This window comes from Actinoplanes sp. NPDC051861 (genome assembly GCF_040681145.1).
GTDB lineage: Bacteria > Actinomycetota > Actinomycetes > Mycobacteriales > Micromonosporaceae > Actinoplanes.
On the sequence record NZ_JBFAYE010000001.1, the window covers coordinates 516874 to 928739 of the forward strand.

The 411866-nt window shown below is 70.7% G+C and carries 364 protein-coding genes, 6 tRNA genes and 2 pseudogenes; 239 read left to right on the forward strand and 133 right to left on the reverse strand.

Annotation, left to right across the window (positions count from 1 at the left end):
- The first annotated feature begins 362 nt into the window (after nucleotides 1–362).
- Both AB0M02_RS02715 and AB0M02_RS02720 read left to right on the forward strand, forming a co-directional pair.
- Entirely contained in the window at nucleotides 363–896 is a 534-nt protein-coding gene (locus AB0M02_RS02715) for a M48 family metallopeptidase (RefSeq protein WP_364220345.1), read from the forward strand.
- Nucleotides 897–906: 10 nt separating this feature from the next.
- On the forward strand, nucleotides 907–1503 hold the full coding sequence (locus tag AB0M02_RS02720; protein ID WP_364220348.1) for a hypothetical protein: 597 nt from the start codon (nucleotides 907–909) through the stop codon (nucleotides 1501–1503).
- A 7-nt stretch (nucleotides 1504–1510) separates the two neighbouring features.
- Here AB0M02_RS02720 and AB0M02_RS02725 read toward each other — a convergent pair whose 3' ends face one another.
- A complete protein-coding gene (locus AB0M02_RS02725; protein WP_364220351.1) occupies nucleotides 1511–2746 on the reverse strand; it encodes a zinc-dependent metalloprotease in 1236 nt (411 codons plus the stop codon).
- 90 nt (nucleotides 2747–2836) lie between these two features.
- Between AB0M02_RS02725 and AB0M02_RS02730 the strand changes: the two genes are divergently transcribed.
- From AB0M02_RS02730 to lepB (AB0M02_RS02755), 6 genes are all read left to right on the forward strand, one after another.
- A complete protein-coding gene (locus AB0M02_RS02730) occupies nucleotides 2837–3865 on the forward strand; it encodes a PDZ domain-containing protein (RefSeq protein ID WP_364220354.1) in 1029 nt (342 codons plus the stop codon).
- Between the two features lie 97 nt (nucleotides 3866–3962).
- Nucleotides 3963–6959 (forward strand): UPF0182 family protein, encoded by a 2997-nt coding sequence (locus tag AB0M02_RS02735; protein ID WP_364220357.1) that lies wholly within the window; start codon nucleotides 3963–3965, stop codon nucleotides 6957–6959.
- Between the two features lie 69 nt (nucleotides 6960–7028).
- Nucleotides 7029–7102 (forward strand) — tRNA-Met (locus tag AB0M02_RS02740).
- 145 nt (nucleotides 7103–7247) lie between these two features.
- Entirely contained in the window at nucleotides 7248–7628 is a 381-nt protein-coding gene (locus AB0M02_RS02745; protein ID WP_364220360.1) for a PPOX class F420-dependent oxidoreductase, read from the forward strand.
- 205 nt (nucleotides 7629–7833) lie between these two features.
- A complete protein-coding gene (locus tag AB0M02_RS02750; protein ID WP_364220363.1) occupies nucleotides 7834–8166 on the forward strand; it encodes a hypothetical protein in 333 nt (110 codons plus the stop codon).
- A gap of 161 nt (nucleotides 8167–8327) precedes the next feature.
- The gene (gene lepB / locus AB0M02_RS02755) at nucleotides 8328–8846 is read left to right on the forward strand and encodes a signal peptidase I (protein WP_364220366.1); all 519 of its coding nucleotides are present in this window, start codon (nucleotides 8328–8330) and stop codon (nucleotides 8844–8846) included.
- On the opposite strand, the gene AB0M02_RS02760 is transcribed toward lepB (AB0M02_RS02755), so the two are convergent.
- Nucleotides 8806–9528, reverse strand: a complete 723-nt coding sequence (locus AB0M02_RS02760; RefSeq protein WP_364220369.1) for a hypothetical protein — start codon at nucleotides 9526–9528, stop codon at nucleotides 8806–8808. The two genes, lepB (AB0M02_RS02755) and AB0M02_RS02760, sit on opposite strands and share 41 nt — an antisense overlap.
- Nucleotides 9529–9803: 275 nt before the next feature.
- Between AB0M02_RS02760 and AB0M02_RS02765 the strand changes: the two genes are divergently transcribed.
- From AB0M02_RS02765 to AB0M02_RS02790, 6 genes are all read left to right on the forward strand, one after another.
- Nucleotides 9804–10694, forward strand: coding sequence for a hypothetical protein (locus AB0M02_RS02765; protein WP_364220371.1), 891 nt, complete (start codon nucleotides 9804–9806; stop codon nucleotides 10692–10694).
- Nucleotides 10695–10698: 4 nt separating this feature from the next.
- Entirely contained in the window at nucleotides 10699–11901 is a 1203-nt protein-coding gene (locus tag AB0M02_RS02770; RefSeq protein ID WP_364220374.1) for a hypothetical protein, read from the forward strand.
- Nucleotides 11891–12565 carry an ABC transporter ATP-binding protein gene (locus AB0M02_RS02775; protein WP_364220377.1) on the forward strand — a complete coding sequence of 225 codons (675 nt, stop codon included), beginning with the start codon at nucleotides 11891–11893 and terminating at the stop codon, nucleotides 12563–12565. The genes AB0M02_RS02770 and AB0M02_RS02775 overlap by 11 nt, the downstream gene beginning before the upstream one ends.
- Before the next feature lie 73 nt (nucleotides 12566–12638).
- Nucleotides 12639–13745 carry an FtsX-like permease family protein gene (locus AB0M02_RS02780; RefSeq protein ID WP_364220380.1) on the forward strand — a complete coding sequence of 369 codons (1107 nt, stop codon included), beginning with the start codon at nucleotides 12639–12641 and terminating at the stop codon, nucleotides 13743–13745.
- Nucleotides 13746–13780: 35 nt separating this feature from the next.
- The gene (locus tag AB0M02_RS02785; protein WP_364220383.1) at nucleotides 13781–14443 is read left to right on the forward strand and encodes an ATP-binding cassette domain-containing protein; all 663 of its coding nucleotides are present in this window, start codon (nucleotides 13781–13783) and stop codon (nucleotides 14441–14443) included.
- A complete protein-coding gene (locus AB0M02_RS02790) occupies nucleotides 14440–16725 on the forward strand; it encodes an FtsX-like permease family protein (RefSeq protein ID WP_364220386.1) in 2286 nt (761 codons plus the stop codon). Before AB0M02_RS02785 ends, AB0M02_RS02790 begins: the two co-directional genes overlap by 4 nt.
- On the opposite strand, the gene AB0M02_RS02795 is transcribed toward AB0M02_RS02790, so the two are convergent.
- Nucleotides 16714–17088 (reverse strand): MarR family transcriptional regulator, encoded by a 375-nt coding sequence (locus AB0M02_RS02795; protein ID WP_364220389.1) that lies wholly within the window; start codon nucleotides 17086–17088, stop codon nucleotides 16714–16716. The two genes, AB0M02_RS02790 and AB0M02_RS02795, sit on opposite strands and share 12 nt — an antisense overlap.
- Nucleotides 17089–17188: 100 nt before the next feature.
- Between AB0M02_RS02795 and AB0M02_RS02800 the strand changes: the two genes are divergently transcribed.
- The 8 genes from AB0M02_RS02800 (at nucleotide 17189) to AB0M02_RS02835 (ending at nucleotide 24203) form a co-directional block, all read left to right on the forward strand.
- Entirely contained in the window at nucleotides 17189–18598 is a 1410-nt protein-coding gene (locus AB0M02_RS02800; RefSeq protein WP_364220392.1) for an MFS transporter, read from the forward strand.
- Nucleotides 18599–18647: 49 nt separating this feature from the next.
- Nucleotides 18648–18721, forward strand: a tRNA-Met gene (locus AB0M02_RS02805).
- Nucleotides 18722–18899: 178 nt separating this feature from the next.
- Entirely contained in the window at nucleotides 18900–19553 is a 654-nt protein-coding gene (locus AB0M02_RS02810) for a hypothetical protein (RefSeq protein WP_364220395.1), read from the forward strand.
- Nucleotides 19550–20470 carry a nucleotidyl transferase AbiEii/AbiGii toxin family protein gene (locus AB0M02_RS02815; RefSeq protein WP_364220398.1) on the forward strand — a complete coding sequence of 307 codons (921 nt, stop codon included), beginning with the start codon at nucleotides 19550–19552 and terminating at the stop codon, nucleotides 20468–20470. Before AB0M02_RS02810 ends, AB0M02_RS02815 begins: the two co-directional genes overlap by 4 nt.
- A gap of 167 nt (nucleotides 20471–20637) precedes the next feature.
- A complete protein-coding gene (locus AB0M02_RS02820; RefSeq protein WP_364220401.1) occupies nucleotides 20638–21147 on the forward strand; it encodes a carboxymuconolactone decarboxylase family protein in 510 nt (169 codons plus the stop codon).
- Nucleotides 21148–21184: 37 nt separating this feature from the next.
- Nucleotides 21185–22324, forward strand: coding sequence for a M20 family metallopeptidase (locus AB0M02_RS02825; RefSeq protein WP_364220404.1), 1140 nt, complete (start codon nucleotides 21185–21187; stop codon nucleotides 22322–22324).
- A 42-nt stretch (nucleotides 22325–22366) separates the two neighbouring features.
- Complete coding sequence (locus tag AB0M02_RS02830) at nucleotides 22367–23482, forward strand: glutamate--cysteine ligase (RefSeq protein WP_364220407.1); 1116 nt, start codon at nucleotides 22367–22369, stop codon at nucleotides 23480–23482.
- A 121-nt stretch (nucleotides 23483–23603) separates the two neighbouring features.
- On the forward strand, nucleotides 23604–24203 hold the full coding sequence (locus tag AB0M02_RS02835; RefSeq protein WP_364222499.1) for a nitroreductase family protein: 600 nt from the start codon (nucleotides 23604–23606) through the stop codon (nucleotides 24201–24203).
- On the opposite strand, the gene AB0M02_RS02840 is transcribed toward AB0M02_RS02835, so the two are convergent.
- Nucleotides 24187–25725 (reverse strand): NAD(P)-binding domain-containing protein, encoded by a 1539-nt coding sequence (locus AB0M02_RS02840; RefSeq protein WP_364220410.1) that lies wholly within the window; start codon nucleotides 25723–25725, stop codon nucleotides 24187–24189. The two genes, AB0M02_RS02835 and AB0M02_RS02840, sit on opposite strands and share 17 nt — an antisense overlap.
- 158 nt (nucleotides 25726–25883) lie before the next feature.
- On the opposite strand from AB0M02_RS02840, the gene AB0M02_RS02845 reads away from it, so the two are divergent.
- The gene (locus tag AB0M02_RS02845; protein WP_364220413.1) at nucleotides 25884–27146 is read left to right on the forward strand and encodes an FxsB family cyclophane-forming radical SAM/SPASM peptide maturase; all 1263 of its coding nucleotides are present in this window, start codon (nucleotides 25884–25886) and stop codon (nucleotides 27144–27146) included.
- Here AB0M02_RS02845 and AB0M02_RS02850 read toward each other — a convergent pair.
- The gene (locus tag AB0M02_RS02850; protein ID WP_364220416.1) at nucleotides 27131–28336 is read right to left on the reverse strand and encodes a lamin tail domain-containing protein; all 1206 of its coding nucleotides are present in this window, start codon (nucleotides 28334–28336) and stop codon (nucleotides 27131–27133) included. The genes AB0M02_RS02845 and AB0M02_RS02850 overlap by 16 nt on opposite strands.
- Before the next feature lie 297 nt (nucleotides 28337–28633).
- Between AB0M02_RS02850 and AB0M02_RS02855 the strand changes: the two genes are divergently transcribed.
- Both AB0M02_RS02855 and AB0M02_RS02860 read left to right on the forward strand, forming a co-directional pair.
- A complete protein-coding gene (locus tag AB0M02_RS02855) occupies nucleotides 28634–29311 on the forward strand; it encodes a pentapeptide repeat-containing protein (RefSeq protein WP_364220419.1) in 678 nt (225 codons plus the stop codon).
- Nucleotides 29312–29320: 9 nt separating this feature from the next.
- Nucleotides 29321–30274: pseudogene (locus AB0M02_RS02860) on the forward strand (TerC/Alx family metal homeostasis membrane protein); the annotation flags it as partial.
- A 264-nt stretch (nucleotides 30275–30538) separates the two neighbouring features.
- On the opposite strand, the gene AB0M02_RS02865 reads toward AB0M02_RS02860, so the two are convergent.
- Both AB0M02_RS02865 and AB0M02_RS02870 read right to left on the reverse strand, forming a co-directional pair.
- Complete coding sequence (locus AB0M02_RS02865) at nucleotides 30539–31492, reverse strand: translation initiation factor 2 (protein WP_364220422.1); 954 nt, start codon at nucleotides 31490–31492, stop codon at nucleotides 30539–30541.
- 162 nt (nucleotides 31493–31654) lie between these two features.
- Nucleotides 31655–32506 (reverse strand): fused MFS/spermidine synthase, encoded by an 852-nt coding sequence (locus AB0M02_RS02870; protein WP_364220425.1) that lies wholly within the window; start codon nucleotides 32504–32506, stop codon nucleotides 31655–31657.
- A gap of 103 nt (nucleotides 32507–32609) precedes the next feature.
- Between AB0M02_RS02870 and AB0M02_RS02875 the strand changes: the two genes are divergently transcribed.
- The 3 genes from AB0M02_RS02875 (at nucleotide 32610) to AB0M02_RS02885 (ending at nucleotide 35867) form a co-directional block, all read left to right on the forward strand.
- On the forward strand, nucleotides 32610–34151 hold the full coding sequence (locus AB0M02_RS02875; protein ID WP_364220428.1) for a DUF1800 domain-containing protein: 1542 nt from the start codon (nucleotides 32610–32612) through the stop codon (nucleotides 34149–34151).
- Between the two features lie 8 nt (nucleotides 34152–34159).
- Nucleotides 34160–35407, forward strand: coding sequence for a DUF1501 domain-containing protein (locus AB0M02_RS02880; RefSeq protein ID WP_364220431.1), 1248 nt, complete (start codon nucleotides 34160–34162; stop codon nucleotides 35405–35407).
- Nucleotides 35408–35492: 85 nt separating this feature from the next.
- Nucleotides 35493–35867, forward strand: a complete 375-nt coding sequence (locus tag AB0M02_RS02885; protein ID WP_364220433.1) for a hypothetical protein — start codon at nucleotides 35493–35495, stop codon at nucleotides 35865–35867.
- A gap of 1 nt (nucleotide 35868) precedes the next feature.
- Here AB0M02_RS02885 and AB0M02_RS02890 read toward each other — a convergent pair whose 3' ends face one another.
- Together AB0M02_RS02890 and malQ are read right to left on the reverse strand one after the other, a co-directional pair.
- On the reverse strand, nucleotides 35869–36048 hold the full coding sequence (locus AB0M02_RS02890) for an antitoxin (protein WP_364220436.1): 180 nt from the start codon (nucleotides 36046–36048) through the stop codon (nucleotides 35869–35871).
- Nucleotides 35969–38005, reverse strand: a complete 2037-nt coding sequence (gene malQ / locus AB0M02_RS02895) for a 4-alpha-glucanotransferase (RefSeq protein WP_364220439.1) — start codon at nucleotides 38003–38005, stop codon at nucleotides 35969–35971. The genes AB0M02_RS02890 and malQ overlap by 80 nt, the downstream gene beginning before the upstream one ends.
- Before the next feature lie 65 nt (nucleotides 38006–38070).
- On the opposite strand from malQ, the gene AB0M02_RS02900 reads away from it, so the two are divergent.
- Nucleotides 38071–38316, forward strand: a complete 246-nt coding sequence (locus tag AB0M02_RS02900) for a hypothetical protein (protein ID WP_364220442.1) — start codon at nucleotides 38071–38073, stop codon at nucleotides 38314–38316.
- Between the two features lie 24 nt (nucleotides 38317–38340).
- Nucleotides 38341–39573 carry a chitosanase gene (locus tag AB0M02_RS02905; protein WP_364220445.1) on the forward strand — a complete coding sequence of 411 codons (1233 nt, stop codon included), beginning with the start codon at nucleotides 38341–38343 and terminating at the stop codon, nucleotides 39571–39573.
- A 58-nt stretch (nucleotides 39574–39631) separates the two neighbouring features.
- Here the strand turns inward: AB0M02_RS02905 and AB0M02_RS02910 are convergent, their stop codons facing one another.
- The 7 genes from AB0M02_RS02910 to aroA form a co-directional block, all read right to left on the reverse strand.
- On the reverse strand, nucleotides 39632–40861 hold the full coding sequence (locus tag AB0M02_RS02910; protein ID WP_364220448.1) for a family 16 glycosylhydrolase: 1230 nt from the start codon (nucleotides 40859–40861) through the stop codon (nucleotides 39632–39634).
- A 105-nt stretch (nucleotides 40862–40966) separates the two neighbouring features.
- Nucleotides 40967–41683 (reverse strand): carbohydrate-binding protein, encoded by a 717-nt coding sequence (locus AB0M02_RS02915; RefSeq protein ID WP_364220451.1) that lies wholly within the window; start codon nucleotides 41681–41683, stop codon nucleotides 40967–40969.
- A gap of 91 nt (nucleotides 41684–41774) precedes the next feature.
- Nucleotides 41775–42332, reverse strand: a complete 558-nt coding sequence (locus AB0M02_RS02920) for a DUF5709 domain-containing protein (RefSeq protein ID WP_364220454.1) — start codon at nucleotides 42330–42332, stop codon at nucleotides 41775–41777.
- A 9-nt stretch (nucleotides 42333–42341) separates the two neighbouring features.
- A complete protein-coding gene (locus AB0M02_RS02925) occupies nucleotides 42342–43115 on the reverse strand; it encodes an STAS domain-containing protein (RefSeq protein ID WP_364220457.1) in 774 nt (257 codons plus the stop codon).
- A 167-nt stretch (nucleotides 43116–43282) separates the two neighbouring features.
- Entirely contained in the window at nucleotides 43283–44083 is an 801-nt protein-coding gene (hisN, locus tag AB0M02_RS02930; RefSeq protein ID WP_364220460.1) for a histidinol-phosphatase, read from the reverse strand.
- 17 nt (nucleotides 44084–44100) lie between these two features.
- On the reverse strand, nucleotides 44101–45171 hold the full coding sequence (gene rsgA, locus AB0M02_RS02935) for a ribosome small subunit-dependent GTPase A (protein WP_364222502.1): 1071 nt from the start codon (nucleotides 45169–45171) through the stop codon (nucleotides 44101–44103).
- Nucleotides 45172–45173: 2 nt separating this feature from the next.
- The gene (gene aroA / locus AB0M02_RS02940) at nucleotides 45174–46466 is read right to left on the reverse strand and encodes a 3-phosphoshikimate 1-carboxyvinyltransferase (protein ID WP_364220463.1); all 1293 of its coding nucleotides are present in this window, start codon (nucleotides 46464–46466) and stop codon (nucleotides 45174–45176) included.
- 378 nt (nucleotides 46467–46844) lie between these two features.
- On the opposite strand from aroA, the gene AB0M02_RS02945 reads away from it, so the two are divergent.
- The 6 genes from AB0M02_RS02945 to AB0M02_RS02970 all read left to right on the forward strand — a co-directional run bounded on the left by AB0M02_RS02945 (nucleotide 46845) and on the right by AB0M02_RS02970 (nucleotide 50373).
- Nucleotides 46845–47522 (forward strand): SOS response-associated peptidase, encoded by a 678-nt coding sequence (locus AB0M02_RS02945; RefSeq protein ID WP_364220465.1) that lies wholly within the window; start codon nucleotides 46845–46847, stop codon nucleotides 47520–47522.
- 191 nt (nucleotides 47523–47713) lie between these two features.
- On the forward strand, nucleotides 47714–48109 hold the full coding sequence (locus AB0M02_RS02950; RefSeq protein WP_364220468.1) for a WhiB family transcriptional regulator: 396 nt from the start codon (nucleotides 47714–47716) through the stop codon (nucleotides 48107–48109).
- A gap of 14 nt (nucleotides 48110–48123) precedes the next feature.
- Entirely contained in the window at nucleotides 48124–48732 is a 609-nt protein-coding gene (locus AB0M02_RS02955; RefSeq protein ID WP_364220471.1) for an alpha/beta family hydrolase, read from the forward strand.
- A 69-nt stretch (nucleotides 48733–48801) separates the two neighbouring features.
- Nucleotides 48802–49605: a sigma-70 family RNA polymerase sigma factor gene (locus tag AB0M02_RS02960; protein ID WP_364220474.1), complete on the forward strand. Its 804-nt coding sequence runs from the start codon at nucleotides 48802–48804 to the stop codon at nucleotides 49603–49605.
- Nucleotides 49606–49610: 5 nt separating this feature from the next.
- Nucleotides 49611–49892: a mycothiol system anti-sigma-R factor gene (gene rsrA / locus AB0M02_RS02965; protein WP_364220477.1), complete on the forward strand. Its 282-nt coding sequence runs from the start codon at nucleotides 49611–49613 to the stop codon at nucleotides 49890–49892.
- Nucleotides 49893–50157: 265 nt separating this feature from the next.
- Nucleotides 50158–50373: a biotin/lipoyl-binding carrier protein gene (locus AB0M02_RS02970; RefSeq protein ID WP_364220480.1), complete on the forward strand. Its 216-nt coding sequence runs from the start codon at nucleotides 50158–50160 to the stop codon at nucleotides 50371–50373.
- Nucleotides 50374–50377: 4 nt separating this feature from the next.
- Here the strand turns inward: AB0M02_RS02970 and AB0M02_RS02975 are convergent, their stop codons facing one another.
- Nucleotides 50378–51910 (reverse strand): tetratricopeptide repeat protein, encoded by a 1533-nt coding sequence (locus AB0M02_RS02975; RefSeq protein WP_364220483.1) that lies wholly within the window; start codon nucleotides 51908–51910, stop codon nucleotides 50378–50380.
- 160 nt (nucleotides 51911–52070) lie between these two features.
- Between AB0M02_RS02975 and AB0M02_RS02980 the strand changes: the two genes are divergently transcribed.
- Together AB0M02_RS02980 and AB0M02_RS02985 are read left to right on the forward strand one after the other, a co-directional pair.
- The gene (locus AB0M02_RS02980) at nucleotides 52071–53105 is read left to right on the forward strand and encodes an SIS domain-containing protein (protein ID WP_364222505.1); all 1035 of its coding nucleotides are present in this window, start codon (nucleotides 52071–52073) and stop codon (nucleotides 53103–53105) included.
- A gap of 24 nt (nucleotides 53106–53129) precedes the next feature.
- On the forward strand, nucleotides 53130–54680 hold the full coding sequence (locus AB0M02_RS02985) for a histidine kinase N-terminal domain-containing protein (protein WP_364220486.1): 1551 nt from the start codon (nucleotides 53130–53132) through the stop codon (nucleotides 54678–54680).
- On the opposite strand, the gene AB0M02_RS02990 is transcribed toward AB0M02_RS02985, so the two are convergent.
- Nucleotides 54600–55721, reverse strand: a complete 1122-nt coding sequence (locus tag AB0M02_RS02990) for a glycosyltransferase family 39 protein (RefSeq protein WP_364220489.1) — start codon at nucleotides 55719–55721, stop codon at nucleotides 54600–54602. The two genes, AB0M02_RS02985 and AB0M02_RS02990, sit on opposite strands and share 81 nt — an antisense overlap.
- A 407-nt stretch (nucleotides 55722–56128) precedes the next feature.
- Here AB0M02_RS02990 and AB0M02_RS02995 point away from each other — a divergent pair, with 407 nt between their 5' ends.
- The 3 genes from AB0M02_RS02995 to AB0M02_RS03005 all read left to right on the forward strand — a co-directional run bounded on the left by AB0M02_RS02995 (nucleotide 56129) and on the right by AB0M02_RS03005 (nucleotide 59728).
- Nucleotides 56129–57823, forward strand: coding sequence for a nitrite/sulfite reductase (locus AB0M02_RS02995; RefSeq protein ID WP_364220492.1), 1695 nt, complete (start codon nucleotides 56129–56131; stop codon nucleotides 57821–57823).
- Nucleotides 57824–57977: 154 nt separating this feature from the next.
- Nucleotides 57978–58733 (forward strand): phosphoadenylyl-sulfate reductase, encoded by a 756-nt coding sequence (locus tag AB0M02_RS03000; RefSeq protein ID WP_364220495.1) that lies wholly within the window; start codon nucleotides 57978–57980, stop codon nucleotides 58731–58733.
- A 239-nt stretch (nucleotides 58734–58972) separates the two neighbouring features.
- Complete coding sequence (locus AB0M02_RS03005) at nucleotides 58973–59728, forward strand: CbiX/SirB N-terminal domain-containing protein (RefSeq protein WP_364220498.1); 756 nt, start codon at nucleotides 58973–58975, stop codon at nucleotides 59726–59728.
- 915 nt (nucleotides 59729–60643) lie between these two features.
- Here the strand turns inward: AB0M02_RS03005 and AB0M02_RS03010 are convergent.
- Nucleotides 60644–60898 (reverse strand): WhiB family transcriptional regulator, encoded by a 255-nt coding sequence (locus tag AB0M02_RS03010; protein ID WP_364220501.1) that lies wholly within the window; start codon nucleotides 60896–60898, stop codon nucleotides 60644–60646.
- A gap of 411 nt (nucleotides 60899–61309) precedes the next feature.
- Entirely contained in the window at nucleotides 61310–62260 is a 951-nt protein-coding gene (locus AB0M02_RS03015) for a diacylglycerol kinase family protein (RefSeq protein WP_364220504.1), read from the reverse strand.
- A 52-nt stretch (nucleotides 62261–62312) separates the two neighbouring features.
- On the opposite strand from AB0M02_RS03015, the gene AB0M02_RS03020 reads away from it, so the two are divergent.
- The gene (locus tag AB0M02_RS03020; protein WP_364220507.1) at nucleotides 62313–62708 is read left to right on the forward strand and encodes a hypothetical protein; all 396 of its coding nucleotides are present in this window, start codon (nucleotides 62313–62315) and stop codon (nucleotides 62706–62708) included.
- Nucleotides 62709–62746: 38 nt separating this feature from the next.
- The gene (locus AB0M02_RS03025; RefSeq protein WP_364220509.1) at nucleotides 62747–63439 is read left to right on the forward strand and encodes a FadR/GntR family transcriptional regulator; all 693 of its coding nucleotides are present in this window, start codon (nucleotides 62747–62749) and stop codon (nucleotides 63437–63439) included.
- Here AB0M02_RS03025 and AB0M02_RS03030 read toward each other — a convergent pair.
- Complete coding sequence (locus AB0M02_RS03030; protein WP_364222508.1) at nucleotides 63436–63831, reverse strand: ATP-binding protein; 396 nt, start codon at nucleotides 63829–63831, stop codon at nucleotides 63436–63438. The two genes, AB0M02_RS03025 and AB0M02_RS03030, sit on opposite strands and share 4 nt — an antisense overlap.
- 117 nt (nucleotides 63832–63948) lie before the next feature.
- Entirely contained in the window at nucleotides 63949–64353 is a 405-nt protein-coding gene (gene sodN, locus AB0M02_RS03035; protein ID WP_364220512.1) for a superoxide dismutase, Ni, read from the reverse strand.
- Nucleotides 64354–64438: 85 nt separating this feature from the next.
- On the opposite strand from sodN, the gene AB0M02_RS03040 reads away from it, so the two are divergent.
- The 4 genes from AB0M02_RS03040 to AB0M02_RS03055 all read left to right on the forward strand — a co-directional run bounded on the left by AB0M02_RS03040 (nucleotide 64439) and on the right by AB0M02_RS03055 (nucleotide 69428).
- Nucleotides 64439–64747, forward strand: coding sequence for a S26 family signal peptidase (locus AB0M02_RS03040; RefSeq protein ID WP_364220515.1), 309 nt, complete (start codon nucleotides 64439–64441; stop codon nucleotides 64745–64747).
- Between the two features lie 218 nt (nucleotides 64748–64965).
- Nucleotides 64966–66126 carry an NADP-dependent malic enzyme gene (locus tag AB0M02_RS03045; protein ID WP_364222511.1) on the forward strand — a complete coding sequence of 387 codons (1161 nt, stop codon included), beginning with the start codon at nucleotides 64966–64968 and terminating at the stop codon, nucleotides 66124–66126.
- Nucleotides 66127–66234: 108 nt separating this feature from the next.
- Nucleotides 66235–68316, forward strand: a complete 2082-nt coding sequence (gene pta, locus AB0M02_RS03050; RefSeq protein ID WP_364220518.1) for a phosphate acetyltransferase — start codon at nucleotides 66235–66237, stop codon at nucleotides 68314–68316.
- On the forward strand, nucleotides 68313–69428 hold the full coding sequence (locus tag AB0M02_RS03055; protein ID WP_364220521.1) for an acetate kinase: 1116 nt from the start codon (nucleotides 68313–68315) through the stop codon (nucleotides 69426–69428). The genes pta and AB0M02_RS03055 overlap by 4 nt, the downstream gene beginning before the upstream one ends.
- Here AB0M02_RS03055 and AB0M02_RS03060 read toward each other — a convergent pair.
- Nucleotides 69417–69578 carry a hypothetical protein gene (locus tag AB0M02_RS03060; protein ID WP_364220524.1) on the reverse strand — a complete coding sequence of 54 codons (162 nt, stop codon included), beginning with the start codon at nucleotides 69576–69578 and terminating at the stop codon, nucleotides 69417–69419. The two genes, AB0M02_RS03055 and AB0M02_RS03060, sit on opposite strands and share 12 nt — an antisense overlap.
- Before the next feature lie 114 nt (nucleotides 69579–69692).
- Between AB0M02_RS03060 and AB0M02_RS03065 the strand changes: the two genes are divergently transcribed.
- Nucleotides 69693–70481, forward strand: coding sequence for an alpha/beta hydrolase (locus AB0M02_RS03065; RefSeq protein ID WP_364220527.1), 789 nt, complete (start codon nucleotides 69693–69695; stop codon nucleotides 70479–70481).
- Here AB0M02_RS03065 and AB0M02_RS03070 read toward each other — a convergent pair whose 3' ends face one another.
- From AB0M02_RS03070 to AB0M02_RS03095, 6 genes are all read right to left on the reverse strand, one after another.
- On the reverse strand, nucleotides 70482–71429 hold the full coding sequence (locus AB0M02_RS03070; RefSeq protein WP_364220530.1) for a zinc-binding dehydrogenase: 948 nt from the start codon (nucleotides 71427–71429) through the stop codon (nucleotides 70482–70484).
- Between the two features lie 19 nt (nucleotides 71430–71448).
- Complete coding sequence (locus tag AB0M02_RS03075; RefSeq protein WP_364220532.1) at nucleotides 71449–71628, reverse strand: DUF6104 family protein; 180 nt, start codon at nucleotides 71626–71628, stop codon at nucleotides 71449–71451.
- 61 nt (nucleotides 71629–71689) lie between these two features.
- On the reverse strand, nucleotides 71690–75409 hold the full coding sequence (locus AB0M02_RS03080; protein WP_364222514.1) for a multifunctional oxoglutarate decarboxylase/oxoglutarate dehydrogenase thiamine pyrophosphate-binding subunit/dihydrolipoyllysine-residue succinyltransferase subunit: 3720 nt from the start codon (nucleotides 75407–75409) through the stop codon (nucleotides 71690–71692).
- A 151-nt stretch (nucleotides 75410–75560) separates the two neighbouring features.
- Nucleotides 75561–76331 (reverse strand): ABC transporter permease, encoded by a 771-nt coding sequence (locus AB0M02_RS03085; protein WP_364220535.1) that lies wholly within the window; start codon nucleotides 76329–76331, stop codon nucleotides 75561–75563.
- On the reverse strand, nucleotides 76328–77224 hold the full coding sequence (locus tag AB0M02_RS03090) for an ABC transporter ATP-binding protein (protein WP_364220538.1): 897 nt from the start codon (nucleotides 77222–77224) through the stop codon (nucleotides 76328–76330). Before AB0M02_RS03090 ends, AB0M02_RS03085 begins: the two co-directional genes overlap by 4 nt.
- A 36-nt stretch (nucleotides 77225–77260) precedes the next feature.
- Nucleotides 77261–77926 carry a hypothetical protein gene (locus AB0M02_RS03095; protein ID WP_364220541.1) on the reverse strand — a complete coding sequence of 222 codons (666 nt, stop codon included), beginning with the start codon at nucleotides 77924–77926 and terminating at the stop codon, nucleotides 77261–77263.
- Between the two features lie 93 nt (nucleotides 77927–78019).
- Between AB0M02_RS03095 and AB0M02_RS03100 the strand changes: the two genes are divergently transcribed.
- From AB0M02_RS03100 to AB0M02_RS03130, 7 genes are all read left to right on the forward strand, one after another.
- Nucleotides 78020–78781: a GNAT family N-acyltransferase gene (locus AB0M02_RS03100; RefSeq protein ID WP_364220544.1), complete on the forward strand. Its 762-nt coding sequence runs from the start codon at nucleotides 78020–78022 to the stop codon at nucleotides 78779–78781.
- A gap of 68 nt (nucleotides 78782–78849) precedes the next feature.
- Nucleotides 78850–79539 carry a lysophospholipid acyltransferase family protein gene (locus AB0M02_RS03105; RefSeq protein ID WP_364220546.1) on the forward strand — a complete coding sequence of 230 codons (690 nt, stop codon included), beginning with the start codon at nucleotides 78850–78852 and terminating at the stop codon, nucleotides 79537–79539.
- A gap of 64 nt (nucleotides 79540–79603) precedes the next feature.
- Nucleotides 79604–80317, forward strand: a complete 714-nt coding sequence (locus AB0M02_RS03110; RefSeq protein WP_364220549.1) for a response regulator transcription factor — start codon at nucleotides 79604–79606, stop codon at nucleotides 80315–80317.
- Nucleotides 80318–80325: 8 nt separating this feature from the next.
- Nucleotides 80326–81903, forward strand: a complete 1578-nt coding sequence (locus AB0M02_RS03115; RefSeq protein WP_364220552.1) for an ATP-binding protein — start codon at nucleotides 80326–80328, stop codon at nucleotides 81901–81903.
- A gap of 39 nt (nucleotides 81904–81942) precedes the next feature.
- A complete protein-coding gene (locus tag AB0M02_RS03120) occupies nucleotides 81943–83475 on the forward strand; it encodes a trypsin-like peptidase domain-containing protein (protein ID WP_364220554.1) in 1533 nt (510 codons plus the stop codon).
- Nucleotides 83476–83674: 199 nt separating this feature from the next.
- On the forward strand, nucleotides 83675–86824 hold the full coding sequence (locus AB0M02_RS03125) for a cyclic nucleotide-binding protein (protein ID WP_364220557.1): 3150 nt from the start codon (nucleotides 83675–83677) through the stop codon (nucleotides 86822–86824).
- Nucleotides 86825–86856: 32 nt separating this feature from the next.
- Nucleotides 86857–87072, forward strand: a complete 216-nt coding sequence (locus AB0M02_RS03130; RefSeq protein WP_364220560.1) for a hypothetical protein — start codon at nucleotides 86857–86859, stop codon at nucleotides 87070–87072.
- Here the strand turns inward: AB0M02_RS03130 and AB0M02_RS03135 are convergent, their stop codons facing one another.
- A complete protein-coding gene (locus tag AB0M02_RS03135) occupies nucleotides 87073–87420 on the reverse strand; it encodes a thioredoxin domain-containing protein (protein ID WP_364220563.1) in 348 nt (115 codons plus the stop codon).
- The gene (locus AB0M02_RS03140; RefSeq protein WP_364220566.1) at nucleotides 87402–87782 is read right to left on the reverse strand and encodes a MerR family transcriptional regulator; all 381 of its coding nucleotides are present in this window, start codon (nucleotides 87780–87782) and stop codon (nucleotides 87402–87404) included. Before AB0M02_RS03140 ends, AB0M02_RS03135 begins: the two co-directional genes overlap by 19 nt.
- A 67-nt stretch (nucleotides 87783–87849) precedes the next feature.
- Here AB0M02_RS03140 and AB0M02_RS03145 point away from each other — a divergent pair, with 67 nt between their 5' ends.
- Together AB0M02_RS03145 and AB0M02_RS03150 are read left to right on the forward strand one after the other, a co-directional pair.
- Nucleotides 87850–88707 (forward strand): patatin-like phospholipase family protein, encoded by an 858-nt coding sequence (locus tag AB0M02_RS03145; RefSeq protein ID WP_364220569.1) that lies wholly within the window; start codon nucleotides 87850–87852, stop codon nucleotides 88705–88707.
- The gene (locus AB0M02_RS03150) at nucleotides 88704–89759 is read left to right on the forward strand and encodes a 1-acyl-sn-glycerol-3-phosphate acyltransferase (RefSeq protein WP_364220572.1); all 1056 of its coding nucleotides are present in this window, start codon (nucleotides 88704–88706) and stop codon (nucleotides 89757–89759) included. The genes AB0M02_RS03145 and AB0M02_RS03150 overlap by 4 nt, the downstream gene beginning before the upstream one ends.
- Here the strand turns inward: AB0M02_RS03150 and AB0M02_RS03155 are convergent.
- Nucleotides 89738–90526 (reverse strand): hypothetical protein, encoded by a 789-nt coding sequence (locus tag AB0M02_RS03155; protein WP_364220575.1) that lies wholly within the window; start codon nucleotides 90524–90526, stop codon nucleotides 89738–89740. The two genes, AB0M02_RS03150 and AB0M02_RS03155, sit on opposite strands and share 22 nt — an antisense overlap.
- Nucleotides 90527–90704: 178 nt before the next feature.
- On the opposite strand from AB0M02_RS03155, the gene AB0M02_RS03160 reads away from it, so the two are divergent.
- A complete protein-coding gene (locus AB0M02_RS03160; protein ID WP_364220578.1) occupies nucleotides 90705–91853 on the forward strand; it encodes an FHA domain-containing protein in 1149 nt (382 codons plus the stop codon).
- Between the two features lie 105 nt (nucleotides 91854–91958).
- Here AB0M02_RS03160 and rocD read toward each other — a convergent pair whose 3' ends face one another.
- From rocD to AB0M02_RS03180, 4 genes are all read right to left on the reverse strand, one after another.
- A complete protein-coding gene (rocD, locus tag AB0M02_RS03165; protein ID WP_364220581.1) occupies nucleotides 91959–93173 on the reverse strand; it encodes an ornithine--oxo-acid transaminase in 1215 nt (404 codons plus the stop codon).
- The gene (gene ddaH, locus AB0M02_RS03170; protein ID WP_364220584.1) at nucleotides 93170–93976 is read right to left on the reverse strand and encodes a dimethylargininase; all 807 of its coding nucleotides are present in this window, start codon (nucleotides 93974–93976) and stop codon (nucleotides 93170–93172) included. Before ddaH ends, rocD begins: the two co-directional genes overlap by 4 nt.
- Nucleotides 93977–94232: 256 nt before the next feature.
- On the reverse strand, nucleotides 94233–94805 hold the full coding sequence (locus AB0M02_RS03175) for a hypothetical protein (protein ID WP_364220587.1): 573 nt from the start codon (nucleotides 94803–94805) through the stop codon (nucleotides 94233–94235).
- A 107-nt stretch (nucleotides 94806–94912) separates the two neighbouring features.
- Nucleotides 94913–95518 (reverse strand): ATP-dependent Clp protease proteolytic subunit, encoded by a 606-nt coding sequence (locus AB0M02_RS03180; RefSeq protein WP_364220590.1) that lies wholly within the window; start codon nucleotides 95516–95518, stop codon nucleotides 94913–94915.
- Between the two features lie 164 nt (nucleotides 95519–95682).
- Here AB0M02_RS03180 and AB0M02_RS03185 point away from each other — a divergent pair, with 164 nt between their 5' ends.
- Nucleotides 95683–96531, forward strand: coding sequence for a DNA-formamidopyrimidine glycosylase family protein (locus tag AB0M02_RS03185; protein ID WP_364220593.1), 849 nt, complete (start codon nucleotides 95683–95685; stop codon nucleotides 96529–96531).
- 251 nt (nucleotides 96532–96782) lie between these two features.
- On the opposite strand, the gene AB0M02_RS03190 is transcribed toward AB0M02_RS03185, so the two are convergent.
- Both AB0M02_RS03190 and AB0M02_RS03195 read right to left on the reverse strand, forming a co-directional pair.
- Nucleotides 96783–97976: a polysaccharide deacetylase family protein gene (locus AB0M02_RS03190; RefSeq protein WP_364220596.1), complete on the reverse strand. Its 1194-nt coding sequence runs from the start codon at nucleotides 97974–97976 to the stop codon at nucleotides 96783–96785.
- A 567-nt stretch (nucleotides 97977–98543) separates the two neighbouring features.
- Complete coding sequence (locus AB0M02_RS03195; RefSeq protein WP_364220599.1) at nucleotides 98544–99701, reverse strand: glutamate--cysteine ligase; 1158 nt, start codon at nucleotides 99699–99701, stop codon at nucleotides 98544–98546.
- A gap of 200 nt (nucleotides 99702–99901) precedes the next feature.
- Here AB0M02_RS03195 and AB0M02_RS03200 point away from each other — a divergent pair, with 200 nt between their 5' ends.
- The 3 genes from AB0M02_RS03200 to AB0M02_RS03210 all read left to right on the forward strand — a co-directional run bounded on the left by AB0M02_RS03200 (nucleotide 99902) and on the right by AB0M02_RS03210 (nucleotide 103902).
- Nucleotides 99902–101239 (forward strand): carbohydrate-binding protein, encoded by a 1338-nt coding sequence (locus AB0M02_RS03200; RefSeq protein WP_364222517.1) that lies wholly within the window; start codon nucleotides 99902–99904, stop codon nucleotides 101237–101239.
- Between the two features lie 157 nt (nucleotides 101240–101396).
- The gene (locus tag AB0M02_RS03205; protein WP_364220602.1) at nucleotides 101397–102671 is read left to right on the forward strand and encodes a glycosyl hydrolase family 18 protein; all 1275 of its coding nucleotides are present in this window, start codon (nucleotides 101397–101399) and stop codon (nucleotides 102669–102671) included.
- 31 nt (nucleotides 102672–102702) lie between these two features.
- A complete protein-coding gene (locus tag AB0M02_RS03210; RefSeq protein ID WP_364220605.1) occupies nucleotides 102703–103902 on the forward strand; it encodes a glycosyl hydrolase family 18 protein in 1200 nt (399 codons plus the stop codon).
- 15 nt (nucleotides 103903–103917) lie between these two features.
- On the opposite strand, the gene AB0M02_RS03215 is transcribed toward AB0M02_RS03210, so the two are convergent.
- On the reverse strand, nucleotides 103918–104580 hold the full coding sequence (locus AB0M02_RS03215) for a DedA family protein (protein ID WP_364220608.1): 663 nt from the start codon (nucleotides 104578–104580) through the stop codon (nucleotides 103918–103920).
- 101 nt (nucleotides 104581–104681) lie between these two features.
- On the opposite strand from AB0M02_RS03215, the gene AB0M02_RS03220 reads away from it, so the two are divergent.
- From AB0M02_RS03220 to AB0M02_RS03245, 6 genes are read left to right on the forward strand one after another with little or no spacing between them, the layout of a single operon-like run.
- Nucleotides 104682–105029, forward strand: coding sequence for a PadR family transcriptional regulator (locus tag AB0M02_RS03220; RefSeq protein ID WP_364220610.1), 348 nt, complete (start codon nucleotides 104682–104684; stop codon nucleotides 105027–105029).
- Nucleotides 105026–106033 carry a hypothetical protein gene (locus AB0M02_RS03225; protein ID WP_364220612.1) on the forward strand — a complete coding sequence of 336 codons (1008 nt, stop codon included), beginning with the start codon at nucleotides 105026–105028 and terminating at the stop codon, nucleotides 106031–106033. The genes AB0M02_RS03220 and AB0M02_RS03225 overlap by 4 nt, the downstream gene beginning before the upstream one ends.
- Nucleotides 106026–107672: an alpha-amylase family protein gene (locus AB0M02_RS03230; RefSeq protein WP_364220615.1), complete on the forward strand. Its 1647-nt coding sequence runs from the start codon at nucleotides 106026–106028 to the stop codon at nucleotides 107670–107672. Before AB0M02_RS03225 ends, AB0M02_RS03230 begins: the two co-directional genes overlap by 8 nt.
- Nucleotides 107673–107711: 39 nt before the next feature.
- Complete coding sequence (gene fabG, locus AB0M02_RS03235) at nucleotides 107712–108476, forward strand: 3-oxoacyl-ACP reductase FabG (RefSeq protein ID WP_364220618.1); 765 nt, start codon at nucleotides 107712–107714, stop codon at nucleotides 108474–108476.
- A 46-nt stretch (nucleotides 108477–108522) separates the two neighbouring features.
- Complete coding sequence (locus tag AB0M02_RS03240) at nucleotides 108523–108915, forward strand: hypothetical protein (RefSeq protein WP_364220621.1); 393 nt, start codon at nucleotides 108523–108525, stop codon at nucleotides 108913–108915.
- Nucleotides 108916–108917: 2 nt separating this feature from the next.
- On the forward strand, nucleotides 108918–110372 hold the full coding sequence (locus tag AB0M02_RS03245) for a glutathionylspermidine synthase family protein (protein WP_364220623.1): 1455 nt from the start codon (nucleotides 108918–108920) through the stop codon (nucleotides 110370–110372).
- A 177-nt stretch (nucleotides 110373–110549) separates the two neighbouring features.
- On the opposite strand, the gene AB0M02_RS03250 is transcribed toward AB0M02_RS03245, so the two are convergent.
- Together AB0M02_RS03250 and AB0M02_RS03255 are read right to left on the reverse strand one after the other, a co-directional pair.
- Nucleotides 110550–110981, reverse strand: a complete 432-nt coding sequence (locus tag AB0M02_RS03250) for a hypothetical protein (RefSeq protein WP_364220626.1) — start codon at nucleotides 110979–110981, stop codon at nucleotides 110550–110552.
- A complete protein-coding gene (locus AB0M02_RS03255; protein ID WP_364220629.1) occupies nucleotides 110974–111339 on the reverse strand; it encodes a hypothetical protein in 366 nt (121 codons plus the stop codon). Before AB0M02_RS03255 ends, AB0M02_RS03250 begins: the two co-directional genes overlap by 8 nt.
- A 75-nt stretch (nucleotides 111340–111414) precedes the next feature.
- Between AB0M02_RS03255 and AB0M02_RS03260 the strand changes: the two genes are divergently transcribed.
- Nucleotides 111415–112314: a Gfo/Idh/MocA family oxidoreductase gene (locus tag AB0M02_RS03260; protein WP_364220631.1), complete on the forward strand. Its 900-nt coding sequence runs from the start codon at nucleotides 111415–111417 to the stop codon at nucleotides 112312–112314.
- 6 nt (nucleotides 112315–112320) lie between these two features.
- On the opposite strand, the gene AB0M02_RS03265 is transcribed toward AB0M02_RS03260, so the two are convergent.
- Entirely contained in the window at nucleotides 112321–112512 is a 192-nt protein-coding gene (locus AB0M02_RS03265) for a hypothetical protein (protein ID WP_364222633.1), read from the reverse strand.
- 351 nt (nucleotides 112513–112863) lie between these two features.
- On the opposite strand from AB0M02_RS03265, the gene AB0M02_RS03270 reads away from it, so the two are divergent.
- Nucleotides 112864–113196, forward strand: coding sequence for a hypothetical protein (locus AB0M02_RS03270; RefSeq protein ID WP_364220634.1), 333 nt, complete (start codon nucleotides 112864–112866; stop codon nucleotides 113194–113196).
- Between the two features lie 13 nt (nucleotides 113197–113209).
- On the opposite strand, the gene AB0M02_RS03275 is transcribed toward AB0M02_RS03270, so the two are convergent.
- Nucleotides 113210–114199 (reverse strand): AraC family transcriptional regulator, encoded by a 990-nt coding sequence (locus tag AB0M02_RS03275; RefSeq protein ID WP_364220637.1) that lies wholly within the window; start codon nucleotides 114197–114199, stop codon nucleotides 113210–113212.
- A gap of 284 nt (nucleotides 114200–114483) precedes the next feature.
- Between AB0M02_RS03275 and AB0M02_RS03280 the strand changes: the two genes are divergently transcribed.
- A complete protein-coding gene (locus AB0M02_RS03280) occupies nucleotides 114484–114840 on the forward strand; it encodes an STAS domain-containing protein (RefSeq protein WP_364220640.1) in 357 nt (118 codons plus the stop codon).
- 108 nt (nucleotides 114841–114948) lie between these two features.
- On the opposite strand, the gene AB0M02_RS03285 is transcribed toward AB0M02_RS03280, so the two are convergent.
- The 3 genes from AB0M02_RS03285 to AB0M02_RS03295 are packed head-to-tail and all read right to left on the reverse strand — an operon-like array spanning nucleotide 114949 to nucleotide 117637.
- A complete protein-coding gene (locus tag AB0M02_RS03285; protein ID WP_364220643.1) occupies nucleotides 114949–116508 on the reverse strand; it encodes an MDR family MFS transporter in 1560 nt (519 codons plus the stop codon).
- On the reverse strand, nucleotides 116505–117131 hold the full coding sequence (locus AB0M02_RS03290; RefSeq protein ID WP_364220645.1) for a TetR family transcriptional regulator: 627 nt from the start codon (nucleotides 117129–117131) through the stop codon (nucleotides 116505–116507). Before AB0M02_RS03290 ends, AB0M02_RS03285 begins: the two co-directional genes overlap by 4 nt.
- Before the next feature lie 47 nt (nucleotides 117132–117178).
- The gene (locus tag AB0M02_RS03295; protein WP_364220648.1) at nucleotides 117179–117637 is read right to left on the reverse strand and encodes a hypothetical protein; all 459 of its coding nucleotides are present in this window, start codon (nucleotides 117635–117637) and stop codon (nucleotides 117179–117181) included.
- A 54-nt stretch (nucleotides 117638–117691) separates the two neighbouring features.
- Between AB0M02_RS03295 and AB0M02_RS03300 the strand changes: the two genes are divergently transcribed.
- The 6 genes from AB0M02_RS03300 to AB0M02_RS03325 all read left to right on the forward strand — a co-directional run bounded on the left by AB0M02_RS03300 (nucleotide 117692) and on the right by AB0M02_RS03325 (nucleotide 128786).
- Complete coding sequence (locus tag AB0M02_RS03300; protein WP_364220651.1) at nucleotides 117692–118048, forward strand: nuclear transport factor 2 family protein; 357 nt, start codon at nucleotides 117692–117694, stop codon at nucleotides 118046–118048.
- A 65-nt stretch (nucleotides 118049–118113) separates the two neighbouring features.
- Complete coding sequence (locus AB0M02_RS03305) at nucleotides 118114–119655, forward strand: protein kinase (protein WP_364220654.1); 1542 nt, start codon at nucleotides 118114–118116, stop codon at nucleotides 119653–119655.
- A 36-nt stretch (nucleotides 119656–119691) separates the two neighbouring features.
- Complete coding sequence (locus AB0M02_RS03310) at nucleotides 119692–121647, forward strand: capsular polysaccharide synthesis protein (RefSeq protein WP_364220657.1); 1956 nt, start codon at nucleotides 119692–119694, stop codon at nucleotides 121645–121647.
- A gap of 101 nt (nucleotides 121648–121748) precedes the next feature.
- On the forward strand, nucleotides 121749–123638 hold the full coding sequence (locus AB0M02_RS03315) for a trypsin-like peptidase domain-containing protein (protein WP_364220660.1): 1890 nt from the start codon (nucleotides 121749–121751) through the stop codon (nucleotides 123636–123638).
- Nucleotides 123625–124644 carry a MoxR family ATPase gene (locus tag AB0M02_RS03320; RefSeq protein ID WP_364220663.1) on the forward strand — a complete coding sequence of 340 codons (1020 nt, stop codon included), beginning with the start codon at nucleotides 123625–123627 and terminating at the stop codon, nucleotides 124642–124644. Before AB0M02_RS03315 ends, AB0M02_RS03320 begins: the two co-directional genes overlap by 14 nt.
- A complete protein-coding gene (locus AB0M02_RS03325) occupies nucleotides 124641–128786 on the forward strand; it encodes an SAV_2336 N-terminal domain-related protein (RefSeq protein ID WP_364220666.1) in 4146 nt (1381 codons plus the stop codon). The genes AB0M02_RS03320 and AB0M02_RS03325 overlap by 4 nt, the downstream gene beginning before the upstream one ends.
- Before the next feature lies 1 nt (nucleotide 128787).
- On the opposite strand, the gene AB0M02_RS03330 is transcribed toward AB0M02_RS03325, so the two are convergent.
- Entirely contained in the window at nucleotides 128788–133740 is a 4953-nt protein-coding gene (locus AB0M02_RS03330) for a pentapeptide repeat-containing protein (protein ID WP_364220668.1), read from the reverse strand.
- Between the two features lie 253 nt (nucleotides 133741–133993).
- On the opposite strand from AB0M02_RS03330, the gene AB0M02_RS03335 reads away from it, so the two are divergent.
- From AB0M02_RS03335 to AB0M02_RS03370, 8 genes are all read left to right on the forward strand, one after another.
- Entirely contained in the window at nucleotides 133994–135898 is a 1905-nt protein-coding gene (locus AB0M02_RS03335) for an SCO2524 family protein (RefSeq protein WP_364220671.1), read from the forward strand.
- Nucleotides 135899–135900: 2 nt separating this feature from the next.
- Entirely contained in the window at nucleotides 135901–136833 is a 933-nt protein-coding gene (locus AB0M02_RS03340; RefSeq protein WP_364220674.1) for an SCO2523 family variant P-loop protein, read from the forward strand.
- On the forward strand, nucleotides 136818–137864 hold the full coding sequence (locus tag AB0M02_RS03345) for an SCO2522 family protein (RefSeq protein WP_364220677.1): 1047 nt from the start codon (nucleotides 136818–136820) through the stop codon (nucleotides 137862–137864). The genes AB0M02_RS03340 and AB0M02_RS03345 overlap by 16 nt, the downstream gene beginning before the upstream one ends.
- Entirely contained in the window at nucleotides 137848–138789 is a 942-nt protein-coding gene (locus AB0M02_RS03350; protein ID WP_364220680.1) for an SCO2521 family protein, read from the forward strand. Before AB0M02_RS03345 ends, AB0M02_RS03350 begins: the two co-directional genes overlap by 17 nt.
- A gap of 424 nt (nucleotides 138790–139213) precedes the next feature.
- Nucleotides 139214–139993: a GNAT family N-acetyltransferase gene (locus tag AB0M02_RS03355; RefSeq protein ID WP_364220683.1), complete on the forward strand. Its 780-nt coding sequence runs from the start codon at nucleotides 139214–139216 to the stop codon at nucleotides 139991–139993.
- 23 nt (nucleotides 139994–140016) lie between these two features.
- Entirely contained in the window at nucleotides 140017–141234 is a 1218-nt protein-coding gene (menC, locus tag AB0M02_RS03360; RefSeq protein WP_364220686.1) for an o-succinylbenzoate synthase, read from the forward strand.
- A 53-nt stretch (nucleotides 141235–141287) separates the two neighbouring features.
- Nucleotides 141288–143144, forward strand: coding sequence for a hypothetical protein (locus tag AB0M02_RS03365; RefSeq protein ID WP_364220689.1), 1857 nt, complete (start codon nucleotides 141288–141290; stop codon nucleotides 143142–143144).
- 244 nt (nucleotides 143145–143388) lie between these two features.
- Nucleotides 143389–146148, forward strand: a complete 2760-nt coding sequence (locus tag AB0M02_RS03370) for an NACHT domain-containing protein (RefSeq protein WP_364220692.1) — start codon at nucleotides 143389–143391, stop codon at nucleotides 146146–146148.
- 302 nt (nucleotides 146149–146450) lie between these two features.
- Here AB0M02_RS03370 and AB0M02_RS03375 read toward each other — a convergent pair.
- From AB0M02_RS03375 to AB0M02_RS03385, 3 genes are all read right to left on the reverse strand, one after another.
- Nucleotides 146451–146522, reverse strand: a tRNA-Arg gene (locus AB0M02_RS03375).
- A gap of 65 nt (nucleotides 146523–146587) precedes the next feature.
- Nucleotides 146588–147244 carry a DUF305 domain-containing protein gene (locus tag AB0M02_RS03380; RefSeq protein ID WP_364220695.1) on the reverse strand — a complete coding sequence of 219 codons (657 nt, stop codon included), beginning with the start codon at nucleotides 147242–147244 and terminating at the stop codon, nucleotides 146588–146590.
- An 8-nt stretch (nucleotides 147245–147252) separates the two neighbouring features.
- Complete coding sequence (locus AB0M02_RS03385) at nucleotides 147253–148065, reverse strand: DUF3105 domain-containing protein (protein WP_364220698.1); 813 nt, start codon at nucleotides 148063–148065, stop codon at nucleotides 147253–147255.
- Nucleotides 148066–148151: 86 nt separating this feature from the next.
- Here AB0M02_RS03385 and argS point away from each other — a divergent pair, with 86 nt between their 5' ends.
- From argS to thrC, 5 genes are all read left to right on the forward strand, one after another.
- Nucleotides 148152–149816 carry an arginine--tRNA ligase gene (gene argS / locus AB0M02_RS03390; RefSeq protein ID WP_364220701.1) on the forward strand — a complete coding sequence of 555 codons (1665 nt, stop codon included), beginning with the start codon at nucleotides 148152–148154 and terminating at the stop codon, nucleotides 149814–149816.
- A gap of 2 nt (nucleotides 149817–149818) precedes the next feature.
- On the forward strand, nucleotides 149819–151204 hold the full coding sequence (gene lysA, locus AB0M02_RS03395) for a diaminopimelate decarboxylase (protein WP_364220704.1): 1386 nt from the start codon (nucleotides 149819–149821) through the stop codon (nucleotides 151202–151204).
- A complete protein-coding gene (locus AB0M02_RS03400) occupies nucleotides 151201–152499 on the forward strand; it encodes a homoserine dehydrogenase (protein WP_364220707.1) in 1299 nt (432 codons plus the stop codon). The genes lysA and AB0M02_RS03400 overlap by 4 nt, the downstream gene beginning before the upstream one ends.
- Entirely contained in the window at nucleotides 152499–152867 is a 369-nt protein-coding gene (locus AB0M02_RS03405) for a VOC family protein (RefSeq protein WP_364220710.1), read from the forward strand. The genes AB0M02_RS03400 and AB0M02_RS03405 overlap by 1 nt, the downstream gene beginning before the upstream one ends.
- Before the next feature lie 78 nt (nucleotides 152868–152945).
- Nucleotides 152946–153995, forward strand: coding sequence for a threonine synthase (thrC, locus tag AB0M02_RS03410; RefSeq protein WP_364220713.1), 1050 nt, complete (start codon nucleotides 152946–152948; stop codon nucleotides 153993–153995).
- Nucleotides 153996–154044: 49 nt separating this feature from the next.
- On the opposite strand, the gene AB0M02_RS03415 is transcribed toward thrC, so the two are convergent.
- Entirely contained in the window at nucleotides 154045–154626 is a 582-nt protein-coding gene (locus AB0M02_RS03415) for a MarR family transcriptional regulator (RefSeq protein ID WP_364220716.1), read from the reverse strand.
- A gap of 38 nt (nucleotides 154627–154664) precedes the next feature.
- Here AB0M02_RS03415 and AB0M02_RS03420 point away from each other — a divergent pair, with 38 nt between their 5' ends.
- The 6 genes from AB0M02_RS03420 (at nucleotide 154665) to AB0M02_RS03445 (ending at nucleotide 164213) form a co-directional block, all read left to right on the forward strand.
- Nucleotides 154665–157886, forward strand: a complete 3222-nt coding sequence (locus AB0M02_RS03420; protein WP_364220719.1) for an efflux RND transporter permease subunit — start codon at nucleotides 154665–154667, stop codon at nucleotides 157884–157886.
- A gap of 75 nt (nucleotides 157887–157961) precedes the next feature.
- Nucleotides 157962–159200, forward strand: a complete 1239-nt coding sequence (locus AB0M02_RS03425; RefSeq protein WP_364220722.1) for an MFS transporter — start codon at nucleotides 157962–157964, stop codon at nucleotides 159198–159200.
- Nucleotides 159201–159220: 20 nt separating this feature from the next.
- On the forward strand, nucleotides 159221–160165 hold the full coding sequence (thrB, locus tag AB0M02_RS03430) for a homoserine kinase (protein ID WP_364220724.1): 945 nt from the start codon (nucleotides 159221–159223) through the stop codon (nucleotides 160163–160165).
- A gap of 310 nt (nucleotides 160166–160475) precedes the next feature.
- Nucleotides 160476–162503, forward strand: coding sequence for a transcription termination factor Rho (rho, locus tag AB0M02_RS03435; protein WP_364220727.1), 2028 nt, complete (start codon nucleotides 160476–160478; stop codon nucleotides 162501–162503).
- Between the two features lie 133 nt (nucleotides 162504–162636).
- Nucleotides 162637–163803 (forward strand): nitric oxide synthase oxygenase, encoded by a 1167-nt coding sequence (locus AB0M02_RS03440; RefSeq protein ID WP_364220730.1) that lies wholly within the window; start codon nucleotides 162637–162639, stop codon nucleotides 163801–163803.
- A 17-nt stretch (nucleotides 163804–163820) separates the two neighbouring features.
- Nucleotides 163821–164213 carry a VOC family protein gene (locus AB0M02_RS03445; protein WP_364220733.1) on the forward strand — a complete coding sequence of 131 codons (393 nt, stop codon included), beginning with the start codon at nucleotides 163821–163823 and terminating at the stop codon, nucleotides 164211–164213.
- Here the strand turns inward: AB0M02_RS03445 and AB0M02_RS03450 are convergent.
- Complete coding sequence (locus tag AB0M02_RS03450; RefSeq protein WP_364220736.1) at nucleotides 164197–164814, reverse strand: RNA ligase family protein; 618 nt, start codon at nucleotides 164812–164814, stop codon at nucleotides 164197–164199. The two genes, AB0M02_RS03445 and AB0M02_RS03450, sit on opposite strands and share 17 nt — an antisense overlap.
- Nucleotides 164815–165711: an AAA family ATPase gene (locus AB0M02_RS03455; protein WP_364220739.1), complete on the reverse strand. Its 897-nt coding sequence runs from the start codon at nucleotides 165709–165711 to the stop codon at nucleotides 164815–164817.
- 188 nt (nucleotides 165712–165899) lie between these two features.
- On the opposite strand from AB0M02_RS03455, the gene rpmE reads away from it, so the two are divergent.
- Both rpmE and prfA read left to right on the forward strand, forming a co-directional pair.
- Nucleotides 165900–166124: a 50S ribosomal protein L31 gene (gene rpmE, locus AB0M02_RS03460; RefSeq protein WP_111651844.1), complete on the forward strand. Its 225-nt coding sequence runs from the start codon at nucleotides 165900–165902 to the stop codon at nucleotides 166122–166124.
- Nucleotides 166125–166204: 80 nt separating this feature from the next.
- Nucleotides 166205–167293, forward strand: coding sequence for a peptide chain release factor 1 (prfA, locus tag AB0M02_RS03465; protein WP_364220743.1), 1089 nt, complete (start codon nucleotides 166205–166207; stop codon nucleotides 167291–167293).
- Here prfA and AB0M02_RS03470 read toward each other — a convergent pair.
- The 3 genes from AB0M02_RS03470 to AB0M02_RS03480 are packed head-to-tail and all read right to left on the reverse strand — an operon-like array spanning nucleotide 167280 to nucleotide 171409.
- Complete coding sequence (locus AB0M02_RS03470; protein ID WP_364220746.1) at nucleotides 167280–168629, reverse strand: PQQ-binding-like beta-propeller repeat protein; 1350 nt, start codon at nucleotides 168627–168629, stop codon at nucleotides 167280–167282. The two genes, prfA and AB0M02_RS03470, sit on opposite strands and share 14 nt — an antisense overlap.
- On the reverse strand, nucleotides 168626–169912 hold the full coding sequence (locus AB0M02_RS03475) for a PQQ-binding-like beta-propeller repeat protein (protein WP_364220749.1): 1287 nt from the start codon (nucleotides 169910–169912) through the stop codon (nucleotides 168626–168628). Before AB0M02_RS03475 ends, AB0M02_RS03470 begins: the two co-directional genes overlap by 4 nt.
- Nucleotides 169913–171409 (reverse strand): GGDEF domain-containing protein, encoded by a 1497-nt coding sequence (locus AB0M02_RS03480; RefSeq protein WP_364220752.1) that lies wholly within the window; start codon nucleotides 171407–171409, stop codon nucleotides 169913–169915.
- 83 nt (nucleotides 171410–171492) lie between these two features.
- Between AB0M02_RS03480 and prmC the strand changes: the two genes are divergently transcribed.
- From prmC to AB0M02_RS03500, 4 genes are read left to right on the forward strand one after another with little or no spacing between them, the layout of a single operon-like run.
- A complete protein-coding gene (prmC, locus tag AB0M02_RS03485; protein ID WP_364220755.1) occupies nucleotides 171493–172368 on the forward strand; it encodes a peptide chain release factor N(5)-glutamine methyltransferase in 876 nt (291 codons plus the stop codon).
- A 36-nt stretch (nucleotides 172369–172404) separates the two neighbouring features.
- Nucleotides 172405–173049, forward strand: a complete 645-nt coding sequence (locus tag AB0M02_RS03490) for an L-threonylcarbamoyladenylate synthase (protein ID WP_364222520.1) — start codon at nucleotides 172405–172407, stop codon at nucleotides 173047–173049.
- A gap of 1 nt (nucleotide 173050) precedes the next feature.
- Nucleotides 173051–173647, forward strand: coding sequence for a phosphotyrosine protein phosphatase (locus tag AB0M02_RS03495; RefSeq protein WP_364222523.1), 597 nt, complete (start codon nucleotides 173051–173053; stop codon nucleotides 173645–173647).
- On the forward strand, nucleotides 173644–174603 hold the full coding sequence (locus AB0M02_RS03500; RefSeq protein WP_364220758.1) for an L-threonylcarbamoyladenylate synthase: 960 nt from the start codon (nucleotides 173644–173646) through the stop codon (nucleotides 174601–174603). The genes AB0M02_RS03495 and AB0M02_RS03500 overlap by 4 nt, the downstream gene beginning before the upstream one ends.
- Nucleotides 174604–174701: 98 nt before the next feature.
- Here the strand turns inward: AB0M02_RS03500 and AB0M02_RS03505 are convergent, their stop codons facing one another.
- Nucleotides 174702–176159, reverse strand: coding sequence for an SDR family oxidoreductase (locus AB0M02_RS03505; protein ID WP_364220760.1), 1458 nt, complete (start codon nucleotides 176157–176159; stop codon nucleotides 174702–174704).
- 80 nt (nucleotides 176160–176239) lie between these two features.
- Here AB0M02_RS03505 and glyA point away from each other — a divergent pair, with 80 nt between their 5' ends.
- The 14 genes from glyA (at nucleotide 176240) to AB0M02_RS03575 (ending at nucleotide 187865) form a co-directional block, all read left to right on the forward strand.
- Nucleotides 176240–177529, forward strand: a complete 1290-nt coding sequence (glyA, locus tag AB0M02_RS03510; RefSeq protein WP_364220763.1) for a serine hydroxymethyltransferase — start codon at nucleotides 176240–176242, stop codon at nucleotides 177527–177529.
- Nucleotides 177526–177999, forward strand: coding sequence for a hypothetical protein (locus AB0M02_RS03515; protein ID WP_364220766.1), 474 nt, complete (start codon nucleotides 177526–177528; stop codon nucleotides 177997–177999). The genes glyA and AB0M02_RS03515 overlap by 4 nt, the downstream gene beginning before the upstream one ends.
- 210 nt (nucleotides 178000–178209) lie before the next feature.
- Nucleotides 178210–178446 (forward strand): hypothetical protein, encoded by a 237-nt coding sequence (locus AB0M02_RS03520; RefSeq protein WP_364220769.1) that lies wholly within the window; start codon nucleotides 178210–178212, stop codon nucleotides 178444–178446.
- Between the two features lie 15 nt (nucleotides 178447–178461).
- Complete coding sequence (gene atpB, locus AB0M02_RS03525) at nucleotides 178462–179250, forward strand: F0F1 ATP synthase subunit A (protein ID WP_364220772.1); 789 nt, start codon at nucleotides 178462–178464, stop codon at nucleotides 179248–179250.
- A gap of 81 nt (nucleotides 179251–179331) precedes the next feature.
- Complete coding sequence (locus tag AB0M02_RS03530) at nucleotides 179332–179562, forward strand: ATP synthase F0 subunit C (RefSeq protein WP_364220774.1); 231 nt, start codon at nucleotides 179332–179334, stop codon at nucleotides 179560–179562.
- Nucleotides 179563–179588: 26 nt separating this feature from the next.
- Nucleotides 179589–180140 carry a F0F1 ATP synthase subunit B gene (locus AB0M02_RS03535; protein WP_364220777.1) on the forward strand — a complete coding sequence of 184 codons (552 nt, stop codon included), beginning with the start codon at nucleotides 179589–179591 and terminating at the stop codon, nucleotides 180138–180140.
- Entirely contained in the window at nucleotides 180140–180961 is an 822-nt protein-coding gene (locus AB0M02_RS03540; RefSeq protein ID WP_364220780.1) for a F0F1 ATP synthase subunit delta, read from the forward strand. The genes AB0M02_RS03535 and AB0M02_RS03540 overlap by 1 nt, the downstream gene beginning before the upstream one ends.
- Nucleotides 180962–181037: 76 nt before the next feature.
- A complete protein-coding gene (gene atpA / locus AB0M02_RS03545; RefSeq protein WP_364220783.1) occupies nucleotides 181038–182609 on the forward strand; it encodes a F0F1 ATP synthase subunit alpha in 1572 nt (523 codons plus the stop codon).
- 2 nt (nucleotides 182610–182611) lie between these two features.
- Nucleotides 182612–183544 carry a F0F1 ATP synthase subunit gamma gene (locus tag AB0M02_RS03550; RefSeq protein ID WP_364220786.1) on the forward strand — a complete coding sequence of 311 codons (933 nt, stop codon included), beginning with the start codon at nucleotides 182612–182614 and terminating at the stop codon, nucleotides 183542–183544.
- Nucleotides 183541–184986 (forward strand): F0F1 ATP synthase subunit beta, encoded by a 1446-nt coding sequence (gene atpD, locus AB0M02_RS03555; RefSeq protein WP_364220789.1) that lies wholly within the window; start codon nucleotides 183541–183543, stop codon nucleotides 184984–184986. The genes AB0M02_RS03550 and atpD overlap by 4 nt, the downstream gene beginning before the upstream one ends.
- Before the next feature lie 229 nt (nucleotides 184987–185215).
- Entirely contained in the window at nucleotides 185216–186271 is a 1056-nt protein-coding gene (locus AB0M02_RS03560; RefSeq protein WP_364222526.1) for an LCP family protein, read from the forward strand.
- Nucleotides 186272–186315: 44 nt separating this feature from the next.
- Nucleotides 186316–186597 carry a F0F1 ATP synthase subunit epsilon gene (locus AB0M02_RS03565; RefSeq protein ID WP_196413689.1) on the forward strand — a complete coding sequence of 94 codons (282 nt, stop codon included), beginning with the start codon at nucleotides 186316–186318 and terminating at the stop codon, nucleotides 186595–186597.
- 8 nt (nucleotides 186598–186605) lie between these two features.
- A complete protein-coding gene (locus AB0M02_RS03570; protein WP_364220792.1) occupies nucleotides 186606–187073 on the forward strand; it encodes a DUF2550 domain-containing protein in 468 nt (155 codons plus the stop codon).
- Nucleotides 187074–187865, forward strand: coding sequence for a PhzF family phenazine biosynthesis protein (locus tag AB0M02_RS03575; protein WP_364220795.1), 792 nt, complete (start codon nucleotides 187074–187076; stop codon nucleotides 187863–187865).
- Here AB0M02_RS03575 and AB0M02_RS03580 read toward each other — a convergent pair.
- Nucleotides 187854–188264 carry a VOC family protein gene (locus AB0M02_RS03580; RefSeq protein ID WP_364220798.1) on the reverse strand — a complete coding sequence of 137 codons (411 nt, stop codon included), beginning with the start codon at nucleotides 188262–188264 and terminating at the stop codon, nucleotides 187854–187856. The two genes, AB0M02_RS03575 and AB0M02_RS03580, sit on opposite strands and share 12 nt — an antisense overlap.
- Entirely contained in the window at nucleotides 188237–188815 is a 579-nt protein-coding gene (locus tag AB0M02_RS03585; RefSeq protein ID WP_364220801.1) for a cob(I)yrinic acid a,c-diamide adenosyltransferase, read from the reverse strand. The genes AB0M02_RS03580 and AB0M02_RS03585 overlap by 28 nt, the downstream gene beginning before the upstream one ends.
- A 42-nt stretch (nucleotides 188816–188857) precedes the next feature.
- Here AB0M02_RS03585 and murA point away from each other — a divergent pair, with 42 nt between their 5' ends.
- Nucleotides 188858–190147, forward strand: coding sequence for a UDP-N-acetylglucosamine 1-carboxyvinyltransferase (gene murA / locus AB0M02_RS03590; protein WP_364220804.1), 1290 nt, complete (start codon nucleotides 188858–188860; stop codon nucleotides 190145–190147).
- Here murA and AB0M02_RS03595 read toward each other — a convergent pair.
- A complete protein-coding gene (locus AB0M02_RS03595) occupies nucleotides 190144–190476 on the reverse strand; it encodes a hypothetical protein (protein ID WP_364220807.1) in 333 nt (110 codons plus the stop codon). The two genes, murA and AB0M02_RS03595, sit on opposite strands and share 4 nt — an antisense overlap.
- Before the next feature lie 120 nt (nucleotides 190477–190596).
- On the opposite strand from AB0M02_RS03595, the gene AB0M02_RS03600 reads away from it, so the two are divergent.
- Nucleotides 190597–191445, forward strand: coding sequence for a 3-hydroxyacyl-CoA dehydrogenase family protein (locus AB0M02_RS03600; protein WP_364220810.1), 849 nt, complete (start codon nucleotides 190597–190599; stop codon nucleotides 191443–191445).
- Here the strand turns inward: AB0M02_RS03600 and AB0M02_RS03605 are convergent.
- Genes AB0M02_RS03605 through AB0M02_RS03620 form a run of 4 tightly spaced genes read right to left on the reverse strand, consistent with a single transcriptional unit; the run spans nucleotide 191442 to nucleotide 196804 of the window.
- Nucleotides 191442–192194 carry a hypothetical protein gene (locus tag AB0M02_RS03605; RefSeq protein ID WP_364220813.1) on the reverse strand — a complete coding sequence of 251 codons (753 nt, stop codon included), beginning with the start codon at nucleotides 192192–192194 and terminating at the stop codon, nucleotides 191442–191444. The genes AB0M02_RS03600 and AB0M02_RS03605 overlap by 4 nt on opposite strands.
- Nucleotides 192181–194796, reverse strand: a complete 2616-nt coding sequence (locus tag AB0M02_RS03610) for an FtsK/SpoIIIE domain-containing protein (RefSeq protein ID WP_364220816.1) — start codon at nucleotides 194794–194796, stop codon at nucleotides 192181–192183. The genes AB0M02_RS03605 and AB0M02_RS03610 overlap by 14 nt, the downstream gene beginning before the upstream one ends.
- 38 nt (nucleotides 194797–194834) lie before the next feature.
- On the reverse strand, nucleotides 194835–196175 hold the full coding sequence (locus tag AB0M02_RS03615; RefSeq protein ID WP_364220819.1) for a hypothetical protein: 1341 nt from the start codon (nucleotides 196173–196175) through the stop codon (nucleotides 194835–194837).
- 8 nt (nucleotides 196176–196183) lie between these two features.
- Nucleotides 196184–196804, reverse strand: a complete 621-nt coding sequence (locus AB0M02_RS03620) for a DUF4126 domain-containing protein (RefSeq protein ID WP_364220822.1) — start codon at nucleotides 196802–196804, stop codon at nucleotides 196184–196186.
- A 60-nt stretch (nucleotides 196805–196864) separates the two neighbouring features.
- On the opposite strand from AB0M02_RS03620, the gene nucS reads away from it, so the two are divergent.
- A complete protein-coding gene (gene nucS / locus AB0M02_RS03625) occupies nucleotides 196865–197524 on the forward strand; it encodes an endonuclease NucS (protein ID WP_364220825.1) in 660 nt (219 codons plus the stop codon).
- Nucleotides 197525–197570: 46 nt separating this feature from the next.
- On the opposite strand, the gene AB0M02_RS03630 is transcribed toward nucS, so the two are convergent.
- The 6 genes from AB0M02_RS03630 to AB0M02_RS03655 all read right to left on the reverse strand — a co-directional run bounded on the left by AB0M02_RS03630 (nucleotide 197571) and on the right by AB0M02_RS03655 (nucleotide 203547).
- On the reverse strand, nucleotides 197571–198029 hold the full coding sequence (locus tag AB0M02_RS03630; RefSeq protein WP_364220828.1) for a hypothetical protein: 459 nt from the start codon (nucleotides 198027–198029) through the stop codon (nucleotides 197571–197573).
- A 79-nt stretch (nucleotides 198030–198108) separates the two neighbouring features.
- Nucleotides 198109–198597: a MarR family transcriptional regulator gene (locus AB0M02_RS03635; RefSeq protein WP_364220831.1), complete on the reverse strand. Its 489-nt coding sequence runs from the start codon at nucleotides 198595–198597 to the stop codon at nucleotides 198109–198111.
- Between the two features lie 8 nt (nucleotides 198598–198605).
- A complete protein-coding gene (locus AB0M02_RS03640; RefSeq protein ID WP_364220834.1) occupies nucleotides 198606–199853 on the reverse strand; it encodes an NAD(P)/FAD-dependent oxidoreductase in 1248 nt (415 codons plus the stop codon).
- Between the two features lie 50 nt (nucleotides 199854–199903).
- Entirely contained in the window at nucleotides 199904–201400 is a 1497-nt protein-coding gene (locus tag AB0M02_RS03645; RefSeq protein ID WP_364220837.1) for a DUF6297 family protein, read from the reverse strand.
- A complete protein-coding gene (locus tag AB0M02_RS03650) occupies nucleotides 201397–202044 on the reverse strand; it encodes an ATP-binding cassette domain-containing protein (RefSeq protein ID WP_364220839.1) in 648 nt (215 codons plus the stop codon). The genes AB0M02_RS03645 and AB0M02_RS03650 overlap by 4 nt, the downstream gene beginning before the upstream one ends.
- A 9-nt stretch (nucleotides 202045–202053) precedes the next feature.
- Nucleotides 202054–203547, reverse strand: coding sequence for an aldehyde dehydrogenase family protein (locus AB0M02_RS03655; protein WP_364220842.1), 1494 nt, complete (start codon nucleotides 203545–203547; stop codon nucleotides 202054–202056).
- Nucleotides 203548–203707: 160 nt separating this feature from the next.
- Here AB0M02_RS03655 and AB0M02_RS03660 point away from each other — a divergent pair, with 160 nt between their 5' ends.
- Both AB0M02_RS03660 and AB0M02_RS03665 read left to right on the forward strand, forming a co-directional pair.
- Nucleotides 203708–203926, forward strand: coding sequence for a hypothetical protein (locus AB0M02_RS03660; protein ID WP_364222529.1), 219 nt, complete (start codon nucleotides 203708–203710; stop codon nucleotides 203924–203926).
- Between the two features lie 11 nt (nucleotides 203927–203937).
- On the forward strand, nucleotides 203938–204735 hold the full coding sequence (locus tag AB0M02_RS03665; protein WP_364220845.1) for an alpha/beta hydrolase: 798 nt from the start codon (nucleotides 203938–203940) through the stop codon (nucleotides 204733–204735).
- Here the strand turns inward: AB0M02_RS03665 and AB0M02_RS03670 are convergent.
- From AB0M02_RS03670 to mce, 4 genes are all read right to left on the reverse strand, one after another.
- Nucleotides 204732–205883: an AI-2E family transporter gene (locus AB0M02_RS03670; protein ID WP_364220848.1), complete on the reverse strand. Its 1152-nt coding sequence runs from the start codon at nucleotides 205881–205883 to the stop codon at nucleotides 204732–204734. The genes AB0M02_RS03665 and AB0M02_RS03670 overlap by 4 nt on opposite strands.
- Nucleotides 205884–206013: 130 nt before the next feature.
- Nucleotides 206014–207498, reverse strand: a complete 1485-nt coding sequence (locus AB0M02_RS03675) for a Laminin subunit beta-1 (RefSeq protein ID WP_364220851.1) — start codon at nucleotides 207496–207498, stop codon at nucleotides 206014–206016.
- A gap of 233 nt (nucleotides 207499–207731) precedes the next feature.
- Nucleotides 207732–209069, reverse strand: coding sequence for a cell division protein DivIVA (locus tag AB0M02_RS03680; RefSeq protein WP_364220854.1), 1338 nt, complete (start codon nucleotides 209067–209069; stop codon nucleotides 207732–207734).
- Between the two features lie 280 nt (nucleotides 209070–209349).
- Entirely contained in the window at nucleotides 209350–209817 is a 468-nt protein-coding gene (gene mce / locus AB0M02_RS03685; protein WP_364220857.1) for a methylmalonyl-CoA epimerase, read from the reverse strand.
- An 81-nt stretch (nucleotides 209818–209898) separates the two neighbouring features.
- Here mce and AB0M02_RS03690 point away from each other — a divergent pair, with 81 nt between their 5' ends.
- Together AB0M02_RS03690 and meaB are read left to right on the forward strand one after the other, a co-directional pair.
- Nucleotides 209899–211083, forward strand: a complete 1185-nt coding sequence (locus AB0M02_RS03690; RefSeq protein WP_364220860.1) for an acetyl-CoA C-acetyltransferase — start codon at nucleotides 209899–209901, stop codon at nucleotides 211081–211083.
- Between the two features lie 85 nt (nucleotides 211084–211168).
- Entirely contained in the window at nucleotides 211169–212131 is a 963-nt protein-coding gene (meaB, locus tag AB0M02_RS03695; protein ID WP_364220862.1) for a methylmalonyl Co-A mutase-associated GTPase MeaB, read from the forward strand.
- A gap of 10 nt (nucleotides 212132–212141) precedes the next feature.
- On the opposite strand, the gene AB0M02_RS03700 is transcribed toward meaB, so the two are convergent.
- Nucleotides 212142–212723 carry a PadR family transcriptional regulator gene (locus AB0M02_RS03700; RefSeq protein WP_364220865.1) on the reverse strand — a complete coding sequence of 194 codons (582 nt, stop codon included), beginning with the start codon at nucleotides 212721–212723 and terminating at the stop codon, nucleotides 212142–212144.
- A 64-nt stretch (nucleotides 212724–212787) separates the two neighbouring features.
- On the opposite strand from AB0M02_RS03700, the gene AB0M02_RS03705 reads away from it, so the two are divergent.
- The 4 genes and pseudogenes from AB0M02_RS03705 to AB0M02_RS03720 form a co-directional block, all read left to right on the forward strand.
- Nucleotides 212788–213969 carry an NAD(P)/FAD-dependent oxidoreductase gene (locus AB0M02_RS03705; RefSeq protein WP_364220867.1) on the forward strand — a complete coding sequence of 394 codons (1182 nt, stop codon included), beginning with the start codon at nucleotides 212788–212790 and terminating at the stop codon, nucleotides 213967–213969.
- 188 nt (nucleotides 213970–214157) lie between these two features.
- Entirely contained in the window at nucleotides 214158–215831 is a 1674-nt protein-coding gene (locus AB0M02_RS03710; protein ID WP_364220870.1) for a methylmalonyl-CoA mutase family protein, read from the forward strand.
- A gap of 112 nt (nucleotides 215832–215943) precedes the next feature.
- A complete protein-coding gene (locus tag AB0M02_RS03715; protein WP_364220873.1) occupies nucleotides 215944–216888 on the forward strand; it encodes a tetratricopeptide repeat protein in 945 nt (314 codons plus the stop codon).
- 15 nt (nucleotides 216889–216903) lie between these two features.
- Nucleotides 216904–217806, forward strand: a pseudogene (locus AB0M02_RS03720) (arginase family protein); the annotation flags it as partial.
- 1343 nt (nucleotides 217807–219149) lie between these two features.
- Here AB0M02_RS03720 and AB0M02_RS03725 read toward each other — a convergent pair.
- Nucleotides 219150–221057 (reverse strand): penicillin-binding transpeptidase domain-containing protein, encoded by a 1908-nt coding sequence (locus AB0M02_RS03725; protein WP_364220876.1) that lies wholly within the window; start codon nucleotides 221055–221057, stop codon nucleotides 219150–219152.
- A gap of 201 nt (nucleotides 221058–221258) precedes the next feature.
- Here AB0M02_RS03725 and AB0M02_RS03730 point away from each other — a divergent pair, with 201 nt between their 5' ends.
- Entirely contained in the window at nucleotides 221259–226202 is a 4944-nt protein-coding gene (locus tag AB0M02_RS03730; RefSeq protein WP_364220879.1) for an NAD-glutamate dehydrogenase, read from the forward strand.
- 149 nt (nucleotides 226203–226351) lie between these two features.
- Here AB0M02_RS03730 and AB0M02_RS03735 read toward each other — a convergent pair whose 3' ends face one another.
- Complete coding sequence (locus AB0M02_RS03735; protein WP_364220882.1) at nucleotides 226352–227392, reverse strand: type IV toxin-antitoxin system AbiEi family antitoxin domain-containing protein; 1041 nt, start codon at nucleotides 227390–227392, stop codon at nucleotides 226352–226354.
- A gap of 337 nt (nucleotides 227393–227729) precedes the next feature.
- Between AB0M02_RS03735 and AB0M02_RS03740 the strand changes: the two genes are divergently transcribed.
- Genes AB0M02_RS03740 through AB0M02_RS03750 form a run of 3 tightly spaced genes read left to right on the forward strand, consistent with a single transcriptional unit; the run spans nucleotide 227730 to nucleotide 229271 of the window.
- Nucleotides 227730–228152: a hypothetical protein gene (locus tag AB0M02_RS03740; RefSeq protein ID WP_364220885.1), complete on the forward strand. Its 423-nt coding sequence runs from the start codon at nucleotides 227730–227732 to the stop codon at nucleotides 228150–228152.
- Between the two features lie 8 nt (nucleotides 228153–228160).
- Nucleotides 228161–228598, forward strand: coding sequence for a DCC1-like thiol-disulfide oxidoreductase family protein (locus AB0M02_RS03745; protein WP_364220888.1), 438 nt, complete (start codon nucleotides 228161–228163; stop codon nucleotides 228596–228598).
- The gene (locus tag AB0M02_RS03750; RefSeq protein WP_364220891.1) at nucleotides 228579–229271 is read left to right on the forward strand and encodes a TetR family transcriptional regulator; all 693 of its coding nucleotides are present in this window, start codon (nucleotides 228579–228581) and stop codon (nucleotides 229269–229271) included. Before AB0M02_RS03745 ends, AB0M02_RS03750 begins: the two co-directional genes overlap by 20 nt.
- Nucleotides 229272–229534: 263 nt before the next feature.
- Here the strand turns inward: AB0M02_RS03750 and AB0M02_RS03755 are convergent, their stop codons facing one another.
- Nucleotides 229535–230989, reverse strand: a complete 1455-nt coding sequence (locus AB0M02_RS03755; protein ID WP_364220893.1) for a glycoside hydrolase family 3 N-terminal domain-containing protein — start codon at nucleotides 230987–230989, stop codon at nucleotides 229535–229537.
- A 175-nt stretch (nucleotides 230990–231164) separates the two neighbouring features.
- On the opposite strand from AB0M02_RS03755, the gene AB0M02_RS03760 reads away from it, so the two are divergent.
- From AB0M02_RS03760 to AB0M02_RS03770, 3 genes are read left to right on the forward strand one after another with little or no spacing between them, the layout of a single operon-like run.
- Nucleotides 231165–232343, forward strand: coding sequence for an ROK family transcriptional regulator (locus AB0M02_RS03760; RefSeq protein ID WP_364220896.1), 1179 nt, complete (start codon nucleotides 231165–231167; stop codon nucleotides 232341–232343).
- A 44-nt stretch (nucleotides 232344–232387) separates the two neighbouring features.
- The gene (locus AB0M02_RS03765) at nucleotides 232388–233203 is read left to right on the forward strand and encodes an ABC transporter ATP-binding protein (RefSeq protein WP_364220899.1); all 816 of its coding nucleotides are present in this window, start codon (nucleotides 232388–232390) and stop codon (nucleotides 233201–233203) included.
- Nucleotides 233204–233210: 7 nt separating this feature from the next.
- Nucleotides 233211–234101: a ribokinase gene (locus AB0M02_RS03770; protein ID WP_364220902.1), complete on the forward strand. Its 891-nt coding sequence runs from the start codon at nucleotides 233211–233213 to the stop codon at nucleotides 234099–234101.
- A 127-nt stretch (nucleotides 234102–234228) separates the two neighbouring features.
- Here the strand turns inward: AB0M02_RS03770 and AB0M02_RS03775 are convergent, their stop codons facing one another.
- The 4 genes from AB0M02_RS03775 to AB0M02_RS03790 are packed head-to-tail and all read right to left on the reverse strand — an operon-like array spanning nucleotide 234229 to nucleotide 236555.
- Entirely contained in the window at nucleotides 234229–235152 is a 924-nt protein-coding gene (locus tag AB0M02_RS03775; RefSeq protein ID WP_364220904.1) for a methyl-accepting chemotaxis protein, read from the reverse strand.
- Complete coding sequence (locus AB0M02_RS03780; RefSeq protein ID WP_364220907.1) at nucleotides 235149–235691, reverse strand: PAS domain-containing protein; 543 nt, start codon at nucleotides 235689–235691, stop codon at nucleotides 235149–235151. Before AB0M02_RS03780 ends, AB0M02_RS03775 begins: the two co-directional genes overlap by 4 nt.
- A 52-nt stretch (nucleotides 235692–235743) precedes the next feature.
- Nucleotides 235744–236097: a hypothetical protein gene (locus tag AB0M02_RS03785; RefSeq protein WP_364220910.1), complete on the reverse strand. Its 354-nt coding sequence runs from the start codon at nucleotides 236095–236097 to the stop codon at nucleotides 235744–235746.
- Nucleotides 236094–236555, reverse strand: coding sequence for a DUF6232 family protein (locus AB0M02_RS03790; protein ID WP_364220913.1), 462 nt, complete (start codon nucleotides 236553–236555; stop codon nucleotides 236094–236096). The genes AB0M02_RS03785 and AB0M02_RS03790 overlap by 4 nt, the downstream gene beginning before the upstream one ends.
- Nucleotides 236556–236636: 81 nt before the next feature.
- Here AB0M02_RS03790 and AB0M02_RS03795 point away from each other — a divergent pair, with 81 nt between their 5' ends.
- From AB0M02_RS03795 to AB0M02_RS03805, 3 genes are read left to right on the forward strand one after another with little or no spacing between them, the layout of a single operon-like run.
- Nucleotides 236637–237410 carry an enoyl-CoA hydratase-related protein gene (locus AB0M02_RS03795; RefSeq protein WP_364220916.1) on the forward strand — a complete coding sequence of 258 codons (774 nt, stop codon included), beginning with the start codon at nucleotides 236637–236639 and terminating at the stop codon, nucleotides 237408–237410.
- 42 nt (nucleotides 237411–237452) lie between these two features.
- Nucleotides 237453–239396 (forward strand): Hsp70 family protein, encoded by a 1944-nt coding sequence (locus AB0M02_RS03800; RefSeq protein ID WP_364220919.1) that lies wholly within the window; start codon nucleotides 237453–237455, stop codon nucleotides 239394–239396.
- Nucleotides 239397–239411: 15 nt separating this feature from the next.
- The gene (locus AB0M02_RS03805; RefSeq protein ID WP_364220921.1) at nucleotides 239412–241034 is read left to right on the forward strand and encodes an acetolactate synthase; all 1623 of its coding nucleotides are present in this window, start codon (nucleotides 239412–239414) and stop codon (nucleotides 241032–241034) included.
- On the opposite strand, the gene AB0M02_RS03810 is transcribed toward AB0M02_RS03805, so the two are convergent.
- Genes AB0M02_RS03810 through AB0M02_RS03820 form a run of 3 tightly spaced genes read right to left on the reverse strand, consistent with a single transcriptional unit; the run spans nucleotide 241031 to nucleotide 242123 of the window.
- Nucleotides 241031–241363, reverse strand: a complete 333-nt coding sequence (locus tag AB0M02_RS03810) for a PLD nuclease N-terminal domain-containing protein (protein ID WP_364220924.1) — start codon at nucleotides 241361–241363, stop codon at nucleotides 241031–241033. The two genes, AB0M02_RS03805 and AB0M02_RS03810, sit on opposite strands and share 4 nt — an antisense overlap.
- 38 nt (nucleotides 241364–241401) lie before the next feature.
- Nucleotides 241402–241740, reverse strand: coding sequence for a DUF202 domain-containing protein (locus AB0M02_RS03815; RefSeq protein WP_364220927.1), 339 nt, complete (start codon nucleotides 241738–241740; stop codon nucleotides 241402–241404).
- Complete coding sequence (locus AB0M02_RS03820; RefSeq protein WP_364220930.1) at nucleotides 241740–242123, reverse strand: DUF202 domain-containing protein; 384 nt, start codon at nucleotides 242121–242123, stop codon at nucleotides 241740–241742. Before AB0M02_RS03820 ends, AB0M02_RS03815 begins: the two co-directional genes overlap by 1 nt.
- 408 nt (nucleotides 242124–242531) lie before the next feature.
- Here AB0M02_RS03820 and AB0M02_RS03825 point away from each other — a divergent pair, with 408 nt between their 5' ends.
- From AB0M02_RS03825 to gatB, 10 genes are all read left to right on the forward strand, one after another.
- Nucleotides 242532–243308 (forward strand): electron transfer flavoprotein subunit beta/FixA family protein, encoded by a 777-nt coding sequence (locus AB0M02_RS03825; protein WP_364220933.1) that lies wholly within the window; start codon nucleotides 242532–242534, stop codon nucleotides 243306–243308.
- 12 nt (nucleotides 243309–243320) lie between these two features.
- Nucleotides 243321–244253 (forward strand): electron transfer flavoprotein subunit alpha/FixB family protein, encoded by a 933-nt coding sequence (locus AB0M02_RS03830; protein ID WP_364220936.1) that lies wholly within the window; start codon nucleotides 243321–243323, stop codon nucleotides 244251–244253.
- 302 nt (nucleotides 244254–244555) lie between these two features.
- A complete protein-coding gene (locus AB0M02_RS03835) occupies nucleotides 244556–245731 on the forward strand; it encodes a cysteine desulfurase family protein (protein WP_364220939.1) in 1176 nt (391 codons plus the stop codon).
- A gap of 10 nt (nucleotides 245732–245741) precedes the next feature.
- A complete protein-coding gene (gene mnmA / locus AB0M02_RS03840; protein WP_364220942.1) occupies nucleotides 245742–246833 on the forward strand; it encodes a tRNA 2-thiouridine(34) synthase MnmA in 1092 nt (363 codons plus the stop codon).
- Entirely contained in the window at nucleotides 246826–247797 is a 972-nt protein-coding gene (locus AB0M02_RS03845; protein WP_364220945.1) for a methionine synthase, read from the forward strand. Before mnmA ends, AB0M02_RS03845 begins: the two co-directional genes overlap by 8 nt.
- Before the next feature lie 67 nt (nucleotides 247798–247864).
- A complete protein-coding gene (gene ligA, locus AB0M02_RS03850) occupies nucleotides 247865–250039 on the forward strand; it encodes an NAD-dependent DNA ligase LigA (RefSeq protein WP_364220948.1) in 2175 nt (724 codons plus the stop codon).
- 343 nt (nucleotides 250040–250382) lie between these two features.
- The gene (locus AB0M02_RS03855; RefSeq protein WP_364222532.1) at nucleotides 250383–252308 is read left to right on the forward strand and encodes a bifunctional diguanylate cyclase/phosphodiesterase; all 1926 of its coding nucleotides are present in this window, start codon (nucleotides 250383–250385) and stop codon (nucleotides 252306–252308) included.
- Nucleotides 252281–252580, forward strand: coding sequence for an Asp-tRNA(Asn)/Glu-tRNA(Gln) amidotransferase subunit GatC (gatC, locus tag AB0M02_RS03860; RefSeq protein ID WP_364220951.1), 300 nt, complete (start codon nucleotides 252281–252283; stop codon nucleotides 252578–252580). Before AB0M02_RS03855 ends, gatC begins: the two co-directional genes overlap by 28 nt.
- A gap of 5 nt (nucleotides 252581–252585) precedes the next feature.
- Nucleotides 252586–254049 (forward strand): Asp-tRNA(Asn)/Glu-tRNA(Gln) amidotransferase subunit GatA, encoded by a 1464-nt coding sequence (gene gatA, locus AB0M02_RS03865; RefSeq protein WP_364220954.1) that lies wholly within the window; start codon nucleotides 252586–252588, stop codon nucleotides 254047–254049.
- A gap of 1 nt (nucleotide 254050) precedes the next feature.
- Nucleotides 254051–255526, forward strand: coding sequence for an Asp-tRNA(Asn)/Glu-tRNA(Gln) amidotransferase subunit GatB (gene gatB / locus AB0M02_RS03870; RefSeq protein WP_364220957.1), 1476 nt, complete (start codon nucleotides 254051–254053; stop codon nucleotides 255524–255526).
- Nucleotides 255527–255734: 208 nt separating this feature from the next.
- Here gatB and AB0M02_RS03875 read toward each other — a convergent pair whose 3' ends face one another.
- Complete coding sequence (locus tag AB0M02_RS03875; protein ID WP_364220960.1) at nucleotides 255735–256844, reverse strand: hypothetical protein; 1110 nt, start codon at nucleotides 256842–256844, stop codon at nucleotides 255735–255737.
- A gap of 271 nt (nucleotides 256845–257115) precedes the next feature.
- Between AB0M02_RS03875 and AB0M02_RS03880 the strand changes: the two genes are divergently transcribed.
- Nucleotides 257116–258375 (forward strand): pectate lyase, encoded by a 1260-nt coding sequence (locus AB0M02_RS03880; RefSeq protein ID WP_364220963.1) that lies wholly within the window; start codon nucleotides 257116–257118, stop codon nucleotides 258373–258375.
- 75 nt (nucleotides 258376–258450) lie between these two features.
- On the opposite strand, the gene AB0M02_RS03885 is transcribed toward AB0M02_RS03880, so the two are convergent.
- From AB0M02_RS03885 to AB0M02_RS03895, 3 genes are all read right to left on the reverse strand, one after another.
- A complete protein-coding gene (locus tag AB0M02_RS03885) occupies nucleotides 258451–260058 on the reverse strand; it encodes a metallophosphoesterase (RefSeq protein WP_364220966.1) in 1608 nt (535 codons plus the stop codon).
- 50 nt (nucleotides 260059–260108) lie between these two features.
- Nucleotides 260109–261221, reverse strand: coding sequence for a PQQ-dependent sugar dehydrogenase (locus AB0M02_RS03890; protein WP_364222535.1), 1113 nt, complete (start codon nucleotides 261219–261221; stop codon nucleotides 260109–260111).
- A 130-nt stretch (nucleotides 261222–261351) separates the two neighbouring features.
- Nucleotides 261352–261735 (reverse strand): PH domain-containing protein, encoded by a 384-nt coding sequence (locus AB0M02_RS03895; protein ID WP_364220969.1) that lies wholly within the window; start codon nucleotides 261733–261735, stop codon nucleotides 261352–261354.
- A gap of 205 nt (nucleotides 261736–261940) precedes the next feature.
- Between AB0M02_RS03895 and AB0M02_RS03900 the strand changes: the two genes are divergently transcribed.
- Entirely contained in the window at nucleotides 261941–264565 is a 2625-nt protein-coding gene (locus AB0M02_RS03900) for an EAL domain-containing protein (protein WP_364220972.1), read from the forward strand.
- Here AB0M02_RS03900 and AB0M02_RS03905 read toward each other — a convergent pair.
- On the reverse strand, nucleotides 264562–265575 hold the full coding sequence (locus tag AB0M02_RS03905) for a LacI family DNA-binding transcriptional regulator (RefSeq protein WP_364220975.1): 1014 nt from the start codon (nucleotides 265573–265575) through the stop codon (nucleotides 264562–264564). The two genes, AB0M02_RS03900 and AB0M02_RS03905, sit on opposite strands and share 4 nt — an antisense overlap.
- A gap of 285 nt (nucleotides 265576–265860) precedes the next feature.
- Here AB0M02_RS03905 and AB0M02_RS03910 point away from each other — a divergent pair, with 285 nt between their 5' ends.
- The 4 genes from AB0M02_RS03910 (at nucleotide 265861) to AB0M02_RS03925 (ending at nucleotide 271317) form a co-directional block, all read left to right on the forward strand.
- Nucleotides 265861–267147, forward strand: coding sequence for an extracellular solute-binding protein (locus AB0M02_RS03910; protein WP_364220978.1), 1287 nt, complete (start codon nucleotides 265861–265863; stop codon nucleotides 267145–267147).
- A 59-nt stretch (nucleotides 267148–267206) separates the two neighbouring features.
- Nucleotides 267207–268190, forward strand: coding sequence for a sugar ABC transporter permease (locus tag AB0M02_RS03915; protein ID WP_364220981.1), 984 nt, complete (start codon nucleotides 267207–267209; stop codon nucleotides 268188–268190).
- Entirely contained in the window at nucleotides 268187–269038 is an 852-nt protein-coding gene (locus tag AB0M02_RS03920) for a carbohydrate ABC transporter permease (RefSeq protein ID WP_364220983.1), read from the forward strand. Before AB0M02_RS03915 ends, AB0M02_RS03920 begins: the two co-directional genes overlap by 4 nt.
- A 146-nt stretch (nucleotides 269039–269184) precedes the next feature.
- A complete protein-coding gene (locus tag AB0M02_RS03925; RefSeq protein ID WP_364220986.1) occupies nucleotides 269185–271317 on the forward strand; it encodes a hypothetical protein in 2133 nt (710 codons plus the stop codon).
- A gap of 33 nt (nucleotides 271318–271350) precedes the next feature.
- On the opposite strand, the gene AB0M02_RS03930 is transcribed toward AB0M02_RS03925, so the two are convergent.
- A complete protein-coding gene (locus tag AB0M02_RS03930) occupies nucleotides 271351–273066 on the reverse strand; it encodes a BTAD domain-containing putative transcriptional regulator (RefSeq protein WP_364220988.1) in 1716 nt (571 codons plus the stop codon).
- Between the two features lie 145 nt (nucleotides 273067–273211).
- On the opposite strand from AB0M02_RS03930, the gene AB0M02_RS03935 reads away from it, so the two are divergent.
- The 4 genes from AB0M02_RS03935 to AB0M02_RS03950 all read left to right on the forward strand — a co-directional run bounded on the left by AB0M02_RS03935 (nucleotide 273212) and on the right by AB0M02_RS03950 (nucleotide 282548).
- Nucleotides 273212–274882: a multicopper oxidase domain-containing protein gene (locus AB0M02_RS03935; protein ID WP_364220991.1), complete on the forward strand. Its 1671-nt coding sequence runs from the start codon at nucleotides 273212–273214 to the stop codon at nucleotides 274880–274882.
- The gene (locus AB0M02_RS03940) at nucleotides 274882–275634 is read left to right on the forward strand and encodes a hypothetical protein (RefSeq protein ID WP_364220994.1); all 753 of its coding nucleotides are present in this window, start codon (nucleotides 274882–274884) and stop codon (nucleotides 275632–275634) included. The genes AB0M02_RS03935 and AB0M02_RS03940 overlap by 1 nt, the downstream gene beginning before the upstream one ends.
- Before the next feature lie 150 nt (nucleotides 275635–275784).
- Complete coding sequence (locus tag AB0M02_RS03945) at nucleotides 275785–281430, forward strand: peroxidase family protein (RefSeq protein ID WP_364220997.1); 5646 nt, start codon at nucleotides 275785–275787, stop codon at nucleotides 281428–281430.
- Nucleotides 281431–281582: 152 nt separating this feature from the next.
- Complete coding sequence (locus tag AB0M02_RS03950) at nucleotides 281583–282548, forward strand: hypothetical protein (protein WP_364221000.1); 966 nt, start codon at nucleotides 281583–281585, stop codon at nucleotides 282546–282548.
- A 457-nt stretch (nucleotides 282549–283005) separates the two neighbouring features.
- Here AB0M02_RS03950 and ilvD read toward each other — a convergent pair whose 3' ends face one another.
- Nucleotides 283006–284853, reverse strand: a complete 1848-nt coding sequence (gene ilvD, locus AB0M02_RS03955; protein WP_364221003.1) for a dihydroxy-acid dehydratase — start codon at nucleotides 284851–284853, stop codon at nucleotides 283006–283008.
- Nucleotides 284854–284954: 101 nt separating this feature from the next.
- On the opposite strand from ilvD, the gene AB0M02_RS03960 reads away from it, so the two are divergent.
- From AB0M02_RS03960 to serA, 5 genes are all read left to right on the forward strand, one after another.
- On the forward strand, nucleotides 284955–287309 hold the full coding sequence (locus AB0M02_RS03960; protein ID WP_364221006.1) for a bifunctional diguanylate cyclase/phosphodiesterase: 2355 nt from the start codon (nucleotides 284955–284957) through the stop codon (nucleotides 287307–287309).
- A gap of 156 nt (nucleotides 287310–287465) precedes the next feature.
- A complete protein-coding gene (locus AB0M02_RS03965; RefSeq protein WP_364221009.1) occupies nucleotides 287466–289295 on the forward strand; it encodes an acetolactate synthase large subunit in 1830 nt (609 codons plus the stop codon).
- A complete protein-coding gene (gene ilvN / locus AB0M02_RS03970; RefSeq protein WP_364221011.1) occupies nucleotides 289295–289813 on the forward strand; it encodes an acetolactate synthase small subunit in 519 nt (172 codons plus the stop codon). The genes AB0M02_RS03965 and ilvN overlap by 1 nt, the downstream gene beginning before the upstream one ends.
- A 16-nt stretch (nucleotides 289814–289829) precedes the next feature.
- Nucleotides 289830–290843 (forward strand): ketol-acid reductoisomerase, encoded by a 1014-nt coding sequence (gene ilvC, locus AB0M02_RS03975; protein WP_364221014.1) that lies wholly within the window; start codon nucleotides 289830–289832, stop codon nucleotides 290841–290843.
- 125 nt (nucleotides 290844–290968) lie between these two features.
- Nucleotides 290969–292555, forward strand: coding sequence for a phosphoglycerate dehydrogenase (serA, locus tag AB0M02_RS03980; protein WP_364221017.1), 1587 nt, complete (start codon nucleotides 290969–290971; stop codon nucleotides 292553–292555).
- Here serA and AB0M02_RS03985 read toward each other — a convergent pair.
- Complete coding sequence (locus AB0M02_RS03985; protein ID WP_364221020.1) at nucleotides 292552–292911, reverse strand: hypothetical protein; 360 nt, start codon at nucleotides 292909–292911, stop codon at nucleotides 292552–292554. The two genes, serA and AB0M02_RS03985, sit on opposite strands and share 4 nt — an antisense overlap.
- 336 nt (nucleotides 292912–293247) lie before the next feature.
- On the opposite strand from AB0M02_RS03985, the gene AB0M02_RS03990 reads away from it, so the two are divergent.
- The 5 genes from AB0M02_RS03990 to AB0M02_RS04010 all read left to right on the forward strand — a co-directional run bounded on the left by AB0M02_RS03990 (nucleotide 293248) and on the right by AB0M02_RS04010 (nucleotide 300362).
- Entirely contained in the window at nucleotides 293248–294279 is a 1032-nt protein-coding gene (locus AB0M02_RS03990; RefSeq protein WP_364221023.1) for a 3-isopropylmalate dehydrogenase, read from the forward strand.
- A 141-nt stretch (nucleotides 294280–294420) separates the two neighbouring features.
- Nucleotides 294421–295518: a branched-chain amino acid aminotransferase gene (locus AB0M02_RS03995; protein WP_364221025.1), complete on the forward strand. Its 1098-nt coding sequence runs from the start codon at nucleotides 294421–294423 to the stop codon at nucleotides 295516–295518.
- A gap of 123 nt (nucleotides 295519–295641) precedes the next feature.
- Nucleotides 295642–297030, forward strand: a complete 1389-nt coding sequence (locus AB0M02_RS04000) for a hypothetical protein (RefSeq protein ID WP_364221028.1) — start codon at nucleotides 295642–295644, stop codon at nucleotides 297028–297030.
- A 45-nt stretch (nucleotides 297031–297075) separates the two neighbouring features.
- Nucleotides 297076–298959 carry a caspase family protein gene (locus tag AB0M02_RS04005; protein WP_364221031.1) on the forward strand — a complete coding sequence of 628 codons (1884 nt, stop codon included), beginning with the start codon at nucleotides 297076–297078 and terminating at the stop codon, nucleotides 298957–298959.
- Nucleotides 298956–300362 (forward strand): caspase family protein, encoded by a 1407-nt coding sequence (locus AB0M02_RS04010; protein ID WP_364221034.1) that lies wholly within the window; start codon nucleotides 298956–298958, stop codon nucleotides 300360–300362. Before AB0M02_RS04005 ends, AB0M02_RS04010 begins: the two co-directional genes overlap by 4 nt.
- On the opposite strand, the gene AB0M02_RS04015 is transcribed toward AB0M02_RS04010, so the two are convergent.
- The gene (locus AB0M02_RS04015) at nucleotides 300345–301091 is read right to left on the reverse strand and encodes a tyrosine-protein phosphatase (RefSeq protein WP_364221037.1); all 747 of its coding nucleotides are present in this window, start codon (nucleotides 301089–301091) and stop codon (nucleotides 300345–300347) included. The genes AB0M02_RS04010 and AB0M02_RS04015 overlap by 18 nt on opposite strands.
- Nucleotides 301092–301291: 200 nt before the next feature.
- Here AB0M02_RS04015 and cimA point away from each other — a divergent pair, with 200 nt between their 5' ends.
- Nucleotides 301292–302878 (forward strand): citramalate synthase, encoded by a 1587-nt coding sequence (gene cimA / locus AB0M02_RS04020; RefSeq protein WP_364221040.1) that lies wholly within the window; start codon nucleotides 301292–301294, stop codon nucleotides 302876–302878.
- On the opposite strand, the gene thrS is transcribed toward cimA, so the two are convergent.
- From thrS to AB0M02_RS04045, 5 genes are all read right to left on the reverse strand, one after another.
- On the reverse strand, nucleotides 302875–304092 hold the full coding sequence (gene thrS / locus AB0M02_RS04025; protein ID WP_364221043.1) for a threonine--tRNA ligase: 1218 nt from the start codon (nucleotides 304090–304092) through the stop codon (nucleotides 302875–302877). The genes cimA and thrS overlap by 4 nt on opposite strands.
- A 150-nt stretch (nucleotides 304093–304242) precedes the next feature.
- Nucleotides 304243–304773: a GNAT family protein gene (locus tag AB0M02_RS04030; RefSeq protein WP_364222537.1), complete on the reverse strand. Its 531-nt coding sequence runs from the start codon at nucleotides 304771–304773 to the stop codon at nucleotides 304243–304245.
- Nucleotides 304773–305771: an endonuclease/exonuclease/phosphatase family protein gene (locus AB0M02_RS04035; protein WP_364221045.1), complete on the reverse strand. Its 999-nt coding sequence runs from the start codon at nucleotides 305769–305771 to the stop codon at nucleotides 304773–304775. The genes AB0M02_RS04030 and AB0M02_RS04035 overlap by 1 nt, the downstream gene beginning before the upstream one ends.
- A gap of 82 nt (nucleotides 305772–305853) precedes the next feature.
- Entirely contained in the window at nucleotides 305854–307194 is a 1341-nt protein-coding gene (locus tag AB0M02_RS04040; protein ID WP_364221048.1) for a pitrilysin family protein, read from the reverse strand.
- Entirely contained in the window at nucleotides 307191–308504 is a 1314-nt protein-coding gene (locus tag AB0M02_RS04045) for a pitrilysin family protein (RefSeq protein WP_364221051.1), read from the reverse strand. Before AB0M02_RS04045 ends, AB0M02_RS04040 begins: the two co-directional genes overlap by 4 nt.
- A 70-nt stretch (nucleotides 308505–308574) precedes the next feature.
- Between AB0M02_RS04045 and arfB the strand changes: the two genes are divergently transcribed.
- The 3 genes from arfB to AB0M02_RS04060 all read left to right on the forward strand — a co-directional run bounded on the left by arfB (nucleotide 308575) and on the right by AB0M02_RS04060 (nucleotide 310509).
- Nucleotides 308575–309000, forward strand: coding sequence for an alternative ribosome rescue aminoacyl-tRNA hydrolase ArfB (gene arfB / locus AB0M02_RS04050; protein ID WP_364221053.1), 426 nt, complete (start codon nucleotides 308575–308577; stop codon nucleotides 308998–309000).
- Nucleotides 309001–309110: 110 nt separating this feature from the next.
- A complete protein-coding gene (locus tag AB0M02_RS04055) occupies nucleotides 309111–309689 on the forward strand; it encodes a hypothetical protein (RefSeq protein ID WP_364221056.1) in 579 nt (192 codons plus the stop codon).
- Between the two features lie 304 nt (nucleotides 309690–309993).
- Nucleotides 309994–310509, forward strand: a complete 516-nt coding sequence (locus tag AB0M02_RS04060; RefSeq protein ID WP_364221059.1) for a hypothetical protein — start codon at nucleotides 309994–309996, stop codon at nucleotides 310507–310509.
- A 109-nt stretch (nucleotides 310510–310618) separates the two neighbouring features.
- Here the strand turns inward: AB0M02_RS04060 and AB0M02_RS04065 are convergent, their stop codons facing one another.
- Nucleotides 310619–311560 (reverse strand): 3-methyladenine DNA glycosylase, encoded by a 942-nt coding sequence (locus AB0M02_RS04065; RefSeq protein ID WP_364221062.1) that lies wholly within the window; start codon nucleotides 311558–311560, stop codon nucleotides 310619–310621.
- A 220-nt stretch (nucleotides 311561–311780) separates the two neighbouring features.
- On the opposite strand from AB0M02_RS04065, the gene AB0M02_RS04070 reads away from it, so the two are divergent.
- The 4 genes from AB0M02_RS04070 to AB0M02_RS04085 are packed head-to-tail and all read left to right on the forward strand — an operon-like array spanning nucleotide 311781 to nucleotide 314560.
- Entirely contained in the window at nucleotides 311781–312626 is an 846-nt protein-coding gene (locus AB0M02_RS04070) for an ABC transporter ATP-binding protein (protein ID WP_364222540.1), read from the forward strand.
- A complete protein-coding gene (locus AB0M02_RS04075; protein ID WP_364221065.1) occupies nucleotides 312626–313468 on the forward strand; it encodes an ABC transporter permease in 843 nt (280 codons plus the stop codon). Before AB0M02_RS04070 ends, AB0M02_RS04075 begins: the two co-directional genes overlap by 1 nt.
- 47 nt (nucleotides 313469–313515) lie before the next feature.
- Nucleotides 313516–313725, forward strand: coding sequence for a helix-turn-helix transcriptional regulator (locus AB0M02_RS04080; protein ID WP_364222543.1), 210 nt, complete (start codon nucleotides 313516–313518; stop codon nucleotides 313723–313725).
- 40 nt (nucleotides 313726–313765) lie between these two features.
- Entirely contained in the window at nucleotides 313766–314560 is a 795-nt protein-coding gene (locus AB0M02_RS04085; protein WP_364221068.1) for a fumarylacetoacetate hydrolase family protein, read from the forward strand.
- On the opposite strand, the gene AB0M02_RS04090 is transcribed toward AB0M02_RS04085, so the two are convergent.
- On the reverse strand, nucleotides 314549–315250 hold the full coding sequence (locus AB0M02_RS04090; protein ID WP_364221071.1) for a TetR/AcrR family transcriptional regulator C-terminal domain-containing protein: 702 nt from the start codon (nucleotides 315248–315250) through the stop codon (nucleotides 314549–314551). The two genes, AB0M02_RS04085 and AB0M02_RS04090, sit on opposite strands and share 12 nt — an antisense overlap.
- A gap of 45 nt (nucleotides 315251–315295) precedes the next feature.
- Here AB0M02_RS04090 and AB0M02_RS04095 point away from each other — a divergent pair, with 45 nt between their 5' ends.
- The 5 genes from AB0M02_RS04095 (at nucleotide 315296) to AB0M02_RS04115 (ending at nucleotide 317342) form a co-directional block, all read left to right on the forward strand.
- A complete protein-coding gene (locus AB0M02_RS04095; protein WP_364221074.1) occupies nucleotides 315296–316102 on the forward strand; it encodes an NAD(P)H-binding protein in 807 nt (268 codons plus the stop codon).
- A 62-nt stretch (nucleotides 316103–316164) separates the two neighbouring features.
- Nucleotides 316165–316236 (forward strand) — tRNA-Gln (locus AB0M02_RS04100).
- 68 nt (nucleotides 316237–316304) lie between these two features.
- Nucleotides 316305–316377 (forward strand) — tRNA-Glu (locus AB0M02_RS04105).
- Between the two features lie 139 nt (nucleotides 316378–316516).
- Nucleotides 316517–316589, forward strand: a tRNA-Glu gene (locus AB0M02_RS04110).
- A gap of 96 nt (nucleotides 316590–316685) precedes the next feature.
- On the forward strand, nucleotides 316686–317342 hold the full coding sequence (locus tag AB0M02_RS04115; RefSeq protein ID WP_364221077.1) for an N-acyl homoserine lactonase family protein: 657 nt from the start codon (nucleotides 316686–316688) through the stop codon (nucleotides 317340–317342).
- Nucleotides 317343–317551: 209 nt separating this feature from the next.
- Here AB0M02_RS04115 and AB0M02_RS04120 read toward each other — a convergent pair whose 3' ends face one another.
- Genes AB0M02_RS04120 through AB0M02_RS04140 form a run of 5 tightly spaced genes read right to left on the reverse strand, consistent with a single transcriptional unit; the run spans nucleotide 317552 to nucleotide 323398 of the window.
- Nucleotides 317552–318292: an MBL fold metallo-hydrolase gene (locus AB0M02_RS04120; protein WP_364221080.1), complete on the reverse strand. Its 741-nt coding sequence runs from the start codon at nucleotides 318290–318292 to the stop codon at nucleotides 317552–317554.
- The gene (locus AB0M02_RS04125) at nucleotides 318289–319077 is read right to left on the reverse strand and encodes an alpha/beta hydrolase (protein ID WP_364221085.1); all 789 of its coding nucleotides are present in this window, start codon (nucleotides 319075–319077) and stop codon (nucleotides 318289–318291) included. The genes AB0M02_RS04120 and AB0M02_RS04125 overlap by 4 nt, the downstream gene beginning before the upstream one ends.
- The gene (locus tag AB0M02_RS04130; RefSeq protein ID WP_364221088.1) at nucleotides 319074–319907 is read right to left on the reverse strand and encodes an alpha/beta hydrolase; all 834 of its coding nucleotides are present in this window, start codon (nucleotides 319905–319907) and stop codon (nucleotides 319074–319076) included. Before AB0M02_RS04130 ends, AB0M02_RS04125 begins: the two co-directional genes overlap by 4 nt.
- Before the next feature lie 52 nt (nucleotides 319908–319959).
- On the reverse strand, nucleotides 319960–322680 hold the full coding sequence (locus AB0M02_RS04135; RefSeq protein ID WP_364221091.1) for an AAA family ATPase: 2721 nt from the start codon (nucleotides 322678–322680) through the stop codon (nucleotides 319960–319962).
- 31 nt (nucleotides 322681–322711) lie between these two features.
- The gene (locus tag AB0M02_RS04140; protein WP_364221094.1) at nucleotides 322712–323398 is read right to left on the reverse strand and encodes an IclR family transcriptional regulator; all 687 of its coding nucleotides are present in this window, start codon (nucleotides 323396–323398) and stop codon (nucleotides 322712–322714) included.
- Between the two features lie 49 nt (nucleotides 323399–323447).
- Here AB0M02_RS04140 and leuC point away from each other — a divergent pair, with 49 nt between their 5' ends.
- The 4 genes from leuC (at nucleotide 323448) to AB0M02_RS04160 (ending at nucleotide 326929) form a co-directional block, all read left to right on the forward strand.
- Entirely contained in the window at nucleotides 323448–324902 is a 1455-nt protein-coding gene (gene leuC, locus AB0M02_RS04145) for a 3-isopropylmalate dehydratase large subunit (RefSeq protein ID WP_364221097.1), read from the forward strand.
- 15 nt (nucleotides 324903–324917) lie between these two features.
- Nucleotides 324918–325505 (forward strand): 3-isopropylmalate dehydratase small subunit, encoded by a 588-nt coding sequence (leuD, locus tag AB0M02_RS04150; RefSeq protein WP_364221100.1) that lies wholly within the window; start codon nucleotides 324918–324920, stop codon nucleotides 325503–325505.
- Nucleotides 325506–325680: 175 nt separating this feature from the next.
- On the forward strand, nucleotides 325681–326418 hold the full coding sequence (locus AB0M02_RS04155) for an HU family DNA-binding protein (RefSeq protein ID WP_364221102.1): 738 nt from the start codon (nucleotides 325681–325683) through the stop codon (nucleotides 326416–326418).
- Nucleotides 326419–326506: 88 nt separating this feature from the next.
- Nucleotides 326507–326929, forward strand: a complete 423-nt coding sequence (locus AB0M02_RS04160) for a hypothetical protein (RefSeq protein ID WP_364221105.1) — start codon at nucleotides 326507–326509, stop codon at nucleotides 326927–326929.
- Here AB0M02_RS04160 and AB0M02_RS04165 read toward each other — a convergent pair.
- Genes AB0M02_RS04165 through cofC form a run of 4 tightly spaced genes read right to left on the reverse strand, consistent with a single transcriptional unit; the run spans nucleotide 326886 to nucleotide 330994 of the window.
- Nucleotides 326886–327782, reverse strand: coding sequence for an NUDIX hydrolase (locus tag AB0M02_RS04165; protein WP_364221108.1), 897 nt, complete (start codon nucleotides 327780–327782; stop codon nucleotides 326886–326888). The genes AB0M02_RS04160 and AB0M02_RS04165 overlap by 44 nt on opposite strands.
- A complete protein-coding gene (locus AB0M02_RS04170) occupies nucleotides 327782–330079 on the reverse strand; it encodes an RNA degradosome polyphosphate kinase (RefSeq protein ID WP_364221111.1) in 2298 nt (765 codons plus the stop codon). Before AB0M02_RS04170 ends, AB0M02_RS04165 begins: the two co-directional genes overlap by 1 nt.
- Before the next feature lie 55 nt (nucleotides 330080–330134).
- Nucleotides 330135–330332, reverse strand: coding sequence for a cold-shock protein (locus AB0M02_RS04175; protein ID WP_364221113.1), 198 nt, complete (start codon nucleotides 330330–330332; stop codon nucleotides 330135–330137).
- Nucleotides 330333–330352: 20 nt separating this feature from the next.
- Complete coding sequence (gene cofC / locus AB0M02_RS04180) at nucleotides 330353–330994, reverse strand: 2-phospho-L-lactate guanylyltransferase (RefSeq protein ID WP_364221116.1); 642 nt, start codon at nucleotides 330992–330994, stop codon at nucleotides 330353–330355.
- A gap of 132 nt (nucleotides 330995–331126) precedes the next feature.
- Between cofC and AB0M02_RS04185 the strand changes: the two genes are divergently transcribed.
- The 4 genes from AB0M02_RS04185 to AB0M02_RS04200 are packed head-to-tail and all read left to right on the forward strand — an operon-like array spanning nucleotide 331127 to nucleotide 334324.
- The gene (locus AB0M02_RS04185; RefSeq protein ID WP_364221119.1) at nucleotides 331127–331852 is read left to right on the forward strand and encodes a lysophospholipid acyltransferase family protein; all 726 of its coding nucleotides are present in this window, start codon (nucleotides 331127–331129) and stop codon (nucleotides 331850–331852) included.
- Nucleotides 331849–332841, forward strand: a complete 993-nt coding sequence (locus tag AB0M02_RS04190; RefSeq protein WP_364221122.1) for an NAD(P)H-dependent glycerol-3-phosphate dehydrogenase — start codon at nucleotides 331849–331851, stop codon at nucleotides 332839–332841. The genes AB0M02_RS04185 and AB0M02_RS04190 overlap by 4 nt, the downstream gene beginning before the upstream one ends.
- A complete protein-coding gene (locus tag AB0M02_RS04195) occupies nucleotides 332838–333968 on the forward strand; it encodes a cystathionine gamma-lyase (protein ID WP_364221125.1) in 1131 nt (376 codons plus the stop codon). The genes AB0M02_RS04190 and AB0M02_RS04195 overlap by 4 nt, the downstream gene beginning before the upstream one ends.
- Nucleotides 333965–334324, forward strand: a complete 360-nt coding sequence (locus AB0M02_RS04200) for a hypothetical protein (protein WP_364221128.1) — start codon at nucleotides 333965–333967, stop codon at nucleotides 334322–334324. Before AB0M02_RS04195 ends, AB0M02_RS04200 begins: the two co-directional genes overlap by 4 nt.
- Nucleotides 334325–334476: 152 nt before the next feature.
- Here the strand turns inward: AB0M02_RS04200 and AB0M02_RS04205 are convergent, their stop codons facing one another.
- The gene (locus tag AB0M02_RS04205; protein ID WP_364221131.1) at nucleotides 334477–334998 is read right to left on the reverse strand and encodes a hypothetical protein; all 522 of its coding nucleotides are present in this window, start codon (nucleotides 334996–334998) and stop codon (nucleotides 334477–334479) included.
- 27 nt (nucleotides 334999–335025) lie between these two features.
- Here AB0M02_RS04205 and AB0M02_RS04210 point away from each other — a divergent pair, with 27 nt between their 5' ends.
- Complete coding sequence (locus AB0M02_RS04210) at nucleotides 335026–336120, forward strand: D-alanine--D-alanine ligase family protein (RefSeq protein WP_364221134.1); 1095 nt, start codon at nucleotides 335026–335028, stop codon at nucleotides 336118–336120.
- Here the strand turns inward: AB0M02_RS04210 and AB0M02_RS04215 are convergent.
- Together AB0M02_RS04215 and AB0M02_RS04220 are read right to left on the reverse strand one after the other, a co-directional pair.
- The gene (locus AB0M02_RS04215; RefSeq protein ID WP_364221137.1) at nucleotides 336117–336740 is read right to left on the reverse strand and encodes a DUF3515 domain-containing protein; all 624 of its coding nucleotides are present in this window, start codon (nucleotides 336738–336740) and stop codon (nucleotides 336117–336119) included. The two genes, AB0M02_RS04210 and AB0M02_RS04215, sit on opposite strands and share 4 nt — an antisense overlap.
- Nucleotide 336741: 1 nt before the next feature.
- The gene (locus tag AB0M02_RS04220; protein WP_196413799.1) at nucleotides 336742–336975 is read right to left on the reverse strand and encodes an Lrp/AsnC ligand binding domain-containing protein; all 234 of its coding nucleotides are present in this window, start codon (nucleotides 336973–336975) and stop codon (nucleotides 336742–336744) included.
- A 96-nt stretch (nucleotides 336976–337071) separates the two neighbouring features.
- Between AB0M02_RS04220 and AB0M02_RS04225 the strand changes: the two genes are divergently transcribed.
- Both AB0M02_RS04225 and AB0M02_RS04230 read left to right on the forward strand, forming a co-directional pair.
- Nucleotides 337072–338010: a thiamine-phosphate kinase gene (locus AB0M02_RS04225; protein ID WP_364221140.1), complete on the forward strand. Its 939-nt coding sequence runs from the start codon at nucleotides 337072–337074 to the stop codon at nucleotides 338008–338010.
- 15 nt (nucleotides 338011–338025) lie between these two features.
- Nucleotides 338026–338484, forward strand: a complete 459-nt coding sequence (locus AB0M02_RS04230) for a GNAT family N-acetyltransferase (RefSeq protein ID WP_364221143.1) — start codon at nucleotides 338026–338028, stop codon at nucleotides 338482–338484.
- Nucleotides 338485–339056: 572 nt separating this feature from the next.
- Here AB0M02_RS04230 and rpmB read toward each other — a convergent pair.
- On the reverse strand, nucleotides 339057–339248 hold the full coding sequence (gene rpmB, locus AB0M02_RS04235; protein WP_026207002.1) for a 50S ribosomal protein L28: 192 nt from the start codon (nucleotides 339246–339248) through the stop codon (nucleotides 339057–339059).
- Nucleotides 339249–339406: 158 nt separating this feature from the next.
- Between rpmB and AB0M02_RS04240 the strand changes: the two genes are divergently transcribed.
- The 3 genes from AB0M02_RS04240 (at nucleotide 339407) to AB0M02_RS04250 (ending at nucleotide 343631) form a co-directional block, all read left to right on the forward strand.
- Nucleotides 339407–341011 (forward strand): DAK2 domain-containing protein, encoded by a 1605-nt coding sequence (locus AB0M02_RS04240; protein WP_364221146.1) that lies wholly within the window; start codon nucleotides 339407–339409, stop codon nucleotides 341009–341011.
- An 89-nt stretch (nucleotides 341012–341100) separates the two neighbouring features.
- Nucleotides 341101–343284 (forward strand): ATP-dependent DNA helicase RecG, encoded by a 2184-nt coding sequence (gene recG, locus AB0M02_RS04245; RefSeq protein WP_364221149.1) that lies wholly within the window; start codon nucleotides 341101–341103, stop codon nucleotides 343282–343284.
- Complete coding sequence (locus AB0M02_RS04250) at nucleotides 343281–343631, forward strand: DUF952 domain-containing protein (RefSeq protein ID WP_364221152.1); 351 nt, start codon at nucleotides 343281–343283, stop codon at nucleotides 343629–343631. The genes recG and AB0M02_RS04250 overlap by 4 nt, the downstream gene beginning before the upstream one ends.
- Before the next feature lie 126 nt (nucleotides 343632–343757).
- On the opposite strand, the gene AB0M02_RS04255 is transcribed toward AB0M02_RS04250, so the two are convergent.
- The 3 genes from AB0M02_RS04255 to AB0M02_RS04265 form a co-directional block, all read right to left on the reverse strand.
- Entirely contained in the window at nucleotides 343758–345005 is a 1248-nt protein-coding gene (locus AB0M02_RS04255) for an IS701 family transposase (RefSeq protein WP_364221155.1), read from the reverse strand.
- 223 nt (nucleotides 345006–345228) lie between these two features.
- On the reverse strand, nucleotides 345229–346473 hold the full coding sequence (locus AB0M02_RS04260; protein ID WP_364221158.1) for a hypothetical protein: 1245 nt from the start codon (nucleotides 346471–346473) through the stop codon (nucleotides 345229–345231).
- A 95-nt stretch (nucleotides 346474–346568) separates the two neighbouring features.
- Complete coding sequence (locus AB0M02_RS04265) at nucleotides 346569–347498, reverse strand: hypothetical protein (RefSeq protein ID WP_364221161.1); 930 nt, start codon at nucleotides 347496–347498, stop codon at nucleotides 346569–346571.
- Between the two features lie 314 nt (nucleotides 347499–347812).
- Here AB0M02_RS04265 and rsmD point away from each other — a divergent pair, with 314 nt between their 5' ends.
- From rsmD to mutM, 9 genes are all read left to right on the forward strand, one after another.
- On the forward strand, nucleotides 347813–348376 hold the full coding sequence (rsmD, locus tag AB0M02_RS04270) for a 16S rRNA (guanine(966)-N(2))-methyltransferase RsmD (RefSeq protein ID WP_364221164.1): 564 nt from the start codon (nucleotides 347813–347815) through the stop codon (nucleotides 348374–348376).
- The gene (gene coaD / locus AB0M02_RS04275; RefSeq protein WP_364221167.1) at nucleotides 348373–348852 is read left to right on the forward strand and encodes a pantetheine-phosphate adenylyltransferase; all 480 of its coding nucleotides are present in this window, start codon (nucleotides 348373–348375) and stop codon (nucleotides 348850–348852) included. The genes rsmD and coaD overlap by 4 nt, the downstream gene beginning before the upstream one ends.
- Nucleotides 348853–348941: 89 nt before the next feature.
- Nucleotides 348942–349439 (forward strand): hypothetical protein, encoded by a 498-nt coding sequence (locus tag AB0M02_RS04280; protein ID WP_364221170.1) that lies wholly within the window; start codon nucleotides 348942–348944, stop codon nucleotides 349437–349439.
- A gap of 87 nt (nucleotides 349440–349526) precedes the next feature.
- The gene (locus tag AB0M02_RS04285; RefSeq protein WP_364221173.1) at nucleotides 349527–350090 is read left to right on the forward strand and encodes a DUF177 domain-containing protein; all 564 of its coding nucleotides are present in this window, start codon (nucleotides 349527–349529) and stop codon (nucleotides 350088–350090) included.
- A gap of 5 nt (nucleotides 350091–350095) precedes the next feature.
- Nucleotides 350096–350269 (forward strand): 50S ribosomal protein L32, encoded by a 174-nt coding sequence (gene rpmF, locus AB0M02_RS04290; protein ID WP_364221176.1) that lies wholly within the window; start codon nucleotides 350096–350098, stop codon nucleotides 350267–350269.
- Between the two features lie 66 nt (nucleotides 350270–350335).
- Nucleotides 350336–351271, forward strand: a complete 936-nt coding sequence (locus tag AB0M02_RS04295; protein WP_364222546.1) for a phosphate acyltransferase PlsX — start codon at nucleotides 350336–350338, stop codon at nucleotides 351269–351271.
- Complete coding sequence (gene rnc, locus AB0M02_RS04300) at nucleotides 351264–352019, forward strand: ribonuclease III (protein ID WP_364221179.1); 756 nt, start codon at nucleotides 351264–351266, stop codon at nucleotides 352017–352019. The genes AB0M02_RS04295 and rnc overlap by 8 nt, the downstream gene beginning before the upstream one ends.
- A gap of 8 nt (nucleotides 352020–352027) precedes the next feature.
- Entirely contained in the window at nucleotides 352028–353194 is a 1167-nt protein-coding gene (locus AB0M02_RS04305) for a hypothetical protein (RefSeq protein ID WP_364221182.1), read from the forward strand.
- 11 nt (nucleotides 353195–353205) lie between these two features.
- Nucleotides 353206–354057 (forward strand): bifunctional DNA-formamidopyrimidine glycosylase/DNA-(apurinic or apyrimidinic site) lyase, encoded by an 852-nt coding sequence (mutM, locus tag AB0M02_RS04310; RefSeq protein ID WP_364221185.1) that lies wholly within the window; start codon nucleotides 353206–353208, stop codon nucleotides 354055–354057.
- Nucleotides 354058–354240: 183 nt separating this feature from the next.
- On the opposite strand, the gene AB0M02_RS04315 is transcribed toward mutM, so the two are convergent.
- Genes AB0M02_RS04315 through AB0M02_RS04325 form a run of 3 tightly spaced genes read right to left on the reverse strand, consistent with a single transcriptional unit; the run spans nucleotide 354241 to nucleotide 357787 of the window.
- Nucleotides 354241–354795: a spherulation-specific family 4 protein gene (locus AB0M02_RS04315; RefSeq protein ID WP_364221187.1), complete on the reverse strand. Its 555-nt coding sequence runs from the start codon at nucleotides 354793–354795 to the stop codon at nucleotides 354241–354243.
- Nucleotides 354792–356267 (reverse strand): hypothetical protein, encoded by a 1476-nt coding sequence (locus AB0M02_RS04320; protein WP_364221190.1) that lies wholly within the window; start codon nucleotides 356265–356267, stop codon nucleotides 354792–354794. The genes AB0M02_RS04315 and AB0M02_RS04320 overlap by 4 nt, the downstream gene beginning before the upstream one ends.
- Before the next feature lie 5 nt (nucleotides 356268–356272).
- Nucleotides 356273–357787 carry a DUF3492 domain-containing protein gene (locus AB0M02_RS04325; protein WP_364221193.1) on the reverse strand — a complete coding sequence of 505 codons (1515 nt, stop codon included), beginning with the start codon at nucleotides 357785–357787 and terminating at the stop codon, nucleotides 356273–356275.
- Between the two features lie 532 nt (nucleotides 357788–358319).
- Here AB0M02_RS04325 and AB0M02_RS04330 point away from each other — a divergent pair.
- The 4 genes from AB0M02_RS04330 (at nucleotide 358320) to AB0M02_RS04345 (ending at nucleotide 363732) form a co-directional block, all read left to right on the forward strand.
- Entirely contained in the window at nucleotides 358320–358514 is a 195-nt protein-coding gene (locus AB0M02_RS04330) for a hypothetical protein (protein ID WP_364221195.1), read from the forward strand.
- A 240-nt stretch (nucleotides 358515–358754) separates the two neighbouring features.
- Complete coding sequence (gene smc, locus AB0M02_RS04335; RefSeq protein WP_364221198.1) at nucleotides 358755–362336, forward strand: chromosome segregation protein SMC; 3582 nt, start codon at nucleotides 358755–358757, stop codon at nucleotides 362334–362336.
- A gap of 6 nt (nucleotides 362337–362342) precedes the next feature.
- Nucleotides 362343–362957 carry an HAD-IA family hydrolase gene (locus tag AB0M02_RS04340; RefSeq protein WP_364221201.1) on the forward strand — a complete coding sequence of 205 codons (615 nt, stop codon included), beginning with the start codon at nucleotides 362343–362345 and terminating at the stop codon, nucleotides 362955–362957.
- Between the two features lie 88 nt (nucleotides 362958–363045).
- On the forward strand, nucleotides 363046–363732 hold the full coding sequence (locus tag AB0M02_RS04345; protein ID WP_364221204.1) for a hypothetical protein: 687 nt from the start codon (nucleotides 363046–363048) through the stop codon (nucleotides 363730–363732).
- Between the two features lie 2 nt (nucleotides 363733–363734).
- On the opposite strand, the gene AB0M02_RS04350 is transcribed toward AB0M02_RS04345, so the two are convergent.
- Nucleotides 363735–364256, reverse strand: coding sequence for a DinB family protein (locus AB0M02_RS04350; protein WP_364221207.1), 522 nt, complete (start codon nucleotides 364254–364256; stop codon nucleotides 363735–363737).
- Nucleotides 364256–365980, reverse strand: coding sequence for an alkaline phosphatase D family protein (locus AB0M02_RS04355; RefSeq protein ID WP_364221210.1), 1725 nt, complete (start codon nucleotides 365978–365980; stop codon nucleotides 364256–364258). Before AB0M02_RS04355 ends, AB0M02_RS04350 begins: the two co-directional genes overlap by 1 nt.
- A gap of 141 nt (nucleotides 365981–366121) precedes the next feature.
- Here AB0M02_RS04355 and ftsY point away from each other — a divergent pair, with 141 nt between their 5' ends.
- The 8 genes from ftsY to AB0M02_RS04395 all read left to right on the forward strand — a co-directional run bounded on the left by ftsY (nucleotide 366122) and on the right by AB0M02_RS04395 (nucleotide 378065).
- Nucleotides 366122–367321, forward strand: a complete 1200-nt coding sequence (ftsY, locus tag AB0M02_RS04360; protein WP_364221213.1) for a signal recognition particle-docking protein FtsY — start codon at nucleotides 366122–366124, stop codon at nucleotides 367319–367321.
- A gap of 35 nt (nucleotides 367322–367356) precedes the next feature.
- On the forward strand, nucleotides 367357–368154 hold the full coding sequence (locus AB0M02_RS04365) for an aminoglycoside phosphotransferase family protein (protein WP_364221216.1): 798 nt from the start codon (nucleotides 367357–367359) through the stop codon (nucleotides 368152–368154).
- A gap of 221 nt (nucleotides 368155–368375) precedes the next feature.
- Nucleotides 368376–369764, forward strand: coding sequence for an ammonium transporter (locus AB0M02_RS04370; RefSeq protein WP_364221219.1), 1389 nt, complete (start codon nucleotides 368376–368378; stop codon nucleotides 369762–369764).
- A gap of 36 nt (nucleotides 369765–369800) precedes the next feature.
- The gene (locus AB0M02_RS04375) at nucleotides 369801–370139 is read left to right on the forward strand and encodes a P-II family nitrogen regulator (protein WP_328461554.1); all 339 of its coding nucleotides are present in this window, start codon (nucleotides 369801–369803) and stop codon (nucleotides 370137–370139) included.
- 5 nt (nucleotides 370140–370144) lie between these two features.
- Complete coding sequence (locus AB0M02_RS04380) at nucleotides 370145–372412, forward strand: [protein-PII] uridylyltransferase (RefSeq protein WP_364221223.1); 2268 nt, start codon at nucleotides 370145–370147, stop codon at nucleotides 372410–372412.
- A 95-nt stretch (nucleotides 372413–372507) separates the two neighbouring features.
- A complete protein-coding gene (locus AB0M02_RS04385; RefSeq protein WP_364221226.1) occupies nucleotides 372508–374958 on the forward strand; it encodes a glycosyltransferase family A protein in 2451 nt (816 codons plus the stop codon).
- A gap of 57 nt (nucleotides 374959–375015) precedes the next feature.
- On the forward strand, nucleotides 375016–376050 hold the full coding sequence (locus AB0M02_RS04390; protein WP_364221228.1) for a class I SAM-dependent methyltransferase: 1035 nt from the start codon (nucleotides 375016–375018) through the stop codon (nucleotides 376048–376050).
- A gap of 2 nt (nucleotides 376051–376052) precedes the next feature.
- Nucleotides 376053–378065, forward strand: coding sequence for an acyltransferase family protein (locus tag AB0M02_RS04395; RefSeq protein ID WP_364221231.1), 2013 nt, complete (start codon nucleotides 376053–376055; stop codon nucleotides 378063–378065).
- Nucleotides 378066–378139: 74 nt separating this feature from the next.
- On the opposite strand, the gene AB0M02_RS04400 is transcribed toward AB0M02_RS04395, so the two are convergent.
- Nucleotides 378140–378625 (reverse strand): CAP domain-containing protein, encoded by a 486-nt coding sequence (locus AB0M02_RS04400; RefSeq protein WP_364221234.1) that lies wholly within the window; start codon nucleotides 378623–378625, stop codon nucleotides 378140–378142.
- 128 nt (nucleotides 378626–378753) lie between these two features.
- The gene (locus tag AB0M02_RS04405; RefSeq protein ID WP_364221237.1) at nucleotides 378754–381144 is read right to left on the reverse strand and encodes a glycosyltransferase family A protein; all 2391 of its coding nucleotides are present in this window, start codon (nucleotides 381142–381144) and stop codon (nucleotides 378754–378756) included.
- 124 nt (nucleotides 381145–381268) lie between these two features.
- Between AB0M02_RS04405 and AB0M02_RS04410 the strand changes: the two genes are divergently transcribed.
- From AB0M02_RS04410 to AB0M02_RS04430, 5 genes are read left to right on the forward strand one after another with little or no spacing between them, the layout of a single operon-like run.
- Nucleotides 381269–383476, forward strand: coding sequence for a glycosyltransferase (locus tag AB0M02_RS04410; protein WP_364221240.1), 2208 nt, complete (start codon nucleotides 381269–381271; stop codon nucleotides 383474–383476).
- A gap of 5 nt (nucleotides 383477–383481) precedes the next feature.
- The gene (locus AB0M02_RS04415; protein WP_364221243.1) at nucleotides 383482–384189 is read left to right on the forward strand and encodes a hypothetical protein; all 708 of its coding nucleotides are present in this window, start codon (nucleotides 383482–383484) and stop codon (nucleotides 384187–384189) included.
- A gap of 11 nt (nucleotides 384190–384200) precedes the next feature.
- Nucleotides 384201–385784 (forward strand): hypothetical protein, encoded by a 1584-nt coding sequence (locus tag AB0M02_RS04420; RefSeq protein ID WP_364221246.1) that lies wholly within the window; start codon nucleotides 384201–384203, stop codon nucleotides 385782–385784.
- Complete coding sequence (locus AB0M02_RS04425) at nucleotides 385781–386758, forward strand: glycosyltransferase family 2 protein (RefSeq protein ID WP_364221249.1); 978 nt, start codon at nucleotides 385781–385783, stop codon at nucleotides 386756–386758. The genes AB0M02_RS04420 and AB0M02_RS04425 overlap by 4 nt, the downstream gene beginning before the upstream one ends.
- On the forward strand, nucleotides 386745–387119 hold the full coding sequence (locus AB0M02_RS04430; protein ID WP_364221252.1) for a GtrA family protein: 375 nt from the start codon (nucleotides 386745–386747) through the stop codon (nucleotides 387117–387119). Before AB0M02_RS04425 ends, AB0M02_RS04430 begins: the two co-directional genes overlap by 14 nt.
- A gap of 359 nt (nucleotides 387120–387478) precedes the next feature.
- Here AB0M02_RS04430 and AB0M02_RS04435 read toward each other — a convergent pair whose 3' ends face one another.
- Nucleotides 387479–388741 (reverse strand): nucleotide sugar dehydrogenase, encoded by a 1263-nt coding sequence (locus tag AB0M02_RS04435; protein WP_364221255.1) that lies wholly within the window; start codon nucleotides 388739–388741, stop codon nucleotides 387479–387481.
- Entirely contained in the window at nucleotides 388738–390489 is a 1752-nt protein-coding gene (locus tag AB0M02_RS04440) for a stealth family protein (RefSeq protein WP_364221258.1), read from the reverse strand. Before AB0M02_RS04440 ends, AB0M02_RS04435 begins: the two co-directional genes overlap by 4 nt.
- Before the next feature lie 237 nt (nucleotides 390490–390726).
- On the opposite strand from AB0M02_RS04440, the gene AB0M02_RS04445 reads away from it, so the two are divergent.
- The 4 genes from AB0M02_RS04445 to AB0M02_RS04460 all read left to right on the forward strand — a co-directional run bounded on the left by AB0M02_RS04445 (nucleotide 390727) and on the right by AB0M02_RS04460 (nucleotide 394352).
- The gene (locus AB0M02_RS04445; RefSeq protein ID WP_364221261.1) at nucleotides 390727–390957 is read left to right on the forward strand and encodes a hypothetical protein; all 231 of its coding nucleotides are present in this window, start codon (nucleotides 390727–390729) and stop codon (nucleotides 390955–390957) included.
- Nucleotides 390958–391022: 65 nt separating this feature from the next.
- On the forward strand, nucleotides 391023–392570 hold the full coding sequence (ffh, locus tag AB0M02_RS04450; RefSeq protein WP_364221264.1) for a signal recognition particle protein: 1548 nt from the start codon (nucleotides 391023–391025) through the stop codon (nucleotides 392568–392570).
- A gap of 65 nt (nucleotides 392571–392635) precedes the next feature.
- Complete coding sequence (locus tag AB0M02_RS04455) at nucleotides 392636–393250, forward strand: Uma2 family endonuclease (RefSeq protein WP_364221267.1); 615 nt, start codon at nucleotides 392636–392638, stop codon at nucleotides 393248–393250.
- A 25-nt stretch (nucleotides 393251–393275) separates the two neighbouring features.
- A complete protein-coding gene (locus tag AB0M02_RS04460) occupies nucleotides 393276–394352 on the forward strand; it encodes an amidohydrolase family protein (protein ID WP_364221270.1) in 1077 nt (358 codons plus the stop codon).
- Here the strand turns inward: AB0M02_RS04460 and AB0M02_RS04465 are convergent, their stop codons facing one another.
- From AB0M02_RS04465 to AB0M02_RS04475, 3 genes are read right to left on the reverse strand one after another with little or no spacing between them, the layout of a single operon-like run.
- Entirely contained in the window at nucleotides 394353–395612 is a 1260-nt protein-coding gene (locus AB0M02_RS04465) for a PQQ-binding-like beta-propeller repeat protein (protein WP_364221273.1), read from the reverse strand. It abuts the gene before it with no gap.
- Complete coding sequence (locus AB0M02_RS04470) at nucleotides 395612–397048, reverse strand: PQQ-binding-like beta-propeller repeat protein (protein WP_364221276.1); 1437 nt, start codon at nucleotides 397046–397048, stop codon at nucleotides 395612–395614. The genes AB0M02_RS04465 and AB0M02_RS04470 overlap by 1 nt, the downstream gene beginning before the upstream one ends.
- On the reverse strand, nucleotides 397038–397523 hold the full coding sequence (locus AB0M02_RS04475) for a SigE family RNA polymerase sigma factor (protein ID WP_364221279.1): 486 nt from the start codon (nucleotides 397521–397523) through the stop codon (nucleotides 397038–397040). Before AB0M02_RS04475 ends, AB0M02_RS04470 begins: the two co-directional genes overlap by 11 nt.
- An 83-nt stretch (nucleotides 397524–397606) precedes the next feature.
- Here AB0M02_RS04475 and proS point away from each other — a divergent pair, with 83 nt between their 5' ends.
- The 13 genes from proS to AB0M02_RS04540 all read left to right on the forward strand — a co-directional run bounded on the left by proS (nucleotide 397607) and on the right by AB0M02_RS04540 (nucleotide 406444).
- On the forward strand, nucleotides 397607–399013 hold the full coding sequence (proS, locus tag AB0M02_RS04480) for a proline--tRNA ligase (protein ID WP_364221282.1): 1407 nt from the start codon (nucleotides 397607–397609) through the stop codon (nucleotides 399011–399013).
- Nucleotides 399010–399669, forward strand: coding sequence for a DUF402 domain-containing protein (locus AB0M02_RS04485; RefSeq protein ID WP_364222549.1), 660 nt, complete (start codon nucleotides 399010–399012; stop codon nucleotides 399667–399669). Before proS ends, AB0M02_RS04485 begins: the two co-directional genes overlap by 4 nt.
- Before the next feature lie 306 nt (nucleotides 399670–399975).
- Nucleotides 399976–400482, forward strand: coding sequence for a 30S ribosomal protein S16 (gene rpsP / locus AB0M02_RS04490; RefSeq protein WP_364221285.1), 507 nt, complete (start codon nucleotides 399976–399978; stop codon nucleotides 400480–400482).
- On the forward strand, nucleotides 400460–400717 hold the full coding sequence (locus tag AB0M02_RS04495) for an RNA-binding protein (protein WP_014447131.1): 258 nt from the start codon (nucleotides 400460–400462) through the stop codon (nucleotides 400715–400717). The genes rpsP and AB0M02_RS04495 overlap by 23 nt, the downstream gene beginning before the upstream one ends.
- Nucleotides 400718–400763: 46 nt before the next feature.
- Entirely contained in the window at nucleotides 400764–401330 is a 567-nt protein-coding gene (gene rimM / locus AB0M02_RS04500; RefSeq protein WP_364222552.1) for a ribosome maturation factor RimM, read from the forward strand.
- Nucleotides 401330–402094 (forward strand): tRNA (guanosine(37)-N1)-methyltransferase TrmD, encoded by a 765-nt coding sequence (gene trmD, locus AB0M02_RS04505; protein ID WP_364221288.1) that lies wholly within the window; start codon nucleotides 401330–401332, stop codon nucleotides 402092–402094. The genes rimM and trmD overlap by 1 nt, the downstream gene beginning before the upstream one ends.
- A gap of 121 nt (nucleotides 402095–402215) precedes the next feature.
- Nucleotides 402216–402572, forward strand: a complete 357-nt coding sequence (gene rplS, locus AB0M02_RS04510) for a 50S ribosomal protein L19 (RefSeq protein ID WP_364221291.1) — start codon at nucleotides 402216–402218, stop codon at nucleotides 402570–402572.
- A 186-nt stretch (nucleotides 402573–402758) separates the two neighbouring features.
- Nucleotides 402759–403637 carry a signal peptidase I gene (lepB, locus tag AB0M02_RS04515; RefSeq protein WP_364221294.1) on the forward strand — a complete coding sequence of 293 codons (879 nt, stop codon included), beginning with the start codon at nucleotides 402759–402761 and terminating at the stop codon, nucleotides 403635–403637.
- On the forward strand, nucleotides 403634–404296 hold the full coding sequence (lepB, locus tag AB0M02_RS04520; protein ID WP_364221297.1) for a signal peptidase I: 663 nt from the start codon (nucleotides 403634–403636) through the stop codon (nucleotides 404294–404296). Before lepB (AB0M02_RS04515) ends, lepB (AB0M02_RS04520) begins: the two co-directional genes overlap by 4 nt.
- 10 nt (nucleotides 404297–404306) lie before the next feature.
- On the forward strand, nucleotides 404307–404756 hold the full coding sequence (locus tag AB0M02_RS04525) for an NUDIX domain-containing protein (RefSeq protein ID WP_364221300.1): 450 nt from the start codon (nucleotides 404307–404309) through the stop codon (nucleotides 404754–404756).
- A complete protein-coding gene (locus tag AB0M02_RS04530) occupies nucleotides 404757–405602 on the forward strand; it encodes a ribonuclease HII (protein WP_364221303.1) in 846 nt (281 codons plus the stop codon). It abuts the gene before it with no gap.
- Entirely contained in the window at nucleotides 405599–405922 is a 324-nt protein-coding gene (locus tag AB0M02_RS04535; protein WP_014447123.1) for a DUF2469 domain-containing protein, read from the forward strand. Before AB0M02_RS04530 ends, AB0M02_RS04535 begins: the two co-directional genes overlap by 4 nt.
- Before the next feature lie 66 nt (nucleotides 405923–405988).
- On the forward strand, nucleotides 405989–406444 hold the full coding sequence (locus AB0M02_RS04540; RefSeq protein ID WP_364221307.1) for a M23 family metallopeptidase: 456 nt from the start codon (nucleotides 405989–405991) through the stop codon (nucleotides 406442–406444).
- Here the strand turns inward: AB0M02_RS04540 and AB0M02_RS04545 are convergent.
- Complete coding sequence (locus AB0M02_RS04545; protein ID WP_364221310.1) at nucleotides 406422–407612, reverse strand: aminotransferase class V-fold PLP-dependent enzyme; 1191 nt, start codon at nucleotides 407610–407612, stop codon at nucleotides 406422–406424. The two genes, AB0M02_RS04540 and AB0M02_RS04545, sit on opposite strands and share 23 nt — an antisense overlap.
- Nucleotides 407613–407630: 18 nt before the next feature.
- Nucleotides 407631–408593: a tyrosine recombinase XerC gene (locus AB0M02_RS04550; RefSeq protein WP_364221313.1), complete on the reverse strand. Its 963-nt coding sequence runs from the start codon at nucleotides 408591–408593 to the stop codon at nucleotides 407631–407633.
- Nucleotides 408594–408616: 23 nt separating this feature from the next.
- Here AB0M02_RS04550 and AB0M02_RS04555 point away from each other — a divergent pair, with 23 nt between their 5' ends.
- Nucleotides 408617–409078: a pyridoxamine 5'-phosphate oxidase family protein gene (locus AB0M02_RS04555; RefSeq protein ID WP_364221316.1), complete on the forward strand. Its 462-nt coding sequence runs from the start codon at nucleotides 408617–408619 to the stop codon at nucleotides 409076–409078.
- Between the two features lie 295 nt (nucleotides 409079–409373).
- On the opposite strand, the gene AB0M02_RS04560 is transcribed toward AB0M02_RS04555, so the two are convergent.
- The gene (locus tag AB0M02_RS04560) at nucleotides 409374–409778 is read right to left on the reverse strand and encodes a winged helix-turn-helix domain-containing protein (RefSeq protein WP_364221319.1); all 405 of its coding nucleotides are present in this window, start codon (nucleotides 409776–409778) and stop codon (nucleotides 409374–409376) included.
- Nucleotides 409779–409973: 195 nt separating this feature from the next.
- A complete protein-coding gene (locus AB0M02_RS04565; RefSeq protein WP_364221322.1) occupies nucleotides 409974–410138 on the reverse strand; it encodes a hypothetical protein in 165 nt (54 codons plus the stop codon).
- An 865-nt stretch (nucleotides 410139–411003) separates the two neighbouring features.
- Here AB0M02_RS04565 and AB0M02_RS04570 point away from each other — a divergent pair.
- Complete coding sequence (locus AB0M02_RS04570) at nucleotides 411004–411189, forward strand: AlpA family phage regulatory protein (protein ID WP_052164533.1); 186 nt, start codon at nucleotides 411004–411006, stop codon at nucleotides 411187–411189.
- Nucleotides 411190–411866: the final 677 nt, after the last annotated feature.

A 411866-nucleotide genomic window follows, 5' to 3' on the forward strand; every position in this document is an offset into this window, starting at 1 on the left:
CACCCTTCCGGGGCGGTCACTTACCCAGGTCAGCCCGGTTCCATGTCAAAGCAGCGTCGGCGGTGTCGCCGACGTCGTGAGTGTGCCGGTACGAACTATCCTTTTCACCCATTTTGCCGGGACACGCCGACGAATCCCTTCAGAAAGGCATAAAACAGACAGGGAGGTCGGTGGCGGGCTGAGTCGACGATGGTCTAGGTTGACGGATGTCTCCGATGTTGCCGGTGGGGAAATTTTTTTCGGGTATATGCGGCCGAAGTGCGCATTTCCGGTGACTGTCATTGGCCGTACTCTTGCGGTGACCAGGGTCCGGCGGATTAGCGTCTCAACGTGAACCCGAATCTGGGCCGCGCGAGCCGGTAATGGCCCGCGTGCGCAAGCCTGTCGTGGAAGTGCGGCGCAGTCAGCGCCGGCGACGGACGGTGTCCGCTTATCGCGACGGGGAACGCGTGGTCGTGCTCATCCCCGACCGGTTCTCGCGCGCCGAGGAGACCGAGTGGGTGGAGCGGATGCTCGCCCGGCTCGCCGCCCGCGAGGAACGGCTCCGCTGCACCGACGCCGACCTGCTGACCCGTGCCCGCCGGCTCACCGCCCGCTATCTGGCCGATCACGCCGACCGGGTGGCGCCGGCGAGCGTACGGTGGGTGACGAACCAGAACGGCCGCTGGGGGTCCTGCACGCCCGACGACGCGACCATCCGGATCTCGCACCGCATCCAGGAGATGCCCGACTGGGTGATCGACTACGTGCTGCTGCACGAGTTGGCGCACCTGGTCGTGCCCAGCCACAACGCGCGCTTCTGGGACCTGGTGAACCGCTTCCCCAAGGCCGAACGCGCACGCGGCTACCTCGAGGGAGTCTCCGCTGCCGGGAGCTTGGTGATGGCCGAGCACTAGGCTCGGACATGTGATCAAGCGGGTGGTTGTGGCGTTGCTGGTGCCGGTGACGTGGAGTCCGCCCGGTGTGAGCCTGAGTGCGTGGCGGGCCGCCATGGCCGAGGATGTGGTGGATCTGCTCGCGCGGCTGGCCCAGGCTGAGGCGGCGATCGCGGCCCTGCCGGAGGATCGCGGGCTGGCCGAGGAGATCGCCTGGCCGGGGACGAGAATCTATGAGATTTCCACGCCGACCGTGTTGCCGGTGATGGAGGCCGCAGCCGCGGACGGGTTCGACCAGGCCGCGGTGATCGCGGCGGACGCGCCGGACGTGCCCGGCATGACCCTGGGCAAGCTTCTCCGGCCGCTGGACGGCAAAGCGGTCGCGGTATCACCCGGTGGACCGGGCGGTGGGCTGTTCGGCGTCGCCACCGGCCTTCCCGCACCCGCCTGGCTGGCCGACCACGACCTGGACACCGGATCTGCCCAGGTCCTGCGCAGGACCGCACCCGCGCCGGGCGACGTCACCTCCACGCCGCAGTGGCGCCGGCTGCGCGGCCCGGCCGACCTCGCGACCCTGGACGTCGCCCTGGAGGGCTGGGAGAACACCCGAGCCCTCCTGGGCGGCTAGACCCTGATCAGTCCTCTTTCGGGCCGTCCTCCAGGCCCTCCAGCTCACTGATGTCCCAGTCCGACCGGCTCCGGGCGAACGTGTCCGGCTCGGCGAAGTCGTCGTCGGTGGGCAGCAGGTCCGGGTGGTCCCAGAGCGCGTCGCGCCCGGCGATGCCCCGGTGCTCGGTGACGGCCGTCCACAGCGTGCCGGCCTCGCGCAGCCGGCGCGGGCGCAGCTCCAGGCCGACGAGCGCGGCGAAGGTCTGCTCGGCCGGTCCACCCGCGGCACGGCGGCGCCGGAACGCCTCGCCGAGCGCGGACACCGACGGCAGCCGGTCACCGGCGGCGGCGTCGACGACGTGACCGACCCAGCCCTCCACCAGGGCCAGCGCGGTCTCCAGCCGGGCCAGGCCGGCCTTCTGCTGCGGGGTGTCCTCGGGCGTGAAGATGCCCTCGAGCGCCATCGCCTGCATCGACTCGGGATCGCTCGGGTCGACCCGGCTCATCGCCTCCTCGATCGCCTCGCGGTTCACGGTGATGCCGTTCGCATACGTCTCGACGGCGCTCAGCACGTGTGCACGCAGCCACGGGACGTGCCCGAAGAGCCGCTGGTGTGCTGCCTCACGAAGAGCCACATACAGCCGGACCTGGTCCTCGGGAAGCTCGAGCCCCGACCCGTACACCTTGATGTTGGCCGGGATCAACGCGGCCGTGCCCGCCGGTCCCAGCGGGAGCCCGATGTCGCCCGCGGAGAGAACCTCCGCCGCGAGCTGGCCGAAGGCTTGGCCGAGCTGGCCGCCGAAGAGTGCGCCACCGAGCGTGGCGACCATCGACTGCATCGGGCCGAGCTGGGCGCGGGCCTCCTCGGGCACCAGGTCGCCCATGGCGCCCACCATGCGGCCGGCGATCGGCTCACACAGCTTCTTCCACACGTCGAGGGTGTTGTAGATCCACTCGTTGCGGTTCCACGCCACCGCCTTGCGGATGCCGCTCGGAAGGGCGGTCACCGGGTCGAGCCAGAGGTCGGCGAGGCGCAGCGCCTCCTCGACATGATGGCGCTCCAGCATGTTGACCGACGGGTCGCCGGTCGCCGAGAGCTGGCTGGCGGCCACCTGCCGGGCCAGGTCCCAGTTCACCGGGCCGCTGTCGGGCGCGGCGAACATCTGCTGCAGCTGCGCCATGAACTGCTGCATCTGCTGCGGGTCGGAGGGGTCGGGCGGCTGAGCGCCCGGCAGGGAGAAGCCGAACGGGATATCAGGCACGACCCCAACGGTACGCGCGAAATGCTCGCAGCGGACTGAGGGAGGTATCAGCTCAGAGAGAACTCAGACAGGGTGGGTACGCTCACGCGCATGAGACGTCGCGGTGTCACCGTCATCCTCGGCGCCCTGATCACCGCTCTGCTCGCAGCGGGTGTCATGGTCGCACCCCTGCCGTACGTGGTGCTCAAGCCAGGACCCACGGTCAACACCCTCGGTTCGGACAACGGCACCGAGGTGATCCAGGTCAAGAAGGGCGAGACATCGACGTCCACCGGTCAGCTGCGGCTGACCACGGTCAACGTGCAGTCGCAGGTCGAGCTGGTGTGGGCGATCCGCGGCTGGCTCAGCGGCGACGACGCGGTCGTCCCGCGTGAGCTGATCTACCCGCCGGACCAGAGCGAGCAGCAGGTCCAGGAGCAGAACGCGCAGGAGTGGAAGCAGTCGCAGACCAGCGCCGAGACGGTGGCGCTGCGCGAGCTGGGCCACCCGGTTATCCCGTTCGTGCGGAAGATCACCACGGGTGGCCCGGCCGACGGCGTCCTCCGCGTCGACGACGTGATCACCGCCGTCGACGGGACGAAGATCGAACGGCCCGGCCAGGTCGCCGAGCTGATCCGGGCCAAGCCGGTCGGCACCGCGCTCACGGTGTCCTACGAGCGCGGCGGCAAGCCGGGCACGGCGCAGGTCACGTCGAAGACCGACGGCAAGGACGACACGCCGCGGATCGGCATCGAGATCGGCACCAAGCAGGACGACCCGTTCGACATCCATATCGATCTGGAAAAGATCGGTGGACCGAGCGCCGGGCTCATGTTCACGCTCGGCATCATCGACAAGCTCAAGCCGGAGGACCTCACCGGCGGAAAAATCATCGCCGGCACGGGAACCATCGACGACGACGGCAACGTCGGACCCATCGGCGGCATCCCGCAGAAGCTGGTCGGCGCCAAGGATGCCGGCGCCGAGCTCTTCCTGGTGCCGAAGGACAACTGTGCGGAGGCGCTGCGCAACGCGGTTCCCGGCCTGACCATGGCCGAGGTGGCCACCGTGGACGACGCGCTCGCCGCGCTCACCGCGTACACCTCCGGCGCGACGCCGAAACCATGCTCGGCGGCGTGACACCGTGCCGGTCGTAACGAGACAGTTCTGCCGCGTATTGATGCTGGATGCGACATCGTAAGGTGAATCACCGGCCAGACGGAATGTGGAGCCAACGTTGGTTATGCGTAACACTCCTCTACCGAGGATGAGCCGGCGCGGTCGCGTCACCGTCGGCGTCCTGGTCGGGGTATTCATTCTTTTCACACTGCTCGGTTGGGGTATCGACGCCTACACCGACTACCTGTGGTACGAGGAGGTCGACTTCACGAGCGTCTTCTCCGGCATGCTGCTCACCAGGCTCACCCTGTTCCTGGTGATCGGCGCGCTGATGACGCTGGTGGTGGCCGGCAACCTCTACCTGGCGTACCGGCTGCGACCGCTGCTGCGCCCGCACTCGGCCGAACAGGCCACCCTGGAGCGCTACCGCATGATCCTCGCGCCCCGCCTGGGCACCTGGATCGCCGTGGTCAGCCTCATCATCGGATTCTTCGCCGGCCTCTCCGCGCAGAGCCGGTGGAGCGACTGGATGCTCTTCCGCAACGGCGGGCCGTTCGGTGTGACCGACCCGCAGTTCAACGTGGATGTCTCCTTCTACATCTTCGAGTACCCGCTGTGGCGCTACCTGCTCGGCGTCGGCTTCACCGCGGTGGTGCTGTCGGTGCTCGGCGCGCTCGCCGTCCACTACATCTTCGGCGGGGTGCGCCTGCAGGGCGTCGGCGACCGGATGACCACCGCCGCCCGGGCGCACCTGACCTCGCTCGTCGCGGTCTTCGTGCTGCTCAAGGCGGTCGCCTACATACTGGACAGGCGAGCCCTGCTGCTCGAGCAGCACGTCTCCCCGGGGCTGTACGGCGCCGGATACACCGATGTGAACGCGCTGCTGCCGGCCAAGGAGATACTCGCCTACATCTCGGTGGTGGTGGCGATCGCGATCATCGTGTTCTCCAACGCGGTGATGCGGAACCTGGTCTGGCCCGGCGTCTCGCTGGCGCTGCTCGCCGTCTCCGCGGTGGCGATCGGCGGCATCTACCCGCTGGCCGTGCAGAACTTCCAGGTCAAGCCGAGCCTGTTCGACAAGGAACAGGAGTACATCCAGCGGTCCATCGACTCCACCCGGGACGCGTTCGCGCTGTCCGACACCGAGGTCAGTCAGTACCGGGCGAGCAGCGGCAGTCCGCCGGCCGCCCTGGCCTCCGACACCAGCGCGCAGAACGTACGCCTGATCGACCCGCAGCTGGTCTCCCAGGCGTTCACCCAGTCCCAGCAGTCCCGTGGCTTCTACGACTTCGGCGAGAAGCTCGACGTCGACCGGTACACGATCGACAACAAGACCCAGGACTACGTGGTCGGCGCCCGTGAGATCAACGACGACAAGCTGACCGCGCAGCAGCGCAACTGGCTCAACCGGCACACCGTCTACACCCACGGCTACGGCCTGGTGGCGGCGCCGGCCAACCAGGTGTGCGGCACCGGCCTGCCGTACTTCGTGTCCGGCTTCCTCGGCGCCGAGACCCGGACCGGCGACAACTGCTCCGCGTCCACCGACCTGATCAAGGCCGAGCAGCCGCGGATCTACTACGGCGAGCAGTCCAGCGAGTACGCGATCGTCGGCCAGAGCGACCCGGAGAAGCACGTCGAGTTCGACCGGCCGCAGGAGCAGAACACCGACGCCTCCGTCCTCTACACCTACGAGGGCAAGGGCGGCGTCGAGATCGGCTCGTTCTTCCGCCGGCTGGTGTTCGCGATCAAGAACACCGAGAGCAACTTCCTGCTCTCCGACGCGGTCAACGACAACTCGCGGCTCATGTACACCCGGACCCCGCGCGAGCGTGTGGAGAAGGTGGCGCCGTTCCTCACCATCGACGGCGACCCGTACCCGGCGGTTGTCAACGGGCGGATCACGTGGATCCTCGACGGGTACACGACGGCGCAGACGTACCCGTACGCCCAGAAGATCAATCTCGCCACGGAGACCCGTGACGAGCTGACCGGGCAGGGCTCGTTCGCGCTGGCCCGCGACGACGTCAACTACATGCGCAACTCGGTGAAGGCGACCGTCGACGCGTACGACGGGACCGTCACCCTCTACGAGTTCGACGACACCGACCCGGTCCTCAAGGCCTGGAACAAGGCGTTCGGCGGCGACCTCGTGGTGCCCAAGGCACAGATCCCGGCCGACCTGTCCGACCACTTCCGCTACCCGGCCGACCTGTTCAAGGTTCAGCGCAACCTGCTGACCAAGTTCCACGTCACCGAACCGCGGACGTTCTTCTCCGGCGACGACTTCTGGCAGGTGCCCAACGCGCCCGACTCGCCGCAGAACGGTGTCAAGCAGCCGCCGTTCTATCTCAACGTCAAACTCCCGGAGCAGGAGGAGACCCGCTTCCAGATCACCGCGGGCGTCACACCGGCCAACCGGGAGAACATGTCCGCGCTGATCTCCGCGTCCTACGTCGACGGCAAACCCCGGGTCGAAGTGCTCGAACTGCCCGACGACACGGTGGTGCCCGGCTCGGTCCAGGTGCATCAGCGGATGGTCAACAACTACAACATCTCCCAGCAGCTCGCCCTGCTCACCCGGGGCGGCCAGGCGTCCGTGCTCTACGGCAACCTCATCTCGCTGCCGTTGGCCGACGACATCCTGTACGTCGAACCGGTCTACGTGAAGAGCAGCCAGGCCGGCGCGGCACCGCTGCTGCAGAAGGTCCTGATGTCGTACGGCGACGGCGGCACCTACGTCGTCCTCGAGGACAACCTCACCAAGGGCCTCACCGCACTCGCCGCCCTCGGCAAGACGACCGGCACACCCAACCCGAGTACGCCGCCGTCGACGCCGACCACGCCGAACCCGGGCACCAGCACACCGCCCAGCGCGCCGCCCACCGCCGTTCCTGGTGATCTGGCACAGGCGGCCGCCGACGTCGACAAGGCCATCGAAGACCTCCGGGCCGCGCAGCAGGCCGGAGACTTCGTCAAGCAGGGTGAAGCCCTCAAGGCCCTCGACGAAGCCATGACCCGCTTCCAGAACGCCCAGAAAGCGGGTACGAACACGCCGGCCGTCACACCGCCGTCCGGCGCCTCCACCAACCCGTCGCCCACAGCGGGCGGCTGAAAAGTGACGCACGGCTCCGGGGGCCGTTTTGCAGCCCCCGGAGCCCCTGCGCTACTGTTAACGAGCCGACGCGGGGTGGAGCAGCTCGGTAGCTCGCTGGGCTCATAACCCAGAGGTCGCAGGTTCAAATCCTGTCCCCGCTACTAGCCCTGGGGCCCTCCTGTCCGCGGAATGCGCGGACCGGGGGGCTCTTCGCATTCCTGCTTGGGGGGCGACCCCCCAGACCCCCACGTTACGGTGGGCGCGGTGGGGAGACGGTTGCGGTTACTGCGGGCGTAGCCTCTCAGCATGGGTGTGCCTGAGGAGATTGCGCGTAGTAAGTACGTTCGGTTGACCACTTATCGTAAGGATGGGACTCCTGTGGTGAGTCCTGTGTGGCAGGCGACTGTTGGTGGGTTGATGTACATCGTTTCTGATGCTGATGCCTGGAAGGTTAAGCGGATTCGGCGGGATGGGCGGGTGCTTGTCACGGTCTGTGATCTGCGGGGGCGGGTTAAGGACGGGGCTGTCAGTGCTGAGGGGGTGGCTCGGGTTCTTGATGAGGAGGGGACTCGGGAGGCTCGGGCGATCATTGCGCGGAAGTATTTGACTTCGCGGGTGGGTAACTGGGTGGCTCGGACGTTGCGGTTGCCCAAGCCGCCGGTTGTGGGGATTTCGGTCAGCATCTGAGGGCCTGTAGCAGTTTTTTGTGGTTTGCGCTGCCCCGTTGGGTCTGTATGGGCGCGGATTGTTCCTGGTCGATTTGAGTGGTGGGTTTGGGTGCCATTCTTATCGAGGAGGAACTGTGAAGGGTAAGCGTGCTGTTGCTGTTCTGACGCTGGCTGGCCTGGGGGTTCTGGGGGTTGGGTCGGCGGCGTCGGCGGTTTCGTTCCGAGTGGCTGTTTCGGGGGCGGCTTTTGCTGGGTCGACGCCCAGTAGCAACGCGACCGTCACCACGTACACGAACAGCTCCAACGACGGGACGATGAACTACTGGGGTTACCTGCACGACACTGCGGGTGATGGCCACTCGGTGTACACCCAGGGCAAGATCCACGGTGGTGGGTGGGAGAAGAAGAACACCCACAGTGGCGGGAACGGGACCAAGGAGTGGCAGGACAACTACGTGTATGACCTGTCGGTCACCCGGATCGACTACGGGTGGGTTCAGGCCTGTGTCGAGGACTGGGGTGGCAACACCTGCGACTCTGAGTACTTCGACTTCTAGTAGGTAGCGAGAGGTGTCGATGACCGGCTGGGCCGGTTGTCGGCACCTTTCTGCGTGGTGCGGCTGGTCAAGAAAACTCTTTATATGTAGAGTTTCAGCCTGCGCCGCTAAGGGAGCGCCATCTAGGTCGTGCCGACACGGAGACGCGGAGGTTGGGCAACGTGACTGCGGAAGTGGAACCGGTGGCTCGGGGTGGCCGGGGGCGGCGGGTTCGGCGGTGGGGTGTGGGCCTGGTTGTCCTGGTTGTCCTGGTGGCGGCACTGTGGGTTTGGGTGGTGGGGCCGGTTCGGGTGCCGTCCACGGCCATGGAGCCGACGGTTGTGGCGGGGTCCACGGTGCTGGTGGTCAAGGTGGGTGGGGTGGAGCGCGGTGACGTGGTCCTTGTGGGGGCTGTGTCGGGTGGGCGGCTGTTGCGGGTGATCGGTCTTGGTGGGGATCGGATCTCCTGTGCGGGTGGCCGGGTTTCGCGCGATGGCGCGGTGATCGAGGAGTCCTATGTGGCGTCCGGATCGGCCACCGAGTGTGCTGCGGTGACCGTGCCGGACGGTGAGGTCTATCTGTTGGGGGACAACCGGGAGGCGGCCAAGGACTCTCGGCACGAGGGTCCCTGGCCGCTGGGGGACGTGAGCGGGCGGATGATCAGTCGGCTGTGGTCTGATGACCCGCGCCAGGGAAATTGATCATGGTGGCCTCGTCCAGGAGGCCGTCGCGGAGGCTGGTGGCGACCAGCAGTTCTCGTTTCCAGGCTCGGCCGGCGCGTTCCGGGCGGCGCAGGCCGAGGCGGGTGACCAGGTAGTCGATGTGTGCGACGACGGCGCGTTCGGACAGGCGGTTGCCGGCGGCGGTCAGCGTTCGGGCGATTTGCGCGGCCGAGGGCAGCGGGCTGTCCGGGGCGCCGTGCAGGCGTGGGGCGCACAGTGCGGCGAGTACCTGGTAGTGGGTGCTCGCAGGGTTGAGCAGCGGCCCGGTCTCCTCGGGGGTCAGGCAGCGCGCCTCGATCGGCGAGGCGAGGCTCGACTCCATGCCGAAGACGGTCACGCCGAGGTCCGAGCCGGTGCCGCGGGCATAGACCCGGGAGATCTCGAACGGGATCGGGATGCCGCCGACCCCCGGTGCCACCGAGAGGTACTCGTGCGGGCGGTCGATGTTCTCGACCAACAGTTCGTGTCGTCCGGAGAGATTGTCGAGGCGCCAGTGCTCGTCGACGGCGGTGATCCGGCCGGCGTACCCCTGTGGCGACGCCGGCGCGAGCCGGATGTCGAAGCGGCAGCGACGGCAGCCGCAGGTGCCGAAGACGGCCTGTTCGCCATCGGACAGGTGCGTGATCTGCGGCGTCTCCCCCGGGGCCGTGGGCCCCTGCACGGTAATGCTGGTTCCAGTCAATTGGGTTCCCCGTTCTCGCTGGCAAAGAAGATCGAAAACAGCGCTGTACATCGATCTTCTTCGCGGCGAGCCGGAACTCTACCTCCGTCACGCGCCGATACAAAAAGCGATTCTCACATTGGCGTTTGTCTCTATCATGTCGAACCGATCCGCGCTGCCCCGTCGACCCCGTACGGCTGCGGGTTGTCCTACCGGAATGAGGCTGATCTGGTGATCACCGCCTTTTCCGGCCCGCAGGAGTTGGAGGAAGAACCATGGATCTGCGGCTGACGCGCCGTGCCCTCGTGGCCGGTCTGCTGGTCGTCGCGACGGCCGCCGGATGCTCCGACACGGGCGGGTCCACGGCCGGTGACGGATCCGCGGAGCGGGCGGCCACCGAGCTGAACGCGGCGCTCGCCACCGACGCGCAGGTCGAGGACGCGAGCCGGCGGCTGATCCGGGAGTGCATGGAGGAGAAGGGCTTCACCACGCATCCGCGGGAGGACGCGGCGGAGCCGTTCCAGGCCGGGGTGTACCCGTTCGTCGACCCGCCGGCAGTCGACGCCGTCGCGAAGGGATATCCCGAGGCGAGCGCTGAGCCGGACGAGAGTGCGGGCGGCGGGTCGCGCGACGCGTTCGGGCGGTTGAGCGAGGCGGAGCAGCAGCGCTACGAGGCGGCGCTCGGCGAGGAGACGGTGATCCAGCTCGACGACGGCACCGAGGTCGGCATTCCGGCCGACGGCTGCGGCGGGAAGGTGGCAGCCGAGCTCTTCGGCGACGTCCAGGGCGCATTCCGTACGGCGGTGTTCGCCCGTCGCGGCTCGGACATCGCCCGGGAGCAGACCGTCGCCGACCAGGTCGTCGGCGAGGCGGTGGCCGGCTGGTCGAAGTGCATGGAGAAGGCCGGCTTCCCGGGTCTCGCCGACCCGGAGAGCGCCCGTGACCTGACACACACCAAGGGCCGCGACGACGCCGAGGTGGACGAGCCGGCGCTGGCCGCGGCCGACGCCCGCTGTGGAGCGGAGCACCAGGTCTCCACGGTTCGGCGGACGGCCTGGGAACGGCACCTCGCCGAGTACCTGAGCGGGCACGAGGCGGAGATCGCCGCGTACCGGGAGTCGCAGGAGACCGCCCTGGCCAACGCGCAGCGAATGCTCCAGGGCTGACCGGATGCGGTTGCCGCCGGAACGCCGGAGAACCTGGCCGTGGATCGTGCTCTGCGTCCTGCTGGCCGCCGCGACCGCGTCCAGCTGGATCGTGGCGAGCCGGGCACGTACCGAACAGCAGCGGGCCGCGCTGAGCGAGCCGCCACCCCCCTCGGTGGTCACCGCCCGGGTGGAGACCGGCGAGCTGGTCGACGAGATCGTGCTGGAGGGCGTGCTCGGCCGGGAGAACACCGTCGTGGTGAAGGGCCCGCCGGCCGGTGGGGTCCGGCCCGTGGTGACGTCGCTGCCGATGCGTTCCGGTGACGTGGCCGACGCCGGCGACGTGCTGGCCGAGGTCTCGGGGCGCCCGGTGATCGCGCTCAAAGGCGCGTTCCCGGCATATCGCGACCTGACCGCCGGAGACACCGGGCGCGACGTGCGCCAGCTGCAGACGGCGCTCGGCGATCTGTACGGCACCCCGGTGACCGGCACGTTCGACGCCCGGACGGTGGCCGACGTGAAGCGGCTCTACCAGCGCAACGGGTACCGGGCCGCGGAGTCCGAGCCCGAGGCGACGCCGGACGAGACCCCGAAGCCGGAGAAGGAAAAGGAAGCGGAGCCGGAGGTCGTGGTTCCGGCGGCGGAACTCTCCTTCCTCAAGAGGCTGCCGGCAACGGTCGCCGCGGTGTCTCGCAAGGTCGGCGACGACGCCGCCGGTCAGGCCGTCCTCTCGCTCGCCTCGGGCGGCTGGCAGGTCACCGCGCGGATCGGCGCGGACGACGAGGAACGGCTGGACCGGGCCGGTGACCGGGCCGCCTGGAGTATGGGCGACGGGCCGTTCGACGGGCGCAAGGCGACCCTGCGCGGCATCGCCGACCTGCCCCGCACCGAGTCCCGGCAGGACGAGGAGGCCGCGGCTACCCGGCAGTGCACGGTCCGGGTCAGCGGGAAGACCGCGGCGGACGCCCGGGTGGGCGCCGGCCAGCAGGTCACCGTCACGCTGTCGCGCAGTCCGGAGGGAACCGTGGTGGTGCCCGTCTCCGCACTGTGGACCGGCTCCGACGGCCGATCGGCGGTCACCGTCGCCGGCCCGTCCGGTCAGCGGTCGGTGCCGGTCGAGGTGGTGCTCACCGTGGCCGGGCGGGCCGCGGTCGAACCCGCCGAGGACCTCCCGGCCGGTACGGACGTGGTGGTCGCTTTCCGGAACGGGACCCCCGATGGCGGTTGACGCGCCCCTGATCGAGCTCGCCGGGGTCGGCAAGACCTATCCGGGCCCGCCGCCCGCCACCGTGCTGCGCGACGTGGACTTCCAGCTGTATCCGGGCGAGTTCGTCGCGGTCACCGGCGCCAGCGGCTCCGGCAAGTCCACGATGCTCAACATCCTCGGGCTGCTGGACGAGCAGACCAGCGGGGTACGCCGCATCGGCGACGCCGACACCGGTGGCTGGCCCGACCGGCGGATCACCGCGTTGCGCGCCGTCTGGCTCGGCTTCGTCTTCCAGGCGTTCCACCTGGTCCCGCACCTCGACGTGCTCGGCAACGTGATGCTCTCGCTGGTGCATCAGGGCGCGCCGCGCGCCGGCCGGGCGGCTCGCGCGGCCGAGGTGCTGGAGCGGGTCGGCATGACGCACCGCCTGCGGTCGCTGCCGTCGCACCTGTCGGGCGGCGAGAAGCAGCGTGTCGCCGTGGCCCGCGCGCTGGTCGGCGATCCGCCGGTGCTGCTCTGCGACGAGCCCACCGGCAACCTGGACAGCGAGAACACCGGGCAGATCCTCGACCTGCTGGGCAGCCTGGCGGACGGGCGGCGGGCGATCGTCGTGGTCACTCACGAGGACGTGGTACGCGACCGCGCGCACCGGGTCGTCACCATGGTGGACGGCCGTGTCGCCTGAACCGCGTACCCCCGTGCGGGACGTCGTCGAGCAAGCATTGCGGGCGGTGGGCGGGCGGCGTACACGATCGCTCTTGACCGTTGCCGGAATCGCACTCGGCATCGCCGCAGTGAGCTCGACCCTCGGTGTGGCCGCGACCGCCGCCGGCGCTGTCTCGGACCGATTCGACGCGCTCGAGGCGACCATGGTCACCGTCCGCTACCCGAAGGGCGCGGTCCCTCCTGATGCCGGCGCCGCCGGTGGAGTCGGCGAGCTGAACGGCGTCGAATCGGCCGGCCTGCTCTGTGCCGGCGCCGACCAGATGCCGGTGGGCCGGGTCGCCGCCGCGGTGGAACCACCCACCCAGCGCGCCAACGTGCTCGCGATCGAGCCGTCCGCCCTGCGCACGCTCGGTGTCCGTCTGGTCGGCGGCCGCGAGTTCGACGACGGGCACGGAGCCCGCGGCGACGCGGTGGCGCTGCTGGACACGACGATGGCCCGCCGGCTCGGTGTCACCGACCCGGCGGCCGGCCGGATGGTCTGGGTGGGCGGACTGCCGCTGACCGTGCTGGGTGTCGTCGCGCCGCCCGCCGGTGATCCCCGGCTGACCGGCGCTGTCTTCGTGCCCTACCAGGTGTGCCGCACATCGGTGTCCGGGACGTACACCGCGGCCGAGGTCGTGATCCGCACGCGGATCGGCGCCGCCGCGCAGGTCGGGACGGAGGCCCCGCTCGCACTCGACCCCCGCAGACCCCGTGACCTGGCGGTCGCCGTCCCGCCCGGTCTCGACCACTTCCGGCAGGGTGTCGAGTCGGACAACCGCTCGCTGCTGCTCGGCCTGGCCGCGGTGTCGCTGGTGATCGGCGCGCTCGGTGTGTCGAACACCACCTCGGTGTCGGTGATGGAACGCCGGGCCGAGATCGGCCTGCGCCGCGCGATCGGCGCCACCCGCCGCGCGGTCGCCGGTCAGTTCCTCACCGAGAGCGGCCTGCTCGGCTTCGCCGGTGGCCTGCTCGGCACGGTGATCGGGGTGAACGTGACCGCCGCCGTGGCCATCGTCAAGGGCTGGATCGTCGCGCTGGACCCGATCGTGCTGGCCGGCGGCCCGGTGATGGGCCTGGCCATCGGCATGCTCGCCGGGCTGTATCCGGCGTGGGCGGCGTCCCGGATCGCACCGGCCGGAATCCTGCGCGGCGAGTGATGCGAATGTCTGATCCCGACTCGAACGGAGCGGCCATGCTGCACGCGGAAGACCTGTCGCTCTCCTACGGCGCGACGGTCGCGCTCGCGGGGGCGAGCGCCACGGTGGCGCGCGGAGAGATCGTCGCCCTGGTGGGGCAGAGCGGCTCCGGCAAGACCTCGATGCTGTACTGCATGGCCGGTCTGCTCCGGCCCTCGGCCGGCCGGGTCCGGTACGGCGAGAACGACGTCACCTCGATGAAGCCCGAGGAGCTCGCGGCCCTGCGCCGCGCCCGGTTCGGCTTCGTCTTCCAGTCCGCGGAACTCGTGCCGGAGCTGTCGCTGCGGGAGAACATCAGCCTGCCCCTGGAGCTGCTCAGGGTGCCCGCGCGGGACCGCCGCCGCCGGGTCGACGAGCTCATCGAGCGCCTCGGCCTGACCGGGCAGGCCGCTCGCCGGCCGGCCCTGGTCTCCGGCGGCCAGGCACAGCGCGCTGCGGTCGCGCGGGCCATCGCCCACCGGCCCGAGGTGGTCTTCGCCGACGAGCCCACCGGTTCGGTGGACAGCGCGAACGGCACGGCCATCCTGGACGCGTTCGTGACCCTGGCCCGGGAGAACGGGACCGCTGTCGCGCTGGTGACGCACGACCCGGGCATCGCGGCCCGCGCTGACAGGGTCGTCGAACTGCGCGACGGCCGTAACGCGGGAGCGGCTCGATGACCACGCTGCGGCTGGCCCTGCGACTGCTGTTCGGCGGCGGGCGCGGCGCCGTCGTCCGGCTGGCCGCGATGGTGTGCGGCCTCGCCGTCGGTGTCGCCGCGGCGGCCCTGGTCTGGGCGGTTCCCGGCATCCTCGACGACCGCGCGACCCAGGCCGCGGCCCGCTACCCGGACGTGGCCGTCGACGGCGAGCCGGCCGCGTTCCGTTTCCGGCTTCTCGAGGACGGCTGGCAGGGCCGGCGGGTGACCCGGGTGTTCGTCAGCGACGTCGCCGCGGGGGCGCCGTTGCCGCCGGGCGCCGCGCGATACCCGGGACCCGGCGAGGCCGTGGTGTCGCCCGCGCTGGCGCCGCTGCTCGCCGAGGAGGGCATGTCGAGCCGGGTGCCCGGCCGGGTGGTGGGCGAGATCGGCCCGGAGGGCCTGGCGGGCGCGGACGACCTGGTCGCGTACGTCGGTCTGGACGCGAGCCGGATGCGTGACGGCCGGCCCGCCGTCGGGTGGCAGGGCATCGACCGGTTGATGGACGCCTCGGCCGAGCAGGACGGCAGCGTCGCGCTCGAACTTGCCCTGCTGATCGGCGGGCCGGCTCTGATCTATCTGTTCGTCTGCGCCCGGCTGTCGGCCGCGACTCGCGCCCGCCGGTACGCGGCACTGCGGCTGGTCGGCGCGTCCCAGCGCGAGATCCTGACCGTGGCCGCCGTCGAGTCCGGCCTGTACGGCGTGCTCGGCACCGGCCTCGGCCTGCTCCTCTACGAGGCGGTCAACCCGGTGCTGGCGCGTTCCCGGGTGCTCGGCTTCCAGTGGTTCCCGGAGCGCGCCTCGCTCGACACCGGCCAGGTCGTGAGCGTCCTGGTCGTCGTGGTGGCGGCCTCGGCCCTGCTCGGCGCGCTGGGTGCCCTGCGCTCGGTACGCCGCCCGCTCGCCGCCCGCTTCGACCTGGCCGAACCCCGCCCGCGCTGGTGGCTGGCGCTGCCGTTCGTCGCGGGCCTGCTGCTGATGGGCCTCAACCTGGTCATCTGGCCGACCGGCCGGGGACTGGTCATGCCGCCGTCGGCCGGCTGGTTCCTGCTCGGTGGCCTGCTGCTCGGCGCACTCGGGCTGCCGCTCGCCCTGCGCCCGATGATCAGCTGGATCGCCGGCCGGGTGAGCCGCGCCGACACCGCCCCCACGCTGCGGATCGCCGCGCGCCGGCTGGAGTTCTTCCCGGCCTCCGCGGTCCGGCTCGTGCTCGGTCTCGTGGTGCTCGTCCTGGTCAGCGGATTCGGCGCCGGCCTGGTACGCGACATGGAGCTCGCGGCCGGCCCGCCGGTGCCGTACCACCAGGTCAGCATGTCGGGCCGCACCGTGCCGGCGGACGCGCAGCAGCGGCTGCGTGACCTGCCCGCACCGATCCGCTGGGCATCCGTGCAGAGCGTCGTCCAGCCGCCCCGCGGATCCGGTCCACCCGCCGACCTCGACGACTACGTCCGCGTCCTCGGCGTCACGATGGTCCTGGCGCGGTGCGAGGACGCGCGCAAGCTCTACCGCAGCCCGCTGGAGGAGTGCGCGCCCGGCCGGTCGTACCGCATCCGCTACCCCGACTCGGTCGACGGCTCCACTGTGCTCCCACCCGGCCAGAGGCTGAGTTTCGCCGGCGAGGCCGGTGCACCGGTCGAGGTCATCGCGCCGGACGAGGCGCTCACTGTCAAGCCGCTCTGGGCCGGCTCGGAGATGGCGACCGAGATCCTGGTCACCGGGGACCGGTTGCCGACCGGCTGGACCGACGACACGGCCTTCCACTACGTGCTGCCGCCCAGCGACTCGGACCTGGACCGGTTCCTCTCCCAGGCCGCCGAGGTGGCGCCGACCGCGATGTCCGACGTGGCGAACCGGAACCTCGGCACCCTGGAGGCGTTCCGGATCCACCGCGGTGCGCTCCAGGTCGGCATCTGGACCGGATTCCTGCTCGGTCTCTTCGCGTTCGTGGTCGCCGCGGTCGACCGGGCCTGGGAGGCGCGGCGGCAGACCGCGGCCCTGGCCGTCCTCGGCACCCCGCGCCGCGTGCTGATCGGCGCCGACCTGCTGCAGCTGCTGACCCCGCTGGTGGTCGGGCTCGGCCTGGCGGCGGTGGTCGCGCACGTCTCCGGCAACACGTTCCTGAAGCTGGACGGGCAGCAGCGTGGCTGGTTCCTCGGCACGCTCACGCTCTCGCTACCGATGATCGGGGCGGGCGTGGTGATCGTCACGCTGGCGGTCCTCGTGATCCACCTGCGGGCGCCGCGGATCGGCGACTTACGAAACTAGGTGCTCGGAGAGCACGCTCAGATGTGCCCGGCGCGCCTCGGCGTGCCGGGCACGGCCCGCCGGAGTGATCTCGACGAAGACGCCGCGGCGGTCGTCCTCGCAGTGCGTGCGGGCGACCAGCCCGGCGTTGACCAGGCGGGCGACGGTGCGGGACAGGGCGCTCTGACTCAGATACATAACCTCGGCCAGGTCCTGCATGCGTCGCTTGTCACACTCCTGTGTGGTGAGACGGTCGAGCGTCTCGAACTCACTCAGCGTGAGCTTGTGGCTGTCCTGCAGCACCCGCTCCAGATGGCATGCGATCTCGTTGTAGCTGGTCAGCAGGGATCGCCACTGCCCGATCAGCGCGACTTCCTGCTCCATGCGGGGCATCCTATCCGCTTCGCCGAGTCAATGCACAAGAATTATTTGCGTACGAATCCAATGCTTGGACATTAGATGCACGCGCATCTAGTGTCGCGGCGTGACTATCACTGACTCGGTCGCCAGGGCGCCGGAAGACCTGGGCCATCGCTGGACCCCGCGGCTCTGGGGTGTCCTCGCGGTGCTGTGCGGCGTCCTCTTCCTCGACGGGCTCGACGTGTCGATGGTCGGAGTGGCGCTGCCCTCGATCGGTGCCGAACTCGGCCTCTCCACCACCTCGCTGCAGTGGATCGTCAACGGCTACGTTCTCGGGTACGGCGGCCTGCTGCTCCTCGGCGGCCGCACCGCCGACCTGCTGGGCCGCCGTCGTGTCTTCCTCGTGGCGCTCGGCGTCTTCACCGTGGCGTCCCTGATCGGCGGCCTGGTCGACGACGGCGCGCTGCTCATCGCCACCCGCTTCGTGAAGGGCCTCGCGGCCGCCTTCACCGCGCCGACCGCCATGAGCATCCTCACCACGACGTTCCCCGAGGGACCCGCCCGCAACCGGGCGCTCTCGATCTTCACGGTGTTCGGTGCCAGCGGATACTCCTCCGGCCTGATCCTCGGTGGCCTGCTCACCAGCCTCGGCTGGCGCTGGACGTTCCTGGTCCCGGTGCCACTCGCCCTCGCCGCGCTGGTCGCCGGGCACCGGCTGATCCCGCGCGACCGCCCCGCCGACGGCGGCGGTCACGATCTGATCGGCGCGGTCACCCTCACCGCGGGCATGCTCCTTGCCGTGTACGGGGTGGTCACCGCACCCGCCCGCGGCTGGCTCGACCCGCTCACGCTCACCATCGCGGCGCTCGCGGTCATCTCGCTCGCCGCGTTCGTCATGACCGAGAACCGCGTACGGCACCCACTCGTCCGCCTCGGCATCCTCCGGATGGGCGCCGTCGTCCGTGCCAACCTCAGCATGATCGCGCTGCTCGGCTCGTACGTCAGCTTCCAGTTCATGATGACCCTGTACCTGCAGGACGTCCTGCACTGGGAACCGCTGCGGATGGCCCTCGCGCTGCTGCCCGCCGGCCTGCTCGTCGCGTTCAGCTCCCCGTTCATGGGCCGCCTCATCGACCGGTACGGCACCGGCCGGCTCATCGTCACCGCGATGGTGTCGCTCAGCGCCGGCTATCTCTGGTTCCTGGCCACCGCGGGCGACCGCCCCGAGTACCTGCTCACCATCCTGCCCGCCATGCTCCTGCTCGGCGGCGGCTTCGCCTTCGGCTTCAGCTCGATCATGGCCCAGGCGACGGACGGCATCGACGACTCGGAGCAGGGCCTGGCGTCCGGCCTGGTGCAGTCCTCCGGCCAGGTGGGCACGGCGCTGGTGCTCGCCGTGGTCACGGCCCTGGTCGCCACCGCGGCTGACTTCACCGCTTTCCGCCCCGGCTTCGGCTTGGTGACGGGGGTTGCCGTCGCCGGCCTTCTCCTCAACCTTGCACCCCTGCTGACCAGGCGTTCCCGCACTTCCTAGGGGGCGGTGCGACAGCCCGGTGAACTACGAGCTAAGCTTTACCTACCGACGCGGGGTGGAGCAGCTCGGTAGCTCGCTGGGCTCATAACCCAGAGGTCGCAGGTTCAAATCCTGTCCCCGCTACTAGCCCTGGGGCCCTCCTGTCCGCGGAATGCGCGGACCGGGGGGCTCTTCGCATATCTGCCTGGGGGCCGAGCTCCCAGACCCCCACGTTACGACGGGCGCGCTTAGAGCGACGGGCGCGCTTAGAGCGATGGGCGTGCGTGTGGAGCGTTTGTTACTTTGGTGTTACGGTTGCTCCATGTCTCGGCGTACGGCGATGATCGCGATCAGTCCTACGACCAGTGGGCAGTGGGGAATGATCACCGCGGGTCAAGCGCGTGGGCTTGGCGTTTCACGCCAAGATCTAAAGCGGCTGATCGATGATGGCACGCTTGTCGTTGCGGATCAGGCAACGCGGGTGTACCGGCTGGCGGGGGCTCCCGAAGACCCCGAGCGGGATCCGCTGCGCGCCGCCTGGTTGCAACTCGGCGGAGCGAAGCCGTGGCATGAACGCACCGCCGGCATCCCGGATGCAGTCATCAGCCACCGCAGTGCGGCGCATCTGCGGGGGCTGGGCGACCTGATACCGCACGAGCACGAGTTCTTCACCGCCAAGCGGCTACGGCCCCGTCGTACCGACATCAAGCTCCGCGTGCGTTCACATCTCGGCCCCGATAGCTGGGAGCTTTGGGATGGGCTACCGACGCGCACCGTGCCGGCAATAATCGACGATCTGCTTGCCGACGGAGAGGACGAATCCGCCGTCGCGCAGGTCGTGTGGGACGCCCTGAACCTCGGCCTGCTCCATCGAGATGAGCTGGACGTTATCGCCGCGTCTCACGCAGCCGCCTACGGTCACCCCGACTCGGGAACCTTTGCTCAACTACTCGCCGGCGACGGGCCGACACGATGACCGGGTCAACCTTCCGGTACACGACACCGACGGCGTTCCGGACCGCGCTCAAGGAACGCTTCGGGCAGATCGCGCGCACCGACCAGCGCTATCGGCTTGACGAACTCCAACGCCAGTTCGCGTACGACCGGGCGCTCGCCCGACTGTTCATCTCGCCCGAGCGAGACCACTGGGTCCTCAAGGGCGCCGGAGCGTTGCTGGCCCGCCTGACCACCGCCCGGCACAGCAAAGACCTCGACGTCTTCCTCAGCGTCGACGACGCCGACGCCGAGTATGCCGTCAACGCACTACGAGCGGCGCTCCAGCTCAAACTCGGCGATCACTTCACCTTCGACATCATCCGCGTTGCACCCCTGCAGGAAGAGGCGAAAGGAGCCAGAGTCCACGTCAACGCACGACTTGGCCCGACGGCATTCGCCAGCTTCCACATCGACGTGGTGGTCGGCACCGTCATGACCGGCACTCCGGACATCGTCGCTCCCCTGACACCGCTCGAAATCGAAGGACTCATCCGACCGCGGTATCGCGTCTTCCCCATCGCCGATCACCTCGCCGACAAACTCTGCGCGACGGTCGGTTCCTACGCCCGCGCCGGTCAACCAGCGAGCAGCAGTCGGGTCAAGGACCTCGTCGACATCGCCATCATCGCCAGCACGCAGACTGTCCAGGCCGCCGCGCTGAGGGCGGCCGTGGTCAGCAACGCCGCGATGCGCAGGATCGAGCTTCCGGAAAGATTCACCGTCCCCGACATGGCCGGCTGGGCCACCCGCTACCCGAAGGTCGCGGCCGAGGCACCCGGGCCAGCTCCTGATTTCGTCACCGCCACAAACCTCGCAAGCCAGATCTTCGACACCGTTCTCGACGGAACAGCCGTTGGCTCTTGGAGCCCAACGTCGCGGAGCTGGACGACAGATTGATCTCAGTGGTGCGAGCATGAGGCCCGGTCCGCGGGATCGGGGCTCTTCGCATGCCGGAGATCGAGCACTTTCGGAGAAGTCGGGCTCGCGGGGGCGTGCCAGGGTGCCGTATGGCTTATATCGAGCTGGGTGTTGACGAGAAGGAATTTCCTGGGATCACTGGGCCGATGGCGTTTCGGCCGGAGACCGCTGGGCCGCTCAACGCGCTGGCTGAGGTGCTGTTGCGGGCGCCGAACTCGTTGCCGGCGGCGGAGCGGGAGCTGATCGCGGCGTATGTGTCGGGGCTCAACGAGTGCAACTTCTGCTGCTCGTCGCACACAGCGTTCGCGGTTGCTCAGTACGCGGCGGCCGACGTCGAGGACGGCTCGTCGATCGTGGCGCGGGTTCGCGCGGATCTCGACAGCGCACCGGTGTCGGCGAAACTGAAGGCTCTGTTGCGTGTCGCCGGAGCGGTGCAGCAGACCGGGCGCGCCGTGACTCCGCAGCTCATCGAAGCCGCCCGTGCCGAGGGTGCCACCGACGTCGAGCTGCACGACACCGTGCTCATCGCCGCCGCGTTCTGCATGTACAACCGCTACGTCGACGGCCTCGGCACGTTCGCGCCCGCGGCTGCTGAGGACTACGCGCCGATGGCCGAGCGGATCGTGCACGAGGGATACGGCATCCCGCAATCGTGAGGATGCGCGGCCGGCAGCGCCGCTGCGATCGTGAGGCATGACCGCGAACGACCTGTTTGCCGCTGCTCGCAGCATGTCTCCCGCGATGCTGCACCGTTTGGAAACGCTCGTCTCGTGCGAGTCCGCGCCCGGGTCCCTGCCGCACCTGTCGGCGTGCGCGGACCTGCTGGCCGGCTGGGGTGAGGAAGTGCTCGGCCGGCCTGCCCGGCGGGTCGTCGTGGACGGCGTTCCCCACCTGCTCTGGCCGGCCGCGCGGCAGCGGGTGCTGCTGCTCGGCCACTACGACACCGTCTGGCCGGCCGGCACCGTACGGGCCCGCCCGTTCACCGTCATCGACGACATCGCCACCGGGCCGGGCGTCTGCGACATGAAGGCCGGCATCGTGCAGATGTTCGCGGCGCTGAGCCTGCTGGCTGACACCTCGCACATCGGGGTGCTGCTCACCGGCGACGAGGAGTCCGGCTCGGTCACCTCGCGCGGGCTCATCGAGCGGGAGGCCGGCCGGTCCGGCGCGGTCCTGGTCTGCGAGCCGAGCACCGCCGAGGGGCACGTGAAGGTCGCCCGCAAGGGCGGTTCCGTGTACCGCCTCACGGTCCGCGGCCGGGCGGCGCACGCCGGTGCCGAGCCGCACCGGGGCGTCAACGCGACCGTGGAGGTGGCGCACCAGGTGCTCACCCTGCTCGCTCTCGGCGCGGCCAACGGCGGTGACACCTCGGTCACCCCGACGGTGCTGTCCGGCGGCACCACCACGAACACCGTCCCGGAACAGGCCAGCGTCGCCGTCGACGTGCGCGCCTGGACCGGTGCCGAGCTGGAACGGGTGGACCAGGCCATCCGCGGGCTCGTACCCCGGCTGCCCGAGGCGGCGCTGTGGGTGGACGGCGGGATCAACCGGCATCCGATGGTGGCCGAGCTGGCCCAGCCGCTGCTGGATGCGACGCGGGAGGTCGCGCGGAGCATCGGGGTGTCGCCGCCGGAAGGCGCGCACGCCGCCGGTGCGTCCGACGGCAACTTCACCGCGGCGCTCGGCGTGCCCACTCTGGACGGTCTCGGCGCGGTCGGTGGCGGGTCGCACGCCCGGGACGAGTACGTCGACCTGCGCCGGATGCCGGAGCGCACCGCCCTGCTGGCCGGACTCGTCGACCGGTTGACCGCGATAAGTCCGGCGTTTCGATAGGGTCGCCACTGTCGGCAAAGGACCGACAGCGAGGGGTGACGCATGGGTTTGCGGGTGGGCGTGGAAGAGGAGTTCCTGGTCGTCGACGCCGGCGGTGAGGTCGTTCCGGAAGCGGCGGTCGTTGTCGAGCGGGCCCGGCCGGTTCTCGGCCGCCGGGTCGGTGGCGAGATAACCGAACTCCAGGTCGAGACGCGTACCGATCCCTGTCACACCGTGGGTGAGCTGCATGCCCAGCTGGATGGTGGGCGTGCCGCGATCCGGGACGCGGCGGCGACGGACGGCCTGCGGCTGATCGCCAGCGGTTCGCCGCTGCTCGGGCGGCACGTGCCGCCGCCGATCACCGTGGGGCCCCGGCAGGACCGCGGCAACGCGATGTTCCGGGGGCTCCACGACGACCTGGCCATCTGCGCCGTGCACGTCCACGTCGAGGAGCCGGACCGGGACCGCGGCGCGCGGATCGCCAACCACCTGCGAGCACACCTGCCGGTGCTGCTCGCGCTCACCGCGAACTCGCCGTACTGGCTGCAGCGCGACACCGGCTTCGCCAGCTGGCGCGGTGTGACCTGGCAGCGGTGGCCGGTCGCCGGGCCGCCGCCGTACGTCGTCTCCGCCGCCGAGTACGACGCCCACGTGGACCTGCTGCTGGACGCGGGCGCGCTGGTCGATCACGGCACGGTCTTCTGGGACGTACGGCTGTCGGCGCACCAGCCGACCGTGGAGGTCCGCGTCTCCGACGTGCCGGCGACCGCCGCCGAGTCCGCCGCCCTGGCCGCGCTGGTGCGGGCCCTGGTCGTGACCGCGGGCGAGGCCGTCGACAGGGGCGACGCCGGGCCGCTGCTCAGTCCCGACCTGCTGCGGCTGGCCTACTGGCGAGCCGCCCGCGACGGTATGGCCGGGCACGGCGTCGACGTGCTCACCGGCCGCCTGCACCCGGCTGCGGAGCTCGCCGGGCGGCTGGCCGAGACGGTCCGGCCGGCGCTGGCCGACGCGGGCGACAGCGACCGGGTGGACGCCTGGCTGGCCGCGCTGGTGCGGGACGGCGACGGCGCCACCCGGCAGCGTGCCGCGGCAGCGCGCCGGGGCGAGCTCGGCGACGTCGTCGACGAACTCGCCGACCAGCTGGTGGCCGGAGTGCCGCAAGAGAGCACGGTCGCATAACGACGTGGGCCTCCGGACCGGCCATGCTGGACTGACCGGATCTCGCGAGGAGGCGAAGGTGACCGATGCGGTACGGCTACCGACGATTCCCGTCACTGTCGAACGGCGCTCCACCGCCGACATGACCGCCGCCGTCCAGGCGTTCGCCGATCGCATGGCGCAGCGCCGGTCGGTGCGTGACTTCGCGGGTGACCCGGTGCCCGAAGCGGTGATCGAGGCGGCGATCCGGGCCGCCTCGACCGCTCCGAGCGGTGCGAACGTCCAGCCGTGGCGGTTCGTCGTGCTGACCGACCCGGAGCGCAAACGCCGGCTGCGGGAGGCCGCCGAGGCCGAGGAACGCGAGTTCTACCGCCGGCGGGCGTCGCAGGAGTGGCTCGACGCGCTGGCGCCGATCGGCACCGACTGGCACAAGCCGTTCCTCACCGAGGCGCCGGTGGTCATCGTCGTGTTCGAGGTGCACCAGGGCCCGAACAGCCCGAAGCCGTACTACCCGAAGGAGTCGGTCGGCATCGCCGTCGGGCTGCTGCTCACCGCGCTGCACCACGCCGGGCTCGTCACGCTGACGCACACGCCGAGCCCGATGCGGTTCCTCAACGAGGTCTGCGACCGGCCGCCGGAGGAACGGCCGTACGTGGTGATGCCGGTCGGTTACCCGGCCCGGGACGCGCGGGTGCCGGATCTGTCCCGCAAGCCGCTCGACGAGATCATGATCCGCCGATGACCAGGTCCCTGGTCAGGAACGCCTCGAGTGGTTCGACGTGACGGTCCGGGCGGCGCCACTCGGCCAGCAGGTCCTCCAGCAGGTGCAGCTCCTCGACGAGTTCGGCGCCACGGTAGCGGCGGATCACCGGGTGGATGAAGGCGCTCTCGGCCGCCACCTCGGGGCGTGGTCGCCGTTCGATGGCGAAGACGTCGCCGTATTCGTCGCGCCCCCAGCGCAGGGCCAGGGTGTACCAGTGCGGCTCACCGGCGAACCGCTCGACGGCATAGTCCTCGGGCAGGTCCTCGTAGTGCGTGAAACCGCCGGGGGTCCGGACGTAGGCGTCGCACAGGTACTCGAACTGGGTCCACAGCGCCGAGCTCCAGTTGACCCGGTCGAGCATGAGCGCGGCCAGGCCGGTCGGGGTGGCGGGCGCGTCGGCCCGGGGCATCGGCACGCTCTCGTACCGCTCGCGCAGCATCCGGGTGAAGGTTCGCAGGTTGTACCGGAAGCCGTCGATGAACGGCGACGACGCGTGCTGCACGTCGCGGTCCTGCGCGATGGTGCCGGCGAAGTACAGGTTGTCGACGTTCACCGACTGCCAGTCGGGCCGCAGTCCGGGCATCCGCCCGTCGCGGACCATCTCCGGCCGGCAGGCCTCGTCGAACAGCGACGTGTCCATCCGGAAGCCGGTGCAGCGCAGCACCCGGTCGTAGTCCATGACCGCGGTCTCGCCCTCGGCGTGGGTGTACGTGATGTGCGCCCGGAACCGGCCGCCCACCCTCTCGATCCGGTCGACGGTGCAGTCGAGCACCGAGTGCAGCGTCTTGAACTGGTAGCTGTCGAGCAGAGCGCCGTAGTGCCCGCGGACGTGGCCCGGGTGCTTGGTGTTCCACGCGAGCTTCAGCGGCCGGCGGCTCGCCAGGTGGATCATCGACGCCTTCGGCAGTAGCGCGGACGCCGTCTCGAACGCCGAGTTGCCCTTCCCGATGATCAGAACACGCTGGCCGGCGTACCCGGCCGGGTCCACGTCCATCGTCTCGTAGCCGGTGGCCAGTTCGATGCCGGGGATCGGTGGCACGTACGGCAGCGTCCAGCCGGTGGCCACGATCAGGCACTCGGCGCGGTGCACGGTGCCGTCGGAGGTGGTCGCCGTGAAGCGGTCACCGTCCTTGGTGATGCGGGTCACCTGGCTGTCGTAGCGGACGTTCAGGCCGTGCACCCGCTGGAACTCCGCCAGATAGCGCACCAGGTCGTCGGCGGACGGGAAGTACTCGTCGCTGAACTTGGGGAACAGCAGCTCGGGGGAGTCGTTGAGCAGCGAGTTCCAGTCCCAGCGCAGCCGGATCTCCGGTTCCGTGCTGTCGGTGTGCACCTTGTTCAGAGAGATCAGCCGGCGGTGCCGGGGATACGTACGGAAGAACTCCCCGGGTTCCGCGGCCCGTTCCAGGGTCAGGTAATCCGCGCCCTGACGCTGTAGGTAGTAGCTGAGCTGCAGGCCTGCTGGCCCGCCGCCGACGATGAGGTAGCGGTGCTCGCGCATGGAGTCGACGATCGGTGACTGCGCACGCCGACGTCTTATTCCATCGTGCTCTCTTTCCGCGGGGCTGTCGGGTGTGGATCCGGCCACAGGTTCGCTGCGGAGTGGTCTGGCCGGGGAAAAGTAGCGTCACAGTTGACGGCCGGAACGGGGGAGGGGGCGTGCGGCAAGTGGCGATGGCCGGGATCACCCGGGTCCGGGCGGCTCAGGCCGTCGCGGCGCCGTGGCCGTACGCGGAGTTGGACGTCGCGGGGCTGCGAGCGGCGGGATGGCGCCCGGTGCCGTTCCGCGAGCTCGTGCTGAAGGTCCATCAGCGCTGCAACCTGGCCTGTGACTACTGCTATGTCTACGAGGCGGTGGACCAGAGCTGGCGGGATCGGCCCCGGGTCATGCCGGACGAGGTGCGGGACGCGGCGATCGGCCGGTTCGCGGAGCACGCCCGGCGCCATGGGCTGGAGCGGGCCAGGGTCGTGCTGCACGGTGGTGAGCCGCTTCTCTACGGGCGGAAGCGCCTGGCGCGGCTGGCGGAGCGGGTGCGTGCGGCGTTCCCGGCGGGCTGCGACGTGGAGATCGGCATGCAGACCAACGGCGTGCTCCTCGACGAGCCGACGGTGGCGACGCTGGTCGAGCACGGGATCCGTGTGGGGGTCAGCGTCGACGGGGTGGCCGCGGTCCACGATCGGCATCGGCGGACACCGGACGGGCGGGGCAGTTTCGCCGCGGTCGAGCGCGGGCTGTCGATCTTGAGAAGACCGGAGAACCTTTTCGCGTACGCCGGAATTCTCTGCACCATCGCACCCGGCAGCGATCCGATCAGCTGCTATGAGCAGCTCGCCGGTTTCGCACCGCCCGCGATCGACCTCCTCCTGCCGCACGCGAACTGGGCGGCGCCGCCCTCGCGGCCGGATGGCCGCACCGACGCCTATGCCCGATGGCTGATCGCCGTCTTCGACCGCTGGTACGCCGAACCCGCCCCACCCCGGATCCGGCTCTTCGACGACGCGATCAGCCTTGTGCTGGGCGGCTCGAGCCGGGGAGAACAGCTGGGCCTGAGCCCGTCGGCCGTGCTCGTGGTCGAGTCGGACGGGACGATCGAACAGGTGGACGCGCTGAAGACGGCGTATCCGGGCGCCTGCGCGACCGGCCTCGACGTGTTCCGCGACGACCTGGACGCCGCCCTCGACGACCCGGGTGTGGTGGCCCGGCAGATCGGCCGCGCGGCGCTCGGCACGGAATGCCGGTCCTGCCCGGCGGTCGCAATCTGCGGCGGCGGCCACTACGCCCACCGCTACCGCCGGGGTGCCGGGTTCCGCGCACCGTCGGTGTACTGCACCGACCTGTGGCTCTTCCTCCGGCACGTGCGCGAGCGAGTGGCCGCCGACCTGCGAGAACGGAACAGACCCGGAGGTCAGCAGGCGGTGTAACCCTTGCCGGCGGTGCTCCAGCGGCAGGTGTCGATCGTCTTGTTGCCGTTGGTCCGCAGGGTGGCCGTGTCGCCGCCGTTGTTCCAGACGTGCTTGGTCTTGCCCCAGAACCGGGTCGTGCTGGTGTTGGTGCCCTTGCCGGTGCGGACGAGCACGCTCCGGCCGGCGGCCAGCGAGTAGCTCCCGAACCGGTAGAGGTTGCCGGCCCGGTCACGAACCGTCCAGCCGTTCAGGTTGACGGCCTTCTTGGTCTTGTTGGTGAGCCGGAAGTACTCGCCGACGATGCTGGAGTTCTTGGTGCTGTCCGTGCCGGGCGCGTTGTACTGGATCCGGCTGAACTGGACGGAACCGGCCGCCGGAGTGCCCGGGTTGGACGGGTTCGGCGTCGGGTTGCCGGGTTTCGTCGGTGACGGCGTGGGGGTGGGGTTCGGGTTCGGCTGCGAGCCCGGGTCGGCGATCGCCGGGTTCGGGGTCGGGTTGCCGCCGGACGGCGCCGGGGTGGCCCCGCCGGCGGTGCCGGTGACCGTCACCTGCAGGCTGGCCGAGTAGTTGGCGATGATCAGGTTGGTCTCGTCGGCGAACTGGTTGTCCTTGCCGACGTACGCCCGGTACCACGGCGTTCCGGCCGGCTGTCCGGAGACCGTGTTGCCGTACCCGACGTCGCCGGTTCCGGTGGTCGTGCCGGCGTCGACGGCGACCCATCCGGTGCTGGTGTACCGCTGGAACACCACCGGCAGGTTGGGCTGGCCCGGGTTGACGCTGACCTGCAGGCTGACCGAGTTGGCGCCGTTCGCGGTGGCCGAGAAGACGGTCTGCACCCGCACCGCGGCGTAGCGCATGTTCGAGTACCCGTCGTTGGTGCCGACCATCATGATGTGACCGGAGTCCATCGGCCGCCTGATGGTCCAGCGGCCCGAGCTGTTGGCCGTGGTGGTGACCGCCGGATAGGTGCCGCCGCTGCCGTTGTTGTAGTCCGGCGCGGGGTGCGTCGCCAGTTCAGCCTGGGTGAATCCGGACGCCCAGTTGTACGCGTCCTCGTACAGGGTGACGGTGTCCCCGGGCTCCGCGGTGCCGGTGAGGACGACCGGATCGTCGGTGTTGAAGCCGTTCGCGACCGGGATCTTGTCGAAGGTCGGAGCGTCGGCCGCGAACGCCGGAGAGGGCGCGAGAAACGCAGTGGCAGTGAGCACACCGATGGCGGTACTGACGCCGAAAATAGTTTTCGGTCGTGTCTGCATTAATGGTCCTCCGCGCCTTTGTCTAAATCCCTCCGGGACCTTACCCGCTGGCCGGTTGCCGTGACCTCAGCGTCGCAGAAGTGGTCGAAACTGCAGGTCAATATGGCTGCAAGGTGGATTGGGTAAAGTAACGGGAAAGGCATCCGTGCCACCAGAAAGGAAGAGATGACCCTCCTGGCTGCCGACTGCACCCGGTGTGCCGCACTTTGTTGCGTTGCCCCGGCATTCGCCAAGTCCTCCGATTTCGCCGTGGACAAGCCCGCTGGGCGTCCGTGCCGGAATCTGAACGACGAATTCCGGTGCGGCATCCACGAGGTGCTGCCGCAGCGCGGCTTCAAGGGCTGCGTGGTCTTCGACTGCTTCGGCGCCGGACAGCGGATCACGCAGGAGACGTTCGGCGGGCGCGACTGGCGGTCCGCGCCGGACCTGGCCGGTGACATGTTCGCGCTGCTGCCGATCGTGCGGCAGCTGCACGAGCTGATGTGGTTCCTCACCGAGGCGCTGCGGCTGGACGAGGCGCGGCGGCTGCATCCGAAACTGCGGGCGGCCCTCGACGAGACCGATGCGCTAGCCGCCGGGAACCCCGCCGAGCTGCGGGGATTCGACGTGGACGCGTACCGCGCGAGGGTGAACCCGCTGCTGCGCCGGGCCAGCGAGATGGCCCGGTCCCGGGTCGCCGGCCGCCGGGCGGACCACAGCGGTGCGCACCTGATCGGCCGCCGGCTGCGCGGTGCGGACCTGCGCGGCGCGAGCTTCCGCGGTGCGCTGCTGATCGGTGCCGACCTCAGCGGTGCGGACCTGCGCCGGGCCGACTTCACCGGCGCCGACCTGCGCGGCGCGGATCTGCGGGGAGCGAACCTGGAGGGTGCGCTGTTTCTCACCGCGTCGCAGTTGCGCTCCGCAGTGACCGGCGCCGATCACCCCTAGGATGTACGCATGCAGCAGCAGGTCTCCGGTGTCGTGTGGGTCCTGACCGTAGCCTTCATCGTCGGACTCCTGCTTTTCGACTTCTTCTTCCACGTCCGCAAGGCACACATCCCGACGCTGCGCGAGGCGTCACTGTGGACCTCGATCTACGTGTCGATCGCGATCCTCTTCGGCGTGGGCGTCTGGGTGTTCGGCGGCTCCACCATGGGCGCGGAGTACTTCGCGGGGTACATCACCGAGGAAGCCCTCTCGGTCGACAACCTCTTCGTCTTCCTGCTGCTGCTGAGCAGCTTCAAGGTGCCGCGCGCGGACCAGCAGAAGGTGCTGCTCTTCGGCATCGTGGTGTCGCTGCTGGCGCGGACCGGGTTCATCCTGCTCGGCGCCGCGCTGATCAACTCGTTCGCCTGGATCTTCTACATCTTCGGGCTGATCCTGCTGGTCACCGCGGGCAACCTGCTGCGGGAGAAGCACGAGGACGAGGACGCGGCGCCGGACAACATCATCATCCGGCTGGCCCGCCGGTTCCTGCGCACCTCGGACACGTACGACGGGGACAAGCTGTTCACGTATCAGGACGGCCGCCGGGTGCTGACCCCGATGCTGCTGGTCATGGTCGCGATCGGCGGCACCGACATCCTGTTCGCCCTGGACTCGATCCCGGCCATCTTCGGGCTCACCCAGAACGTCTACCTGGTCTTCACCGCGACGGCGTTCTCACTGCTCGGGCTCCGGCAGCTCTACTTCCTGATCGACGGGCTGCTCGACCGCCTCGTCTTCCTGTCGTACGGTCTCGCCGCGATCCTCGCGCTGATCGGCGTGAAGCTGGTCCTGCACGCCCTGCACGAGAACAACGTGCCGTTCATCAACGGCGGCGAGCCGGTCGACGTGACCGAGATCCCCACCGCGGTCTCGCTGGGCATCATCATCGGCGTGCTGGTGATCACTGTGGTGGCGTCGCTGCTGAGCCCGAAGGGGCGGGCACGCACCTCGGTCACCGCGGCGCGCCGGCACGCCACCGAGTTCCTCGACATCGAGACCGACCCGGCGTACTGCGACGAGATCTACCACCGGCTGCTGACCGAGGAGGAGAACCTCCGGCAGCTGCCGGAGCGGTACCGGTCGCGGATCCGGCAGGAGTCCGAGCTGATGGACCTGCTGCGCCGGGCGCACCAGGTCCACGCCGAACGGGTCGCCGAGGGCCGCTGCTTCGCTCCCTCGTCGAGTTGATCAGCGGCGCTCGTTGTCCGGCGGGCTGAGGAACGCCGAGAGGTTGGTGGTCTGTCCCTCGTCCGGCGAGTTCGACACCAGGCTCGCGACCCGGGCGGCCAGGCTCGCGGCGCGCGAGGCCAGGTCGGGCTCCGCGTAGCGGCTGTCCTGCTCGGCGCGGATGGCCTGCTCGGCACGCATGGCGTCGGCGGCGATGCCGGGACGCTCCGCGTAGGCGCGGCCGCCGGACGTCGGAGCCTGCTCGTAGGGCGCCTCGTGATAAACCGGCTGCTCGTAGGAGACCTGCTCGTAAGCGGGCTGCTCATAGACGGGCTGTTCGAACGAGGCCGGCTGGGTGAAGGAGACCGCGGCCGGGGCGTCGACCGGCTCGGGCTCGGCGAGGGGCGCGGGCACCGGCACCGAGCCGAGCAGCGTCACCGTCTGACCCTTGCCGCCCTGGTAGTTGGTGAACTCCGGCCCGATCACCAGCCGCGACAGCATCCGGGCCTGCGGCGTCGGCACCCCGATCTCGGCGGCGTTCTCCACCCGGAACCGTGCGATGGCCTGCCGGATCACGTTGGCCAGGCGGTCCGCGTCGCCGACCGTTGCCAGCTCGCCACCGGCGAAGACCAGGGCCGGGAAGCTGCCGGCCGGGCCGTTGCAGACCAGCTGGATCTGGGTGATCGTGGCGGTCCTGCCGGTCTCCCGGTTGCCGGGTTGCACGCGCAGGTGCTGCGGCCAGAGCCAGAACATCTCGCCGCTACTCAGCGTCGCATCGGTCGCATACGTATAGCGCACGCGGCGGTCCGTGACGACGACGTCGGTCTCCTCCGGAAGGGTCCAGCGCGGTAGCGAGGACTCCTCGTCGAACGCGTACTCGGCGACGGCGCAGCGGCCTTGCCAGAGCACCCGCTCGCCACTGTCGAGCGGACCCAGGTCGGTGCCCGCTGCGGACAGGAAGTGCTGGTGGAACATGGTTGCCTTCCCCGTGGTCGCCACGAGATGGAAAACACGCGGCCGAAACGATTACAGCCGGGCATGCCCGGGTGTCGCCAGTCACCTGACGCGAATCACACTCTAACTTTGGAAATCGACATCAGGCGGTAACCCGAGCTGCACCATCGGCCCATAAGGCCATTACTTACGGTTACTGAAGAGCCCATCCGGCGGCAGCGGGGAGGCGACCGCCGTCGCGTCCGGCACCGGAGCGGCACCGCCGGCGAACCGATCAAGGTCGGTCTCCACCCGGCCCGGGAACCAGTCGCCCGCCGCGCGCCGGGTCAGCTCCGCGATCGGGAGCGGGGCCCGGCCCGCGATCATCACCAGGTTGCCGAAGCGGCGGCCCCGCAGCACGCCCGCGTCGGCGATCAGACAGGCCTCGGGCAGTGCGGCGCGGATCGTGGCGGCCTGGGCGCGGGCGTGCCGCAGGGGCGGGCCGTCGGCCACGTTGGCGATCAGCCACCCGGCCGGGTCCAGCACCCGGGCCACCTCCCGGATGAACTCGGCCGAGGCGAGGTGCGCGGGCGTACGGGCACCGGCGAACACATCCAGGACGACCACGTCGTAACCGCCGTCCCGCATGCCCTCCACCGCGGCTCGGGCGTCGGCGACGCGTACCCTGATGTTGGTGTTTGCCGCCAACGGCAGCTCCCGGCGCACCAGCTCGACCAGCGGTCCGTCGATCTCGACCACCCGCTGGGGTGAGCCGGGCCGGGTCGCCGCCAGATAGCGCGGCAGCGTGAGCGCGCCGCCGCCCAGGTGGAGCGCCCGCAGCGGACGCCCGGCGGGCGCTGCCAGGTCGAGCGCCGACGCCATCCGCCGCACGTATTCGAACTGCAGATGACCAGGGTCGGCGAGGTCGACGTGCGACTGCGGCGCGCCGTCGAGCAGCAGCGTCCAGGCGGTGTCCCGGTCCGGGTCGGGCTCCAGCTCGGCGACGCCCGAGGCGACCGTCTCCACCCGCCGCCGGGCCGTCCTGCGCTGTGCCATCGGGCCAGTATCCAGGGAGCAAATCGGTAGCACGCCGCAGGGAACCCAGGGATCACACGGGAAACTCCCGACGTATCCCGATGTGAGCGCATTCGATCAGACGTTGACCCGGCGTGGTGTCGTGGCCGGCGCGGCCGCGGTGACCGCGGCGGCCGTCGTGACCGGCGGTACGCCCGCCGCCGCGGCGCCCTCCGCGCCCTTCGCGTCGAACCCGGCTTCGTTCCTGCCCGCCGACCCGCTGCTGCACCTGCTGCGCCGGGCCACGTTCGGCCCCAGCCCGGCGTCGATCGCCGAGATCCGCAGGCTGGGCGTCACGGGCTGGCTGGACCGTCAGCTCAACCCGTCCGCCATTCCCGACAAGGTCGTCGACGGGCTGCTCACCCGGCTGCCGCTGAGCGGGCTCGGCATCGCCGAGATCCGCAACCAGGTGTCCGCGGGCAAGCTCAAGCAGTACAGCTGGGACCCGATGTGGCAGCTCGGCTTCGCCGCGGTCGGTCGGGCGATCTGGAGCGAGCGCCAGCTGTTCGAGGTGATGGCCGACTTCTGGAGCAACCACCTGAACGTCACCTGCCCGTACGGCGACGTCTGGGACAGCCGGATCGACTACGACCGCAACGTGATCCGCAAGTACGCGCTCGGTACGTTCGCCGACCTGCTCAAGGCGTCGGCGCGGCACCCGGCGATGCTGACGTATCTGGACAACCGGTACTCGACGAAGGCCGCCCCGAACGAGAACTACGGGCGGGAACTGCTGGAGCTGCACACGGTCGGGCTGGCGTACACGGAGGCGGACGTGAAGAACGCGGCCCGGCTGCTCACCGGCCTGACCGTCGATCACGCCACGGGCCGGTACCGGTACGACGGGACCGCCCACGCGGTCGGCGCGGTCCGGGTGCTCGCGTTCCAGCACGCCAACGCCACCACGACCGGCGGCGAGGTGGCGGCACTGGCGCTCCTGGACTACCTGGCCCTGCATCCGGCCACGGCGCGCCGGATCGTCACGAAGCTCTGCGTCCGGTTCGTCGCCGACGAGCCGCCGGCCACCCTGATCACCACGCTGGTCAAGGTGTACCTGGACAACAAGTCCGCGATCGTGCCGGTGCTGCGGGCGCTGTTCACGTCGGCGGAGTTCAGCGCGTCGATCGGTGCGAAGACGCGTACGCCGCTGGAGGACCTGGCCGCGACCGTGCGCACCCTCGGCTACGGCCCGGCGACCAGCGGCACGAAGTTCCTGGAGAGCCTGTACTGGATGGCCCGGGACGCCGGCCAGGCGCCGCTGTTCTGGGGGCCGCCGAACGGCTACCCGGACGTCGCGGCCGCCTGGGACTCGCCGTCGGGGCTGCTGGTGCGGTGGAACTTCCACCTCTCCATCGCGGCCGGCTGGTGGCCGGACACGCTGGTCCGGCCCGCGGCGCTGCTGACCGGGATGGTGGGCGCGCTGCCGGCCACGTACGGCGCGCTGATCGAGGCGGTCAGCACCCGGCTGCTGGGCGTCACGCCGTCGGCTCAGCAGATCGCCGCGCTGGCCGAGTTCTACGGCAAGACGCCGGCCTCGCCCCTGAAGTCGAACGACCCGGCCGCCGGCTGGATGTTCCCGTACCTGATGGGGATGCTGCTGAACTCCCCGTCCTTCGCCCTGAGGTGAGCACCGAGATGACCTGTGAATGCGAGGAGTCCCGCCGGGCGACGTTGTCCCGGCGCCGCCTGCTGGCCGCCGGAGCGGCGGGCATGGTCGCCGGCCTGGCCGGCACCAGCGTCGCGTACGCCGCCGACCCCGCCTACACCGGTGACGTGCTGGTGCTGCTCTCGCTGCGCGGCGGCTTCGACGGCCTCTCCGCGGTGGTACCGGCCGGCGACCCCGCCTACTACACCTCGCGCCCGTCCATCGCGGTGCCGAAGGCGCAGCTGATCGGCGGCGACTCGTTCTTCGGGCTGCACCCGGCGCTGGCGCCGCTGCTGCCGTACTGGACGTCCGGGAAACTTGCCGCCGTGCAGGCCGCCGGCCAGCCCGCGCCGAACCGGTCGCACTTCTCCGCCATGGAGGAGCTGGAGCGGGCCGCGCCGGGCACCTCGGTCCGGACCGGCTGGCTGAACCGGATGCTCGGCTCGCTCGGCTCGACCAACCCGTTCCAGGGTGTCGCCATGGGCACCGCCCGGCCGGCCCGGGTGCTGGGCGGCCCGGCGCCGTACCTCAGCCTGACCGGGGTCGACGACCTCCAGCTCACCGGCGACCAGGCGGACCGGCCGATCGCCGCGACCATGTCGAAGCTGTACGCCGGAGCGCCGCCGGTGCTGGCCCGGACCGCCGGGCAGCTCACCGGTGCGCTGGCGCGCGGCGCCCAGCTGCGTGCCGCCGGGTACAAGCCCGCCAACGGCGCGGTCTACCCGTCGAGCGAGCTCGGCGAGGCGCTGCGCGACGTGGCCCGGCTGATCAAGTCGGGCGCCGGGCTGCGTAGCGCGACGGTCGACTCCGGCGACTGGGACATGCACGAGAACCTCGGGCCGGCGGTGGCCGGCCGGCGGATGTACGACCAGCTCAAGGCACTCGCCACGGCGCTCGCGGCGTTCGCGGCCGACCTCGGCGCCGACGTCCTGCGGCGGGTCACGCTGATCACGATCAGCGAGTTCGGCCGCCGGGTCGTGCAGAACGGCTCGGGCGGCCTGGACCACGGCTACGGCAACGTGATGTTCGTGCTCGGCGGCAACGTCCGGGGCGGCCGGGTCTACGGTCGCTGGCCCGGGCTCGCCACGGCGCAGCTGCGCGACGGCGACCTGGCGGTGACCACCGACTACCGGTCGGTGATCGGGGAGATCCTGCGGGCCCGGTGCGGTGTCGCCGACCTGGCCGGTGTCTTCCCGGGCGTGACGGCCACGTCGCTGGGAATCGTCGCCGCTCGCTGAACATGGCTATTTTCCCCAAAACCGGCATACGGTTCATGAGGCGCGTTCCACACTGATTCCAGCACAGGGAACGCGGAGGTGACCGGTGTCGAGCAACGTGCTGGCCGAGTTCATCGGCGGACAGCGGCGGCCGCTGGGGCCGCCGCATACGCGGGAGATGCCCGCCATACTGGCGGCCGCGCGAACGGCCGCGGGCCCGCCGCTACGGATCCGGCGGCACACCTCCGAGGAGGGCGCGCCGTTCTGGCGCTGGGACTGCGACGGCTGCGGAGAGTACGGCGGCGGCCGGCACCACCAGGACACCGTCGGCCGGGCCCTGCGGCACTGCCGGGAGCACCCGGAGCACCGCTCGTCGCTGCTGCCGCCGATCCGGTGCCGCAAGCCCGACACCTACCTGCCGCTGCACCCCATGCTGTACGCCGTGGACGACGACCCACCGCCCGAGCCGCTGTCGGCCTGACTCACGGCCGGGTGTCGCCCTCACCGGTGCGCTTCTGCGCCTCGTCGACTCCACGGTCGACGTGCTCGGAGTACTTGTGGCCGGTGCGCTGGTCCACCACGTCACCGATCTTCTCCAGCGCCTGGTCCACCTGCTTGTCGTGCTTGTCGGCGAACTCCTTCGCCTTGTCCAGCAAGCCCATCCCGATTCCCCTCCTCGGTCAGCTGAGGTCTCTCGGCATCCCGATTACCCAGAATTCCGGCAACCTTGCGGAAGAGCGGGTCCGAAATGATCTCCGACAGCTCCGGGCCGAGCGGAATTCGCCAGTTCGGGTACTCGTCGAAGGTGCCGGGCAGGTTCGGCTGGCGGCGCTCCAGCAGGACGTCGTGCAGCGACGCGGTGACCAGCCTCGTGGGCGTCCGGGCCAGGAACCGGTGCATCGCGACCACGATCTCCTCGGTGGTCGCCTCCGGTTCGAGGAGACCCTCGCTGCGGAGCAGGTCGAGCAGCTGGTCGCGTTCCTTGCGCCAGTTCGCGCGCTCCTGCTCGACCGTGCCGGCGAGCTGGTTGAGCTCGGCACGCACCTCGACCTGCTCGCCGGCCAGGAAGCCCGCGGCGGTCGGCAGGTCGTGGGTGGAGATGCTGGCCAGCGCGTTGCGGGGATATCCGGCGGCGGGCAGGTAGTCGCCGTCGCCGTCGTAGTCACGGGCGAACCAGAGCACCGCCGAGCCGAGCATGTTCCGGCGGGCCAGGCCCGCGGTCATCTCGGGCAGCACGGTGCCCAGGTCCTCACCGATCACCACCGCACCGGCGCGGTACGCCTCCAGCGCCAGGATGCCGAGCATCGCCTCCGGGTCGTAGCGCACGTAGGTGCCCTCGGCGGCACCCATGCCCGGCGGTACCCACCACAGCCGCCAGAGCCCGGCCACGTGGTCGACGCGGAGCCCGCCCGCGTGCCGGAAGATCCGCCGCAGCATGTCCCGGTACGCGGCGTACCCGGTCTCGACGAGCCGGTCCGGGCGCCAGGCGGCCAGTCCCCAGTCCTGTCCCAGTTGGTTGAACGCGTCCGGTGGCGCCCCCGCGCGTACGCCCGGAGCCAGCACGTCCTGCAGCAGCCAGCCGTCCGCACCGGCCGGATCGATGCCGACCGCCAGGTCGTGCACGATGCCGACCGGCATCTGCCCGGCGGCCTCGTTGGCCGCCGCCAGCTGCTGCTCCAGCAGTTCCTGGATCCACGCGTGGAAGGCGACCCGCTCGCCGGCGTACGCACGCACCGGCGGTGAGTCCGGCCGGCGCAGCTCGGCCGGCCACTCCCGCCAGTTCGGGCCGTGCTCCTCGGCGAGCGCGCAGAACCGGGCGAAGTCGGTCAGCCCCGGGTCGCTGTCCAGGTCGACCGGCCCGGCCAGCGGCCAGAGCAGGTCGAGCGCCGCCAGTTTCGCCGCCAGCACCGCGTCGTAGTCGATCAGGCCGTCGGACGGCGGTTCCGGGCGCAGCGCGTCCACCCTGGCGCGCAGATCAGGATCGGCCCGCCGGTACTCCTCGGTGTCCGCCACCCGCAGGTAGAGCGGGTTCGCGAACCGCCGGCTGGACGGCGAGTACGGCGAGGCGGGCGGCGGCCGGGTCGGCGTGATCGCGTGCAGCGGGTTCAACAGGATCAGGCCCGGCCGGGCCGAGTCCGCGACGAACTCGCGCAGGTCACCGAGGTCGCCCATGCCCCACGACCGGGCCGAGTGCAGCGTGTAGAGCTGCAGCATCCAGCCCCAGGTCTCCGGCGCCTCGGGCAGCCGGTCCGGCACGACCACCAGCGTGATGTCCTGGTCGCCGACCCGCAGCCGGTGCCAGCCGAGCGGCAGATCCGCGGGGAGCTCGCCGACCTGCCGGGTGCCGCCGGCCTCCAGGGTGATCTCGCCGCGGGCGGGCAGCGGCCGGGTGTCACCGGCTCGCAGCACGACCGTGCCGGGCAGGCGCTGCTCCCGGTCGCGGCGCCGGACGTCGTCCAGCGCGGCGCGCACCGCCTGTGACGTGCTCGCGTCCACACCGAGCAGCCCGAGGACGCCGATCACCGACTCCGGCGCGATCTCGGTGCGTTTGCGCCGCCAGTTCTCGTACCACGTGGCCACACCGTGCGCTTCGGCGAGCGCCACCAGTTCCGGATCCATCCCCCACCTCTTCCGTTCGGTAACGACGTTCTTACCCGTTGCGCGCGTGGGTCAGCATTGAACACATGGCTGACGTGGTGAAGTGGTGGTCACGACTGGCGGCTGCGGTGACCGGGGCGGCGCTCGCCCTGGTGATCCCGGCATACGCCTGGGCAGCGAGCAACGGTGTGGCGGACATCGCCGTGGAGGCGGCGCGACGGCGCTCCCGCGGCTTGGGCTTCGGCTTCTTCGGGCTGCTCTGCTGCCTGGGCTTCCTGGCCCTGGTCGTATTGGCGATAGTGTTGATTTCCCGGAACCGCAAGCGTCGCTGAGGAGCCGCGCCATAGCGTAAAGGGATGCGGATCGCGCTCGGAGCCGGTGTCGCGGTGGTGGCCCTGGTGCCGCTCGCCATCTCGGTGGCGGCCAATGCCACACCCGACAGGCTGATCTCCCAGCACCGGCCGGTCCTCGCCTCGTCGACGTCGAGTGTGTCCTGGGACGCCACCGGTGCCACCGACGGCGATCCGGGCACTCGCTGGTCCAGCGTGGCCGGGCCGGGCACGCAGTGGCTCCGGATCGACCTCGGTGCGGCCCAGGAGGTGCGCCGGGTGCGGCTGGCCTGGGCGGGGGAGTTCGCCGAGGCGTACCGGATCCAGCTCTCCGACAACGGTTCGGTGTGGACCGACGCCTATCGCACGGTGTCCGGCAACGGCGGTGTCGACGACGTGAAGAATCTCGCCGCGACCGGGCGCTACCTGCGGGTCCTGGCCACCCGGCGCGGGTCGGGCGGTGGCTACTCGCTGTGGGACGTCCGGGCGTACGGTCCCGGGCCGGCCGCTCCGATGACCGAGTCGGCGCCCGCCGCCCGGTCCGCCGGAGTGCCGGGCCCCGCCGCCGGCCTGAGCGCCGCGGCGAAGAAGGAGACCGCGCTGCAACTGGTCTCCAGCGCGGAGAACTCGACGCTGAACTGGCGGCGGGAGTACGGCTACATCGAGGACCTGGGCGACGGCCGCGGTTACACCGGTGGCATCGCGGGCTTCTGCTCCGGCACCGCGGACATGCTCGCGGTCGTCAGCGAGTACACCAAGCGCGAACCCGGCAACGCCCTGGCCCGCTATCTGCCCGCGCTGAGGGCGGTCGACGGCTCCGACTCGCACGAGGGCCTCGATCCGGGCTTCACCGGGGCGTGGCGCGAGGCCGCCGGTGACCCGGCCTTCCGCAGAGTGCAGGAGGACGCCCGGGACCGGATGTACTTCACCCCGGCGGTCCGGCTCGCCGAGGCGGACGGGCTGCGGGCGCTGGGACAGTTCGCCTACTTCGACGCGGCAATCATGCACGGCGCCGGCGGGCTGCGGGAGATCCGCCGGCGGGCTGCGGCCGCGCAACGGCCTCCGGCGCAGGGCGGGGACGAGATCACCTATCTGGTGGCGTTCCTGGACGCGAGGGCGGCCGAGATGCGTACGGAAGAGGCGCACAGCGACACCAGCCGCGTCGACACAGCGCAGCGCGCCTTCCTGCGGCACACCAACCTCGACCTGACCACACCACTCACCTGGTCGGTCTACGGCGACCGATACACCCTGGGCTAACCCTTGCGTGTGGAGTTCGGGCGCGTATAGAGGCCGAACTCCACACACTGTTTGAGGGTTAGGCCCGGGTCCACTTCTGGTTGGCGGTGCCGCCGCAGTCCCAGAGCTGGAGTCGCGCGCCGTTGCTGTTGTTCCACTCGGCGATGTCCACGCACCGGTTCGCGGAGACGTTCACCAGGTCGCCAGCGGCCGAGAGGGTGAACCGCTGCACCGGGTTGCCGTTGCAGGTGACCAGCTGGATCGGCGTGCCGTTGGCGAGCGCGCCGCCGGCCGGGTCCATGCACTTGCCCATCGCGCGCAGCGTGCCGTCGCCGTTGAACGTCCACTGCTGCGCGGCCGAGCCGTTGCAGTCCCACATCTGCAGCCGCGCGCCGTCGACCGGGTTGGCGCTGGGGATGTCGATGCAGCGGCCGTTGAAGTTGCTCTTCAGCGCGTTGCCACCACTCGGCGGTGGTGTCGTGGTGGAGGTGCTGACGTGCACGTAGTCGATCAGCATCCGGCTCTCGGCCGGCAGACCGGCCGGGTTGCCCTGGCCGAAGTTACCGCCGACGGCAAGGTTGAGGATGATGAAGAACGAGTGGTTGAACACCCAGTTGACGTTGCCCTTGGCCGCTCGCAGCGACTCCGGGGTGGCACGGAAGAACTCCCGGCCGTCCACGGTCCAGACGATCAGGTTCGGCGACCAGTCGACGGCGTAGGTGTGGAAGGCCTGGTACCACGGCGTGCCGGAGTTGACGATGCCGCCGAACGAGTTGCCGCCGGAGTATCCCGGGCCGTGCAGGGTGCCGAACAGCTGGTTGGGCTCGCGGCCGACGACCTCCATGATGTCGATCTCGCCGTCGGTCGGCCAGTTGCCTCCGCCGAGCATCCAGAAGGCGGGCCAGAGACCGGAGCCGTTGGGGACCTGGATGCGGGCCTCGATGTGGCCGTACTGCTGGGTGAACTTGCCGGCGGTCTGGATCCGGCCGGAGGTGAACTGGCAGGTGCCGTTCCAGCAGTTGTTGCCGCCGCTGCCCTTGCGGGCGGTGATGACCAGGTGGCCCTGGCCGTCCATGGCGACGTTGCTGGTGCCGCTGGTGTAGTACTGCAACTCCTGGTTGCCCCAGCCGCTGCCGCCGGTGTCGAAGTTCCATTTCGAGGTGTCGACTCCGGTGCCGGCCGCGCCGTTGAAGTCTTCGTTCCAGACGACGGCCGCTTCGGCCCGGTCACTTCGTGAGGCGACGGTCAGGCCGGCGCTGAGTGCTACGACGACGACAGCCGCCGCGATGAGGAATCTTGATCTACGCATGGGGATCCTCCGGGGGAGAGGGAACCGTTTCTCGTAACAGTCTTTAAAGTTCGACTGTCATCGGTCAATGGAGACGGGTTCCGGAACCCCGGATAACAGGGATTTTCAGACTTTCTGAAACAGTCCCGGCACTAGCGGCGGCTGCCAGCCGGGCAGCGAGGTGTGCAGCTCACGGACGCGGTAGACGACGCCGTCGTAGCGGACGTACTTGCCGGCCTTGTATGTGGTGTACGTCTTCCAGTTCGTCGCCTGGACGGTGACGCGTGCCGAGACGCGGACGTAGTCGACCAGCATGGTGTCCGGATTGCGGCCGCCGGAGCCGCTGTTCAGGGCCAGCAGTAGCGGCTGCCCGCCGGACTGCGGCGTGAACCTCAGGACCTTGCGGCCGTCGACCGACCAGACCAGCGCGGTGGGCGACCAGTCGATCACGTACGTGTGGAAGTCGAACCCGTCGACCTGATCGTCGCCGAGCACCTCGACCTGCCCGGCGGGGAGCTGCCCGTTCGCGGTCAGGACGCCCAGGGCTCGCCAGGCGCCGCCGTCGCGGTCCATCCGGATCCGGGCCTCGGCACGGCCGGACGTCTGCGTGATGGGCTTCTGCGCCTGCATCCGGGTGGCCAGCCAGAGCTGGCCGTCACCGGTCAGCTGGGCGCTGCGGGGATCGCCGGCGACCACCCACTTGGCGCTGTTCGGCGCGTTGCCCACGGAGCCGGTGAACTCGTCGCTGAGCACGGAGCGGCTCACCGTGTCGGCGCGAACGGCCGTCTCCGGGACGGCGATGCCCGCGACGAGGACAGCCGCAGCCGTCAGCCACCGGAGCACGCGCGCGCTTCTCACCCTGACCCCCACCCTCGACCAACCCGTGCACTCTGCTCAAGGAAGGGGGTTCAGGGCAAGAGCAATCACCAAAAATTCAGTCGTAGTCCGGGGCGCGGGTCTCGTGCATGGCCAGTTCCTCGGCACTCGCGCCGCCACCGGCCGCGCCCGCGTCGTACGCCACGCTGTCCGGCTCGTCGTCCCAGCCCGAGCCCTCGTCCGGTGCCACCAGGCGGCCCACCGGGCGCGGGTCCTCGTCGTCGAGCTGGCCGTCGTCGTAGAGCGAGACCTGTGACGCCGGGTCCGAGGTCGGGCTCGCCTCCCAGACGTCCCGGTCGAAATTGCGCTGCTCCGGGTCGTCGACGGTCTCGTCGAACGGGTCGCGGCGCGGCGGGTTGGCGGGTTCGGCGCCGAAGTCCGGCTCCTCCTGCCGCAGGCGCCGGTCGAGCGACTCGCCCTGCCGCTGCTCCTCGGCGGTGTCCCCGAACCGGTTGGAACCGCCGGGACCCACGCCGGCGAGTGCCGCCGGGTCCGGTCCGTCGCTCCAGCGCGGGCTGTTCACCTCGTCGTACGCCGTGGAGTCGTCGTCCGCGGTGTCCGGGAGTCCCGACGACTCCGGGTCGCTGACCTCGGTCGGGTAGTCGTTGTCTCGCATTCCCGCAATCTACCCACGCGCGGGGTCGGTCATACCGGCGTCGTCGCGCGGGCGCAGCGTTTCCGGCGGCTCCGCCTCCAGCAGCGCCCACACGACCTTCCCGCCCTCGAGCGGGAGGCGGCCCCAGCGGGACGACACCGAGTCGATCAGGAGCAGGCCACGTCCGCCGTACGACGTGGGTGCGACGGGGCCGGTGAACCGGGGCAGGGTGGTCGAGGAGTCCCGGACCGCCACGCTCATCGTGTCGCCGTGCAGGGCCACCAGGACGCTCATCGGCGTGCCGGCGTGCGCCACCACGTTGTTGACCATCTCGGTCACCACGATGCACGCGTTGCCGGCCAGGTCGGGCTGCTCCCACCGGCCGCACGCCTCGGTGATCAGCTCCCGCGAGCGGCGGGCCGCGCCGACCACCGGCTCCAGGTCGAGGCTGATCCGGTGCCGGGGCTCCGGGGTGCCCAGAGCGGCGAAGGCGCCCGCCGTGTCCGGCCAGAGCGGCCAGCCGCTCGGCTGCCAGGCGGCGCTGTCCAGCGAGCCGGAGAGCGCGAGGTGCGACCCGGGCCAGTCCCGGGTCTCGTCGAGGACCTCACGGAGCACCGCGACCGAGTCCACGTCCGTCACCCGCAGGCCGGTCACGTCGACCACCACCGCCTCGGGCTGGGTCGCCAGGACGTCGAGCAGCGCGGAGCGGATCGGCGCCGACGTCTCGCCGTCGAGCACCCCGATGAGCCGGACCAGCGGGTAGGTCTGGCCGCGGTCCACCTGGTGACGAACCTCGCTCGGCATGATCGCTCCATTGTGCATAACGCGCCCCCTCCTCGCATTTCGGCGTGCTTGAGGATTCGATGCCGCGGTCATCGCCAAATGGGCACAAACCTGTAAAAAGGGTCATTCGCGCTCACCGGGCACGGTGAGGAAGTACCCCGCCCGGTTGTTCTCATGCCTTCGTCTGATCAGGCTCGGCGGGCCAGGGCGGCAAGCACACTCTCGTGCAGCAGCCCGTTCGTGCCGACCACCGAGCTCTTGTCCACGGTCGGCCGGCCGTCCAGATCGGTGATCTTGCCGCCCGCCTCGGTGATGATCGGGATCAGCGCCGCCACGTCCCACAGCGACAGCTCCGGTTCGACCATCGCGTCCAGCGCGCCCTCGGCCAGCAGCATGTAGCCGTAGAAGTCCCCGTAGGCGCGGCTGCGCCACACGCCGAGCAGGATGTCCATCATCTGGTCGAGCCGGCCCATGTCGGCCCACCCGTTCAGGCTGGCGTAGCAGAAGCTGGCGTCGGTCAGCTTGCGCACCGACGAGACGCCGATCCGGGTCGCCGCGTGCTGGTGCTTCCCCGCGAACGCGCCCTGGCCGCGTGCCGCCCACCAACGCCGGCCCAGCGCCGGTGCGGAGACCAGCCCCACCACCGGGGTGTCGCCCTCCATCAGCGCGATCAGCGTGGCCCAGATGGGCACGCCGCGGACGAAGTTCTTGGTGCCGTCGATCGGGTCGATCACCCAATACCGGCTGTGCGGTCCGGCGGCGGCCGGCGTCCGTCCGAACTCCTCGCCCAGCATGCCGTCGCGCGGCCGGGCACGGGCCAGCGTGGAGCGGATCGCCTTCTCCACCGCGGTGTCGGCGTCGGAGACCGGTGTGAGGTCCGGCTTGGCCTCCACGGTCAGATCGAGCGCGCGGAACCGGGCCATCGAGATGCTGTCGGCCGTGTCGGCCAGCAGATGGGCAAGCGCAAGATCGTCCGAGTAACCAGCCATGCCGAAAAATTACAGGGTCAAATGCCCGGGCCGTCGTCGGCAGGCTGATCACGCACGTCACCCTCGCCTGCGCGAGAGCTCAACAGCCTCCGGTACGAGGCCAAGCGTCGCGGATCGGCGTGGCCATCCGCCACCCAGGCGTCCAGGCGGCACTCGGCGTCCGCGGCGGTGTGCCCGCAGTTGGGCTGGTCCTCCAGGGTGCCCTCGACCAGGTCCGGGAAGCCGTGCAGCAGGCTCTCCGCGCTCACGTGGGCCAGCCCGAAGCTGCGGATGCCGGGCGTGTCGATGATCCATCCGGGGTCCTTGCGGGACCTGCCGACCGCGGGCAGCCGCAGCGCCACCGCGCTCGTCGAGGTGTGCCGGCCCTTGCCGATCGCGCTCACCGCGCCGACCGCACGCAGCGCGTCCGGCACCAGCCGGTTCACCAGCGTCGACTTGCCCACGCCGGAGTGGCCGACGAGCACCGAGATCCGGTTGGCGAGGCGCCCGCGCAGCTCGGCCAGGTCGCTGCCCGGCCGCACCAAGACGTACGGCAGGTCGAGCTCGGCGTAGTAGTCCAGCACCTGCTCCGGGCCGGCCAGGTCGGCCTTGGTGAGGCAGAGCAGCGGTTCGACGTCCGCGTCGTACGCCGCGACCAGGCACCGGTCGATGAACCCGGTCCGCGGCGGCGGGTCGGACAGCGCGCTGACGATCACCAGCTGGTCGGCGTTCGCCACGACGACCCGCTCCAGCCGGCCCTCGGGTGTGGTGTCGTCGTCGTCCGCGGTCCGGCGCAGCACCGAGGTGCGCTCGCCGATCCGCACGATCCGGGCCAGCGCGCCGGGTGCGCCGGACACGTCGCCGACCAGCGCCACCCGGTCGCCCACCACCACCGACTTGCGGCCCAGCTCGCGGGCGCGCATCGCGGTGATCACGTCGGTGCCGCCGGTGTCCTCGCGCACGCATCCATACCGCCCGCGGTCCACCGTGATCACCAGAGCGTCCACGGCGTCGTCGTGCTTGGGCCGCAACCGGGTACGCGGGCGCGACGAACGGCCCGGCCGGATCCGGACGTCGTCCTCGTCGTACTCCCGCTTACGGCCTGGCAGATCTAGCTCCTCGCCACGAGTCCCGCCCAGAGTTCGGGGAACTCGGGCAATGTCTTCGACGTACAACCTACGTCGGCGAGTTCAATGCCCGGCACGGCGAGGCCGATTACGGCGGCGGCGTGTGCCATTCGGTGATCCGCGTACGTCTCGAAGGTGGTGCTGTGCAGCGGCCGCGGCGTGATGCGCAGACCGTCCGGGAACTCGGTGACCTCGGCGCCGGCCTTGCCGAGCTCGGTGGCGAGCGCCCGGATCCGGTCGGTCTCGTGCCCGCGGATGTGCTCCACCCCGCGCAGCTCGGACGGGCCGTCGGCGAGCGCGGCGAGCGCCGACACCACCGGGGTCAGCTCGCTCACCTCGGACAGGTCGGCGGTGATGCCGTGCAGCGAGCCGGTGCCGCGGACGGTCAGTCCGTCAGCCGTGCGGGTGACCTCGGCACCCAGCCCGGCGAGCAGCTCGGTGAGCCGCTCCACCGGTTGCCAGCTCTCGGCCGGCCAGCCGGCCAGGGTGACCGTGCCGCCGGTGACCATGGCGGCGGCGAAGAACGGCGCCGCCCCGGACAGGTCGGGCTCGATCGTCCAGGTGCGGCCGCGCAGGGTGCCCGGCTCGACCGTCCACACGTCGGGCACGCTCTCGTCGACCACGGCGCCGGCCGCGCGCAGCATGTGCGTGGTCATCCGCAGGTGCGGCGCGGACGGGACCGGTGGTCCCTCGTGCCGCAGCACCAGCCCCTTGGTGAACCGCGGCGCCGACAGCAAAAGCCCGGAGACGAACTGGCTCGACCCGGACGCGTCGATGACCGCCTCGCCGCCCTCGACCAGCCCGGCGCCGCGCACGGTCAGCGGTAGCCCACCGGTCGCCGACGCGTCGATCGCCACCCCGAGCGAGCGCAGCGCCTCGACGATCGGGCGCAGCGGCCGGTTGCGCGCATGCGGGTCACCGTCGAACTCGACAGTGCCGTCAGCCAGCGCCGCGGCCGGCGGCAGGAAGCGCATGATCGTGCCGGCCAGGCCCACGTCGACCCGGGCCGGTCCACGCAGCGGGCCGGGCTCCACGAGCCAGCGGTCGTCGGCGCTGGTGTCGACGCCGACGCCGAGCGCGCGCAGGCCGGCGGACATCAGCGTGGTGTCGCGGGCCCGCAGCGGCGCCTCGATCACCGAGGGCCCGTCGGCGAGGGCGGCGAGGATGAGGGCACGCGCGGTCATCGACTTCGAGCCGGGCAGCCGCACGGTCGCGGTCACCGGTCCGGACGCGGAGGGCGCGAGCCAGGGGCGAGGTTCAGCAGTCACGACGGCCATTCTGCCGCCGCGCACCGACATTTCCCGGCGCCATTCCCGTCCCCCGAGACGCGCGCCGCCCCATTACCTCGATTTCGTGACGCCCACCCGCTCGTCCCCAACGCCGGTTCGTCCACAGCCCGCCCGCCGCCGGCCCGAGTTTTCCACCAGGCTGTTTGCGGGGGCTACCCCCTGGGAGGGCGGGATCTGGGGAGGGCGGGATCTGGGGAGGGCGGCGGGAGGAGGGCGGCGGGCGGAGGGCTGCGGTGGGGCGGCAGGTGGACGAGGGCGCGATGAGTGGAGGACGGCGGCGGGCGGAGGGACGGTGGTGGGGCGGCAGGTGGGCGTGGGCAGTGGGAGGGCGGCGGGCGGAGGGCGGTTCGGCGTAGCGTGCACGCCATGTGCGGCCGATACGCGACCACCCGGAGCAATGCCGACCTCAGTACGTTTTTCGAGGCCGTCGACGTGGCCGAGCCGCTGCGCCCGAGTTGGAACGTGGCGCCGACCGATCCGGTGCCGCTGGTGCGGATGTCGCGCAGTCATGCGGGTCGGGTGGTCGACACCGCGCGCTGGGGTCTGGTGCCGCCGTGGGCGCCCGACCTGCGCGGTGGTGCTCGCATGATCAACGCGCGGGCCGAGACGGTGGCGACGCTGCGGTCGTTCGCGCCGGCTTTTGCCAAGCGGCGTTGTCTGATTCCGGCCGACGGCTGGTTCGAGTGGGTGCGGGACGGCAAGCGGAAGCAGGCGTTCTACATGACGCCGGCCGGTGGTGAGCCGCTCGCGTTCGCCGGTCTGTGGTCGGCGTGGGGCCCGGAGTCGGTGCTGACCTGCAGTGTCGTGACCACCGCGGCGGCCGGTGGGCTGGCCCGGGTGCACGATCGGATGCCGCTGATCCTGCCGGCCGCGCGCTGGTCCGCCTGGCTGGCCGGCGGAGGCGATCCGGAGAGCCTGCTGCGGCCGCTCACCGAGCGTGAGTTGGCGGCGATCGAAGTGCGCGCTGTGGGCCCTGATGTCGGTAATGTCCGGAACAACGATCCGGCCCTCCTGGAACCCGCACAAGAGGTGACTCTTTTCTGAACAACGGGGAATCCACGAAGGTCTTTGTCGGTTTATGCGTGTATTTGAAATTGACAACTTCGTTTCAAGATAGATCAACCCCTTGTTCTGATCTTGTACGGTGCGGTACAAACCAGCGCCGGAGTGGTGCCGGACCGTAAGGTGCGGCCCGGCCGCCACAGCAGTTCCGGTCCCACGGGGGAGGTGGGCTGATGACACGAGCACGCATGCCGCGTCCGCACGAGGTGGCCATCGCGCGACGCGACCCGCGGCTGCTCGATGCGATCGCGCAACGACGTACCGACGAGGCCTGGCGTACCAGAGGCGCCTGCCGGAGTGTTGATCCGGAGACGTTCTTTCCCGCGCCGAACGAGCCGTCCGGCTCAGCCGTGGCACTCTGCGGCACCTGCGACGTGCAGGGGCCGTGCCTGGCGTGGGCGCTGCAGGTCGGTGACTGCCACGGAGTCTGGGGCGGCACGACGCCACGCGAGCGGCGGGCCATGCTGGTGGCCTGGCGGGAACGGGTCCAGTCCGACGGTGAACTGGTCGAGGACGAGACGGGCGACGACGATCGCCGGTTGCTCACCCTGATCCCGGTCAGCCGCTGACAGAATCGGAGCTTGTGCCCAGCTCCATCGGAAACATCGAGACGCCGCGCGGCCCCGCCGCCGTGAAACTCACCGACCCCGACGGTCCGGTGCTCAGTCTGCTCGTCCTCGGCCATGGTGCCGGTGGCGGTGTCGACGCGCCCGACCTGGTGGCGGTGCACGATCTGGCGGTGGCCGCCGGCGTCCGCGTCGCCCTGGTGACCCAGCCGTACAGGGTTGCCGGGCGGCGCGCGCCCGCTCCGGCCGGGCACCTGGACGAGGCGTGGACGGCCGTCGTGCGTGCTCTTCGCGTACCCGAAAAGCCCTTGATCCTCGGAGGGCGGTCCAGCGGAGCGCGCGTCGCGTGCCGGACCGCGCCCACCCTCGGCGCCGCGGGTGTGCTGGCGCTGGCCTTCCCGCTGCATCCGCCGGGCAAGCCGGAGAAGAGCCGGGCCGGTGAACTGCCGGTGGACGTGCCCACGCTGGTGCTCAACGGTGACCGTGACCCGTTCGGCGTGCCGGAGCCCACCGGGGTGGTCGAGGTGGCCGTGCGACCCGGCGCTGTGCACGACTTGCGCAAAGACCTATCTGGCACGGCGCGACTCGCCGTGGAGTGGCTGCGCACACACGGCTGGGCGTGCTAGATCGGGAATGCAACTTGCGCTTATCGGCGTTGTGCGGGGTGAGACTTTCCTGCGGAAGGGGTAATTCTGGTGTCTGCCGGTACCGAGTACGTCCACCGAGACGGCCGGGAGGCGACCCGGGTGCGCAGCCTGTTGGGCTCTCCCGAGTGGCCCGCGGCCCAGACGCCGCCCGTGCCACCTTCGGTGAGCGTGAGCACACCAGCGGTTTTCGAAGGCGTTTCGCGGGCACTACCCGTATCCTCGGCGGGGCGGTCGAGGGGAGATTCGAGGGTGGCCCAGAGGGAGCGGACCGACGAGCGTCGGAAGCGTTTTGAGCGCGACGCGCTGCCGTTCGTGGATCAGTTGTATGCCGCGGGCCTGCGGATGACCCGCAACCCGGCCGATGCCGAAGACCTGGTGCAGGAGACGTTCCTGAAGGCGTTCTCCGCGTTCCACCAGTTCGAGGAGGGCACCAACCTCAAGGCCTGGCTGTATCGGATCCTCACCAACACCTACATCAACTCGTACCGGCGTAAGCAGCGTCAGCCCGTGCAGGCGCCGACCGAGGAGATCACCGACTGGCAGCTCGCGTCGAGCGAGTCGCACACGTCGCAGGGCCTGCGCTCGGCCGAGACCGAGGCGCTGGACCGGCTTCCGGACAGTGACATCAAGGAAGCGCTGCAGTCCCTGCCGGAGGACTTCCGGCTCGCCGTCTACCTCGCCGATGTCGAGGGTTTCTCGTACAAGGAGATCGCCGACATCATGGGCACGCCCATCGGAACCGTCATGTCCCGTCTGCACCGGGGACGGCGCAACCTGCGCAAGCTCCTCGAGCAGTACGCGTCCGAGCGCGGTATCACGCGTACGCCCGCCTCCGAGCCGCTGGACGTGTGACTCCGATGGCCAACGACGAACAGCACAAGCCCGACTGCACCCTGGTTCTCAGCGAGGTCTACCTCTACCTGGACCTGGAGTGTTCCGAGGACCGCCGCCGGCTGATCCAGAAGCACCTGGACGAGTGCTCCGGGTGCCTGCGTGAGTTCGGCATCGAGCACGACGTGAAAGCGCTGGTCGGCCGCTGCTGCGGCGACGAGCGGGCACCGGCGGAGCTGCGCGACCGGCTCCGGAGCAAGCTCGATCAGCTCGAGGTGCAGACCGAGACGAGGGAATACCTTCCCTGAAAGACGCCCAAGGGCCCGGCAGCGACGCTGCCGGGCCCTTCTGCTTGAGCAAACCCTCAGCTGTTGGGGCGCTTGCCGTGGTTGGCGCTGCTCTTCTTGCGAGCCTTCTTCTTGCGGGCCTTCTTAGCCATGGCCGCCCTCCTCTTCATGACGCCGGAACTCGTTGCCGATCGTAGTGTGCGCGTCCCGCAGCCCGGGACTCACCCGGACGTGATCCATGATTTGATGACGGTCAACGGTCAGCGTGGACTAGGAGGCGTTCGGCATGGCGGAGGAGATCCGGGCCGAGATGGTGGCCAACGTGTGGAAGGTCGTGGCCTCGGTCGGCGACACCGTCGACGACGGCGACACACTGGTGATCCTCGAGTCGATGAAGATGGAGATCCCGGTGATCGCCGAGTCCGCCGGCACGCTCTCGAAGCTGGCCGTCAACGAGGGCGACGTGGTCCAGGAGGGCGACCTGATCGCCATCATCGACTGAGGCCTTACTCGCGGCGCCAGCGCAGCAGCGACCGGCCGCGTCCTCGTTGGCGCGGCACGGCCGGGACCCGGATCGTGGCCGCGGCCAGCTCCCGGGTCGGGCGGTCCAGGCCGGGCGTGGCGAGCGCGAGCTCGGCGACGGCGCGTGCCTGCGGACCGGACGCCACCTCGGCGAGCCGTCCGGCCACCACGGCGGACACGTCGTCGCGGGCCTCCGGGTCCACCCAGGCGTACGTGATCAGCGCGAACAGCGCCGCCTGGGTCACCCGGTCGACGTCGCCCTCGAGCAGGCCGAGCAGGAGCCGCCGCCGGCTGGAGTCCAGCCAGGGCTCCTCGGAACCGTGGTGCAGCAGGCCCAGGCAGGCCCAGACCTCGGTGCCCGCCGCCTCGGCGGCGCCGGCCGGGCGGGCGAGCATGGCGAGCAGCTCCCACGGCTCGACGAGGACCAGGCCGAGTGCCCGGTCGTACGCCGCCGGCGGGTGTGCCCAGGACCCGTCCGCGATCCGCAGCAGCCGCCGGACCGCGTCGGCGGAGGGCTCCGCGTTGACCGGAGCGCGTCCGGCGATCAGCTCCGGCCCGGCGGGCAGGCCACCGAGCCAGGGCGTGTTGCGGCAGCACTCCTCCAGGTCGGTGTGCTCGTGCGCGTCGTCCGGGTGGTCGCGGATGAAGTCGGCGAGCGCGACCAGGTGGTCGACCTCGCCGTCGGCCCGGTACCGCAGGCGGTGGGCGGTGTGCACGACACAGTCGAACGCGGGGTCGCGCTCCAGGGCCAGCTCGGTCCAGCGCAGGGCCTCGTCGAGCCGGCCCAGGTCAGCGAGGGTGGCGGCGACGTCGGCGTAGACGGAGAGGTCGTCGGGGTCGTAGGCGACTGCCCGGCGCAGTGCGGCGAGGGCCTCGGGCATCCGGCCGGCGCTGCGGTACGCGTACCCCAACCAGATCTCGCCGAGCTTGGACGGCTGTGACCGCGCTCCGCGCCCGGCCCAGTCCACGGCGACGCGCACCTCGCCGAGCCGTCGTGCCAGCGCCGAACCGGCACCGAGCAGCATCGCGTGTTCCCCGTGCGCCGCGATCGCGTGCCGGACCACCGCCAGGTAGGGCCGCAGTGCCGTCACCGCGTCCGCCGGTGCCGGGTCGCCGACCGTGGTGCACAGGCGCATGACGGTGCGGGCGAGCAGTCCCGGCTCGATCCGCGCGCCGAGGGCCGGCTCCTGCACCCATGGCACGCCGGCCCAGTCTGCGGTCGGCGTCTGACCGCTCGCCGCGACCAGCAGCGGCAGCCCGTCCTCGGGCCGGCCGGCGGCGGCGAGCAGGTGTGCGCGCGCGACGATGCGGCCGACCGGTGGGTGCGGCTCCAGCGGGAAGAGGTCGAGCGCACCGCCGGACCGTGCGGCCAATCGGCTGAGCAACTCGTGGGTCTCCGGCAGGGTGGGTGCGTGAGCCAGCGCGGTGGCCAGGTGGCCGGCGGCGTCGGTCAGGTCACCGGCGTCCAGGGCGGCCCGGGCAAGCGCGAGGTCACGACGGGCGGAGGGGGATTCCACGAGGAAAGACCCTAGGGGAACAGAGGCCGAATGTCAGTCCTCAGCTTTGCGCACTCGTGCTCGAAACCTTGACCAAGTAAGCTCTTTCTTGCAAGACTGCGCAGCAAATGAGCGGGAATGGAACTCTGGGGAGGAAGACGTGACACAACGAGGCCAGGGCATGGCGGCGGACATCGCGGAACAACCGGCTGGTTTCGCCCGGCTCCTGGACGCCGAGCACGCCGGTGCGATCGCCGAGGTCGCCGCGGAGGTGGCCCGACGCCGCCCGCGCAACGTGCTCTTCGTCGGCCGCGGCACGTCCGACCACGCGGCGCTCTACGGGGCGTACCTCACTGAGATCCGCCTTGGCCTGCCGGTGGCCAGCGCGTCGCCGAGCGCCATCACGCTCTACGGCGCGCGCCCGGACTTCACCGGCAGCCTCGTGATCGGCGTCAGCCAGAGCGGCGGCTCGCCCGACCTCAGCGGCGTGCTCGGCGTCGCCCGGGAGAACGGCGCGCTGACGCTCGCGATCACCAACAACCCGGAGTCCACCCTCGCCAAGGCCGCCGAGCTCTCGATCGACGTCGCGGCGGGTCACGAGCGCGCGGTCGCCGCCACCAAGACCTACACCGCCGAGCTGCTCGCCCTGCTGCTGCTGGTCGAGGGCGTGCGCGCCGGTGACGGACGGCTGCCCGCCGACGAGCGGGACGCGCTGGCCGAGCTGCCCGGTCTGGCCGAGAAGACCCTCGCCGACACCACGGCCGACGAACTCGCGCAGCGCTACCGGTTCGCCTCCAGCCTGGTCACGACCGGCCGGGGGTACGCGTACCCGACCGCCCGCGAGACCGCGCTGAAGCTGATGGAGACGTCCTACCTGCCCGCGCTCGCGTTCTCCGGCGCCGACCTGCTGCACGGCCCGCTCGCCATGGCCGACCCGGACGTCCCGGTGCTCGCCGTGGTCGGTGAGGGCCCCGGCGGCCAGTCGATGCGCGACGTGGTGACCCGTCTCGGCGAGCGCCGCGCCGACGTGGTGACGATCGGTGCCGCCGACGTGCCGGGCGCCTCCGCGCGGCTGGCCGTGCCCGCGGTCGACGAGCGGTACAGCCCGCTGCTCGACATCCTGCCGCTGCAGAAGCTGGCGCTCTCGCTCGCGCTGGCACGTGGGGAAGATCCCGACGCGCCTCGCGGACTGAAGAAGGTCACCACGACTCTTTAGCAACGAACGAAATAGGGTGGGCCGGTGTCCACACTGCGTGACCTCGTCGAGGAGCACACGACTCTCGGCCCGGCCGACATCGACCACCTGCACCGGCTCGCCGGCGACTGGCTGTTGCTGTCCGACCTCTCCTTCGCCGACCTGCTGCTCTGGGTGCCGATCAAGGGCGAGCCGCGGCAGCCACGGGAGTTCCTCTGTGTCGCGCAGGTGCGGCCGGTCACCGCGCCGACCGCGTACCAGGACGACCAGGTCGGCAAGATCGTCGGTGGGCCGGAGGTGGCGCACCTCGAGGTGGCGCTGACCCAGGAGCGGATCTGGCGGGAGGGCGACCCGGTCTGGTACGGGGACACCCCCGCCCGCCACGAGGCCATCCCGGTCCGGCGGCGCGACGAGACCGACCTGGAGGAGGGTTTCAGCGAGGTGATCGCGGTGATCGGCCGCGACACCAACCTGAGCACCGCGCGGACACCCAGCCAGCTGGAGCTCAACTACCTGACGACCGCCGACGACCTGGCCCAGATGGTTTCCGACGGGACGTTCCCGCCGAAGCGGCACCCGGGCGAGACCACCTCGGCGCCGCGGGTCGGTGACGGGCTGATCCGGCTCGACGCCTCCGGAAAGGTCACCTACGCCAGCCCCAACGCGCAGTCGGCGTACCGGCGGCTCGGCTTCAACGCGCACCTGGTCGGCGAGGAGCTGGCGAAACTGGCCGGCCGGCTCTCCGCCGACCCGCTCGAGGGCACCGACGCGGCCGAGCGGATCCTGGCGTCGCTGCGCGGCGAGTTCCCGCCCCGGATGGAGGTGGAGGCCCGCGGCGCCACGGTGCTGACCCGGGCGCTGCCGCTGTTGCCCGCGGGGGTGCCGATCGGCGCGCTCGTGCTGGTCCGCGACGTCACCGAGGTCCGTCGCCGGGAGCGGGCGCTGATGACCAAGGACGCCACCATCCGGGAGATCCATCACCGGGTGAAGAACAACCTGCAGACGGTCGCGGCACTGCTGCGCCTGCAGGCCCGGCGGGTGGACGCGCCCGAGGCGCGGATGGCGCTGGAGGAATCGGTACGCCGAGTCGCCTCGATCGCGCTCGTCCACGAGACGCTCTCGATGTCCAGCGACGAGGCGGTCGAGTTCGACGGCATCGTGGACCGGGTGGCCACCGCCGCCACCGAGGTCGCCGCCACCAGCTTCCCGGTGCGGATGCGGCGCGAGGGCACGTTCGGGGTCCTGCCGGCCGAGATCGCGACGTCACTGGTCATGGTGCTCAACGAGCTGCTGATCAACGCGGTGGAGCACGGGTTCCCGGCGGAGGAGGACGACGCCGAGCCGCAGGAGGTCGCACCGGAGCAGACCGGTGAGGTGGTCGTGTCCGCGCACCGGTTCCGCAAACAGCTGCACGTCACGGTCGCGGACAACGGTCGCGGGCTGCCGGACGACTTCAAGTTCGAGGGCAGCAACCGGCTGGGGCTGCAGATCGTGCGTGCGCTGGCGACGGGCGAGCTACGCGGCAGCATCGAGCTGCGCAACCGGGCCGGGACGGGCACCGAGGCCGTTCTGGTGGTGCCGCTCGGGAAGCGCTGACGCCGCCGCCGGCTGATGGCCGTCGGTCTGGCGGACGGCTCGCTGTTGCGGCAGGCCGAGCGCGGTGATCAGCGCGAGCGCCAGCACCGTACGTATTCGCAGGCCGTGCAGGGCGACAGCGGCACACAGAGCGAGCGGTGGCAGGGCCGCGAGGACCGACGCGGGCGACCGGAGCGGGCTTGCCAGGAACGCCGTGACGATCAGCAGGAGCGGGGGCACGGCGGCGAGAACGGCCAGCTCACGGATCAGGGAACGGTCCGGCCACCGTGCGGCGAGCGCCAGGCCGATCAGCAACAGGCCGGGAGCCGCGGCGCCGGCCAGCGTCTCCGGCGCCGACAGCGCCACATCCCAGCGGGTGGCCGGGCGCCAGGGGTGAGCTGCGGCATACTGCCGCGCGGTCAGAGAGATCAAAGGCGCCGGGGGTACGAGAGAAAGCACCGCGACCGGGAACCACCAGAACAGGGACGGTTGTCCGCTCAGCCGCCAGCGGGACACGACGATGTAGGCGTGTCCGACCAGCACCAGCAGCGCCGGGATGTGGAAACAGGTCAGGGCGACACAGAGCCCGTAACCCGTCCACGCCGGCCAGCCGGGACTGTCCAGGGCGCGGTAGAGAAGCAGCGTGGCCGCGGTGGCGAACAGGAGACTGAGGGCGTGCGGGCCGGCGTCCTGGGCGTACCGGCTGATCTGCGGCAGGACGGCCAGCATCAGCCCCGCGCACAGGCCGGTGCCGGGGCCGAGGAGCCGCCGGCCCAGCTCACCGGCGAGCCCGACGGCCAGCGCGGCCGCGATCAGCGACGGCACCCGCAGCGCGGTGATCGAGTCACCGGTCGCCTCGGTCCAGAAGTGCGTCAGCAGGTGATAGGGCGCGTACAGCGCGTCCGACTGGCGGGCCAGGCCGAGGATCTCGGCGGGTTCGAGCGCGGCGGTGGCCCGGGTGAGCGCCTCCCGCGGGCTGGGCGCGGGGGTGCCGAGACCGATGGCTCCGGCGGCGGCGGTGAGCGCGGCGGGGATCACGAACGGACACCAGGTCCAGAACATGCGCGGCTCCGGGGACAGGACCGGCGTTGATCGACGGGCGTGACTGCCCTGCCGTCGAGTCTTGCACGCTTCCGGACCGGAACCGCGCAGCCTACGAGGTAACTGTTACAAGACGTTGGCGTTGTGTTACCTGACACACTCCCGAAATCTGGGCCGTGCTAGCCGAGATTCGCTGCGCGTGAGAGGCTTGCCCACATGACCGCTGCAGTTGACCGCCGCTTCGTGGCTCGCCGCCACGTGGACTACGGCCGTGTCCGCAGCGCTATGTGTCCGGCTTCCTGACGACGCCCGTTTTTCTTTTTCTCGGGCGCGCGACCGCCGGGCCCTCTCCTGACACAGATGTCACGAGCCTCCGAGGGCCGTGAGGCGCAAGCGCGTGCCCACGAAACCCGGAGGGAACGCCCGACATGGCGCCCAGCAACACCCCCGCCGCTCGACCGGCCGCCCGCCCCCGTAAGGCGCGCGGCGAGGGTCAGTGGGCGCTCGGACACCGCGAGCCGCTCAACCCGAACGAACGCAGCAAGAAGGACGACAACCCGCTGAACGTGCGGGCCCGGATCGAGAACATCTACGCCCACGGCGGCTTCTCCTCGATCGACCCCGCCGACCTGCGCGGCCGCTTCCGCTGGTGGGGGCTCTACACCCAGCGCAAGGCCGGTATCGACGGTGGCCGCACCGCGGTGCTGGAGCCGGAGGAGCTCGAGGACGAGTACTTCATGCTCCGCGTGCGCATCGACGGCGGCGCGCTCAACCTGGCCCAGTTGCGCACGATCGCGCAGATCTCCACCGAGTTCGGCCGCGACAGCGCCGACATCACCGACCGGCAGAACATCCAGCTGCACTGGATCCGCGTCGAGGACGTGCCGGAGATCTGGCGCCGGCTCGAGGCCGTCGGCCTGCAGACCACCGAGGCGTGTGGCGACTGCCCCCGCGTCGTGCTGGGCAGCCCGGTCGCCGGCGTCTCGGCCGACGAGGTGATCGACGCGACACCGGCCATCGACGAGATCGTCAAGCGCTACGTCGGCGACACCCGCTACTCGAACCTGCCTCGCAAGTTCAAGTCGGTGATCTCCTGGCTGCCCGACGGGCCCTACCAGGCCAACGACATCTCGTTCGTCGGCCTCGAGCACCCCGACCACGGCCCCGGCTTCGACCTCTGGGTCGGCGGCGGCCTCTCCACCAACCCGCGCCTGGCCGAGCGGCTCGGCGTCTGGGTGCCGCTCGGCGAGATCCCGGACGTCTGGGAGGGCGTCGTCGGGATCTTCCGCGACTACGGCTACCGCCGGCTGCGCCACCGCGCCCGGCTCAAGTTCCTGCTCGCCGACTGGGGCGTGGAGAAGTTCCGCGAGGTCCTGGAGAAGGAATACCTGGGTCGCACGCTCCTCGACGGCCCCGCGCCGGAACTGCCGGAGAAGCCGATCGACCACATCGGTGTCCACAAGCAGGTGGACGGCCGCAACTACGTCGGCGCGGCGCCGGTCGTCGGACGGTCGTCCGGGACTCAGCTGAGCAACCTGGCGGACCTGGTCGAGGCACACGGGTCGGATCGTGTGCGGCTCACCGCGTACCAAAAGCTCTTGGTCCTTGATGTTGCCGACGACCAGGTCGAACCGTTGATCGCAGGTCTCCGCCGCATCGGGCTGGAAGCCCGTCCCTCGGCCTGGCGGCGGGGCACGATGGCCTGCACCGGCATCGAGTACTGCAAGCTGGCCATCGTCGAGACCAAGGCACGCGGCGAGGAACTGGTGGCGCGGCTCGAGGACCGGCTCAAGGACTTCGACGCGGACATCTCGGTGCACATCAACGGCTGCCCGAACGCCTGTGCCCGGACCCAGGTGGCCGACATCGGCCTCAAGGGCCAGCTGGTCATGAACTCGCACGGCGAGCAGGTCGAGGGCTTCCAGATCCACCTCGGCGGCGCGCTGGGCATGGCGCAGGGCGAGACCGCCGGGTTCGGGCGCAAGCTGCGCGGCCTGAAGGCCACCGCCGAGGAGCTCCCGGAGTACGTGGAGCGCGTCGCCCGCAACTACCTGGGCGGCCGGAGCGACGGCGAGACATTCGCCAACTGGGTGATGCGGGCCGAAGAGGAGCTCCTGAAATGAGCTCCTCGGAGAGGGCCGCCCCGTTGTACTGCCCCTACTGCGGTGACGAGGACCTCCGTCCCAACGAGGCTTCGCACGGGGCCTGGGAGTGCCACTCCTGCGCCCGAGTTTTCACGGTCAAGTTCGTCGGCCTTCTGTCCAAGGGAGTTACCAAATGAGTCTCCTGAACGCTTCCGGCCTGGGTTTGATCAATCTCGGCGCCGCCCCCGTCACCCCCACGCGTTCCGCTGAGTCGCTCCGTGCCTTGGCTCTGGACGCTGCCCGTGATCTTGAGGGCAGCTCCGCCGAGGAGATCGCCAAGTGGGCGACCGACACGTTCGGCGCGCGCTTCTGCGTCACCAGCTCGATGGCGGACGCCGTCGTGGCGCACGTCTTCTCGCGGGTCTCGCCCGGTGTGGACGTGGTCTTCCTCGACACCGGCCTGCACTTCCCGGAGACCCTCAAGGTCCGCGACACGGTCGCCCGCACGATGAACGTCAACGTGCGCTCCATCCGCCCGCGCATGACGGTCGGCCAGCAGGACGGCGAGTACGGTCCCCGGCTCTTCGCCCGCAACCCCGACGAGTGCTGCTTCATGCGCAAGGTGGAGCCGCTGGAGCGCGCCCTCAGCGACTACGACGCCTGGGCCACCGGCCTGCGCCGCGACGAGTCACCGACCCGCGCCAACACACCGGTCGTGGCGTTCGACGCGCGCAAGGGCAAGGTCAAGGTGAACCCGATAGCGGCCTGGACCCAGGCCGACGTGGACCGCTACATCAGCCGCTGGAACGTGCCGGTCAACGAGCTGTTCAAGAAGGGCTACGGCTCGATCGGGTGCTGGCCGTGCACCCGGCGTACCAAGGCGGGCGAGGATCCGCGTGCGGGCCGCTGGGCCATGTTCGAGAAGACCGAATGCGGACTCCACGTCTGAGTCCGGCCTCGGTTCCGGCTCCCAGATCCGTCCAGGGGGCGACTCCGGGCCCTTCCGGCGTGTCGAGTTCGGGCGGTGTCCTGGGCCCTTCCGGCGTGTTGAGTTCGGGCGGTGTCTCGGGCTCGGCCGGTGTGTTGAGTTCGGGCGGCGTCCTGGGCTCGGCCGGTGTGTTGAGTTCGGGCGGTGCCGGTTCGGGTGCGGCGGGCTCCGTGGGTGCGGCCGGAGGGTTGGGGCCGGCTGTGGTTCTGGTGGCTCATGGCAGCCGGGATCCGCGGGCGGCTGTGGCTACCGAGTCGCTGGCGCGGGCGGTGCGGCGGGCGCGGCCTGATTGGGTGGTGCGGGCGTCCTACCTGGACCATGCCGGGCCGCGGCCGTTGGATGTGCTGGCGTCGCCCCTGCTCTCGGGGCGGCGGGTGGCGTTGGTGCCGTTGCTGCTGACGGCTGCCTACCACGGGCGCGTGGATCTGCCGGCTGTGGTGCGGGAGGCTTCGTCGCTGCCGGTCTCGGTCACTGCGTCCTCTGTGCTCGGACCGGTGTCGCGGTTGCTGGTCGAGGGATTGTGCCGACGGCTGCTCGCTTCCGGCTTTGACGGGGTCGCGCCTGCCGGTGTTGGCGGTGTGGTGCCTGCTGGGCTTGACGGGGTTGTGTTGGCTTCGGCCGGGACGCGGGATGTTGCGGCGCGGGCGACTGTGGCGGACGCGGCGGTGGCGCTCGGGCGGCGGCTGGGGGTGCCGGCTGCGGTCTCCTATGCCTCGGGCGAGGGACCACGTCCGGGTGAGGCTGTCGCGGGGCTGCGGGCGAGGGGGTGTCGCCGGGTGGGTATGGCGGCTTACTTCTTGGCGCCGGGGCTGCTCTACGACAATGCGGTCGGCTCGGCTCTGGAGGCGGGAGCGGTCGTGGTGGCCGCGCCTCTCGGCGACGCGCCGGAGTTGGCCCGTCTGGTGGAGAGGCGGGCGCAGTCGGTGCTCAGCGGGGCGCTGGCGGCTGCCGCCTGATCGACTGCATATCCGACGACTTGGGATCCTCCCGACGGTCCTGAGCCGACCGTGGGCCCGTTGGCGCGGCGTTTGGGGTCCGTTGGTGCCGCAGTTGGGCTGGGGCCGGCTGGGCGGCTGACTTGACCACTCATGCCCGCTGTTGCCGGAGGGCGTCGGGGCGGGCGGCCTCGGAGGGTTTGGCAGGAGTCGCTGGGGTGCCTGGGTGGGCGGCCTCGGAAGGCCCGGCGGGGGTCGCTGGGTGCCTCGGGGGCGTGGCGGGGGCCGCTGGGCGGTCTTGGGGGCGCGGCGGGGGCCGCTGGGTGCCCGGGGGCGTGGCGGGGCCGCTGGGCGGTCTCGGGGGCCGCGGCGGGGGCCGCTGGGTGCCCGGGGGCGTGGCGGGGCCGCTGGGCGGTCTCGGGGGCCGCGGCGGGGGCCGCTGGGTGCCTCGGGGCCCGGCGGGAGGCGTTGGGTGCCCGGGGGCGCGGCGGGGGCCGTTGGGTGCCTCGGGGGCCCGGCGGGAGGCGTTGGGTGCCTCGGTGGGTGGTCTCGGAGGGGCCGGCGGGAGGCGTTGGGGTGCCTGGTGGGCGGCCTCGGCGGCGTTCGGCTTGTGGTTCGGGGGCCTGGGGTGGCGGCTGTGAATCTGCTGAGAGGTTGGCCCGGGGTGGGGTTCTGTCACTCTGGGCGACGGTCACTCTGCGCTAGGCGACGGAGATCGGTATTGGGGAGTGGGTCGAGGGTCCATTGCGGAGTGTGCCGGGTTGGCGACGCAATGCTTTTCGATCTTAATTTCGAGATCATTTCGGCGAGGTGGGTAAACGTTCGGTGATCGTATTAGCGCACTGTGGAATGGGAAACGCTGGGTGAGTGGGTGGAAACAGCAAGACGCCCCGGTGCCGTGAGGCCCGGGGCGCAAATGCTGTGTGGGGGATTGATTCAGGCGGTGACGGGGCTGATCCGAAGACCGCCACGGCGCTTGACGGCGCGCCGCTCGTCCTCGCTCATACCGCCCCAAACGCCGGCGTCCTGTCCAGACTCGAGTGCCCACGAGAGGCATTCCTCGGTCACCGGGCACCGCCGGCACACGGCCTTGGCCTGCTCGACCTGCAGGAGCGCCGGGCCGGACGTCCCAATCGGGAAGAACAGCTCAGGGTCCTCGTCGCGGCAGATCGCATCGTGACGCCAGTCCATGGCGGCAAACTCCTTGTTTCGGATGGGGTAATGAAAACAGTGCTGTTTACCTATATGCATGCGCTGTGGTGTCCGACGGGTTGTACCCGTCCGCTCACCGGAGCGTCAGCAAGCTTTTGGTGTTCGGTGCTGTTCCGCGCTTCTGGATTAGGAACGCGTACAAGCAGCAACCGGTTACTTCTTATCGCTTGTGAATGCTTTCACGAACTCACGCGATGTCAAGGGTAGCGCTGGAAGTTTCTCCCGGCGGGTGAGCTGGCTCACGTACCCTTATGTCCGGTTCTGCCGCTCATGCCAGAGCCGGTTGACGAACGCTCCCATCAATGTAGTACGGTCCCGGCCGTTTCGCCGACCTTTTGCCCGTGTTTCTGTAACGGATCGTGAGCACGTCCCGGTTCACGTACCCCAGAGTCAGCAGATCACACGCAGCGCTGAGGGAACGGACACGAAGTGCACCTTCTGGCGCTCACCCAGATAGTCGCCGTCCAGCTGGAATGCCTGGGGTCGGGACGCCACCACGGTGAACTCGGCGATGTCATGCAGCCGTAACACCTGTTTACCGTGCGGATCACCGGACCGCCACGCGAGCTGTGTCACGGTCCTTGTGGTGCTCAGGACATCCAGACGGCGCAGGGCGAACACATCGAGCCCGAGATCGAACGAAGCGTCGGGATTGGGGTTGATCGCCCGGTCGCCGGAGTAGGTCCAGGGCGCCGTGTTCTGCACGATCACCGTGCCCAGTCCTGTCTCGGTGTCCTCGCCTGGGCGTTCCAGCACGAGCGGCGGGTTCTTCCGGTCCAAACCGGTGAGGAACTGGCCGGTCATCGAGCGGAAGTAGAGAGCCGGCGTCGACGTGCGGCCGCGGCGGCGGGCCTGCTCGACCCGGCGGATGGTCGCGGCGTCCCAGCCGAGCCCGGCGGTGAAGGTGAAGTAGCGGTCGTCGGCGCGTCCGAGACCGATCACCCGGTGCCGTCCGTCGCGGATGCCGTCGAGGATCACGCTGGTGCCCTCGACCCAGTCGCGCGGCATGCCGAGCGCGCGGGCGAAGACGTTGGTGGAGCCGCCGGGGACGACGGCGAGAGCGGGCAGACGGTACGCCGAGGGGCCGGACAGTTCCGCGAGCGCGGTCGACGCGGTGAGCAGACCGTTGACCGCCTCGTTCACGGTGCCGTCGCCGCCCAGCGTGACGACCAGGTCGACCCCGGTCTCGGCGGCCTCGCGGGCCAGCTTCGTGGCGTGACCGCGCCGTTCCGTGTATCGCACCGTCAGGTCCACCGCGCTGCGCAACGCCCGGACCAGGACGTCGCGGCTGCGCTCACTGGTCGTCGTCGCCCGGGGGTTGACCACCAGCAACGCTCGCATGGGCGGCACTGTACCCGCCGGAGCGCGTCGAGGCTGTCGGTATGGTGCAGCAGTGACCGGTGAGAACCCTGTGGCGAGCCGCGCCGCCACCCTCGACTGGGGTGTGCGCCTCCTTTACGTGCAGAGCGCGGGACTCGCTGTGCTCACCGCGTACCTCATTGTCCTTGCTCTGACCAGCGATGTGGTCCGCATCGCGGTGGCCGCCGCTCTCACCGTGATGGTCGCGCTGGCCGCGTTTGTCGTCTTCGCCGTGGCGCGCGCTCTCGGGCGGGGTAAGGTCCGCGCTCGCGGGCCGGCCGTCGTCGTGCAGCTCTTCCTGCTGGCGACCGGAGGTTTTCTGCTCCAGATCGGTCCCGTCGCGCTCGGCGTGCTGCTGCTTATTCTGGCGGTGGTGACCGCGGTGCTGATCCTTGTTCCACCCAGCAGTCGAGCGTTGGGCGTCGATTAGCGGGTCCCCGGCAGCGGATCAGGGCCTAACCTGGACGAGTGACCGGCTCAGCGGTGCGCCCGCCCGCCTATCAGCAGCTCGCGGACGAGTTGCGGGCGGATATAACGTCAGGGCGCCTTCAGCCCGGTGAGCGATTGCCACCGGAACCAGAACTGTGCGTCAAAATCGGCGTCAGTCGAAGTACTGTCCGGGAGGCTTTACGCCTGCTGGCCAGCCAGCATCTCATCGTCACCACTCGCGGGGTCACCGGCGGCAGCTTCGTCGCGCATCCGGATGCCACGCAACTCGCCGACGGGCTGTCCACCGGGTTCGCGCTGCTCGCGCACTCGGCGCACGTCGGACTGGCCGATCTGCTGGAGTTGCGGCGCGCGCTGGAGGTGCCGGCCGCCGGGCTGGCCGCGATCCGGCGCACCGACGGCAATCTCACCGAGTTGCGGGGAGCGCTGTTCGACCCGGCGATCGACGACTTCGACACGATGCTCGCGGCGCACTCGGTCTTCCACCGGGCGATCGCCAAGGCCACCTGCAACCCGCTGTTCGAGCTGGTCGGCAGCCCGTTGTATCAGGCTTCGTACGGCGAGGAGGTGACCGGCGGGCTGCCCGACGGTTACTGGAACCGGATCGACGCCGACCACCGGCTGCTGCTCAGTTGCATCGCCATGCAGGACGCCGAGGGTGCCACCCGGGCCGCGGCGCAACATCTCGATTACATAGCCGAGACCGTGCGTTAGAACTCCGTGCGGCGGGTGAGCAGGCGGATCGTCGCGTAGCGCCCGTTGGCCTCGGCGGAGGCGGACGTGGTCAGGGCGGTCAGCACCTTCCACGCGAAGGACGACTCGGAGGGCAGCCGCGCGCCGCGTACCGTGGAGACCGTGACCTCGACGGTCAGCGCGTCGTCGGTGACCGCGAACCGGCACTCGAGCTCGGCGCCGCGGGTGGCGATCGCCAGCAGCATGGCGCACGCCTCGTCGACGGCGATGCGCAGATCCTCGATCTCGTCGAGGGCGAAGTGCAGGCGGGCGGCGAGACCGGCGGTGGCCGTCCGGAGGACACCCAGATAACCGCCGTCGGCTGGGACCGTCAGCAGAACGACGTCGTCTCCGACGTCAGGCTCCGTCTCCATCAGCTGAGTCACCCGAGCCCTCCTCCCGATGGAGGAGACTCTAGCCGCTCACGAGCCGGATGGGGGAATGCGGCCCCGGCCGGACGACCAGCCGGGGCCACCGCAACGGCAGGCCGGTCAGGCCTGCTTGGTCTCCCAGAAGATCTTGGTGATCTCCTCGATCTTGCCGAGCAGCTGGTCGGCAACGGCCGGGTCGACCGAGCCCTTGGCGCCCGCGGCGCCGGCGAGCTTGGTGGCCTCGTTGAAGAGCTGGTGCAGGTTCGTGTACTTCTCGAAGTGCGGGGCCTTGAAGTAGTCCGTCCAGAGCACCCAGAGGTGGTGCTTGACCAGCTCCGCGCGCTGCTCCTTGATGAGGATGGCCCGCGTGCGGAACTCGGGGTCGGTGTTCCCCTGGTACTTCTCGGCGATGGCCTTGATCGACTCGGCCTCGATCCGGGCCTGGGCCGGGTCGTAGACCCCGCAGGGCAGGTCGCAGTGTGCGCTGACCACGGTGCGCGGGGTGAGGAAACGCGGAAGTCGCATCAGGACTCCTCCATAGAGTTTGCGATGATCCGAGATTGACCCTACCCCTTACACCCACGGTGTAACGCGACGGAGGCTTGATGCCTTGAGGTGGCAATTACCACTGTTCGCCGCGCTGGTCCGGGGCCCTTCCATGGTCCCGACACTGCGGCACGGCGACGCTCTGGTGGTGCGTCGCGGAGGGCGGGTGCGCGCCGGTGACATCGTCGTCGCGGAGTTCCGGTCACGGCCCGGGCTGTGGGTGGTCAAACGGGCGGTCGAGGAACGCGACGGCGGTTGGTGGCTGGTCGGTGACAACGCGTTCGTGGAGGACGATTCCCGTGCTCACGGCGTCGCGGATGTCATCGGGCGTGTGATATTTCGGTACTACCCGAGACCGTTCCGGTTAAGTTAGTGTCCTCTAATCCCCAGCGCACACCCGCGCTGTGGTCGGGTTTACCGGGTGATCCCCGCATAGCACCGCCCTCCTGGCGCACATTCGCGACCGGGACCGCGCAGGTGCCACGTATCAATGTCGATGCATTGTGGAGCTTCACCGTGTCTTTCTTCAGTTTCGAACTCGATCCCGCCCTGGCCGCCGATCCCGTCTTCGACCTGCACCGCCGGGGCAAGATGACGATGAGTGCGACGGTCCCGCTGGCCAGCCGCGACGACCTCTCCCTCGCCTACACGCCCGGCGTGGCCCGGGTCTGCGAGGCCATCGCCGAGGACGAGTCCCTCTACGCCGACTACACCTGGACGTCCAACACGGTCGCCGTGGTCACCGACGGCTCGGCCGTGCTGGGGCTCGGCAACATCGGCCCCAAGGCCGCGATGCCCGTCATGGAGGGCAAGTCGGTCCTGTTCAAGCAGTTCGGCGGGGTCGACTCGATCCCGATCGTGCTGGACACCCAGGACGTCGAGGGCATCATCGCGACGGTCAAGGCGATGGCGCCGTCCTTCGGTGGCATCAACCTGGAGGACATCAGCGCGCCGCGCTGCTTCGAGATCGAGCGCCGGCTCGACGCCGAGCTCGACATCCCGGTCTTCCACGACGACCAGCACGGCACGGCCGTCGTCACGCTGGCGGCGCTGCGCAACGCGGCGAAGCTGCTCGGCCGGCGGTTCGCGGACCTGCGCGTGGTGGTCAGCGGTGCCGGTGCGGCCGGGGTGGCGATCACGAAGACGCTGATCGCGGCGGGTGTCCAGGGCGCCAACATGATCGTGGTCGACTCGCGGGGCATCATCCACGGCGAGCGCACCGACCTCACGGCGATCAAGGAGGAGCTGGCGTCGACGACGAACTTCTCCGGGCGTACGGGTGGGATCGCCGAGGCGCTGATCGGCGCGGACGTGCTCGTCGGCGTGTCCGGGGGCAACATCCCGGAGGAGGCACTGACCGGCATGGCTCCGGGCGCGGTCATCTTCGCGCTGGCCAACCCCACGCCCGAGGTGCTGCCGGCGGTCGCGCACAAGTACGCGGCGATCGTCGCGACCGGCCGCAGCGACTTCCCCAACCAGATCAACAACGTGCTCGCGTTCCCGGGCATCTTCCGGGGCGCGCTCGACGTGCGGGCGAGCACCGTCACCGACCGGATGAAGGTGGCCGCGGCGGACGCGATCGCCGCGATCGTCTCGGACGACCTGCGGCCGGACGCGATCGTGCCGTCGCCGCTGGACCCGCGGGTCGCGCCGGCGGTGGCGGCGGCGGTCGCCGCGGCCGCGATCGAGGACGGGGTGGCACGTCGCGCGGCTCCGGCCGAGACGCCGACCGTGGAGAGCCAGCGGGTCTGACGCCTGTCGCGCCGCCCTCACCGATTCGGTGAGGGCGGCGCGTGGCATTACGGGGTCATGGTCAAGTGAGGACTTTCGGCCCGGTGGCACCGGGCTGGGGCCGGTAGGTTGAGGGTCGTGGCACGCAGCGTGTACGTAGCGGGCTTGGGCCCGTCCGTCGGCAAGGGAACCGTGGCTCTCGGCATCGTCGAGCTGCTGTCGCGGCAGGTCGCGCGGGTGGGGGTGTTCCGGCCGCTGGTCACCGGGTCCGGGCCGGATCCGCTGCTCACCGTGCTGCGCGAGCGCTATCCCGGTCAGGTGTCCTACGACGAGTCGTTCGGCGCCACGATGGCCGAGGCGACCGCGCTGGTGGCCGACGGGCGGCGCGAGGAGCTGATCGGCCGCATCGTCGAGCGGTACCGGGCGGTCGAGCGGCAGTGCTCCTCTGTGGTGATCATCGGTAGCGACTTCACCGACAAGCTCGAGGAGGGGCGCGAGGAGCTGCCCCGCGAGCTGGCCTTCAACGCGCGGCTCGCGACCGAGTTCGGCAGCGTCGTGGTGCCCGTGGTCAGCGGTGAGGGCCGGTCGGTGGAATCGCTGACGGCGGCCGCGCGTAGTGCGTACCATTCCCTCTCTGATCTGGGCGCGACCGTGGTCGCCGTGATTGCCAACCGGGTGCCGGTCACGCTGCCGAAACCCGCGCCGCAAGGTCTCCCGGTCCCCTTCTGGGCGGTGCCGGAGGTGCCGGCCATCGCCGCACCGACGGTGGGTGAGGTGGCCACGGCTCTCGAAGCGACAATCTTTTCGGGTACGCCCGGCGCGCTCGACCGAGACGTGCTCGACTACGTCGTCGGCGCCGCGATGGTGCCCACCGTGCTGGCACACCTGACCGAGGGGGCGCTGCTGATCACCCCGGGCGACCGCGCCGACCTGCTGGTGGCCGCGAGCGCCGCGCACGCCGCCGGCACCGTCACGCTGGCCGGCCTGGTCCTGACGCTCGGCGAACCGCCGGACGAGCAGGCCGTGCGGGTGATCGAGCGGCTGAACACCGGGCTCGCGATCCTGATCGCCAAGACCGACAGCTATCACACGATCGCGGCGGCCGGCCGGATCGAGGCGCAGCTGAGCACACCACGCAAGGTGGAGGCCGCGCTCGGCGCCTTCGAGGAGCACGTCGACACCGCCACGCTCTCCGGGCTGCTCGACGTGGCCCGATCCAGCCGGGTGACCCCGCTGATGTTCGAGAACGACCTGATCGACCGGGCCCGCGCCGACCGCCGCCACCTGGTGCTGCCGGAGGGGACCGAGGAGCGCATCCTGCGTGCCACCGAGACCCTGCTGCGGCGTGGCGTCGCCGACCTCACGCTGCTCGGAGACCCGTCCGAGATCGCCCGGCGGGCCCGCGAGATCGGCGTGGAGATCGGTGGCGCGGAGCTCGTCGACCCGGCGACCTGCACCTGGCGTGAGGACTTCGCCGCCCGGTACGCCGAGATCCGCAAACACCGCGGCGTGTCCCTGGACCTGGCGTACGACGTGGTCCGCGACGTGAACTACTTCGGCACCATGATGGTCGCCGCCGGTCTGGCCGCCGGCATGGTCTCCGGCGCCACACACACCACGGCCGCGACGATCCGCCCCGCCTTCGAGATCATCAAGACCGTGCCCGAGGTGTCGGTCGCCTCCAGCGTGTTCTTCATGCTGCTCGCCGACCGCGTGCTCGTGTACGGCGACTGCGCCGTCAACCCCGACCCGGATGCCGCCCAGCTCGCCGACATCGCCCTCTCCTCGGCACGCACCGCCGCGGCGTTCGGCATCGAACCGCGGGTCGCCATGCTCTCCTACTCGACCGGCAGCTCCGGCACCGGCGCCGACGTGGACAAGGTCGCCGCCGCCACCGCGCTGGTCCGCGAGCGGGAGCCCGGCCTGCCGGTGGAGGGCCCGATCCAGTACGACGCCGCGATCGACCCGGCGGTGGCGGCCGCCAAACTGCCCGGCAGCGAGGTGGCCGGCAAGGCGACCGTCTTCGTCTTCCCCGACCTGAACACCGGCAACAACACCTACAAGGCCGTGCAGCGCTCGGCCAACGCGGTGGCGGTCGGACCGGTCATGCAGGGTCTGCGGCGGCCGGTCAACGACCTGTCCCGCGGCGCGACGGTCAAGGACATCGTCAACACGGTCGCCATCACGGCGATCCAGGCGGGAGCGAGATGACCCGGGTACTCGTGCTCAACTGCGGCTCGTCGTCGCTGCGGTACCGGCTCTTCGACGGCTCGGACGTGCTGGCCAAGGGCCTGATCCAGCGGATCGGCGAGGAGGGCGGCGACGCGGCCGGGCATCGGGAGGCACTCCAGCGGCTGATGGACACCGTGGACCTGACCGAGCTGGCCGCGGTCGGGCACCGGGTCGTGCACGGCGGCGACCGGTTCACCGCCTCGACGGTGGTGAACGACGAGGTCGCGGCGACGATCGAGGAGCTGATCCCGCTCGCGCCGCTGCACAACCCGGCCGCGCTGACCGGCATCGAGGTGGCCCGCAAGCTCCTGCCGGACGTGCCGCAGGTGGCGGTCTTCGACACCGCGTTCCACGCGACGATCCCGCCGGAGGGCGTGCGGTGGGCGATCGATCGGGAGGTCGCTCAGCGGTGGGGCATCCGGAGGTACGGGTTTCACGGGACCTCGCACGCGTACGTGTCCCGGGAGACGGCCCGGGTCCTGGGCCGGCCGGTCGAGGACACCAACGTGATCACGCTGCATCTGGGCAACGGGTCGAGCGCGACCGCCGTGGCCGGTGGCCGGAGCGTGGCCACCTCGATGGGGCTGTCACCGCTCAGCGGCCTCGTGATGGGCACCCGATCGGGTGACATCGACCCGAGCGTGGTGTTCCACCTGCACCGGGTGGCGGGCATGTCGCTCGACGAGATCGAGGACTCGCTGACCCGCCGCGGCGGCCTGCTCGGGCTCACCGGCGACAACGACATGCGTACGGTCCTGGAGCGCCGAGCCTCGGGCGACCCGGAGGCCGCACTCGCGTTCGACGTCTGCTGCCGCCGGTTGCGCGAGTACGTCGGCTCCTACCTGGCCGTTCTCGGCCGGGCGGACGCGATCACGTTCACCGCCGGGGTCGGGGAGAACTCGCCGGACATCCGGGCCGGGGCGCTGGGCGGCCTGGAAGCCCTGGGCATCGCGATCGACCCGGAGCGCAACGCCCGCAACGAGCGGATCATCTCGCCGGACGGCTCGCCGGTCACCGTGTGCGTGGTGCCCACCGAGGAGGAACTGGAGATCGCCCGCGAGGCGCGGCAGGCGATCGGATCAGGACATTAACCAGGCGACAACGGCGATCACGACGGCCACCAGGACCGCTCCGCCGATCAGCAGAGGAAGCTTGGACGGCGCCTCCGCCTCGGGGGTGGGCCGGGTGAAGGCCCGGAACGCCTCGGTGTTGCCACTCGGGTCGACGCTGTTGTCAGACATGCGCCGACCCTAGCGAAAGCGGTCAAGGATGGCGAAGCGCAGCACCTGTTCGGCGGAACCCGGTGTGATGTCCGCGACCGGTCATATGTTGATCTAGCAGGCACAATGGGTCGGGTGCTCCGACGATCCGTACTCGCCCTGGCCCTCTCCGCCGCCGCTCTCGCCGGTTGCGGCACGGACGCGCCGGCACCGGTGTCCTCCGCCGGGACCAGGGATCTGGAGCTCAACCGGGGCGGCGACCGGCCCCTGCCGACGACGGTCTGGCTCCCGGACCGCGCCGGTGCCGTTCCACTGATCTATTTCAGTCACGGGCTCACCTCGCAGCCGTCCGACTACGCCGCTCTGCTGAGCGCCTGGACCGCGGCCGGGTTCGCGGTGACCGCCCCGAAATACCCGCACACGTGGAACCAGGCCGCCGAGTACGACGCCGACGACGTGGTGAACCAGCCCGCCGACGCCCAGTACGTCATCACCGGGGTGGTCGAGGCCCTCACCGGCCGCATCGACCCGTCACGCGTCGCCGCGGCCGGGCACTCGGCCGGCGGCATCACCACGGTCGGGCTGTTCAGCGGCAGCCGCGACGCACGCCTCAAGGCCGGGCTGATCATCTCGGGACGGCAGATGCCGCAGCCCGCGCCGTTCTCCGGCACCGCGGCGCCGCTGCTGTTCGTGCAAGGTAGGCTCGACGACACGGTCACGTACGAGCAGGCGTACGGCGCGTACAACGAGGTGGCCTGGCCCAAGGCGTTCCTGGAACTGCCCGAGGGCGGCCACCTGCCGCACCGGGACGACCCCGCGCTCGTGGCGGCGGCCACCACGGACTTCTGGCGCTGGAGCCTGAACGACGACGGGGCGGCCAGGGCCCGGCTCCCGAGGGTCGCCGGGCTCACCGACCAGCTCTGATCAGACCTGGTGGTCCAGGACCACCTTGCCGAACACCTCGCCCGACTCCAGCCGGGCGAACGCGTCCGCCGCCCTTTCGAACGGGTACGTCGAGTCGATCACCGGCTTCACCTTCCCGGACGCGACCAGGTCCAGCAGGGCCGCCAGCTCGGCCGGGGTGCCCATGCTGCTGCCCAGGATCTCCAGCTGCATGGCGAAGACCCGGCGCAGGTCGACCTCGGCCTTGTGACCCGCCGTGGCTCCGCACACCACGATCCGGGCGCCGGGGGCGGCACACTTCATCGAGTGCTCGAAGGTGGGCGCCCCGACCGACTCGATGACGACGTCGACCCGCTCCGGGAGGCGCGCGCCGGGTTCCACAGCGGTCGCGCCCAGCTCGGCGACACGGTCACGTTTCCACGGTTCGCGGCTGGTGGCGTACACCCGGAGGCCCAACGCGGCGCCGAGCGCGACCGCCGCCGTGGCCACGCCCCCGCCCGCGCCCTGCACCAGCACCGAGCCGGCCTCCGCGGACCGGCCGCGGGTCACCAGCATGTGGTACGCCGTGAGCCAGGCCGTGGGCAGGCAGGCCGCCTCGGCGAACGACACACCGGCGGGCTTGGGAACCAGGTTCTCGCGCGGCGCGGCCAGCCGGTCCGCGAGCGTGCCCGGGTGCCGCTCGGAGAAGAGCGAGTAGCCCCGCGGGTCGGCCTTGTCCTCGACCACCGGGAAGACCACGACCTCGTTGCCGTCCGGGTCCACACCGGCCGCGTCGCAGCCGAGCACCATCGGCAGCCGGTCGGCGGGCAGGCCGACGCCGCGCAGGGACCAGATGTCGTGATGGTTGAGCGAGCTGGCCCGGACCTCGACCGGCACCCAGCCGTCCGGTGGGGAGAAGGGCAGTTCGCCGACGGTCAGGCCGCGCAGCGGCTCGTCGGGCTGGAGCGAGGAGGCATAAGCGGCACGCATGAACTGACCTTAGTAGCCGTTAATCGTCCTCGTCCTCGTCGTCCCGGGCGAGCCAGGTGGCCAGGCGCTCGATCGGCGTCTCGAACTCCGGGTTCAGGTCGACGAAGGTGCGCAGCTGCTCACCCAGCCACTCGAGGGTGACGGTCTCCTCGCCGCGTCGTTCGACCAGTTCCTCGATGCCGCGATCGGTGAAGTACATGTCCGGATAGTAAAAGGGGGCGCCCCGCCACGGCGGAGCGCCCCCTCGGGCTTTCAGCAGATCACGGGCGCGGGAGAGCGGCCTCGACCAGCGCGCCCTGCTCGGCCTCGTGCATCTTGGCCGAGCCGACCGCCGGGGCGGCCGCGGCCGGGCGGGAGATCCGCCGCAGGCGGACGCCCTCCAGGTGCTCCAGCAGGTTGAGCGCCACGAACGACCAGGCGCCCTGGTTGGCCGGCTCCTCCTGGACCCACGCGAAGTCCTCGGCGTTCGGGTACTTCGCGAGCTCCGCCTTCAGCTCCTCGACGGGCAGCGGGTAGATCTGCTCCATCCGCAGGATCGCGGTGTCGGTGATGCCGCGGTCGCCGCGCGCCTGCAGCAGGTCGTAGTAGACCTTGCCGGAGCAGAGCAGGACCCGCTTCACCGAGGCGCCGTCGAGTGGCTGGCCGTTCGTGCCGGAGTCGGCGAGGATCGGCTGGAACGTGCCCTGGGTGAAGTCGTTGACCGCGGACACCGCGAGCTTGTGCCGCAGCAGCGACTTCGGCGAGAACACCACGAGCGGCTTGCGCTTGCTGGACAGGCCCTGGCGGCGCAGCAGGTGGAAGTAGTTCGCCGGGGTGGTCGGGTTCGCCACCCGCATGTTGTCCTGCGCGCAGAGCTGCAGGAACCGCTCCGGGCGGCCGGACGAGTGGTCCGGGCCCTGACCCTCCATGCCGTGCGGGAGCAGCAGCACCAGCGACGACTGCTGGCCCCACTTGACCTCGCCGGAGGAGAGGAACTCGTCCACGATCGACTGGGCGCCGTTGACGAAGTCACCGAACTGGGCCTCCCAGAGGACCAGCGCGTCCGGGTTCTCCACGGAGTAGCCGTACTCGAAGCCCATCGCCGCGTACTCGCTCAGCAGCGAGTCGTGGACGAAGAACCTGGCGTTGCCGGTGGTCAGCGACGAGAGCGGCAGGAAGTCCTTGCCGGTCTTCGAGTCCACGATCGCGGCGTGCCGCGAGGTGAACGTGCCGCGGCGCGAGTCCTGGCCGGCGAGCCGGACCGTGACGCCCTGGTTGAGCAGCGAGCCGAACGCGATCAGCTCACCGAAGCCCCAGTCGATGCCGCCGTCGCTGGACATCTTGGCCCGCCGGTCGAGCAGCTGCTGGACCCGCTTGTGCGGGGTGAAGCCCTCGGGCAGCTCGACGTGCGCCTGCCCGACCGAGCGCACCACGGCGGCGTCGATCGCGGTCGGCGCCGCCGGCTCCGGCTCCTCGGCGATGATGGCCGGGCGCGGCGCCTTGCCCGCCGAGTCGCGGGTGGCCTTGAAGACCTCCTCGAGGCGGCCCTGGAAGTCGCGCAGCTGCTCCTCGGCCTCCTGCACGGTGATGTCGCCGCGGCCGATCAGCTCCTCGGTGTAGAGCTTGCGGACGCTGCGCTTGGTGTCGATGATCTGGTACATCCGGGGGTTGGTCATCGACGGGTCGTCGCCCTCGTTGTGACCGCGGCGGCGGTAGCAGACCATGTCGATCACGACGTCCTTGTTGAACGCCTGCCGGTATTCGAACGCCAGCTTCGCGACACGGACCACGGTCTCCGGGTCGTCGCCGTTGACGTGGAAGATCGGCGCCTCGACCATGCGGGCCACGTCCGTCGAGTACATCGACGAGCGGCTGTACTCGGGCGCCGTGGTGAAGCCGACCTGGTTGTTCACGATCACGTGGACCGTGCCGCCGGTGCGGTAACCGCGCAGCTGCGACAGGTTCAGCGTCTCGGCGACAACGCCCTGCCCGGCGAACGCGGCGTCGCCGTGCACCAGGACGGGCAGCACCGTGTAGCCGTGCAGGCCGAGGTCGAGGCGGTCCTGCTTGGCCCGGACGATGCCTTCCAGCACCGGGTCCACGGCCTCCAGGTGCGACGGGTTGGCGACGACGCTCACGGTGGTGGCGTGCTCACCGTCGGGCGTCGTGTACTTGCCGGTCTGCCCGAGGTGGTACTTGACGTCGCCGGAGCCGTGAGCCGACTTCGGGTCCATCCAGCCTTCAAATTCATTGAAGATCTTTTCGTACGGCTTGCCGACGATGTTGGTGAGCACGTTGAGCCGGCCACGGTGGGCCATGCCGATCACCATCTCGTCGAGACCGCCCTCGGCCGACGACTTCAGGATCGCGTCCAGCAGCGGGATCAGCGACTCGCCACCCTCGAGCGAGAACCGCTTCTGCCCGACGTACTTGGTCTGCAGGAAGGTCTCGAACGCCTCGGCCGCGTTGAGCCGGTGCAGCACGTGCTTCTGCTCGTCGGCGTCCGGCTTGGTGTACTTGACCTCGACGCGCTCCTGGATCCAGCGGCGCTCCTCCGGGTCCTGGATGTGCATGTACTCGATGCCGACCCGGCGGCAGTAGCTGTCGCGCAGCACGCCGAGGACGTCGCGCAGCTTCATCTTCTGCTTGCCGGCGAAGCCGCCGACCGGGAAGGCGCGGTCCAGGTCCCACAGGGTCAGGCCGTGCTGGAGCACGTCCAGGTCGGGGTGCTTGCGAATCGTGTACTCGAGCGGGTCGGTGTCGGCCATGAGGTGGCCGCGCACCCGATACGCGTGAATCAGCTCGACGACCCGCGCGGCCTTGTCGATCTGGCCCTCGGAGGTGCGGGCCACGTCGCGGACCCAGCGCACCGGCTCGTACGGAATACGCAGCGAGGTGAAGATCTCGTCGTAGAACCCGTGCCCGCCGAGCAGCAGCTCGTGCATCACCTTGAGGAACTCGCCGGACTGGGCGCCCTGGATGACCCGGTGGTCATACGTACTCGTGAGCGTCGTGACCTTGCTCACGCCGTGCTCGGCGAGCGTCTCGTCGCTCATGCCGGAGTACGGCGCGGGGTACTCCATGGCGCCGACGCCGATGATCGCGCTCTGCCCGTTCATCAGGCGAGGGATGGAGTGGACCGTGCCGATGCCGCCGGGGTTGGTCAGCGAGATCGTGGTCCCGGAGTAGTCCTCCATGGTCAGCTCATTGCGGCGGGCGCGGCGGACGACGTCCTCATACGCCTGCCAGAACTGGCGGAAGTCCATCGTCTCGCAGTTCTTGATGGACGGCACGACCAGCGTGCGGGAGCCGTCCTTCTTGGCGAGGTCGATGGCGATGCCCAGGTTGACGTGCTCGGGCTGCACCAGCACCGGCTTGCCGTCGACCTGCGCGTACGAGTTGTTCATCTCGGGGTGCGCGACGACCGCCCGGACCAGCGCCCAGCCGATCAGGTGGGTGAAGCTGACCTTGCCGCCCCGCCCGCGGGAGAGGTGGTTGTTGATGACGATGCGGTTGTCGACCATGAGCTTCGCCGGGACCGCGCGTACCGACGTGGCGGTGGGCACCTCGAGCGAGGTCTCCATGTTCTGCACGATCTTGGCAGCGACGCCACGCAGCGTGGTGGTCCTGGCGCCCGCGGGGGCGGTCGAGCCGTTCTCGGACGGCTTGGGCGCGGCCTTCGCCACCGGGGCGGGCTTGGCCGCTTCCGGCTTCTGCGCGGGTGCCGGGGTGACCGGCTTGGCCGGGGCGACCGTTGCCGCGGCGGGCGCGTCCGTGCCGGCCTTCGCGGCGGTGGCGGTCGCGGTGGCCGCCTTCGCCTCGTCCGGGGTCACGATCGATCCCGTGGCCATCGCCGGCTTGTAGTCGGCGAAGAAATCGTGCCAGGCAGGGTCGACACTGGTCGGGTCGGACAGGTATCGCTGGTACATCTCATCGACGATCCACTCGTTGGGACCGAAGTCCGCGAGTGGATTGTCTTGCGAAGTCTGCTGCGTCGACACTGCCGCGTTCGCCTCTTTCACCGTGTTTGTCATCACGTGACTGCCTCGTCACGCGGGACGGGTAGGATTCGGTGTCCAGGCTACGCCGTGCGCGAGCGCTGTCCGCTCAGACGTCCGCTCTGTGACCTACGCAGCCCGCAGGCCGTTGATGTCAGGCGATGTCACGCCGCTTGATGATCAGCGTGCCCAGCCCGCCGGTGACCAGCGCATAGGCGAACAGCACAGCGCCGCCTGTCCAGCGTCCCGGGCCGTCCGGCAGGTCCTGTCCGGAGATCATCACGTCCGATGCCACGGTCGGCACCAGGAAGTCCAGTTTCTCGACACCCGGGATGTAGTCACCGAGCAGGAAGAAGATCGTGGTGACCGCCACCGGGCCCAGGATGTAGAGCACGGACAGGATCAGCGTCGCCCCGAGCTGGCTGCGGATCAGCACGCCGCACCCGACGCCGAGGACCGCCCAGAGCGCGAACGCGGCGGCGTTGAGCGCGACGGCCTGCCAGACATCGCTCACGCCGAGCCGCAGCGGCATGCCGAGGCTGTTCATCACCACGGGAGTGGCGATCAGGTCGAGCAGCGTGACCACCGCCCAGAGGGAGAGGCTGATCACGATCGCCGCGGCGAACTTGGCCAGGATCACCAGCTCGCGGCGCGGGGTGGTGAGGAACGTGGTGGTCGCGGTCTGGTGATGGAACTCGTTCGTCACCATCAGCGCGCCGAGCAACAGCACGACCATGATGCCGAAGAACTGCCCGTTGGTCATGAGGTTGACCGTCACGCCGACCTCGTTGCCCGGCGGCTCGCTGGTCGAGTTGGCCCAGTTGAAGGCCAGGGACACACCCCAGAGGGGCAGCAACAGCAGGCCGAAGCCCCACCACAGCGAGGTGGTGCGGACCTTCAGCAGCTCGGCGCGTACCAGGTTCACCGGATGTCCGCCTTTCCGGCCGTCAGCTCCAGGAACACCTGCTCCAGATCCATCCGCTCGCCGATCAGCTCGTGCAGCTCCACGCCGGCGCGGAACGCGGCGTTGCCGACCTGGGCCGGCTCGGCGCCGACCACCAGCAGCGAACCGTCCGCGTCGGCGTGCACCGCCAGGCCCAGCTCGGCGATCGCGGCGGCCAGCCGGTCCGGTTCCGGGGTGCGCACCCGGACCTGCGCGGCCGAGCCGCCGCCGAGGACGTCGGAGACCGGGCCCTGCTGGACCAGCCGGCCGGCGGCCACGATCACCACGTCGTCGGCCAGCTGCTGCATCTCGGCCAGCAGGTGGCTGGAGACCAGGATCGTGCGGCCCTCGGCGGCGAGTCCCCTGAGGAGGTCGCGCATCCAGCGGATGCCCTCCGGGTCCAGGCCGTTGGCCGGCTCGTCCAGGATCAGCACCTCCGGGTCGCCGAGCATCGCGGTGGCGATGCCGAGCCGCTGGCGCATGCCCAGTGAGTAACCCTTGAACCGGCGCTCGGCGGCCGGCCGCAGTCCGACCAGGTCGAGCACCTCGTCGGCGCGGCTCGCCGGCAGCCCGGCCGACCGGCAGACCACCCGCAGGTGGTCGCGCCCGGTGCGGCCGCGGTGCGCGCTGGAGGCCTCCAGCACCGCGCCGACGTGCCGGACCGGGTCGGTCAGCTCGGTGTACTGCCGCCCGCCGATGGTGGCCTCGCCCGCGGTCGGGGTGACCAGGCCCAGCAGCATCCGCAGGGTGGTGGTCTTGCCGGCGCCGTTCGGGCCGAGGAAGCCGGTCACCCGGCCGGCCCGGACGGTGAACGAGAGGTCGTCGACGGCGCGCAGCGTCCTGTACACCTTCGTGAGGTGCTCAACGACGATCATCGATCCGCCTCCCGGGTGCCGCTGGAAGCGATCAACCTACTTGATCACGGCAATCCACGTGGCCCGTGCCGTGGCCAGGCGATCGCCGGCGGGCCCGTACACGGTGGAGTCCACCGTGGCCTTGCGCCCGGCGATCTCGACGGCGGCGCCGGTCACCACGCATTCGTCACCGGGCTCCGGGAGGGCGTGCACGGCGGCGGTGATCCGGCCGAGGACGTACGCCTGACCGCGCGCGATGGCCGCCCAGCCGCCCGGGCAGTCCAGTGCCGCCCACATGCTCTCCATCGAGACGTCGCCCGGCACGGTCCACGGTGCCGCGGTGCGCCCGTCCTCCAGTACGCCCGGAAAGATCGCCAGGCCGTCCCGTGCCGGACGCTCCGGGCCGCAGACGAAGCAGGTGGGGAACGGGTGCCCGGTGAAGCCCGGGTAGGCCTTGGACGCCTCGATCGCGGTCGCCAGCGGCACCGGCGGTACACCCTCGCCGGCGACCGCGGCCTCGCTGACCTCGGCGACGAGGGTCTCGCCCGCGTGGACCGAGCCGTCGCGCAGGTCCATCGGGGTCGCGAGCGGCGGCGGGACGCGCAGGGTGACCTGGAAGGCCGGGCCGCCGACGCGAGCACCCGCGGCACCTGCGAAGACACCCGAGCACCAGCCGCCGTTGCCGGTGCCGGGAGGTCCGTTGAAGCGTTCCGGGATCAGCATGCGGAAACCCTCGCACACGTCGTTCATTCAGCGGTCACACATCGCCACCAATCCCGACATCCCATCGGCAGACGTCGCCCTTACACAGATCTCATGGCAGTTCTGATGACCGCCGCCGCACCCACCGGGACCAGCGGCTACACCCTGTTGCTCGCGGACGACGCGAGCCAAGTCGAGGCCGCGCAGCGACTGCGCCACGACGTCTTCGCCGGCGAGCTCGGCGCGAGTCTGCCCGGTGCGGTGGACGGACGTGACACCGACGAGTTCGACGCGTACTGCGACCACCTCGTAGTGCGCGACGACGCGACCGGCGACGTGGTGGGCACCTACCGGATGCTGCCGCCGCGCGCCGCCGAACTGGCCGGCCGCCGGTACGCCGACACCGAGTTCGACCTCAGCGCGCTCCGGCCGCTGCGCGACCACCTCGTGGAGATCGGCCGCTCCTGTGTGCACCCGGACCACCGCTCCGGCGCCGTGGTCAACCTGATGTGGGCCGGCATCGCCCGCTACCTGCACCTCAACAACCTGCGGTGGCTGGGCGGCTGCGCTTCGGTCCCGCTGGGCGACGGAGGGCACACCGCGGCAGGCGTACGCGCCCGCGTCAACGCCAAGCACCTGTCCCCGCCGGCGCTGCGGGTGCGCCCGCGTACCCCCTGGGTTCCGGCCGAGGGACTTCTCGCCGACCCGAAGGTGGCGGTTCCGCCGCTGCTGCGCGGGTACCTGCGGCTGGGCAGCTGGATCTGCGGTGAGCCGGCGTACGACGCGGACTTCAACTGCGCCGACTTCTACGTGCTGTTCTCGATGGACCGGCTGGACCCTCGGTACCGCCGGCACTTCCTGGGCGCCACGCGATGATCTGGCAGCCGGCGTCGGGCTGCGGGGACCACTGTCGCTGCGGCAGCGCTGTCACGGCGACACCGGGAATGGGAACTCTGCGGGTCACCGCGCTCCTGGCCGTACTCCTCACGGGTCTTCTGCCCGCGGCGCTGCTGGGTGGCGCCGCGTTGCGCAGCCTGGCCCGCACGATCCTCGCGGTGCTCGGTGTCCGCCTGGTCCGCCGCGGCCCAGCACCGCGCCCGGGCAGCCTCCTGGTCGCCAACCACGTCTCCTGGCTGGACGTGCTGGCCCTGGTCTCGGTGACGCCGGTGCGGCTGGTGGCCAAGTGCGAGGTGAAGGGCTGGCCGGGCATCGGTGCCACGGCGGGCCGGGCCGGAGCGATCTTCATCGACCGCACCCGGCCGAAGACCCTGCCGGGGACCGTCGGCGACGTCACCGGGCAGCTGCGGGCGGGTCGCTCGGTCGCGGCCTTCCCGGAGGGCACGACGTTCTGCGGCACCGAGCACGGACCGTTCCGGCCGGCGCTGTTCCAGGCCGCGGTGGACTCCGGTGCACCGGTGGTGCCGGTCTCGATCGGTTACGACTCGACCGAGGCGGCGTTCATCGGTGACCAGACGCTATGGGACTCGGTCTGCCGCGTGGCCCGGCTGCGGCGGCTGACAGTCACGGTGGCCTTCGCGCCGGCCCTGCGCCCGGCCCCGGGTGCGGACCGCCGGGCGCTGGCCCGGGCCGCGCAGGCCAGCCTCGGTGGGGGCGGCTATCACCTGGCGGCGTGAAGCTCACAGATAATTTTCAGCAACTGTGCAGCCTCGGTGCAGCGGACAGGGACAGAATGGCGCCATGGCCGCCCAGACCCAGCCCAAGCAGAGCGAGGCGAAGCTCCTCGTCGTCGAGGACGACGCCAACATCCTCGAGTTGCTCTCCGCCAGCCTGCGTTTCGCCGGGTTCGACGTCACCACCGCGACCAGCGGCAGCGCCGCCGTCAGCGCGGCCCGCAGTTCCGCCCCCGATCTCGTCGTGCTCGACGTGATGCTGCCCGACCTCGACGGCTTCGAGGTGATCCGCCTGATGCGCGAGGGCGGGCAGCGCACACCGGTGGTCTTCCTGACCGCGCGGGACGGCACCGACGACAAGATCCGCGGCCTCACCCTGGGTGGCGACGACTACGTCACCAAGCCGTTCAGCCTGGAGGAGCTCACCGCGCGCATCCGTGCCGTGCTGCGCCGCACCAACGCCGGCGACGAGCAGCCGTCCCGCCTGGTCTTCGCCGACCTGGAGCTGGACGAGGAGACCCACGAGGTCTACCGGGCGGGCAGCCGGGTGCAGCTCTCGCCGACCGAGTTCAAGCTGCTGCGTTACCTGATGCTCAATGCCAACCGGGTGCTCTCCAAGGCGCAGATCCTCGACCACGTCTGGAAGTACGACTTCCGTGGCGACGACAACATCGTCGAGTCCTACATCTCGTACCTGCGGCGCAAGGTGGACAACGTGCAGCCCCGGCTGATCCACACCCTCCGCGGTGTGGGTTACGTGCTGCGCAAGCCAGCTGTCTAGGCGCGGTGATGAGTCTCGCCGAGCGGGTCCGGGGATCGATGCCGCGTCAGCCCAGCCTGCGCAAGATCTCGTTGCGGACCAAGCTGGTCGCCTCGGTGCTGGCGCTGGTGTTCGCCGCGCTGACGCTGATCAGTGCCGCCAGCACGTACGCGCTGCACACCTTCATGGTCAAACGGCTGGACACCCAGCTCAAGTTGATGGCGAGGGACTCGGCGACCCTCGCCGACAAGCTGAACCGGCAGTTCTTCACCCCGCCCGACTACATCGTCGCGTTCACCGCCGTGAGCGGCGCAGGTGTCCTGTCGTACGGCGCGGGCGTCGTCGAGGCCGACCTGCCACCGCTGCTGACCGGTGTCGACGCGATCGACGCGCACGCCGGCGAGCCGTACACGGCACGGGCGACCGACGGCAAGTACATGTGGCGGATGCTCGTGGTCCGCCTGGACAACGGTGCCGTGCTGCACGTCGGGCAGCGGATGACCGGCATCGACGCGGTGATCGCCCGGCTGGTCTGGGTGGACTTCCTGGTCGGTGTCGGCGTGCTGATCGCGCTCGCCACGGTCGGCGCCGCGCTGGTGCGGCAGAGCCTGATCCCGCTCATCCAGATCGAGCGCACCGCGGCCCGGATCGCCGCGGGCGACCTCACCCAGCGGGTGCCGGATCCCGAGGAGGACGGTGGCGAGGCCACCACCGAGCTCGGGCGCCTCTCCATCGCGCTGAACTCGATGCTGACCCAGATCGAGTCCGCCTTCATCGCCCGGGCGCAGTCCGAGCAGGCCGCGCGGGCCGCGGAACACGTGGCGCGGGAGGCCGCCGACGCGGCCCAGCGCTCCGAGTCGCGGGCGCTGCAGTCGGAGGAGAAGATGCGGCAGTTCGTCGCGGACGCCTCGCACGAGCTGCGCACGCCGCTGACCACCATCCGCGGGTTCGCCGAGCTGTACAGGCAGGGTGCCGTCTCCGACCCCGAGGCGGTCGCCCGGCTGGTCCGCCGGATCGAGGACGAGGCGGCCCGGATGGGGTTGCTGGTCGAGGACCTGCTGCTGCTGGCCCGGCTGGACCGGGAACGGCCGCTGACACTGGCCCCGGTGGAGCTGCCGGTGCTGGCCATGGACGCGGTGCAGGCCGCCCAGGCGACCGCTCCGGATCGCGAGATCACCCTCGAGGTGCGTGACGAGCCCGAGCGGCTGGTGGCGTACGGGGACGACGCCCGGCTCCGGCAGGTGATCGGCAACCTGATGACGAACGCGGTGGTGCACACCCCGCCGGGCGCCTCGGTCACCCTCCGGCTGTACGCGGGTGCCGGCGACCGGGCCGTCGTGGAGGTCGCGGACACCGGACCCGGTCTCGGCCCGGAGCAAGCCGAACGGGTCTTCGAGCGGTTCTACCGGGCGGACGGCGCGCGGACCCGGAAGACCGATCGGGAGGCCACCGGGACGGGTCTGGGCCTCGCGATCGTCGCGGCGATCGTGCGCGCGCACCAAGGTTCCGTTGAGGTTCTCTCCGAATCCGGCCAGGGCGCCACGTTCCGTGTATCTTTGCCGACCATAAATGCGGATAAAGGGTTCACAGAAAACGTCCAGGACTAACACAGTTCGGTACGAGTACGACGGGGCAGAGTAATCAGCATGAACGAGAACGAGACCAACCCGCGGCCCGCGGACGCCGCCGCTGACAACAGCAGTGCGGAGCGGGTGGAGTCTGAGCAGGCGACGCATGCGCAGCCGCCGGTTGCCCCGCAGTCAGGCGCTCCCCAGTCCGCGGCACCCCACTCACCGGTGCCGACGCCGCAGCCGCCGCACAGCCCCTGGTCGCCGCAGGCGTGGCACCAGCAGCAGCAGGCGGCGCAGCAGCAGCAGCCGGACTATCCGACCACCGCGGTGCCCTACGGCCACCCGCACCAGGGTTACCAGGCGCCGCAGGGTTACGGGCAGGCCGGCTACCAGCAGCACTCGGCCTATGCGGCCTGGGCCGCCGCTCAGCAGCAGCACCAGCACCAGCAGCACCCCGGAGCCGAAGGTGCGCCCTGGGCCCAGCCGGTCGGTGTTGTCGACCAGCGCCCGCCCGGCCGGGGCCGCAAGGTGTTCGTCGCCGGCGCGGCCGCGGTTCTGATCGCGGTCGGCGCGGGGGCGACCGGCGCCGCGGCCGCGATGGCGCTCAACGACAACTCGTCGCAGTCCGTGCAGACCGGCAACACCCCGGTCACCCGCGTGGTGGACCGCTCCTCGCTGGCCCAGATCGCCGCCGCGGTGCAGGACAGCGTCGTGTCGATCACCACCGGCTCGGGCGAGGGCTCCGGCGTGGTGCTCACCGCCGACGGCTACATCGTCACCAACAACCACGTGGTCGCCACCGCGCAGGGCGAGTCGGTGAACATCATCTTCGCCGACGGCACCAAGGCGAGCGCGACCGTCGTGGGCACCGACCCGCGCACCGACCTGGCCGTCGTGAAGGCCAGCGGTGTCTCCAACCTCAAGGCCGCCACCTTCGGCGACAGCGCGCAGACCCAGGTCGGCGACACCGTGCTGGCACTGGGCAGCCCGCTCGGCCTGGAGGGCTCGGTGACCGCCGGCATCATCAGCGCCAAGGACCGGAGCATCCAGTCCGGCGGCGAGGAGGAGCAGACCCCGCAGAACCCGTTCGGCGGCGGACAGCAGCAGCAACAGCAGCAGCAGCAGCAGGGCACGACCACGATGACCGGCCTGCTGCAGACCGACGCGCCGATCAACCCGGGCAACTCCGGTGGCGCGCTGGTCAACACGAACGGTGAGGTGATCGGCATCAACTCGGCGATCGCCACCTCCGGGTCGAACTCGGGCAACATCGGCCTGGGCTTCGCGATCCCGAGCAACAAGGCCCGGCAGGTCGCCGAGGCGCTCATGCAGGGCAAGAAGGTCAGCCACCCGGCACTCGGCGTCAGCGTCACCGACGCGGAGAACGGCGGGGCCCTGATCAGCAGCGTCACCGGCGACAGTGCGGCGGCCAAGGCCGAACTCCAGCAGGGCGACGTGGTCACCAAGGTCGACGGCAAGGCGATCGAGGACTCCGACGACCTCGTGGCGGCCGTCCAGGCGGGCACCGTTGGTCAGAAGATGACGCTGACCTTCACCCGCAACGGCAGCGAGAAGACGGTCACCGTCACGCTGCAAGAGGCCGGATAAACAGACGTAATCCCTTCCGCCACGGCGGGTGACGCGACCAGGGGTGGGCGCGTCACCCGCCGTATCTCTCTCTATGCCGTGATTCAGGACCTTCGCGACCAACAGGCTATTTTTGCCGCCGGGGACTCGCGTTTGCCCAGGCGACCGCCTAATCTCCATGGGCCGTCGGGCGTTGCTGTGGAGTGAGAGGCCCCCTGAGTTGACCTACGTCGAGACCCGGAGCAACGTCTGGGAAGCGCTGGCCGGCCGGGCCCCCGGCATGCCTTCCGGCCCCGTCGACGCCGGGCTCTGGCACACCGTGGCCGAGCGGCTGAACCCGGCGAGTGCCCGGCCCGTCCTGCGTCCCGGCATCGAGGTCCGGCACCGCACCGCGGTCCGCGGCGGGCGATACGTGATGCTGCGCTCCCCCGACGAGGACGGCCGCAGCTCCTACCTGCGGCTGACCCCGGAGGAGTACCAGCTGGCGCTGATGATGGACGGCGTCAGCACGGTGGCCAGGCTGGTCGCCGAGTTCGCCCGGATCGCCGGGCGGCTCGCACCCGACCAGGTCCGCCGCGTCGTCGCCGACCTCGCCGCCAACCGGATGCTGGAAGAGCTGCCGACGGACGCCTTCCGCCCGCTGCGCGAGATGGTCCGCGAGCCGCTGAACAAGCGGGTCGGCAACTCGCTGCGCGCCGCCGCCCGCGGCCGTCAGATCCTCTCCGTCGAGGTGGACGGCCTGATCACCACGCTCTACCGGACGGCGGGGCGGTTCCTGTTCACCCGCGCCGCGGTCTGGGTGGGCGGGCTGTTCGCGCTCGCCGGGGTGCTGCTCTTCGCGCTGACCTGGCAGCAGGGCAGCCGTTCGCTCTTCCTGGCCGGCGACTCGTACCTGTTGGGTGCGATCGCCCTGCTCCTGCTGAACGTGCTGGCACTGGCCGCGCACGAGCTGGGCCACGCGCTCGCCGCCAAACGCGTCGGCCGGGAGGTCCCCACCGCCGGCCTGTTGCTGTACTTCGGGATTCCCACGGTCTTCGTCGACACCAGTGACGTCTGGATGGCCGGCCGGCGCGCCCGGATCGCGGTCACCGCGTCCGGCCCGGCCACCGCGCTGGGACTGGCCGGCCTGGTCCAGGTGATCGGGCTGGCCGTGCCCGCTACCGGCGGGATCGCCTTCAAGCTGGCCTTCCTCTTCTACCTGCACGTGTTCTTCAACCTCAGCCCGCTGCTGCCCCTGGACGGGCAGTACCTGTTGATGGACTGGCTGGAGATCCCCGACGTGCGGGCCCGCGGCCTGTCCTGGGTCTCCGGGCGGCTGCGCGGCCGCGGACCGGGCTGGTCCAAGCTGGACCGCGAGGGCCGGCTGGTCGCCCTCTACGGGCTGCTGGCGATCCTCTGGCTGATCGCCGCGCTGGGTCTGGGCTACCGGCTCTGGACCGACCGGATCTCCGGGCTCGCGGTCGGCCTCTGGTACGGCGGGTTCGGCTCCCGGCTGCTGCTGCTCGTGATCGTCCTTGGCATCGCCGCCCCGCCGCTGTACTTCCTGCTCGGCCGCCTCGGCAAGGGCTGGCGCCGGTGGCGGCAGCGTGCCGCCGAGCGCAACCGGGGCGCCGACCTGCCCCGACGCCTGGCCGCGCTGCACGCCTCCGAGCTCGGCGGCCTGCCCGAGCCTGCGCTGGAGGGACTGGCCGCGCGGGCCCGCTGGATGCACCCGTCCACCGGCCGCCAGCTGGTTCTCGCCGGTGATCACCAGACCGCTGTCTACGTCGTGGTCGAGGGCGCCCTGCACGGCCGCCGCCCCGGCGACCCGGGTGGCACGATCCGGCACCACGTCGGCCCGGGTGGTGTGGTCGGCCTCGCCAGCGCGCTCACCGGGCGCACCGCCCAGCTCGACTGGCACACCGCCGGGACCACACTGCTCGCCCTGCCGGTCTCCACGGTGACCTCGGTGATCGGCCCGATGCCCGGCCCGCCGCCGCAGGAGCGCGACGAGGCCGAGGCGCTCTTCGCCGACACCCCGGCGCTGTCCGGGCTGGAGGAGGACCAGAGGCTCGCGCTCATCGCCGGGGCACACCCGGTCGATCTGGACCCGGGCGACCCGGTGATCCTGCACGGCCCGACCCACGCGGTCGTGGTGGAGTCCGGCGTCATCGCCATGCCCGACGGCGTCGAGCTGCGCCGCGGCACCCTGGTCGGCCCGGTCGGCGACGGCAGCCCCGGCATGGTGGCCCAGGCGCGTACCCCGGTCCGGCTCTGGATCATCCCGGACGCGTCCGACCTCCCGCCGCTGGTCGGCGGCCACGGGCCGGGCGCGCCGATGCCCGCCATCCGGCCCAGCGCGCCGGTCGCGGTGCGGCCCGGTGCCGCGCACCCGCCCCTGGCGGTGCCGCCCGGACCGCCCGAGATCACCGGTGAGTACGACGTGGACAGTCACTTCGAGCGCCGGATGTGGATGTTCGTCACGGTGCTCGTGGTGTTCGCCCTGTTCAGCGTCGGGCTCAACCTGCGCTCCGGCCCGGCGTGGGCGGAGATGCCCGCCGAGCGCGTGCTGCTCAGCGTGGACCGCGGTCAGGCCACCACGGCCGCCGGCGAATCGCTGGCCGCCGGTGACGACCGGTACCTGAGCGCCGGTGCGCAGATCGATGTGCCGGGGTCGGCGCGGGCCCGGCTGACCTTCCCGGGCGGTGCGAGTGTCGTGCTGTGCCCCGGGTCGCGTACCGAGGTGAGCGAGGTCGCGGTGCAGCGCGGGCGGGAGTCGGTGCCCTCCGGCAAGCTGAAGCTGGAGAACGGTCGGCTGCTGGCTGCCACCACGAGTTCCAGTGGGGCCTACGCGCCGCTGGGGCTCACGGTTGCGCGGACCCAGGGTGATGTCACCGCCGACGGTGAAGCGTGGTTCTCCGCGGATCTCACGACCGTCACCGTGTCCACCGGTTCGGTGGCCGTCGGCGGCGCCACTAGCCCCGCCGAGGGCGCGGAGCTGGACTGCGGTGACGGCGTCAAGGTCGAGCCGCCGTCGTCGGACCCGAGCGAGGACCCCGGGGTGTGGGAGTCGATCCCGCCCGAGACCGAGCCCACCGAGCCCTCGGCCCCGGCGAGCACCGAGGTCACGACACCGGCCACCACGGCGACGACGACCGAGCCGGTGCCGACGACCGCGCCGACCACGACCGCGGCGACCACCCCGCCGGTCCCGACGATCCCGACCAGCCGACCGACCCGGACCACCACCCGGCCGCCGGCGCCGACGACGGAGCCGACCACACCCACGACCGCACCGACCACCGATCCGACGACCGAGCCGCCCACGACCCCACCGACCACGACGTCGACCGCCAGCGCGGACGGACCGGGTACACCTTCCGCCGGCTAGCGATCGCCGCCCCGCCAGACAGGGAGACCGCGATGCTGTGCTGGTTCTGTGCCGAGGCCGCGCGTGCCACATGCCGGTTCTGCGGGCGCGGTGTGTGCGCCGAGCACGCCCGGTTCGGGCCGTTCCTGCTGGAGGTCAGCAGGTCGGTGCGGCGGGACCAGACCGAGGCGCTGGTGGTCGAGGACGCGGTGCAGTGCGGCACCTGCCGTCCCCGACCACAGCCGGTCGCCATGCCCGAGCTGGACTGATCACCGGTTCACGTACGGCGTGACGGCGTTCGCGAGCGCCTGCCGGAGCATCGACTTGGGTCGGGCGCCGACGATCGTGCCGGTCAGCACGCCGCCGGTGAAGAACAGCAGGGTGGGCATCGAGGTCACCCGGTAGTCGCGGACGGTCGCCGGGTTGGCGTCGGCGTCAAGTTTTCCGATCAGGACCTGCCCGCGGAACTCCTCGGCCAGCTCGCCCAGCACGTGTGCCATCGGGCGGCACGGCGGGCACCACTCGGCCCAGACGTCGATCACCACGGGTGCGCCGGCCTCGGCGAGGGTCGAGGCGAACGTCGCGTCGGTAACGGTGATCAGGGATTCAGCAGGCATCGGGCCTCCCGGTGTTCGATGGCTTGGCTCAACTGCTCCCGCAGCCGCTGCCGTACGCCGGTCAGCTGCTCGAGGTAGCCGTCCACCTCGGCCAGCCGCCGTCGCAGCACCGCGACCGAGTCGGGGCACACGTGCCCGGCGGTGTTGCCGGCCCGCAGGCAGTCGACGAAGGGTTTGATGTCGTCCACGCCGAACCCGTCGGCGAGCAGCGCCCGGATCTCGTTGACAACGCGCAGTTCACCGTCGTCGTACTGGCGGTAGCCGTTGGCGTCGCGGCGCGGACGGATCAGTCCGTGCTCTTCGTAGTAGCGCAGCGTGCGCGGGCTCGTGCCGGCCCGCTCGGCGAGCTCTCCGATAAGCATGAACCGAACGGTATGCCCTGACACCGGCGTCAAGGCAAGGCCGCAAGATCGTGGGAGGATGGGAGCCATGGTCGACGGTCCGGTCGCGTTCGTGCTGGGTGGCGGCGGGGTGCTGGGCGCCGTCGAGGTGGGCATGCTGCGCGCGCTGTTCCGGGCCGGGTTCCGGCCGGATGTGGTGGTCGGCACATCGATCGGCGCGGTCAACGGCGCGCTGGTCGCCGCCGAGCCCGCCGAGTCGGTCACCGACCGCCTGGTGCGGCTCTGGACCTCGCCGGAGGCGGCCGCGGTCTACGGCGACTCGATCGGCCGCCAGATGCGCCGGTTCGCCGCGCGGACCCACCTGCACTCGCCGCGCCCGCTGCGCCGCCTGCTGGAGGGCGAACTGGGCGAGGGCGTCGAGTTCGCCGACCTGAAGGTCCCGTTCCGGTGCTGCGCGGCCAGCATCGAGCGCGCCGCCGAGCACTGGTTCGACAGCGGGCCCCTGGTCGACGCGGTGCTCGCCTCGTCGGCCGTGCCCGGACTGCTGCCACCGATGGAGATCGAGGGCGAGCACTATGTGGACGGTGGGATCGTGAACTCGATCCCGATCGGCGAGGCGGTCCGGGTCGGCGCGAAACTGATCTTCGTCCTGCAGGTCGGCCGCGTGGAGCGCCAGCTCAGCGTCCCGCGGCGGCCCTGGGAGGTGGCGCAGGTGGCGTTCGAGATCGCCCGGCGGCACCGGTTCGCCCGGGAACTTGCCATGCTGCCCGACGATGTACGGGTGCATGTGCTTCCGAGTGGCGGTGGCGAGACGCGCGACGACTCGCCGTGGGCGTACCGCGACATGGCCTCGGTGGGGCGCCGGATCAGCCGGGCGTACACCGCGTCCCGCCGCTATCTGACCGCCAACGTGCATCCGCTGCCGGATCCGGGCGGCCGCCGATGACGCTGCCGCCGATCTGGGTCCGCCGCCTGGTGATCGCCCCGGCCGTCGTGGTTCTGGCGTTCGTGCTGCTCACCACCCTGCCGGTCTGGCTGCTGATCGCGCTGGCGGTCTCGCCGCTCGTGCCGGGCCGGCTGCGGGTGCCCCGGGTGGTCTTCCTGGGCATCGTCTACCTGGTCTGGGACGCGCTGGCGCTGGTCCTGCTCTCGGTGATCTGGGTGGCCTCCGGTTTCGGGTGGCGGATCCGCGGCCCCTGGTTCCAGCGGGCGCACTACGTGATGACCGGGCGTTTCCTCAGCGTGCTGTTCTGGTTCGCGCGCTGGTCGCTGCACCTGGAGATCGACGTGGTCGGCACCGACCCGGACACCGCCCAGCCGGGCCGTCCGGAGATCGTGGTCAGCCGGCACGCCGGTCCCGGTGACTCGTTCACGCTGATCCACGCGCTGGTGAACTGGTTCGCCCGGGAGCCGCGGATCGTGCTGAAGGCCGCCCTGCAGTGGGACCCGGCCGTGGACGTGCTGCTCAACCGCCTGCCCAACCGGTTCATCTCGCCGGGCCGGACCGGCACCGTCACGCTGGAGGAGCAGATCGGTGACCTGGCCACCGGCCTGGACCACAACGACGCCTTCGTGATCTTCCCGGAGGGCGGCAACTTCACGCCGCGCCGCCGGGTCAGCGCGATCGCCCGTCTGCGGGCGCGCGGCCTGGGTGACCTCGCGGTCAAGGCGGAGGGCCTGCGCAACCTGTTGCCGCCGAAACCGGGCGGCCTGCTCGCCGCGATCGAAGCGGCGCCGGACGCGGGCGTCATCTTCGTGGCGCACACCGGGCTCGACCGGATGCTGAGCGTGTCCGACGTCTGGCGCGAGCTGCCGATGGACAAGAAGCTGGTGATGCGGTTCTGGAGCGTGCCTCCGGAGGAGGTGCCGGCCGGTGAGCAGGAGCGGATCGACTGGCTCTACGACTGGTGGGCGCGTATCGACGCGTGGATCGACGAGCACCGGCCGGCACCGCGGCCTCTGTGGACTCCCCGGGGTCAGCCGCCGAGCGCTCGGTAGACGTCCTCCGGGGCCTCGACGATCTGCGCGGTCGGCGGGCGCTCGGCGGTGACGGTCGTACCGTAATCGGTGTACAGCGCCTCGAGCGTGGTCGACTGCGGCAGCTGGAGCGTCAGCACCGAGAGCCGGCCCTGCTCGTCGACACCGGCCGTGAACGGCACCCGCTGCGCCGCCGGGCCGTACCCCTCGATGGTCACCTTGTCGAGGCCGGCGACGCCGGTGGCCTTTGTCAGGTCCACCGTCCCGGCGTAGGAGCTGGGCCCGGTGGCGTGCACGTCGGTGTTCGTGCTGATCAGGTTCGCGGTGTCGACCGGGTCGATCCGGCCGGGGCGCAGGCCGACGTTGGCACCCTCCGGCAGCCGGGTCATGTCCAGGTGCGTCCAGGTGCCGTCCTTGGTGATGCCGGGGATCTGTGCGTACAGGTCCTCGCCGATCAGCAGCGACTTCACGGTCAGCTTGGTGTTGGTGCCCTCGGCGGTGAGCTCGGCCGTGCCCTTGCTGCCCGGCGCGTCGATGAGCGCGGTCAGGTTGAAGCCGGCGCCGGCCGTGAGGGTCATCTTGAAGCTGGTGGTGCCGAGCTTGGCAGTGGCGCCGGCGAGCGCCTGCGCCGCCGCGGGGTCGGCCGAGGTTGACGGCGCGGGTGCGGCGGGCGCCGAAGCGGGAGCGGAGGAGTCCGGTGTCGCGGTGGAGGAGTTGGCGCAGCCGGCCACCGCGAGGGCGGCGGCCGCCGCCGCGAGGCCTAGTCCGGCAAGCCGTGGTGTCCGCATGTCGATCCCTCCTGCTGTGCCGGCACCCGGGGTGACGCCGGTCGATGGCGCAATTCCCGGAATCGCCGGACGGCAAACGGACACGGCGGGTCAAACGGACACTACACAGCGGCCCCGTTTTTCTGGCGATCATGGGCGGGGCATGATGGGTGGACGCGCACGCAGAGGGGGAGGACTCGTGAGATTCGAGGTCAGCAAGGTCCTCGACGCCATCGAGGCCCGGCTCACCACCGACCCGGCCCTGGCCCGGGGTGTGGTTGATCTTTCGGAGGTCGTGCGTTATGCCGACCTCGACGGCGGCCGCCCGGCCAGCCTGGTACGCCTCGGCCTGCTGGTCGACGCTCTCGGCCGCTACATGGCCGAGGAGAACGTCCCGGTCTACGCGGTCGCGCCGCGTGCCCTCATCTCGGACACCGACCTCACCTCGAACGAGCGCATGGTGGTCCGCCGCTGGGCCGACGACGGCAAGATCGAGGTGGTTCCGCAGCTCGACGACCGGGTGCTGGAGGTGGCCGAGCTGCTCGGTCTGCCGGTGCTCACCCGCGACCGGGAGGACCGCTTCCGGGACCGCCGCCCGTGGGTGGCCGATCCGGGACGGCTGCTCGCCCTCGTGTCGGATCAGGGCGGCCCGACGCTGGTGCCCCGGGTGGGACGCGGCGAGACCGCACCGCCGGTGCCCCGGTCCCCGCTCGGCGAGCGCATGCTCGCGCGGGTGTGGAGCTGCCCGGCGCCGAACTGCAACGCCTACGGCACCGGCGGCGACTCGGACAGCCCGTTCGCCGACATGCGCGTCTACACCAGCCCGGTCTCCCAGCCGCCACCGATGCTGCGGTCGGGCGCGCCGACCTGCCCGCGGCACGGCGAGCGGCTGCGTGACGTCGGCGCGCGTCCGGCGACCGAGGTCTTCTCGGTGCGCATCGACGGCGTGATCCGCCAGCGTTTCGTGGTCTCCGAGGAGAAGCCGGTGGTCGTGGGCCGTGCGCCGGAGGGCGGCTCGGGGATCATGCTCGGTCAGTGGCTGACCGACGAGGCCCGCAAATGGATCAGCCGAGGGCACGTTCAGTTCACGCTGCGGGGCGGCGAGGTGACCGTTCAGGATGTCAGCACGAACGGCAGCGGCATCCGGCCCGGCGGTTCGGACAACGACGACGAGCGCATCACGCTGAAGCGCCAGGAGAGCCGCAAGCTCGGTGCCGAGGACGTGGTCGAGCTCTACGGCGGTGTGCACGTCGGCCGGTCCAAGCTCTGGGCCAGCGGCGGGGTCGTGCAACCCGAGTCGGTGATGGGCGAGGCGCCGACGATGGCCTTCCGGCCGGTTGGTCGCTGATCTTGACGCCGCCGCCGGAATCGGCGGCGGCGCCTTTTGATCAGCTGCGGCGGCGCCTTTGATCAGCCGCGGCTGCGCTTTTTGATCAGCTGCGGTGCCTTTTGATCAGCTGTTGAGGACCGCCGCCAACTGTGCCAGTGCGTGATCGAGATCGGCCTCGGTGACGACGAGCGGTGGCGCCAGCCGGATCGTCGACCCGTGCGTGTCCTTCGCCAGCACGCCCCGCTCGGCGAGCCGCTCGCACGCCTGCCGTCCGGTCATCAGAGCCGGATCGATGTCCACGCCGGCCCACAGGCCGCGTCCGCGTACGGCGACCACGCCCTTGCCGATCAGCGCCTCCAAGCCGGCGTGCAGGCGGGAGCCGAGCCGCTCCGAGCGCTCCTGGAACTCGCCGGTCGACAGCAACCGCACCACCTCGGCGCCGACCGCGCAGGCCAGCGGGTTGCCGCCGAACGTGGAACCGTGTTCACCGGGGCGCAGCACACCGAGCACGTCGCGGTCCGCGGCGACCGCGGAGACCGGGACGATGCCGCCGCCGAGGGCCTTGCCGAGCACGTACATGTCCGGGACGACACCCTCGTGCTCGATCGCGAAGGTGCGCCCGGTCCGGCCCAGCCCGGACTGGATCTCGTCGGCGATCATCAGCACGTTCTGCTCGGTGCAGAGCTCGCGGACACCGGCGAAGAACCCGGCCGGCGGCACCAGCACACCGGCCTCGCCCTGGATCGGCTCCATGAGCACGGCCACGGTGTTCGGCGTGATCGCGGCGCGGACCGCTTCCAGATCGCCGTACGGCACCACCACGAACCCGGGCGTGTACGGGCCGAAGTCGGCGCGGGCCTCCGGATCCGTGGAGAAGCTGACGATTGTCGTCGTACGCCCATGGAAGTTGCCGTCGGCAACGATGATCTCGGCCCGCTCGTCGGCGACGCCCTTGACCCGATAGCCCCACTTGCGGGCCACCTTGATCGCGGTCTCGACCGCCTCGGCGCCGGTGTTCATCGGCAGCACGAGGTCCTTGCCGCACAGCTCGGCGAGGCCGCGGCAGAACGTCGCGAACTGGTCGTGCACGAACGCGCGGCTGGTCAGCGTGACCCGGTCCAGCTGGGCGTGCGCCGCCGCGACCAGGCCGGGGTGCCGGTGCCCGAAGTTCAGCGCCGAGTACCCGGCGAGGAAGTCGAGGTAGCGGCGGCCGTCGACATCGGTCACCCAGGCGCCGTCCGCCTCGGCGACGACCACCGGCAGCGGGTGGTAGTTGTGCGCGGTCCAGCGCTCGGCCTCGGCCAGGGCCTCCGGCGTACGGAACTCGACCGTGGTCATGGGCGCACCTCCAACGTGCAGCACTTGGGACCGCCGCCGGCCTTGCGCAGCTCGGACAGGTCGACCCCGATGGTCTGGTAGCCGGCCGACCGCAGCGCCTCGGTCAGCTGGACGGCCTGCTCGGGAAGTACAACGGTACGGCCGTCGCTGACCGCGTTGAGGCCGAGCACTGCGGCGTCCTCCGGCGTTGCGATGATCGCATTCGGGAACAGCTGCTGCAGCACGGATCGCGAACCCGGTGAGAACGCCTCCGGCAGGTACGCGATGTTGACGTCGTCCAGCACGCAGAGCGCGGTGTCCAGGTGGTAGTAGGCGGGATCCACCAGCTGCAGCGTGATCACCGGCCGCTGCAGCACCTCCTGGGTCTCGGCGTGCGAGGCGTGCGCGGTGCGGAACCCGGTGCCGGCCAGCAGCACGTCGCCGACGAGCAGGATGTCCCCCTCGCCCTCGTTGGTGTGCTTCGGCTCGTACACGTCGAAGCCGCGCTCCCGGAACCAGGCGGCGTACGCCGGAGCCTCGTCGGCCCGCTCGGCGTCACGGAACTGCACGCCCAGTACCCGGCCGTCGACCACGGTGGCGCCGTTCGCGGCGAAGACCATGTCGGGCAGCCCGGGCAGCGGGTCGATCAGGTCGACCGTGTGGCCGAGCCCGAGGAACGTCTGCCGCAGGTTCTCCCATTGGCTGATCGCCAGCGCGTTGTCGTACGGCGCCGTGGGATCCATCCACGGGTTGATCCGATACGTGACGGCGAAGTGGGTGGGCCGGCACATGAGGTAGCGGCGCGGCGTCGCGGGGAACGTCATGCAGGAAACGCTAGGTGGCAACCACCGACGAACCCCCTGGATCATTCATGCGTACCGCGGCGGATCGTTGCGTGATCGCCCACGCCCGTGAAGATTCGTTGCAGACAGCTGCGCGGGAGGGCGAACCGCCTCTCCCGCGCAGCTGATGTAGCCGGCGCACCGCCGGATTGTTTCGGGGCGGGCCGACCACCGCGTCGTCCCGGTTCCGAGGGTTTACACCGCTCGCGCATCGCTTGCGGTGAATGTCATGTACCCGTCAGAAGCGGTTCGCAAACTGTGCGTCAAGCCACTCTCGCAGGCTGCTCACCGGCTGAACGTCGGTGCCGGCCCAGTTCAGCTGGCCGGTCAGCGCGAGCACGCCGACGACCAGGGCCGCGATCGAGAGCAGCAGGCCGATCAGGGCGTCGGTCTTGCCCGCGACGTGGCGCTTGCGGGTCGAGAAGAGGCCGGCGACGGACAGGACCAGCGCCAGTCCGGCGACGCCCATGCCGTAACCCAGCAGCGGGCCGGAGAGCACCAGCAGGGCTCCGGCCACACCCAGGATCAGGCCGAGGGTGGCGATGAAGCTGGCCCGCGCCTTGGGGGCGGGCGAGGTGGAGGGAACGGCGGCACGTCCGCCGTGCCGCTCCTGAACGGGCCGGTCGGCGGTCACCGTGGCGGCGCGCTCGGTCTCGGTGCGGACCGGCGGGATCGTCGTCGTGGTGGACGTGTCGTCGCGGCGCGGGCTGATCGGCGGCCGGTCGTCTCGATGCGCCGCCACCGTCGTGGTGGTGCGGTCGGCATCCGTGTTATCGGCCGTGGTCTGGCGGGAAGACGTCGGAATCCTCACGTCAGCACCTCCTTGACAGATTCGGGGGATGACGGCCTTATACCCGTACCGGCCGGAAACGACACCGGAGGAGCACGCAACGCGTACCCCTCCGGTGGAAGCCCTGGTCAGCGCAGGGGTGCTCCGGTGTGCACGTCGGCCGCGCTCCGGATGACGTGGTCGACCAGGCCGTACTCCTTGGCCTGCTCGGCGGTGAACCAGCGGTCGCGGTCCGAGTCGCGCTCGATCTCCTCCGGCGTGTGGCCGCTGTGGAAGGCGATCCGCTCGTTCATCACCTGCTTGATGTGCAGCATGCTCTCGGCCTGGATGGCGATGTCGGCCGCGGTGCCGCCGATGCCGCCGGAGAGCTGGTGCATCATCACCCGTGCGTGGGGCAGCGCATACCGCTTGCCGGGGGTGCCGGCGCAGAGCAGGAACTGTCCCATCGAGGCGGCCATGCCCATGGCGATCGTGGCCACGTCGTTCTTGATGTACTGCATCGTGTCGTACACCGCCATGCCGGCGCTGATCGAGCCGCCGGGGGAGTTGATGTACAGCGCGATGTCGCGCTCGGAGTCCTCGGAGGCGAGCAGCAGCATCTGCGCGCAGATCCGGTTGGTCACCTCGTCGTTGACCTCGCTGCCGAGGAAGATGATGCGCTCCCGGAGCAGGCGCTCGAACACCTGGTCGTCGAAGGACGCGCCGCCGCCACGCATGGTCGTGTCAATGCTCATGAGCCCACCTTCTCGCATCCGCTCGTCTACGTCTCACACCTTCTCCCGTACGGACCGCCGGAGCCCAGTGATTCCCCTCAGGGCGAATCCGCTGTCGGCAGAATGCCCGCCGTCAGTGGGACCGATCACGCCCGGATCGGTGCCGGCTCGCTACCTTGGTCGGCGTGCCGGAGGGACATACCATTCACCGCCTCGCGATGCGTCACCGCGAACTCTTCGCCGGTCGGCCGGTGCGGGCCGTTTCACCGCAGGGCCGATTCACGGCGGGGGCCGCGCTGATCGACGGGCGCATGCTGCGCGACACCGAGGCGTACGGGAAGCACCTGCTGCACCACTATGAGGACGGCCGGGTCGTCCACGTCCATCTCGGCCTGTACGGCAAGTTCACCGACGGGGAGCTCCCGCTGCCCGCGCCGGTCGGGCAGATCCGCATGCGACTGACCGGTTCTGATCACTGGCTGGACCTGCGCGGGCCGACCGCCTGCGAGGTACTGGACCCGGGTGGCGTGGAGGTTCTGCGATCCCGGCTCGGCGCCGACCCGCTGCGCGACGACGCTGATCCTGCGTCGGCGTACGCGCGGGTCCGCGCGAGCACCAAGCCGTTGTTCGCCCTCCTGATGGACCAGTCCATCGTGGCCGGATGCGGGCTGATCTACGCCAACGAGGTGCTGTTCCGGGCCGGGCTGTCCCCGGAGACGCCGGGCAACGCGATCGATCCGGAGCGCTGGACGGCGATCTGGGAGGACCTGCGGGCGTTGATGAAGGAGGGCGTGGCGCGCGGCCGGATCGACACCGTGCACACCGAGCACACGCCTGAGGCGATGCGCCGGGCGCCGCGGGTGGACCGGCATGGCGGTGAGGTGTACGTCTATCGCCGGCCGGGTCAGCCGTGTCTGGTCTGTGGCACGGCGGTGGCGCGGGGGCCGTTGGCTGGGCGCAATTTGTACTGGTGTCCGTCGTGCCAGCCGGCCGTCGGCCGTCCGCCTGCGCGGGGGCGTGGCCGGGGGGTGTGACCGGGCGCTGCTACCGGCTTGGTGGGGCGATTGGCTCGCGTGAGCGGGCCCGGATGTTGGGAGAAAGAACGATCGTTCTGTCTACCCGCGCGCTGAGAGAAAGAACGCGCGTTCTGTCTACCGCGCACAGGGAGAAAGAACGCGCGTTCTGTCTACCGCGCACAGGCAGAAAGAACGATCGTTCTGCTCACCCGGGCTGAGACGAACACCCCGCGCGGCGGTAGGCCCCGACGCGGGTGTGACGGGAAGGCTCAGGCGGCGCCGGCAGCGGGTGCCGCGGCGGCCGGGGCTGCCGCGGCGGGTGCCTCGGGCGGTGTGGTGGCCGGGGTGGTGGGCGCCGGTGTCGGCTCCGTGGTGACCGGGGTTTCCGGAGTGGGCTGCTGTTCGGCTGGGTCCCCGGGGAGGCCGACCTGGAAGTTCTCGGTGAGCCAGGGGAGCAGCTTCTCGTAGGCCGCGATCGTCGTCGGCTGGTTGAAGTCGTGCGAGAGCACGATGGCGCCCGGGCGGGTCTGCTTCTTCACGTCGGCGATGATTCGCTTGATGTGCTCGTCGGCGGTCTCGCCCTCGGGGTGTTCCCAGTCGCGGGGGTCGACCTCCCAGTACAGCGAGGTCATGTCACCCGCGTACGCCGTCTTGACCAGGCGGTCGGTGAAGTTGCCGCCGGGGGCTCGGAAGTACGGGATCTCGGCGTCCGGCACGGCCGCGCGGATCGCGGCGTTTGTCCGATCCAGATCGGCCTGGATGCGGTCCGCCTTCTTCTTGCCGATCTGCAGGTCGTGGTTCCAGGTGTGGTTGCAGAACACGTGCCCGGCGTCCGCGATCTGGCGGACGAGTTCCGGGTGTGCCTTCGCCTGCGTGCCCACGAGGCAGAAGACGGCCTTCACCTGGTACTGCTCGAGCAGCGCCAGGATCCTGGGCGTCTGCTCCGGGTCGGGGCCGTCGTCGAAGGTCAGCGAGACCACGGCCGAGCCGGTGGTGCGCCACGAGTTGAACGGGCCGTCGCCCTTGGGCACGGTCACCCGGGCGGCGTTCTCCGCCGCGTCGGCCTCCGGGGCGGGGGCGGCCTCGGTCGGAGCCGGGGCGGGCGCGGACGACGTCTGCGTGGCCGGGCGGGCCGCGACGGGCGCCTGCTCCTCGGCCGGCTTGTCCTTCTTGTCCTTCGACCGTTCGCTGGTGCTGCTGATCCGGGAGGCCACCGCCTCGGCGGCCGCGTTCATCACGCTGATGTTGTCCCCGCCGGCCTGCGGGATCGGAACGGCGGTCAGCAGCAGCCCGGCGGCGACCAGCGTGCCCAGCAGGATCTGCGGCCGGCTCTTCGCGGCGTCCAGCCACGCCTCGACCGGCAGCGTGCCGGGAGCGCGGTGCGCACCGGTGAGGGTGCGCCGCGACGAGCGGCTCGGCGTCTCCGCCCGGCGGGCGTGGCGCGGCCGGGTGCCGCGCGTCACCCCGGTGACGGTCCGGGAGGAAGTGGTGGAGCCGTAGGACCCGTAATCCCCGGCACGGTGCCGCGCGGACCGGGTCGAAGCCGGCGCCGCGTGGTGCCGACCGGTGCCCACATCAGAGAAAGCCACGCGCGGACTGGCGAGCGGCTCCGGAGCGTCAGCCGCCGCGGAGCGGCGGGGCTGGGCGTCAGCGGCCGCCGAGCGGCGGGGCTTGGCAAGCGGCACCTGAACTTCGGTGAACGCGACACGCGGCCGAGACTGACGCGGAATTGGAGGCGTCTCCGGTGCGGCGTCGGCCAGCGTCTCCGGCCGGACGACCGCCTGTTCCGCCTCTGTTTCCGGCTTCCGGTGCCGACCGGCCGGCCGCGATTTCACGCCGGAAGTCGGCGCTGGTGAAGTCGAGGTCTGCGGCGGCATTCGTCATGAGTACCGTGCCGCAAGATCCAGCGCGATACCGAATTGGTCACCAAGCCATTACCCAGCGACATATCCGCTGCTCAATTGCCGTGAATACGCTGAGTGCTTTCTGTGATTCCTTCTACCGGGATCTCCGGTTCACATTGACGAGCTTCATTCAACGGCGCGGGTCGTCGCGGCGAGCCAATCGACGACGTCCGCCACGGACTCGCCGCGGGCCAGCAGCGCGCGCTGCCGAGCCGCGCCGGTGCCGTGTGAGCGCAGGCGCCCCATCAGCACCGTGGCCGTCTCCAGGTCGCCGTGCCGCTCCAGCTCCGGCCGCACGTAGTCGAAGAGCTGCCGCGTCAGCCGCCAGGCCGGGCGGAGCTGCCGGGTCGCCATGTCGATGTTGTCGCCCTCGAGGCCGTCGTGCGCCGCCCGCCAGTGCGCGGCCATCAGCAGGGGGTGCGGCACGTCCGGCGCCTCGGCACCGGCCCGCACCTCGCGCAGCAGGGTCGCCACCAGGCCCCGGGCCAGCGCGGCGAGCAGCAGCGCGTCGTCGAGGCTCGGCGTGACGTCGCCGAGCCGGATCTCCACGGTCGGATAGCGCGCGGAGAGACGGGCGTACCAGTAGAGCATCCCCTCGTCGAGCATCGCGCCGCTCGCCTCGAGGTCGGCGATCAGTGTCTCGTAGTGCTCGTGCGACCTCAGGTACGGCGCCGGGCCGACGGTGGGCCAGCGCTCCCACATCATCGAGCGCCAGCTGGCGTACCCGGTGTCGTGTCCGGCGAAGAGCGGGGAGTTGGCCGAGGCCGCCTGCAGCACCGGGAGCCAGGGTCGCAGGTGGTTGAGGACCTGGACGCCGGTCTCCGGGTCCGGGACGCTGACGTGCACGTGGGTGCCGCACATGCCCTGACCGGGGGAGAGGTCGCCGAACCGCTCGCGCATCCGGTGGTACCGAGGGTTGTCGACGATCCGCAGGTTGGGCCCCGCGGCGGGTGCGGTGCCGACGGCCACGAGGCGGGCGCCGGCCTGTTCGGTCGCCGCCGCGAGCCCGGAGCGCAGCGCGGCCATCGCCGCGCGCAGCTCGGCCAGGTCCAGCCGCGGCGGGCTGGCCACCTCGATCTGGCTGCGGTAGTACTCGTGCTGCACGCCGTCCCGCAGTTCCCCGGGCAGCGCGGCGAAGACCTCGTCGACGGCTTCCACGGCCCGCGGTTCGGTCGCGTCGACGAGGAGGTACTCCTCCTCGACTCCGAGCGTCAGCAGATCGCGTCGTGCGGCCTCGGCAGCGATCTCCTCGGGAAGTTCGGTGCCCTCGATCGCGGTCTCCATGGCCGAACGAGTACCCGGGGGGTTCTCCCCGGAAACCGCGTGGTCAGATCGGCCGAAGTCCATATTGACAACGGTATGAAACAAGCGTGAAACTCCGTGAGAGCGCTCTCACGGCTCCCTCCCGTCCCCGGAAAGGCGCATCCCCCATGCGAAAAATCCCTCGAAGAACCGCGCGGCGCCTGTTCGCCGTCGCGGCCGCGATGCTCACGGTCGGTGTCTCCGCGACGTTCGTTGCGACTGCCGACGCGGCCGTCCCGTCCGCACCGGCCGGCATGTCGCTGGTGTTCAGCGACGACTTCACGGGCGCCGCCGGCACCGGGGTCAACCGGTCGAACTGGCTCTACTCCACCGGCACCGGGTATCCCGGCGGCGCGGCCAACTGGGGCACCGGCGAGATCGAGACGATGACCGACTCGACGGCGAACGTCTATCAGGACGGCGCCGGCAACCTGGCGATCAAGCCGATCCGCGACTCCGCCGGCCGCTGGACGTCCGGGCGGATCGAGACCCAGCGCACGAACTTCGCCGCACCGGTCGGCGGCAAGGTGCGCATCGAGGCGCGGATCCAGCAGCCCAACGTCTCCGGTGCCGCGGCCGCGGGTTACTGGCCGGCGTTCTGGACCCTCGGCGACGCCGCCCGGCCGGTCGGTGCGACCAACTGGCCGAGCATCGGCGAGTGGGACATCATGGAGAACATCAACGGCCGCTCCAGCGTGTTCGCCGCCCTGCACTGCGGCTCCAACCCGGGCGGGCCGTGCAACGAGACCACCGGTCTGACCAGCGGTGAGCGCGCCTGCAACGGCTGCCTGTCCAGCTTCCACACCTACGCGGTGGAGTACGACCGCAGCACCTCGCCCGAGCAGATGCGCTGGTATCTCGACGGCGTCAACTACTTCACCCTGAACTCGAACGTCGTCGACGCGACCACCTGGAACAACGCGACGCATCGCGGCGTGTTCGTCATCCTCAACGTGGCGATGGGCGGCGGTTTCCCGGCCGCGTTCGGCGGCGGGCCCACCGCTGCCACCCAGTCCGGCGTCCCGATGTTGGTCGACTACGTGGCCGTCTGGCAGTCCTCCGGTGGCACCACCCCGACCACTCCGCCCACCACTACCCCGCCGCCCAGTGGCACGCGGGACGCGTACTCGCGGATCGAGGCGGAGTCCTACAACGCCGCGTCGGCGGTGCAGGTGGAGACGAGCTCCGAGGGCGGTCAGAACGTCGGCTACATCGCCAACGGCGACTGGCTCCAGTTCAACAACGTCAACTTTGGTACGGGCGGCGTACGCGACTTCGTGGCCCGAGTCGCGTCCGGCGCCGGCTCCGGTGTGAGCGGCCTCGTCGAGGTGCGTATCGACAGCCGCAGCAACGCGCCGATCGGCAGCTTCGCGCTCGGCAACACCGGCGGCTGGCAGTCCTGGCAGTCGATACCCGGGAACGTCTCGAACGTCTCCGGCAGTCACACGGTGTACCTGACCTTCACCAGTGGGCAGCCGGCTGACTTCGCCAACGTCAACTGGATCCAGTTCCGCCGGTAACAATTTTTATCGACCGATCCTGATGGGTCGTGGCTGCTGACCAGCGGCTGCGGCCCATCAATCGATTTAAGGAAGTTTAAGCTCGGCCCTCTTTACTTTCTCTGTTAACAGTCCTAAAGATTAAGGAACCTCACTGGCTGTACAGAGAAGGACGGCGATGAAGCGCTCCAGATCGGTCATCCTCGCAACGGTCACGGCGCTGGTCGCCGGTGGCGCGGCGACCTACTTCACGGGGTACGCCTCAGCGGCGGCCGCCTGCGCGCCGGCGTGGAGCTCGACCGCCGTCTACGTGAACGGCAACGCGGCCTCGCAGAACGGCCACAACTACACCGCCAAGTGGTGGAACCAGAACGAGTCGCCGGCCACGCACAGCGGCCAGTGGGACGTGTGGGCCGACAACGGCGTCTGCGGCGGTGGCACCACGCCTCCGACGACCACACCGCCGACCACGACCCCGCCGACCACGACCCCGCCGACCACGACCCCGCCGACCACGACCCCGCCGGGTACCCCGCCGCCCACCGGAACCGGCCAGCTGCCGAAGCACTTCCTCACCGGCTACTGGCAGAACTTCGACAACGGCGCCGCGCCGCTCAAGCTGGCCGCCGTGCCGGCCACGTACGACCTGATCGCGGTCGCCTTCGCGGACGCCACCACGACGCCCGGCGCGGTCACGTTCAACCTGGACCCGGGCCTGGCCACCGCGGTCGGCGGCTACACCGTCGCGCAGTTCAAGGCGGACATCCAGACGCTGCACTCGCGCGGCAAGAAGGTGATCATCTCGGTCGGCGGCGAGAAGGGCACGGTCGCCGTCAACAGCACGGCCGCCGCCACCGCCTTCGCGGACTCGGTCTACTCGCTGATCCAGACGTACGGCTTCGACGGCGTCGACATCGACCTGGAGAACGGGCTCAACCCTACGTACATGGCGAGCGCGCTGCGGAGCCTGCGCGCCAAGGCCGGCGCCAACCTGATCATCACGATGGCGCCGCAGACGATCGACATGCAGAACCCGCAGTCCTCGTACTTCAAGCTCGCGCTCGACATCAAGGACATCCTCACCGTCGTCTTCACCCAGTACTACAACTCCGGCGCGATGCTGGGCTGCGACAACAACGCCGCCTACGGCCAGGGCAACATCAACTTCCTGACCGCGCTCGCCTGCATCCCCCTGCAGAACGGGCTGCGCGCGGACCAGATCGCCCTCGGCCTGCCGGCCAGCACCCGCGCGGCCGGCGGTGGCTACGTCGCGCCGTCGGTGGTCAACGCCGCCCTGGACTGCCTGGCCAGGGCCACCAACTGCGGCACGTTCCGGCCGCCGGCCACGTACCCGGGCATCCGCGGCGCGATGACCTGGTCGATCAACTGGGACGTGACCAACGGCAACGGCTGGGCCAACACGATCGACCCCCACCTCGCCACCCTCCCCTGATCCCCTCCCCGCCCACCCCTCGGAGTTCGGAATGAAACTGATCAGGAAGATCGCCCTCGTGGCGGCGGTCGCCACGGCCGGGACGGCCGCTGCCGTCCTGCCGATGGCCACCTCGAACGCGGCGGCCGCGTGCGCAACGGCGTGGAGCGCCTCGGCGGTGTACGTCAAGGACAACGTGGCCTCGCAGAACGGCCACAACTACACCGCGAAGTGGTGGAACCAGAACGAGTCGCCGGCCACGCACAGCGGCCAGTGGGACGTCTGGATCGACAACGGAGTCTGCGGCGGGACCAACCCGACCACGCCGCCGACCACCCCGCCCACCACCGGGCCGACGACGCCGCCGCCGACCGGGACCAAGATGGCGGCCGCGCCGTACATCTATCCGGGCTGGGGTAACCCGCCGGCGCCGGCCACCGTGGTCAACGCGACCGGGATCAAGGCGTTCACCATGGCGTTCGTGCTCGCCAGTAACGGCTGCAACCCGGCGTGGGACGGCTCCAGCGGCCTCACCGGCGGCGCGCACGCCAGCACCATCGCGGCGATCCGGGCGGCCGGAGCCGACGTGGTTCCGTCGATCGGCGGGTGGAGCGGCAACAAGCTCGGCCCGAACTGCGCGACGGCCGACGCGCTCGCCGGCGCGTACCAGAAGGTGATCGACACGTTCCAGCTCAAGGCGATCGACATCGACATCGAGAACACCGACGAGTTCGAGAACTACGTGGTGGCGGACCGGATCGTCGACGCCCTGAAGATCGTCAAGCAGCGCAACCCGGGCGTGAAGACGATCCTCACCTTCGGCACCACGACGACCGGGCCGAACGCCCACGGCATCCGGCTGATCCAGCAGGCCAAGGCGAAGAACGCGAACATCGACATCTTCACCCAGATGCCGTTCGACTTCAGCGGTCACGCGGACATGTACGCGGCCACCGTCGGCGCCACCGAGGGTCTGAAGAACCAGCTGAAGTCGGTCTTCGGATACACCGACGCCCAGGCGTACGCCAAGATCGGCATTTCCGGCATGAACGGTCTCTCCGACCAGCAGGAGGTCACCTCGGTCGACACCTGGACCCGGATCCGGGACTACGCCAAGAGCAAGAACCTGGCCCGGTTCGCCTTCTGGGCGGTCAACCGGGACCGCGGCTGCGCCGGTGGCGGCGTGGTCAGCAACTGCTCCGGCATCGCACAGGCCGACTGGGCGTTCACCAAGGTGAGCGCCGGCTTCTGAGAAGAACCAGAAAGATCACCGCTGCGCGCGGTCGCCCTCCCGGGCGGCCGCGCGCCGCCGTTTCCGGGTCTTTTTGATCACCCACTGGCCGATCACGATCACGAAGAACGCCCAGATCGCGTAGTCGAACCAGTGCGCGTACGTCTCCAGGTCCTGCCAGCGGGATCCGAGCGCGTAACCGCCGCCGACGAACAGCGCGTTCCACACCCCGGAGCCGATCACGGTGAAGAGCACGAACAGGCCCACCGGCATCCGGTTCGCCCCGGCCGGGATGGAGACCAGGCTGCGCACCACCGGCATGCAGCGGCCGAACAGCACCGCCGACTTCTCGTGCCGCTCGAACCAGCGGTCCGCCTTGTTCAGATCGTCGAGGTCCACCAGCGGGACCCGGTCCAGCCAGCGGCGCAGGCGTTCCTCGCCGAGCGCGCGGCCGAGCCAGTAGAGCAGCAGCGCGCCGCCGAGCGCCCCGAGCGTCGCGGTCAGCCAGACCAGCACCAGGTTGACCCGGCCGACGCTGGCCAGGTAACCGGCCATCGACAGGACGATCTCGCTGGGAATCGGCGGAACCAGGTTCTCCAGCGCGACCAGCAGGCCGACACCCACCTCGCCGAGTGAGTCGATCACCGAGGCCACCCAGCCGGTCAGTCCGCCCAGGTTCGTGAGATCGGCTTCGGCCATGTGTGGTCCTCCAGGAGATGTCGGCGAAGGAAGAGCAGTACCCGCCATCCAGCGTACGAACCGCATCTTGTATATGCCGATGATCGGTATATGCTGACCGCATGACCGACGTACCCATGCGCGAGCCGACGTTTCTCGTGCTGACCGCGCTGGCCGAGGAGCCGCGGCACGGCTATGCGGTGATCGAGGACGTGGCCGCGATGACCGGCGGGCGGGTCCGGCTGCGGGCCGGCACGCTCTATGCCGCTCTCGACCGGCTGCGGGCCGAGGGCCTGATCGAGGTGGACCGCGAGGAGGTCGTGCAGTCCCGGCTGCGGCGCTACTACCGGCTCACGGGGGCCGGCGAGCGGAGCCTGGCCGCCGAGACCGCCCGCTTGCGCGAGCAGGCCACCATCGCCGAGCGCCGCCTGAGAGCGCGTCACACCGAGCTCGGAGGGGCACCCGCGTGACGGATCTGGAGTTTCACTACCGCCGCCTGCTGCGGGTCTATCCGGCCGGGCACCGGGCCGCCTACGAGGAGGAGATGATCGGCGTGCTGATGGACGGCGCGGAGCCGGGTCGCCGCCTGCCCTCCCCGGCCGACACGCTGGACCTGCTGCGTGCGGGCCTCACGGTCCGTCTGGGTCGATCTTTCAACCTCCAGAGGGGTACGGGGTGGCGCGACGCCGCCGCCGTGACCGGACTACTGATCGCCCTGGCGCTGGCGGCCATCGCCACCGGGCGGTTCCTCAACGGCCTGAGCCTGCTCGCGCGCTTCGACGACCCGCTACGGGCGTACGGGATGAACGGCGTCCTCCTGATCGACCCCGCCGCCCGATCGATCATCTGGGTGCTCGTCTCCGGCGCCGCCCTGCTGGGGTTGCGCCACATCGCCGCCGTGCTGGCCGCCTCCGGGATCCTGATCGAGCTCGCCACCGTGTTCTTCTGGGTGGGCGTCGCGCCGTGGCAGTCCCTGCGCCTGACCTGGGCACCGACCGTGGCCGTGCTGGCCTTCGCCGCCTTCGCGACAGCTGTCCGGGCCCGGCCCGCGCCCGCCGTCCTGGGCCGGCGGGGCATGCGGTGGATCGTCGCGGCGACCGCGTTCGTCGTGGTCACCCAGGTGGTTCTCACGGCCGGTTCTGGCCGGATCTCCGTCCCGTTCTCCACCAGCGTCCTCGAGTTCTGGATCCCGCTCGTGCTGCTGATCGCCGCGGTGCGGTCCGCCCGCCCGGCCGTCCGCCGCCGGGTCGCCGTGCTGGCCTTCGCGTCGCTGACCGTGCCGTTCGTCTTCCTGCTCTGGTGGGACTGGACAGCGCTGTCGTTCGCCGTGCACATCACCCCCGGCATCGTGACCAGTCAGCTGATCGTGCTGGTCCTGACCCCGGTCGTGCTGTTCGCCGGCGGGCTGGCGACGCTCTGGGCGGGCGAACGTTTCATGGCCGTGAGGCGCGGACAAGTAACGAGGTATGAGTGACCGGTGGTACTCCAAGGCCGTCGTCTACTGCCTCGACATCGACTCCTACGCCGACTCGGACGGTGACGGCTGCGGTGACATCCGCGGTCTGATCGGCCGGCTGGACTACCTGTCCCGCCTCGGCGTGACCTGCCTCTGGCTGAACCCGATCCACCCGTCGCCGAACCGCGACGACGGGTACGACGTGACCGATTTCTACAACGTGGACCCGCGGTTCGGCACCCTCGGGGACTTCGCCGAACTGCTGCACCAGGCGGGCAACCGCGGCATCAAGGTGATCATCGATCTGGTGGTCAACCACGTGTCGGACCAGCACCCGTGGTTCCAATCGGCGAGAAAGTCGCCTGAATCCCCGTACCGTAAATGGTTTGTCTGGAGCGAAAGCGCTCCGCCGGACCGCAACCAGGGCATGGTCTTCCCCGGTGAGCAGGACGAGACCTGGACCTACGACCGGACCGCCAAGCTCTGGTATTACCACCGGTTCTACCGCTTCCAACCGGACCTCGACATCAAGAACCCGGAGGTCCGCGAGGAGATCAAGAAGATCTGCGCGTTCTGGCTGCAGCTCGGGGTCGCCGGATTCCGGATGGACGCCGTGCCGTTCATCATCGAGGAGACCGAGCCGGGCAACCCGGACTCGCCGAAGGATCTGGCCTTCCTCTCCGAGCTGCGCCAGCACGTCCAGTGGCGCAAGGGCGACGCGGTGCTGCTGGCCGAGGCGAACGTGGAGCCGGACCAGCTGCTGAAGTTCTTCGGTGATGAGGGCGGCTCGAGCAACCGGATCCACATGCTCTTCGACTTCATGCTCAACGCGAAGCTGATCCTGGGACTGGCCCGGGAGGACCCGGAGCCGATCATCGACGCGCTGCGGGACTCGCCGAAGCTGCCGGTCGGCGGGCAGTGGGCCACGTTCCTGCGCAACCACGACGAGATCGACCTGTCCCGGCTCACCGCCGAACAGCGGAAGGACGTCTTCGACCGGTTCGGTCCTGAGGAACACATGCAGCTCTACGGTCGCGGCATCCGGCGGCGGCTGGCACCGATGCTCGGCAACGACCGGCGCCGGCTGGAGCTGGCCTACGCCCTGCAGTTCAGCCTGCGCGGCACCCCGGTCCTGCGTTACGGCGAGGAGATCGGGATGGGCGACGACCTGGCGCTCAAGGGGCGCGACGCGATCCGTACTCCGATGCAATGGTCGATGCTGCCCAACGCCGGGTTCTCCAGCGCCGATGCCGGCAAGCTCAACCGGCCGGTGATCGCCGAGGGCGAGTTCGACTTCCGGAAGGTCAACGTGACCGTGCAGCGGCACGACCCGACGTCGCTGCTGTCCTGGTTCGAGCGCATGATCCGTACGTTGAAGGAGGCGCCGGAGGTGGGCAGCGGCGCCTGCACCCACGTCGACGTGCCGGCGCCGAGTGGCGTGCTGGTCCACCGCGCCGACGACATCACCGGCTCCATGCTCTTCGTCCACAACCTCGGCCCGGAGCCGGGTGTGGTCGACCTGAGCAGTCTGTCCGGGGAGACCGAGTTCCCGAATGACGTACTGGCCGACCAGGAATACCCGGAGCCCGGCGAACTCGACAAGATCAGGGTGGAGGGATACGGGTACCGCTGGATTCGGATGCGCCGGACGGCCTAGCATCGGCGTGCGTAATGGAGATCACTACCGGAGGCCGTGATGTCGCAGTCCGCACCCACCCGGGTGGCCATCGTGACCGGTGCCGCCCGCGGCATCGGTGAGGCGGTCGCCCTCAGGCTCGCCGCCGACGGTATGGCCGTCGCCGTCGTCGACCTCGACGAGGGGGCCTGCGCGAACACGGTGACCGCGATTCACGACGCGGGCGGCACGGCGGCCGCGATCGGTGCGGACGTGTCCGATGCGGCCCAGGTGGCGGCCGCCGTCGAGCGGACCGTGTCCGAGCTCGGCCCGCCGACCGTGCTGGTCAACAACGCCGGTGTGCTCCGGGACAATCTGCTCTTCAAGATGAGCGACGACGACTGGGACACCGTGATGGCGGTGCACCTGCGCGGCGCCTTCCTGTTCAGCCGGGCCGTGCAGAAGCACATGGTCGACGCGGGCTTCGGCCGGATCGTGAGCCTGTCCAGCACCTCCGCGCTCGGCAACCGGGGCCAGGCCAACTACGCCGCGGCGAAGGCGGGCATCCAGGGCTTCACCAAGACGCTCGCCATCGAGCTCGGCAAGTTCGGCATCACGGCCAACGCGGTGGCGCCGGGCTTCATCGTCACCGACATGACACGCGCCACCGCTGCCCGGGTCGGGGTGGATTTCGCCGATTTCGAGAAGGCGACAGTGAAACAGATTCCCGTAGGGCGGGCGGGTCGTCCCGAGGACGTCGCGAACACCGTAGCCTTCCTGGTCAGCGATGGAGCCGGCTTCGTCACGGGGCAGGTCGTCTATGTCGCCGGCGGACCACAGGACTGAGTGTCACCGATGCTGGCAACTTGCTGAGAAGAGTTACAAAGAAATCATGAACCGACGCATGAGTTCCCGCAGCGTGTCGCTGACCAGCACGTTCCTCTTGCTGGCCGCGGGAGGACTCGCGGCGTGCGACAACGACGAATATGTGGACGAGGGCTTCTACTGCGCCGACGCCAACGGCGTGGTCGTCGACGAGGACAACTGCGACGACGACGGTGGCGGCGGAGGTGGCGGCGGGTTCTTCATCTGGCACTCGTCCGGCTACAAGTCCGGCTACAAGGTGGGCCAGAAGCTGCCCTCCGGCGGGCAGAAGTTCGCCTACAACGACGCGGCGGCGCGGTCGCAGTTCGGGCTGCCCTCGAGCGGCAAGATCAGCAACGGCACCGTGAAGACCAGCGTCGTCGGCAAGGGCGGCAGCGGGTCGCGCTCGTCCGGGGGCTGACGATGCGGCGCGTGGCGTACGGACCTGTCCGGGACGGCTGGCAGCTGACCAACTTCAGTCTCGGGCTGACGTACAACGACACCGAGCTGCCGGACGGCACGCTGACGTCGTACTGGCGCGAGGGGCCGTACTACGACTTCACCACGGCCGAGATCGAGGAACTCGAGACGGCCACCTCGACGCTGTTCACGATGTGCCTGGAGGCCGGCGACTGGATGGTCCGCCAGTGCCCGCGGCACACCGTCGAGGGGCGTAAGCAGGGCTTCTTCGCCTCGATCTGCAACGACGAGACGTGCTTCCTGGCTCGCGTCGGCATCCCGGAGTACACCCACGAGCAGATCATCCGGACCTGGTTCGACGGCGACGCGGAGACGTGGACGCACTACGACAAGGACCCGGACATGCGGCTGCCGATGCAGACGCCGGACTACTCGCCGAGCGTCTACGGGCGGTTCGACCTCTGGTACAACGGGGCCGGCAGCACGCCGCGGCTGCTCGAGTTCAACGCGCAGACGCCGACGTCGCTGGTGGAGGCCGCGGTCATCCAGTGGCACTGGATGGATCAGACCGGCGTCACCCAGCATCCGTGGCGACAGTGGAACTCGATCCACGAACGCCTTGTCGGTTTCGAGGCGACGCCGGGTGAGCCGGGCGACCCCGGTGCGTGGCGGCGCAACATCGACAAGTTGCGCGAGGCGCGGACCTGGCTCCCGGAGAAACCCAAGATCTTTTTTGCGTACGAGACGTCGGAGACCTCGGGCGAGGACCGGATGAACGTCGCGTACCTGATGGCGACCGCGGAGGAGGCCGGTTACCCGGTCGAGCTGATCGCGATGAGCCAGATCGGCTGGGACGTGGCCGGCGACCGGGTGGTGTTCGTCCCCGGCCCCGGTCAGGAGCACCGCTCCGAGCCGATTGACGTGATCTTCATGCTCTATCCGTGGGAGTGGTTCTGGCACGAGGAGGGCGGCAAGGCGTTCTTCCGGAACATGGCCGACCCGGAGAAGCGCGGGACCGTCTGGATCGAACCGCCGTACAAGGCCGCGCTGCTCGGCAACAAGGCGCTGCTCCCGGTGCTGTGGAAGCTGTTCGGCTCCGACCCGGAACGCGGAAAGTACCTGCTGCCGGCGTATTTCGCGGACTCGGCCAAGGCGGCGTCCCTCACGTCCTACGCCAAGAAACCCGTCTGGGGGCGCGAGGGCGGATCGGTCACCCTCGTCCGCGACGGCGTCCCGATCACGGCGAACTCCAGCGAGTACGGGTCGGACGGCCGCTACGTCGTGCAGGAACTCCTGGAGCTGCCGTCGTTCGACGGGTTGGAGGGGACGCTGCACCCGGTGATCGGCGCCTGGCTGATCGACGGGGAGCCGGCCGGCATGGGCATCCGTGAGGGCGTCGGCACGGAGGGCCTGGTAACCGGCAACACGTGCAGCTTCGTCCCCCACGTAATCACCTGAACCCGCGTGTGGAGTTGGGGTGCGCACGCGTGCCCAACTCCACACGCAGCTGGGTGGGTGGGTGCGCGCGATTGTGTGTGTGGAGTTGGGGTGCGGAGCGGGGCTGAACTCCACACACGGCTGGGTGGGTGCGCGCGGTTGTGTGTGTGGAGTTGGGGTGTGGAGTGGGGCTGAACTTCACACGTGGTGGGGGGTGGGGCGGTGGCGCCAGATCCACCAGAGGCCGATGAAGGGCAGGATCAGGGGGACGTAGCCGTACCCGCTGCCGAACCGGGACCAGACCGTGTCGTCGGGGAAGGCGACCGCGTCGACGATGCTCAGGGTGCCGACGATCAGCACGCCGACCAGCTCGACGGTGATGCTGACGAGGGCGATCATCCGGCCGCGGGTGCCGCCGCGGGCCAGGCCCACGGTCGCGGCGATGTAGACGAGGCCGGCCAGCGCGGACAGCACGTAGGCCAGCGGCGCCTCGTTGAAGTGGGTGCTGATCTGGACCAGGGCGCGGGCGCTCGCGGAGAGCGCGAAGACGCCGTAGACCAGCAGCAGGACCCGGCCGACGCCGGTGTTCAGCGCGGCGTCGGCGGGACGGGCCTTCGTGGAGTCAGACACCGGTCACCGACGCGATCTGCTGCAGCCGCAGCACGAGGACGGGCAGGATCAGGCAGCCGATGCCGAGGATCAGGCTGCCCCAGCGGGTCGGCTCCATCCGGGCGAGGACGGCCGCGGTCGGCACGAAGCCGAGCGTGGTGATCAGGTATCCGGCGAAGGTGCCGATCTCCAGGGGCCGGCTCCCGTCGAAGAGACCCACCACCGCGACCACGACCAGGACGGCGACCCAGACGCTGAACACCGCGGCGGCCAGCAGGTCGATCCGGCTCGGGGCGCGGTCCAGCGCGGCACGCAACAGGTACCACGCCGCGAGCACGAGTGCGGCGACGATTGTCGCTGTCGAGAGGGGACCGTTCACCCGGCCAGGTTACTGATGCCCCGGCGGTGGTAACTTCCGGCCTGGTGATCTTCAACGGCGAGGGGTGGGCATCCGGTGCGCTTCGGACTTTTCGGTACGGGACCATGGGCGCACATCGCCCACGCGCCGGCGTTGGCGGCGCATGCGGACGTGGAGTTCGTCGGGGTGTGGGGCCGTGACCAGGCCAAGGCGGCCGAGCTGGCCGGGAAATACGACATCCGGGCGTACGAGGACGACAGCGAGCTGCTCGCGGACGTCGACGCGGTCGCGATCGCGCTGCCGCCGCACGTGCAGGGGCCGCTCGCGCTCCGGGCCGCCGAGGCCGGCAAGCACCTCGTGCTGGACAAGCCGGTCGCGCTGACCGCCGAGGACGCGGAGGCGATCGCCGCCGCCGTCGAGGAGCGCGATCTCGCGTCGGTGGTCTTCTTCACCCGCCGGTTCACGCCGGAGACCGAGGGGTTCCTGGCCGAGGCGGTGGCCGCCGGCGGCTGGACCGAGGCGCGGGTGGACCACCTCGGCTCGATCTTCACCGACGACAACCCGTTCGGCGCCTCGCCGTGGCGCCGTGAGCGCGGTGGGCTCTGGGACGTCGGGCCGCACGCGCTCGCCCTGGTGCTCCCGGTGCTCGGCCCGGTCACCGAGGTGGCCGGCATGGCCGGAGAGCGCGATCTGACCCACCTGGTGCTCCGGCACGAGGGCGGAGCGATCAGCCGGCTCACTCTTTCGGTGGACGCGCCGCCCGCGGCGGCGCGTGAGGAGGCGCTCTTCGCCGGCGAGGCCGGTCTGGCCGTTCCGCCCCGGGCGCAGTGGCGCCCGGAGGTGGCTCTCGGCCGGGCCCTGGATCAGCTGATCACGGCAGCCGGAGGCGGGGCCCGGCCGGATTGCGACGTGCGATTCGGCGCCTCGGTGACCGCGATTCTGGCCGCCGCGGACCGTGCGGTCCGGGAGCGGACGACCGTGCGAATCGGCGGCTGAGACCGCTTACGGTACGGTGCGCTCGATCGCGGCCGCGCCGTCCCGTTCCAGCTCAGCGCGTGCGCGGGCGATGTTCTCGGGCGTCGGGTACTTGCCCTGGGCGACGGCCAGATCCTCCGGGTCCCACGGCTGTTCGGCCCCGGTCCGCCACACCGGCGGCCGGCCCGTCCCGGGCGGCGTCTCCTCGATCTTCTGCATGGTTCCCCCTTCAAGAAATCGGTCTCGACTCCTACCTTTTACCCCCCTTTCTGACCGCTAGGCCCGGACGGCCGAAATCGGTCCCGATCAGCTCGATCAAAAACGGTCGGTGAACTCAGAGTGGCCGAACTGAGCGCTAACTGGACAGAACCTGCGCGTTGCGGATGGACGCAAAGTAGCGAGCCGAATACATTTTCGGCTTGTCACGCGCACCGGGTCGGACGTCCGGCGGAGGCCCGGCAGCCTCGCGACGTAACCCCGGGGTGGGTGTGGGGGTGAGGGGATGCACCGCATGACCGACTGCACCGCAGTAGAGCCAGTGACCGTCTCCGCGTGCGGGGGAGCACGAGCGTGACGGGCAGGTGGGACGCCGAGCGGGATGCGTACGAGGTGGCGCAGGCGCTGGCCGGCCTGGCCGCCCTGCTGCGCACGGAGACCCTCGACGACACGGACCGGCACACGTTGCTCAGCCTCGCGCGCAACGGCGAGGTGGCGGCTCAGCGCGTCGTGGCCTACCTGCGCGACCAGCGTGGTGCCGGTGACGGCGACCTGGCCGCGGTGCCGACCCGGCTGGCGCCGTGGCGGGACTGGGTGCCGACGCGTGGTCACCTGTTCGGGGTGTCCACTTCCGGCCCGAGGGTCGGCGAGGCGACCGAGCCGCGGCGGTGCGACCCCGGCGAATGACCGGCGGCGCGCGTCAGGGTGTGGACTTGAGCGTCTCCGAGGGCGACTCGCCGAACCGCTTCCGGTACGCCGACGCGAACCGGCCCAGGTGCGCGAAACCCCACCGGTGTGCCACGGCTGCCACCGTGATGCGGGTGGGATCGCCGCGGCGCAGGGTCTCGCGGGAGCGCGTCAGGCGTACCGTTTGCAGGTAGGTCATGGGCGCACACCCCACATGCCGGCGGAAGCCCTCCTGCAGTGACCGGACGCTCATGCCGGCGATGCCGGCGAGGTCAGCGGCGTTGAACGCGCGCTCCGGCTCCTCGTTGATCGCCTCCACCGCGCGCCGGATGGCCCGGGGCGGACCGGCCGTGACCGGGCCGACCAGCTCGTCGTGATAGCGATGCGGCACGCTCAGCAGCAGGCCGCTCAGCACGCTGCTGCACAGCTGCTCGGCGATCAGCGGCTGGTAGATCAGGCTGGACTCGTGCTCCAGCTCGTCACGGAGCAAACGGATCAGCCGGCCCCAGCTGTGCGCGGGCCCCTCGGTGAGGTCGAAGGACGGCGGCAGGTCGATCGGTCCCTCGATCGGGCGACCGAGGAGGTTGGCGAGTTCGGCCTCCAGCGCCCAGCGTTCGATCCGCACCTCGAGCTCGGCGCTGTTCGCGTCGTGCCGCAGGTGAACGGGGTCGCCGGGGCGGAAGGCCAGCGCGGTGTCGGGGGTGACGGAGACCTCGTGGCCGTCCTGCCGGGCCAGCATCCGCCCCAGCGTCGGCACGGTCACGTGGTACGCGTCCACCTCCGGCGCGTCGAGCGTCGCGCGCCTGGCGTACGTGAGATGGCCGACCGTGAGAGGTCCGAGTTGGATCATCTCGCCGCCGACCGCCACGTCACCGCCGTCGGGCGCGCCGAGCGAGACCGGGTGGTAGAAACGATTCAGAATGTCCCTGGCCTGATCCGCATCGACGCTGTCGAAGTAGACGGTTCCCGGCGCCAGGGTGGCGCGCGGTAAGGCGTCAACCATCGCGCCCGGCGCTCCATCGCATACGGTGAGTATTCGGTCAAAGTCAGTGGACAGTCAACGTGGCCGCCACGCAGTGACCGTTCCAGCACATTCCGGCCATATGAACTACTCTGGCGTTCCGCGCCTACGTGGCGTAACTTGCAGACCAGCGGATTGTTGTAGGAACGCGGGTTCTCCGGTGGCGTCCCCAGCGAGCGCCGCTCGTGCACGGCCCCTTGCGGGCCGGCGCGAGTCCCGCGGAAAGTCGGTGTCAGCTCCGGCTCGACGCCAGGAAGAGGGCAGCTGTGTATCTGCCGATCACGACCCGCCAGCTGGCCGACGGCACCGTCGAGATCGCACCTAGCGGTGAGATCGATCTGGACAACGCTCATGTCATGCGGGACGCCGTGAACGACGTCCTGACCAGCACGACGCCGAGCAAGATCTGCCTGGACCTGCAACGGGTCATGCTCATCGACAGCATCGGGATCGGCATCCTGGTGGCCTGCTTCCACACCGCCGCGGCGAGCGGCGTCAAGCTCGTGGTGAGCCACCCGAGCGCCACGGTCTACCGTCAGCTCTGGGTCTCCGGCCTGGTCGGCCTGCTCGGGTGCGCCGAGCCGCCGTCGCCGCGGACGTCGGTGGGGCTGCGCCCGTCCTGACCGGCGGCCTCTGACAGGTCCCCGATGAGTCCCCGGCGGGCCGATTTCACGCTTCCGAGGGGTGCCGGACGACCGTTTCCGACCGGTCGGCACCCCCGCGCCGGGGAATCAGTGCACGGCGGCGGCCGCCTCCTCCCGCGCCCGGCGCTCGTCTCCGGAGAGCGTGGAGAGCGGCTTCTCCTTGATGAAGACCACCGCGACCAGCGCCAGGAACGCGATCGGGGCGCCGATCAGGAACAGGTCGGCGGTCGCGGTGCCGTAGATGTCCTGGACGACGGTGAGTACCTCGGGCGGCAGTGCGTCCAGGTCCGGCACCTGGGCCGGTCCGTCGGCCGCCGCGGCGCCGAACCGCTCGGCGAACAGCGTGGTGACCCGGTTGGCCAGTACGGCGCCGAGCGCGCTCACCCCGATCGAGCCGCCCATGCTGCGGAAGAACGTCAGCGCCGAGGTGGTGGCGCCCAGTTCCGCGGCCGGCACGTCGTTCTGCGCGGCCAGCACCAGGTTCTGCATGAGCAGGCCGACGCCGATGCCGAGGACCGCCATGTACACCGAGATCAGCGGCACCGAGGTGTCCGCGCCGATCGTGCTGAGCAGCAGCATCCCGGCGGTCATCACGGCACCGCCGGCCACCAGGTACGCCTTCCACCGCCCGTACTTCGTGATGAGCTGGCCGGCGACCGTGGAGGAGACCAGCAGGCCGAAGATCATCGGCAGGCCCATCAGGCCGGCCACGGTCGGCGACTTGCCGAGTGACACCTGGAAGTACTGGGAGAGGAAGACCGTGCCGCCGAACATGGCGACGCCGACCAGCACGCTGGCGACGATCGCGAGCGCGACCGTCCGGTGCCGGAAGATCCCGAGCGGGATGATCGGTTCCTTGGCCCTTGACTCGGCCCACACCGCCACCGCGAGCAGCACCACGCCGCCGGTCACCAGGGCCGCGGTCTGCCAGGAGGCCCAGTCGAAGTGCGCGCCCGCGAGCGTGGACCAGATCAGCAGGGTGCTGACGCCGGCGGTGATCAGCACCGCGCCCAGCCAGTCGATGCTCACCTCGCGGCGGATCACCGGCAGATGCAGCGTCTTCTGCAGCAGCGCGATCGCGGCCAGCGAGAACGGCACGCCGATCAGGAAGCACCAGCGCCAGCCCAGCCACGACGTGTCCACCAGGACGCCGCCGATCAGCGGGCCGGCGATCGTGGCGACGCCGAAGACCGCGCCGAAGATGCCGGAGTAGCGGCCCAGCTCGCGGGGCGGGATCATCGCGGCCATCACGATCATCGCGAGCGCGGTCATGCCACCCGCGCCGACACCCTGCACCACCCGGCTGACCAGCAGCACCTCGACGTTCGGGGTGAGGCCGGCGATCAGTGAGCCGGTGACGAACAGGCCGAGCGAGAGCTGGATCAGCAGCTTCTTGCTCCAGAGGTCGGCCATCTTGCCCCAGAGCGGGACCGTAACGGTCATCGCCAGCAGCTCGGCGGTGACGATCCAGGTGTAGACGGACTGGCTGCCACCGAGCTCGGCGATGATCCGGGGCAGGGCGTTGGCCACCACGGTGGAGGCCAGGATGCTGACGAACATGCCGAGCATCAGGCCGGAGAGGGCCTGGATGACCTCGCGTTGGGTCATCCGGCCGGTGGACGAGGCGTCGGCGGGGGTGGTGGTCATCGTTTCCATTTCTCGCTCGGGGGTGTCGGGGCGGCGAGACCGGCGGCGACCATGACGAAGGCCTCGCGTACGTGGGTGGAGAGGGGCTGCGCGGCGGCGTCGGAGGCCCAGCGCATCACGGCCACCCGCAGGGCGGCGTTGGTGACCGCGGCGACGACCGGCGGGTAGGGGTGGTCCGGTGGCAGGCCGGTGCGCTCGGCGACGGCCTCGGCCAGGTCGCGCTCGGCGCTGGCGGCCGCGGCGATCAGCTGCGGGATGAGCTGTGGATTGGCCTCGATGACACGCATCCGCAGCAGCCAGAGGTCCCGGTCCCGCTGGATCTGGCTCACCGCCGGGGCCAGCGCCTCCAGCAGCGCGTCCAGCACGTCTGCGCCGGGCGCGGCGGCCAGCAGGTCCCGCCGGATGTCGGTGCAGCCCTCCATGGGGTCGCCGACGAGGGCGTCCTCCTTGGTGGGGAAGTAGTTGAAGAACGTGCGCGGCGACACCTCGGCCGCCGCGCTGATCTCGTCCACGGTGACGCGGTCGGCGCCGCCGCGCTCGTCGACCAGGCGGAGCGCGGCGGTGATCAGGGCGAGGCGGGTCTGCTGCCGCTTGCTCTCGCGGCGACCGGGCGGTGGTGGCACCCGGGCAGGCTACGTAGATCTTGCAGTTACTGCAAAGTTTTATCGCGCTAGGAGGAGGTCTGGACCCGCTCGATCTCGGTGAGGGCGGCGGTCAGCCAGGGTGCCGCCGGGCGGCCGGCCAGCAGGTCGGCGAGGAGCGCCGTGGCGTGGGAGGCGAGCACGTCCGGTTTCGGGGCGGGGGCGCCGTCCTCGTCGAGCACGCCGAGCGCGCCGGCCAGCAGCCAGAGCACCACCTGCGGGTCGGCGGCGGGCCAGGACCGTATGCAACTGGCCAGCGCGGCGCGGATGTCGTCGGCGGTGAGGCCGTCGGGGTGGCCGTCCTCCAGCAGCAGCCGGACGGTCGTGCCCAGGATCAGCCCGGAGTGCGCCGGGTCGGTGGCGGCCAGCGTGGCGGTCGCGTCGGCAAGGGCCACCTCGTCGCCGGACCGGAATGCCTCGACCGCCTCGACGGTGGCGGCCGCGATCGGGCGCGCCGCGGGTGGCAGGTGCCGCCAGTTTTCGCTCATGACGGCGACCCTACGGCTCGCATCTGACAGGGTGACGCTGAGGAGAGGAGCGCCATGACGAGTCTCGACGCGGTGACGGCATGGGTGGACAGCTACCGCAAGGCCTGGGAGTCCAACGACCCGGACGACATCCGGGACCTCTTCGCCGACGACGCCGCCTACTTCACCGAGCCGTACGCGAAACCCTGGGTCGGCCGCGAGGCGATCGTGGTGGGCTGGCTGGACCGGCAGGACGAGCCGGGCACCACCGCGTTCACCTGGCATCCGCTGATCGTCACCGACGACCTCGCGGTGATCGAGGCGAGCACGACGTACCCGGACCGGGTCTACCGCAACATGTGGGTGCTGCGCCTGGACCACACCGGCCAGGCCCGACAGTTCACCGAGTGGTGGATGCAGGAGCCGGATTAAATGTGAATGGCATTCGGGGGACTTCGCATGTGCGATTTCCCGAGCCTTTCGGCAAACTGCCTCGGGTGGAGGTGGACAGAAAACTCGGCGGCCGGTACCGGCTCGGCGACGAACTCGGCCGCGGCGGCATGGCCGTGGTCTTCCGCGCGCTCGACGAGGTGCTGAACCGGCCGGTCGCGGTCAAGGTGCTGGCCGGTCGCTACGCCGGCGAGCCGCGCTTCCGGGAGCGGATCCTGCACGAGGCGCGGGCCGCGGCGACCCTCTCGCATCCGAACATCGCGCAGATTTACGACTTCGGCGAATCCGAGGAGGACGGCCGCCCGGTTCCCTATGTGGTCATGGAATTGATCAATGGGCCGACATTGCAGCAACGGGTGGCGCGCGGCCGGATTCCGCCGCGCCGCGTCTTCCGGATCTGCGGCGAGATCGCCTCCGCGCTCGCCGTCGCGCACGAGGACGGGCTCGTGCATCGCGACATCAAACTGGCCAACGTCATGGTCACCCCGACCGGTGCGAAGGTGGTGGACTTCGGCATCGCCGCGGTCGCCGGTCCCGCCACGCCCGAGGACGCGCTGCTCGGCACCCCCGCCTACCTCGCGCCGGAGCGGCTCACCGGCGGTGCCATCGAGCCGGCGTCCGACGTCTACGCGCTGGGCGTGCTGCTCTACCGGCTGCTCGCGGGCGTCGCGCCGTGGACCGTGGAGACCACCACCCAGATGATCAATGCGCACGTCTACTCGGAGCCGGCGCCGCTGCCTCCGCTCCCGGGCGTGCCCGACGAGGTCGCCGACCTGGTCGCGCGCTGCCTGCGCAAGGATCCGGCGGAGCGTCCGGACGCGGCCGAGGTGTCCGGCGTGCTGGGTGACGCGGCCGAGGCCGCGAGTGCGAAGAAACCCGATTTCGTACGCGAGACAGCACCCGCCTGGGCCGATGTCACCCGGGAGGGTGTCGCTTCGGACGGCGCTGTGCGGGACACCACTGTCCTGATGCCACGCGCTGCCGGACCGCGTGCCGTGGCGGTCGACCGTGCTCCGCCCGTACCCCCCTGGTGGAAGCGTCGGAAAGTCCTGGCCGGCGCCGGGCTCGCGGCCCTGCTCATCGCCCTGCCGCTGCTCTGGCCCGGTGCCGATGAGCGGAACGCCGGGCGGGACGTCGCGCCGCCACCCGGATCCTCACCCAGCGTGACCGAAACGGTGCCCGGTGCCAGTTCCGGGACCCGCCCCGCGGCCGCCGCCACCCGGTCCGGCCGCGCCGCCCAGCCGAGCGACGGCGCCTCGGCCGTGCCCGCACCGCTGCCCTCCCTGCCGCAGCCGTCGCTCTCGGCGGGACCGCAACCGGGCCCGATCGACGGCAGCACCGCGCCGTCCGGACCGGGCGTGCCGGAGAGTGCGCGTCTGGAGTCGCCGGGCGGCTCTGTGCTGGCCCGATGCGCCGGCGGCAACGCCGAGCTGCTGGCCACCGAGCCGGCACCGGGGTTCACTGTGGACCGCGTCGAACCGGGCCCGGCGCTGGCGCCCTATGCGGTCTTCGCGAAGGACCTGACGCGCTACCGCATGACCGTCACCTGCGTGGGCGCCCGTCCCTCAGCCGTGGTGCTCCCACTGTGAATACGCCGAACTGAACCCTGACTAAACTGCGCTCCGATGACTACGGCGATCTCTTTCAGGGCCCGGCTGGCCCGGCTGCGGGCCGCGGCCGGCGGCGGCCTCCCGGCGGCGCAACCCTCGGCCCCGAGCACGCCGGCCGTGGTCAATCTCGTGCCCGACCCCGGCTTCCGCGGGCCGCTCGACCGGCCGTTCGAGGCCGGCGGCATCCACGTGCACGCGCACAACTCCTGCGAGAGCGGCGAGGTGCCCGGACGGCCCGGCACGCTCGGCGTGCGGGTCGAGGGCGTCGGACGCAACAACGACACGTTCATCGCGCCCGGCGGTCACGACGCGCCCGGCGCGATGCGGCTCGGCATGCGGGCCGGCGCCACCTACACCGCTAGCGTCTCGGTCTTCCTGCCCGCGCCGCTGACCGGCGCGCTGCACCCCCGGGCGCTGCGGCTGGTGCCGGGCTGCGTGGGAAGCCAGGGGAGCCGGCGGGTCCTGACCACCTCGCCGCCGGCCCGCAACGAGCACGGTCACCACCGGATCAGCGTGACGTTCACGGTCCCGGTCAAGGCCACCAGCGCCTGGATCAGCCTGCACAGCGGGATGGCCGGGGGCGGCGGGGCGGTGCACTGGTACGACTTCGCGCTCACCGAGACCTCCGCGCCGGTCGAGCACTTCGACGGTGCGACCGCCGCTGACGGGTTCCACACCTACGAGTGGCTGGGGGAGCCGAACGCGTCGCCGTCGCGCCGTACGCTGCGGGTCTCGGCGGGTGCGACCCCCGCGGAGATCGCCGCCGAGGCGGTCCGGCTGGCCCGCGCGGGCTCGGTCGAGGAGGCACGGCACCTGCAGCGGCACGTGGCCGGCGACCGGCTGGTGGCGGCACGGATCGCGCTGGCCGAGGGCCAGGAGGCGGCCGCGGTCAAGGCGCTGCGGCGGGTGGTCAAGGCCGGTGACCAGGACGGGTCCGCGGCGTACGAGCTGGGCCTGCTCGCCCTCGCCGGACAGCGCTGGACCGAGGCCGAGCAACTCCTGCGCGAGGCGGTGGCCAAGCAGCCGGAGTCGTGGGCGCGGGGGTACGCCCTGGCCTCGGCGTACGACCGGCTGAAACGGCCGGAGGACAGCAAACGGGTCTCGGCGGCGGCGCTGCAGCACGACAACAAGCTGCCCTTCGACGGCGCGGCCGTGCTCGAACTGGACCCCAAGAACTTCGGTGCCCGCCGTGAGCTGGGCGTCTTCCTCGCCGAGAACCTGGCGCAGATCCGCGTGCAGGCCGAGCAGCGGCTGGCGTCGCCGGTGGTCAGCACGCTCGACCAGCCGATCTTCATGTACTGGGCGCAGGGCTTCACGGCGGCGCCACCGGTCGTGCAGGCGTGCCTCGCCGCGCTCAAGGCCACCAACCCGGGCAGCCGGGTCCACGAGATCACCGACGCGAACATGCGGGCGTACGTGGACGTACCCGAGGATCTGGCCGTGAAGCTGGACCGGCGGCACCTCTCGGACGTGCTGCGGCTGTCGCTGCTGGAGAAGTTCGGCGGGGTCTGGGTCGACGCGACCTGTCACGTGACCGAGCCGCTGCGGCCCCGGGTCGACGCGGCACTGGCGAAGAGCGGGATGTTCGCCTTCAACTACACCGGCCCGTTCATCTCCAACTGGTTCCTCGCCGCCCGGCCGGACAGCCACGTCCTGCACCTGTGGCGTGCGGCGGCGCTGCTCTGGTGGGAGCGGTGCGGCGAGCCGACCGACCACTTCCTGTATCACCACATCTTCGAGATGCTGCATCACCTCGACGAGCGGTTCCGGCTGGAGTGGGACGAGGGCATGCGGCTCAACGCGAAGCCGCCGCACGCGCTGCAGGCCGTGATGCTCCAGCCCTACGACCCGGACACCTTCCAGATGATCCGGGAGGGCGCGTTCGCCCACAAACTCCAGTACAAGTACCCGGAGACGGAGCTGACCAGCGAGTCCTACCTGGCCCGGATCATCCGGAGTGACCTCCCCTGACCGTTCTGCCCTCCGGAGGTGGCCTCCGGGGCCTTCTGTGACGTGCGTCCTGGCACTACGGTTGCACGAAGGGTGACCGGACGGGGACGGAGGATCGCGGCGTGCCCGAACCGGGGATCGCGGGGGCCGAGCAGCAGCTGGTCAAGCTGATGAAGGAGTGCCTCGTGCTGGTCTCCGGGCGGCTTGTCGGAAGCGGCTTCCTCGTCGCTCCCGGAACGGTCGCCACCTGCGCTCACGTGGCCGGCGCGCCCGGTGACGAGGTACGGGTCGCGTGGCGCGGCGAGACGAGGACCGGGATCGTGCGGGCGGCCTCGCCGCTGGGCGAGAGCAAGCTCGTGCCCTATCCGGACATGGCGCTCGTCGAGGTGTCCTCGCTCCCCGGGCATCCGGTGGTGTGGCTCGACGACCAGCTGCCGGCCATGTCGGACCGGCTGGCCGTCTTCGGTCACGGGCGGACCTTCACCCCGGCGGCCGAGCCGAAGTCGGGCTGGTTCACCGCGGGCGGCGAGGACGGCGGTCTGATCCGGCTGACCGGCGACGAGGTGTCTCACGGGATGTCCGGCGGCCCGGTGCTCAACATGGAGACCGGCGGCGTGTGCGCGATCACCAAGGCCACGGCGTACGACGACCCGGGTCTGCCCGCCGGAGGGGTGGCGGTGCCGGTGCGCGCCCTGCGGCAGTTCCTGGAACCGGGGCCGTACCGGGCGATGCGCCGCGGTCAGGAGACCTACCACCGCTGCAACCGCCGCTGGACCGGGCTGGCGCACGCGCTTCCCCGGTGTGGCGGGCCGGTCGGGCGGCGGGCCGAGGCCGAGTTGCGCGCGATCCTCGCCCAGCTGCCCGAGACCGGCCACGAGCAGCATCTGCGGATGTTCCGGGCGGTCGCCGGCGATCTGCCCGACCCGCCACGGCACCCGCTGCACGACCACGGTGACGTGGTTACCGAACTCGCTGGGCTGATGGCCGCGGACGACGGGTTTCCGCACGTGGTCGCGTACGCAATCGAGGTTTCCCGGACCGCGGAGCCGAAGCTGCTCGCCGAGCTGTTGCGGCAGTGGGCCCGGCTCACCCCGCGTCACACCCGTGACCAGGACGAGGTGGTGCGGCGGCTCGCCGCCGAGCGCACCACACCGGCGCCGGCGCAGTCCCGGATCCCGTCGCTGGTGGTGTGCGTACGCTCCGCCGGGCAGGACCAGAAGCGGTTCCACTGTGAACTCTGGCGGTACAACGGACCGGAGGACGTGACGCCGATCGAGGTCGAGGACCCGGATCGCTCGATCGAGGAGCTGCGCCCGCACCTGACCCGGCGGATCCCGGAGCTGGTCGCCGGTGAGCCCGGCCTGATGATCGAGCTTGTCCTGCCGGCCGACCTGTTCGCGGAGACCGAGCACGTGCTGGCCGCGACCGGGCGACGGTCGTACGCGCTCCTCGGCGAGACCAACCCGGTGGTGGTCCGCGACCAGGAGCGCTTCGACGAGCCCGCCGAACTGGGCGCGGAGTGGCGGCAGCGGTGGGACGCGCTGGCCGGCCGGGACATGGGCTCCGCGCTGACCAGGGTGAGCTGCCTGGAACAGCGCGGGCCCCGCGCACTGCACGCCTGGTTCCAGCTGGACCGGTCGCGGGCCGCGCTGGTGCTGCCCCGGCCGTTGCAGGCGCCGATCACGCGGACCGTCATGGAGGTCGGGCTCTTCTGCGGAGTGCCGATCATGATCTGGCGGCGCAACGGCTGTGACGGCGAGCCGGAGAAGTCCCATCAGGACTGCCGAGGCAGCCGGCTCGCGCGGGCTGTCGCCGAGGAACTCGCCGGGGCCGGCCGGGACGACGTCCCGGAACGGATCCTGCGGATGCGCCAGGGTGCCGCCGCCGAGGAGGAGACCGAGGGCGAGCCCTCGTGCGGGCACGACGTCGTACTGCTCTGGGACGATCCGGGCCGGCGCGTGCCGCGTCACCGGATGCTGTCCCCGATGGGGGAGGGGCATGCACGCGGATGACTTTCTGATCTACCGGGGCACCGGTGAGGCCGACCAGAAGGACGACCCGATCCGGCGGCTGCCACCACCACCGCCGTGGCGGGAGTTCGACGGCGAGCCGGTGACGCCGCTGGATCGGGACGCGCCGGTCGGTCAGCGCCTGCAGTACCGGACCAGGGCCGTGCCGTACCAGGCCGACCCGGGCACCGTCACGCTGGTCAACATCGCTCTGCACCTGCGCCGGCCGCTGCTGGTCACCGGCGATCCCGGCACCGGCAAGACCACCCTGGCGTACGCGGTCGCGCACGAGCTGCGGCTCGGCCGGGTGCTGCGCTGGCCGATCACGAGCCGGTCCACCTCGGCCTCCGGCCTCTACCACTACGACGCGGTGGCCCGGATCGAGGAGGCGAACGTCCGCGGCGACGGCCAGAGCGAGGACGGGTACGGCGACATCGGCCGCTTCGTCCGGCTCGGCCCGCTCGGTACCGCGTTCGCGCCGTACGACACCCCGCGTGTGCTGCTCATCGACGAGATCGACAAGGGTGACATCGATCTGCCGAACGAGTTGCTCGACATCTTCGAGGAGGGCGAGTACCGGATCCCGGAGCTGCAGCGGATCGCGGACCGCAAGCCCGAGGTCGAGGTGCGCCCGGCCGACGACGGCTCACCGGTGCTGATCAGCGACGGGCACGTACGCTGCCGCGAGTTCCCGTTCATCGTGATGACCAGCAACGGCGAGCGTGAGTTCCCGCCCGCCTTCCTGCGCCGGTGCGTGCAGCTGGCCCTGCCCGAGCCGGACAAGCGCCGGACCCAGGCGATCGTCCGGGCACAGCTCGGCGACGACGCGGCCGCCGAGGCGGACGACGTGATCGGCGACTTCCTGCTCCGGCGCGAACAGGGCCAGCTCGCGATCGACCAGCTGCTCAACCTGGTCTACCTGCTGCAGGTGGCGGGCGGCGACCGGAGCCTGGACCGGGACGAGCTGATCGACGTGGTCCTGCGGAACCTGAACGGGCCGCCGGGATGACCACCCCGATCGAGCGCCTGCTCGCCGTCCTGGAGGCCTCCGGCGTCCGGCTGACCCCGGCCGAGGTGGCCGAGGCGATCTGGCTCGCGATGCGGGTGGACGTGAGCGGCGCGGTACCCGGGCCGGACCCGCCGCCCGCCGACCCGGACTCGCCGCCCGGCGCCGATCCCGGCCAGGTGGATGTGCGACTGCCGCAGCCCGTGGCGGACGAGCCGGTGCCGCAGCCGCCCGAACCGCCGCCGGAACCCTCGCCGGGTCTCCCGCCGGAGCCGTCGCGGGAGACCGCACCGCTCGGTCTGGACCCGGTGCCGGGCTGGCCGTTGCTGCTGCGCAGCGCGGCGGCGCTCCCGGACAGCGGCCGGGTGCTGCGCGCGTTGCGGCCGCTCAAGCGCAGCTCGCGTACGGGTCACCGGGTCACGATCGATGAGCACGCCACGGCACGCCAGATCGCCGAGCGTCGCGTGTGGACGCCGGTGTGGCGCCCGGAGGCGAACCGCTGGCTCCACCTGACCCTGGTGCTGGACCAGAGCTCGGTCGGCGGCGTCTGGACCCGGCTCGGGCACGAGGTCCGGATCGTGATGGAACGGCTCGGCGCGTTCCGGACCCTGCGGATGGTCACCCTGGGCCTGCGCGCGGACGGCACCCTCGACGGAACCCTGACCGGGGTGGCCGACCGCACCGACGACCACCTGCTGCTGGTGCTCAGCGACTGTGTGAGCGGCCCCTGGCACACCGGCGAGATGGCCCGGCTCCTCGGGCACTGGGCACGCCGGGCACCGGTGGCGATCCTGCAGCCACTGCCGGAGCGGCTCTGGTCCCGGACCGGTATCGGCCCCGTACCGGGCCGGCTCTCCTCGCCCCGGCCGGGCGCGCCCGCCGGCGAGTACACCTTCTTCTCCACCCGCCGCCGCGGCCTCCCCGCCGGTGCCGTGCCGGTGCCGGTCCTGGAGATCGAGCCGCGCTGGCTGCGGCCCTGGGCGAACCTGGTCGCCGGCCGGGCGGTCGGCGGCATCGACGCGGTGGTCATGCCGGTCGCGGCGGACGCTCAGGTCAGCGCGGTGCCGGAGCCGTCCCCGTCCGGGGAGCACCCGCCGGTCGACACCCGCCGCGAGGCCGAGCGGCAGGTCACCCGCTTCCGCGGCAGTGCCACCCCGCCCGCCTACCGGCTCGCCCGGTACCTGTCCGCGGCGGTTCCGCTCAACGTCGCGGTGATCCGCGTGGTGCAGGCCGTGATGGTGCCCGAGTCCGGCCCCTCGCACCTGGCCGAGGTGCTCTACAGCGGACTGCTGGAGCCGGTGCCGATGGGTGCCGGCGCCGCCGACGAGCAGCACTTCGAGTTCCGGCGCGGCGTGCGCGAGGTCCTGCTCGGCACGCTGGAGCATGCCGAGGCGGGCAAGGTGCTCGGCGAGGTCTCCAGCTATGTCGAACAGCACCTGGAACGGGCCGGCGCGTCGTTCACCGCCGTCGTCTCCGCGCCGGTGGGCAGCCTGAACTTCCCGGCACTGCGGCAGCCGTTCGCCCGGGTCCGCTCCGACGTGCTGCGCCGGCTGGCCGGTGACCTGGAACCCGCGGACGAGGTGACGGCCACCGTGCGCCGGGCCGCCTCACCCGGGCACGGCGGCCGTCTGGCGATCCTGCACCTGACCGGGCCGGTGCGCTCCACCAGCGAGATCGTGGCGCGGTGCCGCCGCGACGGCGTCGCACCGGATCTCGTGGTGGCGTCCGGCATCGTCCAGCGGGCCACCCGGACCGAGTACGACACCGCCTCCTCACAGCTGGAGGAGTTGCGCGCCGAGCTGGACCTGCCGACCGGCCGGGTGATCGCCGTGCCGGGGACGGCGGACGTCAACTTCGCGCTCTGCGAGGCGCACTTCCTCTCCCGTGCCGCCGAGGGAGCCGAGCCGATCCCGCCGTACTGGCGCAAGTGGGAGCCGTTCGCCGCGTTCACCGAGCGGCTGCCCGGACCGACCGCGTTCACCGAGCACGACCCGTGGCAGCTGCTGCCGGTGCCGGAACTGCGGACGGTGGTCGCCTCTCTCAACTCCACCATGGCGGTCAGCCACCTGGACTCCTACGGCGAGCTCGGTGACGAGCAACCGCGCTGGTTCGCCGACCGGCTGCGCGACTACGAGCGGCGTGGCTGGCTGCGGGTGGGCGTGCTCCACCACGATCCGGCGGGACTGCGGGACGCCGCGGTGTTCGGCCTGACGCTGGCGCCGTGCCTGGACGTGGTGCTGCACGCCGAGGGCACCGGGGTGCGCGAGATCGCGTTCAGCGGCGTGCCGGCGGTCGGTGCCGCGAGCGGCGGGGAGAACCATGTGGTGGACCTGCGGCCGGGCACGCTGCGGCTTCTCCCCGGCGAGCATGAGTACGCGTACGGCGATCACTGGTGGCCGTCGGAGGTGGCCGAGGCCGTCCCCGAGGCGGTGAGCACCACCGAGCCGGCCGGTGAGACACCGGCCGACCTGGTGGGACGGGCGGCGCAGGCCTACCGGGCGCGGACACCCGGCGCTTCGATCGAGGTGCATCCGTGGCCGGGTGCCGCGCCGGGCGGCCGGACGGCGGGCTATCTGCTGGTCACGCCGGAGGGGCAGCCGTACCGGATCGGGGTCGTCGACGGCGCGCCGACCGCGGAGGTCGTGCGCCGCTTCCGGGACGACGTGCGCGCCGAGGTGCCGGGCTGGGACGCCACGCTGGTCTGCCGCAGCCGGCCGTCCGCCCGCTTGGAGCAGTGGGCGGTGACGCAGGGGGTGCGGGTCGCGGGCTTTGCGGACTTCCAGCTCGGCAGCGACCTGGTCCAGAACGCGGAGCTGCAGGCGGCGGCCCTCGAGGACGACGCCGAGTACCCGGCCGGCGGCTACGTGCCGCAGCCGTTCGAGGTGTTCGATCCGGCGACCAGCGGCTGGACCCCGGACTCGTCCGGGCCGGAGACCGGGGTGCTCGGCCGGCTCCGCGAGTGGATGGCCGCGCCGGACGGCCGGATGATCGCGGTCGCCGGCGCGTCCGGTACCGGCAAGACCTATCTGCTGCGCGAGCTGGCACGCCGGCTGCACGCCGACCGCGATCCGGTCCTGCCGATCCTGGTGGACCTGCGGGACCGCGACTGGCGGGTCGGGCTCGACGAGCTCGTGGCTATCCACCTGTCCCGGGGCGGATTGCGGGAGGTGGACCTGGAACGCGGGCGGTACCTGCTGCGTGAGGGCCGGGTCGCGCTGCTCTGCGACGGGCTGGACGACCTGGCCACGTGGACCGCGCACGACCGGTTGCGGGACTGGGTGGCCGGTTGGGAGGCGGGCGTCCGGGTGGGGCCGGGGCGGGCCAAGGTGGTGCTGGTGAGCCGGGATGTCGAGTTGCTCACCGAGGCGCTGACGCCGTACGCCTCCGTGGTCACCACCCACTGGGTGCGCCTGACCGGTCTGGGGCCGGACGGCATCCTCGACTTCCTGACCCGGCGGCTGGGTGACGCCGGCCTGGCCCGGTCCCGCCTGGAGTTGCTCGGCCGGGTCGGCGGTCTGCTGGGGATGGCGAGCAACCCGCGGATGCTGGCGTTCATCGCCGGCATCGACGAGGCGCTGCTGCGCTCGGCGGCCTCGGGCGGCGGTACGACGACGGTGGCCCGGCTCTACCTCCAGCTGATCACCGAATGGCTGGAGCACGCCCGGGGATTCGGCGCCGCCACGGCCGACGATCTGGCGCGGGCGGTCACCTATCTGGCCCGGCGGCTCTGGGAGTCCGGAAAACCGGCACTCGGCGCGGACGAGCTGGGCGCCGCAGCGGACGTCCTCACCCGGCTGGCCGGTCCGGGCATGCCGGGCCGCCGGGAGACCGCGCGCCTGCTCGGCGCCGGCACCCTGCTGGTCCGCGACCATCAGTACCGCTACCAGTTCGTCGATCACTCCGTCCTGGAGTGGCTGGTGGCGCAGGACATCGCCGCCAACCTGGAGGCGGGCCAGCCGGTCGGCCGGCTGCGGGATCTGCTGCACCGGCGGCTGACACCGCTGATGGTGGAGTTCCTGTGCGACCTGGCCGGTGACCGCATCGCCCGCAAGTGGGCGGCGGCGGCGCTGGCCGATCCGAACCTCTCCGGCGAGGTGGAGACGGCCGCGCACCAGGTCCTGGACCACCTCGGTCCCGGGCACTAGGTCACCAGAGCGGTTCGCCGCCGGACGCCCAGCTCAGGTTCGGAAGGTACTGGTCGAGTTCACCGGGCTCGAACCGGCACATGCCGATGGCGTACCAGTACTCGCCGCTGGGCGGGCCCTCCAGCACGTACTGCTCCTTCAGCAGGACCGCCGAGCCACCCGCCTCCAGCGGCACCAGCAGGCCGCCCGGTCTGTTGTGCACGGCGTCCCAGATCCGGATCGCCCGGTCGCCGCCGGTGCCGGCCAGGTGACGGCCGTCGGGTGACCAGCTCAGCGAGTGGATCCAGCCCGAATGACCGGTGAGCTTGACGGCGAGCCGGCCGCTCTCGACCGCCCAGATCCGGATCACGCCGTCGGATCCGGCGCTGGCCAGCCGCGTGCCGTCGGGTGCGAACGCCAGCGCGTGCACCGCGCCGCCGTGCCCGTCGAGCACCCGCGCCGGATCACGGCTGGTCGTGTTCCGGATCCGGATCGTCCCGTCCTCGTCGGCGCTGGCCAGATGGCGGCCGTCCGGGGAGAACGCGACCGCCAGAACCTTGTTGGCGTGCTGCATCCAGATCTGCCGCCGGCCCTGCCCGAGCGGCCAGATCCGCACGGTGCCGTCGTCGCCGCCGCTGGCCAGATGGCTCCCGTCCGGGAGGAACGCGACGGTGGTGACCGTGCCGTGCTGGCTCGTGAAGGTCTTCGCCACCTCGGCCCGTTCCACGTTCCAGATGTGGATCATGTCGTCGGCGCCGCCGCTGGCGAGGTGCTGCCCGTCCGGGGCGAAGCTGAGCGCGCGAACCGCGTCGATGTGCCCGGCCAGCGGCGGTTCGAGCAGCGTGTCGGTGGTGAGATCCCACATCCGGATCGTGCCGTCGGATCCACCGGCGGCGAGGATTTTGGCGTCGGGGGAGACGGCGACCGCGGCGACGGCCGATCCGCTGCCACCCGGCCGGCTCAGCACGCGCGGCTGGTCGCCGGCCGTGGCGCTCCAGATCCGGACCGAACCGTCGTCCGACCCGACCGCCATCCACGGTTCCGTCTCCAGCGGAGAGAAACAGAGCGCCCGCGAGTCGGCGGCGCCGCCGCGCAGGGTGCGTGTCTGCTTGCCGTCGTTGGCGTCCCACATCCGGACCGTGCGGTCGGTCCCGGCGCTGGCCAGGGTCGGCCCGTCCGGGTAGTAGGCGATCGAGTGCACGATGCCGGCGTGCCCGGTCAGCGTGTGCACCTCGTGACCGCTCTCGCTGTCCCAGATCCGGACCGTGCCGTCGTCACCGGCGCTGGCCAGCCGCCGCCCGTCGGCGGAGAACGACAGGGTCCGGATCCAGCCGCGGTGCCCGGCCATGGTCGCGGTGACCGTACCCTTGGCCGGGTCCCACAGATGGATCTGACGGTCGTCGCCCGCGCTGGCCAGGCGATCCCCGGACGGCGCGTACGCGATCGCGTGAATGGTCCCGGTGTGCCGGATCAGCGTCTGCTCGGGCCGCCCGTTCGCGGTGTCCCAGACGAGCACCTTCTCGTCGTCGCCGGCGCTGGCCAGCCGCTGCCCGTCCGGCCGGTACGCCAGGCTCCGGACGCCGCCGTCGTGGCCGGTCAGCGTGTGTGCGATGCGGCCGGTCGCGGTGTTCCAGATGCGGATCTTCTCGTCGTCGCCGGCGCCCGCCAGGAAGCCGCCGTCCGGGCTGAACGCGACACTGCGGATGCGCCCGTCGTGCCCGGTCAGCTTCCGGACCGTCCGGCCGCTCGCGATGTCCCAGATCCGGACTGTGTCGTCGTCACCACCGCTGGCCAGGAACCGGCCGTCGGTGGTGAAGGCGACACCGCGCACCGGCGCGGTGTGCCCGGGCAGCACCCGCAGCGGGAACCCGCTCGCCGCGTCCCAGATCCGGACCACGCCGTCCTCGCCGCCGCCGGCCAGCAGGCGTACCGCGGAGGAGACCGCGACGGCGTTGACCACCGCGGAGGAGGCGATCTGCGGCTCGGCGACGACGGTGCCGGGCAGGGCCGCGCCGAGCGTGTCGGCCGAGCGCAGCTCGTCGGCGTCGGTGCCGACCGCCGACACCATCGCGGCGCGGCGCAGCCGGGTCCGGGTGAGGTTCGCGCCGGTCAGGTCGGTGCCGAGCAGTTTCGCCCCGGTCAGGTCGGCCGCGGTGAGATCGGCCTCGCGCAGTGACGCCTGGTCCATCCGGGACCACGCCAGGTTCGCCTCGGTGAGGTTGGCCTCGCGCAGGTCGGCGCGCATCAGCTTGGCGTTGGCGAGATCGGCGCCGCTGAGGTCGGCGCGTACCAGGTTCTGATCGGAGAAGTCGTTGCCGCGCAGCCGCTGGCCGCGCATGTCGAGCCGGTTGCTGAACGGCACGCCCAGGTGCATGAGGATCGCCCGGGCGTTGCGGGCGACCCCGCTGCCGGCCGGCTGATCCGCCATGACGCGTTCCGCCCAGCCGCGGATGAAGTCGTGACCGGCCAGGTCGCAGAGGAAGTCGATCATCAGGGGCAGCATCGACTTGCCGACCAGACCGGGTGAGGCGGCGCTGCCCGCGGTGAGCCGCCGGGCGATGTCCCGGGCGATCAGCCACTCGCGTACCGAGTGGTGCACGAAGGTGAACCGGCCGTCCGCGGACCGGACCAGCAGCGTGCTGGAGCCGAGCAGGTGTGCGCTCTCCTCCGGCTCCAGCGCGTTCTCGCCGGTGACCGTGAGCTGGGAGAGGGTGGCCGCGGCGGTACCGAGGTCCCTGCGGCTCAGGCTGTCGTCCGGCGAGTCCCACAGCCGCTTGGCGAGCAGCGTGACCGCCTCCATCAGCTCCAGCGCGGTGGGCGCCAGCGGGCTCAGCCGCTGCAGCCGGTCGCTCTCGTAGTTCAGCCAGCGCTCGATGACCTGCCGGTACAGCTCGGCGGCGGTGATCGGTTCGCGGGTGTCGCCGGGCGCCGCGAGCGGTTCCTCGTCCAGCTCCAGGTCGGTGATGAAGCTCAGCATCCGGGGGTTGCGGGAGAGCCCGAGCAGGTCCTTGACCTCGCGGAGGAACTCCAGGCGCTCCTCCGCCCGGCCCGGGTCGCGCAGCTGGTGGGTGAGGAACGCGAGGATCTGCTCGTCGTCGAAGTCCGCGAGCCGGACCAGCCGGCGGCCCGCGCCGAACTGCGCCCCCAGCGCCGCCTGCACGTCGTCGTCGGTGAGGAAGTGCTGGTCCCGGCTGGTGAGGATGACCTTCGCCCGGTCGGCGGCGGCCTGCACGATGGTGTCCAGGTGGTTGGTGGCCCGGTCGTAGCTCACCCGGGTGGCCAGCTCGTCGAAGCCGTCGAACAGCAGCGCGACGCGGCCCTCGCGCCGCAGGTATCGCAGCTCCTCGAGGTCGAAGTTCTGCTTGCCCCGCCGGGAGAGCTGGACCGCGATGAGCTCGTCCAGCTTGTACGCCTTCTCGAACTCGCGCAGGTCGATCAGCACCGGCACCGCCCGGGAGCCCTCGCGGTGCATCTTGCGGGCCAGTTCGTGCAGCAGGAACGTCTTGCCGTGCCCGAACGTGCCGAGCACCACGACCAGACGGCCCTCCGGGGAGTCGACCCAGTCGCCGAGCCAGCCGAGCAGGTCGGGGGAGGGCGGCGCGTCGGACGCGACCTTCGGGCCGGGGAGGAACTCGGTGTAGCGCTGGGGCACGTACGAGTCGGAGGGATAGACCGGATCGCCGGCCAACCAGGCGGCCTGCCGCTCGGCGAACCGGCCGAAGTCGGCGCCGAGCTGGAAGTCGTCGAACGCGATCAACGTGATTCGGTGCGCGGCGGCGGCCTCGGTCACGTCCGGATCGGCGGCCTCGCCTGAGTACACCAGCGTCGCCGTGCGTGCGGCGCCGCGGAACCGGGCGCGCACCCCGGCGAACCACTCGACGTCCGGCACGGCCGGTGCGCCGGCGCAGAGCCCGACCGGGTGCTGCTCGGCGGGGCCGCGGTCGCCACCCGCCCGGGCCGGTGAGATCCGCAGGTAGCCGACGCGCCCCGAGCCTGGTCGCGGCACGAGCGTGACCTCGGCGTCGGGGTTGCGCAGCAGGCACACCTCGGACACCTGGGCGGACAGCCGACCCAGCTCGGTCTGCAGCTCCGCGGGGGCGGCGGGCGCGCTCGCCCGGCGAGGCAGCGGGTGGGGCAGCGCGATCGCCTCGCCGCCGGCCGGGTGGGGTCCGGCGGGAAGCGCGCGTACGCGTACATGATCGGGGTGTGCCTCGATGAGCTGCCAGGCCGCACTGCCCCCGATGATCGGCGCCCCGTCGCCGGCCAGCCGTGAGATGGCTGGCTCGTCGGGCTGGCCGTGCACCACGAGATCGAGATGGGCGGAGAGCGCCTCGGCGAAGCGGTCCGCGTCGGTGAGGCGCGCCACGCCGACGTCCCGGCCGTCCGGCCGGTGGTGCATCACCCCGATCCGCAGCCACTCCCGGCGTTCCCCGGCACTCAGCCGCCCGGCGAACCACTCGATCTGCTCCGGGCCGAGCAGCCCGTGGTCGTTCTGCGGCATGTGGGTCAGCGCCATCGTGGAGTTGAACCCGGCGACGACCACCCGCAGGCCGGGGACCTCGGTGAGCGACCAGGGCTCGTCCTTGGGCAGCTCGGCGCCGTGGAACCGGCTGAGCATCGTGGAGAACGGCTGCCACTTCTCCCAGTAGGGCGGCGCCGGTTCGCGCTCGTCGCCCTGGCACTCCAGGAAGTAGGCCTGGCACTTGAGCCGGTTGACGTCGCTGCTGCCGGGGACCAGCACGATGCGCTCGTGGTCCAGGTCCAGGCCGTCGCGCAGCGCGCTCAGCAGCTCGTGCGCGATCCCGTATTCGGCGGGGGTCGCCCGTTCGGCGAGATTGCCGGTGATCACTACAAGATCGGGATTGCGCGAGCCCTCGAGTTGATCGAGAAGGCCTCGGATCGTGTCGCTCGCCGACCTGTTCTCGGCGCGTGAGATGCGAGCCGTGGCCAGGAAATCCCGGCAGTGCAGAATCATGATCGGCGGGGGCGCGTTAACCGGCTTTCCTCCCACTCGCGGAAGCCTTTCCCGAACGTTTTCAGCGGTGCGGTGCGACACGCGGTCCGCGTCCGGGAGCGCGGTCAGATGACCATGCGCGGTGCCGAGCTTACCAATTGTCGATGATCCATTAGGTTTGGCATCCCTTAGTTGGGTGAAAATACTTTTTGTCCAAAATGTACGGGCTGCCGGGCAAGTGATGCGAGGGATATGCTTCGGCGCAGCACTTCCTATGGACGGCCGTGCGATCTTGACGGGCGTCGCACGCGCATTTTCCAGGGGGAATCGAACGGTGAGACTTCGACCGCGCCAGGAAATGTTGTCGGTGTGGAAATCGATATCCAAATGGAGTGGCTCACCAGAGTCTTTTCGATGGGAAGACCGCGCGGGACGCAACTCCATCAGCGACGCTGAGCTGCTTCTCTGTCTCCTCCAGCCCCCACAGCGACTGGCCGAGATCTCGTACGACAATCCGGACAAGACCGAGCCCGACGTCCGCGCCGCGCTCGACCGGTTCGGCAGCCCGGTCGAGATTCCGCAGAGCATCATCAAGCTCATCGCGGCCTATCTGGAGCGTTACACCGACGCGGAGTCCGGCGAGCCCGTCTTCGCCGCCGGTCGCTACGTGTCCACGGCCCCGGAGAACCAGATCATCGCCTTCCCCGAGCAGCACGCGCTCGAGGTGGTGGACTCCTACGCGACCTCCGTCGTGTTCAGCCTCGCCGTGATCCGCTTCCTGCGGGGTTACCGTCCGCGTGCCCGGTCGGACCGGGAGAACGAGAGCATCGACGCGGTCGAGACCGGCATCCGGAAACGACTGACCGCGGCGATGGCCGCGCTGCTGCGCAGCTTCACGATCAGCGTGTTCCGCAGCGACAGCCGCCAGGGCCGGGCGCTGTGCGAGACGGTCAGCCCGGGTGAGAGCTACTCCTCGGCGCTCGTCGGCCGGATCCGCGCGAGGCTCGACGAGGTGATGGCGGGTCTCTCCGAGCTGGAGCCGGACGACGACCAGGTGGAGAAACTCCGGGCCGACCCGCAGCTGCTGTTCGAGTGCGGCTGGTCCTGGGGCGTCGTCCGGGACTCACAGCCGGTCTCGGCTGGCGAGACGAAGTTCGACCAGACCGGCTACGCCGAACCCGCTCCGTACCTCTACTTCACCGTGGTGGCGGTCGACGGCATCCGCGACCTGTTCTCCCGTGACGCTCGTCTGCAGGGTCTTCTCGACACCGAGCAGCAGACCCTGGCTCGGCGGCTCAACCTGCAGCTGGACGTGGCGCAGAACTACTGGTCGACGATCGCGACGTTCAACCCGGATCGCTGGCCGGTCGCCAACCTCCCTTGGCGTACCACGGACGAGGAGGAGACCGACTACTACAGCCTTCTCGTGCTCTCCCTGGTGCGGCAGGCCCTCGGCGAGGAGCGCGCTCCCGACGCCGACCTGGGCCGGATCGCGGATCTCCTGGAGGACCTCGCCGACCGCGGCCGGATCCGGCGCCGCCCGCTCAGCGGGGACCCGGCGCTCGCGCTGCACCAGCCCGGCACCTGGATCAGGCTGGTCGGCGCCGAGACCGTCACGCCCGGTGCGCCCGAGGTCGGCTGGCGTCTCGGTGAGCTGGCCACGCTCCTGCTCGGCCGGTCACTGGCGCTCGCCAGGCAGGTGAACGACCACAAGATCCGGGCACAGCTGCTCAACCTGAGTGACGCCGTCTGGCGGCACCTCGACGATCGCCGGATCCGCGGCGGGCGGGCCGACGGGCTCTGGGACGACCCGAGCCAGGTCTTCCCCAGCCTCGATCCACGCGACGAGCCGAGTTGGTACTTCACGACCCGGGTCGTGCAGTGCATGGGTACGGCCGCCGACCTCATCCAGGGTGCGCCGCCGCCCGGCGCGTCACTGTCCGAGATCGCCGCCGAGCTCCTCATCGAGGCCGACGACGTCTTCGACGAGGAGCAGTTGCGGGGATCCGGCCAGGGCGGACCGGCCCTGCGCGACAGCGTGCGGCGGCAGGAGAGCAACCTGCAGCGTGCCCGCGAGTTGCGCAAGACCCGTCCCGGCACGGCATACGCACTCACCCTCGAGGTCCTGCGGGAGCTGGACAAGCTCGCTGCGGCCCGGCAGCCCGAGCTTGGAGAGTAGGGGTGCTGGTCTTCGCGGCGTCCGACAAAGGCGGCACCGGGAGGTCGGTCACGAGCTGCAATCTGGTCTATCGGCGAGCCCTCACCGGTGCCGACGTGTGCTATCTCGACTTCGATTTCGGCTCGCCCACGGCCGGCTCGATCTTTCAGATCGCCGACGCGGCCCGCGGTGTCGCGTCCGGCGGCCTGCACTCCTACCTCATGGAGAACGAACAGAAGCCGGTCTACGAGCAGCCGCGGCGCATCGACGTGTGGAGCACCTCGGCGCGGGCCAGCCTGCGGCACCGCCCGGCGGGCGCCGGCCAGCTGGTGCTCTTTCCCGGTGACCGGGACGGTGGTGAGTTCCGTCCGCACAAGGAGGCGTTGCGCCGCTGCATCCGGCTGCTCCTCGAGCTGGACGAGGAGTTCGACATGTGCTTGATCGACTTGAGCGCCGGCCGGTCGTACGCGACACAGCTCGTGCTGCAGGCGACAGCCGACGACGCGTTGCGCGGTGTGATCTCCCGCTGGCTCGTCTTCCACCGCTGGACCCGGCAGCACATCCCGGCGGCCTCCGGCCTGGTCTTCGGCCGGGACGGCATCCTCGACACCGGCGAGCAGGCCGGTCACAACAAGAAGGAGCTGGCCAAGTCGGTCAAGTTCGTGCGGACCGCGGTGGTCGACCCGAACTCGGCCGAGCTGCGAGGGCTGCGCGCCGCGCAGGTCGCCTGGCTGCGTGACTGCGACCAGGACCTGCGAAAGCTCGCCGGAGATCAGCAGGTCGGCCTCCGGGCGCTGCTCGGCTCGGTTCCGCTGGATCCGGTGCTGCAGTGGCGTGAGCAGTTGCTCTCCGACGATGACGTCGTCGCCCGCGACATCGCCAACCTCAAGACGGTCTCGGCGTTCGACGAATTGGCTCGCAATCTGGTCGACGACAAGCTTTGGGCTCTCGAATGACAGCTAACGCCAGGTTTTCTGAATCGACTGCCGACAGCCCAGTGCAGGAGACGTCGCTGGCGCATCTCTCGGTCGAGGTGGGGCACTTCTACGCCCCGGACCTCGAACAGGGACCGGAATTCTTCGTCAAGCATTTCCGGAAGATCGGCCGATGGGCGGACGCGGCCCGCTCGAGCTGGCGGGAGGACCTGCCCGGTAAGACTCCGCGAATCAGCACGTGCGTGCTGATCGACGATTACTTCGGGAAGCTGGACTCGCCCAAGAAACTCATTCCGAAACTGCTTCGCGCCGCCGACGAAGCCGGTCTGACGATCGATTACCTGGCCCGTGAGTCGGGCTGCGCCGAGGCGGCGGCGCCGATCGAGGCGGAGCTGTCGGAGCCGGTGGCGAAACTAGCCGGCCACCTTTCGCCGGCCGAGCTGGTGCTGGCCCGGCTGGTGGACGATCCGCCGCCGGACACCACCGGCGCCCGGCCCCCGGTGCAGCAGACGGGGTGGCTCTGCAACGGGCAGCGCTCGCCCTCCACGGACGATCATGAGGCGATGAAGCCGCAGGCGCCGTGGTCGCCCCCGGCCGAGAACGCCGCGGTGAACCATTCGATCTTCGCCGACATCGAGTTGTGGCGTGACCAGGGCGGTAAACGGAAGTGGTCCTGCGCGATGCTGGCTGCCGTCTGGCAGTTGCTGCGTCTCGGCGTCCTGCGGGACAACGGCACTCCCGTGGCGCTTCCCCAGCCGATCCTGGCCGACCTGCCGGACGAGTGGCGGTTCCTGCCGGCGGTGGTGCAGGTCAGTGAGTCGCCGTGGCCGTTCAACGCCTACCGAACGATGACCGTGTGCTCGCCCATCTTCCTGCCGGTCGAGAACGCGGTGCGGACCATCCTGCAGCAGGTCGCGGTCGATCCGATCGTGCTCGAAAAGATCAACATGCGCGGCGCCAAGGAGGCGATCGACCTGCACCCAGCAGTGGTCGATCGCATCGAGTATCTGTTCGTCGACACAGGGCCGGTGCAGGGTGCTGCTCCTGGGTGACGTGCAGACCGCGATTCTGCGGCACTCCGGTGGCGTGTCCCGTCAGCTGACGGAGGACGCGCTCTCCCTGCTGCCCGGCGAGCAGGTCCGGGTCTCCGAGCGCCCGATCGGCCACGCGATCAGCCCGAACAAGCTGGTCGGAGTTGACTGCCGCATCGAGGGGCGCAAACGCCGTGTGCGCGGAGTGGGCACCCTGACCGGCCGGGTCCGTCTCACCGGCGGGCGGGTCTTGCAGGGTTCGGCCCGTGCCCGGATCGAGCCGGGGACCGTGAGCTATAGGCACGCGTGGGCGCACTATCTGGCCCGCCCGGGCGTGGTGGAGACGATCGGCCGCAACGATCCCAGGGATCTCGCGGAGGCGCACCTGGCCGCGGGCCGGCAGAGTTCGACCATGGGACTGGGTGCGTTCGCCGGCCGGCTGCTCAGCGACGTGCAGCGCTCATCGGTGATCGACGCGCATCTGCCGATGAAGGCCGGCCGGACGACTCTGCGCTGGGCCGCGTTGGTCGACAAGGACTTCGAGGGGTACGACGTCGGGTTCACCCTCCGCGGGGACGGCACCCGGACGGTGTTGCTGATGCTCGGCCCGCAGCCGGTCGACGACATCGTCGATCTCTGTGAGGACCTGGCTCTGCACGACTGGCTTCTCACGGCTCTCGTGACTGTTATTGATCAGAGCCAGATCGGCGTCGAGGAGCCGGCGCAGGCGGTCAAGCGCCTGCGGCCGGCCGTGGATCACCTGTTGCACCTCTGGATGCCGGCCGCGCGTCTCGGTGCGCTCGGGCGATCGGTATGGGCCGATCTGGAGAGCCACCGCGGGCTCTCCCGGCAGTGGGAGGCATCGGTGCAACGAATTCGTGATCAGATGGCGATGGCGGCGGCGCTCTCCAATGGGCGGGTCGAGGAGCAGCAACTTTTCCCGTGATGGCGGGTTTACTTAAGGCAACCTGGGTAAGCGCAAAAAGTACACCGTTCGGGGCAATCTGACCTTGGTTCGCCACGCCCCGGCGGATCTGTCGTTCAAGATCAATAAATCGGATCTCGGGCCGCATGAGCTGCGAGATTTCGATCCACGGCTTTGCCGAAGGGCATAGCGTGCCGGAACGGTAAGGGTAGGCTGTTTTGAAGGCCGCCACCCATGGCGTAAGGTCGTGCCTCGGCTTTCGGGGAATCAGCCGTACAGGCATTCGATCTACGTCATGACTTCAGGCCCCACAAAGGCCGCGCTCTGCGTTTCGGCGTAGAAACGGTAGGTAGCGGTGTTAGAGACCGGAGGTGCCGTGACGGTACGGCGATCCGCGCTGGCGGTGGGGGCCGAGACGGCTGGCTCACCGGTCCACAATGGGGTCGTGCCGTCCCGAGGCGGTCCGGAAGTGGTCATGCTGCGCGACGGCGACGAGCTCGAGGAGGCCGCCCACCTGTTGTGGCGGGTGTGGGAGGCCGGAAGCGACGCCGAACGCGGCGAGGTGATCAGCACCAGCATGCTGCGGACGCTGGCCTACTCCGGCAACTACGTGGCCGGTGCCTATGTCGACGGACAGCTGGCCGGCTGCACGGTGGGCGTCTTCGGACGGCTGAACGGGCAGTACTGCCTGCATTCGCACATCACCGGCGTCACCGAGCTCGGCCGCGACCGGGGCACCGGCTTCGCCCTCAAGCGCCACCAGCGGCAGTGGGCTCTTGACAACGATTTGGACACTGTTACGTGGACGTTCGATCCACTGGTGTCCCGTAACGGGTACTTCAATCTGTGCAAACTCGGCGCTACGGTCGTTGATTACGTGCCCGACTATTACGGCCGGATGGACGACGGTGCCAACACCAATGACCGCACCGATCGGCTCCTGGTCGAGTGGCCCCTCAAGGCGGAGTGGGTCGCGAAGGTGATGGCCGGCGATTCGGGGTTGCGCAGGCACGTCACTGTCGTGCCCGAATCCCAGCTGATCGCGGTACCGGAGGACATCAGGATGGTTCGAGCAACGGAGCCCGAGCAGGCCGAGAGCGCGCGCTACGCGACTCGTGACCGTTTCCAGTCACTCCTTCAGCAGGACTACCAGGTCGTGGGGATGACCAAGGATCATGCCTACGTCCTGCTCCCCGCCGGCATGATCGCGACGTACGAGTCGTGAGGGTCGCGTCGATCGAGCTCAGGGTGGTTCGACTGCCCCTGGTGACGCCGTTCCGGACGTCCTTCATGACCGAATACCACCGGGATGCCTTGTTGGTGTGTGTGCGCACGCCGGAGGGTGTCGAGGGCTGGGGCGAGTGCGTCGCCATGCGCGAGCCGTTCTTCTCCTCCGACTACCTCAGCGCCGCCGCCGACGTGATCCAGCGCTTCCTGGTCCCGCTGCTCGAAACCATGGACGACGTGACCGCCGAGGCGGCCAGTGCGGTCTTCACCGCGGTCAAGGGTCATCCGATGGCCAAGGCGGCTCTCGAGACCGCGATCCTGGACGCCCAGCTGCGCAGTGCGTCTTCGCCGGTGTCGCTGGCGACCTACCTCGGCGCCACGCACGCGACGGTGCGGGCCGGGGTGTCGGTCGGGATCATGGACTCGATCCCGGAGCTTCTGGAGGCCGTCAGCGGCTATCTCGAAGCGGGTTATCAGCGCATCAAGCTCAAGATCGAGCCGGGCTGGGACCTGACGCCGGTGGCCGAGGTCCGCAAGCGCTTCGGTGGCGACGTGCCGTTGCAGGTGGACGCGAACGGCGCGTACACGTGGGCGCAGGCCGACGATCTGGTCAAGCTCGACGACCACGGCCTGCTCATGATCGAGCAGCCGTTTGCGTACGACGATCTGTGGAGCCACGTGCGCCTGGGCCGCCGGCTCGCCACCACCCCGATCTGCCTCGACGAGTCGGTCGCCTCACCCAACGAGGTGCTCACCGCCGTCGAGATGAAGGCGGCCCGGATCATCAACATCAAGCCGGGGCGTGTCGGTGGCTACCTGCGCGCCAAGCAGATCAGCGAGCTCTGCGCCGAACACGACGTCCAGGTCTGGGTCGGCGGCATGCTCGAGACCGGCATCGGCCGCGCGGCGAACCTGGCGCTGGCCGCCCTCCCCAACTTCAAGCTGGTGGGCGACCTCTCCGCGTCCGAGCGCTTCTTCAAGGAAGACATCACCGACCCGGTCGTCATGAACCATGGCCTGATCAAGGTCCCGGACGGTCCCGGCATCGGCGTGGCGCCGTACAAGGACGTCCTGGACGAGGCGGCCGAGAAGGCCCCGCCGATCGTCATCCCGTTCGTGCGCCGCTCACCCGACCAGGTGCAGAGCCTCCTCGAGGCGGCCTGGATGGGCCCGGACATGCCGGCCCTGGCCGGTGAGCCGGCGTCGGCTCACCGGACGGCCGTGGCCGCGCTGGCCTGAGACCCGCTCCGGGCGGGCGGCCGCCGATCAGGTGAGCATGGGAGCATGCACACGTGCGAGGACGACGCAGGGGCCTTTTCGCCGACGTCGCGGGGGTACTGACCGCGGTCGCGCGAGGCACCGCCGTTCCCGCGCATCTGCGAGGGCGGGGCTGGCAGTTGTTCGCCGTCGTCGTGGCGGTGCTGATCGAGGTGGCGGGCGCGGTCGCCCGTTTCGTGAATGTGCGCGGGCGGCGCCTTGTCGAGGGCACGGTCGCCCGGTTCGAGAACGTGCGCGGCAGGGCCCGCAAGATCGAGGTGGCGGGCCCGGCCGCCCGGTTCGAGAAGGTGCGCGGCAGGGCCCGCAAGATCGAGGTGGCGGGCCCGGCCGCCCGTTCCGAGAAGGTGCGCGGACGGCGCCTGATCGCCGGTCCCGTCGCGGTGCTGACCGGGGTGGCGCTGGGCCTCGTCGTTCCCGCACCGGCCGACGCGCCGGACACCCAGGTCACGAACCAGGACTTCGGCCTGGGCGGCCCGACCCAGGTGGCGGACCCGGTCGGCATGCCGATCCGCATCGCGGTCTCGTGGTGGGCGGTCGAGCACGACGAGCCGGTCGCGGGCCAGGAGCCGGTGCTGAACTGGGCGGCCTACGACAAGACCATCAACGACGCGCACGCCGCCGGGATGAAGATCCTGCTGCTGATGACGTATTCGCCGCCGTGGGCCAGCGGCGACCACGGCTCCAAGGACGGTCTGGACCACTGGTTCCCGACGCCTGAGTGGACCGACGAGTGGGTGGATTTCGTCGGTAAGGTGGCCGACCGCTACGCCGGCAAGGTCGAGGCGTTCGAGATCTGGAACGAGCCGAACCACGCCGAGTTCGGCAACTACGGCTCCGGCTCCGACGGCGAGCGGCTCCAGACGTACTGGGAGCTGGTCCGCAAGAGCAAGGCCAGGATCCTGGACAGCGGTTGCCCCACCTGTCTGGTGGTGGCCGGCGGGTCCGCGGCCGGCACCCGCCCGGAGAACCAGCCGAAGGTGCCACGCTCCGAGCCGAACCCCAACTCCCCGGCCGTGTGGCTGCAGTGGGCGTACGACCACGGCTACGGCGACTCGTTCGACGCGGTGGCGCATCACCCGTACCCGAACTGGACCATCAACCAGGGCCCGTCCCAGAGGAGCTGCGGCCGCCCCGACCGTTCCCAGTTCGGGCCGCCGTACCAGGAGGGCAAGCCCTATCAGCAGCAGTGCGGTCAGCTCGCCGCCCTGCGCGCGGTCCTGGTCGACCACGGCCACGGTCACAAGAAGATCTGGGGCACCGAGTGGGGTTACCCCACCGAGTCCTTCAGCAACGAACACCCCTCACTCGACGCGATCCGCGACTTCGACGCCGAGGGCATCCACATGTGGCGCGAGCTGGACTACGTCGGCCCGCTCTTCCTCTACCAGTTCCAGGACCTGCCCTGCGCGGCCGGCAACCGCGACCCCGAGTGCCACTACGGCATCGTGACCCAGGACGGCACCCCGAAAGAGCCGCGCTACTCCGAGCTGCTCAAAAAGGTCAACGACGAGATGCCCTCGTCCCTGGCCTCCGGCGAAACCCTCCGACGCTGGTCAGCCCTGCGCTCCCCGAACCGCCGCTTCACCCTCTGGCTACAGGGCGACGGCAACCTGGTCCTCTACGACTCCTGGACCAGCAAGACCCTGTGGGGCATAAACAAACAAAACGGCCGCCGCCTCGTGAGCCACTCCAACGGCAACCTGGTCCTCTACCGCGGCAACGACCCCAAACACCTGATCACCGTCTGGCAGTCAGGCACCTCCGGAGTCGGCCCTACCACCCTCCACCTGCAGAACGACGGCAACCTGGTCCTCTACAGCAACACCACCAACACCCCCATCTGGTCCACCAATACCTTCATCCAGAACTAACGCCGAGCAGTACTGATCTGTGTTGGGCGGGCCGTTGCTCGCCCCAGGAACGCCGGACGTGCGACACTCGCACCGCATTGACTACCCACGGTGCCGCTGGTAAGTACTCACTGTGCCGCATAGGGGGATAGGTCGCCGGAAGCGCGCCCGGTCCTTGATCATTTTCGGCCTCCTCGCGTGTTTTCTATGCGTTTGCGGCGTCGCCTACGTATTGCGACTCAACGGTCTGGGAGACGCGGCCGACGTGGCGCAGCTCGTGTCAATCCCGATTGCCCTCGTCGAGGTCGTGCTGCTGCTCATGGCGGGCTGGCAGCGCCTGCGGCCCCCGCCGGCGGTCACCGCCGATGCGATCACCGAGGGCCGCGAAGTACTCGCCCGGCGGTTGTTGGTGCAATGGCAGGGAGAATCGCGCGCCCGGGCACTGGACGATCCGGACCCCATTCCCGTGCGTTGGCGAATCACCGAGCACGAAGGCTTGATCGACCTGCCGAGCAACCGGACCGTCGACGTGCTCACTGTCGCGTCCAGTGCCGACGTCGACGCCCTGGTGGACGAATTTCGCAAGCTACGACGACGTAGGCTCGTGATTCTCGGAGACGCGGGCGCAGGCAAGACGACGCTCGCGGTGCAGATCCTCTTGGCACTGCTCGATAGCCGGGCGGACCATCCTGGCGAACCGGTTCCGGTGCTCTTCTCGCTCACAGGCTGGCGGCCGGGCCACTACCACGGCGATGTCCGGCGCTGGTTGGCCGACCGGCTGAACTCCGACTATCCCGAGTTGCCGGCCGGTGTCGTCGAGGCGCTTCTTGAGGAGCGCCAGATCCTGCCGATTCTTGACGGCCTCGACGAGGCTCCATACGAGGCGCGTGAACATTTCATCCCCGCACTGCAGAGCTCGCTTGGCGCCGACACCCAGGTCATCCTCACCAGCCGCATCGACGAATTCGCGGCGGCCGTGGAAACAGGGGGTCGCGTCATGCCGTCGGCTGTCGTCATTCAGCCGGACGCTTTGACTCCGGCGGCCGCGGCCGGATATTTGCGCCGATGCCTTCCCCCGGATCCCGGCGCGACCTGGGCTGAAATCCTCGATCGGCTTGCTCGCTCAGTCGTCGGGGGTGGATCGGTGGACGCCTTGGCCGAGGTCGCGTCGACTCCGTTGGGCCTCTGGCTGATTCGTGCCGCCTATATCTCGTCTCAGGCTGACCCGTCTCCGCTGCTTGATGACGCTCTCAGCACCGCATCCGCTATGCAGGCGCATCTGTTCGAAGTGTTGGTGGCGGCCTGCATCACGGCTCGTCAGCCCAGCGCCGACCCGGCGCAGTTGTTCCGGCCGCGGCATGAGTACAGCCCCTTGGCGGTCGAGGCGTGGCTGCGCTTCCTCGCACAGAATCTCCGGCGCTGGGAGACGAGTGATTTCGACTGGGCGCGGCACACCGCCGATCTGGCCGAGCCGCCTCGTTCGATCGGCGCACTCGTCGCTGCTGCGGAGCGGATCTCGTCAGCTGTGGACCGCTTGGCCAAGCAGCCTGTTGGGAATCGCCGCGCGTTGGGAGCCGGGGTGCTGTTCGGCCTGCCGCTGCTGATCTGTGGGTCCGCGAACGCAGGCTTTCTGGTGTTCCTAACGCTATGCGCCGCAGTCGCCTTCGTCGTACGCGTCCTCGTCATCAAGATCGAGCAGGCAGGTTCGGGATCCGTGGACTGGACTGCCGCAGTCGAGGACGATTGGTACACCGCGCGCGCCTTCTTAGTGCGTGTCGGCCCCTCCCTGGCGTTCGGTATCTGTTATGCCCTGCTCGCGGGCCTCCTTGTCGGTGTGATCACCGAATTGATCTTGCGCGGTGGTAGTGGCGTTCCGGTCGGGGTGGTGATAGGTATCGCAGTTGGCATAGTGGCGCTGGTGCTCTACTTGGACGGGCTCACGGTCACCGCAGGCGTTCAACCGAGGCGGCCGTGGTATGGCATAGGGCCAGGCCCCGGTCTGCGTAGCGGTCTCTTCTGGGCTGGGGCATCAGGCGCCCTCGGCGGCTTTCTCCTCATTGGCGCTTACGGCGGCGATGGTCCGTCGTCGACCGTCGCTGGAACGTTCTTTCTTGTTGCGACATTGGCCGGGTGCTTGTTGATCGTGCCGTTCCGCATGGTGGTTCTGCCCGTGCTCCTTACCGTATCGAGCGCGGGGGCGGCGATCGTGGTGAGGCGAAGCAACCTGCCGAATCCCAACGATACGATCTCGATCTGGGAGTCGGAGCGGCTTGGGCAAACGCGACGGTTGGTCCGGGTGGCCATTGCCAGCAGTTTGGCTGCTCTGCTGGGTGCATTGACGTGGCGCTACCTGCGGGATTCGGCGATCGGTGCGGACCTGCTACGGCAAACCCCTATGGTGTTCCTGGCAGAACACCTGCCCGGCTTTAACCTGACATGGTCTGGACGTCTCCGATATGTGGTCGCGGCCATGGTCGCATGGTTCCTCACTGTTCCCCTGGCCAATCCGCACCGGCGTTGGCTGGGCTGGGGCGCCTGGCTGCTGGCTGCCGCGCTGGTGGTGGGCTTGTGGCCGAGGCGGTGGGACGCAGACGAATTCCGGATCCATCTTGTCGGCAAGCTGAACGACGTAGATCCCACCATCACGGCGGCTGCCTCAGCACGGTTCGCCGAGCAATCCAGTTCGGGTTCGGCCTCGTCGCTCCATCTCGCTGAGATTCTGTCGCATGACGACCTGCCCATGGCCGTGATCATTTGGCTAGGAGTCCTTGGGTTCTTCGCTGTGGCCACCGTCGTGGGCTACATCGAGGGCGGCCATTCTCGCGTCTGGTGGTCGACCTGGATGGCTACGCGCTGGCACGCGGCCAGGGGACACCTTCCCGACGATCCGATCGTGTTCCTGGACGACGCCCACCGACTCGGCCTACTTCGCACGATTGGCCCCGTCTACCAGTTCCGGCACGCTGAGTTCCAGGAGCACCTAGCACCGTCCCATACCCCCGACTTCCAGAACCTGGTGCACTAGCGTCGACACTCACCGGGCATGTAGCGCAAGCGGGCACTTGGCCGTACATGAAGGGGGGCCAGCCCAAGCCTCCTAGAAAGCGCAACCGCGTCCCTCGCTCATCCGACGCAAAGGTCGCGACGCGGGTTGGCCGCACGGCCAAGCAGTTCCGCTTTGAGGTCTCCCCAACCGCGCGCAGGCCGGCCCGTCGCCCCGCACCCCCCACCAACCCCACCCGACGTGGGGTCTGGGGCTCGGGCCCCAGGCAAACAAAACGAGCGCCCAGGTCCGCGCTTCCCGCGGACACAAGGCGCCTAAGCTCGTGCCCCCGGCAGGATTCGAACCTGCGCTTTCGCCTCCGGAGGGCGACGCTCTATCCCCTGAGCTACGGGGGCCCAGTGGTTCAGAAGCCTAGCAGGCCCGCCGGAGCCGCCGCCAACCGGTTCCGGCGGGGTGGGTGTCAGGTTGTCTGGAGCTGTTTGAGCAGGGTGTCGATGAGCTGGATCTCGCCCTGCTGGGCGCTGACCATGCTCTGGGCGATCCAGTCGACGTTCTCGTTGTCGGAGAGTTCGACGGCTTCCTGGGCCATGTGTACGCCGCCCAGGTGGTGGGCGCGCATCAGGGTCAGGAACTGGATGTCGAGGTCCTTGCCGGTGGCTTTGCGCAGGGCGGCCATCTGTTCGGGAGTGGCCATGCCGGGCATGAGGCCGTTGACGATGGCGCCGTCGGAGTCGGGCATCCAGGCCATGGGCTCCTCGGTGCCGGTGGGGTCGAGGTGCCAGTCGCGCAGCCAGGCCTGCATGTAGCCGATCTGGCCCTGCTGGGTCAGCGCGATGTCGCTGGAGAGGGTGACGATCTGCGGCGTGGTGGAGCCGGTGTGGGCGATCATGGCCATTTCCACGGCTTGGGCGTGGTGGGTGGACATGTCGCGCAGGAAGCCGGCTTCGACGGAGTCGTCGCGGGGTGCGGTGAAGCGCGGGACGAGCAGGCCGCCCAGGACGCCGAGGAGCAGACCGATCAGAAGGAGGGCGACGCCCAGGTAGCCGAAGCGGCGTCCGCCCGGTGCGGCCTCTCCGGGCGCGTCCACGGCGCCCGGAGAGGTTGCTTGCGAGGTCATGCGGTCGATCAGCCCGCCGCGCCGGAGGCGGCCGGTGCGGGTGCGGTCACCGGGTCGCTGGTGGTGTTGCCGCCGGAGCACGGCGCGCCGGGCTCCATGGAGGCCTTCACCCGGGCGGCCTTGATGAAGTTGTCGATGCGGTCGTCGGTGGCGGTGTCCAGCTTCAGCTGGTAGCCCCAGACCTGGACGGAGACGTTCTTGTCGAGGTTGGCGACGGGCGACATGAACATGAAGTCCTTGCCCTCGACCCGCTTCTGCAGCGCCTCGACCTGGTCGGCGCCGAGACCCTGCTTGTACGTGATCCAGACCGCGCCGTGCTCGAGGCTGTGCACCGCGTGCTCGTTGGCGATCGGCTGGGTGTAGATGTCACCCATGCAGTTCTGCCAGGCCTGGTTGTGCGCGCCGCCGACCGGGGGGTTCGTCACGTACGTCTGCGGACCCTCCTTGTGGGTCCGGTCGTCGATCTGCGCGTTCTTCTGAGCGCGGTAGTTGACGACGCCCTCGATCTCGGCGAGCTGGTCCTCCCAGGGCTGGGAGGACTTGACCGAGGCGAACACGCCGTAGCCGATGATGCCCACGGCGATGAGCACGACGACACCGGCGACCGCGATCGGCCCCCAGTTGCGCCCGCCCGCGACCTTGACCGGTGCGACCGGCTTGCGGCCCTTGCCGCCGCCGCTCTTACCGCCCGGGCGGTTGCCGCCGGGCCGGTTGCCACCGGATTTGGCGGTGGACTTGGCGGGCGGCTTGCCCTGGCCGGTGGTCTTGTCGACCTTGACCGTGGACGGGACCCGCTCGGGACCCGGCGTGCTCATACTCATCGCGCCTCGTCGATTCAGGTAAATAGGCAGGGGCGGGGCTCGGGTGGCCGCCGAACGCTGAAGTCTACCCCCGATAGCATGGCCGGGTGACTCCCGCCAACCTTGCTGACACCGTTCTCTCAGCTGCTCGTGCCGTATTCGAGACGCGCGGCCTCGACGTCGCCGCGCTGCCCGCCACGACAGCGGTGGAGCGGCCCCGCAACCCCGAGCACGGCGACTACGCCTCGACCCTGGCCCTGCAGCTGGGCAAGAAGGTCGGGGTCGCCCCGCGTGAGCTGGCCGCGGCGCTCGCGGAGGAGCTCGGCCGCCGAGACGGGATCAAGTCGGTGGAGATCGCCGGGCCCGGCTTCCTCAACATCCGGCTGGACGCCGCGGCGGCGGGCGTGCTCGCGCGCGAGATCGTGCTGGCCGGTTCAGCGTACGGTCGGACCGACCGCCTCGCCGGAGAAAAGATCAATCTGGAGTTCGTCTCGGCGAACCCGACCGGCCCGGTCCACATCGGCGGGGTCCGGTGGGCGGCCGTCGGCGACGCGCTGTCCCGGCTGCTGCGGACCGCGGGCGCGGACGTCGGCACGGAGTACTACTTCAACGACGCCGGCTCGCAGATCGACCGGTTCGCCCGGTCGCTGCTGGCGAGCGCCAAGGGCGAGCCGACCCCCGAGGACGGTTACGGCGGCGAGTACATCGCGGAGATCGCGGCCGAGGTGGTCAAGTCGGCGCCGGATGTGCTCTCCCAGGACGACGCGACCGCGCAGGAGACCTTCCGCCGGCTCGGCGTCGAGTTGATGTTCGAGGAGATCAAGCAGTCGCTCACCGAGTTCGGTGTGCACTTCGACACCTACTTCAACGAGAAGGACCTGCACGACCGCGGTGAGCTCCAGGAGGCGCTGGAACGGTTGAGCGAGCAGGGTCATGTGTACGAGTCGGAGGGCGCCACCTGGTTGCGCACGACCGACTTCGGCGACGACAAGGACCGCGTGCTGCGCAAGTCCGACGGCGACTGGACGTATTTCGCCGCCGACTGCGCCTACTACCTGGACAAGCGCAAGCGCGGGTTCGAGCGGTGCGTCTACATGCTGGGCGCCGACCACCACGGTTACGTGGGCCGGATGAAGGCGATGGCGGCCTGCTTCGGTGACGACCCGAAGAAGAACCTGGAGATCCTTATCGGTCAGCTGGTCAGCCTGATCCGGGACGGCGAGCCGATGCGGATGAGCAAGCGGGCCGGGACGGTCGTGACGCTGGAGGACTTCGTCGAGGCGCTCGGCGTGGACGCCGCTCGGTACGCGCTCGCCAGGTTCTCCTCCGACTCGCCGATCGACATCGACATCGACCTGTGGACCAGCAGCAGCCGGGAGAACCCGGTCTACCGCGTGCAGTACGTGGCCGCCCGCACGGCGAGCGTCGCCCGTAACGCGGCCGAGGTCGGGCTGACCCGGGGCGAGCCGGACGCCTTCAACCCCGGTCTGCTCGCCCACGAGAACGAGAACGAGCTGCTCAAGGCGCTCAACGACTACCCGGACGTGGTGGCGAGGGCGGCCGAGGCGCGAGCGCCGCACAACGTGGCGCACTACCTGGACTCGCTCGCCGGGGCGTACCACCGGTTCTACGACAAGTGCCGGATCCTCCCGATGGGCGACGAGGAGATCACGGATCTGCACCGCGCGCGGCTGTGGCTCAACGACGCCACCCGTACGGTGATCGCCAACGGGTTGGGCCTGCTCGGCGTCTCGGCTCCGGAGAGGATGTAAGCATGCGCGCACACGAGGCCGGGGCCCTGCACGGCGACCTCGGCAGCCGCGGTCCGGCCTGGCTCCGGACGCCGGAGGACGTGAACGCACTGGTTCCGCAGCTGTGGCCGCGGACCGTCACGCGTACCGGCAGTGGGTCGCTGGAGATCGGCGGCGCGGACGTCACCGACCTGGCCGCCGAGTTCGGCACCCCGGCGTACCTGCTCGACGAGGACGACCTGCGCGCACGCTGCCGGGACTTCGTGTCCGCGTTCGCCGACGCCGACGTCTACTACGCCGGCAAGTCGTTCCTCTGCAAGGCGGTGGTGCGGATCGTCGGCGAGGAGGGCCTCTTCCTCGACGTCTGCTCCGGCGGCGAGCTGGCGGTGGCGCTGGCGGCCGGCTTCCCCGCCGAGCGGATCGGTTTCCACGGCAACAACAAGTCGGAGTCCGAGCTGTCGCGCGCGCTGGACGCGGGCGTCGGCCGGATCGTGGTCGACTCGTTCCACGAGATCGCCCGCCTCACCGAGCTGGCCCGGGCGACCGGCAAGCGGCCGGGTGTGCTGATCCGGGTCACGGTCGGCGTCGAGGCGCACACCCACGAGTTCATCGCGACCGCGCACGAGGACCAGAAGTTCGGCTTCTCGCTGGCCGGCGGTGCGGCCTTCGCGGCGGCGGCGCGGATCATCGACGAGGGCGTGCTCGACCTGCGGGGGCTGCACTCGCACATCGGTTCGCAGATCTTCGACACGAGCGGGTTCGAGGTGGCCGCGCGGCGGGTGCTGGAGCTTCAGGCGCAGATCCGCGACGCTCGGGGGGTGGAGCTGCCCGAGCTCGACCTCGGTGGTGGGTTCGGTATCGCGTACACCACGCAGGACGACCCCTCCGCGCCCGGCGACCTCGCCAAGCGGATCAACAAGATCGTCGAGTCGGAGTGCGAGCTGGCCTCGCTGCGGGTGCCGCGGCTCTCCATCGAGCCGGGCCGGGCGATCGTCGGGCCGTCGGTCTTCACCCTCTACGAGGTGGGGACGGTCAAGGACGTCGACGGGATCCGGACGTACGTCAGTGTGGACGGCGGCATGAGCGACAACATCCGCACCGCCCTCTACGACGCGTCCTACTCGGCGACGCTGGCCAACCGGAGCAGTGACGCCGAGCCGATGCTCGCCCGCGTTGTGGGAAAACATTGTGAGTCCGGGGACATCGTCGTGAAGGATGAATTCCTGCCCGCCGACGTGCAGCCCGGAGATCTTGTCGCGGTGCCGGGCACCGGTGCCTACTGCCGGAGCATGGCCAGCAACTACAACCACGTTCCTCGGCCGCCCGTGGTGGCGGTGCGCGACGGCGCCGCCCGCGTCATCGTGCGGCGCGAGACCGAGGACGACCTGCTTGCATTGGATGTTGGATGAGCCCCACGAGATCGATCCGGCTTGCGCTCCTCGGCTGCGGCACCGTCGGTACCGAAGTGGTCCGGCTGCTCGCCGAGCAGGCCGAGGACCTGACCGCGCGGATCGGTGCCCCGCTGGAGCTGGCCGGCATCGCCGTGCGCCGGCCCGGCCGTGAGCGCGGTGACCTGCCGGTCGAGGAGTCGCTGTTCACCACCGACGCGCTGGGCCTGGTCAAGCGGGACGACGTGGACGTGGTGATCGAGGTCGTCGGCGGCATCGAGCCGGCCCGCTCCTGGCTGGTCGAGGCGCTGCGCGCGGGCAAGAGCGTGATCACCGCGAACAAGGCGCTGCTGGCCGAGGACGGTGGCGCGCTGCACGACGCCGCCGCCGAGGGCGGCGCCGATCTCTATTACGAGGCGTCGGTGGCGGGTGCGATCCCGCTGCTGCGCCCGCTGCGTGAGTCGCTGCACGGCGATCGCGTCACCGCTGTCACCGGCATCGTCAACGGCACGACGAACTTCATTCTTTCGTCGATGGCGAGCACCGGGGCGGGCTTCAGCGAGGCGTTGGAAGAGGCCACCGAGCTTGGGTACGCGGAAGCGGACCCGACAGCCGACGTGGAGGGCTTCGACGCCGCCGCGAAGGCCGCGATCCTCGCCTCTCTGGCATTCCACACCCGGGTGACCGCCGCCGACGTGTTCCGCGAGGGCATGACCGGGGTGACCGCCGGCGACATGGCCAGCGCTCGCGAGATGGGCTGCACGATCAAGTTGCTGTGCATCGCGCAGCGCAACGACGACTCTGTGTCAGTGCGCGTGCACCCGGCGATGATCCCGCTCACGCACCCGCTGGCGAGCGTCGGCGACGCGTTCAACGCGGTCTTCGTGGAGGCCGACGCGGCCGGGCCGCTGATGTTCTACGGCCGCGGCGCCGGTGGCCGCCCGACCGCGAGCGCGGTGCTGGGCGACATCGTGGCCGCCGCGCGCAACAAGCTGACCGGCACCCGCGCGCCCAGCGAGAGTAACTACGCCAAGCTGCGGGTCCGCCCGATCGGCGAGTCCCTCACGCGGTACCACATCAGTCTCGACGTTGCCGAGCGCCCGGGCGTTCTGGCGACCGTGGCCGGTGTCTTCGCCCAGCACGAGGTCTCCATCGCGACCGTGCGCCAGTCCGGCCGGGAGGACGACGCCAAGCTGGTCATCGTGACGCACAGTGCCCCCGACGCCGCTCTGGCGGCTACCGTCGAGGCACTGTCGCGACTGGACATCGTCCGGTCGATCGCGAGCGTGCTGCGCGTCGAAGGGGGAGCCGGCTAGTGCTGGACCACGTGGGATTCCAATGTGCCGACCTGGAGCGCAGCGCGGCGTTCTACGACGCGGTGCTGGCCCCGCTGGGCGGTCGCCGGTTGATGGACTTCAAGGTCGCGATCGGCTACGGGAGTGACCACGCGGACTTCTGGATCGGTGAGTTCAACTCCGGTGAGGGCTTCCGTGAGGCGCACATCGCCTTCGCGGCGGCCGACCGCGCCGCCGTCGACGCGTTCTTCCAGGCCGCGGTCGGCGCCGGTGCGGAGGTGCTGCACGAGCCGCGCCTGCACCCGGAGTACCACGAGCACTACTACGGCGCGTTCGTGCGCGACCCGGACGGCAACAACGTCGAGGCCGTCTGCCATCGTCCTGAATAGTGAGCATCCGGTCCCACGGGCCGGATGACTACGGCACGCTGTCGCACGTTGGTGCCGTCGTTAGTGAGGAGTACGGCCATGTGGCGGGGTCTGATCGAGGCGTACCGGGACCGGCTGCCGGTCACCGACGCCACCCCGGTGGTCACGTTGCACGAGGGCAACACGCCGCTCGTGCCGGCGCCGGTGCTCTCCCAGCGGGTCGGTGCCGACGTCTACCTCAAGGTGGAGGGGCACAACCCGACCGGCTCGTTCAAGGACCGCGGCATGACCATGGCCGTGTCCAAGGCGGTCGAGGAGGGCGCCAAGGCGATCATCTGCGCCTCCACCGGTAACACCAGCGCCTCCGCTGCGGCGTATGCGGCACGGGCCGGGATCACCTGTGCCGTGCTGGTGCCGCAGGGCAAGATCGCGCTGGGCAAGCTCGCGCAGGCGCTGGTGCACGGCGCCCGGCTGCTGCAGGTCGACGGCAACTTCGACGACTGCCTCTCGCTCGCCACCAAGCTGTCGCAGGACTACCCGGTCGCCCTGGTCAACTCGGTGAACATCTTCCGCCTGCACGGGCAGAAGACCGCCTCCTTCGAGATCGTCGAGGCGCTCGGCGACGCTCCCGACATCCACTGCCTGCCGGTCGGCAACGCCGGCAACATCTCGGCGTACTGGATGGGTTACCTGGAGGACAAGGCCGACGGCAACTCCACGAAGCTGCCGAAGATGTACGGGTTCCAGGCGTCCGGCGCGGCACCGATCGTGAGCGGCAAGGTGGTCGAGAACCCGTCGACGATCGCCACCGCGATCCGGATCGGCAACCCGGCGAGCTGGACCAAGGCGCTGGACGCCCGGGACGCCTCGGGCGGCCTGATCTCGGCGGTCACCGACCGGGACATCCTGAACGCCTATCGGCTGCTCGCCCGCGAGGTGGGCGTCTTCGTCGAGCTGGGCAGCGCGGCGAGTGTGGCGGGTCTGCTGCAGCAGGCGGCGGCCGGCAAGATCCCGGCCGGTTCGCGGGTGGTCTGCACGGTGACCGGTCACGGCCTGAAGGACCCGGAGTGGGCGATCTCGACCGCTCCGTCCCCGACCGTCATCGCCAACGACGCCCTGCTCGCCGCGAAGGCACTCGACCTGGCCTAGCCGCCGAGCCTGATCCGCGAGCCTGTCCGAGGGCCCGCGGTCAGGCGTTCTAGCTGCCGGCTTCCGGGGAAGCCGGAGTCAACGGGGCCGGGTCTGGGACACTGGATCCGGCCTCGCGCACGAGCAGTTCCATGGCCTTGGCCACGATCGCGAGCTCCTCGGCTGAGAGCCGGCTGAGGAGTTCACGCTGTTTCGCGACGCCTGCCGTGATGATGCCCTCGATGAGTTCGGTGCCCGCCTTCGTGAGACCGATCCGGCGTACTCGCCGATCGTTCAGATCCTCCGCGCGCGTCACCAGGTCCTGCACCACCAGCCGGTCGATCATGCCGCTCAGCGTCGCGGCGCCGACCCCGAGCATCCGGGCCAGTTCGCCGCCGGCGAGACTGCCGTGCCGCGAGAGCAGCAGCATGATCTTGAGCTGCGACATCGTCAGGTGTGACGAGAAGAGCGGGTCCGACCGATCGTCCGCGAACAGGTGCTCCAGGCGGATCGACGAGCCCATGATATCCGCGATGAGCTGCTCTTTCTGGTTCAGCTCTTGTTGGCTCAGCGCCCGCTCCTTAAGTGACGTACTTGTTGCGGGACGGTACCAGCCGACCCCCATCGAAAACCATTTGTTCGCGTAAGGCAAACTATCAGCATCGACCGAACCTTCTCGGGGGAGTGCCCATGTCAGGTCTGACACGGCTCAGCCTTGCCAACCGAGGTCTAGTCGCACTGATCGCCCTGGTGATCAGCGGATTCGGCCTATACGCGATCCCGTCCCTCAAGCAGCAGCTCTTCCCCTCGATCGAGCTGCCCGCCGCGTTCGTCAGCGCGGTGCTTCCCGGTGCCTCGCCGGAGGCCGTCGAGGAGCAGGTGACCAAGCCGATCGAGGACGCGGTCAAAGGCATCGACGGCATCGACACGGTGACGTCGACCTCCCGCGAGAACGTGTCCAGCGTCGTGGTCCTCTTCGAGTTCGGCACGGACATCGAGTCCGCGGTCAACCAGGTGACCACCTCGGTGAACAGGATCCAGTCCCAGCTCCCGGAGAACGTCGACCCGGCCGTCTTCGCCGGCGGCACCGACGACATCCCGGCGATCGTGCTGGCGGCCTCCGGCGGCGCCGACGAGTCCGACCTCCTCAACCGCCTCAACGAGACGGTCATCCCGGAGCTCAACGGCATCGAGGGCGTCCGCGACACGCAGGTCACCGGTGCCCGCGCCGAGCAGGTGGTGATCACGCCGGACCTGGCCAAGATGGGCGCCGCCGGTGTCAGCCCCGCGTCGCTGACCACGGTGCTGCAGGCCAACGGTGTCTCGATCCCGGCCGGCGCGGTGGTCGAGGGCGACAAGTCGCTGACCGTCCAGGTGGGCACGCCGCTGACGACCGTGGACCAGCTGAAGGACGTCTACGTCACCGGCTCCCGCGGTCCGGTCCGCCTCGGTGACGTCGCCGCGGTGGAGAGCAAGCTGCCGCCCGCGGAGTCGTACACGCGGACCGACGGCGTCGACAGCCTCGGCATCGCGGTCACCGCCCGGCCCGACGGCAACCCGGTGTCGATCTCGCACGCGGTCCGGGACATGCTCGACGACCTGGAGAAGGACTCCGGTGCCACGCTGACCGTGATCACCGACCAGGCGCCGTACGTGGAGCGCTCGATCGAGAGCCTGACCACCGAGGGCCTGCTCGGCCTCCTGATGGCCGTGATCGTGATCCTGATCTTCCTGATGAGTGTCCGCTCGACGCTGGTCACCGCGGTCTCCATCCCGCTGTCCGTGCTGGTCGCGCTGATCGCGCTCTGGATCGGCGACTACACGCTGAACCTGCTCACCCTCGGCGCGCTCACCATCGCGGTGGGCCGGGTCGTCGACGACTCGATCGTCGTGCTGGAGAACATCAAGCGACATCTCGAGTACGGCGAGGAGAAGGTGCACGCCATCCTCGGCGCCGTCCGCGAGGTGGCCGGCGCGGTGACCGCCTCGACGCTCACGACGGTCGCCGTTTTCGCCCCGATCGCGCTGGTCGGCGGCCTGGTCGGCCAGATCTTCTCGTCCTTCGCGATCACCGTGACGGTCGCGCTGGTGGCCTCGCTGTTCGTCTCGCTGACCGTGGTGCCGGTGCTGGCGTACTGGTTCCTGCGGCCGACGGCACCCGGCGCCGACAACGAGGCGGTCCGCAAGGCCGCCGAGGAGAAGGAGCTGCGCAGCCCGCTGCAGCGCGGTTACCTGCCGGTCATCCGGTTCGCCACGACCCGCCGCTGGACCACGGTTCTGATCGGCATCCTGGTCCTGATCGGTACGTTCGCCCTCTCCACCCGCCTGGAGACCAACTTCCTGGACGAGTCCGGCCAGGACAGCATCACGGTCAACCAGGAGCTCCCGGCCGGCACCAGCCTGGCGGCCACCGACGAGGCGGCCAAGAAGGTGGAGACCGTCATCGCCGCCCGCGAGGACGTCACGACGTACCAGGTGACCGTCGGCGGCAACTCGGCCAACCCGTTCGCCGGTGGCGGCGGCGCGGGCACGGCGACCTTCAACGTGGCGCTCGACGAGGACGCCGACGCCGAGAAGGTCACCGACGAGTTGAACGCCGAGTTCGACAAGCTCACCGACGCCGGTGAGATCACAATCGGACAGGAGGGCTCCGGGCTGGGCAGCAGCCAGCTCTCCGTGGACGTCAGCGCCGCCGACAACGAGGTGCTCAAGACCGCCACCGAGCAGGTGCGCCAGGCGATGAGCGAGGTCTCCGGGGTCGCCGACGTCGACACCACGCTGGCCGCCAGCGTGCCCCGGCTCGAGGTCGTGGTGGACCGCAAGGCCGCCGCGCAGGTCGGCCTCACCGAGGCGCAGATCGGCCAGACCGTCGCGGGCATGTTCCGGTCGGCACCGGCGGGCCAGATGACCGTGGACGGCAACACGCAGGACGTGGTCATCTCGTTCGGCAGCGCTCCGGCCGACTCGGCCGCGCTGCGCGCCCTGCCGCTCACCACGAGCACCGGTGTGGTGCCGCTGGACCAGGTCGCCGACGTCAAGGAGGTCGCCGGGCCGGAGACGGTCACGCGTTCCGACGGCAACCGGACCGCCAGCGTGACCGGTGCGGTCACCGGTTCCGACCTGACCCAGGTCAACCAGGACCTGACGAAGAAGCTGGACGCGCTCGAACTGCCGCCCGGCGCCGAGTACACGGTCGGTGGCGTCAGCGCCGACCAGCAGGAGGCGTTCGCGCAGCTCGGCCTGGCCGTGCTCGCGGCGATCGCGATCGTCTTCATCATCATGGTCGCCACGTTCCGCAGCCTGCTGCAGCCGGTGATCCTGCTGGTGTCGATCCCGTTCGCGGCGACCGGCGCGATCGGCCTGCTGCTGATCACCGGCACCCCGCTCGGCGTTCCGGCACTGATCGGTGTGCTCATGCTGGTCGGCATCGTGGTCACCAACGCGATCGTGCTGATGGACCTGATCAACCACTACCGGGCACAGGGGTACGGCGTGCAGGAGGCGGTGATCGAGGGCGGCCGGCACCGGCTGCGGCCGATCCTGATGACCGCGATCGCGACCATCTTCGCCCTGATCCCGATGGCGCTCGGCCTCACCGGCGAGGGCGGCTTCATCTCGCAGCCGCTGGCCATCGTGGTGATCGGCGGTCTGGTCAGCTCCACGCTGCTGACCCTGGTGCTGGTGCCGACGCTCTACACCATGGTGGAGAACCGCAAGGAGAAGTCGCGGGCCAAGCGCGCGGCGAAGCGGCTCCGCAAGAGCGGCGGCGGAAGCGCGGAGGGCGAGGCTCCGGCCGAGGAGCCGGTTCCGGTCACCGTGCCGGCGAAGCAGGAGGGTGGTGCCCTGCGCGGGTACACCGACCAGTTCGAGGTGCTGAAGATGCCGCGTAAGCAGGAGCGGCCCGCCGACTGACGGCGGCCGACCACCGATGCCCGGCCCGTTGCGGCCGGGCATCGGCGTTTCCGGCCCGGCGGTAGGGTGCGGTACGTGCCAGCAGCCTTCTCGGTCCTTACCCGCAACCGTGACTTCCGGCGCTTGTTCGCGGCCGAGCTCGTCGTCTTCGGCGCTGACTGGTTCGTCATGGTGCCGCTGCTGGTCCTGCTGCCGGAGCTGACCGGGAGCGGGATGTGGGGCGCGCTGGTGCTGGCCGCCGACACCGGGATCATCGCGCTGCTGCTGCCGTACACCGGGACGATCGCGGACCGGGTGGACCGGCGCCGGATCCTGATCCTGGCCAACTCGGCGGCCTTTCTGTCGGTGCTGCTGCTGTTCGCGGTGCGGTCCGAGGCGACCGCGCCGCTGGCTCTCGTCGCGGTCGGTGCGATGGCCGTGTCCAAGGCGTTCTACTCACCGGCCGCGTCCGCCGCCATGCCGAACGTCGTGGACCCGGCCGACCTGGCAGCCGCCAACACGATCGCGGGCTCGGCGTGGGGCACCATGACGGTCGTCGGCGCGTCTCTCGGTGGCGTCGTCAGCAGTGCTTTCGGCCCGTACGTCTGCTTCGGTGTGACAGCGACCCTGCTCCTGGCCGGCGCTCTGCTCACGGCCCTGATCCGACGCCCGCTCCAGGCGCCTCGTGGCGATCAGCCGCCGGAACATCCGATGCGGGCGCTGTTCGGGGCGCTGCGCTACATCGGCGGGCGCCCCCGGATCCGTGCGCTGGTGACCGTGAAGTCGGCGGTCGGGCTCGGCAACGGCGTGCTCACCGTCTTCCCCCTGATCGCGGCCGAGCACGGTGCCGGTGCCGCGGGTGCCGGTCTGCTCTTCGCGCTGCGCGGCGCCGGTGCGCTGATCGGGCCGCTGGTGATGCGCCCGGTGCTGAACCGGCCCTCCTGGCTGCTGCCCGGCCTGGCGCTGTCGATGAGCCTGTACGGCATCGGCTATCTCGGCGTGGCCTTCGCGCCCTGGTTCCCGCTCGTGCTCGTGCTGGTCTTCGTCGCGCACTTCGCCGGCGGGACGAACTGGGTGCTCTCCAATTTCGCCCTGCAGGCCGAGGTGCCCGACGAGCTGCGCGGCCGGGTCTTCGCCACCGACATGATGCTGGCGACGCTGGCCATCGCGATCAGCCAGCTGGGTGCCGGCGCCGTGATCGACCGGGTGGACCCGCAGATCATCATCGCCACCTGCGCGCTGATCACGCTCAGCTACGCGATCGGCTGGCGGATCGCCACCCGCAAGCTGGCTCCGGTCCCGAATACCGGTACCGGGGCACTTCCGTTTACTTGATCAAGCCCTAGCATGTGGCGATGGGCCTGTCCTTCGTCTCCGACCCGGTCTCCGTCAGCACGCCGGCGACCAGCGCCAACCTCGGTCCCGGCTTCGACTCGCTGGGTCTGGCTCTGACGCTCTACGACGACCTGACCGCCACCGTGGCCGGGCAGTCGTTCACGGTCACCGTGCGTGGCGAGGGTGCGGACGAACTGCCCACCGACGAGAGCCACCTGGTCTTCCGGGCGATGCTGGCGACCTTTGACGAGCTGGGCGGGCGCCCGCCCGGCGTGGCCCTGGAGTGCCTCAACCGGATCCCGCAGGCTCGCGGCATGGGCAGCTCCTCGGCGGCCATCGTGGGCGGCGTCCAGCTGGCCCGAGGGCTGGTCGAGGGCGGCCTGGAGCGGCTCGACGACGCGGCCGCGCTGCGAATCGCGGCCCGGATCGAAGGCCATCCGGACAACGTGGCACCCTGTCTACTCGGTGGCTTCACCGTCGCCTGGACCGAGGAGTCGGGCGGGCGGGCGGTGCGGCTGTCACCGGCCGAGGGCGTACACCCCACGGTTTTCGTCCCCGCCGAGCGGGGTTACACCGCGACCGCCCGCGCGGCCCTGCCGTCCGAGGTCCCGCATGCGGACGCGGCGTTCAACGCGGGACGGGCGGCGTTGCTGACGCATGCCCTCACGAGTGATCCGTCCCTGTTGTTCCCGGCCACCGAGGACCGGCTGCACCAGGGATACCGCTCCTCGGGGATGCCGGGCACGGCGTCCCTGGTGGCGGCGCTGCGGTCTGCCGGAGTCGCCGCCGTGGTCAGCGGCGCGGGTCCGACCGTGCTGGCGTTGACCGAGGTCCCGGCCGATTTCCAGCCGGGCGCGCACTGGCACAGCGAAGTGCTGGGCGTGGATGACGCCGGTGCGCGTGTGAAAGGGGGTATGGTGGAACACGCCGAGCGGGGTCCTGTTGCCGCAGGTCGCACGAGTTGATTACGCTCTGACCTAGCACCGGGCTTCACAACACCCGCGAAGCAAGTGATCTCTGCGGTTCGGCGCACCCCCGAGATTTCTGGGCCGTCAAGGCTCGTCTCAACTCTCATCAGGCACACGCCGGGCAGCAATCGAATAGATCGCTGCACTCGCCGAGACCTACCCGTCAAGCCCTGACGGGCAGGGATACCGTCGAGCTGCCGTGCTGCACGAAACTCCCGCGCCGCTGTTGCGAAGCGGGTTCCGAGGGCACCCGGCCCTGGCTGCAAGCTCCGGGTGATCTCGGGTTTTTTCCGACGGAAGGAATCCATTGAGCGACACCACCGACGTGACGTCGGGTGTTTCTGACGTCGCTGACGGCGCCGGCACCACCGCGACCGCCACGAAGCGCCGCCGCGGCGGCACCGGGCTGTCCGCGATGCTGCTGCCCGAGTTGCAGAGCCTCGCCGCCTCCCTCGGCATCTCCGGCACCGCCCGGATGCGCAAGGGCGAGCTGATCGCCGCGATCACCGAGCGCCAGAGCGGTGGCTCTGCCGCCTCCGCCGAGCCGGCGCCGCGCCCGCGGACCAACGGCGGCGACGCCGTCGCCGCTGCCGCCCCGGTCCAGGCGGCCCCGGTCGAGACCGCTCCGGCGGCAGCCGCACCCGCGCCGCAAACCGCAGCCGCCCCGGCCGAGAACACTCCGGCCACCCCGGCCGAGCAGACCGCCCCGGCAGCTGAGCGCCCGTCCCGGAGCCGCCGTGAGCGCGGTTCCCGGGATTCCTCGTCCCGCGAGCGCGAGTCGGCGCCCCGCGAGACGGTGGAGACCGCCGCCGTTCCCGCCGTTGTGACGGAAACCACTCCGGCTGCCGAGAGCAACGACCAGCGCCCCGAGCGCGGTGACCGTCCCGAGCGGGGCGAGCGCAACCGCGACCGGCAGCGCAATCAGCGCGACGGCCAGCAGCGCGACGGCCAGCAGCGTGACGGCCAGCAGCGTGACGGCCAGCAGCGCGATGACCGGGACCGCGATCGCGACCGTGACCGGGCCCCGCGCGCCGACCAGGGTCACGACGACGACGACAACGACTCGGGTGACGGCGGCCGGCGGAGCCGGCGCAGCCGCTTCCGGGACCGCCGTCGTGGCCGCGACCGGGACGGCGACCAGCGTGACGGCGGCGGCCAGCGGGAGAGCCGCGAGCCGCACGTGTCCGAGGACGAGGTGCTCGTCCCGGTGGCCGGCATCCTGGATGTGCTGGACAACTACGCGTTCGTCCGGACCACCGGTTACCTCTCCGGCCCGAACGATGTGTATGTCTCGATGTCCCAGGTCAAGAAGTACGGCCTGCGCCGCGGCGACGCGGTCACCGGTGCGGTGCGCTCGGCGCCTCGCGACAGCGGTGACTCCTCGCAGCGCCGGGACAAGTACAACCCGCTGGTCCGTCTCGACACCATCAACGGGATGGAGCCCGACGAGGCCCGGCGGCGTCCCGAGTTCTACAAGCTCACGCCGCTCTACCCGCAGGAGCGCCTGCGGCTGGAGACCGAGCCGCACATCCTCACGACGCGCATCATCGACCTGGTGATGCCGATCGGTAAGGGTCAGCGCGCGCTCATCGTCTCCCCGCCGAAGGCCGGTAAGACGATGGTGCTGCAGGCCCTGGCCAACGCGATCACCCGCAACAACCCCGAGTGCCACCTGATGGTCGTGCTCGTGGACGAGCGGCCCGAAGAGGTCACCGACATGCAGCGCACGGTGAAGGGCGAGGTCATCGCGGCCACGTTCGACCGTCCGCCGCAGGACCACACCACGGTCGCCGAGCTCGCCATCGAGCGGGCGAAGCGGCTGGTCGAGCTCGGCCACGACGTGGTCGTGCTGCTCGACTCGGTGACCCGTCTCGGCCGGTCGTACAACCTGGCTGCGCCGGCCTCCGGCCGCATCATGTCGGGTGGTATCGATTCGACAGCGCTCTACCCGCCCAAGCGGTTCCTCGGCGCCGCGCGCAACATCGAGAACGGTGGCTCGCTCACCATTCTCGCGACCGCGCTGGTGGAGACCGGGTCGATGATGGACACGGTGATCTTCGAGGAGTTCAAGGGTACGGGTAACGCCGAACTCAAGCTCGACCGCAAGATCGCGGACAAGCGGGTCTTCCCGGCCGTGGACGTCTCCGCCTCCAGCACCCGGAAGGAAGAGATCCTCCTGGGCAAGGAGGAGCTGGCGATCATCCACAAGCTCCGCAAGGTGCTCAGCTCGCTGGAGTCCGGCGCGGCTCTGGACCTCCTGATGGACCGGCTCAAGCAGACCCGGACCAACATCGAGTTCCTGATGCAGATCGCCAAGTCCACGCCTGGCGAGTAACCACTCAAAAACGACGCAGTCCGCCTAATCGGGTGGGCTGCGTCGTTTTTGTCGCACAACTTGTCTGATTCGCCCCGCTAGGGGTTGTGCGAACCTCCGGTATCCCCATCCCTCGATAATCCGGAGGCGCCCGATGATCGTGCCCGGCTACCGGGACCACCCGGCGGAGCCATGGGATCCGAGCGCGCCGGTCGACCCCGGCGAGGCCGAGGACTTCCTGCGCCGCTGCTACACCGAGAACCCCCGTCTCGGCCCGGTGGAACCCCGGCTCGCCATCGTCCGCGCGCAGATCGCCGCGACCGGCACCTACGTGCACACCACCGACGAGGTGGCGCACGGTGCCCGGATGGCCTGGCGCAACGCGAGCCGCTGCATCGGCCGCCTCTACTGGCGCAGCCTGATGGTGCTGGATCGGCGGCGGGCGCGTACGGCGGACGAGATCTTCTCGCTGCTCGTGCAACACCTGCAGACCGCCGGCAACGGGCAGATCCGGCCGGTGATCAGCGTTTTCGCGCCGGCCCAACCCGGGCAGCCGTACGCACGGATCTGGAACGAGCAGCTCATCCGGTACGCCGGGTACCGGACCGAGGAGGGGCGGCAGGTCGGTGACCCGAGGCAGGCCGGCTTCACCTCATCCGTCCGCGGGTACGGCTGGCAGGGCAAGGGCGACGCGTTCGACGTGCTGCCGCTGGTGATAGAGACGCCGGGTGAGGGCGTGCGGCTCTACGAGCTCCCGGAGCGGGCGATCCGCGAGGTGCCGCTCACTCACCCCGAGTACGGCTGGTTCGCCGAGCTGGGGCTGCGCTGGCACGCCGTACCGGCCATCGCCAACATGCGGCTGACCGTCGGCGGTGTGCACTATCCGATGGCACCGTTCAACGGCTGGTACCTGGGCACCGAGATCGGCGCACGCAACCTCGCCGACAGCGACCGCTACGACATGCTCCCCGAGATGGCCCGCCGGCTCGGGCTGGACACCAGCCGCGAGTCGACCCTGTGGCGGGACCGGGCGCTGGTCGAGCTGAACCGGGCGGTCCTGTACAGCTTCGAGCAGGCCGGTGTGAAGATGAGCGACCACCACACCGAGTCGCAGCGCTTCATGGCGCATCTCCGCAACGAGGAGAAGGCGGGCCGGCCGGTGCCGGCGGACTGGACCTGGATCGTCCCGCCGATGTCCGGCGGCCTCACCCCGGTCTTTCACCGGTACTACGAGGAGCTCGACCTGCGGCCGGCCTTCTACCTCGACGACGAGGCGGCGGAACTGGCCCGCACCGGGGTGAGGCGGTGCCCGCACCACTAGGGCTCTAGGGTCGAGCGATGACGTCGTTCATCTCACACACGACCGTTGACGCCACCGACGCGTTCGCGCTGAGCCGCTGGTGGCAGCAGGTGCTGGCGTACGTCGACGACCCGGAGGACCCGAACGAGCCCGGTCACGAGGAGTGCCTGATCATGTCGCCGGACGGCGTCCACAGGGTGCTCTTCATCGAGGTGCCGGAGCCGAAGCAGGGCAAGAACCGGATCCACTTCGATCTGCGGCCGGTCGCGGGCACCCGGGACGAGGAGGTGGACCGGCTGATCGGGCTCGGGGCGAAACCGGTCGACGACCTGCGCGTCGCGGACGGCACCGGGTGGGTGGTCTTCAACGACCCCGAGGGCAACGAGTTCTGCCTGCTCCGGAGCGAGGAGGAGGTCAGGCGAACTCGTTGACGGCGAAGTCGTCGCGGTGCCGCCAGGACGCCTCGGTGCGGACGTGGTTGGGTCGGACCCACTTGAGCAGCTTGTGGGAGAACTCGGCGGCCGGGATGCGCCCGGCGGCACGTACCACGAACCCCTCGGAGGTCTTCTCGTCGCGCTGCGCCGCCCAGGCCGCCCGCGCATCGGACAGACTGCCGCCGCGGTAGAGGACCGGCACCATCGGCAGTTCCAGGCGCCGCGCCCAGTCGACCGTGTCGTCCCAGCCCAGCAGGGTGTCGGTCTCGTCCCAGATGCCGAAGACCAGGAAGACACCGGGCAGATCGGAGTACGCCACACTGCGGCGCGCCCACATGGACTCGCCGCAGACCCGCCAGTCGTCCGGGATCTGGTATGCCGTCATGGCCCACAGCGCCTTGGCCGGCCGGTCCCAGGCCTGGGTGCCGGAGTCGAGCGACCGCGCGTACATCGCGTCGCGGGTGAAGGTGAGGTTCCCGCCGTCCATCTTCTCGGTCACCACGAGCTCGCCGTCCAACCACGACAGGTCGTGCTGGACGCGGTCGTCACCGGTCGCGCCCGGTGAGTCGGGCAGATGGAACGTCCGCGGGTACTTCACCTAGAAGTCTCCCTCCGCCACCTGGAAAACGGTCAGTCCGAGCGAACGCCACATGCGTACCACCTGTTGACGGTCGTCGAACACCCCGACGATCCGCCATCGATCCATGACCTCCTGGTCGAAGATCTCGCGCTTCACGACCGAGTCCTTCCGGCTGTCTCCGGCCGGTCGCATGAACAACGCCTCGTACGGCACACCGACGTACAGATCCAGCCAGGCCTCGGTCTCCCGGCGGCACACCTCGTCCCGCCCGGTGCAGAAGACGATCGCGTGGCCGGCCGCGTGCATGGCCCGCACCGCGGCGATCACCGGCGGATTCGGCTCGTCGCCGCCCACCCGCCCCCAGTCGTACGGACCGCGGCCGGCCATCAGCGCGACCGTCCCGTCGATGTCCACCAGCACGGCCGCCGGCAGCTCGGGGTCCGGCCGGTAGAGCGCGTCCGGCCCGTTCCGGGTCACGAACGGCACCGGCAGCGGCAGGTTCCGGCCGGCCAGGTACCGCTTGTGCATGGCGCGGATCGCCCGCTCGCCGACCCGGTCCTGTTCAGGGCGCTCGGTGTCCCGGCGGACGCACTCCTCCAGCGGCACGTCGGTGAAGTCGTGCACCTCGAACGACGCCTCGAAGCGGGCGGCCAGCTCGGCCCACTCCCGTACCGTCTTGGGCCGCAGGTTGGTGTCGTCGACGATGACGCTGCTGTGCGCTCGCAACAGCGCCTCCACGGCCGCCCGCTGTGCCTGGCCGACCTGGTCCTCGGCGCGCTGCGTCAGCAGGCGGCGACCGTGCAGCATGCGCCGCAGGTCGTCACGGTTGACCCGGACGACGCCGGGCTGGAGTTTGCGCGCGAAGGTGGTCTTGCCGGAGGCGGGCAGGCCGCGCGTGATCAATAGGCGTCTCATCGACCCTCGAGGCGGGAATTACGGGAGGGGCGCTCATGTTAACCAGGGCGGATCCAGTTTCGCCGCCTGATTTCCGCGAGGTGCGGGCGGCATGGCAGACTGGTACATCGGCCAGTAGGGGTTCCGGTTCACGTCCGACATCTGTAGGGCGACCCGGCGACCCGATCATCGAGAGGGACCGAGAAGACATGAAGAGCGGCATCCACCCCGAGTACACGACCACCGAGGTCGTCTGCTCCTGCGGCAGCACCTTCACCACCCGCAGCACCGCCAAGGGCGGCGAGATCCGCGTCGAGACCTGCAGCGCCTGCCACCCGTTCTACACCGGCAAGCAGCGCGTCCTCGACACCGCGGGCCGGGTTGCGAAGTTCCAGGCGAAGTACGCCAAGGTCACTGCCGCGAAGAAGAAGTAACTGCTTCAACGGCGCCCGTCCCGGTCACCGGGGCGGGCGCCGTTCGCATGTAGCCGTGTGACCGCTGCTGGGAGAGTTCGATGAGCAACGACCGTTTGACCACGCTTCTCGCCGAGTACGCGGACCTCGAGAAGCGGATGGAGGACCCGTCGATCCACGCCGACCAGGCGCTCGTACGCCGGGTCGGGCGCCGGTTCGCCGAGCTCGCGCCGCTGAACGCGGCGCACCGCGAGCTGGAGGCGGCCCGTGCCGACCTCGCCGCGGCCAAGGAGCTGGCCGCCGAGGACCCGGCGTTCGCCTCCGAGGTCGAGGCGGTCGCGGCGGTGCTGCCCGCGCTGGAGGAGAAGCTCGGCGAGATGCTCATCCCGCGCGACCCGAGCGACGCCAAGGACGTGATCATCGAGATCAAGGCGGGTGAGGGCGGCCAGGAGTCCGCGCTCTTCGCCGGCGATCTGCTGCGGATGTACACCCGGTACGCCGAACGCCGTGGCTGGGCCGTCGAGGTGATCGACTCGCAGGAGTCGGACCTGGGCGGCGTCAAGGACATCTCGGTCGCGGTGAAGACGAAGGGCGTGCCCGAGGGCGGACACGGCGTCTGGTCCCGGATGAAATGGGAGGGCGGCGTGCACCGCGTGCAGCGGGTGCCCGTCACCGAGTCGCAGGGCCGGATCCACACCTCTGCGGCGGGCGTCCTCGTGCTGCCCGAGGCCGAGGACGTCGACGTCCAGATCGAGCCCGGCGACCTGCGGATCGACGTGTACCGGTCGTCCGGCCCCGGTGGCCAGTCGGTCAACACCACCGACTCCGCCGTACGGATCACGCACATCCCCACCGGCACCGTGGTGAGCTGCCAGAACGAGAAGAGCCAGCTCCAGAACAAGGAGTCGGCGATGCGTATCCTGCGCTCCCGGCTGCTGGCTCAGGCCCAGGAGGCGGCGGACGCGGCGGCCTCCGACTCGCGCAAGGCCCAGGTGCGCACGGTGGACCGCTCCGAGCGGGTCCGCACCTACAACTTCCCGCAGAACCGGATCACCGACCACCGGATCGGCTACACCGCGTACAACCTGGACCTGGTGCTCGGCGGCGAGCTGGACGCGGTGCTGGACGCGCTGGCGGACGCCGACCGGAGCGCGCGGCTGGCCGGCGACACGGAGCTCAGCCGAAGGTAGTGACGACGAGGCGGCCGCCCCAGTCGCAGCCCATGTAGTGCCCGGCGGTGCCGCACTGGCCGGCCTCGATGCCGTCGGCCGCGCCGATCCGGGTCATCCGGCCGGTCCGCAGGTCGAGCCGGTCGACCGAGCTGATCGCCGCGCCCTCGCCGAAGATGCGGTTCGTCATGTACACCGCGTCCACGCCGTAGGGCGACGGCATCGGCTGGCCCGGCCCGCCGGAGCCGATCGGTGCCCCGGTGGCCGGGTCGGCCAGGATGTGATGCGGTGTGTCGGGGCCGGACGTCGAGGCGAGCAGCCGATCCGGGGCGACCAGCATGACGTTTCCGCGGCCGGGCAGATCCCAGACCCGCCGCCCGCTGGACGGGTCGACACCGTGCACCACCGAGGTCTCGGAGACGCAGAGCACCGGGCCGCAGTCCTGCGGGTACGAGTACGGCGCCGCGTCGATGCTCCAGACCTCCTCCATGGTGTCGACCCGGTAGGCGGCGAGCTTGCTCGCGTACGCCTCCTGGCGCACGACCATGAGCAGGCCGTTGGCGACGGTCAGATAGGTGAACACCCCGTCGTTCGGCCGGCTGCGGGTCCACGGGATGCGCTTCTCGGCCAGGACGGCACCGTCGGAGTAGCGCAGGACGGTGACCCGGCCGGTCGGGTCGGAGGCGACCACCCGGACCGGCTGCGCGCCGTCCAGCTGGATCGTGAGCTGCTCGGCGCCGGGCACCCGGCGCTGCCAGACCGTACCGCCGTCGCGGGCGCCGACCACCCGGATCGCGGACAGGTCGCCCTTCTTCGTCCGGTCGGCCAGCAGCACGGTGTCGGCGGCGGTGTTCTGCACCTCACCGGGCTGCCGCCAGAGCTCGTCACCGGTGTCGGCGTCGATGGCGGTCGTGGTGCCGTCGTAGACGACCGTGGCCTTCGCGCCGTCCTCGAGATCCACCTCGACGTACTTCTCGTCGCCGGAGAGCAGCAGCAGGCCGGCCTCCGTGCCCTGTGCGAGGTACGACGGGTACTGGCCGAACTTCCGCTTCCACAGGACGTCCCCGGTGGCCAGTTCGTATCGGGTGACAGTCGTCTCGAGGCCCTCGCGCTGGTGCACGTAGACGCCGTCCGAGCGGACCGTGGTCTGGTACTCGGTGCCGAGCCGCACCTCCCAGACGTGGCGCACGGTCGGGGGATCGGGCAGGCCGGACGCGCCGAGCAGCAGCACGCAGGAGAGGGCGACGGCCGATGCGGCCCACCGGCGCCAGGAACGCGGGCTGAACTCGGAACGGGCCGAGTGGTGCTCCGGCTCGGGGCCGGCGGCACCGATCTCGCCGAGCTCGATGACGGTCATCTTCGCACCGCCGTGACGAAGAAGCGGTCCGCGCCGGGGCAGACCAGGTAGCCGGGCACGGTCTGGCAGGTCTGCGGGTCCGGCACCAGCGGGATCGCGCCGAGCAGGTCGCCGGCGCCGGTCGCCATGTCGATCCGGGTGATCGCGGTCAGACCGGCGGGCAGCTGCGACGGGCGCAGGAGAAGGAGCGAGTCCTCGGTGACCTGGTCGAGGAGCGCCGTGCCGCCCAGGCCGGCCTTCAGCTGCCGCCCGGTGCGGCTCTCCACCAGCACGTGCATGCGCCCGTCGGACAGGTCCAGCATGAGCTTGTCGTCGGCGACCATCGACAGCCCGACCACCGAGGACGGCTCCCGCCACAGCTCCTTGCCGGTCATCGGGTCCACCGCGACGAACCGGCCGTCCTCGAAGCGGCAGAGCACGGCACCGCAGCCGGAGAGCGGGCCGTTGCCGGGTTCGCCCCTCATCACCTCGTCCAGCGTCGTCAGGTCGTGAACCGTCGTGTACGTGTCGTCGGCGCGGGAGTGGTACACCAGGAGACGCCCGCCGTCCACCGACATCGATATGTAGCGTCCCAGAGCAGGGTCCTCGACGCCGTCCATGATCCGGCGGCTGAACTCCCGTTTGCCGTCCGAGTATCGCAGGACGCTGACGTCGCCCGTGCTGGTGCGGACCAGCAGGCGTCCCGCCGGGTCCGTCACGATCTCCCGCATGCCCGGCACCAGCAGTGTCCAGTACGGCTTGCCGTCGGCGAGCCCGATACGGGACATCACCATCCGGTCCTCGGCCTGGTACTCGACGAGGAGGGCGCTGTCCTCCTTGATCATGTCGTACCGCAGCCCGCCGGACCGGCGCCAGATCTCGGCGCCGGTGGCCGCGTCGAGCGCGATCGTGGTGTGCGAGACCTCGGTGGCGTCGTCGGTGTCGTTGTCCGCCTGGACCAGTACCAGGCCGCCGGCCAGCACCGGCCGGATGCCCAGCATGTCGAGGTCCATCCGCCAGGCCCAGCGCACGTCGCCGTCGTCCAGGTCGTACGCCACCAGCTGCGAGTCGTTCTGCACGTAGAGCGCGTCGCCGGTCACGGCGAGGATGTTCTCCGGCTGGTAGGCGCCGCTCCACAACCGCCGCACGCCGGGCTCGCCGGCCGGTGCCGAGGCGCCGCACACCAGCAGCGCCAGCGTGACGGCGGCGACGGCGAGTTGTCTGAGGTGCAGGCGTGGCAGCGGCCGGCCGGTGATCGGAGCCGGCGGGGCGTCGGTGAGGTCGCCGAGCTCGATCGTCGCCATTTACGTCGGCTTCCGGTTCGCCGCGGCGGCGGCGAGCGCGGCGCTGAGCCCGCGCCCGTTCGTGCCCACCTCGGACCAGCCGGCGGCCAGCCCGATCGGGCTGCCGGGCACCAGGGTCTGCCAGTTCTCCGAGGTCGCGGCCGCACCGATGCGGCGGGACACCTCGGCCGCCTGGTTCGGCCCGGCACCGGGCAGGATCAGCACGAACTCGTCGCCGGCGAACCGGGCCACGAAGTCGCCGCGGCGCATCACCCGGTGCAGCACGCCGGCGATGCGCTGGAGCACCAGGTCGCCGGTGTGCCGGCCGTGCCGGGCGTTGACCGAGGTGAAGCCGACGACGTCGCAGACGCCCACCGCCGCGCGCTCGCCGCGGGCCAGCAGCGTGTCGACGTATCGCTCCAACTGGCGGCGGTTGGGCAGGCCGGTGAGCGGGTCGACGAGGGTCTCGTCGCCGTACCGCCCGGGGTCGCGGTGGGTCTCCTGCGCGTCCAGCCGCGCCGCGACACCGTCCAGATAGCCGTCGCGCAGCTGGTCGATGCGCAGGGCGGCGAGACGGAACGCGTAGCGGTCGGCGGCGTGCGCCGCGGCGTGGTCGCCGGCGCTGGCGTGGCAGATGCTGCGCAGCCGGGCCGGCTCCGGAGCGCCGAGTACCTCGGCCGAGACCGGGACGGCCTCCAACATGGTCAGTGCCCGCTCCGGTTTGCCGGCCGCGATGGTGAGGCAGACCGAGCCGAGATGGCGCAGGTCGCGGGTGCGTACGCTGTCGCCGCCGCCGGTCAGCCACTGTGCCGCGTCGGCACCGGTCGGCTCGCCCAGCGCGGCGCGGCGGGCGAGGGCGTACCCGTACACCGTGCGGCTGCCGGGCCGCAGCTGATCGGTGGCCAGGTAGCGGGAGAGCTCCGCGTCGATGTCGCGTAGCACCCGCAGGCAGCCGTCGGTGTCGCCCTGGTGGTCCAGAGCCACCGCGTTGCGCAGCCGGATGCCGGGCGCGGCGAAGATCTCCGCGGCCATGCCGGCGCTCGCGCCGACCTCCCTGGCCTGCTCGATCGCGGTCAGCGCCTGGCCGTGAAAGCCCAGATAGGAATAGGCCATGGCGAGGTCGTGCCAGCCCCAGGCGGTCTCCGCGTCCCGGTCCGGCACCGCGGCCAGCGCGCGTGACGCCTGCACGAGGTGGGTGACGCCACGGTCCAGATTGCTCTGCAGATGCGCGCCGAGCGCCGCGAACGCGTGCAACTGGCCGCGCAGATAGGGGTCCGGGACCTCGCGGACGGCCTGGGTGGCGGCGGCCATCGCACCGGCCAGCTCGGCGACCCGGCCCAGGTTGATCAGTGCCCCGAAGCGCTGGATCAACGCATACGCCCTGGTGGTGGGGTCGGTGGCGTCGGACAGGACCGCGTCGAGGATCGGTAGTGCCTGAGCGGACCGCCCGTTCTGTTGCAGGTCACCGGCCCGGCGCAGGTCCTCGACGTGTTCCGCGAGCTGGTCCAACCAACCCACCAGGCGCCTCCCACGGCCTTCTGCGGCGCGCCGCCGGGTGACCCGGCCGACCCTCAGCGTGCGCGACGTCTCATGATTATGCCGTGATGCCGGACCAGGAACACCCCCGCGAAACCGTGGATCGGACCCGCCTCGCGGCGGAACTCGCGGCGGCGGTCGCGGAGCTGGGCGCGGCCGGGGTGGCATCGCCCCGGGTCGATGCGGAACTTCTGGCAGCACACGCGCTGGGTGTGGCCCGTGGGCGGCTGCTTCTGATCGACACGATGCGCACCGCCGAGGCGGAGCGTTTCCGTTCGCTGGTGGCGGAACGGGCGCGCCGCGTCCCGTTGCAACATCTGCTCGGCAGCGCCGCGTTCCGGCATGTGGAACTGGCGGTCGGCGACGGGGTCTTCGTGCCGCGGCCGGAAACCGAGCTGCTGGCCGGGTGGGGGATCGAGCGGACCGGGCCGGGCGCGCTCGTGGTCGACCTGTGCAGCGGCAGCGGTGCGATCGCGGTCTCCGTGGCCGACGAGACCGGGGCCGGGCGGGTGATCGCGGTGGAGCGGTCGGCGGCGGCGCTTCCCTGGTTGCGGCGCAACGCCTCGGCGTACCCGGTGGTCGAGGTGGTGGCCGGCGACGTCACCGATCCCGGGCTGCTGTCCGAACTGCACGGTGCGGTCGACGTGCTGCTCTGCAACCCGCCGTACGTCCCGGACGGCACCGCCGTCCCGCCCGAGGTGTCCGAGCACGACCCGGCCGAGGCTGTCTTCGGCGGCGGCGACGGGCTCGTGGTGATCCGCCCGGTGATCGAGCTGGCCGCGGCCCTGCTCAAGCCCGGCGGCCACGTCGGCATCGAGCACGACGACGTGCACGGCGCAGCCGTGCCGGACCTGCTCCGTGCCGACGGCCGCTTCACCGAGGTGACCGCGCACGACGACCTCACCGGCCGCTCTCGCTACGCGACCGCCCGCCGCCGGTAGGACACCCGATAGTCACATGGCACACTGCATCTCGTGATGCTCTACGACTGTGCCACCGTCGCCGACCGTGACCGTGGCATCGCCGCGGCTGTCGAGGCGGCCAAGAGCGGCGAGCTCGTGGTGATGCCCACCGACACGGTGTACGGCGTCGGCGCCGACGCTTTCACCCCGCACGCCATCACACAGCTGCACCACGCCCGCGGCTCCGACCGCCGGGTGCCGCCGCCGGTGCTGGTCGGCTCCCGGCACACCCTGGACGGCCTGGTCTACTCGCTGCCCCGGGCGGCGCGTGAGCTGGCCGACGCGTTCTGGCCCGGCGCGCTGACCATCATCGTGGAGCACTCACCGAGCCTGCAGTGGGACCTCGGCGACACCGGCGGCAGCATCGCGGTCCGGATGCCGCTGCACCCGGTCGCGCTGGAGGTGCTGCGCGAGGTCGGCCCGATGGCCGTGACCACCGCCAACAAGCTCGGCTCACCGTCGCCGCTCACCGCCGAGGAAGCCCGCGACCAGCTGGAGTACGCGGTTCGCGTCTACCTCGAGGCCGGGCCCGCCGCCGACCCCGCGCCGAGCACGATCGTCGACGTGACCGGTGAGGTGCCCCGCGTGCTGCGGGCCGGCGCCGTCCCGCTCGAGAAGCTGCGTGACGTGGTCCCGGACATCGTCGATGGGCAGGCCTGACGTGGCGCCGTTCACCGTTCTGCACGTCTGCATGGGCAACATCTGCCGCTCGCCGATGGCCGAGCGGCTGCTCGCCCGCGCGGTCCGGGACCGTGCCGGTGACGAGGCCGGCGAGGAACTGGTCCGGAGCCTGAGCGCGGGCACCGGCGGCTGGCACGAGGGCGAGGAGATGAACCCGCCCGCCGCGCGCCAGGTGCGTTCCCGGCGCGGCGTCCCGGACGGCTTCCTGGCCCGCAAGCTGCGCGGCGACTTCATCGACGAGGCCGACCTGATCCTCACCGCCACCGCCGACCAGTTCGACTACGTGGTGGCCCTGCGCCCGGACGCCGCCGACCACACGTTCGTTCTCGGCGAGTTCGGCCGCCTGCTCGGAGCGGTGGACGCGGCCGCCCTGCCGCCGGCCGCGCCGAAGCAGGACGCCGTGCACGCCCGCGGCGCGGCCATCGTCGAGGCGGTCGCCGCTCTGCGCGGCAGCGACGCGCCGCTGGCCGCCGACGACCTGGACGACCCGTGGGGACGCGGCGACCAGACGTTCCAGCGGGTCGGCGACGAGATCGAGGACACCACCGTGCCGTTCGCCGCGCTGCTGCTCCCGTGACCGGCCAGGTCGTCCGCCCGGATGCCGAGGGGCTGCGCCGGGCGGTGGAGATCCTGCGGTCCCGCTCGGTGGTGGCCTTTCCCACCGAGACCGTCTACGGCCTGGGCGCCGACGCGTTCTCCGAGGCGGCGATCGGCGAGATCTACCGCCTGAAGAACCGCCCCAGCTGGAACCCGCTGATTGTGCACGTCGCCGACGTGGCGGCCGCGCGGGAACTGGCCGAGGAGTGGCCCGAGCGGGCCGGCGAACTGGCCGCCCGGTTCTGGCCGGGTCCGTTGACGCTGGTGGTGCGCCGAGCCCGCCATCTGCCCGGCATCGGTGCGGCCAACGACACGGTGGCGATCCGGGTGCCCGCCCACGAGGTCGCGCTGCGGCTGCTGGAGGCGTCCGGTCTGCCGCTCGCCGCACCCAGCGCCAACCGTTCGGAGAGCATCTCGCCGACCACCGCCGAGCACGTGGTCCGCAGCCTGCCGGACGTGCCGCTGGTCCTGGACGGCGGTCCCTGCTCGTGGGGGATCGAGTCGACGGTCCTCGACCTGACCACGCCGGTGCCCACGCTGCTGCGCCCCGGTGCGCTCGGCCTGCGTGCCCTGCGCGACGTCACCGGTGCGATCGCGCTGCCGGACTTCGAGACCACCGACGGCGCGGCCCGGCCTTCGCCGGGCATGAGCAAGCGTCACTACGCGCCGCGGGCCAGGGTCGTTCTGGCGAAGGACGTGGGCGACGTCGATCGGTCCGGCTTGCCGGGGGAGATCGGCATTTTGACGTACGAGGACGCCGGCACCGACGGCACCGAGGTGCTCTCGGCCGACCCACGCGAATACGCCGCCGACCTGTACGCCGCCCTGCACCGCCTCGACGACGCCGGTGTCGGCACGATCCTGGTCCAGGAGCCGCCCCAGACCGAGGACTGGCTAGCCGTCCGCGACCGCCTCTCCCGCGCCGCCGCCAACTGACCCGTGTGTGGAGTTGGGGTGCGCTGTGGTGCCGTACTCCACACACCGGGGTGGGGTGCTGGTTGCGTGTTGAGTTGGGGTGCGTAGCGGGGCGGAAGTCAACACATGGGCTTTTGGGCGGTGCGGGTGATGTTGCGGGCCATGCCGTTGAAGACGACGCCGTGGAAGGGCAGCACCGAGGCCCAGTAGAGGTGGCCGCCCAGCCCGTGCGGCAGGAACACCGCTCGCTGGCGGTACACGCTGCCGCCCGAGCCGTCGGGTTCGGCGCGCATCTCCAGCCAGGCGCGGCCGGGCACCTTCATCTCGGCGCGCAGGCGGAGCAGCTCGCCGGGGACGATCTCCTCGACCCGCCACCAGTCCAGGGCCTCGCCGATCCGCAGCCGGTGGCGGTCGCGGCGGCCGCGACGCAGGCCGACACCGCCGGCGAGCCGGTCCAGCCAGCCGCGCACCGACCAGGCCAGTGGGAACGAGTACCAGCCGTTCTCGCCGCCGATGCCCTCGATCACCCGCCACAGCTGGTCGGCCGGCGCCTGGACCGGCCGCGAGCGGTCGTCGATGTAGACGCTGCCGCCGGACCAGGCCGGGTCGCTGGGCAGCGGCTCGGCGGCGGCGTCCCGGCCGGAGGCGGAGGTCCAGCGGGTCTCCACGTCGGCGTCGCGGATGCGGCCGAGGGCGAGGCGCACGGCCTCGTCGAATCCGAGGGGTTCGGGGCCGGGGAGCAGGCCGGCCAGGTCGTTCTCGTGGGCGACGGCCTCGTGGATCAGGCTCGCGACCAGCGGGCGGGCGATGGCGTTGGGTACCGGCGTGACCAGGCCGACCCAGTGCGAGGACAGCCACGGGCTGAGCACGCGCACCGGCAGGACGATGCGCCGGGGCAGGCCGGCGACCAGGGCGTACCGGCGCATCATCTCGAGGTAGGTGAGCACGTCGGCGCCGCCGATGTCGAAGCCGCGGTTGACCGAGGGCGGCAGGTCGGCGGCTCCGATCAGGTAGCGCAGCACGTCGCGTACCGCGATCGGCTGGATCCGGTTGTGCACCCAGCGGGGCGTGACCATGACCGGGAGCCGCTCGGTCAGGTAGCGCAGCATCTCGAACGAGGCGGAACCGGAACCGATGATCACCGGGGCGCGCAGGACCGCCGCCGGCACGCCGCTCTCCAGCAGGATCCGCGCCACCTCGGCGCGCGAGCGCAGGTGCGGTGACGGGCTCTCGCCGTCGGCCGGTTCCGGGCCGCCGAGGTAGACGATCCGGCGTACCCCGGCGGCGTGCGCCGCGGCGGCGAAGTTCTCGGCGGCCAGCCGGTCGGCCGCCTCGAAGTCGGCGCGGCCCAGCGAGTGGACCAGGAAGTAGGCGACGTCGATCCCCTCGAAGGCGGCCGGGAGCGTCGCCGAGTCGGTGAGGTCGGCCTCGGTGATCTCCACGCGGTCGGCCCACGGCACGTCGCGCAGCCGCCCGGCGCTTCGGGCCAGGCAGCGCACCGAGTGGCCGGCGTCGAGCAGCCGCGGTGCCAGGCGGCCACCGATGTATCCGGTGGCCCCGGTGACAAGGATTCGCATAAGTAGAGACTGTGCCCGCGAACCGCGATTCCAAGCCATATGCTCAGGTCCGGCGGGTTCTCGATGTCGGGAGGCCAGGGGTGGGCACCTTCTGGGGGCCGGACTTCGGCGCGCTGGAGCGCGACGATCCGGAGATCGCGGCTGTGCTCGTCGACGAGGTCGCCCGGCAGCGGGACACCCTCCAGCTGATCGCGAGCGAGAGCTTCATGTCGCCGGGAGTGCTGGCGGCGCTCGGCTCGACTCTGGCGAACAAGTACGCGGAGGGCTATCCGGGTCACCGCTACTACGGCGGCTGCGCCCAGGTGGACCGGGCCGAGGAACTCGCCGTCGCGCGGGCCAAGGACCTGTTCAGCGCCGACCACGCGAACGTCCAGCCGCACTCCGGCGCCTCGGCGAACCTGGCGGCGTACGCGGCGCTGGCCGAACCGGGTGACCCGGTGCTGGCGATGGGCCTGCCGTACGGCGGGCACCTCACCCACGGCAGCAAGGCCAACTTCTCCGGCAAGTGGTTCCACCCGATCGCCTATCGCGTCACGCCGGACACCGAGGAGATCGACTACGACGAGGTACGCGATCTGGCACTGGCTCACCGGCCCAAGCTGATCATCTGCGGGGCGACCTCCTACCCGCGGCTGATCGACTTCGCCCGGTTCCGCGAGATCGCCGACGAGGCCGGCGCCTATCTCATGGTGGACGCGGCGCACTTCATCGGTCTGGTGGCCGGCCGGGCCGTCCCGTCGCCGGTGCCGTACGCGGACGTCGTGACCTGCACCACCCACAAGGCACTGCGCGGACCGCGGGGCGGCATGATTCTCTGCCGTGCGGACCTGGCGCAGCGCATCGACAAGGCTGTCTTCCCCTTCGCGCAGGGCGGCCCGATGATGCACGCCGTGGCGGCGAAGGCGGTCGCCCTCCGCGAGGCGGGCACCCCTGAGTTCCGGGGGTACGCTCAGCAGACGGTCCGCAACGCCCGGGCACTGGCCGCGGGGCTGGTCGCCGAGGGCATGCGCCCCGTCACCGGAGGCACCGACAACCACCTGGCCGTGCTCGACCTGAGCGATCTGGGTGTCCGGGGCCACGAGGCGGAGGCGCGCTGCGCCCAGGCCGGGATCGCGCTCAACAAGAACGCGATCCCGTTCGACCCCGAGAAGCCCGCCGTGGCCTCCGGGATCCGGGTCGGCACGCCGAGCGTCACCTCGCAGGGCATGCGGGAGGGCGAGATGCGGCAGATCGCGGGCCTGATCGGGGTGGCGGTGCGCAGCGATCCGGCGACGGCAGCCGGTGCGGACTGGCTCGCCGAGACGGGCGAAGAGGTGTCGGAGCTGGTGCGGCGTTTTCCGTTCTACACGGAGCAGGAGGTCATGGCGTGAGTCGTGGGGAAGTGGTGGCGGCCGAGCACGGCCCGGACCTGGACGAGGACGAGGGCCCGCTGCCGGATCTGCCTCCGCTGCCGGCCGACCCGCGCTGGCGGGTCGAGCACCTGCCGCTGATCTCCGCGGTCTGCTTCGCCCTGCTCACCTGTGCCGCGTCTGTGGGGTTCTTCACCGGCGGGACGGATGCCGCGCTCGGTTCCGCTGCGGGTGTGCTCATCGTGACCGTCAGCTACTCGATGTCCACCCTGGTCATCGCCTGGGCGGACACGGTCCGGCCGGCGTTGTTGATGCCCCTCGCGCTGATGACATATGCCGTTAAATACGCATTGCTGGGCGTAATCCTGGCCTATGGTGTTTCCACGGACTGGCCCGGACGAACCGCGCTGGGACTCGGCATCGTGGCCGGTGTGATGGTCTGGACCGGCGCGCAGGCCTGGTGGATCTATGGCCGCACTGTCAAAAAGTGATCTGAAGCACTCTGTTTGCCCTGCTCAAGGGGGATGAAGTCGGTCAAGGAGCCACGATCTGGTGACCTCTTCCCTCGCGCCGTGTTCCGTTTTGGCGTGACAGGAGTACCGTGTCCTTCCAGTTGCGAGACCCCTGACGCCTGGACAACCTCGGTTGTGCGGGGGGTCCCGCTTAGCTTCGTGTTTCCTGCTGATATCGTTCGGGCCGTCATGACCGGCCAGAAACCTCCCGACAAATCCCGCGGTGACGACGGTTCCAACCTGCCTCCCGATTCGGGTGTGGGCATGGTCGCGTTGTCGTACCTCATCGCGGGGATTTTGGTCTGGGGCGGAATCGGTTGGCTGGTCGACCACTTCGTCGGGACCAAGGGCATCTTCGCCGGAATCGGCTCCGTCCTCGGTGTCGGCGGCGGTGTGTACCTCATCGTGCGCCGGCTCGGCGCCTGACAGGAAAGGGCTACGGTGATCGGTCAGTCGACGGTCCTCGCGGCGGCATTCCCGCCCAGCGTCGAGGACTTCTACCTGCCCAGCATCCTGCCGTGGGGTGAGCACGACAACTACTGGTTCACCAAGATCACGCTGTTGGTCTGGCTGGCCGTCGCGCTCATCATCGTGTTCTTCCTGGCCTCGTACCGGAAGCCGCAGCTGGTGCCCACCAAGAAGCAGTGGATCGCGGAAAGCGTCTACGGCTTCGTGCGCAACAACATCGCCGTCGACATGATCGGCCCGGCCGGAGTTCGGTTCGCGCCGTACCTGACGACGCTTTTCTGCTTCATTCTGCTGAACAACTTCTGGGGCATCGTGCCCCTCGTACAGATCTCCCCGATGTCGCACATCGCCTTCCCGGCGGTCCTCGCGGTGATCAGTTACGTGTTGTTCATCTGGGTCGGCATCCGGCACCACGGTTTCGGCAAGTACTTCATGCACGCTTTGAAGCCGCCGGCGCCCTGGTTCATCCTGCCGCTGCTCGTCCCGATCGAGTTCTTCTCGACCTTCCTGGTCCGCCCCTTCTCGCTGGCGGTTCGTCTCTTCGCCAACATGTTCGCGGGCCACATGCTGCTGCTGGTGTTCACGCTCGGCGGTTTCGCGATGATCGGTGCCAACGCGGCCTTCGCGCCGTTCTCGGTGCTGTCCTGGGGCCTCACCATCGCGCTGACCCTGCTCGAGTTCCTGGTGATCTGCCTGCAGGCTTACGTCTTCACCGTGCTGACCGCGAGCTACGTCCAGGGCGCGCTCGCCGACGAGCACTGAGTAGTTGAGTACCCCGAACCTAGTAACACCCCGTTTGTCGTCCCGCGTGACAGCCACGCGAGATACCAGGAGGAACTGAGAATGATTGTCGCCGACGTTGTTGGTAGCACCGCCGCCATCGGCTACGGCCTCGCCGCCATCGGCCCGGGCATCGGTGTCGGTCTGGTCTTCTCGGCGTACATCCAGTCGACCGCGCGTCAGCCGGAGTCGTCTCGCCTGACCCTGCCGTACGTCTGGATCGGCTTCGCCGTCATCGAGGCGCTCGCCCTGCTGGGCATCGCCTTCGGCTTCATCTGGCAGGGCCAGCTCTGATCTTCAACCTCGACTAGGAGGTTCACATGATCACTCACTATCTGGCAGCCGCCGCGGAAGAGGGCGCCACCGAGCACAACCCGATCATTCCTGTCTGGCAGGAGATCGTGGTCGGCTCGATCGCCTTCGCGGTGCTCTGCTTCGTGCTGATCAAGTTCGTCTTCCCGCAGATGGAGAAGACGTTCCAGGCGCGGGTGGACGCGATCGAGGGTGGCATCAAGCGTGCCGAGGCCGCTCAGGCCGAAGCGAACGAGCTGCTCGAGCAGTACAAGGCGCAGCTCGCCGAGGCTCGTACCGAGGCCGCGCGCATCCGCGACGAGGCCCGGGCCGACGCCGAGGGCATCCGGCAGGACGTGCTGGCGAAGGCTCGCGAGGAGTCGGACCGCATCATCGCGGCCGGCAACGAGCAGCTCGTCGCTCAGCGCGCGTCGATCGTCCGGGAACTCCGCTCCGAGGTCGGCACGCTGGCGGTCGACCTGGCGAGCAAGATCGTCGGTGAGGCGCTGGCCGACGAGGCCCGCACCCGCGGCACGGTCGAGCGGTTCATCAACGACCTCGACTCGGCCGGGCGGCGCTGATGGCTTCGGGCGTGAGCCGCGCGGCCTACGGCGACGCGTCGGAGCAGCTCGCCTCGAGCACCGCGACGGCAACGGCCCCGCAGTTGGCCACGGTCGCCGACGAGATCCTGTCGGTGGCCGGGCTGCTGCGGGCCCAGCCCCGGCTGCGCCGGCAGCTGACCAACCCGTCCCGGACCGGCTCGGACCGCGCCGGCCTGATCAAGGAACTGCTGTCCGGCAAGGTCTCCGAGGCGACGGTGAACGTGCTGGCCGCCCTGGTGAACGGCCGGCTCTCCAGGCCGAGCGAGCTGCTCGACGCGACCGAACAGCTGGGTGTGGACGCCCTGCTGGCCTCGGCCGCCAAGGACGGCAAACTCGGCGACGTTGAGGACGAGCTGTTCCGGTTCAGCCAGATCGTTGCCGGCGACCAGCTCCTGGCCGTCACCCTCAGTGACCCCGGTGCTCCGCTGGAGCGCCGCGTTAAGCTGGTCCAGGATCTGCTCAAGGGCAAGGTTCATGTGACGACGGGCCGTTTCGTCGAGCTGGCGCTCGAGGGTTTCGGCGGACGTGGCTTCGAGGGCTCGCTGAACAGGCTGGTCGAGTTGACCGCCGCGAAACGGGACCGCGAGGTGGCGTACGTGACGGTGGCCAAGGCGCTCACCGACGCCGAGGAGCAGGCCCTGGCCGCGAAGCTGGCCGCGATCTACGGTCGTGAGGTCTCGCTGAAGGTGGGCGTCGACCCCGCGATCATCGGCGGTGTCAGCGTCCGCGTGGGCTCCGACCTCTACGACGGCACGATCCTGCGCCGGCTGAACGCAGCCAAGCAGGCGTTCGCTAAATAGTCCTTTCCCCTCGATTCCTTATCGAGAAGCCCCCTCGGCGGCGGTGACGTCCCGAGCTAGACAGAGAAGGCAGAGGATGGCCGAGCTGACCATCTCCTCGGACGAGATCCGGGGGGCGCTAGAGCGCTACGTCTCGTCCTACACGCCCGAGGTCTCCCGCGAGGAGGTCGGCATCGTCTCCGATGCGGGCGACGGCATCGCGCACGTCGAGGGCCTGCCCTCGACGATGGCGAACGAGCTTCTGGAATTCGCCGACGGCACCCTGGGTGTCGCGTCGAACCTCGACGTCCGCGAGATCGGCGCCGTGATCCTGGGCGACTACGCGAACATCGAGGAGGGCCAGCCGGTCAAGCGCACCGGCCGAGTCCTCTCGGTCCCGGTCGGCGATGCCTTCCTGGGCCGCGTGGTCGACGCGCTGGGCCAGCCGATCGACGGCCTCGGCGAGATCGCCAACGAGGGCTTCCGTGAGCTCGAGCTCCAGGCGCCGAACGTGATGGCGCGCCAGCCGGTGAAGCAGCCGCTGCAGACCGGCATCAAGGCGATCGACGCCATGACGCCGATCGGCCGGGGCCAGCGCCAGCTGATCATCGGCGACCGCAAGACCGGCAAGACCACGGTCGCGATCGACACGATCATCAACCAGAAGGCCAACTGGGACTCCGGCGACCCGGAGAAGCAGGTCCGCTGCATCTACGTGGCGATCGGCCAGAAGGCGTCGACCGTCGCCAGCATCCGGGGCACCCTGGAGGCGCAGGGCGCGCTGCAGTACACGACCATCGTGGCGGCGCCCGCGTCCGACCCGGCCGGCTTCAAGTACATCGCCCCGTACACCGGCTCCTCCATCGGGCAGCACTGGATGTACAACGGCAAGCACGTCCTGATCGTCTTCGACGACCTGACGAAGCAGGCCGAGGCCTACCGTGCCGTGTCGCTGCTGCTGCGCCGCCCGCCGGGCCGCGAGGCGTACCCGGGTGACGTCTTCTACCTGCACTCCCGCCTGCTGGAGCGCTGCGCCAAGCTCTCCGACGAGCTGGGTGGCGGCTCGATGACCGGTCTGCCGATCATCGAGACCAAGGCCAACGACATCTCCGCCTTCATCCCGACCAACGTGATCTCGATCACCGACGGTCAGATCTTCCTCGAGACCGACCTGTTCGCGTCGGGTGTTCGCCCGGCCATCAACGTCGGCACCTCGGTCTCCCGGGTCGGCGGTTCGGCGCAGGTCAAGGCTATGCGCTCGGTCTCCGGCCGGCTCCGCCTCGACCTGGCCCAGTTCCGTGAGCTGGAGGCCTTCTCGGCCTTCGCCTCCGACCTGGACAAGGCGTCGCGGGCGCAGCTGGAGAAGGGCGTCCGTCTGGTCGAGCTGCTCAAGCAGCCGCAGTACTCGCCGTACTCGGTGGTCGACCAGGTCATCGTGATCTGGGCCGGCACCACCGGCCAGCTGGACGACGTGCCGGTCAGCGAGGTGCGCCGCTTCGAGGGCGAGTTCCTCGAGTGGGTCAAGCGCAACCGCAGCGACGTCTACACCTCGATCGAGTCGACGAACCTGCTGAGCGACGACAACGTCGAAAGCCTGAAGTCGGGCGTCGTCGAGTTCAAGAAGGTCTTCCAGGGCGGCGCGACCGAGACCAGCGAAAGCGGTAGCTAGTCATGGCCGGTCAGGTACAGGCGCTGCGGCGGCGCATCCGCACCGTCAAGTCGACCAAGAAGATCGCCAAGGCGCAGGAGCTGGTCGCCACCAGCCGGATTGCCAAGGCGCAGGAGCGGGTGAACGCGTCCCGGCCCTACTCGGAGGCGATCGCCAAGGTCCTGAGCGCGCTGGCGAGCAACGCTTCGGTCGACAACCCGCTGCTGGTCGCGCGTGAGCGCGTCCAGCGGGCGGGTGTCCTGCTGATCACCAGTGACCGGGGCCTGGCCGGCGCCTACAACGCCAACGCCATCCGCGTCGCCGAGCAGCTGATCGCTCGGCTGCGCTCGGAGGGCAAGGACGTGGCGCTGTACATCGTCGGCCGCAAGGGTGTCGGCTACTACCGGTTCCGTGGCCGGCCGGTCGCCGCCAGCTGGACCGGTTTCTCCGAGCGCCCGTCGTTCGCTGACGCCAAGCGCATCGGTGACGCGTTGATCGAGGCATTCGCGGCGGGTTCGGAGACGGACGGCGAGTTCGGCCCGGAGAACATCGTGGGTGTGGACGAGCTGCACATCGTGAGCACCGAGTTCAAGTCCCTGATGACGCAGAGCGCCAACGCCAAGCCGCTCGCGCCCGTGCAGGTCGACGTGCGGGAGGACGAGAACAAGTCCGAGCTGCGCGCGGCGTACGAGTTCGAGCCGGACGCCGACGAGTTGCTCGATGCGCTGCTCCCGAAGTACCTCAACACCCGCATCTACGCGGCGTTGCTGGACTCGGCGGCCAGCGAGTCGGCCTCGCGCCGGCGGGCGATGAAGAGCGCGTCGGACAACGCCGACGATCTGCTCAAGCGGTACACGCGCGAGATGAACTCCGCGCGGCAGGCTGCGATCACCCAGGAAATCAGTGAGATCGTCGGCGGCGCCAACGCGCTTGCCGCGGCGGGAAGTGATGTGTGATGACTGCTGTAGCTGAGCCCACCAAGGCGGAGACCGCTGTCGGCCGCGTCGTCCGGGTCATCGGCCCGGTCGTCGACGTCGAGTTTCCCCGTGACGCCATGCCCGCGATCTTCAACGCGCTGCACGTTGAGGTCACCCTCTCCGGCGGCAGCAAGAAGCTGACCATGGAGGTCGCCCAGCACCTGGGCGACAACCTGCTCCGAGCGATCTCGATGCAGCCGACCGACGGCCTGGTCCGCGGTGCCGAGGTTGCCGACACCGGCGCGCCGATCTCGGTGCCGGTCGGTGACGTGACCAAGGGCCACGTGTTCAACGCCCTCGGCGAGGTGCTCAACGTCGACCCGTCGACGCTGGACATCCAGGAGCGCTGGGCCATCCACCGTAAGCCCCCGGCGTTCGCGGACCTCGAGCCGAAGACCGAGATGCTGGAGACCGGCATCAAGGTGCTCGACCTGCTCGCGCCGTACGTGCGTGGTGGCAAGATCGGCCTGTTCGGTGGCGCGGGCGTGGGCAAGACCGTGCTCATCCAGGAGATGATCATCCGGGTCGCCCGTAACTTCGGTGGCACCTCGGTGTTCGCCGGCGTCGGCGAGCGCACCCGTGAGGGCAACGACCTCATCCTGGAGATGGACGAGGGTGGCGTTCTCGACAAGACCGCCCTGGTCTTCGGCCAGATGGACGAGCCGCCGGGCACCCGTCTGCGGGTCGCCCTGACCGCTCTGACCATGGCGGAGTACTTCCGGGACGTTCAGAACCAGGAGGTGCTGCTCTTCATCGACAACATCTTCCGGTTCACCCAGGCCGGTTCCGAGGTCTCCACCCTGCTCGGCCGTATGCCGTCCGCCGTGGGTTACCAGCCCACCCTCGCGGACGAGATGGGCGAGCTGCAGGAGCGGATCACGTCGGTCCGGGGCAAGGCGATCACCTCGCTGCAGGCGATCTACGTGCCCGCCGACGACTACACCGACCCGGCGCCGGCCACCACCTTCGCCCACCTGGACGCGACCACCAACCTCGAGCGGTCGATCTCGGACAAGGGCATCTACCCGGCCGTGGACCCGCTGGCCTCCAGCTCGCGGATCCTGGCGCCGGAGTTCGTCGGTGCCGAGCACTACACGGTCGCCCGTGAGGTCCAGCGGATCCTGCAGAAGTACAAGGACCTGCAGGACATCATCGCCATCCTCGGTATGGACGAGCTCTCCGAGGAGGACAAGGTCACGGTGCAGCGGGCGCGCCGCATCGAGCGGTTCCTGTCGCAGAACACCTACGCGGCGGAGCAGTTCACCGGTGTTCCCGGCTCGACGGTCCCGCTGAAGGAGACCATCGAGGCGTTCAAGAAGATCGCCGAGGGTGAGTACGACAACTACCCGGAGCAGGCCTTCTTCATGTGCGGTGGTCTCGAGGACCTGGAGAAGAACGCACACGAGCTGATGAAGGGCTGAGCCAGCCCCGGCATCGTGACAGGGAGTCGTATCGGCGCACAGCCGGTACGGCTCCCTTTTCGCTACGTAATGGGTTGAACCGAGCTGCCGGTTGCCTACGTGACCTTGGGTATGCTTGCGCCTCGTTGGCAGGGTCCGGCGACTTCTCATTGGGGATCGGGTGGCTAAATCTTTCAAGCGCCGCGCGCCGTGGTGGGCTCGGCTCAGCGCCGGTTTCGGTGCTGTTCTGATGCTGACCAGCGGCGGCGTGCTGGTGACCGGCCAGACGCTGATCGCGAAGTACACCGGTGCGGTGGACGCGGGCAGCACCATCCTCGGTGACCCGGCGAACGGCGCCACCAAGGCGGCCGCGGACATCAAGGGCCCGGTCAACATCCTGCTCGCCGGCATCGACCCGCGCGACACCAAGACCGCCCCGCTCTCCGACTCGATCATCGTGGCCCACGTGCCGGCCTCCATGGACCAGGTCTACCTGTTCTCCATCCCGCGGGACCTGTACGTGCAGATCCCGGCTTTCCCGAAGACCGGATTCAACGGCGCCAGCCGAAAGATCAACTCGGCGATGTCGTTCGGCAGCTCGGTCGGCAACGGCAAGCACGACGTCAAGCAGGGCTTCACGCTGCTCGCCAAGACGGTGAGCAACCTGACCGGCATCAAGGAGTTCGACGCCGGGGCGATCATCAACTTCGGCGGCTTCAAGAAGATCGTCGAGGCGATGGGCGGCGTCACCATGACGATCGACCAGAACGTCAAGTCCGAGCACCTGCAGCCGAACGGCAAGGCCCGCCCGAAGCGGCCGGAGTGCGCCGACAACGGCTGCGACCACCCGTACATCGGGCCGCAGAAGACGTACAAGAAGGGCACCTACCACCTCAAGGCGTGGGAGGCCCTCGACTACGTCCGCCAGCGCTACGGCCTGCCCAACGGCGACTACGACCGTCAGCGGCACCAGCAGCAGTTCGTCAAGGCGATGGCCAAGCAGGCGATGAGCAAGGACGTGGTGACCGACCCGAAGACGTTGCTGAAGGTGCTGGACGCGGCGGGTGACTCGCTGACCTTCTTCGGCGAGGGTCACAGCGTGCTGGACTGGGGTCTGGCTCTGCGCGGCGTCAACACCGACGACATGACGCTGATCAAGCTGCCCGGTGGGGCTCTCGTCGAGAACGGCAAGTACCTGGGCGAGCAGCTGGGGCCGGACGTGGACGAGTTCTTCCAGGCCGTCCGAGAGGATCGGATCGGGCCGTTCCTTCTCGACCACCCGGAGTACGTGAGCAAGAACAGCTGAATTAGACTTCACCCGTTCGGTTCAGCAGCGTAAAGGGAGACAGCGTGGCCAACCAGCTGCACGTCGAAGTCGTCGCCGTCGAGGAGAAGGTCTGGTCCGGCGAGGCGGAGATGCTCGTGGCGCGGACGACCGAGGGTGAGATCGGTGTCCTCCCCGGCCACTCGCCGCTGCTCGGCCTGCTCAAGGAGCCCTCTCAGGTCAGGGTCAAGCTCGCCGGTGGTGAGCAGCTGACCTACGACGTGGCCGGCGGCTTCCTCTCGATCGACGCGAACGGTGTGACGGTTCTCGCCGAGAGCGCCACGCCCGCCACGCCCGAGTCTCACTGACACCGGCGATGCGGGTTCTGGAGATCGCCGGAATCTGCGTCGTCGCGCTGCTCGCGCTTCTCTTCGCGGTCTTCTTCCGCCGCCGGCTCCTGATGCTCGGCGGCGGCACCATCAAGGTCCAGGTCCGGATCAGCACGATGGTTCCCGGTCGCGGCTGGTCGCCGGGGCTCGGCCAGTTCATCGGCGACGAGCTCCGCTTCCACCGGATGTTCAGCCTGGCGATCCGCCCCAAGCGGGTGCTCGACCGGCGGACCCTCACCCTGCGGGAGCGCCGCCTCCCGGCCGGCCCGGAGCGGCTCACCATGCCCGGCCACTGGGTGATCCTGCGCTGCGAGACCGCCGGGGTGCAGCTCGAGATCGCCATGGCGGAGACCACGGTCACCGGGTTCCTGTCCTGGCTGGAGGCCGGCCCGCCGCGCGATCCCGGCACCCTTCAGAGCCGCCCCGCGTTCGGCTCCCGCCCGATCGAGCCGTAAATGCGGATCCGCGTCGTCGACGCCTTCACCGACCGGCCCTTCTCCGGCGCTCCCGCCGGTGTGGTGCTGCTGGAGGCCTTTCCGGACGACACCTGGATGCAGCGGGTGGCCGCCGAGGTGAACCACGCCGAGACGGCCTTCCTGCACCCCGCCGAGGACGGCTGGGCGCTCCGCTGGTTCACCCCGGCCGTCGAGGTCGCCCTCTGCGGGCACGCCACGCTGGCGAGCGCTCACGTGCTGCGGGAGACCGGCGTCGAGGGCCCGATCCGCTTCAGCACCCGCAGCGGCGTGCTGACCGCGTCCCCCGGCCCGGACGGCACGATCACCCTGGACTTCCCGACGGCGCAGCTGAGCCGCCTCGAGGCGGCTCCGGCGCTGGCCAATGCCCTTCAAGCCAAGATCGAAACCGTCCACCACACCGGCCCGAACACCGACGACCTGCTCGTCGAGGTGGCCGACGAGAAGACGGTCCGGTCGCTCGTCCCGGACCTGCGCGCGCTCGTCCCGCTCTCCCGCCGCGGCGTCATCGTCACCGCCGCCGCGGACCCGGGCGCCGGCTATGACTTCGTCTCCCGGTTCTTCGGCCCCGCGGTCGGCGTCGACGAGGACCCGGTCACCGGCAGCGCGCACACCGCGCTCACGCCGTTCTGGGCGGAGCGCCTGGGCCGCGACGTTCTCACCGGTTACCAGGCGTCACCGCGCGGCGGGCTGGTCCGGGTGGCCCTGCACGGCGAGCGCACCCACCTGAGCGGCCACGCCGTCACGGTCATCGACGGCGAGCTACACGCTTAGCTCCACCTCGTAACCCCAGGCGTCCTCGAGGTAGGCGGCGTAGCCGTCCGGGCCGCCCGCGTGCGGGTGACGGTCGGCGAACAGCGGCGACCAGCCGTGTGCGGGCGCCGTGGCCCACAGCCGGTCCACCTCGGAACGGGTCACCGTGAAGGCCAGGTGGTTCAGGCCGGGCGCGAGGCGGTCGTGTGCCGGGCCGGAGAGCGCGGGGGACTGCTCCAGGACCAGGTAGACGCCGTCGCCGTGCCGGAAGGACCGGCCGCCCGGCCAGTCCTGAAAGGGTGCCCAGCCCAGCTCACCGAGCAGCCAGCCCCACGGGCCGAGCGCGCCGGTCAGGTCGGGCACCCACAGTTCGACATGGTGCAGGCCGCCGGTCACTTCTGGGTGCGGCCCGGGACCCATTTCACGTCACCGTCCGGGTTGGCCACGCGCGACAGGATGAACAGCAGGTCGGAGAGGCGGTTGAGGTACTTCGCGGGCATCACACCCGTACGCGATGGCTCTTGGTCGTAAAGAGCCCACGCCGAACGCTCCGCGCGTCGCGCCACCGTGCGCGCCACATGCAGCAGGGCCGCGCCCGGGGTTCCGCCCGGAAGGATGAAACTGTCCAGCGGGGCGAGCCGTTCGTTGTACTCGTCGCACCAGCCCTCGAGCCGGGTCACGTACTCCTCGGTGACACGCAGCGGCGGGTATTCCGGCGGCTCCTCGGAGAGCGGGTTGCCCAGGTCGGCGCCGACGTCGAAGAGGTCGTTCTGGATGGCGGCGAGCACCACGCGTACGTCCTCGGGAAGAGCGCCCAGCGCGAGCGCGGCACCCAGCGCGGCGTTGCACTCGTCGGCGTCCGCGTAGGCGGCGATGCGTGGTGCCGTCTTCGGCGCCACCTCGTTGTTGACCAGACGGGTCTGCCCGGCGTCGCCGGTACGGGTGTAGATACGGGTGAGATGCACAGCCATGCGCCCCACCCTACGGAGCGGGAGTGGGTCCGGGCCCATACCATGGCCCGCGTGGATGTGATCAGGGTGAAGGGCGGGGCGCGCCTCGCCGGCGACGTCGAGGTCGGCGGAGCGAAGAACTCGGCGCTCAAGCTGATGGCGGTCGCGCTGCTGGCCGAGGGACGCAGCGTGGTGTCGAACGTCCCGCGGATCACCGACATAGCCATCATGGCCGAGGTGCTGCGCCGGCTCGGCTGCGACGTGAGCCTCGACGGCGGTGAGGCGGTCATCGACGTGCCGCTGGAGCCGGGCGCCGAGGCCGACTACGACCTGGTGCGGCGGCTGCGCGCGTCGATCTGCGTGCTCGGCCCGCTGCTGGCCCGCCGTGGGTTCGTCCGGGTGGCGCTGCCGGGCGGCGACATGATCGGCTCCCGCGGACTGGACATGCACGTCTCCGGGCTGGCCCGGATGGGTGCGGAGATCACCAACGAGCACGGCTTCGTGATCGCCTCGGCACCGGCCGGGCTGCGCGGTTCGAAGATCTGGCTGGACTTCCCGAGCGTCGGCGCCACCGAGAACCTGCTGATGGCGGCGGTGCTGGCCAAGGGCGTCACGGAGATCGACAACGCGGCACGCGAGCCGGAGATCGTCGACATCTGCGAGATGCTCAACTCGATGGGCGCCCGGATCGACGGCGCCGGGACCTCGACGCTGACCGTCGAGGGTGTGGACGGGCCGCTCAAGCCGGTCCGGCACACCACGGTCGGTGACCGGATCGTCGGTGGCACGTGGGCGTACGCCGCGGTGATGACCCGTGGTGACGTGACCGTGCGCGGCGTCCGGCCGGAGTTCCTGGACATCGCCCTGGACAAGCTGGTCACCGCGGGTGCGACGGTCGAGCCGGGCGACAACGAGTTCCGGGTACGCATGACCGAACGCCCCCGGCACGTCGACATCGTCACGCTGCCGTACCCCGGTTTCGCCACCGACCTGCTGCCGATGGCGATCGGCCTGGCCGCCGTCGCCGAGGGCTCCTCGCTGATCACCGAGAACATCTTCGACGGACGGTTCATGTTCGTGAACGAGATGGTGCGGCTGGGCGCTGACATCCGTACCGACGGGCACCACGCCGTGGTGAACGGCCGGGAGCGGCTCTCCGGCGCCCCGGTGCGCGCCACCGACATCCGGGCCGGCGCCGGCCTGGTCATCGCCGGTCTCTGCGCGGACGGCGTGACCGAGGTCGGTGAGGTTCACCACATCGACCGCGGCTACCCGGACTTCGTCGCGGACCTGTCCCGGCTGGGCGTCGAGGTGGAACGGACCGACGTGCCGGAGCCGACCTTCGACTTCTAGCTGGAGACCAGCCTGCGGGCCTCTTCCACCTCTTCGCAGAAGACCAGGACGCTGACCCGGCCGTCGCGCCGGACAGCGGTGGTGGCTCTGATGCCCGCGTCGCCGAGGAGCCGCCGGATCTCGTCGGCCACCTCGGCGTCGTCGGTGACGGCGGCCGGCCAGAGCAGGCCGTAGTCCTCGTTCTCTTTGAAGATCGTCAGGCGATCGGTGTCCCCGCCGCCCGGGCCGGTGGGTTGCAGTCCCATGCGCCAGAACACCGCGCCGAGAAAACCGACCAGTCCGACGGCGATCAACGGTCCGATGAGATACCAGCCGTCGCTCGTGGCCATGGGCACAGTGTGGCACCGCGCAGGGCTGATTTCCCCGGATTTGCCCCGATCGGGAACCGTGCTGAACTTCCGTTAAGCAACCCCGTTAGACTTTCTCCGCCTCGAACAAAGGAGTGGAGCATGGCGGGTCGTCTCGCGGTCATCGGATCCGGTTTGATGGGCTCCGGCATCGCGCAGGTCTCGGCGCAGGCCGGATGGCAGGTCACCATGCGGGACGTCGACGACGCCTCGCTCAACCGCGGCATGTCGGCGATCAAGGACTCGCTGAGCCGGTTCGCCGCCAAGGGCAGGATCGCCGAGGCCGACGTCGAGGCCACCCTTGCCCGGATCACACCCACCACCGACCTGGACGCGGCCGGTGACGCCGACGTCGTGGTCGAGGCCATCTTCGAGAAGGTCGAGGCCAAGCACGAGGTCTTCAAGGCCCTCGACAAGATCTGCAAGCCGGGCGCGATCCTGGGCACCAACACCTCGGCCATCCCGATCACCCAGATCGCCACGGTCACGTCACGGCCCGAGTCGGTCGTCGGGATCCACTTCTTCTCGCCGGTGCCGATGATGAAGCTGGTCGAGCTGGTCCGGGGATACCAGACCTCGGACGCGACGCTCGCGGCGGCGCGCAACTACGCCGAGGAGGTCGGCAAGACCTGCGTCGAGGTGAAGCGGGACGTCGCCGGCTTCGTCTCCAACCGGCTCTTCTCCGCGCTGCTCGTCGAGGCGATCCAGCTGGTGGAGTCGGGCGTGGTCAGCGCGGCCGACCTGGACACGGTGATGAAGCTCGGCTTCGGTCATGCGATGGGCCCGCTGGCCACCGTCGACCTGACCGGCCTCGACGTCATGCTCAACGCGGCGAGCAACATCTACCGTGACACCGCCGACGAGAAGTTCTTCCCGCCGGAACTGCTGCAGCGCATGGTCACCGCCGGCGACCTGGGCCGCAAGACCGGCAAGGGCTTCTACAGCTACTAGCGTGACGCGGCGAACGCCAGCGAGAGCAGCGTCGCCGCCACCATCCCGCCCAGCAGCGTCAGCCCGATGCCGCCGATGTCGAGCCGCGCCTGCAACCTCCGATGAGCGAGCAGCGCGGCCACCGGCACCCCGGCCGACGGGGCCACCAGGAACGTCAGCCAGCCCATGCCACGGATCACGACGCCGGCCCAGACGCCGGTACCGCCGAAGGTCACCAGGCCGGCCGCGATCAGGCCGGTGAGTGCCGCGCTGACCGCGCCCACCACCGGGAGCAGGGGCAGCATCCACCGGGAGAGCGCGCGCCGGCCGACCGGGCGTACGGTCACGTCGATCCGGTCGGCGGCCTGCGACAGCAGCGTCCGCGGCGACTGCCGTCCCGGTGCCGGCGCGTCCTCGGTCGACGGGCGCCGCTGCAGGGCCACCCGGGGAAGCGCCTCGACGGGGGCCGGCTCCGGCACCTCGCCCAGTGCGCGGACCCGCATCCCGCGCGCCCGGCGCAGCTGGTCCCAGAGCCGGGCGGCCTCCCGGTCCACGTCCAGCACCTGGGCCGCGGCCGCGCCCGCCCAGCGGTCCGCCGCGAGCGCGTCGCCCTCGGCGCGGGCCAGCTCGCCCGCCGCCCGGGCGGCGCTGTCCTGGTACGCCTGCTCCGCGTTCTCCAGCTCGCTGTCGCGCCGCCGGGTCACGTCGGCGAGGGCGCTCACCATCAGCTGGTAGTCGCGGCCGAGAGGCTGCCGGTCACGTGTGGTCACTGTTCACCTCGTACGGGATGATCACTTCGGGTGTGCGGTGCACGGATCGGTCGAAGAACAGGGCGCGCCGGGTCCGCGGGTACCAGACCGGCCCGCCGGGCTGCGGGTGCAGTGGTGCGAGGTCGGCGCCCTGCACGTCCAGCGCCACCCAGGCGCCGATCGCGTCGAACCGGGCGCCCACCCCGCCGAGGTCGTCGCGGAGCCGGGCCACCGAGCGCCACCAGCCGAGGACGTGGGTGCGCCGCTCCGGGCCGTCGGTCAGCATCGCCCGCAACCCGGGGCGGTGCTCCGAACCGGCCGCGTCCAGCGCGTATCCGAGGACATAGCGCGGGACGTCGGCGGGCTGCAGGTCGAAGTGGACGTCGGAGGAGTCGTACCAGTCGGCGGTGGGCAGTTCGGCGACCAGCCGGGCCGCCGCGCGTTCGGCCTCCGGCGCCAGGCAGATCACGCTGAAGTGCGCGGGCCCCTGGGCGGCCAGGCTGAGTGCGGCGGCGGCGAGCACGTCACAGGCTTCATCGGTACGCGTACCGAGCACCGCCAGATTCCGCCCCGGCATCCGGCCGAGCCGCAGGCGGGCCGGTTGTGCCGCCACGTCGATCCGCTCGCCGAGCACCGCACCCGGCGACGACCCGACCGGGGCGTCCGCCGACGGAACCCGGCCCGATGGCCGGTACACCGACGGCAGGCGGGGCACCGCGTCCCCGTCGAAGAGCCGGGGCTCCTCGCAGCCCGCCGGCCGGGTCCGCCACAGCTTGCGCTGCACGGCGCGCCAGGTGTTCCGGTCGCCGGCGTCCGGCAGCCGGACGATCCGGTTCGCCCCGGCCACGCCCGACTCGGTGTTGACCACCGCGTGGTGGCGGGGGATGACCGCCGCGGCCAGGTTGTCCTCGGCCAGGATCCGGCGTGCCTTGGGCAGCGCGATCCGCAGGGTGAACTGGCCGATCAGGCCGGGACGGCCCCACAGCGCCTGGATGCCGGCCACCTCCTGGGAGGCCAGGATCAGGTGGATGCCCTGCGATCGGCCGCGTCGGGCCAGGTCCTCCAGCAGCGCCACCGCCTCGTCGGCGACCGCGTCCCGGCCGTCGAGCAGCACCTGGAACTCGTCGATCACGGCGACGATCCGCGGCCAGTGCCCGTCCGGGTCCTCGGCGCGCAGTTCGGCCAGCTTCCCGGCGTCGTACCGTTTCGCCGCCTGTGCCCGGGTCCGCAGCTCCTCGCCGAGGTGGCGCAGCATGGCCAGGCCGAACTCCCGGTCACCGTTGACGTTGATGCCGGCCAGGCGCACCTGCGGCAGCCAGGAGGGGTCGCGCGGGCCGGGGGCGTACCGCGCGAACGACACGCCCTCCTTGAAGTCGAGCAGGTAGAGCGCGAGTTCCTCGGGCCCGTACCGGGTGGCGAGCGAGCCCAGCCACGCGTGGATCAGGTTGGTCTTGCCGGATCCGGACGGCCCGCCGATCAGCGCGTGCGGCGGGTCGTCGCCGAGCGGCACCTCCACCAGCGTTCCGTCGGTGCTGTCCCCGATCGGCGCGCTCAGCCCGTGCCGGGACGACTCGGCCCAGAGCTTGGCAGGCTCCAGGTCGGACAGTCGCGCCGGGCCCGGGTCGGCGCGCAGCCGCTCGGCCGTGCTCTGGCAGAACGCCGCGATCCGCTCGGCCGGCGGCGGCGGGTCCAGGCGGATCTCCAGGTCGCCGAGCGAGTGGCAGGTCGCGGTCTGTTCGCGGACCATGATCCGTTCCACCGTCGGGTCGTTCTCCACCTCCAGGCCGCGGACCACCAGGTGCACCCCGCAGGACACCCCGGTACGCACGATCCGGTCCAGCTGCGCCCGCTGCGTGCCGGTGAGCTCGGCGGCGGTGGCCCGGTCGGCGAGCAGTACGACCAGCCGCCACGGCTCGGGTCGTGGTCCCGGCGTCGCCGCCACCAGGTCGGCCAGGCAGCCGTGCCGTCCGGCCAGGACCGTTTCGTTGACCTTGCAGATGTGCTCGACGAGCTCGTCCAGGAGGGAGCCGAGCCCGCCCGGCCCGACGAACGCCGGCCCCAGCGGCGCGAACGGCGCGAGGGTCCCGCCCAGGTGCTCGGGGTCGTAGATGGTGAGCTCGATCTCGCCGGGCCGGGTGCTGCCGAGCGCCCGCAGCAGCACACCGGTGATCACGTCGTCCAGGTTCGGCGCCGGGCCCGCCAGGTGCAGGTGGGCGGCGTCGAGCAGCGGAACCAGGCCGGGCAGCGCGATCCGGTCGTCGAACGTGATGGTGCCGATGCGCAGCAGACCGGGCCGGCCGCCGGGCTCGGGCTCGCTCGGCGCCCAGAGCCGCCAGGGCGCGCCGGCCGCACCGGTCGCGCTGACCGTGGCCAGCCCGCGCAGGTGGCCGGAGAGCCGGGACGCCTCGTCGCGGTACCGCCGCTCGATGTCGTCGCGGGCCGCCTCTCGGGCCGCCACCAGCTGGTTGAGGCACGTGGCGTACGCGTCGCGGACCAGCCGCCGCCGGTGCTGCGCCTCACCACGCGCCGACTCCGCGGCGGCCAGGACCGCCCGCGCCGTCCCGCGTGCCTCGGCGAGCTCCTGCCGGACCGCGGCGACCAGCGCGTTGCGGTGACTGCCCATGGTGGGGGATTTTAACCAGATACGCCCCTTTTGGGGCTTTAGCCGTTGCGTGTCGTGATCTCGTCCGCCGGTCGCGCGGGCAGCGCCCGGTGCCGCCCGCCCATCTCCGTCCACAGGCGCTCGGCCACGATCATCGCGGCTTCCCGCTGCCACTGCTTGTTGACGTCGCGCGACACGTACCGGCGGAACCAGTCCACGGCCAGCCGCGCCTCCCGGCTCATCCCGTCGCCGCGTGGACGTCGCACGTACGGGTTCAGGCCGAGCACGCAGCAGAACTGGAGCACGTTGTAGTAGCGCCAGTCGTCGGTGGTGCTGAACGGTCCCGGCGGCCGCAGCGCCGACACGCTCTCCCGCAGCACCGCCCGCAGTTCACGCGCGCGGGCCCGCGGCTGGTCCTCCCGCCCGGCGAGCCGCCGCTCCACCACCGGCAGATCGGTCAGCGGGCTGCGAGCCAGCCGGTCGAGATCACCGAAGTCGTTCAGCGCCCGGCGGGTCAGCCGCAGGAACTCCGGCTCGCTGATCGAGGCGAGCCGCCGCCGCTCCCGGCGGCGCAGCAGCGCGTCCGCGTTCAGGAACAGCGAGTCCCGGTCCGACCGCAGCGACGCGTCGTCGTGCAGCGCCACCCGGTCTATCAGGCGCCGCACGGGTCCGCCGAGACCGGCCAGCGCGGCCGCCACCGCGAGCATCACGAACTGCAGAGCGGCGACACCCTGATGGCCGTTAGTGATCATCATGGTGGCGGCCGCCGGGACCCCGATCAGCACCAGCGCGGTGATCGCCGCGGCCAGTGAACGGCGCAGATCCGGGCGCAGCCGCTCACCGGCCTCGGCCGCGTGCGCGACCGCGATGAGATAGCCCACCACCACGAGGTCCACGCCGATCGCGCCGACCAGTATCGCCCCGTCACCGACGTCCGCCGACGAGAGCAGCAGGGCGAGACCGGCCGCGTAGAGCAACGCCATCACGGTCAGCGCGGCGGGCAGCGTGCGCGGCGTCACCTGCGGCCGAAGGCGCCAGAGCATCACCAGGCCGCCGATCAGAGGGCTGAGCGCGACGAGGCGGCCCACCCCCGGCAGGGCGATCACCATGACCAGGAAGAGCACGCCGAGCACCAGGGCGCCACGGTCCACCGGCCGGCGCTCCCGCGGGGTCAGCGGCAGCAGCGCGACGACGGCGCCGGCCCAGCCGAGCGCGGGAAGGCAGAGGAGGACCTCGGCGGCCATGCTTGCGGGAGCGAGGGTCCAGGCGGCGACACCGATCGCGTACGCCCAGAGCGCGGCTGCCGTCCACCGGAGCGCCCACCGCCCCGGATCGCGCCCGATCACATAGCAAGCCAGCCACCAGGAGAGGGCAAAAGCGGGTACGGCGACAGCGGGCACCCGAGCAGTCAACCAAACAACTGGCGTGTCTCGACACCGGAGATTCGCTCACGCTTGCGACGGCGGCGGCGCCGCACCACCCAGAACGCCGCCCACAAGAGAATGACCAGGCCGAACAGAACCAGGATCGGCAGCAGGACCGCCACAATCGACATCACCACGCTGCCGATGTCCTCGGCGGTGCTCGCGACCGGAGCGCCGAAACCGGCCGTGCTCGCGTTCACGACCGGGCGGGAGGCGCTCTTCACGCCGTGCACGACGAGCGCGATCAGACCGCCGGCGACGATCGGCACCCACTGGTGCGAGGTGAAGAACGAGCCCGGGTCGGCCACGGTCACCGTCTCCGAGGCGGAACCCGCGCCGAACGCCAGGCCGCCGGCGGTCGGCCGCACGAACGTCTGCACCACGTCATTCATGTGATCGACGATCGGCACCTTGTCGGCGACCACCTCGATCGCCAGCAGAAGTCCGAGAATGACCAGGGTCCAGCCGTTCGTGAGCCAGGCGAAACCGGACGGCAGGCTGATCGCCTCGGTGTATCTGGCGAGCAGGCCCATCGTGAGCAGCGGGATGTACGCGTTGAGGCCCGCGGATGCGGCCAGACCGGTCCCGGTCAATGCTTCGAACACGAATCCAGCATGGCACCGGCATGCGAACCCCGCCGGGCGGGAGTCGGGTAGTGTCGCCCGGTGCGTCTGGTCATCGCGAAGTGCTCCGTGGACTATGTCGGCCGTCTCTCCGCCCACCTGCCCCCGGCGGTGCGGCTGCTGATGGTCAAGGCCGACGGGTCGGTGTCGATCCACGCCGACGACCGTGCCTACAAGCCGCTCAACTGGATGAGCCCGCCCTGCAAGCTGCAGGAGGCGCCGGGCGTCTGGAAAGTGGTGAACAAGGCGGGCGAGGAGCTGCGGATCACGCTGGAGGAGATCTTCCAGGATTATTCGTACGATCTCGGGGTCGATCCGGGTCTGCAGAAGGACGGCGTCGAGGCGCACCTGCAGGAGCTGCTCGCGGCGCACCCGGAGACGTTCGGCGAGGGCTTCACGCTCGTCCGCCGCGAGTTCATGACGGCGATCGGGCCGGTGGACCTGCTCCTGAAGGACCCGTCGGGCGCGTCGGTGGCCGTCGAGGTCAAACGCCGGGGCGAGATCGACGGGGTCGAGCAGCTCACCCGCTATCTCGAACTGATGAATCGGGATCCGCTGTTGGCTCCGGTCTCCGGTGTCTTCGCCGCCCAGGAGATCAAGCCGCAGGCCCGTGTTCTCGCCACCGACCGTGGGATCCGCTGTGTCGTGGTGGATTACGACAAGCTCCGCGGCATGGAGCGCAACGAGCTGACCCTCTTCTGACCGACGACGCGGTGGGCGGCCATGTCGGTGGCCGCCCACCACTGTCCTACGGGAAGTAGGTCTTCGGGGCGCTCCGGCTGAGCGTGACCCCCTCCGAGGCGTCGAAGACCCGGGCCTCGGTGAGCAGGATGCTGGCTTCGACGTAGTTCTTGCTGCAGTAACCCCAGGTGCCGTTGCCGAGCGAGTTGAGGCAGCGGCCGCTGCGCGCGGTCTTGGAGTTGACCACGTTCTGCCAGTAGGCAGCCGCCGACGCGCTGTCGGCCGCGGTGTCCCGCACCCACCAGCGGTCACCGTCCGCTACGAAGCAGACCGTCGCACCGGGGTGCACGATGCAGCTCGAGTTCGGCAGGCCCGCCGGCGGAGTGCCCGCGACGGCGGTGTTGTACTCGAACGCGGGCGGCACCGGCAGATCGTCGGCCGACGCGGCGGTGACCGGCCCGGCCAGGGTGGTGACCAGGCCCATCAGGGCCGCTGCAGCAATGGTGATGATCCTGTTTTTGGACAAAGTTCTCCCTCGTCGCATTGATGCGAGTAACTTTCGTGTCCGGGATCGTATACGATGTGGACGGTCGTGGGGGGATCCCTCAAACAGATTTCTGCGCGACTTCGGCGCTGCGGAGGTGGTCCAGCTCGGCGAGATACATCTCCTGAAGGCGGTGATGGTGCCGGACCAGCAGCTCGACCTCGTCGGAGGTGTAGCCCTCGACGAGCCGCCCCGCCCGTTCGGCGAACCCCTCATACGGGCGGTCCAGTTCGGCGGCCCGCTCCGGCCGGAGGGTGACGATCACCCGGCGCCGGTCCGCCGGGTCGCGTTCGGCGGTGACCCAGCCGGCCTGCTGGAGGCGGCGGAGCATGCTGGTCACCGCGCCCGTGGTGAGGTTGGTCCGCTCGGCGACCTGGCCCGCGGTGGCGGATCCGGCGTCCGCAAGGAAGTCCAGGCACTCCAGGTCGCTCACGGTCAGGCCCAGGCGATCCGCGATGGCGTACCGCAACACCGTCGAGAGCCGCGAGGTCTCCCGGCCGGCGCGCATGAGATCGACGATTGTGGACGTACGGGCCGGCTCGTGGGGCATGCCCGCAATCATGCCTCCGGCACGGTGACCCGGTGCAGCCGAGGTAACACGCGGGTCAGCACCCAGTGCGGCGCGGCCGCGGCCCCGGTGAGGCGGCGCATCAGCCCGGCGGCCGTGTCGACGGCGCGGAAGGCGTACGGCACCATCTCGTCCTGGTAGCGGGCGATCGCGTCCTCCACCGGCGTGCCGAACGCCCGGGCCTCGACCAGCCGGTGGCCGAGCAGGGCGGCGTCGCGGAGCGCGGTGTTGCCGCCCTGAGCGCCGAACGGCGGCATGACGTGCACGGCATCGCCCATCATCGTCGCCCGGGGTACCGCCCAGCGGTCCGGGCGGCGGCCGGTGGCGAACAGGTTGAGCACCGTGGCGTCCAGCTCGGCCGTGTCGACCAGCCGCTGGACGAGCGGGTGGAAGTCCGTACTCATCCGGGCGGCCAGGTCCCGCATCGCCAGCAGGTCTCCGCGGGCGCCCATCGGCACCTCCTCCTGCCGGAGCAGCATCCCCCACATCACGTAGTCGTGGCCGGTGGGCGCGTAGCTGCCCGGTGCCAGGCGCGCGAACGCCTCCCGCGGGCTCTCGCCGAACCGCATGGAGGTGAAGAAGAAGGCACGGCCCGGCTGGTTGGCGATGGCCAGGACACCGCTGGTACGCAGCACGTCCGGGATGATGCTCGCGCCGTTGCGCTGCAGGGGCGTCCGGCCGTAGACGCCCGCCATCGGGGTGTTCTCCGGGTCCGCGTCCGGGATGAGCTGCGCGCGCAGTGCCGAGCCGATGCCGTCCGCGCCCACGACGACGCTCGCCGGGACGGCCCCGCCGTCGGCGAACCGCAGCCGCAGTCCCGCCGGGCCGCGGTTGTCCACCCCGACGGCGGCCTTGCCGTAATGGATGCGCCCGTCCAGCCCGGACATCAGGATCGACCGCAGGGTCATCCGGTCGACCTGGCGGGTCGCGTGTGGCTCGATCTTGAAGTTGATGGTGAACGCGTCCCGCAGGCGGCTGTCGGTGAAGCGCAGGTGCCCGCCGGGTTCGTCGCCGGTGGTCAGCGCCAGTCGGTAGAGCGGACGGGGGAGGCAGTCGCGCAGTGCCTCCAACCCGTACCGGTCGAGGATGATCCGGTAGCCCTGCTGCCGGACGAAGGGTCCGAGGTCCCGCTCGTAGACGTGCACGTCGATGCCGGCGCGCATCAGGTACTGGGCGAGACAGAGGCCGGAGAGTCCGGCGCCGGCGATCGCTACCGAGAAGTCGGTCGATGTGGCCATGGCCGATTATCTTAACGACTAAGATGATTTCGGCAAGGGCGCGGGCGAACTCAGCGGCGGGTCAGTTCGGTGCGGTCGTCCGAAGTGGAGACGGTCACGTACAGGCGGACGACCATGGCGGTGACCGCGGCCTGGAGCAGCACCCCGGAGAGTGACAGCGGCTTCCCACCGGCGACGGCGATCACGAAGGGCAGGCCGAGGAGCAGCAGATCCGGGCCGGCCACCGCGTTGACCAGGGGACCCGTGGAGACGGTGCCCATCGGGGTGTCCAGGGGGAGGAGGTCGTTGCGGACGAAACCCACCCGGGCACGGCGGACGGCGGCCGTGGCGGCGAGCGGGCCGACGGCCAGGCCGAGCAGCGGCCAGGGTCCGGCGGGGAGGTGGCCGGTGACCTGGAGCAGGGCCAGGGCCGCGGTGGTCCAGGCGGTGGACAGCACGGCCGGGAGGCACAGCCGCTGGATCAGGATCTGGCGTGAGGTGAGGCCGAGCATCCGGAGCAGGACCGGGTTGCCGGCGTCGGTCTTCACGGTGGCGGTGGTGGTGCCCGCGGCGATCATGGCGCCGAGCAGGACGGCGATGCCGAGCAGCCAGCCCGGTGCGGCGGTGAGCAGCAGCGGCAGGGTGGCGGAGGCGGCCAGCCAGAGCAGGTGGGGCAGGCGGCGCCGGGCCAGCTGGTAGTCCTGGCCGATCAGCACCGGCAGGCGGGCCGGTGGGCGGGACGAGGTCAGTCGGCGGGTGGACCAGTAGCGGCGTTCGATCATGTCGGTGACCCACGACGGTTCCATGCCGAACGCGGCGTCGAACAGGGTGCCCGCTGTCTTGGCCGACTCGAGGATGCGGTTGTTGGGAACGTGCGCGAGGTCGCGTACCGATGAGAAGGAAGCGATGGCGACGATCACCGCGAGCGCACCGGTGAGGGTGACCAGCGACGCGGCGGGGGGCCACCCGGGAAGCGTGGGCGGCGTCCAGCCGGCCGCCTCGGCAACCAGCTCGGCCAGCGCCGCAGCAAGGGCGAAAGCGGTCAAGCGGTCGATCAGCGTGGCGCGGCGTGGATCGGACTGGGCGAAGGCGGCGATCAGGACGAGGGCCGCGCCGGACAACGCCGCGGTGACGATGAGCAGGGCCACCGGAGCCGTGTCGCGGGTAGCCGCATGGCCGAGCAGGGCGAATGCGGCTGCGGAGGATGTCACGGCGGTGGCGAGCGCGGTCAGGCGGAGGGAGGGCAGGAGGAGGCGGCGCCGGCTCACGGGTGCGGTCAGCAGGAAATAGGCTGCGGGGCGGCTGAGCGAAATCGGTCCGATGCGGCGCAGTGCCATCAAGATCAAAGCCAGGATGAGTACGGCTGACGCGCTCGCGGCCAGCCCGGTGAGTGCCGGTCGGGCGGGCCAGAAGAGGGCGGTGAGCTGGTTGTGCAGCATCGCACCCGTGATCGCCACGAACAGCACGCCGACGTAGATGCTGCCCAGCGTCTCCCCGCGATCACGATGGGACGACTGGGTGCGGGAGATCCAGCGCCGGACCGGCCGGAGCGGGACGGCGGCGGTCACTCGTGTGCCTCGCTCAGCGACTCCATCGTGGTGATCTCGGCGCCCGACGCGACGGCGAACTTGTCGTCGTGGCTGGCCATCAGCAGGGATCCGCCGGAGCTGACGTAGTCGGCGAGCATCGCGGCCACGGCGGCCCGCCCGTCGGGGTCGAGGCGCTGCTCGGGCTCGTCGAGGATGAGCAGCGAACTCGGGCGCACCAGGGCGAGCACCAGCGTGAGCCGCTGCTTCTGGCCGGAGGAGAGCGACGGCGGGATCGCGTCGGCGTGCGCGGTGAGGCCGAACCGGTCGAGCGCCTCGTCGATGCCGGCGCCGTCCGGGTCCTGGCCGTGTGCCCGGCAGACGAGTTCGGCGTGCTCGCGGGCGGTGAGCCCGGGGTACCAGGTGGGCGGTTCGACCGTGGTGACCACGGCGCGCCAGAAGTCGGGGGTGTCACCGGGCTCGGCGCCGAAGACCCGGATCGTGCCGGAGTCGGCCTGCTGGAGGCTGCTGACGCAGCGGAGCAGCGTGGACTTGCCGATGCCGTTCTCGCCGGTCACGCAGACGCCGGCGCCGGCCGGGACGACGAGCCCCACATCGACCAGCACCGGCGCCGAGCCGTAGCTGACGTGCAGACCGCTGACCTCGACCGCCGGGTGATCGACCACCCGAACAGACTAGGGCTTACGGCCGTAGAGAAGGCGCAGGGCCTTCACGATCTGGTTGACCTGGGCCGGGGTACGTTCGAACGTCATCGCGGGGAGCAGGGATTTCGCCCGGCGTACGGTGATCGCCTTGGCGCGGGCGAACTCGCGCAGGCCGTCCTCGCCGTGGATGCGGCCGAACCCGGACTCGCCGACGCCGCCGAACGGCAGGTTGCCCATGCCGACGAAGGTGAGCGTCCCGTTGACGGCGACCATGCCGGCGCGCAGCCGGCGGGCGATCCGGATACCGTCACGCTTGCCGAAGACGGCGCCACCCAGCCCGTACGGTGTGTCGTTGGCCCTGGTCACCGCGTCGTCGGCGTCCCGAACCTTGGTGATCGTCAGCGTCGGGCCGAACGTCTCCTCGCGGATCTCCGACGAGTCCGCGGGAACGTCGACGAGTACGGTCGGGGCCACGTACGGCGCCTGCACCGCCTCTGCACCGCCCAGCACCGCCCGGCCGCCCTTGGCCAGCGCGTCCTCGATGTGGTCGCGGATGATGTCCAGCTGGCGCGGCATGGTGATAGGCCCGATCTCCTCGCCGGTACGCAACTTGCCGGCCTTCTCCACGACCGCCTCGACGAACCGGTCGTAGACGGGCTCTACCGCGTACACCCGCTCGATGCCGATGCAGGTCTGCCCGGCGTTGGTCATCGCACCCCAGACGGCCGCCTCGGCGGCCGCCGCGACGTCCGCGTCCTCGTCGACGATCAGCGCGTCCTTGCCGCCGGCCTCGATCACGACCGGCACCAGGTTCTCCGCGCAGGCCGCCATCACCTTCTTACCGGTCGCGGTGGAGCCGGTGAAGGCCACCTTGCCGACGCCGGAGCGGCAGAGGGCGCCGCCGACGTCGCCGAGCCCGTGGACGACCTGCAGCACCGGGTGCTCCGGGACGATCTCGGCGAACGTGTCGGCCAGCCACTGACCGACCACCGGCGTGTACTCGCTGGGCTTGAACACCACCGCGTTGCCGGCGGCCAGCGCGCCGCTGATCGGGCCGACCGGGGTGAAGATCGGATAGTTCCACGGCCCGATCACGCCGACCACGCCGAACGGTTGGTACTCGAGGTGACCGGAGTGCTCGGCGACGAGCAGCCGCGTTCGTACCCGTCGCGGGCCGAGCACGCGCTTGGCGTTCCGGGCCGCCCAGTCCAGGTGCTCGACGGCGGCGGCCACCTCCATGACGCCGTCGGTGACCGGCTTGCCGGACTCCCGGTGAGCCAGCTCGGCGAGTTCCTGGATGCGCTCGACCAGCAGCGACCGCCAGCGCAGCAGCCGGGTCTTGCGGCCGTCCCAGCCCAGGCCCTGCCACCAGACGGCGGCGGCGCGGGCCTGCTCGACCGCGGCGTTGACCGCGTCGGTGTCGGCCACCTTCACCCGGCCGGCCTCCTCGCCGGTCGCCGGGTTCGTGGAGATCAACTGCCCGTCCTCGAGCACGGGCTGGCCGGGAACGTGAGTCGCCGTCATATCCGGAGTCTAGGGTGATTGTTACTGATCAGTCACTACGTACTCTTGAGTTGTGAGCCCCCGCCGCAACCACCCCCGCCGCCGTGACGCCGAGGACCCTCGCCCGGATCGTCCCGGAATCACCGAGGAGCGCGTCCAGCAGTGGCAGGACGGTGAGTGGATGGTGCGGAACATCTTCGGTGCGGCGGCGTCCAAGACCTACCGGTGCCCGGGTTGCATGCAGGACATCCGGCCGGGCGTGGCGCACGTGGTGGCGTGGCCGGCCGACGGTTACGGCGACGAGAGCGACCGGCGGCACTGGCACACCGGGTGCTGGCGGGCACGGGACCGGCGTGCCCCAGGGGTGGAGCGCTCGCGCAACGCCCCGCGCTATGGGTGATGATCGAAGCTATGAGCAACCAGATCCGTGCCAACTCCATCCTGCCCGCACACCGGGAGGACATCGAGTTGCACACCGCGGACGGCGTCACCCTCGTCGGTGAGCTGGCCCGGCCGCTGGACCGCGACCCGGTGGCCACCCTCGTCTGCCTGCACCCGCTGCCCACCCACGGCGGGATGATGGACAGCCACGTCTATCGCAAGGCGGCCTGGCGGCTGCCGGCCCTGGCGGGGGTCGCGGTGCTGCGGTTCAACACGCGAGGGACGAGCAGCGTACGCGGAACAAGCGGCGGCTCCTTCTCCGCTGCCGTCGACGAGAAGTTCGACGTGGCCGCCGCCATCGAGTACGCGGAGTTCGCCGACCTGCCGAACATCTGGCTGCTCGGCTGGTCGTTCGGCACCGACCTGACCCTCATGTACGGCCTCGACCCGGCCGTCACCGGCGCGATCCTGCTCTCCCCGCCGCTGCGCTTCTCCCGTCCCGAGCACCTGGCCGCCTGGGCCGCCGACGGCAAGCCGGTGACGGCGCTGATCCCGGAGTTCGACGACTACCTGCGCCCGGCCGAGGCGAAGGAGCGGTTCGCCGCGATCCCGCACGCCGAGGTGGTTCCGGTGCCCGGCGCGAAGCACCTGTGGGTGGGCGACGCCGAGACCGTCCTCGACGAGGTCGTCCGCCGGGTGGCGCCGGACGTGCCGGTGCCGCTCCCGCGCGAGTGGGACGGCCCGATGGAGACCGGTGACGCGGGAGCCTATGCCGACCGCACTGTCGCCGCCTTCTCCGACGTCGAGGTCCCCAAGCCGCTGGCCTAGCGTTGTGCCTGGGCCGGTTGGACCACTTCCCGCACGATCAGCTGGATGGCGGCCACCATCGGGATCGCGACGAGCGCGCCGGTCACGCCGAAGAGCCCGACCCCGACCAGGGCCGCCACCAGCGCCGCCACATCGCTGACCTTGACCGAGCGGCGCATCACGTTCGGATAGATCAGGTAGTTCTCGATCTGCTGGTACACGATGAAGAAGACGATGCAGACGATTCCGTCGGTGACCGAGGACGCGAGCCCGACGAGGCTCACGATGATCGCGCCGAGGGTGGCGCCGATCTGCGGGATCAGGTCGAAGACGGCGATCACCACGGCGAGGGCGAACGGGTACGCCAGACCGAGCGCCAGTGCCAGCGCGAACGTGCTGAGCCCGGCCAGGATCGCGATCGCCAGCGCGCCCACCATGTACGCCCCGACCTTAGTCAGGATCTCGTCGGTCAGCAGCCGCACCCGCTCGCGCCGCGACGACGGGACCAGGGAGTAACCGGTCTCCTTGATCCGCTCGAAGGCGGCCATGAAGTAGATCGTCAGGACCAGCACGGTCAGGATGTTGAAGATCGTGCCGAAGAGCAGCCGGGCGCCGCCGACCACCCCGCCGAGCGCGTTGCCGATGGTGCCCGCGTTGATCGCGGCCTGCACCTTGTTGACGATGTCGTAGCGCTGGACCAGCTCGTTGACCGTCTCACTGCGGCGCAGGCTGTCGATCGTGTCGGGCGCGTTGTTGATCAGCTCGGTGGTCTGGGTGACCAGCGGCGGGATCAGCGCGACGAAGCCACCGACAAGCAGCCCGACGACGGCGAGCGCGACGATCGCCACGGCGGCACCGCGCGGCAGGCCCCACTTGCGCAGCCGGGTCACCGCCGGGTTGAGGCCGATGGCCAGGAACAGCGCGATGAAGATCAGGACCAGGATCGAGGCGGCGTTGCGGAATCCCAGGAAGAGGGCGTACGCCAGGATGACGCCGAGGCCGAACAGGAACCCGTACAGAAAAGGGCTGCGACGGTTGAGCGGCGGCCCGGGCTCGCCGAACCGCGTCTCGTCGTCGCTCTCCTCCACCGCGGGCTTCTCCGGCTCGTCGGCAGCGGGCCGGTCCGGCTCGTCGGCAGTGGGCTGGTCAGCGGGCGCCTCAGTCGACATCGGACCTCCACCAGCTCCGTCAGGGAATCCGGAGAGTAACGCCACGATGCCCGCACCGCCACTCGGCGTGCGGGCATCGGTGATCAGCGTTACTCGGCGTCGGCGGAGACTCGGCTGCCGGACGGTCGCCTTACTCGGCGTCGGCGGAGACCCGGCTCGGCTGCGGGACGGTCACCTTGGCCGAGGCGGTCACCTTGCCCGGCTGCGCGGCCGGCGTGGTCGTGCCGGGCGGAGGGGTGGGAGCCGTGGCGGTGGAGGACGCCGGGGCCGGTGCGGCGGCGACGACCTTTCCGTCCGGCATCGTCTCGACCTTGGTGTCCAGCTTGGTGTCGACCTTGGTGTCGGCGAGCTCGGAAGGGATGTCGTGGTCCTCCGGTGAGGCGGCGGCGGCCAGCACCGCGGCGGCGGCCAGCTCGGCCACCCGCTTCGCCTCTTTTTGCACTTGACGGCGAACCTCGGCGGCGTGCCGCTCGGCGGCCTCACCGGCGCGCTCGGCCTCGCTGACCCGCTTCAGCTCCGCGTCGAGCTGCTGGTGCACCTCGGCGAGGCGCTGCTGGAGCCGCTCGTCCTCGGCCTCGGCGGACTCGGCCTGCTCCTCGGCGGCGACGCGGCGCTGCTCGGCCTCGCCGATCTTCGCCTGCGCGGCCTCCAGATCGCGGCCGGCCTGGGCGATCTTCTCCTGCTGGGACGCGATCTCCTTGCGCACGGCAGTGGCCTGCTCGTCGGAGCGGCGGAGAACCTCCTCCGCATATTTGTCGGCCTCGCTGCGCAGGTCGGCGCACTGCTTCTCGACGCCGGACCGCATCTGCGCGAGCTCCTCCAGCACCCCGTGCCGGCGCAGAGCCAGCTCGTGCTCGACCGACGCCTTCAGGTCGGCCTGCTCGCGCTCCGCCTCGGCCCGCTTGGCGTTGATCTCCTGCTGGGTCTTCTCCCGCAGCGCCTTGAGCTCCTGCTCGGCCTGCATCCGGGTGGACTGGACCCAACCGTCCACTTCGGCCCGGGTGCGCTGGGCGTCCTGAGTGGCCTTCTCGGTGAGGTGCTTCGCGTCGCCGCGCGCCCGGGTGAGCACGGCCTCGGCCTCGGAGCGCAGCTGCTCCGCGTTCTGCCGGGCGGTGGCGAGGGCCTTGTCGCTGGCGGTGTGCCGGGCGGCGTCGGCCTTCTCCTCCTCGGCCCGGCGGGCGGCCAGGGCGATCTCGAAGTCGCGGATGCCGTCGTGGGCGTGCGCCTCGGCCTCGGCCCGGATGCGCTCCGCCTCGGCGAGCCGGCTGGCGATGTCGTCGGTGGCGGAGGCCTTGATCGCCTCGGCCTGCTCCTCGGCCAGGGTGAGGATCTGCTCGACGCGGGGCCCGAGGTGACGGAAGGAGACCTCGCCGCTGATCCCGGAACTGCGGCGCGTCTCGGAGAGCTCCTGCTGGAGTCCCTTGACCTGTGCGGCCATCGCCTGGATCTGCGAGTAGGCCTGCTCGCGCTCGGCGCTCAGGGCGGCGATCTCGTTCTCCGCGCGAGCGACGTAACGCTCGACCTGCTTCCGTTCGTAACCCCGCAGGGCGGTCTCGAAGTTGGGCTCGGTGGACGCGTCCCCGCCGAGACCGAGAATTTCACCGCCGTGCGACATGCTGTCCATCCTCACATACGCATCGTCCCGAGCCGTACCGTTACACACCGCTTGGCGGGGACTGTGCGGGTAGTCACTTTTTGTCGGACCCCGGTAGCCAAAACCAGGCTACGCGCGAAAACGAGCAAGGCCGTCCCGGAGAAACTCCGGCACGGCCTTGAATCGTCTCGACCTCCCGGCCCGCTTCACCGTCGCGTACTCGCGGCGGCTTCGCAACCGGAGGGGCCGACCTCTCAGGAGTTGGTCTTGGCAGCCACCGGCGCGTCGCCGGGTCCGGCCTGCTCAGGCTGCTCGGCGGCCGGCTGAGCGCCCTGTTCGCCGGCGCGCTGGGCCGGCGCCTCGCCGGCCGGCTTGGGCGCCGCTTCGGCAACCGCCTTGGCGGCTGCCGCGCCACCGACACCCGGAACGAGGCCGGACAGGCCGGACAGCATCTGCCCGAGCTGGTTGGTGACGGCGTCCTTCTGACGGGTCAGGTCCTCGACCTCGCGGCGGGCGGCCTGGGTGGTCAGCTCGGCCTCGGTGCGGGCGTCGCTGAGCAGACGGTTCGACTCGGAGCGGGCCTCGCTGACGGTCTTCTCGGCGAGGGCACGAGCCTTCTCGACGGCCTCGGCGGCGCTGCGCTCGGACTCGACCCGGCGGGTCTCGGCCCGCTGCGAGATCTCCTTGGCGCGGTCCTCGGCGGCGCGGGCGCGCTCCTCGGCCTCGGACACCATCTTCTGCGTGGCGGTGACCTGGGCGGCGTGCCGCTCGGACTCCTCGCGCTCCGCCTTCTCCCGGCGCTCGGCGATCTCCAGCGCGAGGGCCTGCAGGTCCTTGTCGCGCTTGTCGCGGGCGTCGGTGAGCAGCTTGGTGGCCTCGGCGCGCTTCTCCTCGGCCTCCCGGGCGGCCTTGGCCCGGGCCTGGGTGATCTCCCGCTCGGCGGTGGCGCGCAGCGAGTTGACCTCGCGCTCGACCGTCGACTTCAGCTCGGCGACCTCGTGTGCGGTGACCGTGCGCAGCTGCTTGGTCTCGCGGTCGGCGTCGGAGCGCAGCGTGTCGGCCTCGCGGCGGGCCTGGACCCGGGTCTCGGCGGCCTCGCGCTCGGCGTGCGTGCGGACCTGGCCGGCCTCACGCTCGGCGGTCGCCTTCATGGCGGCGGCCTCGGCGCGCGCCTTGTCGGTGATCTCGCGGGCCTCGAGCCGCGCCGCGGAGAGGATGCCCTCGGACTCCCGCTTGGCCTCGCTGCGATGGTCGTTCGCCTGCTCCTCGGCGAGACGCAGGATCTGCTCGACCCGGGTGCCCAGCCCGGAGAGCGTCGGACGGTTGTTCTCCTCCAGCAGCTTGTTGCTGTCGGCGAGCTTCTGCTCCAGCGCGTTGAGTCGTTGCTCGGCCTGCCGCAGGCGACGCTGAGCGTCGTTCATGCGCTGCTCGGCCTCACCACGGGCCTGTTCGGACTGATTCAGTGCGGCGAGCAGCCGACCGATGTGTCCGTCCACCTGGTGACGGTCGTAACCACGCAGGACGACGGTGAAGTCGTGCTGCGAGTTAGCGGTCTCGAAGAAGGCCAGGTTCTGATCCTGCTGCTGGGGCATTGCGCCATCCTGGCGAGAAGGGAACGGACATGCAAGAGCCGACGGGCATCCGAACCGCATCGTAGATCAGCTTTGACCTGGACCGTAGCCGGGTCCTGAACCGAACGGCCCGCCGCCGGTCGACTTCCCGGTCGGCCGTCCGTCGTCCGTCGCCACCTGGTCACTCGGGACTTCGGACGATGTGGGCTCGGCCGCCGGCGTCGTCGGCCCTGCTCAATGGCCACGATCCTGCCAGGCGACCGAGCCCGAGTCAGGAGGAATCACCCGACCGGCGTACGCGTCAGACCGGCTCCACCAACTCGACCAGGACCCCGCCGGCGTCCTTCGGGTGCACGAAGTTGATGCGCGAACCGGCGGTACCCCGCTTCGGCTCGTCGTAGAGCAGGCGCATCCCCTGGGCCCGGAGACGGTCCGCGGCGACCTCGACGTCGGCCACCGTGTATGCGAGTTGCTGCAGGCCGGGGCCGCTGCGGTCGAGGAACTTGGCGATCGCCGAGTCGGCTCGCGCGGGCGCGAGCAACTGCAGCCGGGGCCCGGTGCCGTCGCCGACCGCGAGCATGGCTTCGCGGACGCCCTGTTCGTCATTGGTCTCTTGGTGCACACACCGCAAACCGAACTTTTCCCCATAAAAGCGGATGGCGTCGTCCAAGTCCGCTACGGCGATACCGACGTGGTCGATGCGTAGCAGTTCGACGTCGGAGAATGTGACATTCTCGGTGCCAACGGCACTCGGTGAGTCGTCTGTCATGCGATTAGTCTCGACCTGACCCATCGTTAAGGCCATTCCGGGTTCCCCTGACCCGGTCGTCGTCAGATCGGATCCCAGACAGTGACCAGCTCCGTGATCGTCAGTGGCGCCCGGACCCCCATGGGCCGCCTGCTCGGCAACCTCAAGCACCTGCCGGCCACCGCGCTGGGCGGGCACGCCATCAAGGCCGCGCTGGAGCGTGGTGGCGTCGCACCCGAGCAGGTGGAGTACGTGATCATGGGTCAGGTGCTGCAGGCCGGCTGCGGGCAGATCACCGCTCGCCAGGCCGCGGTCGCCGCCGGGATCCCGATGAACACCCCGGCGCTCACGGTGAACAAGGTGTGCCTCTCCGGCCTGGACGCGATCGCCCTGGCCGACCAGCTGATCCGGGCCGGCGAGTTCGACGTCGTGGTGGCCGGCGGCATGGAGTCGATGACCAACGCGCCGCACCTGCTGCCCGACGCGCGGCAGGGCCGCAAGTTCGGCGACGTGCTGGTGCGCGACCACGCCGCGTTCGACGGCCTGATGGACCCGTGGGCCGGGATCTCGATGGGCGAGTCGACCGAGGCCAGCGGGGTGCGCCTCGGCATCACCCGCGCCGAGCAGGACGCGTTCGCCGCGCTCAGCCACCGGCGGGCCGCGGCGGCGCAGCGGGAGGGCCGGTTCGCCGAGGAGATCGTCGCGGTGCCGGGCGGTGGTCGCGGCAAGGTCGCCCCGGTGGAGACCGACGAGGGCGTGCGCCCGGACGCCACCGCCGAGTCGCTGGCCGGTCTGCGCCCCGCCTTCACGCCGGACGGCACGATCACCGCCGCCAGCGCCTCCCCGATCTCCGACGGCGCCGCCGCAGTGGTCGTGATGAGCCGGGCGAAGGCCGAGGAGCTCGGCCTGACCTGGCTCGCCGAGATCACCGCGCACGGTAACGTGGCCGGGCCGGACAGCTCGCTGCAGTCGCAGCCGTCGAACGCGATCAAGCACGCGCTGGCGAAGGCCCGGCTGACCGTCGAGGACCTCGACCTCATCGAGATCAACGAGGCCTTCGCTCAGGTCGTGATCCAGTCGATGCGCGAGCTGAAGGTGGAGGAGGGGATCGTCAACGTGAACGGCGGAGCGATCGCTCTCGGACACCCGATCGGCATGTCCGGCGCACGGCTGGTGCTCACCCTGGCGCTCGAGCTCCAGCGCCGCGGCGGTGGCCTCGGCGCGGCCGGCCTCTGCGGCGGTGGCGGTCAGGGCGACGCTCTGATCATCAAGGTGCCATCAGCGTGACCGACTGCACCGAGCGGCACCCGGCCGCACCAAGACGCGGCATCGCGGGCGAGGGCCAGGCTGGCACGCGCCGGAGGGCACAGTTGTGACCGGTCGGTCCCGGGATGTGCCGACCCTGGTCGCGAAGGCCCGCGAGGGTGACCCGCGGTCGGTGGCGCGGCTGATCAGCCTGGTGGAGAACGGCCATCCGGCGCTGCCCGAGGTGGCCGCCGCGATGGCGCCGTACGCGGGACGCGCCCAGGTCATCGGCCTGACCGGCGCGCCCGGCGTCGGCAAGTCGACCACCACCAACGAGCTGGTCCGCGCGCTGCGCGAGCAGGGTGCCCGGGTCGGCGTGCTGGCCGTGGACCCGTCCAGCCCGTTCAGCGGCGGCGCGATCCTCGGTGACCGGGTGCGGATGACCGACCACGCAGCCGACCCCGGCGTCTACATCCGGTCCATGTCCAGCCGAGGCCAGCTGGGCGGCCTGTCCGCCGCGACGCCCCAGGCCGTCCGCGTGCTGGAGGGCGCCGGCTGCGACGCGATCGTGGTCGAGACGGTCGGTGTCGGCCAGGCCGAGGTGGAGATCGCCTCGCTCGCCGACACCACGCTGGTGCTGCTCGCGCCCGGGATGGGCGACGCCATCCAGGCCGTCAAGGCGGGTGTCCTGGAGATCGCCGACGTCTTCGTGATCAACAAGGCGGACCGGCCCGGCGCCGACGCGACCTACCGCGACATCCAGGGCATGCTCGCCCTCGGCGAGCGCGCGCCCGGCGACTGGCGTCCCCAGGTGGTCCGCGCGGTCGCGGTCAAGGGCGAGGGCCTCGACGACGTGGTGGCCGCGATCGGCAAGCACCGGGACTGGCTGGAGAACAGCGGCAACCTGCGGGTGCGCCGGGAGAAGCGGGCCGCGGCCGAGGTGTCGGCGCTCGCTCTGGGTACCCTGCGGGCCAGGATGGGCGACCTGCGCGAGGGCACCGCGCTGAGCGATCTGGCGGCCCGGGTCGCGGCCGGCGAGATCGACCCGTACGCCGCCGCCGACGAACTCCTGAACAACCTCAACCTCTGATCTAAATCAGTCAGCTGAACCGCGCGAGCGTCTCCTCGATCATCGCCCGGTCCCACGTGAGGGTGCCGTCCGCCAGGTCGGCGATCAGCCCGCGCATCCACTCGGTCTCGGCGCGCAGCACCGCCGACCGGTACTCGTCCTCGACCAGGAAGAGGCGGGGCAGCCCGGGTGGCGCCTGCGCGTCGATCGCCGCGATCCGCTCGGCCTGCGCGGCGAGCCGCCGTTCGAGGAGTTCCCGTGCCTCGGCCGGGGTGAGTATCGGCAGGAACGCCAGGGCGACAGGGAACTCCGGGAACTCCCGGGCCGGCTCGGGCAGCATCTCCAGGACCCAGCGGCGCAGGGTCGCCGCGCCCTCGTCGGTCACCTCATAGACCGTGCGTTCCGGCCGCCCGGCCTCCCGGCTCGTGCCGCCCGGCCGTGCCAGCCCGTCCCGGACCAGGCGATCCAGCATCTGATACACGCTGTTGCGCTGCGCGACGTTGACCAGCTGGTCCTGACCGCGCTCCTTGATCACCTGCTGCATCCGGTACGGGTGCATCGGTGCCTCCACCAGCAGCGCCAGCAGAACCATCGCCAGGGGAGACCGCTTCATGGCGGTCAGCTTAGGGGTCGTCTCAGGGTTGACGGCGATTAGTCATCTCATCAATAGTCATCCCATGACTAACGAGAGAAGCGCCATCGTCGCCGGCGGGGGCATCGCCGGCACCGCCACCGCCATCGCGCTGCGGCACGCCGGGTACGCACCGGTGATCTACGAGGCCAAGGAGCGCGGCGCCGACGAGCGCGGTGTCTTCCTGACGATCGCCGCGAACGGCGTGCACGCCCTGCGCTCGCTGGGCATGGATCCGGCCCGGGTGCTCGCGGGCGGGTTCTCCACGCCCACGATCGCGCTGCGCGGTGCGCGCGGTCAGATGCTGGCGGAGGTGCCCCTCGGTGGGCCGGAGACGACCACGATCCGCCGGGCGGACCTCTACACCGCGCTGCGCGCCGAGGCGGAGGCCCACGACATCCCGATCGTCTACGGCGCCCGGCTCGCGTCCGTCACGGCCGGATCCGGGGCGGTGACCGCGGGCTTCGAGGACGGCCGGGACGCGACGGCGGATCTCCTCGTGGGCGCGGACGGGCTGCGGTCGCGTACCCGAAAGGCTCTTGATCCTGATGCTCCTGAGCCGCACTATCTCGGCCTGCTCAACACCGGTGGCTTCACCGCGGGGCCGGTCGGCCCGGATCTCGCACCGCCGCGCGGCACCATGCAGATGTCCTTCGGGCGCCGCGCGTTCTTCGGCTGGGTGACCGCGCCGGACGACTCGGTCTGGTGGTTCGCGAACCCGCCGCGCAAGCAGCCGGCGCGGCCCGGAGAGTTCACCGACGAGACCTGGCGGGAGTATCTGCTGGACCTCTTCGCCGGTGAGCCGGCCGGCGACCTGATCCGGGCCTCGGACGAGATGGTCGGGCCGTGGAACACCCGTGACCTGCGGCGGGTGCCGGTCTGGCGCGGCGAGCGTGTGGTGCTGGTCGGCGACGCGGCGCACGCGGTGGCCCCGTCGTCCGGGCAGGGCGCGTCGATGGCGCTGGAGGACGCCGTGGTCCTCGGGCACCACCTGCGGCGGCAGCGCGACGTGTCCGAGGCACTGGCCGGTTACGAGGCCGAGCGGCGGCCGAGGGTGCAGAAGGTGGTGGCCTACGGCCGGCGGTCGAGCAACGGCAAGGTGCTCGGGCCGGTCGGTGCGGCGATCCGGGACGCGATGCTGCCGATGGTGATGCGCCAGCTGCACCGCAAGGGCGACCCGCAGGCGTGGATCCTGGAGCACCGCCTGCCGGCCCTCGCCGGGTGCTGAGAGAGCCCCGGCAGCGTGGCGGACGCCGCCGGGGCGAGGGGGGCTGATCTCTCAGACGACACTCTCCCGATCGGACGGTCCCGGTGCCAGAGCGAACTCAGGAATATTTCCGGCAACGGTCCCATCCTGGTCATCCTGTTCAGGTCATAGCCTTAATGATCGTTCAGCTCTGCTCTACGATGGCGGGCATGGATGCTGCCGAGATCTCCGCCGGCCGGGAGCGCTGGCAACGGCGCTATGACGCGGCCCGCAAGCGGGACGCCGACTTCACCACGCTTTCCGGCTCGACGGTCGAACCCGTCTACGGGCCGCCCGACGGCGTCACCTACCCGGATTTCGAGCGCATCGGATGGCCGGGCGAATATCCGTACACCCGGGGCCTCTATCCCACCGGTTACCGCGGGCGCACCTGGACCATCCGCCAGTTCGCGGGGTTCGGCAACGCGCGGCAGACCAACGAGCGCTACAAGATGATCCTCGCCGCCGGGGGTGGCGGCCTGAGCGTCGCCTTCGACATGCCGACTCTGATGGGGCGCGACTCGGACGAGCCGGAGTCACTCGGCGAGGTCGGGCACTGCGGGGTGGCCATCGACTCGGCCGCCGACATGGACGTCCTCTTCGACGGCATCCCGCTGCAGGACGTCACGACGAGCATGACCATCTCCGGCCCGGCCGTCCCGGTCTTCTGCATGTACCTGGTGGCTGCCGAACGCCAGGGCGCCGACCTCAGCAAGCTCGACGGCACCCTGCAGACCGACATCTTCAAGGAGTACATCGCGCAGAAGGAGTGGCTGTTCGAGCCGGAGCCGCACCTGCGCCTGATCGGCGACCTGATGGAGTACTGCGCGCGGGAGATCCCTCGTTACAAACCCCTGTCAGTCAGCGGTTACCACATCCGCGAGGCCGGCTCGACCGCCGCGCAGGAGCTCGCGTACACGCTCGCCGACGGCTTCGGCTACGTCGAGCTGGGACTCTCCCGCGGGCTCGACGTCAACCAGTTCGCGCCGGGGCTCAGCTTCTTCTTCGACGCGCACGTTGACTTCTTCGAGGAGATCGCCAAGTTCCGGGCGGCCCGCCGGATCTGGGCGCGGCACCTGCGCGAGGACTACGGCGCGACCAGCGAGAAAGCGCTGTGGCTGAAGTTCCATACGCAGACCGCCGGTGTCTCGCTGACCGCGCAGCAGCCGGTCAACAACGTGGTGCGCACGGCGGTGGAGGCGCTCGCGGCGGTGCTGGGCGGGACCAACTCGCTGCACACCAACGCGCTCGACGAGACGCTCGCGCTGCCCACCGACGAGTCGGCCGAGATCGCCCTGCGGACCCAGCAGGTGCTGATGGAGGAGACGGGTGTGGTCAACGTGGCCGACCCGCTGGGCGGTTCGTGGTACGTCGAGGCGCTCACCGACCGGATCGAGGCCGAGGCGGAGGAGATCTTCGACCGGATCCGCGAGCTGGGACACGACGGCAGCATCACGGCCGGCATCCTGCGCGGGATCGAGGACGGGTGGTTCACCGCCAACATCGCGGAGGCGGCGTTCGCGTACCAGCAGGCTCTGGAGAAGCGCGACAAGAAGGTCGTGGGTGTCAACGCGCACACCGTCACGGTCGCCAAGGAGCTCGAGATCCTCCGCGTCTCGCACGAGGTCGAGGTGGTGCAGCGGCGCGAGCTTTCCGCTCGCAAGGACAACCGCGATGAGGTACGGGTGAAAGCGGCCCTGGAACACCTGGTGGCGGTGTCGCGTACCGGGGCGAACATGATCCCCGCGATGCTCGACGCCGCGCGTGCCGAGGCGACTCTCGGCGAGATCTGCGGCGTTCTGAAGGGCGAGTGGGGCATTTACCGCGAACCGGCTCGTTTCTGAAGCTCTTCGGGGCATGCTCCGGGACTAGTCCTGGAGCATGCCCTGTGACGTCCGATATCGGCGGCCTGGTGGCGGCGCGAACAGCCATGACTGCGTGCGAGACTAGGTAACCATGAGCGACCCACGGACCACTCCGTCGATCTTCACCCGCGGCGCGGTCGATCTCAGCGCGTTGCGGCCCACGGCGCCCGCCAAACCGGCCGCGCCCAGTTCCTCCGCGCCCAGTTCTCCCGCGCCGGCCGGTGCGGCCCCGGCAGCCGGTGCGCCGGCCGCGGTTCCCGGCCTCGCCCCGGACACCGTCATCGAGGTCACCGAGGCCAACTTCCAGTCCGTCCTGGAGCGGTCCCTGCAGACACCGATTCTGCTGGACTTCTGGGCCGACTGGTGCGAGCCCTGCAAGCAGCTCTCGCCGGTGCTGGAGAAACTGGCCGCGGAATACGAGGGTTCCTGGATCCTCGGCAAGGTCGATGTGGACACCAACCCGCGGCTCGCTCAGGTCTTCCGGGTGCAGGGCATCCCACAGGTCACCGCGCTGATCGGTGGCCAGCCGGTCGAGGGCTTCGCCGGGGTGCTGCCCGAGTCGCAGGTCCGGCAGTACATCGACGCCGTCCTCAAGGCGGCCGGTGTCAGCGTCGAGGCGCCGGCCGACCCGCGGCTGGACGCCGCCGACGACGCCCTGATGACCGGCGACCTGGACGCGGCCGAGGCGGCGTACCGGAAGATCCTTGCCGAGTCACCGGCCGACGCGGCCGCCGAGTCCGGCCTTGCACAGGTCGAGCTCTACCGCCGGATCGACGGCGCCGACGCGGCGACCGCGCTGGCCAAGGCCGAGGCCGACCCGGACGACGTCGCGGCACAGCGACTCGCCGCCGACGTCGAGGTGATCTCCGGGCAGGCCGACAAGGCATATGCGCGGTTGGTCGCCCTGATCAAGCGGACGGCCGGGGACGACCGCGATGTCGTACGCAAACACCTGCTGTCGCTGTTCAGCGTGGCCGGCCCGGACGATCCCGCGGTGGCCGGCGCGCGTCGCGCCCTGGCCAGCGCACTCTTCTAGGCAGGGGAGGGCGTCGTGCGCCGCATCGCCGTTCTGGACGCGCCGTCCAATCTCGGCCTGCGCCCGCCGACCGCGACGTCGGTGCCGGGCTGCGCCAAGGCGCCCGGCGCCCTCCGCGACCAGGGCCTGCTGACCCGGCTCGCCGCCCGCGACGCCGGCTGCCTCACCCCGCCGCGCTACGACCCGGGCGACTGGCGCCCCGGCGACGGCGTGGCGCACGCGCCGGAGATCGCCGCCTACTCCCGCGCCCTCGCCGACCGCATCGGCGCCATCATCGACGGCGGCGAGTTCCCGGTCGTCCTCGGCGGCGACTGCTCCATCCTGATCGGATCCGGCGTCGCCATGCACCGCCTCGGCGAGGCGGTCGGCGGCCGGATCGGACTGGTCTTCGTGGACGGTCACTCCGACTTCCGCCACCCGGGCAACGCGTCCTACGTGGGCGCGGCGGCGGGCGAGGACCTGGCTCTGGTCACCGGCCGCGGCCAGGCCGACCTGGCGGCGATCGAGAGCCGCCGGCCGTACTTTCGCGACGTCGACGTGGTGGTCCTGGGCATCCGCGCCCAGGATGAGTACCGATTGGACCTCCAGGCGGCCGGCATAGTGACCCGCCCGGTCCCGGCCCTGCGCGCGGAGGGTGCGGCCCGCAGCGCGCAGTGGGCCCGCGATCAACTCGTGGACTGCGCCGGCTACTGGGTGCATGTGGACGTGGACGTGCTCGACCCCGCGGTGATGCCGGCGGTGGACGCGCCGGACCCGGGCGGCATCGCCTTCCCCGAACTGGAACTACTCCTGGCGGGCCTGGTGGAGTCCCCCCACTGCCTGGGCGTCGAGATCACGGTCTTCGACCCGGACTACGACCCGGACGGCCGCTACGCGGCGGAGATAACGTCGGCGGTGGTCGCGGGCCTGGCCCCGGTGAAGACGACAACCCTCCGCCCCGACCTGGTCAAGGCCCGCCGAGACCTGGCCGCAGCGGTAACCGGAACACCGGAGCCTGAGTCGCCAGTCGCCGAGCCCCCCACCGCCGAATCCGCTACGGCCGAATCCACTGCCGCCGCCGAATCCGCTGCAGCGGAGCCCGCTGCCGTGGAGCCCGCTGCGGCCGAGCCTGCCGCTGAGCCCGCTGCCGCTGAGCCCTCCGCCGCCGAATCCGCTGCCGTGGAGCCTGCTGCGGCCGAGCCTGCTGCGGCTGAGCCCGCTGCGGCTGAGCCCGCTGCCGCCGAGCCCGCTGCGGCTGAGCCCGCTGCCGCCGAGCCCTCCACCGACCAGCCCGCCGCCGCCGAAGCGGCCATCGCTGGGTCGGAACATCCGGGCACTCGGGCGGGTCTTCAGGACGCTGGGTCGGGTCTCCCGGACTGGGAGGAGCAACTCTCGGCAGCGGAGGAAGCGGCTCTCTCTCAGCGGCAGCCTGTGGCCGAGGAGCCGGAGAAGACGGAGTCCACTGAGGCGGTCGAGCCGGAGACCACGCGGGACCCCACCTCGGAGTCGCCGGTCCCGGATCTAGCCGAGGACGCCGCCAAGGAGCAGGTCGAGCCAGACACCCCACCCGAACCGTCAGACGAAAACCTCACAACCGACACCCCCGACCCCCTCGACGAAGCGGGCGCGGCCGGCGCCGCTTTGGAATCGCCGGCCGACGAGACCGATGCTTCCTCCGACGTCACCCTTCCTGCCGAAGCCGAAGCCGAAGCCGAAGCGGAAACCGAAGCGGAAACCGAAGCCGAAGCGGAAGCCGAAGCCGAAGCGGAAGCCGACGCGGAAGCTGAAGGCGACTGGGAAGCTGAAGGTGGCGCTGCGGCGGAGGCGGGTGACGAGACCGGTTTGGATCAGGTGGAGCCGGTGCGGGAGGCGCTGAACGGGGCGGCTGTCGCGGCTGCTGATGACGATCGGGGTGAGGTGCGGCTGCTGTCCCGGCCGCTGGGCTCCGCGCCGCTGCTCGACTCGGAGCCCCTGCCCGCCACCCGGCCCGGGATGTTGCGCCCGCGGCCGCCGCTGGACCCGCCGGCCGCTGGCGCGCTGCACCACCCCGGCCCCGGCTTCCCGACCGGCACCAACTGACCAGCGCGCCGGACGGAGCCGCACCCCCAGACCTTGGGCGTCCGAGCCGCTGCCCACCGTCCTAGGTGCCCAAGGCCGCGGTGCGTCGCTCGATTTTGGGCGTTCGAGCCGTGCGGTGGGCTTGGGTCCCAAGATCGGTGCGGGTGGGAGCGCGGTGAGGGTGAGGGTGCGGGTGGGAATGCGGCGAGGGTGAGGGGTGTGGGTTACCTGTTCAGGGTTGTCAGGAAGCGTTTGACGATGGGGACTGCTGCCTCGGAGCCGGCGCCGCCTTTTTGGACCATGACGGCGAAGGCGATGTCGTCCTGGTAGCCGATGAACCAGGAGTGGGTGTCCTCGGAGCCGGTTTGGAACTCGGCTGTGCCGGTTTTGCCGTGGACCGGTTTGCCGGGGACGCTGCGCAGCGACGTGGCCGTGCCGTCCGTGACCACCTCGCGCATCATGTCGCGCAGGGCCTTGACCGCGCCCTCGTTGAGCGCGGGGCCGGGGGCACCGGCGTCGGCGGGAGCCGGGTCGAGGACGAGCTTGGGGGGCTGGAACTGGCCCTTGGCGATCGCGGCGGTGGCGGCGGCCATGGCGACGGGGCTGACGATGGTGCTGCCCTGACCGAAAGTGGCCGCTGCGAGCTCGGTGGCGGTGCCGCCGTCGGAGATCTGGCCGGGGAAGGACTCCACGCCGGCGTTCCAGGTGGTGCCCAGGCCGAGCGCCTTCGAGGCGTCCTGGAGGCCGGCCGAGCCCAGCTTCGACGACAGGCTCGCGAACGCGGTGTTGCAGGACTTGGCGAAGTCCACATGGAACTGCACCTTGCCGAGCGCCTCGTCGTGTGAGTTCTTGAACTCGCGGCCGTCCACCGTGTACGTCTTCGGACAGTCGACCACCGTGCTCGCCTGCACCGCGCCGCCAGCGAGTAGCCCGTACGCTGAAATGGCCTTGAATGTCGAACCGGGCGGGACCTGGCCGGTGAACGCCGTGTTCACGCCGCCCGGATCGGGCCCGTTGGCGGCAGCCAGCACCGCGCCGTCGCTGACCCGGATGGCGACCAGGGAGCTCGGCTGCTTCTCGGCCGCGAGCGCCTGATCGGCAGCGTTCTGGACGGCCGTGTCCAGGGTGACCTTGATCGGCTTGCCGTCGACCGGTTCCGAGGTGAAGATCGGCGACTCCTCGACCTCGCCGTCGGCGGCCTCGCGGGAGATCGTCACGGAGAGGCCGGAGGTGCCGCGGAGCGTCGTCTCGTACGTCTGCTGCAGCCCACCGTGCCCGACCTGATCCCCGGCCGTGAGCGTGTCGGGGTTCTTCTCGATGTCCTCCTTGGTCGCCGCGTCGACCGTGCCGAGCAGCGCGCGTGCGAACGCCCGGGTCGGCGCGAGCTGGCGCTCCTCGTTGCGGAACACCGTCCCCTTGAGCGGGTAGATCTCGGGCTTGATCTTGAGGTAGTCCGCCGACCGCAGGGTGACGAGGTCGATGAAGGCGCCCTCGTCGGCCTGGTCGACCCGTGCCTTGAGGTCGTCGAACTTCACCTCCACGCCGATCTTCTTGAACGACCTGTCGAGATCCTTCTGCAGCTGCGGCAGGTCCTTGATCTTGACGGGGCTGACCCCGACGACCGTTACCTTCTGCGGGCCGAACAGCGGCTTGCCCTCGGCGTCCTGGATGGCGGCGCGCTTCGGGGCCTCCCGGCGCAGCCGCAGCTTGTCACCCGGCGCGAGTTCCGGCTGCAGGACGGTGGGCTCCCAGATCACCTGCCAGCCGTCGCTCTTGGCCTTGGTGGTGCGGACCGCGCTCTGGTACTCCCAGTTCACGCTTCCGGGCAGCGTCCACTTCACGTTGATCGGCGTCGTGGACGTGTCACCGGTGGTTTTCGGGTCGCCGGCCACGGAGACGTCGAGGGGTGCCTGGTCGAGGTCGCCGTACAGCTCGCGGAGACGGCTCAGCACGTCGTCGGCGGCGAGTCGGGTACCGTCCGCGCCGACGAAGCCGACGTCCTTCAGTTCGCCCTTCTTCCAGCCGGCCAGGAACGCCTCGACAGCGTCCTCCGGCGGGTCGTCGGAGCATCCGGCCAATCCGCCGGCGGCGAACAGGAACAGGGCGGCCAACCCGGCGGTGGTGCGGCGCATGACGGTCCTTTCCATGGGTAGCTGAACGAACGGTAGTCGGGAAATGCACGTCATGGGGGGCCGCAGTGGGTGATAATCCGCCAAATCCGCACGTCAGCGGGCTGGCACACCCTGGGTGTGAGGAGTCCCGGGGCATCCGTTCTAGGCTGTGCTCGACATGTTCGAACCCACAGTGCCGTGGGTGAGGGGAGCGCCAGAGCCATGGCTGTCGCCGATGAGGCAGCGTCCGAATCTGATCAGACCGTGCCCGATGATCGGGGCACCGGCCCGGGACTCGCCCTGACAGGGCATCTCGGTGCGTCCATCGACACAGGAGAGCTCGACGAGCCTCTGCCCGACGCCGAACGGCTCGTCGCGCAGGCCGTGCAGCGAGCCGGCGAGGACCACATCACCGCGTCACTGGTTGACCGGTTCTGGAGGTTCGCACCGGACGAGGAACTGGTCGGCTACACGCCCGAGGAGATGTTCGCGGCCGCGGTCGAGCACCGTGAGCTGGCCCGTAACCGGCTTCCCGGCGAGGTGAAACTCGCCATCACCGAGCCGTCCGGGCCGCAGGGACACACCGTTCTGCAGATCGTCACCGACGACATGCCGTTCCTGGTGGACTCGGTCATCGCCCTGCTGACGGCGCACAACCTCCAGGTCTATCTGCTGGTGCACCCGCTGATCGTGGTGCGTCGTGAGCCGCTCGGCGCGCTCGCCCAGCTCGAGGCCGAGGTGGAGCCGGACGACGCGATCGAGGGCGACCTGGTCGAGAGCTGGATAAGGATCGAGATCGATCCGGTACGCCGGGCGGAGGCGCGCGACCAGCTGCTCAACGAGGTGCGGCGGGTGCTCACCGACGTACGGGACGCGGTCGAGGACTGGCCGCGGATGCGTCAGCGCGCCCTGGTCATCTCCGACGAGCTGGCCGCGGCCCGCGGTTCCGACCACCACCTGCCGGTGCCGGACAAGGACGTCACGGACACGATCGAGCTGCTCAAGTGGCTGGCGCACGACCACTTCACGTTCCTCGGCTACCGGGAGTACCGGTTGGACGATGGTGTCCTGACCGCGGTCGAGGGCACCGGGCTGGGCATACTGCGCGGCGCGAGCAAGCCGCGGCGGCTGGCGTCGGAGATGGCCGCGGAGGCGTACGAGCGGGCGCTCGAGAAGCGGCTGCTGGTCATCACGAAGGCGAACTCGCGGGCGACCGTGCACCGCTCCGCGTACCTCGACTACATCGGCGTGAAGGTCTTCGACGGCGACGGGAACGTCACCGGGGAACGGCGCTTCCTCGGCCTGTTCTCCTCCTCGGCGTACCGGACGAGCGTCCGCCAGCTTCCGGTGGTCAAGCGCAAGGTCCAGGAGGTGATGGACCGCTCCGGCCTGTCACCGCGCGGGCACTCCGGCAAGGACCTGCTGCAGATCCTGGAGACGTACCCCCGCGACGAGCTGTTCCAGATCAAGACCGACGACCTGTACGAGGCGGTCATCGGTGTGCTGCGGATGGCCGGGCGCCGGCAGCTGCGGCTGTTCCTGCGCCGGGACGGGTACGGCCGGTTCATCTCCTGCCTGATCTACCTGCCCCGGGACCGGTTCACCACCGGGAACAGGCTGCGCATGCAGGAGATCCTGCTGCGCGAGCTGAACGGCGTGGGAGTCGACTACACCACCCGGGTGACCGAGCGGATGCTGGCGCGGGTGCACTTCATCGTGCGTACCGACCCGGCGGCGCCGCCCGGCCCGGTCGACCCGAACGAGCTGGCCGAGCTGCTGGCCGACGCGACCCGGATGTGGGACGACGACTTCTCCCTGGTCCTGGAGCGCAAGCTCGGTGACGAGCCGGCGAAGACGCTGTTCGGCCGCTACTCGACGGCCTATCCGGAGAGCTACAAGAACGGCCACACGCCGTACGAGGGCATGCAGGACCTGGCGAAGCTGGAGCTGCTCGAGGAGCCCGGCCAGCTGGCGATGCACCTGTTCCGGCGGCGCCGGCTGGGCGCGGACGGCACCCCCGAGCCGGACGAGCGCGACGTGCGTTTCAAGGTCTACCGGTACGGCGAGCCGATGATGCTCTCCGCGGTCCTGCCGGTGCTGCACTCGCTCGGCGTGCGGGTCACCGACGAGCGGCCGTACGAGATCCGCCGCTCCGACGGTGTCATCTACCTCTACGACTTCGGCCTGCTCCCGCCGTCCGGCCACCGTGAACTGGCCGAGGTGCGCCCGCAGGTGGAGAACGCGTTCGCGGCCGCCTGGCGGGGCGAGGCGGAGGTGGACGGCTTCAACGAGCTGGTGCTGCGTGCCGGGTTCACCTGGCGGCAGGTGGTCGTGCTCCGCTCGTACGCCAAATACCTGCGCCAGGCCGGCAACGTCTTCTCGCAGCGCTACCTGGAGTCGACGTTCACCGCGTACCCGGAGATCGCCGGGCTCCTGCTCCAGCTCTTCGAGACCCGGTTCTCGCCGGCCCTGCAGATCGACGCCGCCGAGCGGGCCCGCCGCTCGACCGGCATCCGCGACCGGATCACCGAGCTCCTCGACCAGGTGGAGAGCCTGGACCAGGACCGGATCCTGCGGTCGTACCTGACGCTGATCGAGGCGACCCTGCGGACCAGCTTCTACCAGCGCGGTCCGGACGGGCGGCCGAAGTCGTACGTGGCGTACAAGCTGGACCCGCAGGCGATCCCGGACCTGCCGCAGCCCCGCCCGAAGTACGAGATCTTCGTCTACTCGCCGCGCTTCGAGGGCGTACATCTGCGGTTCGGTGCCGTTGCTCGGGGTGGCCTGCGCTGGTCGGACCGGCACGAGGACTTCCGCACCGAGGTGCTCGGCCTGGTCAAGGCTCAGATGGTGAAGAACGCGGTGATCGTGCCGGTCGGTGCCAAGGGCGGCTTCGTGCTCAAGCAGAAGCCGGGCGACCGGGACGAGGCGGTGGTCTGCTACAAGCGGTTCATCACCGCGATGATGGACGTCACCGACAACATCCAGAGCGGCAAGATCGTCCCGCCGGTCGACGTGGTGCGGCACGACGGCGACGACCCCTACCTGGTGGTGGCCGCCGACAAGGGCACCGCGACGTTCAGCGACATCGCGAACGAGATCTCGGTCGGCAAGGACTTCTGGATGGGCGACGCGTTCGCCAGCGGTGGTTCGGCCGGTTACGACCACAAGAAGATGGGCATCACCGCGCGCGGTGCCTGGGAGTCGGTGAAGAAGCACTTCCGCGACCTCGGCGTCGACACGCAGACCCAGGACTTCACGGTGGTCGGCGTCGGTGACATGTCCGGCGACGTCTTCGGCAACGGCATGCTGCTTTCGCAGCACATCAGGCTGGTCGCGGCGTTCGACCACCGCCACATCTTCGTGGATCCCGATCCCAACCCCTCGATTTCGTACGCGGAACGACAGCGCCTGTTCGACCTTCCCCGTTCCTCCTGGGCCGACTACGACAAGTCCCTGATCAGCGAGGGCGGCGGCGTCTTCGCCCGCAGTGCCAAGTCGATCCCGGTCAGCCCGCAGGTCCGGGCGGCTCTCGACCTCGGCGAGGCGACGGCGATCAGCCCCGTCGAGCTGATGCGCGCCATCCTCAAGGCGCCGGTCGACCTGCTCTTCAACGGCGGCATCGGCACCTACGTGAAGGCGGCCTCCGAGTCGCACGCCGACGTCGGCGACAAGAGCAACGACGCGATCCGGGTCAACGGCGCCGAACTGCGCGTCAAGGTCGTCGGCGAGGGCGGCAACCTCGGCCTCACCCAGCGCGGGCGCATCGAGTTCGCCCGCGCCGGCGGCCGCGTCTTCACCGACTTCATCGACAACTCGGCCGGCGTCGACTGCTCCGACCACGAGGTCAACATCAAGATCCTGCTCGGCGGCGCGGTCACCGACGGGGAGATGACGATCCCGGAGCGCGACGAACTCCTCGCGGCGATGACGGACGAGGTCGGCGCCCTGGTGCTGCGCGACAACTACGAGCAGGCCACGGCACTCGGCAACGCCCGGGCACAGGCACACTCACTCCTCCCGGTGCACCGGCGCATGCTGACCGCCCTCGAACACCGTGGCGAGCTCAACCGCGAACTGGAGGCGCTCCCGACCGACAAGGAGTTGCAGGCTCGCTCGGAGGTGGGCGAGGGACTCACTCCGCCTGAGTTCGCGGTGCTTCTCGCGTACGTCAAAATCAGTTTGGAGCGCGAGGTCCTCGCCGATGAACTGGTCGACGAAAGCTGGACCACCGCCGTGCTGACCAGGTATTTCCCCACGCCGCTGCGCGAGCGCTTCGCCAGCCGCATGGCCGGGCACCGCCTCCGCCGCGAGATCATCTCGACCGCGCTGGTCAACGAGGTCGTCAACCGGGGCGGTACGTCGTTCGTCTACCGCGCGATGGAGGAGAGCGGCGCGTCGGCGGCCGACGTCGCACGCGCCTACGTCGTGGTCCGCGACGTCTACGGCCTCGACAAGATCTGGGCGGCGGCCGAGGCACTCGACAACCAGGTGCCCACATCCGCGCAGACCCTCGTCCTGCTCGAGACCCGCCGACTGCTGGACCGCGCCACCCGCTGGCTGGTCAGCACCCGGCGCTCCCCCCTCGACGTGGCCGGCGAGATCGCCAAACTCCGCCCCGGCATCTCGACCCTCCTGCCCCAACTCCCCGACCTGGTCGTCGGCGCCGAACGCCGCGCCCTCGAAGGCCGCGTCGAGACGCTGGCGGGCAAGGGTGTCCCGGAGGAACTGGCGGGCGCGGTCAGCCGCGTCTTCTACGGCTTCGGCCTGCTCGACATCCTGGAGACAGCGGCGGCGATCGGGCGCGAGGCCATCGAGGTGGCCAAGGTCTACTTCGTGCTCTCGGAGCGCTTCGGCGTGGACGCGTTGCTGTCACACATCTCCCGCCTCCCGCGCGGAGACCGCTGGCAGACGCTGGCACGCATGGCCCTGCGCTACGACCTGTACGCAGCCCTCGCCGCCCTGACCGCCGAGGTCCTGCAGTCGACGCCGTCGACGGCCACCCCCGAGGACCGGGTCTCGGAGTGGGAACAGGTGAACGCGGCCTCCATCGCCCGAGCCTCCAACGCCATGGGCGACGTCGACGACTCACCGGCCGATCTGGCGGCACTGTCGGTGCTGCTCCGCCAGATCCGAACCCTGGTGAAGACCTCGTCGGCGGCTTGATGCGGCGACGGCTGCCCGGCACCTCGCAACGGCGCGGCGGGTGCGGCGCCGGTTGTGCGGAAGCCTGATGCTGTCGGGGCCGCCGTGAGTTTCCGCGTTGTGGGTGGAGGTCGGCTTTCTCTGCGGCGGTGGCTCACGGCGGCGGTTGTTCATGGGGGTTCCGGTCTGGGAGGGGTGGGTCCGGGGAGGAGGGTGTCGCAGGTTGGTGAGCAGGGGGCGGCCACGCCGTCCCAGCCTCGGGAGCGGAGCACGGTGGCGACCTGGTGGGCCACTTCGCAGGGGTGTTCGCGGATGTCGGAAGTGCCGTAGCGCAGGACCACCTCGCCGTGTTCGGCGGCGGCGTTGTCGCGGCGGAAGTCTCGCCATCGCAGCTCGGGAGGGTGGGCGGCCAGGCCGTCGAGTTCGACGAGTACGCCGAAATCCGTGTAAGTGACGTCGTCATATCTCGTGGTGGTTGCTTCGGGGCGGCGCCGTTGTCGCACGCCTGTGGGCAGGTCGTGAGCTCGCTCGACGTGTCTTAGGTAGCGGTGTTCGAGGACGGAGTGGCAGCCGGACCGGACGTCGTCGAGCAGGGCGGCCAGGTCCCGGCGGTGGGGGACACGATGTCGGGCGGCCAGTGCTTTCGCGACGCGGTCGGGGGTGGTCAGGCGGCGGGTGCACGCTGCGGCGATCCAGGCCATCGCGGTCTCGTCGGAGGTGGCGGTAAGGGCCAGGTCCAGGACGGTCTCCTCCACTCGTGTCTGGGGTGGGCGCCGGGTCGGATGCCGTCGTCGCGCGAGCTGCCGGGAGCGGTGCACGACTATCCCGGGTGTGGGCCGCACTCGTCGCCTCTCCGGGATGGTGATGTGGATGGTGCCTCCCGAACTCGCGGTCGGGCCGACGTCGGCGTGGCCCCCGAGACCGGCGGGGTGGTCCCCGAGGCCGGCGGGGTGATCGGCGAGGCCGGCCTCCTCGGCTGCGGAACGGTGTGACAGCACGGCGTCGTGTCCGGCCCAGAGCACGGCGGCCCACCGCCGGGCCGGGGGTGGCACTCCTCCGGTGAAGGTCGCGTAGACACCGTCGAAGACCCGCTGCCACCGACCCGAGTCGAGGCGGTGGCGGAGGGCGGCCGGAGTCAGCCCGGCGTCGAAGACCTGGGAGCGGGCCACCACGCCGCGCTGCCGACGGGTGATCTGGTCGAGTCGCGTCATGCGGTTCACGGTGCCGTGGGTTCGGGCGTTCCGCGAACGGCCCTGTGGACAGCCGGAAATTGTGGATAACCAGCGATGCGGAGACCCGCTGCGGCCCTGATCGCAGTGAGTTTCCGCAGACGAGGGGGCCTGTGCCTGCCACGCGCAGGCCCGGCTGTCGCCGGGCGGCCCTGGGTGGCAGGTGGTCGCGTGACTCCACGGGACTCTTCGACGAGCGTACGAAACAAGAAGCGTGATCCAGATCGCTCACATCTCCCCAACGGGTTTTCTTGAACGTGTTCAAACAAGGGCCTACTCTCAGAGGCGAGAGTTTTGAACACGTTCAAGAGGGGCTCTGATGGACTACAAGGCTGTGATGTACCTCGTCTACCTGGTGGTCAGTATCGGTCTGACCGTGTGGGTGGCGACGACGCTCTCCCGCAACGGGCAGATCTTCCTGGAGGAGGTTTTCGCTGACAGCAAGCTTGCGCGGGCGGTGAACCAGCTGTTGACCATGGGGTTCTATCTGCTCAATCTCGGCTACATGTCGGTGGCGATGCGCTCGGCGGCGACCGTTGCCAGCACCAGTGAGGTCCTCGAGACACTGTCGCTGAAGATCGGGCTCGTGCTGCTGGTGCTCGGGGTTCTGCACTTCTGCAACGTGTACTTCCTCGGCCGCTACCGCCGGGGTCGCCTCCGCCAGGCTCAGCTCGCGCCGCCGCTGCCGCCCGCCGCTCGGCTGCCGATGCCGCCGCAGATGCCGCCGCCGGCTCGGGCATGACAGAGGGCATGACAAAGGGCACCACAGAGAGCACCGATCCGGCCGGGCGAGGGGCCGGCCGGATCGGGTCCTTCACCGTGCTCTACGACGCGGGCTGTCCGATTTGCCGGACCGCGCGGCGCTGGCTGGAGTCGCGGCTGCAACTCGTGCCGCTGAGCTTCGTCGCGGCCGGGTCGGCTGAGGCCCGGAGCCTCTTCCCCGGGCTGGACCACGACGCCACGCTGCGGGATCTCACGGTCATTTCCGACACCGGAGAGGTGTACGCGGGCGACGGCGCCTGGCTCGCCTGCCTGTGGGCCCTGGCCGACCACCGCGGGACGGCCGAGCGGCTCAGTACTCCCGCGCTGCTCCCGCTGGCCCGGCGCGTGATCGCCACGGCGGCGGCCGTGCGGCGGTCGACGCGGGACCACGGATACGGTGACGTCTGTGACGAAACCTGCCGCTGACGGGAAACCTCTACGTGCCCGGGGTGAGCAGACCCGGCAGGTGATCCTGGAGACCGCGCTGCGCATGTTCCGGGAGCGGGGATACGCGGACACGACCATGCGTGCCATCGCCAAGGAGGCAGGGGTCGCGGTCGGTAACGCCTACTACTACTTCGACTCCAAGGAACACCTGATACAGGGGTTCTACGACCACATGCAGGGCGCGCACCGAGTGGCGGCGGCTCCGGTCCTCGACGGGGAGCGGGAGTTCGCGGCCCGGTTGCGCGGGGTGCTGCACGCGGGGATCGACGTGAACGCGCCGTACCACTCGTTCGCGGCCACCTTCTTCAAGACGGCGGCCGAGCCCACGTCGCCGCTCAGCCCGTTCTCGCGGCAGTCGTCGCCGGCCCGGGACGCGTCGATCGGGATCTTCCGGGATGTGATGGAGGGCTCGACGGCGAAGATCGATCCGGAGCTGCGGGTCCATCTGCCGGAGCTGCTCTGGCTGGCCTGGATGGGTGTGACGCTGTTCTGGGTCTATGACAGCTCGCCGGAACAGCGGCGCACCCGGCGCCTGATCGACGGGGTGGTGCCGCTGATCGATCGGCTGGTGGGTCTGTCCCGTTTGAGGGTGTTACGGCCGGCGCTGCGCCAGGTGCTCGAGCTGTTGGACAACGTGCGGCGCGACGATTAGCGACATTACGCAGCGTGACTAGCTTGGGTCTTTGCCCCGATAAGGGCTGATTTTTCGGGCTAAGGTGGGGTAACCGATCGGGCAGTTTGGTTACGCAGCGCTTCCGAAGGCCGGTGATCGTCACGTAGCGTCATGTCCGCAGGTGGGTCTGGGGACGTCGCGGGACTCCACTCGGGACCAGTAGGAAACCGCGACGCAGACGGTGAGCCGGGCACGGCAGGGCTTCGGGAGCAGCCCGCCGAGCCCGGCTCGCCAGCCTTCCTCTAGTGAGCGGCCAGGCCCAGCGCCTCGGCGGCGGCGCGGCTGTTGGCGAGGCTGGCGCCGTGGGTGACTACGAAGGCGCGTACGCCCTCGGGCCGCCAGGACGACGGCCAGCCCATCTCGACCACGCCGACCGGGCGGGTGGCGGCCAGGCGCTCGACGATGTCGCGGGCGGCGGGTGAGTTGTGGATGCGACGGCCGACCACGACGACGGGACGGTCACCGGCGCGGGCGGCGAGCGCCTCCGGTGAGCTCTCGCCGGCCACCACCTCGACGAACTCGGTTCCGTTGAGGTGCGGCTTCAGGCCCCACGGCACCCGGCCCTCGGCGATCGAGTGCCCGGCGACGAACTGCACGACCAGCGGCGAGCCCAGGTCGCCCGGCGAGCCCTCGACGACGACAGCGCGGCGGGCCGCGGCCACACCGAGTCCGGCGTCGCGGGTGGCGGGCAGCCGCGGGGTCGAGCTCCACGAGGCGAGGGCGGCGGTGCGAGCGGCGGCCTCCTCCAGCCGGGCGGCCGGCAGGCGCCCGTCCTGGACCGAGGCGGCGATCTCGCTCGCTACCGATTCGACCAGCGCGCGGTCCACCTCGGCGCCGATGCAGAGCAGGTCGGCTCCGGCGGAGAGCGCGGCCACCGCGGCCAGCGGGATGCTGCCCGCCGCACCGGCAGCGCCGCGCATCTCCAGGGCGTCGGTGACGATCACGCCGCGGAAGCCGTACTCGCCGCGCAGCAGACCGGTCAGCGCGGCCCGGCTGAACGTCGCGGGCAGGTCGCCGGTGAGCGCCGGCACCCGGATGTGCGCGCTCATCACCGCCTGGGCGCCGGCCGCTACCGCGGCGGCGAAGGGCGGCAGGTCGCGCTCGCGCAGGACGGACAGCGGCACGTCGACGGTCGGCAGCTCCAGGTGCGAGTCACTGACCGTGGCGCCGTGGCCGGGGAAGTGCTTGGCGCAGGCCGCCACGCCGGTCGACTCCAGGCCGGTGATCGCGGCGCCGGCGTGGCGGGCGACCAGGGCCGGGTCGGCGCCGAACGAGCGGGTGCCGATGATCGGGTTGTCGTCGGCGGTGTTGACGTCGACGGTCGGCGCGAGGTCGAGGTTCACCCCTGCGGCGGCGAGGTCGGCGCCGATGGCCGCGTAGACCAGACGGGTCAGCTCGGGGTCGTCGACCGCGCCGAGTGCCGCGTTCCCGGGATATGGACTCCCGGTCCGGTGCCCGAGGCGGGTGACGTCGCCGCCCTCCTCGTCGATGGCGATCAGCGCGTCCGGCCGTGCCGAGCGCAGCGTCGCGGTCAGCGCCGCGAGCTGGGCGGAGTCGGCGACATTGGTCCCGAACAGGGTGTGCCCGGCGAGTCCGTCGGCCAGCAGTTCGAGTGCCCAGTCCGGCGCGGACGGGCCCGGAAAAGCGGCGAGGAGGGTGTGCAGAGCGAGTCGGCGAAGGCCGGGGTCGGTCGACATCTTGTCCTTCCGATGGCACAAATCTGGTCGAGGAGGCCTCCGAGCTGCCATGATCGCTCGGAGTCGATGAGCCACCCTCCGGCCCGGCGCCGTTGCCTACCGTTACGCTGCGGCTGCGTGTCGTGCGTCGACACTGTAACAGGAAAGAATCTTTCTTATTAGGGGAACGAACGCTATGGCGACCACCCGCCTCCCGGGCACGCCCCGGCTGCTGCGCGCACTCAACGACCGTGCAGCGCTGGATCTGCTGCTCACGCGTGGTCCACTGACCCGGGCACAGCTCGGCGAGCTGACCGGCCTGAGCAAGGTCACCGCCTCGCAGCTGGTCGAGCGGCTGGAGGAGCGCGGGCTGGTCCGGCGGGTGGGCGAGCAGGCCGGCGGCCGCGGCCCCAACGCCCAGCTGTACGCGGTGACCCCGAGCAGCGCCCACGTGATCGGCGTCGACGTCGGCCCGGACTGCGTGGTCGCCGCGTGCGCGGACATCACCGGCACGATCATCAGCCGGGTCGAGCAGAGCACCAAGGACACCGACGACCCGGTCGGCGTCGTGCACAACGCGGTGGTCCAGGCGGCCGGCGAGGCGGGCGCCGACATGTCCTCGGTACGCCGAGTCGTCCTCGGCACGCCGGGTCTGGTCGACCCGGAGTCCGGCGAGATCTCGTTCGCGCACGACCTGCCCCGCTGGCACCGCGGCCTGCTCGCCGAGCTGCGCCGCGACCTGAGCACGCCGGTCGTCTTCGGCAACGACGTGAACATGGCGGCGGTCGCCGAGTCCGGCACCGGCGCGGCGACCGGGGTGAGCGACTTCGCGCTGATCTGGATCGGCCGCGGTGTCGGTCTCGCCACGGTCATCGCCGGCCGTCTGCACCAGGGCGCCACCGGCGCCGCCGGTGAGATCGGCTACCTGCCGGTGGCCGGCGCGGAGGTCCCGCACAACGCGTCACGCCGCGGGGTGAAGGGTGCCTTCCAGGCGATCGCCGGCGCGGACGCGGTGAAGGCGATCGGCAAGCAGTTCGGCTTCCGCGGCGCCGAGGCGGCCGACGTGGTCCGCGCGGCGGTGGCCGCCGGCCCGGCCGGCGAACCTGTCCTCGACGAGTTGGCCCGTCGCCTCGCGCTCGGTGTCGCCGCCACCTGCGTGGTGCTCGACCCGCCGCTGGTGGTGCTGGCCGGCGAGGTCAGCCGGGCCGGTGGGCCGGCGCTGGCCGAGCGGGTGGAGCGCGAGGTCTCGGCGATCACACTGGTCTCGCCGAAGGTCGTGGTGACCAGCGTGCCCGCCGAACCGGTGCTGCACGGCGCCCTGCGGACGGCCCTGGAGGCGGTCCGCGACGAGGTCTTCGGCTCCACGACCGACTAGCGGGTCACGGGAGGTGGCTCGGGCACACATGGTTGGATGGACGCGTGCTGGAGGCTGTCGTAACCGATCCGCCCGGCGAGGACACCGTCATCGCCTTCGACCGTGTGAACGTGGTCCGCGGGGGCAATCACCTGGTCCGTGACCTGTCCTGGCAGGTCGAGCTCGATGAGCGGTGGGTCGTGCTGGGGCCGAACGGCGCCGGCAAGACGACCCTGCTCAACCTCGCGGCCGGCCGGTTGCACCCCACCCGCGGTGTCGCGTACGTGCTGGGCGAGCGCCTGGGCCGCACCGATCTGAACGAGTTGCGCACCCGAGTGGGCTACACCACCGGCCGGTTCGCCGATCAGGTGCCGCCCGGCGAGCGGGTGATCGACGTGGTGCTCACCGCCGCGTGGTCGGTGGTCGGCCGCTGGCGGGAGGAGTACGACCCGCAGGACGAGGCGCGCGCCCGGCAGCTGCTGGACCAGCTCGGCGTGGCCTCCTTCGCCGAGCGTGAGTTCGGCACCCTCTCCGAGGGCGAGCGCAAGCGCACCCAGATCGCCCGCGCGCTGATGACCGACCCGGAGCTGATGCTGCTCGACGAGCCGACCGCCGGTCTGGACCTGGGCGGCCGGGAGACCCTGATCGGGCACCTCACCGAGCTGGCGCTGGACCCGGACGCCCCGGCCATGGTGCTGGTCACCCACCACGTCGAGGAGATCCCGCCGGGCTTCACCCACGGCCTGCTCCTGCGCGACGGCGTCGTGGTCGCGGCCGGCCTGCTCGGCGAGGTGATGACCGCCGAGAACCTGACGAAGACGTTCGGCCTGCCGCTGGTCGTGGACCGCTTCGGCGACCGTTACGCGGCGCGGGCGGGTTAGGCCCGAGATGCCGACCCGGGTCGTCGTCGCGGGAAGCGCGAACATGGATCTGGTCGGGCTGGCGCCGCGCCTGCCCCGGCCGGGCGAGACCGTGCTCGGTGACGACTTCGTGATGGCACCGGGCGGCAAGGGGTCGAACCAGGCCATCGCCGCCGCGCGGGCGGGCGGGACGACGGCGTTCCTCGGCGCGATCGGCTCGGATTCGTTCGGGGTCACCCTGGGCGCGCGGCTCACGGCCGCGGGGGTGAACACCAGTCGGGTACGCACGAGCTACGGCACCTCCGGCGTTGCCGTGATCATGGTGGATCGCGACGGGGAGAACTCGATCCTGGTCAGCCCGGGAGCGAACCGGACGTTCGTCGACCTGAGCGCCGGCGAGAAGGCCGCGATCGCGGAGGCGGACGTGCTGCTCTGCCAGCAGGAGATCCCGCTGTCCACGGTGTATTCGGCCCTGCGCGCCGGCCGGGCGGGCGGCACCCGGACCATCCTGAACGCCGCGCCCGCCATGGATCCGCCGCCGGGCATGCTCGACGAGGTCGACCTGCTGGTGGTCAACGAGATCGAGGCCCGCGCCATCACCGGCGCGACCGAGCCGGACATGGCCGGGTTGCTGGCTCTCGTGCCGCGCGTGGTGCTGACGGCTGGCGGCAAGGGCGCGCGGTACGCGGATCGTGACGGCCGGGATGAGCACGTCCCCGCGTTCCGGGTTGCGGTCGCGGACACGACCGCTGCCGGTGACGCGTTTACCGGTGCTCTCGCGGTGGCCTGGGGTGAGGGGCGGGATCTGGTGGACGCGGTTCGGTGGGCGAATGCGGCCGGCGCTGTGTGCGTGCGGAAGGTCGGGGCCAGTGGTGCGCTGCCGGAGCGGTCTGAGATTGAGGCGCTCTACAACGCTTGAAGTTGGTAGAACGAACGTTCTCTCTCTGGTTTGATGCCCCGCGCGCCCCGCGCCCCGCGCGCCCCGCGCGCCCCGCGCGCCGATGCGGCGCCTGGCCGCAGATAGAACGTTCGTTCTCCCTAACGCCTCACGACTCCCGGATCGTCGTCACGAAGCGGGACACCTCGGCCCGCAACACCTCGGCGAGCTGGGACAACCCCACATCAGCCGCCTGAGGCCCGCCGTCCACCGCCACCGCGATGCCCTCGACCAGCCCGCTCATCTCGCGGATCCGGGCGGTGACCGCCTCCAGCACGGCGATGGCGTCCGCCGCCGCCTGCTGCACCGTGTTGACCTGGCCCATGATCTCCTCGCTGGACGAGCTGGTCTCGTTGGCGAGTGTCTTCACCTCGTTGGCCACCACGCCGAACCCGCGTCCCGCCGTGCCCGCGCGGGCCGCCTCGATCGTGGCGTTCAGTGCCAGCAGCCGGGTCTGCGCCGACACCTTGTTGATCAGGTCGACGGCGTGCCGGATCTGTTCGGAGGAGGTACGCAGCGACGACACCGTGCCCAGCCCCTGCTCCGCGTTGGTCACCGCGTCGCGGGCGAAGTCGGCCAGTCCGTTCGCCGACCGGCCCATCTCGGTGGCCGCGGTGGCGACCTGCTCGGAGACGGTCAGTACCGCTGACTCCAGCTCGTCGGCGAGCGCCAGGCGGCCCCGGGCGGCGTCCGCGAACTGCTCCGCGGTCCGGTTCATCACCTGGTTCGAGTGGGTGATCTGTTCGGCGGCCGCCCGGTACGCGCCGTCCAGTCCCTGTGTCAGGAAGCGCCGGTGGAAGCGGCCCTGTGACGCGGCGGCCGAGGCGGCGCCGGCCTCGCGTACGAAGGCGTCGACGTGGTCGAGCAGTCCGTTGACGGCGATGCGCAGTCCGGCGGCGAGGTCCGAGTCGCCGATCGCCGGTATCCGCGCCTCCAGATCGCCGTCGGCGGCGCGCGCGCAAACCTCGGTGGCGGTCCGGACCGCCTGTTCGAGGTCACCCCCGCCGACGCCGGAGGGGAGTCCGGTCCTCACCGCCCACCGCCGTCGGTGATCGCCCAGACCAGCTCGTCGTACGTCTGCCCGTGCTCCTCCAGCATCCGGTTCAGTGCCGCCGCGCCGGCCGTGACAGCGTCCGGGGTGTGGCTGTGCCGGCGTTGCTCGGTGAGCAGCCGGTCGTAGACGGCGCTGATCGCGGTGACCGCCGCGGGGCGGGGCAGGCGGCGGTTCGAGTGGAAGCCGAGCAGCCTGCCGGACCGGTCGTAGGAGGGCGTGATGTGCGCGAACACCCAGTAGTGCGCGCCGTCGGCGGCGAGGTTCAGGACGTACGCGAAGATCTCCTGGCCGTCCTTGAGGGTGTCCCAGAGCAGCTTGAACACGGCCCGCGGCATGTCCGGATGGCGGATCACGTTGTGCGGGCTGCCGACCGCTGCCTGCTCCGGCAGCGCCGAAACCCGGAGAAAGACATCATTCGCGTACGTGATGACGCCGCGCGGGTCGGTCTTGCTGACGATCAGCTCGTTCTCGCCGAACGTGCGCTCGACACCGGTGGGGCGTACCTCGGTGGCTCTCATGATGTCTTGATCGTCGGCGACCGGCGGGGTTCTGAACGGGGAAATCGGCGAATCAGCGAGCCACCCGCAGCGCCCAGACGATCAGTGGCACCTGCAGCGGCAGCCGGCCGTAGGCGATGGCGCGACGGGCCGGTGACGCGTGCCTCCAATCGGCGGCCATCTTGACGTTGGCCGGGAAGACGGCGGCGAAGAGGGCCGCGGCGGCAAGACCGCCGGCTTTGCGGGTGCGAGGATGTGCGACGGCGGCGGCGACTGCCAATTCGGCAACCCCGCTTGCGTACGTCCACGCGCGTGGCGATCCGGGCAGAACTCCCGGCACGATGCCGTCGAACGGCCGGGGTGCCACGAAGTGGAGTGTGCCCATGGCGGCCAGGAAACCGGCCAGGCTCGCGGCGTCCCGCCTCACCGGTGGACCGCCGGCTCCAGGGCCCGCTGGAGCGCGCGGTAGATCCGGCCGAAGCGCTGTGCGTTGTCGGTGCGCAGCAGCAGGACATCGCCGCCGTGCACGTGGCCCCAGATCTCCAGGCTCCGGCTGCCCCGGTCGTACGACGCGTCCATGCGCTCCAGCAGCAGGTCGGCGACCGGCACCACGGCCAGGCCGATCAGGATGCCGGCGACCAGGACGGTCAGCACGGTGGTCAGCGCCGCGTCCATCAGCAGCGCGACCGTGATCGCGAACCCGCCGGCGAGCAGCGGCAGGAGGATGGTCAGGCCGAGCGCTCCCCGCCAGGCGATGACGCCCCACGAGCGGGAACCGCGGGTGTACCAGACCCGGATCAGGTCGGGCAGGCGGAAGTCGCGGCCGTTCATCCGTACGCCGGATGACGTGATCAGGACTTCCGGATCCCGGTAATAGGTGGTCATCTTCTCCTCCCCAGAGGACCCAATGTATCCCTTACCCGTCGTAGGGTGGCGGGGAAACGGCTCGATGCGAGGAGGCACGGGGTGGGCGAGTTCGTACGGCTGGAAGCCGCGGACGGAATCGGGACGATCCGGCTGGAACGGCCGCCGATGAACGCCCTGAACACCCAGGTGCAGGACGAGCTTCGAGCGGCCGCGCAGGCCGCCACCGCCGACGACTCGGTGCGCGCCGTGGTGGTGTGGGGCGGGGAGAAGGTGTTCGCGGCCGGCGCCGACATCACCGAGTTCACGACCGTGTCGTACCAGGAGATGGTGGCCCGTTCCGCCGCGCTCTCCAGCGCGTTCGACGCGGTGGCCCGCATTCCGAAGCCGGTCGTCGCCGCGATCACCGGGTATGCGCTCGGCGGCGGCTGCGAGCTCGCGCTGGCCTGCGACTGGCGGGTGGTGGCCGACGACGCCAAGCTCGGCCAGCCGGAGATCAAGCTGGGGATCATCCCGGGCGCCGGCGGCACCCAGCGGCTCGCCCGGCTGATCGGGCCGGCCGGCGCCAAGGACCTGATCTTCTCTGGTCGGATGGTCGACAGCGACGAGGCGCTGCGGATCGGTCTCGCCGACCGGGTCGCGCCGACCGCCGCGGTCTACACGACAGCCGTCGAGCTGGTCCGGCCGTATACGACCGGGCCCGCGATGGCGTTGCGCGCCGCCAAACAGGCCATCGACGGTGGGCTGAGCGTGGACCTGGCGGGTGGCCTGGCGTTGGAGTCGCACCTCTTCGCGGCCCTGTTCGCCACCGACGACCGGGTGGAAGGAACCACCGCTTTCGTCGAGAAGCGCAAGCCCAAGTTCACCGGCAGGTAGTGGATCAACCGGTCGCGGGGCGCGATTGCCTAGACTGCGTTCATGTCCATCGACCAGGGTGGTCTGAAGCGCTATGCCCTCGGCATCGACTTCGGCACCTCGAACACCGTCGCCGTGGCGCGATGGCCGGACGGCCGTGCCCGGCCGATCCTGGTCGACGGCTCACCGCTGCTGCCGTCCGCCGTCTTCGCTGACGCCGGGGGAGACGTGCTGGTCGGCCGGGACGCGGTGCACAGCGCGCGGCTGGATCCGGCCCGCTTCGAGCCGAACCCGAAACGCCGGATCGACGACGGCCTGGTGCTGCTCGGCGAGCGCGAGTTCGAGGTCGTCGAGCTGATCGCGGCGGTGCTGGCCCGGGTCACCGAGGAGTGGCACCGCGCCGTGGGGCCGTACCGGCCGCAGACCACGCTCACCTGTCCCGCCTCGTGGGGCGCGACGCGCCGGACGCTGCTCGCCGAGGCCGCCGCGCGGGCCGGGCTGGAGGGTGCCCGCCTGGTCGCCGAGCCGGTCGCCGCGGCGACGTACTTCGCCGAGGTGCTCGGGCGCGACGTGCCGATCGGCTCGGTGGTGATGGTGCACGACTTCGGCGCCGGCACCTTCGACGCCAGCGTGGTGGCCCGGACCAGCTCGGGCTTCGAGGTGCTGGCCGTCGACGGCCGCGACGACCTGGGCGGCCTGGACGTGGACGCGGCGGTCGTCGAGCACCTGCGCACCGACGACTGGGCCCGGCTCCTGGAGCCGTCCACGGTCGAGGAGCGCCGGGCCCGCCGCCAGCTCTGGGACGACGTGCGCATCGCCAAGGAACGGCTCTCCCGCGCCCAGTCGGCGGACTTCGTGGTGCCGCTGCTCGACGTCGAGGCGCACCTCACCCGCGAGGAGCTGGAGACCGTCGCGCGGCCGGTGCTGGACCAGACCGTGCAGGTCACCAAGAACCTGCTGCGCTGGGCCGACCTGCCCGAGGGCCGGCTGGCCGGTGTCTTCCTGGTCGGCGGCGCGAGCCGGATCCCGCTGGTCGCCACCCTGCTGCACCGCGAGCTGGGCGACCCGCCGGTGGTGATCGAGCAGCCCGAGCTGGTGGTCGCCGAGGGCAGCATCCTGGCCGGTGCCGCCCTGCTCTCCACCGAGCCGGCCGCACCCGGGCCGACCGAGGAACTGCGGCTGCCGTCGAAGTACCTGCCGAGCGCGACCGGGCTGATCGTGCGCGAGGAGCCGGCGCCGGCCACGACGCTGATGCCACCGGAGACCGAACCGCAGCAGGAGACCGTGGTGGCGGCCGTCCCGAACGTGGATCAGGGCCCGACCGTGGAGACCGAGCGGATCGCGCGGCCGGCTGCGGCGGATCCCGAGGCCGGCGAGGAGCCGGGCGAGCCGATCGAGACCCCGGGTGGGCCGCTGTCGACCGAACGGCTCGGCGACAGGGCGGCCGAGGCCGACGAGGTGCCCGAGGACGCGCCCGATCCGGATGACGGCACCCCGCCGCATCTGCGCCCGCCGGTCGACCCGTGGCCGCACGCCGACCCGGCCACGTGGCGGACCGACCCGGACGCCACCGCCGCCGCGCCGACCCCGTCGAGCGAGGGCTGGGCTCCCGTACCCCAGAGGAAAGCCGGACCACCGCAGCGCGCGAACCGGCCCACGACGCCGGTGGTGGCACACGCCCGGCCCATCGCCCCGGTGTCGGCGCAGCCGGTGACCTCCCCGGTGATGGGCTCGGCCCGGCCCATCCCGTCGGCCCGAGCCGTCGCCGCCGCGCCACGCACCCCGCAGCCCGCGCCGCAGCAGAGGCAGCGCCCCGCGAAACGCCCCAAGAAACGCCGTCGCGGACGGTTCCTGCGGTTCCTGCAGGTCATGCTGAGCCTGTTCACCATGGTGATGGTGCCGCTGGTCGCGCTGGTGCTGGCGTACGGATACGCGAACGGCGCCCCGCTGCAGCAGGACGCGATAAACGTCTTCCAGGACCTGGCGGAGCTGCTCGGACTGGCCTGACAGAGGGGAACGCGGGTGACCGGAACGATCGAGGGCCACGGCGGCGAGCTGGCCCTGGCCGCACTGCGCGCGTTCGGGGTGAGCGAGATGTTCACCCTCTCCGGTGGGCACGTCTTCCCGCTCTACACCGCGGCGCACGAGTCCGGGTTCCCGATCTACGACGTGCGGCACGAGCAGTCCGCGGTGTTCGCCGCCGAGGCGGTGGCCAAGCTGCGCCGCCGGCCGGGCCTGGCCGTGCTCACCGCCGGGCCGGGCGTCACCAACGGCATCTCCGGGCTGACCAGTGCGCACTTCAACGCCTCGCCGGTGCTGGTGCTCGGCGGGCGGGCACCGGCGTTCCGCTGGGGCTCGGGCAGCCTGCAGGAGCTCGATCACGTGCCGCTGGTCGCCCCGGTCACCAAGTACGCGGCCACGGTCGCGGCCACCGAGTCCATCCCCGGTGAGATCGCCGCCGCGCTGACCGCCGCGCTCACCCCGCACCGGGGGCCGGTCTTCCTCGACCTGCCCCTCGAGGTGATCTTCTCGACGGCGGAGGCGGCCCGGCCCGGCGAACCCGCGGTGCCCGTCCTGGAGCCCGATCCCGACGAGGTGCGCCGCGCGGCCGAACTGCTCGCGGCCGCCGAGCGCCCGGTGATCGTGGCGGGTTCGGAGGTGTGGAGCGGCGACGCGGTGGCTGAGCTGCGTGCGGCCGCGGAGGCGTTGCGCGTACCGGTCTTCGCCAACGGGATGGGCCGGGGCTCGCTGCCGCCCGGGCACCCGCTCGCCTTCGCCCGCGCGCGGCGGGTCGCCCTCGGTGAGGCGGACGTGGTGGCGGTGATCGGCACGCCGCTCGACTTCCGGCTCGGGTTCGGCGAGTTCGGCGACGCCCAGGTGGTGCACGTCGTGGACGCGCCCGACCAGCGGGCCACCCACGTCACCCCGGCCGTCTCGCCCGCCGGTGACCTGCGCCGGATCCTGGCCGGGATCGCGTCGTACTCCGGCGATCGGGCCGACCACGAGGAGTGGCTGGCGGGGCTGCGGACCGCCGAGGACGCCGGGCGGGCCCGCGACGAGGAGGCGATGGCGGCCGAGACCGACCCGATCAGGCCGGCCCGGATCTACGGTGAGCTGCGCAGGGTGCTGGCGAGCGACGCGGTGACGATCGGCGACGGCGGTGACTTCGTGTCGTACGCCGGCCGCTACCTGGAGCCCGCCCAGCCCGGCACGTGGCTGGACCCCGGCCCGTACGGCTGTCTCGGCACCGGCCTCGGCTACGCGATGGGTGCCCGGGTCACCTACCCCGACCGGCAGATCTGCGTGCTGATGGGTGACGGCGCGGCCGGCTTCTCCCTGATGGACGCCGAGTCCCTGGTCCGGCAGAACCTGCCCGTGGTGATCGTGGTCGGCAACAACGGCATCTGGGGCCTGGAGAAACACCCGATGCGCGCGATGTACGGGTACGACGTGGCGGCGGACCTTTCGCCCGGACTCCGGTACGACGACGTGGTGCGCGCGCTCGGCGGTGCCGGCGAGACCGTGGAGAAGGCCGCCGAACTCGGCCCGGCTCTGCGGCGCGCGTTCGACGCGGGCGTGCCGTACCTGGTGAACGTCCTGACCGACCCGGCAGACGCTTACCCGCGTAGCTCGAACCTCGCTTAGTTCTTCTGTTCGTCGTCCTTGTTGAGCTCGCGCTCCCACTGGGCGAGCGTCTCGCGGTCACGGCGGGACTGCTCGGTGTCCATCGAGCGCAGGAAGTCGGGATCGTCGTCGGGGGAGGAGGGGCGCCGTGCGGGGCGGCGGGACGTGCGGGTGACCGGGCGGCCCCACACGAGGTAGGCGAGCGGCCCGGCGATCGGGATGAGAACGATCACCAGGACCCAGAGCCAGCGCCGCATGTTGCGGACCCGTTCCGCGGCCAGGCAGCTGATCAGCGCCAGGATGAGCAGGACGAGTGCGACAGCGGCCAAGAAGATGAACAACCGGACCATGCCGCAATGATGCCCCGCGTACGCCAAGACGGCGACGATCAGAGCATGACAACCAACCCGCCGAGGACCGCCATAGCGGTGGTGATCAGCGCATAGGCCCGGATCGCGCGCGGGACGGGTTCGGGAAATCGGACACGGAGGCCGCGTGCGCGGTCGAGAGCCAGGGCCACCAGCGCGGTCCAGCAGATCATCACGATCGCGGCGGTGAGCCACTCCGGAGGCCCGGCGTCGGGCGCGAAGGCGGGCCGGGCGGCGAGCAGGGCCACGGCGGCGGCGGAGAGACCGGTGCGGCGCCAGGCGAGACGCGTCCGCTCGGGTGAGGCGCCGGGGTCGCGGTCGACGCCGGGGTCGCGGTCCACGCCGGGGTCGCGGTTCATCAGAAGACCTGGACCAGGACGGCGATCACCAGGGCGACGGCGCCGAGGGCGACCACGATGGCGAGGATCGCGGGGAAGCGGGAGCGGGGCAGGGCCGTGCCGAGGCGCATGGCGCGTTCGGTGCGGGCCCAGTGGTCGACAGCGCGGAGGGCCACCACGCCGCCGAGGACGAGGAGCAGGATCGCGATGATCTCGCGGAGGTGGGTGACCGGCAGCGGCGGCAGGAACTGGGCGCAGGCCAGGCCGCCGGCGATCAGTGCGAGGCCGGTGCGGATCCAGGCCAGGAACGTCCGTTCGTTGGCCAGTGAGAACCGGTAGTCGGGCGTGGAGCCCCGATCCTGCTCACGGTCCGGGTCGAACCACTGGGCCAGCGCACCGAACACCCGTCGATTATTGACCTATCTGGTCGACAACAGGGCGCCAGAGGATGCGGACTTCATCACTGACACAGGCCTCTCGCGGGCGCCCGCACAGGCACCATGGGGAGTCCGGGCCGGCGCGACCATGGGTCTGCGGCTCGACAGGTGCCGGGTGTGGGGGAATATGGGACGCGGGCGAACGGACAACGTCCACCAGCGAGGCGTTTTGGCCGGACATGTCTGACACCTCCTCATCGCCCACTGTAGCGATCCTGATCGCGCCGTGGGTGAGGTGTGTCACTCTGGGTGGCCGGCAACGAGGAAGCTACTGACGGGTAACCTGGCTGACATGTCCGCCGCCGGGCGAGCCCGGGCCGGCGCACACGGCCGATCGCAACGGTGCGTTCAAAACAGGAGGGTCGTAGGAGCGCGATGAACATCGTCGTACTGGTGAAGCAGGTACCCGACTCCGGTGCCGAGCGCACTCTGAGCGCTGACTTCTCGGTGGACCGGGCGTCCTCGAGCAATGTCATCAACGAGATGGACGAGTACGCCATCGAGGAAGCGCTGAAGATCAAGGAAGCGCACGGTGGCGAGGTGACCGTGCTGACGGTCGGCCCCGCGGGCGCGACCGACTCGATCCGCAAGGCGCTCTCCATGGGACCCGACAAGGCGGTCCACGTGCAGGACGACGCGCTGCACGGCTCCTGCGCGGTGGCCACCTCCAAGGTGATCGCGGCCGCTCTCGGCACGCTGAACGCCGACCTGATCATCTGTGGTGCGGAGTCCACCGACGGTCGGGTGCAGGTCCTCCCGCACATGCTGGCCGAGCGCCTGGGTGTGGCCGCGCTGACCGGTGCCCGGAAGCTGACCGTGGACGGTTCGCAGCTGACCGTCGAGCGGCAGACCGACGAGGGCTACGAGGTCGTCACGGCCGCCACCCCGGCGATCGTGAGCGTGTGGGACACCATCAACGAGCCGCGGTACCCGTCGTTCAAGGGCATCATGGCCGCCAAGAAGAAGCCGGTGGAGAGCGTCTCCCTCGGTGACCTGGGCGTGTCGGCGGACGAGGTGGGCTTCGCCGGGGCGACCAGCCAGGTGCTGGAGTTCTCGAAGCGGCCGCCGCGCTCCGGTGGCAGCAAGATCACCGATGAGGGCGACGGCGGCGAGAAGCTCGTCGCGTACCTCGCCACCGAGAAGTTCGTCTGAGAGGGGACGGTCATGGCTGAGGTTCTGGTTGTCGTCGAGGCCGGCGTCAAGAAGGTCACCCTCGAGATGCTGACGATCGCCCGCGGGCTGGGGTCGGTGTCGGCGGTGGTCTTCGGTGACGTGGACACGAGCAAGCTCGGGGAGTACGGCGCGGAGAAGATCTACGTCGCGTCCGGTGAGGACATCGAGGGATACCTGGTGGCGCCGAAGGCCACTGTGGTCGCCGACCTGGTGAAGCGGGTCGAGCCGGCCGCCGTGCTGCTCGGTTCCACCCAGGAGGGCAAGGAGATCGCCGGCCGGCTGGCGGTCAAGCTGGACAACGGGCTGCTCACCGACGCGGTCGCGGTCGAGGCGGACGGCACCGCCACGCAGGTGGTCTTCGCCGGCTCCACGATCGTCAAGTCCAAGGTCACTCGCGGGCTGCCCATCGTGACCATTCGCCCGAACTCGGTCACCCCTTCGCCCGCGGCCGCGACGCCCGCGGTCGAGCAGTTGACCGTCGCCGTGTCGGACGCGGACAAGCTGACCAGGGTGGTCGAGCGGGTCGCCGAGCAGAAGGGCTCCCGCCCGGAGCTCACCGAGGCGTCGATCGTCGTCTCGGGTGGCCGAGGCGTCGGCAACGCCGACAACTTCAAGCTGGTCGAGGAGCTCGCCGACCTGCTCGGTGGCGCGGTCGGCGCGTCCCGCGCGGCGGTCGACTCCGGCTACTACCCGCACCAGTTCCAGGTCGGCCAGACCGGCAAGACCGTGTCGCCCCAGCTGTACGTGGCGCTCGGCATCTCCGGCGCGATCCAGCACCGGGCCGGCATGCAGACCTCGAAGACGATCGTCGCCGTCAACAAGGACGCTGAGGCCCCGATCTTCGAACTCGCCGACTTCGGCGTGGTCGGCGACCTCTTCAAGGTCGTCCCCCAGGCCGCCGACGAGATCCGCAAGCGCAAGTGAGCTGACGCTCCGACAACGGCCCGGCTGTCGCCGGGCCGTTTCGCGTCCACGCTCCCTCGTTGTGTGGAGTTGGGGTGCGGTGGGGGGCCGAAATCCACACACGGGGTGGGGGTTTGCTTTTGGGCGCAACCACTCACGCAGAATGAAGGGCCAGGGCCGCCGAAGGTGGGCCCCGGCCCGGCCTCGGCGGGAGCGACGTCCTGTACCCCCCACCCCGCTACGACATCAGGCTCTTGATCTTGATCTTCCGCTGAGAGAGACGGCACAAAGCGCATCGAGAAGAACGGCCTAAGCTGAATCCGATGGCCTACTTGGATCACGCTGCGACTACGCCGATGCTTCCCGCCGCGCTTGACGCCTACGTCGCGGCGGCGCGTGAGGTCGGCAACCCGTCGTCCCTGCATGCTGCCGGTCGCGGTGCCCGGCGCCTGGTGGAGGAGTCGCGGGAGCGGATCGCCGCGGCACTCGGAGCGCGCCCCTCCGAGGTGGTCTTCACCAGCGGCGGCACCGAGAGCGACAACCTGGCCGTCAAGGGGATCTTCTGGGCGCGGCGTGCGGCCGAGCCTCGGCGCAACCGGGTGGTGGCCTCGGCGATCGAGCATCATGCCGTGCTGGACGCGGTCGACTGGCTGGGGCGCCAGGAGGGTGCCGACGTCACCTCGCTGCCGGTGGACGAGGCCGCGCGGGTCGCGCCGGAGACCCTCGCCGAGCTGATCGAGACGCGCGGTGACGAGATCGCGGTGATCAGCGTGCAGTGGGCGAACAACGAGGTCGGCACCGTGCAGCCGATCGCTGAGCTGGCCCGGGTCGCGGCCGCCGCGGGCATCCCGTTCCACACCGACGCGGTGCAGGCGGTCGGGCAGATCCCGGTGGACTTCGCCGAGAGCGGCGCGGCGGCGCTGACGCTGACCGGGCACAAGGTGGGCGGCCCGGTCGGGGTGGGCGCGCTGCTGCTGGGCCGGGACGTGCCGTGCACACCGCTGCTGCACGGTGGCGGCCAGGAGCGCGACGTGCGCTCCGGGACCCTGGACACCCCCGGCGTGGTCGCTTTCGCCGCGGCGGTCGAGGCGGCGGTCCAGGGCCGGGAGGAGTTTGCGAACCGCCTCACCGCCCTCCGCGACGACCTCGTGGACCGGGTGCGTGCCGCGATTCCCGACGCCATCCCCAACGGTGACTGCGCCGACCGGCTGCCCGGCAACGCCCACTTCTCCTTCCCCGGTTGCGAGGGCGACGCGTTGCTGCTGCTCCTCGACGCCCAGGGGGTGTACTGCTCGACCGGCTCGGCGTGCTCGGCCGGTGTCGCCCAGCCGAGTCACGTGCTGCTGGCGATGGGTGCCGACGACGCGCGGGCGCGGTCCTCGCTCCGGTTCACCCTCGGCCACGACAGCACCAAGGCGGACGTCGACGCGCTGCTCGCGGCGCTGCCGGGCGCTGTCGAGCGGGCCCGCCGGGCGGGAGCCTGGAAGACGCCCAGATAGGCTTGTCGGTATGCGAGTTCTTGCGGCCATGTCGGGCGGTGTCGATTCCGCGGTCGCCGCCGCGCGCGCCCGGGACGCCGGCCACGACGTGACCGGTGTGCACCTGGCGCTGGCGCGTAATCCACAGACGTTCCGGACCGGAGCGCGCGGCTGCTGCACCCTGGAGGACTCCCGGGACGCGCGCCGGGCGGCCGATGTGATCGGCATCCCGTTCTACGTGTGGGACATGGCCGAGGAGTTCCACGACAGCGTCGTCGACGACTTCGTGAACGAGTATGCGGCGGGCCGCACCCCGAACCCGTGCCTGCGCTGCAACGAGAAGATCAAGTTCGCGGCCGTGCTGAACCGGGCGGTGGCGCTCGGCTTCGACGCGGTGGTCACCGGGCACCACGCCCGCCTCGGCGCGGACGGTCTCCTGCGGCGCAGTGTCGATCTCGCCAAGGACCAGTCCTACGTCCTGGCCGTCCTGACGCGTGCGCAGCTGGACCGGGCGATCTTCCCGCTGGGGGACTCGACCAAGGAGCGCGTGCGGGAGGAGGCGGCGGAGCGTGGTCTGGCCGTCGCCGACAAGCCGGATTCGCATGACATCTGCTTCATCTCCGACGGGGACACCCGCGGGTTCCTGGAGAAGCGGCTGGGGTCGGCGCCCGGGGACATCGTGGACGGGCGGACGGGCGAGAAGCTCGGCACGCACAACGGGGCGTATGGGTTCACCATCGGGCAGCGCAAGGGGCTTGACCTGCGGGTTCCGGCTCCTGACGGTCGTCCCCGCTACGTGCTGTCGATCACGCCGGTGAACAACACCGTGACCGTCGGGCCTCGGGAGGATCTCGAGGTCGACGTGGTGAGCGCGGAACGCCCGATCTGGCACGAAATTTCGTCTGATGTCTCGTGTGAGGTGCAGTTGCGCGCCCACGGCGAGGTTGTCGGGGCGGAGGTTTCGGTGGCCGACGACGGGACTCTGACGGCACGACTGGCGTCCCCGGCGCGAGGCGTCGCGGCGGGACAGGCGATCGTTGCCTACCGGCCGGACCCCGACGGAGACATCGTGCTGGGGTCGGCGACGATCACCGCGGGCGTCAGGGCGTCGGTCGATGTCTGATTTTCCCTGGCCGGCGGGGGCGGCGAGCGGGATCGGCTCGCTGCCCGGCACCGACATCGCCGAGGCTCAGCGGATCGTCTTCGGCGAGCTGCCCGACCTGCCGCACCTCGCCGAGCTGCCCGGCCGCGGACCGGGTTCGGAGATGATCGGCCGCACCGCCGGGTTCCTGGTCGAACTGCCGGTGCAGGTCTACGCCGGCCGGTGGCAGATCGCGTCCCGGCCGAGTAGGGACCTGCGCCGCACCGCCGATCTTCTGGAACGCGACCTGGACCAGCTCACCGAGCAGGGCGACGGCTTCACCGGCACGCTGAAGGTCCAGGCGGCCGGGCCGTGGACGCTCGCCGCGAGCCTGGACCTGCCGATCGGCGGGCGGATGCTGCGCGACCCGGGTGCGGTGCGCGACCTGACCGACTCGCTCGCCGAGGGGCTCCGGCGGCACGTCGCCGATGTTCGCAAGCGCGTGCCGGGCGCCACCGTGCTGCTTCAGTTGGACGAGCCGTCGCTGCCCGCCGTGCTGGCCGGGCAGGTGCCGACCGAGAGCGGGCTCTCCGCCTATCGGGCGGTGGACGGGCCGGACGCCGCGACCAGGCTGCGGACCGTGGTGGAGGCCGTCGAGGCGCCGGTCGTGGTGCACAGCTGCGCTCCGGACGTGCCGCTGCAGGTGGTGCGGGACGCCCGTGCGGCGGCCGTCGCGCTCGACCTGTCGCTGGTCAAGGATCTGGACCCGCTGGGTGAGGCGATCGAGGCGGGGCTCGGTGTCTTCGCCGGGGTCACTCTGCCCGACTCCAAGAAGATCGCGGACAGGGTGAGCGCGCTCTGGCAGCGGCTTGGTTTCCCGGCCGCGCGGCTGCCTCAGCAGGTCGTGATCACGCCGGCCTGTGGACTGGCGGGAGCGACTCCCGCGTACGCAAGAAAGGTTTTGAAAGCCTGCACCGAAGCCGGCCGCCGGATCGCCGAGGTCTGACACTCCGTTTTGTCAGGGGGTGCGGTTACCGTGCCCTGTAGGTGTTGCTGACACGGAGGTTGGTCCGGTGCTCGAAGAATCCACGCCCACCGCGGAGCAGGAAGCTGCTGCGGGCAAGGACCCCACATCGGAGGCGAGCGCCCGGCACGCCGAGCTGGCCGACGAGATCCGCGGCCATCAGTATCGGTATTACGTTCTCGACGCCCCGACGGTCTCCGACCACGACTTCGACGTGATGCTGCGCGAGCTGGAGGCGCTGGAGACCGAGTTCCCGGCGCTGCGCACCCCCGACTCGCCCACGCAGAACGTGGGCGGCACGTTCTCGACGCTGTTCACCTCGGTCGAGCACGCCGAGCGGATGATGTCGCTGGACAACGTGTTCGACGACGGCGAGCTCGCCGCGTGGGCCGAGCGCACGGTGCGGGACGCCGGTGGGCCGGTGCAGTTCCTCTGCGAGCTCAAGGTCGACGGCCTGGCGATCAACCTGACCTATGAGAAGGGCCGGCTGGTCCGCGGCGCGACCCGTGGTGACGGGCGCACCGGTGAGGACGTGACGCCCAACGTGCGCACCATCCGGGAGATCCCGGAGCGGCTCTCCGGCGACGACATCCCCGACCTGCTCGAGGTGCGTGGCGAGATCTACTTCCCGGCCGAGGCCTTCGCCGACCTCAACGCCTCGCTCGTCGAGCAGGGCCGCGACGCGTTCGCCAACCCGCGCAACGCGGCCGCCGGCAGCCTGCGGCAGAAGGATCCACGGATCACCGCGTCCCGCGGGCTGCGCATGGTGGTGCACGGCATCGGCGCGCGGGACGGGTTCACGCCCACCTCGCAGTCGCACGCCTACGAGGCGCTGAAGGCGTGGGGCCTGCCCACCAGCGAGCGGTGGAAGCTGGTCGACGGGATGGACGGCGTCCGCGACTACATCGCGTTCTACGCCGAGCATCGCCATGACGTCGAGCACGAGATCGACGGTGTGGTCATCAAGGTGGACTCGGTGGCCATCCAGGGCCGGCTCGGTTCGACCAGCCGGGCGCCGCGCTGGGCGATCGCCTTCAAATATCCGCCGGAGGAGGTCAACACCAAGCTCCTCGACATCGCGGTCAACGTCGGCCGGACCGGCCGGGTCACGCCCTACGCGATCCTGGAGCCGGTCAAGGTGGCCGGTTCCACCGTCGCGCAGGCCACCCTGCACAACGCGCAGGAGGTCGTGCGCAAGGGCGTGCTGATCGGCGACACCGTGGTGCTGCGCAAGGCCGGTGACGTGATCCCGGAGGTGCTCGGCCCGGTCGTCGACCTGCGGCCGGACGACGCGCGGGCGTTCGTCATGCCCACCGAGTGCCCGGCCTGCGGCACGCCGCTGGCGCCGGCCAAGGAGAGCGACGTCGACATCCGGTGCCCCAACACCCGCTCCTGCCCGTCCCAGCTGCGCGAGCGGGTCTTCCACCTGGCGTCACGCAGCGGGCTCGACATCGAGGTGCTCGGGTGGAAAGCGGCACAGGCGCTGCTGGACGCCGGGATCATCGTCGACGAGGGCGACCTGTTCGCGCTGACCGAGGAGGATCTGCGCCGGTCGCCGTTCTTCGTCAACCAGGACGGCAGCCTGGGCACGAACGCGGTCAAGCTCCTGGAGAACCTGGAGCGGGTCAAGGGCGACCGGCCGCTGTGGCGGGTGCTGGTGGCGCTCTCGATCCGGCACGTCGGCCCGACCGCGGCGCAGGCGCTGGGCCGCGAGTTCCTGAGCATGGACGCGATCGAGGAGATCGTCGCGGTCCAGCCGGTCGCGCCCGAGCAGGTCGAGGGGGAGAAGCGCAGGCCCAAGCCGGTGGACCCGCTCGCCGCGGTGGAGGGTGTCGGCCCGACCATCGCGGACAGCCTGCGTGAGTGGTTCGCCGTCGACTGGCACCGTGAGATCGTGCGCAAGTGGCGCGCGGCCGGGGTGCGGATGGCCGACGAGCGGGTGGACACCGGTCCGCGCCCGCTGGAGGGCCTGACCCTCGTGGTCACCGGCACGCTCACCGGGTTCACCCGCGACCAGGCAGCCGAGGCGATCACGTCGCGCGGCGGCAAGGTGAGCGGCTCGGTGTCGAAGAAGACCGGGTTCGTGGTGGTTGGCGACAACCCCGGCAGCAAGTACGACAAGGCCGTCGCGCTCAAGGTGCCGGTGCTCGACGAGGCGGGGTTCGGCGTGCTGCTCGCCGAGGGTCCGGAAGCGGCCAGGGCGGTCGCCGAACTGGCGCCCTAGATCACCCGTGCGGGGGAATTAAGCCGGTTCTCGCGTCTGGAGCAGTATGTCGGTTTAGTAACGCATAGGTGCTTTGGCCAAAAAAAGACCATACGGATCTATGGTGTAGGCGATCGGTGATCGAGGCCATCGTGGAGGTCGCATGGATGCCGCTCGCCCGCGCATGGCCGGCTTTCGCACCGGAGAGGCGGCCGGCTCTCGCACCGCCGGAGAGGCGGCCGGGTTGACGCCCCGGCACCGGCGGACTCTGCTGGTCAGTTCGGCGCTCGCCGGTCTCGGCGCGCTCGGGCTCTGGGCGGGTGATCCGGGGGCCTTCGCCAGCCTGCCCGCCGGCTTCTGGGTGATGGCGGTGCTCGCGCTGGTCGCCGACGCCCGGCCGTACCTGCTCCCGGGCAAGCGGGCCAGCGCCCTGATCCTGCCGTCGATCTGCTTCACGTTCGCGATCCTGCTGGCCTGGGGTGGCCCGCCCGCCCTGGCCGTCCAGCTGGTGGCCGTGACGTTCGCCGGCGTGCGGATGCGGCACTCCCTGCGCCGGACCCTGCACCTGGCCCTGCAGCACGCCGTGGCCCTCGCAGCCGCGGCGGCCGTCGCGACCGTGGCGCACATCCGCATCTGGCCGGACCCGGGCTGGCTGGACGCCGCGCTCACCTGCGCCGCGGCCGCCGCCTGGATCCTCGCGCGCTACACGGTCGCCGCCCTGGTCGGCCGCTGGATCAGCGACGCGCGGCAGGCGCGCCGCCGCGGCCACGCCGACCTGCTGGCGACCACGGCCCTGCTCCTGCTCGGCCCGGTCGTGCTGGTCGCCGCCCAGGTCAGCCCGGCTCTGCTTCCACTGGCCCTGGTCGCCCTGCACGCCGTGCACCGGATGGTCCGCTGGGCCGGCGAGTCCGAGCGCGCCGCCCGTTTCGACCCGCTCACCGCCCTGCCGAACCGCAAGGCGCTCCAGGCCGCGATGATCGAGCGCTCAGCGGACCGCCGCCGCGCGCTGCTGCTGCTCGACCTGGACCGGTTCCGCACGGTCAACGACGCCCTCGGCCACGGCGCCGGCGACCGCCTGCTCAGCCGGGTGGCCGACCGTCTCACCGCCGCCGTCCCCGCACACGACCTGGTCGTACGCCTCGGCGGCGACGAGTTCGCCGTGCTGGCCACCCGCGTCGACGGCCCCGCCTCGGCCCGCCGGATCGCCCAGCACCTGGCCGAGGCGCTCAGCCGCCCGTTCCCGCTGGACGGCACCACGGTCGAGCTGAGCGCCTCGATCGGGATCGCGCTGCAGTCCGGCCGGCGCGACGGCGGCACGCTGCTGCGCGAGGCGGAGGCGGCGATGTACGAGGCGAAGCAGCGCGGCGACCAGATCGCCGTACACGGCCCGGACGCCGCGCACCACTCGCCCGAGCGGCTGGCCCTGCTCGCCGATCTGCGTACCGCCCTGCGGGGGGACACGCCCGACGACGGGATCGTCCTGTACTACCAGCCGCAGATCGCCATCGCGACCGGCGAGGTGGTCGGCGTGGAGGCGCTGCTGCGCTGGCGTCACCCGCAGCGCGGCACGGTCGGCCCGGAGGAACTGCTGCGGGCGGCCGAGCCGACGCCGGTGATGCGGCTGCTGACCGCGCGGGTGCTCGAGGACGTGATCGCCCAGCTGGCGGCCTGGCGGCAGGAGAACCGGCCGTTGCGGGCGGCGGTCAACGTGAGCGCGCGGGACCTGCACGCCGGTGACATAGCGGACCGGGTCGCCGCGCTGCTGCACCGCTATTCGGTGCCGGCCGAGTTCCTGCAGCTGGAGATCACCGAGAGCGCGCTGATGGCCGATCCGCACCGGGTGCTCGACACCACGACCCGGCTCAGCCGGATGGGGGTGGCGATCTCGCTGGACGACTTCGGCACGGGGTACTCGTCGTTGCAGCACCTGCGCCGGCTCCCGCTCTCCGAGGTCAAGATCGACCGGTCGTTCGTCCTCGGCATGGCCTCGGACCGGGGTGACGCGGCGATCGTCCGGTCGGTGATCGGCCTGGCCGAGGCGCTCGGCCTGCGCGCCGTCGCCGAGGGTGTGGAGGACGAGGCGACCTGGCGCCTGCTCGCCGCCGCCGGATGTCACACCGCGCAGGGCTGGTTCCACGCGCGGCCCATGCCGGCCGCCGAGCTGGCCGAGTGGCTGGGCCGGTACCGCCCGGTCCAGCCGCGGAATCGCGGCGAAATAGACTCTGGGTTTCCAGGAAGACCGTCGAACAATGAGGGGGCAGGATGGCCGCCATCTCCCGCGAAGAGGTAGCGCATCTGGCGCGCCTGTCGCGGCTCGCCGTGACCGAAGAGGAGCTCGATCGATTCGCGGGTCAGCTTGACGTGATCCTGCAGTCGGTCGCGCGGGTCGGTGAGGTGGCCGCGGAGGACATCCCGCCGACCTCGCACTCCGTGCCGCTGACCAACGTGTACCGCGACGACGTCCCCACCCCGAGCCTCACGCAGTCGGAGGCGCTGTCCGGCGCTCCGGACGCGTACGAGGGCCGGTTCCGGGTTCCGCGGATCCTGGACGAGGAGGACTGACCGACGTGAGTGACCTGACCAGGCTTTCCGCCGCGGCGTTGGCCGGACTCATCAGCGCCAAGGAGGTCTCGGCCGTCGAGGTGGCCACCGCACACCTCGACCGGATCGACGCTGTCGACGAGCGGGTGCACGCGTTCCTGCACGTCGACCGCTCGGGCGCCCTGGAGGCCGCCGCAGCCGTGGACCGCGGCGAGATCACCGGGCCGCTGGCCGGTGTGCCGATCGCGGTCAAGGATGTGGTGACCACCAAGGGCATCCCGACCACCGCGGCCTCCAAGATCCTCGAAGGATGGCGGCCGCCCTACGACGCGACGATCGTCGAGCGGCTTCGTAAAGCCGGCATGCCGATCCTGGGCAAGACCAACATGGACGAGTTCGCGATGGGCTCGTCGACTGAGTACTCCGCCTATGGCCCCACCAACAACCCGTGGGACCTGGGGCGCATCCCCGGCGGCTCGGGTGGTGGCTCGGCCGCGTCGCTGGCCGCCTACGAGGCGCCGCTCGCGATCGGCACCGACACCGGCGGTTCGATCCGCCAGCCCGGCGCGGTCACCGGCACCGTCGGCGCGAAGCCGACCTATGGTGGGACGTCGCGCTACGGCCTGATCGCCTTCTCGTCCTCGCTGGACACTCCCGGCCCCTGTGCCCGGACCGTCGAGGACGCGGCCCTGCTGCACGCGGTGATCGCCGGCCACGATCCTCGGGACTCGACCTCGATCCCGCAGCCGGTTCCCGATGTGGTGCGCGCAGCTCAAATCGGTAAAAATGGTGATTTGTCAGGCGTGAAGCTGGGCGTCGTCAAGGAGTTCAGCGGCGACGGCTCCGAGCCCGGAGTCCTCAGCGCCTTCCGGGAGTCCCTGGAGGCGCTGGTCAAGCTCGGCGCGGAGATCGTCGAGGTCTCGTGCCCCCATTTCGAGTACGCGCTGCCGGCCTACTACCTGATCGCGCCATCCGAGTGCTCCTCGAACCTGGCCCGGTTCGACGGCGTGCGCTACGGCCTGCGGTCCGGCGACGACGGCAACCGCTCGCTCGAGGAGGTCATGTCGCTGACCCGCGAGGCCGGCTTCGGTGCCGAGGTGAAGCGCCGGATCATCATCGGCACGTACGCGCTGTCCTCCGGGTACTACGACGCCTACTACGGTCAGGCGCAGAAGGTCCGTACGCTGATCACCCGGGACTTCCAGTCCGCCTTCGACAAGGTCGACGTGCTGGTCTCGCCGACGACCCCGTTCGTCGCGTTCCCGTTCGGCTCCCGGACCAGCGACCCGTACCAGATGTACCTCGCCGACCTCTTCACCATCCCGACGAACCTGTACGGCGGCCCGGCCATCTCGGTCCCCTGCGGTCTCTCCGAGGGCCTGCCGGTCGGCTTCCAGATCATGGCCCCGACGCTGGCCGACGACCGGATGTACCGGGTCGCGGCCGCGCTGGAGTCCGCTGTCGGCTCGTTCACTCCTCCGGAGCTGTGAGATGACATACGAAGAGATCCTCACCAGGTACGAGCCGGTGATCGGCCTCGAGACGCACGTCGAGCTGGGCACGAAGACCAAGATGTTCTGCGGCTGCAAGACCGACTTCGGTGCCGAGCCGAACACCCAGGTCTGCCCGGTCTGCCTGGCGCTGCCGGGTGCGCTGCCGGTGGCCAACCGCGCCGGCATCGAGGCGACGATCCGGATCGGCCTCGCGCTGAACTGCGACATCGCCGAGTGGTGCCGGATGGCCCGGAAGAACTACTTCTACCCGGACATGCCGAAGAACTTCCAGACCTCGCAGTACGACGAGCCGCTCTGCGTGGACGGCTACGTCGACGTCGAGGTGGACGGCAAGGAGTACCGGATCGGCATCGAGCGGGTGCACCTGGAGGAGGACACCGGCAAGACGCTGCACGTCGGCGGTGCCACCGGCCGTATCCACGGTGCGACCGAGTCGCTGGTCGACTACAACCGGGCCGGCATCCCGCTCGTCGAGATCGTCACGAAGCCGGTTCCGGGGCTGGGTGCGCTCGCTCCCGAGGTGGCCAAGGCCTACGTGGCCGAGCTGCGCGACATCATCCGCTCGCTCGGGGTGTCCGACGTGCGGATGGAGCAGGGCTCGTTGCGCTGCGACGTGAACACCTCGCTGAACCGGCCGGGGGAGGAGTGGGGCACGCGTACCGAGACGAAGAACGTCAACAGCCTCCGCTCGGTCGAGCGCGCCGTCCGCTCCGAGGTCATCCGGCAGTCGGCCATCCTCGACGAGGGCGGCAAGATCTTCCAGGAGACGCGGCACTTCCAGGAGACCACCGGCGACACCCGGCCGGGCCGGTCCAAGGAGACCGCGACCGACTACCGCTACTTCCCCGAGCCCGACCTGGTGCCGATCGCGCCGGACCCCACGTGGGTGGCTTCGCTGCGTGAGAGCCTCCCGGAGAAGCCCAGCGCCAAGCGGGCCCGCCTCCGCGTCGACTGGGGCATCTCCGAGATCGACATGCAGTCGGTGGCCAACGCCGGCGCCGTCGAGCTGATCGAGGAGACCATCGCCGCGGGCGCGTCGCCGGCCGGTGCCCGCAAGTGGTGGATGGGCGAGCTGGCCCGTCGCGCCAACGAGCAGGACATCGAGCTGGCCGCGGTCGGTGCCACGCCGTCCCAGGTCGCGGCGCTGCAGAAGCTGGTCGACGACGGCAAGCTCAACGACAAGCTCGCGCGGACCGTCCTGGAGGGCGTCGTTGCGGGCGAGGGCGAGCCGGCCGAGGTGATGGCCAAGCGCGGCCTGGAGGTGGTCAACGACACCGGTGCGCTCACGGCCGCGGTGGACGAGGCGATCGCCGCCAACCCGGACATCGCCGCCAAGATCCGTGACGGCAAGGTCGCTGCGGCGGGTGCGCTGGTGGGCGCGGTCATGAAGACCACGCGGGGCCAGGCGGATGCCAAGGCCGTCCGCGACCTGATCTTGGAGCGTCTTTCTTAGGGGTACGCTCCTCGCGCCCTGGCCAGGAATGACTGGCCAGGGCGCTGCCGTTCCCGACCCTTTGCCGCCCGTTCCGGGCGGAGCTGCCACTCAACCCGCGTGTGGAGTTGCGCCTCTCCTGGCACCCGAACTCCACACGCGGAATGGCTTCGGGACCGTGTGTGGAGTTGCGCCTCTCCTGGCACCCGAACTCCACACGCGGGAGGGGTTAGGGGTGGAAGGTGATCTCGGGATAGTGCGGTGACGGGCCGTCGAACAGGCGGGTTCGCTCGTGCCGGAGGTGGAGGTCGGCGAAGGCTGCCACGTACGCCCGGGTGATCTCCACGACGCGATCGCCGGGCAGGGGCTGGACCGGGATCCCGGCTTGCTGGCCGAAGACCGCGTAGTCGCAGAACGAGGCGTGCTCGGTCCCGCTGACCGTGACCCAGCGCCGCCAACCGGTGAGGTTCTGCCAGGTGGTGTCCCAACTGTCGTCGGTGCCCGGCGCGCCGTGGTCGTTACCGTTGCCGACCATCAGGAACGGCCGGGACAGGCCGGTCACCGCCGGGTGGAACGTACCGTCCAGGTTGATGCCCGCGTCGAACCGGCGGTCCCGCTGCATCGCCGCGGCGGCGGCCGCACCGCCGATGGAGTGACCGGCGACCGCGACCCGGCCGGCGTCGACCCGGGCGCCCCGCACACCGCGCCGGCTCAGCTCGTCAAGCACGAACGAGAGGTCGGCGGCCCGCCCGGCGGTGACCTGGGAACCCTGCACGAGATCCTGGTCCAGCAGGTCGCAGACCGTGCACTCCGCGATCCGGCCGTCCGGGAAGGTGACCGCCGCCGCCTCATACGTGTGGTCCACGCCGGCCACCACGTAACCCCGGCTGGCCAGGTCCTCGCCGAGCGCGGTCAGCGAACTGCGCGGGTAGGAGAACCCCGGCGACAGCAGGACGACCGGCCAGCCGTGCGGCCGCTTCAGTGCCGGGACACCGGTTCGCGCGTTGGTGCGGACCCTGCTGAGCAGGTCGGTGGGAACGCCCTCGATCCTGCTTCGTTCGAGGATCAGGCGTGACTCCTCGGCGCTGACGTAGGGGTCCTCCCCGCCTTGGCCGCCGCCCGCCGGGTACCACACCGAGACCATCAGCTCGCGCCGTCGCTCCGGCACCCAGAGGTCGGCTCGTTTCCGGTCGATCAGGTGCAGTTCGGTGACACCCACCCGGTGCGGCCCGGTCGGCGCGGGCACCACAAGGTCCGGAATCGTGTCCGGCGCCGCGTTCGCCACCGCCGGGACGCTCAGCGCCGCCGTGGCGGTGAGTCCCGCGGTCAGGATCGCCATCAGTCGTCTTCCCCGTCTGACCACTTCGGCCACTCCTCTCGATCGATGTCTTGACCCTGCCGGGTAAGCGGCGCGGACGCCTCCGGGGATGTCACCTAATGGCTCCATGGGAGCGTTCCCACAATTTGCCCCGTTTTCGTTAACAGGGAGCTTTCAGGAACGTTGTTGCAGCAAAAAGCTGCAACAAAATGCAAATACCGAACGGGTTGACGGTCACATTTGTGAACGACAACATCGATGGACATCTGTTCGTTCGGAGAGAAGGAACCCCATGCGAGAACCACGAAAGCGGCGAAGCTGGGCAGCCGCCGCGATCACGGTGCTGACCACCGCCGGACTGGGTGCCGTCGGTCTGGTCACGGCACAGCAGGCGAGCGCGGCGACCATCGACCTGAACGCGTACTACGTGTTGAAGAACCAGCACAGCGGCAAGGTGCTGGACGTCTGGAACCTCTCCACCGCCGACGGCGCCGTCATCAACCAGTGGACGCAGAACAACGGCGACTGGCAGCAGTTCAAGTTCCTGGACATGGGCAGCGGCAACTACCGCCTCCAGGCCAAGCACAGCGGCAAGGTCCTCAACGTGCAGGGCGCGTCGACGGCCGACGGCGCGCAGGTCATCCAGTCCAACGGTGACCGGAACGCCACCAGCCAGCAGTGGAAGATCCAGGACATCGGCAGCAATATCCAGCTGATCAACCGGAACAGCGGCAAGGCGCTCGAGGTCTTCGAGTGGTCGACGGCCGACGGTGGCAACGTCGTGCAGTACGCCGACCAGAACTTCGCCAACCAGCAGTGGCAGCTCATCAAGATGGGCAGCAGCGGCGGTGGCGGCGGCACCGGCCCGACGACGCCCTGGCCCTCGGAGACCGGCAGCGTGAAGGTGAACGCCACCATCAGCGTCTCGTCCAGCGGGCTCGACGGTGGCAACAAGCGGTACTACGGCATCGGCGACGGCGGCCAGAGCGAGAGCCAGGACCCGATGTTCAAGCTCGCCAACGGCGCCACCCTGTCGAATGTGATCATCGGCGCTCCGGCCGGTGACGGCGTCCACTGCGACGGCAACTGCACGCTGCGCAACGTGTGGTGGCTGGACGTGGGCGAGGACGCCGCGACGTTCCGCGGCGGCAGCTCGACGGTCGCCACCGTCGACGGCGGCGGCGCCCAGTCGGCCTCCGACAAGGTGTTCCAGCACAACGGCGGCGGCACGCTGACGATCAAAAACTTCCAGGTCTCGAACTTCGGCAAGCTCTACCGCTCGTGCGGCAACTGCTCCACGCAGTACAAGCGCACGGTGATCATCCAGAACATCCGCGCCACCGCCCCCGGCACCTCGATCGCCGGCATCAACACCAACTACGGCGACACCGCGACGTTCAGCGGGATCACCATCGTGGGCGACAGCTCCCGGAAGATCTCGATCTGCGACCGCTACACCGGCAACAGCAGCGGCAACGAGCCGACCAAGACCGGCTCGGGTGCGGACGGCACCTACTGCAAGTACTCGTCCTCGGACATCACGTACTCCTAGATCTTTATCCAGGGAGGGAACTGGGCTGGTGCGGTCCGTCCAGGCCGCACCAGCCCACCCACGCGTCCACCGCGGTCAGCGGCTGAGGGAGGGTGTTGGCGTGGGGGTGGTCTCCTCGCCGAGGCCGACGACGTTGCGCTGCATCTCCACGTTGGACTGGCCGGTGCCGCCGAGTTGGATGTCGTCGTATGCCTTGAGTTCGTTGTTCTCGTCGAAGTAGAGCACCGACAGGCTCAGCGGCGTCGGCTCCTCCGGCTCCAGTCCGCGCAGGCCCGCCCCGCCGGTCGACCCCTCGATCATGAGTCGCGTGGTCATCAGCGGTGGTGCGGGAGTGGACTGGAGTGGCGCCGGAGTCGCGGACGCTGACGGGTCCGGTTCCGGTGTCTCCGGGGCGGGTAGCACGCTCACCTCGCGCTGGTGGCGGTGACCGGCCAGCACCAGCGGCACCACGCCGGAGAGTGGCTGTGCCATGGCCGGGTCGTGCACCAGGGCGATATCCACCTTCTTGCCGGAGTCGCGGATCGTGGTGGCCAGCCGCTCGCCGGCGCGGGTCAGCAGCTCCGGGGCGGCGTCGTCGCCGGCCTCGTTCGTCTCGCTCTTGTCCGGGGTGAACTGCGGGTCACCGATGCCGGCGATGGTCAGGCCGTCCACGGTTGTCAGCGCGTTGTCCAGCACGACGGCGTTGCGCTGGGCACCGACAGCGGCCTGGATGCTCGTCGAGTCGTGGTTGCCCCGCACCCAGATGTAGGGCACCTGGATCGACGGGATCGACGCGACGTAGCCCACCTCGGCGCTGCTGCCCCAGTCGACGATGTCGCCGGTGTCGATCACCGCGTCGATCTCGAAGGTCTCCACGACGGTCCGGATCAGGCCCCACGACGCCGGGTTGAGGTGCAGGTCGGAGACGTGCAGCAGGCGGGTGGTGTTGCCGGCCGGCTCGTAGACCGGCAGCGACGAGATCGTCGAGTAGACCCGGCTGACGTTGCCGAGGATGGCCTGGAGCTGTTCGGCGTAGCGGCCGTAGTTGTCGGCGATGCGCCGGGCGTCACCGACCACCGCGGGCGCGTTGACCAGCAGGCCCTCGTAGCGTGGCTCGCTGATCGCGTCGGGGCGCAGGGTGCCGGCCGCGACACCGAAGCTGCCGGCGGTGACCACCAGCGCGGTGACGCCGGCCGCGGCCGTCCGGCGTACGTCGCGGAAGATCAGGGCGGCGCAGATCAGCGCGCTGAGCACGGCGATGCCGAGGGTACGCAGGCCGAGGCGGGACACGCCGTCGACGACCTCGTCGACCGCTCGGTCACCGGCCGAGGTGATCGCGGACGGGTTGTCGATCAGGGCTTCCGTGCGACTCTGGTCGAGCGAGCCGAGAGCGACCTTGAGATGCAGCGGCCCGCGATGGCTGTCCAGGTGCAGGGAGCCCAGCGGCGGGATGTCGACCTCGGTGCCGCCGGTGAGCGACGGCCTGATGGACATCTCGGCGCCGAAGGGCCCGACGTTGATGGCGGCCTGCGCGAACAGCATCACGCCGAGCATCGCCCCGACGACGCTGACCAGCCCGACCTTTACCCCGACCCCGACTCGCCGGGTCCAGCGGTGCCGGAGCACCCGGCCCGCGCCGTGCCGGACCGGGCCGGCGGCGCCACGGAGCCGGCCGGCTCGGGTGAGAAGATCACGCGGCTTCATCAGGCTCACCTGCCCGGCCGGGCCGGGCGCGAAACAGTCATCGGATCAGCTCAGCTTCGGCCGGCGCCGCCGTCCGAGAAGACCAGTCTGATGATGCGGTCGTCCTCGGGGTTCGGCTCACCGGCGTCCTCCTGGTTGGAGGTGCTGACCCAGAACGAGCCGTCCGGTGCGGCGACCATGGCGCGCAGCCGGCCGAACTCGTCGGTGAGCAGCTCCTGCGGGTTGCCGAGCACCGTGCCGTTGCCGGTGACGTTCAGCAGGTAGATCCGCTTGCCGAGCAGGCAGGCGGTGGCGACGAGGCTCTCCAGCACGCCCACGCCGCCGCAGGACGACTGGTCGGTCGGCCAGGAGGCGAGCGGGTTCGTGTACTTCTTGTCGGTGCTCGCGCCGTCGGCACGGGGCCAGCCGTAGTTGCGGCCCTTGGCGATCACGTTCAGCTCGCCGAAGCGTGGTTGGCCGTTCTCCGTCGCGTACATCTTCTTGGTTTTGTCCCAGGCCAGGCCCTGCACGTTGCGGTGCCCGGACGACCAGACCGGTGAGTTCTTGACCGGGTTGCCGGATGCGGGCTTGCCGGCCGTGGTGATCCGCAGGATCTTGCCGCCCAGGCTTTTCGGATCGGACGCCTGCGTGCCGCCGGTCGTGCTGTCGCCGGTGCCCACGTAGAGGAAGCCGTCCGGCCCGAAGGCGAGCGCACCGCCGTTCTGATTCGGCGAGCGGGGGATGCCGGTGAGGATCGGCTGGAGCTTGCCGCCAATCACCAGCTTGCCGACCCGGTTGTCGCGCACGGTGGAGTAGTAGACATAGAGCGTCTTGTCGGTCGCGTATTTCGGGGAGACCGCGATGCCGAGCAGCCCGCCGTCGCCGGAGGCCTTCACCTCGTCGAGCCGCTGCAGCTCGCTGACCTTGAGACCGTCGGCGCCGGACTCCGGCCCGACCTTGAGGATGCGCCCGGTGTCCCGCTCGGTGACCACGCCCGCGCCGTCCGGCAGGAATGCGACGCCCCACGGCACCTCGAGGCTCTTGGCCAGCACGGTGACCGCGATCTCGCGGTCGTCGGAATCCTCACCGGAGGTCGGCGCGGCCGACGGGCGGGGCAGATTGGGCGGGGAACCGGCCTGGTCCGGGCCGGGCGGCCCGAAACTGCACCCCGAAGTCAGGACCATGGTCAGCGCCAGCACGGCACCGACCGTCGCGACCGCGGCGCGGCCCCGGCGGAAACCCACGACCAAACCACCCCCTCAGGCTCTGCGGACCAGCGTAGCCGCGCCGGCTGAGAGTCTCCGGGGACGGTTGTTACTCGGCGGTGGCCGGAGCGCCGAGGGGGTGACCGCTCGCCGCCAGCACGAGTGGAAGATTCTTCCGGTCGACGCCGGTCAGCCGGATGACGTTGCCGTTGTCGAGCAGGGCGGAGACCCGGCCGCGCTGGTCCGGTGCGAGCTCGACGATCCGGCTCCACGGCACGCGGCTGCCGCCGATCAGGGCGCGCACCCGCAGCTCGTCGGCGTAGACGTCGGTGCCGGCCCGCCACGCCCACACCAGGACGGCGAGCGGGATCAGCAGGATCGGGGCCAGCGCCCAGGTCGCGCCGGCCAGCGGCACCGCGCTGACCAGGGCTATCAACGCCGCGACCAGGACAGCGCCGGATTTGCGGACGCGAAGGACGGGACGACTGCTCACGTCACCATCCTCCCACTGCCGGGGCGGTGAGGGTTCGACGGGTACCGGCGGGTAGCCCTTCGATTTGACCATCGTCACTGGATGAACCACGATTTCCTCCGTGGGAAGGCAACGCGCCGTACCGTAACCCGATCTTGGGGACAGTCGTTGACCGGGTGCATGCCCGGGTAACCCCGCGCCCCGGGAAAACCGCAGAGGACACATCGTGGCTGTGCCGCCCCCCGAGCCGGCCCCGCCCACCAGCACTGGCCGGGCGGCCATGATCGCTGTCCCGGTGCTGTCCGCTCTGGTCCTGATCGCGGGCGCCGCCGGCCTGCTGCCCGGCCCCGCGGCTCTGGCTGTTGCGGTCGGTGTCTGCGGCCTGTGGGCCGGAACCCTCCTGATCCGCGCCGCGCTGGAGATCCACCACGCCGAGCGCGCGTTCGCCGCCTGTCGCGGCGCCGGTTTCGTCGGCTGCGGCACGCTGGCCACCGCCGCGACCGGCCTGGTGCCCTGGTGGGCGCCGGACGGACAGGTCGGATGGCTGACCAGCGGCCTCACGGTGGCCGCCACCTGTTACGTGGTGGGCACGTCGCTGCTGCCCGGTGCGGCCCGCAACTGGCCGATCCGGCTCCGGCGGGCGTTCGACGGCGTCGGCCTGGGGGTGAGCCTCGGCTTCGCGCTGTATCTGGTGCCGGGTGCGGCCACCCGGCCCGCCGCGGTGCCGGCCATGCTGGTCGCGGCCGGCGGCGTCGCCATCGTCACGGTGATCGTGCTGCGAGCCCGGCCACGACCACGACCGGCTGTGTGGTGCGGCGCCGGCGCCGTCGTGGTTCTGCTCTCCCTGGGTACGCTGACCGAACTCGTCGCCTTCGGCGTGAGCGGTCCCGCCGTACCCTTGGTGGGTCTTCCGATCGTGGCCGGACTCGCCGCTTCCGCGGCCGGCGGCACCCGGCGTGACCTGCCGTCCCCGCCGCTGGAACCGCGCCACCCGGATCAGTACCTGGCCAGTTATCCGCTCCTGGCGGTCCCCGCCGCCGTCGGCGTGATCGCCGCGCTCTGGCACGTCGTCACCGTCCGGGACTTCAGCACCAAGGCGATCGTTTTCGGTCTGGTGATGGTCAGCGTCCTGGTGATGCGGGAGCTGCTCGTGGTCCGCGACATCCGCCGGTACGCCGGTCGCCTGCGCGTCGCCGAGGCACACTTCCGCTCGCTGGTGGCCGGCGCCACCGACCTGACCCTCGTGCTCGACGAGCGGCTCACCATCCGGTGGCAGTCGCCGGCCGCGGCACGGCTGTTCGGGCTGCGCGACGAGGCGGTGATCGGCCGGGAGTTCCGCGAGCTGATCCACCCGGACGACGCGGCGGACGCCCAGGCGGTGATCGAGTCGGTGCTCGCCGGTGAGCACGAGGGCGGCCCTCCGGTGCTGGTCAGCGCGCGCCTGCGGGACGGCGCCCGGCTCTGGCGCGACACCGAGTCGACGATCTCCGACCAGCGGTCGGTGCCCGAGGTGGCCGCGCTCGTGGTGCACGTCCGCGACGTCGGTGAGCGCGTGCACCTGGAGCGCACCCTGCACCGCCTGTCGCACCTGGACCAGCTCACCGGCCTGGCGAACCGCCCGGCGCTGATGCGTGACCTGCTCGCCGCCCGGCGCCGGGCGCCGCAGCGCGGCACCCTGCTGGTGATCGACCTGCACGGGCTGGCCGAGATCAACGACAGCCGCGGACGGGAGATCGGCGACGCGGTGCTGGTCGAGGTCGGGCGGCGCATCCGCGGCCTGCTCGGCGCCGAGGACGTGCCGGCCCGGCTGGGCGGTGACGAGTTCGCGGTGCTCACCTCGGAGTCGGCGGTTCCGGCGTACGCCCTGGCCACCCGGATCGTGACCGCCCTCGGCGAGGCCTATCCGCTGCCCGGCGCCACGGTCGAGCTGCACACCAGCGTCGGCCTGGCCGAGCTGTCCGGCGGCGCCGACTCCGACGAGGTGCTGCGCCACGCGGATCTGGCCCGGCAGCGGGCCCGTCAGCTCGGCAAGGACCGGGTGGAGTGGTACGACCCGGACGTCGAGATCCAGCTGCACCGCCGGATGGAGCTGGAGAAACAGCTGCTCGGCGCGGCCGGTCGCGGCGAACTGGACCTGGTCTTCCAGCCGGTGTCCGGGTTGCGCGACGGCCGTCCGGCCGGTGTCGAGGCGCTCCTGCGCTGGCGGCACCCCGACCTGGGCACGATCCTGCCGGAGGAGATCCTGCCGATCGCCTCGTCGCTGGGCATCACCGCCGAGCTGGACGAGTGGGTGCTCGACGAGGCGTGCCGGCAGCTGACCACGTGGTCCTCGGAGGCCGACTTCTGGCTGTCCGTGAACGTGGGACCGCGGGAACTGCTCACCGCCCGGTTCCCGGAGCGGGTCGCGGAGACCCTGAGGCGGCACCGGCTCGCCCCCGAACGCCTGATCGTCGAGGTCGCCGAGACCTGGATCGCCGAGGACGTGCCGGCCATCGTGGCCGCGCTGATCGGGCTGCGCAAGCTGGGCGTCCGCGCCGCCCTTGACGACTTCGGCTCGGGCCAGACCTCGCTGTCGCACCTGCGGCGGCTGCCGGTCGACATGCTCAAGCTGAGCGCCTCACTGGTGAGCAATCCGTCCGAGGCGACCGTCGGCGGCGGCCCGGCGATCCTCGACGTGGTGGTCAGTCTCGGTCGCCGGCTCGGCATGGAGATCGTCGCCAAGGGCCTGGAGACGCCCGAGCAGATGGAGCGGGCCACCGCTGCGGGATGCCGGTACGGCCAGGGGCACGCGCTGGGCTTCCCGGCGCCGGCCGAGCGCATGGAGGCGTACCTGGAGAGCCACCGCGCTTAGCGAGGTGGTGCGGTACTCCCACGGGGGGTGAGGTGGACGCGGCCGGCCTCGACGTTGCCGACCCGCTTGCCGTCGATCGCGTTGAGCAGCTCCCGGGCAGCCTGTGCGCCATAGGCCGAGATGTCGCGGCTCAACGCGGTGAGCGGCGGGTGCACGAGGCTGCACAGTGGCGAGTCGTCCCAGGCCACGATGGACAGATCGCCCGGCACGGCCAGGCCCATCTCCTGCGCGACGGCCAGTCCGGCCACCGCCATCACATCGTTGTCGTAGATGATCGCGCTCGGCCGGTCGCCGCCGATCAGGAGCCGCCGGGTGGCCCGGCTGCCCTCCTCGCCGGTGTAGTCGGCGGGCACGGTGATCACGTTGTCGAGCCCGAGCGACGCGCAGATCTCGTTGAACGCCTTCGTGCGGACCTGAGTGTGCAGCAGGTCGGGCACACCGCTGACCCGGGCGATGCGGGTGTGGCCGAGCGCCACGAGGTAGCGCACCGCCTCAGTGATCGCGCCGGCGTCGTCGGACCAGATCTGGGCGATGGAGCCGGTGTCGCCGGGACCGCCGATCACCACGGCCGGCAGCTGGAGCTGCTGGAGCACCGGGATGCGGACGTCGCCCTCGCGGATGTCGGTGACGATCACGCCGTCGATGCGGCGCTCGCCCCACCAGCGGCGGTAGACCTCGATCTCCTGCTCGGGAGTGGCCACCACCTGGAGGGTCAACGCGTACGACTGTGCGCCGAGCTCGGCCTCGAAACCGCTGATCAGGCCCATGAACCAGGGCTCGATGCCGAGGATCCGGGCGGGGCGGCACAGGGTCAGCCCGACGGCGCGGGCGCGGGCGCCGGAGAGCGCCCGTGCGGCGCTGTTGGCGTTGAACCCGATCTCCTGAGCGATCGCGAGGATGCGTTTGCGGGTCGCTTCGGAGACGCCGGGTTGGCCGTTCAGTGCGTACGACACGGCGCCCTTGGACACACCCGCTCGCCGGGCGATGTCGGCGATCGTGGGCCGCTTCACTCAGTCTCCTCTGGTCCCCACTGCTGCCGAGCTTAACCGGCGCTGAACAGCGATCAGCGCCCTCCCTCGGTGCGTGGAGGCCGCTTGAGCGGTTAAGTGTTACGGCACACATCGATGCATGTAAAGTGTGGGAGCGCGCCCATGTCCGTTTCATCCCGCATATGCGTACTCATGGCTCCGCGGAAAACATAGCTGTAACTCGCTATTGACAGACACCGAAGCCCCACATAGCGTCGCTGAAACTTACCCGGTTCAGTGACTTACCTCTCCGCACTGGAGGAAACTATGGAACGGTTCGGACGTCGTGCCCTGCGCACGGCCGTCGCCGGCGTTGCCGCGACGCTGCTGCTCGCGAGCTGCAGTGGCGAGAAGCTCGCGGGCAACGACACCAGCGAGGGTGGCGCGGAGCAGATCACCCTGAAGGTCAACTTCTTCGGTGACATGGGCCAGGAGATGCTCAAGGAGCGCTTCGAGAAGGCCAATCCGAACATCAAGATCACGTTGAACTCGGCCGAGTACAACGTGCACCACGAGGACCTGCAGAAGAAGCTGGTCGCCGGCTCCGGCGCCCCGGACGTCGTCGCGATCGACGAGGGCTTCATGGTGCAGTTCAAGAACCAGTCCGACAAGTTCGTCAACCTGCTCGACCAGGGCCTGGGCAGCGCCGAGTCGCGTTACCTGCCGTGGAAGTGGAAGGCCTCGATGTCTTCCGACGGCAAGCAGATCGGCCTCGGCACCGACGTCGGCGGCCTGGCCATGTGCTACCGCACCGACCTCTTCAAGGAGGCCGGCCTGCCCACCGACCGCGAGGCGGTCTCCGCCCTGTGGCCGACCTGGGACAAGTTCATCGAGACCGGGAAGACCTACACCGCCGCGACCAAGAAGAAGTTCATCGACTCCGGCACCAACCTGTTCAACCCGGTGCTCGGCCAGCAGCCGGTCGGCTTCTACAGCGAGCAGGAGCAGCTGCAGATGGAGGGCGGGCCGAAGGTCGCGTTCGACGTCAGCATGAAGGCGATCGACGCCGGCATCTCCGCCAACCTGGTCAGCTTCCAGCCGGGCTGGAACCAGGGCTTCACCGGTAACAAGTTCGCCGTGCTCGCCTGCCCGGCGTGGATGCTCGGCCACATCCAGCAGACCGCCCCCAGCACCAAGGGCAAGTGGGACATCGCCGCGATCCCGGGCGGCGGCGGCAACTGGGGCGGCTCGTGGTGGAGCATCCCGGCGCAGACCAAGAACGCCGAGGCCGCCGCGAAGTTCATCGACTTCGCGACCCAGCCCGAGCAGCAGATCGAGGTCTTCAAGACCGTCGGCAACCTGCCCTCGCAGCCGGCGCTCTACAAGGACCAGGCGGTGCTGGACTTCAAGCACGAGTTCATGAGCAACGCGCCGACCGGCCAGATCTTCGCCAAGACCGCGGAGAGCCTGCAGCCGCAGTACCTGGGCAAGAAGAACGGCAAGACCCGTGAGGGTGTCGAGGCCGTCATCACCCAGGTGCAGCAGGGCAAGGTGAAGACCACCGAGGCGTGGCCGAAGGCCGTCGCGGCAGCCGAGAAGGCCGCCAATTCCTGACCCTCTGCTTGAACGGCGGGGCGACGCGAGTCGCCCCGCCTTCGCCCTAGGAGTGCCTCGTGTCCCTCACCCAGGTCCGCCCGTCGCCACCCGCCGCTCCGCGGCACTCGGCGTCGGGCGGCAAGGCGAAGCAGTGGTGGTACCGCTTCGACACCAGAACCATGCCGTACTTCCTGATCGCGCCGTTCTTCGTGCTGTTCGCGATCTTCGGGCTGTTCCCGCTGATCTTCAACGCCGTGGTGTCGCTGCGGCACTGGCGGATCGACGAACCCGACAAGACCGGCTGGGCCGGCGCCGAGAACTTCACCCGGCTCTTCTCCGACGGTGACTTCTGGAACGCGCTGCTCAACACGTTCGGCATCTTCATCCTGTCGACCGTCCCGCAGCTGCTGTTGGCGCTGATCCTCGCCAACCTGCTCAACCACAAGCTGCGTGCCACTGTGTTCTGGCGGGTCGCGGTGCTGCTGCCGTACGTCACCCCGGTGGCCGCCTCCACGCTGCTGTTCGCGATGTTCTTCCAGACCGACAGCGGCATGGCCAACTGGTTCCTCTCCCTCGTCGGCTTCGGCGAGGAGGAGCCGCTGAACTGGCGGGCCGAGAAGTGGAGCTCGTGGATCGCGATCGCCACGATGGTCAACTGGAAGTGGATCGGCTACAACGCGCTGCTCTACCTGTCCGCCATGCAGGCGATCCCGCGTGACGTCTACGAGGCGGCGGCGGTGGACGGCGCCGGTCCGCAGCGGCAGCTGTGGCAGATCACCGTCCCGATGATCCAGCCGGTGGTCATCTTCACCGTGGTGCTCTCCACCATCGGCGGCCTGCAGCTGTTCAACGAGCCGATGCTCTTCGACGAGAACCCGGCGCTGGCCAGCGGCGGCTCCGACCATCAGTGGCAGACCATCGCGCAGCTCATCTATCGCGTCGGCTGGCGTGATCTCAACCTGGGATACGCGGCCGCCATGTCGTGGGCGCTGTTCCTGATCATCCTGGTGGTGGCGGCGATCAACGCGCTGCTCACCCGGCGCCTCGGAGGTGGCAAGTGAGCACGCTGACCACGGGCGCGCCCCAGGACACCCGCGGCGGCTGGAAGACGTACCTCGGCCTGGCCGCGGTGCTGCTGCTCTCGGCGTTCCCGCTGTACTGGATGTTCGTCATCGCCACCAGCACGGACGAGGCGCTGGGCAAGTACCCGCCGGTGCTGATCCCGGCCGACCAGTTCCTGGTCAACCTGCGGGAAGTCTTCACCCTGCAGAACGTCTATTTCGCCGCCTCGCTGATCAACAGCGTCATCGTCGCGGCGGTCGTCACCGCCTCGACGCTGTTCTTCTGCTCGCTGGCCGGGTTCGCCTTCGCGAAGCTGCGGTTCAAGGGCCGCAACCCGCTGATGTTCGTGGTGATCCTGACCCTGACCGTGCCGAACCAGCTCGGTGTGGTCGCGCTCTACATCCTGATGGGTGAGCTGCAGTGGAACGGCACCCTGCTCGCGGTCATCGCACCCGGCCTGGTCAGCGCGTTCGGCGTCTTCTACATGCGGCAGTTCATCGATCACGCGGTGCCCGGTGAGCTCGTCGAGGCCTCACGGATGGACGGCGCGTCGACGCTGCGCATCTACTGGAGCATCGTGCTGCCGGCCATCCGGCCCGCGCTCGCGGTGCTCGGCCTGCTCACGTTCGTGGCCACCTGGAACGAGTTCCAGTGGCCGCTGATCACCCTCGGCGGTACGGAGTTCCCCACCTCGATGGTGGCCCTCTCCGACCTGGCCAGCGGAAACTTCGTCATCTACCGGCGGGTGCTGGCCGGCGCGTTCGTGGCCACGGTGCCCCTGCTGCTGCTTCTGCTCCTCGGCGGGCGGCAGATCGTGCGAGGGATCATGGAAGGCGCGATCAAGTAGCGGACCGTATTTTCAGCGATTACTCAGCTCGTTCGGACGGCGGCTTAAGCCGGACGTGAGCCGGACGACCGGTCATCCCACCAGGGTGACCGGTCGAGTCGTCTCCGGTCACCGGCGGCGACCTCCGCCGACGTCTGAGGAGTTCGATGAAGAAGACGCTGAGCCGCTGGGCGGTCACCGCGGGGGTGATCGTGACGGTGGTCGCGCCGCTGGCGAGCACCGCCGCCGCGGTCGTGGTGACGCCGCCGACGGGCCGGACCGGTTCGCTGACCCAGGTCGGGCCGATCGCCGAGCACGGCTTCCCGGCCTGGTACCGGGACAGCAACGGGCTGCGGCTGGAGGCCTGCACCACGCTCGACGACCCGCTCTGCGCCACGCTGCCGGACGAGGTTCCGGACCCGGACGCGCCGGTCTCGTACCCGGACAACTTCCCGGGTGAGTTCTTCTACCAGCTCGCCGGCGCGGAACTGACGCTCACCAACGGTGCCGACGTGTCGGTCGGCATGGACCTGGAGGGCGCCTGGGCCGCCGAGGAGGTCCGTCCGGGCGACCAGATGGTCTTCGGCCGGATCCGGATCCGGCTCGACGCGAACCCCGGCGACCGTTTCCTGGTCACCCACCCGTACGGCATCGACGACGTGGTCGCCGACGACCGTGGCCGGGTCCGGATGACCGAGGACATCGGCACCACGCCGGGCGCGTTCGGGCAGGCCATGACGAGCCGCGTCGGCCCGTTCCTGAAGTGGGACCCGGCCGTGGCCCCGGCTGCTCCGGCCGGATACACCGGTGACCCGGGTACCGATCACCGGGTGGTCGGCAGCCCGTACAACACCAACTTCGTCCGGGTCGAGCAGCTCGACCCGGCGACCGGCGCGGTGACCGCCCAGCTCGGTTTCACCGACCTGTTCAGCGTGCAGGGCCGGTACGCCACCAACTCCGGCGTCGACGTCCAGCAGGCCACCTACACCACCAGCGGCTCGGACGGGTCCGGCGTGATCGAGGTGTACGCCACCAGCGAGCCCGGCCAGTCCATCGAGGTGACCGGAAACGCTCAGCTCGGGTTCCGTACCACCCGGATGCGCGGCAGCAACGGCAGCTACTACGCCCGTCTCCCGCTGACCGGCCCGCTGCCGTCCGGCGCCGCGATCGAGGTGGTCAACTCCGGTGACCGGCCGGTCGCCAAGAAGACCGAGAAGGTCATCGACGTCGTGCGCGTCACGTCGGCCCTCTACGACTCGCAGGCCCGTACGCTCGCGGTCTCGGCCGTCTCCAGCGACAGCGACCACACCCCGCCGGTCCTGACCGTCACCGGCTTCGGCCCGCTCACCGGCGCGCCGTTCACCGGTGTCGACGCGCCGCCGCACACCGTCACCGTGACCTCCTCGGCCGGCGGCTCGATGACCGCGCCGATCACCGGCACCGGTCCCGTCTTCGGCCCGGCCGTCCCGGTCGCCGCCGCGGTCGCGGACCGCAACGCGGTGGCCGGCCAGACCGTGCGCCTCGTCGGCACCGGCTCGACCGGCGTGATCGACACCTGGTCGTGGACACAGACCAGCGGCCCGTCGGTGGCGCTCACCGGCGCGTCCACCCCGACCGCGACGTTCGTGCCCACCCAGCCCGGCGACTACACGTTCCGGCTGACGGTGAGCGGCCCGGGTGGTGCCGGCGAGCCCGCCACGGTCACCGTCACGGTGGGCGGCGCAGCTCCGGCGCTGGCCAACGCGGGCCCGGACCAGACCGTGGTCCGCGGGCGCACCGTCACCCTGGACGGCACCGCGTCCACCGGCGCCGAGTCGTACGCGTGGCGCCAGATCTCCGGCCCGGCCGTCACCCTGGCCGGCGCGACCACCGGCAAGCCGTCGTTCGTCTACCCGAACCAGGCGCTCCCGGCCTCGCCCGGCCCGAACCCGGCGTACGTCTTCGACAACAACCCGGTCGTCCTGGAGCTCGAGGTGCGTAACGCGGCCGGCGCCGGCACCGCCCGGGTGACCGTCCGCCCGCAGGCCGAGACCCTGACCGGTCTGGCCGTCCGCTACCGCACCGGCAACAACGAGTGGCGCATCTCCGGCACCAGCAGCCTGCTGGCCGGACAGCGGGTCACCGCGGTGCTGGGCAGCACGCTCACCGGCCGGGTGATCGGCACTCCGGTGACCGTGGACGCCGCCGGAGCGTTCAGCATCCGGGTCACCGGCCCGAACCCGGGCACCGTGCGCACCATCAGCCTGGTCACCTCGACCGGGGCGCAGACGCTCGGCTTCGCGGTGAACGTCACCAACTGATCCACCGGCAGTTTCCCCTGGCAGCGGTCTCCCCTAGGAGGCCGCTGCCAGCTGTTTGCGCAGGTAGAGCGCGGACGCGGCGGACACCTGACCGGCCACCGCCGCGCAGATCAGGGTGCTGCGGTGCCCGACCCGGCCGTCCGCGGTCTCGGTCAGCAGGTGCGCGTGCACGAGGCGGTCGACGCAGCCGAGCAGCTCCGGCACGGAGTAACCGGTGAGCCTGCTCAGCTCCGCCATGCCGAGCTCACCGAGCACCGCGCAGAGCCGGAGGATCTCCCAGGCCGGCTCCGGCATCCACCGGGTGCGCTGGCGGGCGATCTGCATGGCCACCGCGTGTGTCACCTGGTCCGGCCGGTGTGCCACCGCGACCAGCGCCGGGATCCCGCCGGTGCGCTCCAGCACCGTGCTGTCGGCGAGCGGCTCCAGCTCCTCGGCGCGCAGCGGTTCCAGGCGCAGCACTACCGGGGTGCCCAGGCCGGACAGCGGCCTGTCGGCGATCTCGGACGGGTAGCAGTAGGTCAGCACGATCCGCAGCATCGGGCAGTGCCGGCTCAGCCAGGACAGCTCGGCCACGCTCGCCGCGTCCAGGTCGGCCGCGTCGTCGACGGCCAGGACGACCGGTTCGGGCCCGTCCAGCGCGGTGCTGATCAGCTCCAGCTCGGAGCGGCGCAGCGGCTCCACCGAGCCGGCGGAGTCGACCACGGCGAGCACCTGCGGCGGAGCGCCGAGCCCGGCGAGCGCGGTGCCCAGCCAGGCGTGCCGCAGCACGCCGACCGAGGAGGCGCCGTGCCCGATGCCGACCTGTCCCGGCCCGTGCCGTTCCAGCTCGGCCAGGAAGGCGGACTTGCCGGAACCGGCGGGCCCGACGATGTGCACGACCGGCGGTGTGTCCGGTTCGACGAACACGCGCAGCTCGGTGAGGCGGCCGAGGAACCGTTCCCGAGGCGGCTCCGGCGCGGGCGCCGGCTTGTTGATCACGCGAGCGGGTGGGGGAGGCGAGTCGCCTCGGGTGGAGAGGACGCTGCGCTGCAACCGGACCAGCTCGGCCGACGGCGCCACGCCGAGCTCCTCGTCCAGCAGCTGGCGGCAGCGCTCGAAGATGCGCAGCGCGTCGTCCTGCCGGTCCAGGCAGATCGCCGAGGCCATCGCGGCCCGGTAACCGGACTCCAGGAACGGGTTGAGCTCGATCACCTCCTGTGCCAGGCGCAGCGCGCGGGCGGCGTCGGTGGGCAGCACCGCGGCGGAGTGCTGGAGCAGCGCGTTCACCGCCGCCTCCTGCACCTCGGAGCGGACCGGCTCGGCCCATTCGGCGTACGGGTCCTCGGGAAAGGGCAGCTGCCGGGCCAGGGCGAGGATGCTCTCGTGCGCGGCCAGCTGCTCGGGTCCGTCCGGGCCGTACGAGTCCAGGCTGCGGACCAGGCGGCGCAGGTCGGCCAGGTCCAGTCCGGCGCGACTGGTGTCGAAGAGGTAGCCGCCGCTGCGGGTGACGATGAACCAGGTCGCCGCGGAGCCCTGGGGCTGGAGCCGCCGCCGGATCACCGAGACGTAGTGCTCGAGCGCGGCCACGTGGTTGCCCGGCAGGTCGTTGCCCCACACCGCGTCGGCCAGCGAGTCCTTCGACTGGATCCGGTCGTGTTTGGCGGCGAGCACCGCCAGCACCTGCCGGGCCCGCCGGGGCAGCTCACCGGCGGGCAGGGGACTGCCGTCCGTGTCGGTGACGGTCAGCTGCCCGAGCACGCTGACTCGCATCTGGCCTCCTCGTGACTTCGTCCCGGGTTTGTTCGGCGTCGCGAGCGGGTGAGTTGAGCCGTTTTTTCAGCTTTTCCAACGGCCGCCCTCAGGGCGGGTCCCTAACTTCGGCGCTCGGTCTGACGTTCGGAAACTAGGGAGTTCGATGTCACGCGGGAGTCTGAGCCGGCGAGACCTGCTCAAGGGCGCCATGGCGCTCGGTGGTGGCGGTCTCATCGTGGCGGCCGCCGGCGGCGCCGTCGTCGCCAAGTCGAGCAAGCTGAGCACGAAGAACACGCCGACGCCGTACACGAACATGTTCCGCCGCCCGCCGGTGCTGACTCCGGTCGCCGAGGGTGTCGACGACTACGGGCCCTTTCAGAAGTACCGGCTCACCCAGAAGGAGGGCCGGGCGAGCATCCTGCCCGGCCTGACCACCACGATCGCCGGGTACAACGGGATCTTCCCGGGCCCGACCATCCGCGTGCCGCGGGGCACCCGCAGCGAGGTGCGGATCGCGAACGCGCTGACCGTCAACCGGGTCAGCGGCAACCCCTTCTCGACCGTCACGCACCTGCACGGCTCGGCGTCGCTGCCGCAGTACGACGGGTACGCGAACGACCACACCGCGCCGGGCCAGTGCAAGACCTACAAGTACCCGAACTGGCAGCCGGCCCGCACGCTCTGGTACCACGACCACAACCACCGGACCACGGCGGAGAACGCCTACGTCGGCCTGGCCGGCATGTATCACCTGACCGACGAGTACGAGCGGGCCCAGCTGCCGCAGGACGAGTACGACGTCCCGATCGTCGTGAACGACATGGCGTTCAAGTCCGACGGCTCGGTCGACTTCGACGACGACTCGCACGAGGGCTTCATGGGCGACGTGATCCTGGTGAACGGCGTGCCGTGGCCGAAGATGCGGGTCAAGCCACGGGTCTACCGGTTCCGGATGCTGGTCTCCTCGATCTCCCGCTCGTACCGGTGGCAGCTCAGCACCGGTGAGCCGTTCTACGTGGTCGGCACCGACGGCGGCATGACACCGAAGGTGAACGCGGTGACGACGTTCCGGCAGGCGCCGGCCGAGCGGTACGAGGTGCTGATCGACTTCCGGAAGTACCGGGTCGGCCAGAAGATCGAGCTGCGGAACCTCAGCAACAAGAACAACGAGGACTTCAACAACACCGGCAAGGTGATGCAGTTCGAGGTCGTCGCGGACTCGGGTGCGCCCGACCCGTACCAGATCCCCACCACGCTGGACGCCGGCCCGGTTCCGTGGGCGAACCGTGGCGCCATCGACGTCATGAAGCTCAAGCCGGAGATGGCCAAGGCCCGCCGGACGGTACGCGTGGAGCGCAAACACGGTCTCTGGACGGTCAACGGCGAGACGTGGGACGACGTCGAGCGCAGCGAGTTCAAGCGGGTTCTCGGCAACCCGCAGCCGTACGAGGTCGAGATGTGGGACCTGGTCAACGAGTCGGGCGGCTGGTTCCACCCGGTGCACATCCACCTGATCGACGGCCTGCTGCTGTCCCGCAACAACACCTCCGGAAACAAGCCGTACGCCTGGGAGAACGGCCCGAAGGACGTCTTCTACCTGGGCGAGAACGAGACCGCCACGGTGCTCATGCAGTTCAACACCGGCGACGGCAACGACGGCGGCCGGTACATGCTGCACTGCCACAACCTGGTGCACGAGGACAACGACATGATGATCCAGTTCGCGGTCGGCGGCCTGGACAACAACGACCCGATCCACGCGGACCCGGCGTACCCGGACACCGAGCCCGAACAGCCGGTCGTGTACGGCGCGAGCCGCCCGCTGGGCACCTGATGAAGAGCCGCCCCGCGCTGCTCTCGCTGGCACTGCTGCTGCTCGTGGCCGGTGTCGTGGCCCGCCTCGGCGGCTGGCTCGACTCGCCCGAGCCGGTGCCGGTCGCCGTGACGACCCACGGTGACGCCGGTGACGAACTGGCCACCACCACGTACGACGGGCCGATGGTCCGCAAGCGCACCGCGATCGCGATCCACCCGGCGGCCGGCGCCGACCGGGCGGCCATCGCCCGTGACCTGCGGGCCGCCGCGGAGCGGGAGAACGTCGGCGAGCTGAGCGACGCGACGTTCGCGGTGTTCAGCGGCGCGATGCTGGAGTACCTGGTGCCGGAGCTGACGCTGGTCCTGCCGGAGGGCGTCTCGGCGCGCCACGGCGAGGCGTTCATGCGCGATTTCCGGCCGGACAGCGTCGGGTTCTACGTGGTGGAGCCGGTGCTGATGCACGATCTGACGTTCTGCGTGCTGCCCGCGCCCGGCGTCACTCCCTCGGCCGTCGCCGAGCACGCGGAGGCCGAGGGTGTGCTCGCCGACTCGCTGAACCGGTACGAGACCACGCTCCAGCCGGCCGGCCTGACGATCCACTACCTCGGTGCGGTGCTCAGCGACCGCCAGATCGAGGCGGTGCGGGCGTCACTCGGTCGCGCCGCCGGGATCTCCGCCGACCGTGTGCTGGTGGAGGCGAGTCAACCGGGGCCCGGCGTGGACCTTTCCAACGGCGTACCCGATCTGACCGAGAAGCCGCACGGACACTGACTTCCGAAAAAGTGAGGCCCGGCTGGGGAGACCCCCAGCCGGGCCTCTGCTTTTCCCCAGGAACGACTCAGCCGGACCAAACCAGCAGATCCCAATATGTACGGAATACCTGCCCTAACCGGGCAATCCCGTCTCGTTGGTGAGGTCCCCTTGCGCAGACCCTGGCTAGTCACCGCGCTGCTCGCCACCACGGTTCTCGCCGTGCCGGCACCCGCCCAGGCCGCTCCCATCGGCCAGGGTTTCACCATCACGAAGGCCGACCTGGCCTACATCCTCAAGCAGATCAAGGTCGCTGAGGCGCACGCCGCCGCGACGACCAGCGAGACCGGCCCCTGCGGCGCGCTACTCGGCACCGGGCCGAACCAGCTCGCCAGCCCTCTGCTCTCGATGGGCCTGCGCACGGTCGACGGCACCTGCAACCACCTCACCCCGGGCGAGGAGACGTACGGCGCGGCCGACCAGCTCTTCCCGCGCCTCGCACCGGCCCAGCTCGCCCCCAAGTACGACACAACCGCGCCGATGGTCAGCGACGACGAGCCCCGGCTGATCAGCAACCTGATCGCCGACCAGACCGCGGCCAACCCGGCGGCGGTGGCGGCGGCCGGCAGCCGCACCGAGGGCGCCACGCTGTTCATCCCGAACGTCACCACCGACTTCGGCCTGTCCGCGCCGTACAACTCGTGGTTCACGCTCTTCGGGCAGTTCTTCGACCACGGCATCGACCAGACGGTCAAGGGCACCAGCATGGTGGTCGTGCCGCTGCGGGCCGACGACCCGCTCGTCGCCGGAGCGGACCGGATCCCGGGCAACGCCGACGACCCGAAGCCGGGCGACGCGAAGTACGTGCCGCCGTCGATGCGGTTCATGGCGCTCACCCGGGCGGCGATGACGGCCGACGGGAAGCGGGAGGCGAAGAACACCGACACGCCGTACGTCGACAACTCGCAGACGTACACCTCGCACGCCGCCCACCAGGTGTTCCTCCGCGAGTACGACGCGCAGGCGCACGACACCGGCCGGATGCTCGAGGCTCCCTCCGGCGGGCTGCCGACCTGGGCCGACGTGAAGCGGCAGGCACGAGAGGTGCTCGGTCTGGAGCTCAGCGACTCCGACGCGCTCGACGTGCCGATGGTGCTGGCGGACGCGTACGGGAACTTCGTGCCCGGACCGGTTCGCGGCCTGCCGCAGTACGTCACGGCGACCGGCCTCGTCGAGGGCGATCTGGCGAACCCGGTGCGAGTCCCGGCGAACGTGGTGCACTTCGACACCCCGTTCCTCACCGACATCGCGCACCACGCCAACCCGCTCAGCTCGCGGGGCGCCCCGCTGCTCAAGGACGCCGACACCACCGCGTCGGCCGACTTCGCGGCGCAGCCGGCCGGCACGTACGACGACGAGATGCTGGCCGCGCACTACATCGCCGGTGACGGCCGGGCCAACGAGAACATCGGCCTGACCGCTGTGCACCACGTCTTCCACTCCGAGCACAACCGGCTCGTCTCGGACATCCAGCGGGTCGCCGACGGCGACCCGGAGTGGACCGGTGGCCGGCTGTTCCAGGCCGCCAAGTTCATCAACGAGATGGAGTACCAGCACCTGGTCTTCGAGGAGTTCGCTCGTAAGATCAGCCCGGCGATCAACCCGTTCCAGCCGTTCGCGTTCACCCAGACCGAGCTGAACCCGGCCGTCTACGCCGAGTTCGCGCACGCGGTCTACCGGTTCGGGCACTCGATGCTCACCGAGTCGATCTCGCGTACCGCCGCCGACGGCACCGATCAGTCGCTGCCGCTGCTGGACGGCTTCCTCAACCCGCCGGCCTTCACGAACAACGGCACCCTCTCGCCCGAGGAGGCCGCCGGCAACATCGTGCGGGGCATGACCGAGCAGACCGGCAACGAGATCGACGAGTTCATGACGGACACCCTGCGGAACAACCTGCTGGGCCTGCCGATGGACCTCGCCGCCGTGAACATCGCCCGGGGACGGTCGGAGGGCGTGCCGACGCTCAACGAGTTCCGCCGGTCGGTGTACGAGAGGACCGGTGACGGGCGGCTCAAGCCGTACGTCAGCTGGATCGACTTCGGCGAGCACCTCAAGCACCCGGACTCGCTGGTGAACTTCGTGGCCGCGTACGGCAAGCACCCGACGATCACCGCGGCGTCCACGGTCGCCGGGAAGCGGGCCGCGGCCGAGGCGCTGCTGGAGTCCCCGGCGGCTGCCGACTTCCTCAACGCGAGCGGTTCGTGGGCCACGGCCAACTCCGGCCTGGACAGCATCGACCTCTGGATCGGCGGCCTGGCCGAGACCACCGAGCCGTTCGGCGGTCTGCTCGGCACCACGTTCGACTACGTCTTCGAGAGCCAGCTGACCAGCCTGCAGAACGGCGACCGGTTCTACTACCTGGCGCGTACCACCGGCATGAACCTGCGCAGCCAGCTGGAGGGCAACTCCTTCGCCGAGCTGATCGGGCGCAACACGAGCGTCGGCAACCTGCGTGCCGACACGTTCGCCACCAGCGACTGCAAGTTCGATCTGGCCGCGCTGGACGGCACCGAGGCCGGCTACGAGCGCTACGGCAACCGGGTCGCCGACGACCCGGCCACCGAGTGCGACGAGACGTTGCTGCTGCTGCGCCGGCCGGACGGGACCATCGCGTACCGGGCCCGCAACAGCGTCGACCAGCCGGGCATGAACGCGCAGTCGGTCTTCGCCGGTACCGAGGGCCGCGACCTGGTCGTGGCGGGCAACGACAACGACACCGTCTGGGGCGCCGAGGGTGACGACGTCCTGGAGGGCGGTGCCGGCGACGACGTGACGATCGGCGGCGAGGGCGACGACATCCTCACGGACTCCGGTGGCGCTGACTTCGTCAAGGGCGGTCCCGGCTCCGACGCGCTCGACGGCGGTCCCGGCCTGGACATCGTCCTCGGCGGTGACGGCGACGACTTCACCAGCGGCGGTGCGAACGCCAACGACACCTTCGGCGGCGAGGGTGACGACAAGATCTTCGCCGGCGACGGTGAGGACGCGGCCTGGGGTGACTCGGGCGACGACTGGATGGAGGGCGGCGACTCGCCGGACCTGCTCCAGGGCGACAGCGGCAACCTCTTCTTCCTCGACGACTCCAACAAGCCCGGCCATGACGTGCTGATCGGCCAGGGCGGCGACGACGACTACGACATGGAGGGCGGCGACGACATCGGCGTCCAGGGCCCCGGCATCGAGAAGAACGCCGGCGGCTCGGGTTACGACTGGTCGATCGCGGGCGCCGAGAATTCCGTAGACGCGGACCTGGACCTGCCGCTTCTCCCGCTCGACGGCCTCCAGGTGGGTGTCCGCGACCGGTACAACGAGGTCGAGGGCCTGTCCGGCGGTGCGGGCGACGACAAGCTCTACGGTGACGATTTGACCCCGTCCACCGGTGGTGACGGCGGGTTCGTCGGCTGCGACGCGCTGGACGCCGCGGGCATCGCCCGGATCCGGGGACTCGACCGGGTGGTCACCGAGCTGCCCACGCCGGCCAGTGCGGTGGCGAACCAGACCGGGCGTCCGTGCGACCTCACCGGCAACGTCTGGGGCGAGGGCAACATCCTTCTCGGCGGCGGCGGCAGCGACGTCATCCAGGGCCGCGGCGGCAACGACATCATCGACGGCGATCGCTATCTGGCGGTCCGGCTCTCGGTCCGCGACGCCTCGGGTCAGGAGATCCGCTCGGCGCAGAGCATGGCTGAGCTGCGCGCGGACGTTTTCGCGGGCAAGATCAACCCCAAGGACATTTTTACCGTACGGGAGATCAGCACAGTTTCCGGCGGAACGGACACGGCTGTCTTCAGTGGGCTCCGCAGCGACTACGCCGTCACACCGATCACCGGTGGCGTGCTCGTCTCGGGTCCCGACGGCAACGACATCGTCCGCAACGTGGAGCTGCTGACGTTCGACGACCAGACCGAGGACATCAGCGGACTGCAGGCTTTCCTCGGCGTGACGGCGTTCGCCGGCGACGCCCAGGCGACCGTGCTGCTGACCGTCCCGGACGCGACCGGTGGCGACCCGATCACCGGCTTCACCCTCGAGCGGACCGGCTCGGACGGCACGACGGTGGCGACGGAGCTGGGCGCGAGTGCTCGCAGCCTGATCGTCACGGGCCTGGTCAACGGGACGAACTACTCGTTCCGGGTACGCGCCAACACGGCGGCGGGTCCGGGCGTGTTCTCGGCGCCGTTCGGGCCGGTTACGCCGGTTGCGGTGGTGCCGGGTGGCGAGCAGGAGCCGGAGGAGCCGGGCGAGGGCGAGGACGGCGGCGACACCGATCCGCAGCCGACCGCGCCGCCGGTCACCACTCCTCCAACCACTCCTCCCGCCACTCCTCCAACCACTCCGCCGGTCACGACTCCTCCCGCTACGACTCCTCCGACCACCACTCCTCCGGTCACGACTCCTCCGGTCACGACTCCTCCGACCACGACTCCTCCGGTCACGACTCCTCCGACCACCACTCCGCCTGCGACCACTCCTCCGACCACTGCTCCTCCGCGGCCGGTGACGCCGGTCGCGCCGGATGCCCCGGTGATCGGGACGGCCACGAGTGGTGACGAGAGTGTGATCGTGCGGTGGACGGCTCCGGGCTACGACGGTGGCAGTGCGATCTACGGCTACGAGGTGCAGGCGCTCGACCCCGAGACCGGCATCGTGGTGGGCGTGGACGTGGCCGAACCCGGCGCCACCGACATGACCATGACCGGCCTGGCGAACGGTCTGCCCTACGCCTTCTGGATCCGCGCGGTCAACGCCGCCGGCGCCAGCGAGTACTCGGGCATCTCCAACACCGTGATCCCTGGCGGCTCGGTGACCGGCGGCCCGTCACCCACGGCGTCGCCGACCGTCACCCCGACGGTCTCCGCATCCCCGACCGTCTCCACCTCTCCGACGGTCCCCGGCAGCACCTCCGGCCCAGGCGGCACTTCCGGCCCTGGCAGCACTTCCGGCCCTGGCGGCACGACGGGTCCTGGTGGCCCGGCTGGTCCCGGCACCTCCGGTCCCGGTGGGACAACCGGACCGACGACCAACCCGACGACCAACCCGACCACCAACCCGACCACCAACCCGACCGGTAACCCGACGACGACGCCGACCCACCCGGGTGGCGGCGGCACGCCGACGCCAACGCCGTCGGACGGCACTCGCACCGCACCCGGTGCTGCCCGGATCGGTGTCCCGGCGGCCGGGAACGGCCTCGCCGTGGTCCGCTGGACCGCGCCGGCCGACAACGGCGGATCGCCGATCCGGCGCTACGAGATCCAGGTGCTCGACGCCCGGAACCGGCCGATCGGGGCCCTCCGGACGGCCACGGCCGGCGCCGCGGTCGGCACCGTCACCGGGCTGACGAACGGCACCGCGTACCGCTTCCGGGTCCGCGCGGTCAACGCCGTCGGCGCGGGTGCCTGGTCCGGCACCAGCGGAGCGGTCACGCCTCGTACCGTGCCCGGCAAGGTCCGCTCGCTGACCGCGCAATCCGGCAAGTCCGGCGGCGCGCTCACCGCGACCGCACGCTGGACGGCGCCGTCGTCCACCGGTGGTTCGGTGGTCAGCGGGTACCGCGTCACCTACCAGCGACTGACCGCGAAGGGCGCGAACCAGGGCGCTCCCGTGGTGGTCACCCTGCCGGCCTCGGCCCGCTCGGCGACCCTCACCGCTCCGCGCGGGGTGAGTGCCGGCACCCGGTACCGGATCACCGTCCAGGCGGTGAACGTGGCCGGATCGGGCACGGGAAGCGGGGTCACCATCAGCGTCCGCTGACCCGCTGGGACAACGGCGCGGCCGTCCTCCGATGTGGAGGGCGGCCGCGCTGTTCTCGTTGTGGTCTGTGCCTACCCTGAGAGCCTGCGGACATCTGGCTCAGGAAGGGCTGGCCGACGATGGTGCAACCGAGGAAGCGTCCCCGTCCCCGCATGAGGAACCACCCGCTCGCCGAGACGCCTCCCTCGCCCGAATCGTCCGAATCGCCGCACCCTCCGGAACCGCCCGCCGACGCGCCCCGCCCGTGGGAAGCCGGCCGGGTCACCACCCGCGAACTGGTGACGGTGGGCTCCGCGCTGCTCATCCTGCTGTTCCTCATCAAGATCTACGGCGTCGGCCACTACTCGCTGACCACCACGACCGCGCTGCTGGCCGCCACTCCGGTTCAGGTCGCCCTCGGCACGGTGACCATCTACGCCTACTACGTGCTCCCGGCCGTCGCGCTCGGCACGGTCTGGTTCGCCGTGCGGTACCGCAACCGCATCCAGCCCGCGCTCTGGCCCCTGGTCGCGATCGTCGCCGTCGTGACGGCGCTCGCCTCGCCGTACAAATATCTGCTCCGCGGCCTGGCCGTGGTCGCGCTGGCCCTCGGTGCCGAGGCCGTCATCCGTCATTTCCGCAGGCGGTGGGAACACTCCGCCGACGAGCAGCACATCCGCAGGCGCAAGACGCTCGCCGGCTGGCAGGGGCTCTCGGTCGTCTACCTGGGCGCCGCCGCGCTCGCCTTCCAGTTCCTGCACAGCCTGGACGCGCCCTGGGTCTCCGCGCAGGCGTTCCTGCTGAGCACGCCGGCCGTCTCGTACACACAACAGATGACCGTCGACCGCAACCAGCTCCGCGTCGTCCCGGAGAGCCGCTTCGTCGGCTACCCGATCGCCGAGACCGACGAGTGGCTGACCGTCCTGCACGCCGACACCCGCTACATCATGCGCATCCCGCAGTCCGCCGTCGACACCCGCCTGACCTGCCACAACGAGGACGACCAACTGGCCGGCGACCACCCGCTGCTGGAGGCTCTCAAGGGCAACGCCTACAACTCACCCAACCTCGACTGCCGCCGCATCATCGAATACCTCGGACACAAAGCCCCCGGCCAACCCCTCCCCGTCCTCAAATAACCCAACCCGTGTGGAATTGGGGCGCCCCCACAGGCGCAACTCCCCACACAAACGGGGCGTGCAGTTCCGTGTGGAGTTGGGGTGCGCTGATGGGCGCAACTCCCCACGCAGGCGGATGTGCTGTTGCGTGTGGAGTTGGGGTGCGCTGATGGGCGCAACTCCACACGCTGGGGGGTGGTGTTGCGTGTGGAGTTGGGGCGCCCCCACGGGCGCAACTCGCCACGCGGGCGGGGTGTGCTGTTGCGTGTGGAGTTGGGGTGTGTGGGTGGGCGCAACTCCACACGGTGGGGTGGGGGTGGGCCGGCGGTCGCGTTGTGGCATGGGGTTGCAGGTGGTCGCGTTGAGGAGCAGCGGACGCGGTGGTCCGGTGGGGGAGTGGTGTCGCGTACCGGAAAAGGGTGAAGGCCCGGCACAGGGCCGGGCCTTCGCAGAAAGGGTGAGTTTTCCGCAGCCGGATCTACTCGGGGACCTTGCGGTAGGCGCCGTCGCTGGCGCTGGTGGCCATCGAGGCGTAGGCGCGCAGGGCCGCTGAGACCGGGCGCTGGCGGGCGACCGGGGTGTAGGGCTTGGTGCGGCGTTCCTGTTCGTGGCGGCGCTGGGCGAGGACGTCGTCGTGGACGTTGAGGGTGATGCTGCGGCCGGGGATGTCGATGGTGATCTCGTCGCCGGTCTCGACCAGGGCGATCAGGCCGCCGCCGGCCGCCTCGGGGGAGACGTGGCCGATGGAGAGGCCGCTCGTGCCGCCGGAGAAGCGGCCGTCGGTGATCAGGGCGCAGGCCTTGCCGAGGCCGCGGCCCTTCAGGAAGGAGGTGGGGTAGAGCATCTCCTGCATGCCGGGGCCGCCGCGCGGGCCCTCGTAGCGGATGACCACGACGTCGCCCTCGACGACCTCCTTGCCGAGGATGCCGGTGACGGCGTCGTCCTGGGACTCGTAGACGCGGGCCGGGCCGGTGAATTTCCAGATCGACTCGTCGACGCCGGCGGTCTTGACGACGCAGCCGTCGGGGGCGAGGTTGCCGAAGAGGATCGCCAGGCCGCCGTCGACGGTGTAGGCGTGCTCGACCGAGCGGATGCAGCCGCTCTCGGCGTCGGTGTCGAGCGTGGCCCAGCGGTTCTCGGTGGAGAACGGCTGGGTGGTGCGCACGCCGCCGGGAGCCGCGTGGAACAGTTCGAGCGCCTCGGCCGACGGTGATCCGCCTCGGATGTCCCAGTTGCCGAGCCAGGACTCCAGATCCGGCGAGTGCACCGATCGGACTCCTGGGCGAAGGGCGCCGCCGCGGTGCAGCTCGCCGAGCAGGGCGGGGATGCCGCCGGCGCGGTGCACGTCCTCCATGTGGTACTTCGGGCTGTTCGGAGCGACCTTCGACAGGCAGGGCACCCGGCGGGAGATCGCGTCGATGTCCGAGACGCTGAAGTCGAGCCCGGCCTCGCGGGCGGCGGCCAGCAGGTGCAGCACCGTGTTGGTGGAGCCGCCCATCGCCACGTCCAGGGCGACAGCGTTCTCGAAGGCGTCCCGGCTGGCGATCGAGCGCGGGAGGACCGACTCGTCCTCGCCCTCGTAGTACTCCTTGGCGATCTGCACGATCAGTCGGCCGGCCTCGGTGAACAGAGCCTTGCGGGAGGCGTGCGTGGCCAGCGTCGAGCCGTTGCCGGGCAGCGACAGGCCGATCGCCTCGGTCAGGCAGTTCATCGAGTTGGCGGTGAACATGCCGGAGCACGAGCCGCAGGTCGGGCACGCCGAGCGCTCGATCGTGTCCAGCTGCTGGTCGGTGACGTTGTCGTTGGCCGCGGCGCTCATCGCGTCGACCAGGTCGAGCTTCTCGTGCACGATGCCCTCGATGGCGATCGTCTTGCCGGCCTCCATCGGGCCGCCGGAGACGAAGACCGTCGGGATGTTGAGCCGCAGCGCGGCGATCAGCATGCCGGGTGTGATCTTGTCGCAGTTCGAGATGCAGACCAGGGCGTCGGCGCAGTGCGCGTTGACCATGTACTCCACGGCGTCGGCGATCAGCTCGCGGCTGGGCAGCGAGTAGAGCATGCCGCCGTGGCCCATGGCGATGCCGTCGTCGACCGCGATGGTGTTGAACTCGCGCCCGACGCCACCGGCCGCGGCGATCGAGTCGGCGACCAGGCCACCGAGGTCCTTGAGGTGCACATGCCCGGGTACGAACTGGGTGTAGCTGTTGGCGATCGCGACGATCGGCTTGCCGAAATCGTCGTCCGTCATGCCGGTGGCGCGCCACAGGGCGCGCGCGCCGGCCATGGTGCGACCGTGGGTCGAGGTCCGGGAGCGCAGCTCAGGCATTCCCCCATACTGCCACCGTCAGGGCCCTTCACCACGGCGGACGTCCACAGCGCGGGACGCCGGGGGTGTCGGAATCGACGAAGATCCGGCACAGTGTGTCCGTGCATTCACCGTCCGGATTGGAGTTGGCGGGTCTCGTGTGCCTGCTGGCCGCCGTTCCGGCTGTGGTGTACCTCGGGCAGTCCGGACGCCGGCACACCGGCGCGGCCCGGCGGGCACATCTTCTGCTCGCCGCCGGTGGCGCGCTGACCACGGCCGCGGCGCTGGCCGGGCTGGCCACCGCGGCACTCACCGGGCACCACGAAACGGCCGGGCACACCCGGACGCTGGCCACCGCGGTGGCGGTCGGCATGAGCATCGGCATCCTGACGCTCCTGGCCGGGACGGTGGCGCTGCCCGGTGCCACCCGCGGTCCGGCCGCGGCGGTCCGGCACGTGCTGGACGGCCTGGTGATCGCGGCGGCCATCTGGTTCGTCGGCTGGGTGCTGCTCTCCGAGCCGACCCGCATCCTCGGCGAGGCCACGCCGTACCCGTGTGCCGCGATCCTGGTGCCCGCGGTGCTCGTCTGCCTGGCGCTCGGCCTCACCGCGGTGCTGTCGCTGCACGCGCACCGGCCGCGGCGCAACACCGTACGGGTCTCGTCCGGCGTCAGCGTCGTGGCGATCGCGACAGCGCTGCTCGCGACCGGGATATGCCGCCAGAAAAGCGGATTCGCCCTGGTCAGCATGTTTGTGCTGACAGCGGGACTGGTTCTGGTGGCGTACGCCGTACGCGCCGCCGACCGCCCCGTCCAGGTCAGCGGCAACGTCCTGGAGCGCGGCGGCGGTTATGCCGTGATCCCGATGCTCGCCGTCCTGACGGCCCTCGGGCACCACCTCGGCGTCGGCGGCCAGCTCGACGCGTTCGGCTACTTCGGCATCGCCGTCGAGGGCCTCGCCCTGGTGGCCAGGCAATATCTCGCGCTCGACGACGTCCGGCGGTACACGGTCCAGCTGCGCCAGCGTGAGTCCCACTTCCGGGAGCTGGCACACACCGACCCGCTGACCGGGCTGGCCAACCGTCGCGGCCTCATGCGGGCCCTGCGCGAGTCGTCCGACAACGCCGCCCTGATCGGCATCGACATGGACGGCTTCAAGACCGTCAACGACATGCGCGGCCACGACGTCGGCGACGCGGTCCTGGCCGAGGTCGGCTCCCGCCTGAAGCGCAACCTGCTGGAGGGCGACGTCGCGGCCCGGCTCGGCGGTGACGAGTTCGCGGTGCTCATGCACGGCGACGCCGACGAGGCCGTGCTCGCCGCGCACCGCCTGCTCGCGGTGCTGGGCGAGCCGTACGAGGTGGACGGCGGCCCGATGTTCCTCTCCGCCAGCGTCGGCGTGGCCGACACAGGTGAGCTGCTCCACGACGCCGACCTGGCACTGCGCTACGCCAAACAGCGCGGCAAGAACCGGGTCGAGCGCTACCAGGCCGGGTACGACGAACTGCTCCGCCGCCGCGGCACGCTGCAGGGCGAGTTGCGTCACGCGATCGCCCGCGAGCAGCTGCGCCTGGTCTTCCAGCCGGTCGTGGCGCTGCCGTCGATGCGGCCGGTCGGCGCCGAGGCGCTGCTCCGCTGGACACACCCCGACCTGGGACCGGTACGCCCGGACGAGTTCATCCCGGTCGCCGAGGAGTCCGGCCTGATCAACCGGATCGGCGCGTGGGTCCTCGAGCAGGCCTGCAAGCAGCTCGCCGACTGGCTGGCCAAGGGCCACGACGTCTGGGTGTCGGTGAACCTGTCGCCCAAGGAGCTGCACAACGCCGACTACGCCGCTCAGGTCGCCGACGTGCTGGCGGAGTACGGCGTACCACCGCAGCGCCTGGTGCTGGAGGTGACCGAGCACGCGGTCGCCACCGACATGGACGAGCTGGTCCGCCGCCTCGCCGAGCTGCGCGGGACCGGGGTGCGGATCGCGCTGGACGACTTCGGCGCCGGGTACTCGTCGCTGACCCAGCTGCGGACGCTGCCGGTGGACATCCTGAAGATCGATCACGCGCTGGTGGCGGAGCCGGAGTCGCGGACCGGGACGGCGGCGCCGCTGGTCGACGTGGTGGTCCGGCTGGGTCACCGGCTCGGCCTGGAGGTGCTCGCCGAGGGCATCGGCACCCCGGCGCAGCGCGAGATCGTCGAGGAGGCCGGATGCCGGCTCGGCCAGGGCTCGCTCTTCGGCTGGGGCGTTCCCGCCGAGCACTTCGAGACGCGGTTGCGTACGTTGCGGCCGGGCGGCCAGCGCCCGCTGCCGGCACCCCGGTCCACCCCTCCGAGTGACGCGCCCGCGCGGAGCCAGGTGGTGCGGCTCGGCCCGGGAATGCGGCAGGTCAGGGCGCTTCTGCCCAGCGATCCGGATTTCGCCGGAGCACGTGGTGATCAAAATGTGGGATCAGTTGACTCAGGCCGTGAGATGGGGCAAGGTTAGCCGCATGTGCTTCCAGTCCCGAGTACTTATCTGAGCGCACTCTCCACAGCTCCACGGAGGGTGCGCTAGGTCCCGTGCTTCTGCACGAGGGCCTTTTTTGTTGCTCAGAAGTTGCTCATCGACTGGACCGACCAACCCGAAAAGGTCTGAACTGCCATGACGAGACCCACTCCCGAATCTCTCGCCCAACGGGTCACTCCGGCCACCGTCGCTGCGGCCGTGAACACCGCTTCCGTCGCCGTGGCGCCGGTAGCCACCACCGGCGCCGGCGCGCTCGTCCGGTCGCTCGAGGCGCTCGGGGTTGAGGTCGCGTTCGGCATCCCCGGAGGCGCGATCCTCCCGGCGTACGATCCGCTCTTCGACTCGAAGGTCCGGCACATCCTGGTCCGGCACGAGCAGGGCGCCGGTCACGCCGCTACCGGGTACGCGCAGGCCACCGGCAAGGTCGGCGTCTGCATCGCGACCAGCGGCCCGGGTGCGACGAACCTGGTCACGCCGATCGCCGACGCGTACATGGACTCGGTCCCGATCGTCGCGATCACCGGGCAGGTCGGCCGTCCGTACATCGGGACGGACGCCTTCCAGGAGGCCGACATCCAGGGCATCACCCTGCCGATCACCAAGCACAACTTCCTGGTGCAGACCCCGGAGGAGCTGCCGCGGGTGCTCGCCGAGGCGTTCCACCTGGCGGCCACCGGCCGTCCCGGCCCGGTCCTGGTCGACGTCCCGAAGGACGTGCTGCAGGCGCAGACCACGTTCGCGTGGCCGCCGACGCTGGACCTGCCCGGATACCGCCCGACGCTGCACCCGCACGGCAAGCAGATCCGCGAGGCGGCCCGCCTGATCGCGGGGGCCAAGCGGCCGGTGCTCTACGTGGGCGGCGGCGTGCTCAAGGCCGGTGCCACCGACGGGCTGCGCAAGCTCGCCGAGCTGACCGGCATCCCGGTCATCACCACGCTGATGGGCCTGGGCGCCTTCCCGGACTCGCACCCGCAGCACCTGGGCATGCCCGGCATGCACGGCACCGTCCCCGCGGTGTACGCGATGCAGAAGTCCGACCTGCTGATCACCCTGGGCGCCCGCTTCGACGACCGGGTCACCGGCAAGCTGGACTCGTTCGCGCCGGACGCCAAGGTGGTGCACGCCGACATCGACCCGGCGGAGATCGGCAAGAACCGGCACGCGGACGTCCCGATCGTCGGCGACGCCCGGCACGTGATCGACGAGCTGATCGCCGCGGTCTCCGCGACCGCCGGCGGCACCGAGCAGTACGCGTCCTGGTGGGCGACGCTCAACGACATCCGCGAGCGCTACCCGCTGGGCTACGAGGAGCCGACCGACGGCACCCTCGCACCGCAGTACGTGATCGAGCGGATCGGCGAGCTGGTCGGCCCGGACGCGATCTACGTGGCCGGCGTCGGTCAGCACCAGATGTGGGCGTCGCAGTTCATCAAGTACGAGAAGCCGGGCACCTGGCTGAACTCGGGCGGCGCCGGGACCATGGGCTACGCGGTCCCGGCCGCGATGGGCGCCAAGGTCGCGCAGCCGGACACCCAGGTCTGGGCGATCGACGGTGACGGCTGCTTCCAGATGACCAACCAGGAGCTGGCCACCTGCGCCCTGGAGGGCATCCCGATCAAGGTCGCCGTGATCAACAACGGCAACCTGGGCATGGTCCGGCAGTGGCAGACCCTGTTCTACGACGGCCGCTACTCCAACACCGAGCTGGGCACGCACAAGCACCGGATCCCGGACTTCGTGAAGCTGGCCGAGGCGCTCGGCTGCATCGGCCTGCGCTGCGAGTCGAAGGACGACGTCGACAAGGTCATCAAGCAGGCCATGGAGATCAACGACGCCCCGGTGGTCATCGACTTCACGGTCGGCAAGGACGCGATGGTGTGGCCGATGGTTGCGGCCGGCACCAGCAACGACGAGATCATGTTCGCCCGGGACGTGCGCCCGACCTTCGACGAGGACGACCTCTGATGACGAACAAGCACACGCTTAGCGTGCTGGTGGAGAACAAGCCCGGTGTGCTCGCCCGGGTGAGTGGGCTGTTCTCCCGGCGCAGCTTCAACATCGACTCCCTGGCGGTGGGCGAGACGGAGAACCCGGAAGTCTCCCGCATCACGATCGTGGTCAACGCCGACACGTCTCCGCTGGAGCAGGTCACCAAGCAGCTCAACAAGCTGGTGAACGTCCTGAAGATCGTGGAGCTGGACCCGGCCCAGTCGGTCCAGCGTGAGCTCCTGCTGGTCAAGGTGCGTGCCGATCGGGCGCAGCGCGGCCAGGTGCTCGAGACCGTCGAGCTGTTCCGGGCCCGAGTGATCGACGTCGCTCCGGACACCCTGACGATCGAGGCCACCGGCAATCCCGACAAACTGGATGCGTTGCTGCGCGACCTCGAGCCGTACGGCATCAAAGAGATGGTTCAGTCGGGTCTCGTGGCCATCGGCCGTGGTTCTCGCTCCATCACCACCGGTCCCGCGCTGCGGGCAGCCTGATTAAGAGAAGGAAGTCATGACCGCGGAAGTGTTTTACGACGACGACGCCGACCTGTCGATCATCCAGGGTAGGAAGGTCGCCGTCATCGGCTACGGCAGCCAGGGCCACGCCCACTCGCTGTCGCTGCGCGATTCGGGCGTCGAGGTGGTGGTCGGTCTGAAGGAGGGCTCCAAGAGCCGTCCGAAGGCCGAGGAGCAGGGCCTGACCGTGAAGACCCCGGCCGAGGCCGCCGCCTGGGCCGACGTGATCATGGTGCTCGCGCCGGACACCGCACAGCGCAAGATCTACGCCGAGTCCATCGCCCCGAACCTGTCCGCGGGCAAGGCGCTCTTCTTCGGCCACGGCCTGAACATCCGCTTCGAGCTGATCAAGCCGCCGGCCGACGTGGACGTCGCGATGGTCGCGCCGAAGGGCCCGGGCCACCTGGTCCGCCGCCAGTACGTGGACGGCAAGGGCGTGCCCGCCCTGATCGCGGTCGAGCAGGACGCCTCCGGTGGCGCGCAGGCGCTCGCCCTGTCGTACGCGAAGGCGATCGGCGGCACCCGCGCCGGCGTCATCAAGACGACGTTCAAGGAGGAGACCGAGACCGACCTCTTCGGCGAGCAGGCCGTGCTCTGCGGCGGTACCGCGGCGCTGGTGCAGACCGGCTTCGAGGTGCTCACCGAGGCGGGCTACGCCCCCGAGATCGCGTACTTCGAGTGCCTGCACGAGCTCAAGCTCATCGTGGACCTGATGTACGAGGGCGGCATCTCCCGGATGCGGTACAGCGTCTCGGACACCGCCGAGTTCGGTGACTACGTCTCCGGCCCGCGCGTGATCAACGCGTCGGTCAAGGAGGAGATGAAGAAGATCCTCTCCGAGATCCAGTCGGGTGAGTTCACCCGTCGTCTGATCGCGGACGACGAGAACGGTGGCGCGGAGCTGAAGAAGTACCGTCAGCAGGGCGCCGAGCACCCGATCGAGATCACCGGTGCTCAGCTGCGCGGCATGATGAGCTGGGTGGACCGGCCCATCACCGAGACCGCCTGATTCCCGGTTTACAAACGCCCGGCCGGATTCCCGGCCGGGCGTTTTCGTGAGTGAACTGAACCTCACGATGGCTCTCGTTCGTATCAGACGGCATCGTCAAAGGCGACGATCCCGGATGGAGAGCCATGACCAACGTTGTCCTGGTAACCGAGGAACTCGCAGAGGCCGCGATCGATGCACTGATCGAGGATCATCACGAGGTCCGGCACGTCGACGGCACCGACCGGCCCGCGCTGCTGAGCGCGCTCGCGGAGGCTGATGCGGTCATTGTGCGCAGCGCGACCCGTATCGACGCCGAGGCGCTGGCGTCCGCACCGCGCCTGCGAGTGGTGGCCCGGGCGGGGGTGGGCCTGGACAACGTCGACCTGCTCGCCGCGACCGCACGGGGTGTCCTGGTCGTGAACGCCCCGACCAGCAACATCGTCTCGGCTGCCGAGCAGGCGGTGGCCCTGCTGCTGGCGGTGGCCCGGCACACGGCGACGGCCAGCGCCACGCTCAAGGCGGGCGCCTGGCGGCGCTCCGCGTTCACCGGCGTGGAGGTGCACGGCAAGACCGTCGGTGTGGTCGGGCTGGGGCGCATCGGCGTCCTCTTCGCGCAGCGCATGGCCGCTTTCGGGGTACGCCTGATCGCGTACGACCCGTACGTGCAGCCGGCTCGGGCGGCGCAGCTCGGTGTGCGGCTCACGGGACTCGAGGAACTGCTCCGGGAGAGTGACTTCATCTCGGTGCACCTTCCGCGTACCCCGGAGACCCTGGGCCTGATCGGCGAGAAGGAACTCAACCTGGTCAAGCCCACGGTGCGGATCATCAACGCGGCCAGGGGCGGACTCGTCGACGAGCGGGCACTGGCCGACGCCCTCGCCGAGGGTCGCGTGGCCGGCGCCGGGCTGGACGTCTACGAGACCGAGCCGATCACCGACTCGCCGTTGTTCGGCTTCCCCAACGTGGTGGCCACCCCGCATCTCGGCGCCTCCACGTTCGAGGCGCAGGACAAGGCCGGGATGGCGGTGGCCCGCAGCGTGCGCCTCGCGCTGCGCGGCGAGTTCGTCCCGGACGCGGTCAACGTGCGCGCCGGCGGCGCCGTGGACGAGGACGTACGCCCACTTCTCCCGCTCGCCGAACGGCTCGGCCGGGTGTTCACCGCGGTGGCGGGCGGCATCGCGGCCCGGGTCACCGTCGAGGTCCGCGGCGGCGTGGTCGACCACGACGTCACCGTCCTCGAACTGGCCACCATGAAGGGCCTGTTCACACCGGTCGTCGAAGAGCCGGTGACCTATGTGAACGCGCCGCATCTGGCCGTCGAGCGCGGCGTCGAGGTGGAGCTCGCGACCGTCGAGGACGCCGGCGAGCACGCCAACCTGATCACCGTGCGCGGCGCGCTTCCGGACGGCCGTACGGTCGCGGTGGCCGGCACCATGGCGACCACCGCCAAGCTCGTCGAGGTGGACGGTTTCACGCTCGACCTGGCACTGGACGGGGTGCTGCTGTTCTTCCGCTACACCGACCGTCCCGGCGTGGTCGGCCGGATCGGCACGAAGCTCGGTCAGGCTGACGTGAACATCGCCGCCATGCAGGTGGCCCGCCTGGCCGCAGGCGGGGAGGCCCTGATGGTGCTGACCGTGGACTCGCCGGTGGACCCGGACGTGCTCACCACCGTGGCGAGCGGCATCGGCGCCTCACGAGCGGCCGTGGTCGACCTCCGCGGGGACTAGTTCCGCACCGGTGGTGGATAGACCGTGCCGTCCTGGAGATCGAGCAGATCGAGGTTGAGCTCGGCGGCGAGCTTCTCGATGGTCTCCAGGACGACGTCCGGGCAGTTCTCGTCCAGGCGCATCTGGATGTGGTCGGCCGCGGCGTGCAGTGGCGCGCTGGCCCAGGGCGATCCGGCCTCCGTGGCGCGTGGGCCGCGGTCCGGATAATGGCTGGTCAGGGCGTCGTAGAAGGCAACGACGCGGGGGTCGGCCGGCCGCTGCGGATGCTCGCCCTGGGCGCAGCGGGCGTTGGCGGCGCGTACCGCGTCCGGGGCGGCCGTCTGGTCCATGGCCCAGACCACTAGGTCGAAACTCACCGGCGCATGGTGCCATCACTACGGGCACATGACCGCAACCGGTGGCCCGACACGCGGGCGCGCGTCTTGCGCGTCATTAGTCCGCATCGCTAGCGTTGGTCCCAGCCGCACGTTTCGTGTCGGACACGTCTTCGGGTGACGCGGTCCGTCCGGGCCGAGCGGTGGCAATCCCGGCGGGACCGAACCACGCGTACTCGTCGCAGCAGCCCCCGTGACCGTTTGCCGCGGTTCCGGGGGCTGTTCGCATCACTGGGTGCTCATTTGATGGGACCGCCGTTCCGTGTTTCGGGACCGCCCGCTACCGTGTGTTGGTTGCCTGACTGTTGGGGAGTGGACGTGAGCGTGGCGCGGATCGCGGTGGTGGCCGGTGACGGCATCGGGACCGAGGTGACCGCGCAGGCCCGCAAGGTGATCGACGCCGTCCTCCCCGGTGCCGACTACAACGAGTACGACCTGGGCGCCCGCCTCTACAACCGGACCGGCGAGGTGCTGCCGCAGGCCGTGCAGGACGAGCTGGCCGGACACGACGCGATCCTGCTGGGCGCGATCGGTGACCCCAGCGTCCCGCCGGGTGTCCTGGAGCGCGGCCTGCTGCTGAAACTCCGCTTCGACTTCGACCAGTACGTGAACCTGCGCCCCTCGAAGCTGTGGCCGGGCACCACCAGCCCGCTGGCCGGCGTCAAGGCCGGTGAGATCGACATGGTCGTGGTCCGCGAGGGCACCGAGGGCCTCTACGTCGGCGCCGGCGGCGTCCTGCACAGGGACACCCCCGCCGAGATCGCCACCGAGGAGAGCCTCAACACCCGGCACGGCGTCGAGCGGGTGGTCCGCGACGCGTTCGCCCGCGCGCAGCGCCGCGACCGCCGGCACCTGACCCTCGTGCACAAGACCAACGTGCTCACCAAGGCCGGCAGCCTGTGGGCGCGCACCTTCGCCGCCGTCGCGGCGGAGTACCCCGAGGTCACCACGGAATACCAGCACATCGACGCCGCCAGCATGTTCATGGTGAGCAACCCGCAGCGGTATGACGTGGTCGTGACCGACAACCTCTTCGGTGACATCCTCACCGACATCGCCGCTGCCGTTACCGGCGGCATCGGCATGGCGGCCAGCGGCTCCGTCAACCCGGAGCGCGTCTACCCCTCGACGTTCGAGCCGGTACACGGCTCCGCGCCGGACATCGCCGGCAAGGGCATCGCCGACCCGGCTGCCGCCATCCTCTCCGCGGCCCTGCTGCTGGAGCACCTGGGCCACACCGACGAGGCACGGCGAGTAACCGAGGCGGTCGCGGCTGAGGTCGCGTCCCGTGCTCCGGGCGCGCCGCTGCGTACCGCCGAGGTCGGCGACCGGGTCGCCGCCGCCGTCTGACCGGGCGGCGCACCTCCAGCCCTTCGGGGCTTCGTCACCCGCGGTCATTGTTTTAACGACCGTTCGGGGTAAATTCATGGGGCACTACGGGTGCCCCTCGCATGCTTCGATCTTTTACCGCAGAAAGCAGGTCTCCTTGTCATGAGCGGTGGTGACAACCTCGAATTCGAGATCCGTCCGAACCCGGCACCCGTAGGCGACGCAGAACGCGCCGCGCTGCTGGCCAACCCCGGCTTCGGCCGCATCTTCACCGACCACATGGTCACCGTGCGCTACGCCGACGGTAAGGGGTGGTACGAGCCTCGCGTCGAGGCGCGGGCGCCGATCCCGATGGACCCGGCCAGCGCGGTGCTGCACTACGCCCAGGAGATCTTCGAGGGGCTGAAGGCGTACCCGCTGCCCGACGGCGGCGTCGCGATGTTCCGGCCGGACGCGAACGCGGCCCGTTTCAACCAGTCCGCCGCGCGGATGGCGATGCCGGCGCTCCCCGAGAATCTCTTCCTCCAGTCGCTCCAGGAGATCATCTCGATCGACCGGGACTGGATCCCGCAGGGCGAGGACGGCAGCCTCTACCTGCGCCCGTTCGCGTTCGCCAACGAGGTCTTCCTCGGCGTGCGCCCCGCCACGGAGTACCTCTACCTGGTGATCGCCTCGCCGGTCGGGCCGTACTTCTCCGGCGGCGTCAAGCCGGTGACGATCTGGGTCTCGCCGGACTTCACCCGGGCGGCGCCCGGTGGCACCGGCGCGGCCAAGTGCGGCGGCAACTACGCGGCCGGACTCTCGGCGCAGGCCGAGGCCGCCGAGCACGGCTGCGACCAGGTCGTCTACCTGGACGCGGTGGAGCGCAAGTACATCGACGAGCTGGGCGGGATGAACGTCTTCCTGGTCCTCGACGACGGCAGCCTGGTCACCCCGCCGCTGACCGGCACGATCCTGCCGGGCATCACCCGGGACTCGCTCATCAGGCTGGCCGAGCGAGCCGGCCGCCGCGTCGAGGAGCGCCCGATCAGCCTGGAGGAGTGGCGCGAGGGCGCCGCGTCCGGCCGGGTCCGGGAGTCCTTCGCCTGCGGTACCGCGGCCGTGATCACGCCGATCGGCACGGTGCGCAGCGAGGACGGGGAGTTCTCGATCGCCGGTGGCGGCACGGGCGAGGTCACCACGGCGCTGCGCAAGGAGCTGGTCGACATCCAGCGCGGTCGCGCCGAGGACCCGTTCGGGTGGGTGCACCGGGTTCTCTGAGTTCGCTGTCGGAAAGGGCCACGGGCGAGTGCCCGTGGCCCTTTCTTGTGCACGCAACCTTTATGGAGGGTTGTCGATACGATGCGGGCTTCCGGGCTTCGTCCGATACGGGGGAGGAAGTACATGCATCACCGAAGAGGCCGGCGACTGCTCGCCGGCACGGCCGCGGCTCTGGCCGTCATCATGGCCGTGACCCCACCGGCTTTCGCGGCCGCCGACACCCAGATCCAGGTCGAGCTGTCCGCCGCCAGCGTCGGGGTGGGCGCCCAGATTCCGATCGACCCGATCCTCAGCGCCGACACCCAGGTCGTCCTGACCGGCGCGACGATGACCTTCGAACTCGCCGGTGACCTGACCGGCGTCAGCCTGGCCGCGGCGGACGTCGGCGTGCCCGAGTGCGTCAACGACTCGCCGGTCCGGCTGGTCTGCACCTCGTCGTTCGAGGTGGAGTTGACCCCGGAGCGGGCATCCGGTTGGTTCGACATCGTGGTGCGCGCCGACGAGACCGCGGTGGCCGGCTCGGCCGGCACGGTCAGCGCCACCTTCAGTGCCGACGGTGTCCAGCCGGCCGGCACCACCGCGACGATCCAGGTCGCCGAGAGCGTCGACATCGCGGCGGGCGCGTCCAACCAGGTGCGCCGTGCTCCGGGCGCGGCGTTCAAGGCCGATCTCGCGGTGACCAACAAGAGCGACGTGGTCGTCCGGGGCGTCGGGGTGGTGGGTTACACCGACTACGCCTTCCAGGTCGCCAAGCAGTTCTCCAACTGCCGGTATCGAGGTAGCGGCGTGAGCTGCCTGTTCGAGCAGAACTTGAAGCCGGGTGTGACGTACCGGGTCGAGCTGCCGTTCCGGCTGCGCACGGACACCCAGGCGCCGAGCACCTCGGCCGGTGAGTTCGAGTGGCTGACCGCCGCCGACTACGCGAACCACCACTACGGCCCGGGCGCCGGCACACCCGGGACGGGCGGGAAGCTGCGGCTCACGCAGGTGACCACCGCGACGACGGCACGAGCCGCGCAGACCGACACCAACCCGGACGACAACTGGGAGAACGTGACGGTGCGGGCGACCGGTGTTCAGGGCATCGACATCGCCGCCCTGGGCGCGAGTGTCTCCGGCGACGCCGGGACGACGGTCAGCGCCACGGTCGGCGTGCGGAACAACGGACCGGCCACGCTGGACCGCAGCCGGGTCGGTGAGCCGGCGACCGTCGCGATCGTCACGGTGCCGCCGGGCACGACGGTCGCCGCCGTGCCGGACGGATGCGCACCGGCCGAGCCGGACACTCCCGGCACCGATCCGAGCCTCGTGCAGTTCGTCTGCCGCACGAGCTACCTGCACAAGGCAGGTGAGACCGTGAGCTGGACGTTCGGGCTGCACATCGACGAGGCCACACCGAACGCGACGGGCTCGATCGTGGCCAACCCGCCGTGCGAGTGCATGTACTTCTCGAACGACATCGACAAGTCCAACGACAGGGCGCTGCTGCTCGTGAATCCGGCGGCCGCCTGAGACCACCCTTTCGGGGACGGCCGCTGACGGGTTTCCGACCCGGCCGTGGCCGTCCCCCCTTCCGGCGAGATGCTGTGGCTCGGGAGGGCGGACGGTATGGGCGGGCGGCGGCTGGCACTGGTGGTTGCGGTCGACAACTACGACGTCGGCGGGCTGCAACAACTGACGTCGCCCGCCGCCGACGCGGACGCGCTGGCCGAGGTGCTCGGCGATCCGGGCCTCGGCGGCTTCGAGATGGACATCCTGCACAACCCCACGTCGTCGGCCACCTGCGAGCGGATCGAGCGGCTGCTCGCCGAGCGCAGCCCGGCCGACCTCGTGCTGCTGCACTTCTCCTGCCACGGGCTCAAGGACGAGTCCGGCGAGCTGTACCTGGCGGTCGCAAACACCCGCCCGGACCTGCTGGCCTCCACCGCTGTCGACGCCGGCTGGATCAACCGGGTCATGCAGCGCAGCCGGGCCGAGCGGGTCGTCCTGCTGCTGGACTGCTGTTACGGCGGTGCGTTCGAGCGGGGCGTGGTGGCGCGCTCCGGCGGTGCCGTCGACATCGGCGACCAGTTCGGGCACGGTCACCCCGGCGAGGGGCGTGGCCGGGTGGTGATCACGGCGTCGACCGCGATGGAGTACTCGTTCGACGGCGCCCAGCTCGCCGAGAACGGCCGCGTGCAGCCGTCGATCTTCACCGGCGCGCTGGTCGACGGCATCCGCACCGGCGAGGCGGACCGCGATCAGGACGGGCACGTCACGCTGAGCGAGCTCTACGACTTCGTCTACGAACGGGTACGGCAGCGCACACCCAACCAGACGCCGAGCAAGTGGGAGTTCGGCCTGCGCGGCGATCTCTACGTGGCCCGCAACCCCTACCGGCGTGTGCGGCCGGCGACCCTCCCGCCGGAGCTCACCGACCTGCTGCGGCACCCGCTGCCCGCGGTGCGGCTGACGGCTGTACGCGAACTGGCACCCCTGGTCTCCGGCACCGACCTGATGCGGGCGACGGCCGCGCGGCTCGCCCTGGCCGACATGGAGGACGACGACAGCCGCTCGGTCAGCACGGAGGCCGCCGCGGTGCTTGCCGAGACCGCCGTGCGAGTCACACCGGACGTTGTGGACCTGGGCGAGGTGGCGGTGGGCGCTGCCGCGGTGGCCGGTGAGGTGACGGTGCAGGGGAGCCCGCTCGCGCTGGCTTCCGGGGTGGTGGCGGGTGCCGGTCTGCGCGCCCGGATCGAGGGCGAGACGCTTCGCATCTTCTGGTCACCGCAGTCGCCGGGCGAGCTCGACGAGACGGTCACCCTGGAGGGAGCGGCAGGGACAGCGAGGGTACGCGTAACCGGCCGCACACCGGTCCCGGCACTCCCGCACCCCGCCCCGCCCGAATCTGATCAGCCGCCCACTGAGTCAAGAACCTGGTGGAGGTCTCCGATCCGGGAGATCGCGCTGGCGCTGGCCGGTGCGGCACTGGCGGGACTGGGGATCTGGGCCGCCCAGGCCTGGTCCGGGGAAAACCCGCCGGCGGACGACGCGGACTACCGGGCGTTGCTGGCGAAGCTGCCGGCCGCGGTACAGGGCAGTTGTACCCCGGAGCAGCCCGACGAGGGCGCCCTCGCCCAGGCGAACTGCTCACCCGGCGTCTACACCACCTGGCGCACCAGGGCAGCGATGGACGCCGACACCGGCATCTCGTCGAGCATCGAGGGCGACTGCACCTACGCGCCGTCCGGAGCACGGCGGATCTCGTCCGGCCTACCCGGCGGCGCCGAACTCATCTGCGACCTGCTCCAGCCCGGCTCCAGCCAGCGCCAGTACGTCGTCCGCTGGATCCACGACGACCGACTCCTGACCGGCGCGTTCTTCACCGAGCCCGGCGCCGACTCGAGCGCCTACCCCGAGATACATCGCCAGGCCATGACCGCTTTCGAGCAGCTGCCATGAGCGACCGTCGGCTGGCTCTGGTGGTCGCTGTGGACACGTATGTCGACGCGGCGCTGAATCGGCTCGCCGCGCCCGCCGCGGACGCCGCCGCGCTGTCCGAGGTGCTCGGTGATCCAGCGCTGGGCGACTTCGAGGTGGAGGTCCTGCACAACGCGACGTCGTGGGCGACCGCCGAGCGGGTGGAGCGGATGCTCGCCGAGGTGCATCCCACCGATCTGGTGCTGCTGCACTTCTCCTGCCACGGACTCAAGGACGAGTCCGGCGAGCTGTACCTGGCGGCCGCCAACACCCGGCCGGACCTGCTCGGGTCGACCGCGGTGGACGCCGCCTGGGTCAGCCGGCTCATGCAGCGCAGCCGGGCCGAGCGGGTCGTGCTGCTGCTGGACTGCTGTTACGGCGGCGCGTTCGAGCAGGGCATGCTGGCGCGGGCCGGCCGGACCGTGGACGTCGGGGACCAGTTCCGGCAGCGGTCGCTCGGCGGCGGCCGGGGCCGGGTGGTGATCACCGCGTCGACCGCGATGGAGTACTCGTTCGAGGGCACGCATCTGACCGGGGGCGGTGCGGCCCAGCCGTCGATCTTCACCGGTGCGCTGGTGGAGGGCATCCGGACCGGCGGGGCGGACCGGGACGGGGACGGGCAGGTCGGGCTCGGGGAGCTCTACGACTACGTCTTCGACCGGGTGCGTGAGCGGACGCCGAGACAGACGCCGAGCAAGTGGGAGTTCGGCCTGCGCGGCGACATATATCTGGCGCACGCCCCGGACCGGGCGCCCGCCGCGCCTCCGCCGCCCGAGCCCGCGCCAGCCGTGCCTCCGCCGCCCGAACCGCCGCTCCCGGACCCGGACCCGCCGGCCACGAGGATGTCCGCGCGGGTGAAATCGCTGGTGGCGGCCGGGCTGGTCCTCCTGGTGGCGGCCGTGGCCATCGCCTTCGACTGGATCAGCATTTGGAGCGACGACAACGGCGGCGGCGAGCAGCCTCCCTCGGCCTACACGAACCTGGTGAACATGCTTCCCGAGGAGATGCGGGCGACCTGCAGCGAAGGGAAGCCGACTGCCGGGAACAGCGCGCGGGCCTACTGCACGCCGGGTGTCTACACGGTGTGGAACACGAAGAAGGGTCTGGAGTCCGAGTTGCGCATCGTGGGGAGCAAGAAGGGCGACTGTGCGGCCACCCCGACCACGACACGGCGGATCGAGGACACCATCACGGCCGGCGGCCGGACCGCCCGGATCACCTGCGAGGTGGTCGCACCGGGTTCGTCCGAGCACTACTACAACATCCAGTTGGGCCTGGACGACGTGCTGCTCACCGGCCGGTTCCTCACCGGTCGCGGCGTCGGCTCGGCCGGTTACCAGGAGGCTTACACACAGGCCCGCGAGGTGCTAGCCGGCCTCCCCTAACAGGTGGGCGCGCATCGAGGAGAGCTCGTCGTCGGTGAGTCCGATCTCCTTGGCGTACGCCTCGACCGAGCCGTGCAGGTCGCGCAGGTCGGTGAGGAACATGAGCATCGCCTCGGGCGGTGAGTCGAACATGTGCTCGTTGCCGACGATGGCGTCCGGGTTGGCCCTCATGAGGTATTCGGTCAGCGGCCGCATCGCCTCGGTGGTCAGGGCGTAGTCGGCGGCGATGTCCTCGTCGGAGACCCCGAGCAGCGACAGGGTGAGTGCGCAGACCGTGCCGGTGCGGTCCTTGCCGGCCATGCAGTGCACCACCACCGGGGCGGCCGACGGGTCGGCGATCAGGCGCAGCGAGCCGGCGATGCCCTCGTGACCGTCCTCGGCGAAGTTCAGGTAACGGTCGGCGAGCCAGCGCTCGTGCGCGATGCCGGCGTGCTCGAGCCCGTCCCACTCCACGTGGCGCAGCACCAGGTTCCGGTAGTCGACGCCGTGTTCCTCGGCCACCCGCCCGAATTTCTCGACCTCGAACGGCCGTCGCAGGTCGATCACCGTGCGGACCCCCAGCTCGGCGAACGCCTGGGCGTCTCCCTCGTGGAGGCGGTGCAGCGAGTCGGCCCGGAAGAGCCGCCGCCAGCGCACCACCCGGCCGTCGAGTCCGGTGTACCCACCGACGTCGCGGAAGTTGTAGGCCTTGGCGAAGGGGAGGTTACGTGAGAACGATTCGGCCGGCACGCACCCAACTTAGTCTCGATACGTGGAACAGCGCTTCCCGCGAACCCGGTTAGTGGCATGCTTCATCTCGTGACCCACTCCGTGCTCATTATTGGCACCTAGCGCGCCGGCTGACTTCTCGCCGACGCGCAGACCTCCCGCATCCGCGGGGGGTCTTTTTGTTGTTGTCGTAGTGGGTGCCAAGCGAAAGGACTTCCCCGATGGACTACCAGGTGTTCGACACGACTCTGCGCGACGGCGGCCAGCGCGAGGGCATCAGCTACACGGTCGCCGACAAGCTTGCGGTCGCGCGCCTGCTGGACGAGTTCGGTGTGGGTTTCATCGAGGGCGGGTGGCCGGGCGCCATGCCCAAGGACACCGAGTTCTTCGAACGCGCGAAGACCGAGTTGGAGCTGCGCAACGCGCTGCTCGTCGCGTTCGGCGCGACCCGCAAGGCCGGCGTCGACGTGACCGAGGACCCGCAGGTCAAGGCGCTGCTGGACGCCGGGACGCCGGTCGTCTGCGTGGTGGCGAAGTCCGACATCCGGCACGTCGAGCGGGCGCTGCGGACCACCGGCGACGAGAACCTCGCGATGGTCCGGGACACCGTGCGGCACCTGGTCGCGAACGGCCGGCGCGCGTTCGTCGACTGTGAGCACTTCTTCGACGGCTTCCGGTACGACCCGGCGTACACCGCGAGTGTGGTGCGCGCGGCGTTCGAGGCCGGCGCCGAGCGCGTGATCATGTGCGACACCAACGGCGGCATGCTCCCCTCGATGGTCACCAAGGCGGTCAACGAGGTCGTGGAGCGCACCGGGGTGAGCGCCGACCGGCTCGGCATCCACTGCCAGAACGACACCGCCTGCGCGGTCGCGAACACGGTCGCCGCCGTCGAGGCGGGCGTCAAGCACTTCCAGTGCACGGCCAACGGCTACGGCGAACGGCCCGGCAACGCCGACCTGTTCGCCACGGTCAGCAACCTGCAACTCAAGCTCGGGCTGAAGGTCCTACCGGACGGATGCCTCGAGAAGGCGACGCGGATCTCCACCGCGCTCGCCGAGATCGCCAACATCGCCCCCGACACCCACCAGGCCTATGTCGGGGCCGCCGCTTTCGCTCACAAGGCGGGGCTGCACGCGAGCGCGATCAAGGTGGATCCGCTGCTCTACAACCACATCGACCCGTCGGTTGTGGGCAACGACATGCGGATCCTGGTGACGGAGATGGCCGGCCGGGCCAGCATCGAGCTCAAGAGCCGTGAGCTCGGGCTGGACCTGGCCGGCCACCCGGACGCCGTCACCAAGGTCACTCAGAAGGTGAAGGACCTGGAGGCGGGCGGCTGGTCGTTCGAGGCCGCCGACGCCTCGTTCGAGCTGTTGGTTCGCAGCGAGCTGCCCGGCGCGGACGTGGCCCGGCCGTTCACCCTGGAGTCGTACCGGGTGCTGGTCGAGCACCGGGAGGACGGCGCGGTGATCTCCGAGGCCACCGTCAAGGTCCGGGTACGCGGCGAGCGCGTGATCGCCACGGCCGAGGGCAACGGCCCGGTCAACGCCCTGGACGAGGCGCTGCGTGTGGCGCTGTCCAGCCACTACCCGCAGCTCAAGTCGTTCGAGCTGACCGATTACAAGGTGCGGATCCTGGAGGGCAGCCACGGCACGAACGCGATCACTCGGGTGCTGCTGGAGACGAGCAACCACACGGGCGAGTGGACCACGGTCGGGGTCCACGAGAACATCGTCGAGGCGAGCTGGACGGCTCTCGTGGACGCCCTGACCTATGGCCTGGCAAGGTCCACCGCGAACGTCTAAGGAAGCAGCTCCTGGCTCCGGGCGGCGGCGATCGACGCGATGAGCGCGATCGCCTCCGCCTGCGGCATCGGATCCAGCTGTCGCCCGTCGCGGAGCCGGAGCGCCACCAGGCCGTCCGGCGCCTCACGGCTGCCGATCATTCCGATGTACGGGATCTTGCGTCCCGCGGCGTCGCGGATGCGGGCGCCGATCGAGCCGTCGTGCACGGACTCCGCCCGCAGCCCGGCGGCGAGCGCGTCCGCGGCGAACGACGAGGCCGCGTCATCCTGGTCGGCGCCGACCGGCAGGACGGCCAGCTGAACCGGCGAGTACCAGACCGGGAACGCGCCGGCGTGCACCTCGATCAGATGCCCGAAGAGCCGTTCCATCGACCCGGCAAGGCTCCGGTGCACCATCACCGGCCGGTGGCGGCGGCCGTCGGCACCAGCGAACTCCAGGTTGAACCGTTCCGGCTGGTGGTAGTCGATCTGGATGGTCGACATCGCCCAGCTGCGACCGGCCGGATCGGCCACCAGGACGTCGATCTTCGGGCCGTAGAAGGCTGCTTCGCCGCGCGCGTCCGCGTACGAAATCTTTGCCTTTGAAAGCGCGCCGCGCAGCAGCTCCTCGGATCGCACCCAGCTCGCGTCGTCCCCGCCGTATTTGCCGCCGGGGCCGCGCAGCGAGAGCTGATAACTCACCTCGCCCATGCCGAGTGCCTCGTGCGCCTCGCGCATGAGGCGCAGCACACCGGCCACCTCGGCGGACGCCTGATCCTCCGGGCAGAAGATGTGCGCGTCGTTGAGGGCGATCGAGCGCACCCGGGAGAGGCCGCCGAGGACCCCGGAGCGTTCCGCCCGGTACATCTGGCCCAGCTCGGCGATCCGCAAAGGCAGATCACGGTACGAGCGACCGCGCGCCTTGAAGATCAGCGCGTGATGCGGGCACATGCTGGGCCGCAGGACGAGCTCGTCGTCGCCGATCCGCATCGGCGGGAACATGTCGTCGGCGAAGTTGTGCCAGTGGCCGGACATCTCGTACATCCGGCGTTTGCCGAGAGCCGGTGAGTAGACGTGTTGATATCCGGCTCTGCGCTCGAGTTCGTAGAGATAGGACTCCACCTCGTGGCGCGCGGCGGCACCGCCCGGCAGCCACAGCGGCAGGCCGGCGCCGACGAGCGGGTCGGAGTCGAAGAGGTCCAGCTCGCGGCCGAGCCGGCGGTGGTCGTTTGACATGGCTTTTCTCCTCGTGCGGGGACGACACGCACGAGAAAGCCCCGGGCGAGTCGCCCGGGGCTGTCGTCACTGAGATGCGGTCAGCGCGATCGAACGCCGGGACGTGCCGGCGTCGTCGTGTTCGCGTTGAGAAGCATCATGCGGCCGATGCTAGGCGCCGCTCTCGCGGGCGGCGAGCCAATTTTCGGCGAGGAGCTGGAACAGGTAGTGGTCCTGCCACTCGCCGGCGATCTTGAGGTAGCGCGGGGCCATCCCGAACCGCTCGAAGCCGTTGCGCGCCAGGACCCGCTGGGACCGGACGTTGTGCAGCAGCGTCCCGGCCTCCACCCGGTGCAGTCCCTGATCGGTGAAGGCGACCTCGAGGATCTGGGCCACGGCGGTGGTTGCGACACCGCGGCCGGCGGTGTCCTGCGCCACGAGGTAACCGAGGCTGGCGGAGAGGAACGGGCCGCGGACGATGTTGTTGAGGCTGATCCGGCCGACGATGCGGCCGCCCTCGACGATCGCGTGCGGCAGCGTGTTGCCCGCCGACAGGTGCTCGTTGATGATCTGCCGCTGGCCCTGCTCGGTGTAGAAGCTCGGGTCCCGGATCGGATCCCACGGCTGCAGGTACGACCGGTTGGCTCGCAGCAGGGCGGCCAGTTCTCCCGCGTCGTCGGCGGTCAGCCGCCGGATGGAGATCATGACGCCGCCGGGACGGTGAGGGAGGCGATCAGCGAGCGGTGGTCGGAGTCCGTCACCGCGTGTGTCGAGACCTTACGTACGCCGATGCGTTTGTCGACCAGCACGTGATCGATGGTGACAGGCGGGATCGGATCACCGTCGTACGGCCCCCAGCTCCCGACCAGGCCCTCGCCGACGGTGTCGGCGGCGTCCCGGTAACCGGTGGCGATCAGGTCGCGCAGCCTCTTGTGGTCGAGCGTCGCGTTGAAGTCGCCGAGCAGGATCTTCGGGGTGGCGTCCGGGTCGGCGGCCGGCTGTTCACGCAGGTCGGCACGCCAGCCGGGGAGCATGGACGTGGCCGCCGGCGCGAGCGGGTGCGCCGACTCCACGAACAGCGGGCCCGCCCCTGGCGGCTGGATGATCGCGAACGCCTGCTGGAAGCCGCCGTCGTTGCGATGCGCGCCCGGATCGGTCAGCGGGTAGCGGGAGTAGAGGCCGGAGCCGCTCGCACCGGGCTCCGGCGCCAGCTGGTGGTAGGGCAGCAGCTCACCGAGCCCGGCGGCGGCCAGCGCGGACTCGCCCTCGGCGGTGAACTCCTGCAGAGCGAGGACGGCGACGTCGTGCTCGCGGACCAGCTGGACGATCTCGTCCGGGTCGGCGCCGCCGAACAGCATGTTCGAGGTCATCACGTGCAGCTCGACGCCCTTGGCCGGACCCTTGTGCACGTTCGGCAGGGCGCGGGGCACCACGCACACGGCGAAGCCGAAGGCGACCAGGCCGGCGACGGCGGCGGCGGCCCAGCGGCGGCCGGCCAGCGCGAGCAGGAACGGGACGACGGACCACAGGGCGACATAGGGCGTGAACGCCGTCAACATCACCAGAACGCCGCGTTCGACGCCGAAGGCGCGGCCCAGGAACCAGATCGCGCCCGGTGCCAGAAGGAGCCAGAGCAGGACGGTCAGGGCGACACGGCGCCGATGCGGGCGGGTCTCGGCCGGCGCGTCGGTGATCGTCATGGCGGCAAAGTTAACCGGCGCGTGCCACTTCGCCTACGGGCCTTTTGTCCGGGGCCGCTGTTGTCGCGGCCCCGGACCTCTCTCAGATGTCCGACTCGGACAATTCGCCGAATTCGGCCAGTTCGTCGCGGATCACGGCGCCGTCACCCTCCACCACCAGGGTCAGCCCGTCCGTGGCCAGGTGCCGCCCGGCCGCCTCGGAGACCTGCTCGACGGTTGCCTCCAGGTATTCCCGGCGCAGCGTCACGTAGTAGTCGTCGGGCAGGCCGTGCACCACCAGCGAGGCCAGCGCGCCGGCGATCGCGCCCGGCGTCTGCATCTCCACCGAGAGCTGCCCGGCACGCCACGAGCGGGCCACCTCCAGCTCCGCCTCGGTGACACCCTCCTGCTGGGTACGGGCGATCTCGCCGAGCGTGTCCTTGATCGCCGGACCGGTGACGGCCGTCTGGACACCGGCGGCCACCTCGAAACGGCCCGAGCGGCGGGTCATCGCGTACGAGCCGCGGATTCCGTACGTATAGCCCTTCACCTCGCGGATCAGGTGGTTGAGCCGGGACGTGAAGGCGCCGCCCAGCACCGTCGCGGCGAGCGTCATCGGCACGTAGTCCGGCGTGGCCCGCTCCGGCGCCCGATGCCCGATCCGCAGCGTCGACTGCACCGAGCCGGGCCGGTCCACCAGCAGCGTGCGTACTCGGTCCGGCACCGGCACGCCCAGCGGCCCGTCCGGCGTGAGCGGGTCGCCGGTGGTGCCCTCGAACGCCGCCTCGGCCAGCGCGTCCAGGTCGAGCGCGTCCAGGTCACCCGCGACCAGCAGCACGCCCGGCCGCAGCATCCAGGAGCTGTGGAAGTCGAGCACGTCCTCGACGGTCACCGCGGCGACCGACGTGGGATCGCCGTGCAGCGGCCGCCGGTAGCGCCCGTCACCGCTGAACAGGTCGGCGCGCAGGGTGGCGTCAGCACGCGGGCCGGGCTGGGCCCAGTCCATCCGCAGCGCGGTCACCTCGTCGTCGCGGACCCGGGCGACGTCCGCGGGGTCCAGCTTCGGGGTGCGGGCGGCCTCGGCGGCCAGGCGGACAGCGCCGGCCAGCAGCGGGCCGGGCGCGGAGACGCCGATCCGGAACGCGTCCCAGTCCACCGACGGGGACAGCTCGGCGCCGAGTCCCTCCAGCGCGAGCGCGTACGCCGCCGAGTCCCGCTTCTTCGTGCCCTCCTCCAGGCACTTGGCGAGCACGGTCGCGGTGCCCTCACGGCCGTCGGTCTCGCGGGCCGCGCTGGCGTCGAGCAACAGCACCGCACTGGCGAGGATCTGGCCGGGCAGGTGCGCGGCGATCACGGTGCCGCCGTGCGCGCTGACGCGGCGGACGGCGGGGAAAGCGTACGGGCGGGCCGCGCCTGGCTCCGGACGAGTGGTGACGAGGGTCATGAGTTCTCCCCGGGCAGGTAGATGAGGGTGGCGCGGGAGTCGGGCCGCAGCGTCTCGGCGGCCGCCTCGGTGACGTCGTCCGCGGTGACGGCGAGCCACTTCGGCAACCGGTCGGCGGCGGTGGACGGATCACCGAACTGGGTCGCGTACCGGCCGAGCGTGTCGGCGCGGCCGCCCACAGTGGAGACCTGCCGCCACCACGCGGTGGTGAGCAGCGCCTTCGCCCGGTTCAGCTCGTCGTCGGTCACCGGCTCGTCGACCAGGCTCTGGATCACCTCGGCCAGGCCGTTCTCCAGCGTCTCCACGGACACGCCGTCCTTGACGGTGGCGGTGATGATCACCGGAGCCGGCGCGTGGGCGAGGTCCACCCCGTACGCGCCGATGTAGTCGGGCTGCGCGATCCGGGCGCCGTCGGCGAGCCGCTGGTAGAGGCGGCTGCCCCGGCCGTTGCCGAGGATCGTGGCGAGCACGGTGACGGCGTCGTACTCATCGGTGCCGAACGGGAAGGTGCGGTGCGACAGGTAGATCCGCGCGGCCGGCACGGCACCGGTCACCGTCTCACGGACCGGCTCAGTGGCCGGGTAGTCCAGCCGCCCGTCCGGCGCGGCCGGAATGTCCGGCACCGTGGCGATCGCCCCGAAGTATTTCTCCGCCAGCTTGAACACCTCGGACGGCGTGGTGTCCCCGACGACCGTCAGCACGGCGTTGTTGGGCGCGTAGTACTGCTGGTGGAACGCCTTGAACGTGTCCAGGCCGGCCGCGTTCAGGTCCTCCATCGAACCGATCGTGGCGTGATGGTACGGATGGCCCTCCGGGTAGAGCATCGGGAGCAGGCGCAGCCACGCGTCGCCGTAGGGCACGTTCTCATACCGCTGGCGCCGCTCGTTCTTCACCACCTCGCGCTGGTTGTCCAGGGTTTCCTGGGTCAGCGCGGGGACCAGCCCGCCCATCCGGTCGGCCTCCAGCCAGAGGGCCAGCTCCAGATGCTCGGACGGCATGGTCTCGAAGTAGTTCGTCCGGTCCGGGTTGGTGGTGGCGTTCAGCGAGCCGCCGTTGCCCTGCACGAGCTTCATGTGCTCGGTCTTCTTCACGTGCTGCGACCCCTCGAACATCAGGTGCTCGAAGAGATGCGCGAACCCGGTCTGGCCGGGAGGCTCGTGCCGGGAGCCGACGTCGTACCAGAGGTTGACGCAGACGACCGGAGCGGTCCGGTCCTCGCTGACGACGACGCGCAGGCCGTTCGCCAGCCGCGTGGTTTCGATGGGCCACGGGTAACCGGTCTTGGCGACCGGTGCGGATGGTGACGTCACCCGTCCAATCTTGCCCTGTCGGGCCGATAACCGCGTGGCGCACGGCAGGTGCGGATGCCATGCTTGCGGCGTGCTTGAGGACGTACGGGTGAACGACCGCCTGATAATCCCGGCGGCCGAACTCTCGTGGCGGTTCTCGCGCGCGAGCGGCCCCGGTGGTCAGGGCGTCAACACCACCGATTCGAGGGTCGAGCTGTCGTGGGACCTGCTCGGCTCCGACCTGCTGCCCACGATGTTGAAAGAGCGCGCCACCGAGCGCCTCGGCACCCGCCTCGTGCAGGGCGTGGTCACGATCACCGCGGCCGAGCACCGCTCCCAGCTCCGAAACCGCGAGGCCGCCGCCGGCCGCCTGGCCGCCCTGGTCGCCTCCGCCATCGCGCCGCCACCCCGAGCCCGGCGGGCCACCAGGCCGTCGCGCGGCTCGGTCGAACGCCGCATCGCCGACAAGAAACGCCGCGGCCAGATCAAACGCAACCGCCGCGGCGACATGGACTGACTCCCACCGCACCGGTGAAATGACCGTTAACGCGGGCGGAACTCGCGCCGCTCAGGCGATCTCTATGGGCGGTTGATCCACTTCCGGGCCCGTTTCTCCTGATCACCGCAATGATCAATCCGACGCTACGCTCCCGCCACTCGAACGGGGTGGCCGAGTCGCCGATCGGCGCCGGCCGGAGCGGAGGATTGATGAGAACCGTCAGCCGAGTAGTGGCCGTTCTGGCCGCACTGATCGGGGTGGCAATGGTTGCCCCATCGCCCGCGCGCGCGGACGCTCTCGCGTGCCGGACGCTGGGCGGGAGTGGCGACGTCACCGCGGAAGTCTGCCTCGAAGACGACTACTACCAAGGTCCGTGCTGCCGGGGCGTGAAACTCGGATCGTGGGTGGTCTTCCGTCCAGGTTTCACGAGCACCGCCAACGATTGCCGGGTCACCATGCGGGCGGAGCTCTCCTCCGGTTCATCGGTGTGGAGCACCGGATCCACCGTACGAAATTGCGACTATGCGACGGCGCGCCCCGGGTTCTATTCCCTGAACGACCATTTGAGCACCGATACCCAGGCGACTGTCATCAACACGGTTGCCTGCGTCGACCTTTACGGCCCCGGCGGCACTACGGCCTTCTGGCACCGCTGCACTTCTTCGGGCTGGCACGATCTCAACTTCGACTATGTGATCATGCACTGACACCGCCTCGACGCCGGCCCGGGCCGCGATCGTGCCGGATCGGGCGGCATCGGGCCCGCGTTGCGGGTTGGTCGCCGGGGCTCTCGAGGGCGTGGGGATTGATCGCTGTCCTCGCCGACAGGCCGGTGAAATGATAGTAAACGCGGGCGAAACTCCTGCCGCTCAGGCGATTCCTATGGGCGGTTGATCCGCTTCTCGTCCTGTTTCTCACGATCACCAAGATGATCAATCCGACGCTACGCTCCCGCCACTCGAACGGGGTGGCCGAGTCGCCGATCGGCGGCCGGCCGGAGTGGAGGAATCTGTGAAAATCGTCAGCCGGGTCGCCGCGGTGCTCGTCGCCATCGTCGGGATGGTGCTGGTTGCGCCGTCGCCCGCACGGGCGGAGCGGGAGGCGTGTTCCTTTGTTGCGGGAAGTCAGGCCAGCAGCAACCGGATCTGGTTCTGCGTGATCGACTATCCCGTCTTCCAGGGCACGGGGAACGGCTATCGGGTCGAGCTCAGCAGCAGGATCGCCTTCGACTGGAACGTCACCGCACGCACCACCACGTGCCGGGTGATTGTGCGCGCCGACCTGGACAAGCCGGGATCGGACGTGTGGAGCAGCCCGGCCTACGCCATGAACTGCAACAACGTGGTGGCGCACCAGGCTGACGACTCGATCTACGAGGACAGCTTCTTCCACGGGGTGTTCGGCACGGCGGCGACCGACATCAACGTCATCGGCTGCATCGACCTGTACTTCAACGGCTCCTCGACGTCGGGCCGGCAGATCTGCAAGAACTCCGGCTGGCACAAGATCTCCGGACTGCCGAGCTAGATCCTGCCGGATGCCGGCGGCACCGGGCCGGCGTTGCAGGTGGTCGCGGTGACTCTCGGGGACGCGGTGGTCCGGTGGGTGCGGATCACCGCGTACCTCTGATGGGGTTTTATCGCTGGTTGAAGGGGGCCACGGCCTCGCGGTTGCGGGCGGCGGCCTCGGGGCCCAGGAGTTCGTCGCAGACTCGGATCAAGCGGGCTCGTAGGCCGGCGGCTCGGCGGGCGAGTTCGCGCTGGCGTGCCACATACTCCGCCTTGCCCTCCGGGGTTTCGATCTTTACCGGGGGATGGCCGTAGGAGGAGAGGTCGTAGGGGCTGGCCTGCATGTCGAGCAGGCGGATCTCGGCGGCCAGGGCGAAGCAGTCGAGGGCGAGGGCGCCGGGGACCGCGGGGCCGAGTTTCTGGGCCCACTTGTGTACGTCCATCGCGGCGTGCAGGCAGCCGGGCTGGTCCAGGTCGACCTGGGTGGCGCGGGTGGGCTGCAGGCGGTTGAGGCCGATGGCCTCGGGGGTGAAGAAGCGGAACGCGTCGTAGTGGGTGCAGCGGATGGTGTGCTGCTCGACCACCTCGTCGGTGCCGGCCTGGCCCAGGCGCAGGGGGAGCTCGTGGCGGTGCTCGGGCTCGCGGTAGACCATGGCCCACTCGTGCAGGCCGAAGCAGCCGGAGAAGACCGGGCGGGACGCGGTCGCGGTGAGCAGCCCGTGGATGTAGCGGACACTCTCGCCGCGGGCGTGCAGGAACGCGTCGACGTCGAGGGTGACGACGCCGTCGGGGTGGGTCAGGTAGAACTTCCAGCCGGCGTGCTCGGCCAGCCCGTCGGGGGCCGGTGACAGGCCCGCGCCGACGCCGGGATGCCAGCGTCGCAGCAGGGAGGGCCTGGTGCCGTAGTAGTCGTAGAGAAAGTCCTCTATGGCGTGCTTCTCGCCCGTCGCGCGACGGGCACGGTAACCCGCGGTCATCTGGTCGGCACGCTCGGCGTGCGCTCGGGCGAGGGGAATCCAGGTGACCGAGGGCAGCGTCGTGGTGAGTGCCCTCACCTGCTTGATCCCCATCGCACCAATGTATATAGCCAAGGCGATCAACACGATCACCGTTTGGCGCGAATGAGTTCCGCCACGGATTGGCATGCCATAGGCATACGTATGTATGTAGCAGAAGTACTACATCCTTGATAGTGTGCTGGACATGAACGAGACGGTGCTGGCGGGGGAGACCGGGGTCGGCCCCGGCGTGCCGATCGATGCTCCGGTCATCGAGGTGCGCGATCTCCGGATGAGTTACGGGCCCAAGGAGGTCCTGACGGGCGTCGGGTTCACGGCGCACCGTGGCGAGGTGCTGGTGTTGCTCGGGCCGAACGGCGCGGGCAAGACCACGACCATCGAGATCCTGGAGGGATTCCGGCGACGGTCCGGAGGGGACGTTCGCGTGCTCGGGGTGGATCCGGAGCAGGGCGACGAGGCTTGGCGGGCGCGCCTCGGGGTGGTGCTCCAGTCCTGGCGCGACCACAGCAAGTGGCGGGTGCGTGAGCTGCTGGAGCATCTCGGTGGCTACTACGCCGGCTACTCCACGGCGGATCGCGCACGGCCCTGGCCGGTCGGTGAGCTGCTGGAGGTGGTCGGCCTGAGCGACTCGGCGCAGACCCGGATCGCGCGGCTCTCCGGTGGCCAGCGCCGCCGCCTCGACGTGGCGATCGGCATCGTGGGCCGGCCGGAGTTGCTCTTCCTGGACGAGCCGACGGTCGGCTTCGACCCGGAGGCGCGGCGCGAGTTCCACGACCTGGTGCACCGGCTGACCGATGTGGACGAGACCACGATCCTGCTCACCACACACGACCTGGACGAGGCGGAGAAACTGGCCGACCGGATCCTCATCCTGGCCACCGGGAAGATCATCGCGGGTGGCTCGGCCGACGAGTTGTCGCGGCAGGTGGCCGGCGAGACGGAGATCCGGTGGACCCGTGACGGGCAGCGGTTCGTGCACTCGGCGGCGGACGCGACGGGCTTCGTGCGCGAGTTGTTCCGCCAGCACGGCGAGGAGATCGGTGACCTGGAGGTGCGGCCGAGCAGCCTCGAGGAGACGTACATGAAGCTGGTCCGTGAGTCGGAGGGGGGCGCGTGATGACGCGGATCGTCGGACTGGGTCTGCGGCGGGGCTGGATCGAGTTGCGGCAGACGATGAGCAGCGCGACCGACCTGTTCGGATACTTCCTGCCGGCGCTGTTCCTGGTGATCGCGCTGATCTGGATGCGCGACGACACGATCCCGGGCACCACGCTGGCGCTGGGCGCGCAGGCGCTGGTCGGCTCGATGGCGCTGCTGATCGTGATCAGCGGATTCATGACGATGATGCAGTACCTGACGATGGACCGTGAGGACGGCACGCTGCTGCGGGCGAAGGCAACACCGCACGGCATGACCGGATACCTAGTCGGCAAGATCGTTCTGGTCGCCGGTGTGGCGGTGGTCAGCTGCCTCTTCGTCCTGGTGCCCGGCCTGTTCCTGGTCGAGGGCCTGAGCCTGGACGCCGGTGGTGCGCTGACCCTGCTCTGGCTGCTGCCGCTGGCGTTCCTGGCCACGATGCCGCTGGGCGCGGTGCTCGGTGCACTCTTCGAGAGCCCGCGTCAGGCGTCGCTGATGATGCTGCCGATCATCGGCCTCACCGTGATCTCCGGCGTCTTCTATCCGATCACCGCGCTGGCCGGCTGGCTGCAGGGCGTCGCGCAGGTCTTCCCGGTGTACTGGCTAGGGTTGGGCCTGCGATCGGCCTTCCTGCCGGACTCCCTGGTGGTGGCGGAGCTGGGCGGCTCGTGGCGGCCGCTGGCGACGTTCGGGGTGCTGGCGGCGTGGTCGGTGCTCGGGCTGGTGCTCGCGCCGGGCATCCTACGGCGGATGGCCCGCCGGGAGTCCGGTTCCGCGGTGGCGGCGCGCCGGGAACGGGCCATGACGCGGATGACCGTCTGAGGGAGCTTTCTTTCGTGGCGAGTGAAGTCACCTACAACCGGATCGCGATGCTGCGCGCCGAACGGGGGATCACCCGGCGGCAGCTCGCGGACGCGCTCGGCGTGCACTACCAGACGGTCGGTTACCTGGAGCGCGGCGAGTTCAGCCCCAGCCTGCACCTGGCGTTGCGCATCTGTGAGTACTTCGAGGTGCCCGTCGAGGTGGTCTTCGCCCTGGAGCCGTTCCCACGGCTCGGGGCGGAGACCCGCCCGGCGTAGATTTCGGGGTGTCCGCACCCGTAGAGATGGGGTTTGACCCGTGCGCTTCGCCCGTTTTGTTCATGCTGGTGGGGTTTCCTTCGGCGTCGTCGAGGGCGATGGCTCCTCCGGCCTGACCGTGGCTGAGATCGACAGTCTGCCGTTCAACGAGGTGCGCTTCACCGGACAGCGGTGGGCGCTTCCCGACGTACGCCTGCTCGCGCCGATCTTCTCCAGCAAGGTGATCGGTATCGGTCGCAACTACGCCGATCACGCGGCTGAGATGGGTAACGAGGTGCCCAAGGAGCCGCTGATCTTCATCAAGCCGTCGACGTCGGTGATCGGCCCGAATGACGCGATTCGCCTGCCGTCCGTCAGTGAGCGGGTCGAGGAGGAGGCGGAGCTGGCGGTGGTGATCGGTGCGTCGGGGGCTCGGCGGGTCGATCGCGCTGGGGCGTTGAAGGCGATTTTTGGTTATACGTGCGGAAATGATGTGACTGCTCGGGATCTGCAGCGGAAGGACCCGCAGTGGACCCGGGCCAAGGGGTTCGACTCGTTCTGCCCGCTCGGGCCGTGGATCGAGACCGACCTTGATGTGAGTGACATCGAGGTGCGGTGTGAGGTGGGGCGCAACCCCGAGGCCATGGAGGTGCGGCAGATCGGGCGGACCAAGGACATGGTGTTCGACGTCCCGAGCCTGATTTCGTACGTGTCGCATGTCATGACGTTGCTGCCGGGGGATGTGATTCTGACCGGGACGCCGGCGGGGGTCAGTCAGATCGTCGCGGGGGACACGGTGTCGGTGAGCGTCCAGGGGATCGGGGAGCTGCGTAACCCGGTCGTGTCACTCGACTAGTCCCCTCAGGAGCAGGTCCAGGCCGTATTCGAAGGCGTCCTGGGCCTGGTCCCCCTCGAAGCCGCCGGCGTTCCAGAGAGCGGTCATCGCGGGGTGGGCGTCGACGTCGAACCAGTTCTCCCAGAAGTCGCTGTGCTCCTGCCACCAGGATTCGGTGGTCTGTCCCGTGATTCGCTTCAGGCGGGCGTTCTCCCCGGCCTCACGAGCAAAGGCATAGATGTACGCGGTGAGCGCGTTCGCCGCTCGGTTGATCCTGTCGGTGGGCAGTCCGCGGTGGGTCATCGCGGCGATCATGAATTCGCGCTCGCGCATGGTGCCGGGGCCTAGCGGGGGGCGTGCCAGGGTTACCTCGGTCAACCACGGGTGCTTTGTGAACATCGTGGTGGTTTGGGCGGCGAACCGTCGTACGCTGTCGGACTTTTCCGGATTTATCAGGGTTCGTTCCAGCTGAGCCTCGTCGACCATCAGGTCGATCAGGTCGGCTCGGGACGGTACGTAGGTGTAGAGCGTCATCGTCGCCACACCGAGGTCCGCGGCCACCCTGGCCATCGAGGCCGCCTCCAGGCCGTTCGCGTCGGCGATGCGGATCGCCGCGGCCACCACCTCGTCGACGGTGAGCCGGGGTGGCCGGCCGGTGCCGCTTCTCTCGGGTGGGCGGGTGCGCCGCCAGAGCAGTGGGTAGTTCGCCATGATTCCGTATACCCTACGGTAACAGTTTCCGTAGGGGGTACGAGAATGAAGATCTTGGTCACCGGCGCTACCGGGAACGTCGGGCGCATGGTCGTCGACGAGTTGCTCGCCCGGGGTGCCTCCGATGTGCGAGCGCTCACTGTCGACCCGGCGGCGGCGAGGTTGCCATCCGCCGGGGTCGAGGTGGTGCGGGGCTTCCTCGGGCGGGTGGAGAGCCTGCCGGCGGCGCTGGAGGGCGTCGACACGATGTATCTGGCGCCCCATCCGCCGACGGTGTTCGAGGTGTGCCGCCTGGCGGCGGAAGCGGGGGTACGGCGAATCGTCGACCTCGCCGGGGCCAAGGGTGGCACGTGGCAGGTGATCGAGGACGGGGTGGAGGCTTCGGGGGTGGCGTACACGCACCTCGAGCCCGGTGAGTTCATGGCCAACTCGACGCTGTGGTCCGCTCAGATCAGGGCGGGTGATGTGGTGCGGGACGCGTACGGGGACGCGGTGAACGCGCCGATCGCCCAGGAGGACATCGCGGCGGTGGCGGCTGAGGTGCTGCTCTCGCCGGGGCACGACGGGCGGTCCTACGAGCTAACCGGCCCGTTTGCGCTGTCCAGGCGGGAGATGGTGGCGGCGATCGGGCAGGCTCTCGGGAGGGAACTGACCTATGTCTCGCTGACCGGTGAGGAGGCGGTGGCGCAGTTCACCGAGGCGATGGGTTCATACGCCCAGTGGTACCTGGACGGGCTGGCTGTTCTCTCGTCCCATCCGCAGGCGGCGACATCGACGGTCGGTGACCTGCTGGGGAGGCCCGCCATGGACTACTCCTCGTGGGCGCGCCGTCACGCAGATCTGTTTCGGTAACCCGATTTGGCGGGCAGGTAGGGCTCGGGTAAAGTTCTCTGCGGCACGGCAAGCCGGGCCAATGGGGTATGGGGTAATTGGCAGCCCGACTGATTCTGGTTCAGTTAGTCTAGGTTCGAGTCCTGGTACCCCAGCGCTACCACTCCTTCCCGGAGCGGTGGCGCTGGATCGCTTCACGGTTCAGCGAGCACTGGAAAGTTCTGGTCCCGTCGTCTAGCGGCCTAGGACGCCGCCCTCTCAAGGCGGTAGCGAGGGTTCGAATCCCTTCGGGACTACGTTTTGAACGGCCCGCGTCTTCGGATGCGGGCCGTTTCGCGTTCCGGGGTGCCTCGGGTGCCGGCCGGGTGGTCGATTTCGGGTGTGGGAGTCGCCCTGATAGAGTTCAGCCCGCCGCTGGAGAACAACAGCGGCAAGGGTCCCGTCGTCTAGCGGCCTAGGACGCCGCCCTCTCAAGGCGGTAGCGAGGGTTCGAATCCCTTCGGGACTACATTTGTGAACGGCCCGCATCGATCTCGGTGCGGGCCGTTCTGCTGTGCGGAGAGATGTGCGGCCCGGGGTGGTTCGGGCCGGGATACTTCGGACGATGAGTGATGTCACGGTCCGACGCGTCGACTTCGGGTATTTCGTGCGGCCCGCCGAGGAGACCGGCACCGGGTCACCGCGGGTCGAGCCCACTCTCGGCTATCTGATCGACCATCCGCGTGGCCGGCTCCTGGTCGACACCGGGATGGGCAGTCACCCGGACGTCGACGCGCACTACCGTCCGCGCCGGATTCCGCTGGCGACGGCGCTCAAAGGGGTGGGCGACATCGGGTACGTGGTCAACTGCCACCTGCACTTCGACCACTGCGGCGGCAACCCGGAGCTGGCCGGCACCCCGGTCTTCACGCAACGGACCGAGTTGAACACCGCGCGGACGACCGAGTACACGCTGCCGGAACTGGTCGACTTCCCGGGCGCCCGGTATGAGGAGCTCGACGGCGAGGCGGAGATCCTCCCGGGTGTGCTGATCGTACCGACCCCGGGTCACACCGCCGGGCACCAGTCGGTCGTCGTGACCACCGCGGACGGGACCGTGATCGTGGCCGGTCAGAGCCACGACCACGCGACCGCGTTCACCGGCGACGTGCTGGGCCGTCACGCCGGGATCGGTGTGACCCCGGCGTGGCTGGACCGGCTCCTGGAGCTGGACCCGAGGCGCGTCGTCTTCGCACACGACAACGCCGTCTGGACCCCTTGACAGCCCCGCCGCGCTGCGCACTGTGGTGGGCGGGCGCGTGTGGAGTTGGGGTGCGGAGCGGGGCCGTACTCCACACGCGAGGTTGTGGGTGGGTGCGTGTGTGGAGTTGGGGTGCGGAGCGGGGCCGTACTCCACACGCGGGGTTGTGAGTGCGGGTGTGTGTGGAGTTGGGGTGCGGAGGGGGGCCGTACTCCACACGCGGGTTGGGGTTAGAGGGGGTGGGGGACTCCTGGGGTCAGCCACGTCAGGGTGTCGGCGGGGAACGCGGCCTCCACGCCCGCCCGGCCCTCCCGGAAGTGCGACCACCCCTCGTAATGCACCGGCACGATGCGCCGCGGCTTGACCGAATCCATCAGCCGCGCCGCGTCGGCGCCGTTCATCGTGTACTTGATCGGACCGGTCAGCCCGAACTGCACCTTGCCCACGTGCAGCACCACCGTGTCGATCTCGAACCGGTCGGCGACCTCCCGGACACCGCTGAACAGCACGGTGTCGCCGGTCATCCACAGCACCGACGACGAGCCGGGCGGACGGACCGTGAAGCCGATCGCGTCGCCGACGAGCGGCCGGGACAGTGGTGGCCCGTGCCGGGCGGGAGTCGCGGTGACCTCCACGTCCCCCACCGTCGCGGTTGCCCACGGCGCGAGGCCGCGGGCGTTGCCGCCGAGCCGGGCGGCGCCGCTGACCGTGGTCAGCACCACCGGCACCGAGGGGAGCAGCTCACGGCCCGAATCGTCCAGGTTGTCACTGTGGTGGTCGTGGCTGAGCAGCACCGCGTCGATCCGGCCCAGGGACGAGGCCGGCACGGCCGGACCCGCTGTCTTCACCGACGACGTGCCGAGGCCGAAGGAATAGCGCCGCCCCGGCGAGTCGAACGTCGGATCGGTGAGCAGCCGCACCCCGCCCACCTCGATCAGCGTGGTCGGGCCGCCGATGTGTGTGATCTTCATCGGGCGTGCCGCAGAGCCCACTCCAGCACCTCGTCCGCGATCTGCTCCCAGCCCTTCTGCGCGGGCAGCAGGTGGGCGTAGCCCTCGTACTCACGGATCTCGGTGACGGTGTTCGACTTGTAGTGCTCGGCGTTCGACTTCTGCACCGCCGGCGGCATGATGTGGTCCTCCGATCCGGAGACGAACAGCAGCGGCGCCCGGTTGTCGTTGTGGTAGTCCACCCAGGTGTCCTGGTGTCCCGGCTGGAAGTTGGCGAGCACGCTGCCCCACAGGATGCCACCGTTGGCCGGGATCGCGTACCGCTCCCAGAGCGCGCGCGACTCCTCCTCGGTGAACGTGTTGGTGAACGCGTACGTCCACTGCTCCAGGGTGAGCGGCACCGCCTTGTGCCGGTTGGCCGGCGACTTGAGTACCGGGAACGTGGACTTGACCTGGGACAGCGGCACGACGCGGACGCCCTCGGTTGGTGCCGAGTTCATCGCCACGCCGGCCGCGCCGTACCCGTGGTCGAGCAGGATCTGGGTGAACGCGCCGCCCGCCGAGTGACCGATGATGATCGGCGCCTCGGGCAGCGCCCGGATCTGCTCCTCGATGTGCGCGATGATCTGCGGCACGGTCACCGCGACGATCGGGGACGGGTCGGCGTTGAGGGCTTCCACCTCGACCTCGAAGCCCGGGTACGCCGGCGCGATCACCCGGTGCCCCTTGGCCTCGTAGTGCGCGATCCAGTTCTCCCAGCTGCGCGGGGTGACCCAGAATCCGTGGACGAGAACGATGGGCTTCATGAGATGTATCCCTCCAAAAACGCCAGCAGGTCCTCGGACAGCTGGTCCTTGTGCGTGTCGGTGATGCCGTGCGGTGCGCCGGGGTAGACCTTCAGCACCGCGCCGCTGATCCGGGCGGCCGAGGCCTGCCCGCCCACGGCGAACGGGACCACCTGGTCGTCGTCGCCGTGGATGACGAGGGTGGGCACGTCGAAGGCGTCCAGGTCAGCGCGGAAATCGGTGGCCGAGAAGGCGGCGACGCACTCGTACGCGTTGCGGTGCCCGGCCGCCATGCCCTGCAGCCAGAACGCGTCCCGGATGCCGGCCGAGACGTCGGCGCCGGGCCGGTTGTCGCCGAAGAACGGCCCGTCGGCGAGGTCCCGGTAGAGCTGTGAGCGATCGGCGAGCGACCCGGCGCGGATCGCGTCGAAGACCTCCAGTGGCAGCCCGCCCGGGTTGTCGGGGGTGCGCAGCATGAGCGGTGGCACGGCGGAGACCAGCACCACCTGCGCGATCCGCCGGGTGCCGTGCCGTCCGACATAGCGAGCTACCTCACCGCCGCCGGTCGAGAAACCGACCAGCGTCACCTCGCGCAGGTCGAGCGATTCGAGGAGGACGGCCAGGTCGTCCGCGTACGTGTTCATCTCGTTGCCGTCCCACGTCTGTGTGGAACGGCCGTGCCCGCGCCGGTCGTGCGCGATCGCGCGGAAGCCGTGCGACGCCAGGAAGAGTTGCTGGGCCTCCCAGCTGTCGGAGTTCAGCGGCCATCCGTGGCTGAGCACGACCGGTCTCCCCGAACCCCAGTCCTTGTAGAAGATCTCCGCCCCGTCGGCGGCGGTGACGTAGCCCATGACCCGATCCTCATGGGAACGCGCCCACGCCCGAATCCCGTGCGGCGCGTAGTCAGTCGTGCAGCACGTCCCTCAGCTGCCGGCGCGAGCCGACGCCGAGTTTCCGGAACACCTTTCGCAGGTGGTAGTCGACGGTGCTGGCACTGAGGTAGAGATGCGCCGCTATCTCGGCGTTCGTCGCACCGGCGCGGGCCAGGCGCGCAACGGCGGCCTCCTGCGGGGTCAGGGCCGTTTCGTCTTTTTCGGGTACGGGAGAAACGACACTTTCCCCGAGCGCCTCCAGTTCCCGGCGCGCCCGCCGGGCGAAGGCGTCGGCGCGAACCTCGGAGAACATCGCCAGCGCCCGGGCGAGCTGCTCGCGGGCGTCCCGGCGACGGCGACGGCGGCGCAGCCACTCGCCGTAGAGCAGGTGCGCCCGCGCCGAGTCGCCGTGCGACGGTGTGCCGGCGAGGTGCGTGATCGCGTCCCGGTAGTGCGGCTCGGCGTGTTCCGGCGCCGCGAGCAGGGCCCGGGACCGCTCGACGAGCCCGAGGGCGCGGGGCGTCCCGCTGGCGTTCGCGGCGAGGAGGAGGTCGTCGAGGGCGAGTTTCGCGGTGGCCCGGTCACCGGAGCGCAGCGCGGCCTCGACGAGTTCCGGCAGTGCCCACGCGTACCGGGCGGGGCGGCCGAGGTCGACGATCTCCAGCAGGAGGCCGCGCGCTCTGACGTAGTCGGCGCTGGCGATCTCCAGGACGGCGGTGGCCAGCTGGGTCACCCGGTACATGCCGCCGAGGTTCAGCATCTCGAAGACCCGCAGCGTGTGCGGCAGCGTCTCGCGGATGCCGGCCGGGTCGCGCCACGCCACCAGCTCGGGGTGCCGCCACACCTGCTCCTGGTCGGCGGTGACGCCGATCGACCGGCGCAGCCGCTGGCCGGTGGCGTCGTGGCGGTCCGCGTGGTTGAGCCGGCCCAGGATGGCGTCGGTCATGGCGCCGACGAAGTGGACCAGGTCGAGGGCGTGCAGCGCACCGGTGCGGCGGGCCGCGGCCTCGGCCCGGTCGAGGATGGCCTGCTTGCGGTGGTCGTCCCAGAGCAGGTTGCAGAAGTTGACGCCGACGACGAACCGCCGCAGCAGCGTCTCGTCCGGGAGGTCCGGGTCGGCCACCGCGTCGATCGCCCGGTGCATGGCCGGTGCGCACGACGCGTACCCGTCCAGGACGAACGCGGCGTACCCGGTCAGCAGGAGCCCGTCCAGGCCGTCCGGGTCGGTGGCGGCGTGCCGGGCGGCCTCGGCGGCGACCACCGGCTCGGGCACCGAGGAGAGGTGCTCCGCCCCGATGGCGTGGTCGATCGCCTGTACCGCGGCACGCATCGCCCGCGCCTGGTCGGTGCCGAACGCGGTGGCCGCCTCCAGGCACATGCCGGGCGCGTCTCGCAGCGCGGTGGGCGCACCCGTGTTGACCGTGGCCAGAGCCCGGGTGAGCAGGGCCGATCCGCGTACCGCCCCGGCCAGGTGCTGGTCGTCCACGGTGTCCAGCAGGGACAGGGCCCGGGCGGGTGCGCCGGCCGCCATCGCCGCGCCGGCCGCCTCGACCCGCCGCGCGGCGCGGGTGGTCTCGTCCGGGGACAGCTCCGCGGCCCGGCTCAGGAACGCGGTCCGGGCCGCGTAGCCGCCGCGGGCGCCGGCCCGGTCGGCGCGGCGTTCCAGCTCGGCGGCGACCACCTCGTCCGGTGCCGCGGCGGCGGACGCGAGGTGCCAGGCGCGGCGGTCCGCGTCGGCGCCGCCGGTGGTGGTGGCGGCCAGTGCGGCGTGCACGGCCCGGCGCTGCGCCGGTGTCGCGTCGCCGTAGACGGCGGACCGGACCAGGGGGTGCCGGAAGTCGACCGGCGGGGCACCGGCCACCAGCCGGTCCGCCTCGGCCGGTGCGGCGTCCTCGGGCCGGGTGTCCAGGAGCCGGGCCGCGGCCAGGAGATGTTCGTCGCGCCCGCCGGCGCCGGCCGCGGCGAGGACCAGCCAGGTACGGGTGGCGGCCGGGTACTCACGGACCCGTGCGGAGTAGTGCGTCTCCAGGCGGCTGCCGATCGGCACCGGCTCGGGCAGCGGCGAGGCGCCGCGCAACTGGTCAGCGGTGAGTTCGCGGCCCAGGTCGGTGAGGGCGAGCGGGTTGCCGCCGGTGGCCGCCGCGATGTGCTCGGCCAGGCCCGGGTCCAGGTCGGTGGCGACCACGTCGGAGAGCAGCGCCATCGCGGCGTCCCGGTCGAGGCCGGCCACCGGCATCTCGGGTATCCCCGCCAGCAGGCCGGGATCGTCGTCGGTCACGCGCAGGCCGAAGAGCATCACGACGCCCTCGGCGTGCAGGCGCCGGGCGACGAAGGCGAGGGCCCGCGCCGACTCGGGGTCGAGCCAGTGCACGTCGTCGACCACGCAGAGCTGCGGCGCGCCGGCCAGCAGGGTCAGCGCGGCGAGGCTCACCAGGTAAAGGTCCGGGGCGGAACCCTCGGCCAGGCCGCAGGCGACCTCCAGGGCCGCGCGCTGCCCGGCCGGCAACCGATCCCGGCGGGGCAGCAGCGGCACGAGCAGCCGGTGCAGTCCCGCGTACGGGAACGTGGCCTCGGACTCGACGCCACGAACGGTGAGGGTTCCGGCGGATGTGCTTTCCGCGTACCGAAGCAATGCGGTTTTGCCGACGCCCGCCTCGCCTCGCAGCACCAAGGCCGCGCTGCGACCGGATCGCGCCTGCGCGAGAAGCCCGTCCAGCGTGGCGCACTCGCTGTCCCGCCCGAAGAGCCGCACGGCCGGAAGCCTATCGACCGGCAATGCGGGTTTACAGACCCGACAGGCGCTGGCCCGCGCGGACGACGGCCATCGCGTGCCGCTCACCGGGACGGCGGCCCAGGCGCTCGATCGGGCCGCTTATCGAGATGGAGGCGATCACCCGGCCGGTGCGGTCGCGGATCGGCGCGGAGACGCTGGCCACACCCGGCTCGCGCTCGGCGACGCTCTGCGCCCAGCCGCGGCGGCGGACCTCGGCCAGCGTGCGGCCGGTGAACTTGCAGCGGGGCAGCAGCGGCATGACGGCCTCGGGCGGCTCCCAGGCGAGCAGGATCTGCGCGGCGGAACCGGCCACCATCGGCAGCACCGAACCGACCGGAACGGTGTCGCGCAGACCACTGGCGCGCTCGGCGGCGGCCACACAGATGCGCTCATCGGCACGGCGCAGGTAGAGCTGAGCACTCTCGCCGGTGGCGTCTCGCAGAGCGGCGAGCAGCGGCTCGGCGGCGGTGAGCAGGACGTCCGGCGCGGCGTTGGCAAGCTCACCCAATCGCGGTCCTGGCCGCCATCTTCCTTGAGTGTCCCGGACCAGCATCCGATGAATCTCCAGCGCCTGCGCCAGGCGATGCGCGGTCGCCCGCGGCAGCTTGGTGCGCTCGACGAGTTCGGCCAGGCTGGCGCCGTCGACACAGGCGGCCAGAATGACCACCGCCTTGTCGAGAACGCCGACACCGCTCATACTGTGTCCCACAAGCCGAAACATACATTCCAGAATTTAGGATGTCCAGATGGTGGGAGTCACTCCCCAGAGCGGGAAACCCAGGACCCTGGCCGAGAAGGTCTGGGATGACCACGTGGTGCGCACGGCCGAGGGCGAGCCCGACCTGCTCTTCATCGACCTGCACCTCCTGCACGAGGTCACCAGCCCGCAGGCGTTCGACGGTCTGAGGATGGCCGGCCGCAAGGTCCGGCGCACCGACCTCACGCTCGCGACGGAGGACCACAACACCCCGACCGGTTACGCGGATCCCGCGTTCAACACCCGGCGCGGCGAGCTGCTAACGATCGCCGACACCGTCTCGCGCACGCAGATCGAGACGCTGCGGAAGAACTGCGCCGAGTTCGGCGTCGAGATCCGCCCGCTCGGTGACGTGAACCAGGGCATCGTGCACGTCATCGGCCCGCAGCTGGGCCTCACCCAGCCCGGCACGACGATCGTCTGCGGCGACTCGCACACCGCGACGCACGGCGCGTTCGGCGCGCTGGCCTTCGGCATCGGCACCAGCGAGGTCGAGCACGTGCTCGCCACCCAGACGCTGCCGCAGTCGAAGCCGAGGACGATGGCCGTCACGGTCGTCGGCGACCTGCGCCCCGGCGTCTCGGCGAAGGACCTGATCCTCGCCCTGATCACGCAGACCGGCACCGGCGGCGGCAACGGCCACATCGTGGAGTACCGCGGGGAGGCCATCCGCAAGCTCTCCATGGAGGGCCGGATGACGATCTGCAACATGTCGATCGAGTGGGGCGCCAAGGCCGGCATGATCGCGCCGGACGAGACCACGTTCGCTTACCTCAAGGGCCGCAAGCACGCTCCGCAGGGCGCCGACTGGGACGCCGCGGTCGAGTACTGGCGGACGCTCACCACCGACGAGGGCGCCGAGTACGACACCGAGATCATCCTCGACGCCGACCGGATCAGCCCGTTCATCACCTGGGGCACCAACCCGGGCCAGGGCGCCGCGCTCGACAGCGTGGTGCCGAGCCCGGAGGACTTCCTGGACGAGGTCGAGCGCGGTGCCGCCGAGCGCGCGCTGGCGTACATGGACCTCACCCCGGGCACCCCGTTCCGCGAGGTGCCGGTGGACGTGGTGTTCGTCGGGTCCTGTACCAACGGGCGGCTGGAGGACCTGCGGGCCGCCGCCGACGTGATCCGCGGCCGCAAGGTCGCCGACGGCGTCCGGATGATGATCGTGCCCGGCTCCTACCAGGTGCGGGAGCAGGCCGAGGCCGAGGGCCTCGACAAGATCTTCACGGACGCGGGCGCGGAGTGGCGGTTCGCCGGCTGCTCGATGTGCCTGGGCATGAACCCGGACACGCTCAGCCCCGGCCAGCGCGCCGCCTCGACCTCCAACCGCAACTTCGAGGGCCGGCAGGGCAAGGGCGGGCGTACCCACCTGGTCTCGCCGCAGGTCGCCGCCGCCACCGCCGTGGTCGGCAAGCTGGCCGCGCCCGCCGACCTGTAAAGGGGAACCGCACCCATGGACAAGTTCGTCACTCACAGCGGCAAGGTCATGCCGCTGCGCCGTTCTGATGTGGACACGGACCAGATCATCCCGGCGGTCTATCTGAAGCGGGTCACCCGGACCGGCTTCGAGGACGGCCTCTTCAACGCCTGGCGCGAGGATCCCTCGTTCGTGCTGAACCGGCCGGAGCACGCCGGGGCCACCATCCTGGTCGCCGGGCCGAACTTCGGCACCGGCTCCTCCCGGCAGCACGCCGTCTGGGCGCTGCGCGACTGGGGCTTCAAGGTCGTCATCGCCTCCCGCTTCGGCGACATCTTCCGTGGCAACGCCCTCAAGGAGGGCCTGCTGCCGGTCCAGCTCGACCAGAAGGTCATCGAGAGCCTCTGGGACCTGGCCGACTCCGAGCCGGAGAAGCAGATCACCGTCGACCTGGCCGAGCGGGTGGTCCGGGTGGACGACGCCGCGTACGGGTTCCCGATCGACGATTTCAGTCGCTGGCGCCTCCTGGAAGGCCTCGACGACATCGGACTGACGCTGCGTCACGAGGAGACGATTACCGCTTACGAGAAGAGCCGGCCGTCTTTCAAGCCGGTCGTCGCGTGATCTGAATTCCTCCTCGCCTCGGCCACAATTCGCCCCCATCGGGTCGCCGATGGGGGCGAATTTCGTTGGGACACAACGGATTTTTGCCACGAATGTTTGTGTAAGCAGGTCACAGGGCATACCGTGCGCGCAGAATGGCCTGCGACGGGCCAGTTCTCACGTCCGGGAGGAAACCGTGAACAAGGCCGAGCTCATCGAGGCGCTCGCCGTCAAGCTGGGGGACAAGAAGACAGCGACCCTGGCATTGGACGCGTTCATCAGCGAGGTGCAGAACGCCGTCGCCAAGGGTGACAAGGTGGCGCTCACCGGATTCGGCTCGTTCGAGAAGCGGACGCGAAATGCGCGTACCGCGAGGAATCCGAGGACCGGGGAACCGGTGAAGGTGAAGAAGACGTCCGTGGCCGCGTTCCGGCCCGGCAGCACCTTCCGCGATCTGGTGGCCAGCGGCAAGCCGGCGAGGGCCACCGCCACCAAGACGACGGCGGCGAAGAAGACAACGGCGACCAAGGCGGCTCCGGCCAGGACGGCCGCCACCAAGACGACGGCTACCGCGGCCAAGAAGGCGAGCGCGACCAAGGCCGCGCCGGTCAAGACGACCGCCACCAAGGCGGCGACCAAGGCGGCGGCGACCAAGGCGGCGGCCAAGAAGACCACCGCCAAGGCGGCGCCGGCTTCCAAGGCGGCGGCGGCTTCCAAGTCGACGCGGCCGGCGGCCAAGAAGACGACGGCGACCAAGAGCACGGCGGTGAAGTCCACCGCCGCGGCGAAGAAGACCACGGCTGCGGCGGCGAAGAAGACCACCGCCACCGCGGCGAAGGCTCCGGCCAAGAAGACCGCTCGCAAGACGGCCACCCCGGCGGCTGCCCCGGCACGGGCACGCAGCGCGGGCGGCGGGACCCGCAAGGCCCGCTGAGCAGTACACGGCTGAGGCGTCCACCCGTACGGTGGACGCCTTTTCCGTGTCCCGGCGCGGATGCTCCCGGCCGTCCTAACGTCCGGGCATGGAACGCAGACCGCAGCCGCGTGGACTCGTCGCGCGGGCCACGCTGGCCGCGGCGATCTTCGCGATGGCTGTCGTACCCGGGTGGACGTTCGGCGACCTGGCCGAGCGGAGCACCGGATGGCCGGTCCTGGACTGGGCCGTCACCTGTGGCTGGTCCGGGCTGGCCGCCGCCTGGTGGGCGCCGTACTGCTCGTACCGGCGGCGGGACGGCTGGCTCGGTGCCGTCCCGCTCTACGGCTGGTATCTGGCCGGCGTGCTGAGCTGGCGGCTGGCGCTGCTGCCGTACCGGGACTGGGAACCGCGCCCGGACGAGCAGTGGCGGGCCCGCTGGCTCACCGGGGATCTGCTCGGTTACTGGCGTACCGACCCCGCCGCCGTCACAGCCTCGAGGCGGCCAGCAGCCGTTCGCCGGACCAGGTGAGCAGCCAGCCGTCGCCCTTGCGGGTCTTGAACGGCTCGTCGTCATCGTCGTTGTCGTCGTTGTCGCCGCCCAGCAGCGATGCCAGCAGAGGCGGCATCACCTTTCCCTGGCTGCAGATCACCACCCGCTTCTCGGGCAGCAGCGCGGCCAGTCGCGACCGCGCCAGGGACAGGCGCTCCGGCAGGTCGTCCGGGTCGGCCGGTTCGGCGAAGGCACCGTCCAGGACGATCGGCATGGCGCCGTACGCGGCGGCCAGCGGTTCCAGCGTCTGCTTGCACCGCAGCGGGGGAGCGGCCACCAGCCGGCGTGGCCGGAACGTGGCGAGCGCCTCGGCGATCCGCTCGGCCTGCCGCTGCCCGCGCGGGTCGATCGGCCGCAGTGGATCGGGACCGGCCCACTTCTTGCGCTCACCCGCGTGCGCGTGCCGGACCAGCGCCACCACGGCGGTCACCGGCGGCGTCGCGGCCACCCGGTCGAGCACCGCCCGCTCGTCGGCATAGGTCAGACGCGCGACGGCCTCCGGCAGCGACAGCCAGGCGAGGTCGTCGACCTCGTCGGTGTCCTGCACCGGACCGGTGTCGCCCGCGCGCATCAGCCAGAACTGGACGGTCTTCGGCCGCCCGTCCGGCAGCGGATAGGCGACCTCGGGCAGCCGCAGCTCCGGGATCCCGGAGCCGCCGGTCTCCTCGGCCACCTCGCGGATCGCGGCGGCCAGCGCGCCCTCGCCGGTCTTGAACGTGCCCTTCGGCAGGCTCCAGTCGTCGTAGCGCGGCCGGTGCACCAGGCACACCTCGATGCCGTCCGCGCCCGGGCGGTAGAGAACCCCGCCCGCGGCTCGTACCGGTTCCGGCATCAGCTGCGCTTACCGGTTACCCGCCGCAGCAGGGCCGCCTGCAGGTGGACCTGCGGGCGCCCGGGCACGCCGGTGCTGCGGTGCCAGTTGCCGTCGCCGTCCAGGTCCCAGCCCTCGGTCTGATCGCCCATCGACAGTTCCAGGACGTTGCGCATCTCCTCGCGGGCCGAGGCGAGCGTCACCTTCACCAGAGCCTCGACCCGGCGGTCCAGGTTGCGGTGCATCAGGTCGGCCGAGCCCATCCAGTACTCGGCGTCGGAGCCGGTGCCGAACCGGAAGATCCGGGAGTGCTCCAGGAACCGGCCGACGATCGAGCGGACCCGGATGTTCTCCGACATGCCCGGCACGCCCGGCCGCAGCGAGCACATCCCGCGGATCACCAGGTCGACCTTCACGCCGTCCTGGGAGGCCTTGTAGAGGGCGTCGATGGTCTGCTCGTCGACCAGCGAGTTCACCTTGAACTGGACCAGCGCCTCGCCGCCCTCGCGGGCGATCCGGGCCTGTTCCTCGATCCGCTCGACCAGGCCCTTGCGTACGCCGTGCGGCGCCACCAGCAGCCGCCGGAACCGGGTCTGCCGGCTGTACCCGGTGAGCACGTTGAACAGGTCGGTGACGTCGGCGCCCACCTCGGGGTCGGCGGTGAGCATGCCGAAGTCCTCGTAGAGCCGGGCGGTCTTCGGATGGTAGTTGCCGGTGCCGATGTGGCAGTACCGCTTGATCTGGTTGCCCTCCTGGCGCACCACCAGCGACGTCTTGCAGTGCGTCTTCAGACCGACAAGGCCGTAGACGACGTGGCAGCCCGCCCGCTCCAGGGTGCGCGCCCAGGCGATGTTGGCCACCTCGTCGAAGCGGGCCTTCACCTCGACCAGGACCACCACCTGCTTGCCCGCGGCGGCGGCGTCCACCAGCGCGTCCACGATCGGCGAGTCGCCGGACGTCCGGTACAGCGTCTGCTTGATCGCCAGCACGTTGGGGTCGGCGGCGGCCTGCTCTATGAAGCGCTGCACGCTCGTGGAGAACGAGTGGTACGGGTGGTGGACCAGGATGTCCGACTCGCGGAGCCGGTTGAAGACGCTGCGTGGCACCTCGCCGTCGGCCAGGTGCGGGTGGGTGGCCGGCACGAACGGCCGGTCCTTCAGATCGTCGCGGTCGCACTCGCCGAACACCTGCCACAGCGCGGACAGGTCGAGCAGGCCGGGCACCCGCAGCACGTCCTGGCTGTCCATGTCGAGCTCGCGGACCAGCAGGTCGAGCACGTGGTCGCTGATCGAGGCCACCACCTCGAGCCGGACCGGCGGGCCGAACCGGCGCTGCGCCAGCTCCCGCTCCAGGGCCTGCAGCAGGTCCTCGTCGCGGTCCTCGTCCACCTCCAGCTCGGCGTTGCGGGTCACCCGGAACAGGTGCCACTCCAGGATCTGCATGCCCGGGAAGAGCTGGTCCAGGTGGTTGGCGATCAGCTCCTCGACCGGCAGGAAGCGGACTCCCCGGCTGTCGTTCTGCACGGTCACGAAGCGGGGCACGTTGTTTGGGACCTTGACCCGGGCGAACAGCTCCGGGCTGTCGTCGCCCGGATAGCGCAGGGCCACCGCGAGGTTCAGCGAGCGGCTCGAGATGTACGGGAACGGGTGCGCCGGGTCGACGGCGAGCGGGGTAAGCACCGGGAAGACCTGCTCGCGGAAATACGTCCGCAGCCGGCCCTGCTCGGGCGCGTCCAGCTCCTTCCAGTTGACCAGCTCGATGCTCTCGGCGGCCAGCTTCGGCCGGACCTCGTCGGCGAAGCAGGCGGCGTGCCGGGTGACCAGATCGGCGGTCCGCTCGGTGATCATCTCGAGCTGGTGCCGCAGCGGGGAGCGGTCGCCGCCGCGCATCGGCAGGCCGGCGCTGAGCCGCCGCTTCAGGCCCGCGACCCGGACCATGTAGAACTCGTCGAGGTTGCTGGCGAAGATGGCCAGGAACTTCGCCCGCTCCAGCAGGGGCGTCCCCGGGTCCTCGGCCAGGGCCAGCACCCGGGCGTTGAAGTCGAGCCAGGAGAGCTCCCGGTTCAGGAAGCGGTCCTCCGGCAGGAGGTAGCCCTCCTCCGCCTCGTCCTCGTCCTCGTCGTCGTCCTCGTCCAGGGCGGTCAGAGGCGCCACGAACTCCGCGATCGGATCCGTGGTGGGGTCGGGCCCGGCGGTCGCTATCGGCTCCGCGGCCGACTGTTCCGTCGGGGAATCAGACGGATCCGGCTCTGGAACGGGGAGAAAGCGGCCGTTCGGGCCACGCCTACGGGTCTCGGGGGTCCGGGGCGGGGTTGGCATGCCTACATCATCGCCGTTCGCGGCGGAACGTGAAACGAACTACCGGATGATCGAGTCAGGCGACTCCGGGAATTAACACCCGGCGGATCGTCCCGGCCGGGTCGGACTCCACCGACACCCGCTGCCCGAGACGCAACAGGCGCAGGCCGGACCGGTCGAAGGCGTCCGATCCGAAAGCCAGTTCAGAGCCGTCGTCGAGGAGCAGCGTGCCGCTGCGGGTGGCCGCGTCGAACGTGGCGATGGTGCCCTGCATGAACCAGCACGCTACCCGTCTCAGGCCGCCGACGCGCACTCGGCGGTGAGTCCGAGATCACGCAGGAGTTCACAGGTGTGACGGCCGGCGCCCAGCGAGAGCACGGTGCCCAGGTCCTCGGCGGTGTCGACGTCCTGGCGCAGGCCCGGCCAGTCGCCGGAGATCCGCACCGCGCCGGAGGCGGCGTGCGCGGCGGCCGAACGCACCCCGAAGAGCGGGTCGAGCGAGGCGCGCGGCGGCACGGCGAGCAGCACCGTGCCGGTCCCCGCGGCGTCCGGCACGAAGCTGCGCGCGACGACCTGGTCCAGGGCCTCGTCCAGTTGCTCCGGGCGGAGCGCGGGCAGGTCACCGGCGAGCACCGCCCGGTACGCCGAAAGGCCGCCCACCTCGTCCGCACCGAACCGCAGAGCGGCGTTCAGCCCCGCACCCGGATCCGCCGCCACCCGCCCACCCAGGTCCCGCACCGCGGCGCGAACCGCGGGATCGTCCGTCACGACCAGCAACTCGGCCACGGCCGAGGCGGACAGCACCGCCGCCGCGGTGTCGCGCACCATCGCCAGGGCCAGCTGGGGGTGACGCTCCGCCGGAACGGCGCCCCGCAATCGCGTCTTGGCCGCGTCCAGCCGCTTGACCGGGATCACCGCCGTCCACTTCCGCACCACCCGACCAGTCTGCCAGCGGTTGATCGGCATACCCCTGCCTGGTAGCACCGACCTGGAGCGGGCATGATTTCGTCGCAGGTGAAACGTCGTGCGGGGGGAACGTCCGTCGCCGATCGAGGGACAGGGGCAGCCGTGGCACAGCGAAGGCTCGGATTCTGGCAGCGTGTCGCGGTGATGCTGGTGGTTCCGGTTATGACGTTGCTCACCAGCAAGACCTGGCTCCGCAAGGAGAACGTGCCGGCGGAGGGAGGCGTGATCCTCGTGCCCAACCACGTCTCGCACTTCGACCCGCTGGTCGTCGCGCACTACATCTACCGGGCCGGCCGCTGGCCGAGGTTCCTCGGCAAGGCCAGCGTCTGGAAGGTGCCGGTGATCGGGTTCCTGTTGAACAAGACCCGGCAGATCCCGGTCGAACGGGGCAGTGTGGAGGCGGCCAAGTCGCTGGACTCGCTGGTCGCGGCGCTGCGAGAGGGTGGTGCGGTGGTGGTCTACCCGGAGGGCACCACGACCCGGCACCCGGACCTGTGGCCGATGCGCGGCAAGACCGGTGCGGCCCGGCTGGCGCTGCTCACCGGCGCCCCGGTGGTGCCGATCGCCAACTGGGGCGCGCAGCAGATCTTCGACCCGCGGACCAACCGTCTGAAGCTGCGGCGGGTGCACGTCACGGTCACCGCCGGCGAGCCGGTCGACCTGAGCCGCTGGGCCGGGGTTGCGCCGACCCGTGAGGTGCTGGACGAGATGACCGACAAGATCATGATCGGTGTCCGGGACCTGCTCGCCGAGATCCGCGACGGTGAGCCGCCGGCGCTACACGAACGGCCCGCGCCGCGGGCCTCGACCTCGGAGGACGCACCATGAGGGCCGCCGTCATCGGATCCGGATCCTGGGGCACGGCGTTCGCCAAGGTGCTCGGTGACGCCGGCTCGGACGTGACCGTCTGGGGGCGGCGTGCGGCGGTGACCGCCGAGATCCGGGACCGGCGGACCAACGAGGGCTCGCTGCCCGGCATCCGGTTGCCGGAGAACGTGACCGGTACGACCGACCTGGCCGAGGCGGTGAGCGGTGCCGAGCTGATCGCGATCGCGGTGCCGTCGCAGACACTGCGCGGCAACCTCGCCGACTGGGCCGGCGCGTTCTCGCGCGACGCCACGGTCGTCTCGCTGATGAAGGGCATCGAGCTCGGCACCCTCAAACGGATGAGCGAGGTGATCACCGAGACCGCGGGCGTCGCGCCGGAACGCGTTGTGGTGGTCTCCGGGCCCAACCTCGCTCCCGAGATCGCCGCGCAGCAGCCCACCGCGACGGTGGTGGCGTGCGCCGACGAGGGACGCGCCAAGCAGGTGCAGCACGCGCTGGCGACGCCGTACTTCCGGCCGTACACCAGCGAGGACGTGGTCGGCTGTGAGCTGGGCGGCGCGACGAAGAACGTGATCGCGCTCGCGTACGGTATGGCGATCTCCATCGGCCTGGGCGACAACACCCGGGCCTCCCTGATCACCCGCGGCCTGGCCGAGACCGCCCGGCTCGGCGTGGCGCTCGGCGCCGACCCGCTCACCTTCGCCGGCCTGGCCGGGCTCGGCGACCTGGTCGCCTCCTGCTCGTCGCCGCTCGCCCGCAACCGCACGTTCGGCGAGCACCTGGGCCGCGGCGAGACCCTGGAACAGGCGCAGATCGCCACCCGGCAGACCGCCGAGGGCGTGAAGAGCTGCCTGTCGATCCGGGACCTGGCCCGCTCGAAGGGCGTCGAGATGCCGATCGTCGAGCAGGTGGAGCGGGTCTGCCACGAGGGCGCCGACCCCCGGATCGCGGTGAAACTGCTGATGACACGAGAGATGAAACCCGAGTGAGCCTTTCCGATCCTTCCGATTTTTCCGACTTTTCGGATGGCACCCGGGCCGTGCACGCCGGCCTGCCCACCCCCGTGGTCGGTGAGCCGTTCCTGCCGGGGCCGGTCTTCGCCGCGCCGTACCACCTCGACCCGGCCACCGGACCGGGAGAGAACGGATACGCCCGGACCGAGCACCCGACCCGGCGCGCGCTGGAGGCGGCGATCGGCTCGCTGGAGGGCGCGCCCACGCTGGTCTTCGCGAGCGGCCAGGCGGCGATCACCGCCCTGCTGCTGTCGGTGCTGCGCACCGGCGACACGGTCGCGCTCCCGGCGGACGGATATTTCACGGTACGAGCATTCGCCGAGGGCACGCTCCGCGATCTGGGCGTGAAGACGGTTCTGGTTCCGACCGCCGGGCCGTACCCGGACTTCACCGGCGTGCGGCTGGTGCTGCTGGAGACACCGGCGAACCCCGGCCTGGACGTCTGCGACCTCCGTGCCGTGTCGGCGGCGGCGCACGAGGCCGGCGCGCTGGTGGCGGTCGACAACACGACGGCCACGCCGCTCGGGCAGAACCCGCTGGCACTGGGCGCGGACCTGGTGGTGGCGTCCGGCACCAAGGCGCTCACCGGGCACTCCGACGTGCTGCTCGGCTACGTCTCGGCCGCCGACCCCGAACTGCTCGCCAAGGTGGAGACGTGGCGCAAGCAGACCGGCGGCGTGCCCGGCGCGTTCGACTGCTGGCTGGCCCACCGGTCCATCGCCACGCTCGACCTGCGGCTCGCCCGGCAGACCCGGAACGCGGCGGCGGTGACCGGCCTGCTCGTGGACCGCGACGACGTGACCGGCGTGCGGTGGCCGGGCCTGCCCTCCGACCCGTCCTATCCGGTGGCGTCGGCGCAGATGCGGCGCATCCCCGGCGTCGTCTCCTTCGACCTGGGCAGCGCGGAGCGGGTGGCCCGCTTCCTCACCGCTGCCGAACTGGTCTTCGCCGCCACCTCGTTCGGCGGCGTGCACACCACCGCGGACCGGCGGGCACAGTGGGGCGACGACACGTCACCCGGCTTCATCCGCTTCTCCTGCGGCATCGAGGACACCACCGACCTGCTCGCTGACCTGACCCGGGCGCTGGACGCCTCCCGGTGACCGCCTGGAGCACCTTCAGCGGGGACGAGGTGGCGGCGCTGACCCGGGGCGAGAGCTTCTTCGCCGCGCCGGGTGAGCGGGACTGCCCGGCGTGCGGCCGGCGGCGACTCCGGGCGTATGTCACGGCGCCGGAGAACGCGCGGCGGCCCACGTTGGTCAGCTACGTGTGGTGCTCGGGGTGCGACCGGTTCGTGGGGACGCGGGCCAGGCACCCGGAGGGCCTGATCTTCTCGGATCCGCTGGCGGCTCTTCCGACGTCCGAGCGGCGGGAGCTGGAGCGGAGCCTGAGCGGGTTTCTGGCTCATTTGGACGCCCTGTGGGACGCGGGCGCGCTGCCCCAGACGTTCACGGCCTGACCAGTGTGTGACTTTCGGGTGCGGAGCGGGGTTGAAGTTCACACGCTTGACTGACGCTTTGCGCCGGCGCGGGCGCTATGGCCCTGCGTTGCAGGTGGTCGCGGGTCCGGCTGGGCAGAGCGCGATTGCGCGTACCGTAAAAAGGTCTTGATCTAAGCGTGACCGGACACGAAATCATGGAGCCAGTCACGGGGGATGTCGGTTCCGTGATCCCCGCCGATGCGGCGAAGGGCCTCACCCGGCCGGATGCCCAGCAGCGCAAGAGTCATGGCAGCCAGCAGGGTCGAACGGCCCACGTCACCCACCGACTGGGTGACGACAAAACGGCCCGCACGGACCTCTTTGGCCAACCGCCCGGCGAGAGCGACCATCTCCCCGGCCTCCTCACGCGGATTCTCGGTGTGGGCCGGATAAGGGAGAAGTTCGATGCCGGCGGAATCCTCGGCCGGCTCCCCGGCGCAGACCAGGATCTGAACTCCGGCTCTCGCCAGCGCGCCCAGTTCCTGTGGCGTCCATGGCTCGCCGGTGGGGTGAGCCATCGTCGCGAGCTGGCCCGGACCTGGACCGGCGATCACGTGGAGTGCTGGAGCCATGAACTGTTCGTCTCCCCTTGCCGGTGCAATGGCGCCGCGATCCCATATCTGGCTTACGCAGAGTAGGGTCACCCCCGGCATGACCGCTAGCGAGAGGCGCAGAGAAGAGTGACGACCCCCCGCAAGACCCGCGTCGCGATCGTGTTCGGTGGCCGCAGCACTGAGCACGCCATTTCCTGCGTCAGTGCGGGTGCCATTCTCGGTGCGCTGGACCCGGATCAGTATGAGGCGGTCCCGGTCGGAATCACCCGTGAGGGTCGCTGGGTTCTCGCCGCGGGTGACCCCCGGCAGCTCGCCATCTCCGGCACCCGGCTGCCCGAGATCACGGCCGCGTCGGGCAGCGCGCTGGTGCTCGCGGCGGACCCGACGGCCACCGAGCTGATCGTGCGGGACCCGGCGGACGGTGTGTCGGAGCTGGCCGGTGTGGACGTGGTCTTCCCGGTGCTGCACGGGGCGTACGGGGAGGACGGCACGATCCAGGGCATGCTGGAGATGGCCGGGATCCCGTATGTGGGTGCCAACGTCTTCGCGTCGGCGGCGGCCATGGACAAGGAGTTCACCAAGAAGCTGGCGGTCGCCGAAGGCATCCCGGTCGGGCCGTATGCGGTGTTGCGCGCCGGTGTGTCGCTGTCCGAGGCGGACAAGGAGCGGCTCGGCCTGCCCGTCTTCGTCAAGCCGTCACGGGCGGGGTCGTCGACCGGCATCACCAAGGTGACCGACTGGGCCGACCTGGACGCGGCGATCGCCACGGCCCGGCAGATCGACCCGAAGGTTCTGGTCGAGGCCGCGATCGTGGGCCGCGAGATCGAGTGCGGCGTGCTGGAGGGCGAGAACGGCGGTGGGCCGCAGGCCTCGCTGCTCGCCGAGATCCATGTGGACGACGCGGAGTGGTACGACTTCGAGACCAAGTACCTGGTGGGCAGCCGCTACACGATCCCGGCGGACCTGCCGGAGCCGGTCACCCGGCAGGTCCAGGAGTACGCGTTGCGGACGTTCGAGGCGCTCGACTGCGCCGGGCTGGCCCGCGTGGACTTCTTCGTCACCGCCGACGACCAGGTCTTCCTCAACGAGATCAACACGATGCCGGGCATGACGCCCACCTCGATGTTCCCGCAGATGTGGGCGGCCACCGGCCTGGAGTACCCCAAGGTGGTGGACCGGCTGATCCGGACCGCGCTGAACCGGGGCACCGGGCTGCACTAGCTCGTGCAGCCGTAGGGGGACTCCGTCTTCGACTTCACGGTCTTGACGACGGTGTCGGAGAACTCGTTGGCCCACTGGGCGGGATTCTCGTACCCGTCCGGCACGGTCACCCGCACCGGGACCTCGCGATCCATCGTGGTGAAGGTGGCCGCGCCGGTTTCCGCCTTCGCGTACCAGCAGACCTGGTTCATGATCAGCAGCTCGGTGTCCATCGGGACGCAACCGGGGGTCTCGTCGTCGATGGTCTTGCACATGATCGGCTGCTGGACGCCGCACTGGACGGTGAGCGGGGGCTCACCGTATGCGGCGTTCTGCTCGTGGCCGGCCGTGACCTGCCGGGGCTGCAGGTCACGCACCGTGGACGGCAGTTGTGACGTCACGGCCAGACAGGCGGTCCGGCTCTTGTCGTCGAGTGGACGCTCCGCCATGGTCACAGGCGCGCTCGGCACCGCTTGTGGCTGTTGAAGCGATTTGTCGGATTTTTCGGGTTGAATGGTCATAAAGGCTAGGACGGCCACCAGGATCGCCACGGGTACGGCTACAGCGGTCGCCCAGAGGGCGGCGACGCGTGTCGTCCGATCCGGTTCCGGCGTTTTCGGTGGTGTGTCCAGGTCGACCATGTCAGAGGTTTACCACGGAGCAGGTGAGCGTCCTCGTGATGCCCGGCACGTACTGGACTTTGCTCACAATGAGCCCGCCGAGCTCGTCGACGGTATGCGCCTCGGTCAGCACGACCACGTCGTACGGCCCGGTCACCGCATCGACCCGGACCACGCCGGATATCTTCTCGATCGCGGCGGCCACGTCACGGGCCTTCCCGACCTCCGTTTGAATGAGGATGTATGCCTGGACCACGATCGACTCCAATCCGCCACCGTCGGTGATCCCCGATCGTGAAACTACCGTACGAAGCCGCATCGGAGCGGGACGCCACCATCGAAGGACTTGGACGTGAGCATCGCAGAGGCCGGTGAATTCGGATTGATCGGCCGAATCGTCACCCGGTTGGGCTCCGGCCCCGCCACCCTGATCGGTCCCGGCGACGACGCGGCGGTGGTGCGAGCGGCCGACGGACGGGTGGTGGCCTCCACCGACGTGCTGGTCGAGGGCCGTCACTTCCGGCGGGACTGGTGCGGGCCGACCGACATTGGTCACCGGGCCGCCGCGGCGAACCTCGCCGACATCGCCGCCATGGGCGCCACTCCCACGGCGTTGCTGGTGGCGTTGTGCGTGCCTCTCGGGCTGGAGGCCTCCTGGGCGGAGGGGCTCGCCGACGGGCTGAGCGCGGAGGCGGCGCTCGTGTCAGCCTCGGTGGTGGGCGGGGACATGTCGTCCAGTCCGACATTGACCATCGCGGTCACGGCGTTGGGAGACCTGGGCGGTGCGGCTCCGGTCCGGCGCGACGGGGCCAGGCCAGGCGACATCGTCGCGCTTTCAGGCAGGATCGGGTACGCGGCCGCGGGCCTCACGGTACTGTCGCGCGGCTTCCGGACCCCTAAGGTGCTCGTCGAGGCGTACCGCCGCCCGGCCGTCCGCTACGCGGCGGGACCGGAGGCGGCCGGCCTCGGCGCGACGTCCATGATCGACGTCTCGGACGGGCTCCTGCAGGACCTTGGCCACGTGGCGTCCGCGAGCGCCGTAGCGATCGACATCCGGCGCGAGGCGTTCACGGTGCCCTCACAGATGCGCGACGCGGCCTCGGCTCTGGGCGTCGACCCGTACCAGTGGATCCTCGCCGGCGGCGACGACCACCCACTGGCCGCGACGTTCCCCCCTGGCGTGCCGCTGCCGCCGGAGTGGCAGCCGATCGGCACGGTCCACGACGGCACCGGCGTAACCGTCGACGGCAAGCCCTGGACGGGCGGCCCCGGCTGGGACCACTTCCGCTAGATCTAGGCTTTGCCCGTGCACTCCTTCAAGATCGAACCGGCGGACTTCGGATCGCCGTCGGTGCAGGCCCTCGTGGCGGAGAACCTCGCGGACCTGTCCGCCCGATACGGCGGAACCGGCGACGACACTCCGATCAGCGCCCTCGACTTCACGCCCCCGCAAGGCGCCTTCCTCGTGGCCGTCGACGACGGCGAGCTGATCGCCAGCGCCGGCTGGCGCCGCCACGGCGACGACGCCGAACTCAAGCGCATGTTCACCCGCCCGGCAGCCCGCGGCCGCGGCGTCGCCCGCCAGATGCTGACCGCGATCGAGGACTCAGCCCGCGCCGCGGGATGCCACCGCGTAATCCTGGAAACAGGCGACAAGCAACCGGAGGCCGTAGCCCTCTACGAGTCAGCCGGCTACAAACGAATCGCCGACTTCGGCTTCTACGCCGGCCACGACTCAGTCCTCTCCTACGCAAAACCCCTCTGACCTCCCACCGCTCTGCTCGGATGGTGGGCGCCCGAGCCGCCCATCACCGGCCCTGCCGCCCAAGAATCTCCGCCATCCGCCGCGGCGCCCGAGATTGACCGGCCATCTCGAGTGCCGACGGGCCCGCGAGACACGCCGTGTGGCCGACGACGGTGCCGAGAACGGCGATCCACCGACGCTCGGCGGCCACCGGCCGGCGTGGCAGACACCGCCGCGAGTGAAGAAAGCCATGCACCCACCGAAGTGACGCGAGCGGGCCGCGGCGGCGCGATGCGGGCGTGATGCGGGCGCGGGCGGCGCGATGCGGGGGCGATGGGGGCGCGGGCGGCGCGATGCGGGGGCCGCGGGCGGCGCGATGCGGGGGCGCGGGCGGCGCGATGCGGGGGCGATGGGGGCGCGGGCGGCGCGATGCGGGGGCGCGGGCGGCGCGGTGCGGGGGCGCGGGCGGCGCGGTGCGGGTCGCGCCTGCGCGATGCGGGCAGGGGCGATGCGGGCGGAGCGACGCGGCACCCGCCGGAAACGACAACTAGCCGCCGAGCGATAACCCGGCGGCTAGAAGTGAAGAGCGAAGATCAGGCGCGGACGACCTTGCCGGCCTTGATGCACGAGGTGCAGACCTTGAGCTTCTTGGTGGTCCCGCCACCGGCCGGGGTGCGCACCGACTGGATGTTCGGGTTCCAGCGGCGGTTGGTCCGCCGGTGCGAGTGGGACACGTTGTGGCCGAAGCCCGGTCCCTTGCCACAGACGTCGCACACGCTAGCCACGGGATACTCCTGGGTTTGATACGAGAACTTGAAGCGCCCAGGGAAAGCTTCGCCCAGGCAACCCGGCAAGGTTACCCGATGCCCCGCCCCGACATCCAATCGCCCCCGGTCAGGGTGCGTAGCCCGCGTTTGTCGGGGGTCGCCAGTACGCTTTTCGCGTGCTGGAGACCCTCGATGCCGCCGCGGTACGCCGCTGGTGCGGTGGTGGGCTCGAGGCGCTCCGGGCTCATCAGCGCGAGATGGACGACCTGAATGTGTATCCGGTGCCCGACGGCGACACCGGCACGAATCTGGTTCTCACGCTCGCCGCAGCCCAGGAGGCCATCGAGAACGAAAAGAACGAAAGCGACGAAGGTGACGAGGGCGACGAGAAGACCGCCGGCCCCCTGATGCGCCGGATGGCTCGTGGTGCGCTGCTCGGCGCCCGCGGCAACTCCGGCGTCATCGTGTCCCAGATCCTGCGCGGGATGGCCGACACGTTCGCCTCGGCGGTCGCGGTTCGGGGTGGTGAGCTGGCGCGGGCGCTGCGGACGGCCACGGATGCGGCCTATGCGGCGGTCGCCCGGCCGGTCGAGGGCACGGTTCTGTCGGTCGTCGCGGCCGCGGCCGAGGGGGCGGGCCGGATAAAGTCGGACAATCTGGTTGCCGTGGCGCGGGCGGCGGCGAGGGCGGCCACCGAGGCCTTGGCGCGGACTCCTCAGCAGCTTCCGGTCCTCGCCCGCGCCGGGGTCGTCGACGCCGGCGGCCGCGGCCTCTGCCTGCTCCTGGACGCCCTGGTCGAGGTCGTTTCCGGAGACCGGGCCGAGAGAGATTCAAAACCCATTTTGAGTACGCGAGAAGCACACCGAATCCACGACGACGACTGCTCCGGCCACGGTTACGAGGTGCAGTTCCTCCTCGACGCCGACACCGCCACGATCGACCGCCTCCGCGCCTCCCTCGACCGCCTGGGCGACTCCCTGGTCATCGTCGGCACGGGTGACGGCGACACCCCCACGTGGAACGTGCACGTCCACGTCACCGAGATCGGCCCCGTCGTCGAGGCCGCCGTCGAGGCCGGCCGGCCCTATCGGATTCGCGTGACGCCGCTGGAGGAGCGCCGCTCCGGTGCCGACGTCCGCGCCGCCGTCGTGGTCGCGTCCGGTGACGGCCTGACCGCGCTGTTCGAGGCCGAGGGCGCCACCGTCGTGGATCGCAATCCCTCCACCGCCGAGATGCTGGCCGCGATCCACGCCAGCGGCGCCGATTCGGTCGTGCTGCTTCCGAACGACGCGAACACGCACGCCGTCGCCTCCGCCGCCGCCCGTGAGGCCGTCGCGGCGGGGAAGAGCGTGAGTGTCGTGCCCACCCGTTCCCCCGTGCAGGCTCTCGCCGCGCTGGCCGTGCGCGACACCCAGCGGCCCTTCGCTGACGACGTGATCGCGATGGCCGAGGCTGCCGGCGCCTGCCGGTACGGCGAGGTGTGCACCGCCCAGCGTGACGCCCTCACCGTCGCCGGCCCCTGTCGGGCCGGCGAGTTGCTCGGGCTGGTCGACGGCGAGGTGCACGTGATCGGCGCCGACCTGACCGACGTGAGCCGCCGCCTGCTGGACCGGATGCTCGGCGGCGGCGGTGAGCTGGTCACCCTGGTGCTCGGTGCGGACGCGCCGGACGGCCTGGAGGCGGATCTGCGCGGTCACGTGCACCGCACCTGGCCGTTCATCGAGTTGGAGTGTTACGCCGGTGGCCAGCCCCGCTATCACCTTCTGGCAGGAGTCGAATGAGCAATATTCAACCTGGCATCGGGCCCGAAGCCGCCGGGCCGTTGACCAGCGCCGGCAACCGAGGCCCTCGCCACGTTGAAAAAGGCTCAATGACCACGACCGACACTCCGCTGACCAAGGTGCTCGGTGCGAAGACGGCGAAGGCGCTGGAGCAGCACCTCGACCTGCACACCGCCGGCGACCTGATCTACCACTTCCCCCGGCGGTACGACGAGCGCGGCGAGCACACCGACCTGCGCAGCCTCCAGGTGGACGAGCAGGTCACGATCCTGGCCCAGGTGCAGGGGATCAACGTCAAGCCGATGCGGGCCCGACGCGGCAACATGCTCGAGGTGACCATCGGTGACGGGTCCGGCGCGACGCTGACCTGCACGTTCTTCAACCAGGCGTGGCGCGAGCGGGAGCTGCGCCGCGGTGTCTGGGGGCTGTTCGCCGGTAAGGTCACCGAGTTCCGCGGCAAGCGCCAGCTCAACGGCCCGGCCTATCAGCTGCTCAGCGCGGACGCCACGCAGGACGACGCGGCCGCCGAGATCGAGGAGTTCGCGGGGGCGCTGATCCCGGTCTACCCGGCCGCGCAGGCGGTGCCGACCTGGGTGATCGCCAAGTGTGTGCGGACTCTGCTGGACACGTTCGAGCCGCCGGCCGACCCGATGCCGGGTGCGGTGCGGGCGAAACGGAACCTGGTCGGCATCGGGACGGCGCTGCGCGAGGTGCACCGGCCGAGCTCCAAGGAGGAGCTCCACAAGGCGAGATATCGACTCAAGTGGGACGAAGCTTTCGCCGTACAGTTGACGCTTGTGCAACGCCGGGCACGTGCTGCCGCGGCTCCCGGCACGGCCCGGCCACGCACTGAGGCCGGGTTGCTCGCGAAATTCGACGCTGGTCTTCCCTATGAGCTGACCGAAGGTCAGCGTGCGGTGGGCGAGGAGATCGCGGCGGACCTGGCGCGCCCGCATCCCATGCACCGCCTGCTGCAGGGTGAGGTGGGTTCCGGCAAGACGCTCGTCTCGGTGCGCGCGATGCTGCAGGTGGTCGACGCCGGTGGGCAGGCCGCGCTGCTCGCGCCGACCGAGGTGCTCGCCACCCAGCACTTCCGCGGCATCAGTGCCCAGCTGGGTGCGCTGGGCCGCGCCGGTGAGCTGGACGGCGATCCGGTGGGCACGCAACTCACGCTGGTCACGGGCTCGCTCGGCGCGGCGGCCCGGCGTGCGGCGTTGGGCAAGCTGGCGGACGGGAGCGCCGGCATCGTTGTCGGCACACATGCGCTTTTGTACGAGGGAGTCGACTTCCGCGACCTCGGACTCGTGGTCGTGGACGAGCAGCACCGGTTCGGGGTGGAACAGCGTGACGCGCTGCGCGCCAAGGCCGCACGGCCGCCGCACGTGCTGGTGATGACCGCGACGCCGATCCCGCGGACGGTCGCGATGACCGTTTATGGCGACCTGGAGACGTCCGTGCTGTCGCAGCTGCCGCGCGGGCGCTCACCGATCGCCTCACACGTCGTCCCGGCTCTGGAGAAGCCCGCCTACCTCGATCGCGCCTGGACGCGCATCCGGGAGGAGGTGCGTGCGGGGCATCAGGCGTACGTGGTGTGCCCTCGGATCGGCGACGGCCCGGAGGACGAGGACACCCCGCCGCCGGACGACGAGCCCGCCCGCCGTCCGCCGCTGGCCGTCACCGAGGTGCTGCCCCTGCTGGAGAACGAATACCTGAAAGGCCTCCGGATCGGCATGCTGCACGGCAAGCTGCCGGCCGACGAGAAGGACGCGGTGATGCGCAGGTTCGCCGCGGGTGATCTGGACGTGCTGATCGCCACGACGGTGATCGAGGTGGGCGTGGACGTGCCCAACTCGACGGTCATGCTGATCCTGGACGCCGACCGGTTCGGCGTGTCTCAGCTGCATCAGCTGCGCGGCCGGGTGGGACGTGGTTCGGCGCCCGGCATCTGCCTGCTGCACACCGAGTCGGTGGAGGGCTCGGCCGCCCGCGAGCGTCTGGACGCCGTGGCCTCCACGACCGACGGGTTCAAGCTGTCCGAGATTGATCTGGAGCAGCGCCGGGAGGGCGACGTGCTGGGCGCCTCGCAGTCCGGCAAGCACTCGCACCTGCGGCTGCTGTCGCTGCTCCGCGACGAGAAGCTGATCAAGGAGGCCCGGACGGAGGCGTCCGAGCTGATCGGCGACGACCCCGACCTCACCCGTCATCCCGCGCTGGCCGCCTCGGTGGCCGCGCTGGTCGACGAGGAACGCGCCGAGTACCTGGAGAAGGGTTGATCCTGCATCTCTGCCCACGCGACGAGTGGGCCAAGGCCGTGGCCGCCGGCTTCTACGAGGGGGACACCCTCGCGACGGAGGGCTTCATCCACTGCTCTCCGCCGGACTGGGTGCATGTGCCCGCCACGCTGCGCTTCCGGGGCCGCACCGACCTGGTGCTGCTGGAGATCGACGAGTCCCGTGCGGGCTCCCCGGTGGTCTGGGAGGACGGCGTCCCGCCGTCGCCGGACGGGCGCCAGTTCCCGCACATCTACGGCCGGCTGGCGGTCTCCGCGGTGGTCGCCACCCACGACTTCCCACCGCAGCCGGACGGCTCGTTCGCGCCGTGGGAGGGTGTCGGCTCCTAGTAGTGCTTTGTCATGATCCGCGTCGGCGAGGTCGTTTCCGTTGCGGGAACGGGGTTCGGCAGGTTGGGCATGCTCCGAGGAGGTGGACCAGCAGGAGTTGCAGGCGTCGGAGTACGGCGTAGAGGGTCATTCCGGCGCACGGGTTTTTGGGTCGAGGCGTTGCAGGGTCAGGAAGATGTGCGCGGCGGAGACGAGCGTGACGTGGTGGTGCCAGCCCTGCCAGGTGCGGCCTTCGTAGTGGTCCAGGCCGAGGCCGGTCTTGACTTCGCGGTAGTCGTGTTCGATGCGCCAGCGCAGTTTCGCCCAGCGGATCAGGGTGCGTTTCGCGGTCGTGGCGGGCAGGTCGGAGAGCCAGTACTTGATCGGCTCCGGGCTGCCGGGTGGCCATTCGGTAATCAGCCAGCACTCGGGCAGGTCCTCGCCGCGGTGGGCGGACAACAGGGTCCGCCCGGCCGGGCGGACACGGGTGAACACGAAGTGCGAGGACATCAGAACCTGCCGGCCGGCACGCAGACGTGAACCGGGCCGCCAGGTCACCCGCCTGGGGCGGGCAGGGCCGGTGGTGATCAGTTCGGTGAGGGTGGGTGCCGCATGGTGGTAGCGCGGTGTGGGATAGGAACCGACCCCGGCGTACTCGCCAGCGGTGCGGGTCGTGGCGGCTGGGTAGGCGGTGAGCCGGCCGCTGACCTGCACCAGATAGGGCAGCCGGCGTTCGGTCAGGGCGTGGCGGAACTCTGCGGCGTCGCCGTAGCCGCAGTCGGCCACGATCAGCGGTGGCCGGTGTCCCCACCACAGCAGTTCGTCGATCATGTCCAGTGCCAGGCGCCACTTCTCCCGATGGGCTACACCGTCGCCGATCCCGGCCCGGCGACGGCGGGCGTGAACATCGGCAGTGGCCTTGGGTGAGGCGGGGTCCCAGGACTCGGGCAGGAACAGTCGCCAGTCGACCGGGCAGGACGCGGTGTCGGTGACCATGCTGACGCTCACCGCGATCTGGCAGTTGGTGACCTTACCCACGGTGCCGGTGTACTGGCGGGCCACACACGGCGACGCGGTGCCGCACTTGAGCAGCCCGGTGTCATCGATCGCCCACGCTGCCGGGCCGATCGCCTGATCGGCCAGCGCGGCGATCCGTTGCCGGACCGGCTCCACCTGCCACGGGCTGTTGGTCACGAAGTGGTTCAACGCCTGCTCGTGCACGCCCTGCAAACGGGCGGCCATCGGCTGGATCGACTTACGCCGCCCGTCGATCATCAACCCCTGCAGATACGCGGCCGCACGCTCCTGCCAACCCGCGCGTGTCAGCGACGCGAACACATCCGACGCGAACTCCGACAGGTCACAACGCAACCGGTCAACCTCAACAACGTCCATACGTCAACGACAGCAACCCACTGTCGACAAGTCACTATCAACCACCCGAAAGTGACAAAGCACTACTAGGACCGGGCCCCACAGGCCGCGCGGGCCTGCTCCTAGGACCGGGCCCCACAGGCCGCATGGGGCCTGCTCCTAGGAGCAGGCCCCATGGGAAGAGGGCGCGCTCTCGATGAGCGCGCCCTCTTCAACTGCGAAAACTGCGGAAACCGTGGAGCTGTCAGGCCTTGAAGTTCACCTTGCGGCGACGGGCCATGAAGAACAGCCCGAGGCCCACGACGAGCAGCAGGGCCGCACCGCCCGCGACGGTGCCGGCGGCGGCGCCGGTCAGGGCGAGCTCACCGTCCTCGTCCGCCGGCTCGGTGGTGACGGGCACGTCCGGCGTCTCCGAAGCCGTCTCCGACGGGGTCTCCTCCGGCGTGGTGGTCGGCGGAGTCGTCGTCGGGTTGTCGGTCGGCGTGGTGGTCGGAGCGGTGGTGCTGGGCGTCGTCGGCGCCGGGCAGTCCGCCTTCTTGATCTGAACAGTGACCGTCTCGGAACCGGCGATCTCCGGGTACTTCACGGTGGCCGTGGTGGCCTCACCGGCGGGGAACGTCACCAGCTGCGAGGAACCGCCCGCGACGGTGGTCGTCTTGGTCTCGGAGCCGTAGGTCACCTCGGCCTTCGCCGGGGTGTTGCCCTCCGGGTTGGTCACGGTCACGGTGACGTTCGTGCAGTCGTTCTCACCGGCGGCCGCGGGGACGCAGTTGTCCGGGCGCGCCCAGGTGTACGTGAAGTCCGCCATGCCCGGCGCGGAGACCGTGATCTTGCCGGCGCCCGCGGGGACGTGCACCGTGTCGCCCTTACCGGGGGCGACCTTGACCTTCTTGTCGAGGCCGGTCGCTTTGACCCGGAACTCGACGTCGTACTTGCTCAGCTTGCCGTTGTTGCTCAGCTGAACGTCGACGGAGCCGTCACACGCGGCGACAGCCTGCACGGCCGGCTGCGCGCACGCCTTCGTGCCGCCGTTGAACCAGGCCTGCGGGCCCTTGGAACGGCCGCCGAGGCCGGTCTTCTCGCCGAGCTTCTTGTCGCCGTACATCGACTTGCCGTCGAACGGGTCGATGATGTCGTCCTTGCCACCGAAGAACAGGTCGACCTGCGTGTTGCAGTCGGGGACGTCCACCGTGAGTGTGACGACGCCGTCCTTGTCCTTCAGCGTGCCGATCTCGCTGTCGAACAGGTACTGCGGGACGGAGTACTCCGGCCTCGGCGCGAAGTAGGACACCAGGGTGACCTCTTCGGCGGCCGGCAGGTCCTTGTTCGGCGTGATCGTGGCGATCGCCTGGCCGTTTTCGATCTTGAACGTGTGGGTGAAGAGGTATTCCTTGCCGTGAGCGGCAGCCGGGGTGGCGAAAGCCACCAGGCCGAGGACCGCGCCGGCCAGAGCAGCCGCGATCCGGGAGAAGCGAGGGGTCTTCTTCAAGTTCTCTCCATCGTGGGGAAATGGGCGAGGGCGCGCCGACCTCTCGAAGTCGGCGCGCCCCCGGTTGTTGCTGTTATCGCTGGTACTGCCTGCTATCAGGCGGTGAACTTCACCTTGCGGCGGCGAGCCATGAAGAAGAGCAGGCCACCGACGGCCAGCAGGGCCGCGGCACCGCCGGCGACACCACCGGCAGCGGCACCGGTAACGGGCAGGCCGCCACCCTCGCCGTCCTCACAGTCGTCCGGCTGGACGTACGGGAAGGTCTCGGTGGCCGTCTCGGTCTTGCCGTCGATCGTCACGATGAAGGTCCAGTCGACAGCGAAGCCCTCGGTGGCGCTGAAGGTCTCGGTCTTCTTCTCGCCCGGCTTGACGGTGGTCTCGCGGACCTCGCCCTTGGTGGTCTCGAACTTCATCTTGAACTCGATGCCGTCGGCCGGGTTGCTCATGCCGAGGGTCATCGTGTCGCAGGTGAGCTCGAAGATCGGCTCGGGCTCACCCGGCAGGTCGGTGGGAACCGGCACGGTCGGCTCCGGCGTGGCCGGGGGCGTCGTGGTAGGGGCCGTGGTCGGCGGAGTGGTGGTCGGCGGGGTGGTGGTGGTCGGCGGCTTCGGCGCCTCGCACTTGCCCTCGAGCTTCACGGTGCCGACCTGGTCGACGCCTTCCTTGACCTCGTTGTTCCACTCGGCGCGGACGGCCAGCTTGGCCTCGGTCGCGGTGCCGCCGGGGATGGTCTGCTTGCCGGTGACGAAGGTGCTCGGCACCCAGTCGCCGCCGGCGGCGATGCCCTCGACAGCGGTCGGGGTGGACTCGACCTTGATGAACTTGGCCTGGTTGCCCTGCTGGCTGCCGTAGAGGTCGACCCTCCAGTTGACGGTCCAGACGCCGTCAACGCAGTCGGCAACGCCGGTGACCTTGCTGTGGTGGGCGCTGGCGGGCCCGGCAAAGGCCGCGACGCCGGCCAGGCCGAGCACAGTGCCGGCGACGATCGACGTCACGCGGCGAAGCGAGGACTTTGACAGGTTCACGCGCCTACTCCTGTGGAAATGGGGATCCGAGGGGAGTAAGGAAGCAGCAGTCAGCGGTCGCCAAAGGACGGCGGCGAACCGCGACGATGCCTCCCCACATCGTCGGCGGACGATACGGGATCGTCCGCACGAGGCACGACCCTAGCCACTTACCAAGGTCAAAGAAACGTCTCAGGGCCCGCTAATGCTCTTGTGACCAATCTGAGATCTTGCATGCACCGAACGGAACGGTCCCGTTGCGTGCAGTGCCCTCTACGAGGGACTTGTTCACTCGACAGTGGCCCTACTGCCCTGGTGAAGTAGCGTCACCTGTGATGACGAGGATTATCGCGGGCGCTCACGGGGGCCGCCGTCTGGCCGCTCCCTCCGGCGCGCACACCCGGCCCACTTCGGACCGCGTGCGTGAGGCTTTCTTCAGTTCATTGGAGACGATGACCGACTTGTCCGAAGCGCGTTTCGCTGACCTGTATGCCGGATCCGGCGCAGTCGGTCTGGAGGCGCTGTCCCGTGGCGCGTCGCACGCACTTCTGGTCGAATCGGACGCGAAGGCCGCGCGCATCGTCCGTGACAACGTCGTCGCGCTGCGTGTCGGTGCGCAGTCGCGACTCGTCACCGGCAAGGTTCTGCAGACTCTCGCGAACCCGCCGGAGGGCGGACCGTACGACGTGGTCTTCGCCGACCCGCCGTACGCCCTGGGGTCGGACGAGATCGACACTGTCCAGGAGGAGCTGGTGGCCAACGGGTGGCTGGCGCCCGACGCCGTGGTGATTTTTGAGCGATCCACCCGTTCCGGGCCGCTGAGCTGGGTGGACGGTCTCGTCGGCGAACGCACCCGCCGTTACGGCGAGACCACGCTTTGGTACGGTCGCCGATCATGAGACGAGCGGTGTGTCCTGGCTCCTTCGACCCGGTCACCAACGGGCACCTCGACATCATCGGGCGGGCCAGCCGGCTGTTCGACGAGGTGATCATCGGAGTCCTCATCAACCAGTCGAAGGTCGGGCTGTTCAGCATCGACGAGCGGCTGGAGATGCTGGGTGAGGCGATCGCGCCGTACCCGAACGTGCGGGTCGCGGCGTTCCACGGCCTGCTGGTCGACTTCTGCCGGGATCAGGGCGCGGCGGTCGTGGTGAAGGGCCTCCGGGCGGTCAGCGACTTCGACTACGAGTTGCAGATGGCGCAGATGAACATCGGGCTGTCGGGTGTGGAGACCCTCTTCATGCCGACCAACCCGCTGTACTCGTTCCTCTCCTCGAGCCTCGTCAAGGACGTGGTCAAGTGGGGTGGCGACGCGTCCGCGTACCTGCCGGACCCGGTCCTGGAGCGCTTGATCAGCCGCCTCAAGCAGAACTGACCGCCACCGGCGCGCCGGAAACGGCGCGAGCGGTGACGCAGTAACGTGATCGCACCACGCTCAGTGGCGGTTGGATGGGAGTGTTGGCGGTGGATCCACTCGACGGTATCGACGAGATCATCGACATCGTGCACGACGCACGCTCCGTGCCGATGTCCCGGGCGAACGTGATGATCGAACGCGACCACATGATCGAGAAGCTCGAGGAGCTCCGCGCCGGCCTGCCCTCGGAACTGCGCAAGGCCGCCGCCGTGCTGGAGGAGCGGGACCGGATCATCGAGGCCGGCCGCCGCGAGGCGGACCGGATCGTCAGCGAGGGTGAGACCGAACACGCCCGGCTCGTCTCGGTCAACGAGATCACCGTCTCCGCCGAGCACGAGGGCGCCCGGATCATCGCCGAGGCGCGGACCGAGGCGCAGCGCCTGCGCGAGGAGGTCGACGACTACGTCGACACCGCCCTGGCCAACTTCGAGCAGTTCCTGACCCGTGCGCTGGCGTCCATCGAGCGTGGCCGGGACAAGATGCACGCCCTCCGCGAGATCGGTACCTTCCAGGGCGAGGACGCCGAGCGGCCGCTGCCGTTCTGATCGGCCCTGATGCCGGGGCCGATTCGACGACGTCCGGCAAGCTCAGGTAATGTTTTTCGTCGGCCTACCCATGGCTGAGAGTTCACGATGCCAAAGTCACCTCAGAGTCACCTGGACCCCAGGCAGCCGCTGGTCGTCGACACGACGAAACTCCCCCGGCAGCCTGGTGCGACGCGTGCCCTGAACAGGGTGGTCCCGGCACCGGCGGACTGCGGCCTGGAGCTGATCTCGGTCCCCGAGGGCTCCGACGTCGAGCTCGATCTGAGCATGACGTCGGTCTCCGAGGGGGTCTATGTCAGCGGCACCGTGCGCGGCTCGCTCACCGGCGAGTGCGGGCGCTGCCTCAACGAGATCAGCAAGTCGTTCGAGGTCCACCTCGCGGAGCTCTATGCCTATGAGGCGAGCACCACCGAGGAGACGACCGACGAGGACGAGGTGGGCCGGATGCAGGGCGACCTGATCGACCTGGAGCCGGCGGTTCGGGACGCGGTGGTGCTGACCCTGCCGACCAATCCGCTCTGCCGGCCGGACTGCCCAGGGTTGTGCCCCGACTGCGGGGTGCACTTCGACGACCTCCCGGCTGATCACAGCCACGAGGACATCGACCCCCGCTGGGCCGCTTTGCACAACCTTACGAAACCCGAGGAGTAGTTACCGTGGCCGTCCCCAAGCGCAAGATGTCGCGCAGCAACACCCGCTCGCGCCGGGCGAACTGGAAGGCGACCGCGGTGACCACCGCGGCGTGCCCCCAGTGCAAGTCGCCGAAGCTGCCGCACGCCGCCTGCTCGGTCTGCGGCACCTACAACGGTCGTCAGGTCCTCGAGGTCTGACGTCGCCGCGTGACGCGCCCGATCATCGGGCGGGTCGCACCTGAGCGGTGGCGAACCACCGGTGCCGTGGCTCCCGGACAGCGGACTGTCGGGGAGCCGGGCACCGCGCGGATCGCCGTCGACCTCCTCGGCGGGGACCAAGCTCCCGACGTCGTGGTTGACGGCGCTCTGCGTGCCTGCCAGGCCGATCCGTCCCTGCATCTGACTCTCGTCGGCCCGGCCGAAGCCGCCGACGCGGTTCTTGCTGCCCTGTCCCCGGCGGACCGGCAGCGGATCACCGCCGCGATCACGACGTCCGACACCGTCCGTGGAGCCGTCCGGACGGTCGCCGAGGGCGACGCCGACGCGCTCGTGTCGGCCGGGGACACCGCGGTCACCGTTCTCGCTGCCGCGCGTGAGCTGGGCCGATGGCCGGGCGTACGCCGTCCGCCCCTCGCCGCCGTGCTGCCGACAGCGCACGGGCGGCTGGTGCTCCTCGACGTCGGTTCGACCGTGGACCCCGACGCGGAGACACTCGGCGTGCATGCGCGACTCGGTTCCGCGTACGCATCAATCGCCCACGGCATTGAGGCGCCCCGCGTCGGTCTCCTCACGATCGGCAGCGAACCCGGAAAGGGTGACCGCCTCCGCCGCTCAGCCCCGACGGTGCTCGCGGCCGTTCCGCTGCCCGGCGGCGGACGCTACGTCGGTCTCGTCGAGGGTGGCGACGTCGTGCTGGGAGCCACCGCCGACGTCGTGGTCACCGACGGCTTCACTGGAAACGTCCTGCTCAAGGGCCTGGAAACCGGGTACGCCCTGGCCGGCCCACCATCACCGGGCATCGATCCGCCGCCCCGAGCCGCACTGCTGCTCGGCGTCGGCGGCACCGTCGTGGTCTGCCACGGCGCCGCGTCCGGACCCGATCTCGCCGCGGGCATCGCGTTCGCGGCAAACCTGCATCGCCGCGCCTCGGTCGCGGCCATCGCCGATCAACTGAGGTACAGCGAGGTATCGCATGATTGACAAGCGTCGACGTCCGTCCACTCTGCCGCTGGAGGAGGCCTTCGGGATCCCGTTCAAGCCCGAGCTGCTCGAACGAGCCCTGACCCACCGCTCGTACGCGTACGAGAACGGCGGCCTGCCCACCAACGAGCGCCTGGAGTTCCTCGGCGACTCGGTGCTCGGGGTGGTGATCACGTCGGCGCTCTTCCACAACCACCCCGACCTGCCCGAGGGACAGCTCGCCAAGCTGCGCGCCAGCGTCGTCAACATGCACGCGCTGGCCGACGTGGCCCGCGGCCTGGGCCCGCAGGGTCTCGGCCCGCACCTGCTGCTCGGCAAGGGCGAGGAGACCACCGGCGGCCGGGACAAGGCCAGCATCCTGGCCGACACCCTGGAGGCGCTGCTCGGCGCGATCTATCTGGAGCACGGCCTGGAGCTCGCCGGCGAGGTGATCCACCGGCTGTTCGACCCGCTGATGGCCGAGTCGGCCGGGCGCGGCGCCGCCCTGGACTGGAAGACCAGCCTGCAGGAGCTGACCGCGGCGCTGGGCCTGGGCGTGCCGGACTACGAGATCGAGGACTCCGGCCCGGACCACGCCAAGACGTTCACCGCCTGGGTGGTGGTCGCGGGCGAGCGCTACGGCGGTTCCGAGGGCCGCAGCAAGAAGCAGGCGGAGCAGCGGGCGGCCGCGGCGGCGTGGCGGACGCTCACCGAGCGCAACGAGGCGGAAGCGGAGCAGGTCGAAAAGCCCGGGCCCGACGTGTCATGATCCCAGCCGTGGAGGCGGAGACAACGACGGACACCGATCAGACGCGGCTGTGGGACAGGGCCGGGGGCTGGTCGGGTGTCCTGACCGCCGTTGCCCTGCTCGCGCTCACCAGGCTCGGCCAGGTGCTGATGATCTGGTGGCTGAACGCGGCCACCGCCGAGCCGCGCCCGGTGTGGGAGCGTCTGCTGGTCTGGGACGCGGGCTGGTTCCTGCGGGTCGCCATGGACGGCTATCCGGACACCTACACGTACGACGCGAACGGCGTCCTGCAGGGCAACGAGCTGGCGTTCTTCCCCGTCTATCCGATGCTGATCCGGGGTGGCGCGGCGCTCGGCATCCCGCCGTCCACGGCCGCGATCGCCGTCGCCTGGATCGCGTCGGTCGGTGCGGCGGTCGGCCTGCACCTGCTGGGCACCAGCCTCTACAACAAGCGGGCCGGCTGGGCGCTGGTCGCCATCTGCTGCTCGGCCCCGGTGTCAGTGGTGATGTCCATGGCGTATTCGGAGAGCATCTACCTCGCCCTCGTCGCCGGCATGCTGGTCGCCGCGCATCGCAAGGTCTGGTGGGCGGCCGGTCTCCTCGGCCTGCTCACCGCGCTGTCCCGTCCCACCGGTGCCGCCGCCGCGGTCGCCCTCGCGGTGGCCGCGTTCCTCGCTGTCCGGGAGAGCCGCAGGGAGATGTGGAAGCCGATCACCGCGGCTGCTGTCGCGCTTGCCGGGGTGCCGCTCTATCTCGGCTGGGTGGCACTGCGGATCGGCGAGCCCACCGCCTGGTTCAAGATCCAGACGGCCGGGTGGGGCACCTCCTTCGACTACGGCTCCAGCACCCTTTCTTTTCTCAACACCACATTGCGTACGGGGGACGGCTGGATCCCCATGAGTGTGGCTCTGATCCTGCTCGTCGCGCTCGCGGCGGCCGGCGTCGCGCTGTTCCAACGGCCGTGGCTGCCGCTGGCCGTCTACGGCGTGGTCGCCATGGTCCTCGTGTACGGGCAGGCCGGCTTCTACCACTCCAAGCCCCGGCTGCTCCTGCCCGTACTGTTGACGCTGCTGCCGGCCGTCGTGGCCGCCGCCCGTGCCCGGCCCCGTGTCGCGGTCCTGTCGATCCTGGCCTGGGCCGCGTTCGGCCTCTGGTACGGCGCCTACCTGATCACCGTTTGGCCTTTCACGCTTTAGAAAGGACCTCTGTGCCCGAGCTTCCCGAGGTCGAGACCGTCCGCCAGGGTCTGGCCAAGTGGGTGACCGGCCGCACCATCGCCACCGCCGAGGTGCTGCACCCCCGCGCGATCCGCCGCCACGTGCCCGGCGACATCCACTTCGCCGGCGTCCTGGCCGGCCGCACCGTCCTGGACATCGCCCGCCGCGGCAAGTACCTCTGGTTCGCCCTCGACTCCGGCGACGCGATCATCGGCCACCTCGGGATGAGTGGCCAGCTGCTCATGCAGCCCGCCGACGCCCCCGACGAGAAACACCTGCGGATCCGCTTCACCTTCACCGACGGCGGCCCGCAGCTGCGCTTCGTCGATCAGCGCACGTTCGGCGGCCTCTCGGTCTCCGAGGGCGGCGCCGAACTCCCCGACGAGATCTCCCACATCGCCCGCGACCCGATGGACCCGCTCTTCGACGACGAGGCCTTCGTGGCCCGCCTCCGCGGCCGCCACACCGAGATCAAACGCGCCCTGCTCGACCAGACCCTGATCTCCGGCGTCGGCAACATCTACGCCGACGAGGCACTGTGGCGCGCGAAACTCCACGGCGCCCGCCCGACAGACCAACTCTCCAGGCCGGCGGTGAAACGCCTCCTGGGCCACGTCCGCGACGTCCTGGGCGAGGCGATCGTGGCCGGGGGCACGAGTTTCGACGAGCTCTACGTGAACGTCAACGGCGAGAGCGGCTACTTCGACCGCTCCCTGAACGCCTACGGCCGCGAGGCCGAACCGTGCAATCGGTGCGGCGCCCCGATCCGCCGAGAACAGTTCATGAACCGCTCCTCCTTCAGCTGCCCGAAATGCCAGCCCCGCCCCCGCTCCCGCCCCTGACCCACTCCCACCACCCGCCTCCCACCGCTGCCGCTCTCTCGCGCCGTTCTCCCGCCGTCGCCCGCGCTGCTCCCGCCGCTCTCCCCGCGAGTCTTGGGCGCGTCAGCAGGGCAGGGCGGTTCGCGTGCCCAAGATCTGCCCGGAGGGCAGCGAGGGCGGCGGGGCGACAGGGGGACGCGGTTGTCAGTCCGCTCGGTGGGCGCCGGCAGCACTCAGCGCCGGCCCCGCATCAGTAGCCAGCCCGAACCCCGCCCCCCGCCGCCCCATCAACCGCCGAGCAGCCGTGAGCAACTCCGAAGGCACCCCGTGCACAATGTGCCCGTCCCCGGGCCGCGACCCGTCCCCGTCCCAACTCTGATAGGCCTCCCACGGCCCCTCGAACGTGCAGATACGCACGCCGAGATCCCGGTACAACGGATGCGTCGGCACCCCGGGGTTGAGCACCACCCGATGCAGCCCCCGCCGAGCGGCCAGCCGGACCGTCAGAGCCACCGGCCCCACCCCACCCGAGCCGGCCGGAGCCCGATCCAGGAACAACCCCTCCACACCATCAGCTCGCCAGGCGTCCACATCGGCCAGGACATCGGCGAGGGACCGGCACCCGAGATCCAGGTCGATCCGGCCGAGGGATTGGTGCAGCGTCCGTCGATCACCAGGCTGTTCCCGGATGATCCAGGTCTCGGCGTCGAGTTCCAGTTCGGGCGACGGGTACGCGTACGGGGGGAACAGGGTCTTCACGGCGTCCTCCGGAGGTCGGCGGCGGTCAGGGCGACGATGAGCAGGCCGGCGAGGTGTGTGGCGGCCAGTACGGCGACGGCGGCGGGTAACGGCCCGGCCGCCGAGGGGACAAGTGCGAGGATCGCCGCCGCGAACGGGGGCAGCGCTGCCAACGCGGCGGCCACCCCGGCGCGGGAGCGGGCGGCGAGCAGGAACGTGACCGCGAAGACTCCGCCGAGGAGGGTTCCGGCGGCGAGTGCCAACACAGCGTCGCGGGCACCGGTCATCGTGGACAGGCCGTACGGCAGGCGGTAGGCGGCGAGCGTGAGCCCACCTCCGGCGGCCAGTGGTGGCAGCATGCCGGCCAGCGTGATCGCGGTGACGTTGCGGACGTGACGGTCCAGTTCGGCCGGGGACTCGGCGGAGTCGAGCCCGGCGTCGAGGCGGTCGGCGTGCCAGCCGATCAGGGCTTCCAGCAGCGGTACCGACAGCAGCAGCGGCAGGACCGCGGGCAGCGGGGTGACGGCCGGGCCGGTGCGCCACAGCAGCGCGACGCAGACCGCCTGGGAGGCGCCGATCACCAGGTGGGCCGCGCCCCGGCGGCGTTCCACAGCGGTCAGGCGGGGCGGGCGGCTGCGGCGGGCGCCGACCACGGCGGGGCGGAACGCGCGGACCGCGACAGCCACGATCGCGGCCGGCAGCAGAGTCTCGATCGGCACCGGCAGGCCGAGGGCGGCGCCGGAGAGCGTGGCCGCGGCGAGCACCCAGCAGGGCACGTACCAGGCGGCGACCGCGCCTTCCGACCGGGTGACCAGGGCCACGGTGACCGAGCCGAGCGTGAGCAGGCCGCAGACGCCGACGGTCGCGGCGAGGGCGCGGTCCGGGCCGAGCAGGGCGTCCGGCGCGATCCAGACGAGCGCGCACCAGAGTCCGGTCACGGTCGCGAATCCGGCGCCGACCAGGCGTGCGGCGGCCGCGGCGCCACAGCGCCGGGCGATGGTCACCCCGACGCCGGTCAGGGCCTGCGCGGCGGTCCAGCCGAGGAGGAACATCACGGCGGGCACCGGCCAGGCGACCCGGCCGAGCGGCGCGGCGGCGGCGACGGCCACGCTGAGCGGTCCGAGATACAGCAGGCAGCGGGTCAGGGCCAGACCGAGGTAGGCACGCCGGGCGGGAGCGCGCCGGCTTCCATGCTTTTTACCGTACGCGAGCCCGCGTTCTTCTTCACGGGGATCTACGGCCGGTGAACCCGCAACACTGGCGGGCGCGACGGCTTCTGCCGGCACCGGTTCGGCCGGGATCGGCCACGAAAGCGGTGGCGCCGGGAAGCCGGGTTCGTCGTCGATGAGCGAGTGCCGCCCGGCCCGGCTGTTCCGCCGGCGCGGTGGAGCCAGCTCGGGCCCCTGGTTGAGCGCGGCGTGCCGTGGCTCGTCGGCGTGGCGGCGGCGGTTGCGGTTGCGGGCGGTCCGTGTCGTGCGGGGAGTGATCGTCATTTTTCTCAGTGCTCCCGGATCAGCCAGCGCACGGTGGCCGGCATCGTGGTGCGGGGCGCCGGGACGGTGAGCGCCAGGGGGAAGGCCGGTGCCGGTGCCGGCGCGGCCAGATCGGTGTAGAGCGCGCCGTAGACCCGGACCACCCGGTCGACGGTGAAGTGGTTGAGCGCTCGCTGGCGGGCCGCGTCGCCGAGCGCGCGGCGCTTGGCCGGGGTACGCAGCAGGTCGACGACGGCGAGCGCGAGCTCCGACGGGTCGTTCGGCGGCACCAGGACCCCGGTGTCGCCGAGCGTCTCACCGGCCGGTCCCACATCCACCCCGACTACCGCGCGGCCCGACATCATCGCCTCCACCAGCCGGTACGGCGGGTCGGCCGGCCCCGGCACGTGCGCCACGACCTGGCCGACGGTGTAGCGGTCGCGCGGGTCGGCCGGCAGCGGGTGCAGCCGTACCGCGCGGCCCAGCCCGGTCCGCTCGATCTGCTCGGAGCAGTGGTCCTCGTGCGCCGCGGTGACGCCGACCAGGTGCAGCACCGCACCCGGCACGGCCGCCGCGACCTCGCGGAACGCCTCGAGCACCAGCGCCAGGCCGCTGTCCGGCCCGCCGCTGCCGGCCCAGACGACCGCCGGGTTCTGGCCCAGTTCGACGGCCAGTGGGTACTCCCGCGGATCCACCCCCGCGGGCACCTGGACCAGCCGGGACGGCACCGCGCCGTGTTCCAGGGCCCAGCCGTGGTGATACGTGCTCAGCGGTGCGATGAGCTCCGCCTCGGCGTACCCGATGCGTGCCACCGACGTCCTGAACCGCCGCAGCACCGTCCGCACGCCCACCGACAGCCGGTCCTCGGCGGGCCGCTGCCGTGGCACCGCGGCCCGCGCCTCGGTGAGCAGCAGCGGTGTCCCGGTCCGCCACCGCCCGGCCAGCGCGGCCAGCAGCGGCGTGGTCCCGCCCACACAGTGCACGAGCTCCACCTCGGGCAGCGGCACCGCCATCGCCCGCAGCGCGTGCCGCAGCAGCGTCGCCGCCGTACGCGCGTCCCGCACACTGAGCCGCGGCAGTGGCGCCGGCTCGGACCCCTGCTGCCGCTGCCTCCACGCCTCCAGCAGCGCGTCACTGAGCGGCACCCCCGCGAGCGGGTTCTCCAGCTTCGCCGTGTGCAGCTCCGCGATCCGGCGCAGACCTTTGGCGAAATCGCCCGTGACCAGCGTCTCGTCACCGAGCAGTCCGCGGCACAGCAGCGCGGCCGCCTCGGCGGCGCCGTCCGGTGCGCTGACCCGCCGCCGCACGACACGGCCCGGGTCACGCCCGAGCGCGACAGCACGCGCCGAGCCGACATTGAACGGGAGCGGGTACGCCGGTGCGGACGGCAATTCACGGTCCGTGACGGTCAGCAACTCGAAGCGGAAGCGGCGCAGTCCCTCCACCAGGGTCCGGCACCACCCACCGAGCGCATCCCGCCGGTACGGGTACCCGCCGCCGGTCAACAGGCAGATGCGCTCACGCGACGGGGTCGGATTCACGCTGGACGCAACGACGCAACCCGCGAAAGTTGCTGGAGCATGTCGGCTAGGCGACACAATTACGTACCATTTGCCCAGATTTGTCGCCCAGGTTTGCCCGAATTTGCCCGAAAGGGGGTTAGCTGCGGACGCCCCTCGCATCGACAGCCGTTCCACAATCCTCGCCCAGACCCGCGCATGCTAGATCAGCAAAGCCGCGGAAGGTGCATAACAGCTGATGAAGACCCGTGGTGGCGTGATTCACTGTTTCCGAGCGCGTAACCACGGAAGCCCCGGCTTGACGGAGGGTGGGTATCGGCGGACTATGGAGTTGTCGCCAGTCGCGCCCACTCATGCCCCGGTACCACTCAGAGCACGAGTAAACCAGGGCGTGAGCATCTGCACCTGAAGAACCTCGCTTGATTTCCAGGGCGGGATTCTGTGCTCTCGCGTGCCCGTGAGCGCTTTGGGTGTTCACCACGCACTGGGCGCACGTTGGCCGGCTGTTCCGGCAACGATCACAACGAGACGCAGCGCGTCACAAGGAGTCACGATGGCGAAGGCCCTCTACGGCCACGTAGGTGCGGCGCCCGACCGGCGCCTCCTCGACGAGGTCACCCGACTGCGTTCCAGGGTGCAGGCCCTTGAGTTCGAGGTCACCCGCCTGCGGGCGGAAAACGACCGTCTGGCCGCGGCGGCGGTTGAGGCGGACGAGTTCGCGCGGCTGACAGAGCCCGCGCTGACCTGAGCAAGGCCGAGCGCCGGTGGTATTGCGGGGTGACCACCCGGCGTTCCATCCCCTCGCACCACACGCACCTGAAGAAGCAGATGTAAGGAAGAAAAAGCGCGCCTCCACGAATGTGGCGGCGCGCAGCTTTTTGTCCCTTTTTCCCCTCCTGCGGTCCCGCCGGGCGCGGCGTGTTCCTGCCGCGTCGAGCACCTGCGGGTAGCCTGCCACCAGCAGACCACCGCCGACCCTCGGAGATCCGTGCACCTCAAGAGCCTGACGGTCAAGGGCTTCAAGTCCTTCGCCTCCGCTACCACGTTGCGGCTGGAACCGGGCATCACCTGTGTCGTGGGCCCGAACGGATCCGGCAAGTCCAACGTCGTCGACGCCATCGCCTGGGTTCTCGGCGAGCAGGGCGCGAAAGCGCTCCGTGGCGGAAAGATGGAGGATGTCATCTTCGCCGGTACGGCCGGCCGCGCGCCGCTGGGCCGTGCCGAGGTGACGCTCACCATCGACAACAACGACGGCGCCCTGCCGATCGACTACACCGAGGTGTCGATCACACGCCGGATGTTCCGCGACGGCGCCAGCGAGTACGAGATCAACGGCAACTCCTGCCGGCTGCTCGACATCCAGGAGCTGCTCAGCGACTCCGGCATCGGCCGTGAGATGCACATCATCGTCGGTCAGGGCCGGCTCGACGCGATGCTGCACGCCAAGCCCGAGGACCGCCGCGCGTTCATCGAGGAGGCGGCCGGCGTACTCAAGCACCGCAAGCGCAAAGAGAAGGCGATCCGCAAGCTCGACGCGATGCAGGTGAACCTCAACCGCCTCGGTGACCTCACCACCGAGCTGCGCCGCCAGCTCAAGCCGCTCGGCAGGCAGGCCGAGGTGGCCCGGCGCGCGGCCGGCATCCAGTCCGACCTGCGTGACGCCCGGCTCCGGCTGCTCGCCGACGACCTGCACACGCTGCGCACGACCCTGGACAAGGAGATCGCTGACGAGTCGGCGATGCGCGAGCGCCGCCAGCAGGTCGAGGAGGAGAACCGCGAGGTCAACCGCTGGCTCGCCGAGCTCGAGGCGGCGCACGCCGAGGACGCTCCGCTGCTGCAGGCCGCGCAGGACACCTGGTACAAGCTCTCCACCCTCCAGGAGCGGTTCCGTTCCACCGAGCAGCTCGCCACCGAGCGCCTGCGGCACCTGGCCGCCACCCCGGACGACGAGCGGCCCGGCCGCGACCCGGAGATGCTCGAGGCCGAGGCCGAGCGGGTCCGCGAGCAGGAGGAGGAGCTGCGCGAGGCCCTCACCGAGGACCAGATGCGGCTGGCCGAGGCGGTCGAGTACCGGCAGGACCTGGAACGGCAGCTGGCCGGTGCCGAGGGCGCCCTGCGTACGGCGGCCAAGGCGATCGCGGACCGCCGGGAGGGGCTGGCCAAGCTCGCCGGCAACGTCAACGCGGCGCGGGCCCGGACCAGCAGCGCGGCCGAGGAGATCGAGCGGCTCGCGGCGGCGCACACCGACGCGCTGATGCGTGCCGAGGCGGCGCAGGCCGAGGTGGACCTGGTGGCCGCCGAGTCGTCCGAGGCCGACCGGGACAACGCCGACCTGGACGCCCGCCACGACGAGGCGGTCGCGACACACGACCGGGCCGCCGCCGTGGTGCGGGAGCTGTCCGACGCGGAACGGGCCGCGGAGAAGGACGCCGCGAGCTGGAAGGCCCGCGAGGAGGCGCTCGGGCTCGGCCTCAAGCGCAAGGACGGCGCGGGGGCGCTGCTCGCCAGGGCGGGCGAGGTGCCGGGACTGCTGGGCAGCCTGGCGTCGATGCTGAGCGTGCGGCCGGGTCACGAGGTGGCGCTGGCGGCGGCACTGGGCGGCCTGGCGGACGCGGTGGCACTGGCCGGCGTCGACGAGGCGGTCGAGGCCATGCGTACGCTCAAGATCGCCGACGCCGGGCGTGCCGACCTCGTGGTCGCCGGTGCCGCCGGGCCCGGGATGCGCGGCTCGCTCGAAAGCCTGCGCCCCGCCCTGCCGGAGGGTGCCGTCTGGGCGCCCGAGGTGATCGACTGCCCGGACCAGATCCGCCCGGCCCTCAACCGCGCCCTGCGCGACGTGGCGCTCGTGCCGGACCTGGCCGCGGCCGTCCGCCTGGTCGCCGGCAACGCCGAACTGCGGGCGGTGACGCCGGAGGGCGACGTCGTCGGCGCGTACGCGGCGGCCGGCGGTTCCTCGAAGGCGACCAGCTACATCGAGGTGCAGGCGGCGGTCGACGAGGCCAAGGCCCAGCGGGCCGTCGCCGAGCAGACCATCGCCGAGGTCAAGGACCAGCTGGGCGCCGCGCGGGCCGAGGTCGCCGAGCTCAAGCAGGCGGTCGCCGTGGCCGCGCAGGCAAAGCGGGCCGCCGAGGGCGAGCGCAACGCCGCTGCCCGCCGGCTCGCCGAACTGGGTGCCGCGGCCCGTTCCGCCAAGGCCGAGAGCGAGCGTCTCGGCGCCTCCCGGCAGAAGGCCGAGGCGGCCCGGGAGACCGACCTGCTGCGCCTCGCCGAGCTGGAGGAGCGCCTCGAGGCGGCCGAGTCCACCCCGATCGACGAGGAGCCCTCCACCGAGGAACGGGACCGGCTGGCCGCCCTCGTGCCGCAGTCCCGGCAGAACGAGATGGAGGTCCGGCTGGCGGTGCGTACGGCCGAGGAGCGGGTCTCCTCCATCGCCGGCCGCGCCGACTCCCTGCTGCGCCAGGCCAACGCCGAGCGTCAGGCCCGGGAACGGGCCGCGGCCCGGCGGGCCGCGCGCGCCCGGGGCGCCGAGATCGCTCGCGCGGTCGCGCTCGGCGCGGGCGCGGCACTGCAGCGGGTCGCGGTCTCGCTCGCCGAGGCGGTCGAGGCCCGGGACCAGCTCGCCCAGGCGCGCACCAGCAGGGAGGCCGAGCTCCAGGAGGTACGAGCGAGCGCGAAACGCCTCGGCACGGAGCTGGAGCGGCTCACCAGCGAGGTGCACCGCGACGAGATGGCCCGCGCCGAGCAGCGGATGCGCATCGAGCAGCTGGAGGCCAAGGCGGCCGAGGACTTCTCGCTCGACGTCGAGACGCTGATCAGCGAGTACGGCCCGGACCAGCTGGTGCCGCCGTCACAGGCCGACGTGGCGCAGGCCGAGAAGGACGGCAAGCCGATCCCGGATCCGGCGCCGTTCCACCGGCCCACCCAGGAAAAGCGGGCCAACAAGGCCGAGCGCGACCTCACCCTGCTCGGCAAGGTCAACCCGCTGGCGCTGGAGGAGTTCGCCGCGCTGGAGGAGAGGTACAAGTTCCTCTCCGACCAGTTGGAGGACCTCAAGGCCACCCGCAAGGACCTGCTCACCGTCGTCAAGGACGTCGACGACCGGATCCTCGAGGTCTTCACGTCGGCCTTCGAGGACACCGCACGTGAGTTCCAGACCGTGTTCCAGGTGCTCTTCCCCGGCGGTGAGGGCCGGCTCGTGCTCACCGACCCGGAGGACATGCTCACCACCGGCGTCGAGGTGGAGGCCCGCCCGCCGGGCAAGAAGATCAAGCGGCTCTCGCTGCTCTCCGGCGGCGAGCGCTCGCTGACCGCGGTCGCCATGCTCTGCGCGATCTTCCGGGCCCGCCCCTCGCCCTTCTACATCATGGACGAGGTGGAGGCGGCCCTCGACGACGTCAACCTGGGCCGGTTGATTACGCTCTTCCGTCAGCTGCGGGAGAAGAGCCAGCTGCTCATCATCACGCACCAGAAGCGCACCATGGAGGTCGCCGACGCCCTGTACGGCGTCACGATGCGCGCGGGCGTCACCCAGGTGATCAGCCAGCGGCTCAACCCCGAACCGGAGGACTAGAACAGCATGCGCGACCGCGCCCAGGCCCTGCTCATCGACCTGGACGGCGTGCTGCGCCGCTGGGACCCGGCCCCGATGATCGCCGCCGAGCTGAAGTACGGGCTCAAGCCGGCCTCCTTCCTGGAGACCGCGATGGCGTGGGACATCTACCGGCCCGCGATGGCCGGCGAGATCACCGACGCCGAGTGGATGCGGCTGGTCGCCGACCGGCTGCCGCTCGACGGCGAGGAGGCGGCCGCCGCCGTCGCCGAGTGGCAGGCGTACCGGGGCGAGGTCGATCCCGAGGTGCTGGCCTTCGTGCGCGAGGTGCGCGCGGCCGGGCGCCCGGTCGGCATCGCCACCAACGCCACCGACCGGCTCCGCGACGACCTGGACGCGCTCGGGCTCACCACCGAGGTCGACCTGGTGATCAGCTCCTGGGAGCTCAAGGTCCACAAGCCGGCGCCGGAGTACTTCCAGCAGGCCTGCGAGCTGATCGGCCATCTGCCGAAACACGTGCTTCTCGTCGACGACGACGACCGCGTGATCCGCGGCGCCCGAGCCGCGAACCTCCCCGCGTACCGCTGGACGGGCACCGAGCACCTGCCGTACCTGCGCAAGGCGCTCGATCTCCCGGAGTGATCGGCATCTTTCCGGGATTTGGTTGATCGGCTTCCTCTTCGAGGATGAGCGCTGTGCCGGAACGGCACCTGCGCTTGAGGGGGCGTTCATGTCAGTTGTCGGTCGGGTGGGTGCGTTCGCGCTGCTGCTGAGTGTCGCGGCGTGCTCGGCTGCGGAGCGGCCGCCGGCCGTGCCGGTGGCCGTTGAAGCGACGGAGAGTTCGGCACCGGTCTCGGGGCCGGCTTCGGCGCCGGCTTCGGCGTCGGCTTCGGCGTCGGGTTCAGCGCCGGCTTCAGCGCCGGCGAAGCCGGGGACGCCGGACGGGCCGGGGCCGCTGCCGCGCGGTGACCGGCAGGTGGTGTTCGCGACCGTCGCGTCGGGTGGGACCAGGGTGCTGTCGGTGGGGGCCGACGGCCTGGTGGAGCTGGCCGGCCGGGAGAGCGAGCGCGCGCTGTTCGTCGCGACGCCGAACCGGCCCGGCTCGGAGAAATTCATGATCAAGACGGGGAAGCTGCGGACCGGCGGGGAGACCTGGTGTCTCAAGGTCCACTCGCCGGGCGGGAGCGAACCGCTGCGGCTGCGCACCGACGCCTGCGACGCCGGTGACCGGGATCAGATCTTCACGCTGCCCGCCGCCCAGAACGAGCCGGGCCGCTATCTCGAGGTCGCGGGGCTGTTCGCGCTGGCGACGCCGGACGACGGGCAGGTGGTGGTCCAGGAGAGCGGCGAGGGCGACGCGATGAGCTCCTTCGCCGTGGTGGACCGGGGCCGGGCGAGCATCCCCGCCCTGGACTGACGTCAGTCGCCGGTGGCGCCGTCGATGCGCTCGCGGAGCAGGTCGGCGTGGCCGTTGTGGCGGGCGTACTCCTCGATCATGTGGAGGTAGACCCAGCGCAGGCTGATCGGCCCGCTGCGGCCCTGGTGTTCGCTGTCCAGCGGCAGGTCGGCGGCCGCCGCGTCGGCGAGTTCGATCTCGGCGAGGAAGGTGGCGAGGTCGGCCTCGGCGTCGGCGGTCGCCACGTCGTCGAAGTCGCCGTCCCGGTTGTCCGGTGAGCAGTAGACCTCCGGCAGGTCGCGCCGGCCGCCGGCACCCTTGCGGAACCAGCCGCGCTCCACCTCGGTCATGTGCCGGACCAGCCCGAGCAGCGTCAGCGTGGACGGCTCGACGGACGTCGTCCGCAACTGCTCGGCGGTCAGGCCGGTGCACTTGCCGAGCAGGGTCTGCCGGTGCCAGTCCAGCCAGCCCTGCAACATGGCGCGCTCGTCGCCGGTCAGTGGTTCGGAAACACGATGCGCCGGTGGCGCGGTCCAGGTAGTCATCAAGCGACATCCTGGGGGACGGTCGTGCTGGCCGCCACCGGATTCGCGGGGTGGTACTCGACGGCGGCCACGTCGAACAGGCCGCCGTCCTTGGTGGTGCCCTCGATCCGGGCGGTGGCGGTGGCGCCAGAGAGGTGCAGCGTCGCCACGGCGTTGCCGAAGTACGGCCCGGCCAGACGCTTCCAGCGCAGCGCGGGCTTGCGTACCCCGGCGGTCTTGGAGAGCCCGCGTGCCACCCGGGCGACCGTGCGGGACCAGCTGAACCGCATGAGCGGCCGCATGGGGGCGGGCACCTGGTTGTGGATCGGCGAGCAGGTGAGCTGCATCACCGGGGTCACCATCGCGTGCCCGAAGTCGGCGCGGGCGACGTACGAGTGGTGGACGTCGCCGGAGAGCACGCTGATCGAGGCGGGTGCCGCGTACGCGCCGCCGGCGCCGACGCGGTGTCCGGGCGCGCCGGGGCCGCCCTCGCCGAGACGGCGGAACAGCTCACCGAGGGCCGCGAAGGACTTGCCGAACGCGGCCCAGTGCTCCAGGTCGACGGCCCGGCGCAGAGTCTCGCCGAACGCGGCGGTGCGGGGGCGGTGCGACTCGGCGATCCGCTCGTTCCACGACTCGAAGTGGTGGATGGCGGGCGGCATGAGCCAGGGCAGGGAGGATCCGACGACCAGGTGGTCGTAGTCGCCGTGGGCCTGGTTCACGAACCAGTTCCACTCCTCGGCGGGCAGCATGGCCCGGCCGCCCGGGGTGAGCACGCGGTTGCACCGGTTGTCCAGCACGACGAGGCGGGTGCGGCCCAGGTCGAGGGCGAAACTCCACCGGTACGGCTGGTCGGTGTTCTCGGCCGACTCCGGCTCGTCGACCCGGCGGCCGAACTCGTGCAGCAGGTCGGTGGCGTCGTCCGCGGCCGACACCTTCTGGAACAGCGGGTCGGCGGCGAGCTCGTCCGGGCTCAGGTTGCCGACGTGCTGATAGATCCAGTAGGAGGCGAGCCCGCCGGCGATCCGCTCGCGCCACCAGGACTCCCGGGCCATCTCGGCGCGCCAGGCGGCCGAGGTGTTCCAGTCGTCGATCAGCTCGTGGTCGTCGAAGATCATCACGCTGGGGACGGTGGAGAAGAGCCACCGCACCTCCGGGTCGCGCCACGACTCCAGGTACAGCTTCGTGTACTCCTCGAAGCTGACCACCTCGGTCTCCGGGCCGTGGTGGCCGTTGCCGCGGCGGTGCTTGAGGAACTTGCGCACCTTCGCCGAGGTCTTGTCCGCGTACACCTGGTCGCCGAGCAGCACCAGCGTGTCCGGGCGGGCGTCCGGGTCGGCCATCAGCCGGCGCGCGTACGCGTCCAGGGCGTCGGGCGGCAGGCGGCGGCTGGTCGCCTCCGGCGTCGCCTCACGGCACGAGCCGAAGGTCAGGCTCACCGGCTGGGCGTGGTCGTCGGCGGCCCTGGTGCGGATGACCGGCGCGGGGTACGCCGAGTCCTCCGCGGGCCACACCACGCGATCGTCGAGCGTCACCCGATAGGTGCTCGACGAGTCCGGCACGAGGCCGTTGACGATCACGATTGCGTAGTGGTGGCCGTACGCCGAAAAAGTGCGCACCGAGCCGGCGCCGCCGCCGTCGACCTCGACCCGCACCTCGGCGGGTTCGCTGGTCTCCAGCCACAGGGTCGCTCGGTCACCGACGACGCGGCGCAGCACCGGTCCGATGAGCAGTTGTGCGGTCATCGGACCACGCCGGGGAGTTGGCGCATCGAAAGATCCTCCACGCTGTCGTTCGGGGGCGTCCCATCCTCCGCCACCTGGGCATCGAACCGCCAGTGCGTGGCCCTCGCCACGGGAGGATCGCTCATCTGTCAGGATTCGGGCATGGAATACGTGGTCGCCGCAGTGATCCTGCTCGTCGTCCTGGTCGTGGGCGCGGTCGGCCTGGTGGTGCCGAGGATGCGCCGCCGGGAGCTCCCGCCGCCGCCGACCTCGGGCACGACCACCACCCTCGAGCGCCCGCCGACGACCACCGACGAGCTTCCGCCGTTGATCGAACGGCCGGTTGTCGAGGAGCCGGTGATCGAGGAACCGGCGGTCGAACAGCCGGTGATCGAAGAGCCGGTCGTCGAGGAGCCGGTGCTGGAGAAGCCGGCGCCGACCGCGGGCCGCCTGGTCCGGCTGCGCGCGCGCCTGGCCCGCTCGCAGACCGCCCTCGGCCGCGGCCTGCTCAGCGTGCTCTCCCGGGACCACCTGGAGGAGGACGACTGGGAGGAGATCGAGGACAGCCTGATCACCGCGGACGTCGGGGTCGAGGCGACCCAGGTGATCGTGGAGCGGCTGCGGGAGCGGGTCCGGATTCTCGGTACGCGTACCGTCTCGGAGGTCCGGGAGCAGCTCACCGAGGAGCTCGTCGCGGCGCTCGAACCGGACATGGACCGCAGCCTGCGGACCACGCCGCACGACGGGCGTCCCGCGGTGATGCTGGTGGTCGGCGTGAACGGGGCCGGCAAGACCACCACCTGCGGCAAGATCGGCCGGGTCCTGATCGCGGACGGGCGCACCGTGCTGTTCGGCGCCGCCGACACATTCCGCGCGGCCGCCGCCGAGCAGCTGTCGACCTGGGGTGAGCGGGTCGGCGCGGAGACCGTCCGTGGCCCGGAAGGGGGAGATCCGGCCAGCGTGGCGTTCGACGCGGTGAAGCGGGGTATCGACATCGGCGTGGACACGGTGGTGGTCGACACGGCCGGGCGGCTGCAGAACAAGGTCGGGCTGATGGACGAGCTGGGCAAGGTCAAGCGGGTCGTGGAGAAGCACGGCCCGGTCGACGAGACGCTGCTCGTGCTCGACGCGACGACGGGACAGAACGGACTCGAGCAGGCGCGGGTGTTCACCGAGGTGGTGGACGTCACCGGGGTGGTGCTGACCAAGCTCGACGGCACCGCGAAGGGCGGCATCGTCATCGCGGTGCAGCGCAAGCTGGGAATTCCGGTCAAGCTGGTGGGTCTCGGTGAGGGACCGGACGATCTGGCCCCGTTCGAGCCGAAGGCCTTCGTCGAAGCCCTTCTTGGCGGGGACGCGTAGGCTTCGGTGGAGCTGTCAGGGTCGGGAGGTCGTGAGTGACGCAGGAGCCGGTGCGCGAGATACCGCTGCACGGTGGCAACGTCAGCACGGTCTCCCGGATCGGCGACACCGTCCGGCGCAACGCGGGCCCGTGGACACCCGCCGTGCACGCCCTGCTCAACCACCTGGAGCGGGTGGGTTTCACCGGTTCGCCGCACGCCCTCGGCATGGACGAGAAGGGCCGTGAGGTCCTCTCCTATCTGGACGGGGAGTGCGGGGAGTACCCGCTGGCCCCGCACTGGGTGACCGAGGAAGCGCTGGTCACCGTCGCCACGATGCTGCGCATGTTCCACGACGCGCAGTACGGTTTCGTTCCTCCGCCCGGCGCGGTGTGGCGCTCGTTCGGGCCGCCGCCGCCGGACACCGAGGTGATCTGTCACCACGACGCCGCGCCGCACAACGTGGTCTGGCGGCCGGACGGGACACTCGCCCTCATCGATTTCGATCTCGCGTCGCCCGGCTCACGTCTGTACGACGTGGCGTACGCGGCGTGGACCTGGGTGCCGCTGTTCAGCGACCGGGACTCGTACACGCTGGGGTGGAAGCGGCCCAACCGGCCGCGGCGCCTGCGGCTGTTCGCCGACGCCTACGGGCTGATCCCGCGCGACCGCCACCGCCTGGTGCGGACCATCCGCAAGCGCATCGTCGACCACGTCGAGGGGATCCGCCGGATGGCGGCGGCCGGCGACCCGGCCTTCGTCCGCATTGTGCACAAGGGCCACCTGCGCCGCCCGATGCGCGATCTGCGTCTGCTCGATTACGAGCGACACACCCTCGAATACGCCCTTCGCTAGGGAACTCCGTCTGATCGGCCGATATCGGGCCAGCTCGCGCCTATGATCGACAAGGCTGTGAGAGTTTCTTCACACGTCGGAAACAATGCGTGACGTGCCGGAAATCGTGCGTAGACCGTACTCGAAACAGCCGGCCGGAAGGCTTCGCGCCGAACCGGCCAGCAGGCGACGCCGCCTCCAGGTCGGGTGTGAGAGGACACCTTAATCCGAGAGGAGGCAGCGTGGAGATCAACACCGGCAATACCGCCTGGTTGCTCCTGTCGTCTGCGCTCGTTTTGCTCATGACACCGGGTCTGGCGCTGTTCTACGGTGGCCTCAACCGGTCCAAGGGCGTTCTGAACATGATGATGATGAGCTTCTCGTGTATCGGGCTCGTCAGCGTCCTGTGGGTCATCTACGGCTTCACCCTCGCGTTCGGTGTCAACGACAGCGAGGGCCTGAACAAGGTCATCGGCAACTTCTCGACCTACTTCGGTACGGGCACCGACAAGATCACTGAAGAGTGGCTGTTCTTCGGCGCCAACACCGGCATCCCGACGTACGCCTTCATGGCCTTCCAGATGATGTTCGCCATCATCACCGTCGCGCTGATCAGCGGTGCGGTCTCGGACCGCATGAAGTTCGGCGGCTGGGTCCTCTTCGCCCTCGGCTGGTTCACCATCGTCTACGTCCCGGTCGCCCACTGGGTCTGGGGCGGTGGCTTCATCGGCACCGACATCCGCGCCCTCGACTTCGCCGGTGGTACCGCGGTGCACATCAACGCCGGTGCCGCGGCGCTGGCGCTCTGCCTGATCCTGGGCAAGCGGGTCGGCTGGCCGAAGGAGAACATGCGGCCGCACAACGTGCCGTTCGTGGCGCTCGGCGCGGGCCTGCTCTGGTTCGGCTGGTTCGGCTTCAACGCCGGCTCCGAGCTGACCGTCGACGGCACCACCGTCTTCGCCTTCATCAACACCCAGGTCGCCACGGCCGCGGCGCTGCTCGGCTGGATCGTGGTGGAGTGGCTGCGTGACGGCAAGCCCACCCTGGTCGGCGCCTCCTCCGGTGCGGTCGCCGGTCTGGTCGCCATCACCCCCGCCTGTGGTTTCGTGGCGCCGTTCGCCGCGATCATCATCGGTCTCATCGCCGGTGCCCTCTGCGCCCTGGCGGTCGGCCTGAAGTACCGCTTCGGCTACGACGACTCGCTCGACGTGGTCGGCGTCCACTTCGTCGGCGGCTGGATCGGCTCGCTGGCCATCGGCTTCTTCGCCACCGCCCAGGTCAACTCGGCCATCGCGGACCCGGAGATCCTCAACGCCAGCGAGGGCCTCTTCTACGGCGGCGGCCTGACCCAGCTCGGCCGGCAGTTCGCGGCCAGCGGCATCGTGACCGTCTACTCCTTCGCGATCGCGGCGCTGCTCGCCCTGATCCTGAAGGCCGTCAAGCTCCTGCGGGTCAGCGAGGAGTCCGAGGTGGGCGGCATCGACATCGCCGACCACGGTGAGACCGGTTACGACCTCACCCCGGCGTCCGGTTCCGGTGGCGGCGGCGCGTTCGCCATGGCCGGCATCGGAAACAAAGAAACCCTGGACGCTGACGGCAAGGCTTCCGTCAGCCAGAAGGTCTCCAGCTAGATTCCCCCGATGGCTGCTCCGATGGAAGGATTGAGCATGAAGCTGGTGACCGCAGTCATCAAGCCTTACCAGCTCGACGCGGTGAAGGAGGCCCTGCACGCACTGGGCGTCGCCGGGCTCACCGTGAGCGAGGTACAGGGCTACGGCCGGCAGAAGGGCCACACCGAGGTGTACCGGGGTGCCGAGTACACGGTGGAGTTCTTGCCGAAGATCAAGGTCGAGGTGCTGACCGACGAGATCGACGTCGAGAAGATCGTCGACGCGGTGATCACCGCCTCGCGGACCGGCAAGATCGGTGACGGGAAGGTCTGGGTGACCTCGGTGGACGAGGTCGTCCGGGTCCGCACCGGCGAGCGCGGCCTCGACGCCCTGTAATCGACATGACGAACCCGTTGAGTGAGCCGCCTGCCCCGCCGGCACGCCCGGCCGCCGGTGGCTCACTCGACAAACTCAAGGAACAAATCGGCGCCGCTGCCCGTGACGAACGGGCGGCGGCGCTCGACGCTTGGCTGGGAGAGCTCTTCCCGGCGCATCTGACCGGCGTCAGCCTGCTCGCGGTGGGCGGCCTCGGGCGCCGGGACTGCGCGCCGTACAGCGACCTCGATCTGGTCCTGCTGCACAACGGCACGGCCGGGATCGACCGGATCGCGTCGGCGCTCTGGTATCCGATCTGGGACGCCCGGCTGGGGCTGGACCATTCGGTACGCACGCTGCCCGAGGCGCTGTCGGTCGCGCACGACGACGTGAAGGTCTCGCTCGGCCTGCTCGACGCCCGGCACGTGGCCGGCGACGCGCGCCTGAGCGCCGAGATGATCGCCGCTGCCGGCGACCAGTGGCGGCGCACCGCCGTACGCCTCATGCCGCAGCTCAAGGAACTCACCACGTCCCGCTGGACCAGCCACGGCGAGCTCGCCTTCCTGCTCGAGGGCGACCTCAAGGAGGCGGCGGGCGGGCTGCGCGACGTGACGCTGCTGCGCGGCATCGGCCGGGCCGGGATAGCCGACACGATGCGCCCCGCGGTCCGCGCCGCCAACCTGCGCCTGCTCGACACCCGCGACGCGCTGCACCTCGCGGTCGGGAGGCGGGTGGACCGGCTGGTCGCACAGGAGCGCAAGGCCGTGGCCGACCTGCTGGAGATCGAGGACCCGGACACGCTGCTGCGGCGGGTGGCGGGCGACGCCCGTACCGTCGCCCATGCCGTGGACGACGCCTGGCGCGCGGTGGACCGGCTGCGCGGCGGCCGCCGCCGTGGCGGGCCGGGCATGACGTCTCGCCGGCCGGTCGCCCGTGACGTGGTGGAGCAGGACGGCGAGCTGGTGCTCGCCCGGACCGCGATCGGACCGGTCCCGGATCCCAGCCTCTCGCTGCGGCTGGCCGCCGCGGCGGCGGTCACCCAGCTCCCGATGGCCCGCGCCACCAGCGAGTGGCTCGCCGCGTTCTGCCCGCCGCTGCCGACGCCCTGGCCGCCCGCGGCCCGCGCCGCGCTGGTCTCGCTGCTGGGATCCGGCGCCGGGCTGCTGCCGGCCTGGGAGACCTGCGACCGGTACGGGCTGATCGACGCCTGGCTGCCCGAGTGGGCCCGGATGCGCAGCCTGCCGCAGCACCACCCGATCCACCGCTACACCCTCGACCGGCACCTCGTGCAGGCCGCCTACGAGGCCACCAAGTACACCCGTGAGGTGGACCGGCCCGACCTGCTGCTGCTCGGCGCGTTCCTGCACGACGTCGGCAAGGGCCTGCCCGGTGACCACAGCGTCGCCGGTGCGCCGGTCGCCGCCGAGATCGCCGCCCGGATCGGCCTGCCGCCGGCGGACGTGGCCACCGTCGAGAAGATGGTCCGGCTGCACCTGCTGCTGCCGGACGTGGCCACCCGCCGCGACCTGAGCGATCCGAAGACCATCTCCGCGGTGGCCGAGGCGGTCGGCGACCCCGCCACCCTCGACCTGCTGCACGCGCTCGCTCGCGCCGACTCGCACGCCACCGGCCCGGCCGCCTGGTCGGACTGGAAGGGCCGGCTCATGGCCGAGCTGGTCCGCAAGGTGCACACCGCGCTCGACACCGGCGCGCTGCCGGAGCCGCCGCAGCCCGATCCGGAACTCCTCGACGGCGGCCTGCCGGTGGTGCACCTGGACGGCGACCGGATCGCGGTGGCCGCTGCCGACCGCCGGGGACTGCTCGCCGGGGTGGCCGCCTGCCTGGCCATGCACCGGCTGGACGTGGTCGCCGCGAACACCAGCACGGTCGACCGGCGGGCGATCGTCGAGTTCTACACCCAGCCGCGGTACGGGTCCCCGTACGATCCGGTGGCTCTCGCCGCGGACCTGCGCCGCGTCGCCTCGGGTGACGTCTCGGTGACCCAGCGGGTGCGCGCCCGCGCGATGAGCGCTCGTGGTGGCACCGCCTCGCCCCGCGTGGTCTGGCAGCGTGACGTGGCCACCGACGCCGTGGTGCTGGAGCTGCGCGCGGCTGACTCGGCCGGCCTGCTGTACCGGGTGACGACGGCGCTCGACGAGGCCGGTGCGGAGATCCGCGCGGCCCGGATCTCCACCCTGGGCGGTGACGTGGTGGACGCGTTCTACCTGGTCGGGACGTGGTCGGAGCGGGCCGAGCGGGACCGGGTGGAGGCCGCCGTCCTGGCCGCGGTCTGATTCCGATATGTCCTTTTTAACCCGACCCTACGTCACCCCGGAAGGCCGGGACGCGTTGAGCTGATCGACATTGCCGGGTATCGGACGGAGAGTCGATGGCTGAGGCGCAGCCGGCCGCGTTGCTGGACGACCACGTCACCCTGGCCGGCGCCGGAGCCGGGGTGTCGTTGCCGTACACGGCGATGCGCAACCGCTCGGTGGCGGCCCGCCGGGTGCTGGCCCGGGCGGCGGCCGGGATTCCCCTGGAGGAGCTGCTCGAGGCGGCGCGGTCCTGCGACACCCGCCGGTTGCGGCGGATCCGCCGCCGGCTCGACCCGGAGCAGCTGGCCGGGCTGGCGCAGACCATCGCGCTGCAGGACGAGCTGCCCGGCGACCGGGACGACGCGATGGCCCTGTACGGGCTGATCCGCACCGCCCTGGGCGCCCGTGCCCTGCCCGCCGCGCACCAGGTCCTGCACGCCCAGCTCGCCTACGCCTGGCAGGGACCGGAGCAGGCGCGTGACCTGCTCTCCGCGTACCGGCGGCTGCCCGCGGCGGCCCGCGAGGCCCTGGAGATCGACCTGGCCAACCCGCACGCCGGGGGCACCGCCGCCGAGGAGACCTGGCTGGCACGCTTCGGCGCGCTCTTCCCGGCGCCGCCGCCGGCCCTGGCCGCCGCGCCGGAGCAGCTGCCGTTCGACCGGCTGACCGGCACCGCGGTGCTCGCGTCCGAGGCCACCGGTGAGCGCGTCTCGGTCGTCGTCACGTCGTTCCGCCCGGGGCCCGGCCTGCTCACCGCGATCCGCTCGATCACCGCGCAGTCCTGGCCGGACCTCGAGATCATCGTGGTGGACGACGCCTCCGGAGCCGACTACGACACGGTCCTGGCCGCCGCCGCGGACCTGGATCCACGGGTCCGGGTGATCCGCCTGGACGCCAACGGCGGCACCTACGCGGCCCGCAACGCGGGGCTCGCGGCGGCACGCGGCGAATACGTCACGTTCCAGGACTCCGACGACTGGTCGCACCCGCGCCGGATCGAGCTGCAGCTGCGGCCGTTGCTCGACAAGCCGGGCGTCGTCGCCTCCGTCTCCGAGGGGATCAGCGTCACCGACCAGCTCGTGATGACCCGGCCCGGCATCCGGCGCGGCCGCGTCAACGTCTCCTCGCTGCTGTTCCGCCGCGAGGCCGTGACCGGCCGGATCGGCTGGTTCGACGAGGTACGCAAGGCCGCCGACTCGGAGTACGTGGAGCGGATCCGGGCCTCGTTCGGCTTCAAGTCGGTGCGCCGGGTGGCCGAGGCGCTCGCGCTGATCCGGCTCTCCGAGGGGTCGCTGTCACGAGCGGAGATCCGCGCCCACTGGATGCATCCGGCGCGGACCGCGTACATCTCGGCCTATCGGTGCTGGCACGCCACGACGCGGCCGCTGCACCGGGAGCGGGCCGCGGGCCACCGGCCGTTCGTGGCACCGGCCCACCTCAGCGGCGGCACACCGGCCGGGGCGTACGACGTGGTGGTGGCCGCCGACTGGCGGTTCCTCACCGGCTCCCAGCGGTCCGCGCTCGCCGAGATCGACGCGCTGCGCCGAGCCGGGCACTCGGTCGCGATCCTGCACCTGGAGGCGCTGCGCTCGGTGCACAAGCACCGCCGGCCGCTCAGCCCGGCCGTCCAGCGGCTGATCAACGAGGGCCGGCTGGATCAGGTGCTGGAGACCGACGAGGTCGAGGCGGGGGTGCTGCTCGTACGCCAGCCCGAGGTGCTCCAGTTCGCGCCGGAGGACGGCTGCCGGGTCCGTCCGCGCCGGGTGCTGGTGGTCGCCGACCGGGCACCCGCCCGGCAGGACGGCACCGACCGCCGGTACACCGTGGCGGCGGCGACGACCGCGGCGGTGCGGCTGTTCGGGGTGGAGCCGCTCTGGTGCCCGCAGGACGCGGCCGTGCGAGCGGCCCTGACCGGCGCCGAGCTGACGACGTACGACCTGCCGGCCGTGGCCGAGCCGCAGGACGTCGCCCGCCCGCTGCCCGACCCGCGCGGTCCGGCCGTTGTCGGCACCGACCTGTGCGACGCCGGTGAGTGGCCGGGTGACCTGGCCGAGGTGCTCGCGGTCCCGCGCCGCTGCCGGGACGCCGACGTCCGGCTCCGGCTGCCGGAGAGCCCGCTGCGCCCGGACCGGCTGCCGGCGTCCTGGCTGGTCTACGAGGCGTCCGACGTGGATCCGCGTACGTTCGCCGCCCAGCTCGACTTCTACCTGCACTTCCCGGCCGAGCAGACGGCCGAGCTGGTGTCCCGGCCCGCCCTGGAGGCCGCCGCGACCGGATGCGTGGTGCTGGTGCCGGAGCGCCTCGCCGATGCCTTCGGCGGTGCCGCGGTGCCGTGCCGCCCGGCGGACGTCCCGGCCGTGGTGCGGCGTTTCCAGTCGGATCCGGCCCGGTACGCCACGCAGAGCGCCCGGGCCCGCTACACCGTGGCCCGCGATCACCGGCCGGCGTTGCTGGCCGAGCGGATCGGGGCCCTGCTGCAGGCCGGCGCGGCAGCGCCGGCCCAGCGGCTGCCCGCCGGTCCGTAACGGGGTCGCCACCGGCGGCGTTACGCCAGGGGAAGCGCACACGGAGGAGTTGCCCGCATGAGTCACCTGAGCCGAGTACGGCGCCGGCTGGCGCGCCTGTCCGGATCGCAGGCCGCCGCCGCGGCGGTCGTCGGCCTCCTCTGCGCCGGCACCGCGGCCGCCGGGCTGACCGGGCACGCCGGTACGGCCACCGCGCTGCTGTCGTTGCTGCTGGCCGCTGTCATGGCGGGGCTGATGGTCGTCGTGCGCCGGATCGGCAGGGCGCAGAAGGCCGGCCTCGCCGCGCAGCGGGACCTGCGTACGACGGTGGAGGAGATGCAGCGCCGCCTGGTCGCGGCAGTGGAACGCGAACGGCTCACCGCCGGCGACCGCCACCTGGAGATCGCCGAGGCGGTCGCCAGGCTCACCCACCTGACCGACCTGAAGCCGGGCACCCACGACCTGCGTGCCGTGCCGCGCGAGGTCGAGGCGACGGTCCAGCTGTTCCAGGGGTTCACGCCGCGGGCGCCGATGCCGTCCTCCGGCGGGTTCGCCCTGAACCCGACTGACCTGCTGGACGTCCTGCACCTGATCCGTACCCGCAAGCCGCGTCTGGTGCTGGAGCTGGGCAGCGGCACGTCGTCGGTGTGGATCGCGTACGTCCTGGAGAAGACCGGCGGCCGGCTGATCTCGCTGGACCACGACGCCGGATACGCCGCGCGGACCCGGGCCGCGCTCGCCGCGCACAAGCTCACCAAGGTCGCCGAGGTACGCGACGCCCCGCTGGTCCCGGCCACCATCGACGGCCGCGACTACCCCTGGTACGACCCGGAGACCCTGGCCGACCTGCGCGACATCGACTTCGTGCTGATCGACGGGCCGCCGGAGCGGACCGGGGCGGACGCTCGTTACCCGGCCCTTCACATGATCGAGAAGCGGCTGGCGGACACCGCCACGATCATCTTCGACGACGCGACCCGCAAGGACGAGCAGGCCGCGCTCGCCGCCTGGACCGAGCGGTTCGACGGGCTGACCCGGGAGAGCGAGCTGCTGGGCCGGCACGCGGTGCTGGCGTTCGCCCGGCCGCCGGCGATGGCCACCGCGCGCGGCTGACCATGACGGTCACGCTGCCCCTCCGGCGTGCCGGCCGGGCGGCGCCCGCGGCGCGCGGCCCCCGGCACCGCGCGGACATCGAGGGCCTGCGCGCCGTCGCCGTGCTGCTCGTGGTGCTGGCCCACGTGGGCGTGCCCGGCCTGGCGGGCGGGTTCGTCGGCGTCGACGTCTTCTTCGTCGTCTCCGGCTTCCTGATCACATCGCTGCTGCGCCGGGAGTGGGACACCGCCGGCCGCCTCGACCTGCCGCGGTTCTACGCGCGGCGGGCGGTCCGGCTGCTGCCGGTGGCCACCCTGGTGGTCGCGGTGACGCTGGCCGGGGCCTGGCTGTGGGGCCCGCCGGTCCGGTTCCCGGCGTACGCGGGCGACGCGCTCGCCGCCGCCACGTACACCGTGAACCTGCGGCTGGCGGGCGCCGGGACCGACTACTTCGCCGACGGGGCGCCCTCGCCGTTCCAGCACTTCTGGTCGCTCGCCGTCGAGGAGCAGTTCTACCTGGTCTGGCCGGTGCTGATCGTCCTGCTGGCCCGGAGCCGGCGGCGGTGGGTCCCGGTCGCCGCCCTGGCCGCGCTCTCGGTGGCCTCGTTCGCCTGGAGCGTGTCCGAGGTGGAGCGGGCCCAGCCGTGGGCCTATTTCGGATCGCTGAGCCGGGCCTGGGAACTCGGCGCGGGCGCCCTGCTGGCGCTGCTGACCACTCATCAGTGGAGGTCACGGCCGTCACTCGCCTGGGCCGGTGGTGCGGCGATCCTTGTCGCGGCGGTCGCGTTCGACGACGCCACCCCGTTCCCCGGCGTCGCGGCCCTGCTCCCGGTCCTGGGCACCGTGGCGGTCATCGCGGCCGGCGGGAACCGTCTGCTGGAGACGGCGCCGATGCGATGGCTGGGCCGGATGTCCTACGGGTGGTACCTGTGGCACTGGCCGCTGCTCTTCTGGCTTCCCCCGGGTCTCGGTGCGGCAACCGCTCTGCTGCTCGCCGTCGCCAGCCACCGTCTGCTGGAGAATCCCGTCCGTTATCACCGGGCATGGGCGAGACATCCCCGCCGCGGCCTGTTCCTCGGACTCGGCCTCTCCGCCGGCGCCGCCGCCCTGGCCGGGCTCGGCATGCTGGTGCCGCCCACGATCCCGACAGGCGGCGCCGCACCCGACCCGGTCGCCGCCCTGACCCGGTCCGCCGATCCCGCCTCTGAGATGAAACGCCTGGTCACCGCTGCGGCCGGCGCCACCCGGCTGCCCCGCAACCTGACACCGCGGCTGACCGCCGCGGCCCGGCAGCGGCTCGCGCCGCAGCGGGACAACTGCCACGCCGGCCTCTCCGGGCCGTTCCGCCCGGACAGCGACTGCGTCTACGGCGACCGCCGGGGGAGCCGGACCGTCGTGCTGTTCGGCGACTCGCACGCCCTGCAGTGGTTCCCGGCCTTCGACCAGCTGGCCCGGCAGCGCGGCTGGCGGCTGATCAACTGGACCCGCAGTTCGTGCAGCCCGGCCACGGTTGCCCTGGACGAGCGCCTGGCACAGCGCCGGTACCCGGAGTGCGACACCTGGCGGGCCGAGATCCTGCGGCGCGTCGGCGGGTTGCGGCCGGACCTCGTGGTGGTCTCGTCGAGCGTCAACTACCGCCGGGTGCTGGCCGGTGCTCCGGCCGATCCGGACGGCGTCTGGCGCACCGGCTGGGCGCGGACGCTGGGCGAGCTCAAGCGCGGCGGCCGGAAGGTGGTGCTGCTCGGCGACACCCCGTTCTTCGCCGGTGAGCCCGCGGACTGCCTGACCGGCAACCCGAAGGCGATCGGCGGGTGCGCGGCCCCGGCGGACACCGTGCTCACCGAGCCGGCCTGGCGGGAGATCCAGCGGGCGGCGGCGGTCGCGGCCGGGGTGCCGGTCATCGATCCGGTGCCGTGGCTGTGCGCCGCGCGGTGTCCGCTGGTCGTCGGGAACACGCTTGTCTACCGGGACAGCAACCATCTGACCGAGGCGTACGCGCGGTTGCTCACCCCGATGCTGGAACGCCGGCTGGGATAAAGGCGAGACCCCTGCCGTCCGGACGGCAGGGGTCTCGCGTCGAGCCGGCAGGGGGTCCGGCCCGGGATCAGGGATCAGTAACCGAAGTCCTGGGTGAAGTACGGGGTGCCGCCGGTCGAGTACACGGCGCCCACGCCGACGGTCTTCAGCTTGCAGTTCACGATGTTGGCGCGGTGGCCCGGGCTCTTCATCCAGCCCTTGACCACGTCGGAGCCGGTGCGGTAGCCCCACGCGATGTTCTCGGCGCCCGGCTTGGCGTAACCGGCGGTCTTGATCCGGGCCGAGAAGCTGGTGCCGCCCTTGCCGGTGTGGCTGAAGGAGCCGGACTGCGCCATGTACGTGCTGTGCCCGCGGGCCGCCTTGGTGAGGGCCGCGTTGACCGTGAGGGCGGCGCAGCCGTTCTTGGAGCGCTCCACGTTGATGAGGCGGTTGACGTCGTTCTGGAGAGTGGCTTCGGAAACGGGCGCTGCCTCGGCCGGGGAAGCGATCATCGCGGCGGCGCCGGTGAGGGCGGCGGGGACGAGGGCGACCAGGGCGAAACGACGGAGCAGCGAGCGCAAAGGAAACCCTTTCGAAGTACGGCGCCTGGCTTGTCGCCAGGTTCACCGTTCCCTTCGGCGTCTCCTCCGGCCGGTTTGATTCCCGGCAGGGTGCCTGATCGTCGCCGTTCGGTTGCCGGAGTCCCGGGTCAGCCGGTCATGGGTTCCGGCTCCAGCAGGGCCGCGACGGCCGCCGCGTACCGGCCGTGGTGGCTGTTGAGGTTGACGAAGTCGAGGCCGCGCGCGCTCTGCGCCAGCAGGTCGGCGGGGCGGCTGTGCAGATCCCGCACCGTGCCGGCCACCTCCTCCGGCTCGCGGTAGAGCGCGGCCGGGCCGAACGTGGCCTGATAGCGGTGGGGGAGCAGCAGGACACAGCCGGCCGCGAGCGCGATCAGGAGTTCCGGCACGGCCGTGGTGCTCGAGGCGTCCGCCGGGAAATGCGGGTAGAAGTCGAGCTGGTGCAGGAAGGCCCGGGTGTCGACGTCGGACGGACGGTAGACCAGCCAGCCCTTCGGCGCGGCGTGCGCGGTGCCGGAGCGGTTGAGGATCCGCACGTCGAGGGTCTTGGAGCCGGGCAGCATCTCGGCGAGCCGCTCCCAGTCCGCCGGGGAGCCGGTGAAGAGGCGGCCGACCACCGGGCGGTCCGAGTGCGGGCCGGGGCGGTGCAGGCGCCAGCGGTGCAGGTTGACCGTTCCGGGCAGGTCGGCGCGGGCCGGGCGGATGCCGTACGGGCCGCCGGCCAGGGCCACCCGCTCGGCGGGATCGGCCGGTGCCCAGGACGGCGCCACCCCGAACAGGCGGCGGGACTCGGCGACGCACGGCCCGGCGGCGCTCGCCCATCGCGGATCCGCCTCGACCACCACCTGGTCCGCCCGGACGGCGCACGGTGAGCCCGGCGCGAACGCGAGCAGGCCCGGCCCGTGCACCACGATCAGCCGGGCGTGCACCTCGTCGGAGAGCACGACCTGATCCACCTCACCCGAGTTGATCATCGATTGGAGGGCGGGATCCAGGTTGGCGGGGCGCTCGGCCACCGTGACCAGCGCGGGCAGGTGCAGCACGGCCACGGTGCGGCCGGGGCGGGCGACGGCACGGACCCGCTCGCTCGCCGGCCACGCGACGTCGTCCCGCGCGGTCCAGTCACCGGCGAGGATCACGTCGTAGACCTCGCGCCGGCGATCACCGGTCAGCCCGCGCGGCGCGGCGAAGGCTCGCTGCCGGGTCTCGCGAGGCCGCACCGGGTCGGCGTTTCCCGCGGCGACGCGCGCGTGCCACGTCTGAAAGGCCGAGAGGTACGCGTACCGCGCCGGATGCATCCAGCCGGGTGTCATGTCGGAGCCGGACAGCGAACTCGCGCTCAGCCGGATCAGGGCCAGCGGGTCGCCGCCCAGGTGGTGCACGGCGCGGCGGCCGAAGACGGCGCGAGCGCGTTCCACGTACTCGGCGTCGGCGCCCTTGCGGACCGTGTCCAGGTAGCCGAGCCGTTCCAGCGCCGCCTCCCGCCGGACCATCAGCGAGGACAGGTTGTAGGAGCGGTACTCGGGGATGCCGGGCCGGGTGAGCACCAGGTCCTGGGTGACCCGGATGCCCACCGAGGTGGTGCCGAACAGCGTGTCGTCGGCGAGCAGCGGAGCGACCTGCCGCTCCAGGCGCAGCGGGTGCGACCAGTCGTCGGAGTCCTGGAACGTCACGAACGTGCCGGAGGCGGCGTCCAGCCCGGCGTTGCGGGCCACGTAGGTGCCGCCGTTCTCCGGCAGCCGCAGGATCCGCACCCGCGGGTCGATCGACGCGGCCCGGCCCAGCACCGGCTCGAACTCCGGCCCCGACCCGTCGTCGACGACCAGGATCTCGTGGTTGGTCCAGGACTGGGCGACCAGCGAGCGGACCGCGGTGAGCAGCGCCAGCCCCGGCCGGTACGTGGTGACGATCGTGCTGATCCGGTGCGGGGAGCCGTGCCGGGGCGCGTGGTTCGAGCGGATCCGGTCGAACGGCACGTCGCCGTCGCCGTCCAGGGTGAGTCCGGGCGCCGGCAGCAGCGCGTTGAACCGGGCCGGCCACTCGTCCTTGGTGCTCAGGTCGACGGTGAGCGCCGCGCGTACCGGCTGGGGCAGGTCGGGGCAGTCGGCGAGCAGCTTGGCCGCCCGGCCGTGGTCGCCCGCGGCGAAGGCGGCCTGCGCGTGCAGTCCCTGGTGCTCGTGAGCCACCCCGGCGGTGCCGAACGTCCGCAGCAGCGAGTCGAACAGGGCCAGCCCGTCGGCGCGGTCCTCCGGGTGCAGGTCCTGGCAGGTGATCACCCGGGCCAGCTCGCCGAACGCCCACGCGTCGGCGTCCGGGAACAGCCGGCCCTCCCGCGCCCCGGAGATCAGTTCGTCGACCGGGCGGCGGGCCGCGGCGTATGCCAGCAGCGGCCGCGTCCCCGGCGATCGGGTGTGCAGCGCGGCCGTGGCCGGCCCGGTCGGCGCCACCGCGATCAGTTCCCGCCACTGCCGTTCCAGCAGGCCGGTTCCGTACGCGTCCGGTGTCGTGTGCTGCCTGCGCATGAGCCCCCGCAGTCGGATGTCTCGGTCAGCAGGATCAACGGCTGCCGGTGCCGGGCGTGACGCCGGGCGAGCGGCGTTCGTTGTTCCCGCTTGGACACGCCACCGCCGAACATCGGAGAACACCATGACCGAGAACGTCCATGACGTGGCGATTCTCTCGGACTTCCGGTATCCCGGCGGCACCTCGGCGAGCATCGCCGCCGAGGTACGCGCGCAGGCCGGCGCCGGACTCTCGACCGTGCTCGTCCAGGTCCGGTCGCCGCACCTGAAGCGGGACCGGCCGTTCAACCCGCTGATCGTCGCGGCGCTGCGGGACGGCTCGGCCGACCTGGGCGCCGAGGGCGAGCCGGTCCGCGCCCGGCTGCTCGTCATCCGGCAGCCACGGATCTTCACGCGGGACCTGGCGGCGGTACCGCGGATCGCCGCGGATCGCACGGTCGTGGTGCTCAACCAGGCGCCCGGCGACGCCGCCGACCCGGCCCGCTACTACGACTTCGCCGAGGTCAGGCAGCGGCTCGAGGGCTACTTCGGCGCGGACCTCGAATGGGCGCCGATCAGCCCGCAGGTCCGCGACGAGGTGCTCCGGGCGGCACCGGGCGCGCCGCTGGCCGCCACCGACTGGCACGAGATCATCGACACCGCGGAGTGGTGGACCGAGCGCACCGGCCCGGTCGCCGGAGTCCCGGTCATCGGGCGGCACGGGCGGCCCGACCCGGTGAAGTGGCCGCGGACCGCCGAGGAACTGCTCCAGGCGTACCCGGACAACCCCAGCCTGCGGGTCCGGGTGCTGGGCGGGGGCGAACTGGCCGTGGAGAAACTCGGCCGCTGCCCGGAGAACTGGGAGGTGCTAGAGTTCGGCACGGTCGCGCCCGCCGAGTTCCTGCGCGGCCTGGACTTCTTCGTGTACTTCCACGACACCGACCTGGTCGAGGGCTTCGGCCGGACCATCATGGAGGCGATGGCGGCCGGCGTACCGGTGGTGATCGGCGAGCACTTCCGCCCGGTCTTCGGCGAGGCCGCCCTCTACACCACTCCGGACGGTGTCGCGGCGCTGGTGCACAGCCTCCACGACGACCAGCCCCGGTGCCGCGAGATCGCCCGCAGGGCACGGGAGTTCGTCGATCTGCGATTCGGGTACGCGTCGCACGTGGACCGCCTCGCCCAGCGCGGCGTCCACCCGCCCGGCCGATCGCCGGTCCCGATGGAGTCGGCGACCTCCTCGGACGCCGAGCCGGCGCGAGGCGTGCTGCTTGTCAGTGACAACGGCGCCGGCCTCGGCCACCTGTCCCGGCTCATGGCGATCGGCCGGCGTCTCCCCCCGGAGACCCCGGCCGTGGTGGCGACCCAGTCGCACGGCGCCTCGGTGGCGTACCGGGAGGGTTTCCTCACCGAGTACATCCCCTCGCGCCGGGTGCTCGGGCTGCCCCGGCAGCGCTGGACCGAGCTGCTGCGCAGCCGCCTGGAACACCTGGTCGACCTGCATCGCCCGGCCGTGGTGGCGGTCGACAGCGTCCCGCACGACGGCATCGTCGCGGCCGTGCGGGCCCGCCGCGACGTCACCTGGGTCTGGGTGCGGCGCCCGATGTGGCGGCACGGCACCGGCACCGAGTGGATCGAGCGGGGCACGGTTTTCGACGGGATCCTGGAGCCCGGCGAGTTCGCCGCGGCCGCGGACGAGGGCCCGACGGTTGAGGACCGCGACCGGGTGCACACGGTCGAGCCGATCACCTATCTGGACCGGCACGAGCTGGTGGACCGCGACGCCGCCCGGGAGGCGCTCGGTCTCGACCCGGAACGGCCGGCCGCGCTGCTGCAGCTGGGCGCCGGGAACATCAACGACATCTCCACGCCGGCCGCGCGGATCGCCGGGCGGCTGCGGGAGGCCGGCTTCCAGGTGGTGCTCGCCGAGTCGGCGATCGCGACCGAGCCGATGCCGGAGGTTCCCGGGACGCATCTGGTGAAGCTGTACCCGATCAGCCGGTATCTGCGCGGACTGGACCTGGTGATCAGCGCGTCGGGCTACAACTCGTTCCATGAGCTGCTGGCGTTCGGCGTACCGACGGTGTTCGTGCCGAACCGGGAGACCTCCCTGGACGACCAGGTGAGCCGGGCCCGGTTCGCGGCCGCCGCGGGCGCCGCGCTGATCGTCGAGGACCCGGAGGGCGAGGACCTTGACCGGGTGCTGGACCGCGCGGTGCGCGAGGACGTGCGCGCGGACCTGAGCCGCCGCTGCGCGGAGATCCGGATCGGCAACGGCGCCGCCGCGGCCGCCCGCTGGCTCGTGGGCCTCGCCGACCCCGCACTGGCCGAACCGACCCCGACCGGAGCGTGACACCGATGTCCGAACCCTCCACCGACCTGGCCGTGCTGCCCGGCGACACCCCCGAGCTCGATCCGGACCGCCTCCAGGCGCTCGTGGTGCGGCTGCGCACGGTCGAGCAGCAGCGCGACGCCTGGCGTACGCGGTGCGAGGGGCTGGCCCGCGAGCGTGACCAGGAGCGCAAGGCCGTGCGGCGGCTGCGGGCCAGTGGTTCCTACCGGCTCGGGCGTACGTTGATCACGTTCGCCCGTGACCCGCTGCGCTCGTCGCCGCGGCTGGTCCGGCGTCTCTTCGGCCGGATGCGCGGCCGGGGCCCGAAAGCGCCGCGCAAGACCCGCGTCGTCGCGGCCGCACCGCCCACCCACCTGTACGTGGCGATCGGCCTCGGCCTGCCCGCGCTGCGCACGTTCACCCACGCGCTGCAGCGGCGCCTGCTGGTCGAGCTGGATCACCGGGCCGTGGTGCTGACCGACGACCCGATGTTCTCGCTGCTGCGCAACCGCGGGCTGGTCATCGAGTACCTGCCGGACCGGCGGACCTGGCACCAGCACCGGCCCGACCGCCCCTGGGACGGTGTGCTGGCCGAGCGGCTCTCCCGGCTCTGCGCCGAGCACGCCGCGAGCCAGGTGATCTTCGTCGATCCGGACGCCCCGCCGACGCTGGCGGAACTGCTGGACAGGCTCGACACAACCCCGACGGCGCAGCGGTCGTTGCAGCAGTCGTGACCGTCGAAACCGTGACAGTACGGCAGCAACCGGGCACCGGCTCCGGATTGTGGCACGGCTCCGCGCCCGGGCAGCCCGCGGACGGCCGCCGGCTCTGGGGACACGTGCTGCGCCGCTGCGTGCTGGTTCCGCTGATCGTGCTGGTCCCGCTGCTGGCGGTGGCGCCGCGCGGCGACCACCGGTTCAACATCTACTGGCACGGCGGCATGTTCCGCGACGACCCGCTGCGGATCGTGTCGCACACCGTCGCGACCGGGGAGACGTATCTGCGGCTGGGCAACTTCCGCCCGCTCGGCCGGATGACCGAGAAGTCCCTGGACCTGCTGGCCTTCCTCGGCATGCAGCAGCTGCACCTTCCGGCCACCGTCGCGCTGCGCCTGGTCACGGTCGGTGCGGCGATCCTGCTGACGTTCGCGGTGGTGCTCTTCGCGGAGAGCGTGCTGACCCGCGGACGGCTGTTCGGCACGGCGCCGTCGACGGTTGCGCTGCTTCTTCCGTACGCGGTCGGCGCGGGCCTGGTCGCCGCCGGGCGCAACAGCACCACGACGCTGTTCGGTGGCCTGTACCTGACCACCGCGGCACTGGTCCTGCTGGTCGCCGTCGCGGCCTGCCGGCTGGAACGGCTCCGCTGGTGGCACGCGGTCCTCGCTCTCTCGGCCGGCGGCGGTCTGGCGGTCTTCAACGAGCCGGCCTACTTCGCCGTGCCGCTGGCCACCGTGGCGGTGCTGGCCCGCGGGCGGTTCGTCCTCGGGCAGGGCCCGCGGCAGCTCCTGCGCTCCGCAGGGGTACGCCTGACCGCCCTGCTCTGGGCCGGTTTCCTGCCGGTCTTCGCGGCGGTCCGATGGGTCATCCGGGGGTACTGCGCGGACGGCGGCTGCTACCACGGGTCGGACCTCGTGATGGACGGGAAGGGACTGCTCGTGCTGCCGGCCCGGATGCTGGCCTGGGCGCCGCCGGCACAGTGGCACGCGGCGACCGGATCCGTGGCGGGGGACTGGCTGTGGGGGGTGTTCCCGGTCGCGGCACTCCTCGTGATCGGTGTGCTCGTCCTCCGTACGATAAAAGGGGTTTCATCAGCGACGCGGCCCGCAACCCGGCCTCTCGCAGGTCTCGCCGTCGCCGCCCTGGCCCTGCTCCTCTTCGGAGCCCTGCCCGCCGCGCTCAGCGTCGAGGTACACACCAACCTGGCCGGAACCGCGCTCTGGACCGAGGGCTGGCGCGACTCGGCGACCACCGCACCCGCCGGCATGCTCCTCGTCGTCGCTCTCGCTCTGTTGATCACCCGGGCCCGGCGCCGCTCTCTCGCTCTGCTGCTGGCCGGCCTCGCCCTGGCCGCGACCGGCTCCGCGGCAGCCAACCGGTCCTACGCCGACCAGTCCGCCCGCTGGTCCACCTCCCAGCTCGACAACCGGATCTCGCTGGCCATGGGCGCCTTCGAACCCGGCGGCGCCGGAGACGCGCGGCGCTGCGCGTTGCTCGCCGAGGCGCTGCGCAACAACGGCGGGGGACCGTTCCAGCAGCAGCGCTACACCGACTCGCTCGACATGGCCGCGCGAGCCCTCGCCGGCGTCCCGTTCTGCCGGGTGGGCTCATGAGCGACTCGCTGATCTCCGTGGTGGCCCCGATCTACAACGAGGGCGCCGGCGTGGAACGGTTCGTCGCGCGCCTGGCCTCGGTGATGGGGGAGGCCGGGCTGCGTTTCGAAGTGGTGCTGGTCGACGACGGGTCCAGCGACGACTCCTGGTCGCGGATCGCCGGGCAGGCCCTGCTCGACCCTCGGGTGCACGGAGTGCGGCTGTCGCGGAACTTCGGCAAGGAGGCGGCGCTGCTGGCCGGCCTCGATCACGTCTCGGGCGACGCGGTGGTCGTGATCGACTCGGACCTGCAGCATCCGCCGTCCGCGATCCCGGCGATGGTGCATCGCTGGCAGGCCGGCGCACAGGTGGTCGAGGCGGTGAAGCGGAACCGGACCGGCCAGTCGATCGGCAACCGGCTCAGCGCTCGGGTGTTCAACCGGGCCTTCACCGGCCTGACGAAGGTGGACCTGGTCGACGCCACGGACTTCCGGCTGCTCGGCCGGCCGGCGCTGGAAGCCCTGCGGCGGATGCCGGAGCACTCGACGTTCTTCCGTGGTACGAGCAGTTGGATCGGGTTCACCCGGGACACCGTCGAGGTGGACATCGACCACCGGGAGGGCGGCGCGTCCCGCTGGACCATGCGCGGGCTGTTCCGGCTGGCGGTCAACGGGTTGACGTCGTTCACGTCGGCGCCGCTGCATCTGGTGACGCTGGCGGGGCTGGGGTTCGCGGTGTTCGCGATGGTGCTCGGCGTGCAGACGCTCGTCAGGTGGATCAGCGGGGGCTCGGTGGCGGGGTTCACCACGGTGATCCTGTTATTGCTGGTCACGGGGACCTTTGTGTTGATCGGGCTCGGGGTCATCGGGGAGTACCTGGCTCGGATCCACGAGGAGGTTCGGGGGCGGCCGCGGTATCTGGTGCAGGAGCGGGTCTCGAGTCCCGTGCCGAGTTCCCCGGACAGCTGGGTTGTCGAGCAGCGTGCTGAGCGGTGACTTCGGGCGGTTGTTCCGGTATGCGGTCAGTGGGGGGCTGAGCGCGGCCACCCATTTCGGCGTCGGCCTGGCCTGTTCGGCGGTGCTGCCGGCGGTGCCCGCGTCGTCGATCGGGTTCGCGGCCAGTGTGGTCGTGTCGTACGTGCTCCAGCACACCTGGGTGTTCCGGTCGGCGGTGGGGCACGGGGTGGCGGGCGCGCGGTTCCTGAGTGTGACGGTGGCGGCGTTCTCGCTGAACGCGGTGGTGCTGTGGACGGGGACTTCGCTGCTGGGCGGCCCTTACGCGGTCGTGCAGGGGGTGGCGCTGGTGCTGATTCCGGCGCTGAACTACGCCCTCAACTCCCGCTGGACCTTCACCTGACGTTGCGTGTGGAGTTGGGGTGCGCTGGTGGGCCCAACTCCACACACGCACACGGTCACGACGTTGCGTGTGGGGTTGGGGTGTGGAGCGGGGCGCAACTTCACACGCGCGGTTACGGCGTTGCGTGTGGAGTTGGGGTGCGCAGCGGGGCGCAACTTCACACACACGCGGTTACGACGTTGCGTGTGGAGTTCGGGTGCGGAGCGGGGCGCAACTTCACACGCGGAGGGGCATGGCCGGCGGGGCCGGACGGCTCGGTGTTGCAGGTGGTCGCGTGACTCATGAGAGCTGGTTGGTGTGCGCGTACCGGAAAAATGGGCGCACCGGCCGGAACCGGCACGCCTTGCGCAAGGGGCCGCTCAGAGGCGATGGGCTTCGCGGACCGATGTGACGCCTCGGGTGTCGAAGAAGCGTTTGGCGATGCGGGCCAGGTGGTCGGGGTCGTATTCGCGGTGGTTCTGGACCAGGATGACCAGGTCGGCGGAGGTTGCGGCGCCCTCGAGGTCGTCGGTGCGCTCTACCGGGACGCCGCCTACGTCCCAGGTGCGCACGTGCGGGTCGTGGTAGGCGACGGTGGCGCCGAGGGAGGCCAGGTGGCGGGCCAGGGGTGCGGCTGGTGACTCGCGCTGGTCGGCGATGTTGGCCTTGTAGGTGATGCCGAGCAGCAGGACCGTGGCGCCGCGGACCGCCTGGCCGTCGGCGTTGAGCAGGTTCTGGGCGCGCCGGGCCACGTAGGCCGGCATCGTCGTGTTGATCTCCTGGGCCAGCTCGACGAACCGGAAGGGGTAACCGAGCTTGCTGCGGACGTTGTGGGAGAGGTAGTTCGGGTCGATCGGGATGCAGTGGCCGCCCACGCCCGGGCCCGGGTAGAACGCCTGGAAGCCGAACGGCTTCGTGGAGGCCGCGTGGATCACGTCCCAGAGGTCGATGTCGAGTTCGTGGCAGAACCGCGCCATCTCGTTGACCAGGGCGATGTTGACGTGGCGGTACGTGTTCTCCAGCAGCTTCGCGGTCTCGGCCTCGCGGGTGGAGCGGGTACGGACGACGGTCTCCACGAACCGGCCGTAGAAGCGCGAGGCCACGTCGGTGCAGGCCGGGGTGTATCCGCCGACCACCTTCGGGGTGTTGTGCGCGCCGAACCGCTCGTTGCCCGGGTCGATGCGCTCCGGGGAGAACGCCAGGTGGAAGTCGATGCCCGCGGTCAGGCCGGAGAGCTGCTCCAGAAGCGGCCGGACCACCTCGTCGGTGGTGCCGGGGTACGTGGTCGACTCCAGCACCACGAGCATGCCGGGGCGCAGGTTGCGGCCGACCGCCGAGGTGGCGCCGACGACCGCGCGCAGGTCCGGCCCGTCGCCCTCGGAGAGCGGGGTGGGCACGCAGATCACCGCGGTGCGGGCCTGCGCGATGAGGGACTCGTCGGTGGTCGGCAGGAACCCGCCGGCCAGCATCTCGTCCACGTCGGAGTCGGACAGGTCGTCGACGTGGGAGCGGCCGGCACCGAGGGCGCTCACCACGTTCTCGTCCACGTCGAAGCCGAGCACCGACATGCCGGCCCGGATCGCCTGCTGCGCCAGTGGCAGTCCGACGTACCCGAGTCCGAGGATGACGACGTCGTAGCTCACGGTAGGACTCCTTTGCTGGATGAAACGGTCAGGCCACCGGTGGCGGGTCGGCGGGGCGCGGTGAGGGCGCGGCTGCGGGGCCGGTGCAGCTCGAACGGCGAGGGGAACGGCAGGTACGCCGGGAGGAACTCGGCGAGCAGCGCTTCCTGCTCGGGCACCGCGGCGCTGTGCACGTCCACGTCGTTGAGGCAGAACGCGTCGGCGTCGCGGTGGCGCAGCAGCCGGGCCAGGCGCAGCGGCGTCTCCGGCTTGGCCAGGTCGGTGTAGAGGTACTTGATCTTCCCGGGGGCGGCCCGCCCGGTCAGGTACGCGTAGTACTGCTGCAGCGAGGAGAGCAGCGAGATGTCGTCGGGGTGCCGGAACTGGTGCCCGGCGGTGGCCGTCACCTGCTCGGTGAACCGCCGCTCGATCTCCGCGATGACGCTGCGCCGCGACGGGTGCGGCGTGTGCATCATCTTGCGGGTCAGCATCCGGCCGAACGCCTGCTCGATGAGCCGCCGGTTGTTCTTGGCGGCCGAGTCGGCGGGACGGTCGGCGGGCCCGCGCGGTGCGACGTCGACCCGGGCGGTGGACGGGAAGAACTTCGTCAGCCCGCCGGGGGTGAAGAACAGGTCCGGTGTGATCGGTCGCCCCAGGACGACGTCGTCGTTGAGGTACAGGAAGTGCTCGGCGAGCCCGGGGATCCGGTGCAGCCGGGACTCGATCGCCTGCGAGTTGAAGGTGGGCAGCGTGCCGGTCTCGCCGAAGATCTCCCGGTGGCTGACCACGGTGAGCCGGGGATGGGCGAGGTCCAGCCAGTCCGGTACCTGATCGTCGGTGACCAGGAAGACGCGGCGCACCCAGGGGGCGAAGTAGTGCAGGGCGCGCATCGAGTAGCGCAGTTCGTCGCGGCTGGCGTACCGGGAGTCGTTGGCGGCCTGGTCGCTGACCTCGGTGACCCAGGGGTTGCCCGCCAGGGCGTGTGCCTTGCGGCGCTGCCAGGCCGGGTCGGAGCCGTCCACCCAGGTGTAGACCACGTCGATCGGGAAGCCGATCCGGTCCGGGTCCACCGCGGTGAACACCTCGCGGGTCCGGTAGCAGGTCTCGTCGCCGGGTGTGCTGAACGGCCCGAAGATCGGCTCGGCGGCGACCACGGCGAGCTCGTCGACGCCGATCGAGTCGGCGATCGGGTTGCGCCGGGGTGCGACGAGCCGGCCGTCGCGCTCGGTCCAGAACTCGACGTCGCAGGCGTACTGGGGTCCGAGCAGCATGCTGCCGCCGGGATCGGTGACCGGCCAGCACACCGACAGCACCCGCGGCGCCCGGCGGTGGCGGCCCGCGGGCAGCAGCGTCCGGAGCAGTCCGTGGTCGCCGGAGGTGAGTTCCTTGAGCAGGCGCAGCACGCGGTCGCGGTCGGTCTCGCGGACGGCGACGGTGGTGCGGGTCGCGACCTTGGCGGGCACCCGGAACCAGTCGACCCCGGCCAGGTCGAGCGCGCGGACGACCCGGTCCAGGTTCTGCCGGCGGATCTCGACCGGGCCGGTCCGGGTCTCGACCCGGGCGGCCACCAGGCCTTTTCCGGTGCGGATGCGCAGGCTCACCGGCTTGGTCCGGCTTGCGAGACGCACCGGGGCGAGAGGCATGAGCGTACGGGCGATGCGCAGCCGCCGCTCCGGAGCGATTCGGGGGAGGACGCGGTTCTCGACGGCCTCGAAGACCCGTCGCCGGACCGCCCAGGGGGCCAGCCGGAGGATCTGCCGCAGGGTCACGCCGTCGTCCTTTCGCCGCGTTCTCCGAGCCTTAACGCCACGGCTGATACGGAAGTTGCGGTCTATATCAGGAGTTGCACCCTTTAACTGCGGTATACGCCCTTTATTGATGGCTTGGGGAGTTTCCTGGAATCGCCACCCCTAGGGGAACGGATCAGGGGCACGGCCGATGCGGCACCTTGCGCGGTACCTGCATGGTGGAAAGCGGCGACGACGCTACGACGGCGGGAGGCCGCGATGGGCAAGGCAATCGCATACCTGGTGGGACTGCTCGCGGGCGTGATCGTGGTGGGCTGGGTGGTCAGCTCGCTGATCGGGCCGTTCCTCTTCTACCTGATCGTGGGCGCGATCGCGGTGGCCGGCGGGCTGTACCTGTACGGCAAGGTCAAGCAGTCGATCGCCCCCGGGACGCGGGCCCAGCGGCGGATCGAGGCGGCGGCGAAGACGTACCGCATGCGGAACAGGTGAGGTTCGGGCGGGGCGGCTAGGCTTGCGAGCGACGCCAACACATTCGACCACCGGGAAGTCACACCGTGTTTGACACCTTGAGCGACCGCCTCTCCGGGATCTTCACCAAGCTCCGCGGCAAGGGTCGGCTCACTGATGCCGACATCGACGCCACCGCGCGCGAGATCCGCCTCGCGCTGCTGGAGGCGGACGTGGCGCTGCCCGTGGTCAAGTCGTTCATCACCAGCCTCAAGGAGCGGGCGCGCGGCGCCGAGGTCTCCCAGGCGCTCAATCCCGCGCAGCAGATCATCAAGATCGTCCACGAAGAGCTGATCAACGTGCTCGGTGGCGAGGGGCGGCGGCTGCAGTTCGCCAAGCAGCCGCCCACCGTCATCATGCTGGCCGGTCTCCAGGGTTCCGGTAAGACGACGCTGGCCGGCAAGCTGTCCCGCTGGCTCAAGGGCCAGGGCCACCAGCCGCTGCTCGTCGCGTGTGACCTCCAGCGGCCGAACGCGGTCAACCAGCTGCAGGTGCTCGGCGGGCGGGCGGGTGTGGACGTCTACGCTCCGCAGCCCGGCAACGGCGTCGGCGACCCGGTGCAGGTGGCGAAGGACTCCATCGAGCACGCTCGGCGTACGGCGAAGGACATCGTCATCGTCGACACCGCCGGCCGCCTCGGCATCGACACCGAGATGATGCAGCAGGCCGCCGACATCCGCGCCGCGGTCGACCCGGACGAGGTCATCTTCGTCATCGACGCGATGGTCGGCCAGGACGCGGTGCAGACCGCCGAGGCGTTCCGCGACGGCGTCGGCATCACCGGCGTGGTCCTCTCCAAGCTCGACGGCGACGCGCGCGGTGGCGCGGCGCTCTCCGTGCGGCAGGTCACCGGCCAGCCGATCCTGTTCGCCTCCACCGGTGAGAAGCTCGAGGACTTCGACGTCTTCCACCCGGACCGGATGGCCAGCCGGATCCTCGGCATGGGCGACGTGCTGACCCTCATCGAGCAGGCCGAGCAGGCCTTCGACGAGGATCAGAAGGAGAAGATGACCAGCAAGCTGCTCGGTGGCGAGCAGTTCACGCTGGAGGACTTCCTGGACCAGCTCATCGCGGTGCGCCGGATGGGCCCGATCGCCAACATCCTCGGCATGATGCCCGGGATGAACCAGCTGAAGGGTCAGCTCGACGAGCTGGACGACAGCCACTTCGACCGGGTCACCGCGATCATCCGATCGATGACCCCGCAGGAGCGCACCACCCCGAAAATCATCAACGCCTCCCGCCGAGTCCGCATCGCGAACGGCTCCGGCGTCACGGTCATGGACGTCAACCAGCTGCTCAACCGCTTCGCCGACGCGCAGAAGATGATGAAGCAGATGTCCGGGATGATGGGCCTGCCGGGTGGCCGCCGCAGCGCCACGAAGAGCTCGAAGAACAAGCGCAAGGGTGCGAAGGGCAGCAACCGCCCCCGCGTCGGAGGCCGCCCGCCGGCGGGCTTCCCGGGCGGCATGCCGCAGCTGCCGCCGGGGATGGACCCGAGCGCACTCGGCGGTGGGCAGGGGCTGCCGCCGGGCTTCAAGCTGCCGAAGCTGGACTTCAACAAGCTCAGCAAGCCGAAGGATGACCAGCGCTAAGTTGGCATAGAGCATCTGGACTGGTGCCTAGTATGGTGGAAGGCGAATCCGTTGAGGAGGAGCCGATGACCGCTGCGCCGCACCTGAACGAGTTGGACTTGATCGAGCATCTGCTGGGGCGAGACGACCTGACCGTCGACGACATCGCGGACCTTCCCGAGGATCTCCGTTACGAGTTGATCGACGGAAGGCTCGTCTTGTCTCCCCTCGCCCTGCCCATCCATCAATTCATCGCCTTGAACATCGCTATGGCAGCCATGGAGCACTGCCCGGACGACGTTCTGGTCAATCCGGAACAGGCCGTTCTGCTGGACCGGCGCAACGAGTTGCGCCCGGACGTGGTCCTCATCCACGAGGAAGGTGCGGGTAAGTCCCCGGTGCGACCGGGTGACGTGCCGCTCGTGGTGGAGGTCGCCTCGGAGTCCACGAAGAAGTTCGATCGAACCGGCAAGCTCAAGAAATACGCCTATGTCGGTATTCGTAACTACTGGATCGTCGATCCGCTGGCCGAGCGCGTGACTCTCACGCAGTTCGTGCTCGGTCCCGGCGGTGCCTACCAGCAGGTGCGATCCACCAGCGAGGTCGTCACTGTCGACCAGCCGTGGCAGATCACCCTGGACCTGCCGGCGTGGACACGGCGGCGGGACCGGATCCGTGCCGTGGCCCGGCAGGACGACTGAGCCGATGATCCGGTAGGACTGTCTCATGGCTCTGCATGTGCGTGGGACGGTTCTGCCGGACGGTGTGGTTCGGGATCTGTGGCTGGTGGGGGACCGGGTCACGTTCGAGCCGGTCACCGGCGCGGAGACGATCAGTGACGGCGGGTGGGTCGTGCCGGGGCTCGTGGACGCGCACTGTCACCTGGGTATCGCGCCCGGTGCGAGGCCGATCGAGAGCCTTGACCAGGCCCGTGAGCTGGCCGTGGTGGATCGGGACGCGGGGGTTCTGGCGCTGCGGGACGCCGGCTCGCCGTACCCGTACCCCGAACTTGATGACGAACCGGGCATGCCCCGCCTCGCCCGCGCGGGGCGGCACGTGGCCGCGCCCCGCCGCTATCTGCGTGACATCGGTGTGGAGGTGGCGGCGGGTGAGGTTGCCGCCGCCGTGACAGCGCAGGCCAAGGCGGGCACCGGCTGGGTGAAGCTGGTCGGCGACTGGATCGACCGGGAGGTGGGCGACCTCGCGCCGAGCTGGGACGCGGCGACGATGGCCGTGGCGGTGGAGGCCGCACACGCCGCCGGTGCGCGCGCCGCGGTGCACACGTTCTCCGAGGAGGGCGTGGAGATCATGGTGCGGGCCGGGGTGGACTCGGTTGAGCACGGCACGGGGCTGTCGCTCGACCTGATCGACGAGATGGCCCGGCGGGGCACGGCGCTGGTGCCCACGATGATCAACATCCGGACGTTCGGGAAAATCGCCGAGCAGGCGCGGGAGAGGTTCGCGGGGTACGCGGACCACATGATCGCCATGCGCGACCGGTTCCCGTCGGTGGTGCTGGCTGCTCACGAGGCCGGCGTGCCGATCTATGTGGGCACCGACGCGGGCGGCGGGATCTCGCACGGGCTGGCCGCCGACGAGATGCTCGCGCTGCACGAGGCCGGCATCCCGGCGGCCGATGTGCTGGCCGCCGCGTCGTGGAAGGCGCGGGAGTGGCTGGGCTTCGGCGGGCTGGTCGAGGGCGGCCTCGCGGACCTGGTGGTCTACGACGCCGACCCGCGCGTGGATCTGCGAGTGGTGAAGGCGCCCCGCAGGATCGTCCTGCGGGGCGGGGTCTTCAAGTGATCAGCGGGTGAACTTCCAGATCTTCAGTTCGGTCCCGTCGCGGCAGGCGAGGACCTGATCCGACCACGAACAGTCGGGCTCCACCGGCGGGAGTGTGCCGATCGTGGTCGCCCGTCCGTCCTCGGCCGCGACCGCCACGATGTCGACCCTCCCCTGCCCGCCGACGCCGACCAGGGCCAGCAGGTTGTCGTCGTCGATCCAGCCGATGTCGGTCTGCGACTCGTTCTCGTAGAGGACCTCGCCGTCGGACGTGTACAGAGCCTGGCCGACTATCGCGCGCACGGCGATCCGGTCGGCGCGGAAGGTCCCGAACAGGTGCATGTCCGCCCGCGGTGAGCGCCAGGCCTCGGTGCCGTCCGGCCGTTTCGCGATCATCGTCCCGCCGGAGACGACACAGATGAGTTCGGCGCCGCACGGGAACAGACCGGGGTGCGTGCCCGTGAAGAAGTTCCGGGTCTTCCCGGTGGCCGGGTCCGCGGCGAGGATCTCCTTGGTGTTGCCCAGGTAGGCCGTGCCCTGGTAACCGATCAGCGTGGTGGAGTTGCCGGGCCGGAACCCGCCCGGCGCGTCGCCGACGAGCTTGCCGGTGGCCATGTCCCGCAACAGCACCCGGCCCGTGGCGGTGAGCTGCACCAGCTGCCCGTCGCTGATCCGGATCTCGCGGCGGGCGCCGGGTTCGGGCGAGTACTCGTCGCCGGTCCGCATGCCCGTCTGCTTGACCGGCCTGTCACCGCCCGGCGGCGGGACCGTCCAGAGCTTGCGGCCGGTCGCCAGGTCGTACCCCTCGGTCACCCCGCCGTCCACCACGTCCGCCACCACCGAGTCGCTGACCACGGCGTTGTGCCCCGTGGTCGGCAGTGCCCAGCGCAGGTCGCCGGTCGCCGGGTCCCGTACCTCGATCCGGGAGCGGAGCCCGACCAGCAGCGCGCCGTGGAACACCATCGGCCCGACGTTGACGTCGAACGTCGACACCGGGCCCATGTCCCACGCGGTGGCACCGGTGGTGGCGTCCACGGCGATCATCTTGAACGGCTCGTACCAGGCCCCGGACGCCGTGAAGATCCGCCCGCCGGCGACGGCGCTGGTGCTGACCAGCTTGTCGGCGGTCGGGCCGAACAGGGTGATCGGGCTGCCCACGGGCGTCAGGCCGGTGACCCGGTCACCGGCCTGCTCGACCGGCGGCCGGTCCGCCCGCTGGGAGCAGCCGGCGAGCGCCAGCACGGCGGCGCCCACGCTGAGAATCCTGCGAAGTTTGCTCATCATCGTCCTCTGGTGAAGCGCCAGATGCGGAGTTCGGAGGCGCCCTCGCCGGGGCTGACCGGGCAGGCCAGGTACTCGTCGGTCCAGGTGCAGTTGCCGCCGCGTGGAGGTGTTTCGCCGATCCGGATCCGGCTGCCGTCGGTGGCCGAGACCGCGGACAGGACCACGCCGGACTCCGCCTGCTCCTGCCACAGCACGTTCTCGTCGTCGACGAACCGGCCGTCGCCGGGGCCGGCGATCAGGGCGCGGCCGTCCTGGTCGTGGAGCGCGGTCTGCCCGGCGTCGCCGACGAGCACCCGGCCGCCGCGCGACTGGGTGACCGCGGTGAACTGGGTGGGCAGCGACGCGGTCCACAGCTCGGCCTGACGAGCGGTGTCCACGGCGACGACACCGCTGGGCTCCTGGCGGCCGACACAGATGCGGCCGGTGCCGCACGGCAGGACGGTACGGGCACCGCTCTCCACGGTCGGCTCGTACACCAGCCGTGGCGTGCCGGACTCGCCGGTCAGGTCGGTAATCTTGATCTGGTAGCGGCCGGTCTCCTCGTCCCGGTATCCGGCGATGAGCTGCCCGTCGTACGCCACCGGGCTCTGCGCCCCCGGCGCCCCCGCCGGCAGCTCGATCCGCGTCGCGCCGGTACCCATGTCCCGCACCCGCACCCGCCCGTCCTTGCCGATCTGGACGAACCCGTCGTCGCTGATCGTCAGCGGCGGCCCGTAGTAGGCCTCGACCCGGTCGTAGGCGCCGGTCTGCATCCCCAGGATCGTGGTGGTCCGGCCCGCGCCGTCGGACGTCCGCCACAGCCGCGTGCCCTTGGCCAGGTCGTACGCCGAGGTGAGCCCGGTCTTCGTGCCGTGCGTGACGAGGATGCCGTCGCCGATCACCATCCGGATGCTGTCGTCGTAGCCGAGGCTCAGCCCGCCCGCACCGTTGGCCGGTTTCAGAAACTTGAGGCTCGTCCCGGCGGAGTGCGGGTCGACGACCAGCAGGCTGCCGTCCGCCATGATCGGCCCGCCGTAGTCGTAGAACGGATGGAACGGGCCCGCCGCCCAGGCGAGCTTGCCGGTGGCCGCGTCAACGGCGACCACCCGGTTCTCGCCGTTCCTCAGCTCCGAGACGCCGTAGATCCGGTCGCCGTACGACACCGTCGTTCTCCAGGTGCTGCCCTCGCCGCCGAACACGATCGGCCGGCCGACCGGTTCCAGTCCGCGGATCCGGTTCACCGGCCCGGCCGGGAGCGTCTTCTCCTGCTGCCCGTACCGCATCACCGTGCCGACGCCGGTGACCAGCACCAGGACGGCCGCGGCAGCGGCCAGGATCGCGCGGTTCCGGTTGCGCTGCCGCCCGCGTTCCCGGGCGGTCGCGGCCGGGCCCAGCGGGACGGCGTCGGCGTCCGAGCGCATCGCCGTGAACAGCTCATCGAGGTCAACCGGCACGGCGCACTCCTTCCCGAGGGGTGATCACAGCGGCGAGGGTGGTGCGGCCGCGGGACAGCCAGGACTTGACGGTGCCCTGCGAGGCGCCGGTCTCCGCCGCGATCTCGGCGATCGACCGGTCGAGCAGGTAGTGCAGGGCGAGCGCCCGGCGCTGCGCGTCCGGCAGCTCACGCATCGCCTGGACCAGCAGGACGGTGTTCTCCGAGGGCGGCGGCACGGGCACCGGAGGCCGTTCCCGTGCCGCGTGGTCGCGCCGGACGAACAGCCGCCGCCAGCGATCGGTGGACAACCTGTTGACGACCAGGCGCAGCCACGCCTCCGGGTCCTCGTAACCGGACACCCGGCGCCATCGTTGCCAGGCGCGCGCGTACGCCTCCTGGACCAGGTCCTGTGCCTCGGCCGGATCACCGGTCAGTCCGTACGCGTACCGCAACAGCCTCCGGGAGGTGTCCCGGTAGAAGCCATCGAAGTCCATCCGTCACCCCGTCCTTCTCCGCAGAGGGACACGGGACGCCCACCCGGCAGGTTGCACGACGGCCGAGACTAGGATGTCGTCCCATGGCTCGTGTGCTCACTCCCCGTGCGGAGGACTTCCCCCGCTGGTACCAGGACCTCATCGCCAAGGCGCAGCTCGCCGACAACGGCCCGGTGCGCGGCACGATGGTGATCCGGCCGGTCGGCTACGCCATCTGGGAGCGCATGCAGGGCGACATGGACGCCCGCATCAAGGAGCAGGGCGTCCAGAACGCGTACTTCCCGCTGTTCATCCCGGAGAACTATCTGCGCCGCGAGGCCGACCACGTGGAGGGCTTCTCGCCGGAGCTGGCCGTGGTCACCCACGCCGGTGGCAAGGAGCTCGCCGAGCCGCTGGTGGTCCGGCCGACCAGCGAGACGGTGATCGGCGAGTTCATGGCCAAGTGGGTCGACTCGTACCGTGATCTGCCCCTGCTGCTCAACCAGTGGGCCAACGTGGTCCGGTGGGAGCTGCGGCCGCGGACGTTCCTGCGGACCACCGAGTTCCTCTGGCAGGAGGGCCACACCGCGCACGCCACCGAGGCCGACGCGCGGGAGCACGCCCGGGACATCCACAAGAACGTCTACCAGTCGTTCATGGAGGATCTGCTGGCCATCCCGGTGGTTCCGGGCCGCAAGACGCGGGGTGAGCGGTTCGCCGGCGCCACCAACACGATGACCGTCGAGGCCATGATGGGCGACGGCAAGGCGCTGCAGATGGGCACGTCGCACGAGCTCGGGCAGAACTTCGCGAAGGCGTTCGACATCACGTACTCGTCGGCCGACCGCACGGTCGAGCATGCCTGGACCACCTCGTGGGGCACGTCGACCCGGATGCTCGGCGGTCTGATCATGGTGCACGGTGACGACAACGGCCTGCGGCTTCCGCCCCGGCTGGCGCCGGTGCAGGTTCAGATCATGGTGGTCAAGGCGGGCGACGGCGTCACGGAAGCGGCGATCAAGCTGCGCGACGATCTCAAAACCGCAGGTGTACGCGTAAAGCTCGACGATCGTGCGGACATCCCCTTCGGCCGCCGCGCGGTCGACGCGGAGCTGCAGGGCATCCCGATCCGCATCGAGGTGGGTCCCCGCGACCTGGCCACCGGCAACGTCGTCGTGGCACGGCGGGTCGACGGCTCGAAGACCCCGATCGCGCTGGCCGAGGTGGCCGCGATGGTGCAGGCCTCGCTCAAGGCCGACCAGCAGCGCCTCTTCGACGACGCCCTGGCGTTCCGCGAGGAGCGCACGGTCGACGTGAAGACCCTCGGTGAGGCGATCGAGGCGTCGCAGACCGGCTGGGCCCGGGTGCCGTGGTCGGCGGTCGGCGAGGAGGGCGAGAAGGAGGCCAACGGCAAGGCCGTCACGGTCCGCTGCCTGACCCGCCCGGACGGTTCGATGCCGGAGTCCGACGAGGAGCCGGAGCTGATCGCCTACCTGGGCCGGTCGTACTGAGCGGGCCGTTCACGCCCGGCCGGGCGGTTCTCTACCGGAACTTCTCGGCCGGCCGGCTGGTCAACGTCCGCCCCTGCCGGGTGGTCTCCGACGACGAGCGCGGGCTGCTGCTCTGGCTGGCCGCGCACTCGCCGACGATCATCGAGGTGGCGGCGGACGGCCGTGGTGTGCGTGACATGCCGTTCGCCGAGTGGGTGACCCTGGACCACGAACTGGTGCCCTCCTCCTGGAGCGGCCCCGGCATCCTCAAGTTCATCCCGCCCGGCAGCGATCACTCGGTCTGGTTCTTCCGCACCCCGGACGGCGTCTTCAAGAACTGGTACGTCAACCTCGAGGAGCACGCGGTCCGCTGGGACGACGGCAGCATCGCCGGCGTCGACGTGGTCGACCAGGACCTCGACATCGAGGTGATGCCGGACCGCTCCTGGCGCTGGAAGGACGAGGACGAGTTCGCCGAGCGCCTCGCCCTCCCGTCGCACTACTGGGTGGCGGACGAGGCCGCAGTGTGGGCCGAGGGCCGCCGTGTCGTCAAACACATCGAGGCCGGCGACTTCCCCTTCGACGGCACCTGGACCGACTTCCACCCCGACCCCGCCTGGCCCGTGCCTGCCGAGGTCCCCGCGGGCTGGGACCGCCCGCGTGCGGTCCGGTTTTGATCTTCCCCACGCACGCAGAATGAAGGGCCAGGGCCACCGAAGGTGGGCCCCGGCCCGGCCTCGGCGGGAGCGACGGTCAGCACCACCCACTCAGGCACGACATGAAGCCCTTGATCTTGATTTTGGGTGTGGCCAGGCCCGATTGGGAGACGCCCTCGTTCATCTGGCAGAATGGCGTCTGGTATCCGGCATGCGTGAGGCGCCCTCTAACCCCTCGTCGCACAAGCCAGTCCACGAGTCATCGGTCCCGCAACCCCACGTGGGCTCCGTTCGACTCAACCACGCTTTTATCGGGAGCTAATCACCGTGGCCGTAAAGATCCGGCTTCTGCGGATGGGCAAGATCCGCAACCCGCAGTACCGCATCGTCGTCGCCGACTCGCGCACCAAGCGTGACGGCCGCGCCATCGAGTACGTCGGCATCTACCAGCCGAAGGAACACCCCTCGGTCATCGAGGTGAAGTCCGACCGGATTCAGTACTGGCTCTCCGTCGGCGCCCAGCCGAGCGAGCCCGTGCAGCGCATCCTCGAGAAGACCGGCGACTGGCAGAAGTTCAAGGGCCAGCCGGCCCCGGCGCCGCTGCTCGTCGCGCCGAGCAAGCAGAACAAGACCGAGGTGTACGAGGCGGAGGCCAAGGCGGCCGCCGGTCTCGCCGACACCAAGCCGGCCACCACGCCGAAGAAGGGCGCGAAGGCCGAGAAGCCCGCCGAGGCCAAGGCCGAGTCGAAGCCCGCCGAGCCGGCCGAGCCGAACCGCGAGGCCGTCGCCGAGACCGCTGAGGACCCGGCCGGTGCCGGCGCCGACGCGAGCTGACGGGGCGCTCCGGCCCGCGCTGGAGCACCTCGTCAAGGGCATCGTCGACAACCCGGACGACGTCCGGGTCCGGCTGGTCGACTCGCGCCGTGGCAAGCGGCTCGAGGTCCGCGTGCACCCGGAGGACCTGGGAACGGTCATCGGGCGCGGCGGGCGGACGGCCAAGGCCCTGCGTCAGGTGATCGGTTCGATCGGCGGGCGTGGCATCCGCGTCGACATCGTCGACGCCTACTGACAAGCTTCCTAAACGGCTTCGCCGTACTGCAAAGGGAGTTTGAGTGCTGCTCGTCGTCGGCCAGATCGGTAAACCGCACGGGATCCGGGGCGAGGTCTCGGTGATCGTGCGGACCGACGAGCCCGAGGAACGCTTCACGTCCGGGTCGGTGTTCGTCACGGAGGTCCCCAGGGACCGCCGTGTGAACGTCGGCCCGGCGGCTGCGGCTGCCCCGGGCGTTCGTTTCGAAGTTCCCCAGCGGCTCGTCCTCGAGTCGATCCGCTGGCATCAGGGCCGAGGGATCGCGGTCTTCGAGGGCATCTCCGACCGCAATGTCGCCGAGGCACTGCGTGGCGTCTTCCTCCAGGTGGACAGCGCCGACCTGGCGCCGCCGGAGGACCCCGAGGAGTTCCACGACCACCAGCTGGTGGGCCTGCGAGTGGTCGCCGTCGACGGGGCGGAACTCGGGACCGTGCAGCGCATCGACCACGCGCCGTCCTCGGACCTGATCGTGCTCGCCAAGGCGGGCGGGGGCACGGCTCTCATCCCGTTCGTGACGGCGATCGTGCCGACCGTGGACCTGGCCGGCGGCCGGATCGTGGTCGACCTGCCCGAAGGACTGCTGGACCTCTAGTGCGTGTCGATATTGTCACGATTTTTCCGGATTACTTCGGGCCGCTCGACCTGTCACTGATCGGCAAGGCCCGGACTTCCGGGCTTTTGCATCTTTCCGTGCACGATCTGCGCACTTGGACCAACGACGTCCATCGGACCGTGGACGACAGTCCCTATGGCGGAGGCCCGGGGATGGTCATGCGCCCCGAACCGTGGGGGCAGGCCCTGGACGCCGTCGCCTCGCCGGACGCCACCCTGATCGTGCCCTCGCCGGTCGGCAAGCCCTTCACTCAGGCCGACGCGCACGAGCTGGCCGAGCTGAACCACCTGATCTTCGCGTGCGGCCGGTACGAGGGCATCGACCAGCGGGTGATCGACGACGCCGCGTCCCGGATGCCGGTCCGCGAGGTCTCCCTCGGCGACTACGTGCTGTTCGGCGGCGAGGTCGCGGTCATCGTGATCCTGGAGGCGGTCACCCGGCTGCTGCCCGGTGTGCTGGGCAACGCCGACTCACTCACCGAGGAGTCGCACGCGGCCGGTCTGCTGGAGGCCCCGGTCTACACGAAACCGGCCACCTGGCGCGACCGCGAGGTCCCGGAGGTGCTCCGCTCCGGCGACCACGGCCGGATCGCCCGCTGGCGGCGCGATCAGAGCATGCTGCGGACCGCCGGCCGGCGTCCGGACATGTGGGCCGCCTATCCGCCGGAGAACCTCGACAAGAAGGACCGGAAGGCGCTGGCCGAGGCCGGATTACAGATCCCCCCTCCTCGTGTGGCAGAGTAGGGAGGTTGCCGTCTCGCCCCACGCCGTGGGTCGGGACGAGGACCCTCTTCAATTACGGAGGGTCAGAATCACCCACCGCGCACCGAACTCCCGGTGCGCCTAGCACGACGAGGATGCAGCGATGAACACGCTGGACGCTCTCGACGCCCAGTCGCAGCGCACCGACACTCCCAACTTCCGCGCCGGTGACACCGTCAAGGTGCACGCCCGGGTCGTCGAAGGTAACCGGTCTCGTGTCCAGGTCTTCCAGGGCGTCGTGATCGCTCGCCACGGTGCCGGCCTGCGAGAGACCTTCAAGGTCCGGAAGATCAGCTTCGGCGTCGGTGTCGAGCGGACCTACCCGATCAACAGCCCGGCGCTCGACCGGATCGAGGTCGTCACCCGCGGTGACGTGCGTCGCGCCAAGCTCTACTACCTGCGTGAGCTCCGCGGCAAGAAGGCCAAGATCAAGGAGCTGCGGGAGAAGCAGACCGTCTGACCGAAAACTGGTGCGGCACAAACAGGCGCGGGCGAACTACGCTTGCGCCTGTGTGCCGGACGGTTCGAGGTGAACCATTTCAGTCCTACCGCTCGTAACTTCCCCTAGCCGGGAAACTCGGGCGGTAGTGCTGTATCCGGGGGCGGTTCGGCCGGCGGACGGCGGGAGATGCGAAGCGTGGAACCGATGGAAGGCTATGGCCCGGCTTCTCGGCGGCGTCGGGGGGTCCTTCGACGCAAGGAGATGCCGCTCTGGCAGGAGCTGCCGCTCCTGCTGATCGTCGCCTTCTGCCTGGCGGTCCTGATCCGGACCTTCCTGGTGCAGGCGTTCTACATCCCCTCCGGGTCGATGCAGAGCACGCTGGAGATCCAGGACCGGGTTCTGGTCAACAAGGTCGTCTACGACATGCGCGACCCGCTGCGCGGCGAGATCGTGGTCTTCCGCGGCACCGACGACTGGGCCCCCGAGGTCACCGAGCCGGTCAGCAACGCGTTCCTGGCGAAGCTCGGCCGGACCGTCGGCGACCTGGTGGGCGTCAGCCGTCCCGGTGAGCGCGACTTCATCAAACGGGTGATCGGCCTTCCGGGTGACAAGGTCGCCTGCTGCGACGAGCAGGGCCGGATCACCGTCAACGGGGTCGGCATCGACGAGGCGTACATCGCTGAGGGTTTCAACTCCGACCTCAACCAGCCGCCGATCGCCGGGCAGTGCACCAGTCGCCGCTTCAACGAGCTGACGGTGCCGGCGGGTCAGATGTTCGTGATGGGCGACCACCGGTCGGTCTCGCAGGACGCCCGCTGCCAGGGTCCGGTGCCGATCGAGAACATCATCGGGCGGGCATTCGTGGTCGTCTGGCCGAGCGACAGGTTCACCAGCCTGGACGTGCCCGACGTGTGGAAGCGGTTCGAAGAGGAACATCCGACTGCGGCCGGCGTACGCGCTGCTCCGCAGCCGAAAGAGGCGCCCGTCGTCGCCGCGGACATTTTCCCGCTCTTGCTCACCGTGGTTTTATCCGCGCGTTCCGGCATGTCGTTCGTGACTCGACGACGTAGGCTCCGAGCGTGATTGACGAGCAGACCGAAAAGCGCCGGGGGTCGTTCTGGCGCGAGCTTCCGATCCTGCTGGGCGTCGCGATCCTGGTCGCTGTTCTGGTTCGCGCCTTCGTCCTGCAGACCTTCTACATCCCGTCCCCCTCGATGGAACACACCCTCAACGTGTGGGACCGGGTGCTGGTCAACAAGCTCGTCTACGACTTCCGGGAGCCCCGCCGGGGCGAGATCGTGGTCTTCAAGGCGCCCACCGACTGGCAGTCCGGCGCCGAGGGTGAGGACTTCATCAAGCGGGTCATCGGCACCCCCGGCGACAACGTGGTCTGCTGCGACGAACAGCAGCGTCTGAAGATCAACGGCCAGTCGCTCGACGAGCCGTACATCTACACCGACGCGGACGGCACCCGGAACCAGGTGGCCGACCAGGAGTTCAACATCACCGTCCCGCCGGGCCGGCTCTGGGTCATGGGTGATCACCGGGAGGCCTCCGGCGACTCCCTGGAGCACTACGAGCAGAGCACCGCCACCGACGAGGCCGGCAAGATCGACGATGCGACGATCACGATCGACTCGGTCGTCGGGCGGGCGTTCACCGTCTTCTGGCCGGCGAGCCGGGCGACCTGGCTGTCGGTGCCGGAGGGGTATGACGCGATCCCCGATGCCGCGGGTAAGTAGCCTTGTTTCCGTGACCGTGATTGACCGCCGCGCCGGCCGCGTGCTTCTCGTCGACCTGGCGGGCCGGGTGCTCCTGCTGCACGGGGGCGATCCGGCTCGGCCCGGCACGCGCTGGTGGTTCACCGCCGGCGGCGGCCTGGACGACGGCGAGACCGTGCCGGAGGCGGCGGCCCGCGAGCTGTTCGAGGAGACCGGCCTGCGGGTGCCGCCGGAGGAGCTGGGCGAGCCGGTGTTCAGCGAGGTCGCCGAATTCGAGTACGACGGTCGGCAATACCGGCAGAGTCAGGACTTCTTCCTGCTGCGCGTGGCGGACTGGCAGGTCGACACGGCCGGGATGGACGCCGAGGAACAGCTCACGATCTTCGAGCACCGCTGGTGGTCGGCCGCCGAGATCGAGGCGAGCGACGAGTTGATCTTTCCGGCCGACCTGGCCGATCTGCTGCGGCGGGTGACGGTCTAGATGCTGGCCCCACCCCGCACCGTCGTCCGTCGCGAAGCCGGGCTCTACGCGCTGGAGCAGGCCCTGCAGCGCCGCGGTTTCCGCAACGTGGCCGGCGCCGACGAGGCCGGCCGTGGTGCCTGCGCCGGTCCGCTGGTGGCCGCCGCGGCGATCCTGCCCGAGGGCAAGCGCGGCGAGGTCCCCGGACTGGCCGACTCCAAGCTGCTCACCGCCGCCGCACGGGAGCGCGTCTACGACGAGGTCGTCGCCCGCGCGCTCGCCTGGTCCGTGATGATCATTCCGCCGACCGAGGTCGACTCGCGCGGCCTGCACGTGTGCAACCTCGCCGCGATGCGCCGCGCGCTCGCCTCGCTCACCGTCCGGCCGGACTACGTGCTCACCGACGGCTTCCCGGTCGACGGCCTCGGGGTGCCCGGCCTCGCGGTGTGGAAGGGCGACCGGGTCGCGGCCTGCGTGGCGGCGGCCAGCGTTCTGGCGAAAGTCACCCGGGACCGCCTCATGGTGGAACTCGACTCCAAATACCCGCACTATGGGTTCGCGGTGCACAAGGGTTACATCACCGACGAGCACAGCACCGCGCTGACCCGGCACGGGCCCTGCGCGGAACACCGTTTCTCGTACGTCAATGTCGCGGCCGCCTCCGGACGCGGCAACCGGCCGCCGCGGGCACGCCGTCCCGCGGACCCGGCGGTGGTCGTGGCGCCGTCGCTTTTCGACGTGACCGTTACGGAGCCGCTGCTGCTTCCGGAGGCCGCTGAGGGTACCGTCGGCGTGGCGTCGGGCGAGCAGCCTCAGCCGTCGCCGTCGGTGGGGGAAGATGAGGCCATGGAGGGCGAGACACGATGAGCGCAGAGGATCTCGAGAAGTACGAGACCGAGATGGAGCTGCAGCTCTACCGGGAGTACCGCGACATCGTCCGCCAGTTCTCCTACGTGGTGGAGACCGAGCGCCGGTTCTACCTGGCCAACCAGGTGGACCTGCACGTGCGCAACTCCGACGGCGAGGTGTATTTCGAGGTCGAGATGCACGACGCCTGGGTCTGGGACATGTACAGGCCGGCCCGCTTCGTGAAGAACGTGCGGGTGATGACGTTCAAGGACGTGAACGTCGAGGAGCTGGAGAAGCCCGACATCTCCCTACCGGACGACGCGGGCTTCGGCGGGTAATCCACAGTTCGCGGCCGTCCACAGGGCCGGCCGCGTCCGGGTGCCGTTCCGGGCAGGGTGGTCGGCATGCTCTCCGTGCTGCTCTCAGCTCTTCTCACGTTCTCGGCCGCGCCGGTCTTCCCGGTCGCCCCGCTGTGGGTGGTCCGGCCGTTCTCACCACCACCCGCGCCGTGGCTGGCGGGCCATCGCGGTGTCGATCTCGCCGCGCGTCCCGGTGCGGTCGTCCGTGCGGCCGGACCCGGGACGGTGGTCTTCGCGGGAGTCCTCGCCGGGCGGGGCGTGGTGAGCGTGGCTCACCGGGGCGGTCTGCGGACCACCTATGAGCCGGTCACCCCGTCGGTTGCGGCGGGGGACACGGTCGCGGCGGGAGGGCCGCTGGGCGCGGTGTCGGCGGGGCATCCGGGGTGCACGGTGGAGGCCTGTCTGCACTGGGGCCTGCGGCGCGGGTCCTCCTACCTCGACCCGCTCGCGCTGCTGGGCCGCGTCCGCCTGCTGCCGCTCAGCGGTTCTGGAGCTCGCTGAGCAGCGCGGGCAGGTGCTCGGCCAGGTGGTGGTATTCCTCCGGCCGGTTGTAGACCTGGGCGCTCAGCCGCAGCCATCCGCGACCACCCCACGCGTTCACCGCGGTCTCCACAGCCAGCTTGTCGGAGAGCCGCACGCGGAGAGCCTGCGCCTCGGGCATGGTGGTGGCGACGCCGGCGGGCAGCGGGACCACGCGCATCGAGACCCCCGGTCCGCCGGGGTGCGGCAGGTCGGAGGGCGCGAGGCCGAGGGCCTCACCGACAACCCTTTGACCGTACGCGGCAAGCGCCTCATTGTGCCCGCGGACGTTGTCCAGTCCGAGCGTGCGCAACGTGAAGATCCCGGCCGGGGCCGCGAGCCACGTCGTGTAATCGATCGTCCCCATGAACTCAACCGACAGCGGAAAGCCCTGCTCCTGCTCCCAGGACACGACGAGCGGGTCGATCCGCCGTCGCCAGGCGGGCGCGACGTGCAGAAGCGCGGTGCCACGCGGGGCCCAGCCCCACTTGTGCAGGTTGCCGACCCAGAAGTCGGCGCCGATCGCGGCCACGTCCACGGGGAGCATGCCGGGGACGTGCGCGGCGTCGACCAGGACCGGGATGTCGAGGGAGCGGGCGGTGGCGACGATTTTGCGTACCGGGAAGAGCATCGCGGTGGCGGAGGCGAGCTGGTCGACGACGAGCAGCCTGGTCCGGCCCGGGCGCAGTGCCGCGCGGATCCTTGCGACCACCTCGGCGGGCGGTGCGCCGATCGGCACGGCCACGGTGCGGGCACTCGCCCCGGTGCGGCGGCACTGGCGGCGGACGGCCATGGCGACAGCGCCGTACGCGTGGTCGGTCAGCAGCACCTCGTCGCTCGACCCGGGCCGCACCGACTGCAGGATCAGCGAGACGGCGGCGGTGGTGTTCTGCACGAGCGCGCTGCCGTCCGGGTCGGCGCCCAGGAACATCGCGAGGTGCCGTCGGGTGTGGACGATGCGGTCCATCAGCCCGAGGCCGTAAAAGCGCAGCGGGTTCGACTCGACCTCGTCGCGCAGGCGCTGCTGGGCCCGCTGCACGCCGATCGGCAGAGCGCCGAAGGAGCCATGGTTCAGATAGGACACCGCCGGGTCCAGGCTGAACAGGAGCCGGGCGCCGGGGATGGACCGGGGCGGATCTTCGGCGCTCATGCTGTGGATCGTACGTGCTCAGGCCCGCGGGTGTGCCTGTTTGAACGCCGCCCGGAGGCGCTCGGTGGAGACATGGGTGTAGATCTGGGTGCTCGACAGTGAGCTGTGTCCCAGGAGCTCCTGGACGGCTCGCAGATCGGCGCCGCCGTCGAGCAGATGCGTGGCGGCGGAGTGGCGCAGGTCGTGCGGGCTGGTGTGCGGCAGACCGGCGGCCTGAGCGGCGCGGGCGACGACGCGGCGGACGACGGTGGGCTGGAGGCGGCCGCCCTTGGAGCCGAGGAAGAGGGCGTCCTTGCTGTACCTGGTGGTCAGCTGGGGGCGGGCCGCGCGCAGGTAGTCGGCGAGGGCTTCGCGGGCCGGGTTGCCGTACGGGACGGCTCGTTCCTTGGCGCCCTTTCCCATCACGCGGATGACCTGACGGGCGTGGTCTATGTCGGACCGGTTGAGGTTGCAGAGCTCGCTTACGCGTACCCCTGTGGCGTAAAGCATCTCCAGAACGGCCCGGTCCCGGATCGCAGTGGTCTCCTCCGGGTTTGCCGCCGTCGTTCCTGTCACGAGATCGGCGGCCTGATCGGTGCGCAACACCGGGGGGAGACTCCGATGAGCCCGCGGACTAGCCAGCTGGGCACCCGGGTCGGTGGGCGCGCGGCCGGTGCGATGCGCCCAGCCGGTGAACGCGCGGACCGCCGCCGCCCGCCTGGCCTGGGAGGTCCGCGCCGCGCCGCCGCTCATCCGCGCCGCCAGCCAGCCCCTCAGGACCGTGATGTCCAGATCTGCGGGATTGGTCCTTCCTTCACGCGCGGCGTAGTCCAGCAGTGAGACGACGTCCCCCAGATACGCCCGAACGGTGTGCTCCGACCGGCCGTCCACAACCGCCAGATGACGGCCGAACTCGTCCACCGCCTCCCGGAGCGCAAGCGGCAGTTCCTGGTGAAGTTCCCGGATCCGCATCGTCCCCCGTTTCTCGCGTGTTTCTGTCATACCCCGGTTCTAGGGTCGTCGTCATGGCACGTTGGGAAGAGATCGAGAACGAGGCGCCCGAGTTCGCGGCGCGGGTGCGGTCGCTGTTCGAGGCCGGCACCAACAAGACCATCGCCACCCTGCGCAAGGACGGCTCGCCGCGGATCAGCGCGATCGAGGCGCAGTTCGAGGACGGCGAGATCACCTTCGGCATGATGCAGGATTCTCTCAAGCTGCGCGACCTCCGCCGCGACCCGCGGCTGGCCATGCACTGCCCAACCCTGGAACCGCCGAAGGAGAACCCGGAGTCCGGCCCCGGCGACGCCAAACTCGCCGGCCTGGCCGTCGAGGTCCCCGCACCGCCGGACACCCCACACGTGGGCGCTGGCTTCTTCCGCGTCGACATCAGGGAGGTGGCCCTGACCTACGTCGGCACCCCCGCCGACCACCTGGTCATCGAGTCCTGGCACACCGAGACCGGTTACCGCCGAAAAACCCGAGCCTGACCCAGTTCACTCCCGCCCACGCCCGTGTCGGCCCGTGCCCACGTCCGTGCCGCGCGCCGTCCGTGCCCGTGCCGCGCGCCGTCCGTGCCTGCGCCGCCCCTGCCTGCGCCGTCCGTGCCTGCTCCAGCCTGCGGCGGCTCTCGTCCGAGCCTGTCTGCTCCTGCTCTTTGCCCGTGCTCGTTACCGCCTCAGCCCGTGCCGTGCGGTGCTTGCTGGTTTCGCGGCGTCCTTCCCGATCCGCTCGCGTGGCAGCGTTTCGCTGTTTCCGGCGTTGCTGTGCCGTGGACCGTCCTCGTCAGGGGCGGCTGAGCTGGACGCGGTCGGCAGGGTGGACCGTCTCGGTTCCGTCCTGGGCGGTGACGACCAGCATGGGCACACCTTCGCCCAGGCGGTACTTCCGCCGCTCCGCATCGGTGGGCATGCGAGCGCCGACATGCGCGCCGCGGGCGAGGGTGATCACCTCGACCGGCTCCGGTACCCGGACGAACGTGCCGCGCGGCCGGTCCACAGTGACCAGACCCTCGCTGCGCAGCTGCCCGATCGCCTGCCGAACCGTGGTCCGACTGATGCCGTAGTCGTCCGCCAGCCGCAACTCACTCGGCAACGGATCCCCGGGCGCCAACTCCCCGGACTCGATCTGCCGCCGCAACAAGTCCGCCAGCTGGCGAAAGACCGCGCGGTCCGCGGAGTGATCGATCATGGCGGCCATTCTAACGGTGCCACAGTCCTCCATCATGTTGTACCTACAGCCCAACATAACTACACTAGGCCTTGTCGCACTGAGAAGGCCGAGCTTGATCGGGCGACAGGGCGGGCGACGGTCCAGGCCAGGGTCGGCAGCAATGCCACACCAAGGCCAGGCCGTCGCCCGTTCCCACACGGCCCCGTGGTTCCGTCAGCCTTTCGCGCCTCCCGTCCGAGCCCACTCGAGAAACCGCTCGTAAAGGTCGTCGCGCGCCGTGCCCTGCGCCCGCAGATCATCGAGCGCGTCATACATCTGCGCCGACAGATAGATCTGCAGCAGAGACGGAAACGCCCGATACTCCACAAGCAGGCTCACCTTGGCGTCCTCACACGGCCAGGCTTCCCCGCAAACCCGGCAACTCCACTGAGGACGAAGGTTCAAATGCTCACCACGCCTGATCGCTGTCACGTCTTCCCCCGGGCACCCCTCACGTCGTCTTCCCTCAGCGCTCTCACGTCGTCTTCCCCTCGGCGCCCTCATGTCGCTCGTCCCTCGGCGCCCTCACGTCGCTTTGCCCTCGGCGCCCTTACGTCGTCTTCCCCTCGGCGCCCTCACATTGCCGTTTTGACCTCGGCTGCTCCTCTCATCGACTGCCGCTTGATCGTTTGGCCGGTCTTCGGTTCGTCCTGCTCCCCGGCGGTGACTTGCTGCCGGCCGCGAGATCGGCGAGCTGACCGCGACAGCTCGGTAGGCGAGGTCCGTGCGAGCCAGGTCCTCGCCGGGTCGGAGGCTGCGGCGAGGGATAGCCGGCTCCGTGCGCGGTAGGCGGTATTCGACGGCAGCGTCGACCGCGCGGGGTCGGCCGTGATGCCTGAGCGGGCCGGCGGCCTCAGGTTGGCGGGTGTGCTGACGGGTGTTCTCAGCGGATGCGGGTGAACGGGCCGAATTGGCATGCATGGTGGCGGCCGGTCCGAAGTGGGCTGTGGAGGGAAGGGCGGCGGCGTCGGGGGGAGGCGGCGGTCTATGCACGGAGCCCGAAGGCCGCAGATGCATCGACGCCACACGGTTCGCCAATCGCGGCGGTGCCTGGGCGAATGGGGTACGGGAGGGATTGACGCGTGACTTCTAGGCATGGGTCCACCATAATTGCTCGGAGACTAGATGTCTCCTATCAAGTTGATGTGGGGCTAATAGTCTCACGCCTACGGTCGATCATGTGGGAGTGAAGCCGATCCGACTCATGGGCGCGCACGAGATCCGCATTCGTCTGGGCGGAGTCAGCCGGCAGCGGGCCTACCAGATCACGAGCCGGGCCGACTTCCCGAAGCCGGTCGCTGACCTGGCTCAAGGGAAGGTCTGGCTGACGGAAGACGTCGAGGCGTGGATGAAGGTCCACCGCCGTGACCTGGACGAGTCCGAGGACTGACGTAAGCGATCGCACCGTTCCGACGGTGCGGCCGCCACGACCGGCCCGAGGGGCCGGACCACCACCGAGAGGTGGGGCCCGGCCACCGACGAGCCGGCTAACACCATGCCCACCGGCAGCACCAGCGACGACTCCAGCCGAGGGTCGAGCACCGCGCCTGTCCCCCGTCCGGGTGTGCCCGCCCCTTTGGCCAGGCCGAGATCCGCGAGCCGATCACCGCAGTAGGCCCGATGGGAACGCGCTGCCTGATCGTCACCGATCCACAGACAGTCGCTGCTGCGGTCCTGCTGACTGGGCGGGATGGCGGCCGTGTCCGTCCTGGTTGGGCGGGGCGGTTGCCTGTGCCGTCCTGGCTGGGCGGTTGTCGCTGCCTTCCGCACGGTGCCGAGCGGCCGCCGTGGCCTCCTGACTGTGCCGGGCGGCTGTCGGCCGTCCTCGCCGTCCTCGCAGTGCGACGTGGCCGCGGCGGCCGTCTCGGCGGCCCCGAGGCGGCTGGTTGGCCGTCTCGGCGGTGTGGGCGGTGGTGAGCCGTGTCGGCGGTGCGGGGCGGCTGGTTGGCCGTCCCGCAGTGCGATGTGGTCGCGGCGGCCGTCTCGGCGGCCCCGAGGCGGCTGGTTGGCCGTCTCGGCGGTGTGGGCGGTGGTGAGCCGTGTCGGCGGTGCGGGGCGGCTGGTTGG

Bases quoted from the DNA above. Each gene is read 5' to 3' on its own strand.
- AB0M02_RS02715 (WP_364220345.1), top strand. From the start codon at position 363: ATGGCCCGCGTGCGCAAGCCTGTCGTGGAAGTGCGGCGCAGTCAGCGC.
- AB0M02_RS02730 (WP_364220354.1), top strand. From the start codon at position 2,837: ATGAGACGTCGCGGTGTCACCGTCATCCTCGGCGCCCTGATCACCGCT.
- AB0M02_RS02745 (WP_364220360.1), top strand. From the start codon at position 7,248: ATGGGTGTGCCTGAGGAGATTGCGCGTAGTAAGTACGTTCGGTTGACC.
- AB0M02_RS02765 (WP_364220371.1), top strand. From the start codon at position 9,804: ATGGATCTGCGGCTGACGCGCCGTGCCCTCGTGGCCGGTCTGCTGGTC.
- AB0M02_RS02770 (WP_364220374.1), top strand. From the start codon at position 10,699: ATGCGGTTGCCGCCGGAACGCCGGAGAACCTGGCCGTGGATCGTGCTC.
- AB0M02_RS02775 (WP_364220377.1), top strand. From the start codon at position 11,891: ATGGCGGTTGACGCGCCCCTGATCGAGCTCGCCGGGGTCGGCAAGACC.
- AB0M02_RS02785 (WP_364220383.1), top strand. From the start codon at position 13,781: ATGCTGCACGCGGAAGACCTGTCGCTCTCCTACGGCGCGACGGTCGCG.
- AB0M02_RS02790 (WP_364220386.1), top strand. From the start codon at position 14,440: ATGACCACGCTGCGGCTGGCCCTGCGACTGCTGTTCGGCGGCGGGCGC.
- AB0M02_RS02795 (WP_364220389.1), bottom strand. From the start codon at position 17,088: ATGGAGCAGGAAGTCGCGCTGATCGGGCAGTGGCGATCCCTGCTGACC.
- AB0M02_RS02810 (WP_364220395.1), top strand. From the start codon at position 18,900: ATGTCTCGGCGTACGGCGATGATCGCGATCAGTCCTACGACCAGTGGG.
- AB0M02_RS02815 (WP_364220398.1), top strand. From the start codon at position 19,550: ATGACCGGGTCAACCTTCCGGTACACGACACCGACGGCGTTCCGGACC.
- AB0M02_RS02820 (WP_364220401.1), top strand. From the start codon at position 20,638: ATGGCGTTTCGGCCGGAGACCGCTGGGCCGCTCAACGCGCTGGCTGAG.
- AB0M02_RS02825 (WP_364220404.1), top strand. From the start codon at position 21,185: ATGACCGCGAACGACCTGTTTGCCGCTGCTCGCAGCATGTCTCCCGCG.
- AB0M02_RS02830 (WP_364220407.1), top strand. From the start codon at position 22,367: ATGGGTTTGCGGGTGGGCGTGGAAGAGGAGTTCCTGGTCGTCGACGCC.
- AB0M02_RS02835 (WP_364222499.1), top strand. From the start codon at position 23,604: ATGACCGCCGCCGTCCAGGCGTTCGCCGATCGCATGGCGCAGCGCCGG.
- AB0M02_RS02840 (WP_364220410.1), bottom strand. From the start codon at position 25,725: ATGCGCGAGCACCGCTACCTCATCGTCGGCGGCGGGCCAGCAGGCCTG.
- AB0M02_RS02865 (WP_364220422.1), bottom strand. From the start codon at position 31,492: ATGTTCCACCAGCACTTCCTGTCCGCAGCGGGCACCGACCTGGGTCCG.
- AB0M02_RS02870 (WP_364220425.1), bottom strand. From the start codon at position 32,506: ATGGCACAGCGCAGGACGGCCCGGCGGCGGGTGGAGACGGTCGCCTCG.
- AB0M02_RS02880 (WP_364220431.1), top strand. From the start codon at position 34,160: ATGACCTGTGAATGCGAGGAGTCCCGCCGGGCGACGTTGTCCCGGCGC.
- AB0M02_RS02890 (WP_364220436.1), bottom strand. From the start codon at position 36,048: ATGGGCTTGCTGGACAAGGCGAAGGAGTTCGCCGACAAGCACGACAAG.
- malQ (WP_364220439.1), bottom strand. From the start codon at position 38,005: ATGGATCCGGAACTGGTGGCGCTCGCCGAAGCGCACGGTGTGGCCACG.
- AB0M02_RS02900 (WP_364220442.1), top strand. From the start codon at position 38,071: ATGGCTGACGTGGTGAAGTGGTGGTCACGACTGGCGGCTGCGGTGACC.
- AB0M02_RS02905 (WP_364220445.1), top strand. From the start codon at position 38,341: ATGCGGATCGCGCTCGGAGCCGGTGTCGCGGTGGTGGCCCTGGTGCCG.
- AB0M02_RS02910 (WP_364220448.1), bottom strand. From the start codon at position 40,861: ATGCGTAGATCAAGATTCCTCATCGCGGCGGCTGTCGTCGTCGTAGCA.
- AB0M02_RS02920 (WP_364220454.1), bottom strand. From the start codon at position 42,332: ATGCGAGACAACGACTACCCGACCGAGGTCAGCGACCCGGAGTCGTCG.
- AB0M02_RS02925 (WP_364220457.1), bottom strand. From the start codon at position 43,115: ATGCCGAGCGAGGTTCGTCACCAGGTGGACCGCGGCCAGACCTACCCG.
- hisN (WP_364220460.1), bottom strand. From the start codon at position 44,083: ATGGCTGGTTACTCGGACGATCTTGCGCTTGCCCATCTGCTGGCCGAC.
- aroA (WP_364220463.1), bottom strand. From the start codon at position 46,466: ATGGCCGTCGTGACTGCTGAACCTCGCCCCTGGCTCGCGCCCTCCGCG.
- AB0M02_RS02945 (WP_364220465.1), top strand. From the start codon at position 46,845: ATGTGCGGCCGATACGCGACCACCCGGAGCAATGCCGACCTCAGTACG.
- AB0M02_RS02950 (WP_364220468.1), top strand. From the start codon at position 47,714: ATGACACGAGCACGCATGCCGCGTCCGCACGAGGTGGCCATCGCGCGA.
- rsrA (WP_364220477.1), top strand. From the start codon at position 49,611: ATGGCCAACGACGAACAGCACAAGCCCGACTGCACCCTGGTTCTCAGC.
- AB0M02_RS02970 (WP_364220480.1), top strand. From the start codon at position 50,158: ATGGCGGAGGAGATCCGGGCCGAGATGGTGGCCAACGTGTGGAAGGTC.
- AB0M02_RS02980 (WP_364222505.1), top strand. From the start codon at position 52,071: ATGGCGGCGGACATCGCGGAACAACCGGCTGGTTTCGCCCGGCTCCTG.
- AB0M02_RS02990 (WP_364220489.1), bottom strand. From the start codon at position 55,721: ATGTTCTGGACCTGGTGTCCGTTCGTGATCCCCGCCGCGCTCACCGCC.
- AB0M02_RS02995 (WP_364220492.1), top strand. From the start codon at position 56,129: ATGGCGCCCAGCAACACCCCCGCCGCTCGACCGGCCGCCCGCCCCCGT.
- AB0M02_RS03000 (WP_364220495.1), top strand. From the start codon at position 57,978: ATGAGTCTCCTGAACGCTTCCGGCCTGGGTTTGATCAATCTCGGCGCC.
- AB0M02_RS03010 (WP_364220501.1), bottom strand. From the start codon at position 60,898: ATGGACTGGCGTCACGATGCGATCTGCCGCGACGAGGACCCTGAGCTG.
- AB0M02_RS03015 (WP_364220504.1), bottom strand. From the start codon at position 62,260: ATGCGAGCGTTGCTGGTGGTCAACCCCCGGGCGACGACGACCAGTGAG.
- AB0M02_RS03030 (WP_364222508.1), bottom strand. From the start codon at position 63,831: ATGGAGACGGAGCCTGACGTCGGAGACGACGTCGTTCTGCTGACGGTC.
- sodN (WP_364220512.1), bottom strand. From the start codon at position 64,353: ATGCGACTTCCGCGTTTCCTCACCCCGCGCACCGTGGTCAGCGCACAC.
- AB0M02_RS03045 (WP_364222511.1), top strand. From the start codon at position 64,966: ATGACGATGAGTGCGACGGTCCCGCTGGCCAGCCGCGACGACCTCTCC.
- AB0M02_RS03055 (WP_364220521.1), top strand. From the start codon at position 68,313: ATGACCCGGGTACTCGTGCTCAACTGCGGCTCGTCGTCGCTGCGGTAC.
- AB0M02_RS03060 (WP_364220524.1), bottom strand. From the start codon at position 69,578: ATGTCTGACAACAGCGTCGACCCGAGTGGCAACACCGAGGCGTTCCGG.
- AB0M02_RS03070 (WP_364220530.1), bottom strand. From the start codon at position 71,429: ATGCGTGCCGCTTATGCCTCCTCGCTCCAGCCCGACGAGCCGCTGCGC.
- AB0M02_RS03075 (WP_364220532.1), bottom strand. From the start codon at position 71,628: ATGTACTTCACCGATCGCGGCATCGAGGAACTGGTCGAACGACGCGGC.
- AB0M02_RS03090 (WP_364220538.1), bottom strand. From the start codon at position 77,224: ATGATCGTCGTTGAGCACCTCACGAAGGTGTACAGGACGCTGCGCGCC.
- AB0M02_RS03095 (WP_364220541.1), bottom strand. From the start codon at position 77,926: ATGCTGATCCCGGAACGCTTCAACGGACCTCCCGGCACCGGCAACGGC.
- AB0M02_RS03100 (WP_364220544.1), top strand. From the start codon at position 78,020: ATGGCAGTTCTGATGACCGCCGCCGCACCCACCGGGACCAGCGGCTAC.
- AB0M02_RS03105 (WP_364220546.1), top strand. From the start codon at position 78,850: ATGGGAACTCTGCGGGTCACCGCGCTCCTGGCCGTACTCCTCACGGGT.
- AB0M02_RS03110 (WP_364220549.1), top strand. From the start codon at position 79,604: ATGGCCGCCCAGACCCAGCCCAAGCAGAGCGAGGCGAAGCTCCTCGTC.
- AB0M02_RS03115 (WP_364220552.1), top strand. From the start codon at position 80,326: ATGAGTCTCGCCGAGCGGGTCCGGGGATCGATGCCGCGTCAGCCCAGC.
- AB0M02_RS03120 (WP_364220554.1), top strand. From the start codon at position 81,943: ATGAACGAGAACGAGACCAACCCGCGGCCCGCGGACGCCGCCGCTGAC.
- AB0M02_RS03130 (WP_364220560.1), top strand. From the start codon at position 86,857: ATGCTGTGCTGGTTCTGTGCCGAGGCCGCGCGTGCCACATGCCGGTTC.
- AB0M02_RS03135 (WP_364220563.1), bottom strand. From the start codon at position 87,420: ATGCCTGCTGAATCCCTGATCACCGTTACCGACGCGACGTTCGCCTCG.
- AB0M02_RS03140 (WP_364220566.1), bottom strand. From the start codon at position 87,782: ATGCTTATCGGAGAGCTCGCCGAGCGGGCCGGCACGAGCCCGCGCACG.
- AB0M02_RS03145 (WP_364220569.1), top strand. From the start codon at position 87,850: ATGGTCGACGGTCCGGTCGCGTTCGTGCTGGGTGGCGGCGGGGTGCTG.
- AB0M02_RS03150 (WP_364220572.1), top strand. From the start codon at position 88,704: ATGACGCTGCCGCCGATCTGGGTCCGCCGCCTGGTGATCGCCCCGGCC.
- AB0M02_RS03155 (WP_364220575.1), bottom strand. From the start codon at position 90,526: ATGCGGACACCACGGCTTGCCGGACTAGGCCTCGCGGCGGCGGCCGCC.
- rocD (WP_364220581.1), bottom strand. From the start codon at position 93,173: ATGACCACGGTCGAGTTCCGTACGCCGGAGGCCCTGGCCGAGGCCGAG.
- ddaH (WP_364220584.1), bottom strand. From the start codon at position 93,976: ATGACGTTCCCCGCGACGCCGCGCCGCTACCTCATGTGCCGGCCCACC.
- AB0M02_RS03180 (WP_364220590.1), bottom strand. From the start codon at position 95,518: ATGAGCATTGACACGACCATGCGTGGCGGCGGCGCGTCCTTCGACGAC.
- AB0M02_RS03195 (WP_364220599.1), bottom strand. From the start codon at position 99,701: ATGGAGACCGCGATCGAGGGCACCGAACTTCCCGAGGAGATCGCTGCC.
- AB0M02_RS03200 (WP_364222517.1), top strand. From the start codon at position 99,902: ATGCTCACGGTCGGTGTCTCCGCGACGTTCGTTGCGACTGCCGACGCG.
- AB0M02_RS03205 (WP_364220602.1), top strand. From the start codon at position 101,397: ATGAAGCGCTCCAGATCGGTCATCCTCGCAACGGTCACGGCGCTGGTC.
- AB0M02_RS03210 (WP_364220605.1), top strand. From the start codon at position 102,703: ATGAAACTGATCAGGAAGATCGCCCTCGTGGCGGCGGTCGCCACGGCC.
- AB0M02_RS03215 (WP_364220608.1), bottom strand. From the start codon at position 104,580: ATGGCCGAAGCCGATCTCACGAACCTGGGCGGACTGACCGGCTGGGTG.
- AB0M02_RS03220 (WP_364220610.1), top strand. From the start codon at position 104,682: ATGACCGACGTACCCATGCGCGAGCCGACGTTTCTCGTGCTGACCGCG.
- AB0M02_RS03230 (WP_364220615.1), top strand. From the start codon at position 106,026: ATGAGTGACCGGTGGTACTCCAAGGCCGTCGTCTACTGCCTCGACATC.
- fabG (WP_364220618.1), top strand. From the start codon at position 107,712: ATGTCGCAGTCCGCACCCACCCGGGTGGCCATCGTGACCGGTGCCGCC.
- AB0M02_RS03240 (WP_364220621.1), top strand. From the start codon at position 108,523: ATGAACCGACGCATGAGTTCCCGCAGCGTGTCGCTGACCAGCACGTTC.
- AB0M02_RS03245 (WP_364220623.1), top strand. From the start codon at position 108,918: ATGCGGCGCGTGGCGTACGGACCTGTCCGGGACGGCTGGCAGCTGACC.
- AB0M02_RS03265 (WP_364222633.1), bottom strand. From the start codon at position 112,512: ATGCAGAAGATCGAGGAGACGCCGCCCGGGACGGGCCGGCCGCCGGTG.
- AB0M02_RS03275 (WP_364220637.1), bottom strand. From the start codon at position 114,199: ATGGTTGACGCCTTACCGCGCGCCACCCTGGCGCCGGGAACCGTCTAC.
- AB0M02_RS03285 (WP_364220643.1), bottom strand. From the start codon at position 116,508: ATGACCACCACCCCCGCCGACGCCTCGTCCACCGGCCGGATGACCCAA.
- AB0M02_RS03295 (WP_364220648.1), bottom strand. From the start codon at position 117,637: ATGAGCGAAAACTGGCGGCACCTGCCACCCGCGGCGCGCCCGATCGCG.
- AB0M02_RS03300 (WP_364220651.1), top strand. From the start codon at position 117,692: ATGACGAGTCTCGACGCGGTGACGGCATGGGTGGACAGCTACCGCAAG.
- AB0M02_RS03310 (WP_364220657.1), top strand. From the start codon at position 119,692: ATGACTACGGCGATCTCTTTCAGGGCCCGGCTGGCCCGGCTGCGGGCC.
- AB0M02_RS03320 (WP_364220663.1), top strand. From the start codon at position 123,625: ATGCACGCGGATGACTTTCTGATCTACCGGGGCACCGGTGAGGCCGAC.
- AB0M02_RS03325 (WP_364220666.1), top strand. From the start codon at position 124,641: ATGACCACCCCGATCGAGCGCCTGCTCGCCGTCCTGGAGGCCTCCGGC.
- AB0M02_RS03330 (WP_364220668.1), bottom strand. From the start codon at position 133,740: ATGATTCTGCACTGCCGGGATTTCCTGGCCACGGCTCGCATCTCACGC.
- AB0M02_RS03335 (WP_364220671.1), top strand. From the start codon at position 133,994: ATGGACGGCCGTGCGATCTTGACGGGCGTCGCACGCGCATTTTCCAGG.
- AB0M02_RS03380 (WP_364220695.1), bottom strand. From the start codon at position 147,244: ATGACCTCGCAAGCAACCTCTCCGGGCGCCGTGGACGCGCCCGGAGAG.
- AB0M02_RS03385 (WP_364220698.1), bottom strand. From the start codon at position 148,065: ATGAGTATGAGCACGCCGGGTCCCGAGCGGGTCCCGTCCACGGTCAAG.
- lysA (WP_364220704.1), top strand. From the start codon at position 149,819: ATGCGCGCACACGAGGCCGGGGCCCTGCACGGCGACCTCGGCAGCCGC.
- AB0M02_RS03400 (WP_364220707.1), top strand. From the start codon at position 151,201: ATGAGCCCCACGAGATCGATCCGGCTTGCGCTCCTCGGCTGCGGCACC.
- thrC (WP_364220713.1), top strand. From the start codon at position 152,946: ATGTGGCGGGGTCTGATCGAGGCGTACCGGGACCGGCTGCCGGTCACC.
- AB0M02_RS03420 (WP_364220719.1), top strand. From the start codon at position 154,665: ATGTCAGGTCTGACACGGCTCAGCCTTGCCAACCGAGGTCTAGTCGCA.
- thrB (WP_364220724.1), top strand. From the start codon at position 159,221: ATGGGCCTGTCCTTCGTCTCCGACCCGGTCTCCGTCAGCACGCCGGCG.
- AB0M02_RS03440 (WP_364220730.1), top strand. From the start codon at position 162,637: ATGATCGTGCCCGGCTACCGGGACCACCCGGCGGAGCCATGGGATCCG.
- AB0M02_RS03445 (WP_364220733.1), top strand. From the start codon at position 163,821: ATGACGTCGTTCATCTCACACACGACCGTTGACGCCACCGACGCGTTC.
- AB0M02_RS03455 (WP_364220739.1), bottom strand. From the start codon at position 165,711: ATGAGACGCCTATTGATCACGCGCGGCCTGCCCGCCTCCGGCAAGACC.
- rpmE (WP_111651844.1), top strand. From the start codon at position 165,900: ATGAAGAGCGGCATCCACCCCGAGTACACGACCACCGAGGTCGTCTGC.
- prfA (WP_364220743.1), top strand. From the start codon at position 166,205: ATGAGCAACGACCGTTTGACCACGCTTCTCGCCGAGTACGCGGACCTC.
- AB0M02_RS03470 (WP_364220746.1), bottom strand. From the start codon at position 168,629: ATGACCGTCATCGAGCTCGGCGAGATCGGTGCCGCCGGCCCCGAGCCG.
- AB0M02_RS03475 (WP_364220749.1), bottom strand. From the start codon at position 169,912: ATGGCGACGATCGAGCTCGGCGACCTCACCGACGCCCCGCCGGCTCCG.
- AB0M02_RS03490 (WP_364222520.1), top strand. From the start codon at position 172,405: ATGCTCTACGACTGTGCCACCGTCGCCGACCGTGACCGTGGCATCGCC.
- AB0M02_RS03505 (WP_364220760.1), bottom strand. From the start codon at position 176,159: ATGCGAATCCTTGTCACCGGGGCCACCGGATACATCGGTGGCCGCCTG.
- AB0M02_RS03520 (WP_364220769.1), top strand. From the start codon at position 178,210: ATGACCGGCCAGAAACCTCCCGACAAATCCCGCGGTGACGACGGTTCC.
- AB0M02_RS03530 (WP_364220774.1), top strand. From the start codon at position 179,332: ATGATTGTCGCCGACGTTGTTGGTAGCACCGCCGCCATCGGCTACGGC.
- AB0M02_RS03535 (WP_364220777.1), top strand. From the start codon at position 179,589: ATGATCACTCACTATCTGGCAGCCGCCGCGGAAGAGGGCGCCACCGAG.
- AB0M02_RS03540 (WP_364220780.1), top strand. From the start codon at position 180,140: ATGGCTTCGGGCGTGAGCCGCGCGGCCTACGGCGACGCGTCGGAGCAG.
- atpA (WP_364220783.1), top strand. From the start codon at position 181,038: ATGGCCGAGCTGACCATCTCCTCGGACGAGATCCGGGGGGCGCTAGAG.
- AB0M02_RS03550 (WP_364220786.1), top strand. From the start codon at position 182,612: ATGGCCGGTCAGGTACAGGCGCTGCGGCGGCGCATCCGCACCGTCAAG.
- AB0M02_RS03560 (WP_364222526.1), top strand. From the start codon at position 185,216: ATGCTGACCAGCGGCGGCGTGCTGGTGACCGGCCAGACGCTGATCGCG.
- AB0M02_RS03570 (WP_364220792.1), top strand. From the start codon at position 186,606: ATGCGGGTTCTGGAGATCGCCGGAATCTGCGTCGTCGCGCTGCTCGCG.
- AB0M02_RS03575 (WP_364220795.1), top strand. From the start codon at position 187,074: ATGCGGATCCGCGTCGTCGACGCCTTCACCGACCGGCCCTTCTCCGGC.
- AB0M02_RS03580 (WP_364220798.1), bottom strand. From the start codon at position 188,264: ATGGGTCCCGGGCCGCACCCAGAAGTGACCGGCGGCCTGCACCATGTC.
- AB0M02_RS03585 (WP_364220801.1), bottom strand. From the start codon at position 188,815: ATGGCTGTGCATCTCACCCGTATCTACACCCGTACCGGCGACGCCGGG.
- murA (WP_364220804.1), top strand. From the start codon at position 188,858: ATGGCCCGCGTGGATGTGATCAGGGTGAAGGGCGGGGCGCGCCTCGCC.
- AB0M02_RS03595 (WP_364220807.1), bottom strand. From the start codon at position 190,476: ATGGCCACGAGCGACGGCTGGTATCTCATCGGACCGTTGATCGCCGTC.
- AB0M02_RS03600 (WP_364220810.1), top strand. From the start codon at position 190,597: ATGGCGGGTCGTCTCGCGGTCATCGGATCCGGTTTGATGGGCTCCGGC.
- AB0M02_RS03610 (WP_364220816.1), bottom strand. From the start codon at position 194,796: ATGGGCAGTCACCGCAACGCGCTGGTCGCCGCGGTCCGGCAGGAGCTC.
- AB0M02_RS03635 (WP_364220831.1), bottom strand. From the start codon at position 198,597: ATGCCCCACGAGCCGGCCCGTACGTCCACAATCGTCGATCTCATGCGC.
- AB0M02_RS03640 (WP_364220834.1), bottom strand. From the start codon at position 199,853: ATGGCCACATCGACCGACTTCTCGGTAGCGATCGCCGGCGCCGGACTC.
- AB0M02_RS03655 (WP_364220842.1), bottom strand. From the start codon at position 203,547: ATGACGGCGACTCACGTTCCCGGCCAGCCCGTGCTCGAGGACGGGCAG.
- AB0M02_RS03660 (WP_364222529.1), top strand. From the start codon at position 203,708: ATGGTGCGGAACATCTTCGGTGCGGCGGCGTCCAAGACCTACCGGTGC.
- AB0M02_RS03665 (WP_364220845.1), top strand. From the start codon at position 203,938: ATGAGCAACCAGATCCGTGCCAACTCCATCCTGCCCGCACACCGGGAG.
- AB0M02_RS03670 (WP_364220848.1), bottom strand. From the start codon at position 205,883: ATGTCGACTGAGGCGCCCGCTGACCAGCCCACTGCCGACGAGCCGGAC.
- AB0M02_RS03675 (WP_364220851.1), bottom strand. From the start codon at position 207,498: ATGTCGCACGGCGGTGAAATTCTCGGTCTCGGCGGGGACGCGTCCACC.
- AB0M02_RS03680 (WP_364220854.1), bottom strand. From the start codon at position 209,069: ATGCCCCAGCAGCAGGATCAGAACCTGGCCTTCTTCGAGACCGCTAAC.
- mce (WP_364220857.1), bottom strand. From the start codon at position 209,817: ATGACAGACGACTCACCGAGTGCCGTTGGCACCGAGAATGTCACATTC.
- AB0M02_RS03700 (WP_364220865.1), bottom strand. From the start codon at position 212,723: ATGAAGCGGTCTCCCCTGGCGATGGTTCTGCTGGCGCTGCTGGTGGAG.
- AB0M02_RS03705 (WP_364220867.1), top strand. From the start codon at position 212,788: ATGACTAACGAGAGAAGCGCCATCGTCGCCGGCGGGGGCATCGCCGGC.
- AB0M02_RS03710 (WP_364220870.1), top strand. From the start codon at position 214,158: ATGGATGCTGCCGAGATCTCCGCCGGCCGGGAGCGCTGGCAACGGCGC.
- AB0M02_RS03715 (WP_364220873.1), top strand. From the start codon at position 215,944: ATGAGCGACCCACGGACCACTCCGTCGATCTTCACCCGCGGCGCGGTC.
- AB0M02_RS03725 (WP_364220876.1), bottom strand. From the start codon at position 221,057: ATGCGCCGCACCACCGCCGGGTTGGCCGCCCTGTTCCTGTTCGCCGCC.
- AB0M02_RS03730 (WP_364220879.1), top strand. From the start codon at position 221,259: ATGGCTGTCGCCGATGAGGCAGCGTCCGAATCTGATCAGACCGTGCCC.
- AB0M02_RS03735 (WP_364220882.1), bottom strand. From the start codon at position 227,392: ATGACGCGACTCGACCAGATCACCCGTCGGCAGCGCGGCGTGGTGGCC.
- AB0M02_RS03740 (WP_364220885.1), top strand. From the start codon at position 227,730: ATGGACTACAAGGCTGTGATGTACCTCGTCTACCTGGTGGTCAGTATC.
- AB0M02_RS03745 (WP_364220888.1), top strand. From the start codon at position 228,161: ATGACAAAGGGCACCACAGAGAGCACCGATCCGGCCGGGCGAGGGGCC.
- AB0M02_RS03755 (WP_364220893.1), bottom strand. From the start codon at position 230,989: ATGTCGACCGACCCCGGCCTTCGCCGACTCGCTCTGCACACCCTCCTC.
- AB0M02_RS03760 (WP_364220896.1), top strand. From the start codon at position 231,165: ATGGCGACCACCCGCCTCCCGGGCACGCCCCGGCTGCTGCGCGCACTC.
- AB0M02_RS03770 (WP_364220902.1), top strand. From the start codon at position 233,211: ATGCCGACCCGGGTCGTCGTCGCGGGAAGCGCGAACATGGATCTGGTC.
- AB0M02_RS03780 (WP_364220907.1), bottom strand. From the start codon at position 235,691: ATGAGAGCCACCGAGGTACGCCCCACCGGTGTCGAGCGCACGTTCGGC.
- AB0M02_RS03790 (WP_364220913.1), bottom strand. From the start codon at position 236,555: ATGACCACCTATTACCGGGATCCGGAAGTCCTGATCACGTCATCCGGC.
- AB0M02_RS03800 (WP_364220919.1), top strand. From the start codon at position 237,453: ATGTCCATCGACCAGGGTGGTCTGAAGCGCTATGCCCTCGGCATCGAC.
- AB0M02_RS03810 (WP_364220924.1), bottom strand. From the start codon at position 241,363: ATGGTCCGGTTGTTCATCTTCTTGGCCGCTGTCGCACTCGTCCTGCTC.
- AB0M02_RS03815 (WP_364220927.1), bottom strand. From the start codon at position 241,740: ATGAACCGCGACCCCGGCGTGGACCGCGACCCCGGCGTCGACCGCGAC.
- AB0M02_RS03825 (WP_364220933.1), top strand. From the start codon at position 242,532: ATGAACATCGTCGTACTGGTGAAGCAGGTACCCGACTCCGGTGCCGAG.
- AB0M02_RS03830 (WP_364220936.1), top strand. From the start codon at position 243,321: ATGGCTGAGGTTCTGGTTGTCGTCGAGGCCGGCGTCAAGAAGGTCACC.
- AB0M02_RS03835 (WP_364220939.1), top strand. From the start codon at position 244,556: ATGGCCTACTTGGATCACGCTGCGACTACGCCGATGCTTCCCGCCGCG.
- mnmA (WP_364220942.1), top strand. From the start codon at position 245,742: ATGCGAGTTCTTGCGGCCATGTCGGGCGGTGTCGATTCCGCGGTCGCC.
- AB0M02_RS03845 (WP_364220945.1), top strand. From the start codon at position 246,826: ATGTCTGATTTTCCCTGGCCGGCGGGGGCGGCGAGCGGGATCGGCTCG.
- AB0M02_RS03855 (WP_364222532.1), top strand. From the start codon at position 250,383: ATGGCGGTGCTCGCGCTGGTCGCCGACGCCCGGCCGTACCTGCTCCCG.
- gatC (WP_364220951.1), top strand. From the start codon at position 252,281: ATGGCCGCCATCTCCCGCGAAGAGGTAGCGCATCTGGCGCGCCTGTCG.
- gatB (WP_364220957.1), top strand. From the start codon at position 254,051: ATGACATACGAAGAGATCCTCACCAGGTACGAGCCGGTGATCGGCCTC.
- AB0M02_RS03875 (WP_364220960.1), bottom strand. From the start codon at position 256,844: ATGGCGATCCTGACCGCGGGACTCACCGCCACGGCGGCGCTGAGCGTC.
- AB0M02_RS03880 (WP_364220963.1), top strand. From the start codon at position 257,116: ATGCGAGAACCACGAAAGCGGCGAAGCTGGGCAGCCGCCGCGATCACG.
- AB0M02_RS03885 (WP_364220966.1), bottom strand. From the start codon at position 260,058: ATGAAGCCGCGTGATCTTCTCACCCGAGCCGGCCGGCTCCGTGGCGCC.
- AB0M02_RS03890 (WP_364222535.1), bottom strand. From the start codon at position 261,221: ATGGTCCTGACTTCGGGGTGCAGTTTCGGGCCGCCCGGCCCGGACCAG.
- AB0M02_RS03910 (WP_364220978.1), top strand. From the start codon at position 265,861: ATGGAACGGTTCGGACGTCGTGCCCTGCGCACGGCCGTCGCCGGCGTT.
- AB0M02_RS03925 (WP_364220986.1), top strand. From the start codon at position 269,185: ATGAAGAAGACGCTGAGCCGCTGGGCGGTCACCGCGGGGGTGATCGTG.
- AB0M02_RS03930 (WP_364220988.1), bottom strand. From the start codon at position 273,066: ATGCGAGTCAGCGTGCTCGGGCAGCTGACCGTCACCGACACGGACGGC.
- AB0M02_RS03935 (WP_364220991.1), top strand. From the start codon at position 273,212: ATGTCACGCGGGAGTCTGAGCCGGCGAGACCTGCTCAAGGGCGCCATG.
- AB0M02_RS03940 (WP_364220994.1), top strand. From the start codon at position 274,882: ATGAAGAGCCGCCCCGCGCTGCTCTCGCTGGCACTGCTGCTGCTCGTG.
- AB0M02_RS03950 (WP_364221000.1), top strand. From the start codon at position 281,583: ATGAGGAACCACCCGCTCGCCGAGACGCCTCCCTCGCCCGAATCGTCC.
- ilvD (WP_364221003.1), bottom strand. From the start codon at position 284,853: ATGCCTGAGCTGCGCTCCCGGACCTCGACCCACGGTCGCACCATGGCC.
- AB0M02_RS03965 (WP_364221009.1), top strand. From the start codon at position 287,466: ATGACGAGACCCACTCCCGAATCTCTCGCCCAACGGGTCACTCCGGCC.
- ilvN (WP_364221011.1), top strand. From the start codon at position 289,295: ATGACGAACAAGCACACGCTTAGCGTGCTGGTGGAGAACAAGCCCGGT.
- ilvC (WP_364221014.1), top strand. From the start codon at position 289,830: ATGACCGCGGAAGTGTTTTACGACGACGACGCCGACCTGTCGATCATC.
- serA (WP_364221017.1), top strand. From the start codon at position 290,969: ATGACCAACGTTGTCCTGGTAACCGAGGAACTCGCAGAGGCCGCGATC.
- AB0M02_RS03995 (WP_364221025.1), top strand. From the start codon at position 294,421: ATGAGCGGTGGTGACAACCTCGAATTCGAGATCCGTCCGAACCCGGCA.
- AB0M02_RS04000 (WP_364221028.1), top strand. From the start codon at position 295,642: ATGCATCACCGAAGAGGCCGGCGACTGCTCGCCGGCACGGCCGCGGCT.
- AB0M02_RS04010 (WP_364221034.1), top strand. From the start codon at position 298,956: ATGAGCGACCGTCGGCTGGCTCTGGTGGTCGCTGTGGACACGTATGTC.
- cimA (WP_364221040.1), top strand. From the start codon at position 301,292: ATGGACTACCAGGTGTTCGACACGACTCTGCGCGACGGCGGCCAGCGC.
- thrS (WP_364221043.1), bottom strand. From the start codon at position 304,092: ATGTCAAACGACCACCGCCGGCTCGGCCGCGAGCTGGACCTCTTCGAC.
- AB0M02_RS04035 (WP_364221045.1), bottom strand. From the start codon at position 305,771: ATGACGATCACCGACGCGCCGGCCGAGACCCGCCCGCATCGGCGCCGT.
- AB0M02_RS04040 (WP_364221048.1), bottom strand. From the start codon at position 307,194: ATGACCCTCGTCACCACTCGTCCGGAGCCAGGCGCGGCCCGCCCGTAC.
- AB0M02_RS04055 (WP_364221056.1), top strand. From the start codon at position 309,111: ATGATCAATCCGACGCTACGCTCCCGCCACTCGAACGGGGTGGCCGAG.
- AB0M02_RS04065 (WP_364221062.1), bottom strand. From the start codon at position 311,560: ATGGGGATCAAGCAGGTGAGGGCACTCACCACGACGCTGCCCTCGGTC.
- AB0M02_RS04070 (WP_364222540.1), top strand. From the start codon at position 311,781: ATGAGTTACGGGCCCAAGGAGGTCCTGACGGGCGTCGGGTTCACGGCG.
- AB0M02_RS04075 (WP_364221065.1), top strand. From the start codon at position 312,626: ATGACGCGGATCGTCGGACTGGGTCTGCGGCGGGGCTGGATCGAGTTG.
- AB0M02_RS04080 (WP_364222543.1), top strand. From the start codon at position 313,516: ATGCTGCGCGCCGAACGGGGGATCACCCGGCGGCAGCTCGCGGACGCG.
- AB0M02_RS04090 (WP_364221071.1), bottom strand. From the start codon at position 315,250: ATGGCGAACTACCCACTGCTCTGGCGGCGCACCCGCCCACCCGAGAGA.
- AB0M02_RS04095 (WP_364221074.1), top strand. From the start codon at position 315,296: ATGAAGATCTTGGTCACCGGCGCTACCGGGAACGTCGGGCGCATGGTC.
- AB0M02_RS04115 (WP_364221077.1), top strand. From the start codon at position 316,686: ATGAGTGATGTCACGGTCCGACGCGTCGACTTCGGGTATTTCGTGCGG.
- AB0M02_RS04120 (WP_364221080.1), bottom strand. From the start codon at position 318,292: ATGAAGATCACACACATCGGCGGCCCGACCACGCTGATCGAGGTGGGC.
- AB0M02_RS04125 (WP_364221085.1), bottom strand. From the start codon at position 319,077: ATGAAGCCCATCGTTCTCGTCCACGGATTCTGGGTCACCCCGCGCAGC.
- AB0M02_RS04130 (WP_364221088.1), bottom strand. From the start codon at position 319,907: ATGGGCTACGTCACCGCCGCCGACGGGGCGGAGATCTTCTACAAGGAC.
- AB0M02_RS04140 (WP_364221094.1), bottom strand. From the start codon at position 323,398: ATGAGCGGTGTCGGCGTTCTCGACAAGGCGGTGGTCATTCTGGCCGCC.
- leuC (WP_364221097.1), top strand. From the start codon at position 323,448: ATGGTGGGAGTCACTCCCCAGAGCGGGAAACCCAGGACCCTGGCCGAG.
- leuD (WP_364221100.1), top strand. From the start codon at position 324,918: ATGGACAAGTTCGTCACTCACAGCGGCAAGGTCATGCCGCTGCGCCGT.
- AB0M02_RS04160 (WP_364221105.1), top strand. From the start codon at position 326,507: ATGGAACGCAGACCGCAGCCGCGTGGACTCGTCGCGCGGGCCACGCTG.
- AB0M02_RS04165 (WP_364221108.1), bottom strand. From the start codon at position 327,782: ATGCCGGAACCGGTACGAGCCGCGGGCGGGGTTCTCTACCGCCCGGGC.
- AB0M02_RS04170 (WP_364221111.1), bottom strand. From the start codon at position 330,079: ATGCCAACCCCGCCCCGGACCCCCGAGACCCGTAGGCGTGGCCCGAAC.
- AB0M02_RS04175 (WP_364221113.1), bottom strand. From the start codon at position 330,332: ATGCAGGGCACCATCGCCACGTTCGACGCGGCCACCCGCAGCGGCACG.
- AB0M02_RS04190 (WP_364221122.1), top strand. From the start codon at position 331,849: ATGAGGGCCGCCGTCATCGGATCCGGATCCTGGGGCACGGCGTTCGCC.
- AB0M02_RS04205 (WP_364221131.1), bottom strand. From the start codon at position 334,998: ATGCCGGGGGTGACCCTACTCTGCGTAAGCCAGATATGGGATCGCGGC.
- AB0M02_RS04215 (WP_364221137.1), bottom strand. From the start codon at position 336,740: ATGGTCGACCTGGACACACCACCGAAAACGCCGGAACCGGATCGGACG.
- recG (WP_364221149.1), top strand. From the start codon at position 341,101: ATGACCACGACCGACACTCCGCTGACCAAGGTGCTCGGTGCGAAGACG.
- AB0M02_RS04255 (WP_364221155.1), bottom strand. From the start codon at position 345,005: ATGGACGTTGTTGAGGTTGACCGGTTGCGTTGTGACCTGTCGGAGTTC.
- rsmD (WP_364221164.1), top strand. From the start codon at position 347,813: ATGACGAGGATTATCGCGGGCGCTCACGGGGGCCGCCGTCTGGCCGCT.
- coaD (WP_364221167.1), top strand. From the start codon at position 348,373: ATGAGACGAGCGGTGTGTCCTGGCTCCTTCGACCCGGTCACCAACGGG.
- AB0M02_RS04285 (WP_364221173.1), top strand. From the start codon at position 349,527: ATGCCAAAGTCACCTCAGAGTCACCTGGACCCCAGGCAGCCGCTGGTC.
- rnc (WP_364221179.1), top strand. From the start codon at position 351,264: ATGATTGACAAGCGTCGACGTCCGTCCACTCTGCCGCTGGAGGAGGCC.
- AB0M02_RS04320 (WP_364221190.1), bottom strand. From the start codon at position 356,267: ATGACGATCACTCCCCGCACGACACGGACCGCCCGCAACCGCAACCGC.
- AB0M02_RS04330 (WP_364221195.1), top strand. From the start codon at position 358,320: ATGGCGAAGGCCCTCTACGGCCACGTAGGTGCGGCGCCCGACCGGCGC.
- AB0M02_RS04340 (WP_364221201.1), top strand. From the start codon at position 362,343: ATGCGCGACCGCGCCCAGGCCCTGCTCATCGACCTGGACGGCGTGCTG.
- AB0M02_RS04345 (WP_364221204.1), top strand. From the start codon at position 363,046: ATGTCAGTTGTCGGTCGGGTGGGTGCGTTCGCGCTGCTGCTGAGTGTC.
- AB0M02_RS04350 (WP_364221207.1), bottom strand. From the start codon at position 364,256: ATGACTACCTGGACCGCGCCACCGGCGCATCGTGTTTCCGAACCACTG.
- AB0M02_RS04355 (WP_364221210.1), bottom strand. From the start codon at position 365,980: ATGACCGCACAACTGCTCATCGGACCGGTGCTGCGCCGCGTCGTCGGT.
- ftsY (WP_364221213.1), top strand. From the start codon at position 366,122: ATGGAATACGTGGTCGCCGCAGTGATCCTGCTCGTCGTCCTGGTCGTG.
- AB0M02_RS04375 (WP_328461554.1), top strand. From the start codon at position 369,801: ATGAAGCTGGTGACCGCAGTCATCAAGCCTTACCAGCTCGACGCGGTG.
- AB0M02_RS04380 (WP_364221223.1), top strand. From the start codon at position 370,145: ATGACGAACCCGTTGAGTGAGCCGCCTGCCCCGCCGGCACGCCCGGCC.
- AB0M02_RS04385 (WP_364221226.1), top strand. From the start codon at position 372,508: ATGGCTGAGGCGCAGCCGGCCGCGTTGCTGGACGACCACGTCACCCTG.
- AB0M02_RS04390 (WP_364221228.1), top strand. From the start codon at position 375,016: ATGAGTCACCTGAGCCGAGTACGGCGCCGGCTGGCGCGCCTGTCCGGA.
- AB0M02_RS04395 (WP_364221231.1), top strand. From the start codon at position 376,053: ATGACGGTCACGCTGCCCCTCCGGCGTGCCGGCCGGGCGGCGCCCGCG.
- AB0M02_RS04405 (WP_364221237.1), bottom strand. From the start codon at position 381,144: ATGCGCAGGCAGCACACGACACCGGACGCGTACGGAACCGGCCTGCTG.
- AB0M02_RS04410 (WP_364221240.1), top strand. From the start codon at position 381,269: ATGACCGAGAACGTCCATGACGTGGCGATTCTCTCGGACTTCCGGTAT.
- AB0M02_RS04415 (WP_364221243.1), top strand. From the start codon at position 383,482: ATGTCCGAACCCTCCACCGACCTGGCCGTGCTGCCCGGCGACACCCCC.
- AB0M02_RS04425 (WP_364221249.1), top strand. From the start codon at position 385,781: ATGAGCGACTCGCTGATCTCCGTGGTGGCCCCGATCTACAACGAGGGC.
- AB0M02_RS04445 (WP_364221261.1), top strand. From the start codon at position 390,727: ATGGGCAAGGCAATCGCATACCTGGTGGGACTGCTCGCGGGCGTGATC.
- AB0M02_RS04455 (WP_364221267.1), top strand. From the start codon at position 392,636: ATGACCGCTGCGCCGCACCTGAACGAGTTGGACTTGATCGAGCATCTG.
- AB0M02_RS04460 (WP_364221270.1), top strand. From the start codon at position 393,276: ATGGCTCTGCATGTGCGTGGGACGGTTCTGCCGGACGGTGTGGTTCGG.
- AB0M02_RS04465 (WP_364221273.1), bottom strand. From the start codon at position 395,612: ATGAGCAAACTTCGCAGGATTCTCAGCGTGGGCGCCGCCGTGCTGGCG.
- AB0M02_RS04475 (WP_364221279.1), bottom strand. From the start codon at position 397,523: ATGGACTTCGATGGCTTCTACCGGGACACCTCCCGGAGGCTGTTGCGG.
- proS (WP_364221282.1), top strand. From the start codon at position 397,607: ATGGCTCGTGTGCTCACTCCCCGTGCGGAGGACTTCCCCCGCTGGTAC.
- rplS (WP_364221291.1), top strand. From the start codon at position 402,216: ATGAACACGCTGGACGCTCTCGACGCCCAGTCGCAGCGCACCGACACT.
- lepB (WP_364221294.1), top strand. From the start codon at position 402,759: ATGGAAGGCTATGGCCCGGCTTCTCGGCGGCGTCGGGGGGTCCTTCGA.
- AB0M02_RS04530 (WP_364221303.1), top strand. From the start codon at position 404,757: ATGCTGGCCCCACCCCGCACCGTCGTCCGTCGCGAAGCCGGGCTCTAC.
- AB0M02_RS04535 (WP_014447123.1), top strand. From the start codon at position 405,599: ATGAGCGCAGAGGATCTCGAGAAGTACGAGACCGAGATGGAGCTGCAG.
- AB0M02_RS04540 (WP_364221307.1), top strand. From the start codon at position 405,989: ATGCTCTCCGTGCTGCTCTCAGCTCTTCTCACGTTCTCGGCCGCGCCG.
- AB0M02_RS04545 (WP_364221310.1), bottom strand. From the start codon at position 407,612: ATGAGCGCCGAAGATCCGCCCCGGTCCATCCCCGGCGCCCGGCTCCTG.
- AB0M02_RS04550 (WP_364221313.1), bottom strand. From the start codon at position 408,593: ATGACAGAAACACGCGAGAAACGGGGGACGATGCGGATCCGGGAACTT.
- AB0M02_RS04555 (WP_364221316.1), top strand. From the start codon at position 408,617: ATGGCACGTTGGGAAGAGATCGAGAACGAGGCGCCCGAGTTCGCGGCG.
- AB0M02_RS04560 (WP_364221319.1), bottom strand. From the start codon at position 409,778: ATGATCGATCACTCCGCGGACCGCGCGGTCTTTCGCCAGCTGGCGGAC.
- AB0M02_RS04570 (WP_052164533.1), top strand. From the start codon at position 411,004: ATGGGCGCGCACGAGATCCGCATTCGTCTGGGCGGAGTCAGCCGGCAG.